This is a genomic window from Pseudalkalibacillus hwajinpoensis (assembly GCF_039851965.1).
In the GTDB taxonomy this organism is placed as follows: Bacteria; Bacillota; Bacilli; order Bacillales; family Guptibacillaceae; genus Guptibacillus; species Guptibacillus hwajinpoensis_E.
This window is the reverse complement of record NZ_CP156674.1, coordinates 1,899,910-2,361,282: the sequence shown is the minus strand read 5'-3', so window position 1 is coordinate 2,361,282 and position 461,373 is coordinate 1,899,910. Positions and strand designations below refer to the sequence as shown.

General features: G+C 42.9%; 436 protein-coding genes, 45 tRNA genes, 21 rRNA genes, 1 other RNA gene, 11 pseudogenes, 5 riboswitches and 3 other annotated features (1 of these 522 only partly in view). Of the genes and pseudogenes, 364 read left to right on the top strand and 150 right to left on the bottom strand.

From position 1 onward, the window contains the following. The 12 genes and pseudogenes from ABFG93_RS12415 to fliW form a co-directional block, all read right to left on the bottom strand. Positions 1-134: the beginning of a YaaR family protein gene (locus ABFG93_RS12415; RefSeq protein ID WP_347548344.1), read on the bottom strand. 298 nt of this gene lie to the left of the window's left edge; only the first 134 of its 432 coding nucleotides appear in the window; the start codon lies at positions 132-134; the stop codon falls past the left edge of the window. A 6-nt stretch (positions 135-140) separates the two neighbouring features. Then, on the bottom strand, positions 141-287 hold the full coding sequence (locus ABFG93_RS23105; protein ID WP_431522090.1) for a DUF6115 domain-containing protein: 147 nt from the start codon (positions 285-287) through the stop codon (positions 141-143). A gap of 345 nt (positions 288-632) precedes the next feature. Continuing rightward, positions 633-1,419: pseudogene (gene motB, locus ABFG93_RS12405) on the bottom strand (flagellar motor protein MotB). Beyond that, positions 1,416-2,229: pseudogene (motA, locus tag ABFG93_RS12400) on the bottom strand (flagellar motor stator protein MotA). Before motA ends, motB begins: the two co-directional pseudogenes overlap by 4 nt. 32 nt (positions 2,230-2,261) lie before the next feature. Next, the gene (gene fliS / locus ABFG93_RS12395) at positions 2,262-2,633 is read right to left on the bottom strand and encodes a flagellar export chaperone FliS (protein ID WP_347548342.1); all 372 of its coding nucleotides are present in this window, start codon (positions 2,631-2,633) and stop codon (positions 2,262-2,264) included. Between the two features lie 12 nt (positions 2,634-2,645). Further along, entirely contained in the window at positions 2,646-3,029 is a 384-nt protein-coding gene (locus tag ABFG93_RS12390) for a hypothetical protein (RefSeq protein ID WP_347548341.1), read from the bottom strand. 58 nt (positions 3,030-3,087) lie between these two features. Next, complete coding sequence (fliD, locus tag ABFG93_RS12385; protein ID WP_347548340.1) at positions 3,088-3,525, bottom strand: flagellar filament capping protein FliD; 438 nt, start codon at positions 3,523-3,525, stop codon at positions 3,088-3,090. Continuing rightward, positions 3,501-4,505, bottom strand: coding sequence for a flagellar filament capping protein FliD (gene fliD / locus ABFG93_RS12380; RefSeq protein ID WP_347548339.1), 1,005 nt, complete (start codon positions 4,503-4,505; stop codon positions 3,501-3,503). The genes fliD (ABFG93_RS12385) and fliD (ABFG93_RS12380) overlap by 25 nt, the downstream gene beginning before the upstream one ends. Positions 4,506-5,200: 695 nt before the next feature. Then, positions 5,201-6,043: pseudogene (locus ABFG93_RS12375) on the bottom strand (flagellin). A 165-nt stretch (positions 6,044-6,208) separates the two neighbouring features. Then, on the bottom strand, positions 6,209-6,601 hold the full coding sequence (locus tag ABFG93_RS12370) for a VOC family protein (RefSeq protein ID WP_347548338.1): 393 nt from the start codon (positions 6,599-6,601) through the stop codon (positions 6,209-6,211). Between the two features lie 10 nt (positions 6,602-6,611). Then, positions 6,612-6,845, bottom strand: a complete 234-nt coding sequence (csrA, locus tag ABFG93_RS12365; RefSeq protein ID WP_347548337.1) for a carbon storage regulator CsrA — start codon at positions 6,843-6,845, stop codon at positions 6,612-6,614. Beyond that, on the bottom strand, positions 6,846-7,295 hold the full coding sequence (gene fliW, locus ABFG93_RS12360) for a flagellar assembly protein FliW (RefSeq protein ID WP_347548336.1): 450 nt from the start codon (positions 7,293-7,295) through the stop codon (positions 6,846-6,848). It lies immediately after the preceding gene. Positions 7,296-7,479: 184 nt separating this feature from the next. Here fliW and pxpB point away from each other — a divergent pair, with 184 nt between their 5' ends. From pxpB to ABFG93_RS12345, 3 genes are read left to right on the top strand one after another with little or no spacing between them, the layout of a single operon-like run. Then, positions 7,480-8,205, top strand: a complete 726-nt coding sequence (gene pxpB / locus ABFG93_RS12355) for a 5-oxoprolinase subunit PxpB (RefSeq protein WP_347548335.1) — start codon at positions 7,480-7,482, stop codon at positions 8,203-8,205. Further along, entirely contained in the window at positions 8,202-8,969 is a 768-nt protein-coding gene (locus ABFG93_RS12350) for a LamB/YcsF family protein (protein ID WP_347548334.1), read from the top strand. Before pxpB ends, ABFG93_RS12350 begins: the two co-directional genes overlap by 4 nt. Then, the gene (locus tag ABFG93_RS12345; RefSeq protein WP_347548333.1) at positions 8,966-9,889 is read left to right on the top strand and encodes a biotin-dependent carboxyltransferase family protein; all 924 of its coding nucleotides are present in this window, start codon (positions 8,966-8,968) and stop codon (positions 9,887-9,889) included. The genes ABFG93_RS12350 and ABFG93_RS12345 overlap by 4 nt, the downstream gene beginning before the upstream one ends. Here ABFG93_RS12345 and ABFG93_RS12340 read toward each other — a convergent pair. After that, positions 9,882-10,160 carry a hypothetical protein gene (locus tag ABFG93_RS12340; RefSeq protein WP_347548332.1) on the bottom strand — a complete coding sequence of 93 codons (279 nt, stop codon included), beginning with the start codon at positions 10,158-10,160 and terminating at the stop codon, positions 9,882-9,884. The genes ABFG93_RS12345 and ABFG93_RS12340 overlap by 8 nt on opposite strands. A gap of 259 nt (positions 10,161-10,419) precedes the next feature. On the opposite strand from ABFG93_RS12340, the gene ABFG93_RS12335 reads away from it, so the two are divergent. Continuing rightward, the gene (locus ABFG93_RS12335; protein WP_347548331.1) at positions 10,420-10,929 is read left to right on the top strand and encodes a GNAT family N-acetyltransferase; all 510 of its coding nucleotides are present in this window, start codon (positions 10,420-10,422) and stop codon (positions 10,927-10,929) included. Between the two features lie 36 nt (positions 10,930-10,965). Here the strand turns inward: ABFG93_RS12335 and ABFG93_RS12330 are convergent, their stop codons facing one another. Then, positions 10,966-11,259 carry a YwdI family protein gene (locus ABFG93_RS12330; RefSeq protein ID WP_347548330.1) on the bottom strand — a complete coding sequence of 98 codons (294 nt, stop codon included), beginning with the start codon at positions 11,257-11,259 and terminating at the stop codon, positions 10,966-10,968. A 91-nt stretch (positions 11,260-11,350) separates the two neighbouring features. On the opposite strand from ABFG93_RS12330, the gene ABFG93_RS12325 reads away from it, so the two are divergent. Then, positions 11,351-11,899, top strand: a complete 549-nt coding sequence (locus tag ABFG93_RS12325) for a beta-class carbonic anhydrase (RefSeq protein ID WP_347548329.1) — start codon at positions 11,351-11,353, stop codon at positions 11,897-11,899. Between the two features lie 33 nt (positions 11,900-11,932). Here ABFG93_RS12325 and ABFG93_RS12320 read toward each other — a convergent pair whose 3' ends face one another. Beyond that, positions 11,933-12,457 carry a type 1 glutamine amidotransferase domain-containing protein gene (locus ABFG93_RS12320; RefSeq protein WP_347548328.1) on the bottom strand — a complete coding sequence of 175 codons (525 nt, stop codon included), beginning with the start codon at positions 12,455-12,457 and terminating at the stop codon, positions 11,933-11,935. Between the two features lie 234 nt (positions 12,458-12,691). Here ABFG93_RS12320 and ABFG93_RS12315 point away from each other — a divergent pair, with 234 nt between their 5' ends. Further along, positions 12,692-13,519: a TerC family protein gene (locus ABFG93_RS12315; protein WP_347548327.1), complete on the top strand. Its 828-nt coding sequence runs from the start codon at positions 12,692-12,694 to the stop codon at positions 13,517-13,519. A gap of 34 nt (positions 13,520-13,553) precedes the next feature. On the opposite strand, the gene ABFG93_RS12310 is transcribed toward ABFG93_RS12315, so the two are convergent. Then, entirely contained in the window at positions 13,554-13,934 is a 381-nt protein-coding gene (locus ABFG93_RS12310) for a DUF1499 domain-containing protein (protein ID WP_347548326.1), read from the bottom strand. A 199-nt stretch (positions 13,935-14,133) separates the two neighbouring features. Here ABFG93_RS12310 and ABFG93_RS12305 point away from each other — a divergent pair, with 199 nt between their 5' ends. Together ABFG93_RS12305 and ABFG93_RS12300 are read left to right on the top strand one after the other, a co-directional pair. Continuing rightward, complete coding sequence (locus ABFG93_RS12305; protein ID WP_347548325.1) at positions 14,134-14,475, top strand: general stress protein; 342 nt, start codon at positions 14,134-14,136, stop codon at positions 14,473-14,475. 470 nt (positions 14,476-14,945) lie between these two features. Beyond that, a complete protein-coding gene (locus ABFG93_RS12300; protein WP_347548324.1) occupies positions 14,946-15,137 on the top strand; it encodes a hypothetical protein in 192 nt (63 codons plus the stop codon). 59 nt (positions 15,138-15,196) lie between these two features. Here ABFG93_RS12300 and fumC read toward each other — a convergent pair whose 3' ends face one another. The 6 genes from fumC to ABFG93_RS12270 all read right to left on the bottom strand — a co-directional run bounded on the left by fumC (position 15,197) and on the right by ABFG93_RS12270 (position 21,968). After that, on the bottom strand, positions 15,197-16,585 hold the full coding sequence (fumC, locus tag ABFG93_RS12295) for a class II fumarate hydratase (protein ID WP_347548322.1): 1,389 nt from the start codon (positions 16,583-16,585) through the stop codon (positions 15,197-15,199). A gap of 180 nt (positions 16,586-16,765) precedes the next feature. Next, positions 16,766-18,772: a TRAP transporter permease gene (locus tag ABFG93_RS12290; protein WP_431521997.1), complete on the bottom strand. Its 2,007-nt coding sequence runs from the start codon at positions 18,770-18,772 to the stop codon at positions 16,766-16,768. Continuing rightward, the gene (locus ABFG93_RS12285; RefSeq protein ID WP_347548321.1) at positions 18,756-19,313 is read right to left on the bottom strand and encodes a DUF1850 domain-containing protein; all 558 of its coding nucleotides are present in this window, start codon (positions 19,311-19,313) and stop codon (positions 18,756-18,758) included. Before ABFG93_RS12285 ends, ABFG93_RS12290 begins: the two co-directional genes overlap by 17 nt. 37 nt (positions 19,314-19,350) lie before the next feature. Continuing rightward, on the bottom strand, positions 19,351-20,325 hold the full coding sequence (locus ABFG93_RS12280) for a TAXI family TRAP transporter solute-binding subunit (protein ID WP_347548320.1): 975 nt from the start codon (positions 20,323-20,325) through the stop codon (positions 19,351-19,353). Between the two features lie 232 nt (positions 20,326-20,557). Further along, positions 20,558-20,923: an SLAP domain-containing protein gene (locus ABFG93_RS12275; RefSeq protein WP_347548319.1), complete on the bottom strand. Its 366-nt coding sequence runs from the start codon at positions 20,921-20,923 to the stop codon at positions 20,558-20,560. After that, positions 20,907-21,968, bottom strand: a complete 1,062-nt coding sequence (locus ABFG93_RS12270; protein WP_347548318.1) for an FUSC family protein — start codon at positions 21,966-21,968, stop codon at positions 20,907-20,909. Before ABFG93_RS12270 ends, ABFG93_RS12275 begins: the two co-directional genes overlap by 17 nt. Positions 21,969-22,078: 110 nt before the next feature. Here ABFG93_RS12270 and ABFG93_RS12265 point away from each other — a divergent pair, with 110 nt between their 5' ends. Beyond that, positions 22,079-22,711 carry a DUF429 domain-containing protein gene (locus tag ABFG93_RS12265; RefSeq protein ID WP_347548317.1) on the top strand — a complete coding sequence of 211 codons (633 nt, stop codon included), beginning with the start codon at positions 22,079-22,081 and terminating at the stop codon, positions 22,709-22,711. A gap of 26 nt (positions 22,712-22,737) precedes the next feature. On the opposite strand, the gene ABFG93_RS12260 is transcribed toward ABFG93_RS12265, so the two are convergent. The 3 genes from ABFG93_RS12260 to ABFG93_RS12250 are packed head-to-tail and all read right to left on the bottom strand — an operon-like array spanning position 22,738 to position 24,568. Further along, the gene (locus tag ABFG93_RS12260) at positions 22,738-22,932 is read right to left on the bottom strand and encodes a hypothetical protein (protein ID WP_347548316.1); all 195 of its coding nucleotides are present in this window, start codon (positions 22,930-22,932) and stop codon (positions 22,738-22,740) included. A 55-nt stretch (positions 22,933-22,987) separates the two neighbouring features. Beyond that, positions 22,988-23,461, bottom strand: a complete 474-nt coding sequence (locus ABFG93_RS12255) for a glutathione peroxidase (RefSeq protein ID WP_347548315.1) — start codon at positions 23,459-23,461, stop codon at positions 22,988-22,990. 60 nt (positions 23,462-23,521) lie between these two features. After that, positions 23,522-24,568, bottom strand: a complete 1,047-nt coding sequence (locus tag ABFG93_RS12250) for a class I SAM-dependent methyltransferase (RefSeq protein ID WP_347548314.1) — start codon at positions 24,566-24,568, stop codon at positions 23,522-23,524. A 160-nt stretch (positions 24,569-24,728) separates the two neighbouring features. Between ABFG93_RS12250 and ABFG93_RS12245 the strand changes: the two genes are divergently transcribed. From ABFG93_RS12245 to ABFG93_RS12235, 3 genes are all read left to right on the top strand, one after another. Next, positions 24,729-26,471: a B12-binding domain-containing radical SAM protein gene (locus ABFG93_RS12245; protein ID WP_347548313.1), complete on the top strand. Its 1,743-nt coding sequence runs from the start codon at positions 24,729-24,731 to the stop codon at positions 26,469-26,471. Between the two features lie 131 nt (positions 26,472-26,602). After that, complete coding sequence (locus tag ABFG93_RS12240) at positions 26,603-28,060, top strand: amidase (RefSeq protein ID WP_347548312.1); 1,458 nt, start codon at positions 26,603-26,605, stop codon at positions 28,058-28,060. A 58-nt stretch (positions 28,061-28,118) separates the two neighbouring features. Then, a complete protein-coding gene (locus tag ABFG93_RS12235) occupies positions 28,119-28,970 on the top strand; it encodes a DMT family transporter (RefSeq protein ID WP_347552826.1) in 852 nt (283 codons plus the stop codon). A 66-nt stretch (positions 28,971-29,036) separates the two neighbouring features. On the opposite strand, the gene ABFG93_RS12230 is transcribed toward ABFG93_RS12235, so the two are convergent. The 4 genes from ABFG93_RS12230 to ABFG93_RS12215 are packed head-to-tail and all read right to left on the bottom strand — an operon-like array spanning position 29,037 to position 32,643. Continuing rightward, the gene (locus ABFG93_RS12230; protein ID WP_347548311.1) at positions 29,037-29,780 is read right to left on the bottom strand and encodes an IucA/IucC family C-terminal-domain containing protein; all 744 of its coding nucleotides are present in this window, start codon (positions 29,778-29,780) and stop codon (positions 29,037-29,039) included. Beyond that, positions 29,755-30,570, bottom strand: coding sequence for an ABC transporter ATP-binding protein (locus tag ABFG93_RS12225; protein WP_347548310.1), 816 nt, complete (start codon positions 30,568-30,570; stop codon positions 29,755-29,757). Before ABFG93_RS12225 ends, ABFG93_RS12230 begins: the two co-directional genes overlap by 26 nt. Before the next feature lie 16 nt (positions 30,571-30,586). Continuing rightward, positions 30,587-31,636 (bottom strand): FecCD family ABC transporter permease, encoded by a 1,050-nt coding sequence (locus ABFG93_RS12220; protein WP_347548309.1) that lies wholly within the window; start codon positions 31,634-31,636, stop codon positions 30,587-30,589. Beyond that, positions 31,633-32,643: a FecCD family ABC transporter permease gene (locus ABFG93_RS12215; RefSeq protein WP_347548308.1), complete on the bottom strand. Its 1,011-nt coding sequence runs from the start codon at positions 32,641-32,643 to the stop codon at positions 31,633-31,635. The genes ABFG93_RS12220 and ABFG93_RS12215 overlap by 4 nt, the downstream gene beginning before the upstream one ends. 168 nt (positions 32,644-32,811) lie before the next feature. Here ABFG93_RS12215 and ABFG93_RS12210 point away from each other — a divergent pair, with 168 nt between their 5' ends. Both ABFG93_RS12210 and ABFG93_RS12205 read left to right on the top strand, forming a co-directional pair. Beyond that, positions 32,812-33,771 (top strand): ABC transporter substrate-binding protein, encoded by a 960-nt coding sequence (locus tag ABFG93_RS12210; protein ID WP_347548307.1) that lies wholly within the window; start codon positions 32,812-32,814, stop codon positions 33,769-33,771. 150 nt (positions 33,772-33,921) lie between these two features. Then, positions 33,922-34,839, top strand: a complete 918-nt coding sequence (locus tag ABFG93_RS12205) for a zinc dependent phospholipase C family protein (protein WP_347548306.1) — start codon at positions 33,922-33,924, stop codon at positions 34,837-34,839. A 280-nt stretch (positions 34,840-35,119) separates the two neighbouring features. Here ABFG93_RS12205 and ABFG93_RS12200 read toward each other — a convergent pair whose 3' ends face one another. Further along, the gene (locus ABFG93_RS12200) at positions 35,120-36,406 is read right to left on the bottom strand and encodes an MFS transporter (protein ID WP_347548305.1); all 1,287 of its coding nucleotides are present in this window, start codon (positions 36,404-36,406) and stop codon (positions 35,120-35,122) included. Between the two features lie 162 nt (positions 36,407-36,568). On the opposite strand from ABFG93_RS12200, the gene ABFG93_RS12195 reads away from it, so the two are divergent. Further along, positions 36,569-36,877: a hypothetical protein gene (locus tag ABFG93_RS12195; RefSeq protein ID WP_347548304.1), complete on the top strand. Its 309-nt coding sequence runs from the start codon at positions 36,569-36,571 to the stop codon at positions 36,875-36,877. Between the two features lie 96 nt (positions 36,878-36,973). Here the strand turns inward: ABFG93_RS12195 and ABFG93_RS12190 are convergent, their stop codons facing one another. After that, positions 36,974-37,852, bottom strand: coding sequence for an NAD(P)-dependent oxidoreductase (locus ABFG93_RS12190; protein WP_347548303.1), 879 nt, complete (start codon positions 37,850-37,852; stop codon positions 36,974-36,976). Positions 37,853-37,926: 74 nt separating this feature from the next. Here ABFG93_RS12190 and ABFG93_RS12185 point away from each other — a divergent pair, with 74 nt between their 5' ends. Then, the gene (locus ABFG93_RS12185; RefSeq protein ID WP_347548302.1) at positions 37,927-38,889 is read left to right on the top strand and encodes a YndJ family protein; all 963 of its coding nucleotides are present in this window, start codon (positions 37,927-37,929) and stop codon (positions 38,887-38,889) included. An 81-nt stretch (positions 38,890-38,970) separates the two neighbouring features. Here the strand turns inward: ABFG93_RS12185 and ABFG93_RS12180 are convergent. The 3 genes and pseudogenes from ABFG93_RS12180 to ABFG93_RS12170 all read right to left on the bottom strand — a co-directional run. Then, a pseudogene (locus ABFG93_RS12180) lies at positions 38,971-39,075 on the bottom strand (flavoprotein); the annotation flags it as partial. 61 nt (positions 39,076-39,136) lie between these two features. After that, positions 39,137-39,577, bottom strand: coding sequence for a MarR family winged helix-turn-helix transcriptional regulator (locus ABFG93_RS12175; RefSeq protein ID WP_347548301.1), 441 nt, complete (start codon positions 39,575-39,577; stop codon positions 39,137-39,139). Between the two features lie 84 nt (positions 39,578-39,661). After that, positions 39,662-40,108: a MarR family winged helix-turn-helix transcriptional regulator gene (locus ABFG93_RS12170; protein WP_347548300.1), complete on the bottom strand. Its 447-nt coding sequence runs from the start codon at positions 40,106-40,108 to the stop codon at positions 39,662-39,664. Positions 40,109-40,267: 159 nt separating this feature from the next. Here ABFG93_RS12170 and ABFG93_RS12165 point away from each other — a divergent pair, with 159 nt between their 5' ends. Further along, a complete protein-coding gene (locus tag ABFG93_RS12165; protein WP_347548299.1) occupies positions 40,268-40,690 on the top strand; it encodes an organic hydroperoxide resistance protein in 423 nt (140 codons plus the stop codon). A gap of 158 nt (positions 40,691-40,848) precedes the next feature. Next, positions 40,849-41,646, top strand: a complete 798-nt coding sequence (locus ABFG93_RS12160; RefSeq protein WP_347548298.1) for an MBL fold metallo-hydrolase — start codon at positions 40,849-40,851, stop codon at positions 41,644-41,646. On the opposite strand, the gene ABFG93_RS12155 is transcribed toward ABFG93_RS12160, so the two are convergent. From ABFG93_RS12155 to msrB, 3 genes are all read right to left on the bottom strand, one after another. After that, on the bottom strand, positions 41,643-42,689 hold the full coding sequence (locus ABFG93_RS12155) for a GGDEF domain-containing protein (RefSeq protein ID WP_347548297.1): 1,047 nt from the start codon (positions 42,687-42,689) through the stop codon (positions 41,643-41,645). The genes ABFG93_RS12160 and ABFG93_RS12155 overlap by 4 nt on opposite strands. Positions 42,690-42,831: 142 nt before the next feature. Then, entirely contained in the window at positions 42,832-43,815 is a 984-nt protein-coding gene (locus tag ABFG93_RS12150) for an NAD(P)/FAD-dependent oxidoreductase (RefSeq protein ID WP_347548296.1), read from the bottom strand. Continuing rightward, positions 43,812-44,771, bottom strand: coding sequence for a peptide-methionine (R)-S-oxide reductase MsrB (gene msrB / locus ABFG93_RS12145; RefSeq protein ID WP_347548295.1), 960 nt, complete (start codon positions 44,769-44,771; stop codon positions 43,812-43,814). The genes ABFG93_RS12150 and msrB overlap by 4 nt, the downstream gene beginning before the upstream one ends. 169 nt (positions 44,772-44,940) lie before the next feature. Here msrB and ABFG93_RS12140 point away from each other — a divergent pair, with 169 nt between their 5' ends. From ABFG93_RS12140 to ABFG93_RS12130, 3 genes are all read left to right on the top strand, one after another. After that, a complete protein-coding gene (locus tag ABFG93_RS12140; RefSeq protein ID WP_347548294.1) occupies positions 44,941-46,173 on the top strand; it encodes an aminopeptidase in 1,233 nt (410 codons plus the stop codon). Positions 46,174-46,301: 128 nt separating this feature from the next. Next, entirely contained in the window at positions 46,302-47,243 is a 942-nt protein-coding gene (locus ABFG93_RS12135; RefSeq protein WP_347548293.1) for an ATP-grasp domain-containing protein, read from the top strand. A gap of 179 nt (positions 47,244-47,422) precedes the next feature. Further along, on the top strand, positions 47,423-48,538 hold the full coding sequence (locus tag ABFG93_RS12130; protein ID WP_347548292.1) for a DUF2515 family protein: 1,116 nt from the start codon (positions 47,423-47,425) through the stop codon (positions 48,536-48,538). A gap of 20 nt (positions 48,539-48,558) precedes the next feature. Here the strand turns inward: ABFG93_RS12130 and ABFG93_RS12125 are convergent, their stop codons facing one another. From ABFG93_RS12125 to ABFG93_RS12115, 3 genes are all read right to left on the bottom strand, one after another. Next, complete coding sequence (locus ABFG93_RS12125) at positions 48,559-48,900, bottom strand: hypothetical protein (protein WP_347548291.1); 342 nt, start codon at positions 48,898-48,900, stop codon at positions 48,559-48,561. Positions 48,901-49,017: 117 nt separating this feature from the next. Further along, on the bottom strand, positions 49,018-49,830 hold the full coding sequence (locus tag ABFG93_RS12120; RefSeq protein WP_347548290.1) for a DUF3100 domain-containing protein: 813 nt from the start codon (positions 49,828-49,830) through the stop codon (positions 49,018-49,020). A gap of 233 nt (positions 49,831-50,063) precedes the next feature. Continuing rightward, a complete protein-coding gene (locus ABFG93_RS12115; protein ID WP_347548289.1) occupies positions 50,064-51,296 on the bottom strand; it encodes a dicarboxylate/amino acid:cation symporter in 1,233 nt (410 codons plus the stop codon). A gap of 227 nt (positions 51,297-51,523) precedes the next feature. Here ABFG93_RS12115 and ABFG93_RS12110 point away from each other — a divergent pair, with 227 nt between their 5' ends. Continuing rightward, a complete protein-coding gene (locus ABFG93_RS12110; RefSeq protein WP_347548288.1) occupies positions 51,524-51,811 on the top strand; it encodes a hypothetical protein in 288 nt (95 codons plus the stop codon). A gap of 137 nt (positions 51,812-51,948) precedes the next feature. Here the strand turns inward: ABFG93_RS12110 and ABFG93_RS12105 are convergent, their stop codons facing one another. Continuing rightward, positions 51,949-53,160 carry a M14 family zinc carboxypeptidase gene (locus ABFG93_RS12105; RefSeq protein ID WP_431521996.1) on the bottom strand — a complete coding sequence of 404 codons (1,212 nt, stop codon included), beginning with the start codon at positions 53,158-53,160 and terminating at the stop codon, positions 51,949-51,951. A 257-nt stretch (positions 53,161-53,417) separates the two neighbouring features. On the opposite strand from ABFG93_RS12105, the gene ABFG93_RS12100 reads away from it, so the two are divergent. Both ABFG93_RS12100 and ABFG93_RS12095 read left to right on the top strand, forming a co-directional pair. Continuing rightward, the gene (locus tag ABFG93_RS12100) at positions 53,418-53,747 is read left to right on the top strand and encodes a hypothetical protein (protein WP_347548287.1); all 330 of its coding nucleotides are present in this window, start codon (positions 53,418-53,420) and stop codon (positions 53,745-53,747) included. A gap of 334 nt (positions 53,748-54,081) precedes the next feature. Next, on the top strand, positions 54,082-54,804 hold the full coding sequence (locus ABFG93_RS12095) for a 3-ketoacyl-ACP reductase (protein WP_347548286.1): 723 nt from the start codon (positions 54,082-54,084) through the stop codon (positions 54,802-54,804). A gap of 74 nt (positions 54,805-54,878) precedes the next feature. Here the strand turns inward: ABFG93_RS12095 and mmuM are convergent, their stop codons facing one another. The 4 genes from mmuM to ABFG93_RS12075 form a co-directional block, all read right to left on the bottom strand. Further along, positions 54,879-55,820, bottom strand: a complete 942-nt coding sequence (gene mmuM / locus ABFG93_RS12090) for a homocysteine S-methyltransferase (RefSeq protein WP_347548285.1) — start codon at positions 55,818-55,820, stop codon at positions 54,879-54,881. Next, positions 55,795-57,198: an S-methylmethionine permease gene (gene mmuP / locus ABFG93_RS12085; RefSeq protein ID WP_347548284.1), complete on the bottom strand. Its 1,404-nt coding sequence runs from the start codon at positions 57,196-57,198 to the stop codon at positions 55,795-55,797. The genes mmuM and mmuP overlap by 26 nt, the downstream gene beginning before the upstream one ends. 81 nt (positions 57,199-57,279) lie before the next feature. After that, a riboswitch (SAM riboswitch) is annotated at positions 57,280-57,382 on the bottom strand. Positions 57,383-57,587: 205 nt separating this feature from the next. Then, positions 57,588-58,763: a GNAT family N-acetyltransferase gene (locus tag ABFG93_RS12080; protein WP_347548283.1), complete on the bottom strand. Its 1,176-nt coding sequence runs from the start codon at positions 58,761-58,763 to the stop codon at positions 57,588-57,590. Then, complete coding sequence (locus ABFG93_RS12075) at positions 58,756-58,959, bottom strand: hypothetical protein (protein WP_347548282.1); 204 nt, start codon at positions 58,957-58,959, stop codon at positions 58,756-58,758. The genes ABFG93_RS12080 and ABFG93_RS12075 overlap by 8 nt, the downstream gene beginning before the upstream one ends. A gap of 208 nt (positions 58,960-59,167) precedes the next feature. On the opposite strand from ABFG93_RS12075, the gene ABFG93_RS12070 reads away from it, so the two are divergent. After that, positions 59,168-59,449: a spore morphogenesis/germination protein YwcE gene (locus ABFG93_RS12070; RefSeq protein WP_347548281.1), complete on the top strand. Its 282-nt coding sequence runs from the start codon at positions 59,168-59,170 to the stop codon at positions 59,447-59,449. A gap of 47 nt (positions 59,450-59,496) precedes the next feature. Here ABFG93_RS12070 and qoxD read toward each other — a convergent pair whose 3' ends face one another. The 4 genes from qoxD to qoxA are packed head-to-tail and all read right to left on the bottom strand — an operon-like array spanning position 59,497 to position 63,341. Continuing rightward, positions 59,497-59,823, bottom strand: coding sequence for a cytochrome aa3 quinol oxidase subunit IV (gene qoxD / locus ABFG93_RS12065; RefSeq protein ID WP_347548280.1), 327 nt, complete (start codon positions 59,821-59,823; stop codon positions 59,497-59,499). A gap of 1 nt (position 59,824) precedes the next feature. Then, the gene (gene qoxC / locus ABFG93_RS12060) at positions 59,825-60,433 is read right to left on the bottom strand and encodes a cytochrome aa3 quinol oxidase subunit III (protein ID WP_194218222.1); all 609 of its coding nucleotides are present in this window, start codon (positions 60,431-60,433) and stop codon (positions 59,825-59,827) included. A 14-nt stretch (positions 60,434-60,447) separates the two neighbouring features. Next, positions 60,448-62,391 (bottom strand): cytochrome aa3 quinol oxidase subunit I, encoded by a 1,944-nt coding sequence (gene qoxB / locus ABFG93_RS12055; protein ID WP_347548279.1) that lies wholly within the window; start codon positions 62,389-62,391, stop codon positions 60,448-60,450. A gap of 17 nt (positions 62,392-62,408) precedes the next feature. Beyond that, entirely contained in the window at positions 62,409-63,341 is a 933-nt protein-coding gene (gene qoxA, locus ABFG93_RS12050) for a cytochrome aa3 quinol oxidase subunit II (RefSeq protein WP_347552824.1), read from the bottom strand. Positions 63,342-63,676: 335 nt separating this feature from the next. Here qoxA and ABFG93_RS12045 point away from each other — a divergent pair, with 335 nt between their 5' ends. Further along, positions 63,677-64,468, top strand: a complete 792-nt coding sequence (locus ABFG93_RS12045) for an SDR family NAD(P)-dependent oxidoreductase (RefSeq protein ID WP_347548278.1) — start codon at positions 63,677-63,679, stop codon at positions 64,466-64,468. A 45-nt stretch (positions 64,469-64,513) separates the two neighbouring features. Here ABFG93_RS12045 and ABFG93_RS12040 read toward each other — a convergent pair whose 3' ends face one another. The 3 genes from ABFG93_RS12040 to ABFG93_RS12030 all read right to left on the bottom strand — a co-directional run bounded on the left by ABFG93_RS12040 (position 64,514) and on the right by ABFG93_RS12030 (position 68,596). After that, on the bottom strand, positions 64,514-65,950 hold the full coding sequence (locus ABFG93_RS12040) for a sucrose-6-phosphate hydrolase (protein ID WP_431522089.1): 1,437 nt from the start codon (positions 65,948-65,950) through the stop codon (positions 64,514-64,516). A gap of 69 nt (positions 65,951-66,019) precedes the next feature. Beyond that, complete coding sequence (locus ABFG93_RS12035; protein ID WP_347548276.1) at positions 66,020-67,420, bottom strand: sucrose-specific PTS transporter subunit IIBC; 1,401 nt, start codon at positions 67,418-67,420, stop codon at positions 66,020-66,022. Positions 67,421-67,606: 186 nt separating this feature from the next. After that, positions 67,607-68,596, bottom strand: coding sequence for a LacI family DNA-binding transcriptional regulator (locus tag ABFG93_RS12030; RefSeq protein WP_347548275.1), 990 nt, complete (start codon positions 68,594-68,596; stop codon positions 67,607-67,609). A gap of 191 nt (positions 68,597-68,787) precedes the next feature. Between ABFG93_RS12030 and ABFG93_RS12025 the strand changes: the two genes are divergently transcribed. Next, positions 68,788-70,206, top strand: coding sequence for an MFS transporter (locus ABFG93_RS12025; protein ID WP_347548274.1), 1,419 nt, complete (start codon positions 68,788-68,790; stop codon positions 70,204-70,206). A 27-nt stretch (positions 70,207-70,233) separates the two neighbouring features. Here the strand turns inward: ABFG93_RS12025 and ABFG93_RS12020 are convergent, their stop codons facing one another. After that, complete coding sequence (locus ABFG93_RS12020) at positions 70,234-71,565, bottom strand: NAD(P)/FAD-dependent oxidoreductase (protein ID WP_347548273.1); 1,332 nt, start codon at positions 71,563-71,565, stop codon at positions 70,234-70,236. Between the two features lie 99 nt (positions 71,566-71,664). Here ABFG93_RS12020 and ABFG93_RS12015 point away from each other — a divergent pair, with 99 nt between their 5' ends. Further along, positions 71,665-71,817, top strand: a complete 153-nt coding sequence (locus tag ABFG93_RS12015; RefSeq protein WP_347548272.1) for a hypothetical protein — start codon at positions 71,665-71,667, stop codon at positions 71,815-71,817. A gap of 361 nt (positions 71,818-72,178) precedes the next feature. On the opposite strand, the gene ABFG93_RS12010 is transcribed toward ABFG93_RS12015, so the two are convergent. The 5 genes from ABFG93_RS12010 to ABFG93_RS11990 all read right to left on the bottom strand — a co-directional run bounded on the left by ABFG93_RS12010 (position 72,179) and on the right by ABFG93_RS11990 (position 80,072). Beyond that, a complete protein-coding gene (locus ABFG93_RS12010; RefSeq protein WP_347548271.1) occupies positions 72,179-74,041 on the bottom strand; it encodes a cation:proton antiporter in 1,863 nt (620 codons plus the stop codon). A gap of 392 nt (positions 74,042-74,433) precedes the next feature. After that, positions 74,434-76,596: a DNA topoisomerase III gene (locus ABFG93_RS12005; RefSeq protein WP_347548270.1), complete on the bottom strand. Its 2,163-nt coding sequence runs from the start codon at positions 76,594-76,596 to the stop codon at positions 74,434-74,436. Positions 76,597-76,713: 117 nt separating this feature from the next. Then, positions 76,714-77,616, bottom strand: coding sequence for an HD-GYP domain-containing protein (locus ABFG93_RS12000; RefSeq protein ID WP_347548269.1), 903 nt, complete (start codon positions 77,614-77,616; stop codon positions 76,714-76,716). Between the two features lie 100 nt (positions 77,617-77,716). Then, positions 77,717-78,199 carry a hypothetical protein gene (locus ABFG93_RS11995; RefSeq protein WP_347548268.1) on the bottom strand — a complete coding sequence of 161 codons (483 nt, stop codon included), beginning with the start codon at positions 78,197-78,199 and terminating at the stop codon, positions 77,717-77,719. A gap of 208 nt (positions 78,200-78,407) precedes the next feature. Continuing rightward, positions 78,408-80,072 (bottom strand): glycoside hydrolase family 13 protein, encoded by a 1,665-nt coding sequence (locus ABFG93_RS11990; protein ID WP_347548267.1) that lies wholly within the window; start codon positions 80,070-80,072, stop codon positions 78,408-78,410. Between the two features lie 208 nt (positions 80,073-80,280). Then, positions 80,281-80,382, top strand: a riboswitch (purine riboswitch). A 68-nt stretch (positions 80,383-80,450) separates the two neighbouring features. Here ABFG93_RS11990 and ade point away from each other — a divergent pair. Further along, complete coding sequence (gene ade / locus ABFG93_RS11985; protein WP_347548266.1) at positions 80,451-82,175, top strand: adenine deaminase; 1,725 nt, start codon at positions 80,451-80,453, stop codon at positions 82,173-82,175. Between the two features lie 35 nt (positions 82,176-82,210). On the opposite strand, the gene ABFG93_RS11980 is transcribed toward ade, so the two are convergent. Together ABFG93_RS11980 and ABFG93_RS11975 are read right to left on the bottom strand one after the other, a co-directional pair. After that, positions 82,211-83,374, bottom strand: coding sequence for an iron-containing alcohol dehydrogenase (locus ABFG93_RS11980; RefSeq protein ID WP_347548265.1), 1,164 nt, complete (start codon positions 83,372-83,374; stop codon positions 82,211-82,213). Between the two features lie 67 nt (positions 83,375-83,441). Then, entirely contained in the window at positions 83,442-84,413 is a 972-nt protein-coding gene (locus ABFG93_RS11975) for a Gfo/Idh/MocA family protein (protein ID WP_347548264.1), read from the bottom strand. A 173-nt stretch (positions 84,414-84,586) separates the two neighbouring features. Here ABFG93_RS11975 and ABFG93_RS11970 point away from each other — a divergent pair, with 173 nt between their 5' ends. After that, a complete protein-coding gene (locus tag ABFG93_RS11970; RefSeq protein WP_347548263.1) occupies positions 84,587-85,072 on the top strand; it encodes a CarD family transcriptional regulator in 486 nt (161 codons plus the stop codon). A 233-nt stretch (positions 85,073-85,305) separates the two neighbouring features. On the opposite strand, the gene gntK is transcribed toward ABFG93_RS11970, so the two are convergent. The 3 genes from gntK to gnd all read right to left on the bottom strand — a co-directional run bounded on the left by gntK (position 85,306) and on the right by gnd (position 89,192). Continuing rightward, positions 85,306-86,847: a gluconokinase gene (gene gntK, locus ABFG93_RS11965; RefSeq protein ID WP_347552823.1), complete on the bottom strand. Its 1,542-nt coding sequence runs from the start codon at positions 86,845-86,847 to the stop codon at positions 85,306-85,308. An 89-nt stretch (positions 86,848-86,936) separates the two neighbouring features. Further along, positions 86,937-88,280, bottom strand: a complete 1,344-nt coding sequence (locus ABFG93_RS11960) for a GntP family permease (protein WP_347548262.1) — start codon at positions 88,278-88,280, stop codon at positions 86,937-86,939. A gap of 12 nt (positions 88,281-88,292) precedes the next feature. Next, on the bottom strand, positions 88,293-89,192 hold the full coding sequence (gene gnd / locus ABFG93_RS11955) for a phosphogluconate dehydrogenase (NAD(+)-dependent, decarboxylating) (protein ID WP_347548261.1): 900 nt from the start codon (positions 89,190-89,192) through the stop codon (positions 88,293-88,295). A gap of 153 nt (positions 89,193-89,345) precedes the next feature. Between gnd and ABFG93_RS11950 the strand changes: the two genes are divergently transcribed. Next, positions 89,346-90,203, top strand: coding sequence for a MurR/RpiR family transcriptional regulator (locus ABFG93_RS11950; RefSeq protein WP_347548260.1), 858 nt, complete (start codon positions 89,346-89,348; stop codon positions 90,201-90,203). 285 nt (positions 90,204-90,488) lie between these two features. Here ABFG93_RS11950 and ABFG93_RS11945 read toward each other — a convergent pair whose 3' ends face one another. The 3 genes from ABFG93_RS11945 to ABFG93_RS11935 form a co-directional block, all read right to left on the bottom strand. After that, a complete protein-coding gene (locus ABFG93_RS11945) occupies positions 90,489-90,806 on the bottom strand; it encodes a DUF1330 domain-containing protein (RefSeq protein WP_347548259.1) in 318 nt (105 codons plus the stop codon). Continuing rightward, on the bottom strand, positions 90,778-93,048 hold the full coding sequence (locus tag ABFG93_RS11940) for a molybdopterin-dependent oxidoreductase (RefSeq protein ID WP_347548258.1): 2,271 nt from the start codon (positions 93,046-93,048) through the stop codon (positions 90,778-90,780). Before ABFG93_RS11940 ends, ABFG93_RS11945 begins: the two co-directional genes overlap by 29 nt. Positions 93,049-93,159: 111 nt before the next feature. Beyond that, positions 93,160-93,855 carry a helix-turn-helix transcriptional regulator gene (locus ABFG93_RS11935; protein WP_347548257.1) on the bottom strand — a complete coding sequence of 232 codons (696 nt, stop codon included), beginning with the start codon at positions 93,853-93,855 and terminating at the stop codon, positions 93,160-93,162. A 135-nt stretch (positions 93,856-93,990) separates the two neighbouring features. Between ABFG93_RS11935 and ABFG93_RS11930 the strand changes: the two genes are divergently transcribed. The 3 genes from ABFG93_RS11930 to ABFG93_RS11920 are packed head-to-tail and all read left to right on the top strand — an operon-like array spanning position 93,991 to position 97,660. Further along, positions 93,991-94,881, top strand: coding sequence for a R2-like ligand-binding oxidase (locus tag ABFG93_RS11930; protein WP_347548256.1), 891 nt, complete (start codon positions 93,991-93,993; stop codon positions 94,879-94,881). Positions 94,882-94,900: 19 nt separating this feature from the next. After that, positions 94,901-96,427 (top strand): aldehyde dehydrogenase family protein, encoded by a 1,527-nt coding sequence (locus ABFG93_RS11925; protein WP_347548255.1) that lies wholly within the window; start codon positions 94,901-94,903, stop codon positions 96,425-96,427. Between the two features lie 18 nt (positions 96,428-96,445). Next, positions 96,446-97,660 (top strand): iron-containing alcohol dehydrogenase, encoded by a 1,215-nt coding sequence (locus ABFG93_RS11920; protein WP_347548254.1) that lies wholly within the window; start codon positions 96,446-96,448, stop codon positions 97,658-97,660. 34 nt (positions 97,661-97,694) lie between these two features. Here ABFG93_RS11920 and ABFG93_RS11915 read toward each other — a convergent pair whose 3' ends face one another. Continuing rightward, positions 97,695-98,342 (bottom strand): NAD(P)-dependent oxidoreductase, encoded by a 648-nt coding sequence (locus ABFG93_RS11915; protein ID WP_347548253.1) that lies wholly within the window; start codon positions 98,340-98,342, stop codon positions 97,695-97,697. 38 nt (positions 98,343-98,380) lie between these two features. After that, on the bottom strand, positions 98,381-99,577 hold the full coding sequence (locus ABFG93_RS11910; protein WP_347552822.1) for a class I SAM-dependent rRNA methyltransferase: 1,197 nt from the start codon (positions 99,575-99,577) through the stop codon (positions 98,381-98,383). Between the two features lie 379 nt (positions 99,578-99,956). Between ABFG93_RS11910 and ABFG93_RS11905 the strand changes: the two genes are divergently transcribed. After that, the gene (locus tag ABFG93_RS11905; protein ID WP_347548252.1) at positions 99,957-100,799 is read left to right on the top strand and encodes an MFS transporter; all 843 of its coding nucleotides are present in this window, start codon (positions 99,957-99,959) and stop codon (positions 100,797-100,799) included. Beyond that, the gene (locus ABFG93_RS11900; RefSeq protein WP_347548251.1) at positions 100,777-101,196 is read left to right on the top strand and encodes an MFS transporter; all 420 of its coding nucleotides are present in this window, start codon (positions 100,777-100,779) and stop codon (positions 101,194-101,196) included. Before ABFG93_RS11905 ends, ABFG93_RS11900 begins: the two co-directional genes overlap by 23 nt. Positions 101,197-101,266: 70 nt before the next feature. On the opposite strand, the gene ABFG93_RS11895 is transcribed toward ABFG93_RS11900, so the two are convergent. The 3 genes from ABFG93_RS11895 to ABFG93_RS11885 form a co-directional block, all read right to left on the bottom strand. Continuing rightward, the gene (locus tag ABFG93_RS11895; RefSeq protein WP_347548250.1) at positions 101,267-102,313 is read right to left on the bottom strand and encodes a helix-turn-helix domain-containing protein; all 1,047 of its coding nucleotides are present in this window, start codon (positions 102,311-102,313) and stop codon (positions 101,267-101,269) included. Between the two features lie 143 nt (positions 102,314-102,456). Beyond that, positions 102,457-104,088: a hypothetical protein gene (locus tag ABFG93_RS11890; RefSeq protein ID WP_347548249.1), complete on the bottom strand. Its 1,632-nt coding sequence runs from the start codon at positions 104,086-104,088 to the stop codon at positions 102,457-102,459. Beyond that, entirely contained in the window at positions 104,085-104,879 is a 795-nt protein-coding gene (locus ABFG93_RS11885; RefSeq protein ID WP_347548248.1) for an ABC transporter ATP-binding protein, read from the bottom strand. Before ABFG93_RS11885 ends, ABFG93_RS11890 begins: the two co-directional genes overlap by 4 nt. Positions 104,880-105,201: 322 nt before the next feature. Here ABFG93_RS11885 and ABFG93_RS11880 point away from each other — a divergent pair, with 322 nt between their 5' ends. The 3 genes from ABFG93_RS11880 to ABFG93_RS11870 all read left to right on the top strand — a co-directional run bounded on the left by ABFG93_RS11880 (position 105,202) and on the right by ABFG93_RS11870 (position 107,863). Then, positions 105,202-105,456 carry a hypothetical protein gene (locus ABFG93_RS11880; protein WP_347548247.1) on the top strand — a complete coding sequence of 85 codons (255 nt, stop codon included), beginning with the start codon at positions 105,202-105,204 and terminating at the stop codon, positions 105,454-105,456. A gap of 307 nt (positions 105,457-105,763) precedes the next feature. Then, a complete protein-coding gene (locus tag ABFG93_RS11875; RefSeq protein WP_347548246.1) occupies positions 105,764-107,215 on the top strand; it encodes a phospholipase D family protein in 1,452 nt (483 codons plus the stop codon). Between the two features lie 279 nt (positions 107,216-107,494). Then, positions 107,495-107,863, top strand: a complete 369-nt coding sequence (locus tag ABFG93_RS11870) for a VOC family protein (RefSeq protein WP_347548245.1) — start codon at positions 107,495-107,497, stop codon at positions 107,861-107,863. Positions 107,864-108,001: 138 nt separating this feature from the next. Here the strand turns inward: ABFG93_RS11870 and ABFG93_RS11865 are convergent, their stop codons facing one another. Beyond that, positions 108,002-108,232: an excisionase family DNA-binding protein gene (locus tag ABFG93_RS11865; RefSeq protein WP_347548244.1), complete on the bottom strand. Its 231-nt coding sequence runs from the start codon at positions 108,230-108,232 to the stop codon at positions 108,002-108,004. 137 nt (positions 108,233-108,369) lie between these two features. Here ABFG93_RS11865 and liaG point away from each other — a divergent pair, with 137 nt between their 5' ends. After that, entirely contained in the window at positions 108,370-109,224 is an 855-nt protein-coding gene (liaG, locus tag ABFG93_RS11860) for a LiaG family protein (protein WP_347548243.1), read from the top strand. A 220-nt stretch (positions 109,225-109,444) separates the two neighbouring features. Here liaG and ABFG93_RS11855 read toward each other — a convergent pair whose 3' ends face one another. The 4 genes from ABFG93_RS11855 to nagA are packed head-to-tail and all read right to left on the bottom strand — an operon-like array spanning position 109,445 to position 112,875. After that, on the bottom strand, positions 109,445-110,197 hold the full coding sequence (locus ABFG93_RS11855) for an SIS domain-containing protein (RefSeq protein WP_347548242.1): 753 nt from the start codon (positions 110,195-110,197) through the stop codon (positions 109,445-109,447). A 21-nt stretch (positions 110,198-110,218) separates the two neighbouring features. Further along, positions 110,219-110,941, bottom strand: a complete 723-nt coding sequence (locus ABFG93_RS11850; RefSeq protein ID WP_347548241.1) for a GntR family transcriptional regulator — start codon at positions 110,939-110,941, stop codon at positions 110,219-110,221. A gap of 13 nt (positions 110,942-110,954) precedes the next feature. After that, positions 110,955-111,683, bottom strand: coding sequence for a glucosamine-6-phosphate deaminase (gene nagB, locus ABFG93_RS11845; RefSeq protein ID WP_347548240.1), 729 nt, complete (start codon positions 111,681-111,683; stop codon positions 110,955-110,957). A 13-nt stretch (positions 111,684-111,696) separates the two neighbouring features. Further along, positions 111,697-112,875, bottom strand: coding sequence for an N-acetylglucosamine-6-phosphate deacetylase (nagA, locus tag ABFG93_RS11840; protein ID WP_347548239.1), 1,179 nt, complete (start codon positions 112,873-112,875; stop codon positions 111,697-111,699). Between the two features lie 184 nt (positions 112,876-113,059). On the opposite strand from nagA, the gene nagE reads away from it, so the two are divergent. After that, positions 113,060-114,919: an N-acetylglucosamine-specific PTS transporter subunit IIBC gene (gene nagE, locus ABFG93_RS11835; RefSeq protein ID WP_347548238.1), complete on the top strand. Its 1,860-nt coding sequence runs from the start codon at positions 113,060-113,062 to the stop codon at positions 114,917-114,919. A 57-nt stretch (positions 114,920-114,976) separates the two neighbouring features. Here nagE and ABFG93_RS11830 read toward each other — a convergent pair whose 3' ends face one another. The 29 genes from ABFG93_RS11830 to ABFG93_RS11690 form a co-directional block, all read right to left on the bottom strand. Further along, a complete protein-coding gene (locus ABFG93_RS11830; RefSeq protein ID WP_347548237.1) occupies positions 114,977-115,543 on the bottom strand; it encodes a hypothetical protein in 567 nt (188 codons plus the stop codon). A 12-nt stretch (positions 115,544-115,555) separates the two neighbouring features. Beyond that, positions 115,556-116,743, bottom strand: a complete 1,188-nt coding sequence (locus tag ABFG93_RS11825) for a ParM/StbA family protein (RefSeq protein ID WP_347548236.1) — start codon at positions 116,741-116,743, stop codon at positions 115,556-115,558. Positions 116,744-117,950: 1,207 nt separating this feature from the next. Beyond that, positions 117,951-118,430 carry a 23S rRNA (pseudouridine(1915)-N(3))-methyltransferase RlmH gene (rlmH, locus tag ABFG93_RS11820; RefSeq protein ID WP_347548235.1) on the bottom strand — a complete coding sequence of 160 codons (480 nt, stop codon included), beginning with the start codon at positions 118,428-118,430 and terminating at the stop codon, positions 117,951-117,953. A gap of 108 nt (positions 118,431-118,538) precedes the next feature. Continuing rightward, a complete protein-coding gene (locus ABFG93_RS11815) occupies positions 118,539-118,703 on the bottom strand; it encodes a CxxH/CxxC protein (protein WP_347548234.1) in 165 nt (54 codons plus the stop codon). Between the two features lie 81 nt (positions 118,704-118,784). Beyond that, positions 118,785-119,996, bottom strand: a complete 1,212-nt coding sequence (locus tag ABFG93_RS11810) for a S1C family serine protease (protein ID WP_347548233.1) — start codon at positions 119,994-119,996, stop codon at positions 118,785-118,787. A 90-nt stretch (positions 119,997-120,086) separates the two neighbouring features. After that, positions 120,087-120,881: an MBL fold metallo-hydrolase gene (locus ABFG93_RS11805; RefSeq protein WP_347548232.1), complete on the bottom strand. Its 795-nt coding sequence runs from the start codon at positions 120,879-120,881 to the stop codon at positions 120,087-120,089. Positions 120,882-120,895: 14 nt separating this feature from the next. After that, a complete protein-coding gene (locus tag ABFG93_RS11800) occupies positions 120,896-121,798 on the bottom strand; it encodes a two-component system regulatory protein YycI (protein WP_347548231.1) in 903 nt (300 codons plus the stop codon). After that, entirely contained in the window at positions 121,785-123,167 is a 1,383-nt protein-coding gene (locus ABFG93_RS11795) for a YycH family regulatory protein (RefSeq protein WP_347548230.1), read from the bottom strand. The genes ABFG93_RS11800 and ABFG93_RS11795 overlap by 14 nt, the downstream gene beginning before the upstream one ends. Next, positions 123,164-124,966, bottom strand: coding sequence for a cell wall metabolism sensor histidine kinase WalK (walK, locus tag ABFG93_RS11790; protein WP_347548229.1), 1,803 nt, complete (start codon positions 124,964-124,966; stop codon positions 123,164-123,166). Before walK ends, ABFG93_RS11795 begins: the two co-directional genes overlap by 4 nt. A 7-nt stretch (positions 124,967-124,973) precedes the next feature. Beyond that, entirely contained in the window at positions 124,974-125,681 is a 708-nt protein-coding gene (gene yycF, locus ABFG93_RS11785) for a response regulator YycF (RefSeq protein WP_347548228.1), read from the bottom strand. A gap of 242 nt (positions 125,682-125,923) precedes the next feature. After that, positions 125,924-127,324 carry a peptidoglycan DD-metalloendopeptidase family protein gene (locus ABFG93_RS11780; RefSeq protein WP_347548227.1) on the bottom strand — a complete coding sequence of 467 codons (1,401 nt, stop codon included), beginning with the start codon at positions 127,322-127,324 and terminating at the stop codon, positions 125,924-125,926. A 245-nt stretch (positions 127,325-127,569) separates the two neighbouring features. Further along, positions 127,570-127,645, bottom strand: a tRNA-Phe gene (locus tag ABFG93_RS11775). 44 nt (positions 127,646-127,689) lie between these two features. Then, positions 127,690-127,765, bottom strand: a tRNA-Asp gene (locus tag ABFG93_RS11770). 129 nt (positions 127,766-127,894) lie between these two features. Next, positions 127,895-127,971: transfer RNA gene (locus tag ABFG93_RS11765), tRNA-Met, on the bottom strand. 84 nt (positions 127,972-128,055) lie between these two features. Beyond that, positions 128,056-128,131: transfer RNA gene (locus tag ABFG93_RS11760), tRNA-Lys, on the bottom strand. A 120-nt stretch (positions 128,132-128,251) separates the two neighbouring features. Further along, positions 128,252-128,689, bottom strand: coding sequence for a PilZ domain-containing protein (locus ABFG93_RS11755; RefSeq protein WP_347548226.1), 438 nt, complete (start codon positions 128,687-128,689; stop codon positions 128,252-128,254). Positions 128,690-128,866: 177 nt separating this feature from the next. Beyond that, positions 128,867-130,153, bottom strand: a complete 1,287-nt coding sequence (locus ABFG93_RS11750) for an adenylosuccinate synthase (RefSeq protein WP_347548225.1) — start codon at positions 130,151-130,153, stop codon at positions 128,867-128,869. 232 nt (positions 130,154-130,385) lie between these two features. Further along, positions 130,386-131,747: a replicative DNA helicase gene (gene dnaB, locus ABFG93_RS11745; RefSeq protein ID WP_347548224.1), complete on the bottom strand. Its 1,362-nt coding sequence runs from the start codon at positions 131,745-131,747 to the stop codon at positions 130,386-130,388. A 48-nt stretch (positions 131,748-131,795) separates the two neighbouring features. Next, positions 131,796-132,239 (bottom strand): 50S ribosomal protein L9, encoded by a 444-nt coding sequence (gene rplI, locus ABFG93_RS11740; RefSeq protein WP_347548223.1) that lies wholly within the window; start codon positions 132,237-132,239, stop codon positions 131,796-131,798. After that, positions 132,236-134,212: a DHH family phosphoesterase gene (locus ABFG93_RS11735; protein ID WP_347548222.1), complete on the bottom strand. Its 1,977-nt coding sequence runs from the start codon at positions 134,210-134,212 to the stop codon at positions 132,236-132,238. The genes rplI and ABFG93_RS11735 overlap by 4 nt, the downstream gene beginning before the upstream one ends. A gap of 15 nt (positions 134,213-134,227) precedes the next feature. Beyond that, entirely contained in the window at positions 134,228-135,154 is a 927-nt protein-coding gene (locus ABFG93_RS11730; RefSeq protein ID WP_347548221.1) for a YybS family protein, read from the bottom strand. Between the two features lie 646 nt (positions 135,155-135,800). After that, positions 135,801-136,100, bottom strand: a complete 300-nt coding sequence (locus tag ABFG93_RS11725) for an HPr family phosphocarrier protein (RefSeq protein ID WP_347548220.1) — start codon at positions 136,098-136,100, stop codon at positions 135,801-135,803. A gap of 192 nt (positions 136,101-136,292) precedes the next feature. Further along, entirely contained in the window at positions 136,293-136,529 is a 237-nt protein-coding gene (gene rpsR, locus ABFG93_RS11720) for a 30S ribosomal protein S18 (protein ID WP_098445608.1), read from the bottom strand. A 63-nt stretch (positions 136,530-136,592) separates the two neighbouring features. Continuing rightward, complete coding sequence (gene ssb / locus ABFG93_RS11715) at positions 136,593-137,105, bottom strand: single-stranded DNA-binding protein (protein WP_194218159.1); 513 nt, start codon at positions 137,103-137,105, stop codon at positions 136,593-136,595. Between the two features lie 26 nt (positions 137,106-137,131). Next, complete coding sequence (gene rpsF, locus ABFG93_RS11710) at positions 137,132-137,428, bottom strand: 30S ribosomal protein S6 (protein ID WP_347548219.1); 297 nt, start codon at positions 137,426-137,428, stop codon at positions 137,132-137,134. Between the two features lie 123 nt (positions 137,429-137,551). Continuing rightward, positions 137,552-138,652, bottom strand: coding sequence for a redox-regulated ATPase YchF (gene ychF / locus ABFG93_RS11705; RefSeq protein ID WP_347548218.1), 1,101 nt, complete (start codon positions 138,650-138,652; stop codon positions 137,552-137,554). Between the two features lie 189 nt (positions 138,653-138,841). Next, positions 138,842-139,039 (bottom strand): DUF951 domain-containing protein, encoded by a 198-nt coding sequence (locus ABFG93_RS11700; protein ID WP_347548217.1) that lies wholly within the window; start codon positions 139,037-139,039, stop codon positions 138,842-138,844. Positions 139,040-139,067: 28 nt separating this feature from the next. Next, the gene (locus ABFG93_RS11695; RefSeq protein WP_347548216.1) at positions 139,068-139,937 is read right to left on the bottom strand and encodes a mechanosensitive ion channel family protein; all 870 of its coding nucleotides are present in this window, start codon (positions 139,935-139,937) and stop codon (positions 139,068-139,070) included. Between the two features lie 25 nt (positions 139,938-139,962). After that, positions 139,963-140,985, bottom strand: coding sequence for a YkvI family membrane protein (locus ABFG93_RS11690; protein ID WP_347548215.1), 1,023 nt, complete (start codon positions 140,983-140,985; stop codon positions 139,963-139,965). A gap of 125 nt (positions 140,986-141,110) precedes the next feature. Between ABFG93_RS11690 and yyaC the strand changes: the two genes are divergently transcribed. Then, complete coding sequence (gene yyaC, locus ABFG93_RS11685; protein WP_347548214.1) at positions 141,111-141,740, top strand: spore protease YyaC; 630 nt, start codon at positions 141,111-141,113, stop codon at positions 141,738-141,740. A 42-nt stretch (positions 141,741-141,782) separates the two neighbouring features. Here yyaC and ABFG93_RS11680 read toward each other — a convergent pair whose 3' ends face one another. From ABFG93_RS11680 to rpmH, 13 genes are all read right to left on the bottom strand, one after another. Beyond that, the gene (locus ABFG93_RS11680; RefSeq protein WP_347548213.1) at positions 141,783-142,496 is read right to left on the bottom strand and encodes a DUF554 domain-containing protein; all 714 of its coding nucleotides are present in this window, start codon (positions 142,494-142,496) and stop codon (positions 141,783-141,785) included. A gap of 11 nt (positions 142,497-142,507) precedes the next feature. Next, positions 142,508-143,656, bottom strand: coding sequence for an aminotransferase class V-fold PLP-dependent enzyme (locus ABFG93_RS11675; RefSeq protein WP_347548212.1), 1,149 nt, complete (start codon positions 143,654-143,656; stop codon positions 142,508-142,510). Between the two features lie 69 nt (positions 143,657-143,725). Beyond that, positions 143,726-144,571 carry a ParB/RepB/Spo0J family partition protein gene (locus ABFG93_RS11670; RefSeq protein WP_347548211.1) on the bottom strand — a complete coding sequence of 282 codons (846 nt, stop codon included), beginning with the start codon at positions 144,569-144,571 and terminating at the stop codon, positions 143,726-143,728. Beyond that, the gene (locus ABFG93_RS11665; RefSeq protein ID WP_347548210.1) at positions 144,564-145,325 is read right to left on the bottom strand and encodes a ParA family protein; all 762 of its coding nucleotides are present in this window, start codon (positions 145,323-145,325) and stop codon (positions 144,564-144,566) included. Before ABFG93_RS11665 ends, ABFG93_RS11670 begins: the two co-directional genes overlap by 8 nt. A gap of 157 nt (positions 145,326-145,482) precedes the next feature. Next, positions 145,483-146,322 carry a nucleoid occlusion protein gene (gene noc, locus ABFG93_RS11660; protein WP_347548209.1) on the bottom strand — a complete coding sequence of 280 codons (840 nt, stop codon included), beginning with the start codon at positions 146,320-146,322 and terminating at the stop codon, positions 145,483-145,485. A gap of 118 nt (positions 146,323-146,440) precedes the next feature. Further along, entirely contained in the window at positions 146,441-147,154 is a 714-nt protein-coding gene (gene rsmG / locus ABFG93_RS11655; RefSeq protein ID WP_347548208.1) for a 16S rRNA (guanine(527)-N(7))-methyltransferase RsmG, read from the bottom strand. Positions 147,155-147,173: 19 nt separating this feature from the next. Next, positions 147,174-149,057 (bottom strand): tRNA uridine-5-carboxymethylaminomethyl(34) synthesis enzyme MnmG, encoded by a 1,884-nt coding sequence (gene mnmG, locus ABFG93_RS11650; RefSeq protein WP_347548207.1) that lies wholly within the window; start codon positions 149,055-149,057, stop codon positions 147,174-147,176. Positions 149,058-149,081: 24 nt separating this feature from the next. Further along, complete coding sequence (gene mnmE, locus ABFG93_RS11645) at positions 149,082-150,458, bottom strand: tRNA uridine-5-carboxymethylaminomethyl(34) synthesis GTPase MnmE (RefSeq protein ID WP_347548206.1); 1,377 nt, start codon at positions 150,456-150,458, stop codon at positions 149,082-149,084. Between the two features lie 224 nt (positions 150,459-150,682). Next, on the bottom strand, positions 150,683-151,303 hold the full coding sequence (gene jag / locus ABFG93_RS11640; RefSeq protein WP_347548205.1) for an RNA-binding cell elongation regulator Jag/EloR: 621 nt from the start codon (positions 151,301-151,303) through the stop codon (positions 150,683-150,685). Next, positions 151,300-152,067, bottom strand: a complete 768-nt coding sequence (spoIIIJ, locus tag ABFG93_RS11635) for a YidC family membrane integrase SpoIIIJ (protein ID WP_347548204.1) — start codon at positions 152,065-152,067, stop codon at positions 151,300-151,302. The genes jag and spoIIIJ overlap by 4 nt, the downstream gene beginning before the upstream one ends. Positions 152,068-152,126: 59 nt before the next feature. Next, complete coding sequence (gene yidD, locus ABFG93_RS11630) at positions 152,127-152,348, bottom strand: membrane protein insertion efficiency factor YidD (RefSeq protein WP_347548203.1); 222 nt, start codon at positions 152,346-152,348, stop codon at positions 152,127-152,129. Continuing rightward, on the bottom strand, positions 152,345-152,719 hold the full coding sequence (gene rnpA, locus ABFG93_RS11625) for a ribonuclease P protein component (protein ID WP_347548202.1): 375 nt from the start codon (positions 152,717-152,719) through the stop codon (positions 152,345-152,347). The genes yidD and rnpA overlap by 4 nt, the downstream gene beginning before the upstream one ends. Before the next feature lie 77 nt (positions 152,720-152,796). After that, complete coding sequence (gene rpmH / locus ABFG93_RS11620) at positions 152,797-152,931, bottom strand: 50S ribosomal protein L34 (protein ID WP_048311109.1); 135 nt, start codon at positions 152,929-152,931, stop codon at positions 152,797-152,799. A 648-nt stretch (positions 152,932-153,579) separates the two neighbouring features. Between rpmH and dnaA the strand changes: the two genes are divergently transcribed. From dnaA to rrf (ABFG93_RS11570), 10 genes are all read left to right on the top strand, one after another. Then, positions 153,580-154,932 (top strand): chromosomal replication initiator protein DnaA, encoded by a 1,353-nt coding sequence (dnaA, locus tag ABFG93_RS11615; protein ID WP_347548201.1) that lies wholly within the window; start codon positions 153,580-153,582, stop codon positions 154,930-154,932. A 195-nt stretch (positions 154,933-155,127) separates the two neighbouring features. Then, positions 155,128-156,270: a DNA polymerase III subunit beta gene (gene dnaN, locus ABFG93_RS11610; protein WP_347548200.1), complete on the top strand. Its 1,143-nt coding sequence runs from the start codon at positions 155,128-155,130 to the stop codon at positions 156,268-156,270. A 330-nt stretch (positions 156,271-156,600) separates the two neighbouring features. Next, positions 156,601-156,813 carry a S4 domain-containing protein YaaA gene (gene yaaA, locus ABFG93_RS11605; RefSeq protein ID WP_347548199.1) on the top strand — a complete coding sequence of 71 codons (213 nt, stop codon included), beginning with the start codon at positions 156,601-156,603 and terminating at the stop codon, positions 156,811-156,813. Between the two features lie 14 nt (positions 156,814-156,827). Next, complete coding sequence (recF, locus tag ABFG93_RS11600; protein ID WP_347548198.1) at positions 156,828-157,946, top strand: DNA replication/repair protein RecF; 1,119 nt, start codon at positions 156,828-156,830, stop codon at positions 157,944-157,946. A 9-nt stretch (positions 157,947-157,955) separates the two neighbouring features. After that, complete coding sequence (gene remB / locus ABFG93_RS11595; protein WP_347548197.1) at positions 157,956-158,228, top strand: extracellular matrix regulator RemB; 273 nt, start codon at positions 157,956-157,958, stop codon at positions 158,226-158,228. Positions 158,229-158,299: 71 nt separating this feature from the next. After that, positions 158,300-160,228, top strand: coding sequence for a DNA topoisomerase (ATP-hydrolyzing) subunit B (gene gyrB, locus ABFG93_RS11590; protein ID WP_347548196.1), 1,929 nt, complete (start codon positions 158,300-158,302; stop codon positions 160,226-160,228). Between the two features lie 152 nt (positions 160,229-160,380). After that, on the top strand, positions 160,381-162,945 hold the full coding sequence (gene gyrA, locus ABFG93_RS11585) for a DNA gyrase subunit A (protein WP_347548195.1): 2,565 nt from the start codon (positions 160,381-160,383) through the stop codon (positions 162,943-162,945). Positions 162,946-163,250: 305 nt separating this feature from the next. Continuing rightward, positions 163,251-164,801 (top strand): 16S ribosomal RNA (locus tag ABFG93_RS11580). A 268-nt stretch (positions 164,802-165,069) separates the two neighbouring features. Beyond that, positions 165,070-167,999: ribosomal RNA gene (locus tag ABFG93_RS11575) — 23S ribosomal RNA — on the top strand. 155 nt (positions 168,000-168,154) lie between these two features. Beyond that, positions 168,155-168,271 (top strand): 5S ribosomal RNA (gene rrf / locus ABFG93_RS11570). Together the 16S, 23S and 5S rRNA genes form the textbook arrangement of a ribosomal RNA operon. 222 nt (positions 168,272-168,493) lie before the next feature. On the opposite strand, the gene ABFG93_RS11565 is transcribed toward rrf (ABFG93_RS11570), so the two are convergent. Continuing rightward, complete coding sequence (locus ABFG93_RS11565; RefSeq protein WP_347548194.1) at positions 168,494-169,453, bottom strand: YaaC family protein; 960 nt, start codon at positions 169,451-169,453, stop codon at positions 168,494-168,496. Between the two features lie 116 nt (positions 169,454-169,569). Between ABFG93_RS11565 and guaB the strand changes: the two genes are divergently transcribed. From guaB to ABFG93_RS11535, 6 genes are all read left to right on the top strand, one after another. After that, positions 169,570-171,027 carry an IMP dehydrogenase gene (gene guaB, locus ABFG93_RS11560; protein WP_347548193.1) on the top strand — a complete coding sequence of 486 codons (1,458 nt, stop codon included), beginning with the start codon at positions 169,570-169,572 and terminating at the stop codon, positions 171,025-171,027. A gap of 174 nt (positions 171,028-171,201) precedes the next feature. After that, positions 171,202-172,521 (top strand): D-alanyl-D-alanine carboxypeptidase family protein, encoded by a 1,320-nt coding sequence (locus tag ABFG93_RS11555; RefSeq protein ID WP_431522088.1) that lies wholly within the window; start codon positions 171,202-171,204, stop codon positions 172,519-172,521. Positions 172,522-172,705: 184 nt separating this feature from the next. Continuing rightward, entirely contained in the window at positions 172,706-173,593 is an 888-nt protein-coding gene (gene pdxS, locus ABFG93_RS11550; protein WP_347548191.1) for a pyridoxal 5'-phosphate synthase lyase subunit PdxS, read from the top strand. A gap of 77 nt (positions 173,594-173,670) precedes the next feature. After that, a complete protein-coding gene (gene pdxT, locus ABFG93_RS11545; protein ID WP_347548190.1) occupies positions 173,671-174,264 on the top strand; it encodes a pyridoxal 5'-phosphate synthase glutaminase subunit PdxT in 594 nt (197 codons plus the stop codon). Between the two features lie 66 nt (positions 174,265-174,330). Beyond that, positions 174,331-174,535 (top strand) — a binding site (T-box leader). A 78-nt stretch (positions 174,536-174,613) separates the two neighbouring features. Continuing rightward, on the top strand, positions 174,614-175,888 hold the full coding sequence (serS, locus tag ABFG93_RS11540) for a serine--tRNA ligase (RefSeq protein WP_347548189.1): 1,275 nt from the start codon (positions 174,614-174,616) through the stop codon (positions 175,886-175,888). 202 nt (positions 175,889-176,090) lie between these two features. Then, positions 176,091-176,183, top strand: a tRNA-Ser gene (locus ABFG93_RS11535). Between the two features lie 136 nt (positions 176,184-176,319). Here ABFG93_RS11535 and ABFG93_RS11530 read toward each other — a convergent pair. Then, positions 176,320-176,988 carry a deoxynucleoside kinase gene (locus ABFG93_RS11530; RefSeq protein WP_347548188.1) on the bottom strand — a complete coding sequence of 223 codons (669 nt, stop codon included), beginning with the start codon at positions 176,986-176,988 and terminating at the stop codon, positions 176,320-176,322. Continuing rightward, positions 176,985-177,626 (bottom strand): deoxynucleoside kinase, encoded by a 642-nt coding sequence (locus ABFG93_RS11525; RefSeq protein WP_347548187.1) that lies wholly within the window; start codon positions 177,624-177,626, stop codon positions 176,985-176,987. The genes ABFG93_RS11530 and ABFG93_RS11525 overlap by 4 nt, the downstream gene beginning before the upstream one ends. Positions 177,627-177,803: 177 nt before the next feature. On the opposite strand from ABFG93_RS11525, the gene ABFG93_RS11520 reads away from it, so the two are divergent. After that, complete coding sequence (locus ABFG93_RS11520; RefSeq protein ID WP_347548186.1) at positions 177,804-179,006, top strand: cation:proton antiporter; 1,203 nt, start codon at positions 177,804-177,806, stop codon at positions 179,004-179,006. A gap of 633 nt (positions 179,007-179,639) precedes the next feature. Here ABFG93_RS11520 and ABFG93_RS11515 read toward each other — a convergent pair. Beyond that, positions 179,640-182,204: a heavy metal translocating P-type ATPase gene (locus ABFG93_RS11515; protein WP_347548185.1), complete on the bottom strand. Its 2,565-nt coding sequence runs from the start codon at positions 182,202-182,204 to the stop codon at positions 179,640-179,642. Between the two features lie 25 nt (positions 182,205-182,229). Beyond that, on the bottom strand, positions 182,230-182,598 hold the full coding sequence (locus tag ABFG93_RS11510) for an ArsR/SmtB family transcription factor (RefSeq protein WP_347548184.1): 369 nt from the start codon (positions 182,596-182,598) through the stop codon (positions 182,230-182,232). A gap of 376 nt (positions 182,599-182,974) precedes the next feature. Here ABFG93_RS11510 and ABFG93_RS23100 point away from each other — a divergent pair, with 376 nt between their 5' ends. The 8 genes from ABFG93_RS23100 to ABFG93_RS11475 all read left to right on the top strand — a co-directional run bounded on the left by ABFG93_RS23100 (position 182,975) and on the right by ABFG93_RS11475 (position 189,735). Continuing rightward, positions 182,975-183,163, top strand: coding sequence for a hypothetical protein (locus tag ABFG93_RS23100; protein ID WP_431521995.1), 189 nt, complete (start codon positions 182,975-182,977; stop codon positions 183,161-183,163). Positions 183,164-183,167: 4 nt separating this feature from the next. Next, entirely contained in the window at positions 183,168-183,614 is a 447-nt protein-coding gene (locus ABFG93_RS23095; protein WP_431521994.1) for a hypothetical protein, read from the top strand. Between the two features lie 453 nt (positions 183,615-184,067). Then, a complete protein-coding gene (gene hppD / locus ABFG93_RS11500) occupies positions 184,068-185,174 on the top strand; it encodes a 4-hydroxyphenylpyruvate dioxygenase (protein ID WP_347552821.1) in 1,107 nt (368 codons plus the stop codon). A gap of 40 nt (positions 185,175-185,214) precedes the next feature. Then, positions 185,215-185,844: a flavin reductase family protein gene (locus ABFG93_RS11495; RefSeq protein ID WP_347548183.1), complete on the top strand. Its 630-nt coding sequence runs from the start codon at positions 185,215-185,217 to the stop codon at positions 185,842-185,844. A 5-nt stretch (positions 185,845-185,849) separates the two neighbouring features. Next, positions 185,850-186,755, top strand: coding sequence for a fumarylacetoacetate hydrolase family protein (locus ABFG93_RS11490; protein ID WP_347548182.1), 906 nt, complete (start codon positions 185,850-185,852; stop codon positions 186,753-186,755). After that, positions 186,736-187,896 carry a homogentisate 1,2-dioxygenase gene (locus tag ABFG93_RS11485; RefSeq protein WP_347548181.1) on the top strand — a complete coding sequence of 387 codons (1,161 nt, stop codon included), beginning with the start codon at positions 186,736-186,738 and terminating at the stop codon, positions 187,894-187,896. The genes ABFG93_RS11490 and ABFG93_RS11485 overlap by 20 nt, the downstream gene beginning before the upstream one ends. 113 nt (positions 187,897-188,009) lie before the next feature. Then, positions 188,010-188,085, top strand: a tRNA-Arg gene (locus ABFG93_RS11480). Positions 188,086-188,748: 663 nt separating this feature from the next. Continuing rightward, the gene (locus ABFG93_RS11475; protein ID WP_347548180.1) at positions 188,749-189,735 is read left to right on the top strand and encodes a hypothetical protein; all 987 of its coding nucleotides are present in this window, start codon (positions 188,749-188,751) and stop codon (positions 189,733-189,735) included. Positions 189,736-189,776: 41 nt separating this feature from the next. Here ABFG93_RS11475 and ABFG93_RS11470 read toward each other — a convergent pair whose 3' ends face one another. Next, positions 189,777-190,400 carry a cysteine hydrolase family protein gene (locus tag ABFG93_RS11470; protein WP_347548179.1) on the bottom strand — a complete coding sequence of 208 codons (624 nt, stop codon included), beginning with the start codon at positions 190,398-190,400 and terminating at the stop codon, positions 189,777-189,779. Between the two features lie 96 nt (positions 190,401-190,496). On the opposite strand from ABFG93_RS11470, the gene tadA reads away from it, so the two are divergent. From tadA to rsmI, 21 genes are all read left to right on the top strand, one after another. After that, a complete protein-coding gene (gene tadA, locus ABFG93_RS11465; protein WP_347548178.1) occupies positions 190,497-191,021 on the top strand; it encodes a tRNA adenosine(34) deaminase TadA in 525 nt (174 codons plus the stop codon). Between the two features lie 42 nt (positions 191,022-191,063). After that, positions 191,064-191,156 (top strand) — tRNA-Ser (locus ABFG93_RS11460). Between the two features lie 100 nt (positions 191,157-191,256). Continuing rightward, an RNA gene (ffs, locus tag ABFG93_RS11455) (signal recognition particle sRNA large type) lies at positions 191,257-191,523 on the top strand. A 141-nt stretch (positions 191,524-191,664) separates the two neighbouring features. Continuing rightward, positions 191,665-193,359: a DNA polymerase III subunit gamma/tau gene (dnaX, locus tag ABFG93_RS11450; protein WP_347548177.1), complete on the top strand. Its 1,695-nt coding sequence runs from the start codon at positions 191,665-191,667 to the stop codon at positions 193,357-193,359. A 40-nt stretch (positions 193,360-193,399) separates the two neighbouring features. Continuing rightward, entirely contained in the window at positions 193,400-193,720 is a 321-nt protein-coding gene (locus tag ABFG93_RS11445) for a YbaB/EbfC family nucleoid-associated protein (protein WP_431522087.1), read from the top strand. Between the two features lie 11 nt (positions 193,721-193,731). Beyond that, a complete protein-coding gene (gene recR / locus ABFG93_RS11440) occupies positions 193,732-194,328 on the top strand; it encodes a recombination mediator RecR (protein WP_347548175.1) in 597 nt (198 codons plus the stop codon). A 16-nt stretch (positions 194,329-194,344) separates the two neighbouring features. After that, positions 194,345-194,563, top strand: a complete 219-nt coding sequence (locus ABFG93_RS11435; RefSeq protein ID WP_347548174.1) for a YaaL family protein — start codon at positions 194,345-194,347, stop codon at positions 194,561-194,563. 71 nt (positions 194,564-194,634) lie between these two features. After that, the gene (locus tag ABFG93_RS11430; RefSeq protein WP_347548173.1) at positions 194,635-194,901 is read left to right on the top strand and encodes a pro-sigmaK processing inhibitor BofA family protein; all 267 of its coding nucleotides are present in this window, start codon (positions 194,635-194,637) and stop codon (positions 194,899-194,901) included. Between the two features lie 299 nt (positions 194,902-195,200). After that, positions 195,201-196,751, top strand: a 16S ribosomal RNA gene (locus ABFG93_RS11425). Positions 196,752-197,019: 268 nt separating this feature from the next. Next, positions 197,020-199,949: ribosomal RNA gene (locus ABFG93_RS11420) — 23S ribosomal RNA — on the top strand. A 175-nt stretch (positions 199,950-200,124) separates the two neighbouring features. After that, positions 200,125-200,241: ribosomal RNA gene (gene rrf / locus ABFG93_RS11415) — 5S ribosomal RNA — on the top strand. Between the two features lie 416 nt (positions 200,242-200,657). Further along, a complete protein-coding gene (locus ABFG93_RS11410) occupies positions 200,658-200,855 on the top strand; it encodes a sigma factor G inhibitor Gin (protein ID WP_347548172.1) in 198 nt (65 codons plus the stop codon). Between the two features lie 182 nt (positions 200,856-201,037). After that, on the top strand, positions 201,038-202,477 hold the full coding sequence (locus ABFG93_RS11405; RefSeq protein ID WP_347548171.1) for an aminotransferase class I/II-fold pyridoxal phosphate-dependent enzyme: 1,440 nt from the start codon (positions 201,038-201,040) through the stop codon (positions 202,475-202,477). Between the two features lie 4 nt (positions 202,478-202,481). Then, positions 202,482-203,120: a dTMP kinase gene (gene tmk / locus ABFG93_RS11400; protein ID WP_347548170.1), complete on the top strand. Its 639-nt coding sequence runs from the start codon at positions 202,482-202,484 to the stop codon at positions 203,118-203,120. A gap of 39 nt (positions 203,121-203,159) precedes the next feature. Then, positions 203,160-203,489, top strand: a complete 330-nt coding sequence (locus ABFG93_RS11395) for a cyclic-di-AMP receptor (RefSeq protein WP_347548169.1) — start codon at positions 203,160-203,162, stop codon at positions 203,487-203,489. 26 nt (positions 203,490-203,515) lie between these two features. Beyond that, a complete protein-coding gene (gene holB / locus ABFG93_RS11390) occupies positions 203,516-204,502 on the top strand; it encodes a DNA polymerase III subunit delta' (protein WP_347548168.1) in 987 nt (328 codons plus the stop codon). 4 nt (positions 204,503-204,506) lie between these two features. Continuing rightward, entirely contained in the window at positions 204,507-205,334 is an 828-nt protein-coding gene (locus ABFG93_RS11385) for a PSP1 domain-containing protein (RefSeq protein WP_347548167.1), read from the top strand. 16 nt (positions 205,335-205,350) lie between these two features. Then, positions 205,351-205,695, top strand: coding sequence for a DNA replication initiation control protein YabA (gene yabA, locus ABFG93_RS11380; RefSeq protein ID WP_347548166.1), 345 nt, complete (start codon positions 205,351-205,353; stop codon positions 205,693-205,695). 116 nt (positions 205,696-205,811) lie between these two features. Then, positions 205,812-206,549, top strand: a complete 738-nt coding sequence (locus ABFG93_RS11375; RefSeq protein ID WP_347548165.1) for a tRNA1(Val) (adenine(37)-N6)-methyltransferase — start codon at positions 205,812-205,814, stop codon at positions 206,547-206,549. Next, positions 206,536-206,838 carry a GIY-YIG nuclease family protein gene (locus tag ABFG93_RS11370; RefSeq protein ID WP_347548164.1) on the top strand — a complete coding sequence of 101 codons (303 nt, stop codon included), beginning with the start codon at positions 206,536-206,538 and terminating at the stop codon, positions 206,836-206,838. Before ABFG93_RS11375 ends, ABFG93_RS11370 begins: the two co-directional genes overlap by 14 nt. Next, positions 206,798-207,667, top strand: coding sequence for a 16S rRNA (cytidine(1402)-2'-O)-methyltransferase (gene rsmI, locus ABFG93_RS11365; protein ID WP_347548163.1), 870 nt, complete (start codon positions 206,798-206,800; stop codon positions 207,665-207,667). Before ABFG93_RS11370 ends, rsmI begins: the two co-directional genes overlap by 41 nt. Before the next feature lie 67 nt (positions 207,668-207,734). On the opposite strand, the gene ABFG93_RS11360 is transcribed toward rsmI, so the two are convergent. After that, positions 207,735-208,013 (bottom strand): AbrB/MazE/SpoVT family DNA-binding domain-containing protein, encoded by a 279-nt coding sequence (locus ABFG93_RS11360; protein WP_347548162.1) that lies wholly within the window; start codon positions 208,011-208,013, stop codon positions 207,735-207,737. Between the two features lie 556 nt (positions 208,014-208,569). On the opposite strand from ABFG93_RS11360, the gene metG reads away from it, so the two are divergent. From metG to ABFG93_RS11320, 8 genes are all read left to right on the top strand, one after another. Next, the gene (gene metG, locus ABFG93_RS11355; RefSeq protein WP_347548161.1) at positions 208,570-210,510 is read left to right on the top strand and encodes a methionine--tRNA ligase; all 1,941 of its coding nucleotides are present in this window, start codon (positions 208,570-208,572) and stop codon (positions 210,508-210,510) included. 280 nt (positions 210,511-210,790) lie between these two features. Continuing rightward, positions 210,791-211,558 carry a TatD family hydrolase gene (locus ABFG93_RS11350; RefSeq protein ID WP_347548160.1) on the top strand — a complete coding sequence of 256 codons (768 nt, stop codon included), beginning with the start codon at positions 210,791-210,793 and terminating at the stop codon, positions 211,556-211,558. 180 nt (positions 211,559-211,738) lie between these two features. Beyond that, on the top strand, positions 211,739-213,031 hold the full coding sequence (locus tag ABFG93_RS11345) for a ubiquitin-like domain-containing protein (RefSeq protein WP_347548159.1): 1,293 nt from the start codon (positions 211,739-211,741) through the stop codon (positions 213,029-213,031). Positions 213,032-213,195: 164 nt separating this feature from the next. Further along, positions 213,196-213,753: a ribonuclease M5 gene (gene rnmV / locus ABFG93_RS11340; RefSeq protein WP_347548158.1), complete on the top strand. Its 558-nt coding sequence runs from the start codon at positions 213,196-213,198 to the stop codon at positions 213,751-213,753. Next, positions 213,750-214,640, top strand: coding sequence for a 16S rRNA (adenine(1518)-N(6)/adenine(1519)-N(6))-dimethyltransferase RsmA (gene rsmA, locus ABFG93_RS11335; protein ID WP_347548157.1), 891 nt, complete (start codon positions 213,750-213,752; stop codon positions 214,638-214,640). The genes rnmV and rsmA overlap by 4 nt, the downstream gene beginning before the upstream one ends. 131 nt (positions 214,641-214,771) lie before the next feature. Then, complete coding sequence (gene yabG, locus ABFG93_RS11330; RefSeq protein ID WP_347548156.1) at positions 214,772-215,650, top strand: sporulation peptidase YabG; 879 nt, start codon at positions 214,772-214,774, stop codon at positions 215,648-215,650. A 214-nt stretch (positions 215,651-215,864) separates the two neighbouring features. Then, on the top strand, positions 215,865-216,122 hold the full coding sequence (veg, locus tag ABFG93_RS11325) for a biofilm formation stimulator Veg (protein WP_098445908.1): 258 nt from the start codon (positions 215,865-215,867) through the stop codon (positions 216,120-216,122). Positions 216,123-216,261: 139 nt separating this feature from the next. Then, positions 216,262-216,444, top strand: coding sequence for a small, acid-soluble spore protein, alpha/beta type (locus ABFG93_RS11320; protein ID WP_347548155.1), 183 nt, complete (start codon positions 216,262-216,264; stop codon positions 216,442-216,444). Between the two features lie 70 nt (positions 216,445-216,514). On the opposite strand, the gene ABFG93_RS11315 is transcribed toward ABFG93_RS11320, so the two are convergent. Together ABFG93_RS11315 and ABFG93_RS11310 are read right to left on the bottom strand one after the other, a co-directional pair. After that, positions 216,515-216,664 carry a hypothetical protein gene (locus tag ABFG93_RS11315; RefSeq protein ID WP_347548154.1) on the bottom strand — a complete coding sequence of 50 codons (150 nt, stop codon included), beginning with the start codon at positions 216,662-216,664 and terminating at the stop codon, positions 216,515-216,517. 48 nt (positions 216,665-216,712) lie between these two features. Next, a complete protein-coding gene (locus ABFG93_RS11310) occupies positions 216,713-216,907 on the bottom strand; it encodes a hypothetical protein (protein WP_347548153.1) in 195 nt (64 codons plus the stop codon). A gap of 79 nt (positions 216,908-216,986) precedes the next feature. Between ABFG93_RS11310 and ispE the strand changes: the two genes are divergently transcribed. The 127 genes from ispE (at position 216,987) to ABFG93_RS10675 (ending at position 323,038) form a co-directional block, all read left to right on the top strand. Then, on the top strand, positions 216,987-217,856 hold the full coding sequence (ispE, locus tag ABFG93_RS11305; protein WP_347548152.1) for a 4-(cytidine 5'-diphospho)-2-C-methyl-D-erythritol kinase: 870 nt from the start codon (positions 216,987-216,989) through the stop codon (positions 217,854-217,856). 61 nt (positions 217,857-217,917) lie between these two features. Next, positions 217,918-218,772, top strand: a complete 855-nt coding sequence (gene purR, locus ABFG93_RS11300) for a pur operon repressor (RefSeq protein WP_347548151.1) — start codon at positions 217,918-217,920, stop codon at positions 218,770-218,772. Continuing rightward, positions 218,769-219,143 carry a RidA family protein gene (locus ABFG93_RS11295; protein ID WP_347548150.1) on the top strand — a complete coding sequence of 125 codons (375 nt, stop codon included), beginning with the start codon at positions 218,769-218,771 and terminating at the stop codon, positions 219,141-219,143. Before purR ends, ABFG93_RS11295 begins: the two co-directional genes overlap by 4 nt. Positions 219,144-219,345: 202 nt before the next feature. Then, positions 219,346-219,636, top strand: a complete 291-nt coding sequence (gene spoVG / locus ABFG93_RS11290; RefSeq protein ID WP_098445913.1) for a septation regulator SpoVG — start codon at positions 219,346-219,348, stop codon at positions 219,634-219,636. 189 nt (positions 219,637-219,825) lie between these two features. After that, a complete protein-coding gene (gene glmU, locus ABFG93_RS11285) occupies positions 219,826-221,193 on the top strand; it encodes a bifunctional UDP-N-acetylglucosamine diphosphorylase/glucosamine-1-phosphate N-acetyltransferase GlmU (RefSeq protein ID WP_347548149.1) in 1,368 nt (455 codons plus the stop codon). 34 nt (positions 221,194-221,227) lie between these two features. Then, a complete protein-coding gene (locus tag ABFG93_RS11280; RefSeq protein ID WP_347548148.1) occupies positions 221,228-222,178 on the top strand; it encodes a ribose-phosphate diphosphokinase in 951 nt (316 codons plus the stop codon). Positions 222,179-222,262: 84 nt separating this feature from the next. After that, positions 222,263-222,913, top strand: a complete 651-nt coding sequence (locus ABFG93_RS11275; RefSeq protein WP_347548147.1) for a 50S ribosomal protein L25/general stress protein Ctc — start codon at positions 222,263-222,265, stop codon at positions 222,911-222,913. 117 nt (positions 222,914-223,030) lie between these two features. Then, positions 223,031-223,588 (top strand): aminoacyl-tRNA hydrolase, encoded by a 558-nt coding sequence (gene pth, locus ABFG93_RS11270; RefSeq protein WP_347548146.1) that lies wholly within the window; start codon positions 223,031-223,033, stop codon positions 223,586-223,588. 57 nt (positions 223,589-223,645) lie between these two features. Next, on the top strand, positions 223,646-223,876 hold the full coding sequence (locus tag ABFG93_RS11265) for an anti-sigma-F factor Fin family protein (protein WP_347548145.1): 231 nt from the start codon (positions 223,646-223,648) through the stop codon (positions 223,874-223,876). Between the two features lie 99 nt (positions 223,877-223,975). After that, on the top strand, positions 223,976-227,509 hold the full coding sequence (mfd, locus tag ABFG93_RS11260) for a transcription-repair coupling factor (RefSeq protein ID WP_347548144.1): 3,534 nt from the start codon (positions 223,976-223,978) through the stop codon (positions 227,507-227,509). A gap of 151 nt (positions 227,510-227,660) precedes the next feature. Further along, positions 227,661-228,191, top strand: a complete 531-nt coding sequence (spoVT, locus tag ABFG93_RS11255) for a stage V sporulation protein T (RefSeq protein ID WP_347548143.1) — start codon at positions 227,661-227,663, stop codon at positions 228,189-228,191. Positions 228,192-228,375: 184 nt separating this feature from the next. Then, positions 228,376-229,968, top strand: a complete 1,593-nt coding sequence (locus ABFG93_RS11250) for a putative polysaccharide biosynthesis protein (RefSeq protein ID WP_347548142.1) — start codon at positions 228,376-228,378, stop codon at positions 229,966-229,968. 3 nt (positions 229,969-229,971) lie between these two features. Next, the gene (mazG, locus tag ABFG93_RS11245; RefSeq protein WP_347548141.1) at positions 229,972-231,432 is read left to right on the top strand and encodes a nucleoside triphosphate pyrophosphohydrolase; all 1,461 of its coding nucleotides are present in this window, start codon (positions 229,972-229,974) and stop codon (positions 231,430-231,432) included. Between the two features lie 12 nt (positions 231,433-231,444). Further along, the gene (locus ABFG93_RS11240; protein ID WP_347548140.1) at positions 231,445-231,705 is read left to right on the top strand and encodes an RNA-binding S4 domain-containing protein; all 261 of its coding nucleotides are present in this window, start codon (positions 231,445-231,447) and stop codon (positions 231,703-231,705) included. 173 nt (positions 231,706-231,878) lie between these two features. Beyond that, positions 231,879-232,187 carry a sporulation protein YabP gene (yabP, locus tag ABFG93_RS11235; RefSeq protein WP_347548139.1) on the top strand — a complete coding sequence of 103 codons (309 nt, stop codon included), beginning with the start codon at positions 231,879-231,881 and terminating at the stop codon, positions 232,185-232,187. After that, the gene (gene yabQ, locus ABFG93_RS11230; RefSeq protein ID WP_347548138.1) at positions 232,184-232,774 is read left to right on the top strand and encodes a spore cortex biosynthesis protein YabQ; all 591 of its coding nucleotides are present in this window, start codon (positions 232,184-232,186) and stop codon (positions 232,772-232,774) included. The genes yabP and yabQ overlap by 4 nt, the downstream gene beginning before the upstream one ends. Positions 232,775-232,786: 12 nt before the next feature. Further along, on the top strand, positions 232,787-233,170 hold the full coding sequence (locus tag ABFG93_RS11225) for an FtsB family cell division protein (RefSeq protein WP_347548137.1): 384 nt from the start codon (positions 232,787-232,789) through the stop codon (positions 233,168-233,170). A 73-nt stretch (positions 233,171-233,243) separates the two neighbouring features. Beyond that, positions 233,244-233,726, top strand: coding sequence for a S1 domain-containing RNA-binding protein (locus ABFG93_RS11220; protein WP_347548136.1), 483 nt, complete (start codon positions 233,244-233,246; stop codon positions 233,724-233,726). Between the two features lie 200 nt (positions 233,727-233,926). Then, positions 233,927-234,003 (top strand) — tRNA-Met (locus ABFG93_RS11215). A gap of 12 nt (positions 234,004-234,015) precedes the next feature. After that, positions 234,016-234,090: transfer RNA gene (locus ABFG93_RS11210), tRNA-Glu, on the top strand. Positions 234,091-234,515: 425 nt separating this feature from the next. Further along, positions 234,516-236,975 carry a stage II sporulation protein E gene (gene spoIIE / locus ABFG93_RS11205; protein ID WP_347548135.1) on the top strand — a complete coding sequence of 820 codons (2,460 nt, stop codon included), beginning with the start codon at positions 234,516-234,518 and terminating at the stop codon, positions 236,973-236,975. Between the two features lie 72 nt (positions 236,976-237,047). Continuing rightward, a complete protein-coding gene (locus tag ABFG93_RS11200; RefSeq protein ID WP_347548134.1) occupies positions 237,048-237,782 on the top strand; it encodes a VWA domain-containing protein in 735 nt (244 codons plus the stop codon). Then, positions 237,751-238,728 carry a protein kinase domain-containing protein gene (locus tag ABFG93_RS11195; RefSeq protein ID WP_347552820.1) on the top strand — a complete coding sequence of 326 codons (978 nt, stop codon included), beginning with the start codon at positions 237,751-237,753 and terminating at the stop codon, positions 238,726-238,728. Before ABFG93_RS11200 ends, ABFG93_RS11195 begins: the two co-directional genes overlap by 32 nt. 88 nt (positions 238,729-238,816) lie before the next feature. Next, the gene (tilS, locus tag ABFG93_RS11190) at positions 238,817-240,223 is read left to right on the top strand and encodes a tRNA lysidine(34) synthetase TilS (RefSeq protein ID WP_347548133.1); all 1,407 of its coding nucleotides are present in this window, start codon (positions 238,817-238,819) and stop codon (positions 240,221-240,223) included. Continuing rightward, positions 240,223-240,762 carry a hypoxanthine phosphoribosyltransferase gene (gene hpt, locus ABFG93_RS11185; protein WP_347548132.1) on the top strand — a complete coding sequence of 180 codons (540 nt, stop codon included), beginning with the start codon at positions 240,223-240,225 and terminating at the stop codon, positions 240,760-240,762. The genes tilS and hpt overlap by 1 nt, the downstream gene beginning before the upstream one ends. A gap of 70 nt (positions 240,763-240,832) precedes the next feature. After that, positions 240,833-242,764 carry an ATP-dependent zinc metalloprotease FtsH gene (gene ftsH / locus ABFG93_RS11180; protein ID WP_347548131.1) on the top strand — a complete coding sequence of 644 codons (1,932 nt, stop codon included), beginning with the start codon at positions 240,833-240,835 and terminating at the stop codon, positions 242,762-242,764. A gap of 162 nt (positions 242,765-242,926) precedes the next feature. After that, positions 242,927-243,712: a type III pantothenate kinase gene (locus tag ABFG93_RS11175; protein WP_347548130.1), complete on the top strand. Its 786-nt coding sequence runs from the start codon at positions 242,927-242,929 to the stop codon at positions 243,710-243,712. Positions 243,713-243,876: 164 nt separating this feature from the next. Beyond that, entirely contained in the window at positions 243,877-244,758 is an 882-nt protein-coding gene (gene hslO, locus ABFG93_RS11170) for an Hsp33 family molecular chaperone HslO (protein WP_347548129.1), read from the top strand. Between the two features lie 87 nt (positions 244,759-244,845). Then, positions 244,846-245,772: a cysteine synthase A gene (gene cysK, locus ABFG93_RS11165; protein WP_347548128.1), complete on the top strand. Its 927-nt coding sequence runs from the start codon at positions 244,846-244,848 to the stop codon at positions 245,770-245,772. A gap of 216 nt (positions 245,773-245,988) precedes the next feature. Beyond that, positions 245,989-247,413, top strand: a complete 1,425-nt coding sequence (locus tag ABFG93_RS11160; protein WP_431521993.1) for an anthranilate synthase component I family protein — start codon at positions 245,989-245,991, stop codon at positions 247,411-247,413. A gap of 18 nt (positions 247,414-247,431) precedes the next feature. Beyond that, positions 247,432-248,019 carry an aminodeoxychorismate/anthranilate synthase component II gene (gene pabA / locus ABFG93_RS11155; RefSeq protein WP_347548127.1) on the top strand — a complete coding sequence of 196 codons (588 nt, stop codon included), beginning with the start codon at positions 247,432-247,434 and terminating at the stop codon, positions 248,017-248,019. Then, positions 248,003-248,857 carry an aminodeoxychorismate lyase gene (gene pabC, locus ABFG93_RS11150; protein ID WP_347552818.1) on the top strand — a complete coding sequence of 285 codons (855 nt, stop codon included), beginning with the start codon at positions 248,003-248,005 and terminating at the stop codon, positions 248,855-248,857. Before pabA ends, pabC begins: the two co-directional genes overlap by 17 nt. Before the next feature lie 69 nt (positions 248,858-248,926). Then, positions 248,927-249,751 (top strand): dihydropteroate synthase, encoded by an 825-nt coding sequence (gene folP / locus ABFG93_RS11145; protein ID WP_347552817.1) that lies wholly within the window; start codon positions 248,927-248,929, stop codon positions 249,749-249,751. Positions 249,752-249,766: 15 nt separating this feature from the next. After that, the gene (gene folB / locus ABFG93_RS11140; protein ID WP_347548126.1) at positions 249,767-250,132 is read left to right on the top strand and encodes a dihydroneopterin aldolase; all 366 of its coding nucleotides are present in this window, start codon (positions 249,767-249,769) and stop codon (positions 250,130-250,132) included. Next, positions 250,125-250,649, top strand: coding sequence for a 2-amino-4-hydroxy-6-hydroxymethyldihydropteridine diphosphokinase (gene folK, locus ABFG93_RS11135; protein ID WP_347548125.1), 525 nt, complete (start codon positions 250,125-250,127; stop codon positions 250,647-250,649). Before folB ends, folK begins: the two co-directional genes overlap by 8 nt. Further along, positions 250,601-250,813, top strand: coding sequence for a helix-turn-helix domain-containing protein (locus ABFG93_RS11130; protein WP_347548124.1), 213 nt, complete (start codon positions 250,601-250,603; stop codon positions 250,811-250,813). The genes folK and ABFG93_RS11130 overlap by 49 nt, the downstream gene beginning before the upstream one ends. Before the next feature lie 25 nt (positions 250,814-250,838). Further along, positions 250,839-251,825: a tRNA dihydrouridine synthase DusB gene (gene dusB / locus ABFG93_RS11125; protein WP_347548123.1), complete on the top strand. Its 987-nt coding sequence runs from the start codon at positions 250,839-250,841 to the stop codon at positions 251,823-251,825. Between the two features lie 198 nt (positions 251,826-252,023). Beyond that, a complete protein-coding gene (gene lysS, locus ABFG93_RS11120) occupies positions 252,024-253,517 on the top strand; it encodes a lysine--tRNA ligase (protein ID WP_347548122.1) in 1,494 nt (497 codons plus the stop codon). A gap of 298 nt (positions 253,518-253,815) precedes the next feature. Further along, positions 253,816-255,366: ribosomal RNA gene (locus tag ABFG93_RS11115) — 16S ribosomal RNA — on the top strand. Positions 255,367-255,473: 107 nt separating this feature from the next. Then, positions 255,474-255,550, top strand: a tRNA-Ile gene (locus ABFG93_RS11110). Between the two features lie 57 nt (positions 255,551-255,607). Next, positions 255,608-255,683: transfer RNA gene (locus ABFG93_RS11105), tRNA-Ala, on the top strand. Between the two features lie 189 nt (positions 255,684-255,872). Further along, a 23S ribosomal RNA gene (locus tag ABFG93_RS11100) occupies positions 255,873-258,802 on the top strand. A gap of 155 nt (positions 258,803-258,957) precedes the next feature. Continuing rightward, positions 258,958-259,074, top strand: a 5S ribosomal RNA gene (rrf, locus tag ABFG93_RS11095). A 9-nt stretch (positions 259,075-259,083) separates the two neighbouring features. Further along, positions 259,084-259,159, top strand: a tRNA-Val gene (locus ABFG93_RS11090). A 33-nt stretch (positions 259,160-259,192) separates the two neighbouring features. Then, positions 259,193-259,268 (top strand) — tRNA-Thr (locus ABFG93_RS11085). Positions 259,269-259,285: 17 nt separating this feature from the next. Then, a tRNA-Lys gene (locus tag ABFG93_RS11080) sits at positions 259,286-259,361 on the top strand. Positions 259,362-259,368: 7 nt separating this feature from the next. Beyond that, positions 259,369-259,453: transfer RNA gene (locus ABFG93_RS11075), tRNA-Leu, on the top strand. Positions 259,454-259,456: 3 nt separating this feature from the next. Next, positions 259,457-259,531 (top strand) — tRNA-Gly (locus ABFG93_RS11070). A gap of 19 nt (positions 259,532-259,550) precedes the next feature. After that, a tRNA-Arg gene (locus tag ABFG93_RS11065) sits at positions 259,551-259,627 on the top strand. A 30-nt stretch (positions 259,628-259,657) separates the two neighbouring features. After that, positions 259,658-259,734, top strand: a tRNA-Pro gene (locus ABFG93_RS11060). A 7-nt stretch (positions 259,735-259,741) separates the two neighbouring features. After that, positions 259,742-259,817, top strand: a tRNA-Ala gene (locus tag ABFG93_RS11055). A 168-nt stretch (positions 259,818-259,985) separates the two neighbouring features. After that, positions 259,986-261,536, top strand: a 16S ribosomal RNA gene (locus ABFG93_RS11050). A 268-nt stretch (positions 261,537-261,804) separates the two neighbouring features. Beyond that, positions 261,805-264,734: ribosomal RNA gene (locus ABFG93_RS11045) — 23S ribosomal RNA — on the top strand. Positions 264,735-264,889: 155 nt separating this feature from the next. Beyond that, a 5S ribosomal RNA gene (gene rrf / locus ABFG93_RS11040) occupies positions 264,890-265,006 on the top strand. A 468-nt stretch (positions 265,007-265,474) separates the two neighbouring features. After that, positions 265,475-265,936, top strand: coding sequence for a CtsR family transcriptional regulator (locus ABFG93_RS11035; RefSeq protein WP_347548121.1), 462 nt, complete (start codon positions 265,475-265,477; stop codon positions 265,934-265,936). Positions 265,937-265,972: 36 nt separating this feature from the next. Next, positions 265,973-266,509 (top strand): UvrB/UvrC motif-containing protein, encoded by a 537-nt coding sequence (locus ABFG93_RS11030; RefSeq protein ID WP_347548120.1) that lies wholly within the window; start codon positions 265,973-265,975, stop codon positions 266,507-266,509. Beyond that, the gene (locus ABFG93_RS11025; protein ID WP_347548119.1) at positions 266,509-267,606 is read left to right on the top strand and encodes a protein arginine kinase; all 1,098 of its coding nucleotides are present in this window, start codon (positions 266,509-266,511) and stop codon (positions 267,604-267,606) included. Before ABFG93_RS11030 ends, ABFG93_RS11025 begins: the two co-directional genes overlap by 1 nt. Next, positions 267,603-270,044 carry an ATP-dependent protease ATP-binding subunit ClpC gene (gene clpC / locus ABFG93_RS11020; protein ID WP_347548118.1) on the top strand — a complete coding sequence of 814 codons (2,442 nt, stop codon included), beginning with the start codon at positions 267,603-267,605 and terminating at the stop codon, positions 270,042-270,044. Before ABFG93_RS11025 ends, clpC begins: the two co-directional genes overlap by 4 nt. A gap of 226 nt (positions 270,045-270,270) precedes the next feature. After that, the gene (gene radA / locus ABFG93_RS11015; protein ID WP_347548117.1) at positions 270,271-271,644 is read left to right on the top strand and encodes a DNA repair protein RadA; all 1,374 of its coding nucleotides are present in this window, start codon (positions 270,271-270,273) and stop codon (positions 271,642-271,644) included. Positions 271,645-271,647: 3 nt separating this feature from the next. Further along, positions 271,648-272,709: a DNA integrity scanning diadenylate cyclase DisA gene (disA, locus tag ABFG93_RS11010; RefSeq protein ID WP_347548116.1), complete on the top strand. Its 1,062-nt coding sequence runs from the start codon at positions 271,648-271,650 to the stop codon at positions 272,707-272,709. Positions 272,710-272,869: 160 nt separating this feature from the next. Further along, entirely contained in the window at positions 272,870-273,967 is a 1,098-nt protein-coding gene (locus tag ABFG93_RS11005; protein ID WP_347548115.1) for a PIN/TRAM domain-containing protein, read from the top strand. Between the two features lie 25 nt (positions 273,968-273,992). After that, complete coding sequence (gene ispD / locus ABFG93_RS11000) at positions 273,993-274,685, top strand: 2-C-methyl-D-erythritol 4-phosphate cytidylyltransferase (RefSeq protein WP_347548114.1); 693 nt, start codon at positions 273,993-273,995, stop codon at positions 274,683-274,685. After that, a complete protein-coding gene (gene ispF / locus ABFG93_RS10995; protein ID WP_347548113.1) occupies positions 274,685-275,158 on the top strand; it encodes a 2-C-methyl-D-erythritol 2,4-cyclodiphosphate synthase in 474 nt (157 codons plus the stop codon). The genes ispD and ispF overlap by 1 nt, the downstream gene beginning before the upstream one ends. Before the next feature lie 68 nt (positions 275,159-275,226). Beyond that, positions 275,227-276,696, top strand: a complete 1,470-nt coding sequence (gene gltX, locus ABFG93_RS10990) for a glutamate--tRNA ligase (protein ID WP_347552816.1) — start codon at positions 275,227-275,229, stop codon at positions 276,694-276,696. Positions 276,697-276,711: 15 nt separating this feature from the next. Next, positions 276,712-276,942, top strand: a binding site (T-box leader). A 111-nt stretch (positions 276,943-277,053) separates the two neighbouring features. Continuing rightward, positions 277,054-277,710 carry a serine O-acetyltransferase gene (cysE, locus tag ABFG93_RS10985; protein ID WP_347548112.1) on the top strand — a complete coding sequence of 219 codons (657 nt, stop codon included), beginning with the start codon at positions 277,054-277,056 and terminating at the stop codon, positions 277,708-277,710. Beyond that, entirely contained in the window at positions 277,700-279,100 is a 1,401-nt protein-coding gene (gene cysS / locus ABFG93_RS10980) for a cysteine--tRNA ligase (RefSeq protein WP_347548111.1), read from the top strand. Before cysE ends, cysS begins: the two co-directional genes overlap by 11 nt. Positions 279,101-279,102: 2 nt before the next feature. Then, entirely contained in the window at positions 279,103-279,522 is a 420-nt protein-coding gene (locus ABFG93_RS10975) for a Mini-ribonuclease 3 (protein WP_347548110.1), read from the top strand. Further along, on the top strand, positions 279,515-280,261 hold the full coding sequence (gene rlmB / locus ABFG93_RS10970) for a 23S rRNA (guanosine(2251)-2'-O)-methyltransferase RlmB (RefSeq protein ID WP_347548109.1): 747 nt from the start codon (positions 279,515-279,517) through the stop codon (positions 280,259-280,261). The genes ABFG93_RS10975 and rlmB overlap by 8 nt, the downstream gene beginning before the upstream one ends. Positions 280,262-280,264: 3 nt before the next feature. Next, complete coding sequence (locus ABFG93_RS10965; protein ID WP_347548108.1) at positions 280,265-280,774, top strand: NYN domain-containing protein; 510 nt, start codon at positions 280,265-280,267, stop codon at positions 280,772-280,774. Positions 280,775-280,955: 181 nt separating this feature from the next. Beyond that, complete coding sequence (sigH, locus tag ABFG93_RS10960; RefSeq protein WP_347552815.1) at positions 280,956-281,540, top strand: RNA polymerase sporulation sigma factor SigH; 585 nt, start codon at positions 280,956-280,958, stop codon at positions 281,538-281,540. A gap of 258 nt (positions 281,541-281,798) precedes the next feature. Then, a complete protein-coding gene (gene rpmG / locus ABFG93_RS10955; protein ID WP_347548107.1) occupies positions 281,799-281,948 on the top strand; it encodes a 50S ribosomal protein L33 in 150 nt (49 codons plus the stop codon). Between the two features lie 91 nt (positions 281,949-282,039). Further along, entirely contained in the window at positions 282,040-282,234 is a 195-nt protein-coding gene (secE, locus tag ABFG93_RS10950; protein WP_347548106.1) for a preprotein translocase subunit SecE, read from the top strand. A gap of 79 nt (positions 282,235-282,313) precedes the next feature. Further along, a complete protein-coding gene (gene nusG, locus ABFG93_RS10945; RefSeq protein ID WP_048313308.1) occupies positions 282,314-282,847 on the top strand; it encodes a transcription termination/antitermination protein NusG in 534 nt (177 codons plus the stop codon). Positions 282,848-282,994: 147 nt separating this feature from the next. Then, positions 282,995-283,420, top strand: a complete 426-nt coding sequence (gene rplK / locus ABFG93_RS10940; RefSeq protein WP_347548105.1) for a 50S ribosomal protein L11 — start codon at positions 282,995-282,997, stop codon at positions 283,418-283,420. Positions 283,421-283,561: 141 nt separating this feature from the next. Then, the gene (gene rplA, locus ABFG93_RS10935) at positions 283,562-284,254 is read left to right on the top strand and encodes a 50S ribosomal protein L1 (RefSeq protein WP_347548104.1); all 693 of its coding nucleotides are present in this window, start codon (positions 283,562-283,564) and stop codon (positions 284,252-284,254) included. Between the two features lie 58 nt (positions 284,255-284,312). Beyond that, positions 284,313-284,448 (top strand) — a sequence feature (ribosomal protein L10 leader region). 44 nt (positions 284,449-284,492) lie between these two features. Then, positions 284,493-284,993: a 50S ribosomal protein L10 gene (gene rplJ / locus ABFG93_RS10930; protein ID WP_347548103.1), complete on the top strand. Its 501-nt coding sequence runs from the start codon at positions 284,493-284,495 to the stop codon at positions 284,991-284,993. A 55-nt stretch (positions 284,994-285,048) separates the two neighbouring features. After that, a complete protein-coding gene (gene rplL, locus ABFG93_RS10925; protein WP_347548102.1) occupies positions 285,049-285,411 on the top strand; it encodes a 50S ribosomal protein L7/L12 in 363 nt (120 codons plus the stop codon). 128 nt (positions 285,412-285,539) lie between these two features. Then, complete coding sequence (locus tag ABFG93_RS10920) at positions 285,540-286,139, top strand: class I SAM-dependent methyltransferase (protein ID WP_347548101.1); 600 nt, start codon at positions 285,540-285,542, stop codon at positions 286,137-286,139. 263 nt (positions 286,140-286,402) lie between these two features. Further along, the gene (rpoB, locus tag ABFG93_RS10915) at positions 286,403-289,945 is read left to right on the top strand and encodes a DNA-directed RNA polymerase subunit beta (RefSeq protein WP_347548100.1); all 3,543 of its coding nucleotides are present in this window, start codon (positions 286,403-286,405) and stop codon (positions 289,943-289,945) included. A 35-nt stretch (positions 289,946-289,980) separates the two neighbouring features. After that, on the top strand, positions 289,981-293,601 hold the full coding sequence (gene rpoC, locus ABFG93_RS10910) for a DNA-directed RNA polymerase subunit beta' (protein WP_347548099.1): 3,621 nt from the start codon (positions 289,981-289,983) through the stop codon (positions 293,599-293,601). An 86-nt stretch (positions 293,602-293,687) separates the two neighbouring features. After that, positions 293,688-293,936 carry a 50S ribosomal protein L7ae-like protein gene (locus tag ABFG93_RS10905; protein ID WP_347548098.1) on the top strand — a complete coding sequence of 83 codons (249 nt, stop codon included), beginning with the start codon at positions 293,688-293,690 and terminating at the stop codon, positions 293,934-293,936. A gap of 114 nt (positions 293,937-294,050) precedes the next feature. Further along, a complete protein-coding gene (gene rpsL / locus ABFG93_RS10900) occupies positions 294,051-294,473 on the top strand; it encodes a 30S ribosomal protein S12 (RefSeq protein ID WP_347548097.1) in 423 nt (140 codons plus the stop codon). A 39-nt stretch (positions 294,474-294,512) separates the two neighbouring features. Next, positions 294,513-294,983, top strand: coding sequence for a 30S ribosomal protein S7 (rpsG, locus tag ABFG93_RS10895; RefSeq protein ID WP_347548096.1), 471 nt, complete (start codon positions 294,513-294,515; stop codon positions 294,981-294,983). A 46-nt stretch (positions 294,984-295,029) separates the two neighbouring features. Continuing rightward, positions 295,030-297,108 carry an elongation factor G gene (gene fusA, locus ABFG93_RS10890; protein WP_347548095.1) on the top strand — a complete coding sequence of 693 codons (2,079 nt, stop codon included), beginning with the start codon at positions 295,030-295,032 and terminating at the stop codon, positions 297,106-297,108. 107 nt (positions 297,109-297,215) lie between these two features. After that, positions 297,216-298,406 (top strand): elongation factor Tu, encoded by a 1,191-nt coding sequence (gene tuf, locus ABFG93_RS10885; protein WP_347548094.1) that lies wholly within the window; start codon positions 297,216-297,218, stop codon positions 298,404-298,406. Between the two features lie 410 nt (positions 298,407-298,816). After that, entirely contained in the window at positions 298,817-299,125 is a 309-nt protein-coding gene (gene rpsJ, locus ABFG93_RS10880) for a 30S ribosomal protein S10 (RefSeq protein ID WP_160921559.1), read from the top strand. A gap of 46 nt (positions 299,126-299,171) precedes the next feature. Beyond that, entirely contained in the window at positions 299,172-299,807 is a 636-nt protein-coding gene (gene rplC, locus ABFG93_RS10875) for a 50S ribosomal protein L3 (RefSeq protein WP_347548093.1), read from the top strand. 17 nt (positions 299,808-299,824) lie between these two features. Then, positions 299,825-300,448: a 50S ribosomal protein L4 gene (gene rplD / locus ABFG93_RS10870; protein ID WP_347548092.1), complete on the top strand. Its 624-nt coding sequence runs from the start codon at positions 299,825-299,827 to the stop codon at positions 300,446-300,448. Then, positions 300,448-300,735 carry a 50S ribosomal protein L23 gene (gene rplW, locus ABFG93_RS10865; RefSeq protein WP_098445976.1) on the top strand — a complete coding sequence of 96 codons (288 nt, stop codon included), beginning with the start codon at positions 300,448-300,450 and terminating at the stop codon, positions 300,733-300,735. The genes rplD and rplW overlap by 1 nt, the downstream gene beginning before the upstream one ends. Before the next feature lie 28 nt (positions 300,736-300,763). Further along, positions 300,764-301,594: a 50S ribosomal protein L2 gene (gene rplB / locus ABFG93_RS10860; RefSeq protein WP_347548091.1), complete on the top strand. Its 831-nt coding sequence runs from the start codon at positions 300,764-300,766 to the stop codon at positions 301,592-301,594. 58 nt (positions 301,595-301,652) lie between these two features. After that, positions 301,653-301,931: a 30S ribosomal protein S19 gene (gene rpsS, locus ABFG93_RS10855; RefSeq protein WP_347548090.1), complete on the top strand. Its 279-nt coding sequence runs from the start codon at positions 301,653-301,655 to the stop codon at positions 301,929-301,931. Between the two features lie 20 nt (positions 301,932-301,951). Continuing rightward, on the top strand, positions 301,952-302,293 hold the full coding sequence (gene rplV / locus ABFG93_RS10850) for a 50S ribosomal protein L22 (protein WP_048313327.1): 342 nt from the start codon (positions 301,952-301,954) through the stop codon (positions 302,291-302,293). A gap of 3 nt (positions 302,294-302,296) precedes the next feature. Next, positions 302,297-302,956, top strand: a complete 660-nt coding sequence (gene rpsC / locus ABFG93_RS10845; protein WP_098445978.1) for a 30S ribosomal protein S3 — start codon at positions 302,297-302,299, stop codon at positions 302,954-302,956. A 3-nt stretch (positions 302,957-302,959) separates the two neighbouring features. Then, a complete protein-coding gene (gene rplP, locus ABFG93_RS10840; protein ID WP_048313329.1) occupies positions 302,960-303,394 on the top strand; it encodes a 50S ribosomal protein L16 in 435 nt (144 codons plus the stop codon). Beyond that, the gene (rpmC, locus tag ABFG93_RS10835; RefSeq protein WP_048313330.1) at positions 303,384-303,587 is read left to right on the top strand and encodes a 50S ribosomal protein L29; all 204 of its coding nucleotides are present in this window, start codon (positions 303,384-303,386) and stop codon (positions 303,585-303,587) included. Before rplP ends, rpmC begins: the two co-directional genes overlap by 11 nt. Positions 303,588-303,607: 20 nt before the next feature. Then, positions 303,608-303,871: a 30S ribosomal protein S17 gene (rpsQ, locus tag ABFG93_RS10830; protein WP_347548089.1), complete on the top strand. Its 264-nt coding sequence runs from the start codon at positions 303,608-303,610 to the stop codon at positions 303,869-303,871. 44 nt (positions 303,872-303,915) lie between these two features. Continuing rightward, positions 303,916-304,284: a 50S ribosomal protein L14 gene (rplN, locus tag ABFG93_RS10825; RefSeq protein ID WP_347548088.1), complete on the top strand. Its 369-nt coding sequence runs from the start codon at positions 303,916-303,918 to the stop codon at positions 304,282-304,284. Between the two features lie 41 nt (positions 304,285-304,325). Beyond that, complete coding sequence (gene rplX / locus ABFG93_RS10820) at positions 304,326-304,637, top strand: 50S ribosomal protein L24 (protein ID WP_347548087.1); 312 nt, start codon at positions 304,326-304,328, stop codon at positions 304,635-304,637. A gap of 25 nt (positions 304,638-304,662) precedes the next feature. Continuing rightward, a complete protein-coding gene (gene rplE / locus ABFG93_RS10815; protein ID WP_347548086.1) occupies positions 304,663-305,202 on the top strand; it encodes a 50S ribosomal protein L5 in 540 nt (179 codons plus the stop codon). Between the two features lie 16 nt (positions 305,203-305,218). Continuing rightward, on the top strand, positions 305,219-305,404 hold the full coding sequence (locus ABFG93_RS10810) for a type Z 30S ribosomal protein S14 (protein WP_048313335.1): 186 nt from the start codon (positions 305,219-305,221) through the stop codon (positions 305,402-305,404). Between the two features lie 29 nt (positions 305,405-305,433). After that, positions 305,434-305,832 (top strand): 30S ribosomal protein S8, encoded by a 399-nt coding sequence (rpsH, locus tag ABFG93_RS10805; RefSeq protein ID WP_347548085.1) that lies wholly within the window; start codon positions 305,434-305,436, stop codon positions 305,830-305,832. Between the two features lie 27 nt (positions 305,833-305,859). After that, positions 305,860-306,396 (top strand): 50S ribosomal protein L6, encoded by a 537-nt coding sequence (rplF, locus tag ABFG93_RS10800; RefSeq protein WP_347548084.1) that lies wholly within the window; start codon positions 305,860-305,862, stop codon positions 306,394-306,396. Between the two features lie 31 nt (positions 306,397-306,427). After that, a complete protein-coding gene (gene rplR, locus ABFG93_RS10795; RefSeq protein ID WP_347548083.1) occupies positions 306,428-306,790 on the top strand; it encodes a 50S ribosomal protein L18 in 363 nt (120 codons plus the stop codon). An 18-nt stretch (positions 306,791-306,808) separates the two neighbouring features. Next, positions 306,809-307,309 carry a 30S ribosomal protein S5 gene (gene rpsE, locus ABFG93_RS10790; protein ID WP_347548082.1) on the top strand — a complete coding sequence of 167 codons (501 nt, stop codon included), beginning with the start codon at positions 306,809-306,811 and terminating at the stop codon, positions 307,307-307,309. Between the two features lie 14 nt (positions 307,310-307,323). Next, positions 307,324-307,512, top strand: coding sequence for a 50S ribosomal protein L30 (gene rpmD / locus ABFG93_RS10785; RefSeq protein WP_347548081.1), 189 nt, complete (start codon positions 307,324-307,326; stop codon positions 307,510-307,512). Between the two features lie 29 nt (positions 307,513-307,541). Beyond that, entirely contained in the window at positions 307,542-307,982 is a 441-nt protein-coding gene (rplO, locus tag ABFG93_RS10780) for a 50S ribosomal protein L15 (protein WP_347548080.1), read from the top strand. Further along, positions 307,982-309,277, top strand: coding sequence for a preprotein translocase subunit SecY (gene secY, locus ABFG93_RS10775; RefSeq protein ID WP_347548079.1), 1,296 nt, complete (start codon positions 307,982-307,984; stop codon positions 309,275-309,277). The genes rplO and secY overlap by 1 nt, the downstream gene beginning before the upstream one ends. Positions 309,278-309,343: 66 nt before the next feature. Then, the gene (locus ABFG93_RS10770; protein WP_347548078.1) at positions 309,344-309,994 is read left to right on the top strand and encodes an adenylate kinase; all 651 of its coding nucleotides are present in this window, start codon (positions 309,344-309,346) and stop codon (positions 309,992-309,994) included. Then, on the top strand, positions 309,994-310,740 hold the full coding sequence (gene map / locus ABFG93_RS10765; RefSeq protein ID WP_347548077.1) for a type I methionyl aminopeptidase: 747 nt from the start codon (positions 309,994-309,996) through the stop codon (positions 310,738-310,740). Before ABFG93_RS10770 ends, map begins: the two co-directional genes overlap by 1 nt. Positions 310,741-310,756: 16 nt before the next feature. After that, positions 310,757-311,077, top strand: coding sequence for a KOW domain-containing RNA-binding protein (locus tag ABFG93_RS10760; protein ID WP_347548076.1), 321 nt, complete (start codon positions 310,757-310,759; stop codon positions 311,075-311,077). Then, positions 311,070-311,288, top strand: coding sequence for a translation initiation factor IF-1 (gene infA / locus ABFG93_RS10755; RefSeq protein ID WP_098445993.1), 219 nt, complete (start codon positions 311,070-311,072; stop codon positions 311,286-311,288). The genes ABFG93_RS10760 and infA overlap by 8 nt, the downstream gene beginning before the upstream one ends. A 35-nt stretch (positions 311,289-311,323) precedes the next feature. Further along, positions 311,324-311,437: a 50S ribosomal protein L36 gene (gene rpmJ / locus ABFG93_RS10750; RefSeq protein ID WP_003720928.1), complete on the top strand. Its 114-nt coding sequence runs from the start codon at positions 311,324-311,326 to the stop codon at positions 311,435-311,437. 21 nt (positions 311,438-311,458) lie between these two features. Beyond that, positions 311,459-311,824, top strand: coding sequence for a 30S ribosomal protein S13 (gene rpsM / locus ABFG93_RS10745; RefSeq protein ID WP_224591405.1), 366 nt, complete (start codon positions 311,459-311,461; stop codon positions 311,822-311,824). Positions 311,825-311,840: 16 nt separating this feature from the next. Continuing rightward, the gene (rpsK, locus tag ABFG93_RS10740) at positions 311,841-312,236 is read left to right on the top strand and encodes a 30S ribosomal protein S11 (RefSeq protein WP_224591407.1); all 396 of its coding nucleotides are present in this window, start codon (positions 311,841-311,843) and stop codon (positions 312,234-312,236) included. Positions 312,237-312,480: 244 nt separating this feature from the next. Beyond that, the gene (locus ABFG93_RS10735; protein WP_347548075.1) at positions 312,481-313,425 is read left to right on the top strand and encodes a DNA-directed RNA polymerase subunit alpha; all 945 of its coding nucleotides are present in this window, start codon (positions 312,481-312,483) and stop codon (positions 313,423-313,425) included. A 50-nt stretch (positions 313,426-313,475) separates the two neighbouring features. Beyond that, a complete protein-coding gene (gene rplQ / locus ABFG93_RS10730) occupies positions 313,476-313,838 on the top strand; it encodes a 50S ribosomal protein L17 (RefSeq protein WP_347548074.1) in 363 nt (120 codons plus the stop codon). A 559-nt stretch (positions 313,839-314,397) separates the two neighbouring features. Beyond that, positions 314,398-315,237, top strand: coding sequence for an energy-coupling factor ABC transporter ATP-binding protein (locus tag ABFG93_RS10725; RefSeq protein WP_347548073.1), 840 nt, complete (start codon positions 314,398-314,400; stop codon positions 315,235-315,237). After that, positions 315,213-316,082, top strand: coding sequence for an energy-coupling factor ABC transporter ATP-binding protein (locus tag ABFG93_RS10720; RefSeq protein WP_347548072.1), 870 nt, complete (start codon positions 315,213-315,215; stop codon positions 316,080-316,082). Before ABFG93_RS10725 ends, ABFG93_RS10720 begins: the two co-directional genes overlap by 25 nt. After that, the gene (locus ABFG93_RS10715; RefSeq protein WP_347552814.1) at positions 316,079-316,876 is read left to right on the top strand and encodes an energy-coupling factor transporter transmembrane component T family protein; all 798 of its coding nucleotides are present in this window, start codon (positions 316,079-316,081) and stop codon (positions 316,874-316,876) included. Before ABFG93_RS10720 ends, ABFG93_RS10715 begins: the two co-directional genes overlap by 4 nt. An 11-nt stretch (positions 316,877-316,887) precedes the next feature. Then, positions 316,888-317,628 (top strand): tRNA pseudouridine(38-40) synthase TruA, encoded by a 741-nt coding sequence (gene truA, locus ABFG93_RS10710; RefSeq protein WP_347548071.1) that lies wholly within the window; start codon positions 316,888-316,890, stop codon positions 317,626-317,628. Positions 317,629-317,798: 170 nt separating this feature from the next. After that, positions 317,799-318,236: a 50S ribosomal protein L13 gene (gene rplM, locus ABFG93_RS10705; RefSeq protein ID WP_347548070.1), complete on the top strand. Its 438-nt coding sequence runs from the start codon at positions 317,799-317,801 to the stop codon at positions 318,234-318,236. Between the two features lie 18 nt (positions 318,237-318,254). Then, positions 318,255-318,647: a 30S ribosomal protein S9 gene (gene rpsI, locus ABFG93_RS10700; RefSeq protein WP_347548069.1), complete on the top strand. Its 393-nt coding sequence runs from the start codon at positions 318,255-318,257 to the stop codon at positions 318,645-318,647. Positions 318,648-318,800: 153 nt separating this feature from the next. Beyond that, positions 318,801-319,238 (top strand): DUF2521 family protein, encoded by a 438-nt coding sequence (locus ABFG93_RS10695; protein ID WP_347548068.1) that lies wholly within the window; start codon positions 318,801-318,803, stop codon positions 319,236-319,238. Positions 319,239-319,319: 81 nt separating this feature from the next. Beyond that, positions 319,320-320,033, top strand: coding sequence for an N-acetylmuramoyl-L-alanine amidase CwlD (gene cwlD, locus ABFG93_RS10690; protein ID WP_347548067.1), 714 nt, complete (start codon positions 319,320-319,322; stop codon positions 320,031-320,033). 403 nt (positions 320,034-320,436) lie between these two features. After that, positions 320,437-320,628, top strand: coding sequence for a hypothetical protein (locus tag ABFG93_RS10685; protein ID WP_347548066.1), 192 nt, complete (start codon positions 320,437-320,439; stop codon positions 320,626-320,628). Further along, a complete protein-coding gene (gene ltrA, locus ABFG93_RS10680; RefSeq protein WP_347548065.1) occupies positions 320,595-321,830 on the top strand; it encodes a group II intron reverse transcriptase/maturase in 1,236 nt (411 codons plus the stop codon). The genes ABFG93_RS10685 and ltrA overlap by 34 nt, the downstream gene beginning before the upstream one ends. A 176-nt stretch (positions 321,831-322,006) precedes the next feature. After that, positions 322,007-323,038, top strand: coding sequence for an Mrp/NBP35 family ATP-binding protein (locus ABFG93_RS10675; protein WP_347548064.1), 1,032 nt, complete (start codon positions 322,007-322,009; stop codon positions 323,036-323,038). A 40-nt stretch (positions 323,039-323,078) separates the two neighbouring features. Here ABFG93_RS10675 and gerD read toward each other — a convergent pair whose 3' ends face one another. Then, positions 323,079-323,714: a spore germination lipoprotein GerD gene (gerD, locus tag ABFG93_RS10670; RefSeq protein ID WP_347548063.1), complete on the bottom strand. Its 636-nt coding sequence runs from the start codon at positions 323,712-323,714 to the stop codon at positions 323,079-323,081. A gap of 149 nt (positions 323,715-323,863) precedes the next feature. On the opposite strand from gerD, the gene ABFG93_RS10665 reads away from it, so the two are divergent. After that, positions 323,864-324,466, top strand: coding sequence for a KinB-signaling pathway activation protein (locus ABFG93_RS10665; RefSeq protein WP_347548062.1), 603 nt, complete (start codon positions 323,864-323,866; stop codon positions 324,464-324,466). A gap of 29 nt (positions 324,467-324,495) precedes the next feature. On the opposite strand, the gene pdaB is transcribed toward ABFG93_RS10665, so the two are convergent. Further along, positions 324,496-325,254 (bottom strand): polysaccharide deacetylase family sporulation protein PdaB, encoded by a 759-nt coding sequence (pdaB, locus tag ABFG93_RS10660; protein ID WP_347548061.1) that lies wholly within the window; start codon positions 325,252-325,254, stop codon positions 324,496-324,498. Positions 325,255-325,373: 119 nt separating this feature from the next. Here pdaB and ABFG93_RS10655 point away from each other — a divergent pair, with 119 nt between their 5' ends. From ABFG93_RS10655 to rocF, 15 genes are all read left to right on the top strand, one after another. Continuing rightward, entirely contained in the window at positions 325,374-325,598 is a 225-nt protein-coding gene (locus ABFG93_RS10655; protein ID WP_347548060.1) for a hypothetical protein, read from the top strand. 245 nt (positions 325,599-325,843) lie between these two features. Further along, positions 325,844-327,394: ribosomal RNA gene (locus tag ABFG93_RS10650) — 16S ribosomal RNA — on the top strand. Between the two features lie 268 nt (positions 327,395-327,662). Continuing rightward, positions 327,663-330,592 (top strand): 23S ribosomal RNA (locus ABFG93_RS10645). A 175-nt stretch (positions 330,593-330,767) separates the two neighbouring features. Next, positions 330,768-330,884, top strand: a 5S ribosomal RNA gene (gene rrf / locus ABFG93_RS10640). A 10-nt stretch (positions 330,885-330,894) separates the two neighbouring features. Then, positions 330,895-330,969: transfer RNA gene (locus ABFG93_RS10635), tRNA-Asn, on the top strand. Positions 330,970-330,973: 4 nt separating this feature from the next. Continuing rightward, positions 330,974-331,049 (top strand) — tRNA-Thr (locus ABFG93_RS10630). 6 nt (positions 331,050-331,055) lie between these two features. Next, positions 331,056-331,130, top strand: a tRNA-Glu gene (locus ABFG93_RS10625). A 19-nt stretch (positions 331,131-331,149) separates the two neighbouring features. Further along, positions 331,150-331,225, top strand: a tRNA-Val gene (locus ABFG93_RS10620). An 89-nt stretch (positions 331,226-331,314) separates the two neighbouring features. Next, a tRNA-Thr gene (locus tag ABFG93_RS10615) sits at positions 331,315-331,390 on the top strand. Between the two features lie 15 nt (positions 331,391-331,405). Continuing rightward, positions 331,406-331,490 (top strand) — tRNA-Tyr (locus ABFG93_RS10610). A 4-nt stretch (positions 331,491-331,494) separates the two neighbouring features. After that, a tRNA-Lys gene (locus ABFG93_RS10605) sits at positions 331,495-331,570 on the top strand. A gap of 3 nt (positions 331,571-331,573) precedes the next feature. Next, positions 331,574-331,648: transfer RNA gene (locus tag ABFG93_RS10600), tRNA-Gly, on the top strand. A gap of 10 nt (positions 331,649-331,658) precedes the next feature. After that, positions 331,659-331,732 (top strand) — tRNA-Gly (locus tag ABFG93_RS10595). Positions 331,733-331,739: 7 nt separating this feature from the next. Then, positions 331,740-331,815, top strand: a tRNA-Ala gene (locus tag ABFG93_RS10590). A 307-nt stretch (positions 331,816-332,122) separates the two neighbouring features. Further along, complete coding sequence (gene rocF / locus ABFG93_RS10585; RefSeq protein WP_347552704.1) at positions 332,123-333,025, top strand: arginase; 903 nt, start codon at positions 332,123-332,125, stop codon at positions 333,023-333,025. 25 nt (positions 333,026-333,050) lie between these two features. Here rocF and ABFG93_RS10580 read toward each other — a convergent pair whose 3' ends face one another. After that, positions 333,051-333,260 (bottom strand): aspartyl-phosphate phosphatase Spo0E family protein, encoded by a 210-nt coding sequence (locus ABFG93_RS10580; protein ID WP_347552703.1) that lies wholly within the window; start codon positions 333,258-333,260, stop codon positions 333,051-333,053. Positions 333,261-333,483: 223 nt separating this feature from the next. On the opposite strand from ABFG93_RS10580, the gene sigW reads away from it, so the two are divergent. From sigW to ABFG93_RS10535, 9 genes and pseudogenes are all read left to right on the top strand, one after another. Continuing rightward, entirely contained in the window at positions 333,484-334,047 is a 564-nt protein-coding gene (gene sigW, locus ABFG93_RS10575; protein WP_347552813.1) for an RNA polymerase sigma factor SigW, read from the top strand. 16 nt (positions 334,048-334,063) lie between these two features. After that, positions 334,064-334,693 carry an anti-sigma factor gene (locus ABFG93_RS10570; RefSeq protein WP_347552702.1) on the top strand — a complete coding sequence of 210 codons (630 nt, stop codon included), beginning with the start codon at positions 334,064-334,066 and terminating at the stop codon, positions 334,691-334,693. Positions 334,694-334,848: 155 nt separating this feature from the next. Next, positions 334,849-335,667: a diadenylate cyclase CdaA gene (gene cdaA, locus ABFG93_RS10565; protein WP_347552812.1), complete on the top strand. Its 819-nt coding sequence runs from the start codon at positions 334,849-334,851 to the stop codon at positions 335,665-335,667. Then, the gene (locus ABFG93_RS10560; protein ID WP_347552701.1) at positions 335,667-336,908 is read left to right on the top strand and encodes a CdaR family protein; all 1,242 of its coding nucleotides are present in this window, start codon (positions 335,667-335,669) and stop codon (positions 336,906-336,908) included. Before cdaA ends, ABFG93_RS10560 begins: the two co-directional genes overlap by 1 nt. Before the next feature lie 39 nt (positions 336,909-336,947). Next, on the top strand, positions 336,948-338,291 hold the full coding sequence (glmM, locus tag ABFG93_RS10555) for a phosphoglucosamine mutase (RefSeq protein ID WP_347552700.1): 1,344 nt from the start codon (positions 336,948-336,950) through the stop codon (positions 338,289-338,291). Between the two features lie 461 nt (positions 338,292-338,752). Then, the gene (glmS, locus tag ABFG93_RS10550; RefSeq protein WP_347552699.1) at positions 338,753-340,558 is read left to right on the top strand and encodes a glutamine--fructose-6-phosphate transaminase (isomerizing); all 1,806 of its coding nucleotides are present in this window, start codon (positions 338,753-338,755) and stop codon (positions 340,556-340,558) included. 125 nt (positions 340,559-340,683) lie between these two features. Beyond that, positions 340,684-341,319, top strand: coding sequence for a spore coat protein (locus ABFG93_RS10545; protein WP_431522070.1), 636 nt, complete (start codon positions 340,684-340,686; stop codon positions 341,317-341,319). Positions 341,320-341,484: 165 nt separating this feature from the next. Then, positions 341,485-342,056 (top strand): annotated as a pseudogene (locus ABFG93_RS10540) (LysE family transporter). A gap of 63 nt (positions 342,057-342,119) precedes the next feature. Continuing rightward, complete coding sequence (locus ABFG93_RS10535) at positions 342,120-342,878, top strand: YqcI/YcgG family protein (protein WP_347552698.1); 759 nt, start codon at positions 342,120-342,122, stop codon at positions 342,876-342,878. Positions 342,879-342,999: 121 nt separating this feature from the next. Here ABFG93_RS10535 and ABFG93_RS10530 read toward each other — a convergent pair. Further along, positions 343,000-343,811 (bottom strand): annotated as a pseudogene (locus ABFG93_RS10530) (amino acid permease). Positions 343,812-343,855: 44 nt separating this feature from the next. Continuing rightward, positions 343,856-344,044 carry a hypothetical protein gene (locus tag ABFG93_RS10525; protein WP_347552697.1) on the bottom strand — a complete coding sequence of 63 codons (189 nt, stop codon included), beginning with the start codon at positions 344,042-344,044 and terminating at the stop codon, positions 343,856-343,858. Between the two features lie 80 nt (positions 344,045-344,124). On the opposite strand from ABFG93_RS10525, the gene ABFG93_RS10520 reads away from it, so the two are divergent. The 11 genes from ABFG93_RS10520 to ABFG93_RS10470 all read left to right on the top strand — a co-directional run bounded on the left by ABFG93_RS10520 (position 344,125) and on the right by ABFG93_RS10470 (position 357,625). After that, positions 344,125-345,093: an arginine deiminase family protein gene (locus ABFG93_RS10520; RefSeq protein WP_347552696.1), complete on the top strand. Its 969-nt coding sequence runs from the start codon at positions 344,125-344,127 to the stop codon at positions 345,091-345,093. Between the two features lie 138 nt (positions 345,094-345,231). Beyond that, on the top strand, positions 345,232-345,549 hold the full coding sequence (locus ABFG93_RS10515) for a metal-sensing transcriptional repressor (protein ID WP_347552695.1): 318 nt from the start codon (positions 345,232-345,234) through the stop codon (positions 345,547-345,549). A gap of 13 nt (positions 345,550-345,562) precedes the next feature. Then, positions 345,563-347,968 (top strand): heavy metal translocating P-type ATPase, encoded by a 2,406-nt coding sequence (locus ABFG93_RS10510; protein ID WP_347552694.1) that lies wholly within the window; start codon positions 345,563-345,565, stop codon positions 347,966-347,968. A 24-nt stretch (positions 347,969-347,992) separates the two neighbouring features. Next, positions 347,993-348,199 (top strand): copper chaperone CopZ, encoded by a 207-nt coding sequence (copZ, locus tag ABFG93_RS10505; RefSeq protein ID WP_347552693.1) that lies wholly within the window; start codon positions 347,993-347,995, stop codon positions 348,197-348,199. Between the two features lie 138 nt (positions 348,200-348,337). Next, positions 348,338-349,057 (top strand): ZIP family metal transporter, encoded by a 720-nt coding sequence (locus ABFG93_RS10500; RefSeq protein WP_347552692.1) that lies wholly within the window; start codon positions 348,338-348,340, stop codon positions 349,055-349,057. Between the two features lie 108 nt (positions 349,058-349,165). After that, entirely contained in the window at positions 349,166-351,280 is a 2,115-nt protein-coding gene (locus ABFG93_RS10495; protein ID WP_347552691.1) for a heavy metal translocating P-type ATPase, read from the top strand. A gap of 289 nt (positions 351,281-351,569) precedes the next feature. Continuing rightward, positions 351,570-353,348, top strand: coding sequence for a PTS mannitol-specific transporter subunit IIBC (locus ABFG93_RS10490; RefSeq protein ID WP_347552690.1), 1,779 nt, complete (start codon positions 351,570-351,572; stop codon positions 353,346-353,348). A 23-nt stretch (positions 353,349-353,371) separates the two neighbouring features. Further along, the gene (locus ABFG93_RS10485) at positions 353,372-355,492 is read left to right on the top strand and encodes a BglG family transcription antiterminator (RefSeq protein WP_347552689.1); all 2,121 of its coding nucleotides are present in this window, start codon (positions 353,372-353,374) and stop codon (positions 355,490-355,492) included. Positions 355,493-355,494: 2 nt separating this feature from the next. Beyond that, positions 355,495-355,932, top strand: a complete 438-nt coding sequence (locus tag ABFG93_RS10480) for a PTS sugar transporter subunit IIA (RefSeq protein WP_347552688.1) — start codon at positions 355,495-355,497, stop codon at positions 355,930-355,932. A gap of 2 nt (positions 355,933-355,934) precedes the next feature. After that, positions 355,935-357,080, top strand: a complete 1,146-nt coding sequence (locus ABFG93_RS10475) for a mannitol-1-phosphate 5-dehydrogenase (RefSeq protein ID WP_347552687.1) — start codon at positions 355,935-355,937, stop codon at positions 357,078-357,080. Between the two features lie 215 nt (positions 357,081-357,295). Beyond that, positions 357,296-357,625 (top strand): DUF1516 family protein, encoded by a 330-nt coding sequence (locus tag ABFG93_RS10470; protein WP_347552686.1) that lies wholly within the window; start codon positions 357,296-357,298, stop codon positions 357,623-357,625. Positions 357,626-357,847: 222 nt separating this feature from the next. Here ABFG93_RS10470 and ABFG93_RS10465 read toward each other — a convergent pair whose 3' ends face one another. Continuing rightward, positions 357,848-358,360: an acyl-CoA thioesterase gene (locus tag ABFG93_RS10465; RefSeq protein WP_347552685.1), complete on the bottom strand. Its 513-nt coding sequence runs from the start codon at positions 358,358-358,360 to the stop codon at positions 357,848-357,850. Positions 358,361-358,701: 341 nt separating this feature from the next. On the opposite strand from ABFG93_RS10465, the gene ABFG93_RS10460 reads away from it, so the two are divergent. Together ABFG93_RS10460 and ABFG93_RS10455 are read left to right on the top strand one after the other, a co-directional pair. Continuing rightward, entirely contained in the window at positions 358,702-359,475 is a 774-nt protein-coding gene (locus ABFG93_RS10460; RefSeq protein WP_347552684.1) for a divergent polysaccharide deacetylase family protein, read from the top strand. Positions 359,476-359,559: 84 nt separating this feature from the next. Continuing rightward, a complete protein-coding gene (locus tag ABFG93_RS10455) occupies positions 359,560-360,123 on the top strand; it encodes a biotin transporter BioY (protein WP_347552683.1) in 564 nt (187 codons plus the stop codon). 549 nt (positions 360,124-360,672) lie between these two features. On the opposite strand, the gene ABFG93_RS10450 is transcribed toward ABFG93_RS10455, so the two are convergent. Then, positions 360,673-360,900, bottom strand: coding sequence for an aldo/keto reductase (locus ABFG93_RS10450; protein ID WP_347552810.1), 228 nt, complete (start codon positions 360,898-360,900; stop codon positions 360,673-360,675). Between the two features lie 738 nt (positions 360,901-361,638). Here ABFG93_RS10450 and ABFG93_RS10445 point away from each other — a divergent pair. The 9 genes from ABFG93_RS10445 (at position 361,639) to ABFG93_RS10405 (ending at position 368,049) form a co-directional block, all read left to right on the top strand. Next, on the top strand, positions 361,639-362,739 hold the full coding sequence (locus ABFG93_RS10445; RefSeq protein ID WP_347552682.1) for a M24 family metallopeptidase: 1,101 nt from the start codon (positions 361,639-361,641) through the stop codon (positions 362,737-362,739). 130 nt (positions 362,740-362,869) lie between these two features. Then, positions 362,870-363,310, top strand: coding sequence for a disulfide oxidoreductase (locus ABFG93_RS10440; RefSeq protein WP_347552681.1), 441 nt, complete (start codon positions 362,870-362,872; stop codon positions 363,308-363,310). Continuing rightward, positions 363,307-363,771, top strand: a complete 465-nt coding sequence (locus tag ABFG93_RS10435; protein WP_347552680.1) for a thioredoxin family protein — start codon at positions 363,307-363,309, stop codon at positions 363,769-363,771. The genes ABFG93_RS10440 and ABFG93_RS10435 overlap by 4 nt, the downstream gene beginning before the upstream one ends. A 112-nt stretch (positions 363,772-363,883) precedes the next feature. Further along, the gene (locus ABFG93_RS10430) at positions 363,884-364,633 is read left to right on the top strand and encodes an SDR family oxidoreductase (RefSeq protein ID WP_347552679.1); all 750 of its coding nucleotides are present in this window, start codon (positions 363,884-363,886) and stop codon (positions 364,631-364,633) included. 215 nt (positions 364,634-364,848) lie between these two features. Next, positions 364,849-365,310, top strand: a complete 462-nt coding sequence (mscL, locus tag ABFG93_RS10425) for a large-conductance mechanosensitive channel protein MscL (protein ID WP_347552678.1) — start codon at positions 364,849-364,851, stop codon at positions 365,308-365,310. Positions 365,311-365,387: 77 nt separating this feature from the next. After that, positions 365,388-366,074 (top strand): alpha/beta hydrolase, encoded by a 687-nt coding sequence (locus ABFG93_RS10420; RefSeq protein ID WP_347552677.1) that lies wholly within the window; start codon positions 365,388-365,390, stop codon positions 366,072-366,074. A 115-nt stretch (positions 366,075-366,189) separates the two neighbouring features. After that, positions 366,190-366,822 (top strand): nucleotidyltransferase domain-containing protein, encoded by a 633-nt coding sequence (locus tag ABFG93_RS10415; protein ID WP_347552676.1) that lies wholly within the window; start codon positions 366,190-366,192, stop codon positions 366,820-366,822. A gap of 76 nt (positions 366,823-366,898) precedes the next feature. Further along, positions 366,899-367,228: a tRNA-binding protein gene (locus ABFG93_RS10410; protein ID WP_347552675.1), complete on the top strand. Its 330-nt coding sequence runs from the start codon at positions 366,899-366,901 to the stop codon at positions 367,226-367,228. Between the two features lie 83 nt (positions 367,229-367,311). Next, the gene (locus ABFG93_RS10405) at positions 367,312-368,049 is read left to right on the top strand and encodes a nucleotidyltransferase domain-containing protein (RefSeq protein ID WP_431522069.1); all 738 of its coding nucleotides are present in this window, start codon (positions 367,312-367,314) and stop codon (positions 368,047-368,049) included. Between the two features lie 34 nt (positions 368,050-368,083). On the opposite strand, the gene ABFG93_RS10400 is transcribed toward ABFG93_RS10405, so the two are convergent. Then, positions 368,084-370,030 carry an NADPH-dependent 2,4-dienoyl-CoA reductase gene (locus tag ABFG93_RS10400; RefSeq protein ID WP_347552673.1) on the bottom strand — a complete coding sequence of 649 codons (1,947 nt, stop codon included), beginning with the start codon at positions 370,028-370,030 and terminating at the stop codon, positions 368,084-368,086. 165 nt (positions 370,031-370,195) lie between these two features. Then, positions 370,196-371,053 carry a DegV family protein gene (locus ABFG93_RS10395; protein WP_347552672.1) on the bottom strand — a complete coding sequence of 286 codons (858 nt, stop codon included), beginning with the start codon at positions 371,051-371,053 and terminating at the stop codon, positions 370,196-370,198. A gap of 143 nt (positions 371,054-371,196) precedes the next feature. Between ABFG93_RS10395 and uvsE the strand changes: the two genes are divergently transcribed. Together uvsE and ABFG93_RS10385 are read left to right on the top strand one after the other, a co-directional pair. Beyond that, positions 371,197-372,162, top strand: a complete 966-nt coding sequence (gene uvsE, locus ABFG93_RS10390) for a UV DNA damage repair endonuclease UvsE (protein ID WP_347552671.1) — start codon at positions 371,197-371,199, stop codon at positions 372,160-372,162. Positions 372,163-372,574: 412 nt separating this feature from the next. Next, positions 372,575-373,531, top strand: a pseudogene (locus tag ABFG93_RS10385) (acryloyl-CoA reductase). Between the two features lie 52 nt (positions 373,532-373,583). Here the strand turns inward: ABFG93_RS10385 and ABFG93_RS10380 are convergent. After that, positions 373,584-374,234, bottom strand: a complete 651-nt coding sequence (locus ABFG93_RS10380; protein WP_347552670.1) for an O-methyltransferase — start codon at positions 374,232-374,234, stop codon at positions 373,584-373,586. A gap of 365 nt (positions 374,235-374,599) precedes the next feature. Between ABFG93_RS10380 and ABFG93_RS10375 the strand changes: the two genes are divergently transcribed. The 6 genes and pseudogenes from ABFG93_RS10375 to ABFG93_RS10350 all read left to right on the top strand — a co-directional run bounded on the left by ABFG93_RS10375 (position 374,600) and on the right by ABFG93_RS10350 (position 378,379). Continuing rightward, a complete protein-coding gene (locus ABFG93_RS10375) occupies positions 374,600-375,499 on the top strand; it encodes a hypothetical protein (RefSeq protein ID WP_347552669.1) in 900 nt (299 codons plus the stop codon). 147 nt (positions 375,500-375,646) lie between these two features. Continuing rightward, on the top strand, positions 375,647-376,129 hold the full coding sequence (locus ABFG93_RS10370) for a PH domain-containing protein (protein WP_347552668.1): 483 nt from the start codon (positions 375,647-375,649) through the stop codon (positions 376,127-376,129). After that, positions 376,122-377,567 (top strand): PH domain-containing protein, encoded by a 1,446-nt coding sequence (locus ABFG93_RS10365; RefSeq protein WP_347552667.1) that lies wholly within the window; start codon positions 376,122-376,124, stop codon positions 377,565-377,567. The genes ABFG93_RS10370 and ABFG93_RS10365 overlap by 8 nt, the downstream gene beginning before the upstream one ends. Before the next feature lie 26 nt (positions 377,568-377,593). Further along, positions 377,594-377,899 (top strand): annotated as a pseudogene (locus ABFG93_RS10360) (antibiotic biosynthesis monooxygenase family protein). After that, the gene (locus ABFG93_RS10355) at positions 377,896-378,045 is read left to right on the top strand and encodes a hypothetical protein (RefSeq protein ID WP_347552666.1); all 150 of its coding nucleotides are present in this window, start codon (positions 377,896-377,898) and stop codon (positions 378,043-378,045) included. The pseudogene ABFG93_RS10360 and the gene ABFG93_RS10355 overlap by 4 nt, the downstream one beginning before the upstream one ends. A gap of 52 nt (positions 378,046-378,097) precedes the next feature. Next, the gene (locus ABFG93_RS10350) at positions 378,098-378,379 is read left to right on the top strand and encodes an STAS domain-containing protein (protein WP_347552665.1); all 282 of its coding nucleotides are present in this window, start codon (positions 378,098-378,100) and stop codon (positions 378,377-378,379) included. Positions 378,380-378,445: 66 nt separating this feature from the next. Here ABFG93_RS10350 and ABFG93_RS10345 read toward each other — a convergent pair whose 3' ends face one another. Continuing rightward, complete coding sequence (locus ABFG93_RS10345) at positions 378,446-379,207, bottom strand: rhomboid family intramembrane serine protease (RefSeq protein WP_347552664.1); 762 nt, start codon at positions 379,205-379,207, stop codon at positions 378,446-378,448. A 162-nt stretch (positions 379,208-379,369) separates the two neighbouring features. On the opposite strand from ABFG93_RS10345, the gene acpS reads away from it, so the two are divergent. The 15 genes from acpS (at position 379,370) to ABFG93_RS10270 (ending at position 392,006) form a co-directional block, all read left to right on the top strand. Further along, on the top strand, positions 379,370-379,729 hold the full coding sequence (gene acpS / locus ABFG93_RS10340; RefSeq protein ID WP_347552663.1) for a holo-ACP synthase: 360 nt from the start codon (positions 379,370-379,372) through the stop codon (positions 379,727-379,729). 58 nt (positions 379,730-379,787) lie between these two features. Beyond that, complete coding sequence (locus ABFG93_RS10335) at positions 379,788-381,302, top strand: NAD(P)H-hydrate dehydratase (RefSeq protein ID WP_347552662.1); 1,515 nt, start codon at positions 379,788-379,790, stop codon at positions 381,300-381,302. Positions 381,303-381,374: 72 nt separating this feature from the next. Further along, positions 381,375-382,379, top strand: coding sequence for a LolA family protein (locus ABFG93_RS10330; RefSeq protein WP_347552661.1), 1,005 nt, complete (start codon positions 381,375-381,377; stop codon positions 382,377-382,379). Between the two features lie 229 nt (positions 382,380-382,608). Further along, entirely contained in the window at positions 382,609-383,775 is a 1,167-nt protein-coding gene (gene alr, locus ABFG93_RS10325) for an alanine racemase (RefSeq protein WP_347552660.1), read from the top strand. A gap of 128 nt (positions 383,776-383,903) precedes the next feature. Further along, positions 383,904-384,188 carry a CopG family ribbon-helix-helix protein gene (locus tag ABFG93_RS10320; protein ID WP_048312993.1) on the top strand — a complete coding sequence of 95 codons (285 nt, stop codon included), beginning with the start codon at positions 383,904-383,906 and terminating at the stop codon, positions 384,186-384,188. Between the two features lie 4 nt (positions 384,189-384,192). Then, a complete protein-coding gene (gene ndoA / locus ABFG93_RS10315) occupies positions 384,193-384,543 on the top strand; it encodes a type II toxin-antitoxin system endoribonuclease NdoA (RefSeq protein ID WP_048312992.1) in 351 nt (116 codons plus the stop codon). Positions 384,544-384,811: 268 nt separating this feature from the next. Beyond that, positions 384,812-385,633, top strand: a complete 822-nt coding sequence (locus ABFG93_RS10310; protein WP_347552659.1) for an STAS domain-containing protein — start codon at positions 384,812-384,814, stop codon at positions 385,631-385,633. Between the two features lie 12 nt (positions 385,634-385,645). Further along, complete coding sequence (locus ABFG93_RS10305; protein WP_347552658.1) at positions 385,646-386,002, top strand: STAS domain-containing protein; 357 nt, start codon at positions 385,646-385,648, stop codon at positions 386,000-386,002. A gap of 3 nt (positions 386,003-386,005) precedes the next feature. Next, on the top strand, positions 386,006-386,407 hold the full coding sequence (locus ABFG93_RS10300) for an anti-sigma regulatory factor (RefSeq protein ID WP_347552657.1): 402 nt from the start codon (positions 386,006-386,008) through the stop codon (positions 386,405-386,407). A 15-nt stretch (positions 386,408-386,422) separates the two neighbouring features. Beyond that, positions 386,423-387,433, top strand: a complete 1,011-nt coding sequence (locus ABFG93_RS10295; RefSeq protein WP_347552656.1) for a PP2C family protein-serine/threonine phosphatase — start codon at positions 386,423-386,425, stop codon at positions 387,431-387,433. A 76-nt stretch (positions 387,434-387,509) separates the two neighbouring features. Further along, positions 387,510-387,839, top strand: coding sequence for an STAS domain-containing protein (locus ABFG93_RS10290; RefSeq protein WP_347552655.1), 330 nt, complete (start codon positions 387,510-387,512; stop codon positions 387,837-387,839). Positions 387,840-387,862: 23 nt separating this feature from the next. Beyond that, positions 387,863-388,318, top strand: coding sequence for an anti-sigma B factor RsbW (gene rsbW, locus ABFG93_RS10285; protein WP_255640094.1), 456 nt, complete (start codon positions 387,863-387,865; stop codon positions 388,316-388,318). Beyond that, the gene (sigB, locus tag ABFG93_RS10280; RefSeq protein ID WP_347552654.1) at positions 388,287-389,078 is read left to right on the top strand and encodes an RNA polymerase sigma factor SigB; all 792 of its coding nucleotides are present in this window, start codon (positions 388,287-388,289) and stop codon (positions 389,076-389,078) included. Before rsbW ends, sigB begins: the two co-directional genes overlap by 32 nt. Positions 389,079-389,080: 2 nt before the next feature. Continuing rightward, on the top strand, positions 389,081-389,683 hold the full coding sequence (locus ABFG93_RS10275; RefSeq protein ID WP_347552653.1) for a SpoIIE family protein phosphatase: 603 nt from the start codon (positions 389,081-389,083) through the stop codon (positions 389,681-389,683). 142 nt (positions 389,684-389,825) lie between these two features. Beyond that, positions 389,826-392,006: a Tex family protein gene (locus ABFG93_RS10270; RefSeq protein WP_347552652.1), complete on the top strand. Its 2,181-nt coding sequence runs from the start codon at positions 389,826-389,828 to the stop codon at positions 392,004-392,006. A gap of 10 nt (positions 392,007-392,016) precedes the next feature. Here the strand turns inward: ABFG93_RS10270 and cmpA are convergent, their stop codons facing one another. Further along, positions 392,017-392,130: a cortex morphogenetic protein CmpA gene (gene cmpA / locus ABFG93_RS10265; RefSeq protein ID WP_347552651.1), complete on the bottom strand. Its 114-nt coding sequence runs from the start codon at positions 392,128-392,130 to the stop codon at positions 392,017-392,019. Between the two features lie 116 nt (positions 392,131-392,246). Between cmpA and ABFG93_RS10260 the strand changes: the two genes are divergently transcribed. The 24 genes from ABFG93_RS10260 (at position 392,247) to tsaD (ending at position 404,948) form a co-directional block, all read left to right on the top strand. After that, a complete protein-coding gene (locus ABFG93_RS10260) occupies positions 392,247-392,699 on the top strand; it encodes a SprT family protein (RefSeq protein ID WP_347552809.1) in 453 nt (150 codons plus the stop codon). A 178-nt stretch (positions 392,700-392,877) separates the two neighbouring features. Then, a tRNA-Asn gene (locus ABFG93_RS10255) sits at positions 392,878-392,952 on the top strand. A gap of 3 nt (positions 392,953-392,955) precedes the next feature. After that, positions 392,956-393,046, top strand: a tRNA-Ser gene (locus ABFG93_RS10250). A 6-nt stretch (positions 393,047-393,052) separates the two neighbouring features. Further along, positions 393,053-393,127 (top strand) — tRNA-Glu (locus tag ABFG93_RS10245). Positions 393,128-393,181: 54 nt separating this feature from the next. Further along, a tRNA-Asp gene (locus tag ABFG93_RS10240) sits at positions 393,182-393,257 on the top strand. 34 nt (positions 393,258-393,291) lie between these two features. Further along, positions 393,292-393,366, top strand: a tRNA-Gln gene (locus tag ABFG93_RS10235). A gap of 4 nt (positions 393,367-393,370) precedes the next feature. After that, positions 393,371-393,446, top strand: a tRNA-Lys gene (locus ABFG93_RS10230). 6 nt (positions 393,447-393,452) lie between these two features. Beyond that, positions 393,453-393,537 (top strand) — tRNA-Leu (locus ABFG93_RS10225). 39 nt (positions 393,538-393,576) lie between these two features. Further along, positions 393,577-393,662: transfer RNA gene (locus tag ABFG93_RS10220), tRNA-Leu, on the top strand. 10 nt (positions 393,663-393,672) lie between these two features. Further along, positions 393,673-393,749, top strand: a tRNA-Arg gene (locus tag ABFG93_RS10215). 21 nt (positions 393,750-393,770) lie between these two features. After that, positions 393,771-393,847, top strand: a tRNA-Pro gene (locus ABFG93_RS10210). Positions 393,848-393,855: 8 nt separating this feature from the next. Next, positions 393,856-393,929: transfer RNA gene (locus ABFG93_RS10205), tRNA-Gly, on the top strand. An 8-nt stretch (positions 393,930-393,937) separates the two neighbouring features. After that, positions 393,938-394,014, top strand: a tRNA-Ile gene (locus ABFG93_RS10200). Between the two features lie 167 nt (positions 394,015-394,181). Further along, positions 394,182-395,732 (top strand): 16S ribosomal RNA (locus ABFG93_RS10195). 268 nt (positions 395,733-396,000) lie between these two features. Then, positions 396,001-398,930: ribosomal RNA gene (locus tag ABFG93_RS10190) — 23S ribosomal RNA — on the top strand. Between the two features lie 155 nt (positions 398,931-399,085). Further along, a 5S ribosomal RNA gene (gene rrf, locus ABFG93_RS10185) occupies positions 399,086-399,202 on the top strand. 409 nt (positions 399,203-399,611) lie between these two features. Further along, positions 399,612-400,751 carry a trans-sulfuration enzyme family protein gene (locus ABFG93_RS10180; RefSeq protein WP_347552650.1) on the top strand — a complete coding sequence of 380 codons (1,140 nt, stop codon included), beginning with the start codon at positions 399,612-399,614 and terminating at the stop codon, positions 400,749-400,751. 103 nt (positions 400,752-400,854) lie between these two features. Continuing rightward, positions 400,855-400,931, top strand: a tRNA-Met gene (locus tag ABFG93_RS10175). 128 nt (positions 400,932-401,059) lie between these two features. Then, positions 401,060-401,135, top strand: a tRNA-Asp gene (locus ABFG93_RS10170). A gap of 204 nt (positions 401,136-401,339) precedes the next feature. Continuing rightward, positions 401,340-402,317, top strand: coding sequence for a thiamine-phosphate kinase (gene thiL / locus ABFG93_RS10165; RefSeq protein WP_347552649.1), 978 nt, complete (start codon positions 401,340-401,342; stop codon positions 402,315-402,317). Positions 402,318-402,326: 9 nt separating this feature from the next. Continuing rightward, positions 402,327-402,797: a tRNA (adenosine(37)-N6)-threonylcarbamoyltransferase complex ATPase subunit type 1 TsaE gene (tsaE, locus tag ABFG93_RS10160; protein WP_347552648.1), complete on the top strand. Its 471-nt coding sequence runs from the start codon at positions 402,327-402,329 to the stop codon at positions 402,795-402,797. After that, positions 402,778-403,473 carry a tRNA (adenosine(37)-N6)-threonylcarbamoyltransferase complex dimerization subunit type 1 TsaB gene (tsaB, locus tag ABFG93_RS10155; protein ID WP_347552647.1) on the top strand — a complete coding sequence of 232 codons (696 nt, stop codon included), beginning with the start codon at positions 402,778-402,780 and terminating at the stop codon, positions 403,471-403,473. Before tsaE ends, tsaB begins: the two co-directional genes overlap by 20 nt. Before the next feature lie 10 nt (positions 403,474-403,483). Further along, positions 403,484-403,942: a ribosomal protein S18-alanine N-acetyltransferase gene (rimI, locus tag ABFG93_RS10150; RefSeq protein WP_347552646.1), complete on the top strand. Its 459-nt coding sequence runs from the start codon at positions 403,484-403,486 to the stop codon at positions 403,940-403,942. Then, positions 403,932-404,948, top strand: a complete 1,017-nt coding sequence (gene tsaD, locus ABFG93_RS10145) for a tRNA (adenosine(37)-N6)-threonylcarbamoyltransferase complex transferase subunit TsaD (RefSeq protein ID WP_347552645.1) — start codon at positions 403,932-403,934, stop codon at positions 404,946-404,948. The genes rimI and tsaD overlap by 11 nt, the downstream gene beginning before the upstream one ends. Positions 404,949-405,430: 482 nt before the next feature. On the opposite strand, the gene ABFG93_RS10140 is transcribed toward tsaD, so the two are convergent. After that, complete coding sequence (locus ABFG93_RS10140; RefSeq protein WP_347552644.1) at positions 405,431-407,353, bottom strand: ABC-F family ATP-binding cassette domain-containing protein; 1,923 nt, start codon at positions 407,351-407,353, stop codon at positions 405,431-405,433. 283 nt (positions 407,354-407,636) lie between these two features. On the opposite strand from ABFG93_RS10140, the gene moaC reads away from it, so the two are divergent. From moaC to tatC, 4 genes are read left to right on the top strand one after another with little or no spacing between them, the layout of a single operon-like run. Next, positions 407,637-408,119: a cyclic pyranopterin monophosphate synthase MoaC gene (moaC, locus tag ABFG93_RS10135; RefSeq protein ID WP_347552643.1), complete on the top strand. Its 483-nt coding sequence runs from the start codon at positions 407,637-407,639 to the stop codon at positions 408,117-408,119. A 45-nt stretch (positions 408,120-408,164) separates the two neighbouring features. Continuing rightward, positions 408,165-408,797: a redox-sensing transcriptional repressor Rex gene (locus ABFG93_RS10130; RefSeq protein WP_347552808.1), complete on the top strand. Its 633-nt coding sequence runs from the start codon at positions 408,165-408,167 to the stop codon at positions 408,795-408,797. A gap of 24 nt (positions 408,798-408,821) precedes the next feature. Further along, a complete protein-coding gene (locus ABFG93_RS10125) occupies positions 408,822-409,004 on the top strand; it encodes a twin-arginine translocase TatA/TatE family subunit (protein WP_048313069.1) in 183 nt (60 codons plus the stop codon). A 20-nt stretch (positions 409,005-409,024) separates the two neighbouring features. Next, positions 409,025-409,810 (top strand): twin-arginine translocase subunit TatC, encoded by a 786-nt coding sequence (gene tatC / locus ABFG93_RS10120; protein WP_347552642.1) that lies wholly within the window; start codon positions 409,025-409,027, stop codon positions 409,808-409,810. A 15-nt stretch (positions 409,811-409,825) separates the two neighbouring features. Here the strand turns inward: tatC and ABFG93_RS10115 are convergent, their stop codons facing one another. Both ABFG93_RS10115 and ABFG93_RS10110 read right to left on the bottom strand, forming a co-directional pair. Next, positions 409,826-410,050 carry a YdiK family protein gene (locus ABFG93_RS10115; protein WP_347552641.1) on the bottom strand — a complete coding sequence of 75 codons (225 nt, stop codon included), beginning with the start codon at positions 410,048-410,050 and terminating at the stop codon, positions 409,826-409,828. Next, positions 410,047-410,757 carry a CPBP family intramembrane glutamic endopeptidase gene (locus ABFG93_RS10110; RefSeq protein WP_347552640.1) on the bottom strand — a complete coding sequence of 237 codons (711 nt, stop codon included), beginning with the start codon at positions 410,755-410,757 and terminating at the stop codon, positions 410,047-410,049. Before ABFG93_RS10110 ends, ABFG93_RS10115 begins: the two co-directional genes overlap by 4 nt. 330 nt (positions 410,758-411,087) lie before the next feature. On the opposite strand from ABFG93_RS10110, the gene groES reads away from it, so the two are divergent. The 5 genes and pseudogenes from groES to ABFG93_RS10085 all read left to right on the top strand — a co-directional run bounded on the left by groES (position 411,088) and on the right by ABFG93_RS10085 (position 415,162). Beyond that, positions 411,088-411,375, top strand: a complete 288-nt coding sequence (gene groES / locus ABFG93_RS10105; protein ID WP_347552639.1) for a co-chaperone GroES — start codon at positions 411,088-411,090, stop codon at positions 411,373-411,375. A gap of 53 nt (positions 411,376-411,428) precedes the next feature. Then, the gene (gene groL, locus ABFG93_RS10100; protein ID WP_347552638.1) at positions 411,429-413,072 is read left to right on the top strand and encodes a chaperonin GroEL; all 1,644 of its coding nucleotides are present in this window, start codon (positions 411,429-411,431) and stop codon (positions 413,070-413,072) included. A 152-nt stretch (positions 413,073-413,224) separates the two neighbouring features. Next, positions 413,225-413,356: pseudogene (locus ABFG93_RS10095) on the top strand (5-methyltetrahydropteroyltriglutamate--homocysteine S-methyltransferase); the annotation flags it as partial. A 539-nt stretch (positions 413,357-413,895) separates the two neighbouring features. Then, positions 413,896-414,747, top strand: a complete 852-nt coding sequence (locus ABFG93_RS10090) for a DegV family protein (protein WP_347552637.1) — start codon at positions 413,896-413,898, stop codon at positions 414,745-414,747. Between the two features lie 97 nt (positions 414,748-414,844). Then, the gene (locus ABFG93_RS10085; RefSeq protein WP_347552636.1) at positions 414,845-415,162 is read left to right on the top strand and encodes a hypothetical protein; all 318 of its coding nucleotides are present in this window, start codon (positions 414,845-414,847) and stop codon (positions 415,160-415,162) included. 670 nt (positions 415,163-415,832) lie between these two features. Here ABFG93_RS10085 and ABFG93_RS10080 read toward each other — a convergent pair. Then, complete coding sequence (locus ABFG93_RS10080; RefSeq protein WP_347552635.1) at positions 415,833-416,243, bottom strand: hypothetical protein; 411 nt, start codon at positions 416,241-416,243, stop codon at positions 415,833-415,835. A 14-nt stretch (positions 416,244-416,257) separates the two neighbouring features. On the opposite strand from ABFG93_RS10080, the gene ABFG93_RS10075 reads away from it, so the two are divergent. After that, the gene (locus tag ABFG93_RS10075; RefSeq protein WP_347552634.1) at positions 416,258-416,938 is read left to right on the top strand and encodes an MFS transporter; all 681 of its coding nucleotides are present in this window, start codon (positions 416,258-416,260) and stop codon (positions 416,936-416,938) included. A gap of 117 nt (positions 416,939-417,055) precedes the next feature. Further along, a complete protein-coding gene (locus ABFG93_RS10070) occupies positions 417,056-419,086 on the top strand; it encodes a catalase (protein ID WP_347552633.1) in 2,031 nt (676 codons plus the stop codon). A 117-nt stretch (positions 419,087-419,203) separates the two neighbouring features. Here ABFG93_RS10070 and ABFG93_RS10065 read toward each other — a convergent pair whose 3' ends face one another. Together ABFG93_RS10065 and fdhA are read right to left on the bottom strand one after the other, a co-directional pair. After that, positions 419,204-419,557, bottom strand: a complete 354-nt coding sequence (locus tag ABFG93_RS10065; protein WP_347552632.1) for a DUF488 domain-containing protein — start codon at positions 419,555-419,557, stop codon at positions 419,204-419,206. An 85-nt stretch (positions 419,558-419,642) separates the two neighbouring features. After that, positions 419,643-420,856, bottom strand: a pseudogene (fdhA, locus tag ABFG93_RS10060) (formaldehyde dehydrogenase, glutathione-independent). A 361-nt stretch (positions 420,857-421,217) separates the two neighbouring features. Here fdhA and ABFG93_RS10055 point away from each other — a divergent pair. From ABFG93_RS10055 to ABFG93_RS10035, 5 genes are all read left to right on the top strand, one after another. Beyond that, positions 421,218-422,192 (top strand): AAA family ATPase, encoded by a 975-nt coding sequence (locus ABFG93_RS10055; RefSeq protein WP_347552631.1) that lies wholly within the window; start codon positions 421,218-421,220, stop codon positions 422,190-422,192. Further along, positions 422,189-423,439 carry a DUF58 domain-containing protein gene (locus ABFG93_RS10050; protein WP_347552630.1) on the top strand — a complete coding sequence of 417 codons (1,251 nt, stop codon included), beginning with the start codon at positions 422,189-422,191 and terminating at the stop codon, positions 423,437-423,439. The genes ABFG93_RS10055 and ABFG93_RS10050 overlap by 4 nt, the downstream gene beginning before the upstream one ends. After that, positions 423,426-425,597: a DUF4129 domain-containing transglutaminase family protein gene (locus ABFG93_RS10045; RefSeq protein WP_347552629.1), complete on the top strand. Its 2,172-nt coding sequence runs from the start codon at positions 423,426-423,428 to the stop codon at positions 425,595-425,597. Before ABFG93_RS10050 ends, ABFG93_RS10045 begins: the two co-directional genes overlap by 14 nt. Positions 425,598-425,637: 40 nt before the next feature. Further along, positions 425,638-425,739, top strand: a riboswitch (purine riboswitch). A gap of 160 nt (positions 425,740-425,899) precedes the next feature. Then, a complete protein-coding gene (gene guaA / locus ABFG93_RS10040; RefSeq protein ID WP_347552628.1) occupies positions 425,900-427,438 on the top strand; it encodes a glutamine-hydrolyzing GMP synthase in 1,539 nt (512 codons plus the stop codon). A gap of 84 nt (positions 427,439-427,522) precedes the next feature. Beyond that, a riboswitch (purine riboswitch) is annotated at positions 427,523-427,624 on the top strand. 126 nt (positions 427,625-427,750) lie between these two features. Beyond that, positions 427,751-429,046: an NCS2 family permease gene (locus tag ABFG93_RS10035; protein WP_347552627.1), complete on the top strand. Its 1,296-nt coding sequence runs from the start codon at positions 427,751-427,753 to the stop codon at positions 429,044-429,046. A 56-nt stretch (positions 429,047-429,102) separates the two neighbouring features. Here the strand turns inward: ABFG93_RS10035 and ABFG93_RS23090 are convergent. Continuing rightward, positions 429,103-429,177, bottom strand: a pseudogene (locus ABFG93_RS23090) (IS3 family transposase); the annotation flags it as partial. Between the two features lie 655 nt (positions 429,178-429,832). Here ABFG93_RS23090 and ABFG93_RS10025 point away from each other — a divergent pair. The 5 genes from ABFG93_RS10025 to rrf (ABFG93_RS10005) all read left to right on the top strand — a co-directional run bounded on the left by ABFG93_RS10025 (position 429,833) and on the right by rrf (ABFG93_RS10005) (position 435,190). Further along, a 16S ribosomal RNA gene (locus tag ABFG93_RS10025) occupies positions 429,833-431,383 on the top strand. Between the two features lie 174 nt (positions 431,384-431,557). Continuing rightward, a tRNA-Ile gene (locus ABFG93_RS10020) sits at positions 431,558-431,634 on the top strand. A gap of 13 nt (positions 431,635-431,647) precedes the next feature. Further along, positions 431,648-431,723, top strand: a tRNA-Ala gene (locus tag ABFG93_RS10015). A gap of 189 nt (positions 431,724-431,912) precedes the next feature. Beyond that, positions 431,913-434,842, top strand: a 23S ribosomal RNA gene (locus tag ABFG93_RS10010). 231 nt (positions 434,843-435,073) lie between these two features. Then, a 5S ribosomal RNA gene (gene rrf / locus ABFG93_RS10005) occupies positions 435,074-435,190 on the top strand. Positions 435,191-435,998: 808 nt separating this feature from the next. Here the strand turns inward: rrf (ABFG93_RS10005) and ABFG93_RS10000 are convergent. Further along, positions 435,999-436,328 carry a winged helix-turn-helix transcriptional regulator gene (locus tag ABFG93_RS10000; RefSeq protein WP_347552626.1) on the bottom strand — a complete coding sequence of 110 codons (330 nt, stop codon included), beginning with the start codon at positions 436,326-436,328 and terminating at the stop codon, positions 435,999-436,001. A gap of 181 nt (positions 436,329-436,509) precedes the next feature. Between ABFG93_RS10000 and ABFG93_RS09995 the strand changes: the two genes are divergently transcribed. The 10 genes from ABFG93_RS09995 to ABFG93_RS09950 all read left to right on the top strand — a co-directional run bounded on the left by ABFG93_RS09995 (position 436,510) and on the right by ABFG93_RS09950 (position 443,901). Continuing rightward, positions 436,510-437,355 (top strand): VOC family protein, encoded by an 846-nt coding sequence (locus ABFG93_RS09995; protein ID WP_347552625.1) that lies wholly within the window; start codon positions 436,510-436,512, stop codon positions 437,353-437,355. Between the two features lie 29 nt (positions 437,356-437,384). Then, on the top strand, positions 437,385-438,035 hold the full coding sequence (locus ABFG93_RS09990) for a nitroreductase family protein (protein ID WP_347552807.1): 651 nt from the start codon (positions 437,385-437,387) through the stop codon (positions 438,033-438,035). A 293-nt stretch (positions 438,036-438,328) separates the two neighbouring features. After that, entirely contained in the window at positions 438,329-438,631 is a 303-nt protein-coding gene (locus ABFG93_RS09985; protein WP_347552624.1) for an urease subunit gamma, read from the top strand. Between the two features lie 15 nt (positions 438,632-438,646). Then, positions 438,647-438,970 (top strand): urease subunit beta, encoded by a 324-nt coding sequence (locus ABFG93_RS09980; RefSeq protein ID WP_347552623.1) that lies wholly within the window; start codon positions 438,647-438,649, stop codon positions 438,968-438,970. Beyond that, positions 438,967-440,673 (top strand): urease subunit alpha, encoded by a 1,707-nt coding sequence (gene ureC, locus ABFG93_RS09975; protein WP_347552622.1) that lies wholly within the window; start codon positions 438,967-438,969, stop codon positions 440,671-440,673. Before ABFG93_RS09980 ends, ureC begins: the two co-directional genes overlap by 4 nt. Before the next feature lie 12 nt (positions 440,674-440,685). Next, positions 440,686-441,132, top strand: a complete 447-nt coding sequence (locus ABFG93_RS09970; RefSeq protein WP_347552621.1) for an urease accessory protein UreE — start codon at positions 440,686-440,688, stop codon at positions 441,130-441,132. After that, a complete protein-coding gene (locus tag ABFG93_RS09965; RefSeq protein WP_347552806.1) occupies positions 441,119-441,811 on the top strand; it encodes an urease accessory protein UreF in 693 nt (230 codons plus the stop codon). Before ABFG93_RS09970 ends, ABFG93_RS09965 begins: the two co-directional genes overlap by 14 nt. A gap of 17 nt (positions 441,812-441,828) precedes the next feature. Beyond that, positions 441,829-442,446 (top strand): urease accessory protein UreG, encoded by a 618-nt coding sequence (gene ureG, locus ABFG93_RS09960; protein ID WP_347552620.1) that lies wholly within the window; start codon positions 441,829-441,831, stop codon positions 442,444-442,446. Then, positions 442,443-443,249, top strand: a complete 807-nt coding sequence (locus ABFG93_RS09955) for an urease accessory protein UreD (protein ID WP_347552619.1) — start codon at positions 442,443-442,445, stop codon at positions 443,247-443,249. The genes ureG and ABFG93_RS09955 overlap by 4 nt, the downstream gene beginning before the upstream one ends. Positions 443,250-443,268: 19 nt before the next feature. Continuing rightward, the gene (locus ABFG93_RS09950) at positions 443,269-443,901 is read left to right on the top strand and encodes an urease accessory protein UreH (RefSeq protein WP_347552805.1); all 633 of its coding nucleotides are present in this window, start codon (positions 443,269-443,271) and stop codon (positions 443,899-443,901) included. A 52-nt stretch (positions 443,902-443,953) separates the two neighbouring features. Here the strand turns inward: ABFG93_RS09950 and ABFG93_RS09945 are convergent, their stop codons facing one another. Continuing rightward, the gene (locus tag ABFG93_RS09945) at positions 443,954-444,394 is read right to left on the bottom strand and encodes an Hsp20/alpha crystallin family protein (protein WP_347552618.1); all 441 of its coding nucleotides are present in this window, start codon (positions 444,392-444,394) and stop codon (positions 443,954-443,956) included. A 349-nt stretch (positions 444,395-444,743) separates the two neighbouring features. Here ABFG93_RS09945 and ABFG93_RS09940 point away from each other — a divergent pair, with 349 nt between their 5' ends. The 14 genes from ABFG93_RS09940 (at position 444,744) to purD (ending at position 458,437) form a co-directional block, all read left to right on the top strand. Continuing rightward, entirely contained in the window at positions 444,744-445,271 is a 528-nt protein-coding gene (locus ABFG93_RS09940; RefSeq protein WP_347552617.1) for a DUF2179 domain-containing protein, read from the top strand. Positions 445,272-445,274: 3 nt separating this feature from the next. Next, a complete protein-coding gene (locus ABFG93_RS09935; protein ID WP_347552616.1) occupies positions 445,275-445,469 on the top strand; it encodes an NETI motif-containing protein in 195 nt (64 codons plus the stop codon). 79 nt (positions 445,470-445,548) lie between these two features. Then, a riboswitch (purine riboswitch) is annotated at positions 445,549-445,650 on the top strand. Between the two features lie 142 nt (positions 445,651-445,792). Continuing rightward, the gene (gene purE, locus ABFG93_RS09930) at positions 445,793-446,278 is read left to right on the top strand and encodes a 5-(carboxyamino)imidazole ribonucleotide mutase (RefSeq protein ID WP_347552615.1); all 486 of its coding nucleotides are present in this window, start codon (positions 445,793-445,795) and stop codon (positions 446,276-446,278) included. Then, the gene (purK, locus tag ABFG93_RS09925) at positions 446,275-447,387 is read left to right on the top strand and encodes a 5-(carboxyamino)imidazole ribonucleotide synthase (RefSeq protein ID WP_347552614.1); all 1,113 of its coding nucleotides are present in this window, start codon (positions 446,275-446,277) and stop codon (positions 447,385-447,387) included. The genes purE and purK overlap by 4 nt, the downstream gene beginning before the upstream one ends. A 25-nt stretch (positions 447,388-447,412) precedes the next feature. Beyond that, complete coding sequence (gene purB / locus ABFG93_RS09920) at positions 447,413-448,705, top strand: adenylosuccinate lyase (RefSeq protein WP_347552613.1); 1,293 nt, start codon at positions 447,413-447,415, stop codon at positions 448,703-448,705. Positions 448,706-448,727: 22 nt separating this feature from the next. Further along, entirely contained in the window at positions 448,728-449,453 is a 726-nt protein-coding gene (gene purC / locus ABFG93_RS09915; RefSeq protein WP_347552612.1) for a phosphoribosylaminoimidazolesuccinocarboxamide synthase, read from the top strand. Then, a complete protein-coding gene (gene purS, locus ABFG93_RS09910) occupies positions 449,441-449,692 on the top strand; it encodes a phosphoribosylformylglycinamidine synthase subunit PurS (protein ID WP_347552611.1) in 252 nt (83 codons plus the stop codon). Before purC ends, purS begins: the two co-directional genes overlap by 13 nt. Then, positions 449,689-450,372 (top strand): phosphoribosylformylglycinamidine synthase subunit PurQ, encoded by a 684-nt coding sequence (gene purQ / locus ABFG93_RS09905; RefSeq protein WP_347552610.1) that lies wholly within the window; start codon positions 449,689-449,691, stop codon positions 450,370-450,372. The genes purS and purQ overlap by 4 nt, the downstream gene beginning before the upstream one ends. After that, positions 450,356-452,581, top strand: coding sequence for a phosphoribosylformylglycinamidine synthase subunit PurL (gene purL, locus ABFG93_RS09900; protein WP_347552609.1), 2,226 nt, complete (start codon positions 450,356-450,358; stop codon positions 452,579-452,581). Before purQ ends, purL begins: the two co-directional genes overlap by 17 nt. After that, on the top strand, positions 452,557-453,969 hold the full coding sequence (gene purF, locus ABFG93_RS09895; protein ID WP_347552608.1) for an amidophosphoribosyltransferase: 1,413 nt from the start codon (positions 452,557-452,559) through the stop codon (positions 453,967-453,969). Before purL ends, purF begins: the two co-directional genes overlap by 25 nt. Before the next feature lie 15 nt (positions 453,970-453,984). Next, the gene (gene purM / locus ABFG93_RS09890) at positions 453,985-455,025 is read left to right on the top strand and encodes a phosphoribosylformylglycinamidine cyclo-ligase (protein WP_347552607.1); all 1,041 of its coding nucleotides are present in this window, start codon (positions 453,985-453,987) and stop codon (positions 455,023-455,025) included. Next, the gene (gene purN / locus ABFG93_RS09885) at positions 455,022-455,600 is read left to right on the top strand and encodes a phosphoribosylglycinamide formyltransferase (protein ID WP_347552606.1); all 579 of its coding nucleotides are present in this window, start codon (positions 455,022-455,024) and stop codon (positions 455,598-455,600) included. Before purM ends, purN begins: the two co-directional genes overlap by 4 nt. 14 nt (positions 455,601-455,614) lie before the next feature. Next, positions 455,615-457,153: a bifunctional phosphoribosylaminoimidazolecarboxamide formyltransferase/IMP cyclohydrolase gene (gene purH / locus ABFG93_RS09880; protein ID WP_347552605.1), complete on the top strand. Its 1,539-nt coding sequence runs from the start codon at positions 455,615-455,617 to the stop codon at positions 457,151-457,153. Positions 457,154-457,168: 15 nt separating this feature from the next. Then, positions 457,169-458,437 (top strand): phosphoribosylamine--glycine ligase, encoded by a 1,269-nt coding sequence (gene purD, locus ABFG93_RS09875; RefSeq protein ID WP_347552604.1) that lies wholly within the window; start codon positions 457,169-457,171, stop codon positions 458,435-458,437. Here the strand turns inward: purD and ABFG93_RS09870 are convergent. Both ABFG93_RS09870 and ABFG93_RS09865 read right to left on the bottom strand, forming a co-directional pair. Further along, entirely contained in the window at positions 458,415-458,516 is a 102-nt protein-coding gene (locus ABFG93_RS09870; RefSeq protein WP_347552603.1) for an EYxxD motif small membrane protein, read from the bottom strand. The genes purD and ABFG93_RS09870 overlap by 23 nt on opposite strands. A gap of 138 nt (positions 458,517-458,654) precedes the next feature. Beyond that, positions 458,655-458,900 carry a YgaP family membrane protein gene (locus tag ABFG93_RS09865; protein ID WP_347552602.1) on the bottom strand — a complete coding sequence of 82 codons (246 nt, stop codon included), beginning with the start codon at positions 458,898-458,900 and terminating at the stop codon, positions 458,655-458,657. Between the two features lie 94 nt (positions 458,901-458,994). Here ABFG93_RS09865 and ABFG93_RS09860 point away from each other — a divergent pair, with 94 nt between their 5' ends. Beyond that, a complete protein-coding gene (locus tag ABFG93_RS09860) occupies positions 458,995-460,734 on the top strand; it encodes an adenine deaminase C-terminal domain-containing protein (protein ID WP_347552601.1) in 1,740 nt (579 codons plus the stop codon). Between the two features lie 159 nt (positions 460,735-460,893). Beyond that, the gene (locus ABFG93_RS09855; RefSeq protein WP_347552600.1) at positions 460,894-461,190 is read left to right on the top strand and encodes a YerC/YecD family TrpR-related protein; all 297 of its coding nucleotides are present in this window, start codon (positions 460,894-460,896) and stop codon (positions 461,188-461,190) included. Positions 461,191-461,373: the final 183 nt, after the last annotated feature.

The following is a 461,373-nucleotide window of genomic DNA, read 5'->3' as shown; positions in this document are numbered from 1 at the left end:
AACAATCGTTGAAGAGCAACACCCTTCAATTCTTTTGAAGCTTCACTCATCACAGATTGAAATCCCTTCTGAATGGTCGCTTTCTGCGTCTCCTTCTTAACAGGTTCAAGTAACGGATTAGCCTGAATTTTCATCGTTGCTCAGGACCTTCCATACATATTCACAATCAGCTCAATTTCACCAGTGCCACAGTTCAGTAGCCTCGCGATGTCAGTGACTGTGAAACCTTGCTGATGAAGCTTGATCGCCTTAGAATTCCGTTCGTTTTTTGCAGAAGGATGCTGGATAACAACGGACTGGATATCAGAATCATGATGCTTCGAAGGCTCACTTTGCTCCAGAACACGCAGTCGGGGTTACGAATTTCAAGCTCTTTGTAACTCTTCTCGTTGTCTTCTAGTAAATTCAATTGCACGATGGCAAAGTGATCTGATGATAGATTTGTAGTTAGTGATTCCATGCTATAGCTCCTTGCAGCAAGCTCTTCCGCTGTTGGTTCTTTCTCATCCTGTGCCATGACCTTTTTTAAATCAATATCCAAAAAAAGGACGGCTACCACAGCGCCTGCTGCTACGATACCAAATGCAGCGAGAAGGATAATCAGTATCCGTTTCATTTCTTCACCTCATGTTCTAGTTTTCAACGTTGTAGGGGAGGATTACCACTTCAACTCTACGGTTCTTCGCCCTGCCCTCTTCAGTGGAGTTGGATTCAATCGGACGATATTCACCGTAGCCTGTAAAGCTAAATAACTTTGGATCAAGGGCACCATTCTTTAATAATTCCGTCATGAAATTCAATGCGCGCTCAGAACTTAAATGCCAGTTCGAAGGATATTGCGATGTTTTAATTGGTCGATTAACCGTATGACCGGTTACCGTAATACACCTGGGCGGATCCGTAACGAGAAGTGAAGAAATTTCTTTACCTAGTTTCTTTGCATCACCCGTTAAAACCGCTTTACCGCTTTGAAAAAGTGCCGCTTCCTTAATCGTTATCAAAAGTCCTTCTTCAGTGAGCTTTGTTTTCAGAAACGAATCCAAATCCTGATCTGCAATGTATTCATCGATTCGCCCCTGTAATTGCTCGAGCTTGTTCAGATCCTGCTTCATGGCTTCTTCTGATTCTACTTCCTCAGTAGGATCTTCCTCATCCGTTACCTCTTTCTCAGGTTCTTCTGTCATCCCAACAAATGAACCATCCTCTCGATCAAGCATAGCAGGCTCACCTTCAAGAATCCCCGTCCCTCCGCTAAGCACTTCTTGAAATGACTGGGTAATCGCTTCATACTTTTTTGCATCAACGGTACTTGCTGCAAACAGAACGATAAATAACGCAAGCAGAAGTGTCAGCATATGGAATCAGCCAGCTTTCATCAACGTGTTCTTCATGCTCCTCATGCCTCTTCTTACGCATCAGCGCCCTACTCCTTCGCCGACTTCCGCATTACTTAATTTCTTCTCATCCTCAAGATTACGTTCTTTACTCGGCAGATAAACGAGTAGCTTACCTTCTACCATGCGGGGTGAAGCGCCTGACTGAACAGCGAGAAGACCTTCGAGCATAATCATTTTAATGCGCGCCTCAGCATTTGATTTACGCTTCAGCTTATTTGCGAATGGATGCCAGAGAACATATCCTGTGAAAATTCCAAACAGCGTCACAATAAATGCAGCTGCAATTGATTTCCCAAGCAGCTCCATGTCGCCAAGGTGACTTAGCGCCGCTACAAGACCAACTACAGCTCCAAGGATGCCGAGAGTTGGTGCATACGTACCAGCCTGTGTAAAAATACCGGCACCCATTTTATGGCGCTCTTTCATTGCTTCAATATCTTCTACCAAAATTTCCTCAATCGCCTCATGGGAATGTCCATCAATCACCATTTGAAAACCGCTTTTCAAAAAGGTATCATCAATCTTTTCAAGACTGTTTTCAAGAGAAAGCAAACCTTCGCGACGAGCCACCGTCGCCCATTCTCGAAACATTGGAATCAGTTCTTTTTCAGTAAGTAACTTTTGATTCGAGAAGATAATTTTAAGAAGTTTAGGAAACTTTTTAATTTCATTAAAAGGAAATGCTATTAGTAAGGCCGCTGCTGTTCCAACAAAAATAATCACGAGGGCAGCGGGGTTTACTAGTGCTGCAGGGTTCGCTCCTTTTAGGATTAAGCCCCCCTACAAGAACGAAGAAGCCAAGCAGGACTCCGAGCACAGATGTTTTTTCCATTGCTTTCACCCTCTTTGTTTATCCAATTTCATTTATTTCGCTTGCTCCATCGCCTGTTTCCACGTATTTCGGAAATCTTCAGCAAGGCCTTCCACTTCCTTTAAAAGGTTACTATCATTCTTGATATTCGCAGAAACAAGCTGTGCAATCATGTATTCATAAAGCGCATCCATGGACGCTGATAGTTCCATTTCCATATTTAATGACGAGCGAAGTTCATATAAGATGTTCTGTGCTTTAATAATGTTCGTGTTCTTCGCTTCCATATTGCTTTTCTCCAATGCCATAGCAGAAAGACGGATAAACTTAATGCAGCCGTTATAAAGCATCAGGGTAAGCTCCTGAGGAGATGACGTCGCAACGGCATTTTGCTGATACGTCAGATATGGGTTGTGCATTGCCATAGAACGTTCCTCCTATTTACGCTGATCAAAGAATGCGCCGTCAGTGTACATTTGTGCTGATGACTTGTACTTATTCGCTGCTGTCTTTCCCTGCTGCAGCCTTCTCATCTGATCAGAGAAGGCTGAATATAGCTCAGACAGTTTCGGCTGAATCATCTCTTCGAGGATATTCAGCTGTTCCAGTAAGCTCTGCTCATCTTCCGTCCAGTTGTTGCTTTCAGAACTCAGCGCATGATCCAGGAGCTTAATCGTTTCTTCCCTCCGGTTGATCATATGATTAATGCCTTCAAGTCGCTCCGGCTCATTGTCATCCATAGACGGCTTCAAGTTAGCATGCGACTTCGCAATTTGATTTGTCACAACATGCAGCTGATTCAATGCGTCATTTCTCTTCATCTCTACATCCCACCAAGTAAGTTTTGTTGTACCCAGGCACCCTGCTGATTCAGTTGATTCATTGCTGTTTCCAACGCAGAAACTCTTTCCAGTAACGATCTTCAACAGTAGCCAGCTTACCTTCCCAGTTTCGCATTTGCTCATCTAGATCTTTCAATCTTGTTGATAGAAAACTACTATCGACTAATGTGCCAGGGGTGCCTGCTTTTTTCCCAAGCTGATCAATTCCTTTATTTACACTGTCATAGAGGCGATCACCGATCCCGTCGGTTCCGCTTGTGAATAGATTCATCACCTGATCAGGCTTTTGCTCGAGTGCGTTCTTTAGCTTCGCTTCATCAATAAACAGCTTTCCACCATCCTGATAGGAACCTGTATTAATGCCAATCTGAGAAAGCATGCTGAGCTCACCTGCTGGAATTCCGCTCACAGGTGACATCCATGCGCTTCGTAAATCACTCACGATGCCTCTCACTGTTGCATCACTCTGCAGCATTCCACTCTTCGCTTTTTCTTCCCACAGCTCGATTTCTTTCTCTGATAAATCTTCCCTCCGGCATCCGTCAGCGGCGGGAAGTCCCTGTTTCGCTTTTCCGAAAGCATTCCCTGCGCCTTATCAATAAACTCGTTGTATTTCTCGACGAAGGACTTGATCATGTCAAAAGGTGCTTCAACATCACTCTGTACGGAAACCGTTGAGGTTCCCTTCTGCACGAGGTCAAGCTTCATATTGTTGATTGTAGTTGAATTGGTTTTAAGATTATCAACAACAATACCGTCGAATGTAACTGAACCGTATGTTCCTTGAGCTGTATTGGCGGCGCCGCCAAGAATGCGATTTTCTACATTCACATCACTGAAACCTGAAAGTGTGAACGACTCATCCCCGCCCATGGCTTTTGAGGAAATAAAGAAACGAGAAGTTGTATCATCAAAGCTCGCTCTCATTCCTAACGTTTCACCTGTTGCATCGTCTACTGCGCCCGCAATTTTTTCAGCAAGGCTTTTAAATGTATCTGTCGCTGTAATTGTGATCGATGCCGTTTTGCCTTTACTATTCGTGAGCTGAAGGGTCGTATCCGCTTCACCTGTTTGAAGAACTTTATCTGTCCCTTTCGCTGCTGTGCCTGCTTCGTTCTGAATCGCTTGTCCAGACGTGAACTTTGCACTCTGAGCTAGCTCATTTACTGTAACGGTATAAGAGCCCGGTACTGATGCTGACGTTGACGTAACACTAACGGCACCAGGGTTTGATGATACTGTTTTATAGGCATTATAGCCAGACTGCAATCGCATCGATGAAGCCGTGCTACTCATATCTGACATCATCGAATTCAATTCACGGTATGATTCCTTTTGCCACTCAAGGGTTTGCTTCTTTTGAGACAATTTATCAAGCGGTATACGCTCCGCTGTCATGAGATCCTTTACCATCTGATCTGTATCCATTCCCGTCGCTAATCCGGAAATCCTCATGAACATCTCCTCCGTTCATTCTCTTATTGATACTATCGGCAGGGTAAGCCGATTGTTTAAGGTGTAAAAAGTCCTAAAAAAAGAACCCTCCACGGAGAGTTCGACCACTTAAATTTTCTGATCCACCATAAAGCCCAGCAGTTCAGCCGTTGCTGCGTATCGGTCGAGAAATTTATTGGATGGGATTTCTTTGGGAATTTCGTCTGTTTTGTTTCACTTAACAGATTCAGTAGTCAATATCAAAACTTCTCAAAGTTTCAGAGCTAGTCTCCCTGTCGTTTAATAATAAAAAAATGGCCTCCAATTGAAGACCATCTTTTCAAGTAAATTAACGAAGAAGTTGTAGTACAGCTTGTGGCTGTTGGTTGGCTTGCTTTGCCACTGCTCCTTTCGGATACAGAATAGACTATATCTTCACCTTTCGTGTTCGAAAGGGCCGGGCACTTCGAATGGCATCTGCCACCCTACGGATTTCATCATCATAGTTTCTGCCTTAGATGGTTTATCCTAGTCGTTGAACCTTCTCCACTCTTTCGAGACAGGAGCTTGGCTGCTGATTATCCAATCCTGATTCTTTTCAACCCATCACGCTCACCGTTTCCAGTCACGTTGTGGGGAATCAAGCTTAAGGAAGTTCCAGCAATTCACCCGGTTATGCTCTTATCCGTTACCAGATAAGACGCCCTTTCAATCAGTTATCTTAGCAGCTGAAGCACTGCAGAAGAACTTTGATTGGCTTGAGCCAACATTGCTTGTGATGCCTGGTTAAGGATGTTGTTCTTAGTAAAGTCCATCATTTCTTTTGCCATATCTACGTCGCGGACACGGGATTCAGCAGCAGTCAAGTTTTCAGAACTTGTGCCAAGGTTATTGATTGTGTGTTCAAAACGATTTTGATATGCCCCGATTTAAGAACGACCAGCACTTACATCTTGAATAGCTGTTTCGATAGCTTGAAGAGAAGTATCAGCGTCACCTGATGTTGCCACAGATAAAGAAGCTAAATCAGTACCTACAATATCATTTAAGTTAATACCTTTTTTAGCAAAATCCATCACCATTGTTTCTGAAGTATTTGCTCCAACCTGTAGCGTAATACTTCCATCACTAGCAGATTCCGAAGAAGCATCAAGTAGGTTTTGTTTATTAAATGCAGTACGGGTATTGATGCTTCCAAGTTCTGATGTAAGTTCATTTAATTCAGTTTGAATCGCATCGCGATCTTCAGTGATGTTAGTATCGTTAGTTGCTTGTACACTAAGTTCTCGCATACGTTGAAGAATAGAATGTGCTTCATTCAAACCACCTTCAGCAGTTTGCAAGAGGCTTATTCCATCTTGAACATTACGGGACGCCTGATCAAGCCCACGAATTTGTGCACGCATTTTTTCAGAAATTGAAAGTCCTGCTGCATCATCTGCTGCGTTATTGATTCTTAGTCCTGAAGAAAGTTTTTCCATGTTCTTAGATGCGTTCAATTGGTTCGCACCCATCTGGTTGTACGTGTTCATTGCTGCTAAGTTGTGATTAATAATCATTCCTAATCTACCTCCGTGTAATGTTTTATCAAGAAAATCTACATCCGTTTGGATTTCCTAACAACACTATTATCGGCAGGAGTTTTGGGATGTTTAATAGTTTTCTGAAAAACAATTAAAAAAGAACCGCATCAAAAAGGTAGCGGTTCATTCTCTAATCAATCATCACCTTAAATGCGCAAAATCTTTTTTCTCATAAAGCCCTGGAAGATAAGCTTCAAGTACATTCCCGTCAGGATCCGTAAATGTAAAATGCGCTTGACCTGCCTCTTCATCAACTTGAATTCCACGCTCTTTAAGTTCATCTTTAAACGTTTCAGCATGCGCCTCAGCAAGATGAAGGACGGGGTATGAGCCGCTATTAGTTGAAGAAAGTTCTTCCCCTTCCTTCAACTCAATCAAACAAATTGTATCATGCCCTTCATTAAACCCGAGAACAACGGTTCCGCCATAGTTCTTTGTCACATGAAGCCCCAACACTTGTTCATACCACTTCACAGCATTTTCAATATCACTAACACGGACATTCACCTGATAAACGCCTTCAAAGAAACTCATCACGAACCTCCTATGATCTTGTCTTCTTCCTGAACTCCTTCAAGTCTTCAAGGCTAAACTCCTGCATGGCGGCAAGCTTATTCTCTGATTGAATCGCTTCATACACTTCTTTGCGGTGGATGGCGATGTTCTTTGGTGCTTCGATGCCAAGCTTTACTGTGTCGCCTTCAATGCTAATGATCTTTAGTTCAATTTCATCGTTAATGACGATCGATTCGCCTTTTTTGCGTCCGAGTACTAGCATTTACTCACTCTCCTCTGCAGTCACTCGCTTCAGCAGAGGTTCTTTGATCCCATATTCCTGTTTCAAGACCAACTGTTTCCCCGTGCGTTGCGCTGTGTTGATAATGAGCGGTGCTTTTAAATTCATAGTTGCATCTTTTAATGAACCCTGAACGGTGAGGATAGCGAGAACGAGCGCCTGTTTTGGGTCCTCGATGTTCAGTTGATTGAGCGTGCTGTCGTCAAGGTTCACTTCGTAATTAGGGTAGAAGGAAAATGGATCTGCGAGGAAGAAGCAGAGGCCGCTTTCTTCGGTTGATTGTAAAAAGTAAAAAGGAGACTCATCTTTGTCATCTGCTGGTAAAAGACAGTATGTCGTAAAGTGCTCGAGACCGGGGATGCCGTTCGCGAATGTCATCAGACGTTCTTCGCTAACATCCATTTCTCCAAAGCGTGCAGTATTTATTTTCATAACGATCTCCTTTGTTGATCAATTTCTACCCTCATTATAAGGCTTTTGCGATCGTTTTCCATGGTGAATTTGTTGTAATTTTGAAACTTCTGTACAATTAGTTTTACAAACGATGCACGCCAGACGAATATGTAATTAACACCTTACGTTTATCCGCGTCAATTTAATGAAAGGAGAACATACTATGACGATCACATTTGATCCGCTCGGTGAAGCGGCAGTGAAGCTTACTTTCAATGAAGAGGTTTCACCAGCACTTAATCGAAAAATTCAAGTCTTCTGCAGGGAGCTTGCATCAAGCAGCAAGCCAGGTATCACCGAATGGGTCCCCGCATACGACTCTGTCACCATTTATTATGAGCCTTGGAATTTTTCCTATGAAGAAATCACTGCGTATCTTAAGGAAGTTGCGAGTCACAACGACAATGAACAGACTAAGCTAAAAAGCATCGTCACAATCCCAACACTATACGGCGGCGACTATGGACCGGATCTTGAGGAGCTTGCCGAGTCGAAAAAAATGAATCCTGAGGATATCATCACACTACATACAAAAGGCGACTACCTCGTTAACATGATTGGCTTCTTACCAGGATTCCCATACCTGAGCGGCCTTGACGAAAGAATTGCGATGCCACGTCTAGAGAATCCGAGACAAACGGTGCCTGCGGGATCGGTCGGCATTGCTGGAAATCAGACAGGCATTTATCCACTTGAGTCCCCTGGCGGATGGAATTTGATCGGGCGGACGCCGCTTCGCCTCTTTGAACCAGAAAAAGAGGAAACTTTTTTATTTCAGCCTGGCGACTATTTGCAGTTTCACTCGGTAAGTGAAGAAGAATTTAGACGGATTCAACGTGAAATTGAGGAAGGTACTTACAAGCTTAAGCGGAAGGAGGAAACGGTATGACGTTTCATATTGATTTAAACAGTGATCTTGGTGAAAGCTTCGGAACGTACGTGATCGGTCAGGATGAACATGTGCTTGAGCTTGTTTCGTCCGCGAATGTAGCGTGCGGATTTCATGCGGGCGATCCACACATTATGAATAAGACGGTGAAATGGGCGAAGGAGCACCACGTTGGGATTGGCGCTCACCCAGGCTTTCCAGACTTAATGGGGTTTGGACGGCGAAACATTAACGTTACGCCAGAAGATGCCTATACGCTCGTTCTGTATCAGATCGGTGCCCTGCACGGGTTCTGCAGCGCCCATGATGTTCGTCTTCAACACGTCAAACCTCACGGGGCGCTATACAACATGGCCTCGAAAGATCCTGAGCTTGCTAATGCCGTTGCGCAGGCTGTGAAAGATTTTGATCCAGAATTGATTCTGTTTGGCCTTGCGAATTCGGAGCTGATCCGCGCGGCGCAGGATGCAGCCCTCCCTTATGCATCAGAGGTATTTGCAGATCGGACGTACCAGCCGGACGGCACGTTAACACCACGTGTTGAGAAAAATGCGATGATCCGCGATGAACAAGTGGCGATCAATCAGGTCGTTTCGATGGTAACAAAGGGAAAAGTAACCGCAGTCGACGGTTCAATCATTGAAATTGAAGCGGATACGGTTTGTGTTCACGGTGATGAGCCTTCTGCGCTTTCGTTTATTAAGGCGCTTCGTAAACGTTTTATGGAAGAGGACATTGAAATAGAAAGGGTCGGAAATCGGTGAAGTTATTTTCTGTTGAAAAACCAGGATTATATACGACGTATCAGGATTTAGGAAGGACAGGCTATATGAAGTTTGGGGTACCTTCATCAGGGGCGATGGACCGCTTTGCTTTTGAAGTAGGGAACATTCTTGTCGGTAATCCGCGCGGAGCTGCAGCGCTTGAAGTAACGATGCAGGGACCTGAACTGATTGCTGAGGAAACGTTTGTGATTGCCGTTACAGGCGGGAATTTAACACCAATGATTAATGGCAAGCGGATCCCGCTTTGGAAATCCGTCGTGGTTAAAAAAGGTCAGGTGCTTGAATTCGGCGCTCCTCAGAACGGAGTTCGCGCTTACCTTACTGTTTCTGGTGGATTTGATGCTAAGGTATATATGGGAAGCCGTTCCGTTTATGAGCCAGCAGGACTGGGGCGAAAGCTGCAGTCAGGTGATGAGCTTTTTGGTGATCCAGAGAAACGAAAAGCAGGAACCGGGCTATTTTACACCGAGATTCCTGATTATGATCGAGATATTGAAGTAAGGGTTGTGAAAGGTCCGCACAATAAGCAAATTTCTGATGACGTTGTGGAAGCTTTTTTCGCTACCACCCATGAAGTGTCACCTCAATCGAATCGGATGGGGTATCGCCTCAGTTCAAACCTTGAAACGAGCCATGACGGAAATGTGATTTCAGACGCAGTTCCAATCGGCGGGATTCAGCTCCCAGGGAACGGACAGCCGATCATCTTACTCGCTGATCGTCAGACAACAGGCGGGTACACACGGATCGCAACGGCCATTGGACCTGATTTACCACTAATTGCTCAGCTTCCTCCGGGTGGTACGATTCGTTTTAAAGAAGTGAGCATTGAAGATGCACAGTTCGCAGCGATTCAGCAAGAACGAAAGCTTAGGATCTGGAACCGTCTTTCTATTTAATGTGCAGGTAGCTGTGGAGTTCGTCTTTAACGACCTCTTCCTGGTCCTGCTCTGCCATTTGCAGGCGGTAATGGTCTCCCTCAACCTCCGCCTGGAAGTTGTAGAAGCCTTTATTGTTAAGATAATCACTTAGATCTTCAATTTTTTCACAATGAGAGAACAAAATTTTACTGCCCACATAATCATCGTTCACATAAACGTTGTAGGTATCATGTGCATTTTTTATGGAATCAGCTTCTGCTGGATAAAAAATCGGGAATTGTTCCGGCATTCTGTCTCCCTCCTTTCTTTAGGGATTAATATCAATTTGTCCCCTCCTAGCAATTAATATGTTGGAAAATCATTCTTACATGCTGGAATGTTTCATTCCAAAATGCCTTTTCTAACTGTGAATTGGATCACTGTTCAGTAGGAACGCGGTAATTTCCATTTTTCCAATAATTGAGATGAGTCATCTTTTTATCGTTTTAGCACATTTGTTGCTTTTTATTTTCATTTTTGAAAAAATAATAGGAAAAGGAGGTGGACGAATGCTAGAAGTGCGAGAAGAGAAAAATGACGAAGAAGCAATTTCGATCATTTTACGAAAAGCGTTTGAAGGAGAAAAAGAAGTAGCGTTAGTGAAGCGGATTAGAGAATCGGATTTCTTTATTCCTGAGCTTTCACTTGTCGCCATTCAAAATCGAAGCACACCTATAGGCTATCTCCTTTTTAGCGAAATACAAATCAAGACGAGCAGCGGCATAGTGCCGTCCCTCGCACTTGCACCGCTCGCCGTAATGCCAGAGTGGCAGCGTGAAGGTGTCGGTGGTATGCTGATTAAGGACGGACTAATGAGGGCAACTTCCCTGGGCTATCGCCACGTCGTTGTTCTCGGTCATAAGGACTATTATTCTAGATTCGGATTTGTACCTGCATCTGATAAAGAAATCACAGGACCGTTCGATGCAGGAGACGCGTTTATGTTTAGAGAACTTAAGAAAGATGCCCTAAAAGAGATTCAAGGGGAAGTTGTTTATCCGAAAACATTCGGAATATAAATTGCATTAGAAAAAGCCGCGATTAAGCGGCCTTTATTAGAAATCAAAGATGGAATCCTCGTTCGCGTCGTCTTCTTTTAACGGTTTGGAAGAGATCTGCTGTACTGGAGCTGGAGCGGCAACTCCCTGCTGCTTCGCAAGCGGCTTTATTTGCGACTTTGGCGCGCGTGTTTCAGACGCCTGCAGCAGCATGTCGCAATACGTTTTGATTGCAATCAATTCTTCGCGGATTCCGTTTACATCTGCATCGTTTTCTTCAACGTTATAAGTAAGCTGTTTCATCCTGGCATTCATTTGCTGAACCAGCTGGTCAATCGGTATATCTCTCATAACAAACTCCTTTAATTGAGGGATCTTTAACATTAGTGTACCAAATCACATTGGAAATGAAAAAAATTATTAAAAGTAAGGAGATTAAACAATGAATACACTTAACGAGGTTTTAAAGTATAACGAACAGTTTGTTGAAAATAAAGGCTATGAGCCCTACGAAACAACAGGGCTTCCTGATAAAAGAGTTGTGATTTTATCATGTATGGATACGCGTCTTGTTGAGCTTCTTCCGCGTGCGATGAACTTAAAAAATGGCGATGTGAAAATTGTTAAAAATGCTGGAGCTGTTGTGAGTCACCCGTTCGGAAGTATTATGCGCAGCATTCTTGTTGCGGTCTATGAGCTTCAGGCAGAAGAAGTTTGGGTGATTGGGCACCATGATTGTGGAATGGGAAAGGTCAATCCTAACGAACTTCTACATAAGATGGAAGAGAGCGTTACTAAGGAAGTCGTTTCTTCGATGAAGCATGTTGGGATTGATCTTCACTCATGGCTGAAAGGATTTACAACCGTTCAGGATGGGGTACGCGATAGCGTTTCAATGATCGAGAACCATCCGCTTCTTCCGAAGAATCTGCCAGTCCATGGCCTCGTTATTGACCCGGCAACAGGGAAATTAGACCGCGTCACGGAATAAAAAAACTCACTCCTATTGGAGTGAGCATTTAACCTATTGATTCGCTAATAAATCTGCGAAAGCTTTGCCGTATGGTGGAAGATCCGGTGGGCGACGTGCTGATACAAGGTGTCCGTCTACAACGACAGGCTCGTCAATCCATGTTGCCCCGGCATTTTCCATGTCATCTCGGATTCCTGGTGTGCTCGTTACTTTCTTTCCTTCAAGCACTTTTGCTGAAATGAGCACCCATCCGGCATGACAGATTTGGCCGATTGGCTTTTTGTTTTCTTCCATATGCTGCACCATCTTTAATACTTCAGGGAACCTGCGGATTTTATCAGGCGCCCATCCTCCTGGTACAAGAATAGCGTCATATTCTGAAGGATCAATATCTTCGTACGCGTAGTCGGAAACGACCGGTACACCATACTTCCCAATGTATTTCTCATCTGCTTTTTCACCAACGTAATGAACGGTTGCCCCTTCTTCAATCAAACGGTAATAAGGATATGTTAGCTCAAGGTCTTCAAATTCATGATGAACAAGACTAATCACTTTTTTATTCGATAATCGCATGATTCCACCTCCATACTCTACGATATACCATTTTTATGTGATTTCAAAACAAACGGGCTATGGTTTCTAATAAGCAGAAAAGGGTAATTAACAAAAATGGCAGATAAACCATTTCCTGCAGGGTAACTTGAAGCCTAAACACTAGAAGTGCTCCGCAGGCTTTTGTTAAACCTTGCCAAGGTAAGGTTTTTTCTAATGGGGAAGACTACATAACAAGGTAAAGGAGAGATAAAAATGGATATTGGTCTTTTGCTAGAGTATGGGTGGGTGCTCCTTGTCTTAATTGGTCTCGAGGGTGTGCTCGCTGCAGATAACGCTCTCGTCATGGCCATTATGGTAAAGCATCTCGACCCAGAAAAGCGTAAGAAAGCTCTGTTCTATGGACTTGGAGGCGCATTTGTCTTTCGCATTGGCTCCCTCTTTATCATCTCTTTTCTCGTTGATATCTGGCAGGTGCAGGCGATCGGTGCCATCTACCTCCTGTTCCTCAGTTTGAATCATATTGTTAAGAAATATTTCCTTAGCGGTCGAAAGAAAGAAAAGAACGAAAAGAAAAAAGCGAGTGAGGGTTCAGGTTTCTGGATGACCGTACTGAAAGTGGAGCTTGCGGATATTGCGTTCGCAGTTGATTCCATCCTGGCTGCCGTTGCACTAGCATTGACCCTGCCTAACACAGATCTTCCGAATGTAGGAAGTATGGACGGTGCACAATTCGGTGTCGTTCTAGCCGGTGGTATCATCGGACTAATCATTATGCGTTTTGCTGCTAACTATTTTGTTAAACTGCTGCACCGTAAACCCGGACTGGAAACAGCTGCGTTTATGATTGTCGGCTGGGTCGGTGTGAAGCTTGCTGTTTATACGCTTGCCCACCCGAGTCTTGGCATTCTCGCCGAAACATTCCCAAAAGAGCCTGCCTGGAAAATTACGTTCTGGGTTGTTCTCGTTGCAATTGCAATCGGAGGCTGGTTCCTTTCCTCTGAAAGGGATGAGAACGATCGTGAGGATGAGAATGAAGATACACTTGAAGAGGAAAATAAGGAAGCAAATGAATATTCATGATAGAAAAACAGGTGCCAGATCAGGCACCTGTTTCTTATTTTTGAAAATATTCTTCTTTGATTTCGTTCATCCGCTTTCTGTTTACACCCATGTCGGAATATCCTGTCCGTGAAGCAGAGCGAAAGTGGATGTGTTCAGCTGCTGAATCAATATAGAACTCAATGTCGTCCACAAACTTGAACAGCTTTGACGTTTCTTCCGCTCTTATGTAATGGGGATCGGATTCAATGATTTTTGTTCGCTTCCGGTTGGTTAGAATGGATTTTAGTTTCATAAGAACCTCATCAGAAGTACCACTATATGGAATCGGATCCATTCCGTGCTTCTCACCTGTACTCTGACTTGAAACGCAGTTTGGTTTATTTGGACACGGCGCAAGCTTTCCCTGTTTTACACCCAGTTGATCTGAACTCATTTGAATCGCCCTCCTGAATTGGTCATTCTTTTCACCTATACCCCTTTAAAGGATCCTTTGAACTCATTATGCCTCAAATCCAGCCATTCACACAGCACATCAATGTGCTAATTCCTCGTTTAGAATTCGCCCGCAGCGTGAATAGTACTTGTGAGACGATAAAATAACACGAACCAATTCTTTGAAGGAGGCACTATTTATGAGTAGACCAGTAGTACGCGAATATCAGAACGATGAAAAACTGAAAAGTGACATTGAGGAACTAAGCAACATCGGAGTTTCAAAAGACGATATTTACGTGCTTTCCCACGACGATGACCGCACAGAACGCGTCGCAGACGGCGTTGATGCGAATACAATCGGTAAGAAGGAAATGGGTCTAAGCAGCCTTAAGAATGTATTCAGCAAAAAAGGCGACGAACTGCGCAGCAAAATGCAGGAAATCGGCTTCTCAAAAGAAGAATCAGAACGCTATGAAGATGAAATGGATAAAGGGAAGATCTTCTTATTTGTAACGGATACTGATAAAGTGATAAAGTGACAAAGTGGAAGTAAGGAAATAAATGCAGTTGAAAGAAATAATAGTGAAAGCCGCTGATCAAATTGATCAGCGGCTTTGCTGTTGTTGTTGTTTTTAAATAGGGGGACAGGCACGTGCCTGTCCCCCATCCCTTTAAAGCACTGTACTACTATTAAACGCTACTGTTCGATTGCAACCGTAAGTTCAGGCATCTTTACTAGCCAGCCTTATAAACCTTCATCCTTCATCATCTCTTTCACTGATATGCCAACAAGCTCTTGCTCTTTGAATCCCTCTTCTGGTTGCCATTTCAGCAGTTCACTCACACTCCTCACCTCACAAGAGCTTTCACATATACAAACGTTTCTCTTCTTCCATTTCCGTCAAAAATAAAAAAATAATAAATGGGGGTCAGAGAGGGGTCTGACCCCACACACCACCGCATATATTTGTAAGGCAATAAAAATATTTCTTTCAAAGGGAGTGCTGATATGTTGGATCGAACATTGCTTTTCGTAGCCGCTATGATTGCTGGGTTCGCTTTGCTTCGTTTGTCTGAGGCTGATTCATTCCTTGATAGTCTCAATCCTGTCTTCGAAGTTGTTGGCTTTCTAGCAGTGCTGCTATTTGCTCTTGTCTTGATCTACAAAGGCATCATGGCTATCTTACCTCGGAAAGCGTAAGCGCTTTCCACTCCTGAAAGAAACGAAAAGCGGGATCTCAGCGACCCCGCTTTTTCATATTATTCTTTTGGTGCGATCATGTCTTCCGGACGGACAATATCATCGAACTGCTCCGCTGTTAATAATCCACTTTCAAGAGCAGATTCGCGAAGCGTCGTGCCATCCTCATGTGCCTTCTTCGCAATTTTCGCCGCATTTTCATAGCCAATATGCGGGTTAAGTGCTGTTACAAGCATCAACGAGTTCTTCAGATAATCCTGAATCACTTCTTCGTTGGGTTCAATTCCGACCGCACAGTTGTCATTAAATGACTTCATGCCATCTGCAAGTAAATTAGAAGACTGCAGGAAGTTGTAAATGATAACCGGCTTAAAGACGTTCAACTCAAAGTTCCCCTGACTTGCTGAGAAACCAATCGTTGCGTCGTTACCCATAACCTGCGCCGCTACCATCGTGAGTGCCTCACTCTGCGTTGGATTCACTTTCCCTGGCATGATCGAGCTTCCTGGCTCATTAGCCGGAATGTTAAGCTCACCAATGCCACAGCGTGGTCCGCTCGCAAGCCAGCGTACGTCGTTTGCAATTTTCATAAGATCAGCCGCAAGTGCTTTCAACGCTCCGTGCACGTGCACAACCTCATCGTGACTTGTGAGCGCATGGAATTTATTTTCCGCTGACGCAAATGTCTTATTTGTCATGTTGCTTATTTCTTCTGCTACCATGTCACCGAATTTAGGATGTGCGTTCAAACCAGTACCAACTGCTGTCCCACCGATGGCAAGCTCCTTCATGTATTTCACGCTCTCAAGAAGCATGTTTTCACATTTCACGAGCATACGGTGCCATCCGCTGATTTCCTGGCCAAGTGTAAGTGGCGTAGCATCCTGCAGATGCGTACGGCCAATTTTGATAATATGGTCATAATCCTGCATTTTTTGATAAAGTGTTTCTTTCAGTTCAATTAACGCTGGATACAGGTGGTCTTCAACTGAAAGCACAGCTGCCACGTGCAGTGCTGTCGGGAATGTATCGTTTGATGACTGTGACTTGTTCACATCATCGTTCGGATGGATGCGTGCATCACTACCCTGTTCTTTTAAAAGTTCATTCGCCCGATAAGCGATTACTTCGTTCATATTCATGTTTGATTGCGTACCGCTTCCGGTTTGCCAGACAACGAGAGGAAAATGTTCATTGTGCTCGCCGCTTATCACTTCATCCGCTGCTTTTACAATCGCTTCTGCCTTCTCATCTTCAAGCTTTCCAAGACGCTGGTTCGCAAGCGCTGCGCTTTTCTTCAGAATCGCGAAAGCCTTCACAACCTCCAGCGGCATATGTTCGTTACCAATTTTAAAATTCTGCTTGCTTCGCTGTGTTTGAGCACCCCACATTTTATCTGCTGGTACCTTGATTTCACCAATTGTGTCTCGTTCAATACGATAATCCATTGTGATCCTCCTTCTGAATAAAAGCTAACAGGTTTCACTTCGATAAAAAGCCGTGAAGTCCTTTCTACAATTGCTAATATGTAGCTTTGACGACGCTTACATCATAACACACTCTTCTTTTCTCTGGAATTAGATACGATTTATTAAAAAAGCCGCCCACAAGTGTGAGCAGCTTCCTTTCTATGCATTCGCTACTTCCTTCTTCTTTCCATCCTGTTTAATCACAAATTGAAGGACGAGCAATGCAATAAAGAGGCCAAGTCCAATTAAATCTGTAAAGCCTTCCGGATAAATGAGCATCACACCAGCCGCAACGGCCGCAATGCGTTCAACAATCGCCATGGGACGGTACCAGTAACCGATCATGCCTGCCCCGATACTGATCATCCCTGTAATTGAGGTGAACACCACCCAGAGCAGTGTTTGCCACGTTGTATCAATCATCATCAGCTCAGGCGAGAGTACGAAGATGTACGGTATGATAAATGCGGCAATCGCGAGCTTTGCCGACTGAACCCCTGTCCTGAGCGGTTCCCCTCCTGATACACCAGCTGCCGCAAAGGCGGCAAGCGCTACCGGAGGCGTAATGTCTGCGACGATTCCGAAGTAGAACACGAACATATGCGCAGATAATTCCGGAACGGATAGCACGATCAGTGCAGGTGCCGCAATCGTTGATGTAATGACGTAGTTCGCTGTAGTTGGTGAACCCATTCCAAGAATCAACGATGCGATCATAGTGAAGAAAAGGGTAAGTAAAAGATTTTCACCTGAGAGTGAAACGAGACTGTTCGCAAGCTTAAGTCCGAGACCAGTCAGCGTTACAACACCAACGATCATCCCTGCTGCAGCCGTTGCAGCTGCAACTCCGAGCGCCGTTCGTGCCCCATTTGCAAGCGCGTCAATAAAATCACCAATGCCCATTCGTGTTTCTTTATTGACCGCCCCTACCACAATCGCAGTTAAGATCGCATAAAGCGCGGCGCGGGTAACGGACGTACCGGACATTAAGAAGAAAATAACGGCTACGATCGGAAGGAGCAGGTAAATTTTAAAGAGAACAGCTTTCCGATCAGGCATTTCCTCCTCAGTCAGACCGCGAAGGCCAATCCGCTTCGCTTCAAAGTGGGTCATGATCCAAATTCCAGTAAAATAAAGGAGTGCGGGGATTGTCGCGGCTTTCGCAATTTCCCAGTAAGTGATGCCTCCACCAATGAATTCAACCATCAAGAATGCTGCTGCTCCCATGATCGGCGGCATTAGCTGTCCGCCTGTCGAAGCCGCAGCTTCAACCCCGCCCGCAAACTCCTTCCGATAACCAAGTCGCTTCATCATGGGGATCGTAAACGAACCTGAGGTTACCACGTTTGCAACTGAGCTCCCGCTGATTGTCCCCTGAAGCGCACTAGAGAAGATCGCAACTTTAGCTGGCCCCCCAACTCGCTTTCCTGCGATTACAAGAGCTAAATCATTGAAGTACTGACCGACGCCAGTTTTCACGAGAAATGCTCCAAATAAGAGAAAGAGAAAGATAAACGTTGCTGAAACACCAAGCGGCGTTCCAAGAATTCCTTCGGTTGTAAAGTACATCGATCGAATAATCCGGTCAATGCTTAAGCCTCTATGCTGTAGAAATCCCGGCATATAGGGTCCAAGGTAAGCATAAAGAAGGAATACCGATGTAATGATCGTAATCGGAAGCCCAACGACTCGCCTTGTTGCTTCAAGTACGAGTACAATCGCAAGAAAACCAACGATTAAATCAAGTGTCGTAAGCCTCCCGACTCTGAATACAAGCTCTTCAAAGTTAAGGGGCCAGTACATTCCAACATAGACTCCGACAATCGCAAGAAGACCATCATACCAGGCAACCTGAAATTTAAGTTTCGATTGATTACGAAGTCTTTTTTTTGATGCAGGAAAGAGAAGAAAAATAAGTCCAAGCGCGAACGCCAGGTGAATCGATCGTTGAAGCTGTGCGGTGTATACTCCGAATATCGCTGTGTAGAGCTGAAAGACTGAAAAGCCTACAAGTCCGATAACGGATATCCATCCGATAATACCTGTCAGCCTGCGATGACCTGCTTCTGGATCAAACTTCGCCATCAATTCCTGCGTTTGTTCGTCTGTGAGATTTTCTTTATCTTCTTTTGTTTTCGGAGGCTGATCTTTATCCGTCAAGGACATTAACTCCTTTCATCCACTGCCATAAGCTGATTGTTGCTGATTCGAAATGAACCCATGAGCCCGGTTCTATAATCTTGCTTAATTTAATTTCTTTATTTTGGACAAGGAGAATGTGATCTGCTACAACCTGACCCGTTCGAAGGTCAATGGACGGAAACTTGCGGTTCATGCCCTTGATTTTGTAGCCATCTTCATCCTGGACAAATCGTTCCCCAACTCCTGCATTGGAAGGCATCCCAACTGAAAAGCTCTCGTAGTAGAGCTCATATTGAATAATATCACCTGATTCTGATACATAATACGACTCCTGAACAGGTGTTTTGTGGACAGAATGCGTATAGCGAATATCAAAATTGGTAGGATCGTCTTCAAACGGTACGTATGCGAGAACTTTTCCAGACTCTCCATTTTCAAGCGCCATCACCGGGAAGAAGGGATATAGAAAAACAATCGCAATCAAGACAGCTGCGAGGCTTGTTTGATATAAAAATTGTCTCGTTGAGGCAGAAAGCTTCATGGTAAGAAGACGCAGGCTTTTCACCTGCGTCCGTCACATCCTTTTTTTGTAGATTTCTGGTCTACTCGATCCCTTTCTCGTCAAAATACTTCTTCGTACCAGGGTGAAGATCAATTCCGACACCATCTAGAGCTGTGTCAGCTGTAATAAATTCACCTTTTGCATGCGTGATTTTATCGGAGTTCTCAAATATCGCTTTCGTCACTTCATACACATAATCTTCCTCAAGGTCTGAACGCGCCACAAGCATGGCAAGCACTGCTACTGTCGGTACGTCACTTTCAAGTCCGTACGTACCACTCTTAACGGTATCTTCTGCATAGTAAGGGTATTTCTCAACAAGCTCACTAACTTTGTCTTCTTCAATTGGAAGGATCGTCACAGGCTTTACAGCTGAGAGTCCTTCTACAGCTCCAGTCGGCGTTCCAGAAGTGATGAACGCTGCATCAATCGTGCCGTCCTGTATTCCCTCCGTTGATTCGTCAAAAGCAAGGTGCTGGGCATCAATATCCTCCATCGTAATGCCATGAACCTCAAGAACCTGTTCAGCGTTCGCATATGTTCCACTTCCTGGCGCACCAACTGATACTTTCTTTCCCTTTAGATCTTCGATTGAGGTAATTCCTGTCTCCTGTAATGTTACGACTTGAATGGTTTCAGGATAAAGCGTTCCAATTGCCTGGATATTATCAACCTTACCGTCCTCAAACATTAATTCACCTTTTGTTGCATAAGCTGCAATATCTGTTTGAGTAAATGCGATATCTGCATCGCCATCCTGGAGAATTTGCATGTTTTCAACAGAAGCTCCAGAGGACTGTGCGTTAGCGCTCTCAATATCTGTTTCATCTTGAATAATATTAGCTAACTCACCACCAAGTGGGAAATACGTACCGCCAGTTCCCCCTGTTAATAAACTAAGCTCTGAAGGCGAACCATTTGCTTCTCCTCCACCCGAATCTCCTCCACATGCTCCGAGCACCATCACTACTGATAGAATAACTACGAGTAAGCTAAGTATTCTCTTTTTCCCCATGCTAGTTCTCCCCCTTTAATAGTTAGAAAATTTCAAATTTACTATACCATATCCTTCTAGCAATTGGTACAGATTGTTGTAAAAGTCCAGCATTACCCCAACTGTTATAAAACAAAAAAAACCACATTTCTACGATTTTCGTTTCATTTCGACGGGATTTAACCGTTAATTGTGTCGAATGAGAAAGAAAAGTAGTTTCATGTGGTTGGTTTTTTTGTCATTTAAAGTAAATTTAAATGGTGATTTTCCAATTTTGGAGAGAAGGGCGTCGAATCAACGATGGTGTTTGGAAAATAAATGTCCATGGTACAGCCTTACCATAGGGAACGGTAAGCGATTGATGGGTGAAACACCCTTCTGCCAGTAGTTCCTGACCCTCGAAATAAAACAAATTTTGCTTCTGTAATTTCCAGTCCTGTTCGCCATTTAAGATGATAACAGATGCTAGCAAACAGTCCCGATGATTAAAAGCAGCCCTAACTGGAACGAACTGCAGCTTTCCTTCTTGTATAGGATTGTTTTCGTATACATTCAAAAACATGGTTCGATCGCCATCTGAAATCGTCCGTTCCCACTTTTCTTCAAATTTCAGTGTCATGCTTCGCGCTCCTTTTTACATAGCGATCTTCTTTCTGTTCTAGAATATACAGATCATCAATCACGTCGTTGAGAGAAAGAAGTTCAAAAATAATAATCATTTTTCCTGTAAAATGATGGCGTGGTTCTACCACCTCTGTCCTTGAATCATCAAGGTCATGGAACAGCTGATCTAACTTCTCGATGCTAGTAAGATGCTTCTGAGTAAGCTGGTTGGATGGATTATGGAAGGCTTTGGATATGGAACGACCGGCTTCCATAATAATGTTGTGATGTTCTTCATCAATGCCATTTTTCGTATCTGTGAATAGCATATTCCCCAGGTGATAAAGAATCTTTTGCAGGTATTCTAGCTTCTTTAGTACAACAGAGAAGCTACGAACCTCATTCATACTATGACGTCGATATTTCCATTCCTCGCGCTGATACGAAATTAACTTAAAGGTACGTTCAAGATCACGACTTAAGCGTTGATAAACGATGGTTTGTCTTCGTGCATGAGGTAAATCAGCAATAATTTGATCAAGCAAATCACCTGAATTATGGTACAGCCGCTCGACGCCATCGTTTATCATCGTATGAAATTTAGGCGGCATGACGAAGTAGTTGACAGCTGTTGAGACAAAAATCCCGATTAATGTTGTACTAAGTCTGACGACAAACGAGGACATGTAGTCGCCTGTAGTATCAGGGATCATGGCCACTGCGGTAAGCGTTGCGACGAGCATACCATCATCTAGACCAAGCTTATGACACGCAATCAGGGTAAAGGTTGCAGCGAGTGCATAGGTTAGCGGGGATTGGTGGAGAAAGGATTCAAACACCATTGCAAAGCCAGCACCGATTGCCGCTGCCGGAAAACGGATTATTCCTTTCTTGATTGAATCTGATGCGGTCGGCTCAACGGTTACAATCGCCGTAATCACTGCAAATAGAACAGGTAGTCCAAATGCATCGCAAATCAAGGCGGTCAAAAAAGCCGCCAGACCCGTTTTTAATATTCGTCCTCCAACGAATTTAAACACTTTTTGTTTAAGATCTGTCATAGGTATCAGTCCGTTTCTATACCTTCATTATAACGTACGCACCGCCTTTACTTGAACCCGTTTTCCACTTAATGTGTTATTTAAATCAGATAAAGAAGGAGCAACTCATATTGGAGATATTCATTGGAATCGACTTATCAGGGCCCTCGAACACGAAAGACACCTCACTTGCGTTATTTGAAGGAGATAAGAACTTTCTTGTTTTTAGACAATTGGCAGAAGGTGTAACTGATGCAGACATTTATAATGTGATCGAATCGCAGCAAGCCTCGGTCACCATTGGAATTGATGCACCGCTTTCCTATCAACCAGGCGGCGGTGATCGTCCCGCTGATCGTGCTCTGAGGCAGAATATCGTCGCAAAAGGAATGCGTAGCGGCTCCATCATGACACCGACGATGACGCGAATGGTGTATTTAACGCTGAGAGGCATCTCACTTTCAAGAGGACTTTCAACAGGCTCTGCGACTATCTTAGAAGTTCACCCTGGAGCAGCAATTGGGCTCAGATCGCCGGATATCTCATCCGTTGTTACCTATAAAACAGACATGGACTCACGTCTTCAAATAAAAGCGTTCCTTGAAAATGAGGGAGTGCAAAGGTTACCAGTAGATGCACTCAAATCCTCCCACTCATTTGACGCCTGCCTTGCTGCTTATGCTTCATGGAAATGGAAGCTCGGGAAGTCCGAATTCCTTCAGCCGGCAGACCCTCCATTTCACCCTTTTCATTTTAGTTGCTGATGACTGTATACAAAAACCCCGCGCAATTAACTCCGCAGGGTTTCTTCCAAGACTTTTGGAACGACGTCGCGTACGACAATGGATAGAACACTTATGAAAAATGCTGTAATTGCCATCGCAAATGAAGGGAACACATCCCATTCACGATCCATGCCCCATCCACTGAGCATCGCTCCTGAAAACGTTCCAATCATATAGCAAAACGGAATCCACCATTTCATTTTGACTATCACCTCAAAGATGATATACCCGGTATCGACAAATTTTGAACCTCTATTAGAGCACTGCCTCAATATCTTTCAAAATTGTATGAGGTTCAGTCGTCGGTTCATAGCGTTCTACTACGTTGCCATTTTGATCGACGAGAAACTTGGTGAAGTTCCACGGAATGTCACCGTGTTCAACTTCTGGGGCCTCATGAGTCAGGTACTGAAACAGAGGATGCGCGTTTTCTCCGTTAACGTCTACTTTCGCAAACATCTGGAAACGAACACCGTAGTTAATTGAGCAAAATTCCTGAATGTCTTTCTCAGATCCCGGCTCCTGTGCCCCGAACTGATTGCATGGAAAACCAAGGATTTCAAACTGTTCATCTTTAAGGGAATCATAAAGTTCCTGAAGACTTTCGTACTGTGGTGTCAGCCCGCATTTGCTAGCGGTGTTTACGATCAATAGCACCTTACCGCTGTATTCAGATAGCGGCATGGCATTTCCTTGAAGCGTTTCGGCAGTGAATGAATGTACAGTCATGTTACCCCTCCTATTGGTTCGTCTCACCTCACTTTTATCATAATTACGACACAATCGCCATTAGCGAGCCCTGGCAATAATCCCATTGTGCACTTTAATAAACCCATGTCTTATAATATCAAAGCCGTTCTCATAGGCGTAGAGCCCCATCTGGCGGATATCCATGAGCTCACGGTACGTATGATTCATCATATCTGCCATAATGTGGTAATATATTCTTGATTTCATCTGATTTCTTGGGGTTGTCATGATTACATAGCCGTTATCTTTTACAAATTTACGATGCCACTCCAGAATTGCTGGCTTGTGTTCATCTGGAACATGCTCAAGAAGACCGACGCTTAGGACAATATCAAATTCTTTATGGAAATCAAGGTCGCGGATGTCTTTGACAAGGTAGGTAATGTTCATTTGATCTTTATACCAGACTTTAGGAGAACCCGTCTCTGGATTCGTACCAAGAAAAGGATACGTATCAGGGAAATGCGCAAAACGATCTGTCTTACAGAAAGCGTCATAATCAACCATCACAATTTCTCCACCGGGATACATGGCGTGGAGTTGCATTGCTTCATATCCTTCAGCAGCGCCAAGAAAAAGAATACGAGGATTTTTGACATCAAGTCCTTGAAAAAGAGCCCGTTTGCCGCGCGGGTCCCAAATGCCGTCTTCAATACGATGAACGTAGTTCCAGAGTGACAGACGCGTCATTTCTCCAAGTCCCTGTTTGATATCACGAAGACGGAAGCCTTTGAAATCTTCCTTCAAGGAGATTTTTATCCGCTGCTGTTCAGCAGGAACGTCCTGCATAAAAAGGGTATGAAAGGACCGATTGAAATACTCCCATGACGTCTTAACCGGCATGTCCTGCTGGTTCTCCTTCTCCCAGTCTCGCCGGTCCTTAGCGATTTTCTTCACTTCAAACGGCCTCCCAATTTCCTTCCATGACAATTGTGACCAGTCACTCACAACGTTCGCATTTAGAAACCGATCGATCTGCTCATTTCTTGCATTTCGCAGATCGACACGATAACCAGGCAACAGCGACGTGTACTCAAAGTCTTCCTCCGAGAAAGGGTGTTCTCTCGTAATTGAAGCAAGTTCCAATTTGGTCACTCCCTGCTTTTTTCATCTATCTTCTCACGTAAGCGCTTTCTTTTCAATTATTTTCCGAATTATCAGACTCTAAAATCCTCACACTGAAACTGATTATTTCTTACGCCAGGTGATATAATGAAGAAATTAACAATGCAGGAGTTGGAAAGAAATGAAGATAGTTGTAAGTACGTTGAATGCGAAGTTTATTCATACCTGTCTCGCATTACGTTATTTAAAAGCCTCCGCTGCCCCTGAATATAACGTCAAGATGGCAGAATATACAATTAAAGATCCTGTCATGAATATCGTAATCGATCTCCATAGTATGAAGCCCGATGTGATTGGCTTCAGCTGCTATATCTGGAATATCGAAGAAACGATTCCCGTTATTGAAATGCTAAAAATAGTAAATCCATCGTTAACAATTGTACTTGGCGGTCCAGAAGTTTCATATGATGTGTATGAATGGCTCGACCGTATCCCACAGGCTGATTACATTGTCATGGGTGAAGGAGAGGCTACCTTTAAGGAGCTTCTTCAATCCATTGAAGCTGGTGAATCGGCTGACCATGTGAAAGGCATTGCTTACCGTAAAGACGACAAAAACCATATCAATCCACCAGCGCCTAAGCTCTCACTAAGTGAAATTCCGTCTCCATTCCGGTTCGAAGAAGACCTTGCAGATCTCGGTCGCCGCGTCACATATGTGGAGACGAGTCGAGGCTGTCCTTATTCCTGTCAGTTCTGCTTATCTTCGATTGAAATTGGGGTAAGGTATTTCCCTGCTGAGCGTATGAAAGAGGAACTTCAGTATTTAATGGACAATGGGGCGAAGACGATCAAGTTCGTTGACAGAACGTTTAATATTCGCAGAAATTATGCCCTTGATATGTTTCAATTCTTGATTGATGAGCATCGGCCCGGTTGCGTTTTTCAATTCGAAATCACCGCGGACATCATGCGCCCAGAAGTTCTTGAGTTTCTAAATAAAGAAGCCCCTCCAGGACTATTCCGTTTTGAAATTGGTGTTCAATCGACAAACGATGAGACGAATGAGCTTGTCATGCGAAAACAGAATTTCGAAAAGCTCGCACGGACGGTAACCATGGTGAAAGATGGAGGGAAAATTGATCAGCACCTTGATTTAATCGCTGGCCTGCCTGGGGAAGATTATCGGTCATTCCGCAAAACCTTCAACGATGTATTCTCATTTCGGCCTGAAGAGCTCCAGCTCGGATTTCTTAAAATGCTGCGCGGTACGGGTGTCCGCCTGAGCGCTGAAAAGCACGGTTATCTCTACATGGACCGTTCTCCGTACGAAATACTCGGAAATGACGTCTTATCATTCGACGACGTGATTCGCATTAAGCAGGTAGAAGACGTACTTGAGAAATACTGGAACGATCATCGTATGGATACGACGCTCGAATATCTTGTAACGGAGGTTTTCCAATCTCCCTTCGACTTCTTCCAGGAATTCGGAAGCTATTGGGAGGGAAAAGGCTGGTCTCGCATCGGCCATCAGCTTGAAGATCTATTTCGACGTCTCGCTTCCTTTATGAGCGAGCGCGCACCTGAGCATATGGATCGTCTGACAACGTTTATGAAAATAGACTATCTCTCTAATTCAAAAACAAAGCCACGTACTGTCTGGTGGAGTGATCGGTTGGAGAAGCGCGACGAAACCGCTCTTATTAAACTTGTAAACGAAAATCCACTTCTTCTTGGGGAAGCATTCCAATCACTAAACCTTTCTGAGCGTGAGCTTCACAAACATACGGTGGTTGATGTTCTTCCGATTGGCCCAGATGAAGTGGAGCAAACGTTTTTACTTATTTACTATCATCCAAAAACGAATGAACGTGACGTTTTCTATGGCTCGCTTCCTTCTAAATTTTCGGTTATTTCCTAAGGAATAGTGGCATTTCGTCACAAGCGAGATGCCACTTCCATTTATCAGGTTAAAAGGGTTCTGTTCTTTAAAGACGAATAAATAGATATACCATGTCGGAGGATAGGCCGACAACTTAATGGAGGGATAGCATGACAATATTAGAAATGGATGCCCTGTCCCTGTCGAGAAAGATTTCGAACCGAGAAATCTCATCGCATCATGCTGTTAAAACGTATATCGAGCATCTTAACACAATTAATCCTGTGCTGAACTGTCTTGTAGAAAACCGCTTTGAATCAGCACTGGAGGAGGCTAAACGAGCTGATTACATGCTTGCCACTGAAGAGGCACGAGGCCGTTTATTTGGAGTCCCAATCAGTGTAAAAGAATGCTTCCATGTTGAAAATATGACAACAACCGGTGGACTCAGCTATCGCGCTGGTTCACGCGAAAAAACTGATGCCGAGGTCATCAGTCGCTTGAAGGCAGAAGGCGCGATTATTCTTGGTAAAACGAATACACCAGCTCTTTGCTTCTGTCAGGAAACTGATAACAAACATTACGGAAGAACAAATAACCCGTGGGACACCAGAAGAACATCAGGCGGCTCAAGCGGTGGAGAAGGCTCATTGATCGCAGCAGGCGGAGCTGCTGTTGGCATTGGTGCTGATATTGGGGGCTCCATTCGCTTCCCTGCTCATTTTAATGGGATCGTCGGTTTTAAGTCCGGAAATCGCCAGGTCTCACAGGAGGGAAATTTCCCCTTCGTCGACAAGCCTGAGCAGGAGCGTATGCTCGGCATTGGCGCGATGAGCAAATCTGTTCAAGATGCTCGTCTTATTAACCAGATTATCGCTAACGAGCCACCGCCAGATCGAAATCTTTCGGATTTCAAACTTGTTTATCCGCTCCCACATCATCGCTTTCCGATTAATCGAGAAACGTTCCAACTCATTTCAAGTATGAGAGAAGCATTTGAAGATGAATTATCTGAAGAGCAGGTCAATCCCCCATTTTTTGATGAGGCGGCACTGATGTGGCAGCAAATCATGTCCATTGATGGTGGAGCCGACATGGTGAAGCTCATGACGGATAATGAAAAGGCCAGTGCGTTTGCTGAATTTATGAAAGAAAAGTTATTTCGAAGTTCTGACGTCCATCCTTATCTCTCGTGGGCATTAATTGGTACAAAGCTTTTCAAGCCGAATCAGAAACAAATCAATCAGATTCATGCTGCCCTTAAGCGTGGAGATGATATTTTAGAAGACTATTTAGACAACCGCATTCTTATTATGCCAGTCTATCATTCACCTGCACCCATTCACGGCGAATTGTATCAGGAATTATTTTCAATTCGAAAAACGTTTTTGAATTACATGCCTTACATTGCCTATGCGAATGTGTGGGGCCTCCCTTCACTGACCGTTCCAATCGGAACAAGTAAAGAGGGACTGCCAATTGGCGTTCAGCTCGTGAGTCGGGTTGGTAATGAAGAAGCGCTTTTTCAGCTCGGTGAACAGATTGAAGGGCGGATTGGTGGGTATAGTCGATGCACCCTGCATGACAATGATCAACTGAAAGAGCAAGCTGAAGCAGAATTTGTATAATAATCTGGAGGAATCTTCCTTGTCTAACAACCCAAACACAAAACCTTATGTCGCCATCATGATCGCGGTTTTTTTCGTATCGACCTCCGCAGTCATTGTAAAGCTTGCTTCAGCACCGGCTTCCATCATTGCAATGTATCGCCTTCTGATTGCGATTGGGCTGATGCTTCCGATTGTTTTACTAAACTGTCGAGATGCCTTTAAGAAAATTAAAGCAACTGACTGGGGATATGGAAGTCTAGCAGGTGTGAGTCTCGCATTTCACTTTATTCTCTGGTTTGAATCACTGAATTACACGTCTGTCGCGAGTTCGGTCGTACTCGTAACACTTCAACCTCTGTTTGCGTTCATAGGGACCTATCTTTTTTTCAAAGAAAAACTTACCCTTCCTGCAATTGCAGGAGGGCTAACGGCGGTTACGGGATCTGTTGTGATTAGCTGGGGTGATTTCCAAATAAGCGGCATTGCACTCTGGGGTGATATTCTTGCGCTTACAGCCTGTGCGATGGTAACCGGCTACCTCTTATTTGGGCAGAACATTCGAACACGGTTAGATCTGATTCCCTATACCTTTATCGTCTATGGGATTGCCGCTTTGACACTCGTAATCTACAATCTCGTATTACGTTATCCATTCGTTACATATCCCACTTCCGATTGGACTTACTTCCTTCTGCTCGCCCTCTTCCCTACTCTGCTTGGCCACTCGCTTCTGAACTGGGCTGTGAAATGGGTAAGTGTGAACGTCATATCGATGAGCATTCTATTTGAGCCAATCGGCGCGAGTATCCTTGCCTACTTCATTCTCGGGGAGACCCTGCACTCGATGCAGTGGGTTGGAGGAGGTATTATCTTAGCAGGACTCTTCCTGTTTATTAGGAGCTATACCCGAAAACCAACTGAAACCTAAAAAAGCGTGCCCATAGGGTACGCTTTTCTCATTCGACATCATTCGAGCTAAACCGGGTGGTGCCTGTCACCGTGCCTTTGGACACGTTTTGCAGCATGCGCCACCTACAGATACCTGGTCATACAGACAGCATGTTCGGCGGAAGCGAATTGCTCCATCTGTTGTTTCTGTTTTCTCAGTGTAATAAGGGAGAAAAGGATTAGCACCACATGTAAAGCTTGTGCAGTTGAATTCACGAAGGAAATAATGGAGGTCTTCTTCTGCCCTTCTTTTTTGTACTTTGTCACCTTCTGATGGGATCAACGTTTCATAGAGCCAGAATAAGTAGATCGAAACATTTTCCCAGAGAATAGCAGCTGATAATTTAGTAGCCTTTACCATTGCTTCTACAAACGGAGCGAGGTTTTCGTTTATCACCTTATTTGCAAGCTCACTCCGTGCTAAAGATCGGTCTTTCGATGGATCGATCCATTCATCATCTATAACCAGATTGATCATCCACGGCTCTGCATCCAAATCCAGTCGGTATGCAAGCTTATCCGTACCTGCATCCACTGGCTTATTCCACATTGTAAAGGCGTATAGGATCGGAGCTATCGCCATAAATCCATAGCGCTTCGTAAACTGAGACCCGGCGACTACGAGGGAAGGAAAATGCCCTTCCGTGACAAGACGTTCAAGCAAAGCTTTTAACTCATTTGCATCGAGAAGCTGTCTTATGCTCATATGACTTGCAGCCCCCACCTGAAGCCGAAGCAGCTCAAGCTTCTCTTTTTCCTTTAGATTAAACACCTGTTGCTTCGCGACCATGAACCTTCCTCCCTTTGCCATGTGGCACGCATAGAGGCGTCCCGAACAATGGATCTGAAATAATGTCACACTGCAAACCAAACACGTGCTTCACGAGATCAACATTCACAATATCCTCTGGCTTACCCTGGTCATAAATCCCTTTGTCTTTTACAGCAATGATATGGTCTGCATACCTGCACGCGAGGTTGAGATCGTGTAGAACCATCAAAATCGTTCGGTTATCCTCTTTATTAAGTTCGAAAAGAAGATCGAGAACCTCTATTTGATGAGCAAGATCCAGGTATGTTGTGGGTTCATCGAGTAAAATAATGTCCGTGTCCTGTGCGAGCGTTAGCGCAATCCACGCTCGCTGCTTTTGCCCACCTGATAATGAATCCACATTTCTCTCCGCAAATTCTTCCATATGCGTAGCTCTTAATGCCTTCTGAACAGCCTCTTCATCTTCTTCAGACCACTGACTTAACCAGGTTTGATAGGGGTACCGTCCCTGTTTAACGAGCTGAAGAACAGTCAGTCCTTCAGGCGCTACTGGGGATTGAGGCAGAATGGCCATTTTGCGGGCAATTTCTTTCGTTGGTTTTTTTGAAATCGCCTCACCATCAAGCACAACGCCACCAGAATGAGGCTTCAGGAGGCGTGCAAGACTTCGCAAAAGTGTCGATTTCCCACATCCATTCCCGCCTATTAGAACACTCATTTCACCTTCTGGGATCAGTAAGTTAAGCTCTTCGATCACGGTTTGCTCGCCATACCCAAGCGTGAGATCTTTCGTTTTTAATGCGTACATTCGCCCACCTCCTCTATCATTTGTTTCTTGATCGATACAATAAGTAAATAAAATAAGGCGCCCCTATTGCGGCTGTAAAAACCCCTGCTGGTACTTCAAGCGGCGAAAATAGCGTCCGACCAATTAGGTCTGCAATCATCACAAGCATGCTGCCAACGAGTGCAGATACTGGAACAAGTACACCGAATGAGGAACCAACCAGCTTTCTCGCAATATGCGGAGCCATTAATCCTACGAACCCAACTCCACCAGCAAAGGCTACTGCACCGCCTGCAAGTCCGGTGCTGATTAACAGCAGCACGATGCGATCTCTTAAAAGAAGTGCACCTGCTCCTTTTGCGACATCGTCCCCAAGCTCCTGAAGGCTTACCCTTCTTGAATACACCATTAGAAGCACGAGGAGTACGACTACCCAGGGCAGAAGGGTCAACACGTCTTTGCCATTCGTACCATGCACGCTTCCGGTGATCCATATATTCGCTTCAGATGCTCGGTAGATTGGCCCAATAATCATTAGAAGGGTTGTTAATGCCTGCAGAACCGCAGTTAGCCCAATACCGATTAAAACAAGGCGAATTGGTGAAATGCCATTTTTCCAGGAAAGTACAAACACTAGAAATCCTGCAACTATTGCACCAATAAACGATGCAAGCGGCATCCATTGAATACTTACAGTCAACGCATTTGCCTTATCACTAAAGATCGTTAAGAAGCCAATCGTCGCCAGTGCTCCCCCCCAGGTAATCCCAAGGATATCCGGCGATGCAAGTGGATTACGAATCATACCCTGAAGGATAGCGCCTGATACTGCAAGGGCAGCTCCAGCAAGAACAGACATGGCGATTCTAGGAAAACGAAACTGTTTTACAACAAGTTCGTTCATTTCAGTACCATAGCCAAATAGTGCTTTCACTACAGCATCCGGTGTCATGAAAATCTCGCCTACACCGACACTAATCAGTGCTGTTAGAATAACCGCTCCAATTAAGCCTGCAATGATCAAGACAGCTCGTCGATCGATTAAAAAAGAGATAGCTCTCATTCGAAAGGAAGTGTACTTCGTCATAGCTGTTTAAACTCCCTTCGAGCAATGTAGATAAAAAATGGTGTACCAATGACCGCAGTTAACACACCAACAGGTGCTTCAAGCGGCGTAATGACATACCGAGCTGCGATATCTGCTGAAAGCAGTAGAATCGCACCAAGAATGGCGCTGTATGGAATGACCCAGCGGTAATCCGGCCCGGCAAAATAACGAGCAACGTGCGGAACAACTATACCAATGAAACCGATTGGTCCCGCTACAGCTACAGATCCTCCAGCAAGAAATACAATTAATAACGCCGCTCCTAATTTCACAAGAAGCGTACGCTGCCCGAGCCCTTTTGCCACATCTTCTCCCATTACGAGGGTATTAATTTTGGAACTGATGAGAATCGCGCCAATCAATCCAATACCGATGTATGGTGAAACTGAGAGAAGCATATCCAGACTGCGTCCTTCAATCGAGCCAGCAAGCCAGAACAACACTTCCTCCAGTGCTTTTTCATTCAACACGAGCATCCCCTGTGTTAGTGATGAGAACATCGCTGCAATGGCTGCACCTGCAAGAGTTAGTTTCATAGGCGTGAGCCCTTCTCTGCCAAGTGAACCGAGCATATAAACCACAATCGATGCAACAGCTGCTCCTAGAAATGCAAGCCAACTGAAAGCAGCTAGAGACGATACAGAAAAGAACGTCACTGCAACGACAATGACAAAACTAGCCCCCGCATTGACCCCAAGAATGGATGGAGAAGCAAGTGGATTACGCGTGATCGCCTGCATGAGTGCCCCAGCCACAGCAAGGCTTGCTCCAACTGCTGACCCTACAAAAGCTCTCGGCACTCGATTTTCTATTATAATAATATGTTCATTACTTCCGTTAAATTGAGTAAATGATTGCCAGGCTGTTGTCCATGTGATGCTAGTCAGGCCATAAACAACACTTGCTGCCATTAATAGAAGCACAATGACCAACCCGACCACAATTCCTGCCCATTTACGCTTTAACGAGTTAAGTTTATTTGTCATAAAGGTTAATCCCTTTCCTTATCATCCTTATTAAGTGTAGAAAAAGAATGAAAGCGTGTCAACGATTTTGAGAATCAATCTCATTTAACTGTTGACACTTGTGTGACAATTCAGTATGATAACAACGTAAATGAAAATGATTATCACTATACATAGGGGGATACACGTATGTTGAAAAAAAGTTGGATGATGATTAGTTTAGCTGTTCTCATGGTTCTTGCTGCTTGTGGAAACAGTAATAGCAATAATCAAACTAATTCTGGTGAGCAGGAGAACGAGAAGCAAGCAACAAGAACAGTTAGCCACGCAATGGGCGAAACAGAAGTTCCGGAGAATCCTGAGAAAGTTGTCATTTTAACAAATGAAGGAACCGAAGCCCTTCTTGCTATGGGTGTAACACCTGCTGGTGCGGTAAAATCATGGCTAGGTGATCCGTGGTATGACCACATTGCAGAGGACATGAAAGATGTTGAAGTCGTTGGTACTGAAAGTGAAGTCAACCTTGAAGCGATTGCAGCACTTAAGCCAGACTTAATTATTGGGAACAAGCTTCGTCAGGAAGACCTTTATGATCAACTAAGTGCAATTGCACCTACCGTTTACTCAGAAACATTAAAAGGTGACTGGCAGGAGAACTTCGAATTTTATGCAAAAGCGATCAACATGGAAGATAAAGGCGAAGAAGTCATGACGACTTATAATGATCGAATTGAGTCAATGAGTGCAGACCTTGGCGATCAACTTGAGAAAAAAGTATCCGTCGTTCGTTTCCTTGCAGGTCAAACTAGAATTTATTACAAAGACTCATTCTCAGGCGTTATCCTTGAACAACTTGGCTTCGCTCGTCCAGAGTCCCAACAGAAGGAAGAGTTTGCTGAAGAAGTCACGAAGGAGCGTATCCCAGAAATGGATGGCGATGTTCTCTTCTACTTCACTTACGAAATTGGAGATGGGGAAGCGAATACCACTGCAGAAGAATGGACGAATGACCCACTCTGGAATAACCTTGGAGTTGTGAAAGAAGGAGACGTTCATGAAGTTAGTGATGCGATCTGGAACACATCTGGTGGTGTCATCTCTGCTAACTTGATGCTTGATGACATTGAAGACGTATTTTTAAGTGAATAATATCTGGCCCAGCTTATGCTGGGCTTTTTTCATGCTTGCATTTTAACAAATAAGGGAAAAGAATTTAAAGCGTTTTCTTAAGAATATGGAAAGAAGACAGGTTGATCTCAGGTATAATAGTAGAAACACATATAGGGAGGGGGCAAATCGATGCCAAATGTCTGGACACATATTTTATTTGGGGAAGAAGCTGCTATGGAAGCCGGCATATGGAATACGATTAAGGGAGACCTTCCTTTCTTTCGACTGGGAGCACAGGGACCTGATCCTTTCTTCTACCATCATTTTTGGCCATGGAAAAAGAATAAGCCCGTTCAAGAAGCTGGCGAAGTCATTCATCAGCTAAATTGCGGTCCATTCTTAATGGAAATGATCGAATATGGAAAACACAATGACTCCAAGCTTCGTTCTTATATACTCGGTTTTATCACACACCACATTCTCGATCGTAACACGCACCCCTACATTCACTATCGTTCTGGACTAGAAGGCAATCGCCACCAGCAGCTTGAAATTATTATCGATACGATTCTTATGAAGGAACACAAAGATATTGAAACGTGGAAAACGCCAGTTTATCAGGAGATTCAGATTGGAAAAGACCTCTATCAGCCAATTGAAATGATGCTTTATGAGCTTATTCAATCGTTTTATCCAGAAACGGCTGCACGCATGCCTGAAGACTATATTAATCAGTCCTATCGCGATATGGTTCTCGCTCTCAAGATCTTATTCGATCCGCTCGGATGGAAAAATCAACTATTGAAGAAGCAAGTTTCCTCTTTCTCTTATCAAAAACACATTGATGATCGAGATTATTTAAACCGTGAAGGAACAACGTGGATCCACCCTGCCGTTAAACAAGAAGAATCCACAGCCACTTTCGAAGAACTTCTCGAACAAGCAGAAGAAGAAGCAACAAGTATTTTACGACTCACTCTCGACTACTGGCATAATGAAGAGAACTGTTATACCGAATTAAAGGACCTAATTGGAAATCGTTCATACGATACCGGAAAAGATTGCAGCTTAACGCTCGAGTTGAAGCATTTTGATCCCATTGTTTAGAAAGCGATGATTTGATTCTTATTCTTCTTCAAATTACAATCATTTTGACATTGAAAGCGACATAGTAGAAATCAAGAACGACTCGTCAATTGACGAGTCGTTTTTGATTACAGGGCTTGATTAACTGATTAACAAACAAGGTAATTTAGCAATATTCCTTATTTTACCATATAAAATTCTTGACTTCTTCCCATTCCTAATCCACTTTTATAATCCGATAGGTCTTCTTTTAAAAACGTTTCTTTCTTTTTCACTCTTTATCCTCTATTCATCCGAAGGCTCATGCTTTCACGCCCTCCTGCGCCATAACAACCTTCGCCTGTTCCTTTCCCTTATCAATGTTCACTTTGTTAAGTAAGAAGATCCCAGCAAGGAAGAAGATGACGAGCGAAACGATACCGAGGCGACTTGATCCCGTGATCTGACCCACAAAGGCAAATAGGAATGGGCCGAAAATGGCTGAGAATTTAGCTGATATACCATAGAATCCGTAAAATTCCGCATGGCGGTGATCAGGAACCATGCTGCCGAAGATCGAGCGGCTCAGTGCCTGGGCCCCACCCTGTACAAAGCCGACCATGATGGCGAGAAGATAGAAGTGTGTGGCTGTTGTCATAAAATAGCCAAGCAAAACAATCCCAACATAAATCCAGAGTGCCAGCATAAGTGCTCGTTTTGCACTAATTTTCTTAGCAAGGTAACCGAACAAAAAGGCAAAGGGAATGCCAACAAACTGTGTGATCAAGAGTGCGGCAATTAAATCATTGGCATCAATCCCAATGTCACGCCCATAGATCGTCGCCATTTTAATAATGGTAGATATGCCGTCGTTGAATAGCCAGAAAGCGATGAGGAAAATTAAGAGCTGCTTGTAATGGTTCAGTTCTCTAACTGTCGTACGAAGGCGCTTAAAGCCAATAGTGAGATATGAGCCGCTCAGAGAAGGCTGGCTGCGCTGCTGTTCCTTCACATGCTTGAACATCGGAAGAGAGAAAATAAACCACCAAAGACCGACACTCGCAAAGGAAAGCTGTGTGGCGACAAGCGTATTTGGAAGGAAAAACCATGATGGATTTAAAATCATTAGTAAATTAATAAGAAGCAGAACACCGCCTCCGATATAACCGAACGCGTATCCCATTGCTGAAATCCTATCTATCTCATCACCTTTTGCGATTTCAGGTAAGAAAGCATCATAGAAAACGTTACTGCCTGAGAAACCAATTGTTCCGAAGATGAGCAGTATGGAAGCTATCAGGTAGCCACCTTCTCCTACAAATGCCATCAAAATGCTGGCCATCATCCCCATATAAGCAAAAAAACGCAAGAATTTCATCTTGGAATTCGAGTAATCTGCTATCGCACCAAGAACAGGTGCAAGCAAAGCGACGATCAACACAGCAATCGATTGCGAATAACCCCAGTAGGAAGTAGCGAGGCCTTCATCAATGTTTTTGGCAGCTACATCATAATAGAAAACAGGTAAAACGGCAGCCATCATTGTTGTTGCAAATGCAGAGTTAGCAAAATCATACATCATCCAGCTACGAATCTCTTTTTTTCTCATTTCGTCTCCCCCAAGAAGTTCGATTACGTTCAGCTCAGCAATTCATAGAACAATTCCCTTTATAGATGGAAATTTTTTATATCCAATTTACGATTGCAAGACTTGCCACTATATACTGCTACGAGTACACTTACGGTAAAGTGATGAAACGGAGGACCAGTTATGGACCAAAATGATATTCAAAACAGAGTAATTGAAAACTATCAGCGTGATGAAAACATGATGATTCTCGTTTTTGCTCAGTGGTGTGTGAATAACGATCTGAATCCAGAAACAGTTTATGAAAAAGCATATCCGGATCAAATCAACAATTCCGCTCTCAAGCAAAGCATTGATCTTGTCGTACCAAAAGAAGAATCAGAGCACATTCCAGACCAAACCGTTATTGGCGTATTATCCCTGTTCGGGAATGACGATCTTGCTTTTGTTGTGACTGAAGAACTAGAGAAACGGCGGAAAGAGAAGAAATAATCTCTTTACGAGTTTATTCGGCAACGATAGGAAACTTCCCTTTTTGCTAATGATAAAAGACCCGGGGTACCTCCCGGGTCTTTTATTGTCATGCTATTAATCTCGGAATAACGTGACCAGTGCCTGCGTCCCGCTGTCTTCTTCCCCTCGTTCTGCTAGGTCTTCATAGAGTTGTTTAGAAAGCTCAAGCCCTGGTATGAGCATGTCCATTTGTCTGGCAGACTCAAGCGCAATGGTCATATCTTTAATAAAATGCTTCACATAGAATCCCGGCTCAAGACGATTCGAGATCATCCGCGGAGCAAGGTTGCTTAATGACCAGCTCCCTGCCGCTCCGGACTCAATACTTTTTAGAACAGTTGTCGGATTTAACCCAGCTTTTTCTGCATAAACGATCGCTTCACATACACCGATCATGTTGCTTGCAATCGCAATCTGGTTGCACATTTTTGTATGCTGACCAGCGCCTGCCGGACCCTGAAGAACAATATTCTGCCCCATTACTTCAAGAATGGGCTGCACCTTTTCGAACACTTCTTGTTCGCCGCCTATCATAATCGATAACCGACCTTCTTTCGCACCTACATCTCCTCCTGATACCGGAGCATCAAGTGCATAAAGCTGCTTCGATAACGCATGCTCGTAAATTTCTTCTGCAAGCGAAGGACTTGAAGTGGTGAAATCAATTAAGATGGCCTGTGAGCGGGCATTTTCAAGAATGCCATTCTCACCTATGTACACTTCTTCAACATCCTTTGGATACCCAACCATCGTCATAACCACATCCGATTTAGAAGCGAGGTCTTTTATGGTCTCCTGCCATTCAGCCCCTTCAGTAATCAAAGCTTCTGCCTTTTTCTTAGTTCTCGTATAGATCAGCGTGCGATAGCCGGCTTTTATTAAATTCCGAACCATGCTTTCACCCATCACACCAATTCCAATAAATCCTAATACAGGTTTTGAAGTCAATTCCATTTCATTCGCCTCTCTTTCCAAAATTTCCTTTTCACTTCCGTGTCTTCATCGTACACTAAAAGGGAGGTGAAATCATGATGAAAACAAGTAGTTTTGCCGGAATTTTTCTCTGGGTTGCCTTCGTGGTAACAAAATTAATAACAACAAACATTGATACACTGCAGTATGTCATGATTCTTTTGATGTTCGCATACCTGGTGCTGGTTCCATTAACATTAAACCTGGTACCTCAAAAGAAGAACTCATTTTATCGCTATGCGGCAATCCTTCAGCCGGTTTCTGCCGTATGTGCTGGGGTCTCTTTTTTCCTTGAACAGGGACTTATAGCTGCCCTGTTTGCAGTACCCTGGCTATTTACAACCATACTTATTGCGATTTACGGCTTTACACGCTTCTTACAAACGTGGAAGAAAAGCACTATTTTCGAAGTTCTCATTCAGCTTGGGTTGATGTATATCTGCATTGGTGGCGCCTGGCTTGTCTTACATAGGACAGGGATGCAAATTCTTCACTTCAGCGATGTTATTGTCTTGTTAACATCCATCCATTTTCACTATGCTGCATTTGTTACACCGATCACAATGTCCTTCATTGGGAAAATCCTCATCAAAACGGCTCCCGTGTTAAAACCATGGTTCAAACTTATCGCCGTTTTTGTATTGCTCGGACCACCATTCATCGCTGCAGGAATCACCCTTTCTGAATCTATGCCTGTTCTTGAATTTATTTCAGTGGTTGAATTCGTATCACCGCTTATTGTGTTTTCAATTCTCTGCCTTGTTTACTTAATTCCGAAATTGGATTACACCATTCAAATGCTACTATCCATCTCGTTTGTCTCGCTCCTCTTTTCAATGAGCTCAAGCATGATTTATGGATTTGCACACATTAATGAGACAGTTATCCTCGGTATACCCTTAATGATCTTCTTTCACGGTTTTGTGAACACATTCGGATTTACTCTATTTGGGCTTCTCGGAGTTACTTCGCTTCATGAAACAAGCAAAACAAAGCAAAAATCCAGCCTCTCAATATGAGAAGCTGGATTTTTGTTAGGGGCAGTAAAACCCCCACCTCAAGAATGTAAATCAATCGAGACGTTTAGGTGGGGGTCAATTGCTTGAAGCACCGTAAGGCGAACCTCCAATGCCCTCTGTTGTTAGCTGTTCAGGGGTTTCACCATATGGGAGTCCCACGTAAATCAAACCAAAGTGCATTAAAGGTGGCTGTTCTGAAATCCGTTTAAAGAATCCTTAATTCGAGATATATGACAAAAAGAAGCTCTTAAAGCTTCTCTGCGTAATGTCCGAGCTTCTTCAGTAACTCAATCGCTGTTTCTTTCTCGGACTGATCTAGGCCGGCAAAAATAGATTGAACCTGCACCTCATGCTCAGGAAATATACGGTCCATCAAACTCTTTCCTTCATCCGTAATAACCGCATGTGTAATACGGCGATCATTCGGGCATGGATTTCGCTTCAGGTACCCCTTTCCTTCAAGCTTGTCGACAACATATGTGATACTTCCACTTGCGAGAAGAATTTTCTCTCCAATTTGCTGCAACGGTTGGTTTCCTTTGTGATAAAGCAACTCAAGCACGGCAAATTCAGTAGGGTTTAACCCGTAACTCTGGATATCTGTTTTAATATGATCTGTTACAGATCGACTTGCCCTTGATAAGACAATAAATAGTTTTAACGACAGCTCTCGATCGATTTCATTCATAGCTCTCACCCTTAATTTAATATCTTGAATTCGAGATAATTATACGCAACACCAATCAGTGATGTCAACTCTTTCTTTGAAGCGTTAGGATTCGTTTACAGCATGAATGTGATCCAACAATTGTTGAAAGCCTGTAAGCGCCTTTTGAAATTCCACTTTAGACAACCCGCTGTTCGAGGCTAACGCATCTGGAATAATACACGCCTTCTCTTTTAACTCTTCCCCTTTAGCAGTTAAACGAACCATCACGCTTCGCTCATCTTCTTTTGATCGTTCTCTCTCAACAAGATCAGCTTCCTGCATTCGTTTCAGAAGCGGAGTAAGTGTACCGGAGTCCAGGTATAATTCTGTCCCAAGCGCTTTTACAGTCGTTTCATGGTGCTCCCATAGAACAAGCAACACGAGGTATTGAGGGTAAGTGATGCCAAGCTTATCTAAATAAGGGCGGTACATCTTCGTAATCTCCCTTGAGCATGCATAAACCGAAAAACAAAGCTGGTTTTCTAGTTTCAATTGTTCGTTTTGTTCCATTATTAGCACCTTCTTCCCATTAAATTGTGCACAATTAACTTATCTCGATTAACCATCGATGTCAACTATCTCGGATAATTGACATCGATAAAACGTTGTTGTATATTTGATCTTGTAAAATTAAATTGTGCACAATCATATTAATAGGAGGAATGACAAATGGAATCTTTATACACAGCGAAAGCATCAGCTCACGGCGGTAGACAGGGGAAAGTTGAATCATCTGATGGTGTCATCAACATGGATCTTCGTATGCCAAAAGAACTTGGCGGTCAGGGAGGAGAAGCAACAAATCCTGAACAATTATTCGCTGCAGGCTATGCGGCATGCTTCGATAGCGCTTTGAACATGGTTGCACGTATGAAGCGTATCAAAATCAAAGACACGGTTGTGGAAGCTCACGTTTCAATCGGAAAAGAAGAAGACGGTGCATTCGGCCTTAGCGCAAAGCTTCACGTTACAATTCCTGACGTAGATCAAGCTACAGCAGAAGAATTAGTTGAAGCCGCCCACCAGACTTGCCCTTATTCAAGAGCAACTCGCGGAAATATTGAAGTGGAGTTAGAGGCAATCGCTAAATAAGAAGAAGATTTTTGAAGTCCTGCCGTACGATGAACGGTAGGACTTCTTTATGTTTTAGCCCATTTGAGAACGAAACAGCCACTCTGTATGCGAAGGTAGCTTTTTTCTGCATGAAACTCGCTATACTAGAAGTAGATTAGTGGAAGGTGTGATTGAATGTGCTCACAGTGTCAGAATTTGAGAGCGTAAAAGCCATTAAAGGAACGTTTAAACTAGCCGGGGTTCGCATGAACGTGTACCTCTATCTTATAGATGGACTATTGATCGATAGTGGGCCAAGTCGTCTTCAGAAGGAAATCGTCGACTATCTTTCAAATGAAATCTATCATCAATTGATTTTTACACATCATCATGAAGATCATACAGGCAATGCGGCTGTTCTGCCCGGGAATGTTCCCATGTACATTCATCCTTCAGGTATTCCTCTCTGCAAACGAAAGCCGCATCTACCTTTTTATAGACGCTTATTCTGGGGTTCGAGAAAACCGTTCACTCCAGAGGGAATTGACCAGCAGATTAAAACGCGGGACCATACATTTGAGTTATTACATACACCTGGACACGCGTCTGATCATCTTACGCTTCTTGAAAAAGATCAGGGATGGCTCTTTTCAGGTGATCTTTATGTCATGAGTCATCCAAAAAGCATTTTTGCTTTCGAGTCTATCCCAGACGTGATTGCATCACTTGAAAAGGTGTTAACCTGTGAATTTAAAACGGTATTCTGCTCACATGCTGGGATTCTACCTAATGGACGAAAGCGGTTAAAGGAAAAGCTAGACTACCTGCAATCGATTCAAGGTCAGGTGCTAGCGAAGTTCAATGACGGCAAACCAATCGCCACTATTCAAAAAGAGATGTTCCCCACACGCCATCCGCTTAACTACTTCTCTCTTTTTGAAAATTCATCAAGACACATTGTAACCTCGATCATTAAGAAAGAAGGGTCTCGCTAACGCGCGTGACCCTCCAAACATTGATCATACCAGCATATTTGGTCTCGACCCATTCTTTTCGCGCGGTACAGCCGCGCATCGGCAATTCGTAAGCAATCTTCAATATGGTCTTCAAGAGGAAAAAGAGCGGTTCCATAACTCAATGTTACTTGAAAAGATTCATCATCAACGGTATAGGTCAGCTCTCTGATCGCTGACTGGATACGAAGCAAGCATTTCTTAGCATCCTCCTCATCGTTCGCCTTAAGAAGGATCGCAAGCTCTTCTCCCCCATACCGATAAGCCCTTCCATTACCTGCAATCTCTTCTTTTATGAGAAAACAAATCTTCCTCAGCACGTTGTCTCCAGTCATATGCCCAAATCGATCATTCACAGACTTAAAGTAATCAATATCAGCGAGAACAAGCATAAGAGGCTTCTTTCCTTGAGAATATGTAAGCAAGTCTTCCTGAAATGAACGATGATTATATAGATCGGTTAGAAAATCCTTTCGTGCCATATCTTCAAGCTTTGTATTCTTAGTTCGCATCGTCCGTTCCCTGGAGACGATAATGCCGCCTAGCAAACCCATAAACAAGAGGAACATAAAATCAAGCAGGTAAGTAACTAACTGGTCGCCCTGGAACGAATATCCCTTAAGAATTAGGACAACGGTGTACCCCACTCCCAACAAAATGGATGCAAGCACCCCTCCACTAAATCTCCAGTAGACTGCTACATGAAGGATGATTAAGTAAGCAATTGGAAAGAGAGGGCTTTCAGCGCCACCGGTTAGGAAAACAAGCCACAAAAAAGCCACGTAATCGAAAGCGACACTAAATTTTGTCATAAATCGATAACGTTTTGAGTTCAATGGTGTTTTGTGAAGCGCAAGTTCAGCCACTGTCATATAAACCAAACCAAAAAGAAGCAAACTTAGAAATGCGTCATTGTTACTCTTTAAGTAAAAATAATAATATCCACACGCAATTAATAAGAAAATCCACCGGAACGAAGACAATACACTTTCAATAATATGGTCATTTTTTGTGAAGAGCTTCATATTTAATTCATCCTTTTCATATGGACTTTTTATCCAACTATGAAAATTTTTCCATCACATGTATTATAACGCATGTCGAAGTGGAACATGCTATTTATTCAAAACTTTCAAAAAGAAAAAGAAGACTTATATTGAAGTCTTCTCATCTACTCAAATCCAATATGTTACTTGCAGCAGCCAGTCCGGACAAAACTGCACTTTCTATTCTCGTTCGGCCTGACTTATCATCACTTCTAAGAAAAGCATCTCCGGCCACCCAAATCGACTCCTGGTCTGACACCCGGAGAGTCGGAGCATGATGCACGTTAGAAGCCTGTGCATAGCGCCATCTTTTAAGCTGTGATGACTGTACCCGGTCAGCATTAATCAGGTGTGAGACCCTCTTCATCATTTTAGATAGGATCACATCATCCTCTTCTGAATAAAGTGCTTTCGAGAGTTCAGTATTAGCGTAAATACTCATAATTCGCTCGGATGAAATTCCTTTTGCGTAGCTATCAACTATACGCTCAATTCCTTCAGGTAAACCCTCGTCCTGATGACCGGAAGGCGGAAGACCAGTACTAGCTTCTCCATCAAGCGTCACTAAACCAACAATTGCAGGGTCAAATGTGATATGACTGAGCGATTTGCGTGCATGGTCTGCTACTTGAACATTACTAGTTTCAAGAAGTTGAAGCGCTTGTGGCGCTGGTAGGGTTAACAGGACTGTGCTCGCTTTCACGCTTTCCCCTTCCTCGGATACAATGATATACATATCACCTTCTCGTCCAACATGCTCAACTTTACTCGTCAACTGAACGGGAACTTCCTTAGCAAGATGCTTCACTAGCTGGTTCATTCCGGCAGTTGATTTGTATCTTGCATGTTTTTCACCGAACCACCGGGTTACCCAGCCATGCTCCTCCCATTCATCGACGAGCTGCTGAAACATCTCCGTTCTTACTGTAAAAAACTGCGCTCCGTGGTCGGCCCTGCCAGCATCGATTCGCCTTGTGGCAAGACGACCACCGACACTTTTACTCTTATCGAGCACAAGTACATCTCTTCCGTTTTCCCGCAACTTTCTTGCAGCCAGAATACCGGCAATGCCTCCGCCAACAATGGCTATATCAACTGTTCTCATTCAAATAGGTCTCGGTATTCGCCGTACCCTTCTTCCTCAAGTTGGTCTTTTGGAATAAATTTCATCGCGGCTGAATTGATGCAATAGCGGAGCCCATTTTCGCCCGGACCATCATTAAATACGTGACCAAGGTGTGAATCTGCTTCCTTGCTTCGCACTTCCGTTCGAATCATAAAGTGGCTAACATCTTTCTTTTCCTTCACTCGGTGATTATGAATCGGCTGTGTAAAACTTGGCCAGCCACACCCGGCATCATATTGGTCTGTCGAGCTAAACAGTGGCTCACCTGATACAACATCTACATAGATTCCAACCTTGTCATTGTTGTAATACTCATTCTGGAAAGGACGCTCTGTGCCATTCTTCTGGGTTACTTCATATTGAATATCCGTTAGACGTTCGCGAAGTTCGTCGTCGTTTTTCTCATATGCCCAATTTTGTTCGATAAACGCCTCTCTGCCGGACCCTTTTTTATAACGATTGTAGTGAGCAGGATTTTTCTTATGATAATCCTGGTGATAATCTTCGGCTGGATAAAATGGTTTAGCCGGAAGAATTTTGGTCACAATTGGTTTTGTGAAACGGCCGCTTGCTTCTAGTTCCTTACGAGACTCTTCTGCAAGCTTCTGCTGTTCTTCGTTATGATAATAAACCGCCGTAATGTACGTGTCACCGCGGTCAAAGAACTGACCGCCCGCATCAGTCGGGTCAATTTGACGCCAGAAAAGATCAAGTAGCTTACTATATGGGAAGACCGCTGGATCAAACGTAATTTGAACCGCCTCTACGTGACCGGTTGTTTTTGAAATCACTTCCTCATATGTTGGATACGGCTTTTCGCCGCCTGTATAACCGGAAACAATAGTCTCTATACCAGGCATTTCTTCAAAGGGCTCAACCATACACCAGAAACAACCTCCGGCAAATGTGGCAAGCTCATAATGGCTTGTACTCATTCTCTATCACTCCAATATTGAAGATTTAATACTAACATATCCTGAATCGACCCCTTCTTGCCAGAAACTTGCTTTAAGAATGTGCAATAAGGGAATTATTTACTTACTATATTGAAAATCTGCTACACTAGAAGTATGACTATTTAGAAAAAAGGAGACTCCATTTATTATGACTACTTTTCAAGAAAATTTACAGAAATACGCAGATTTAGCGGTTAAAGTTGGCGTGAACATTCAAAAAGGACAAACCCTTGTTGTCAATGCTCCACTAACCTCAGCTGAATTTGTTAGACACATTGCGGACCGTGCTTATGAAGCTGGCGCAAAAAATGTGCATGTCGAATGGAACGACGAGAATCTAACACGTATTAAGTATGATAAAGCGCCTGACGAAGCATTCAAAGAGTTTCCAACTTGGAAAGCGAAAGGTTTTGAAGAATTGGCGGAGAACGGTGCGGCCTTCCTTTCAATTACATCTTCTAACCCTGATCTTCTAAAAGGCGTTGATCCTGAACGCATTTCGAACGCAAGCAAAACGGCTGGGAAAGCAATGGAAGGGTATCGCAATTACATTATGTCCGATCATAACAGCTGGTCGGTTGTTGCTGTTCCATCGAAGCCATGGGCTGCAAAGGTCTTTCCAGAAGCACCTGAGGAAGAACAGGAAGCTAAGCTCTGGGAAGCGATTTTCCAGGCAACTCGCGTTTTAACAGGTGATCCAGTCCAGGCATGGAAAGAGCATAGTGCAAACTTGGAACAGAAGGTAGATTATTTAAACAACAAGCATTACAGCAAACTTCACTATCGAGCTCCTGGAACTGATTTAACGATTGAGCTTCCAAAGGCACACCAGTGGGTGGGGGGCATTAGCGAGAATGTGAATGGAGACCATTTTGTAGCGAACATGCCTACAGAAGAAGTGTTTACGATTCCGCACAAAACAGGCGTTAACGGCGTTGTCGCTTCGACAAAACCACTAAGCTATGGCGGTACTGTAATTGAAGACTTCTCACTCACATTTGAAGAAGGACGTATTGTGAAAGCGGAAGCAAAGCATGGGAACGAAACGCTTCAGCACCTTATTGAAACAGATGAAGGAGCGCATTACCTCGGGGAGGTAGCACTTGTCCCTCATGATTCTCCGATCTCAAACGCAGAAATCATCTTCTTCAATACATTGTTTGATGAAAATGCATCCAATCACCTTGCAATTGGAAATGCATACTCGTTCTGTCTTGAAGGCGGAAAGAAGATGTCAAAAGAAGAACTTGAAAGAGCGGGTGCGAACGAAAGTGTCACCCACGTGGACTTTATGATTGGTTCTGAACAAATGGATATCGACGGAATTAAAGAAGACGGATCAAGTGAACCAATTTTCCGTAATGGAAACTGGTCGATCTAAGCTTAAAAGCAGAGCCTCCCGGGCTCTGCTTTTTTGGTGAACCGTTTCCACTGGGATTATCCCTCCATCTGCTTTATACTTGAGTAAAAAGATAGGTTTTAACAGTTATTTGCTAAGGAGGACTTAAGATGAGTGCAAAAGTATATATTATTCATGAAAATGAAGAGTGGACAAAGCCGCTTAAGATTGAGCTTGAAAAGCAAAATGTCCCATATGAAGATTGGTTTCTAAGTGAAGGAAGCATTGATTTATCTGATATCCCACCGGAAGGGATATTCTATAATCGCATGAGCGCATCCTCTCATACGAGAGATCATCGCTATGCGCCAGAATTCACTGCTGCTGTGATTTCATGGCTTGAAAGTCACGGTCGCCGCGTCTTAAACGATAGCCGTGCCCTTGCCCTTGAGGTCAGTAAGGTTGCTCAGTATACTGTCCTGAGACAGCATGGAATACTTACGCCGAAAACAATCGCAGCCGTTGGGAAAGATCACCTTACAAAGGCAGCCCACTCTTTCGATGATCCATTTATTACGAAGCACAACCGTGCTGGGAAAGGGCTTGGCGTTCAGCTTTTTAATAATCCTGAGACGCTTGCAGCTTACGTCAATAGCGAAGCTTTTTACGAATCGATCGATGGAATTACCCTACTCCAGGAGTACATCCAATCACCTGATGCTTCGATTACTCGCTGTGAATTCGTTGGTGGGAAGTTTCTATATGCCGTTCGTGTCGACACGTCTGACGGCTTCGAACTTTGTCCAGCGGATGTGTGTCAGGTAGGCGATTCATTCTGCCCGACAACCGAGCAGGAAAAGCCTAAATTCGAAATCATCGAGAACTTCGATCAACCAGTCATTTCCAATTATGAGGCTTTTCTGAAAGCCAACGGTATTACGTTCGCTGGAATCGAATGCATACAAAATGAGCGCGGCGATCTATTTACGTATGACGTCAACACCAATACCAATTACAATGCTGACGCCGAAAGGAAAGCCCACATTTCTGGCATGAAAGCCATCGCGGAAACGCTAGAACGCGAGCTTTCTGAACTAAAACCAATCATGTAATGTCAAAAAGAGCGCTATTAGGCGCTCTTTTTCTATTTGATTTATTCTTGGTCTGGAATAATCCACAACATGACACTATTTCTCTCAACATCGATTCAATATGCTTCATATCCAATCATCTTTCTTACTCATTGCTTCATAGATATATATAGAAAGAAGAACGGAGGAGTGAATGGCCCGTGAATGTTTTCAAATCGCTGTTTCATCTCTCTCAACATACTAACCTTTCTTCTTCTTTACTAAAGGATCTCAAGAAAGTAAGTAAGACTACAAAACCATCACCGCCGCTTTCATTATACGATCAACGTTTCGTCAGCATGATTCGTGAGAAAACCGCTCTCCATAACCGGAACAACGTAACGCGCACGAAGGCCTACCTGGATTTCTTTAAATTCAATCCCGATATTCACTGGGCTTTCCTCGCTCACCTCGTCTCCCGTAATGCTGGCTGGACGATGACCGATTTAAAAGGGGAATATCTCCCTCACCTTCTCACCCCTGAACAGCAGCAGTCATTCTTTTCATTTCTTGAGCGTGGGAACTGGCTAATCTTTCAAGACGCTTACCCGCAGCTGCTTCTATATAAAGAAAGCGTGCTTCGTAAACGGCCGCTTTTCCACCTTTTACCTTCCCTGCATGTATCGTCTTTTATGAAAGTGATCTGGGAGGATTTCTGGCAAAATAAAAACAGCGAGGTACTGACTGCCTCCCTTATAATAAATGAGCAGCATTACATTGAGTCACGCGTTATTCAAACCGATCACTTCAAGAAATCTGTTTTCCAGACGCTCGCCTTCCAACTACAGGATGTGCTTAATACGAACACGTTACTCTTTCCTATGATAGAAGGGGATACGGTCACCTTAACGGGCGAAGCAGCTCATCACTTTTTGTACGTGAAAGAGCGAATTGAACTTGGAAAACGGCTATACACTCGGCTTTTCTCAAATGAAAGGAACCTGAATGCGATCATTAATTGGGCCACCTTACATCCACACACAGGATCAAGAAAAGATTACTGGTCTCACCTGTTCAATTCAGTGAAGGAAGGTAAACCTTTAGAAAAGCGTATCATTAAGGATTGTCTGCTTCAAAAAGGGCCAAGAATCTATAGTCCATCACTTACAGCCTGGAGCGACGTCACCCATAAATCGCCAGATCGAAGTGATTGGTATACGAACTCAAATATCATCGACCTTCTCAATCTCCCGTCCCCTGACCTATCAGGAAACGTTCAAAAAATTCATTGCCATTCCCTTACGCTTCTTGAAAAGATCAACGGCTTTCCCACATGAAAAAGACCCCTAATCTGTCCCTAAATTAAACCCTGCATACGCAGGACCACTTCAGCGATAAATGCTGAGCCAAGAAACGTACCGACCATCACAAACATGGCCACTACAATACTTCTCCAGCCAAGCTTTACAAAATCTGTCCATGAGCGCCCAATCGCAATACCAGCATAAGCAAGAATCGGCGTAGCCAGGGCGAGAATATTAATATCCTGCGTCCACTTCACTACGTATTCAGATCCGGGCATAACAGGCATCGAGACGAGAATACCTATAATCCCGATATAAGCAACACTTGGAATATTAATCGGTAAAACGTGCTGAAGAATAAGTCCAGCGAGACAAATGAGAATTAAGACGACCATTCCAGGTATTGCGACTATTGGAAAAACACTGTAGCCGATCCAGTTACCAACCGGCTGAAATGAATCCGAAAATCACTAACAAAAGCGTCCACTCTTGTATATTTTTTAATAGCATCCTTACGCCCCCTTATTTACATCAGCCTTCGCCTGTTTATTCCTTGTTAGCACAGCATACATTTTCTCTGTTAATGGCAAACCAATGAGAATGCTCATGTAGAGACCTGTTGAAAGCGACAGCAAATTACTCGCACCAGCGAAGGCAATAATATCATCTGAAAAGGCAGGAAAAGCTGCGACGAGTGAGCCACTGGCAGCTGCCATCATACTGCCGCTTCCAATTCCGGATGCCATAGCGAATGAAAGCGGATGAAGCGGTGTAATTGTAGCAAGGAAGCCTGAAATAACACCCATGAAAACAGCACCAAACACTGTTCCAAAAATATAAATGGCCATAACGCCTCTTCCTTCAGGCGAATTAAAGCCGTACTTGTCCACGATCAACCCAACATTCGGCTCTCTTGCAACAGAATGCGTCATCCCAATACTCTCTCTTTTAAGTCCAAGCATGACCGCAATCGGCAGCGCTATAAAAATAGTACCAAGGTTACCAAACTCCTGAAGCAATAGGGCTGGCCCCGCTTCAATTAATTTTGGAAGCGATGGACCGATAATGACACCGATCTTCGCAATCAAAAGCGTTACGCCAAGTACGATTAAAGGTTCAGCATTAAGTGCCTGCGCTTTTTTTACAACAGGTGTGAAGAATAACCCCAGTCCAATTAGAATCGCATACAGCATCGGGAGCAACAATATGACACCAGGTCCAACTGTAAACTGAAATACCCCGATCCACTCTGTAAGCGCGACGATCACCAACACAAGAAGGTGCAAACGCCAGTCTTTCCAAATTCCTTTTAATTGATCTGCCACCCGTATCCCCCATTTCCTTTCCCACATAAAAGCTCTAAAGTTATTTTTATCTTAATATTTAGATCATTAGAAGTAAATGGATGATTATGACAAGTACAAATGATTTATATCAAATTATATATATCGTTATGTAAAAAGGCTTTTGTAGCGCTAATTCCTGCTATTTACCCTGCATGACGAATGATGACTACAAAAATAAAAAGCCAGGCATCATCGCCTGACTTTCAGTAAGTTTAAATGGTTGGATCTGCAGTATCAGAGGTTGTTTTGCGATCAATCACAGTTGCTCCGACAAGATCACCCGTTACGTTAAGGGCAGTACAACCCATTCCGACTAAGGCATCAACAGCTGTTAACAACGCCACTGTTTCCATTGGTAAACCAACCTGTGCAAAAACAGTCGCAATCATAACGATTCCTGCCCCTGGAACACCTGCTGTTCCGATTGACGCAAGCGTCCCAACAATGACAATCATCAGCATATCAGTAAAGCTTAAAGGAGCACCTACAACGTTGGCTGCGAAAACCGCTGAAATAGCAATACGGATCGCTGCCCCATCCATATTGATCGTCGCACCGAGCGGTAAACTAAAGCCATAGAGACTTTTTGACAGACCCATACCATTAGCAGCATTCAGTGTGAGTGGCAATGTACCTGAACTACTCTGTGTGACAAAAGCCGTAATCATTGGTGTACGGGCATTCGAGAAAAATCGTTTCGGACTGACTTTGAAGAACAGCATAAAAACAACATAGATCCCTACCTGAACGATTAGGGCAATGTAGAGCACTACAATCATATTTCCTAGCGAGAGAATTGTATGCATTCCCTGGTTTCCGATTGTTTTAGCGATAATCGCAAAAATTCCAATTGGTACGTATTGAAGAATAACATTCATGATTTTAAAGGTTGCTTCGTTCAATCCTTCAATAACTTTATATAAATGTTCGCCAAGTTCACCGTGTTCCTTCGAATTCCTTAATGCGGAAATGGCAATACCGAAAGCGAATGCAGTGAAAATGATTCCAAGTAAATTCATCTCACTAAATGCCGTAACGATATTCGATGGCACAATACTTAATAGAACACTAACGACGCCAGGGTTGTCAGGTACCTCGAAGGACTCCGCAGGATCAATCGAAAGGCCTGTACCTGGATTGAACAAACTTGCAACTGTTAGGCCAACAATAATCGCAAAGGCAGACGTCAACACATAATAAAGAAATACTTTACCACCCATTCGTCCAAGGTTACTTAACCTTGTCTGATTGACACCGACAATCAACGTAAATAGTATGAGTGGGATGATGAGGAATGACAGCAAGTTGATTAACAAATCACCAAGTGGTGCCAAAACCGCTGCTTGCTCACCAAAAACAAGACCAACAATAATTCCAAGTATAAGTGCAATCGTAATTTTTAGTATTAACGATGCTTGTAAATAACCTCTCAAGATCTTCTTCATTGTTCCCCTCCTCACAAACCAAACTGAATTATTCATATATAATTACTAGGAATTAAAATACTACAGATTTGCTCGGAAGTCAAAATACTAGCCCGACAGTGTTCAACCTAAATAACAGGTCTCTAAATTACTTTTAAACTTTAAATCTATTTTTGTGTATAAGTTTGATTCGGGGTGGTTAGACTTTCTAGTAGATTCTATTAAAGAACCAGGAGGAACAAAATGAAATGAACAGTCAAAAGGCTTTTCCCATCACCCCTTTCGAAACCTATCTTGAGATGACCCAGTACGGAACAGAAGTGCATTTTGAGTATGACAAGTACGAGCTGTTGTCAGGAACACTAGAAAATGGAAGAATGTATTTTCTCATTGACTATCATACCGGGTTAACCTATGAGGTTGAGCAAAAAATAGCGGATCTTTTGCTAGAGTTATATGCGAAGGGCAAAGGTGACAAGTTAGTTCAGGAGATTACACCTCGACTTGCTCCATTTTCTTCCCTTTCATACAGTTAAAAAGTCCTGCCAGAGAGCAGGACTTTTTCTATGGAGTTCGTTACATTTTTATCCCACCCTTAAGGGGCAGTAAAACCTCAGGAATGTAAATCAATCGAGAAGAGAAGTTTACTCAAATGAACTCGTCTTCTTTTCATTTAAAAACCATAATCCTGATCCCGATCTGTAAGTGGGATTTCATTATATTCTTCAGAGTCAATACTATATACATCCCCAGTAGTCACTCCGTTGATAATTCCATAGAGACCAAGTTCAACAGCCTTTATAAGCTGTCCCTTTTTCTTCTGACCAAAACTTTGAGTTTGACCAGTTACTTCGAATAACACAGCCCCACTTCCATTAAGAGCAAAGGAACCAAGTGCGGTACCCGGTAGATCTAGATTCTGTGGGTAAAGTGTAATATTGTCAAAAAGAGAATTACCTCTTTCTTGTAAAGCATTATAAGCGGCTACATTTAATTGTTTGGAGAATTCCTCATTATATGTATCTGCATACTCACTATATTTCTCTCCTTCAGCACTCTCAGGATCAGGAATGAAATCTCCCGAAATAGATAACGTAACCTTATCATCTGTTCCTTCAACATAATACTCGCCCTGATGATGCAAATCTACAAACACATCCACTTTTCCAAACTCATCCATTAAGCCTTTATAAACATCACGGACAGTTTGGGCTTCAGGGGTAATGTACCAGCCTGGATTTGATGAATTACTTGGAAAATCTTCAGGTTGAGGCTCATAGTTAAGGTTTGGATTAAAGTCCCGATTCACGTCAAAACCCGGGTTTGAAGCATAATCCCAGTATTGGTTTGTGTAGGTGTAATAATTCCAAGATGGAGTAGCTTCAGCTAGTTGTGGGAATTCTTCAATTACTTCACTCCAGGATAGATCGTTCCCGCGACGATTCAACTCCGTAGCATCCGGGTTAACCATCGGCATAGCCACTATGGTTACTTCTTCCCTGATTTTTTTGGCCTCAGTAGAATTGTTTGATCCAAGTTGCTGTAATAAATTTAACAATGCTGCAGTACCTGTTTTTTCATTTCCATGGATTTCGCTTTGTATTAATATCACTTTATCTCCTGAGCCAACTGTAGCTTTGTAAATTTCACGTCCTTGATTTGAATACCCTGCAACTTCTACATCAACTCGCTCCTGGCTGTTTTTATCAATCTGCTGAAGTTTTTTGCTTAACTCATCATGGCTGATAAACCCTGAAATGGAGTATTCTTGACTTTCTGGTGTTCCAACAAATTGACTATTAGGTGCTGCCATGGCTGGGGTCATTAAACCCGCCGATAAAGCAAGTGTACTGCTTAATAACGCTACTTTTTTCATTCTACCCATCAAATTCCTCCTCGTTTATGATTACCTCACACTGAGTAATTCTAGTTTTTGACTCCTCACCCTGTTAATGACTTTCAAAACAAACCATTTGCACCATGAGTTATTTTCCAAACTAGTGCATTTTACATGTGGATTATCAGATTCTCTTAAAGATAGTTGAAAGGGATCGTTACATTAGAAGGAGTTTGAATGTCATGTATAATAGTACTAGTTGTTCCTAACGGAAGAGTGAAACTAGATAAACAAAGAGGAAATTAATGAAGAATCAATACTTTCTATTAGCTGTTTTGTTTCATTTCATTGCTGGTTGTTTTTCATTCCTAATACTTGATCTCTGGGTAATGGTTCTCATCTATGTAGGTGATTTAATGGGATTCATCAATGATCCTACCCTTGATGAAGGATTACTACTATTTTTCCTTCTCACGGCTCTTGTAGCAAGTGCGATTTATTTTCCAATTGTCGTGTTTACAAGTATTTATCTAAGGTCCAGGCTGCAAATAACAAAGGCACGTTATCTACTAATAATGTTTGGAATATTCCTTCTCTCATTGGTGTTAACTTTCTGCGTTGTTTACCAACTCTAAAGAGTTTCCTTGTTTTATGATTTGTCTTACTAATTCAAAAGAGCTCAGCTGCATGTGCAGCTGAGCTCTCTTAGTAAATCTTTCAAAATGATTTATCCTTCACTTTACCCCACCCTTAAGGGGCAGTAATACCTCAGGAATGTAAGGAGGCAACTGCCCCTTAAGGTCCGATTGGTTCAACTAATATTTGTACACCTCGTAACTGTAACCTTTTTTAGCTATAGTTAAACATCATGATATGTTCACCCACTCTCGAACAATCCTTAATCTTTGAACATTATTGCTACTACCCTTAGACTTAACAATAGGGAATAACAGAAAGGATGGTTCAGAAATGGGTCAATCAATTACCGGAAAGATTGCATATATCACAGGAGCAAGCAGTGGCATAGGTCGCGCTACTGCTCTGGAATTAGCTAGAGAGGGAGTAAACGTTGGGTTAATTGCCCGTACAGAAAGCAAACTGAAGGAAGTTGCACAGGAAGCGGAAACGCTAGGAGTGAAGGCATCAGTTGCGACTGCTGATATTGCGAATATAGAGGAAGTAGATCAGGCAATCGATCACTTACAAAATGAATTAGGCTCAGCAAACATTCTGATTAATAATGCGGGCATTGGATTAAATGGATCATTCTTAGACCTTAAACCAGAAGACTGGAAGCACACGTTTGAAGTAAATGTATACGGTACGTACCACGTCACACGGGCCGTTTTACCCCAAATGATCAAGAGAAACAACGGGGATATTTTCAACATCTCCTCAAGTAGCGGTCTTAAAGGGACAGCTGGTTCTACTTCCTATAGCGCTTCGAAATTCGCAATCCAAGGGATGACCGAAGCACTGATGCAGGAAGTGCGTCGAAATAACATTCGCGTGTTTACACTTAACCCTAGTCTAGTCGCAACTGAGCTTGTATTTGGCGATAAACTTGATGAACAGGATAAAGAGAAATATATGCAGCCGGAGGATTTAGCTGAATATATGGTTGGGCAGCTAAAGCTCCATCCTCGGATTTTCATTAAACAATCGCTGCAGTGGGCCACAAATCCATTTTAAAAAAATGTAACCCGTTAAGCGCAAAAAGAAGGGGAACGTCCATTTTATATTGGACGTTCCCTTTCTCCATATACTCAGCGCCATTTTTGATAAATTTCTTCTATATCATGAGGTCTCGTTCTGCAACAACCTCCTATTAAACGCGCTCCCACCTGAAACCACCTTTTAGAGTCTTGATCCAATTCGGAATGTGATTGCTCTCCCTGCCATGTTTTGGAGCTAGATTCATAAACTTCTCCGGAATTCGGGTAAACGATAACCGGTTTTTTTGTGTGGCTATTTACCTCTTTAATAACCTCTTCTACAAATGAAGGAGAAGCGCAATTCACTCCGATTGCAGCAAGCTGCTTTATCTCTCCAAAACGTTTGGAACACTCCTGTAATGGTGTCCCATCACTAATTTCCTTTCCATTTCTAATAGAAAAGGAAAGCCAGGCATAAGTATGTGGAAATTCTTCTAACAACGAAAGTAATACGTTTGCTTCTTGAAGAGAGGGAATTGTTTCAAATGCTAACAGATCAGCTCCTGCGTCAATTAATGCTTTTATTCTTGAACGGTGAAAATGAGCTAATGTATCGTCAGAAACGCCATAATCCCCTCTATACTCTGAGCCGTCTGAAAGAAATGCTCCATAAGGTCCTACTGATGCAGCAACAAGAGGTTTAGGCCTGGTCAATTGCTCATTCTGCTCCCAGAAATCATCACGCGCTTTTCTTGCTAGCACTACTGTTTTCTTAATTAACTCGATCGATTCCTGCTCGTTTAAACCACGTGCTTTAAGCCCATCTATTGTTGCCTGGTAGCTAGCGGTTATTGCACAGTCCGCTCCAGCATGGAAATAATCTAGATGAACTTGATAGATTAATTCAGGGTTCTCAAGTAATACCCGTGCTGACCAGAGAGGATCATTTAAATCACATCCATAATGTTCCAGCTCTGTTGCAAGCGCACCATCTAATATCATAATCGAGTAATCACGCAAAATGCCTTCAATAGGATCGTTTTTCAGTAACATAATTGACTCCCTTTCTCTTCATAGATTTAGTTAGATAATAGCTCCCATAACAAAAAGCAATAAAAGGAAAGCCACAATACAGGGCAATTCTCTGTGTAGGGTCAAAAGCGATCCCGATCAACGAAGCGAGACAGAGCAGAAAAGCAAGCACAGGGACGAGAGGATATAATGGAGTCCGATATCCCAGGTCTTTTACCGAATACCCTTCTCTTATAAATTGTTTCCGAAAGAGAAATTGTGACGCACAAATGCTCATCCACACCACTACCACCGCAAGACCCGAAATCGAAACGAGTACAACATAGACTGTATCTGGCGCAATCACGCTAGATAAGAGAGCTAGCACCCCGCCTAACATACTAAACATCACGGCATTTAGCGGGACACCCTGTTTATTTAGCCTGGAGAAAAACGGTGATATCGTTCGCTTATCTGCGAGCGACCAGAGCATTCTTGAAGAAGCATACAACCCGGAATTTGCAGCAGATAAGATCGCTGTTAAAATAACGAAGTTCATAATATCGGCTGCAAATGGAACACCAATCCGTTCAAGAACAGCCACAAACGGGCTTTCTAATACGCCAGCATCTGAAGCTGGAAGAAGAGCTGATAAGACGAAGATCGAACCGACAAAGAAAATAATTAATCGAAACACCGTAGTACGAATAGCTTTCGGAATTGTTTTTTCTGGATCTGCTGTTTCTCCAGCTGCGATACCGATTAATTCTGTTCCAGAGAAAGCAAAATTCACCGCTAACATGGTCATAACTATGGCAAATGCACCATTTGGAAAAATACCTTCATTCGTAAAATTGGAGAAAACCGATGTGTGTGTACCTGATTCCATCGGGATAAAACCAAAAATTGCTGCTCCCCCTAAAATAATAAAGAGGATAATTGCTAATACCTTAATGAGGGAGAACCAGAATTCTGTTTCTGCGAAAAATTTAACGGTAAGCACATTAATCACAAAGATTAATGCGGCGAACAATCCACTCCACATCCACACACTGATGAATGGAAACCACCGCTGCATCAGCATCCCGGCGGCAGTAAATTCGGAACCGAGAGCTACTGTCCAGGTTAGCCAATATAACCACGCCACCGTATACCCGGTACCTCCTCCGATGTACTTAGCTGCATAACTATGGAAAGCGCCTGTTTCTGGCATATGTACAGAAAGCTCCCCTAAACATAGCATGACAAGGTAAACAACAAGCGCCCCTACTAAATAGGAGAGAATCGTGCCGACTGGACCAGCCTGTTGGATCGTGTATCCAGAACTTAAGAATAGACCGGTCCCAATAACTCCACCAAGCGATAGCATCACGACATGTCGTGACTTCATTTTCCTTTGAAATTCCTGCTTCTCTTCCATTTCATACTCCTTTTCTTCCATCCAGAAAACCCAAAAAACGCACTCTAAAAGAGTGCGTTACTGACAAAATAAAACCGAAGGCTCTCATCTATCAGGTTTATCACCCGCTGGAGTTAGCACAGTATCCGATGGACCTGTTGCTGAGGTTTCAAAGGGCCAGTCCCTCCACCTCTCTGGATAAGAAATTATATTTTAACAAAAATATCAATTTATTAACTATTTGTCAAGGTATTGCCAGATTAATGCGAACGACCATTTTAATCAGGTATCTCACTCATTCATTGTATAGTAATTAAGAAGACATGAATTGTATGTCGAACCATGGATTGCATTGGCAAGTTACCTAATTCATACCTAAACACTCATTGCGATGGTCTAAATTTCTCCATTTAAAAGAAATCCATAAAATTTGTTTCTCTCTTCGACAAAATCCCCTTCAACACCTCAACGTCCTTCTTAGGCCCTTGAAGTAAACCAGCTTCATATAGAAATGCAGGGTTCTGGTATCCAGTCAGAATAGCCGTGAGTGTACTAATATTACAGCGAAGTCCACGTTTTGGTGGATGCTTGCAGGAGGCATTAGTATTATCCCCTTTAAACATCTTTACACCGTCAGAATGAATTTGAAAACTACCATTGTTCCATTCAGCCTGTTCATCAATAATATGTAGAAACAGAGATTCACCCTCATTCAATTCGAATGGATAGAGTTGTAGAAAGGCTTCAACGTCGATAATTCGTGCCATAAAATATGGCTCAACATTTGTTTTCACTTTTGGATTCGAAAGTATGAAAGGAAATGGATCTCCTTCGTGCGTTAGAATCGTTCCACCTTCAATCATGGAATCATGCTGACACAGATAGTTCCATAGACCTCTTCTCGCTTCCCCATCCAGACAGACAAATTCCTCCACTTCAAGGGAACGATCTTTCACTTGATAATACACATACCCAGTTATATTCCCTTCTTCATTCGTATAGCCAGCAAATAAAAACCCTTCTGAATAAACCCGTTCCTTCCACCAGCTTTCAGTGCGCACAAGCATGCCATTGAAGCGTTGAGCAAATTCTTCGTACACTGGATTAAGTGTTTCATACACATTTGTAAGAGCAATTCTACGTACTTTTCCGCCTACTTGAGGTAACGTGTTAAAATCTTCCTTATTTAATTTGAGCTTTTTCCAACTACTAAGCACTTCGAATCCGAATTTGCGATAAAACGGGATGTGAAAAGGATGAAGATAGGATATTGTTTGGCCTTTATTTTTCATTTCTACAAGTGCATGTCGAAGCAGACGTGCAACCCTGCCACCTCTTCTAAACTCCGGATATGTAGCAACTGAAGCAACCCCTCCCATTGCAAAGGACCTGCCGGCAATAAACGTTTCAAAATCAATCAGGTGAAGTTTGGCTGCAAGACTTCCTTCTTCATAATCTCCCCAGATTTCATGCTCACTATAGGCAGCTATCTTCTTCTCTAGATCCTTTTCAGGGATTTTATATTGAAAAGCATATTCCGAAAGCCGTATCGCATCGATTACTTCTTTTTTCTCAAGTTTACGCATGTTCATCCTCCTGTATTGAATGACTTCTTTTCATAACAATAATGAATGGTCCAATAATTGGAATAACCCCTCCAAGTAGTGAAAACACGGCAAGCAAACCAGGGTCAGGGTTGTTCATCTTGATTAAGTCAGATAAGTAGTTCCCATTTCCATCCGGTGCTAAAAAAACACTGCATAGAAAATAAATCCAATCCATAAAATAAGCAAAGAGATTCTTTTCATAACACGCCCCACTTCCTCTACATTTTACTTAAAGCATAGAGTTCGGACAAATTATTCTCAAATATGTGTAGAATTTTTGAACAATTATGGTATACTGATTGTAACAAAACAGTCACAAATTATTCTTAATTCTGACACAAATCATAATTTGTAAGCGGTATCATTAAAAGGAGTTGTTAACTATGGATGTCTATATGGTCTATCTTTTCGTTATTACGGCTACACCACTGTTTCTGTGGCAAGATTATAAGAAGCTTGCGCTTCTTCACACGCCATTTATTGTGGTAATCTGGGCTCTACTAATATTCTATATCGGAGGCGGAATGGCTCCAGTTGCACATACGATCTTTATTGCTCTTTTTGCCATTAACGTTCTTTTTGCCCATCTTGCTGCTTATCTCATTTTCGCTCGACCTTTCTTGAAGGAACGTTCTCTAGCTAAGAAAATGCCAACTATCGAATAATAAAAAAACGCTGTCTACCCACTTCGGGTGAACAGCGTTTTCTTTTTTTACATATTCATATATTGCATTCCAAAAGACATAACCCAGATTGAGCCAGCCACAACGGCAACTGCGATAAAGACAGCGTATAGAATCGTACCGGTCTGTATTCGACTATCTTCGCTCTCCGTAATATGCATAAACATTAAGAGTTGAATGGATGCTTGAATCAATGCAAGTATTACAACAATGATCATGATCGTTGTAAGACTGAATCCTGAGTAGAATCCTACCCATAAAGCTATTAATGTTAATACAATCGATAGACCGAATCCGATCACATGGCTCCATGGGAAGTGGTTATGGCTGTTCGTCTGCTCGTTATTAGAGGACATCTTACATCACCATCCCATACAAGTAGACTGCTGTGAAGATGAAGATCCACACAACGTCAAGAAAGTGCCAGTATAGACTTGAAATAAAGACCTTCCTTGTTGTATCAGGTGTTAATCCACGCTGCTTTAATTGAATCAAAATAAGTGAAATCCATGCGATACCCATTGTTACGTGGGCACCGTGTGTTCCAACTAGTACAAAGAAGCCCGACCAGTAAGCACTCGTTGTTAGTGCTGCACCTTCATGAATATAGTGAACAAATTCATAAATTTCAAATCCTAGGAATCCTAGACCTAATGCAAGTGTAATGCCTAACCAGAGAAACAAACCTTTAAGAGAATGGTTTCTCATATAGTGTATGGCAAGTCCACATGTGAAACTACTTGTTAGTAGCAAAAACGTTTCAATTAACACACCACTTATTTCAAAAAGCTCTTCTGGTCCTGGACCGCCAGCTGTCCGACCTACTAACACTAAGTAGGTCGCAAACAATGTTGAAAACAGGGCAATTTCGGCGCCAAGGAAGATCCAGAAGCCTAGAATATTCAGACGGCCAGTTTCCGACTGATATTCCAAAGGCGTGTTAGGAGAATATTCGACTGATTCCATGCGTCACGCCTCCTTTATAAGGTAGTCTTTTTCTCATGCTCTTCTATTTCTTCTACACTTACGTAGAAGCCTTTATCATAATCAAATGAACGAATGACCATTGTTGCAAGAACTCCGATTAAACCAAGGATCGACATCCAGTGCCATGAGAATACCATCCCAAAGCCTGAAATGAAGAAGAACACACTCATGACAATCGGTACGCCTGAATAACTTGGCATATGAATTGGCTTATAAGGTTTCTTCTCTGGTGACCTCCCTTGCTTCTTCTCTTCTTTCATAATCCAGAATGCATCATGTCCCTTCACTTCAGGAAGGTGAGCGAAATTGTAGTGCGGGACTGGTGCTGGTGTTGACCATTCAAGCGTTCTTCCATCCCACGGGTCACCAGTTGTTTCACGTGGAGAATAGCGGAAGCTGTAGTAAATGTTATAAACAAGAATCAAGAAGCCGATTCCCATAAGAACTCCGCCAAATGTAGCAAGGACGTTCATGCTCATCCAACCGTCTCCGATGCCGTATGTGTAAATACGACGAGGCATTCCTGCAAGACCAAGGAAGTACATCGGGAAGAAACAAAGGTTAAATCCTGCTACGAAAATCCAGAAGCTCCATTTACCAAGACGCTCGTTCAAACGGTGATTGAACATTTTTGGATACCAGAAGTATAATCCTGCAAAACAAGCGTATACAGTACCCGAGATGAGCACGTAGTGGAAGTGAGCAACAAGGAAGTACGTATTATGGTATTGATAGTCAGCTGCTGCCATGGCAAGCATAACACCCGTTACTCCTCCGATAACGAAGTTCGGAATAAAGGCAAGCGACCACAACATCGCCGTTGTAAATCGTATTCGTCCTTTGTACAGAGTGAAAAGCCAGTTAAATATCTTCACACCTGTCGGAACAGCAATTAGCATCGTTGTGATTGAGAAGAACGAGTTAACTGCTCCACCTGCTCCCATTGTAAAGAAGTGGTGAACCCATACGAGGAAGCTTAGTCCTGCAATAACAACCATGGAGTAAACCATTGCTTTATAGCCGAAAAGTGTTTTACGTGCGAATGTACTAATAATTTCCGAGAACATACCGAACGCTGGAAGAATAACGATATATACTTCAGGGTGACCCCAGATCCAGAAGAGGTTTGCCCATAGCATTGGCATACCGCCGTCCATCATCGTAAAGAAGTGACTTCCAAACAAACGGTCAAATGTCATAAGTGCAAGTGCGACGGTAAGAACCGGGAATGCAAAGATAATAATAACCATGGTAATTAAGGAAGACCATGTAAATATAGGCATTTGCATGAGCTTCATAGAAGGTACTCTCATTTTCAAGATTGTAACAAGGAAGTTAATTCCCGTTAGCAATGTACCTATACCTGCAATTTGTAAGCCGAGCAGATAGTAGTTCTGTCCTACTCCAGGACTCAGCTCGAGTCCAGCTAAAGGAACATAACTTGTCCAACCAGCAGAAGGCGATCCGCCGATAACAAAAGAAATGTTAAAGAGCATAGCCCCCATGAAAAATGTCCAGAAACTTACCGCGTTCAAAAACGGATAAGCTACGTCTCGCGCACCAATCTGTAGTGGAACGACAACGTTAATTAAACCAATCAAGAACGGCATCGCCATGAAGATAATCATGATCGTACCGTGAGTTGTGAAAATTTCGTTGTAGTGGGTAGCATCCAGGAAATCTGAATTTGGTACAGTTAATTGCGCCCTCATGAGCAAGGCATCAACACCACCGCGGAATAGCATAAGAACCGCTGCTATGATATACATGATACCGAGTTTTTTGTGGTCAACAGTTGTTAGCCATTCTGTCCACAACCATTTCCACTTCTTGAAATATGTTAGAGCGAATATTGCGCCGATCAATGTTAATGCGATCGAAACATCAGCGCCATATATTAACGGATCCCCGGTAACAAAAAATTCATCCCATTTCATGTTGTTTTCCTCCTCTCTTAATGCGAGTCTGACTCAGAATCTTTCTCGGAATCTTTATGGTCCATACCTGAGTGGGAATCATGAGAATCATCTTCCTCATTTAATTCACCGTTACGCACTTTTGTTGCGTATTCAGCATCCATCCCATGATTGACCCATTGAAGGTGTGTTTCTGAGAAAGTCATCTCTTCAGCATGTCCCTTCAACATAAGCTCATTGTATTTCTCCTGAGTTAATTCAGGCGCTTCTTGCGCCTCTTCAACCCATTCATTGTAATCTTCTTCAGATTCAGCCGTTACTGTAAACACCTGTTCAGTGAATCCTTCACCCGTAAAGTTTGAGTTACGACCACGATATTCACCAATTTCATCTGCCTGCAAATAGAGTTCAGTCATCATGCCAGACATCGTGTATTCCTGCCCGCCTAATGACGGAATCCAGAATGAACCCATTGAATCTGCAGATGAAAGCTTGAATAAAATCGGGTGATCCTCTGGAATATGAAGATAATTAACCGTTTCAATATTCTCTTCCGGATAGCTAAATACCCATTTCCAGTCGACCGAAGTTGCGTGTATCACGATCGGATCTTTATGAGATGTTGCCTCTGGAGGCTTCTCCAATGCAAAAATTGTTTGCACCGTTGGGACTGCAAGAACAATTAGAATAATAATTGGAATAACTGTCCACACAATTTCAAGGAACACATTACCCTCAATGTGAGGAGGCTCATATTCAGGCCCACTTTTACGTTCTCGATATTTTACTAGAATTAATGTAAATAGAACAAATACGACAACAACAATAAACAGCATAAATCCAATTGAGAAAAGAATTAGATTTGCTTGTTGTTCTGCTACAGGTCCTTTTGGATCAAGTACGGTTAAATTACTACAACCACTCAGTACCATAACGGCTAGAAACATACCGAGAGCAAGCATTGACTTCATTCGCTTCACCGCAAGGCCACCTTCCTTTCTTTCTCTATGTTAGTTAAGTAGATTTCAACAAAAAATGACAATAAGCGCCTGTTACCATTTGCTATTGTAGCAGGTTCTTTCTATAAATGTGACAGATGTCACAAAGTGTCAAAAGTTACTCATGTTTTTATCACTTTTTCGACACATTTCATACATACTTTCGTCAAATTTGTGGGATCTTTTTACGGTAATGGATAATAAAGCGCTTGCTTTAAAATGCGCTTCATTCTTGAGTCGGGTGGGTTGTAAAGCATTTATACTGTCTGGTACAGTTTTGGTAAATCTAGTTTCGAAAGGAGATTGTTATGGACTTACAATTAACAAATAAATTAGCACTTGTAACAGGATCAACATCAGGAATTGGTAGAGGTATTGCTGAAACGCTATTAAAAGAAGGTGCGGAAGTCATCATTAACGGACGAACAGAAGAACGTGTTCAGGGTGTCGTAGAAGAATTATCCACACTCGGAACTGTACATGGCATTGCAGGTGATCTTGCAAAAGAGGATGATAGCAACAAACTTATTGAAAAGGTAAACAACATCGGTTCTCTTGATATTCTGATTAATAATATGGGGATGTTCGAAGTAAAAGCATTCACCGATGTTTCCGATGAAGAATGGATGACGTATTTCCAAATAAATGTTCTAAGTGCAATTCGTCTTTCTCGACACTTCCTTCCTGACATGCTTTCTCGTGATTCAGGCCGCATATTAAACATCGCAAGTGAGGCAGGGGTTAAGCCACTTACCCAAATGCTTCCATATTCGGTAACGAAAAGTTCAATGATTAGCCTTTCACGAGGCCTTGCTGAAATGACACAGGGTACGAATGTAACTGTTAATTCCGTTCTCCCTGGCCCGACGTGGACAGATGGCGTAGCTAGTTTCATGGAAGGTGCTGCAGCCGAAGAAAACAAAGATCTTGAAAACTTTACTCGTGACTATTTTAAAGATAATGAACCAACATCTCTTATTCAGCGTTTTGCTCGAGTGGAGGAAGTAGCAAGTACAGTGGCATTCCTTGCTTCGCCATTATCATCAGCAATCAACGGATCCGCTCAACGAGTGGAAGGCGGAATCATACGTTCCGTTTAATTAAAGAACCCCCGGACAAATATCCGGGGGTTGCTTTATAGAGTATTAGGCAAGCTTCCACTTCGCTGCTTCGAACTCTGTTTGTCCATCCGCTTTAAAAACAAGACTCTCATCCCCATGCTCAGGAAAAATTCTAGACGTGAATACTTCCTCACCATTATTTACGAACACTTCAATGGAAGAAGCATCTACATAAAATCTAAGCTCGTTCACTTCTTTCATCGAACAGCTTCGTGTTTCCTCGTTACCATTAACAAAGCTTTTGCGTTTAAACGTTAACTTTTGGGCCACCGAATTGAAAGTCATCGTTGCATGATTTCGAAATTCGACAGAAAATGAGCCCTTCACGCTTTTCAGCTGTAGAAGTAATTCATAAACCGTTCCATTCAATTCTTCCCATTCAATTTTATTTTCTGAAAGCGTGGCGCTCTTTTCTACTTTATTATGGCGCATTGTTTCAAGCTCTTGCACAGGTCTTTGAATGAGCTTACCTTTCTCAAACCTGAGCTCACGCGGAATGGTTAATGTATGAATCCATTTATGCGCTTTTGTAGGATGATGTTCCTCTCCTTGTTCCGGAACACCCATCCAGCCAATCATAAGTCGCCTTCCATTTTCATCAAGGGTCGTTTGGGGGGCATAGAATTCAAACCCACGGTCAATCTCACTAAATTCACCGTGAGCTAATGTCCCCATTTCGTAATCAAGCGCACCTGAAAGGTATCCTGTTTGGTAAACATTTTGATACTGATCGCCGTCAGGCTCAAGACCCTGAGGTGAAAATAGAAGCACATCGGTTCCATCAAGCTCGAATAAATCAGGACATTCCCACATGAACCCGAACGATCCAAGTCTGTCATGGCCAGATGCAGTCACATCACCTTTCAACGTCCAGTCCTTTAGGTCTTCAGATTCGAACAGGACAACCCTACCCTCTTCTTCAAGGTTCTGGGTTCCAATCACCATATACCACTTACCTAAGTGCTTCCATACTTTTGGGTCACGAAAATGAGGTGTGTATCCCTCTGGAAGTTCAAGAACGACTCCCTTTTTATCAAAAGTGACGCCATCCTGAGATTCTGCCAAACATTGATACGTCTCACGATTGCCCTCTTCATCTTTTACGTTACCTGTATAGAAAAGCAGTAGCTTATCCTCATGAGTTACTGCACTCCCCGAATAACACCCATTTTTATCGTACCAGTCTCCTGGTGCTAATGCCGTTGGGGCAAGTTCCCAATGTATAAGGTCTGTAGACGTGTAATGCCCCCAGAATTTAGCGCCATGACCAGTTTTAAATGGCATCCATTGGAAGAAGACATGGTATACCCCGTTCCAATGAATAAACCCATTGGGGTCATTCAGAAGACCAACCGGTGGCATCAAATGAAAATGAGGGCGAAAGGGATCCTTTTCAACTTCTTCACGATTTGCCTCAATTTCTTTAACAGCGAGTTGTTTCAATTCCACATTTCGATCCATCATATCACACCTATATCACTAAAATTTTGAAAGAGGACCCTTTTGAGAGCCCTCTCTGATGTCACTGTCTTACTTTTTATTTTCAAGCATACCGTCTTTGTAACCAAATGCCCATGTTAATCCAAATGCAATTCCGATGGCAATCAGGTTAACAAGAAGGTATAAGAAGATCTGACTATTTAAGAAAAGAAGTGTACCAGGAATAACCGTTACAGCGAGTCCAGTTGCTTTTAGCTTGAATAGAGACGCAAGAAATCCTCCAACAGCTCCTCCGATAAGTCCCATAACAAATGGCTTCATATAGCGAAGGTTTACCCCAAAGATTGCTGGCTCTGTAATGCCAAGAAAAGCAGATAGTGCAGATGGAAGAGCCAGTGCTTTTAACTTCTTAGACTTTGTTTTCAATCCTACTGCTAATGCAGCACCACCCTGTGCAGCGATGGCTGCTGAGATAATTGGATTAAACGGGTTAAAACCAAGATTTTCAAACAGCTGAATTTCAAGGAAATTAAAAATGTGATGCACACCGGTAATAACAATGATCTGGTGGAAGAACCCGATGATTAGTCCACTTAGTCCAAATGGAAGATCAAGAATAAAGATGGTGCCATCCATAATGTACTCTTCTACTGTATGGAAAATCGGTCCGATTGCAAATAGCGACAATGTAATCATAATTAACAACACTAGAAACGGAGTTAAAATTAGGTCTAAAGCTTCCGGAACCATTTTACGGATCCGTTTCTCAAGTTTTGCACCAAGTAAACCTGCAACAAAGGCTGGAATAACAGAACCCTGATAACCAACTACAGGAATAAATCCTAGAAACTTAAGTGGCTCTGCATTACCTGCTGCTACTTCCCATGCGTTCGGAAGGGCAGGTGTAACAAGCATCAATCCGAGTACCAACCCTATCGTCGGATTACCTCCAAATACCCGGAATGTTGACCATGCTACAAGAGCAGGTAAAAAGATAAAGGCCGTATCTGTTAGAACCTGAGTAAATAGAATAAAGTTATCCGAAATGTCACCAGGCGTTAAGCCAAAAAGAGCAAGAATTTCTTCCTGGAGAACAAGGCCGCGAAGTCCCATAAATAAACCGGTCGCTACTAGAGCTGGAATAATTGGGACGAAAACATCTCCGAATGAGCGGATCGCACGCTGGAAAGCATTCCCCTGTTTAGCTGCACTTTCTTTTTGTTCTGACTTCGTGGAACCAGTTAAGCCCAGTGCTGTTACTTCATCATAAATGCGATTAACTGTTCCAGTTCCAAAAATAACTTGATATTGTCCTGAGTTATAGAAAGCACCTTTTACTTTTTCAACACCTTCTACTCTTTCTTGATCAATCTTTTCCTGGTCATGCACCATAATGCGGAGTCTTGTTGCACAATGTGCAACGGATTGGATATTCTCCTCCCCACCAATAGCTTCAATAACTTCCTGTGCTATTTCACGATTAGTCGCCATTCTTCTTTACTCCCTTCAATTTCTACGTTTTGTATGGTATCGATTCCACAAAGGTTAAAAATCGATGCGAGCGTTTTCATTCGCTCGCTTCGTATGTCCGTAGTTCTTATTATAGTAGATCTAGAAAAAGATGTGTGAACGATTCCATAATGTTTAAAAATAAATTGACATCGCTTTCATTCGCTACTATACACTATCTCTTTCAATAAGTCTATAGTTAAGTTTAATTTTTTCTTGTTCCAAAATTTTCCCATTAAGCTGTTCTAAAATCAGCTGTGCTGTTTTTTGACCTGCATCTTCATTAAAATAGTCTACTGTTGATAAAGCTGGCGTGACATGTCGAGATAAATCGGAAGCTCCAATTCCGAATAGCGCCATTTCTTTTGGCACATGGACGTTTTGCTCTTTAAAATACCCGAGTGCACCAATTGCCATGCGATCAGTAACAGCAAATACGGCGGTCGGTCTGGTTTCGGCCTCTGCCAACATTTGTTTAGCTGCTGCATGGCCAGATTCAAAACTGAAGTTTCCATGCTGAACCCACCCTTCTTCCACTGAAAGGCCGTGTTTTTCCATTGCATCAAAGTAACCCTGTTTCCGAACAACACCAACTGCATGGTCAGTTTCAGGTACTCCGATAAACCCAATCTTATCATGTCCTTTTGAAATGAACGATTCAATAACAGCAAATGCTGAATTATAATCATCGTATACAACTGAGGTCACTCCAGTAAGCTCCTGGCCGATTGCCACAAAGGGAATAGACGTGTCAGCAATCGTATCAAGAAGATTCTGGTTGCGATTTGTTGCAAGCAAAATAATGCCGTCTACCTGACGACTTTTCAACAATCTAATATTCTCAATTTCCTTCTCAGGTTTTAATTGTGTATTCGTAAGGAGTATTTGATAACCATTAGCTGCAAGTTCAGTCTCGATTCCGTTAACTACTCTACTGGCCGTTTCCGTGCTGATTCTCGGTAAGATCACGCCGATAACCCCTGAACGTTTCGTTCTCATCGTTTTCGCATGAGCACTCGGGATATATCCCATTTCTTCGACCGCTTCAACAACTCGTTGTCTTGCTTCCTGACTAACATACCCATTATCATTTAGCACTCTTGATACCGTCGTGCGTGAAACGCCTGCACGTTTTGCTACATCTTTAATTGTTGGCATAGCTGTTCCTCCAATAAAGCGATCTCTTCATTCATCATAATCGAAAAGCCTGTTTGTGTCTATAACTGGAAATTGGTTAGCCCTCGAACTCATCCCACAAGCAACTTAGTTTACATCCATTCGCCTGGACTCTATGATGGAAGAGACTATGACTTATTTCGAGTGACTAAATAAATGAAAGAAGGGTAGCAATGACTGGCTCACCACAACATGAACATGTTAATTTAGATGCTTCCGAGCGCAAAAGGCTCATTATCCTTGTTTGTACAATTCTAGCCTTTGCTGTTATGAATGGAACCATGTTTAATGTGGCCATTCCCGACATCGCAGCATCCTTTAACCTCAGCCCTTCCGAAGTAAGCTGGGTATTAACTGGCTACATTCTCGTTTTCGCGATCGGTTCCCTTATGTACGGTAAGCTTGCGGACATTTATCCGATTAAAACCCTTTTCACGGTAGGAATCAGCATTTTCTCTCTCGGTGCTTTTATCGGATTTCTTTCTCCAAACTATCCCACTCTCCTTGCTGCACGTATTCTCCAAGCAGTTGGAGGTGCAACCATACCTGCTCTTGCTTTTATCGTTCCGATTCGTTTCCTTCCAAAAGAAAAAGGACGAGTTTTCGGATTAATTTCTTCGACGGTGGCATTTGCATCCGGAGTTGGTCCTATTATTGGTGGTGTAGTTGGGGGCACATTAAACTGGCGTTTTCTATTTCTCTTCTCAGTGGCTACTGCCCTTGCTATACCGCTGTTTCGTAAGTGGCTACCTGATGAAGAACGACGTGAAGGATCAATTGATTTGCCTGGTGCATTGCTTATGGCTATTTCTGTCGCATCCCTATTATTCTACATTACAACGTTCCTATGGTACTTGCTTGTTATTTTCATCGTTTTTTTCTTCCTTTTTCTATGGCGAACGTTCACGATTATGCATCCATTTATTGACCCGGTCATTTTAAAAAATACAAAGTATACGGTCACCGTTCTCACAAGCTTCCTCGGCACCTCGGCACTATTTGGGTTAATCTTCGTCATTCCAATTATGCTCAGAGAATTAAATGGATTATCCACGTTGAACATCGGTCTCGTCCTGTTCCCTGGCGCAATGGCTGCCGGGTTAATAGGACAGGCAGGTGGTAAAATCATCGAGCAAAAAGGGCCAACTTTCGTTGTTAAAGTCGCCCTTCTGTTAATTGCAGGCGGCTCCTTTTTCATTTCTACGTTCTCAGGATTCAATCCATGGGTTATTGTCCCTTGTCTGTTGATTGCCTATCTCGGTTTTCCACTTATCCAGAGCTCAACAGCAGACTTGCTATCATCAATTCTTCCAGACAATCAAAACGGTGTCGGAATGGGCGTGTTTAATTTACTAAACTTCCTTGCAGGTGCTTTCAGCTCTGCCATATTTGGACGCCTTCTTGATATGAAAAATGTAGCATTCACAATGAACCCTCTCTCTCGAACAGGAGACAACTTGATCTACAGTAACCTTTATCTTGGTTTAACACTTATAGCACTTATTGCATTCTCGGTCTTCACATTGAAGTTTATGTCTAAACGAGAAAAAGCGTTATCTGAGTCATCGGTTTATCGAAACGAGCAGCTATAGAAGATCGGCTTTCTGCCGGTCTTTTTTCTATAGTAGGCGAGCTACATATATACCGCTTGCCGCCGCCTGGGAAAGTGAGTGTGTTTCTCCTGAACAATCGCCAATTAAATAAAGGCCAGAAACCTCTGTCTCGAACTGCTTGCTTGTTTTTATTTTCGGTTCATAGAACTTTCCGTCCATTCCATATAGCAGTGTATCATCATCGATTGGTTCCCCCAGAAGAGCTTGAAGTGCATCAAGAAATTCATTGAGAGCCTTAAGAAATTTCTCAGGAATTTCTTCAATTAAATTCCCTGCATCCGCTTCTAATGATGGAAGGATGGTATTCTGTTCCATCATTGCTTCATCCGTTGCACGCTTAAGTTTCAAGTCCTGCAGTCGCTGAACGAGAATTCTACCCTTATTTTGATTAATCCCACCAATCACCTTCTTTGCAAGTCCACCTGCCTCTTTTTTGGTCTCAAAAAAAGATGGAACAAATAAGGTGAAATTTAAATTACTACCCGGTGCCTCTTTTTCTCGCTTGTTTTGCCCATCCGCCATCACAAGCCCATGCTGATACTTCCGGATGATTCTTCCATTAGGGTTCATGCAATAGGTGGTGCCCTCAAAACCATCTCCATTAATGTGGAGCTTCGTTTCAAATGCTTCTTTTAAAATCTGATCAAGCTGGCATCCTCGCATTTCAACCCGAATACCAAGATCTACACGTGAGGTTCCATGCGCGAGTCCTAGTTTAAGAGATTGCTGTCGCATCCACTCACTTCCACTGTTACCTGTTGAAATAACAACTTTTTCAGTAGAAACAGTTCCCTGATTCGTCTCAAGTATGAAAGGATCTCGTGGTGTTATACTTACTACCTCTGTCTCAAACCATATGTCGATTCGCTCAGAAAGATAAAGATATAAGTTTTGAAAGATGGAAGTTGAAAGCACCGTTCCGAGATGGCGCACTGAAGTTGTTAAAACACTCAACCCATGCTTTTCCGCTCTTTTCTTCAACTCTGGACTATGGGTATCGTAAAGCTCTGCTACACTTCCACCGAAAGAGCAAATTACATCATCCACTTCATACATTAGTGTTTCAGCTCGTTCATTTCCTATTTTACGACCGAGACTTCCGCCAAAATCGTTCGTGTAATTAAATTTCCCTTCAGATTTACCGAGGCCGCCAAAACCTATAAATTGATCACACTCATCACAAGTGCAGCTATTTATTGAATCCGTTTTACACGTTCGCTCGGAAAGCTTCTTTCCTTTATCAATCAAAAGAATGCTGTACTCAGGATGCTCTTTGGTCAACGTATAGGCCATAAATATACCGCTCACCCCTGCACCTATTATTACCACGTCATACATATAGAATTTCCCCTCGTTCCCTTTTGCTTCAGCATACCAGAGTGGGGTCAGGTCCGTCACCAGTGACTGACCTGACCCCAAGTTAAAGGGGGGAATAGAATGCACAAAGTAACTCTTGAGATGATTATCGATGGATTAAATGGTGACCTTGTGGGTGAATATGCAGCACTTATCCAATATACCCAGCACGCAAGCATGTTAAAGGGGGCAGAATATTTCGCTGTGATCGATGAATTAAAAGAGCATGCATAGGAGGAATTCACTCATGCAGGGATTTTAAGTGACTTATTTCAATATCTCGGCGGCGTGCCAACTGTAGAGGTTAGTGAGCGTCATACTTCAAATGATAACCGTGAAATGTTGATTCAGGATTTACAGGGTGAATATGACGCAATTCGTCGTTACCTGAACCGGATTCATCAAATGTAGTCATTAGGATTATATGATTCTTCACAGCGTATCCGAGAGATCGTCTACAAGAACAAGTGCATGCTAACGACCTTGAAGTGATTCTTGGTATTGAGAAGAATGTTCATGGGAAAAGTAATATGCCGAATGAGTAACTAAAGAGGGATCAGACATGTCACAAGTGACATGTCTGATCCCTTATCTTTTATTTCACATTTTCAGTCTTCTCGTCATTGCGCTGTTTCTCTAGTTTTTCACGAATACGGTTAAACTCTTTACTCGGTGGCATCAAGCTAACAATAACATCGCCTGCCTCGGCTTTGGTCTGTGAATCATGTGCAAAGAACTCAAGTGCTCCAGAAGGTTTCTTAACAAAAAGCATGATCGTCTCGTCATCTCGTTCTTCAAGATACTTATCATACCTGTATTGCTGAGTAATGTTTGTCTTCCTAAAGACATAGCCACTCTCAACCTTTCGATTAAGACTTTCCCATGTGGCTCCTTCCTTAAATGCGATACGTCCACCGATTGTATGGACAAGCTCTTCAAGGTCATCGCCTCGGTCGTTTCGTAGGCTAAGTTGGAAGAGGTTATTACGTCCTATTTCAGGAACAAATGTTGTACATACAAGTGCATTGTACGAATCAAGCTCGGTTGCCGCAATCATATACTCATAAGGTGTAAGATCCAAACGGTATTCCGTTTGCTCAGACAATATTTCCCCTCTATAAAACGGAACTCCTGCTTTTCTTGTAGTTAGCAGTCTCTGCCATGAAGAATCCGTTATTAATACCGGAATCTTGAGTTCTTTTAGCGTTTTGGAAAGTGCGGTAGAGAACGTACTCCCCCCAACAATTAGAACACCCGGTTGCCCATCGCTCGCAAGGTTAAGCTTTTCTGCTGTCCAGCGAATGGAGAATCCATGAACCACTACTGTTGCGAAAACAAGTGCGAACGTCAGCGACATAAGAATCTTTGCATCATCAAATCCGGCATCAATCAATACACTGGCAAAGTAACTTGCTACCGTTAACGCTACAATTCCTCGTGGTGCAATCCATCCTACTAGCATCTTTTCCTGCCAGGATAAATCAGTTCCAATTGTTGATAACCAGATCGATAGAGGTCTAACTACTAAAAGCATCAGCAGAACGAACGCAAGAATTTGCCAGTGGAAGATTTCAAGCAACGTATCAACCGAAAGTGAAGCTGTTAGCATAATAAATATGGTCGAAATAAGCAATACAGAAATATTCTCTTTGAAATGCCTCATATCATCAATTGATGATATATGCATGTTCGCAAGCGTAATTCCCATTGCAGTTACGGCTAACAACCCAGTTTCGTGAGTGATTTCGTCAGAGAGTGCAAAACAAAGAATAACGACCGCAAACACAACTGGTGATTTCAAGAATTCAGGGACATACCCTTTCTCGAACATCCAGCCAACGCCACGTCCACATAGGAATCCAAGAAGCGTTGCAAAAAGCGAACCAAGGAAAAAGGTTAGAAGAACAGTCAGTGTTGCTTCTTCGACTTTTAGAAATTTAATAATTTCAAATGCAAAGACGGCCAAAAGTGCACCAAGCGGGTCAACAATAATTCCTTCCCACTTTAGGATTTTAGCAGGTCTTGGTTTGAGCTTAGCCTGTCGTAAAAGCGGCAAAATAACCGTTGGTCCTGTTACAATAAATAATCCACCAATTACAAAGGCAACGCCCCATGAAAGGCCAGCGACATAATGAGCGGATAATGAGCCAAGTAGCCAAGCTAGAAAGGCTCCCGCTGTTACAATTCTTCCAACCGGTCTGCCAAGTCCTTTAATTTCACGAAAATCAAGATTTAAACTTCCTTCAAAGAGAATAATGGCTACAGCAATTGATACAAATGGATCAAATAAATCACCAAACACCTCTTCAGGATGAAGCAAGCCAAATATCGGGCCAACGATTAGTCCGATAATGGACATAACTACAATGGCAGGGAAGTGAAAGCGCCAGGCAATCCACTGCGAAAAGATGCCAAGGGCACCAACAAGCATGATATTAAATAAGATCGAATCGACCATGGACAGCCTCCTTCTATGAAACGGATAACTCTTATTTTAATAATCGGTTAGTTATTGTTTCACTATAATCGAATTGAACAGAAATGTTTGAAAATATGCTCACAATTGTAGATATTAGTAAAAAAGAACCTCATTTAAATGAGTTTACACTTTTCTCTTCATAAAGTAATCACTTGAGTGTGTTTGATATGCCGTTATTCTACATGGTTGAACCCCAAACTAGCAAAGATTAGCGCTCATTTCGCTTTTCTATTTCGAAAGCACTGTTATAAAAAAGGTTGATACCCGAATTCAATAACAGCTAATCCATTATACCCTTTAATTATTTTTCTATGACAGAAGTGTTAAAGAGCGACTATGTAAAAGAGAAGCAGGTTTCCCTGCTTCACCCGTTAATTATCTTGATCAAGTTTTAATTTTGCGAGTGCATCGGCAAAAGCTGTATTAACCGGTTCTTCCTTCCCCTGGTTTTTCATGTAACTCGAAACATCTCGCTTCGATGCTTTCGTGTTCTTTTCCTTTTTGCGTCTTTCATTAAAAGATGATAGTTTCTCACGATGACCACACTTACAAATAAAGGTTTGCGCGTCACCTTGTCCGTGAAGGTCAAGCTTTTTCTTGCACTTCGGACATCTCGCATTGGTTACTTTGCTCTTTCCTTTACGATAACCACATTCACGATCCTGACAAACGAGCATCTTTCCTTTTTTATTTTTCACTTCGAGCATTAAATTTCCGCAGTCAGGACATTTCGTCCCTGTCACATTATCATGCTTGTATTTTTTTGTACTGGACTTAATCTTCTTAACTGTTTCATCGGCATAGTTCTTCATTTCTTCAATAAAAGCTTGCTTCGATAGAGACCCTTTTCCGATTGCTTCAAGTTTCTGTTCCCACTCTGCGGTTAAAGCTGGAGACTGAAGCTCATCAGGGACAAGTTCAAGAAGTTGCTTTCCTTTGGATGTAATCGAAAGATCCTTTCCGTTCTTTTCAATTAAAAAGCTATTGAAAAGCTTCTCAATAATATCCGCCCGCGTGGCCACGGTACCCAGACCGCCAGTTTCGCCTAACGTTTTGGCAAGCTTTCGATCATGACCACTGAGGAACTGTCCTGGATTCTCCATTGCAGATAAAAGGGTTCCTTCATTGAAACGAGAAGGTGGATTCGTTTTTCCTTCTGTTCTCGTTAGTGACAAGACGCGAAGCTCCTGCCCATGTTGGAGCTCAGGGAGAATCTCATCATCTTCTTGAGTTTGGTAAACTTCTTTCCAACCTGATGCAAGCACTCGTTTCCCTTTTGCATCAAAACGTTCTTCACCAATCGTCGCCGTAACCGTCACCTGCTCGTACTCAAAAGGAGGATAAAGAGCAGCAATGAACCTCTTCACAATTAGGTCATATACTTTACGGTCTTTATCGCTCAACTCACGAATAACTGGAGTTTGTTCAGTAGGAATTATCGCATGATGATCTGACACTTTGCGATCATCGATTACGTGTTTGCCCGTCTGAATCGGTTTACCAAGCGCTTTTCTAGCCGTTTTTTCGTATGGAGCTACTGCTTCCAATCGTTCTTTCAATGTATCTTCCATGTCTGAAGAAAGATGGCGTGAATCGGTTCTCGGATAGGTAACCAGCTTATGCTGCTCGTACAACCTTTGCGTTGCTGAAAGAGTTTCTTTAGCCGAGAAGCCAAATCGTTTATGAGCATCTCTTTGTAGCTCTGTTAAATCATACAGACCTGGTGAAAAAGTTTTCTTTCTTGCTTTCTTAACATCTGCCACTTTCGCAGGTTTGCCTGAAAGTTTCTTGATGGCATTATCCATTCTCTCCCGATCAAATACACGGGAATCATTCGTTTTCGGATCGCGCCATTTCAATGTAAATCCATCCACAACCGCTGCAAGTCCATAATAACGCTCTGGTACAAAGTTTTTAATTTCCTCTTCACGCTTCGCAATCATAGAGAGTGTGGGGGTTTGCACCCTTCCACTGGATAGCTGTGCATTGTATTTGGTCGTTAACGCGCGTGTCGCATTTAATCCAACATACCAATCTGCCTCTGATCTAGCAGCTGCCGCTTGATACAAATTCTTATATTGTGACGCATCCCTTAATTGTTTGAATCCTTCACGGATTGCTTTATCCGTTACAGATGAAATCCACAGTCGCTTGAGCGGTTTATTCACACGGGCTTTCTCAATAATCCACCGTGCTACTAACTCTCCTTCACGTCCTGCATCTGTTGCGATAATAATCTCACTAACGTCATTTCGGTTCATTTGGGTTTTCACTACGCTAAACTGCTTTCCACTTCTTTTAATAACAACAAGCTTAAGTGGCGCAGGAAGCATCGGCAAATCTTCAAGCTTCCACGTTTTATACGCTTCATCATAAACCTCTGGATCCGCAAGTGTAACAAGGTGCCCAAGTGCCCATGTCACGATGTAACGATCACCTTCAAGAAAACCATTTCCGCCTTTTGTACAATTTAATACTCTTGCAATATCCCGTCCTACGGAAGGCTTTTCCGCAAGAATTAACTGTTTAGCCATGTTACCAATCTCCTCAAGTTTCGTCTCATTTCTTTGTTCTATCATATCAGCTTCAATGTTACACGTGAAACATTTGCAAAAAAAAAAGAAGATGTTAGTCCATCTTCCGCTTCAAAACTATGTTATAACACCATCTTCAATTAACACTTGCTCGAGTGCTTCAACAACTTCTGGTTCATATAAAACACCTGAAAGACGCTTCAACTCACTCATCGCGTATTCCACAGTGTAGGCTTTTCGATAGGAACGGTCGTCTGTCATCGCATCGAAGGAGTCACTCACCCCTATGATTTTAGCACCAATCGTGATGTCATCCCCCTTCAAACCTTCAGGGTATCCAGAGCCATTTAGCCGTTCATGGTGCTGGAGAATGATTTTGCTAATATTCGAAAAATATGTATCCTTAACCATCTCTGCCCCATCAGAAGGATGTTTCTTTACGACTTCATATTCCTCATCTGACAGACTTTCTGGTTTGTTTAAAATTTCTTCGGGGACGTTGATTTTGCCAACATCGTGGAGGATTGATGCAACAATCAGATTATCTATATCTTCAGCGGAAAGATTTATTCTTTTCCCGATTTTTATGCTCATGCTTTGCACACGTTCACTATGTTCTTTTGTATATTGGTCTTTTTCACCAACACTTCTTACTTTCTCTATAAGTTTATAAACATCTTCACTTATTAATCTAAAAGTAGGTTCATTAATTACCCATAACATTTCTGTATCTTCTGCCGCTTGAAAAAATATTAGTTCTGGGATATTTTTCACTGTAAAGTAATCCCCTAGACCAAGAACTAATTCAGGATCCTCACATTTTATTTCACCCTTAAGTATATAAAAAAACTCAAATGCGTCAGGATTTTTCCCAGGATAAATGTAGAAAGCAGTACCTTTATAGATCGAATGTTTCATAAACTCAAGTCCTGAACCTCTCGCTAACAAGCTTAATGCTGCTGACTCCTGTTTTACATTTTCAAGATAACTATTCTTTCTACCTACGTTGAATCCTTTCACAACTTACCCCCCTTGAATGAGGAAACATAAATATATTTATTATATAGTACTTTGGGTATTTAAAAAAAGTGCACCAGAAAACTTGGTACACTTTAAATTATCATGGTCCAATTATTTTAATAGGATCAACCCATACCCATCGATCGGCAATTTGCACATAAACCCATGAGCACTCTGCCTGTATTCCTTCTTTAGCAGCTTCTTTAATCATATCAGCCGTTATTTTGTTTGTTTTCCCGATAAGGTCACCGATCAACTTATCAAGCTCTTCGTTGTATTTAGCCGTTAGTGCAGCTTTTTTTGTTTTCACTTCTTTTTCAAGCTTCGCCAATTCTTCTCCGGACTTTCCATTCCGATGAGCAGCTTCTAGATTTGCTTCCAATTTAGTTGTTTCAAGAGAAAGTTTGGCAACGAGTTCATCTCCTTTAACCTGTGCGGCTAGAATCTCTTCTTCAATCTTAACGTTTGTCTCTTCAATTTTATGTAAAATCTCTTCGTTATTGTTTTCAGCAGCGAACGTTCCTGTGCCCATAAACATAAACATTGCTACCACTGAAAATAGTGCTATGATTACCTTTTTCATTTTTTACCCTCCAAATGAAACTAGTATATAAGAGAATGTAATCAGGACATATCTCCCACTAATCACCACTATACGGTAAATTTTTCAATAAATCTATTCTTTTCATTGTGTTTTTATTCGACATTTTATGTAAATATCTTATTGATTTGTAAGCGTAACCAATAATGCTTAAAGAAGAAGCAGCCAGAAATATCCGGCTGCTTCTAGATTAAGCGCGCTTAATTCGATAAACTCTCGCTTCATATGGCTTTAACTCAACAGAATTCTGAGCATTTTCTTTTACCGTGTAGTTGCTTAGAAGGAGCTGTTCATCATTTAGAATGAATTCTGATTTAAAAACAGCGGGTTCTGTTGATAGATTCGTCATCACCAGCACACCATCTTCTTCTGTTGTTCTTGTGTACGCATAGATTTGCGCATCATCTTCTAACAATAAATCATAGCTACCATAAGTAAATACTAAATTCGCTTTCTTAAGCTCAATCATTTTCTTGTAGAAAGATAGAATAGATTCCTCATCTTGCTTCTGCTTTTCTACATTAATTTCTACATAATTTGGATTGACCTTAATCCATGGTTTTCCAGCTGTAAAGCCTGCATTTGTATCGTCATTCCACTGCATCGGAGTTCTGCTGTTATCTCGTGATGATGCCCAGATCACTTTCATGATCTCATCATGAGACACCCCTTCAGCGCGCTGGATACGATAGCGATTCTTATCTGCTACGTCATCATAGTCTTCTATGGAAGGAAATTGAACGTTCGTCATCCCGATTTCCTGGCCCTGATAAATGAAAGGCGTGCCCTGCATTAAGAAATACATTGCACCCATTGCAGTTGCGCTCTCTCTCCAGTATTCTTTATCATTTCCCCAGGTCGATACAACACGTGGTTTATCATGGTTCTCAACAAATAACGCATTCCAGCCTTTATTTTCGAGCCCTTTCTGCCAGCGAGTTAACACCTTTTTCAGTGAAACAATATCGAGATCAGGGTTTTTCTCCACATCCCAGAGGCCAAGGTGTTCGAATTGAAAAATCATATCCATTTTTCCATCTTTTTCGTCGACCCATTGATCAGCTTCATCGATACTAACCCCATTCGCTTCTCCAACCGTCATTACATCGTAATTTGCATAGGTACGATCTTTAAATTCCTGAAGAAACTCCTGAATGCCTTTTTGATTCATGTGCATGTCAAAAGAAGACACATACGTCTTTTCACTCGGATTTGGCATGTCTGGAAAACCAGGTCGCTTCTTAATATGACTGATTGCATCAATACGGAAACCATCAATGCCTTTATCAAGCCACCAGTTCACTGTGTCATACAGTGCATCACGGACGTCAGGATTTTCCCAATTCACGTCAGGCTGTTTTGTTGAAAAGACGTGGAGATAATATTGATCTGTGCGTTGATCATACTCCCATGCCGAACCACCAAAAATACTCTCCCAGTTGTTAGGCTCATGACCCTCTTTGCCATCACGCCAGATATACCAATCACGCTTCGGATCTTCCTTCGAGGACCGCGATTCGATAAACCACTGATGCTCATCACTCGTATGATTAAGAACAAGATCAATAATTAATTTCATATCACGTTTATGAACTTCGTCAAGAAGCATGTCGAAATCCTTCATCGTACCAAAGTCTTCCATTATATCCTGGTAATCTGAAATGTCATACCCATTATCATCATTGGGAGATTTATACATTGGGCAAATCCAAATCACATCGATACCAAGATCCTTAATATAATCAAGGCGCTGAACGATTCCCTGTAAATCACCTACTCCATCATCATTGGAGTCCTGAAAACTGCGGGGATATATTTGATAGCCTACTGCTTCTTTCCACCATATTTTATTCATGTCTTTACACCCTCATTTATTAGTTAGTTAACAAGTGCAACCGTTTGCTCAATTCTCGATAAAAAAAGCGCTTTCCCTTATGCTATTTAATTCTGCTTACTTGTAGTTTACTTGTAATCGCTTCATTTATCAATATTCTTGTGAAAGTATTTTTTTCTGTAGATCGTATATGCTATTGACGTACAAGGAAGACATCTATAAAATACGCTAATAATATCTGTACTAGGTTCGTATAGTTTTGGAGATATGGTCCAAACGTTTCTACCAAACTACCTCAATTGGTTTGACTACGATGACAGTTCTGGGATTATGAAGTGAATATGTCATCCTCTGTCAGACAATTTTGCTTTACTTGTCTAGATCGAGAGGAGAAAAAATATGGATGAATTTATTAACAGAGTCAAGGTTGCTGGAGGTAAACGGAAAGCTGATCTTGTCATCACAAATGCCCTCATTGTCGATGTGTATAACCTTGAGGTGATCAAAGAAGACATCGCGATTGTAGATGGTGTATTTGCCGGTATCGGATCGTTTGAAGGTGAAAGGGTGATCGACGCAAAAGGAAAATACGTCACACCCTCTCTTATTGATGCCCATGTTCATATCGAGTCGGCGATGGTAACGCCCTCAGAATTTGCTAAAGCTGTGCTCCCCCGTGGTGTAACCGCTGTTGTGACCGACCCACATGAAATAGGCAATGTTTCTGGAGTGGAAGGGATTACCTATATGATTGAGGATTCTGAAAACGTCCCAATGGATATCTTTTTCATGCTACCGTCCAGTGTTCCATCTACCGCTTTTGAAAATTCAGGAGCTACGCTTTCTGCTTCAGACCTCAAGCCGCTCTACGACCACCATCGCGTGCTTGGCCTCGCTGAAGTAATGGACTTCCCATCTGTCGCTAGTACGTCTCCAGCTATGATAGAGAAGCTCCTGGATGCCCTGGGGAAGGGAAAGATAATTGATGGCCATGCTGCCGGACTTGATTCGGGTGCAATAAACACTTATAAATCTGCAGGAATTAGGACAGACCATGAGTGTATGACAGCTGATGAAGCGTTAGATCGCATAAGAAGAGGAATGTACGTGCTAATTCGAGAGGGTTCGGTTGCCAAAAATCTAAAGCAACTTACACCAGCAGTAACAGAAAAGAATGCAAGACGGTTTATGTTCTGTACAGACGATAAACATCTGGATGATTTGATCAATGAAGGAAGCGTCGATCATAATATTCGTTTAGCGATTCAACAGGGAATGGACCCCCTTCTAGCAATTCAGATGGCTACTCTCAATGCGGCTGAGTGCTATGGCCTTAAAACAAAGGGAGCGATTGCACCTGGTTTGGAGGCTGACTTTCTAATACTTGATGACCTGGCTTCTTTCTCTGTTTCCCAGGTATATAGAGCCGGTGAGCTCATAGCGGATAATGGCTCATTAGAAGAGATTCCAAAAACGAGACCGCCAGAATCCATCCTGGATTCAGTTCATATCCCGGAACTAACGCTTGAGCACTTGAAGCTCAATGTTGGAAAAGGGAAAGCACATGTCATCGAGATTGTGCCAAATCAAATTTTAACGAAAAAACTGGTGATTAACGTCGATCAAGACGAGAACGAATGCTTTATCCCCTCTCCACAACAGGATCTGATGAAGCTCGCAGTTATCGAGCGTCACCATCATACAGGCAACATTGGACTTGGCATCGTAAAAGGATTCCAATTTAAAAAAGGTGCTATTGCATCGACAGTTGGTCACGATTCACACAACCTGCTTATTGCGGGGACAAATGACGCTGATATGATCAAAGCGGCTGAAGCGATTCAAGAGATGCATGGTGGTCTTGTTGTTATTCAGAATGAGAACATTATCGGAAAACTGCCGCTTCCAATAGCAGGATTGCTTTCTGATCAGGACTATCACTCTGTGAATAAAGAGCTAGAAGAGCTGGACGCAGCACTGAGAAAAATCGGAGCTCCTACTGACTTCAATCCATTTTTAACGCTCTCCTTTTTAAGTCTTCCTGTCATACCTGAACTTAAACTGACAGACCTAGGGCTGTTTGACGTAGCGGCTTTTAAGCATATTTCAATTTGTGAAGAATAGAAAGAAACAGCATGGCAATTTGCCATGCTGTTTCTTTATAAGGAACGTTTTAAAATATCCCTTACACTTTCACGATCAAGCTCTTTGTATGTTCCAACACCAGGTTTAATGAACGTTTTCTCAATCATTGCCTCGAATTCAGCTTCATCAATCCCGTAATCCAGAAGACGGGATGGTGCACCAAGTGAGTTCCAGAAATCGCGCAGGGCTCTAGCACCCTCTACCGCAATGTCATGATCACTTTTACCTTCAGGTGAAATACCAAAAACATTTACCGCAAGCTGCTTCACCCGAGACGAATCTTCTTCTAACACATGTTCAAGCCAGTTCGGGAAAAGAATCGCTAATCCTCCACCGTGTGGGATATCATAAACCGCTGAAACTGCATGCTCAATGCGATGCGTCGCCCAGTCGCCGCCGTCTGTTCCATTACTTAATGTACCGTTAAAAGCTGTTGTACTAATATACATCATCGTTTCACGATACTCATATGATTCCAGGTTAGCGACTAGCTTTGTTCCTGTCGCAATGGCAGTTCGTAAAAGTGACTCAATAAAGCCATCAATCATCGGGGTGTTGCTCGTGCGATGGAAATAATGCTCAAGGGCGTGTGACATGCTGTCCACAATCCCATAAACCGTTTGATCTTTCGGTACAGAGAATGTATACGTTGGATCCAATACAGAAAACGTTGGGAACACATGCGGTGACCCCCAGCCCAGCTTCTCTTTCGTTTCCCAGTTTGTAATCACCGATACAGAGTTCATCTCAGAACCTGTTGCCGCAAGGGTAAGGACTGTTCCAAAAGGAAGGGCCGATTCAATCGGTTCTTTCTGTGTAATCAAGTCCCATGCTGGCCCCTCATAATGCGCACTAGCCGCAATGGCTTTTGTGCAGTCAATAACACTACCACCCCCAACTGCTAATAGAAAATCAATGCCCTCTCTTTTACAGATAGCTGATCCTTTCTCAACAGTTGTTAGACGAGGGTTCGGCTCAACGCCCGATAGTTCAAAAACTTCGGCATTCACTTTCTCAAGCTCTGCGATGACGGCATCATACACACCGTTTCGTTTAATGCTTCCGCCACCATACACGAGGAGAACTTTAGCACCAGTTTTAATTTCGCCAGTTAGCTTTTCAACCTGTCCTTTTCCGAAATAAAGTCGAGTTGGATTGTATTGTAAGAACGTATTCATAAGACACCTCAATTATCATTAGTCGAGGTTAGTGTAACACATTATCTTCCGTCAAATGTAAGATTACCTATCGCTCGCCAATTTGAATTTCACGCTTTTGTGCTTCCGCCTTATAAGCGGATTCCATTAGCACTGTCAGGTCGAGTGCAAGCGCAATGTTTTCATCTGTGCCTTTATCGTTTTGAATATGATCCACCCACTGTTTAAAAGGCGAAGGACGATCCGCTGGTAGTTCGACCTCTTCCCATTTAGCACTAACTTTCTTTAGAAGCACTTGCTCAGGTGTTCCAAAACAAACAGATCCTTTTGTGCCGTGCACTTCAATTGTGAAGGGTGAGTGCGCATTAACAAATCCGGTTTCTGCTATGCCATACGCTCCGTTCTTATAACCGTATGTGACTACCGCCTGATCCTCAACAGATTTTCCAGTGATATAGCCAAACTGAGCGCTTACAGTATCGGGCATCCCCTGAAACATTCTTGTTAAATAAACTGGATGACATCCGAGATCAATGAGCGCTCCTCCCTGACACTCCTCCTTATTATAGAAATGGGCAGGGAGCCAATCAGCGGTAGCTCCATCATGTGCAAGGCGTACACGTGTCTGAGTGACCTCACCGAGTTCACCCGATTTAATTAGATCCAGGATCGCTTCTGTATAGTCATCATAAACGCGCGGAAGTGAAACAAACAGCTTCACATCAGCCTGTTTAACTACTTCAAGGATTTCAAGTGCTTCCTTCTCTGTCGCTGCTAATACTTTTTCAGTAAAGATGTGCTTTCCTGCTTTGGCAGCTTTAATGATAATGTCCCTATGAACATTCGTCGGTGTATCAATGACAACAGCATTAATATCTTTTCTCGAAAGCAGGTCATCGAGATCACCTATGTACTCAGCCTGTCGATTCTGCGCCTCTCTTCTACCTCTTTCCTCGTCCTCGTCCCAGATTGCTGCGATCGTTGTATCAGAGTGCCGTTCTGCTTCTCTTGCATAATCTTTTGCATGAACATGCCAGAAACTAATCATTCCTATCTTCATTTTGTAAACGCCTCCATTCCCGATCGTATCCCTATTTGTCTTTTATTGTAATCGAGTATGACTCAAACAATCAAACATATGGAATCGGATAAAAAAATCTTTAATTCGTACAAATTAAGTGTTTATGTTATAATAGGAGATGTGCTATAATTTATAAATTTGGGGGTGGGCGCTTGTTTGAGGTAGGCGATAAAATTTTTTATCCCATGTACGGTGCAGGTATAGTCGAAGCAATCGAGGAAAAAGAAATACTGGGCGAAACACAGCTCTACTATATTCTTAATATGCCTTTTCGAGACATACAGGTTATGATTCCAAAAGGTAAAACGGAAAACTTGAAGATCCGTGAAGTGTCGGATGTAAGCACGATGGATGAAGTCCTAACTTCATTTGGTGAAGATGTTGAAGTTGAAGAGCCCAGTGCAAATAGAAACCAGCGTTATCGGGATAATATGAACAAGCTTAAAACTGGAGACATCCACAATCATGTGGAAGTAATCCGTGAGCTCGTTGCCCTTAACAAGAAAAGACCTCTAGGTACTGACGATAAAAAACTACTGGAAAATGCCCAGCAGTTTCTCATAAGTGAAATTGTTCTAACGAAAGATGTAGAGTTAGATCAAGCTACGGTTATTTTAAAAGAAGCGATTAAGCATTAATTTATAGTAAAAGACAGCCTCTCGAGGGCTGTCTTTTTTTGTTGGTTGGGGGGTTAGAGCGGAAGGATCCAGTGCCTGGCGGGTCTTAACGGGAGACTCTGCCTCTTTCCTTGGCCAGCTCCAGTGCCCCAGACCCTCGGTCACTTCACCTTTCAATCTGAACACATAGTACGTGTTCATTTTGTAAGGCTCCAGTGCCTGACGGGTCTTAACGGGGCACTTCCGCTTTTTAGTTATCCCAGCATTTTGTTTTGAAAGTTTGCTATTGCTGTGTATTCATCGTTTAGTTTTCGTGAAATTCTAATGTAAATTGGTAGTAGTTCGGAATAGATTTGGACGTTTTCTTTGTTTGGTTGATGGCTGAATGTGTCCCCTACGAGATCGGATACGATACTGAGGGAGTCAATTTCGCCGAGTGCTTCCATACCAAGCACGATGGCGCCGAGGCAAGAGCTTTCATAGCTTTCTGGTACGGTTACTTCCTGGTTGAAGATATCTGCCATCATTTGACGCCAGAGAGCTGAGCGTGCAAAGCCACCTGTTGCTTTGATTTGCTTTGGTACACCAATTAGTTCTTCAAGTGCAAGTAATACGCTGTATAGATTGTAAATGACACCTTCAAGGACCGAGCGTATCATATGCTCCTTTTTATGGTGCATGGCAAGCCCGAAGAAGCTTCCTCTAGCGTCAGCATTCCATAGTGGTGCACGTTCTCCAGCCAGGTAAGGGTGGAAAATTAGTCCGTCAGAACCGGGACTTACCTGTTCTGCAATTCTTGTTAAGATTTCATACGTATCAATGCCAAGACGTTTGGCGGTTTCTGTTTCAGATGCAGCAAACTGGTCTCGTACCCAGCGGAATGTGATACCACCGTTGTTAACCGGTCCACCAATGACCCATTTGTCTTCCGTAAGTGCATAGCAGAAAATACGTCCTTTTGGATCTGTTACCGGGCGGTCCGTAACGGCTCTTATCGCTCCACTTGTTCCAATCGTTACCGCCACAACACCTGGTTCAATCGCATTAACACCAAGATTTGAAAGAACGCCGTCACTTGCACCAAGAATAAATTTCGTCGATGCATTTAGTCCCGTTTCTTCAATATAGGGGGCTTTTAAACCTTCAACCACGTGAGTTGTAGAAACCGGTTTTGAAAGCTGATCTGCCGATACACCAGCGATTTCAAGCGCCTCTTTATCCCAATCAAGCTGCTCGAGATTAAACAAACCTGTTGCAGATGCAATAGAATAGTCAACAACATATTCATGGAAAAAGCGATAGAAAACATATTCCTTAATCGAAATGAATTTCGAAGCAGATGTAAATAATTCAGTTTCGTCATTCTTCAACCAGACAAGCTTAGCGAGTGGTGACATCGGATGAATTGGTGTACCTGTCCGACGATAAATTTCATGTCCATCCATCTCATTTTTAATTTTTTCTGCCCACTTCGCACTTCGGTTATCTGCCCAGGTGATGCAATTCGTAAGGGGTTTACCTGCTTCATCAACAGCGATCAAGCTGTGCATGGCAGAGCTGAAAGAAACGAATTTCACCTGTTCCGCTTTCAAACGATTGTCCTGTATCACCGTTCGAATCGACTCGACGACGGCCAGAAGAATTTCCTCAGGTTTTTGCTCCGCAGTTGCCGGTGTCGGCGTATATAGTGGATACTCTACATTGTGTTTTGAAACTGGTTTTCCATCCTCTTTATATAGAACGGCTTTCGTACTTGTCGTACCGATATCCACACCAATCATAAATCGTTTGTTCATAGTCATGAGCCATTCCTCCAACATTATTAATATTATGAGCGAAAGAAGCGAACACCATGAAGATGTTCGCATCATTTTCTATCGTTAGCTTAGCTGATAAAGAAACTTAATACAAAGACAACCATAAATCCGACTACCCCTATTAACGTTTCCATGATGGTCCACGATTTCAGGGTATCTTTTTCACTCAAACCAAGGAACCTGTTCACAAGCCAGAAACCAGAATCGTTAACATGAGATAGAACGGTTGCACCGGCTGCAATGGCGATAACCATTAGTCCGAGTACCGGTCCTTCCATGTTCATGCTTGTGATTAACGGTGACATAAGACCTGCAGCGGTAACCATGGATACAGTTGCTGAACCTTGCGCGACACGAACTGCAGCAGCAATTAAGAAGGCCAGTAGAATTGGAGGTAGTGCAGATGACGCCATTTTATCTCCAAGTACTTCCCCAACACCTGAATCTATTAGAACTTGCTTAAATACACCGCCGGCTCCAGTTACAAGAATAATAATACCAGCAGGTTCAAGTGCTTTATTCGCAATCCCCTGAACGTCTTCCTTCGTATAACCCCGCATTGTACCAAGCAGAATGAACGCAAGAAGTGTTGCGATTGTTAGGGCAACAAACGGGTGGCCCATGAATGATAAGAATGCTCTCACATTGCTTCCTTCAGGTAGAATGACATCTGAAAGCGTGTTCAGCAGAATCAAAACAAGTGGGATAAGAATCAAACTTGTGACAAGAGCAAAACTAGGAAGCTCTTTGTCATACTCTTTCTTTTCAAGCTCCATATAGTCAGGAACTGTAACGTGAATTTTCTTTCCGATATAGCGACCAAACCACGGACCTGCAATAATCATTGATGGAATACCCGCAAGTGAACCGAATAGAATAACCCAGCCAAGATCAGCACCAATTAAATCAGCAACCGCGATTGGTCCTGGAGTTGGTGGAATAAAGCTGTGTGTTACAGCAAGACCAGCAAGAAGCGGGATCGCATAGTGTAAAAGTGATTTCCCTGTTTTCTTTGCAAGGCTATAAACCAGAGGTACGAGAATAATGAAGCCAACATCGAAGAATACAGGAATTGCAACAATGAAACCCGTTAAACCAAGTGCCCATTGTGCTCTGTCCTCACCGAATTTCTTAATGAGCGTTTGTGCAAGGCGCTCTGCCCCACCTGATACTTCAAGCATTTGACCAAACATAGCACCAAGTCCAACAACAACTGCAACGAAACCTAGTGTACCGCCCATACCAGCTGTAATCGATTCAATGACACCTTCAAGGGGCATACCAGCAGCGATACCAACTAGTAAACTGACAAGTAGTAAGGCTACAAATGCGTGCAGCTTTGTACGAATAACGAGAAATAGAAGGGCAAAAATGGCAAGCAACGCGATCAAAATTAACATATTTCCTGACATAAGATCTCCTCCTTAGTTTGCTTTTTCTGTTGCATGACCGCCGAATTCATTTCGAAGCGCAGCGACAACTTTTCCAGTAAATGTATCATCCTCAAGTGATCTGTAGCGCATCATTAGCGCTAGTGCAATGACCGGGGTAGCGGTTTGTAAATCCAGTGCTGTTTCTACAGTCCATTTTCCTTCTCCTGATGAATTCATAATACCGCGAATTTCATCAAGGTTAGCGTCCTTTGAGAACGCCTGCTCCGTAAGCTCCATGAGCCACGAACGAATAACAGAACCATTGTTCCAGACGCGCGCTACCTTCTCGTAATCGAAGTCGTATTCACTTTTGCTTAAAAGGTCAAATCCTTCTGCAATGGATTGCATCATGCCATATTCCACGCCATTATGTACCATTTTTAAGAAATGACCGCTTCCAGAAGGACCTGCATACAGGTAACCGTTTTCAACGCAAATATCTTTAAAGAGCGGTTCGATTGTTTCAAATACGGCCCCATCTCCGCCGATCATCGTACATGCTCCATTTCGCGCTCCGGATTTTCCACCGCTGGTTCCAACGTCAAAGAAAGAAATTTTCTTTTCTAATAGCTGCTCTGCTCTGCGTTTGGAGTCATTATAGTGAGAATTCCCACCGTCAATTACGATGTCACCGCTTTCAAGAAGGCCCGACAATTCAGTTGTAACGGCCTCTGTTATGTCTCCTGCAGGAACCATCATCCAGAGAATTCGTGGTGTTTCTAGTGCTTCAACCACTTCTTTAAGAGAATGCTTTCCATTAAATCCTTCGTCGTTCATTTTCTGAACCTGGTTGTCATTCGCATCATGCACAACTACATTATGTTCATGCTCCCGTAAGTTCAAAGCTAGGTTGTATCCCATTTTTCCAAGACCAATTAATCCTACATTCATATTAAAACTCCTCGCCCGGAAGAAATATTTTTTCCTACAACGTCATTATACATTAAATTTTTTTCATTTCAACCGCTTTCATGAAATCTATTTTCATATTCTTTGTAATCGGTTACAATAAGACAATCAGGGTTGATAGAGAGGAGAATAAACATGCCCCACAACGAAACCCGTCACTGCCTTCCGAGAATCCGCTCTTCTTATTCACAATTCAGTGAAAAAGAAAGACAGGTTGCCGATTACATTCTGGATCATTCTAATAAAATCATCCACAGCACGATTAACCAGGTTGCAGAAGACCTTAATGTAGCCGATGCTACTGTCTTTCGATTTTGTAAGCGAATCGGTTTTAAAGGATTTCAGGCGATGAAAATTGCACTTGCAGCAGAAATTGTAAATCCGATCCAGGATATTCATGAAACCATATCAGAATCCGATTCAACGAAGGAAGTTGCGGAGAAAGTGATTCGCTCTAACATTCGCACGCTTGAGGATACATTACACATTCTTGATGACAGGACTATTGCTCAGGCTGTTAACGCTTTAATGCAGGCAGATCATATTGAATTCTATGGCAATGGTGGATCAGGAATCATTGCGATGGATGCACAGCATAAATTCATCCGTACGGGGCTACGAACAACCGCTTATAGTGATGCCCACCTTCAAATGATGTCAGCTTCGCAGTTATCGAAGAATGACACAGCGGTTCTTATCTCCCATTCAGGCACAAATAAAGATATTTTGAGGGTAGCAGATATCGCCAGAGAGACCGGGGCCACCATTATCGGCATCACGAATCTAGCAACCTCACCTTTAAGTAAAAAAGTTGATATCCCTCTCTATACTGTTTCACAAGAAACTGAGTTTCGGTCAGAGGCACTTGCCTCTAGAATTGCTCAATTGAGTATTGTTGATGCGCTCCATGTGAATATCATGATTGCACGAAAAGAAAAATCGCAGCGTTCGCTTCAGCGTATGCGTGAAGCCATTTCTACAAAACGCATCTAACCAAACACACAGCAAAAAGTCCGCCATTACAGGCGGACTTTTTCATTTACGCTTCAATAAGCACAAGAGAAGACAGTAAAAGGCTATAAAAGTACAGGACGTGTATCAAGGGGAACAAAGTCTACTAATATAAAAATGCTTGATTCTTTTACTCTACCTTCTAGTGTGGACCTGATAAACCGGGTCAGTCTTTATTTCCTGTGTGTGGAACCCATGTGTTTTTATGATTTGAATTGTGCACCAACGAAGTAAACGGTTATCGTCTCATGTTGGATCGAGTTATTTCTATTTTAAAACGGGCTTAAGATCTTCTAACTTCTCAAAAAGATGCCAGATAAAATCATCAACCCCGAGCTCACGATGCGGGTGCAAACCCTCAAGATCCGGATCACTTATATATTTGTAAATTCCTTCTTTCGATTCCCACTCCACAAGCATCATCACCTGTCTTGGAGGGATATCCCCTTCAGGCGATGAGTCCAGCTTGCCAATTGCGATGACTTTACCGCCATATTTACGAACTGGTTCTTCTGCCCTTCTCGCATATTCCGCATATTCTTCTCCATTTTTTACATTAAACAAATTCAGAGCGTACATCGCCATGCTCATTCCTCCCCTGCTTTGCTTTCCTTACCACGATTGGAATTCCATTTAGCACTGCCGTTCCCGACACAGCATCCAACCGTTTCTCATAGCTTAAGAGATTTGTATTTACACCTTCATTTTCTTTTGCAATCGACATTTTCGTCCCCTTAAGGTTATGCCCGTATCCATGTGGAATACTTCCTACACCTGGCATAATGTCATCTGTTAACTCCACCGTCACTTCAAGACGGCCTGCTTCTGATTCCACTTCCGCAAGCTCCCCGTCTTTTAAATGAAATCTATTTCCATCTGATGGATGAAGCAATAGCGTGCAGCGGTCCCTTCCTTTCATTAGCACTGGCAAATTGTGCATCCAAGAGTTGTTGGACCGTAAGTTTCTTCTTCCGATTAACATCATTTCCGCCTGATGTCCTAATTCATCCTTAAGTCTCTCAACATCCTTTACGATCAGTTCAGGTGCCAGCTCAATTTTACCCGTATGAGTGAGAAGCACTTCAGGAATTCGAGAATGCAATGGTCCTAAATCAAGACCATGGAGGTTCTCTTCTAATTTTGACAGGCTTAATCCGTCTTGCTTCTTAAAATGATCACCATATGGACCTGTTCTAAGCATATAATCCAGCATTCGCTCTGGACCTGCTCTCTTCTGAAGAGCAGCCATGAGCTCTTCAGGCTTACGTCCAAATAGGGGCGACTGCTCATTCTTTACATCTTTATTAATTAAAAATTGAATCGTCGCGGCATCAAATTGAGTAACCGCATTGTCCTCTGGCTCCTTCTCACCAATTAATGAGGCCAGCTTCAACAATATTTCCCACTCATCAAGTTGCCCTTCCTCTTTCTCAAACACCGGAGCTGAATAATGCGAAATGTTCCGCACTGAAAGCTGATAGAATGAAAGGTCGTAATGTGACCGTTCCAGTGGTGTTGGAGCAGGGAGGATCACATTGGCATTTCGAGTAGTTTCATTCAGATAGCAGTCGACGCTTACCATGAAATCGAGGTTCTCAACCGCCTTTTGTAAGCGTTCGCTATTTGGCGTTGATAATACTGGATTACCCGCAACGGTTACAAACGCACGGACCTGTCCCTCCCCTGGGGTGTCCATTTCCTCGGCCAGACATGCGACTGGAAGCTCCCCAAGAACCTCAGGCATACCACTTACTCTGCTTTTAAAGCGCCCGAATCTGTAACCTTTCTTTCTGGACTTCGTTCCTCCTGCAGCTGGTGTGGTGAACATCACACCGCCTTCACGATCAAGATTTCCAGTCACGAGATTAATGACATCAATCAGCCAGCTATTCACCGTTCCGAACGATTGAGTACAAGTACCCATGCGTCCATAGACAGCTGCACACGTGGCAGAAGCAATATCTCTTGCTATAGAACGAATCGTTTCCGCTTCTACACCACATACAGGCGCTGTCTTTTCAGGTGGAAATTCTTTTGCCAGTTCTTTTACGTCTTCAAGTCCGTTTAGATGATCCGCCAAATAACTTTCCTTTGCTATTCTTTCGTCAAATAAGGTGTAGAGTAAACTAAATAGAAAATATCCATCCGTACCTGGTTTGATGAAATGGTGCTCATCTGCTACTTTTGCGGTAGCCGTACGAACTGGATCGACGACTACAAGGCGCCCCCCGCGTTTCTGTAAAGCCTTGAGTCTCCCTCTCATGTTAGGACCTGTCATTAAACTACCGTTTGATACGACTGGATTCGCCCCGATTACTAGAAAATACTGAGTACGGTCCACATCTGGAATTGGAATACTAAAATCACTTCCATACATAAACTCTGCAGCCAGCTGCTTTGGAATCTGATCAACAGTACTCGCTGAATATTGATTTCGACTACCAAGCGCACGCAGAAAAAGTGGTAAGTACAGCATCCCCGATAAATTATGAACATTGGGGTTACCAAGATAGACAGCTACCGCGTCTTTCCCATGTGCTTCAATCACACTACGTAACCCTTTACGCACTTCGTTAAAAGCCTCTTCCCAGCTCACCGTAAACCACTCTATACCTTTTCGGATCATAGGCTCTCGAATGCGATCAGGATCATGATGAAGTTCTTTCAAACTAAATCCTTTAGGACATAGATATCCCTTACTAAACGGATCCTCTTTGTCACCCTGAATATGTGTAACCTCATCGTCTACTGTATGAATTTCAAGACCGCACGTCGCCTCGCAAAGTGGACATGTCCGGTAATGAACGTTTTTAGCGCTAGGTGTCATGTATTCCCTCCTCCATTTCGATTAGATACCAACTGGTTAGTATTATAAGTTTACTGAAAATTTAGTATTTATTCAAGGGGTTTTAAACGGGACACCACGTGCAGCTGCATGCTAATGAATCCATTTTTCTCTCAATGCTTTTGCAACGGCCTCTGCTCGATGGTTAGCATTCAATTTCCGAAGCGCCGAGCTGATATAATCCCGAGCTGTAAAATCGCTTATTCGTAATAGACGAGCAATTTCTTTCGTGCTGTTTCCATCTGCTGCATGCTGAAGAACTTCTGTTTCTCTAGGGCTTAACGGATTGGGGGACAGTGAGGTGGCAGGAAGCAAATAAGCGAGCGCCTGTTGAAAATAAAACATCACATCATCTATTAATCCTTGATGAATCGTAACTCCTTCTTCCTTTTCATCAATTAGAACACAGCCAATCGCGATGCGTTCAACACTTAAAGGAATAATTAAAACAGATGTTAAATCAAAGGCTCCGATGTATTCTTCGGGGAAGAGCTGATGATGCTGATCCATCATCAACAGAGCAGGTTTGTTAGTTAGTAGTGCGCGCTGAATAGGTGGAATACGCCTAACATCTTCACGTATCGCATTCATAGAGAATACTCCGCTACTATCAACACGGAGAATACCTTCTCCAATGCCAGTAAAATAAGAAAAGGTAAACATACTGGCCCGCATGAATGGAAAATGAGAAAGACACTGTTGAATCATTACTTCACAACGGCGGATCGGATCTTTGACCTCCAGAATTCGATGGAAAGATCGTATCCACGTTTCCTCATGCATCGACATGATTCACCCCTATCTTTTCAGGAATCGAACTTATAGATAAAACTCGTTACACTAATTATGTAAGCGCTTTCTATGATCTCACTTTTATTATAGAAGCTGCCCAATTAAATCGCAAGCGATGAAAGGTGGTCTTAAATGCGGAACGAAATGATAACAACAAGTGAACGGGGACTTCAGGAGGATTCTCTTCCATTTCGACTCTACCAAAAAGCCAAAAAATTTGGCGGTTGGGATCCGAGAGAGATTGATTTTACTCAGGATGTGAAAGATTGGCAGTTTCTAACTGGAGATCAGCAGGAGGAGATCCTGAGACTGATTTCGCAATTCCAGGCTGGCGAAGAAGCCGTCACGCTTGATCTTCTCCCTTTAATCATGGTGATTGCAAAAGAAGGAAGAATCGAAGAAGAGATGTACTTAACAACTTTTCTTTTCGAAGAGGCCAAACATACCGAGTTTTTCAGGGTTTTCTTGAATGAAATTGGCCAAACAGGTGATCTATCACGCTTCCATTCTGACACGTATCGCACCATTTTCTATTCTATTTTACCGGAGGCTATGGGCAAGCTGCAGCATGATCATTCGCCGGAAGCACTTGCTGAAGCTTCCACCGTCTACAATATGTTTGTTGAGGGTGTACTTGCTGAAACAGGCTATTTTTCTTTCTATGAATCATTGGAGAAGGCTGAGATTATGCCCGGCTTAATGAAAGGGATAGGGCTGTTAAAAAGAGATGAATCCCGTCACATCGGCTATGGCACATTTTTGCTACAGCGTTTAATCGCAGAACGCCCTCCCCTGTTTGATCTTGTTCAAGAAAAAATGAATCAGCTCGCTCCTCTCGCTCAAAAGCTTACACAGGAAGGGATGGGTGGAAATACGCATAATGCCTTCGGGAATACGCTAGATGCAACGATGGCCTTTTCCATGAAGCAGCTATCTGTACGCATGGATATTCTTGCACGTGCAAAAGGAAAGAACGTAACCGAGATTAACCGAACATCTGAAGCTGATGTCGGCGTTATGTAAAGCCAAAGGAGGAAGAACTATGTCAGTTAACGTAGAAATCAAATCGTTCCCGCTTTTCATTAACGGAGAATGGTCTCCGTCAGATGGCAATCGTACGTTTGATGTTATGAACCCAGCCACAGGTGATGTCATTGCTAAAGTAGCGAGCGGAACAGCAAGGGATGTTGACCGTGCTGTAGAAGCAGCCACAAAAGCATTTGAAAATGAGGAGTGGCGTGAAATGGCGCCGAAAGAACGTTCTAAAATCCTCTATGCCATCGCTCAAAAGATCATGGAAAATGCTGAAGAGCTAGTCGGCCTAGAAGCACTCTCTTCAGGTGGTACGGTTAGAAGATTAGGATCAAATGATATCATTCAAATGGTTGACTTATTCCAGACTCTAGGTAAATTTGTACTTGATTACACGTATTCAGAAACCCTTCCATCTCCTCCATTTCCCGGTCCTGCTCATAACTTTATCTGGCGTGAACCAATCGGCGTATGTGCCGCCATTACACCATGGAACATGCCAATGTTAATCGCTACATGGAAAATCGCACCGGCACTTGCTATGGGTAATACGATCGTTATCAAGCCAGCGAGCTATACACCGCTCACGACACTTCGCCTGGCTGAAATCATCTCTGAAGTGGTACCTCCCGGCGTTATTAATGTTATTACAGGGAGCGGAAAAGAAGTCGGGGAGTCCCTCGCAACACATCCTAAAGTAGATAAAATTGCATTTACCGGTTCTACTGAAGTTGGCCGTCACATTATGAGCCTTGCCTCTGCAACCGTTAAGAATACAACGCTTGAGCTCGGTGGAAAATCACCTTCTATCATACTAGAAGATGCGGACCTTTCACTCGCGCTTCCTGGCAGTCTATTCGGCGTCTTTCTTCATTCGGGACAGCTGTGTGAATCGGGAACGAGGCTGTTTGTTCCTGATAAACTGTATGACCAGGTAATCGAAGGACTGAAAGAACTTTCAGAGAAGCTCATACTCGGAAACCCGATTGACCCTGCAACCGACATGGGGCCCGTGGTGTCAGCCACTCAAAAAGAAACAATTTTATCGTACATCGAGAAAGGAAAACAGGAAGGAGCTCGTCTTATTTGCGGAGGGCATGAGGTGAAGGTCGAGGGCTGTGAGAAAGGGCATTTTATCGCCCCTACGATTTTTGCCGATGTGACGAACGACATGACGATCGCAAAAGAGGAAATCTTCGGCCCTGTTCTATCTGTCATCCGCTATAGTGATGTGGATGATGCCATACGTATGGCTAATGACACGATCTACGGGCTTGCTGCAGGCGTATGGACAGCTGATGTGAATAAAGCGTACAAAGTTGTTCGTAAACTTCGCGCTGGCGTAGTTTGGATCAATGACTGGCATATGCTTAGAAACGATGCTCCGTTTGGAGGATACAAGCAGAGCGGTATTGGCAGAGAAATGGGCAGGCACTCCCTTGATGCGTATACGCAGGTCAAGCATGTCCACACGTCGATGGTTCCTGAAGCCGAGCGAAGAACATGGTACAGTCTTCTCTTTTCAAATCAATCTTAATATTGGAGGTCGAGCAGAATGTCGTTAACTTATTCCCAATATATGCTTCGGACTGCGATTCATAGTGGCGCAGGTACACGTGCACTTGTTCCAGATCTGTTCAGAGGACTTCAGGCGAAGCGTGTCGTCTTGTTCAGCGATCGTGGTCTCGAACAAGCTGGTATTGTTGAGAAAATCAAAGAATTATTTGCCCTAACACCGCATGGGACCGGCCCAGAACTTGCCGGTGTCTATCTAGATATCAAGCAGGATGCAGGAAGCAAGGATGTCAATGCAGCGCTAAGGTATGCTCGAGAAGTAAGCGCGGACGGGCTACTCGCAGTTGGTGGTGGAAGCGTGATGGACACCGTAAAAGGGGTTAAATATGCTCTCCATCACGGAATAACAGACATTAAGGAAGCCATTCCTGGTGGACTTCTTTATTTATCCTGGCCTGAAGCAACCTATATGCCAATTCCACACATCTCTATTCCAACGACAGCGGGTACAGGGTCAGAAGTTTCCCCCATCGCCGTTATTTACAATGAAGATCTCAAAATGAAGACAAATATCATTCATCCTTTCATTAACGCAGATATGGCGATTTTAGATCCTGAACTGACGACGGGGCTGCCTGCGAAAATCACAGCGTTCACTGGCTTTGATGCGCTCACTCATGCGATCGAAGCCCTCGCCTCGCCAGCAGCAACGGCACTTACGGATGCGTATGCTCTGCAGTCAATTCGCCTTATTGAAACGCACCTCCCAACTGCAGTGAAGCAGGGAGACAATTTAATCGCTCGCATGGAAATGTTACAGGCCAGTATGATGGGTATCACAGCGTTTAGCTTTGCTCTTAACGCCATCCCTGTACACAATTTTGCACATGCTTATGGTGCACTATTCCGAATTCCGCACGGTCTCGCTAATGCTGTTTTTCTACCTGTTGTAATGGAAATAATTCCGAACCTGTATTTGCCAAAAGTAAAGGAGCTTGCTGAGGCGCTTCATCTAGAGACAGCAGGCAAGGAAAGTGATGCCTTACTGCAGAACGTTATTCATAAAATAAAGGAAATGCAGCAAGAGGCCGGTCTCCCGGCTGACTTCAAAGAATACAACATCAGACCGGAAGCGCTGGATGCAACAGTTGCAGCAGTACAAATGGACCCTGCAGCGCTCAATTATCCACTAGCTTCTGAATTAATCAAAGCAGTTGGAGAGCGGGTTATTCATACTCAGAAAGTCTCTGTATAAACGAAAGAACCGTGAAGCCATTCACGGTTCTTTCTTAGTTAGCAAGTCCAATTGATTCTCGAATATAAAGGTGATTAGAAACGGTCTTCAGCATAAAGTCTGCGACATCTTCTCTAGAGATGCGTCGTCCACCTCTTGGAACCCCGCTTCTTGCCTTCCGATAGTCACCTGTTCGCCCGTCATTCGTCAATCCCATAGGACGGATCACAGTCCAGTCTGTCTCACTTGCTTCAAGCAGATCCGCTGCTCTCTGGTGATCAGCCAGGACATTTTGTAGCAGCTTTCCAGCGATAAATCCAGTAATACCAGGGATTTCTTTGTTTATGCCTGCGGAAGCCATATAGACGATGCGCTTTACTTCATGAATACTCATCGCATCCAGAATATTCGTCGTCATCGTCGAAAGAGCAGTAGTCTTTCCAAGGCCATTCGCACCAAGACAGGATATAACGGCGTCAAAATCGGAAGTTATCGCCTGTTTAACATCAGCAGACTGCATCGCATCCCCAATCTCAACATTCAGATCTTTATGGGATGTCTTAAGCTTTGAAGAGGTTCGAACGAAAGCTGTTACGGTATGCCCTGCAGCAAGGGCCAGTCTTACAAACGCATTACCAGTTCCGCCAGTAGCTCCAAATATGATCAGATTCATGGTTATGACCTCTCCCTTTGTAAACACCATCTTATATCCCCCTTAATCCCAACGGACGAGGTTATAAGCTACTTTACTTTTTTAATGAAAACAACCTTCAAATAATTCCCTTCACGAAATTCCTTTATCGTTCGGAAATCTTCAGGAAGTGTAAAGTCTTCAAGCAGCTGATACTTTCCGTTCGTTTCTTTAAAGGCCTGATCTACAAAGCCTTTAAATTTCTTCATATCATAACCGCTGAAGTTCGTTGAAGCAACAATGATGCCATTGTCCGCTGTTACAGAAATGGCGTCTTTAAGAAGGTCCTTATAATCTTTTGCAGCGCTGAATGTATGTTTCTTAGAGCGTGCAAAGCTAGGCGGATCTAGAATCACCATGTCGAATAAGAGGTTCTTTTTAACCGCATACTTGAAGTATTTGAAGACGTCCATCACTAGGATATTTTGTTCCTCATAGTCAATTCCGTTCACGCTAAATTGCTCAATCGTTTTGTTCAGACTTCGATTAGCAAGGTCAACACTTGTAGTCATTGTAGCACCACCCTCAACAGCAAATACTGAAAAAGCACCTGTGTAGGAGAAGGTATTTAAGACGGTTTTACCTCTAGCGTATTGATCACGAATTAATTTACGGACTGGTCGTTGATCAAGGAAAACCCCCACCATCGCACCTTCGTTTAAATACACGGCAAACTTCACGCCATTCTCTTTCACGATCAGCGGGAACTCCCCGCGCTCCCCTGCTACAAAATCATCATCTTCCACGTACTGACCTTTTGCATCAAACCGTTTTTTCTCATAGATGCCTTTAAAATCCGCAAGACGTTTAAGAGCCTCGACAACCTCATTTTTAAATGAATAAACACCTTCACTGTACCAATTAATCAGGTAATAGCCATCAAAATAATCGATGGTTAAGCCTCCAAGGTGATCCCCTTCACCATTCACCACTCGAAACGCCGTTGTATTCGAGTCTTCAAAGAAAGAAGTGCGATAATGAAGTGCTTTTTGAATCCTTTTTACAAAAAACTCCTGATCAATCGATTCGTTCTCATTCTGCGTAAGAACCCAACCGTATCCTTTGTTTTGCCTGCCGAAGTAGCCTCTTCCAATAAAATGTCCCTGCTCATCTTCTAGTCGAAGAATCGTCCCTTCCTCTTTCAAGCGATTTGTATCAAGAATCGCTTCCTTAAAAATAAGCGGATACCCATTTTCAAATTTCTTTTTATGCTTTGAATGAACCTGCACGCTTAGTTCGTTACTCATCATGTCATCCTAACTGTTCGTGTTTTTAATTCTGCTTGCATTATATCACGTTCACCTACCCCTTCATAAAAGTGGGGCTTCCGTCAGATAGTATTCGTATCTTCTGAACTAATCGGGATAAATGTTTCTTGCACATCAAAAACTAATGGATGAAAGGTGGTGAAACCTGTTGAAAACGAAAACAGGTACAGATATTGAGACAGTGAAACGCCTAAATGCGAACTCAGGTCTAACATATAATCAGGCAAAAGAATTACTCGCACGTAAAATGAAGAAAAAAAAAGGTTAGCTTGTCGAGACCGTTGAAAGAGACGAATCAAGTCCTTATCGTATACAATAAGCTGGTGCTATTCGATTTAAAAGCATCAGGAGGGTTTTAATGAGCGACAAAACAACATCGAGCTATTTTCGGACCATTCTTCTTTTAAGCGTAGCTGTGTGGCTTGTTGTCATGAATACAACAATGTTTAATGTAGCACTACCAAATGTTTTAACTGAGTTTAACCTTAGCCCAGCTGACGGAGCATGGATTGTGTCAGGCTATTCGATTATCCTGGCGATCTTCACAATTACGTATACCCGTCTGTCTGATTATCTTCCTATAAGACGCCTCTTAATTGCAGGAATTATTATATTCGGCCTGGGATCCGTTCTCGGATTCTTTGCTACAACGTTTCCGATCCTGCTTGCTGCCCGACTTCTTCAAGCAAGCGGAGCAGCTGCTATCCCAGGACTATCAATGGTGTTTGCGGGAAGATTTATTCCATTCGCTAGACGCGGTCGTGCGATGGCGTTGATTACGTCAGCTTCATCACTTGGTTTTGGACTTGGACCAGTTGTTGGTGGTATTGTGACTGAATACCTCGACTGGAATTATCTTTTCACCGTTACACTATTTGTGGTCTTACTTATTCCGATTCTATTTCGACGTCTACCTGCCGAAAAAGTTCGTAAAGGAAAGTTAGACTTACTAGGTGCACTGTTAACAGGTGCAACGGTAACTAGCTTTCTGCTTTATATCTCAACGTTTAACTGGCTTTTCTTAGCGCTTGGGATCATTGTTGGATGCCTCCTCTGGCTGCGAGTCACGAGGACAGAGGTCCCTTTTATTCAGCCATCTCTTTTCAGAAATAAAGAGTATCGACAGTTGCTTTACATGAGTTATTTAGGATTTACGACTCATTTTGCAATTTTTGCTCATGCCGCTTATGTTACAAAATGAGTATGGTAAAGAACCATCCGTTGTAGGGTATATTATTTTCCCTGGTGCCATGCTCTCGGCAGTCGCGGCGATCTATGTTGGAAGACTGTTAGATCGATATGGGAACATGAAAGTTATCTACCTTGCTCACGGCCTCCTACTTCTTTCAACGGTGATCTTTTATTTCTTATCACCACTGAATGAGTACATGATTATGATTGGATATATGTTCACAAGTTTCGGCTTTTCAAGTCTTTCTTCGAGTACGACAAACGAAGTATCCCGGATTCTCCCATCCGAACAAGTTGCAACAGGTATTGGAATGAAACAGCTCACCCAATTCGTAGGGAGTGCCTCCGGTGCTGTAGCAGGAGGCATTTCTGCAGGGGTGATGTATTTATACGCTAGAAACGGATAATTCTTATGCAAAACCTCCCTGCTCTATAAGCGGGGAGGTTTTCACATGCAGTTCCTTCATGATGCTCTAACTAAAACAATTTCCCAATAAACGTAAGTTCTTCGACTTCCTTAGCATCTTCGGCTCCATCCAGAATGCGTTGAACGTCATTTAATAATTCCGTTAGTCTAACCATTTCGCCTTTCTGTCCGGTGAACGCTTCTGCAACGTAAAATGGTTGACTTAAATATGCTTCAAGACGCTCTCCCCGTTTATACGTTTGAACTTCTGTAGAAGGTAAGGATTGAAAACCACTTACATTTACTAGAGAGCGTAATTCACGATATCGGCGTAGCAGTTTTCGTGCCTTTTGTTGGAGGGTTAAATGTGTTTGATCTAGCTGTGCTCCTTCAAGAACTGTTGATGTTGAATAAATGGGATTTACGGCCGGGTACAGATGCCTTACCGCAAGGTCTGAATCAAATTGCCAGAGCGTTTCAAGGGGACCATAAGGAAAATCATCGTCCATGGCTTCACCTTTTAAATCAACGAGTAACGTGGTTAGTGATTGAATACCTTCCTCTTCCAACCTCTCTTGAAGTTGAAAAATCTCTCCAGATACGACGTTTGAACGGTCAGCACCTAAGAGAATATCCTGCTTTATCCCGTGAATTGCTGCTTGATCGTAGACTTCATCGGCCGTTTCGCATACTACGTCCACTTCTTCAAAAAGATCATTTAGTTCAGGATGCTCCCCTTCAGGTTTCAGAAGGATTGTCGTATAACCTTGCTTTCTCATTCGGTGAAACATTTCAGCCAGGACGACAAGCTGTCCCATCCCCGGTCTTGCAACAAGTCCTACCGTTCCACCCTTAGCAAGCGGTGCAAAAAGATCAAACAGCTTCACTCCAGATTCAATCATTTCAAATCGCTCCCCTCTGATTAGCAAATCATCCAGTCGACAGTCAGCAAGTGTCGCAAGTGCAGATAGCGTTCTCACTTCCGCTCGTCCAATAGGAATCTTTCCAGTACACAGATTCGAAACAGTTGCAGGTCTTAACCCAACTGACTTTGCAGCAGTTGTCAGATTCGGTACCCTGCGCCTTAACAATGCAACATCTAGCTTAAGATCTTCCATTTAACCCCTCCTATAATTTAATAGTAATTTAAATTACGTTAAAAAGCAATTTAATATTACTTTCGAGAACAAAAAAAATTACAGAATAAAAAAGCCCTTCACTTCTACGAAGGACTCCATTCGACATAATGCGGTGGTGCCTGTCACCACCCGGTTCTTAGGCCTTTCTTCCAGATTAATGGGACGATTGCAGCGAGTATTGCTAAATAAGCCCAGCTCCCAAATGGAACTTTAGTTACTAAGTAATGGATACCACCAAACACAGGAATCAGTAGCGCAAACGGGATCGTTTTCCAACCATCACTTTGACCTGCAGATTCAAAAGGCTCTGAGAAAGGAAGGGTTCCTTTCAACATCCTAAAGCAGATCACACTGTATAAAAGAGTGATGAATAGTACTATCACTAAATCCGGAATAATTGTTACCCCAAACAGGAAAGTATAGATTGTGCTAATTAGTAAGAATACCGGTGCATAAAGGCGCAGAAGAAAAGCTTTTAATGTTCCCTTTATTATAATCCCGGTGTTGCTAATCGGAGTCACTTGATATATCCATGCACCTTTACTCTTACTGGAGTATTGAAGCATAATGACGATTCCTGGAATCATCATCATTGCAGCATAGATGGTTAAATACGAACGCCCTGAAGTAAGGGCTTCAAAGGACTGGCCGGCAGAATAATTATTGTATAGAAAAACAAATGGGAAAATGACCGCAAATCCAAGCGAGGGATAAATTTTAAGCTTGAGATCGCGTTCGTTTTTCAGCATTCTTTCCGCAAATTGATAAAAGGCATGCTCTTCTCTGCTTTTTGTTACAAGCGAAGCAAGTCGTTCCATTCCTTTAAATGATTTCCGTTTAGAAGGGCCGGTCTGATCGATTAATTTGAGCAGGTTTTTTTCAAAAGCAGGCAATAATGTAATGTACGTAAACAGCGAAATAATTGGTACTAAAATGGCAAGTGCAATGAACAGATAGTAATACGCTCCACCTGCTCCGTTAAGAACAACTGCGAACGGTGCCCCAAACCAGACTGGCGGTAACAGAAGGCTCCACCATGCAGTTGAAAAGCTTGTTTCTAACCCCTGGAATTCGAACGCACGAGCGAGTACCTGATATCCAATCACGATCGTAATCGATAACCCAATTTGAACATAATTAATAATATCCCTTAATCGCTCACCGCCAAAGAATTTCAGGATCACGTAATAAAGGAGCGCTGTAATAGCGACGATAAACAAATCACTGAAAAACACAGTTACGATAAACAATAGTCCAAACATGATGCCATGTCTAACCGTACCAGCGATCAGCGGAACACTGACAATGGCTCCCGTTAAGAAAAATAAATAAATGGTAATGTGCATCGCTCTTGCAGCACTTATTGTTCGACTATCTACAGGCCTGGTCCCAATCACCGTTTGATCACGAACATCGAGTAATACAGAAGAGAAATCCGAGATCATGGCGGTCATGATAAGAAACATTACAACACCAAAGATCAGACTCATCTGGAACATAAAATTGTCACCAATAAACAGAATCGGAATCAGCGTTAATCCAATCAGTGCATAGAACCAGAGTGATTTAAGAAATTGGTTCGAATCTTTCTTTTTCTCGCTCCCCATGTTCTGACTCATAATCGTTGTAGGCCGTCTTCCGTCCATCGTTAACTTCACCTGGAGAATCCGACGCATAATCGGATAATTAATATCAAACCGCTCGAACAATAACTTAAATAAATCAAGTACTTTTAACGTCTGGAATTTCTTCATACGTTATCACATTGCACAATCCGTACAAAATCCTCTGCTAGATTATGATGTTCGTTAAAGCCCGTTAGCTGATTAAAAATTTCTTCAAGCGATCCTTCTTTGTTTTTCTGGCGCAGCTGTTCAAAGCTTCCATCCGCTACAATTTTGCCATCGTTCAATAATAAGATACGGCTGCTGATTTTCTGGACAACTTCCATAATGTGAGAAGAGTAAAAAATCGTTTTCCCCTGCGCAGCAAGCTGCGCAAGAATTTCTTTAAACACCATAACACTATTTGCATCAAGTCCATTAATCGGCTCATCGAGAAATAAAATATCTGGATCATGTAGTAAACTAGAAATCAAAAGAACCTTTTGCTTCATTCCTTTCGAATACGATGAAATACGAGATTCATAAACTTCTTCAAGATCAAACACCCTCATTAGTTGTCTTGCTTTATAATCTGCTGCATCTGCACTAAGCCCGTATAGTTCCCCAGTAAAAGTCAGGTATTCTCGAGCCGATAAATTATCATAGAGATCAGCTGACTCCGGTACATACCCAATTTTCCGCTTATACTCTACCCCGTTCTCTTTAATATTTTGCCCGAAAATCTCTACCTCACCAGTATAAAACGCTTCTAGTCCAAGCATAATCTTAACCGTCGTACTCTTCCCCGCTCCATTCGGACCGATATAACCAATAATTTGTCCCTCATAAACATCCAAATCAATATTATCCAGAACAAGCTTCTCCCCATACCACTTCGTCAATCCCTTCAACGACAAAACCTTTTTCGGCCCATGTTCCATCCAATCACCCTCCACATATGTATTTTCCTACCATATTCTACGAACCTAATAAAAAAAAGTTTCAGTTGGAAAAGCGAAGAAGAGCGTTTAGAAACGCAGCTATTGGAACTCGTGAACTGGAACACGTTTTTGGTGTTCCTGTGAAAGAGTGAAATAGCAAAGTTTCTGCGAGTCGCAGCTGGATCTCAGGAAAAGCGGAAGTGGCCGTTTAGACCCGTCAGGCACTGGAGGCATTCAATTTTAATACGTTCTGTGTGTTCGAGTTGGATGGTGAAGTGACAGAGGGTCTGGCCACTGCAGCTAGATCTCACGAAAGGCGGAAGTGGCACGTTTAAATCCGCAGGCTGTTGGAGCCCATGAAGATGAGACGCTTTTTGTCTCAACTGAAGGGGCGAAACAGACGAAGGATTTGGCCACTGCAGCTAGACACGAAAAGCGAAGACGAGCGTTTAGAAACGCAGCTATTGGAACTCGTGAACTGGAACACGTTCTTTGTGTCAGCGTCTTGGATCCCCTGTTCCCGCTCTTCTCAGAGAAGCCACTGCAAGGTCTGCACAGAATAAATAATCGCGAATAACGGTTTCGAGATGCTGATCAAGTTCTTCACTCGACAGTTGCATCTACTGTTTTTCATAGATTAAATCTGCGTGAATTAGGAGACTATGTTGAGGAGAAAAAAGTATTCCACAACAATAGATCAGGTTTTATTAAATGTGGATAAAAGATATACTCTTTATCGAGCGGGAGGAGTAAAACAGCCTCATTTTCCGCTGAAGTTTTCTTATTTCGTTAGGGGTTAACTCGCTATAAAACACATCCAAGTAAGGGATACTTTTTTACCAATAGGGTATAGAAGAGAAAATAGAGTTTGAGGGGCACGTGACATGCAGAAGAAATGGTACCGAAAAAAGCGATGGATTGCCTTATTAATTTTTCTAATTATTTATGTAGGGGTTCTCACCTATCATCGCTTCAAGCCTTTACCAGAAGGCGTTTCATATGCAGGAGAGGTTTACAACCTGAATGATAAGGACATCGAATTCCTCTATGACCTTACTTATGATCAGAATGGGAAAGAAATATACGATCACTCAATCTTTGACGAGGTTAATCAAACAATTAAAGAAGCTGATGACTTTCTAATCCTCGATCTATTCATGTTTAACGGTTATACAAATGAAAAGCGTGACTATCCGCAGATTAGTGAAAACTTAGCGAATGCAGTTGTACAAACGATGAAAGAGAAGCCAGATTTAAAAGTGGTTTTAATCAGCGACGAAGTGAACACTACATATGGCTCGCACACAGCGAAACAGATTAAGTCAATTGAAAAAATGGGTGCAGAAGTAGTTTATACTGATTTGAATCGACTGCGTGATCCAAATTTATTTTATTCTGGGCTCTGGCGCATGACTCTCACATGGTTTGGTCAGGATGGAATCGGATGGCTACCCAATCCAATGGCACCGACAGCACCAAGTGTTACAGCAAGATCTTACCTTAAACTCCTAAATATTAAGGCAAATCACCGAAAAACCATAACAACAGAAGATGCAGGTATCATTATGTCTGCCAACCCACATGATGCAAGTGGATTTCATTCAAATATTGCTTTTAAGGTAAAAGGAACAATTCTTAATGATCTTGTTCGATCAGAAAAAGCAGTAGCAGCTTATTCAGGCGGGGACTTATCACAATTTCCAGAAACACCACTATCAGATGGAGCGTCAGACAAAACAGCTGAAATCAAGGCGCAAATTGTTACTGAAAGTAAAATCCAGGATAGTGTTGTAACTGCAATCGATGATGCTAAGAATGGTGACATGATTTATGTTGGCATGTTTTATTTGGCGGATCGAGATATTGTCGACGCTCTCGTAGATGCAACTGAACGAGATATTGATGTCCGTCTAGTGCTCGATCCGAACCAGAATGCGTTCGGACATGAGAAAATAGGGCTTCCCAACCTCCCTGTTACAGCAGAACTTGCCAAACAAGGAAACGAGCATCTCACCATTCGTTGGTATGACACGAATAAAGAGCAATTTCACACGAAGCTTTTATACGTGAAAGGAAAGCAGGAAAGCACTATTGTTGGCGGATCAGGAAACTATACATCAAGGAACATGGATGACTATAACATGGAAAGCAATATTCACTTTAAAGCACCAAATGATAGTGAGATCGTTCAGAACGTAGATGACTACTTTGAGCGAATCTGGACAAATAAAGATGGCGTGTATACAGTTGAATACGAGGAGTATCAGAATACTCTTCCAGCTTTTAAATACGTGATGTATATTCTTCAGAAGCTCTTCCAGGTCACTACCTATTAATGAATTGACGCCATAGACCAAGAAAAACCCCCGGAGCAATGCTCCGGGGGTTTCTTGTCTTATCTGGTTCTACGTTTATTACGCATTTTTTTCACTAGTGGATAAATAATTGGACCGTACTTAAATGCTTTTTTAATTAGGCGTCTCATAAAAGGGATACCCTCCTTCGATAGTTAATGTATTCCCGATTTCTACTTTCCTAAACGATAATAAAAGGGAATCCCATATAAAGAAGCGAAATAGAAGGTTAAGTATATTTTTAGGAGGACTATCCCTTTTATGATTAAACAGGTGAGCCAGATTGGAATTCCGGTTAAAAAAATGGAACGAGCTGTTCAATTCTACAAAGAATTATTAGAGCTTCAGCTTTTATTCGAAACGGATCATATGGCATTTTTCGACTGTAATGGACTCCGTCTTTTGCTCAGTCTTCCAGAGAAAGAAGCATTTGCTCATGCAAGTTCAGTCGTTTATTTTGATGTTGGTGACATCAATAAAGCTTATACTCGCCTCATTAAAGACGGTGTATCGTTCATTAGCAAACCACATATTGTCGCAAAAATGGGTGAAACAGAGACGTGGATGGCATTTTTCCAGGATAGCGAGCAAAATACGCATGCCATCACGAGCGAAGTGCTCGTTAAGTAAGAAAGGATGCCTTCTCCGGCATCCTTTCTTTGTATTTTAAGAACGTTTAACTTTTTTAAAGGATTAAGTTATAACAAAACTAATGATTTCGCCATTAAGAACTTGTTGATATTCCAAGTTTTTCTAACATCGCTCCCTTTAATCCTCGTCCTTTACGTCTGGATCTTCAGGGATTGGCTCATTCATTTCTTCTTCCAATCGCTTCTTCATCTTTTCAAGCTCTTCGAAATGGGTATTGAACTGCTCTTTGTAAAGCAAATGCTGTTCACCATCGAATATCGTTCGCACGCGGTTTTCACGTATTAGCGTCTCGATATAAGATTCCGGCAGCGATAAATATTCAGCTGTTTCTTTAATAGTGAGGTACATTTTCTTGCCTCCATCATCGTAGAATTAAGTCTCAAGTCTTATTTGAAATTACTGCTCAGGCTGATGTCTCCACCTCTTGATTCAGTATAAGATTACCATAGAGTTCAGCATAACTACGAAAATGTGGAGGGAACGGAATGAAAAGTGGATTTCCAGTCATTGTCGGGTTGCTAGCAATTGGAGCTATTTTGTTAATTTTATACGAAAACACGTCACTATTTGCAAGCGGAAGTGAAGAAAACAGCATTGAAGTAACAGAGCGGATTGATACGGTAAGTATTAATACCCATAGTAGCGACATGAACATAGTTCCAGAGTCGAGAAGTGATGTGAAAGCATCGTTAAATGGCAGAGGAGAACTTTCTGTTAGAAAGAAAGGCGATACAATCGAAGTGGAAGTAAAGAAGAAATGGTATGAGCTATTCGATTTCAATGAAGAATCTGATGTAAAAGTCTATGTTCCAGAAAACTTCGACCGTGGACTTAAGCTTGAAGTCGGTTCAGGGAATGTGACGCTTGATGGAGGTTCAGATCCTTTTGTTCTCGATGAAGTGGATATAGACATGAGTTCTGGTGATGTTAAGCTTTCCAATTTAGAGACGAAACAATTTGAACACAACGGCTCTTCTGGACGACTGACGATTGATCAGCTCAAGACAGAGGAAGGAAGCTTTGATATTAGTTCAGGCGATGTTGTGCTAAGGGGATATAAAGGCCCTCTCGATGGAGAAATGTCCTCCGGGGAAATGAATGTTCAAATGGATAAATTAACAGGTGATGTCTCTTTTGATTTAAGCTCAGGCGACGTTGAACTGGACCTTCCAGATGATGCTGATTTTACGCTTGATACAGAAGCGAGCAGCGGAGATATATCAACAAGCTTCACACTTAAAGAGCAGTCAATTACCAACAACGGAATTTCAGGCGTTCACGGATCTGGTAAACATAAAGTAAGCATTTCTCTTTCAAGTGGAAATGCGCAGGTCTATTAAGACCTTGATCACTGCACTCATGGAAGCCTATTGGATTCTTAATCGAAGGACTTACCTATATTATTGCCGGGGGAATTATTGTTGCGGCATTTATGAAAGTAACGGTTAAGGTAGAACCTGAGGAAACAGAGTTAAAAGGATTGGCTAAATTCAAAGCGGATTGGGTTGAGGACTGGGTCCCGTTCAAAACGTTTCTATCTAAACTTACAGCTCCCCTTCTTTATGAATGGGGAGCTGTTTTCCCTAACATCGGAATTCGGTCTTTATAACGCTGAATGAGAGTTTCATTTGCTTCATCAGATCCATCAACATTACCACTCTTAAAAACGGGCGGTTCAAATCCTCGTTCAATCATCACTTGGATGGCTTCCACAAATACAGTGTTCATGATTGTCATGCCTACAACTGTTGAAGTAGAGCCAAACGTCAATTGACTTTCTTCATGGCGCATGACGGCATCTCCTGGTTCAACGTGGTTATCAAGAACAAGATCAACAGCATCATACAGGTAAAGTCCGTCCTCATGACGTGAAGGTTGACCGAGTGAAGCCTGACGGGACGTTAATCCGATCACAAACGCACCTTTCTTCTTACCATAAAGTGCCGCATCTACTGGTACTGGATTCCTTCCTGAAGTAGAGACGACAATCATAACATCGCCGTTCTGGATATCCTGATCATTCATAAATGAAGCAGCAAAGCCATTTGTTCGTTCAAACATCGAAGAACGTGTACCGCCTTTATGAAGCATTAAGTCCTCCACAAGAATAGGGTGAACCGGCACAAGACCTCCAGCACGATAGAAAACTTCTTCAGCCATCATATGGGAATGTCCGCATCCAAATACATGAACAATGCTTCCATTTGCTATACTGTCAGCAATTTTTTCTGCTGCAAGGGTGATGGCTTTATGTTCCTTCTCCTTAATATCGTTCAGGGCTTTCTCAATACTTCCAAAATAGTTTACCAGCAAGTAAGCACCTCCACATTCAGGTTATCGTTTAAGCGTAATCATAAATTTATACCGGTCAGCACGATATGATGATTTGACAATTTCAAGCGGAGTGCCGTCCTCAAGGCGAGTATTTCTTTGAATTAAAAGGATCGGTGCCCCCTTCTTAATATCAAGGTACTCTGCTTCTTGTTGTGTTGCTACGGAAGACTCAAGAACCTGTGTCGCTTCATCAATTCTGATAGCTAACTGATTTTCAATATGGTGATACAACGAATGCTGAACTGTTTTTTCTGTCAGTCCCTTAACAAGATTCGCTGAAATGTATGTTTTCTCAAGAGCCATTGGAATACCGTCTGCCAATCTAATCCGTTTGATTTCATAAACTGGTGCATGCTCCTGAATATTCAACTGTTCAGAAATATAAGGTGGAGCAGGTACCACTTCAAATCCAACAAGACGGCTGCTTGGCTCCATGCCTCGTGATTTCATATCCTCTGTAAAACTCGTTAACCCCATTAGCTGCTGTTCGATTTTCTTCTCAGCTACAAAAGTACCGACCCCTTTTTGCCGATACAAATAACCCGAATTTACAAGCTCAGTTATCGCTTGGCGAACCGTCATTCGGCTAATGCTAAACGTTTCAGCATACTCTCTTTCTGAAGGGAGCGAATCACCTGGCTTTAATTCTCCTCTTTCAATTAACCCTTTTATCCATTCAACGAGCTGATGATAGATTGGTAACGGGGAAGTCTTATCGATCATCGGATAACTCCTTTCAGCGCACACCTGATAACGCATTTTTGTCAGCAATAATTGTAACATGAGGATGCATCTTTAACACCGAGGCAGGAAACGATTCACGCACTTCCCCGTTTACGAGCTCCTTCAGTGCCTCACTCTTTGATTCACCTGATACTAGCAAGAGGATTTCTCTACTTCTCATAATCGTTGCAATTCCCATTGTAACCGCTTCATGAGGAACTTCCTCCAAATGGCTAAAAAAGCGAGCGTTAGCTTCGCGTGTTGACTGTGCTAGCTCAACAATATGCGTGTTGACCTCAAATGATGTACCAGGTTCGTTAAATCCGATGTGTCCATTGCTACCCATTCCAAGAAGCTGAAGGTCAATGCCCCCCGAGTTCTCAATTTGCTCTTCATAGCATTTGCACTCTTCTACAAGGTCTAAGGCGACCCCATTCGGAAGATGAATATTCTCCTTCGTGACATCCAGCTTACCAAATAAGTTTTCATACATAAATGTATGGTAGCTGTTCGGATGATCGGGAGAAAATCCAACATACTCATCCAGGTTGAAAGACGTAATATTCCTATAAGAAGTACCGTTCTCCCGATGATCTTTCACAAGGCGGTCATAAGTCCCTTTAGGTGTGCCGCCTGTTGCAAGACCAAGAACAATGTATGGCTGTGTGCGAATTTTATTTAGTAAATAATCAGCTGCTAGTTCACTCATGTGCTGATAACTCGTTGCTTCCATTACTCTCATCTCATTCACTCCCCTATTTGGAATATGCAAGCTCGCCTTTGCAAAATGTCATAACAACTTCCCCTGCCTCATCAAGAACAATAAGATCAGCATCTTTTCCTTCAGCTAGACTTCCTTTTCGATCAAACACGCCAAGCTGTTTTGCTGGATTTTCCGCTGCCATCTTAATCGCATTCTCAAGTGTGCAGCCCGTAAACTTCTGAATATTAGTCAAAGCATGATTCATTTTCAATACGCTTCCTGCCAGCGTTCCATTAGCTAATAGTGCCTTACCACCTTCAACATGAACATCTTGCCCACCTAAATCATACTGCCCATTCTTCAAACACTTTGCTCGCATGGCATCTGTAATCAACACGATACCTCGATCCGTTTTCTGCTGATAAGCTAACGCAAGCATCTCAGGTCTAACGTGATAACCATCTGCTATGACTTCTGCTTTGAGATGATTACTCAAAAGCGCTGCACCCGCAACACCAGGTTCACGATGATGAAGGCCCCTCATCCCATTAAAGAGATGTGTGACGTGAGACGCCCCATTTTGAACTGCTTCCATGACCTGCTCGTATGTTGCATCAGAATGGCCAATTGACGCCACAATCCCTTTGTTTGATAAATAGCGAACTATTTCAAGACCTCCGTCTTTTTCGGGAGCTAATGTGACAAGCTTAATCGCTCCTCCTGCCATTTTATTCCATTTTTCAAACAGAGTAACATCTGGATCTAAAATCGCGTGGGGAGGCTGTGCACCTGCGCGCTTGCTGTTCAGAAATGGACCCTCTAAATGGATACCAAGAACCTCAGCTCGTCCACTTTGTTGCTTCTCTTGTATATACTCTCCAGCGTTTTTAATCGCTTTTTCAATAGCTGGCGCATCCTGAGTAATCGTTGTTGCAAGAAAGCTAGTTGTCCCTTCTTTTGGTAGCGCTTCAGTCATCACGTCCAGCGCTTCTATCGTCGCATCCATCGTATCGGCTCCATTTACACCATGGATATGAACATCAATCATGCCAGGGAGTAAGCTTACCTTTCCGGATAAGGTATAAACCGTCTCATTATCCTTTGCCACTCGCTCACTGAAGTGACCTATTCTGTCAATTTGACCGTTCTTCACTTCAATATAACCATTTAATATCGTTTCTTGCGCGGCATACACCGTTATATTTTCAATGACAAACCTGTTATCGCCCATTGTTTTAACTCCTTTACACGAATCTTATTACTTGAATAGTACCACTGATAAGTACAGTTGTCTATACCAGTTAGCGAACCAGTCCTCTTGCGTTCCAGTAAATTGGTATAGACAACTATATTAAGTGTTGGTATGATAAACGTGAATATAAAACGTTTTCAAACTAAAAAGGGGGTTGAATATTATGCTCGGAGCCTTACAACGGATCGGTAAGTCGCTCATGCTACCGATTGCTGTACTTCCAGCTGCTGCATTGCTGCTTCGTTTAGGACAGGATGATTTACTTGGTATTCCTTTTGTAGCCGCAGCAGGAGGCGCTATCTTTGATAACTTAGCACTTATTTTTGCAATTGGTGTTGCGATTGGATTCTCAAAAGATGGGAACGGTGCTGCCGGTCTTGCAGGTGCAATTGGCTATCTTGTTCTCACACAGGGAACACAGGCAATTAATGAGAATATTAACATGGCAATCCTGGGAGGTATTCTCTCTGGTATTGTCGCCGGACTTCTATATAATCGTTTCCATGATATTAAGCTGCCAACCTGGCTTGGATTCTTCGGCGGTCGACGATTTGTTCCAATCGTTACCGCCACAGCTATGGTTATTCTTGCAGGTTTATTCGGATTCGTATGGCCTCCTATTCAAGAGGGAATTAATGCGGTTGGTGAATGGATTATTGGCGCTGGAGCACTTGGTGTTGGAGTATTCGGATTCCTAAACAGACTTCTTATTCCATTTGGTCTCCATCATGTATTGAATAGTCTGGTCTGGTTTGTGTTTGGTGATTATAATGGAGCAACTGGTGATTTGAATCGTTTCTTCGAGGGTGATCCTACTGCCGGTATTTTTATGGCAGGATTCTTCCCGATTATGATGTTTGGTCTTCCTGCTGCATGTTTTGCAATGATTGCTGCAGCGAAGAAAAGTCGAAGGGCAGAGATTAGTGGAATGCTAATCGGGATTGCATTTGCTTCCTTCTTAACCGGAATTACAGAGCCAATCGAATTTGCTTTCATGTTCTTATCACCACTATTATATGGAATTCACGCACTTTTAACAGCGAGTTCCATGGTTCTAGCTTACGTATTGGATATTCACCACGGCTTTGGCTTTTCGGCTGGTGCGATTGACTTCTTCCTTAACTATGGTTTAGCTCAGAAGCCAGGCCTTCTTTTAGGAATTGGAATCCTTTACGGTATTATCTATTTCGTTATCTTCTATTTCTTAATCAAGAAACTGAATCTTAAAACACCTGGGCGTGAGGATGAAGATATGGAAGCACAATCCAGTACACCTGCAGAGGGTGACAAATACACGGTCATGGCTGGTCATTTTGTTAGAAGTATTGGGGGTCTCGATAATATTTCTTCAATTGAAAACTGCACCACCCGTCTGCGGTTGCAAATGAACGACATGTCAAAAGTAGACGAATCAGAGCTTAAGAAACACGGTGCACGCGGAGTTGTGAAAGTAAATAACCGCAACCTGCAGATTATTGTAGGGACAGATGTAGAGTTCGTAGCTGACGCTATGCGCGGCATTGATCCAGAAGCCCCTGCTGCTGCTGAAGGTAAACCTTCAATCACTCACTCTCTTGCCGAAACTGATTTTATCATGCCTGTTCAAGGTAAAATCATTCCATTACATGATGTTCCTGACGGGGTGTTTTCTAAAGGAATGATGGGTGACGGCTTCGCTATTCTCCCAGAGGATGGGAATTTCTCATCACCAGTTGACGGCGAAATCGTCAGCGTATTTCCGACTAAGCACGCGATCGGAATTAAATCTACTCAAGGGTTTGAAATTTTAATTCATGTAGGGATTGATACAGTAAACCTAAAGGGTGAAGGCTTTAAAACATTTGTAAAAGAGGGTGACACTGTTACGAGAGGACAGAAACTGATGGAAGTGGATATTGATCACGTACGACGTTCTGTCCCATCCCTTGCTACCCCAATCATCTTCACAAATCTACAAACATTGAAATTAAAAAAATCCGGCAACGTTAACAAGGGTGATGCAGGAATCATCACGATTGATTAAGTATTACCCGGAAAAAAGTTTAAAAAGGCAGCGGGAGATCCCCGCTGCCTTACCTTATTACTTATTCATTTTATCGAGAAATCCGCCGAGCAAATCGTCTACGCTCTCTTCTTTCTCTTCTTCTACCGCTGAACTTTGCTCCTGCTTCGCCTGATCCCAATCAAAATTCATTAGATCATCATCAGACGTCAGCAAAGGTTCCTCAACCGGTTCAGGCATATCTCTATACACTGCATTACCCGTGCTTTCTTGTAAATAGAGCGCTTGATCGATGTCGATCGAGTTACTATTAAACGAAGCAAGCAGGGATGCAGCGCGCAGAGGATCTGATAAAATTTGGTAAACGATATTCCCAAGTAGCGCTTCTGAATGTTCGTGCTTGAGCCAGTCTCGCTGCGCTTTGCTTAATCCCTTTGGCAACGGCACGGTGATGGCATCATTATCGCGTCTTATTGTTTGAGTAACACCATCTAATACATACTCTGCAATGCGGCTTGAAAAGTTTCTTTTTTCTTCTTCTTTAAGCCTTTGCAATTGCTTTAGAATATGATCAGGTGTGTCAGAGGGTAAGCGAAATGTGATCGCTTGACCCCTCTGAATCCCAGTCATCCCCGCCTTTTTCATCAAATCACCCTACTAGTTTTTGACCTTCTGCTTATCTTCTTTCTTTTCCTGCGGCTTTTCCCTTGCATTCTTTCTGTTGTAATCAGAAATAAGCTTGTAATAAGCGTTGGACATCATCCAGATGCTTTCTTTTTCATCTTCAAAGAAATCGATATTGTAGCCGTCCAGGTTATTATTAAGCGTTTTTAAGTAATCTTTCAATACAATTGAGCCCCCGCCGACAAAATAACAGATTTCTGATTGAGAATTCTTTTGCCATACATTGCGAAGATGACGATATTGCTTCTTAGCAAGTTCTAGCAAAATGCGATCTGTAATATCGTGCACGCTTGTACGACTACCGCGAACCATAATATGATTGCGATCATTTTTCTTCGTAATAATATCCACAACATCACGACGGCTATCAAGTTCTACACCGTGCTTCGAGCGGATTTCTTCACGAATCGCCTCAAGTGATTCAGCCACTCCAAGGTTGAAGCCCTGTGCCTTGTCATCATCAACGTTACGATTTTTGATCACAGCGATATCTGTAGAAAGTCCACCAATATCCTGAATTAGAATACGCTTATCAATTAAATCTTTGTTAATGATGTTTAAATCATTGTCCATCACAAGGTTGATATACGCTGCAAATCCTTCAGGATAAACTTTTACTTCGTCAAATTTAATATTGACCTTTTTACCCTGGTATTTCGGAGTAACAAGAAACTCAACCTGGTGAACAGAACCAAGAAGTCTTGAGCGATAACCAACGTCTTTCCCCTCTTTAACTTCACGTAAAGGAAGACCAGTTCCAAGTGTGTAATTTGCATCAATAACTCCGTTTTGGTTTTTGAAGTTAGCTGAGTTTTTCACATCGACTGCATCTAATGCAAGCGAAGCAAACAGCATTACGAGTGTTTGATCTTCTTCAGATTTTGCACTTCCTGGATCCAACTCTGTAGGGTTATCACTTTTCGTTGCTAGATTACCTACTCGGTAGATTGCGTTGTTATCTTTCAAAGCAGGGGAGTGCACACGAATGTGAATGCCATCAAGCGGATCTTTCGTATCTAATTCTTCGATTCCAATTACCGGACGATCTTCTATATCTCGTGCAATAACGTTTGGTATGTATAGGTCAGATTCAATTTTTCCATAGATTCCTTTTAAAGAGTCGTTACCTACATCAACAGCTGCAATTCTTGAATTACTCATTAAATGATCCATCCTTTCATGTTTAGAAGTCTAGTATTTCTACTATTAACCTAAAAGTTATCTGAAATCACAGATGACGTCAATAAGTCAATCTATCTAGTTTACATATATGTATACTTGTGTACATTTACGTATACAAGTATACATTTATTGTGTACATGTTTACGTTTTTGAAAACATCAGTAATACCAACGTGTACACTCTTATGTATACAAGTATACATTTATTGTGTACTTGCGTACAAATTTGTTTACTTGTATTCAATTTATGTATGCAGCAAATAAAATAATTATTTTCACACTCACTTAGAAGTGGGCATCCCATTTATTATCTTCTTTCTTCTTATTGAGAGTATTAGTTTTTTGAAATAGGTATTTCTAAAAATAACCCAATGAATTTATTATATGAAACGACAATATTTTAATCGATGTATTATGATAATATATCCTGAATAAGTTGAAGCTTCGACAATTTAAAAACTACTACACACTAAATGATTAACATGATTATAGTTAGAACTTTATATACTACAATAAACTAATAGGAAGAGTTTCATAAAGAAGGGGTGCTTTTTAAAGATTAGCCGTATTTGCCAGACTTTACTCTTAATAGGGGTAAGCATTGGGCTCATAATAGAAATGGCAAGGATCACAGTTTAACAGGAGCGAATGCAGATTTAAACTTACTAATATGGGCTACAATGAGCCTTTTGGGTGCTCTCTATGGTTCCGAAAGGCAGGAGAGATGTTCTACCAAACTCCACTTCTATCTTTATAACTTTCCGTTTTTATTATTATGATAAGTTTATCCCATTATTTAGTAGGAATACGTCTTTCATTTTCCTAAGTGAAGTCGTATATGTGATTAATCTCTTTAAGCATGTAAGTACATACAGAGACTGTAAATCAATTGCTTCAAAAGCAGTAATTAAAGGGTATATTAGGTTCAAAAACATCACAAAAAAAGCCTGGTATGAACTTACAAATTAACTCACGCCAGGCTTTTAATAATTTAGAGGGCAACAGGATCAGTTATTCTAATTTCTTATCAACGCCATTACATCTTTTTTGGGAAAGAACTGTTGCTAACTACCGCCTCCGTCTTTTCGCCTAATTCATCAAGAATCTGTTCTGAAAGGATGAATAGCAGCAACGTTAGAAAACGAGCCAATATCTACTAGCAGAAAGGCTTCCCACCACCTGTTCCACTACTTATGGTAAGGTTCACCGCGATTAATTTTAAACGCCCGATATACTTGTTCAACTAGAACAAGTCTCATTAACTGGTGTGGGAAAGTCATTTTAGAAAAAGACAATGTGTCATTGGCTCTCTTAAGCACATCATCACTTAAACCAAGAGAACCACCAATCACGAATGCAATTTTACTCTTTCCATAGGTAGCTAGCTGGTCAAGTTCATGTGCAAGCTGCTCAGAGGTTCTCATTTTTCCATCAATGGCAAGTGCAATAACATGAGCATCGGGAGAGATTTTTCCCAATATTCGCTGCCCTTCAGCCTTTTTTACTTGAACCATTTGTGTTTCACTTAAATTTTCAGGTGCTTTTTCATCAGGAACTTCGATTACCTCTACTTTTGCGTATGGACCAAGTCGTTTTGTGTATTCAGCAATTCCTTGCTTTAAATATTTTTCCTTCAGCTTTCCAACCGTTACGATACTAATATTCATCTTATACCTCACTTATCCACTATATCGAACATCCACAGTAAGTAAACATGTTATCCACAGTTTTTATCCACATATGCACAATTTCCATCCACATATCGTGACCGAATATTAGTTCGACACCATATATGTTGGTCGATTACTACAATATTCACAGGTTGTTGATAACTTCACTCCCTTATCCACAACCTTTTCTAAAACGGGAAACTGTCCTGTTTCATCTACTGCTACGTCAAGTGCTAACTCAACATGCTCCTCACAACAATACAACTTCATATAGTTCCCTCCATCAATCAGTTATCAACTGTGCATAATTTTCACAAAAGGAAACAGGAGAGTTTCCTCTCCTGTTTCTTATTATGAGCTTTGCTGTTCTGAGAGCGTGAGATCAATCTCCTGTTTAGCTCCAGCACGATAAATCGTAAGCTTAACTTTATCCCCAATTTCCTTCTTCGTATAAAGAAATTTCCTAAGTTCAATCGAATTTTTAATTTCTTGGCCATCCATTGCTGTAATAACATCAAGTTCTTTCAAACCAGCTTGATCTCCAGACGAGGTAGGAAACACACTCATCACTACTACCCCATGATCAATATCGTCAGGAAGCTTAAGTGACTCACTCCAATGATAAGTAGGTATCTCAGAAAGAGACTTGGTACCAATTCCGATTTGTGGTCTTCTCACCTCACCGTAGTTCTCAAGATCACTAATAATCGGCGCAGCAATATTAATAGGAATTGAAAAACCAATCCCCTCTACACTGGACTGTGCAATTTTCATTGAGTTAATGCCTACAAGCTGCCCAGAAATGTTAATAAGAGCACCACCACTGTTTCCGGGATTAATAGATGCATCAGTCTGAATGACGTCTGCATTCCAATCAATTGTTCCATTCTGATCCGTATCAACTGGGAACGACCGTTCAGGGTTACTTATAATTCCCTGTGTAACTGTACCTTCAAGAAATCCAAGCGGGTTTCCAATTGCAATGGCAGGTTCTCCTGGCTTGAGCGTATCAGAGTCACCAAACTCTGCAATCTTCGTAACGGCCTCAGAAGGGATTCTAAGTACCGCAAGATCCATGAGAGGGTCTGTGCCTACTAACTCTGCTGAGACGCGTGTCTCGGCATTTAAACTAACTTCAATCTGCCCTGCACCCTCGACTACATGATTATTCGTGACAATAAACGCTTCTCCGCCTTCTTTTTTGTAAATAACACCTGAACCTGCTCCCGCTTCCCCGTAATCTTCAGCCCAGAAGTCTGTTTTCTGCAAGTTGATCACACCTACAACGGCCTCTCCAACATTTTCAACTGCTGCAGTTATATCGTTTGTAACATCAATACTTATATCTTTCGTAACCGTTCCTTGATTGATTTCAGATTCCGTCTCTTCCTGAGGGGCAAGCGAGACATCGGGCAGCACACCAAAATCTGATAAAGCCGGGATCGTAAAAAGGAGTAACAATGCACCAAGAATCGCACCGATGAGTCCAGCAATAAAAGCCCCCCCGCGATTGCCCTTCTGCTTAACTGGCCGGTTAAAGTCGTCATTATCATAATAGCCCAATTTCTTCACCTTTCCTTTCAGTAAAAAGGAGACCCGTACTTCTATGCTGTTGTCTCTTTTCATACTCTGAACAAAAAGAATAGAACCTGATTAAATGGTTGTCACAATAGTTGGTGCAGCAGGATCTGTATCGTAAAGATCAACCTGATCTCCTACTACCAACCCATTTTGTTCGAGAGTTTGTTGAACAGACAATCTTGCCAGGTCTTTCATATTATTATCTTTACTTAAATGGGCTAAATAAATACGCTTCGTTTTATCACCGATCACTTCAGCAAGTGCAGCTCCTGCATCCTCATTGGATACGTGACCCATATCACCTAATATGCGTCTTTTCACATTCCAGGGATACCTGCCCATCATGAGCATATTAATATCGTGATTGGACTCAAACACGATCATATCTGAATCACGAATCGTACCTTTTATTCGATCACTTACATATCCTAAATCTGTAGCTATACTAAGCTTTTTTCCTTCATGATGAAACACATAAAACATTGGCTCAGCGGCATCATGGGACACGCCAAACGATTCAACATCGAGATCTTCAAATGTTTTAACGGTTTCCATATCAAACTGAAACTTTTGCTCGGTGGGTATCTCGCCAATTAATCCACTCATTGCCTGCCATGTCTTCGCATTTGCATATATCGGTAGCTTGTATCGTCGTGCAAAAATACCAAGTCCTTTAACGTGGTCGCTATGCTCGTGAGTCACAAGCAACCCATCCAGATCCTTTGGATCAAGATGGGCTTTAGCAAACAATTCTTCAAGTTTCTTTCCACTCAAACCGGCATCAACAAGAAGCTTATGCTTCTCGGTGCCGACATAAATGGCGTTTCCGGTGCTTCCGCTCGCAAGCACACTGAATTCAAGAGACATATTACATTCCTCTCCTACTTATCGCCTGTGGAGGATTGAGGTTTGGAAGGATCAGCTGCTTTCGGTTCTTCTACGCTATCCTGTTCATTTTCCTCATCACTTCCGAGATTCTCTTCTGTGTCACTAAACACTGTTTTCTCAATAGCATTTACAAAATAGACGCGCTCAGGGTCATCATTTTTCTTATTCGAAACAACGACGCGCCAGGTTGGAACAAACACGAATGTATCACGCTGGTCTTCAATTGTAACCGTATAATAACCAATAGACACATCGTCTACTTTGTCATACGGGCGGATATTCTGTTGATTAAGAAGAAGTCCAATTGTTTCAGAAGCCGGGTCGAGCTTCCGCTCTTTACCGATCTCCTTTAAATTTAAGTAGGTCTGAGTATATGAAACAACTTTATCGTCCTCAAGAGTAACAATCAACATGCCAGAATTCTGACTATAAATTGGTCGATCTTCATAAGTTTGAACAAAGTAAATGATATCCGGGTTTTTCGTATCAGAGGTATAACGCTGGTACTTCCCCCCTTCATACACATACGTTTCTAGAAAAATAGAAAAAGCTGAAGGATCTGTTGGATCACTAATCGGGAAAGGTTTTTTTAGTGTAGAAAAAAGTTTCCGATCATCCAGCTTAATATCCTGACTTGTTCCTTCTTCAAGAGTCTTTTCTTCTTCCTCTGTAAACTCATGTACCTTCCCGCTAATGAAGGACATTTTCTCCTCCTGAATAGGAAGCGTTTTTTCATACGTTACATCCTGATTTTCAAGCTGTTGCTCAATCGAAACCTGTTTGTACTGCTCAATCCCACTAAGCTCTGTGTGTTTCTTATATAAATCACTCACTAGAAAGATATTGAACATCAGGAAGGTTAGAATCAGTATGGTTTTGGTCCTATTCCAATCCAAAGGCTCCCCCTCCCCCATTGTCAATTGATTGCAGTGGTATCCATGTCTGGTTCACTTTTACATACCATTGGGGCACTAATGTAAAATCGTAGGACTGCCCGGCTGTTCGATCAATAGTAAAGCCAATCGTTATATTCCTAAGCTCGCTTTTTTTAAAGTTTCCACTATCCAATAGCCCAATAAACTCTTCATAGCCAGGTAGCGTACGTGCTTCTAATTCAGCTGCATATTGGATTACTTTCAGCATCCGCTTGTAGGTGCTCACTTCATTATTTTCAATGTTGATATCAATCTCATCCAGATCTTCCATAGAAGAGCTAAAAAGTGGATATCCTTCAGTATTTAGCCTGAACGTGATTTGATCTGAGTTGTTATCTGAAGTTGTAATCCATTCATTGAGATAATACTCATCTTCATTAAGGTTACTAACACGGAAGCCATAATGCTTATTAATAAAGCCATACGCCGTCAATATAGGTGCTTCATTGGCCACAAATCGTGAAGTAGTAGAAGGCGGATTTTTAAAAACCATATATGCATTGTCATTAAAAGTTAAATCGCGACTTCCATCCGTATAGAGCGTAGAAATATTAAATGTACTTTCTTCTACACGATCCAGTTCAGGGAACAGTGCCTCTTTAAACGCTTTTTCATTCGTTAGTTCATCAGTGCTCCCACCATATGTTTCTACTTCAACACCCTGAATAGGAACATAAAAAACAGGCGAATCATCTGCCACTTGAAAAGGTTTGGCTCTTGTTATTTTCATATTCTCTGACGCTTCGGTATTTACGTCAAATGATGCAAAGAAGTCAGAATACCAATTCTTAATATCATTAGAAGCATCTACAGTAGCGCGCATTCCGACCTGATTGATCGTATTCAAGAAAATGATTTCATTGTTTTTACCTGATGCGACGGAAGGGATAATTATCCGATCAAACGATGCCAGTGGAATATCATCCTTTGATACACTCACTAGCTTCTTCAAAACATCATTAGAAAGCAACGTGGGGAAAATAAGTTCGACACTATTACCTACATTCAGAAGGCTTTCCATATTATTTTCCATTGTAAATGATTTGATTTTCACCCCTGAAACAAATTCATTATAAAATGTGTTGATCGTATTGGAGTAAAAAGAAGTGAAATGCTGATCATCTCTGTGGTAAACCACTTGATTTGGTTTCACTACTTCGCCGATACTGACCTCTTTAACACCAACCGGACTTGCCTCTGTAGGAGCTATTTCTTGCTCATATTCTGGTTCATATGTCCAGATTTGCCAAGTCAGGAGTAAACTTGTTACAACGAGCACATTTAATAAAATGGTTTTGAACATCTCCACACGCTTTTTCGTTATTTTCACTTCTCACCAACCTCCCTTATTCGTTTATAAGGAAGAGTAAAGTAGATTGTTGTTCCCTGACCCCATTTACTCTCTGCCCAAATATCTCCATGATGGGCATGGATCATTTCCTTCGCAATCGCAAGTCCAAGTCCAGTTCCCCCTAACTGCCTGGAGCGTGCCTTATCGACGCGATAGAAACGATCAAAAATTTTGGAGAGGTTGTTCTTCGGAATTCCAACGCCTTCGTCACTTATACTTATACGAATCTTCTTCCCTATCGTCCAGCAGCGAGCTGTTATCGTACCACCATCTGGAGAATATTTAATTGCATTGGAAATAATATTATCAAGCACCTGGGTCATTTTATCTTTATCAACTTTTGTATAAATCGATACGCGTGGGAGCTGTCTGACAATCTTGATATTCTCACGTTTAGACATTTCAAAGCGATCTAATACGTGATCAAACATCTCAACAAAATCAACCTCAGTAAACTCCAGGCGATATTCCTTCTTATCCATTTTTGAAAGCTGAAGAAGATCATTGACCAATCGAATCATTCTCTCCGTTTCATTTTGCGTAACGCTCAAGAAACGAGGAGCGATTTCAGGATCCTGTAGGGCACCCTCCTGAAGGGCCTCCAGGTAGCTTCTCATCGTTGTTAGAGGTGTTCTGAGCTCATGGGATACATTCACAACAAATTCCCTGCGCTCTTGTTCCAATTGCTCCTGTTCAGTGATATCATGCAGCACAGCAATCAACCCGTTAATTGGACCATCCTCTTTGTGAATAATTGAAAAATTGACGCGAATAATAAAGGTTTGATGATCATTGCTTAAATCTAAAATCATCGAATCTGGACCATTGTAAACATCGTCCCATGTTTTCTCTTCCGAAAATTGAAGAATTTTATTTAAGGAAGTTCCAAGAACTGTTTCACGTGAAACACTCATCATCTCTTCTGCACGGTCGTTCATGAGGATGATCATACCTTCGCGATCTGTAGCAATCACTCCATCAGTCATGTACGCAAGGACTGATGTAAGCTTTCGTCGTTCACCCTCAGTAATTGCATTAGCTTCCTGAAGCCTTCTCGTTAAATCGTTAAATGCAAGGGCAAGCTGACCAATTTCATCCTCTCCATAGACTTTAACCTTTCGAGTAAAGTCTCCACGCGCCATAACAAGTGCCTGCTTCCGCATATCTGAAATCGGACGGGTAATCGTCCTGGAAATGACGATGCCTAAGAGACCTGTTAGGACAAGGGCAATAAGCGCGGATTGTGCTAACAAACTGTTAACCTCGTCTGCCTGCTCAAACACCTGATTCATGTTCGCTTGAATATAAACGGCACCTACAGTCGTATTTGTCTCCCCTGTAATGGGATAGCTATAAGCAAAAAACCGTTCACCTTCTTCATCAATTAAAATATCCTCATCAGGCACACCATTAAGTGCACTATTGACATAATCATTGGTAGAGCGCGTTCCTTCGATCCCTTCATCATAAAGCGTGCCAACAACCTGACCTAATGAATTCACAACTTGAATCTGCCGAATTTCATTTTGTCTGAAATTCGCGATTAAGTTCGTGATGGTGTTCTCCTCTTCATCACTTTTACTGTTCACCTGGTCCGATACATTGTCAGCAAGTAATTCAGCCCGGTCTCTTACCGAAGTGATATAGTTCTTCTGAAACCTGTCCTCAAGCTTATCGTTAAAATAAACCGATATAAACTGGATAGCGATGAGAATGAGTAGTACATATACAATTGCAAACTTAAAATGAATGGACTTAAAAAACCCAACCTTTCCCATCTATGCTTTACTGCTCCTGTTCCGGTTCACGCATATAATACCCTACTCCACGACGTGTAATAATCCATGTTGGGTGACTAGGATTATCTTCAACCTTCTCACGAAGTCTACGTACCGTTACATCCACCGTTCTTACGTCTCCAAAATAATCATAACCCCATACCGTCTGAAGCAGATGCTCTCTGGTCATGACCTGTCCAATATGTTTCGATAAATAATGCAGTAGCTCGAACTCTCGATGAGTCAATTCAATGGTTTCTTCCCGCTTCGTTACAAGGTAGGCATCAGGGTGAATCGTCAAAACTCCAACCTTGATTAAAGCGTTAGTTGAAGATTCTTTTTCAGGCTCCTGCTGGCGACGTCTTAAATTCGCCTTCACACGTGCAATAAGCTCTCGCGTACTAAACGGTTTTGTTACATAATCATCTGCACCAAGCTCAAGTCCTAGCACTTTATCAATTTCTGAATCCTTTGCCGTCAGCATAATAATCGGCATCTCGTACTTCTTTCGTACCTCACGACAAACTTCCATACCGTCCCGTTGGGGAAGCATGATATCGAGAAGAATCATATCAGGATTCTCTTCTTCGACTTTTGCAATCGCTTCATCGCCATCGTAAGCACAAACAACTGTAAACCCTTCCTTTTCTAAATTAAATTGCAATATATCTGCAATTGGTTTTTCATCATCTACAACAAGAATTTTCTTGTCCATTATGAACGCTCCTTTTTTGATATGACAATATCATTTAAACGTTGTAAAAAACATGTATCATTTTGTCTATTTTATCATATTATGTAGCATTTATTTATGATCTTCCTCTGAGACCTTCCCCTAACTTCAATTTGGAAAACCTGACACCTCTTTAGAGTCACGCAAAACGTGCTTTAAGCTCACGATTAGTTGTTTGAAATGATCAACAAGAAAACCTTCAGCTTTCACTGAAGGTTTCTCAATTATAAATATTTCATTGGATTTTGCAGTTCACCATTTTTATAAACTTCAAAGTGAAGATGAATGCCAGTAGATTTACCTGTGGTTCCCATCATCCCTATTTTTGAACCCTTCTGAACGGTGTCACCAACTGATACGGAAATGGAAGCAAGGTGTGAATAGGTTGTTTCCAAGCCATTGTTATGGCTGATCGTTACTTGATTACCATAGCCGCTTCTCTTTCCAGCCGCTTTAACCGTTCCATTGTCCACTGTACTGATCGTTTTATCCGATACGCCAGCAATGTCTATTCCTTTATGAAAGGAGCCCCAGCGATCTCCCTGTTTACTAGTAATTGTACCGCCCACAGCCGGCCACTCGAACGAGCCTGTTCCTTTGGAAGAGATTTCTTTCGTTCCAACCGTTATCTCCTCTGTTACGGGCTCAACCATTACTTCTTCTTCCACAACGTCCTTCGCTACTACTCTTCCGTTCTCTCGGGTAATGCGATACGTAACAGATTTCTCTCCATCTTTCCCAGTCTGCGTGACTTCTCTTTCACCTTTTAAAAGCGAATTACTTTTCTTTGTTTCCGTCTTATGGGTAATCGCTTCATCTTCAACGGATTGAAGTGTTTCTACTACCATACCAAACGGTTTCTCCTTAAGAACTTGAAGCTCATCTCCCTTATTTAATTCTTCATCCTCTGAAAGATCATTGAGCTCAACTACTTCCTCTTCTGTCATTTCATACTTCTTCGCGAGTTCTTCTAGGGTTTCATCCTCTTCCACGCTATGTATATATTCTTCTTTATAGCCTTTAGAGAGGCGAGAAACACCCTCACCCTCAGTCAAAACATCTTGTGGAGCAGCGTCAATTTTTTCAATAGAAGCGGCTTCTGAGAATTCCAGGGCATCTGCAGGATAGCGTTTCTTACCCGTTGGCAGTTCATTTTTAGTCATTCTTTCTACCTTTTCGATGTGATCTTCAGATAGAAACGGCTTAGCGTATGCCCACAACGCATTTTTTGCCTGTTTTTCGCTAGCAAAAATACCTACTTTTTCTTTTCCAAGCGACAATTCATATCCCTCAGCAACAAAAGCCAGGTCATCTTCTAATTGCTTTATCGCTTCATTATTATCATAAGAAGGTCGAAAAAGTCGTTCAGGTACCACTTTCACTTCATTCTCAAGCGAAAGAACCAGTCCGTCCCCTTTCTCTTCCTGCTTCAGTTTATCTATCGTTTCATTCAATTTATCTTTATTATCAACCGTACCAATATTTTCACCATCTACATAAACATGATAGACAGGTTTCATGAGATTATAGACGGAAGCATCAGCTGGTTCCATCGAGAAAAGCATGATAGCTGTCGTTAAAATGATAGAAAGGTGAAACAAACGGCGTATGGGTAATCTTTGCATCCTTCTTCCTCCTGCACTAGCTAAAACTATCTTTTTTACTCACGATACGCACTTTATCACAAATGGAATAGCATTTGGGTATAATGACTCAATCTGTAATTAAAACGTAGTCTTTTTGTCACGATCATGGCAGGGCATGGTAACAAAATGGAAGGTTCTTCATGGACTTCTATATAAAGGCAAGAAAAAAGCATATCTCCAGAAGGAGATATGCTTTATATGTACGTTGCTAGTTGAAAAAATCATGGTGGCTCCGGACGGAATCGAACCGCCGACACGAGGATTTTCAGTCCTCTGCTCTACCGACTGAGCTACAGAGCCATATTAGTTTTTAATCTATTATTCAAACCATTTAATAGATTAAATGGCGGTCTCGACGGGAATCGAACCCGCGATCTCCTGCGTGACAGGCAGGCATGTTAACCGCTACACCACGAGACCAGTATATATTATTTGTACACTTACGATTGAAAGGAATGGTACCAAGCTATGAGTTTAGGTTGCCCCTAAAGGGACTACAAATAAATTTTAGCTTAGGAAGCTTATTCGACGTAGTGAAAATTTTTAAATTGGTTGCGGGGGCAGGATTTGAACCTGCGACCTTTGGGTTATGAGCCCAACGAGCTACCGAACTGCTCCACCCCGCGACGGTATGAATGAATCAATAATGTGCATGCTTCTAAATGCTGTGCACTGTTTCTTCCTCATCCAAATTCTTTCAAAGAAGAAAATGGTGAGCCATGAAGGACTCGAACCTTCGACCCTCTGATTAAAAGTCAGATGCTCTACCAACTGAGCTAATGGCTCGTCATATGCGTCTTATTACGACGACAAGATTTATCTTATCACTGCTATTTAGAAAAAGCAAGGTTTCTTTTGAAAAGAATTTAAAAAACAAGTGAGGAATGAAGTGTGACTTCTGTTACTTTACCCCTCTGCCTGCTTTTTTAATCTCTCTTTCATCATTTCACGAATTTCTTGCTTACGGCGATGACGTTGGATGGCAAAGCGATTGACTTCCTGAAAAATAAGGGACGATTCCTTGTCCGTTTGGAGATAAAATTTCACTCCAAAAATGTGACTTTCTCTTGTATTTGGATCATTGGGATCATTTAGTTTCCCCCAAACAACTTCACCTCTAATTTGAAACGGCTCATCGTTTAATTTAATCGAGAATTCCACATCAGTATGCATTGGAACTTCAGTATCTACTGAAAAACCAATCCCTTCAAGACCAATGTCATGAATATAAATTTTATGATTAAACTCTGGTTCATCCTGCATACCCTTTTTAACTACTCTCATTCTAGCAGTTAAAGGGACATCAAGCTGCTGTCTGAAGACCTGCCTTTTATTCCGACTCATTAACCCACCTCATCAAAGCATAACAATATGATAGACCAATTTTACCACAAAATATTTATTTGCGCAGAATTTTCCAACACCTTTCGAATTCTTGTTCTGCTGATGAATAGAAATTTTTTCATTTAAAATGAAAAGAACAAAAAAGCTGGCAGCTATTAACTGCCAGGCTTAATATGTTTATGCAAAAACGCCACGAATCATATTTGTTTGGTTACGATCAGGTCCAACTGAGAAAATGGACAAAGGTATACCTGTAAGCTGAGAAACGCGCTCAATGTAATGACGGGCGTTAGGAGGTAACTCTCCAAGGTTATGGACACCCGTAATATCTTCTGTCCAACCTGGCATTTCCTCATAAACAGGCTCGCATTCAGCAAGCACTTTGAGGCTCGCAGGAAACTCTTCGATAATTTCACCTTTGTACTTATAAGCTGTACAAATCTTAAGTGTATCAATTCCAGTTAAAACATCTATCGAATTAAGGGAAAGATCAGTAATCCCGCTCACACGGCGTGCATGCCGAACGACAACACTGTCAAACCAACCAACACGACGCGGACGTCCTGTTGTAGTTCCGTATTCATTACCTACTTCACGAATTCGATCTCCCACTTCATCATGAAGCTCTGTTGGGAATGGGCCATCACCGACACGAGTGGTGTACGCTTTCGAAACACCAACAACATGATTTATTTTACTTGGGCCAACTCCTGATCCAATTGTAACGCCACCGGCAATTGGATTTGAAGAAGTAACGAATGGATATGTTCCCTGATCGATATCAAGCATAACGCCTTGAGCGCCTTCAAAGAGAACACGGCGACCTTCATCAAGAGCATCATTTAACACAACAGATGTATCGACCACATACTTTGCAATTTCCTGTCCGTACGCATAGTACTCTTCAAGAATATCTTCCTTCTTGAATCCTTCCACTTCATACATTCTTTCTAAAAGTCTGTTTTTGTCTGCAAGGTTACGTTCTAACTTCTCTTCAAAAACTTCTCGATCGAGTAGGTCGCAAATTCGGATTCCGATTCTCGCTGCTTTATCCATGTAAGCAGGACCGATTCCTTTTTTAGTCGTGCCGATTTTATTGTCACCTTTGTACTCTTCTTCAACAATGTCCAATTTCAAATGGTAAGGGAGAATAACGTGAGCACGATTGCTAATGCGAAGGTTGTCTGTACTTACATTGCGCTCATGTAAATATGACAGTTCTTCGAGAATAGCCTTCGGATCAACAACCATTCCATTTCCGATTACACAAATTTTATCATCATAGAAAATTCCTGAGGGAATCAAGTGAAGCTTGTATTTAGTGTCATCGAATACAATCGTATGTCCTGCATTGTTCCCGCCTTGATAACGAGCGACAACTTCTGCATTTTCAGAGAGGTAATCTGTAATCTTTCCTTTACCTTCATCGCCCCACTGTGTTCCTACCACAACTACTGATGGCATTTGAGCACCTCCAGATGCTTCTGTCGAATTTATTCGGCGAAGCATGCTTCTTTTTTAAAAAACCCAGGGTAAGTGTACCAATTAGACGCTTCTAAGTCAACAAACCCGAACAATAATATATGAAAATAAAATTACGTTCGTTATTTAAATGTTTAATTGGACCTCTAGGATCTTGATTTTTCACCCCTACTAAGTATGTACAATAGAAAAAGCCTCCAAACAGAGGCTTTTTCTACGCACCTGGTGGCATGTCACTCTCATCGTGACGCCGCTCGAGGTTAACGAATTTATTATACTCTTTCACAAACGCTAGCTCCACAGTACCTACCGGACCATTTCGCTGCTTTGCAATGATAATTTCGATGATGTTTTTATTCTCGGATTCTTTATCATAATAATCATCACGATATAAAAAGGCGACAATATCCGCATCCTGCTCAATACTTCCTGACTCACGAATATCAGACATCATCGGACGTTTATCCTGTCTTGATTCAACTCCACGAGAAAGCTGCGAGAGAGAAATAAGGGGCACTTCGAGTTCACGTGCAATCCCTTTTAAGGATCTGGATATTTCAGAAACTTCCTGTTGACGGTTTTCTATCGATCCGTCACCACGGATTAACTGCATGTAATCGATGAGGATCATGCCAAGGCCCTTCTCCTGCTTCAAGCGTCTACACTTAGCGCGAATGTCTCCTACTCGAATACCCGGTGTATCATCGATATAGATCCCTGCATTAGAAAGGCTTCCCATTGCCATTGTTAGCTTCTGCCAATCATCTCCAGTTAAACCACCTGTACGCAGGCGCTGTGCATCAATATTTCCTTCAGCACATAACATACGCATGACGAGTTGTTCGGCACCCATTTCAAGACTAAAGATCGCAACGTTTTCATCGGTCTTCGTTGCTACGTTTTGCGCTATATTAAGTGCAAAAGCTGTTTTACCTACTGAAGGACGTGCAGCTACGATGATCAAGTCATTTCGCTGAAAACCTGCCGTCATGCGATCAAGCTCCGAAAATCCTGTAGGGATCCCTGTAATATCTCCTGTGCTATTCTGAAGAAGTTCAATATTGTCGTATGCTGTGACAAGAACATCTTTAATCGAAATAAACGCACCGGTATTTTTCCGCTGGGATACTTCCATAATTGATTTTTCAGCTTCTGAAAGAAGGTTCTCAATCTCATTTTCTTTCGCATATCCATCAGATGCAATATCCGTCGCCGCTCGTATTAGTCGTCTAAGAATGGACTTTTCTTCCACAATTTTTGAATAATATTCAACGTTTGCAGCTGTTGGAACGGAGTTGGCCAGGTCACTTAGATAGGATACTCCACCAATCTCTTCAAGAAGCTTCCGATCCTGGAGCTCAGATGTCACTGTAACAAGATCGACTGGCTCTCCTTTTTCGGAGAGCTCAATCATGACAGAAAAGATCTTCTGATGCGCCGCTCGATAAAAGTCCTCCGGTTGGAGTAATTCCGTAGCTGTTGTAAGGGCATCGATTTCAAGGAACACAGCACCTATGACTGCTTGTTCCGCTTCAATATTTTGAGGTGGCGTACGATCAGCAAATAAATCACTCATGTTGTTTTCCCCCTGAGTTTTTCGCTATTTTCCACCCGTGATCACCTATTATTGCTCTACCACGTGTACTTTAACAGTTGCTGTTACATCATGGTGCAATTTAATGGGTACATTTGTGTAACCGAGGGAACGGATTGGTTCATCTAATTCGATTTTACGCTTATCGACTTTGATGTTCTGTTTCTTAAGCTCTTCGGCGATATTCTTGCTTGTGATGGAGCCGAACAATCGACCACCTTCACCTGATTTTGTCTGTAACTCCACTTCAAGACTTTCAATTGTTTCCTTAAGTGCCTTTGCTTCATCCAGCTCTTCCTGTGCTTTCTTATCGTCACTGCGCTGTTTTGCTTTTAGCGTCTTCATATTTGCATTATTCGCTTCAACTGCAAGATTATTCTTTAACAGGTGATTCCGGGCATATCCGTCCGCTACATTTTTCACTTCACCTTTTTTACCTTTGCCTTTTACGTCTTCTAAAAAAATCACTTTCATGATTCTTCTTCGCCCCCTTCTAAATAGTCATCGATTGTTTCTTTAAGCAGGCGTTCTGCTTCTTCAATCGATCCTGAATCGAGTTGTGTGGCAGCATTTGTTAAATGCCCACCACCGTCAAGGCCTTCCATAATAATCTGGACATTTACTTCACCAAGAGACCTTGCACTGATGCTGATTTTACCATCATTTCGTTTGGATATAACGAAAGATGCGATGACTCCACTCATAGAAAGCAGTGTATCTGCCGCCTGTGCTATCAAAACCTGATCATAGGTTTGATCTTTTTCTCCGAGCGCTATCGCGATACCGTTGCGATAGATATGGGCTTTTTCGATGATTTTAGCCCTGCGAATATATTGTGCAATATCTTCTCTTAGAAATTCCTGAACAAGAACCGTATCAGCGCCGTGCGCTCTCAAATAAGAGGCAGCGTCAAACGTCCTGGAGCCCGTCCTGAGCGTGAAGCTCTTCGTATCGACAATGATACCAGCCAGCAGTGCTGTCGCTTCCATAATGTCCATTTTAAGCCGTTTGGGTTGATATTCAAAGAGCTCGGTCACAAGTTCTGCCGTAGATGAGGCATATGGTTCCATATAAACGAGGACAGGATCCTCAATAAATTCTTCGCCGCGTCGATGATGGTCTATGACCACAACGTGATCAAGCTTTTGTAAAAGTCGTTCTTCCATTACAAGAGATGGTTTGTGAGTATCAACGACAACGAGAAGTGTATTTGGCGTACAGTTCTCAAGGGCATCTTCAGGAGCTATAAATCGAGCCCACAGCTGCTCATTCCCTTCAATTTCCTCAATTAATCGCGATACACCACTAGTCTTCTGGTTTTGATCGTAAACAATTGAGCCTTCTTTTCCATTGGCCTGAGCAACTTTTAAGATCCCAATTGAAGCTCCAATGGAATCCATGTCAGGGTTTTTGTGCCCCATGATGATAACTTGATCACTATCTAGAACAAGTTCACGCAACGCATGTGAAATAACACGTGCTCTAACTCTTGTCCGCTTTTCAATCGGATTTGTTTTTCCGCCGTAGAACTTAACCTTACCGGTTGTTTGTTTAATCGCTACCTGGTCACCACCGCGCCCCAGGGCTAAATCAAGACTTGATTGAGCGAGTTGTCCAAGCTCAGTCAGCGAACTATGACCGCTCCCAACTCCGATACTAAGCGTAATCGAAACATTTTCTTTGGAAGTTGCCTCGCGAACCTCATCAAGAATCGAGAATTTATTTTTCTCAAATTCTTGTAGAATCTTTTGATTCAGAATAGCAAAGAACTTTTCTGAAGAGCTTCGTTTTAGAAAAACACCATGTTCATCAGCCCAGTTGTTTAAGATGGAAGTAACCGCACTGTTTAAATTACTTTTCACCTGATCTCCGAGCCCCTGGGTAACCTCTTCGTAGTTATCAAGATAAACAATTCCAACAACCGTCTTTTCCTCATTATATAGACGTTGGATTTCAACTTTTTCACTCACATCAAAGAAGTAAAGCAGTCTTTCTTCCTGTTTAAAATAGGTTTTGTATTTACGTTCATTAATCGTTAGAACTTCTTCTGTTGTTTCCGATTTAAGAAATGGAATAATCTGCTCCGAAATATCATTAAGAGAATGTCCAATCAACTGATTATTTTCAATCATTGTTGGTAAATATGGATTAGTCCATTCAATGTGATATTCCTCATCATACAGCAATATTCCAATCGGCATCTCCATTAAAGCTTCGTCTCCAACCTTTTTCACTCGATGGGAGAGGGTCGAGACATAGTTACGAAGGGCTTCCTGGAAGATGGATTCCGCCCGAATGGCTGTATAGACAAGAAGCGTCATAACCACTACGCTCCCTATACCAAGGATCCAATTATAATAGGTGATGATGCCGATAAACAGGACAGAAATGACGAACAAGGCTACCACATGATAACCATGCCACCGTTTCGTTAAAAACTTTGGCATATTTTCAGCTCCTACCTATGATTTCATTCTCCTTCGCAGTTCAAAACCAAGATCAATAATACCAATAATAACAACAAATGTTGTCATTGCGAAGCCGAGAAAAGTTAATAGAATTGGCACGACAATTGGCCACCTTCTTTGATGGCTAAAAAAATAAATAACCGCTAGTCCCTGCACGAAAATAAGAGCGTTTAAAATAGAGTAAACGTTAATAGCAGCAACAAAAGCAGTTGATCCTTCTTCTAATCCAACCATCATAAGAATGGTAACAACTAAATAATACCATAAAAAGCTCTTCGGAAATGCCCATTCTCGTATTGGCTTAAATACTGGTGGTTGAAATCCCCCTACTCTTTTCAGTACTGGAACTGAAATAAGTTGAGAAATAAGCGCAATCACTACACCAAGCATTACCAGCGCAGTTGGAATAAGATAGCGGATAACACTGATTTGTTCCCGAAGCATCTCAAACTGATTACTCTCCTGTCCTAGCATATTGGAAAAATACTCAGCCTGTCGAATGGATTGATTCAACATCTCCATCGCAAGATCAGCAGGATTTTGACCAATTAATAAAATACTAGAAACAAAAACAAGCACCAGACTCACCACGTAGGCAACACTACTTCCAATAAGAACAGCAAGTGCTGATTTACGAAGGTAATACAAATATCCCGCCGTAAGCCCTCCAATTCCAAATGTCAGTGTGGCAATCAACGAGGGGATACCAGCAACTAAAAATCCAATAACAATCGTAACCCCCCACATTACAAAACCACTACCAGGACCATTTCGAACAATCATCAAAATAAATGGCAAAGGCAACGTCCATAACGTAATCGAACCAAGAAGAGGCACATAAGTAGAAATTAAAAACAATACAGCAAACACAGCCGCAAGCGCAGCCCCTTCAACTAACTGCTTAACAGTTTGATTTTTCAAAATTACCATCCTTTTCATAAAGCGGAAGTGGCCGGTTAGGTCCGACAAGCGCTGGAGCCCTTCCATATGAACACGCCTTTTGTGTTCTGATTGAAGGGTGAAGCGATCGAGGACCTGGCCACTGCAGCTAGAGCAGTAAAAAGCGGGAGTGGCCGGTTAGACCCGTCAGGCACTGGAGCCTTCCAATTTGAACACGTTCTTTGTGTTCGAGTTGGATGGTGAAGTGACAGAGGGTCTGGCCACTGCAGCTAGATCAGTAAAGCGGAAGCGGCCGGTTAGGTCCGACAAGCGCTGGAGCCCTTCCATATGAACACGCCTTTTGTGTTCTGATTGAAGGGTGAAGCGATCGAGGACCTGGCCACTGCAGCTAGAGCAAAAACCTTTAAAAACTCTCAGGCTCTAAAAGCTACCAGTCTCTATTCTATCCCACTCGAAAGGGACAGTAAAATTTCATACCTTAAAAATGCAAACAATAAGTTTGAATGGAAGATTAAAGAACCTAATAATCTGAATCATCGGACTTTACCGCATCAAAAAACGGGCTCAGATCTCCTTACTACATCGTAAGAATTTCTGCCCGTTTCAGCAAATATTTCAGGAATAGATGGCAATAAAAACAGTCTGTTTATTCAACAGCCTATATGTATTACATAGGAGAGAGTGTTTGCTCTGCAAGAAGATCCATTTCTTTCTTAAGCCATTCAATTAAGTGTTCTGATGCATGAGAAGCATCTACACCATCTGTGATGATCAGAATAGAATCATTTTCTTTCACTGTTAAATTAAACGTGATCACGCTTGATAGTTTCTTTCCATTAATGCTATATCCATTTCGATACAGGGATACGTGACTATCAAATGACTTTGCCTGTTTCACAAATGAAATGAGTGAATTCATGCTAAGTTGATTAGTTAATGTAATTGTCTTTGTTTCTACGCTCTTCATGAGTGGTTTTCCTCCCATTGGTTTCTTGTAAAGTACATATACCCTATCTTGCAGAGAAGATAAACCACATATCCTGAAATTCAGAAAGAAAGGCCCATGAAGCCAATATTTTAATGAATCAAACATTAAGCTTTTATGAAGGAAGTGCATAGAAAAAAGCAGCAGGAGAAATCCTGCTGCTTTTTGTTCAGCTTACTCACCAAGTACGTATGGTAGTAAAGCCATTTGACGAGCACGTTTAACCGCACGAGTCAATTGACGTTGGTATTTAGCGCTAGTACCTGTTACACGACGTGGAAGAATTTTTCCACGCTCAGATACGAAGCGTTTAAGAAGATCTACATCTTTATAGTCGATGTAAGTGATTTTGTTTACTGTGAAGAAACAAACCTTTTTACGACGACCTCTGCGTCCACCTGGTCTTGCCATGGGTAGTTACCTCCTTTGCATTTAAAATTCGTTCTCTGTTTTCACCGCTCGAAACAGAGAGTATTAGAACGGCAAGTCATCATCTGAAATGTCGATTGGCTTGCCATCGCTCGCAAACGGGTCATCTCCAAAATTGGAGTGATCACGGTTGTTATCACGATTTTGGTTCTGATTCCCGTAACCGCCGGTTTCTCTGTTTTGGTTGCCGCCACCGTAGTTACTACTGTTGCCGCTTCCGCCACCGCCCTGGTTTGCACCTTTAGGCTCGAGAAATTGGACGCTTTCAGCCATCACTTCTGTCACAAACACACGCTGTCCCTGGCTATTATCATAAGAGCGAGTCTGAACTCGTCCATCTACACCAGCAAGGCTGCCTTTTTTCAAGAAATTGGCTGCATTTTCTGCCTGTCTGCGCCATACAACAATGTTGATAAAATCAGCTTCGCGGTCTCCCTGCTGATTCGTAAACGGGCGATTCACAGCAAGTGTGAAGTTCGCAACCGCTACGCCACTAGGGGTATAACGCAATTCAGGGTCTTTTGTTAAACGTCCAACTAATACGACGCGATTCAGCATCAGAACCCCTCCTATTTATAGAACAATTACTTTTTAGCTTCTTCTAGGTTGATCGTCATGAAACGAAGAACATCGTCGTTGATTTTCATCAAACGGCTGAATTCCTCAATCGCTTCAGTATTACTGTTAATGTTAAGAAGCATGTAGATCCCGCTGTTGAAATTCTCGATTTCATAAGCAAGACGCTTCTTACCCATTTCTTTAGCTTCATTAATTTCCGCACCATTGTCTGTAAGGATTCCGTTGAAACGCTCAACAAGAGCTTTCTGTGCATCCTCTTCAATGTTTGGACGGATAATGTACATAATTTCGTAGTTACGCATTCCGTTCACCTCCTTTTGGTCTAACGGCTCTTAAATAAGAGCAAGGAGTAAGTATACAAAGATAATTACTCACAGCTTTAGATTATACCAAATTAGCTCTCTATTAGCAAGTTGAAATTCTATTTATACGTTAAAGCGGAAATGGATAACATCTCCGTCTTTCACGATGTACTCTTTTCCTTCAAGACGTACTTTTCCTTTTTCCTTTGCAACTGCCATTGTGCCTGCATTAACAAGGTCATCATAAGCGACAATTTCAGCTCGAATAAAGCCACGTTCAAAATCTGTATGGATAATTCCCGCTGCTTGAGGAGCTTTCATTCCAAGACGGAATGTCCATGCCCGTACTTCCTGTTCACCTGCAGTAAAATAAGTAGCAAGACCAAGGAGATCATATGAAGCACGGATTAATTTGTTTAAGCCTGGCTCAGAGATGCCGATATCTTCAAGAAATGCGTCTTTCTCTTCACCATCAAGCTCTGCAAGTTCAGACTCGATTTTCGCACATACAACGATAACTTCAGCACCTTCTTTCGCAGCATATTCACGAACCTTAGCAACATACTCGTTGTCAGAAGGGTCAAGAAGATCATCTTCATCAACGTTTGCAACGTAAAGAACCGGCTTTTTCGTTAATAGGTGAAGCCCGTAAACAATCTTCTCTTCTTCTTCTGTTAATTCCACACTACGAGCAGGCAGTTCTTCTTCGAACGCTTCCTTCAGCTTCGTAAGAACGTTAAACTCAGCTAGTGCTTCCTTGTCTTTTTGCTTCGCCATTTTTTGAACACGAGCAATGCGCTTATCAACTGATTCAAGATCAGCAAGCACTAGCTCAAGATTAATTGTTTCAATATCAGAAATCGGATCTACTTTACCAGATACGTGCGTAATATTTTCATCGTCAAAGCAGCGAACAACTTGGGAAATCGCGTCAACCTGACGAATGTGTGAAAGGAATTTATTACCTAGACCTTCCCCTTTGCTGGCTCCTTTTACAATTCCTGCAATATCAGTAAATTCAAAAGCAGTTGGAACGGTTTTCTTTGGCTTTACAAGCTCTGTTAATTTTTGAAGACGCTCGTCTGGAACTTCAACAATTCCAATGTTCGGATCAATCGTACAGAATGGATAGTTAGCTGATTCCGCTCCAGCCTGCGTAATTGCGTTAAATAATGTTGACTTCCCAACATTTGGAAGTCCTACAATACCGGTGGTTAATGCCATCTCGGTCACTCCTTCAACGTATCTGCCTTAATAGGCGTTATTTTATAAGCACGGCTGAATTAGCCATTAAACGGTCAATGTGATCTTGTTCAACAAACGACATACCTTGTCAATTATAGAGATGGAAATGCAAAAAAACAAGCTTCCTCCTTTAGCTTTCATCGAAAAAGACCGCCCTTATAAGGACGGTCAGGATTCAGCATGCTCAAGAACTTTTTTGAGTTTTCTAGAAAACTCTTTTCGGGGCAGCATTACGCTGTGCTCACATCCAAGACATTTTATCCGTATGTCCGCCCCCATTCGAATGACTTTCCAGCGATTCTCACCACAAGGATGAGCTTTTTTCATTTCAACTACGTCTTTTAAACCAAATTCTTTCTCAGACATCAGGATCCACCCCTTTATGCTTTTTCTTTCACTTCACCTGTTGATCACGCTGGTACATGACAACGCGAGGGAATGGTATTTCAATTCCTCTCTCATCAAGGCGCTGCTTGACTTCTTTACGGATTTCACGGCCGATTGCCCAATGCTCCATTGGTTGCACTTCTGAAATAATTCGGAGAACAACCTCTGAAGGGCCGAGTGTTTGTACACCAAGATACTCCGGTTTTACGATCATGGCATCAAACTTCTTATAAAGCTCGTCCATCAACTCTATAATAATTTCTTCTGCTTCTTGTATTTGTTCTTCATAAGCGATGCTAACATCCACTACAGCAACACTATTATGAATCGAGTAGTTCGTCACTTGATTAATATTACCATTCGGTAGAATGTGGAGTTCTCCTGTCCAGCTTTTAATTTTCGTGACACGTAAACCGATCTCCTCCACAAACCCTTCGATTCCAGAAATGCGAACATAGTCACCTACAGAGAATTGTTTTTCAAAAATGATAAAAAAGCCAGTGATAATGTCACGGACAAGGTTTTGAGCACCAAAACCAACGGCTAGACCCACAACTCCAGCCCCAGCTATTAACGTTCGTACATCCACTTCAAACTCACTTAAAATCATGACCAGAGCAATAAAATAAGTTGCATATGTCAGGATATTTTCGATTAATCGAATGAGCGTAGCTTCTCTTCGTTCCGATAATCGAAGAGGACTTTTTAAACGAATGGCAAATATTTGACTAAGAGCTGATTTTGCGATTCGAAGAAAAATCCATGTCCCGACCAAAATAGCAATAATTTTAAGCGTGCTGGCTGATAGGTTAATCCAGAGCTCACGATTGGATAAATAATCGTAGGCAGTTCTCCAAATTGGCTCTAACCAATCCACCCATCATCCCTCCCAGTTTTTAGTGTTATGATAACAAATCATACCTTTTTAGAACCGGGAAAATCAAGATAGATGCTAAAATATAGAGATTAAGAACCCCGTATAGAGGGTATAAAAAACCAACTAGTGTTGAAAAACCAAATGTTGTAAATGGAAGCATAATTGCTACTACTAGAAAGGCAATAACCCATAAAGGAAGACCGAGTATATCTCGGAATCTTGCGGTCAGTCCAAAAACACCACTCACTGCTGTTGTGTAGATCGCTGACCATAACAATACTGACATAATGAGAATCATATAATACGGATAGTTTTTCAAAATCGCGAATAAAGGAATTTCATAGACGAGTAAATCATGTGCTACTTGAATTAGTGATTGATTATAGAGAAATGAAACCCCTCCTAGAATGATGCCACTCCCAATACTTGCAATCCAGATTTCTCCTTTTGATTTAATTTGATGACCAACAGCTGAAAGAACCGCTACAAGAGGCAGAATATTAAGAGCCGTGAAGGTGAATGCCGCCGGCCAGTTCGATTGTTTAGCCAAATCAAAAAGCATCGCATTCTCGTTAGAGTTAATAAAAAGAATAAGCACGGCAAGTAAGAGGAGAATAAGTAAAGGGAGAATCAATGCATTCATTGAGAGCATACCGTTTATATCCCAGAAGAAGAGCACAATAACAAGGGCGGCAAGAATGCCAATACCCAACCAGTATGGCAAATGGACAACTTCCATTGTAGCGCCGCCTCCTGCAAACATGACAATCGTTGTTGTAAATAAATAAAGAATAATCAGCACATCATAAATTCCTGTTAGTCTTTTCCCAACCAATCGCTCTAGAATTGGAATGTAGTGGCTAGAATTTGTTTCAAAGCTTATTTTCATAATCACATAGCAACAAATCGAAAACATCACTGTAAATAAGGCAATTGCTAGAACGCTCTCATGTCCAAAAAATTGCCATAATTCCCTCCCAGACGCATATCCTGCACCAATCATCGTTCCTAATATAAGAAACAGCCATTTGAATCCACCGCTCCACATGGCATTCCCTCCTCAGTCAATTTGCTTAGCGAATGAAGCAAATAACAAGTAAAATCTGTAGCTTTATGTATAGATCGCTTAAAGATTCCGTATACTGTTACTACTATTACAAAGGAGAGAATCCTATGAATCTTCGAGACAAGTTTTTTCAAAAAAAGCCTGCTGCTTATCGAATCCATCATGAGGATACTCTTGCTATACAAACACTTAGTGAGAGGGTTTCCCTTCTGCTACCAGAGCGAAAAGCGGATTCCATTGTAATTGTCTGTATCGGTACGGATCGCTCAACGGGGGATGCACTCGGTCCTCTTGTTGGAAGCAAATTACAAGAGCTCAAGCTAGAGGCTACGGTATATGGTACGCTCGAGTCTCCTGTTCATGCTGTAAATTTAAATGAGGTGATGGACACGATTGATCAACAGCATCGAAACCCGTTTATCATCGGGATTGATGCCTGTCTTGGACGCCTTCATTCAGTAGGGATTATTACAGCAGGAGAGGGACCTGTTAAACCAGGTGCCGGAGTGAAAAAGGAACTTCCTGAGGTAGGAGCAATCCATTTAACCGGGATTGTGAATGTAAGTGGATTTATGGAGTATTTTGTTTTGCAAAACACACGATTGAATCTTGTCATGAAAATGGCAGATATCATGGCTCTAAGCCTTCATCAAGCACTTGAAGCTTATGCAAGTGATATACATCCAGAGAGAAAAAAACGTTCAACCTGGGGAGACGACCTGCTCCAGCTCCCATAAAAAAATCCCTTTCCTGGAATCTTTTACCCGGAAAGGGTTTTTTTAAAATAAAGACGGAGCCAGATGAACCAGGGTAACTAGCCCGGCCGCTACTAAAAGGGCTGGAAGAAAGTTTGCTACCCTAATTTTAATAATGCCGAGTAAATTTAAACCAATAGCTAGGATCATGATTCCTCCCGCTGATGTAATCTCAGTTATAAAGGCGTCAAGGAGGACCTGTGGGACGAATCGATTAATTTGGGAGGCAAATAAAGCAATTAACCCCTGGTAAATCATAACTGGAAAAGCGGAAAACAACACACCATACCCAAGTGTTGCTGTAAATATGATGGCTGTGAAACCATCTATCAGCGACTTTGTATAAAGAATCGAGTGATCATTTCGAAGCCCGCTATCAAGCGCCCCCAGAATCGCCATCGCCCCGACTACATAAACAAGGGTAGCAGTTACGAAAGCTTGTGCAACACTTCCCTCTGCTGTAGCTCCAGTTTTTCTCTCAATCCATTTCCCTACTTTGCCAAGCTTCCCTTCAAGATTCCAGTATTCACCCAGCATTCCACCAAGAACCAGGCTACCAATGACGATAAGAAACTGTTCACTCTTCATCGCCATTTGCAGACCAATGACGACGATAACGAGGGCAAGCCCCTGCATGATCGTCGTTTTCATCCGTTCTGGTATTTTGCTGCTAATCGTCCCAATCAATGAACCTGCTATAATCGCCACGCCATTTACAACAGTACCTAAAATCACCATACTACCTCTCCTCAGCCAAAGTAACCTTCTACTATTTGAGCGATTGCCCGGATCACTTTTTCAATTTCTTCTTTTGTATTGTAAGGTCCTACGCTTAATCGAACCGTGCCATGCTCAATTGTTCCAATAGATTCATGGCCTAGAGGCGTACAATGCAGGCCTGCTCGTACAGCTATGTTGTAATGTTGATCAAGAATAATCGCTATTTCCTGACTATCAATTCCCGCTATCGTAAACGGTACTACACCAAGGCGATCATGCTCAGGACCATAAATGTGAACAAAATCGATCTTCTTCAATCCATTGATCAGCTGCGAAACAAGGCGGTCTTCGTGCTCACTTATCGTATCGAGCCCCATCCGCTTTACTGCTTCAAGACCAGCCAATAATCCAGCAATGCCCGGTGTATTCAGTGTGCCGCTTTCCAGTCGTTCTGGAAGAAGATCAGGCTGGTCAATTAATTCAGAACGACTTCCTGTTCCACCATGGTGTAATGGAGTAAGTTCAATTCCCTCCCCAACGATTAAGACTCCCGTTCCCTGAGGACCAAGTAAACCTTTATGACCGGGGAATGCGAGCATATCAATGTTCATTTCTTTCATGTGAATAGGTAGGACACCTGCCGTTTGAGAAGCATCAACAAGAAATGGAATCTGTTTCTGCCGAGCCACTGCGCCAATCACATCTAGTGGAAGTTTTTTTCCAGTTAAATTTGACCCGTGAGTTATGACAATCATTTTCGTTTGATCGGTAATATTGCTCTTGAAAGCCTCCAGATCAAACCATTCCGATTCACCTGTATTTACATAGTCAATCACGATACCGGTTGTTTTCTTCATGTATTCAAGTGGACGACGGACCGAATTATGTTCGAAAGAAGTTGTTAGAACATGATCTCCTTCTACAAACGGAAACCCCTTTATAGCCTGATTAAGGGCACTCGTTGCATTCGATGTAAAACAAACCCGATCAGGAAGATCAAACCCAAAAAACGCTGCCAACTGCTCTCTGGTACGGCGAATCGTATCATCAGCACGCTTCGATAGCGCATGACCGCCTCTTCCAGGGTTTGCTCCGTACTCGGTTATAGCTTCTGTCATGGCTTGAACGACTTCAGGTGGCTTTGGAAAAGATGAAGCTGCTTGATCTAGATATATCACATAAACACCTCAAATTTTATGTCAATTGTATAATAAAAGCATAAACTGCGTCCCAGTTTATGCTTTTTATTAATTACCTTCTTTTTCAATTACATCAAGAATTCGAGCAAGGTCTTCTTCAGAGAAAAATTCAATTTCAATTTTCCCTTTTTTCTTGGATCTTTTTATCGACACAGAAGTGCCAAGCCGTTCTCGAAGACGATTTTCCTTTTCTTTAAGAAAAGGATCAGGCTTTTCATCTTTCTTAGTTTCACGTGAAACATTTTCATTCAATTGCGTAATCAACTGCTCCAATTGCCTGACGTTCATTTTTTCTTTTACTACTCGATCAGCTAGAGGCTTTCTATCATCTTTTTTCTTCAGTCCAAGAAGAGCACGACCATGCCCCATTGTAAGCATTCCTTCCGAGATATAATTCTGTACATCTGAAGGAAGCTGAAGCAAGCGGAGAAAATTCGTTAGGTGTGGCCTGCTTTTACCGAGACGCTTAGCAAGCTCCTCCTGTGTTACTTCCGTTTTCTCCATCAATTTCTGGTAAGCTAGCGCTTCTTCAATTGGATTTAAATTTTCTCGCTGAAGATTTTCAATCAGCGCAATCTCCATCATTTTCTGGTCCGATAACTCTTTCACAACAGCAGGAACTGTTTTAAGTCCCGCTTCCTTTGATGCACGATATCTTCTTTCTCCGACCACGATTTCATATCCCTTGATGCTCTGTCTGACAATCAATGGTTGAAGTACACCAAATGTTTGAATAGACGTACTTAATTCTTCAATTGCTTCTTTGTGAAATGTTTTTCTCGGTTGATATGGATTTGGGCGCAGATCGCTGATGGGGATTTCTTTGACGATTTCGTCCTCATTCTGAGAAGGGAATAACGCGTTAATCCCTTTCCCCAATCCACGATTAGCCATTGTCTAACACTTCCTTTGCAAGTTCTAAATATACTTCGGCGCCTCGAGATTTTGGATCGTATACAATAATTGGTTTCCCGTGACTTGGTGCTTCGCTTAATCGCACATTACGGGGGATAATAGCTCGGTATACTTTCTCTTGAAAATATTTTTTAACTTCCTCGATTACCTGAATGCCGAGATTCGTCCTCGCATCAAGCATTGTTAACAGAACACCTTCAATTTTCAAATCGGTATTTAAATGTTTCTGCACGAGTCGAACCGTATTTAACAGCTGACTCAATCCTTCAAGCGCATAGTATTCACACTGCACAGGAATTAGTACTGCGTTCGCAGCCGTGAGAGAATTGATCGTTAACAACCCAAGTGAAGGAGGACAATCTATTATAATATAATCATATTTTTTTTCAACTTTCGTTAGCGCTCGTTTCAACCTTAATTCCCGGGAAATGGTCGGAACAAGCTCAATTTCTGCACCAGCAAGCTGAATAGTTGAAGGAATAACATGAAGATTTTCTACAATTGTCTCCTGGATGATATCTTCAGCTTCCATATCGTCTACGAGAATATTATAAACACAATGTTCTATTCCCCCTTTTTCAATTCCAACACCACTTGTAGCATTTCCCTGAGGATCAATATCAACAAGCAAAACTTTCCTTCCAAGATAAGCGAGACATGCACTTATATTCACCGACGTTGTCGTCTTTCCAACCCCGCCTTTTTGATTCGCTACAGCAATGATATTTGCCAAGATGTCACCCACTCTCTTCAAAAGCAGTTCTTTCTCTCATTTTATCATTTTTAAAATCGAGTGGATGTCATTTTAAAAATAATCCATATCTGTAAAACTGATTCAAATGAAAGAAAATCACCTGTTGATACAAAAAACTCACCCGAATGGATGAGTTTCACTTCTTTTTAGGAATGCGTATGGTGAATTGATAATATTCATCGTGGTCTTCTTCGTCCGTATCAATCATTAATCCAGTTTCAGTGACCATATCGAGTGATTGACGGATCGTATTCACAGCTAAACGCATGTCTTTACTAACAGATTTCTTTCTTGGCTTTGGCTTAGGGACGGTACCCTCAAGCATACGTACAACACGTTCTTCCGTCTGCTTTACATTCCACTGCTTCTCAAGCACTTCTGCAAGAACCTTAACCTGGTTCTCAGGGTTCTTGAGCGGTATGAGAGCTCTAGCATGTCTCTCCGTAATCTTCTTCTGTAGCAGCGCTTGCTGAATAGGTTCAGGCAATTTTAATAACCTGAGCTTATTAGCAATGGTTGATTGACCTTTGCCGAGACGCTGGGCAAGACTTTCCTGAGTTAAATCATGAAGTTCAATAAGTTGTGCGTAAGCCATCGCTTCTTCTACAGCAGTTAGTTCCTCTCGCTGCAGGTTCTCGATCAGGGCTATTGATGCCGTTTGTGAATCATTAAATTCTTTAATAATAGCAGGAATTCGTTCCCATCCAAGCTTTTTAACAGCTCTCCATCGACGCTCCCCGGCAATAATTTCATACTTTCCTTCACGTTCTCTCACCACAATTGGCTGAATAATTCCATGGGTCTTAATGGTTTGAGATAGTTCAGCAATTCGCTCATCTATAAAAATTGTTCGAGGTTGGAAACGGTTCGGAATGATTTCATCTACTAGAAGCTGCTTCACTTCCTCTTGTTCTACTTCCATCGTCTCGTTTTTCTCATCGTTCAAACCGAAAAGACGTGAAAACGTATGCTTCATCGCCTAACACCACCTTTAATCGACTCCTTAACTGATTCGTTGCTATAAAACATAAATCCTTCCATCGTAGCAGTGTTCCATGCGAAACACTTTTCCGTTCAAATGCAGTCCATTTCTATTATAAAGGATTTTTATTTGGTGTGCCTGGCTTTCTTGGATATTTTTTTGGTGTCGCTTTTATTTTTTTAATCGTTACAATGTTTCGCTCGCTTTTTTCACCTGGAAGGGTCAGCGTATCAAGTTCTTCTACTTCCCCACCTAGTAACGTAATCGCCTGTTTACCAGATTCGAGTTCTTCTTCGACATTGGGACCTTTTAAAGCGACAAAATATCCACCTTGCTTTACAAGGGGCAAGCACAATTCACCAAGAACTGACATGCGCGCAACAGCCCTTGCTGTTACTACATCGTACTTTTCCCGATGTGATTTATTTTTCCCAAATAATTCTGCACGATCGTGGAAGAACGATACATTCGATAACTTTAACTCGGATGATAGATGTTCCAAAAAGCCAATCCGTTTATTAAGTGAATCGACAATGGTGACGTTTAAGTGTGGAAAGCAAATTTTGATAGGAAGGCTTGGGAACCCTGCCCCAGCCCCTACATCGCAAATGTGATAATTAGAAGAGAAATCAAATGAGAACGCGGCCATAATAGAGTCAAAGAAATGCTTTTCATATACTTCTTCTTTTTCTATAATAGCCGTCAGATTCATTTTCTCGTTCCATTCAACTAGGATCTTATAGTATGTTTGAAATTGATGAAGCTGTTCAGGAGAAAGTGTGATCCCTTTCTCCATTAACTGCTCCTGAAACTGTTGTTCGTTCATAGCTCCCCCGCTTTATCCATTATTTTGCAACCTTTGCGATCTTACCCTGCTCAATATAGACAAGTAAAATTGAAACATCAGCTGGATTGACACCGGACACACGAGACGCTTGACCTATTGAGAGCGGACGTACTTCATCAAGCTTTTGCTTCGCCTCATTCGCAAGGCCGTTAATCGCATAGAAATCAATCGCGTCTGGAATCTTCTTCTCATCCATCTTCTTCATACGTTCTACTTGTTGAAGACTTTTATTAATATAGCCACTGTATTTAATCTGAATCTCAACTTGTTCAGCAACATCTTCTGGAACTTCTACTTCCGCTGGTGCTAGTGTCTTAATCGCATCATATGTGACTTCTGGTCGCTTAAGCAGGTTAGCTGCATGTAGGGCTTCCTTCAACTCTGTGCTGTTTTCTGGAAGGACTGCATTCACCTTTTCACCCGGTTTAATGACGATCGATTCAAGACGTTTTATTTCTTTTTCAATCATATCTTTTTTAGCAAGGAAACGATCATAACGTTCCTTAGAAATCATACCAATCTCATAGCCGATTTCAGTAAGTCTTAAGTCTGCATTATCATGACGAAGAAGCAAGCGGTATTCAGCACGTGATGTTAATAAACGGTAAGGTTCATTCGTCCCTTTCGTTACAAGATCATCGATTAAGACGCCGATATACCCTTGCGAACGATCGAGAATAACAGCCTCACGTTCCTGTGCATTACGTGCAGCGTTAATCCCTGCCATGATTCCCTGACCTGCAGCCTCTTCATAACCAGAAGTACCATTTAACTGTCCTGCAGTAAAGAGGTTCTTGACCGTCTTTGTTTCGAGTGAAGGCCATAGCTGCGTAGGTACAATAACGTCGTATTCGATCGCATATCCCGCACGCATCATTTCAACATTTTCTAGACCCGGTACTGTTTTAAGAATTTGACGCTGCAGATCTTCAGGAAGACTTGTAGATAGTCCCTGCACATAAACTTCCTTTGTATTACGTCCTTCAGGCTCAAGGAAAATTTGATGACGTGGTTTATCGTTGAAACGAACAATTTTATCCTCAATAGATGGACAATAACGAGGTCCTGTACCTTCAATCATACCCGAATACATCGGAGAACGGTGAAGGTTGTCGTTAATCAGCTTATGCGTCTCTTCTCCTGTATACGTTAACCAGCAAGGCAGCTGATCTGTAATAAATTCTGTTGTTTCATAGGAAAAGGCACGCGGCTTTTCGTCGCCTGGCTGAATTTCCGTTTTGCTATAATCAATGGATTTATTGTTTATACGCGGCGGTGTACCTGTCTTAAAGCGTACCATATCAAATCCAAGGTCCTGCAAATGGTATGATAAATTAACAGAAGGCTGCATGTTATTTGGTCCACTTTCATAGGAAAGATCCCCAATAATAACACGTCCTCGCATAAATGTACCTGTTGTAAGGACCACAGATTTAGCTTCATACTCTGCACCGGTTTTCGTGATCACGCCCTTACATACTCCATCTTCAACGATTAGCTGCTCAACCATCCCCTGCAAGAGTGTAAGATTTTCCTGTTCTTCAATCGTTTTCTTCATTTCACTCTGGTAAAGGACTTTATCAGCCTGTGCACGTAATGCACGGACTGCTGGCCCCTTACCTGTGTTAAGCATACGCATCTGGATGTGTGTTTTATCAATATTTCGTGCCATTTCGCCACCAAGTGCATCGATTTCACGAACAACAATCCCTTTTGCTGGACCGCCTACACTTGGATTACATGGCATAAATGCGATGGAGTCCAGATTGAGCGTAAGCATAAGAGTGTTCGCACCCATTCTCGCTGAAGCGAGTCCCGCTTCAACGCCCGCATGACCAGCCCCGACAACAATAACATCATAAGAATCGGCTTTATAACCCATTGCCGTATTCCTCCTTTTAACTTCTTATTTCCCAAGACAAAACTGCGAAAATAACTGATCAATCAAACTTTCCGAAACTGTATCTCCTATAATTTCCCCAAGAATTTCCCAGGTACGTGTAATATCAATCTGAACCATATCAACCGGCATACCTGCTTCAATTGCTCCCAGAGCATCTTCTAGCGTTCTTCGAGACTGTTCAAGAAGAGCGATATGCCTCGAGTTCGATACATACGTTAAATCTTGAGACTCTACTGAACCCGAAAAGAAAAGCTCAGAAATCGATTTCTCCAGCTCGTCAACACCCTGTTCGTGTTTTAAAGAAGTTGTTATGATAGGATGCTCGAGAGCAAGTTCCCTGACCCTTTTTAAGTCAAGTTTCTCATCGAGGTCTGTTTTATTTATAATAACAATAACGTCCATGCCTTCTACTGCCTTGAAGAGTTTTTCATCTTCTTCAGTCAGTTCATCATTATAGTTAAGCACTAGCAGGATTAGATCCGCCTGTTTTAACCGTTCACGAGAGCGCTCTACACCAATTCGTTCAACAAGATCTTCCGTTTCACGAATGCCCGCTGTATCAACCAGTCTGAGTGGCACGCCCCTCACATTAACATACTCTTCAATTACGTCTCGAGTCGTTCCAGGCACATCTGTGACGATCGCCTTGTTTTCATGTACTAGACTGTTTAATAGAGAAGATTTCCCAACATTAGGCCGTCCTATAATAACGGTAGAAAGTCCTTCACGGAGTATTTTACCCTGTCTTGCCGTTACGAGAATGCTTCTAATTTCTTCTTCTACCTCTTTTAACTGGGTCGTTAAAAGATTCTGAGTCATTTCTTCTGCATCATATTCCGGATAGTCAATATTAACTTCTACATGAGCAACTGTTTCAAGCAATTGTCGCCTCAGTTTTGTAATCAGTGTAGAAAGGCGACCTTCCATTTGATTTAATGCCACATTCATAGCACGATCCGTTTTTGCACGAATTAAATCAATCACAGCTTCAGCCTGCGACAGGTCGATCCGTCCATTCAAGAACGCTCGCTTCGTAAACTCTCCAGGCTCAGCTAGACGAGCTCCACCTCTTAACACCAGTTCTAAAACGCGATTAACGGACACAAGACCACCATGACAATTGATTTCAACAATGTCTTCTCTCGTAAAAGTCCTCGGACCTCTCATGATCGAAACCATGACTTCTTCTGCTGTTTGATCTGTATCTGGATCAATGAGATGGCCATAATGGATTGTATGAGAATCTACTGTTGCGAGCGATTGCTTCCCTTTATACAAGGTATCAGCAATCTTAACCGCTTCTGATCCACTAAGACGGACAATCGCAATGGCTCCTTCTCCCATTGGCGTCGATATCGCAGCAATTGTTTCATATTCCAATTCTATTCACCCCTCTTTTCCACACAAGTTGGTCGCTCTATTTTAGTTGAATATCTATTTTGAATGCTAGTATTAGTTTAACCAATTATCCACAGTGGATAACTCTCTACAAAAACCCAGAGATCAATCCACAATACCTTTTAGTGTAACCCATTTTAACATAAAAAGAAATAAGTATGCCCGCACATAGAAAAACCTCCGAGCAAGCGCCCGGAGGTTATCTTCTATTTATGACGTGGAACAATAACCACACGTCGATGTGGGTCGTTTCCATCTGAGTGAGTTGAAATCCCCTTCTTATCTTTTAAATAAAGGTGGATTACTTTTCGTTCAAGCGACGGCATCGGTTCTAGCTGCACTTCCCTATTCGTAACCATCGCTTTGTTCGCAAGACGATCAGCCAGTTTCTTAAGCGTATCTTCTCGTCTTTCACGGTAATTCTCTGCGTCGAGAACTACACGGACAAATCGGTTAGAAAATCGGTTGGCGGCGAGATTCGTCAAATATTGCAGTGAGTTCAAAGTTTGGCCGCGCTTCCCTATCAATATCGCAATTTTTTCACCAGATAGCGTAAAGAAAAGATCTCGATCTTCCTTTTTACCTTCTATTCTAGCTTCAACTCCCATGTTGCTAATGACTTTTTCTAAAAAAGCCCTCGTTTGCTCCATGATGTCAGGTTTCTCACTTACTTTGATGCGGGCGGGCTTTCCTCCAAAACCTAAAAATCCTTTTTTAGGCTCCTCAATCACTTCAACATCTACATTCTCTTCAACCGTTCCAATTTGATTCAGCGCATCCTGGATGGCTTCTTCAATTGTTTTCCCCGTTACCGTAACGCTTCTCACTTTTTGGCTCCTCCCGTATCCGTATTCGCGGTTTTAATGGCAGGTTTTGTAATAAAGTAAGTTTGAGCAATCATAAAGATGTTACCGACTACCCAGTAAAGCGCAAGCGCAGATGGGAAGTTGATCGCAAATACAATGATCATAATCGGCATTACATAAAGAAGCATTTTCATCTGTGGCTGCACTGTGCTGCCGCTACCCATCATGATTTTTTGCTGGATGAATGTTGTCACACCGGCCAGTAGTGCCAGAGTGATATCTGCATCTCCAAGGCTAAACCAGAGGAAGTTATGCGTAGCAATTGCTTCTGTACGCATGATGGCATGATAAAAACCAAGAAGTATTGGCATTTGAACTAAAATCGGTAAACACCCTGCAAGCGGGTTTACACCATTTTGCTGGAAGAGCTGCATCGTTTCTTGTTGAAGCTGCTGCTGCGTCTTCTGATCTTTACTGCTATATTTTTCTTTAAGTTTCTGCATCTCTGGCTGCAATTCCTGCATAGCCTTTGAACTTCTCGTTTGTTTAATCATTAATGGAAGTAACACCAGGCGAATAAGTATGGTAACAATCATAATTGAAAGTCCATAATTCCCATCCCCAGTTAAGTCAGCAAAAAATGTTAATAGCATGGAAAGCGGATATACAATATACTCGCTCCAGAATCCCGTGCTTTCCGCATCAATTGGTTCATTAATGTTACATCCTGAAAGGACCGCAACGAGACCAATCAATAGAAATGCGAGGGTTAGTTTTTTCCTCACGCTTCATCCTCCTTGCAATCATATCTCGACAAAGATTTATGTAAGTAAAAGCGATGCCTTTATTTCTTTTTATCCGGAACTGGATCAAAGCCTCCAGTATGAAATGGATGGCACTTTGAAATTCTTTTAACCGTCAACCACGATCCCTTAAAAAAACCATGCTTTTGATAAGATTCAAAGCTGTAATGAGAACAGGATGGGTAAAAACGACAAGATGGAGGGGTTAATGGAGAAATGACTCTCTGGTAGACGCGAATTAGCATCATAGCCAGTTTGTTCATCTCGTTTTCCTCCCCTTTCCACTTTGTTTCGTACCCTTTAATACATGTGCACGATTAAGCACGTGCATTAAACTACTCTTCACTTCTTCAAAACTCATATCTGATGCAGGCTTTCGAGCAATAACGACAAAATCATAAGGAAACTTAATCTGATCGGATAATTGATGAAAGGATTCACGCACAAGGCGCTTCACTCGATTTCTCGTCACAGCATTGCCGATTCGCTTACTCACTGAAAGGCCTATTCGAAATTGAGGTTGGTCACTTCGCTTTAATACATAAACTACAAATTGTCTGTTTGCAGTTGAGTTTCCGTTTTTAAACACGTTCTGAAACTCAGAATTTTTTTTAATCCGGTAGTTGCTATTCAATCCGCACACTCCCAGTGTTACTTGGATAAGCATATTATAAACCTTATCTTAAAAAAAGACCACTGATGATCAGTGGTCTATGCAGACAATACTTTTCTACCTTTACGGCGACGACGAGCAAGAACTTTACGTCCGTTTGCTGAGCTCATACGTGCACGAAAACCGTGAACTTTTTTACGTTTACGTGTGTTTGGTTGAAACGTTCTTTTCATTCTATTACACCTCCCTGAGGATAAACTGTATATAGACAGTCCAAGTAATTATAAGAAAAAAGGGTACTCATTGTCAAGTTCAAACCAGAATTCCCTTTTTATCCGATCAAAAGATGCAATTTTTCCTCCCACTAATTTCGCGCCCTTACATTATTAAATTTCAATTAATCAACGGTCTACACACAGGCCAAAAATGGTGTGTGGATAACTACTTTCGACATTTTTCAGTTATTCACATCACTTATCGACAGGTTCTACACAAAATCTAGTGCTGTGGACAGTTGTAGTCCACAAGATATGTACTCTGTGGATAACTTCCTGAAAATCATTGCAAACACGCTATTCTTTTGTTATGATATTTGTGTTTTAACTCGTGAATAACATTAGACCTGTTATTAGAAGTCCACAGACTGTGGATAAATATGTGGACAGTTGCTAAGGCCTGTTAATGGTCCTGTCCACATCCCTGTGAACTTAGTCGATAATTCGACTTTCTTCTATATTATATGCTCCGCTTCGATATTGTGGACAGCATAATTATTCGCAAATATTCAAATGGGTATACAAAGGTTGTACGTTGGCATAACAGTCGAGTATCGTCAGCGGTTACAGCCTGTTTTTATTTTGGAAACAAAAGGAGGGACTTCGTTGGATAACATCACGGATCTCTGGCAGCAGGCTTTATCTGAAATTGAAAAGAAATTAAGTAAACCGAGTTTTGAAACGTGGTTAAAGTCAACTTCTGCTAACAGAATGGAAGGCGACACCATTATCATAACTGCTCCCAATGAGTTCGCTAGAGACTGGCTGGAGTCCAGATATTCAAGCTTAATTACTGAAACGCTACTGGAACTGACGGGTAGTGAGCTACAAGCGAAATTTATCATTCCGCAAAATCAGTCTGATAGCGATCTGGATCTAGAACAGTCTATGAAAAAGAAACCCAAGGCAAGCCCCGCTCAGGAAGAGCACCCTCAAAGCGTGCTTAACTCAAAATATACGTTTGACACATTCGTTATTGGATCGGGAAATCGTTTTGCACATGCAGCATCTCTTGCAGTGGCAGAAGCACCTGCAAGAGCATACAATCCGCTCTTTATTTATGGGGGAGTTGGACTCGGAAAAACTCACCTAATGCATGCTATTGGTCATTATGTGATTGAACACAACCCCAATGCGAAGGTAGTTTATTTATCATCTGAAAAATTCACGAATGAGTTTATTAACTCCATTCGTGATAATAAAACAGTCAATTTTCGCAATAAATATCGGAACGTAGACGTGCTATTGATCGATGATATTCAATTTCTAGCTGGAAAGGAACAAACCCAGGAGGAATTTTTCCATACGTTTAACGCTCTTCATGAGGAAAGTAAGCAAATTGTCATTTCAAGTGATCGACCGCCTAAAGAAATACCAACATTAGAAGATCGGTTACGCTCACGATTTGAATGGGGATTAATAACTGATATTACGCCTCCTGATCTTGAAACGAGAATTGCTATTCTCAGGAAGAAGGCGAAAGCAGAAGGTCTTGATATTCCTAATGAAGTGATGCTCTACATTGCTAACCAGATTGATACGAATATTAGAGAGCTAGAGGGAGCATTAATCAGAGTGGTTGCTTACTCTTCGTTAATTAATCAAGATATGAATGCCGATTTAGCAGCAGAGGCACTCAAAAACATTATTCCTTCATCAAAACCAAGAGTGATCACAATTCACGATATCCAAACAGTTATTGGTGATCATTTTTCTGTGAAGCTTGAGGATTTTACTGCTAAGAAGAGAACAAAATCAGTTGCTTTCCCACGTCAAATTGCGATGTACCTTTCCCGAGAGCTTACTGATTTCTCACTTCCTAAGATCGGAGAGGAATTCGGGGGAAGAGACCACACGACAGTTATTCATGCGCATGAGAAGATTTCAAAACTGGTGGATTCTGACCAGGAGCTTAATAAGAAAGTGCAGGAAATTGTCGAACAGCTTAAAAATGGATAATCTTCTTTTTGTGGATATTACTTAATAGAGTGTGTACAATTTTGATTAGTTACTAACACACTATCCACAAGTGGATAACTTTAGTGCCATGGGTTGATGGTGACTTATCCACACATTCACAGCCCCTACTAGTAAGACTACTACTTTTTTAAATAATAATTATATAATCACGGTCATTTATTTAGGAGGTCAATTATGCGTTTTACGATTGAGAGAGATCATCTAGTTTCTAGCGTATCTGATGTAATGAAAGCTGTATCTTCAAGAACAACAATACCAATTCTAACTGGTATCAAAATTGTTGCTAGTGATGAAGGGGTTACCCTTACAGGAAGCGACTCTGATATTTCAATCGAATGTTTCATTCCCTCAGAAGAAAATGATAAACAAATCGTTGAAATCTCTCAGATGGGAAGCATCGTTTTACAAGCACGCTTCTTCTCAGACATTGTAAAAAAACTACCTGGTGATCAGGTGGAAATAGAAGTAATGGATAGTTTAACGACACGAATTCGTTCAGCTTCTTCAGAATTTAATCTAAATGGACTTGATCCTGAAGAATATCCTCGTCTTCCAGAAGTGGAAGCAAAGGAAGGTTTTCAAATTCAGGCTGACCTGCTTAAAAGCATTATTAGACAGACTGTTTTTGCTGTTTCTACTTCTGAAACCAGACCAGTGTTGACAGGTGTAAACTGGAAACTAGAAGAAGGTGATTTGAACTGTACTGCTACAGATAGCCACAGACTCGCACTTCGAACAGTAAAGGTTGAACCGAATGATCATAACCTTTCATTTTCCAATGTTGTCATTCCTGGGAAGAGCCTGAGCGAGCTTTCTAAAATCATTGATGACAATGAAGAACTGGTCGATATTACAGTGACCGAAAACCAAATTCTCTTTAAATCCAATCATATTCTATTCTTCTCAAGACTTCTCGACGGAAACTATCCAGACACAAGTCGTCTGATTCCAAATGACAACAAGACAAACGTAACAGTTTCAGCCAAAGAACTTCTTCAAGCAATTGATCGAGCTTCCGTTCTTGCTCGTGAAGGTAGAAATAATGTCGTTAAACTTGCAAGCATCGAAGAATCAACACTTGAAATTTCATCGAACTCTCCAGAGGTAGGGAAAGTTATTGAACAGGTTCAAGCTCATTCCTATGATGGTGAAGAGTTGAAGATTTCTTTCAGTGCGAAATATATGATGGACGCGCTCAAGTCAATGGACTCAAGTGAAGTAACGATTAGTTTTACTGGCGCTATGAGACCATTCTTGATCAAACCAATTGAAGGCGCAGCAATCATGCAGTTGATTTTACCTGTCCGCACATACTAAGCGAATAAGATCATTACAGATAAAGTGAAACTTCCATCAAAGGGGTTTGGCTTCATCCAACCTTTGACGATTAGTTAAACTGATCGGATCTTTAGGGGAATTTGACCCCCACCTAAACGTCTAACCTACGTTTTGTGGTGGGGGTCTTACTGTACCTTGATTTGGGATAAAATGGAGCTGCTGAGTAGTTAACTTCCAGCAGCTTTCTCTTTTTCAAAGAAATCGTGCTTTTCTCATGCGTTTTACTGAAAAAAGAGGTATAATAAACTATTGTCATCCTTCAGAACTAATTTAGTAAATTAGCACGGAAGGAAAATGAGGTGAACGAAAATGAATGAAATTAAATTAATAAAAGAATACATTACGCTTGGTCAACTTCTTCAGGAGGCCGGGGTAATCAATACAGGCGGAATGGCAAAATGGTTTCTGGCGGAATATGAGGTCTATGTAAACGGCGAACTAGAAGACCGACGTGGCAAGAAACTATATGATCAGGATGTCATCACGATTCCTGGCGTTGGAGAGTTTGTTGTATCTAGCTGAATGGGGGTCTCCCGTTGCACCTAAACACATTGAAAGTTACGAACTATCGAAATTATGGCAAGCAAGAACTGCAGTTTGAAAATAACGTTAACGTTTTTCTTGGGGAAAATGCCCAGGGAAAAACAAATATCATGGAAGCCATCTATGTACTTGCTATGGCCAGATCCCATCGTACGCCAAGAGATAAAGAATTAATCAACTGGGACGAGGAATATGCTAAAATAGAAGGTAGAATTGAAAAGCGAAATGGTCCCCTCTCCCTCCAACTGGTTATTTCCCATAAAGGTAAGAAAGCCAAATTAAATCAATTGGAACAGCAGAAGCTCAGTAATTATATCGGTGCATTGAACGTAGTTATGTTTGCACCCGAGGATCTTAACCTTGTTAAAGGAAATCCGGGCGTACGCAGACGTTTTATTGATATTGAAATTGGTCAGGTTCAACCAGTTTATCTTTATTATCTTGGTCGATATCTGAAACTTCTCCAACAGCGAAACAGTTTACTTAAAACCCTTCGCTATAAACAAAATTCTGACTATGTCATGTTAGATATTTTGACCGAACAATTAATTGAGGCAGCTGCGAATATTTATTTACGTAGAGTTCGATTCGTTCAACTCCTTCAAAAGTGGGCTGAACCGATTCATTATGGAATAAGCAGAGGGCTTGAGAAGCTTGAGATCCATTATAATCCTACTGTTGAGGTATCAGAACCATCCGATTTGTCGAAAATAGTAGATGGATATAAGCAAAAGTTTGATAAAATTAAAGAAAGAGAAGTGGAACGTGGCGTTACACTCGCTGGGCCGCATCGAGATGATTTGTCGTTTTTTGTAAATGGGAAAGACGTCCAAACATTTGGTTCTCAGGGGCAACAGCGTACCACTGCTTTATCGCTTAAGCTTGCTGAAATTGAATTGATTCATAGTGAGGTGGGAGAATACCCTTTGCTACTTCTCGATGACGTATTGTCTGAATTAGATGATTTCAGACAATCGCATCTTTTAAATACAATTCAAGGGAAGGTTCAAACCTTCGTTACTACAACGAGCGTTGAAGGGATTAACCATGAGACGCTTGAGGAAGCAACTACTTTTCAAGTACAGGACGGACGAATCGAAAAAGTGAAATGAGGTGAAGTGGTGTTTATACACTTAGGAGAGGACGTTGTTGTTCAATCAAGAGATGTTGTTGGCATTTTTGATTGGCAGGTTATGGAGGAAGCAGAAATTACAAATGAATTCTTGCATCGCCATCAGAAAGACAGGCTAGTAGAAGATATCGGTGGAGAATTAACAAAATCGATCGTTATCACTACGGATACAGTTTATCTCTCTCCATTATCTTCACTAACTTTGAAAAGAAGAGCTTATTCGGTATCCGATAGTGTTGAAATTCGCGAGGAATCATCTTGAAAACCAGGTTGTCTGTCACACAGCAAACTGAATTGAGTCTATCTTTGAATAGAGAAATGTAGGTGAACGATATGACATTAGAGCAACAATCTAATAAAGAAACATACGATGAAAGTCAGATCCAGGTCCTTGAAGGCCTTGAGGCGGTTCGAAAGCGTCCTGGTATGTATATAGGTTCCACTAGTAGCCGTGGACTGCACCACTTAGTCTGGGAGATTGTTGATAACAGTATCGATGAAGCCCTGGCAGGTTACTGTTCACAGATTACGGTAAGCATTGAGGAAGATAACAGCATTACGGTAGAAGATAATGGACGCGGGATCCCGGTTGGTATTCAAGAGAAAATGGGGCGTCCTGCAGTAGAAGTTATCATGACCGTCCTGCATGCAGGCGGTAAATTTGGTGGCGGAGGCTATAAAGTTTCCGGAGGACTGCATGGTGTAGGAGCATCTGTCGTTAATGCCCTTTCTTCAAAGCTTGAAATTACTGTCGAGCGTGAAGGAAAAGTTTATTACCAGAGCTATACACGCGGTGTACCTGATGAAGACTTGAAAATAGTAGGCGAAAGTGACATTACTGGGACAACGATTCATTTCATACCAGATACCGAAATTTTCACCGAAACGATTGAATATGAATTTGATCTCCTCGCACATCGTTTAAGAGAACTTGCTTTCTTAAACCGTGGCATTAAAATCGTTGCTCAGGATAAGCGTCCTGAAGAAAAGATACGCAATGAATACCACTATGAAGGTGGTATTAAATCCTACGTTGAACATTTAAATCGCACGCGCGAGGTGCTGCATGAAGAGCCAATTTTTGTTGAAGGCGAGCGGGAAGGTATTTCGGTTGAAGTTGCCGTTCAATATAATGATGGTTTCGCTAGCAACATTTATTCATTTGCGAATAATATCAACACGCACGAAGGTGGAAGCCATGAATATGGTTTCAAAACAGCCCTAACACGAGTTATTAATGATTACGCAAGAAAAAACAGTTTGTTCAGAGAGAGTGACCCTAACTTAACCGGTGATGATGTCCGTGAAGGATTAACGGCGATCATTTCCATTAAGCATCCGGATCCACAGTTTGAAGGTCAGACTAAGACGAAGCTTGGTAATGCAGAGGCCCGCACGATTACGGAATCGATTTTTGGAGAGAAGTTCTCTACTTTCCTTTTTGAAAATCCCCTGGTAGCTAAGCAGATTGTTGAAAAAGGTCTTATGGCCTCAAGAGCGCGTGCTGCAGCTAAGAAAGCAAGAGAGTTAACAAGACGTAAAGGTGCACTTGAAGTAAGTGCCCTCCCTGGTAAGTTAGCAGATTGCTCTTCTAAGGATGCTTCCATTTCAGAGCTTTATATTGTTGAGGGTGACTCAGCCGGCGGTTCTGCAAAGCAGGGCCGTGATCGACACTTCCAGGCAATTTTACCGCTAAAAGGTAAAATTCTAAATGTCGAAAAAGCTCGTCTAGATAAGATTCTATCTAACAATGAAATTAGAGCGATTATCACTGCACTGGGCACAGGTATAGGTGAGGATTTTGATTTATCAAAAGCACGTTATCATAAACTTATCATCATGACAGATGCTGATGTTGACGGGGCACACATTAGAACGCTACTATTAACATTCTTCTATCGTTATATGCGTCCATTAATTGAAAATGGTTATGTTTATATTGCCCAGCCGCCTCTTTATAAAATCACTCAAGGGAAGAAAATCACTTACGCTTATAACGACCGCGAGCTTGATATCATATATAATGATCTTCCTAAAAGCCCTAAGCCTGGTCTCCAGCGATACAAGGGTCTTGGAGAGATGAATCCTACTCAGCTTTGGGAAACGACAATGGACCCTGAATCACGTACAGTGCTGCAAGTTAACCTGCAGGATGCGATCGAAGCTGACGAAGTTTTTGATATGTTGATGGGAGATCGGGTAGAACCGAGACGAAACTTTATTCAGGATAATGCCCACTACGTGAAAAACCTGGATGTTTAAGAATTGAAAGGGGGATATTCCCCTTTTTCTTCTGTTAATGGAATCATTTAAGGCTTAAGTTGGCGTGCTTCTATATTGGATACACGTCATTCATCCCCCTTTCTATAATAAAGTTTTTAAGATGAACAAGAGTACAATTGGAGGTTTTCCGTATGTCTGATATGGAAAGATCGAGAGTTAAGGAAATAAATATTAGTCAGGAAATGCGCACCTCCTTCATGGATTATGCGATGAGCGTTATTGTTAGTCGTGCCCTTCCTGATGTGCGTGATGGTTTAAAACCTGTACATCGTCGTATTTTGTATGCCATGAATGACCTTGGTATGACTGCTGATAAAGCATACAAGAAATCGGCACGTATTGTTGGTGAAGTTATCGGTAAGTATCACCCACATGGTGATTCTGCCGTTTACGATACGATGGTGCGTATGGCTCAGGACTTCAGCTATCGTAATATGTTGATAGACGGCCACGGTAACTTCGGATCCATTGATGGCGATTCGGCAGCTGCGATGCGTTACACAGAAGCTAGAATGTCGAAAATCGCAATGGAAATGGTGCGAGATATTAATAAAGATACAATCGATTACCAGGATAACTATGACGGCTCAGAACGGGAGCCAATTGTTCTGCCTGCAAGGTTTCCGAACCTCCTTGTGAACGGTGCATCAGGTATTGCAGTTGGGATGGCAACGAATATTCCCCCACATAACCTTGGTGAAGTGATTGAGGGTCTTCTTGAGTTAAGCGTGAACCCAGAAATGACGATACCCGAATTGATGGAGTTTATTCCTGGTCCAGATTTCCCAACTGCAGCCGAAATTCTTGGACGTGAAGGAATTCGTAAAGCGTATACGACTGGGCGTGGATCGATTATTCAGCGTGCAAAAGCAGAAATAGAAGAGTACAGCAATGGTAAGAAAACCATTATTGTTTCTGAACTTCCATATCAAGTGAACAAAGCCCGATTGGTTGAAAAAATTGCAGAACTTGTTCGTGATAAAAAAATCGAGGGCATTACTGATCTTCGGGATGAATCTGACCGGAATGGTATGCGTGTGGTTATTGAAGTGCGTAAAGACACGAATGCAAATGTTCTATTAAATAATTTATACAAGCAGACGGCACTGCAAACGAGTTTTGGAATCAATACGCTGGCTCTCGTTGATGGACAGCCAAAAGTATTGACACTTAAAGAATGTCTTGAGCATTATCTTGAGCATCAAAAAGTTGTTATTAGAAGAAGAACGCAGTTCGAACTTAATAAAGCGGAAGCAAGAGCACATATATTAGAAGGTTTGCGTATTGCACTTGATCATCTTGATGAAGTGATTAAGTTAATTCGAGCATCTGAAACAACTGATATTGCGAGAGAAGGTCTTATGACGCAGTTCTCTCTCAGTTACGATCAATCTCAAGCTATTCTCGATATGCGTCTCCAGCGTCTGACAGGTTTAGAGCGGGATAAAATTGAGAATGAATACAAGGAGCTTATGACGCGAATTGCTGAATTAAAAGCAATACTTGCTGATGATGAAAAGGTTCTTGAAATCATTCGTGAAGAGCTCACGGAAGTGAAAGAGCGGTTTGCGGACAAACGTCGCACTGAAATCACAGTTGGATTTGATATGATCGAAGATGAAGATCTGATTCCAAAACAAAACATCGTCATTACCCTGACCCACAAGGGATACATCAAGCGTCTACCTATTGATACGTATCGTAGCCAGAAGCGCGGTGGTCGAGGAATCCAGGGAATGGGGACAAATGACGGCGACTTTGTAGAGCACCTTTTCACCACCCTGACACACAATACAATCCTTTTCTTCACAAACAAAGGGAAAGTATATAGACTCAAAGGCTATGAAGTTCCCGAATTGAGTCGAACAGCAAAAGGAATTCCGATTATTAATCTTCTTCAGATTGAAAAAGGTGAATATATCACTGCAATTATTCCTATTGAAGAGTTTGTCGATGATTGGTTTGTCTTCTTCGCTACCAGGCAGGGCGTCGTAAAACGTTCACCACTCTCAGCCTTCGCAAACATCCGTAAGGGTGGTCTGATCGCTATTAACTTTAAAGAAGATGACGAGTTAATGGGAGTGCGGCTTACTGATGGGTCGAAGGAACTGATTATGGGAACAAAACAGGGGATGGCTATTCGGTTCCAAGAGGTCGACGTGCGATCGATGGGCCGAACTGCTACTGGTGTTAAAGGAATAAGTCTCCAGGAAAACGACCAGGTCGTTGGAATTGGAATCCTTGATGAAGACCAGGATGTTCTCATTGTAACCGACAAAGGATTTGGAAAACGCACGCCTATTGAAGAGTATCGCGTCCAGAGCAGAGGCGGTAAAGGGATTAAGACATGTAATTTAACTGATCGAAATGGTGTTCTTACTGCGCTTAAGACCGTTACTCTTGAAGAAGAATGTATGATTATTACAGAGAGTGGCGTTATCATTCGTATCGACGTTAAAGACATTTCACAAACTGGAAGAAACACGCAGGGCGTAAGACTAATCCGTATTTCAGAAGGTGACTCTGTTGCTACAGTTGCAAAAGTTGAAATCAATGAAGAAGGAATTGAAGGCGAAGATATAGATGAGGAAGCAGTTATTGATGTTTCTGCTGAAGATCGCGTCGAATTAGAAGCTGAAGAAGTTCCTGAAGCTAATGAAGACAATGTTGATAATGGGGATTCTGAAGAGGAATAATACCAATGAGAGAGAAGGGGTGCAATCCCCTTCTTTTTTTGTGTTTTCTATTGCGTTATTCCATAGGAGATGATAAGATGTAATTCCGTCGCTTTGACGGGTTCGAATACCCCTTTGAAATTAGTTGTTAAAAACTTATCGAAAAGTGTTGACGGTATGCAGGTTAACATGATATATTAATTAAGTCGCCGATAAAAACGGTTGAAATGAAAGAAACAAATCGATCTTTGAAAACTGAACGAAACGCCATGTAAGTAGTTGTTTCTACGGAAACAAATATTGTTTTAAAAGCTAGATTAAGCTTTCTATCGGAGAGTTTGATCCTGGCTCAGGACGAACGCTGGCGGCGTGCCTAATACATGCAAGTCGAGCGAAGATTTGGGAGCTTGCTCCTAAATCTTAGCGGCGGACGGGTGAGTAACACGTGGGCAACCTGCCCTGCAGACTGGGATAACTCCGGGAAACCGGAGCTAATACCGGGTAATACATCGCACCGCATGGTGTAATGTTGAAAGTTGGCCTCTGGCTAACACTGCAGGATGGGCCCGCGGCGCATTAGCTAGTTGGTAAGGTAATGGCTTACCAAGGCGACGATGCGTAGCCGACCTGAGAGGGTGATCGGCCACACTGGGACTGAGACACGGCCCAGACTCCTACGGGAGGCAGCAGTAGGGAATCTTCCGCAATGGACGAAAGTCTGACGGAGCAACGCCGCGTGAGTGACGAAGGCCTTCGGGTCGTAAAGCTCTGTTGTTAGGGAAGAACAAGTACCGTTCGAATAGGGCGGTACCTTGACGGTACCTAACCAGAAAGCCACGGCTAACTACGTGCCAGCAGCCGCGGTAATACGTAGGTGGCAAGCGTTGTCCGGAATTATTGGGCGTAAAGCGCGCGCAGGCGGTCCTTTAAGTCTGATGTGAAAGCCCACGGCTCAACCGTGGAGGGTCATTGGAAACTGGGGGACTTGAGTGCAGAAGAGGAGAGTGGAATTCCACGTGTAGCGGTGAAATGCGTAGATATGTGGAGGAACACCAGTGGCGAAGGCGGCTCTCTGGTCTGTAACTGACGCTGAGGCGCGAAAGCGTGGGGAGCAAACAGGATTAGATACCCTGGTAGTCCACGCCGTAAACGATGAGTGCTAGGTGTTGGGGGGTTCCACCCTCAGTGCTGAAGTTAACACATTAAGCACTCCGCCTGGGGAGTACGACCGCAAGGTTGAAACTCAAAGGAATTGACGGGGGCCCGCACAAGCAGTGGAGCATGTGGTTTAATTCGAAGCAACGCGAAGAACCTTACCAGGTCTTGACATCCTCTGACAATCCTGGAGACAGGACGTTCCCCTTCGGGGGACAGAGTGACAGGTGGTGCATGGTTGTCGTCAGCTCGTGTCGTGAGATGTTGGGTTAAGTCCCGCAACGAGCGCAACCCTTGATCTTAGTTGCCAGCATTCAGTTGGGCACTCTAAGGTGACTGCCGGTGACAAACCGGAGGAAGGTGGGGATGACGTCAAATCATCATGCCCCTTATGACCTGGGCTACACACGTGCTACAATGGACGGTACAAAGGGCAGCAACACCGCGAGGTGAAGCGAATCCCATAAAGCCGTTCTCAGTTCGGATTGCAGGCTGCAACTCGCCTGCATGAAGCCGGAATTGCTAGTAATCGCGGATCAGCATGCCGCGGTGAATACGTTCCCGGGCCTTGTACACACCGCCCGTCACACCACGAGAGTTTGTAACACCCGAAGTCGGTGGGGTAACCTTTATGGAGCCAGCCGCCGAAGGTGGGACAAATGATTGGGGTGAAGTCGTAACAAGGTAGCCGTATCGGAAGGTGCGGCTGGATCACCTCCTTTCTATGGAGAATTACGAGGTAACATTGGTTACCAACCTTACATGAGCGTTTCGTTTAGTTTTGAAAGAATGATTTACTTCTTTCAAAACAGGCTAGTCGAAGAAGCAGCAATGCCGATTCGAGTGATAGCCATGTTCCTTGAAAACTAGATAGCATAAACAACGACATCCAATAATTATTATTTTTTTGCGTTAAATCTTTAGTAGTTAGTCACATCTAACGATGTGCATCGACGAAGTTAGAAGCGTTAAGCGACTAATGTAGTCTAAGGTTAAGCTACTAAGGGCGCACGGTGGATGCCTTGGCACTAGAAGCCTAAGAAGGACGGGACGAACACCGATATGCTTCGGGGAGCTGTAAGTACGCTTTGATCCGGAGATTTCCGAATGGGGGAACCCACCATCCGTAATGGGATGGTATCCATTTCTGAATACATAGGGAATGGAAGGCAGACCCGGGGAACTGAAACATCTCATTACCCGGAGGAAGAGAAAGCAAATGCGATTTCCTGAGTAGCGGCGAGCGAAACGGAATCAGCCCAAACCAGAGGGCTTGCCCTCTGGGGTTGTAGGACGTCTCTTTGGAGTTACAAAGGCACGGATAGACGAAGCGACCTGGAAAGGTCCATCACAGAAGGTAACAATCCTGTAGTCAAAATCCGCTGCCCTCCGAGACGGATCCTGAGTACGGCGGGACACGTGAAACCCCGTCGGAATCTGGGAGGACCATCTCCCAAGGCTAAATACTCTCTAGTGACCGATAGTGAACCAGTACCGTGAGGGAAAGGTGAAAAGCACCCCGGAAGGGGAGTGAAAGAGAACCTGAAACCGTGTGCCTACAACTAGTTGGAGCCCGTTAATGGGTGACAGCGTGCCTTTTGTAGAATGAACCGGCGAGTTACGATCCCGTGCAAGGTTAAGCTGATAAGGCGGAGCCGCAGCGAAAGCGAGTCTGAATAGGGCGACAGAGTACGTGGTTGTAGACCCGAAACCGGGTGATCTACCCATGTCCAGGGTGAAGTTCAGGTAACACTGAATGGAGGCCCGAACCCACGCATGTTGAAAAATGCGGGGATGAGGTGTGGGTAGCGGTGAAATGCCAATCGAACCCGGAGATAGCTGGTTCTCTCCGAAATAGCTTTAGGGCTAGCCTCGCGGCAAGAATCTTGGAGGTAGAGCACTGATTGGACTAGGGGTCCTTACCGGATTACCGAATCCAGTCAAACTCCGAATGCCAACGATTTATCCGCGGGAGTCAGACTGCGAGTGATAAGATCCGTAGTCGAGAGGGAAACAGCCCAGACCACCAGCTAAGGTCCCAAAGTATACGTTAAGTGGAAAAGGATGTGGCGTTGCTTAGACAACCAGGATGTTGGCTTAGAAGCAGCCATCATTTAAAGAGTGCGTAATAGCTCACTGGTCGAGTGACGCTGCGCCGAAAATGTACCGGGGCTAAACGTATCACCGAAGCTGTGGATTGTCTTACGACAATGGTAGGAGAGCGTTCTAAGGGCTGTGAAGTCAGACCGAAAGGACTGGTGGAGCGCTTAGAAGTGAGAATGCCGGTATGAGTAGCGAAAGACAAGTGAGAATCTTGTCCGTCGAAAGCCCAAGGTTTCCTGAGGAAGGCTCGTCCGCTCAGGGTTAGTCGGGACCTAAGCCGAGGCCGAAAGGCGTAGGCGATGGATAACAGGTTGATATTCCTGTACCACCTCCTTTCCGTTTGAACGACGGGGGGACGCAGGAAGATAGGGAGAGCGCGCTGCTGGAAATGCGCGTCCAAGCGATTAGGCTGGTGAATAGGCAAATCCGTTCACCGTGAAGGCTGAGTCGTGATGGCGAGGGAAATTAAGTACCGAAGTCCCTGATTCTACACTGCCAAGAAAAGCCTCTAGTGAGGAAAGAGGTGCCCGTACCGCAAACCGACACAGGTAGGCGAGGAGAGAATCCTAAGACGATCGGGAGAACTCTCGTTAAGGAACTCGGCAAAATGACCCCGTAACTTCGGGAGAAGGGGTGCTTCCTCGGGTGAATAGCCCAGGGGAGCCGCAGTGAAAAGATCCAAGCGACTGTTTAGCAAAAACACAGGTCTCTGCAAAGCCGTAAGGCGAAGTATAGGGGCTGACACCTGCCCGGTGCTGGAAGGTTAAGAGGAGGGGTTATCCCTTACGGGAGAAGCTCTGAATCGAAGCCCCAGTAAACGGCGGCCGTAACTATAACGGTCCTAAGGTAGCGAAATTCCTTGTCGGGTAAGTTCCGACCCGCACGAAAGGTGCAACGACTTGGATACTGTCTCAACGAGAGACCCGGTGAAATTATAGTACCTGTGAAGATGCAGGTTACCCGCGACAGGACGGAAAGACCCCATGGAGCTTTACTGTAGCCTGATATTGGATTTTGGTACAGCTTGTACAGGATAGGTAGGAGCCATAGAAGTCGGACCGCCAGGTTCGATGGAGGCGTCGGTGGGATACTACCCTGGCTGTACTGACATTCTAACCCAGCACCGTGATCCGGTGCGGAGACAGTGTCAGGTGGGCAGTTTGACTGGGGCGGTCGCCTCCTAAAGTGTAACGGAGGCGCCCAAAGGTTCCCTCAGAATGGTTGGAAATCATTCGCAGAGTGTAAAGGCACAAGGGAGCTTGACTGCGAGACCTACAAGTCGAGCAGGGACGAAAGTCGGGCTTAGTGATCCGGTGGTTCCGCATGGAAGGGCCATCGCTCAACGGATAAAAGCTACCCTGGGGATAACAGGCTTATCTCCCCCAAGAGTCCACATCGACGGGGAGGTTTGGCACCTCGATGTCGGCTCATCGCATCCTGGGGCTGAAGTAGGTCCCAAGGGTTGGGCTGTTCGCCCATTAAAGCGGTACGCGAGCTGGGTTCAGAACGTCGTGAGACAGTTCGGTCCCTATCCGTCGCGGGCGCAGGAAATTTGAGAGGAGCTGTCCTTAGTACGAGAGGACCGGGATGGACACACCGCTGGTGTACCAGTTGTTCCGCCAGGAGCATAGCTGGGTAGCTACGTGTGGAAGGGATAAGTGCTGAAAGCATCTAAGCATGAAGCCCCCCTCGAGATGAGATTTCCCACAGCATTAAGCTGGTAAGATCCCTTAGAGATGATGAGGTAGATAGGTTCGGGGTGGAAGCGTGGCAACACGTGGAGCTGACGAATACTAATCGATCGAGGGCTTAACCTAAAAACGAAAAGCGAAGTGAGCCGTTTGGCTCACGGACCTGGACATATTGGAAAACGTTGTACGTGCTATCTAGTTTTCAGGGAATACCTGAAACAAGGAAGTTTGATTAAGGTGCACCACGTCCTGTGGTGAACATTGAACTAACATCCTGTTAGTCTAGTGACGATGGCGAAGAGGTCACACCCGTTCCCATGCCGAACACGGAAGTTAAGCTCTTCAGCGCCGATGGTAGTTGGGGGATCTCCCCCTGCAAGAGTAGGACGTTGCCAGAACTAGAAAAAGTCAGAGATCAATAGGGTCTCTGACTTTTTTGTATGGTTTTGTACTCGTTTGATTCTTCATGAATAAGCAAAAAGACATCTTTGAAAGCTACGTAGGGGTGGGAGAAGCAAGAAATTCGAGGAAGCAAGTGATGACAGACCGGAGTGGATATTCGGAGATCCATGAGGATCTGGCATCACTAAGAACTGCTCCATTTTTCAGACCACTATTTCTCATATTCTTGTTTCTAAAAACCCATATAGTAACTCTGGCACCTTTTGTGAAGTTACCTCCAGGAATTGCAATATAAATGGGAGGTCTGTAGACTCCTGTGTGTGAAAGAGGTCACCCCACCATTCTGTTTCATACCGACAAATCATGCTCAGATTGTAAAGAATGAGATAGTGCGCCATAACTTCCGTGATAGGATTGTACTGTACCCGTTCTGCAGGGAGAAATAGGCCATGATGAGTAGATAGGTAGGGTCGACCATTAAACTCTTCTGTGAGGCATTCCTCACAGTTTAGTGTCATTACGTCACGATTAGTTGAAATGACTTTGATCTTTCTTTTAGCATGCTGCTGCAGATACGCTTCAAACCGTTCTATCGTCATATTAAGAGAATCCAGGATGTTCGATTGGATTGTGAAAGAGGTTGAAGTGATGGGAATCGCTTGATAGCAAGTTACCTTACCTGTCAGCTTTTCAAAAAGGGGACTGATCTCAGGAATGAGGGACAGAAGTTCTTCCATTCTGTACTTTTCACCTTCCAGTTGTTCCACATGAAACATTTTTCTCGAAAAGTATTCAAAGAGTCCATTCTTTTGTCCTTTTACTTCGTCTTGCATAAAAGCATAGTGACGTTTTTTACGTTTCCTCGACGTCACACCATGTGCTAGTACATGAGTATCGCCGGGATAATTCGGATCCAGAGTAATAAGGCACGCTTTCAGTAACTGAATCATCCCGTAAAAAAGGAGAATTGGTTTTAATTCTGTTTCAGCCAACGTAGCATGCCGATAATAACGCTCGCCATATTCAATGAAATACATAAAACGATAACAGGCGTCGTAACTTTTACGCTCATAATCCTCAAGTTCCATTTCAGAATAGCATTTTTTTAAATATTGCTGCACGTATGACGATGAGTGATAAGCATAGTTGGTTGTAAAGTGATGTCCAGAATATCCCATTGAATGCCTCCGTGTTTGATAATTCAAACTTATTCTATCTTTCTTGACAGTAGTTTAACCAATTGATAAGCTACTAATAAAATTTTGGACAATTCGATTAGAGGAGGATGAAAGGGATGTGGGAAACAAAGTTTGCAAAAGAAGGGTTAACCTTCGATGATGTTTTATTAACACCAGCTTTCTCAGATGTGTTACCGAGGGAAGTATCCGTAAAGACTCAGTTAACAAAGAACCTGGAGTTAAATGTTCCGATTATTAGTGCTGGTATGGATACAGTGACTGAAGCGCCTATGGCTATTTCAATGGCACGACAGGGTGGACTAGGTATCATTCATAAGAGTATGTCTATTGAGGAACAGGCCGAGCATGTTGACCGTGTCAAACGTTCCGAAAGCGGCGTAATTACTGATCCTTTCTTTCTCATGCCAGAACATCAAGTATTCGATGCTGAGCATCTAATGGGCAAATATCGTATTTCAGGGGTTCCGATCGTCAATGAGGACCGCAAGCTAGTTGGCATCCTAACTAATCGAGATCTTCGTTTTATTGAAGATTATTCAATTCAAATTAAAGATGTCATGACAAAGGAAAATCTAGTTACTGCTCCGGTTGGTACTACGCTAAAAGAAGCAGAGCGTGTTCTTCAGAAACACAGAATTGAAAAGCTTCCTCTTGTTGATGATGATGGTACTCTTAAAGGCCTTATCACAATTAAAGATATTGAAAAGGTGATTCAGTTTCCTCAGTCAGCAAAGGATAGCAGAGGGAGACTTCTTGTAGGTGCTGCGGTAGGTAATACAACAGATGCTTTGAAGAGAGTAGAGAAGCTAGTTGATGCAGGCGTAGATGTGATCGTTCTAGATTCTGCACATGGTCATACTGAGGGTATTATGACGAAAGTAAGTGAAATAAAGAGTGCATTCCCGGACTTATCTGTTATCGCAGGAAACGTAGCAACAGCTGAAGGAACAAAAGCACTGATCGAAGCAGGTGCAGATGTGGTGAAAGTAGGAATTGGACCTGGATCCATATGTACAACACGTGTCATCGCAGGTGTTGGTGTTCCACAAATTACAGCAGTATATGAATGTGCTACTGAAGCACGTAAGCATGGGGTTAGCATTATTGCAGATGGTGGTATCAAGTTCTCTGGAGATATTGTTAAAGCGATCGCTGCAGGAGGACATGCCGTGATGCTAGGTAGTATTCTTGCTGGCGTTGACGAAAGCCCAGGTGAACGGGAAATTTACCAGGGTCGTCAATTTAAGGTCTATCGTGGTATGGGCTCTATTGGTGCTATGGAAAAAGGAAGTAAGGACCGTTATTTCCAGGAAAATATGTCTAAGCTCGTTCCCGAAGGTATTGAAGGACGCGTTCCTTACAAAGGGCCACTTAGTGATACAATTCATCAGTTAATCGGTGGATTGCGTTCCGGCATGGGGTATTGTGGGACTAGAACCCTTGACTCACTGCGTGAAGACAGCCAGTTTGTTCGTATTACTGGGGCAGGTCTCCGTGAGAGCCATCCTCATGATGTACAAGTAACAAAAGAAGCACCAAACTACTCCGTCTAAGTAGTGCTTTAGACTGAAGTTATATCATGTCTGTGACAAAAATAGATTAAATCATTCGAAAAGTAGATAGGGGATCTTCCTCTATCTATTTTTTTGATTTTAGGTGTGATAGAATAGCGGTTATGTGAGACTTATTTGGAGGTGTAGGGGTTGAAAAACCTTGGTTTGAAAGCCATGATCGTCACCATGGCGTTTGTATTATTATTAGCAGGAACATTTGGTGGAGGCAAATCTGCATTTGCTGCAGAAGCGCCCGAAATCCATGCGGAAGCAGCGATCTTGATTGATGCAGATTCGGGGAAAATTTTATATCAAAAAGATCCTGAACTAACGCTTTCACCTGCAAGTATGACAAAAATGATGTCGGAATATTTATTACTTGAAGCCATTAAAAACAATGAAGTTAGCTGGGATGATAAAGTAACCATCAGCGAAACAATTCATAAACTTTCCCAGAATCGTTCTCTTTCAAATGTGCCTCTTCGTGTAGATGAAGAGTATACTGTTAAAGAATTGTATGAAGCGATGGCAATCTACTCTGCAAATGCTGCTACCATGGCGCTAGCAGAACACGTAGCAGGATCAGAAACAAAGTTCGTTGAGATGATGAATGCCAAAGCAGAAGAAATGGGCATGAAGGAATATAAGTTCGTGAATAGCTCTGGTTTGAATAACAGAGATCTGGTTGGCAATCATCCTGCTGGAGACCCTGAAGAAGAAAATATGATGTCAGCTCGTTCAACTGGCCTACTTGCTTATAATCTACTAAAAGATTTCCCAGATGTACTTGAAACAACAAGTACTCCTGTTAAGAATTTCCGCGAAGGTACTGATGACGAAATCGTCATGAAGAACTGGAATTGGCTCCTTCCTTCTCTTGTTTATGCTGATAAATATTCAGTCAAAGGAATTGACGGGCTAAAAACAGGATCAACTGATCTGGCAGGATTCGCATTTACTGGAACAGCAAAACAGGACGATATGCGTCTGATTTCAGTTGTTATGAAAACAGATTCCTATGAAGCTAGATTTAAAGAAACAGCGAAACTCCTTAATTTCGGATTTGATCAATTTGAATCGCAAATGATTGTCAATAAAGGTGACAAACCTGAAGGCGATTCAACTGTTGATGTTGTAAAAGGTAAAGAGAAAGAAGTAGGTGTTGCTGCAGGGGAGTCATTTAATGTGGTTACCGATAAAAATACGGAAGAACCATATGAGCTCAGCTATGAATACGATAAGTCCCTTTTAACAGAAGATGGAGAGCTAACTGCACCACTTAAACAAGGCGATAAAGTTGGACAAATTGTACTCAAATCAACTGGAGAAGACTTTGGTTACATAACTGGTGATAAAGGCTCATCTATTCCACTAGTAACGACTGAATCTGTTGAAAAAGCAGGTTGGTTCACGCTTACTATGCGGGCAATCGGTGGTTTCTTCTCGGGCGTTTGGATAAGTGCCGCGGATGCAGTGAAAGGTCTGTTTAGCTAATAAAAAGAAACATTTTCGGAAAAAATACTCTTCGATTGCGGAATCGGAGGGTGTTTTTCTAAATCTTTTAGGAAATCACTGCTCATGTGATAGGACAAGTGATGAAAAAATGTTACAATAAAAGCGTTTCGTGGAAGTACGGATTCAAAAGACGATTTCCAATATATATACGGGAGGAATATAGATGAATCAACAAACAGGTACAGATCGTGTAAAACGTGGTATGGCTGAAATGCAAAAAGGTGGCGTCATTATGGACGTTGTCAATGCAGAGCAAGCAAAGATTGCAGAAGAAGCTGGTGCAGTAGCTGTAATGGCGCTAGAACGCGTTCCTTCTGACATCCGTGCAGCAGGCGGCGTAGCTCGTATGGCTGATCCTACAATTGTAGAGGATGTTGTAAATGCAGTATCCATTCCAGTGATGGCAAAATGCCGTATTGGCCACATTGTAGAAGCACGTGTGCTTGAATCAATGGGTGTTGATTATATTGATGAGAGTGAAGTATTAACTCCAGTTGATGAGGAATTCCATCTTGATAAGCGTAAGTATACTGTTCCGTTTGTATGTGGAGCACGTAACCTTGGGGAAGCACTGCGCCGTGTTGGTGAAGGTGCTGCAATGCTTCGTACTAAAGGTGAACCAGGAACAGGGAATGTTGTTGAAGCTGTGCGCCACATGCGTCTTATTCAATCCCAGATTCGTAAAGTGAAAAGTATGTCTGAAGATGAACTAATGACAGAAGCGAAAAATCTTCAAGCGCCATTCGAGCTTCTTCTTCAAATTAAAGAGCTTGGACGTCTTCCAGTTGTTAACTTTGCAGCAGGCGGTGTAGCAACACCTGCTGATGCAGCGTTAATGATGGAGCTTGGATCTGACGGCGTTTTCGTTGGTTCTGGTATCTTCAAATCAGACAATCCAGAGAAGTTTGCTAAAGCGATTGTGGAAGCAACAACTCATTATCAAGATTACGAGTTAATCGCAAGCATTTCTAAAAACCTTGGTATTGCAATGCCGGGTATTGAAATTTCTTCACTGAAGCCATCAGAACGCATGCAAGATCGCGGCTGGTAAGTTGCTTCAATGACCCCCACCTGAGCAAGATTAGGTGGGGGTCTTACTTAGATAAGACAAAAGGAGTCGAGAGCAATATGGTGAAAGTCGGAGTGCTTGGACTGCAGGGAGCGATCCGAGAACATGTGAAAGCACTTGAAACAAAAGAAGCAGAAATCATTGTAGTTAAGCGTGTGGAGCAGCTTGAAGATTTAGATGGCCTTGTGTTGCCTGGTGGCGAAAGTACAACAATGCGACGCTTAATTAATCAGTATGGCTTTCTTGAGCCGTTAAAAGCCTTTGCAGCTGAGAAGCCGATCTTCGGTACATGTGCTGGTCTTATTCTTCTAGCTGAGCGTATTGATGGAATGGATGGTTCTCACATCGGGGTGATGGATGTGACCGCAAAGCGTAATGCCTTTGGACGTCAGCGTGAAAGCTTTGAAGCACCATTACCTGTTAAAGGATTGGATGAAGATTTTATTGGCGTCTTCATTCGCGCTCCATACATTGAAGAAGTTGGAGAAGACGTTGAAGTGCTTGCAACATTTAACGAGAAGATTGTGGCTGCTCGCCATGGACGTTTTCTCGCATGTGCTTTCCACCCGGAATTGACTGATGATGATCGCATGCACCAAATGTTTATCGAGATGGTTCTTGAGTTTAAGAAACAAGGACTTGCAACCGAGTAATTTTTCGTGTAAATTATTACGTACTAAGAGGCAAGAGATAAGCTCTCTGTCTAAGACGTATGATAAACGAAAACGTTGACGGGAATTAGTAATAGATGTTCAATGCCAAGAGAGTCGATGGATGGTGTGAATCGATCATTGAACCCTGTGAATCCATCCCTGAGTAGAAAGCTGAATCAAGTAAGCTTTCTCGGAGCAGACCGTTATTCTGTTAAGAGGCAGGCTAACGTCTGCAATCAGGGTGGCAACGCGGGTAGCTCTCGTCCCTTTATAGGGGACGGGGGCTTTTTTGTATTCAAAAATGGATTTCGTTAACTCGTTTATTGTTCATAAAAAAGGAGGAACAAACATGATTGATTTAAAGTACTTACGCAAAAATTTCGAGGAAGTAAAAGTGAAATTATCCAAGCGTGGGGAAGACCTTGTAGGACTCGATCGTTTCGAAGAACTTGATCAGCGCAGAAGAGAACTAATCGCAGAAACCGAGCAATTGAAGAGTAAGCGTAATGAAGTTTCTAAAAACGTTGCTGTATTTAAGCGCGAGAAGAAAGATGCAGATCATTTAATTAAGGAAATGCGCGAAGTAGGCGATAAGGTCAAAATAATTGATGAAGAGCTTCGAAGTGTTGAAACGGAGCTTGAGCAGATCCTTCTTCAAATCCCGAATATCCCACATGAAAGTGTCCCTATTGGCGAGACAGAAGACGATAACATTGAAATTCGCACGTGGGGTGAAAAAACGAATTTTGAATTTGAAGCGAAGCCGCACTGGGATGTTGCTACTGATTTAAATATCATAAATTTTGAGCGCGCTGCGAAAGTAACGGGTAGTCGTTTTGCCTTTTATAAAGGTGCAGGTGCCCGTCTAGAACGATCTCTCATTAACTTTATGATGGATCTTCACGAATCTGAGCATGGCTATGAAGAAATTCTTCCACCATACCTTGTGAACCGTGAAAGTATGACTGGAACAGGTCAGCTACCTAAATTTGAAGAGGACGCATTTAAAATCCGTGAGGAAGACTATTTTTTAATTCCAACGGCAGAAGTACCGGTTACAAACTTCCACCGCGATGAAATTCTTGATGTGGGAGATCTTCCACTTGCCTACACAGCATTTAGTGCGTGCTTCCGTTCTGAAGCAGGCTCTGCAGGTCGTGACACAAGAGGGTTAATTCGTCAGCACCAGTTTAACAAGGTTGAGCTTGTTCGCTTTGTGAAACCTGAAGATTCTTATGACGAGCTTGAGAAGCTTACTGGACACGCTGAGAAGGTGCTTCAACTATTGAACCTACCATATCGTGTGATGAGCATGTGTACAGCTGATCTCGGTTTTACAGCTGCGAAGAAATACGATATTGAAGTGTGGATTCCAAGCTATGGAACTTATCGTGAAATTTCTTCATGCAGTAACTTTGAAGATTTCCAGGCACGCCGTGCAGGCATTCGCTTCCGTAGAGAAAAGAATGGCAAACCTGAATTCCTTCACACTTTAAATGGGTCTGGTCTTGCGATTGGAAGAACAGTTGCAGCCATTCTTGAGAATTACCAGCAGGAAGACGGTTCCGTCGTCGTTCCAGAAGTCCTTCGTCCATATATGGGTGGGCGAGAAGTGATTAAATAGAACGATTAGGAGCTAGGGAAACCCATTTGATCCTTCTATTTTGAACCTGTTAGCGGATGTAGCTATTGAGTATATAACCATCAAATAGCTACATCTTTTACTAACAGAAACATATTTTAAAAAAGTTTTGTTATGTTGTTGACATTATTATTATCCGATGATAAGATATTACTTGTCTCAGTTAGTTAACAACTTAACACACGGAGGAATACCCAAGTCTGGCTGAAGGGATCGGTCTTGAAAACCGACAGGGGCTTAATCGCCCGCGGGGGTTCGAATCCCTCTTCCTCCTCCATTTACTAATTGATAACCAACGCGCATATAATTTGGAGATTATATCAGACCGCTGTCTACGCCGACAGCGGTTTTTTTTTATTTTCCAATAGTATTTACCAAAAAAGCTATCCAGAAATGGATAGCTCTTTTTGGTCTTAACGAGTTATTGAAGGAACCTGATTAAATTTCTGTTCAATTCGTTTTAAGATCAGTTCGATCGAAGAAGGATCGTTGACAAGGTCATACTCATTTATGTTTAAGCGAAGGATTGGGCAAGCATTAAAGCTATCAATCCAGTTCGTATAGCGCTCGTACATTTCTTCCCAGTATGCAGTTGGCGTTTGTTGTTCCATTGGCCGTCCGCGTTCTTTAATGCGTCCCACTACATCCTCAAATGAGCCTTCAAGGTAAATCATTAAGTCAGGATGGGGGAAGAAAGGTGTCATGACCATTGATTGAAAAAGATTGGTGTACGTGTCATAATCCACGCTCGACATCGTTCCTTTTTCATAATGCATCTTCGCAAAGATGCCAGTATCTTCATAAATGGAGCGGTCCTGTACAAAGCCGCCTCCATATTCAAACATTCGTTTCTGTTCTTTAAATCGCTCTGCAAGGAAATAGATTTGCAAATGGAAACTCCAGCGAGAGAAGTCGTTATAGAATTTTTCAAGGTAGGGATTATTGTCCACCTTTTCAAGAGATGTTCTAAATTGCAAGGCATTAGCAAGTGAGCTAGTAATGGTGGATTTTCCAACGCCTACCGTACCAGCAATAGTGATCACGGCATCTTGTGGAATGTTGTACTTTTCTCTGAGGTTCATCTAACAGGGTCTCCTTTTTTCAATGTATGTTCGAGGGATTGGAAGATCGTGTGCAAGTCCTCTTCATTGGAGACAAAATCCATCTCGTCACCATTAAAACGGAGAACTGGAATATCTGGATGATGTGCTTCAAATTCTTGCATGAAACGTTCATAATCAGAAGAAAGTCGCTCTAGATAGGCGGGATCAATGCTTTTCTCAATTTGCCTTCCTCTTTGCGAAATGCGTTCCAATAATGTTTCCAAACTCGCATTTAAATAAATGATAACGTTTGGTTCAGGCATGCCCTCGGTTAAAATGTCGTAGATTCTCATGTATTTAGAAAAGTGTTTATCATTAAGAGTCTGTTGCGCGAAAATTTTGTTCTTAAAAATATGGTAATCAGAGATGACAGGAAGATGTCTTGATAAATGGAACTTGTCCATTTCCTCTAATTGTTTGTATCGATGGCTGAGAAAAAACATCTCGGTTTGGAAACTCCACTCTTCAATATTGTCGTAGAATTTACCGAGAAAAGGGTTCTCTTCTACAATTTCTTGAAAAAGTGTAAATTGATAGTGAGCAGCAATTGCTCGAGATAGAGAAGTCTTTCCAACACCGATTGGGCCCTCGACGGCAATAAATGGGGTCTGGTTCATACGTATCCTCCTCCGTCGTTTCCTATAGCAGACCAGATCTTGCTTTTAATAGACAAAGATTATTGTAGCATAGACATAGGATGGTTGACAGGGATAATGCGTGATGGTTATCGGTAAATATAGCCTCCTGTTTTAGACCGATTAACTATGGGAAGTTAATAATAGGAAAGGAGTGGAATGATGGATTCACACCAAATTCTGATTCTCTTATTTATTGGTTATCTAGTCTATACCATTGATAAAAAACAGAAGAACTTTCCAGCTCCATTAGTGCTTTTGCTTCTAGGTATTGTTCTTTCCTTTATCCCATTCTTTGAATCTGTACATATTACGAAAGCAATTATTTTTGAATGGTTTTTACCAGCTCTACTATTTATTTCAGCTTACCAGTTTCCTTTTTCTCATTTAAAAAAGCATGCTGGGGTTACAACGGTTCTTAGTACAGTTGGACTCATGTTAAGTGCTCTTCTTCTTGGAGGGTTATTATACGTATTCAGTGGTCCATTTCTTCCACTGTCCTTTGTCGGTGCGCTGTTGATCGCTTCCATCCTAACACCTACTGACCCGGTTTCTGTTGTTTCAATTTTAAAACAAGCATCAAAAGATCCTAAGATAGCAGACGTCGTTGAAGGAGAATCCATGGTTAATGATGGGACAAGTATCGTTCTCTTTACGCTATTTGCAGGTATGTATTTAGAGGGGAAGACTTTTTCAATCAGTTCCTTTGTCTATGATTTCGTTCTTGTTTCTCTTGGTGGAATTATCATTGGTGCACTATTCGGATGGGTAGTCTGTAGGGCGATTTATGTGACTCATCAACGTCAGTACCAGGTAATGTTAAGTATTGTTCTCGCGTACGGAAGTTTTTATGTGGCAGAACAGTTTGGGGTTTCAGGCGTTCTTTCGGTCGTCACTGCAGGGATTGTCCTTTCATTTGAGCTTGAGCGTTTAATTAAAGAATCTCACTACAGGGAGTATTTGAATAGTTTCTGGGAAGTTGTCGAACCAAGTATTCTAGCCCTTATCTTTTTGTTGATTGGTATTGAAACAACAAACTATCTAGCTTTTGATCAATGGGTATTTGCTGGCATCATATTTGTTGCATCTATTCTTGTTCGTTTTCTTGTTCTTTCCGGTATTATTAAATCTTTTCCGGCATGGAGAAAGGAATTTAATTGGAAAGATATCTCACTTGTCACCTGGTCTGGCATTCGCGGAACAATGTCAGTGGCATTGCTCCTTAGTCTTGAATCAGAGTATGGATCTGGAGACAGCACGCTCATTTCCCTCACATTTGGTGCCGTCCTCCTATCGCTTGTCTTTCAAAGTCTCACGATCTATCCACTTTCAAGTTATTTTGAAAGGAAGGCCGGTTATTAGTAACGGGTTCCGTTACCTATCGCAAAACCTTATTTTTTATATGAAAACGCAAGGGAAAATGTACTGGAATCTGCACTATGATTTGTAGTGTATTTGCAAAAAAAAATAAGCCACATCTTAATCCCTCTGGGATTGAGATGTGGCTTTTATTCAGTCTTGACTTATTCAATTAAAGCCCCTCGATACAAGAAGATGGATAATAAGATAAAATCGATTTATCTCTCTTTTATCATCATGACATTCGTAGTTTGATAACCTAACTTTTGATATAAACCCCTTTACTTTAAGGCTCATGAATTCCAATGAATTTCAAAATTACTTTTCTTCAGCGATTGAGGATTATGCTAAAGAAAAAGTTATGTCTAAAAATTGGAATCAGAAAGAGGCAATAGATAAAGCCAGACAGGAATACGAGACACTCTTACTGAAAGGAGAAAAAACAGTTAATAACTACATATCAAATTGCTTCCTCCCTTACTTCGCTTGGGCCTAGTTGTTGAATCAACGCTCCTCTTATCTGGAAGATTCGATATCAAGATAATTTCTTAATGACTCACAAACTTCTGTGGCTGTTCTTATAGAGAGGCAGTATTGAATAACAGGTATGTAAAATAGAGAGGCACGAAACCCTCCCTATTTTTGCCTCAATAATCTCATACTGTTAAGAATAACCAGTAGGGCTGCACCCGTATCACTCAAAACAGCCATCCATAAGGTTAAGAATCCTGGAAAGATTAAAACAAGCGCGGCTAATTTAGTAATTAAGGAGAACCAAATATTCTGCTTAATGATGTTCATTGCTTTACGGCTCAAACGGATGGTGTGTGGCAGCTTCTCCAAATTATCTGCCATGAGAACAATATCGGCTGTTTCCATGGCTGTATCCGTCCCTGCGCCGCCCATGGCGATTCCAAGATCAGCTGTGGCTAAAGCCGGTGCATCATTGATCCCATCTCCCACCATTGCTACACTTTTTCCTTCATTTTGTAATTTCTTAATTGCCGTCACTTTGTCTTCAGGTAATAATTCAGCAAAGTAACGATCGACACCTGTTTCGCTAGCGATTTTTTTCGCCGTTCCTTCATTATCTCCTGTCAACATCACCATCTCTTTCATTCCTACTCCCTTGAGTGTCTGAATCGATTGAACGGTAATGTCTCGGATTGTATCAGCAACAGCGAAAATCCCTAGAATTTCTGTAGAAGTACCAACGACTACAAGCGTGTTTCCATCTCTTTGTAAAGACTCGATACGTCCTTCTATATCATTAAGGGAAACGTTCATTTCTTTAAACAACTTCGGGTTTCCGGCAAAGTATTCAGCCCCCTCTATGGTAGCTTGTGCTCCTTTCCCCGCAATCGCTTTAAACGCTTTCCCTTCCTTAACAGGAATATCTCGTTCTTCTGCGTAAGTGGTAATGGCTTGAGCGATTGGGTGGGTGGAATACTCTTCAATAGTTCGTGCAATAGCGATGAGTTTTTCCCTATCGTTATTAAGGGCAATCACTTCCGCAACTTTTGGTTTCCCTTCTGTCAAGGTCCCTGTCTTATCAAAAGCAATCGCTTGAATCGCTCCAGCTTTCTCTAAGAACGTTCCTCCTTTGATTAAAACTCCATTCTTAGCTGCATTTCCAATAGCCGATACGATGGCTACAGGAGTGGAGATGACGAGGGCACACGGGCAAGCCACTACTAATAATGCAAGCCCTTTATAGAGCCACTCTCCCCAGGTGCCGAATCCAAACAACGGAGGTAGAACCATCACGGAAAGGGCTAGAACAAAAACAATCGGAGTGTAGACACTGGCAAAACGATCGACAAACGCTTGGGTGGGGGCTTTCTTCTCTTGAGCCTCTTCCACCAAATGAATGATCTTGGCAATTGTTGTATCCTTCACTAATTTCTTAACCCTTATATCTAAAGATCCACTTTCATTAACCGTACCAGCATAAACGGTGTCCCCTTGTTGTTTATCTACAGGTAGGGATTCTCCAGTAATCGGAGCCTGATTAATACTGGAAGCGCCGATTAGGACTTCCCCATCCAGAGGGATTTTTTCTCCTGGTTTGACGATGATGACATCATTGACCTCCACTTCTTCCACAGCTTTCCGGATCAGTTGATCCCCAGATTTAACTGTAGCTTCCGAAGGCGTGAGATTTATCAGACTTCTTATGGATTCTCTAGTACGCTCAATGGATCTGTTTTGTAGCGTATTCCCTAAGGCGAAAAGCCATACGACAGTCGCACCTTCAAACCATTCTCCAATAAGGGCTGCTCCTATCGCTGCAGAAGCCATTAGAACATTCATGTCCAGGGAACCACTTTTAATCGCATAAAAGGCACTCTTCACTGGCTTAAAACCACCGATAACAATAGCCATTGCATATAAGGCCGTAATGAACTCAACCGGAACATTTGAAAAAGACCCCGCAAAACCAAGGGCTAGAAAAATTCCGGAAATTGTTGTTGTATTAGGTCTCCCCTTTTTCTTACCTGACGCTTGATCTTTTTGGTGTTCGGATGAATCTAATGAAGCGTCAAAGCCGGCCCTTTGTACTTCTTTTACAATTTCCATTTGATTCGTAGTGTGATCCACCTGCATTTTCCCTGTGGAGAAGCTCACTCGAACCTCTTGCACATTTGGATTTCTACTCAGGTGTTTTTTAATGGTCATGGCACAAGAGCCACAATCCATGCCTTCGATTTTATAGGTTTCCATGTTTTTATCTGAACCTACGAGTTCAGCTTCAAAGCCTAATTTTCGTACTTGGTTAGGAATCTGATTGTAGATAGAGGGATCTTCCGCACCGACCGCCATTTTTCCAGTTCCATAATGGACCTGAACAGATTGGATTCCTTTAGTCTTCCGTAAGCCTTTCTCAATAGTGGCTGCACAAGAAGGACAGTCCATCCCATTAATTTTGTACTCGATAATATTCTTTTTCTCTTCTTTCTTTTCATCCTGAATGTGGTTGTTACTCTCAGTTGTACTACAGCATGATGAAGTTGTTGCTTCCCTTGGTGCCTCATTTTCGCAACATGTAGAAGATATAGAAACATTTTCTTCTTTCTCTCTGTTATGTGAATTTTGGTTTTCTCCCCCAGAACAGCAGGAACCGGTTACTGTGGTTTGAGGATCTCCCGAGTCCTGAATGCTAGAACAGCAGCTTGATTGTGCTTCTTTATCAATTTTCATTTGTGTACCTCCCATTCGACGACTGTTAAGCTTCCTTTGAGTGTAATAATGCAATCGAAACTAATTGATGAACATGCTCATCAGCTAAGGAATAAAAAACTAGCTTTCCCTCTTTGCGATACTTCGCTAATTTCATGTTTCGTAATAACCTTAAATGATGAGAAGCTGTAGCCGTCGTAGATCCGATAATATTAGCTACATCACAGACACAAAGTTCCTTTTCTAACGTTAAAGCATAGGCAATCTTTATTCGTGTAGCATCTGATAGGGCTTTAAAAATCAATTCTACGCCCTCCACCTTTTCGATTTCCGGCTGCACTCGTTGAACAAGTGCTTCATCGTAACAAAACGTATCACATGTATCTTTGGCTTTTTTTATTACTTTTTTACTCATTATATACACCTTCATTCTAATAATCGTTTGAATATTTGTTTATACTGTATGATTCTGACGACTCAAAGTCAACACAAAATATTCAAATAGTCATTTGAATGATAAAAGAGACTTCATTTCTGAACTCTCTTCGTTCCTGAAATTATTCTATTAATTTTCCATTTATAAGTTTTAATAAGGGGAATCCTCTTATTAAAAAACAAGAAAAGCCCCCTTTACCAGAAGAATTGATTTCGAGATGTCCATAGATAAAAGTTTTTTTAAATCACCATTTAAACTTACCTCTAAATATTTGAACAACCCCTTTAGATTACTTATTGATTTTGAGGAATGAAAAAAATCCCTATAGCAATAAATTTTGGAAGGAGTAGGTTTGATGAAAAAATTATTGTTTATGATGTTAACTTTGTTATTTCTTCTAAACATGCTACCTGGGTTAATTAGTGCCAATGGGAACACAGAGGAACAATGTATTAGTCAATCAGAGGTGAAATTCGAAAATGAATTCAGGAGACTTTGGATTGATCATGTAAAGGCTTCTGAAAAATCAGGAGGATATCGGTAATGCTGTGAAGCCGATATACGGAGAGGACGCAGGGAATAAACTTACGGATTTGCTTAAGGAGCATATTGTTATTGCTGGCAAGATTGTAGATGCAGCTAAAAACGGTAAGGAAGACATGGTTAAGCAGCTAAACCAAGAATGGTATAGAAATGCTGATGATATAGCGGCGTTCCTTAGTGGGGCCAACCCAAATTTAAAAAATGAGGAATTAAAAAAGTTGTTGTATAAGCATTTGGAAATGGTGACAGATGACTTAACAGCAAGCTTAAAACAAGATTGGGATGCAAGAATCGTTGCGATTGATGAAGGGGTCACCCAAATAATCTTAATGGCAGATGCAATCTCTGAGGGAGTTGTAAAACAGTCCCAGAGAAGTTTAAAAAATAAATTAAAGAAGCTTCAGCACGAGGCTGGAGCTTCTTTAATTTATTTTGACAAAAGAGGTTATTAAAGTTTCAAAAACCTCTATTATCTCAAATTCAAGTCTTCCATTATCCTGCCCGTTTGTGGAACAACTTCAAATGAGTATCTAACCCTAATTTTAACATATTACCCCATATAGCTTTAGGTAAAGTTCGCGAACGCCTTTGCTCTTCGTAGAAATCTGTATCTGAAAGTGAGAGTGAAAATGCAAGCCAATTTGTATCCTTACACTGGTTATTGTAAGGATACAAATTGATATACAAATCGACGTGCAATTTATATCCTGCTGGTTATTCACTCTGAACACAAAGAACGTGTTCAAATTGAATGCCTCCAGTGCCTGCCGGGTCTAACCCGTCCACTTTCGCTTTTCATTTAATGCGTTATGGCTTTAGTGGGAGTTCTTGAAAGGAAATGGAAAAAGCTATACGTTTAAGCTGAGTGATAAACTAATTCTGGAGGGATTATTGTGCAGGAACAAATGTTGAATCAAAATCAACAGGACACCGCTGACTTTTTCCCGGTTCATGATGTCGATTATTTGGAGATTTATGTAGGAAATGCCAAACAAGCGAGTCATTATTTCTGTAAGGCGTTTGGTTTTAAACCTGTCGCATATTCAGGGCTTGAAACAGGGGATCGTGAAAAGGTTTCTTATGTTTTGCAGCAAAATAATATCCGACTTGTTCTTTCTGGGGCGCTGTCGAATGATCATCCAATTGCAGAGTTTTTCAAATTACATGGAGATGGTGTGAAGGATATTGCTCTTACGGTGGAAAATGTTGAAAGGGCTTACAAAGAGGCGGCCAAACGTGGAGCTATTGAGTTAAGTCCACCGAAGGAATACAGGGATGAGCATGGCGTAGTGAAAATGGCGGTTATCGGAACATATGGTGACACGATTCATACGCTTGTTGAGCGTAAAAACTACCCTGGTATTTTTCTTCCTGGATATACAAAATTCGAAGGGAATATTCCTTCAGAGGAAACAGGACTTCTTGGCATCGATCACTGTGTTGGAAATGTGGAATCGATGGAAGAGTGGGTTTCTTATTATGAAAACGTAATGGGTTTTAAACAAATGATTCATTTTGATGATGAGGATATTAGCACGGAGTATTCCGCGTTAATGTCGAAGGTAATGCATAATGGCGGGCGTATTAAATTTCCAATCAATGAACCAGCGAATGGAAAGCGTAAATCTCAAATACAGGAGTACCTGGATTATTATAACGGTCCTGGTGTCCAACATATTGCTGTACTAACGAATGATATTGTCGATACGGTTGGCAAGCTTCGTGCGGGGGGCGTTGAATTTCTTGAAACGCCAGATGATTATTATGAAGTGTTAACAGAACGCGTAGGAGAGATTGATGAAGAGATTGGTAAACTTCGGGAATTGAAAATTCTCGTTGATCGTGATGATGAAGGCTATCTTCTTCAGATTTTTACAAAGCCTGTCGTTGATCGGCCAACGTTATTCATTGAAATCATCCAGCGAAAAGGAGCAAAAGGATTCGGTGAAGGGAACTTCAAAGCACTTTTTCAAGCGATTGAACGAGAGCAGGAACGACGAGGCAACTTATAGAAGATAGCACGATCACACCTATAAAGGAGTTGCCAGTTATATGAAAGTTCAACCGGATACGCTTGCCTGGAAAGAGGCTTATAAATTACTAATTGGATCAGTACTCCCCCGTCCAATTGCTTTTGTTTCAAGTGTAGATCGTAACGGTGATGTGAATCTCGCACCTTTTAGCTTTTTTACAGGGATCTGCGCAGAACCAATGATGGTTTGCTTTTCGCCGATGCGTAAAGCGGGTGAAGGCGGAAAGAAAGACACGCTGCTAAATATTGAGGAAACGAAGGAATTCGTCATTAATATCGTCGGTGAAAAAATTGTAGAACAGATGAATGAGTGTGCGACGCCATTTGAACACGGAATTGATGAGTTTCATGCTTCCGGGCTTACAAAAGAAGATAGCGAGCTTGTTAAAGCACCCCGGGTGAAGGAAAGCGATGTACAGCTTGAGTGTGTTCTTGATCAGATTGTTGAATTTGGTGATCAAGAAGGCGCAGGTAGTCTTGTCATTGGGAAGGTTGTTATGGTTCATGTACGTGATGAGTTATACAATGATGGAAAGATTAATACGGAGGCACTGCAGCCAGTAGGGCGTTTAGCAGGTCAGGAGTATACACGGGCTGTGTCAGATACGTTTAGGTTAGTTAGAAAAACCACTTCTGATAGGAAGAGCTGAGACCTTTGAAATACGTAACGTTTGAAGTGAGGGGAAGAATACAAGCGGGTATTGTTGTAGACGATCGCATCGTTGGTCTGCATGAAGCATCTAACGGTAGGATTCCAGAAGATCTCCTGGTTATCGTACAAAACTATGATTGTTATAAGCCACTTATTAAAGACGTGCAGCATGCCGGATACAAGATTGAGGATGTGAAGTTACTTGCACCTCTTCCTCGGCCTGCAAGCATCAGGGATTTTTATGCTTTCGAAGAGCACGTTGTGACGGCGAGAGGGAAAAGAGGACTCGGTGTTGTACCAGAATGGTATGAGATCCCTGTTTTTTATTTTTCAAATCACCATGCTGTTAAGGGACCAGGCGATTTGATCAAACGACCCGATTCATGTAAAAAGCTCGATTATGAGCTTGAAATCGCCTGTGTAATTGGAAAAGAAGGTCGGAATATTAAAGCTAATGAAGCAGCAGAATACATTTTCGGTTATATGATCATGAATGATTGGAGCGCTAGAGATCTTCAAGCGAAGGAAATGAAGGTTGGACTTGGTCCTGCTAAAGGGAAGGACTTCGCGACGTCATTTGGACCTTATCTTGTTACGAATGAAGAGTTGCCAACTAAGGAAGAACGCCTCAATCTAGAGATGGAAGCTTTTGTTAATGGAGAACGTTGTTCCTCAGGAAATGCGAGAGACATGTATTATTCATTCGGACAGATCATTGAACAGGCTTCACGGGATGTCACGTTGTATCCCGGTGAAGTGATTGGATCAGGCACAGTGGGCAGTGGCTGTATCCTAGAGCAAACGGGGCGAAACTGGTTGTCACCAGGTGATCATGTCGAACTTTCGATTACCCAACTTGGTAAGCTTCTTAATGTTGTGGGGGAGGAGGATGAGAATGGTTTATTATAGAAGACTTGGTGATATTCCGCATAAACGGCATACTACTTTCAAGAAACAGGATGGGTCACTTTATCGAGAACAAGTAATGGGGACGAAAGGTTTTTCAGGTGTCCAGTCGATCCTGTACCATCATCATTTTCCAACGGCAGTGAAAGAAGTGACATTTCTTAAAAACACGCTTCCAGAATATGAAGCGCAGGGTGCACTGAGCCATCGACATTTCCGAACAGCAAAATGCGACAAAAGAGGAGATGCGGTTGTCGACAGGTGTTATTTCCTGGGGAATGAAGATGTGTTGCTAGGTGTTGTAAATCCAGCAGAGAAAATGACTTATTTTTACCGGAATGGAGATGGTGATGAGCTTTTCTTCATTCATCATGGTTCTGGGAAAATTGAAACGATGTTTGGGGAAATATCATATAGACCTGGCGATTATATTGTAATGCCAATTGGTACAATCTACCGCGTTGTACCTGAAGGGCAAAATCGCTGGCTCGTGATTGAATCCAATAGTGCGATTACAACGCCGCGGAGATATCGAAATGAATTTGGACAGTTGATGGAGCACAGTCCATTCTGTGAACGCGATATAACTGGACCTGATAAACTTGTTTCGCACGATATCAAAGGGGAGTATGAAGTGTTAACAAAAACGAGGGGCGGCTTACATTGTCATCTTTTCGACCATCATCCGCTGGACGTCGTTGGATGGGATGGCTATCTTTATCCATGGAAATTTAACATTAATGATTTTGAACCGATTACAGGAAGAGTTCATCAGCCACCACCCGTGCACCAGACGTTCGAAGGAAATAATTTCGTAGTCTGCTCGTTTGTACCGAGACTCTATGACTATCATCCAGACTCGATTCCAGCACCTTATTTTCATAGTAATGTCGATAGTGATGAAGTGCTTTATTATGTAGAAGGCAGCTTCATGAGTCGGAAAGGGATTGAAGAAGGCTCGATCACCTTGCACCCATCAGGCATACCACATGGACCACATCCAGGGAAAATAGAAGCAAGCATTGGCAAAAAAGAAACGCTCGAGCTTGCTGTCATGATTGATACGTTTCGCCCGCTTAAAGTCATTGAGCATGCTCATATATATGAAGATGAGAATTATATGAAGAGCTGGGTAACGGATTAGATTAGCTAATGAGGAGAAATGAACGGAATTAGCAGCACGGTCCAGTGGCCGTGCTGATTAATAATCAATACTCTTTTGCTTTCTCTCATTTTATTGTATAATGTTATTCATTCGGCCCCGTAGCTCAGGGGATAGAGCAACGGTTTCCTAAACCGCAGGTCGGAGGTTCGATTCCTCTCGGGGCCACCATTTAAATCCTTATGATATAAGGGTTTTTTATTTTTACATTTTTTACATAACTCTGTTACCAAAAGCGTGTGGGATCACACGCTTTTACTTTTGTCTTAAAGGGATTTCCTTTTTCAATAGCGAAGAAGTAACACATGAGAGTATCTTGCTGCCTTTCCCATACCTAAAGCGGTTCAGATTGACTCGTTTGTATATAAGACTGACGAGCGGGTAGATATCAATATGAGATTTACAAGAAAATTAAAGAGTTAACGTATAAGCAGCATAAAGAAAAGCAATTGCGACCCTCTTTGGATCAGAAATGGTACTGGATCCTCTCTTTTATAATGAAGGTGGGGTAGCGTTTACTATACTTTTTCACAGGAATGAAAACAATACCGTGTTTCTCGATCCCGGCGTTTCTGATCAAGTAGAGATAACGGCCGTTAATGATAAGGGAGAGCAGTTAGCAATCAGTCTAGAGGGTGAGCGTGATCAACTGAAGTTTATGATCGACCGAGGGTTCTTTGAAAGGTCAAAAGAGATTGAGGTCAGAATTTCCCACTTGAGTCCAACTGGGAAATTGAACTTATCGAACAGTAGATTCATTGTTAAAAAATGCAAGCTAATGCCCAATAAAGGTGATATGATAGAAATAGTATGGAGAGTTGGGAGGCTTTCAAGTTGGATGATTGGAAAGGTGCAGCGGCCGAACTGTTTCGAACCGTAGGAATCAATCTTAAATCTGAGCTTGCGCCCCTTGTAAATGGCGTGCAGTCTGTTTTCTCAGACAACCCGTGGGGACAGCTTTTCTTATTGTTGCTTATTCTTCTTGTAGCTGCTCAAGGAATGAGTGCTATTGCTCAGCTTTATGATCGTGCGTTCAGGCAAACGATTGAGCGAAAAATGGAGACGAATTCGCATCTACATAACTTTTTTAAAGGTTTTCTACATCATAAGCGCTCAGAAGGTTGGATGAAGGATTCGGTCTGGCAGCAAAAGGAACTACAGCGCTTTGATTTATATGAGCTCGAATGGTTAAAGGCTGAGCTTTCTACTGCAGAAGAGGATTTTCGTGACTATCGTCCTCAAACCTTATTTGCAGGAGTGATCTTCTCACTTATTGCGCTCCTTCTTGTCTGGTTTTACGAGTGGACGATTTTCGAGCGAGAGATTCTCGCGATCCTACTACCGGTTTTGATTGTGAGCTGGTGCATGGGACTTGTATTCTATAAAATTGGTATCAAAAAGCGGTTTTATCGATCGTTAACTACAAGCGTTCAACTGGCCATTTCGACTAAGAAGGTACAGGACGTGATGATCTACATCGATTCTGATTTGAAGCGATACAAAACAGAGCGCGTGACGACTGATGGTGGGTATTATGAAGTCGTACGCTGCATGACCTGCCTGTATCATTCTAAGTATCTAGAAGAAGTCCGCTTTCAGATCAATGATACTGTTCTTGCATTCACTGCAAAAGAACGTGTTATCGAGGTCACTGTAAGCAGTGAGTTTGGCAGTACTTTCTTAATCGACCGACTGGAATTCAGGGATGGCTACTGTCAGAGTTTGCGAAAAGGAAGCAAGCTTTTCGATGATAAGTTGATGGTAACATACTTGAATGCTGCTTTTGAGCAACGCCCTGCTTATTTTCAAACTAGCTCATAACCTAAATAGACCCCCCTTCTTTTCAAAGGAGGGGGGTCTTTCTATCCTTCATATGCTGTTTTTACCTGTCTGTCATTTGCCTTTGAAATGAGTTCTTTCAAGTTTAATTCTGTTGATGGTTCCGTGCTAGCTTTAAGGTTTCCTTCCATTAATCGAAGCGCGTATTCATTATCTTCCTCAAGATTCGAAGCGCAGCAGTTAGAAGGGATATAGAGGTCGTACTCCCTCATATAAGCATCATTCGCTGTAAAGAGTACGCAAATGTTTCCGGCGAACCCGGTGAGAATCAGTGTATTAACCTTTAAAAACTTTAGTAATGTAGAAAGTGGAGTAGAAAAGAAGCCTGAATGCTTTGGCTTCACCACCGTATAATCATCGTCTTCTGGCTCAAGGCGATCAACGAGGTGCTGCCCATTTGCTTCCGCTGCATAGTTAATCACTTTTTTGAAATCAGATTGCCATAATCCATAGTTGTCGTTGACATAGATAACTGGGAGACCTTGTGATTTTGCCTCTTTCTTTAATGCGGCAATGTTGTCGGCGGTCTCTTCTGTATAACGTGCAAGCAACTCTGCATCTTTAAAGTCGAGTGTATTTATAACATCAATTAGTAATAGTGCAGCTGAGGTATTCTGATCTTTCTGTTCGATATGATCTTTGCTCATTTGATCTCCTCTCCTTATAATAGAAATAAGTACTGGAATAATATGTAGTTTACCCAATCTGTTTTTAGATAAAACGAGAATGAAGGAGTACCTAATATGGAAGACCAACAGCATCGTGATGACTATTTTATGAGCAGAGCGATTGTAGAAGCAAAGAAAGCAGAAGAAATAGGGGAGGTTCCGATTGGAGCTGTTATTGTCAAAGGTGATCGAGTGATTGCTTCTGCATATAACCTGCGAGAAACGGAACAACGAGCTGTGGCTCATGCGGAATTACTCGCTATTGACGAAGCATGCAGGGTGGTAGGAAGCTGGCGTCTAACTGGCTGCACGCTTTATGTGACGCTTGAACCCTGTGCCATGTGCAGTGGTGCTATTGTTCTCTCCAGGGTTGAGCGGGTTGTATTCGGTGCAAGTGATCCAAAAGGTGGGTGCGCAGGTACGTTAATGAACTTGCTTCATGATGAGCGGTTCAACCATCAGTCCGTGGTTACAGAAGGCGTACTCGAAGAGAAATGCGGTGGGATGCTAACAAGTTTTTTTCGAGGGTTAAGGGAAAAACGAAAGGAAGAAAAAAGGCGTGATAAGGAGCAAACACCATTCGTTGATAAACTAGAATAGACATGATATAGTGTTTTCTGTGCCAATAAGGCATCGACGGATGGAGGCGTACCCAAGTCTGGCTGAAGGGGGCTGACTCGAAATCAGTTAGGACGTTCACGCGTCGCGGGGGTTCAAATCCTCTCGCCTCCGCCATTTACAATAAATGGTGTATCGGACCTGTTGCTAAAAAGGTAGAAATGCGATATACTATATTTTGCACCAAACGAGTGCACTAACAATGTTATCAAATTTGCCGTGCTAGGTGGGGAATTAGCGGTGCCCTGTACTCGCAATCCGCTACAGCGAGACTGAATCCCTTCCCGAGGTTTAGCTACTGCAGGGTCTGACCTGAATAAGTGGTGTTGACATTCGGGTCCTGCGCAACAGAGTCCTACGAATCCTGTCAGGTCCGGAAGGAAGCAGCAGTAAGTAGGTTCCCTCTGTGTGCCGCGGGAGTGCCCGGATCGAGCTAACTGTTCAGGTAACGCCTGTGGTTGCTTTATCGAAGGAAGGTGCACGGTTTACTTAATAAAATGCACAAACTCACTCTTTTATCGGGAGTGAGTTTTTTTATGCCGTTTTAACAGGAATGGTTTTTGAATTAGCCAGCCTGACACGGTATAATAGAAAAGTATGAAGAGGTTAGGAGGAGAGTAGGCGAATGAGTTATCAAGCGCTATATCGCGTTTGGCGACCACAAACTTTCGAAGATGTGGTAGGCCAGAAGCACGTAACACGAACAATCCAAAACGCACTCATGCAGCAGAAAATCTCTCACGCCTATTTGTTTACAGGACCTCGAGGAACGGGAAAGACAAGTGCTGCTAAAATTATTGCGAAAGCGATCAACTGTGAGAAAGCACCGGTAGCTGAACCGTGTAATGAATGTTCAGCCTGCCTTGGTATAACGGATGGTTCGATCTCGGATGTGATTGAGATTGACGCAGCTTCCAATACAGGGGTCGATGATATCCGTGATATCCGTGATAAGGTGAAGTATGCACCGAGTTCTGTTTCATATAAGGTGTATATTATAGATGAGGTTCACATGCTTTCAACCGGGGCGTTCAATGCGCTTCTTAAAACACTTGAAGAGCCTCCAAAACATGTCGTCTTCATTCTTGCTACGACAGAGCCTCATAAGATTCCACTAACGATTATCTCAAGATGTCAGCGATTTGACATGAGACGGATTACCGCCCAGGATATCGTTGGTCGCCTGCAAACTATTATTCAGGCCCAGGACATACAGGTTGAGGAAGATGCCCTTTATCAGGTAGCTCGTGCTGCAGATGGCGGGATGCGGGATGCGCTAAGTATTCTTGATCAGGCCATCTCTTATAGTGAAGCTGAGGTTGTTCTTGATGATGTGCTTGCCGTTACAGGTAGTGTGTCTCAAAAGATGATCTCCAACATTGCGATGGCTTTTTTCGAAAAAGACGTTGCTAAAGCATTGAATGCGGTAGAAGAGTTAATGGAGCATGGAAAGGACGCTGCGCGCTTCCTAGAAGATTTGATTTATTATTACCGTGACTTGCTACTATACCAAACAGCCCCACAGCTTGAAGAAGTGGTCGAACGAGTTAAGATCGATGAAACCTTCCAGCATCTTGGGGACAATTGCTCAAAAGAGTGGATTTATGCGGTTATTGAAACATTAAATCGCAGCCAACAAGAGATGAAGTGGACAAACCATCCACGTATTTTCCTTGAACTCGCACTTGTGCAAATTTGTCAGGAAGAAACGAGTAGTCAGGCAACCCAGGATCAAAGCGAGCTTCTCAATCGTATTGAGAAACTAGAGCAAGAGCTCACGACTTTGAAAGAAAACGGCATCGCGGTGAAACAACAAGCAGAAGATGAACAGGCTTCATCAAAGCCAAAAAAACAATTTAAACCATCTAGACAGAAATCCGGTGTCTCTCATGGTAAAATAAAAGAGATGCTAAAGAAAGCAACAAAGCAGGATTTGATGAAGGTGAAAAGTGTCTGGGGAGAAGTAATGGAGAACGTGCGTCAGGAAAAAGTATCGGCACACGCCTGGTTAAAGGATAGTGAACCGGTCGCTTCAACTGAAAAATCGTTTCTGTTATCTTTCCAATATGACATGCACTGCCAGATGGCAATGAAGGACAACATTCGCGGTACTCTCGAACAGGTGCTGTCACGAACACTTGGCAGGCAACTTGAGATGGTTGCGATTGTGGAAGAAGAATGGCAGCAAATTCGTGCAGAGTTTTTAAAAACGCGAGATGAGTCAGAACCCGATAAGGAAGGCGAAGAGCCCGCAGAAGATCCATTGATTGCTGAGGCAAGGCGTCTTGTCGGTGATGATTTGTTAGATATCCAAACATAAACCAATTAATTAAAGGAGGAATTTTATTATGAAACGCGGCATGGGTGGCGGAGGAAATATGAATAATATGATGAAGCAAATGCAGAAAATGCAGAAGGATATGGCGAAAGCTCAAGAAGAACTGAAAGACAAGGTTGTTGAAGGTTCTGCTGGTGGCGGTATGGTTCTTGTAAAAGCAAATGGCCATAAAGAAATTCTTGAAGTAATTGTTAAAGAAGAAGTTGTGGATCCTGATGATATCGATATGCTTCAAGATCTTGTTCTTGCTGCAACGAATGATGCTCTTCGTAATGTTGACGAAATGGTCAATAAAGACATGGGCAAATTCACACAGGGTCTTAATATGCCTGGAATGTTTTAGGGGGTATGCAGGTGCATTATCCTGAACCGATATCAAAACTGATCGACAGTTTTATGAAATTGCCGGGAATCGGACCAAAAACGGCGGTCCGCCTGGCTTTTTTCGTTCTTGAAATGAATGATGATGATGTGCTTGATTTTGGTAAAGCACTCGTAAATGCAAAGCGACAGCTTACGTATTGCTCGATCTGTAATCACATTACCGATACAGATCCATGTCGAATCTGTTCAGATTCCCATCGAGATGATTCTGTGATCTGTGTGGTTCAAGATGCAAAAGATGTGATTGCAGTCGAGAAAATGAAGGACTATACAGGTCTTTATCACGTTCTTCATGGAGCTATCTCTCCTGTTGAAGGAATTGGACCGGAAGATATTAAAGTACCAGAACTATTGAAGCGTCTGCAGGATGACAAAGTAACGGAGATCATTCTAGCAACCGACCCTACTATAGAAGGTGAAGCAACAGCGATGTACATTGCGCGCCTTGTAAAACCAACTGGAATCCGGATTACTCGGATCGCACATGGTCTTCCGGTGGGCGGTGATCTTGAATATGCTGATGAGGTTACGCTCTCTAAAGCAATGGAAGGTCGACGTGAACTGTAGCATCAGGAGGTAACCAATGTTATTCAAACGTAAGGGCTATTTGCGGAAACAGACTGATGAGCATTTGCTTGAGACGCTTCACGAATTGAAAGACATATGGTACAAGCAGAAAGAAATCGTAGAGCGCAGTGTTGAGCCTTCTGGAGCAGTTCTTGCGAAGCTTAAAGTTGATGAAGCGAAGTATTTCTTTCTATTAAAAGAAGCAAAGCGACGAAAGGTTAGAATGGGGAAGTGAAAACTCCCCGTTCTTTTTTATTTGGACAGACATAAGCTTTACTAATTCTGAAAAAAGAGCGGAGGCCATCTATGGATCCTATACTCATCATCGGATTGTTTGTCATCAGTATTGTATTGCTTCTATTTATAGGAGCACCCTTAAAACCAATGCGGTGGGTTGGACAGGGGCTGATTAAGCTCGCCATCGGCGCCCTTCTACTATTTTTCTTAAATACATTTGGTACGCCTTTTGATCTCCATGTACCTATAAATCCAGGAACGGCAGCCGTGACAGGGTTTCTTGGAGTGCCAGGTCTTGTTGCGCTTGCTGCAATAGAACTTATTATTATAGGCTGATGAAACGGCTGGACCCTTTAAAAAGGAGTCCTTTTTGTTTTTTAAAGATAATTTCAAAATAAGGGTTGCATATGATTATTAACCCTGATATAGTTATATAGGTCGCCGAAACAAAGCGGTTGACGGAAAAAAGAATTAAAAAAAGTTGTTGACGGTAACTGAGTTAATATGGTATATTAATAAAGTCGCTGAAAACGACATTGGAAGAAACGAATCGATCTTTGAAAACTGAACGAAACGCCATGTAAGTAGTTGTTTCTACGGAAACAAACATTGTTTTAAAAGCTAGATTAAGCTTTCTATCGGAGAGTTTGATCCTGGCTCAGGACGAACGCTGGCGGCGTGCCTAATACATGCAAGTCGAGCGGAGATTTGGGAGCTTGCTCCCAAATCTTAGCGGCGGACGGGTGAGTAACACGTGGGCAACCTGCCCTGCAGACTGGGATAACTCCGGGAAACCGGAGCTAATACCGGGTAATACATCGCACCGCATGGTGTGATGTTGAAAGTTGGCCTCTGGCTAACACTGCAGGATGGGCCCGCGGCGCATTAGCTAGTTGGTAAGGTAATGGCTTACCAAGGCGACGATGCGTAGCCGACCTGAGAGGGTGATCGGCCACACTGGGACTGAGACACGGCCCAGACTCCTACGGGAGGCAGCAGTAGGGAATCTTCCGCAATGGACGAAAGTCTGACGGAGCAACGCCGCGTGAGTGACGAAGGCCTTCGGGTCGTAAAGCTCTGTTGTTAGGGAAGAACAAGTACCGTTCGAATAGGGCGGTACCTTGACGGTACCTAACCAGAAAGCCACGGCTAACTACGTGCCAGCAGCCGCGGTAATACGTAGGTGGCAAGCGTTGTCCGGAATTATTGGGCGTAAAGCGCGCGCAGGCGGTCCTTTAAGTCTGATGTGAAAGCCCACGGCTCAACCGTGGAGGGTCATTGGAAACTGGGGGACTTGAGTGCAGAAGAGGAGAGTGGAATTCCACGTGTAGCGGTGAAATGCGTAGATATGTGGAGGAACACCAGTGGCGAAGGCGGCTCTCTGGTCTGTAACTGACGCTGAGGCGCGAAAGCGTGGGGAGCAAACAGGATTAGATACCCTGGTAGTCCACGCCGTAAACGATGAGTGCTAGGTGTTGGGGGGTTCCACCCTCAGTGCTGAAGTTAACACATTAAGCACTCCGCCTGGGGAGTACGACCGCAAGGTTGAAACTCAAAGGAATTGACGGGGGCCCGCACAAGCAGTGGAGCATGTGGTTTAATTCGAAGCAACGCGAAGAACCTTACCAGGTCTTGACATCCTCTGACAATCCTGGAGACAGGACGTTCCCCTTCGGGGGACAGAGTGACAGGTGGTGCATGGTTGTCGTCAGCTCGTGTCGTGAGATGTTGGGTTAAGTCCCGCAACGAGCGCAACCCTTGATCTTAGTTGCCAGCATTCAGTTGGGCACTCTAAGGTGACTGCCGGTGACAAACCGGAGGAAGGTGGGGATGACGTCAAATCATCATGCCCCTTATGACCTGGGCTACACACGTGCTACAATGGACGGTACAAAGGGCAGCAACACCGCGAGGTGAAGCGAATCCCATAAAGCCGTTCTCAGTTCGGATTGCAGGCTGCAACTCGCCTGCATGAAGCCGGAATTGCTAGTAATCGCGGATCAGCATGCCGCGGTGAATACGTTCCCGGGCCTTGTACACACCGCCCGTCACACCACGAGAGTTTGTAACACCCGAAGTCGGTGGGGTAACCTTTATGGAGCCAGCCGCCGAAGGTGGGACAAATGATTGGGGTGAAGTCGTAACAAGGTAGCCGTATCGGAAGGTGCGGCTGGATCACCTCCTTTCTATGGAGAATTACGAGGTAACATTGGTTACCAACCTTACATGAGCGTTTCGTTTAGTTTTGAAAGAATGATTTACTTCTTTCAAAACAGGCTAGTCGAAGAAGCAGCAATGCCGATTCGAGTGATAGCCTTGTTCCTTGAAAACTAGATAGCATAAACAACGACATCCAATAATTATTATTTTTTTGCGTTAAATCTTTAGTAGTTAGTCACATCTAACGATGTGCATCGACGAAGTTAGAAGCGTTAAGCGACTAATGTAGTCTAAGGTTAAGCTACTAAGGGCGCACGGTGGATGCCTTGGCACTAGAAGCCTAAGAAGGACGGGACGAACACCGATATGCTTCGGGGAGCTGTAAGTACGCTTTGATCCGGAGATTTCCGAATGGGGGAACCCACCATCCGTAATGGGATGGTATCCATTTCTGAATACATAGGGAATGGAAGGCAGACCCGGGGAACTGAAACATCTCATTACCCGGAGGAAGAGAAAGCAAATGCGATTTCCTGAGTAGCGGCGAGCGAAACGGAATCAGCCCAAACCAGAGGGCTTGCCCTCTGGGGTTGTAGGACGTCTCTTTGGAGTTACAAAGGCACGGATAGACGAAGCGACCTGGAAAGGTCCATCACAGAAGGTAACAATCCTGTAGTCAAAATCCGCTGCCCTCCGAGACGGATCCTGAGTACGGCGGGACACGTGAAACCCCGTCGGAATCTGGGAGGACCATCTCCCAAGGCTAAATACTCTCTAGTGACCGATAGTGAACCAGTACCGTGAGGGAAAGGTGAAAAGCACCCCGGAAGGGGAGTGAAAGAGAACCTGAAACCGTGTGCCTACAACTAGTTGGAGCCCGTTAATGGGTGACAGCGTGCCTTTTGTAGAATGAACCGGCGAGTTACGATCCCGTGCAAGGTTAAGCTGATAAGGCGGAGCCGCAGCGAAAGCGAGTCTGAATAGGGCGACAGAGTACGTGGTTGTAGACCCGAAACCGGGTGATCTACCCATGTCCAGGGTGAAGTTCAGGTAACACTGAATGGAGGCCCGAACCCACGCATGTTGAAAAATGCGGGGATGAGGTGTGGGTAGCGGTGAAATGCCAATCGAACCCGGAGATAGCTGGTTCTCTCCGAAATAGCTTTAGGGCTAGCCTCGCGGCAAGAATCTTGGAGGTAGAGCACTGATTGGACTAGGGGTCCTTACCGGATTACCGAATCCAGTCAAACTCCGAATGCCAACGATTTATCCGCGGGAGTCAGACTGCGAGTGATAAGATCCGTAGTCGAGAGGGAAACAGCCCAGACCACCAGCTAAGGTCCCAAAGTATACGTTAAGTGGAAAAGGATGTGGCGTTGCTTAGACAACCAGGATGTTGGCTTAGAAGCAGCCATCATTTAAAGAGTGCGTAATAGCTCACTGGTCGAGTGACGCTGCGCCGAAAATGTACCGGGGCTAAACGTATCACCGAAGCTGTGGATTGTCTTACGACAATGGTAGGAGAGCGTTCTAAGGGCTGTGAAGTCAGACCGAAAGGACTGGTGGAGCGCTTAGAAGTGAGAATGCCGGTATGAGTAGCGAAAGACAAGTGAGAATCTTGTCCGTCGAAAGCCCAAGGTTTCCTGAGGAAGGCTCGTCCGCTCAGGGTTAGTCGGGACCTAAGCCGAGGCCGAAAGGCGTAGGCGATGGATAACAGGTTGATATTCCTGTACCACCTCCTTTCCGTTTGAACGACGGGGGGACGCAGGAAGATAGGGAGAGCGCGCTGCTGGAAATGCGCGTCCAAGCGATTAGGCTGGTGAATAGGCAAATCCGTTCACCGCGAAGGCTGAGTCGTGATGGCGAGGGAAATTAAGTACCGAAGTCCCTGATTCTACACTGCCAAGAAAAGCCTCTAGTGAGGAAAGAGGTGCCCGTACCGCAAACCGACACAGGTAGGCGAGGAGAGAATCCTAAGACGATCGGGAGAACTCTCGTTAAGGAACTCGGCAAAATGACCCCGTAACTTCGGGAGAAGGGGTGCTTCCTCGGGTGAATAGCCCAGGGGAGCCGCAGTGAAAAGATCCAAGCGACTGTTTAGCAAAAACACAGGTCTCTGCAAAGCCGTAAGGCGAAGTATAGGGGCTGACACCTGCCCGGTGCTGGAAGGTTAAGAGGAGGGGTTATCCCTTACGGGAGAAGCTCTGAATCGAAGCCCCAGTAAACGGCGGCCGTAACTATAACGGTCCTAAGGTAGCGAAATTCCTTGTCGGGTAAGTTCCGACCCGCACGAAAGGTGCAACGACTTGGATACTGTCTCAACGAGAGACCCGGTGAAATTATAGTACCTGTGAAGATGCAGGTTACCCGCGACAGGACGGAAAGACCCCATGGAGCTTTACTGTAGCCTGATATTGGATTTTGGTACAGCTTGTACAGGATAGGTAGGAGCCATAGAAGTCGGACCGCCAGGTTCGATGGAGGCGTCGGTGGGATACTACCCTGGCTGTACTGACATTCTAACCCAGCACCGTGATCCGGTGCGGAGACAGTGTCAGGTGGGCAGTTTGACTGGGGCGGTCGCCTCCTAAAGTGTAACGGAGGCGCCCAAAGGTTCCCTCAGAATGGTTGGAAATCATTCGCAGAGTGTAAAGGCACAAGGGAGCTTGACTGCGAGACCTACAAGTCGAGCAGGGACGAAAGTCGGGCTTAGTGATCCGGTGGTTCCGCATGGAAGGGCCATCGCTCAACGGATAAAAGCTACCCTGGGGATAACAGGCTTATCTCCCCCAAGAGTCCACATCGACGGGGAGGTTTGGCACCTCGATGTCGGCTCATCGCATCCTGGGGCTGAAGTAGGTCCCAAGGGTTGGGCTGTTCGCCCATTAAAGCGGTACGCGAGCTGGGTTCAGAACGTCGTGAGACAGTTCGGTCCCTATCCGTCGCGGGCGCAGGAAATTTGAGAGGAGCTGTCCTTAGTACGAGAGGACCGGGATGGACACACCGCTGGTGTACCAGTTGTTCCGCCAGGAGCATAGCTGGGTAGCTACGTGTGGAAGGGATAAGTGCTGAAAGCATCTAAGCATGAAGCCCCCCTCGAGATGAGATTTCCCACAGCATTAAGCTGGTAAGATCCCTTAGAGATGATGAGGTAGATAGGTTCGGGGTGGAAGCGTGGCAACACGTGGAGCTGACGAATACTAATCGATCGAGGGCTTAACCTAAAAACGAAAAGCGAAGTGAGCCATTTGGCTCATGGACCTGGACATATTGGATGAAAATTGTGCGTGCTATCTAGTTTTCAGGGAATGAAAATTTTTCTTGAACTTCATTAAGAAGTATAGTAAAATATATCTTGTCCTTGGTTAAACACTTTCTAGTGGATAAACCATTGATTAGTCTGGTAATGATGGCGAAGAGGTCACACCCGTTCCCATGCCGAACACGGAAGTTAAGCTCTTCAGCGCCGATGGTAGTTGGGGGATCTCCCCCTGCAAGAGTAGGACGTTGCCAGGCGACTAAGAGAAGCGAGAGACCAAATGGTTTCTCGCTTTTTTGTATGGTTTTATGTTTTGATTTACTGGTGTTCAACTGAAAGGCTTCATCGAAAGCTACGTAGGGGTGGGAGAAGCAAGAAATTCGAGGAAGCAAGTGATGGCAGACCGGAGTGGATATTCGGGAGATCCATGAGGATCTAGCATCGCGCAGCTGACGAAGAAGTTCGCCGCTTATCGAGCCCCGTATTAGCAGGTCAACAACCAAACATTTGTCCAACTATACCTACTAAATTTTATCTTCTTTTTATTAAAGACAGACACGGGATGAGTTTGGTCTACATACTCATAGATAGAAATGAATTTTATTTTAAAAAGGCGTGTTACTTGTATAAATCCATCATAACTGGGCAAAGCTTTTATCATGGAGGTGGAAGGATGGAGAATACAATGAGACAGACTGCTGGTGAATGCTGCCTCGTATGTGAAGAAACTAGTATAAGAGGGATTCATATATGCGGTCGCTTTATTTGCCATGATTGCGAACGTAAAGTAATTGAAACAGATACCAATCATGAAAATTATCAGTATTACTTAGAGAAGTTGCGGAAACTGCGACTTAGTCGCTTAGCATAAGCAGATAGCTGTAAAAAAAGCTATCTGCTTTTTGTTTTCCATCGGATTTGATGAATGAATGATACAAAAGCGGTATTTTCCAATAATAGAACTAACGGGGGCTACACTTCTCGTGTTACTCAGATAATGATAGAATACTAATATGAGATTAACGAAATTTCTAGTAGAGTGAAGTGGAATAAATGGATGAAGTAGATAAAGCCCCCTTGTTTGAGGCGTTAATGAATTGGAAAGAGTCACGACCGGTTTCTTACCATGTGCCGGGGCATAAGAATGGTATTGTTTTTTCAACTTACCAGGGTGCGGACGAGGTTTATAAAAGTCTACTGGAAATTGATGCAACTGAGCTCACAGGTCTTGATGATTTGCATGCCGCTGACGGGCCAATCAGAAAAGCAGAGGAGCTTACTGCTGACCTTTATGGGAGTATAGACAGTCGCTTTCTAGTTGGTGGGTCAACTGCAGGGAATCTTGCAATGTTGATGGCGATTTGTAAAGAAGGCGATTACGTATTCGTTCAAAAGAATTGTCATAAATCAATATGGAACGGTTTGCGTCTATCAAAAGCTAATCCTATTTTTCTTTCCCCAGAACTTGAACCCGATAGTCAGGTGGCAACAGGGATCACACTAGCTTTGCTTCAAAAAGCATTGGTCCTTTATCCTGAGGTGAAAGTGATTGTTCTGACAAACCCTAACTACTACGGTATGAGCAGGAATCTGAAGGAAATCATTTCGTATGCACATGATAATGGAGTTTCCGTTCTAGTAGATGAAGCACATGGAGCTCACTTTGTTAATGATGCTTATTTTCCTGGGAGTGCTATCAGACAAGGGGCGGATGTAGTGGTTCACTCTGCACATAAGACACTTCCTGCTATGACAATGGGCTCTTATCTACACATTGGAAACGATACCTATCGAGATGCCATTAATGATTACCTTCAAATTTTTCAGTCAAGCAGTCCCTCATATCCTATCATGGCTTCCCTTGATTTAGCCAGACTCTATCTTGCTTCGCTTTCAGAAGGAGATATTGAGCAAATCCTTGATGGTATAAGGATGATTAAGAGACAGCTCGGCAAGATGAACGGAGTCAAAGTAATTGGAGAATTTAGTACGGCGTTTGAGAGACTTGATCCTCTCAAACTAACGGTTCAAATCGATGGGCTAACCGGTTATGAGTTAGCTCGGAAACTGGAGCAAGAAGGAATTTTTGTCGAACTGGCTGATCCTTTAAATGTTCTGCTCGTCCTGCCACTTGCATTTGTGCCGGAGCAGTTTAAAGAAACAATAGAGGCATTTGAACGGATTGTATCGAAGCAGCAGCAACCTAGAAAGGCATTCCCATTCCATAACTTAGTGGGTGAAGATATTACAACTCCTGCTTATTCTTTTGTAAAGTTGGAGACGATGACTAAAAAGCAGATAGAATTAAAAGGGGCAGCTCATCTAGTTGCTGCTAGAGCAATTATTCCATATCCCCCGGGTATTCCAGTGGTAATGCCTGGAGAACGGTTGTCTACTGATGTTATTAGACTGTTAGAAGCCGTTGTCCAAGGTGGTGGTCATGTTCAGGGGATGAAGGAAAATACCATTGAGATCGCAATAGAAGAGGAGTAAGGCATTGAAAGGTTTATTTATAACATTCGAAGGACCGGATGGCGCTGGTAAATCGACGCAGGTCCAGAAACTTTCTGAGTATCTAACAAGAGAAGAAATTCCTTTTATCCATACAAGGGAGCCTGGCGGAACGGAGATCAGCGATCAGATTCGATCACTCATTTTAGATCCAGCTCATAAAGAGATGGTAGATGAGACAGAGGTTCTATTATATGCCGCTTCTAGATCACAGCATGTGAAGGAGAAAATTATCCCTGCGCTCGATAAGGGCTATATTGTTCTTTGCGATCGTTTTGTAGATGCATCGATTGCTTATCAAGGGGTTGGACTTGGGCTTGATGTTGAGACTATAAAAGTAATTAATGAATTTGCGACAGGCGGCCTATCGCCCGATCGTAGCTATATGATTGATCTGCCAGTTTCTGTTGGAAAAGAGCGAATGACTGCTCGCAATCAACTGGATCGAATTGAGCAAAAAGGGACTGACTATCACGAGACAGTTAGACAGGCGTTTCTGGAATTATATGAGCAAAATAATGATCGCATCACGCTTGTGAATGGTGAGAAAAATGTCGAAGAGATTTTTCATGACATAATAAAGGATTTTACAACTCTGTGGGATAACTATTGTAGGAATAACTAATTAACGGGTAAATGGCTTGTTGCCCGGGGAGGGGTAGATATGAAATTAATAATGGCGGTCGTCCAAGATAAGGATAGCAATCGCTTATCAAATGCCCTGGTTGATCATAACTTTCAGGCGACAAAGCTTGCGACAACTGGAGGATTTTTACGTGCAGGCAATACCACGTTTCTCATTGGTACAGAAGATCACCGCGTTCAAAAGCTACTCGATATAATAAAAGATAATTGTCAAAGCAGGGAGCAGATGGTAGCGCCGGTGTCTCCAATGGGAGGAAATGCGGATTCATACGTTCCGTATCCGGTTGAAGTTTCGGTTGGTGGAGCAACAGTATTTGTGCTTCCAGTAGAAGCGTTCCATCACTTCTAAATTGTACGGTAGGATGAGTGATAGACATGACAAATTGGAATGAATTAAGAGAACGCCAACCGACCGTTGTTCGAATGGTCATGAATAGCTTCCAAAAGGATAGACTTTCCCATGCTTATTTATTTGATGGAGGGGCCGGAACTGGAAAGAAAGATCTGGCTGTTCATATCGCGAAAACATACTTTTGTCAGGAAAGAGTTGGGATTGATCCATGTCAAACGTGTAAAGATTGCAAACGTATTGATTCTGGGAACCATCCAGATCTTCACTTAATTGAGCCGGACGGACAGTCAATTAAAATAGATCAGATTCGTAAACTGCAAAAAGAATTTTCTTATTTAGGTGTGGAATCACGGAAGAAAGTCTATATTTTAAATCATTCAGATCGAATGACAACCCAGGCTGCAAATAGCTTACTTAAGTTTCTTGAAGAGCCGGGGCAAATGACAATGGCTATTTTACTAACTGAACAAAAGCAACATATTCTGTCTACTATTTATTCTAGGTGCCAGGTTCTTACATTCCGACCCCTATCTAGGAAAGGGGTCGAGGAAGCGTTGGTGGCCGATAGTGTACCTTCTTATCTTGCTAAGATAGCTTCCCAATTAACGAATGATCAGCGAGCTGCGAAGGAATTAGCACTTGATGAGTGGTTTGCACAGGCGCGAGAGATAGTGATACAATTGGGAGAAGAGTTGAAGGAAAGACCTCATCAGGTTTTCCTAACGATCCATGACAAATGGCTAGCACATTTTAAGGATAAAACGCAGCAGGATATGGGACTTAACCTTATGCTTTTCTGGTATAAGGATTTAATGAAAATACAACTGCAGGATAATCGAATTGTCTATGCAGATCAGAAGGATAAGCTCGAACGTTACGCCCTTCAATTCGGAAGAAAGAAGATAAGCCAGCATATGATGGCGATACTCGATGCCAAAAGACGTCTGAGCGCCAACACGAATCCGCAATTTGTGATGGAACAGCTAGTGCTCAGGTTACGGGAGGGATAAGTTTGTGTATGAAGTAGTCGGTGTTCGCTTCAAGAAAGCGGGTAAGATCTATTACTTTGATCCGGGTAGCCTTCAAGTTTCCGACAAGGAATTTGTCATAGTCGAGACGGCAAGAGGTGTGGAATTCGGTAAAGTCGTTTTAGCTAATAAACAGGTTGATGAAGAGGATGTCGTTTTACCTCTTAAAAAGGTAATCCGTATTGCTGATGAGAAGGATAGGCTTGCGGTTGAAGATAATAAAAACGCTGCTCAAGAAGCTTTTGATGTATGTGTTTCTAAAATTGAAGAGTACAAGCTTGATATGAAGCTTGTTGATGTTGAATATACATTTGATCGCAATAAGATTATTTTTTACTTTACGGCAGATGGAAGAGTCGATTTTCGTGAGCTTGTTAAAGGCCTCGCTTCGATCTTCAGAACAAGAATTGAATTGCGTCAAATAGGTGTGAGAGATGAAGCGAAAATGCTCGGCGGTATTGGTCCGTGTGGAAGAATGCTCTGCTGCTCGACATGGCTTGGAGATTTTGAGCCTGTATCGATTAAGATGGCGAAAGATCAAAACCTCTCCTTAAACCCTGCAAAAATTTCTGGACTGTGCGGCAGATTAATGTGCTGTCTGAAGTATGAGAATGATGCTTATGAGTTCGGTAAAAAGGAACTTCCAGACGTTGGGAAGACGATCCATACCGGTCAGGGCAAAGGAAAAGTTGTCGGGTTAAATATTCTAGAACGCCTAGTTCAAGTTGAATTATTTGAACTAAATCGCGTTACAGAATATACGCTTGATGAATTAATACAAGACGGCGCAGTATCTACGCAAGCCACAGATTGATTGAGGTGGAACGGAAGTGGAGAAAAAAGAAGTTTTTTCACGTGTAAGCTCAATGGAAGAACAGATTGGTGACTTATACAAACAATTAGGCGAACTAAAAGAACATCTTGCAGCCTTGCTGGAAGAAAATCACCATCTCGAAATTGAGAATCACCACTTGCGAGAGCGGTTAGAGCAAACTTCTGAGCCAAAAGGTAAGTCATCTGGCAGCAAGAAGCGAGGAAAGCCAGAAGTTGGAGAAGGCTACGATAATCTTGCCCGTCTTTATCAAGAGGGCTTTCATATCTGCAATCTCCATTATGGAAGCATTCGAACAGAAGGAGATTGCCTCTTCTGCCTGTCGTTCTTAAATAAAAAGTAGTGATCTGGTCTTTCCATATCTGGGAAGACCTTTTTTAAAATTAAAAAAGACTCACTAGTAATTAGTAAAGATGAGAACCCCCTAGAAAGAATAAAAACAGATAGGAGAACGCCATCATGCACTTAAATGATGATGAACGTATCGATTACATCATTGAAAATGAACTTAGGGTTATCCAGAGTCCAACCGTCTTTTCATTCTCTCTTGACGCCATACTTCTCGCTCATTTTGCCTGGGTGCCGATCAAGCGCGGTAAAATCATTGACCTATGTACGGGGAACGGGATTATTCCTCTCCTTTTCTCGAGACAAAGCCAGGTACCAATTGAGGGAGTCGAAATTCAGGAGAGACTTTTTCAAATGGGCACACGTAGTGTTGATTTGAATAATCTTAATGACCAAATTACTCTGCACCACGAGGACATTCGTCATCTTCCAACCAACCTTAAGAGAGAATCTTATGATGCGGTTAGTTGTAACCCACCTTATTTTAAAAGTGAACGCAGGGATCAGCGTAATCTGAATGAACATTTAACAATTGCACGTCATGAGGTAATGTGTACGCTTGAGGATGTGATTCGTTCTTGTAGTAGCCTTGTGAAACAGGGTGGGAAAGTATCGCTTGTCCACCGTCCCGAGAGATTACTTGATATTATGGTATTGATGAGAAAATATCGAATTGAACCTAAAAGAATGCAGCTTGTCTATCCGAAGCGTGGGAAAGAAGCTAATACGCTTTTAATTGAGGGGATAAAAGACGGAAAGCCCGATCTCAAAGTGCTTCCGCCTTTCGTTGTTTATCAGGACGATAGCACCTATACAAGTGAAATGAGAGCGGTCTATGACCAGCTTTAATCATGTAGTTTACATCCTTCAATGCCGAGATGGTAGTTATTATACAGGGTATACAAATGACCTTTCAGGGCGGATTGCTCAACATGAAGGCGGAAAAGGGGCAAAGTATACAAGAGGAAGGACACCGCTCGTACTCGTGTATCAAGCGGCGTTTATGACAAAACGTGAAGCAATGCAGGAAGAATACCGTATTAAACAATTAACACGCACACAAAAGGAAAAGATTATTAAAGAAGAGGTGCAAAATCATGTGGAGTCAGCAAAGTTACAAAGAAAGCGAGACAGGTAAACTTTATCTCATTCCCACGCCAATAGGGAATTTAAATGACATGACGTTCCGTGCGGTGCAAACCTTAAAAGAAGTTGACCTTATTGCAGCAGAAGACACGAGGCAATCCAAAAAGCTAACTAATCATTTTGAAATTGAAACGAGATTAACCAGTTATCATGATCATAATAAAGAAGCGAGCGGACCAAAATTGCTTGAACGTTTGAGAGAAGGTCAAAACATTGCACTTGTGAGTGATGCTGGCATGCCTGCTATATCTGATCCCGGGTATGAACTCGTCTCCGCTTGTGTTCAAGAACGAATTCCTGTTATTCCACTGCCCGGAGCTAATGCCGCGATTACGGCCCTTATCGCCTCAGGGTTGCCAACATTTCATTTTTATTATTATGGGTTTCTTTCCAGACAGAAAAAGGAGCGTAAGAAAGAGCTCGATGGCTTAAAGGGGATAGCTTCACCTGTTCTCTTCTACGAAGCTCCACATCGATTAAAGGAAATGATGAAAGCAATTCTTGAAGTCCTTGGAAATAGACAAATTATTATCGCACGAGAGTTAACGAAGAGATATGAGGAGTTTATCAGGGGAAGTGCAGAAGAGGTACTGGAATGGTGTGAACAGAGCGAGATACGCGGTGAGTTTTGTGTCATCGTTGAAGGTGGTAAGGGAGAAGTCATTGAGGTGGAGCAATGGTGGGAAACCCTATCACTTCATGAGCATGTAGAACACTATGTTAATGAAGGAAAGAAAAGTAAAGAGGCAATCAAACAGGTTTCATTGGATCGAGAATTACCTAAAAGAGAGGTTTACCAGGCTTACCATGTGGAATCATGATGAGAAATACAGAATACGCAAAAAAAGCTCCTGCCAGTGCTGGCGGGAGCTTTTAAACATATCTTTATTATTTCGATAGAGCTTTTTGGATTTCCTCAAGAACTTGCTCAGCGCCTTCGCGACTAAGAATAAGTTTTCCATTACCGACTGCAAGGTTATCGTCAGATACTTCACCAGTTACCTGGCAAGTCATGTTAGCCTTGTATTTCTTTAGAATGATACGCTCGTCATCAACGTAGATTTCTAGAGCGTCTTTCTCTGCGATTCCTAGTGTGCGTCGTAGTTCGATTGGAATAACAACACGGCCAAGTTCATCAACTTTACGTACAATTCCAGTAGATTTCATTTTTTAACTCCCCTATTCCCATTTTTTTATGATATACGTCAATATTCGACAAATTTCTCTATTTATGTTTTATATAATACCAGTGTTTCCCATTAGCGTCAATCTTTTTAAAGGGGTAAATATTTCCTCCAGAAGGGGATTTATACCGCTTTCCGAAACACTTTTGTTCGTAACTCTTAACTCCATATTATGATAATTCGACAATTTTCTTGTATATTCTTCGACATGAATTGTAAATTTGTGTAGGTGGAATTGTGAGAAATTGGCTTCCTTGCATTTCTTCTTTAAATTAGTTATATTTTGATGAAGAGAACTCGTACTTATATCAATACACATAGTGTACACAGCGATGATAGGCAAGTGATCGCAGTTGTAGCTGAGAGTTGCTAACGCTCTCGTCCTACATGGGCGGGAGCTTTTTATCCACCTTAAGGGGCAGTAACTCCCTCACCTTAAAAATGTAAGTCAATCAAGACGTTAGGCGGAGAATTAACTGTCCCTAAACGTCCGATGGAAGTTTCACTTTTAACACTGTTTTAATCAAGGAGGAAGCAACATGGGTGACAAGACATTTTATATTACAACGCCGATTTATTATCCGAGCGGTAAGCTACACATCGGTCATGCCTACACAACGGTAGCCGGAGATGCAATGGCCAGGTATAAACGACTTAGAGGCTTTGACGTGCAATACTTAACCGGGACTGATGAACATGGACAAAAGATTCAGAAGAAAGCGCAGGAACAGGGTGTAACTCCTCAAAAGTACGTAGATGATATTGTAGCTGGAATTAAAGATCTATGGGATAAACTTGATATTAGCTACGATGATTTCATCCGAACTACCGAGAAGCGTCATGAAGACATTGTTGAAATAATTTTCCAGAAAATGTATGATAAAGGTGACATCTACCTTGACCAATATGAAGGCTGGTACTGTACCCAGTGTGAATCCTTCTTTACTGAACGGCAGCTAGTCGATGGGAAATGCCCTGACTGTGGACGAGAAGTTGAAAAGGTTAAAGAAGAATCCTACTTCTTTAAAATGGGTAAATATGCTGATCGTCTTCTTAAGTTTTATGAAGATAATCCAGAGTTTATCCAACCAGAGTCTCGCAAGAACGAAATGATCAATAACTTCATTAAACCTGGCCTTGAAGATCTTGCTGTTTCAAGAACTTCTTTCGACTGGGGTGTAAAAGTTCCTGGTGATCCGAAGCACGTTATTTATGTGTGGATTGATGCACTGTCCAATTACATCACCTCCCTGGGGTATGGGACAGAAAATGATGAACTTTATAATAAGTTCTGGCCTGCTGACGTTCACCTTGTTGGAAAGGAAATTGTTCGTTTCCACACGATTTACTGGCCAATCATGTTGATGTCTCTTGAATTACCATTACCTAAGAAAGTTTTTGCGCACGGTTGGCTGCTAATGAAAGATGGGAAAATGTCTAAGTCTAAAGGGAACGTTGTGGACCCTGTGACTTTAATTGATCGCTACGGCCTTGATGCTCTTCGGTATTACTTGCTTCGTGAAGTTCCATTTGGTTCGGATGGTGTCTTCACTCCAGAAAGTTTTGTTGAGCGTATCAATCATGACCTTGCGAATGATCTTGGTAATCTCTTAAATCGAACGGTAGCGATGATTGATAAATATTTTGATGGAGAAGTTCCAGTCTACAATGGCTCAGTTACAGAATTTGATGATACTCTGGTTTCAATGGTTAACGACACGATAACTAAAGTTGAACAATCACTTGAAAACATGGAATTCTCTGTTGCGCTTTCTTCCATCTGGCAGCTTATAAGCCGTACGAATAAATACATTGACGAGACTGCGCCGTGGATTCTCGCTAAAGATGATGTAAATAAAGAAAAGCTTGGAGCTGTAATGGTCCATCTTGCTGAATCATTAAGACAAGTTGGCATTATGCTTCAACCGTTTTTAACCCAAACACCTAAGAAAATATGGACTCAACTTGGTATTCAGGAAGGCGAGCTTACGAACTGGGATTCACTTGGTTTCAAAAAGGGATTAGGAGGAACAACAGTTCAAAAAGATGCACCGCTTTTCCCAAGACTTGATCGCGATGAAGAGGTTGCCTATATTGTTGAACAAATGGGTGGTAATACAGTTAAAGAAGTTCCTCCAATCGAGAAACCAGATCTTGAAGAAATTACAATAGATGATTTTTCAAAAGTTGATCTTCGGGTAGCACAGGTTCTTGAAGTGGAACCAGTGAAAAAGGCAAACAAGCTTTTGAAGTTAAAACTTGATCTTGGATATGAAACAAGACAGGTTGTTTCAGGTATAGCAAAACATTATAAACCAGAGGATCTCATTGGCAAAAAAGTTGTATGTGTATCCAATCTTAAGCCTGTGAAACTTAGAGGAGAACTATCAGAAGGTATGATCCTGGCAGGTGAACACGAAGGCGAATTAAAATTGTCGACAATTGCAGAAAGCCTGCCAAACGGAACTCAAATTAAATAAATGATTTTCTGGGCTCGATCTTAATAGATCGGGCCTTTAGTACTTTTAAATTCACATTTTATTCCTAATCCAAATTTCTCTGTTGATGAATAAAGTTCCTTTAATTTTAAATAATAAATTCGTGTAAACTTATCAAAGACAAGCAAATAAACTGAATATTCAATCTTCTTTCATAACCATTGTAAACAAATTGTAACTGAAATGAAACTGTTTAGACTTAGAAAAAAACTAGTACATTTGGTACACTAACATCGTACTAAACCGGAGAAGGAGTTTTAACATGTTATTCGACACACATACGCATTTGAATGTTGAACAATTTTCCGAAGACCAGGAACAGGTAATTGAACGTGCCCGTGAAGCGGGTGTAAGTAAGATGGTTGTTGTTGGTTTCGATCGCGAAACAATTGAACAGGCAATGATTCTGGTTGAAAAGTACGATTTTATTTACGCAGCTGTAGGCTGGCATCCTGTTGACGCTATTGATATGAAAGAGGAAGACCTTGAGTGGATTGAAAAGCTCGCTGGTCATCCGAAAGTAGTCGCAATAGGAGAAATGGGATTAGATTACCACTGGGATAAATCACCTCATGACATACAAAAAGAAGTTTTTCGTAGGCAGATACAACTTGCGAAAAAAGTGAAATTACCAATCATCATACATAATCGTGAAGCAACGCGGGATGTTATTGATGTTTTAAAAGAAGAAAAAGCTGAAGAAGTTGGTGGCATTATGCACTGCTTCGCTGGAACCGTAGAGGAAGCAAATGAGTGTCTCGATATGAATTTCTATATTTCTCTAGGTGGTCCGGTTACGTTCAAAAATGCCAAACTTCCGAAAGAAGTGGCAAAGGAAATTCCAATTGAGCGCTTGCTTATTGAAACAGATTGTCCGTTCCTAGCGCCTCATCCATACAGGGGTAAACGGAACGAACCGTCTTATGTAAAGCTTGTTGCTGAACAAATCGCTGATTTAAAAGAAATGGATTATGAAGAGTTAGCAAGAAAAACATCCGAAAATGCGATGCAATTATTTGGTATTCGCTAATTAAAGACTGTTGAAGTAATAAATAAAAACAAAAGCTTACAAAGTGACACCATGAGAACTCTAATGCTAGTTCCCCATCATGTTGGCATAATAGACAGACTTCGATTCTATTAATCTTGCAGTTAGGGACTTACGTGAGAAGCTTTTCTTCAGGAACACAGTCGGTTAAGGGAGGAATCTATGACAATGAAATCGAACATGAAAAACATTTTTGCTCGGTTGAAGAGTGGAAAGAACGTATTCATGGTTTGCTTAAGTTTAATTGTACTGGGTCTGGTCTCCGGCTTTATCGTGTTTGAAACTACGAAAGCTTCTGTCACGCTTGTCCTCGATGGGGAAAAGAAGCCTGTTAAAACACATGCCAATACGGTCGAAGAATTATTGCAAGAACAGGAAGTTAAGTTAGCAGATTATGATTACATAAGCCATGACTTATCAGAACAAGTTGATGCGGGTGACGAAATTGAATGGAAACCTGCCTTTCAAGTTACATTGACAATGAACGGTAAGGAGCAGCAAGTGTGGTCAACGAAAGACACTGTGAAAGAATTGTTAAAAGATGAAAATATAGAAGTAAATGAACATGATGAGTTGTCAGTCTCGATGGATGAACAGCTTACGGAAGGCATGACAATAGCAGTAGATGAAGCCTTTCAGGTAGCGATTAATGATGGTGGACAACCAGATCACGTTTGGACAACTTCGACTACGGTCGCTGGCTTTTTAGAACAGCAGAATATACAACTTGGAGAGCTTGATCGCGTTGAACCAGGAAAAGATGAGGAAGTTAAAGCGAACTCCGAAATCAACGTAATTCGAGTGGAAAAGGTCACCGATGTAGTGGAAGAATCGATTAATTATAATACAGTAACGAAAAAAGATAGTTCAATGCAAAAAGGGAAAAAAGAAATAGTAGCGTTCGGAGAAAAGGGCAAGCAAGAAAAGCACTATGAAGTCGTTCTTGAAAATGGCAAGGAAGTATCGCGAGAACTAAAGAAAACCGAAGTTGTTAAGAATAGTAGCGATCAGATTGTTGCTGTTGGGACTCAGGTAATCATTCAAACTGCTTCAAAAAGTAGTTCAAGTTCAGCGTCGAATGTTAATACTTCAGAGAAAAGCTCTGAAAAGACTACTAAGAAGGCTTCCGAAAAGACTAGTAAGCCATCTGAACCCTCCTCTGACGGACGGGTACTAAATGTTTCAAGTACTGCCTATACAGCGAACTGTGCTGGATGTTCCGGCATTACGTCGACAGGTGTTAATCTAAAGGCAAACCCGAATGCCAAGGTTATCGCAGTGGACCCTAGCGTTATTCCGCTTGGGTCAAAGGTTCATGTAGAAGGCTATGGTACAGCGATTGCTGCTGATACCGGTGGTGCGATTAAGGGGAACAAAATTGATGTGTTCTTTCCCTCAAAATCAGCTGCATATGCCTGGGGTAATAAGTCTGTCAAAATTACGATTCTCAACTAGGCAAGAAGATATGATATGCTAATAACACAGAGTGGGGATCAATCTCTCTCTGTGTTTTTTGTATGATAAAGTAGCTATGTATGAGGAAAACTATAGAAAAGAAATTCAATAGTAAATCGTTCCAATATAAGAAGTGAAATGTTTAGTAAAGCGGAGGAAAAAGCGTGAAGATCAAAGAAATTATTGTAGTGGAGGGTAAAAACGATACGCTTGCAGTAAAGCGCGCGCTTGATGCGGATACGTTAGAAACGAACGGATCAGAGATCAGCGAGGAAACCCTTCGACGAATTGAATTAGCCTGGGAGAGAAGAGGCGTTATCGTTTTTACTGACCCGGATTATCCAGGTACCAGGATCAGACAGATCATTAGTGAACGTCTCCCTTCCTGTAAGCATGCCTTTCTTAATAAAAAGCATGCGATTTCTGCCAATGGTAAGAAAGTGGGAATCGAGCATGCTTCTACCTCGGACATTCGGGATGCCATACTTTCCGTTAGAGAAGAGATTGAAACACCTGACGTTTTGATCGAGTGGGAAGATTTAATTTCAGCAGGACTTGTCGTAGGTGATCATGCGAAAGCGAGAAGAAAAGCCCTCGGGGAACGTCTCCAAATGGGTTATATGAATGGCAAGCAACTGTATAAACGTTTACTGATGTTTCAAATATCAAGAGATGAGTTTAGCCGCGCATTGGCAGAAGTGCTACAGGAGGAAGAGAAATGAACAAAGAAATATCAACTCCGATTAGAACAAAGGAAATATTAGCGAAATACGGATTTACTTTTAAGAAAAGCCTTGGTCAAAATTTCTTAATTGATTCAAACGTACTAACAAAGATTGTTGATCAAGCAGAGCTTACACCGGAATCGGGTGCCATTGAAATTGGTCCAGGCATAGGGGCGTTGACTGAGCAGCTTGCCAAGCGATCCAAGAAAGTTGTAGCGTTTGAAATTGACCAGCGTCTCCTACCTATTTTAGAGGATACCCTTTCCCCATATCCTCATGTTACTGTAAGGCATAGTGATGTTCTAGAAGCTAATGTTCATCAAGTTATAGCAGATGAATTTGAAGAGGGACAGGACCTGATGGTTGTTGCAAACCTTCCCTACTATGTAACAACCCCCATTTTGATGAAGCTTTTAGAAGAAAAGCTACCGGTTCGGGGAATTGTGGTGATGATCCAGAAAGAAGTGGCTGAACGAATTGCTGCAAAACCAGGCTCAAAGGAGTATGGATCTTTATCACTTGCAGTACAATACCATGCTGTAGCTAAAACAGCCCTGACCGTGCCAAAAACGGTGTTTGTCCCAAGGCCAAATGTGGACTCAGCCGTTCTTCATCTGGAACTGCGTCAGAAGCCACCAGTGGACCTGTTGAGCGAAGCATACTTTTTTGAAGTGATTCGCTCAAGTTTTGGTCAACGCAGGAAAACACTTTTAAATAATTTACAAAATAATTTATTCAGTAAAGATCAAAAGCCGATGATTGAAGAAGTTCTTGCTGAGACTGGAATCGACGGAAGGCGCCGAGGAGAAACGTTATCAATGGAGGAATTTGCTTCATTAAGCAATGCTTTTTATAAAAGGAAAGAAATCGAAGACATCTCATAGGAGGTGTTTTTTGTTTTGTCTACGGATAAAGGGTACCTATTCCAGAAATTCATCTTTTCCTGAAGTACTCATATAGTAGATAAAGGAGCCACCGTACTACTTTAGAGGTCAAGCGGCGTGGGGGGAAGATAATGACCATGAAAGAGGGAGACATTGTTGCCAGGCGTTCATACGGCTGTGATTTAATCTTCCGGGTTACCCGTCTGAATCAGTCGAGCCAGTCAGCGGAGCTTGTTGGTGAGGATATGAGGCTCATTGCGGACGCACCGTTTGATGATCTTGTACTCATTGATTCAAGCGAGCATAAGATGAGACGGAAAAAGTCAAAAGAGAAGGAGGACTACTCCTTTCGTTTGTTTCGACAAGATTATCAGTTATTACGTATGAAACGAGAATATTCGGCTACGAGTCATTTTAAGAAAGAGACTAGTTTTTTTGAATTGCCAGGAAAAATTCTCCATATTGATGGAGATCCATTATATTTAAGTAAATGTCTGGAAATGTATAAGCGTCTAGGTGTACCTGTTTATGGATTGTACATGAAAGAAAATGAAATTCCTGAGAATATCATCAAACTTGTGAACAACGTGAGACCCGATATCCTTGTTATTACTGGTCATGATGCTTATGTCAAACATAAAGGTGAGAAAAAAGACCTCCAATCTTATCGGAACTCACGCTATTTTGTTCGTGCTGTGAAAGAAGTTAGAACCGTTTTTCCAAACCTTGACCATCTTGTTATTTTTGCGGGTGCCTGTCAATCCCATTTTGAATCATTGATTCGGGCGGGAGCTAATTTCGCGAGTTCTCCTTCACGTATTAATATTCACATGCTTGATCCTGTTTTTATTGTTTCTAAGATCGCCCTTACTTCTTTTACAGACCATGTAAACGTCTGGGATGCCTTGCGTAATACATTGACTGGAGAGGATGGACTCGGGGGAGTTGAAACAAAAGGAATTCTCAGAACAGGAATGCCAATGAGGGAAAATGAAGAATACTCCGAATAAGAAAAAAGGATGGCAAAAGAATGCCATCCTTTTCTTAATTTGCAGGTTCATACTAGGAAATACATATTTTTCGACAAACCGTGGAAGAATAAAAATGCACATCTTCAACAAATAACAATTGACATTGTTTTTGCTTCGTTGTTATAATTTAAGTTTTATTTGACAAGATCGTGCAAAAGATGTTATAATTTGTCTAAGTGAGGTGGAGGTTCCGATGGCAAAAACGATTATTGAGATCAAACAAACGTTACAATCTCAGGTTGGCAAACGGTTGACCTTAAAAGCAAACGGTGGTCGCAGAAAGACAATTCAACGTTCAGGCATCCTTGAAGAAACCTACCCGGCAGTGTTCATAGTTAAGCTGGATCAGGACACTAACGCATTCGAGCGTGTGTCGTACAGCTACACAGACATTCTAACAGATACGGTACAAATTACATTTAACGAAGAACAAGCGGCAGTAAGCGGTTAAGGCAAATGGTCTAACTGCTTTTTTGCTTTCTTGAGAAAAACATCACTATTTACCTCTACTGGATACATATTGGCAGTATAGCGTATGCTTTCGATCCTAACACTAAGTGTGTCACAGGATGGAAAGGAGCTTGATTCGCATGGCCAGACGCAGAGGCATGATGTCCGATCAATTGAAAGAAGAAATTGCGAAAGAGCTTGGTTTTTATGATACGGTTCAGAAAGAAGGTTGGGGTGGAATTAAAGCTCGCGATGCAGGTAACATCGTGAAACGCGCTATTCAACTCGCTGAAGAACAGCTGGCTAACCAACAAAAACACTGAACCCTGTGACGAAGGAACCCTGGTTTGAATCCGGGGTTCTTTTTTTGTGTTCTCTGATTTAGAGATGCTCTCAGGTATGAGTTCCAATATCTCCGTTTCTAAACGCTTGTGTCCGCTTTGCTCCGCGGGCCAAATCCTCCGGCTGTTTCGCTCCTTCAGTTGAGACAAGAAACGTCTCATCTTCTGGAGCTCCAACATCCTGCGGATTTAAACGGGCCACTTTCGCTTTTCATGAGATCCAGCTGCAGTGGCCAGGTCCTCGATCGCTTCACCTCACAACTCGAACACAAAAACGGTGTTCAATTTGTGAGGCTCCAGCGCTTGTCGGACCTAATCCAACCACTTTCGCTTGTCGGTGTCTAGCTGCAGTGGCCAAATCCTCCGGCTGTTTCGCTCCTTCAGTTGAGACAATAAACGTCTCATCTTCTGGAGCTCCAACATCCTGCGGATTTAAACAGGCCACTTTCGCTTTTCGTTTATGTTACAATAATTCGGAGTAAGTTAAATTGTTGAACGGTAGAACTAAAATGTAGGTGAACGAGATGAGAAGAAAATTGAGTGTGAAAGCACCGGCTAAGATTAATTTAGCGCTTGATGTGCTTCATAAGCGTTCTGATGGGTATCATGAGGTAGAAATGATTATGACGAATGTTGATTTGGCGGATCGTCTTGAGCTAACTGAGCTAAGGCGTGATGAGGTTATTATTGAGTCGACAAGTGGATTTGTTCCTGATGATCAGAGGAATCTTGCGTATCAAGCTGCTGCGCTTTTGAAGAAGCGCTATTCAATTAAACAGGGGATCTCAATTAAAATAGACAAACAAATTCCTGTTGCTGCTGGACTTGCTGGTGGTAGTAGTGACGCAGCTGCTGCGCTTCGTGGTTTAAATGAATTGTGGGGTATTGGATTAAGCTATGGGGAGCTTGCTAAACTTGGCTCTGAGATCGGTTCAGACGTTTCGTTTTGCGTGCATGGCGGGACGGCTTTTGCGAAAGGCCGCGGAGAAGTTATCCATGCGCTTGATGCACCTCCACCCTGCTGGGTGATTCTTGCTAAGCCTTCGATTGGGGTATCCACGGCAGAGGTCTATAGACGTTTACGAACTGCAGAGATGAAACATCCTGATGTACAGGGTATGATTAAGGCGATCGAGGATAAGAATTATGAAGCGATTTGTCAAAACTTAGGGAATGTACTTGAAGATGTCACTTTGAAGCTTCATCCTGAAGTTCGTCAAATTAAAGAGAAAATGGAAAGCCTCGGTGCAGATGGTGTCCTAATGAGCGGCAGTGGACCAACCGTATTTGGACTTACACGTCATGAATCGAGAATGCAGCGAATCTATAACGGGTTACGTGGTTTTTGTGGACAAGTTTATGCTGTTCGATTACTTGGCGAGAAGAACCCTTGAATAAATCCGTACATTAATGATATATTATGATTAATTATTCGGATTTTTTGGAGGTTCTTCTATGAAAATGAAACGGAGTTCTCGACTGGTAGATATGACCAGGTATATGTTAGAGCACCCACATCGATTGGTTTCATTAACTTATTTTTCAGAGCGATATGGTGCGGCGAAATCATCGATCAGCGAGGATTTGGTCATTATAAAGGAAAACTTTGAACAACAGGGGGTTGGATCGTTGCTCACAGTTCCTGGGGCCGCTGGTGGTGTGAGGTATATGCCTCTTATTAGCGAAGAGGAAGCGGATCGCGTGGTCGGCGAATTGTGCGATTTTCTAGAGAGTCCAGATCGTCTTCTTCCAGGGGGCTATTTATATTTAACAGATATTCTCGGTAATCCTGAGATTATGAATCAAGTCGGACGCTTATTTGCCTCGGTTTTCGCTGATCGCAAAATTGATGTTGTGATGACTGTAGCGACTAAGGGGATTCCTCTTGCCTATGCAGCTGCAAGTCACTTGAATGTACCGGTCGTTATTGTACGTCGTGATAGTAAGGTTACAGAAGGCTCAACGGTTAGTATTAACTATGTTTCAGGTTCCTCAAAGCGCATTCAAACCATGGCACTTGCACGTCGAAGTTTAAAGCCGGGTGCGAATGTGTTAATTGTAGACGACTTTATGAAAGCTGGCGGTACGATTCAGGGAATGGTGAATCTTTTGGAGGAATTTCAGGCATACGTCGCAGGCATTGGCGTTCTCGTAGAAGCAGAGGGCGAAGGGGAAGAACGTCTTGTTGAAGAATACGTTTCAATGATGAACCTTGGCGGAGTTGATATGAAGCAACGAACGATTCAAGTTGCTCCAGGGAATTATAAAAAGTTTCTTACTCAATTAACTGAAGGGGTGGAGAACGAATGAAGACAGTATACACAAAAGCAGCACCAGAAGCGATCGGCCCATATTCACAAGGAATGATTGTGAATAATATGTTTTACAGCTCGGGTCAAATTCCTTTGAAAGCGGATGGGACACTGGTAGATGGGACCATTGTAGAACAGACACATCAGGTGTTCTCTAACGTAAAAGCGGTTCTAGAAGCCGCAGGAGCATCTCTTGAAAGTGTCGTAAAAACAACGGTTTATATTAAAGATATGGAGCAGTTTGGCGCGATCAATGAGATCTATGGTGAATACTTTTCAAATCATAAGCCAGCAAGATCATGTGTCGAGGTAGCGCGTCTTCCAAAAGACGCCCTTATTGAAATAGAAGTTATTGCGCTAGTTGGTTAATCAAGAAACGCACTCACAGGATGGGTGCGTTTTTCTATGTCTCTAAAGGTTTAGTTTCTTTCTTTTTTGTGCACGATGGGTAATGTGAGCAGACGCAGCTAAATTTTTATAACATTTTTTATATTTAGAAGAAGGAATTTTTGTACATAAGTTGAATAGTGCATATATGCTCTAATTAATGGAAAAAGGTGGTGCACTCGAGTTGGAAATTACAGATGTTCGCCTACGTCGTGTGAATACGGAAGGACGCATGCGCGCGATCGCTTCCATCACAATGGATCATGAATTCGTCGTTCATGATATCCGGGTCATTGATGGAAATAACGGCATGTTTGTAGCGATGCCAAGCAAAAGAACTCCAGATGGAGAGTTTCGCGATATCGCTCATCCAATTTCCTCGAATACAAGGGAAAAGATTCAAACGGCCGTATTAGCTGAATACCATCGTGTTGGTGAAATGGAAGCTGCTTATGAAGAAGCTGGAGCTTCTTGAACGTAAAAGCCTGGTCATGTGACCGGGCTTTTTTTATGTGTTGAGATGAATTATATTCATAAATCGTGAAATGTTATGACCTATATCCTTCTTTTACATACCAATGATTTAGGGATGGTCCTTGAAAATAAGGGGTTTTTGAGATATAGTCATAGTGGAAAAATAGGATACAATGGAGGAACCATATACATGAATAGATTTGCAGTTGTTTTAGCAGCCGGTCAGGGAACACGTATGAAATCAAAGCTATATAAAGTTCTTCACCCTGTTTGTGGGAAGCCTATGGTCGAGCATGTTGTTGACCAGCTTGATGAACTTAAGCTTGAGAACATTGTTACAGTTGTCGGTCACGGAGCTGAAATGGTTAGAGACCAGCTTGGTAGTCGTGTCAATTATGTCCTTCAAGAAGAACAACTTGGAACTGCACATGCTGTTATGCAAACGCAGGATACACTCGGCGCTAAAGAAGGCGTCACCCTTGTTGTGTGTGGAGATACCCCTTTGATAACGAAAGAAACAATGGATTCCCTCCTTTCATATCATGAGGATGAAGGAGCAAAAGCAACGATCCTTACGGCGAATGCGGATCAACCTTTTGGTTACGGCCGCATTATTCGTGATGAGAATGGAAGTGTTCAGCGAATTGTTGAACAGAAAGATGCGAATGAAAGTGAACAGCAGGTTACTGAAATTAACACCGGTACATACTGTTTTGACAATAAAACACTTTTTGAGACGTTACAGCTCGTGAAAAACGAAAACGCTCAGGGAGAATACTACTTGCCTGATGTGATCGAGATTCTTCAAAAACAAGGTGAAATCGTATCAGCTTATCAAACAGAAGACTTTGATGAAACGATGGGTATTAATGATCGCGTTGCTCTCTCACGTGCGGAGCATGCAATGAAAAATCGTATTAACGAGAGGCATATGAAGAACGGCGTCACGCTTATCGATCCGATGCAAACATACATTTCTCCTGATGCTGTTATTGGACAGGACACGGTCATTTATCCCGGATCAATGATCCAGGGAAAAACAATTATCGGTGATGAAGCACAAATCGGACCCAATACAGAGATTAAAGATAGCAAGGTTGGCAGCAAAAGCGTTGTGAAACAATCCGTTATTCATGATAGTGAAGTAGGGGATGCTGTTAATATCGGACCATTTGCTCATGTTCGCCCGGCTTCACAAATTGGTGATGCAGTGAAAATCGGTAATTTCGTTGAAGTGAAGAAATCAGTTATGGGTCATGGTAGCAAAGCTTCACACCTTAGTTATGTAGGTGATGCAGAAATCGGTAAAGGCGTGAATCTTGGCTGTGGCTCGATTACGGTGAATTATGATGGCACGAATAAGTACCTGACAAAGGTAGAAGATGGCGCGTTTATTGGCTGTAACGTGAACTTAATTGCTCCAGTAACAGTTGGCAAGGGCGCTACTGTAGCAGCTGGATCGACAATTACGGATGATGTTCCTGAACAGGCACTGTCTATTGCTCGCTCTCGTCAGACGAATAAAGAAGACTACGCTTCGAAAACGAAGAACAATTAATTTTATTGATTAATTAATGGAGGGGTACCGGCCAATGGCTAACTATTTAGATCCAAACTTGAAAGTTTTTAGTTTAAATTCAAATCCTGATCTTGCGGAAGAAATTGTCGAACACATTGGAGTTCCAATGGGAAAATGCTCGGTTGTTCGTTTTAGTGATGGGGAAATCCAGATTAACATTGAGGAAAGTATTCGTGGCTGTGATGTGTATGTCATTCAGTCAACGTGTGCCCCTGTAAATGAAAACATTATGGAGCTTCTTATTATGGTGGACGCATTAAAGCGTGCCTCAGCAAAAACGATAAACGTTGTGCTTCCATACTACGGCTATGCCCGTCAGGATCGTAAAGCCCGCTCTCGTGAGCCGATCACAGCTAAATTAAAGGCGAACCTTCTTGAGGTAGCTGGTGTGACTCGTCTTATTACGCTCGACCTCCATGCTTCCCAAATTCAAGGGTTCTTCGACATTCCAGTTGACCAGCTGATGGGTGTACCGACGCTTGCTAAACATTTTGAAGAGAAAAACCTGGATGATATTGTTGTCGTTTCACCTGACCATGGCGGAGTAACGAGAGCACGCAAGCTTGCAGAGCGTTTGAAGGCACCGATTGCGATTATCGATAAGCGTCGTCCACGTCCAAACGTAGCAGAAGTTATGAATATTGTTGGTAATATTGAAGGCAAAACAGCGATTATTATTGATGATATTATCGATACAGCCGGTACAATCACACTTGCTGCTAATGCTCTTATCGAAAATGGAGCAAAGGAAGTTTATGCATGCTGTACTCACCCGGTCCTATCTGGTCCAGCCATTGAACGTATTGATAGCTCTAAAATTAAAGAACTTGCGATTACAAATACGATCCCTCTTCCTGAAGAGAAGCGAATTGATAAGATTTCGCAGCTATCTGTAGCCCCTCTATTAGGCGAAGCGATTATCCGTGTACATGAACAACTTTCTGTCAGTAAACTATTTGATTAAAAGAAATACGTTTAATGCCTCCTGAATATGGGTATCCATATAGAAGAGTAGAAGAGTAAAACCTATTCAGGAAGGTGATTTCAAATGGCAGCAACATTAAAAGCATTAGATCGTAATACTACTAAAAGAAGTGAACTTAGAACATTGCGTGAAACGGAAGAAGGTCTTCCGGCCGTTTTATACGGAAAAGATCGCAAAAGCGCACCCGTACAGGTTGACGCTCTTGAATTCATTAAAGTTTACCGTCAAGTTGGAAAAAACGGTGTTATTGAACTAAATTTTGAAGGACAGGGAACGTATCCTGTTATGGTCTATGATATGCAAGTAGACCCAATCAAGAATCATGTGCTACACGTTGACTTCTATTCTGTTGACCTTAACAAAGAAGTTGAAGCGGAAGTTCCGGTTCACTTAACTGGCAATGCAGTAGGAAGCAAAGAAGGCGGCGTTGTTCAGCAAATGCTTCACGAAATTCTAGTCAAAGCGAAGCCGAATGATTTCCCTGACAGCATCGATGTTGATGTTTCAGAATTGAATATCGGAGACGCTGTTCAAGTTGGCGATCTTCCTAAAGGTGATAAATATGAAGTACTAGTAGACACTGAAGAGCCAATTGCTTCTGTGGTACCTCCAACTGAAGAGCCTGTTGAAGATGAAGAAGAGGCTGATGAAGTAGCAGAAGAGCCACCGGCTGATGAAGAGGAAACTGGTGACGAAACGAAAAAAACAGAATAAACATCAAAGACGTAACCGAACGGGTTACGTCTTTTTTTCAAGATAAAGGGTGAACAGGTGAATATTTGCCCTGATTTTTGATACGATAGAAGAAAAGTATGAAAGGTAGGCCCTCCGTTGAAATTAATTGTAGGTCTCGGAAATCCGGGAAAGAAATTTGAACATACAAGACATAATGTAGGATTTATGGCAATTGACCAGTTATCGAAAGAAATGGGTATTTCTCTTGATCAAAAGAAATTTCAGGGGATCTATGGAAAGGGGATTGTAAACGGGGAAACTGTTTATTTATTAAAACCACAAACGTTTATGAATCTGTCAGGTGAATCAGTATGTTCTCTAATGGAATATTTCAATATTGAAGTAGAAGACTTGCTTGTTATTTATGACGATTTGGATCTGCCTACTGGTAAAGTAAGGCTTAGGCAAAAAGGAAGTGCAGGTGGACACAATGGGATGAAATCCATCATAACGCATGTTCATACCCAGGATTTTAAACGAGTAAGGATAGGTATTGACCGTTCTGCCCGAAACTCAGTGATCGACTATGTGTTAAAGCCTTTTACGAAGGAAGAGCTTGAGCCAATTCAAGATGCCATTGAACGGACAGTTAAAGCTTGTGAAGCCTGGACGACAGACTCCTTCCCTGAAGTGATGAATCAGTATAACGCTTGAATATCCTTCAATTATCCCGTCCATACTAGTAAAAGATACGGACAGGGAGGATATGTTATGGCTATTCATTATGTATGTCGTCACTGCGGTGCGGGGATCGGTAAGCTGAACCGAACTAATATTTCAGTTCAGGAACTTGGTTTTCAACAGCTTACGCAGGAGGAGCGACAGTCCATGATTCACTATCATCACGATGGTACAATTGAAGTGAAAGCGATATGTGAAGACTGTCATGAAGCGATGGAACGAACACCGTCTTATCATGAGCTTGACACATTTATTCAGTAAGTAGCTTTGGGAGTTGAACCAAAGCATTTTTGCGTTAAATAAACAATACACATAAGATTGGTCTGTTCTTATAGAGTGAGAGGGGAGAATAAGCACACAATGTTAGGCTTAAGAGAATATTTCAGTAAAGGCGATGAATTTCAGTCCGTCTTTTCAGGTGTGAGGGAGGGCCTTAAAGAGCAGCTGGTGGCAGGTATGTCTGGTTCTGCGCGCATGCTTCTCATGGCATCCCTTTACCATGAAACAAAGCGCCCACAGCTGATCATCACCCACAATTTGTATCAAGCACAGAAACTTTATGAAGACATGAGTGAACTTGTCCCTGCAGATGAAGTTTATTTGTATCCCGTTAATGAATTAATTTCCTCTGAAATTGCGATTGCAAGTCCCGAACTAAGGGGTCAGAGGATGGAAGCATTAAACTATTGGATGAAAAACAAGAATGGTATCGTCATTGCACCGATATCAGGAGTGAGACGGTATCTTCCGCCGAAAGCGATCTGGGAAAAAAGCCAGATGACCTTTACGGTTGGGGATGACATTCCACTCGACCAAACTTTGGCAACCTTTGTAGCGATGGGGTATGAACGTGTTCCAATGGTATCCTCTCCCGGGGAATTTAGCGTGCGCGGTGGAATCATTGATATTTATCCTTTAACTGAGAATAATCCAATTCGAATTGAATTGTTTGATACGGAAGTTGATTCCATCCGGTTCTTCAATATTGAATCGCAACGGTCAGCGAATAAAACAGAGCGAATTACAATCGGTCCAGCAGATGAAGTAGTGTTGTTCCCTGAACACTACGAGAAAGGTGCACAGCGACTCCAGGAAGAATTACAGGTGTCATTGAAAAAAGTAAAGGATCAAAAAGCGAAAGAAGCCATGCATCAGAACATTACGTATGAGATTGATCAGTTGAAAAATAAACAAAGTTTTCAGGGTGTCATTAAGTACATGGACTTTTACTATGATCAACCTGCAAGTTTGCTAGATTATCTCCCTGAAGATGGACTAGTCGTTTTTGATGAAGTGAGCCGAATTCAAGAAATGTCGACAGATCTGGATAAGGAAGAAGCAGAATGGCAGACAGCTCTTCTGAAACAAGGAGAGATTGTATCATCTGTTTCCCTATCGAGATCTTATGATACGTTATTTTCAAAACCTGTTCATTCGACCATTTATCTCTCAATCTTTTTGCGACATGTTCCTTATACAAATCCACAAAACATCGTCAATGTATCAAGCAAGGCGATGCAGAATTTTCATGGTCAAATGAAGGTTCTGAGTACTGAAATTGAACGGTGGAAGAAAAGTGGCATGGCCATCGTCTTCCTTGCAGCTTCCGAAGAACGCCGCAAGCGACTTGAGCGTGTTCTTGAAGATTATGAGATTAACACCATGATGGTAGAACAAGATACACCAATATCGCATCAGCAGCCGCAAATTTTAATTGGTAGTTTAAATGGTGGATTTGAGCTTCCGATGCAGAAACTTGCTGTATTGACAGAGGCTGAAGTATTTACAAAGCAATCGAAAAAGCCTCGTCGTTCACAAAAAATGTCTAACGCAGAACGAATTAAAAGCTACTCGGAGTTAAAAGTTGGCGACTATATTGTTCACGTGAACCATGGAATTGGTAAGTATCTCGGTATTCGTACTCTTGAAGTAAGTGGTATTCATAAAGATTATCTCTATGTAAGCTACGCTGGCAACGATAATTTATATGTGCCAGTTGAACAAATCGACCAGGTCATGAAGTATGTTGGTTCTGAAGGGAAAGAACCGAAGCTTTATAAACTTGGAGGAACGGAATGGAAGAAAGTTAAGCGTAAAGTTCAATCATCGGTAGAAGATATTGCCGATGATTTAATCAAGCTTTATGCCGAACGAGAGGCTAGTGTTGGTCATAGCTTTGAGAAGGATACAGAAGAGCAAAGGGAGTTTGAAGCGGCATTCCCTTATCAGGAGACCGACGATCAGTTGAGAGCCATTCAAGAAATTAAAGAAGATATGGAGAAATCCCGCCCAATGGATCGCTTGCTTTGTGGAGATGTGGGCTACGGAAAAACGGAAGTTAGTATCCGTGCGGCCTTTAAAGCGATTATGGATGGAAAACAGGTAGCGTTTCTTGTGCCTACGACAATTCTTGCTCAACAGCATTTTGCTACAATCCAGGAGCGCTTTGCTGATCATCCAATTAACATTGGCCTGTTGAGCCGTTTCCGTTCACGGAAAGAGCAAAATGAAACGCTCAAAGGCTTGAAGAATGGGACGGTTGATATCGTCATCGGTACTCATAGACTTCTCTCAAAGGATGTGACGTACAGTCAGCTCGGGTTACTTATTGTCGATGAGGAACAGCGTTTTGGTGTAACTCATAAGGAAAAGATCAAGAAGTTAAAAGCAAATGTCGATGTTCTAACCCTGACAGCCACACCAATTCCAAGGACGCTTCACATGTCGATGTTGGGAGTTCGCGATCTATCAGTTATTGAAACACCACCGGAGAATCGCTTTCCGGTGCAAACATACGTAGTTGAGTACAGCGGCACGCTTGTAAGAGAGGCTATTGAGCGGGAGCTTGCGCGGGGCGGCCAGGTGTATTTCCTATACAACCGAGTTGAATCGATTGAATACATGACGGATCAAATTCGAACGCTCGTACCTGAAGCAAGGGTTACCTATGCCCATGGCCAAATGAGTGAAACAGAACTTGAAGCTGTGATGATCGACTTTCTTGATGGAAGCTACGACGTTCTTGTTAGTACGACTATTATTGAAACAGGCGTCGATATTCCAAACGTGAACACTTTGCTTGTATATGATGGAGATAAAATGGGACTATCCCAACTTTATCAGCTCAGGGGACGTGTTGGACGCTCGAACCGTGTTGCATATGCGTACATTACGTACCAACGGGATAAAGTACTAACAGAAGTAGCTGAGAAGCGACTTCAGGCAATCAAGGAATTTACTGAGCTCGGTTCAGGCTTTAAAATTGCAATGCGTGATCTTTCCATCAGGGGTGCTGGTAACTTGCTTGGTGCTGAGCAACACGGCTTTATCGATTCAGTTGGGTTTGATCTTTATTCCCAGATGCTTAAAGATGCGATTGAAGTGCGTAAGGGTGACGGGCCTAAGGAAGCCGCGTTTAGCGTAGAAATTGATCTAGAAGTCGATGCTTACATTCCGGGTACGTATATCAATGACGAGAAGCAGAAAATAGATATGTACAAACGCTTCCGTTCGATTGAATCACTTAAAGATATTATGGACTTACAGGACGAAATGATGGATCGATTTGGTGACTTCCCTGAAGAAGTGGAGTATCTGTTCCAGGTTTCTCGTATGAAAGAAATTGCCAAAGACGTAAAGGTAGAAAAAGTAGGTCGAAGTAAAAAAGACATTCAACTGCTTTTCCACGAATCTGCACGTGAAGCAATAGGCGGCGAAACCATTTTCGATGTCGCTAATGAATTTGGTAATAAGTTAGCACTCGGTGCTGATGGTAATAAAGTGAAGGTAACGGTTAAAGGAAGAGGCCTTGAAACAAAGGCACATCTTCAACTCGTTGAAAAGGTTTTAAAGAAAGTTAAGCAGGCAATGAAGCAGCCAATCAATGCGAAATAAAGACGAATCTGGCTAAAAATCATAATTTTGACAGGTTTGTGAATAGAACGACTGCCTCGAAAAGATACTAATGGAAAGATATTGTAGATCAAGTAATAACAACAGTGATTGGAGCAATCACCTACAACTTCCAGAAAGCGAGGCAACTTAGATGAAAGCAACAGGTATCGTTCGTCGTATTGATGATTTGGGTCGTGTTGTCATTCCGAAAGAAATTCGCAGGACACTCAGGATTAGAGAAGGAGATCCCCTGGAGATTTTTGTTGATCGAGAAGGAGAAGTTATTCTGAAAAAGTATTCTCCTATTAGTGAGCTTGGTGATTTTGCAAAGGAATATGCTGAATCGCTTGCAGAACATTCAGGACATATCGCCTTAATATCTGATCGTGATGTTTTTATTACAGCTGCAGGGGGTTCAAAGAAAGATTATCTAAATAAAAGCATTGGTGATGCAGTAGAGAAAGCGATGAATGAGAGAAAATGCCTTTTAAATGAGAACAAATCTGAACTAATAGAAGGAGTACCTGTCGAAACCGGACATGTCATCGCCCCTATTATTGCGAATGGCGATCCAATCGGAACGGTGATCCTGCTTGCAAAAGATGAGGCAAAAGTGACCGAATTAGAACAAAAGCTTTCCGAAACAGCAGCTGGCTTTCTTGCCAGGCAAATGGAACACTAAGGTTAGAGTAAATGGAGGCATTAGCCTCCATTTTTGTTTCTTTATTTAAACCTGCTCTATCGGTAAATTTCGATGAATAAAGCAACTATCATAACGCGGGTTTCTAAGTTTTCAGAAGTTCCCCACCTCAATTGGTATGATATAATTCTTACATAATCAAGCAATAAGTGCATGGTAGGTGTGTATGAAATCCAATGCAAATCAAAAGGGGTTCTGGCATGGCGCGCTTCTGCTCACTGCAGTAGCACTATTTATGAAGGTCTTGAGCGTAGGCTATAGAATTCCTTATCAAAATATAACCGGTAATCTTGGCTTTTATGTATATCAACAAATTTATCCCTTTTACTCCATCGCGATAATTCTCGCTACATATGGTTTTCCAGTTGTTGTATCAAGACTGGTCTCGGAACAAATTGTAAAGAATGAAGTTGAAAAAGCAGAAGAACTCTCGCGTTATAGCTTTTACGTTCTAACTGCACTCGGGACGGCAGGGTTTGTGGTTCTTTATGCAGGATCCCCGCTATTAGCAGATTTAATGGAAGATCCTGCACTGCAAACGCCTCTTCGCGCTACGGCATTTTCATTTTTAATTATGCCCGGAATCGCATCAATCAGAGGGTACTTCCAGGGTCAAGAGAATATGATTCCAACTGCCTGGTCTCAGGTAGTCGAACAGTCTGTTCGTGTCGTAGCCATTCTCTCTATTTCCATTGGCCTTGTTATAAACGGTTATGGTCCGTATGCGACGGGTACAGGTGCTGCAGCGGGATCGATCATCGGCGGGTTAGCTGCTTTCCTGCTACTCCTGGTGCTTCGCATAAGGAAAAACACGACGCAAAAAGCTTTATTTCGTACGCATCTTTTTCGGTTCCTTGGAGTCGCCCGCAGGCTATTAACAGAAGGGGTCCTTATTTGCGTTAGTGCACTGGTAATGGTCCTGTTCCAGCTTATGGATGCTTTAACGATAGTGCCGGGGTTAACGGAATACGGTTTATCTTCGCTTGATGCAAAAGAAATGAAAGGGGTTTTTGACCGCGGGCAGCCGCTCATGCAGGTCGGAGTTGTGCTTGCTACGTCATTGTCGCTTGCAATTGTGCCTGTGATTTCGAAAGCTACAGAAGAAGAAAACATCGAATCGATCCGTGAAAAAGCAGGACTGTCGCTTAAAGTCAGCCTCGTTATCGGACTGTCAGCTGCAGCAGGTCTTTTCATCATTATGAAGGACACGAATAGAATGCTTTTTACAGATGCCTCCCTATCGTATACCCTGAGCATTCTGGCTGTAGCCATTCTTTTTAGTTCCCTTGCTATGACAGGGGCAGGAATTTTACAGGGTATTGGTCTAGCGAGACAGGCTGCACGTTATGCAGGACTTGGTGTTTTGTTAAAGGCATTTCTGAATATTATCCTGATTCCGCTAATTGGTATTAACGGTGCAGCATATGCCACGGTGTTCGGCTTTATTACTGTAGCATCCTTAATTGGTGCAGCCGTCCATAGACGAGTGGGACTCAGAAAATATCCTTTTCGTTTAAAACGAACGGGATTTGCAGTGGCAATGATGTCCGGGTCCGTTCTATTACTACAACTGATCATTCCAACATCTTCTTCAAGGGGGGCAGCCAGCCTCCATGCGTTATCAGGTGCAGCGCTTGGTGTTGTGGTACTGAGTTTGTCTTTAATCATGCTGCAAGTATTTACAAAGCCGGAATTAATGCAACTACCTAAAGGTGAAAAGGTATCCATGTTGCATCAGAAATTAAGGAAAGGAGCATAAGGTATGAAACATGCAATTACGATTGTGGGAACTGGCGCTGGTGACTTGAGTCAGCTTTCTCTCGGAAGCTATCGAACGCTCCATTCTGCAGAAAGGCTTTTTGTCAGAACGATGGATCACCCAGTGCTAAGGGAACTGCGTAAAGATGGTCTGAAGATGACTGCATTTGATGATGTGTACGAGAATAAAGAATCATTTGAAGATACATATCGTACAATCGTCGACCGTCTCTTTCAGGAGGCCGATAAAGGTTCAATCGTTTATGCAGTCCCTGGTCATCCCATGATGGCTGAAGCAACGGTTCAGCTCTTACTTGAAGAGCAGGAAAAGCACGGGATTAATGTTAAGATAGCGGGAGGACAGAGCTTTCTTGATGCGCTATTTACTGCTGTTCGAATCGATCCAATCGAAGGGTGTCAGATCCTCGATGCGACGCGATTTACTAAGTCTGAAGTGCAGGTGCGAAATCACCTTATTTTTGTTCAGGTGTATGATCAATTTACTGCTTCCACGGTTAAGTTAACGTTAATGGAGCTCCTTCCGGACGACTATGAGGTAACTGTGGTTCAGGCTGCAGGTAGTAGCGATGAAGTTATTACTACTGTGCCATTGTTCGAGCTAGATCGATCAATTGAAGTAAATAATTTAACAGCCGTTTATGTTCCACCTGTGAAAGAGGATAAACTCCTTTATAAAGACTTTGGATGGTTAAGGCAAGTTGTGGCAACATTACGTGGCCCGAACGGGTGTCCCTGGGATAAGAAGCAAACCCATACTTCGCTTAAGAAATACCTAATTGAAGAATCCTATGAGGTCATTGAAGCGATTGATGAAGAGGACGAAGAGCAACTGGCTGACGAGCTTGGAGATGTCCTGTTACAAGTGATGCTGCATGCCCAAATCGGAGAAGATGAGGGAATGTTCACTGTTGATGATGTTATTCAAAATTTAAACGATAAGCTAATTAGACGTCACCCGCACGTCTTCGGGGAGGAAAAGGTTCAAACCGCCGAGGAGGTAGCCGTGGTATGGAACCGCGTAAAAGAGCAGGAGAAAGAATCAATGCCTTCCCAGTTTGATCAGATAACGAAAGGACTGCCTGGATTGCTGCGTGCGAATGAGATTCAAAAATCTGCTGCTAAAGTAGGGTTTGATTGGGATGAGGAAGAGCCAATCTGGGGGAAAATTCAGGAAGAATTAAGTGAGTTTAAAGAAGCCATTTACGAGAAAGCATTCGATGATCAAGAAGATGAGCTTGGGGATTTACTGTTTGCGATCGTAAATCTGGCACGCTTTTATAAAATTGACCCTGAAGTTGCCATTCATAGAACAAATCATAAATTTGTCGCACGTTTCCAATATATTGAGAAACGGGTAAAGGAGAAAGGGCTTGAATTGGAGAATTTATCTCTTGAAGAGCTTGACCAATATTGGAATGAAGCGAAGCAAATAGGAATTAAGTAAGGGGTGCAGTTCATGAGGTTAGATAAATTTCTAAAAGTATCACGATTAATAAAGCGCCGTTCAATTGCAAAAGAAATTTGTGATAAAGGACGGATCGAAGTAAACGGCAATAAAGCAAAAGCAGGTACAAATGTGAAACCAGGTGATGAGCTAGTGATTTCATTTGGTCACAAGAAAGTAACAGCTCGTGTGGATGAACTCAAGGAAACCACAAAAAAAGACGAAGCGGGAAATATGTTTACGATAATAAAGGAAGAAGCAGCAGGACAATAAAAAAGACCCGATCGGGTCTTTTTTTAGTGATCAAGAACGATATGTGGCAATATCACGATCTATCTAAATGTTGAAACAATGCCTGCTTGTATAAAAGAAAACGTCGATTGCACAGCTCGTTCTAAATGCCCTTATCTTTTCATAGACATGTATCGAGAAGAGGGGGGAGAGCGATGGATAATTATTATGAGTATGGTTCTTATGATAAAACTGCGAGCACACCTGAACATGACCTCGTTATGAAAGCACGTAAATCGCTTGAAATTACTGGAGTAAAGCATGTAGATAGCTTTGATAATGAAGAATTTCTACTTGAGACGTCCATGGGCTTTCTTGCAATACGAGGGCAGCATCTTAAGATGAAGAATTTGAACGTGGAGCAGGGACGCGTCTCAATCGAAGGAAAAATCTTTGATCTCAGTTACCTTGACCATCATGAAGGGGAAAAAGCTAAAGGCTTCTTTAGCAAGCTATTCAAATGACGTTGACGGTGCAATTTTATACGATGATTGCCATGGTGGCTATGGGGGTGTGGCTTGGTATAGCCATGGATACCTATAGCCGTTTTCTTCATCCTGATAGAAGCAAAAGCCTATGGCTATACGCGAATGACCTTGTTTTCTGGCTGCTTCAAGGACTTCTTATTTTTTACGTGTTGTATCTCGTAAATGAAGGCGCACTTCGATTTTATGTCTTTTTGGCCTTATTATGTGGATATGCTGCTTATCGAGCACTATTTCAACAGTTATACCGCAACACTCTTGAACGAATTATTCTAATAGGAATCACGTTCATTCGTTTTGTTCGATCCCTATTCACTTACCTTGTTTATAAACCGATTCAGTTCATATTGAAACTTTTATTTAGCTTATGTATGATGGTAGTGAGCATCGGTACAACCATATTCTGGTTTATCATCAAGCTATTTTGGGTACCGATTAAGTGGATGATCATGTTATTGTGGAAATTAATTCCCCACCCGCTTCAGAGAGTCCTAATAAAAACAGCAGGAATTGCCGATAAAATAAAGAACTACATATACCATTGGTTTACCCAAATAAGAAAGTGAGGAGGGAAAAGCTTGGTTACTGCGAATAAGCACAAGCCTAAAGTAACAGAAGTTCATTCGGATTATCATCAAGAGAAACAGCTCCAAAGTAAAGTTAGGGAACGTAGACGGAGAGGTCTGGTTCGTCGCCTGACTGCATTCGCGGTGGCTGCTTTAGCCATAGCTATTCTATTTATCTCCGTGTTCACTTCACAGGCAGCAACGATCGAAGAAAAAAACATACAGCAAAAGCAGGCTGAAGAAGAATTAGTGCGACTTGAAGAACAGGAAAAATATCTAAAGGAAGAAATTGAGAAATTAAATAATTTAGATTACATCGGTGAATTGGCACGGAGAGACTACTTTATGTCTAAACCCGGGGAGACAATCTTTAAGCTTCCTTCTTCCTCAAATTGACACGTTGTTTTTTGAAAGGGTATAATTAACGTACGACTGATCTTTAAAGATTTTAAGGAGGAGCTTTTTTTACATGGCAATCGAAGTAGGCAGCAAGTTACAGGGAAAGGTAACAGGTATTACAAATTTTGGCGCGTTTGTTGAACTGCCAGATGGTAAGACAGGTCTCGTTCACATTAGTGAAGTTGCAGACAACTATGTTAAGGACATAAATGATTTTCTAACAGTTGGCGATCAGGTTGAGGTTAAGGTCATCCAGGTTGAAAACGATGGTAAAATTGGGTTATCTATTAAGAAAGCAAAAGATCGGCCTGCATCTGAACGCCCTCAGGGTCGTCCTCAAGGTCGCCCTCAGGGTGGAGGCCGTCCTCAAGGAGGCGGTGGAAGACCTGGCGGTGGTGGTTACAAAGGGAAGCCTCGCGGAAGCGGACGTCCACCAGTAGAATCTTTTGAGGACAAAATGAGTAAGTTCCTAAAGGACAGTGAAGACCGCCTTTCAACTTTGAAGAAACAAACAGAGTCAAAACGAGGTGGTCGCGGCGCACGTCGCGGCTAGGGCTTGTTGTCTACTAAATTATATTTTGCGAAACAGGCATGCTTACATGCCTGTTTTGTTTTGTTCTTAAGATGGCGAACGTCACGGGGCGTATAAAGAAAATCGGCGATGTAATGAAGAAAAAAGTGTAAAAAAGAAGTTGACACCAACTTTGCGGCCATGTATTATATATTTTGTGCTTAAGAAAGCAACAGTAAAATGGCGGTGTAGCTCAGCTGGCTAGAGCGTACGGTTCATACCCGTGAGGTCGGGGGTTCGATCCCCTCCGCCGCTACCATTTTTATAGTATGGCCCGTTGGTCAAGTGGTTAAGACACCGCCCTTTCACGGCGGTATCACGGGTTCGAATCCCGTACGGGTCACCATTTAACTAATTTCAACATGAACTTATTGAAAACAATACATAGTTTGATCATTAAGCCCTTCATTCTAGCGAATGAAGGGCTTTTTTATTTGTTATAACAAAATATTGACCATTTATTTTCTATTTTATTTTTAAGATTTCGACCTTTTTATTTCCAATCCCTAAAATCTTAAACAAAGTACTTTAAAGCTATGATTTTCTATACTTTAATGCCCCTCAATAGCGGATAATTCACTTCCAGTTGTTTACAGGTTTCTTGCTGTCTCTACAAGTGGTTGACAAGCTTCCCTGAAAGAAGTCGAGAAGTTTAAGGTTTATCTGTTCTTTTTTTGACAAAAAGCGAAATTCGTCTGTGATTTAATGAATAATACAAACTGCTTCTAGCAGATCGGTGAAAAAATAGAACAAAGGAAAGCAGGTGGGGGAATGCAAAGCGAATTGGTGATGGAAAGATCAAGGTCCAGGATGGGGAAATGGATTCAAGGGATAAAAGGAAAACTCGAATTGATCTTATTTCAGCGTGGTCTCTTGTTGTTTGCGATTGGTTTTCTTCTAGGACGAGCTGTCATCCTCACGCAGGTAACTCCTTTCGCAATTCCGTTTTTTGGTGCCGTCTTTTTTTTGAAACGTGACCGTGCACCAATGATTATGGTCTCATTACTTGCTGGTGCCGTTTCAACCTCTAACTTAGGGAATACAGCGTTTATCATGCTGGGAATCCTTGTATTCTTGATTATTAATCGATTTGTGAAACTTTCTTCGCTTTCACTAGTTAAAACTCTCCCAATTCTCGTTTTTACAACAAGTATGCTAGGGAGATTGATTCTTAGTTTACTAACGGAACGAACGCTTGCGAATACGAATTGGATTCTGGCAGTAGTTGAAGGTGCGCTTGGAATGATTTTAACGATTATCTTTATTCAGAGCATACCGGTGCTTTCCATGAAGAAGCGCACGCAAGCTCTTAAAAATGAAGAGATTATCAGTTTTATTATTCTGCTTGCGACGATGCTGACTGGAACCATCGGCTGGGTTGTTTATGGCTTCTCAATCGAAAATATTTTATCCCGGTATCTTGTTTTAATGTTTGCTTACGTTGGTGGGGCAGCTATAGGTTCCACTGTTGGTGTGGTAACAGGATTAATTCTCGCGCTTGCGAATGTGACCAGTCTCTATCAAATGAGTATGCTAGCTTTTTCTGGTTTACTTGGAGGTCTATTGAAAGATGGTAGAAAAATAGGGGTCGGATTGGGATTATTGATAGGTACTCTGTTGATTGCCTTATATGGAAGCGGTCCTGAATTACTATATCCTAATCTGATGGAGTCAGCTATTGCAATACTATTATTCTTTTGCACACCATCTAAAATTACGTCCCAGCTTTCTAAATATATACCCGGGACGGTGGAGCATGCCAATGAACAACAGCAATATTTGAGGAAGGTGAGGGATGTAACAGCTAATCGCGTTGAACAATTTTCGAGCCTGTTTCAAGCTCTTTCAAGAAGTTTTACAGATGAGGATGGTCAACCTGATGATCAATCAGAACGAGAAATTGATTATTTTTTAAGTCATGTAACAGAAAAAACATGCCAGACGTGTTTTAAAAAAGAAACATGTTGGGCGAAGAATTTCGATACAACCTATCAATACATGACAGGTATTATGAAAGAACTTGAACATACAACTGAACTTAACAATCATAGTTTAAAAAGAGATTTCGATAAGCACTGCAATAAGTCTAGCAAAGTTATTGATATTATTGGAAAGGAGATGAGTCATTACCACGCGAACCGTATGCTGAAAAAACAGGTTCGTGAAAGCAGGAAAATTGTTGCAGATCAGTTGCTTGGTGTATCTCACGTTATGGGGGACTTTGCGAAGGAAATACAAAAGGAACGTGATAATCTTCACCAGCAGGAAGAACAAATCATGGATGCCATTCAAAGTATGGGTCTTGAAGTAGGGCAAATTGAAATCTATAGCCTTGAGGAGGGAAATGTCGATATTGAAATGAAAATCCCTGCGTGTGGAGGACGTGGTGAAGGGGAGAAAGTTATAGCCCCAATGCTTTCCGACATTTTAAAAGAGAATATTATCGTAAAAAAGGAAGTATGTGCTGAGCATGAGCATGAAACATGTCATCTTTATTTCGCATCTGCAAGAGATTTTATTGTGGAAACAGGTGTGGCAAATGCTGCGAAAGGAGGGGCGTGGATTTCAGGAGATAGTCACTCTACGATTGAGCTTGGTGCAGGTAAATACGCCATTGCGATCAGCGATGGAATGGGTAATGGAGAACGAGCTCATCAGGAAAGTACAGAAACCATTCAACTTCTTCAGAAAATCCTTCATTCAGGCATTGATGAAACGGTTGCGATTAAATCAGTAAATTCCGTGCTGTCATTACGAAATACAGATGAGATTTTTTCAACACTTGATCTTGCTATGATCGATTTACAGGATGCATCAGCGAAGTTCCTTAAAATTGGTTCCATCCCTAGCTTTATTAAACGAGGGGACCGGGTGCTGATGGTAGAATCGGGGAACTTACCGATGGGCATTATCCCAGAATTCGATGTTGAAGTCGTAAGTGAGCAGCTGAAGGCGGGTGATCTCTTAATTATGATGAGCGATGGCATCTATGAAGGAGTGAAAAACATAGAGAATCCTGAGTTCTGGATGAAACGAAAAATCAGAGAGCTTGCCACCGATAAGCCTCAGGAAATTGCTGATCTCATTATGGAAGAGGTGATTCGCACAGAGTACGGTAGAATTGATGATGATATGACGATTGTCGTGGCAAGAGTAAAGCGAAACATTCCGAAGTGGTCAACGATTCCGATCTATTCAGCTCCTTCATTCAGAAAGAAAAAGGCACAGTAGGAACGATTGCCTTCATGTATAAACTCTCCTCCTGCGGGCGATGCTTGTAACAGCAAAAAAGGAGGAGTCGAAATGAAGAAAGGAACACTTAGACAGATTCTACTGATTACGGACGGATGTTCCAACCAGGGGGAAGATCCGGTTGCAATGGCGGCTCTTGCGAGAGAGCACGGTATGACGGTGAACGTGATCGGCGTCATTGATGAAAATGAGCGGACAGATAGTGGACTAAAAGAGATTGAGGATATTGCGTTATCAGGAGGCGGCATCCACCAGCTCGTTTATGCAATGCAATTGTCGCATACGGTACAGATGGTAACTCGAAAAGCGATGACCCAGACGATACAGGGATTTATTCATAAAGAACTGCAATCCATTCTGGGAAGCGAAAAAGAGATAGAAGATTTACCTCCTGACAAGCGGGGGCAGGTGGTAGAGGTGGTAGATGAATTGGGGGAAACGATGGATCTTGAAGTATTAATCATGATCGATACAAGTGCGAGCATGCAGCATAAACTTCCAACTGTCGAGGATGCGCTCCTGGATCTTTCTATTAGTCTTCACTCTAGAATTGGAAACAATGAATACGCACTTTATGCATTTCCCGGGAAACGAAAGCAAGTAGAACAACTTATGAATTGGACACCTCAGATGAAAGACATCCATAAGATTTTTCCGAAGCTTACTTCAGGAGGAATTACGCCGACAGGTCCTGCCCTTAAAGAAGCCATTGAAGCTTATGAACAGAAACGCTCCAGGAGAGGACGACTTGAAGATGACCGCTACTTCGAAGAATCTGGCAGCTAATGTTCCTCGTGGAACAAGAATAAGAGGCAAATGGAGTCAGCAAAGCTACCTCATCATGAAGAGGCTCGGCAGCGGAGCACTCGGGACGGTTTATTTAGCAGACTCCGCCGTAGGACGAGTTGCTGTTAAGGTGGGCTGTGACAGTATGTCGATCTCTTCTGAAGTGAATGTTCTAAAACAGCTTTCGATGGTCCAGGGAACAATTCTTGGGCCGTTTTTCTATGAGATTGATGACTGGGAAATAAACGGCAAACGGTATCCATTTTATGTGATGGAATACATCGATGGTGAGCCGCTCTTCCCTTTTATAGAACGCAGAGGAAAAGAGTGGATTGGCATATTAACACTACAGCTCCTTCGGGATTTATCGGCCCTTCATCATGAAGGGTGGGCATTTGGTGACTTGAAGCCTGATAATCTACTCGTTGAAGGATCACCGCCGACGATGCGCTGGTTAGATGTTGGGGGTACGACAGCAATGGGGAGGTCTGTGAAAGAGTTTACTGAATTCTTTGATCGTGGCTACTGGGGCCTTGGCACACGTGTTGCAGAGCCATCATATGATTTGTTTTCGACTGCTATGATCATGATCAATTCTGCTTATCCACAGCGATTTGACCGTCCAAAGAAGGATTCAGCTCTATTCTTAATGAATAAGATTGAAAGTAGCGCGTTGCTTAGAGGATACAAACCTATTCTTAAAAAAGCGCTTTTAGGCAACTATCGTGATGCAGCAGAGATGCGACAGGAACTTTTTTTAAGTCTACAGGGGGTGAAGTCATCTGGAGGGATCCGAAAGGCGGATCAATCTCATTCAAGAGTGACTCAAAAAAGGAACCAATCAAGGCAAGGGAAACAAAAGCGCACTGGTTGGCTTGAAACGGTGCTGTTGTTTGCTTTTATTCTATTCTTCTATACTTTATACTTAATTAGCCACGTCTTTTAAAGAAAGAAGGGTTTGAAATAGACGAGGTTAGGATATTAGTACTAAAATGAAAAACTGTTTGAACAACAGAGCGAGAGGAAGACTGAAGTTGCTACAGGAAGTCGACCGATTTATCCAGAAACATAATTTGCTACACCATGGAGATATAGTTGTAACTGGTGTTTCAGGCGGGCCAGATTCTGTTGCTTTGCTTCACTATTTAAAAAGGAAAACGGCCGATTTAGAGCTAACTATTGTCGTTGCCCATGTAGATCACAAACTTCGGGGATATGAGTCAGCCGCAGATTTAACCTTCGTGGAACGTTTTTGTGAGCAGGAAGGAATTCGATTTGAATCTTCATCTGTTGATGTAGGACGCTATAAAGAAGAAAACGGCCTCTCAACACAGGTAGCTGCAAGAGAGTGTCGCTATGAGTTCTTTGAACAAGTGATGAAGAAATATAGTGCGACTCGCCTTGCCCTGGCGCATCACGGGGATGATCAAATTGAAACCATGATGATGAGGCAGGTTCATGGAAGTACAGGATCAGGATTAAGTGGTATTCCCGTAAAGCGGTCTTTTGCAGATGGAGAGCTTATTCGACCATTTTTATGTGTCACAAAAGAACAACTTTTAGACTATTGCAGCAAACATGACATTTCTTTTCGTGTTGATCCCTCAAATCTGAGTGATCGCTATATGAGAAATCGGTTCAGGCAGGCTGTTCTTCCTTTCTTAAAGGAAGAGAATCCAAATGTTCATACTAGGTACCAATTATATAGCGAGCGCCTTCAAAGTGATGAACAGTATTTAATGGACCTTGCGAACCAGCAATTAGGAGAAATAATCCTAGATCAAAATGACAAATTTGTGAAGATGGATAACAATGCGTATCATCGTCTTCCTATTCCTTTACAAAGAAGAGTGATTCATCTAATATTAAACTATCTTTATACAGGCAATACTCCTTTTTCTTCTATACATATTGAGGACTTGCAGTTAATGCTCGATTCTAAGCATCCTTCTGCTTCCCTTGATCTGCCCATGGAATTAAGGGCGGTAAAATCTTATACCACATCTTATTTTTCTTTTGAAACCTATTTGAAACCAGAACCGTATATGTATCATCTACCTTTACAGGGGACGGTGGAAACTCCGCTGGGGACGATTACCTCCATTTTGATTGAGGATACGCCATCTAATCTCTCGGGGGATGACTTACTTATTGAGGAAGATCTGCTTCCGCTTGTTGTACGCTCAAGGCGTCCTGGTGATCGAATTCAACCAAAAGGCATGATAGGAACGAAAAAGGTAAAGGATATTTTTATCGACCGTAAAATAGACCGTTCAGAACGCGATGTCTGGCCAATTGTCGAGGATGCGATGGGCCATATCGTTTGGGTCGCTGGAGTAGCTCGTTCTGAAAAAACATCACTGTCTGCAAAAAAGAAAAAGCGTGTGCATGTGCACTATGAAAAAAAACACTTACATAGGTTGGGAGGGCAATACCACTGATGTTGAACGAAATTCAAGAAACATTAATTAGTGAAGAACAAATCCAGGAGAAATGCCGTGAATTGGGTAAACGGCTTTCAGATGAGTACGAGGAGCGCTTTCCACTTGTGATTGGCGTACTCAAAGGTGCAATGCCTTTCATGGGGGACTTAACGAAGCGAATGACCTGTCATATTGAAATGGACTTTATGGATGTTTCAAGTTATGGTAATTCGACTGTATCGTCCGGAGAAGTGAAGATCATTAAAGATCTTGATACTTCTGTAGAAGGACGAGACGTCCTCATTCTCGAAGATATTATCGATAGCGGTTTGACCCTTAGTTATCTCATCGACCTCTTGAAATACCGTAAAGCGAAGTCGATTAAGATCGTAACACTTCTTGACAAACCGACAGGAAGAAAGGTTGACCTTAAACCTGATATTGCTGGCTTTATCGTTCCAGATGAATTCGTTGTCGGATATGGTCTTGATTTTGCTGAAAGATATCGTAACCTTCCTTTTATCGGGATTCTCAAGCCCGAGATTTATCAAGGTTAATTTGTTGTAGTTAGTTGTGCCAGTATGGTAAGATAATCTATGGTTTCCTGTTCGTGGGAGGAGGTAAGGAATGAATCGTATCTTCCGAAATACAATATTTTATTTGTTAATATTTCTCGTCGTAGTAGGTGTTGTTAGTTTCTTTAACGGAACGAACAATGAAACTAACGTGTTGGATTACGGCGAATTTCAATCAAAACTGAATAATGGTGAGATTCAAGAATTAACAATACAGCCTGAGCGAGGTGTCTACACTGTCACAGGTCAGTTAGCTGGCGGCGATGAAGATAGTGAAGAAAATACATTCGTTACGAATGTACCGGACTCTGAAAATGCTGTAGAGAATATTATTAACTCAGAAGACACAAAAGTGACTGTTGAAAAGGCTCCAGAACAAAGCGGCTGGGTTACATTTCTAACGTCAATTATTCCTTTTGTTATTATCTTCATTCTGTTCTTCTTCTTACTTAACCAGGCTCAAGGCGGCGGTGGCCGTGTCATGAACTTTGGAAAGAGTAAGGCAAAGTTATACAGTGAAGAAAAGAAGAAAGTAACATTTAAAGATGTTGCAGGTGCTGATGAAGAGAAGCAAGAGCTTATAGAGGTTGTTGAGTTCTTGAAAGATCCTCGTAAGTTTGCGGCAGTTGGGGCACGTATTCCAAAAGGGGTTCTTCTTGTTGGACCGCCGGGTACCGGTAAAACATTGCTTGCACGGGCTGTTGCTGGTGAAGCTGGAGTGCCATTCTTCTCGATTTCTGGTTCTGACTTCGTAGAAATGTTCGTTGGTGTCGGTGCATCCCGTGTACGTGATCTTTTCGAAAATGCGAAGAAAAACGCACCTTGTATTATCTTTATTGATGAAATCGATGCTGTTGGTCGTCAACGTGGCGCAGGTCTTGGTGGCGGTCACGATGAGCGTGAACAGACTCTTAACCAACTATTAGTTGAAATGGATGGATTTAGTGCTAACGAAGGTATTATTATCGTTGCAGCTACAAACCGTCCGGATATTCTTGATCCGGCACTTCTTCGCCCGGGACGTTTTGACCGTCAAATTCCGGTAAACCGTCCAGACGTAAATGGCCGTGAAGCAGTACTTCGAGTACACGCTCGAAACAAACCGCTAAGTGATGAAGTTGATTTGAAAGTCATTGCGATGCGTACACCTGGGTTCTCTGGTGCTGACCTTGAGAATTTATTGAATGAAGCTGCACTAGTGGCTGCTCGACATAACAAGACAAAGGTCGACATGAACGATATCGATGAAGCGACAGACCGTGTAATTGCTGGTCCAGCTAAGAAAAGTCGCGTTATTTCTCAGAAAGAAAAGAACATTGTTGCTTATCACGAAGCTGGCCATACAATTATTGGTACTGAGCTTGATAATGCAGATATTGTTCATAAAGTTACTATCGTTCCACGTGGTCAGGCTGGCGGTTATGCTGTAACTCTTCCTAAGGAAGATCGTTACTTGATGACTAAGCCTGAGTTGATTGATAAAATTATTGGTCTACTTGGTGGTCGTGTCGCAGAAGAAATTACGTTCGGTGAAGCAAGCACCGGTGCAAGTAATGACTTCCAGCGCGCAACGGCGATTGCTCGTAGCATGGTTACGGAATATGGTATGAGTGAAAAGCTTGGTCCGATGCAGTTTGGTTCAAGTCAGGGAGGAAACGTCTTCCTTGGACGTGATATCCAAAATGAACAGAATTATAGTGATTCATTTGCTAATGAAATCGATCTTGAAGTTCAGAAAATCATTAAGTCAGCTTATGAGCGCTGTCGCGAAATTCTAATTCAGAACCAGGACAAGTTGAATCTTGTAGCTGAAACGCTCAAAGAGATTGAAACTCTTGATGCTGAACAAATCCGTTCTCTAGTTGAAGAAGGTAAACTTCCTGAAGGGCATCATGCAAGTGGTACCTCAGAAGATGTGAAAGTGAACATCTCGAAAAAAGAAGAACAGCCTGAATCAAATGAAGAGCAAGGCGAGAAAGAATAAATAGTGCAAGCGAGGTGTCGATTATCCGACATCTCGCTTTTTTAGCATTTTTTCACTCCTAAGCAAACGTTTTCAAAAAAGTACTTCGTTTTTGGAAACAATTTATGGTATAACTATAGGGAGTATGACAGAAGCAGCTAAATTTTTAAATAAGGTGATAATATGATACTTGTGCTTGATGTAGGGAATACGAACATTGTTCTAGGTGTATACGAAGGGGAAGAACTTACGCATCACTGGCGAATGGGAACGAGCAGGAAGCAAACGGAAGATGAGTATGCAATGGTTATTAAAGGATTGTTTAATCATGAAGAGCTTTCTTTTGATGATGTAGACGGAATAATAATCTCTTCTGTGGTTCCACCGATTATGTTCGCGCTTGAGCGTATGTGCCAGAAGTATTTTCACCATAAACCATTGGTGATTGGTCCTGGAATAAAAACAGGATTAAATATAAAATATGATAACCCGAAAGAGGTAGGGGCTGACCGAATCGTTAATGCGGTTGCAGGAATCCACCTCTATGGTGCGCCGCTTATTATCGTGGATTTTGGTACTGCCACAACCTATTGCTATATTGATGAGCATAAACAATATGTAGGCGGTGCGATAGCACCGGGGATTAATATTTCTACGGAAGCCCTTTATATGCATGCGGCAAAACTACCGCGAATTGAAATTGCGAAGCCAAACCATATCGTAGGAAAAAATACTGTTAGCGCCATGCAGAGTGGAACGCTATATGGTTATGTGGGGCAGGTAGAGGGCATTGTCTCTAGAATGAAAAAGCATTCACCTAAAGAGCCAACGGTCATTGCAACGGGTGGACTTGCTTCATTAATTGCAGAAGAATGCGATCTTATTGATATTGTTGATCCATTCTTGACGCTAAAAGGCCTTCACTTAATTTATAATAAAAACAAAGAAGAGTTAAACGCATACCGATAAAGGGATGCGTTTTTCATTTTTTTCATAAATATTAGAAAGTTTGGCTCTATTAAGGGGCAGAGTAGGAAGATGAGAGCCCTCAGTCTGTCTGAATGGAACTTCTCGAAAAAATCATGTATCGTGTAAGTGGGCTCATGCCCGTTAGTGAAAGGAGATACTGTAAAATGAATGACTATTTAATTAAAGCCCTGGCGTTCGATGGCAATGTCAGAGCTTATGCGATAACAAGTACTGAAATGGTTGGAGAGGCACAGCGACGACACACAACATGGCCAACAGCTTCTGCTGCGCTTGGACGTGCGATGACTGCATCTACAATGTTAGCAACTGGACTTAAAGGTAAAGAAAAAATCACTGTGAAAATCGAGGGCGGTGGTCCAATTGGAGCTATTATTGTCGATGCCAACGCGCAGGGTGAAACGCGTGGTTACGTAAGTAATCCACACGTTCACTTCGATTTAAATGATAGCGGAAAGCTTGATGTGGCTCGTGCTGTTGGACGCGATGGTTTTCTCTCTGTTGTGAAGGATATTGGCATGCGAGAAAAATTCACAGGTCAGGTTCCGATCGTATCTGGAGAACTTGGTGATGACTTTACTTATTATCTCGTGACTTCAGAGCAGGTACCTTCCTCTGTAGGCGTGGGTGTTCTTGTTAATCCTGATAACTCGATTCTTGCAGCTGGCGGTTTTATGATTCAATTACTTCCGGGTGCTGCAGAGGAAACAATCCGTTTTATTGAGAAACGAATCGAAGCTATTCCACCGATTTCTATGCTCATCCAGGCTGGGAAAACACCTGAGGAGATTTTAAATGAGCTACTTGGAGAAGAGAATATTAAAATCCTTGATAAAATGCCAGTTAAATTTGAGTGCAGCTGTTCGAAAGAACGCTTTTCAAACGGTATTATGGGTCTAGGTAAGGAAGAAATTAGCAGTATGATTGAAGAAGATGGCGAAGCTGAAACAGCCTGTCACTTCTGTAATGCTCATTATCATTTTTCAAAAGAAGAGCTAAAAGAATTGTACACTGAAAGCAAATTATAATAAATTCAAAATTGACACTATTTGAACTAAATGCTATTCTTTTAAATAGATAATCCCTATAAAAACACTCGGGTTTTAGGAGGCGTGATGATGAGAGTAGCAAATTCAATTACAGATTTAATCGGTCAAACACCAATTGTAAAACTGAATCGCATCACAGATGACAACCATGCAGAGGTCTATTTAAAGCTGGAATTCATGAATCCAGGAAGCAGCGTCAAAGATCGTATAGCACTAGCTATGATTGAGGCTGCTGAAGAGAATGGTGAACTCAAAGCTGGGGAGACGTTCGTAGAGCCTACAAGTGGAAACACTGGTATTGGTCTTGCGATGGTTGCAGCTGCAAAAGGTTATCAGGCAGTATTAGTAATGCCTGATACGATGAGTATGGAGCGTCGTAATCTATTGAAGGCTTACGGAGCCAAGCTTGTGCTAACTCCAGGTTCTGAAGGAATGGGTGGAGCAATCCGTAAGGCAGAAGAGCTAGCTAAGGAACATGGGTATTTCATGCCACAGCAGTTCAAGAATGAGGCAAATCCAGAAGTACATCGTCGCACAACAGGTAAAGAGATTGTCGATCAGATGGATCAGCTTGATGCTTTTGTTTCCGGAATCGGTACAGGTGGTACGATAACAGGGGCAGGAGAAGTCTTGAAAGAGCATTTCCCATCTATCAAGCTTTATGCCGTAGAACCAACAGATTCCCCGATCTTGTCTGGTGGGAAGCCCGGTCCTCATAAAATCCAGGGAATTGGCGCTGGATTTATTCCTTCAATTCTTGACACCGAATTGTATGATGAGGTGATTCAAGTTCAAAATGAGCAGGCTTTTGAATGGGCAAGAAAAGCCGCTCGTGAAGAAGGCGTACTAGGTGGTATTTCATCTGGTGCAGCTATATACGCAGCACTTGAGGTAGCCAAAAAGCTTGGTAAAGGTAAGAAAGTACTTGCAGTGATTCCAAGTAATGGTGAGCGTTATCTTAGTACACCGCTTTTCCAATTTGACGACGAGTAATAATCATCTGAGCAGTCCTTTTATAGGGCTGTTTTTTTATAGGTAACATCTTCTTATTGAAAAAAACAACTGAGGAATAGCCAGGTTTTTCTAATGTGCATTAATCTAACATTTGGGGAGCATAAAAAGGATGAAGCATCAGGCGACTTCATGTAAAATAGAGGGATAAACTGAGCAGGAGCTAAGGCTTAGCATGTGAATAGGGGTGTAAAGATAGTGCTACATCTAGAAAAAACAGCTCGCATTCCGATCTACGAGACACTTGAACTAGAAGCTGATGAGTGGTTTGCGCGATATAAACAGTTTATCGATAACAGGAAAGAGCACATCCTTTTGGACAGTACGCGTGGTGGTCGTTATAGTATGTTTGGAATCAAACCGATGGCCTATTTATCCGGTCATGGTCGTACTCTTTCTATTATTGAAAATGGGAAGGAAGAAATCCATAAGGGGAATTTACTTGATTTGATGCAGTGGTGGATGGAGCATCAAGTGAGTGAAACGGATGAACATCTGCCAGATTTCCAGGGTGGAGCCATGGGGTTCTTGAGCTATGATATATCTCGACAGATTGAGACGTTACCAGAGTTATCAAAAGATGATCTTGAATTGCCAGAGCTTTCCTTTATTGTGTATGAAGACGTTGGGGTTTATGACCATATGAAACAGAAGCTCTGGTTGATCGCCCAGGTAGAAGTCGGGAAGGAAAGCGAAGCACAAATGCGGCTAGCAGCATACAGCAATGAATGGTCGAAACCTATAAAGGTTATCGCCGATCGCCCTGCTTTATTTAAAAATGAGGATAAACCAATTTTTTCAATGAGCGAAGCGACTTTTGCTGATGCTGTTAGGAAAGTACAGGAGTACATTTCAGCTGGCGATGTGTTTCAGGTAAACCTTTCACTTAGAGAGTCACGAAGATTGTATTCAGAACCGCTAGCAGTTTATGAAAAACTGAAAGAAATTAATCCTTCCCCGTATATGGCCTTTATTCATACAAATGAATTTGATCTTGTGAGCGCTTCTCCAGAGCTTCTCATAAAGAAAAAAGGTGACGAGCTTAGTACGAGACCCATCGCAGGAACGAGGTCAAGGGGTAAAGATAATCTAGAAGATGAACGCCTCGCACGGACTCTCATTGAAAATGAAAAAGAACGTGCTGAGCACGTCATGCTAGTTGATCTTGAACGGAATGATTTAGGGCGTGTTTGCTCCTATGGAACAGTGGAAGTAGATGAGTTTATGGTGATTGAAAAATACTCGCACGTTCAACACATTGTTTCAAATGTTCGTGGAACATCCGCTCCTGGAAATTCAGCCTTTGATGCAATAAAAGCCACTTTTCCTGGTGGAACGATTACAGGGGCCCCGAAAGTTAGAACGATGGAAATTATAGAAGAACTTGAGCCAGTACGTCGTGGCGTTTACACTGGTTCTATTGGGTGGATCGGATTTAATGATGATATGGAGTTGAACATCGCTATTCGTACAATGGTGATAAAAGATCATATCGCCCATGTCCAGGCAGGGGCTGGAATTGTAATTGATTCCAATCCTGAAGCAGAGTATAAGGAGTCTTTAAAGAAAGCAAGAGCGCTCTGGAAAGCGAAAGAGTTAACTGAAGAGTTCAGCAGAGATTAGCTTAGAGGAGGAATTAACATGATTTTGATGATCGATAATTATGATTCATTTACGTATAACCTTGTGCAGTACCTTGGAGAAATGGGTGAGGAACTTATCGTGAAACGGAACGATCAGATCACCATAGAGGAAATTGAAAGACTTAATCCTGCATTTATTATGGTGTCCCCTGGTCCATGCAGCCCGAATGAAGCCGGAATCAGCATGGAAGTCATCTCCCGTTTTGCAGGTGAGATCCCGATCTTTGGAGTTTGCCTCGGGCATCAGTCTATCGCTCAGGTGTTCGGAGGAGATGTTATTAAAGCGGAGCGGCTAATGCACGGAAAAACATCTGAAATGCATCATGATGGCAGGAGTGTTTTTAAAGGAATCGAAAATCCATTTACAGCCACAAGGTATCATTCATTGATTGTTAAAAAAGAAACGCTTCCGGACTGTTTTGAAATCAGCGCCTGGACGGAAGAAGGCGAAATTATGGCCATTCGACATAAGGAGCTGGCGATTGAAGGGGTTCAATTTCATCCTGAATCCATTATGACTGGCACCGGGAAAACCCTCCTCAAGAACTTCATTGAAACGCATCGTAAAAATGCTTATAAATATTAATGGACATGTGCTTGATGAGAAGGATGCGGTCATTTCAGCTTTTGACCATGGTTACCTCTACGGAGTTGGCGTCTTTGAGACTTTCCGAACGTATAATGGGCATCCTTTTTTATTTGATGATCATTTCAACCGATTAATCACTTCCCTTGAAGAGCTGCAAATCTCCTTACCGTACACGAAAACGGAATTACTTGATGAAGTGATGTGGACTATAAATGCGAACCAGATGAGGGATGCTTATATTCGATTGAATATTTCGGCAGGGGCTGGTGAGGTTGGGCTTCGAACAGACCCTTATCAATCTCCTACAATGATTATTTATGTGAAGCCAATTGGTGAACCTGTACGAAAAGAAAAGCGCGGCATCATTCTATCTCTAAAAAGGAATTCTCCGGAGGGAGCATTGAGGTTAAAATCACATCACTATCTCAACAATATCCTTGCAAAGCGCGAGGTTGGAGATGAGCCATCTATTGAGGGTATCTTTTTATCTCAAGAAGGCTTTCTTGCTGAAGGAATTGTCTCCAATTTGTTCTGGGTCAAGGATGAAAAGCTCTATACGCCCTCCCTTGAGACCGGAATACTCAATGGCATCACACGTCAATATATTATGCACGCTTGTAAAAGACTTGGAATTCCGGTTGTAGAAGGAAACTATGATAAACAGGTACTACTAGAAGCTGACGAAGTATTTGTAACAAATTCGATTCAGGAAATTGTTCCATTGTGGCAGGTTGAACACGTCCCTCTTCCGGGCTTGAATGGTTCTGTTACAAACAGGCTTATCGTTCAATATGAACAACATCGTACTTCGTTACTTAGTCGAACTGATTACTAACCAGAAACAATTGGACGTAAAGGAGTGAGCCGTTTGGCGACGGTAATTGATAAACAGACGAACCATCCAATGGTGATGGAATGGCGGGACAGGCTAATTGATTGGAATCAGAAAACATGGGTAATGGGAATTGTGAATGCAACACCGGATTCTTTTTCCGACGGAGGAAAGTACAACACGTCAGAACAGGCAGCGGCACATGCGCTGCAGCTAGTTTCTGAAGGAGCAGATTTAGTTGATATTGGCGGCGAATCTACTCGACCGGGAGCTGTCCCTGTTTCTCTAAATGAAGAGCTTGAGCGTGTCATCCCTGTTATTAAAGCTATTCGTAAGGCGGTTGATGTCCCGATTTCCATTGATACGTATAAGGCTGAGGTTGCGAACCAGGCTATCCTTGCAGGGGCAGATATCATTAACGATGTGTGGGGTGCAAAAGCAGATCCTGAAATGGGTATGGTTGCTGCAGAGCATGCAGTGCCGATCATCTTGATGCATAACCGTTATGATACTGATTACGGAGATATTATGTCTGATGTGAAAAGAGACATCGAAGAGAGTATTTCTATCGTTCGTCAGGCAGGGGTATTGGATCGAAACATTATCCTTGATCCAGGCATCGGATTTGCTAAAACGTATGAGCAGAATCTTGAAGTGATGCGAAGACTTGATGAGTTCGCTGCACTCGGCTACCCTGTTTTACTTGGCACCTCTAGAAAGTCGATCGTCGCGAAAACTCTGAACGCTCCACCCCATGAAAGAATGGAAGGTACCGGAGCAACGGTGTGCCTTGGTATCGAAAGAGGCTGTCAAATTGTTAGGGTACATGATGTAAATCCAATTGCGAAAATGGCTAGAATGATGGATGCTATGCTTAAGCCAGAGCTTAATGACTAAAGGAGGCTGAAGTGAATGGATAAGATCTATCTGAACGGAATGAAATTTTACGGTTATCACGGCGTTTTTCCTGAAGAAAATAAGCTTGGCCAGCGTTTTTATGTAGACCTTACGCTTGAAGCAGATCTTTCTAAAGCAAGTGAATCTGATGATTTAAATTATACGGTTAACTACGCTGATGCGTATAACACGATTAAAGAGATCGTAGAAGGCAAACCGAGAAAGCTCGTTGAAACGATTGCTGAAGAAATGATTAAGAAAATGTTCGAGACGTTTGATATTGTGGAGGCCTGTACTGTAAAGGTCATTAAACCCGATCCGCCCATTGATGGTCATTATGACTCAGTTGCGATTGAGATGAAGAGGAAGCGAAATGAATAGCGTATTTATTGGTATTGGTTCCAATATAGGGGATCGAGAAAGTTATATTAAAACATCTTTAAAAAGAATTCAAGAATATCCTGGAGTGAACATCGCTGATACATCTTCGCTGTATGAAACAGCTCCGGTTGGCGTGACAGAACAGGCGGCTTTTCTTAATATGGTGGCATTATTGGAAACCGAAATGAATGCTTTTCAATTGCTTGAAATTCTTCAAGGGATTGAACAATCTCTTGGTAGGGAGCGAGATATTCGCTGGGGTCCTCGAACAATAGACCTTGACATTTTGCTCTATAATCACGAGAATATTGTAGCAGAGGGTCTTGTCATTCCTCATCCGCGACTTCTTCAGCGGGGATTTGTTATCATCCCTTTGCATGAACTGAGTCCGGATGTAATTATCCCGACTACCAATAAGCGAATTGATGCCTATTATAATCATATAGAAGATAAAGAAGGTGTACGTCTATGGAAGCAGAAATCTACGGGAGACGTATTCGGGCTTTTCGAAAGCTAAAAGGTTATACTCAAGAACAGCTTGCTAAAGACCTGGGTGTTTCGGTTTCCGTTCTTGGAGAAATCGAGCGTGGAAATCGTAAGCCAACCAATGATTTTATGCAATTAGTAGCTAAACAGCTCCGAGTTTCACTTGAAGAGCTTTTCCCTACTGAACAGAAATAACAGAAATAAGAAATGAGGTGAAGGCATGTTAAAGATAGGAGATATCACACTTAAAAACCCTGTTGTACTTGCACCGATGGCTGGTGTATGTAATCCGGCATTTCGTCTGATCGCACGGGAATTTGGTGCTGGTTTGGTATGTGCGGAAATGGTTAGTGATAAAGCAGTTCTGCACAAGAACGATAAAACAATGGATATGCTGTATGTGGACGATCGTGAAAAACCAATGAGTCTTCAGATTTTTGGAGGAGAAAAAGAAACCCTTGTTGGAGCGGCTCGTTATGTTGATCAAGCAACTAATGCTGACATAATCGATATTAATATGGGATGCCCTGTTCCTAAAATTACAAAATGTGATGCTGGAGCAAAATGGCTTCTGGATCCAGAGAAGATTTATGAAATGGTTTCAGCAGTGACGAAGGAAGTTGAAAAGCCTGTTACTGTTAAGATGCGCACAGGATGGGATGAGGAGCACATCTATGCGATCGAAAACGCTAAAGCGATTGAGGCTGCAGGCGGGAAAGCAGTAGCTCTTCACGGACGTACGCGTGTGCAAATGTATGAAGGTGAAGCGGATTGGGATATTATTAGGCGTGTGAAGGAGTCTGTATCTATTCCGGTAATTGGAAATGGAGATGTTAAAACTCCTCAGGACGCTAAGAGAATGCTGGATACCACAGGTGTAGATGGTGTCATGATTGGACGAGGAGCTCTAGGTAACCCATGGATGCTTTATCGTACCGTTCAATTCCTTGAGACAGGCAAAATCCTTGATGATCCAACCCCTCGAGAAAAAATTGATGTTGCGATGCTCCATTTAGACCGCCTTGTTTTGCTTAAAGGTGAAAATGTGGCCGTTCGTGAGATGCGCAAGCATGCAGCCTGGTATTTGAAGGGACTTCGAGGTAACGGCAAGGTTCGTAACGCGATTAATGAAACGAATACGAGAGATGGTCTGGCTGAACTGCTTTATGGTTTTATTGAAGAGATTGAATCCAAACAGGCGGTTTGACTTTCAAACTAACATTTCCTATACTACTGCTAGGAAATAACCGACTGCTAGTAGACTTTACTGGCAGTTTTCTTCATATATAACATGATACACCCGGGGCATTTGTCATTACTTTTTGATTAAGGAATGCTTGCTATTCATACTGCTTTCCGATAAAGTTATAGCGGGATAAACATAGATTTGACAGGAGTGATAGAGATGAGTCAAGAGCTTGAACTTAATGACCTTCTAAGAGTAAGACGAGAAAAGCTGGATGTTCTTAAAGACAAAAACATCGATCCATTCGGACATCGATTTGACCGTTCTCATACCGCAAGCAAAATGCTAGAAGAGTTTGATTCTTTTTCAAAAGAAGAGCTTGCCGAGCAAGAAAAGACAGTTTCGCTAGCGGGTAGAATTATGACGAAGCGAGGAAAAGGAAAAGCTGGATTTACTCATATTCAAGATTTAACTGGCCAGATCCAATTATATGTTCGTAAAGATACAGTTGGTGATGAGCAGTACGATCTTTTTGATTCAATGGACATAGGGGATATCATTGGCGTTAGCGGTGAAGCCTTCAAAACGAAAGTAGGAGAGCTATCCGTAAAAGTAAGTGATCTTCACCTGCTTTCAAAGTCTCTTCGTCCACTACCAGATAAATTCCATGGCTTAAAAGATGTAGAACAGCGCTATCGCCAGCGTTACCTTGATCTGATTATGAGTCCTGATTCAAAAGAAACCTTTATTGCTAGAAGTCGTATCATTCAATCGATGAGACGCTATCTAGATGATCAGGGATTCCTTGAAGTAGAAACTCCAATGATGCATTCTATTCCAGGGGGAGCATCTGCACGCCCATTCGTTACGCATCACAATGCGCTCGATATGGAATTGTACATGCGTATTGCAATTGAGCTTCACTTAAAGCGTCTGATCGTCGGCGGCATGGAGCGAGTGTATGAGATTGGTCGCGTCTTCCGTAATGAGGGCGTTTCAACGCGTCACAATCCTGAGTTTACGATGCTTGAATTGTATGAAGCGTATGCCGATTACAAAGATGTTATGTCATTAACCGAGCAAATGGTTGCTCATATTGCTAAAGAAGTTACTGGTTCTACAACCATTCAATATGGTGAACATGAAATTAACCTTGAGCCAGAGTGGAAGAGACTTCACATGGTAGATGCAGTCAAGGAAGTAACGGGTGTAGACTTCTGGCAGCAAATAACTGACGAAGAAGCCCGTTCTCTTGCTAAAGAACATGGAGTCGATGTGAAAGAAACAATGGAATTTGGACATGTTGTAAATGAATTCTTTGAACAAAAGGTAGAAGATACACTTATTCAGCCTACATTTGTTTATGGTCATCCTGTTGCTATTTCTCCACTTGCAAAGAAAAATCCAGAAGATGCTCGCTTCACAGATCGTTTTGAACTATTTATTGTCGCGCGTGAGCATGCGAATGCATTTACGGAGCTTAATGATCCTATTGATCAAAGAGAGCGTTTTGAAGCTCAGTTAGTAGAACGTGAGCAGGGAAATGATGAAGCACATATGATGGATCATGACTTTATCGAGGCTCTTGAATACGGATTGCCACCAACCGGAGGATTAGGTATTGGTATCGATCGTCTTGTTATGCTTCTAACAAATGCACCTTCTATTAGAGACGTTCTCCTATTTCCTCAGATGAGAAACACTGAAAGATAATATAGCTTGAAATGAAGTCCTCAAACGGGCTTCATTTTTTTTATGCGTTTTTTCATTAAAAGTATTGCAACATATTTCAACACATGGTATATTAATACTCGCCGTTAAAAACGCGGCACAAACGATTTAAACAATTTAAAAAAATTATTGACGCTGACTTATCCTGTGTGTTACACTAATAAAGTCGCTGAAAACGACATTGAAAGAAACGAATTGATCTTTGAAAACTGAACGAAACGCCATGTAAGTAGTTGTTTCTACGGAAACAAACATTGTTTTAAAAGCTAGATTAAGCTTTCTATCGGAGAGTTTGATCCTGGCTCAGGACGAACGCTGGCGGCGTGCCTAATACATGCAAGTCGAGCGGAGATTTGGGAGCTTGCTCCCAAATCTTAGCGGCGGACGGGTGAGTAACACGTGGGCAACCTGCCCTGCAGACTGGGATAACTCCGGGAAACCGGAGCTAATACCGGGTAATACATCGCACCGCATGGTGTGATGTTGAAAGTTGGCCTCTGGCTAACACTGCAGGATGGGCCCGCGGCGCATTAGCTAGTTGGTAAGGTAATGGCTTACCAAGGCGACGATGCGTAGCCGACCTGAGAGGGTGATCGGCCACACTGGGACTGAGACACGGCCCAGACTCCTACGGGAGGCAGCAGTAGGGAATCTTCCGCAATGGACGAAAGTCTGACGGAGCAACGCCGCGTGAGTGACGAAGGCCTTCGGGTCGTAAAGCTCTGTTGTTAGGGAAGAACAAGTACCGTTCGAATAGGGCGGTACCTTGACGGTACCTAACCAGAAAGCCACGGCTAACTACGTGCCAGCAGCCGCGGTAATACGTAGGTGGCAAGCGTTGTCCGGAATTATTGGGCGTAAAGCGCGCGCAGGCGGTCCTTTAAGTCTGATGTGAAAGCCCACGGCTCAACCGTGGAGGGTCATTGGAAACTGGGGGACTTGAGTGCAGAAGAGGAGAGTGGAATTCCACGTGTAGCGGTGAAATGCGTAGATATGTGGAGGAACACCAGTGGCGAAGGCGGCTCTCTGGTCTGTAACTGACGCTGAGGCGCGAAAGCGTGGGGAGCAAACAGGATTAGATACCCTGGTAGTCCACGCCGTAAACGATGAGTGCTAGGTGTTGGGGGGTTCCACCCTCAGTGCTGAAGTTAACACATTAAGCACTCCGCCTGGGGAGTACGACCGCAAGGTTGAAACTCAAAGGAATTGACGGGGGCCCGCACAAGCAGTGGAGCATGTGGTTTAATTCGAAGCAACGCGAAGAACCTTACCAGGTCTTGACATCCTCTGACAATCCTGGAGACAGGACGTTCCCCTTCGGGGGACAGAGTGACAGGTGGTGCATGGTTGTCGTCAGCTCGTGTCGTGAGATGTTGGGTTAAGTCCCGCAACGAGCGCAACCCTTGATCTTAGTTGCCAGCATTTAGTTGGGCACTCTAAGGTGACTGCCGGTGACAAACCGGAGGAAGGTGGGGATGACGTCAAATCATCATGCCCCTTATGACCTGGGCTACACACGTGCTACAATGGACGGTACAAAGGGCAGCAACACCGCGAGGTGAAGCGAATCCCATAAAGCCGTTCTCAGTTCGGATTGCAGGCTGCAACTCGCCTGCATGAAGCCGGAATTGCTAGTAATCGCGGATCAGCATGCCGCGGTGAATACGTTCCCGGGCCTTGTACACACCGCCCGTCACACCACGAGAGTTTGTAACACCCGAAGTCGGTGGGGTAACCTTTATGGAGCCAGCCGCCGAAGGTGGGACAAATGATTGGGGTGAAGTCGTAACAAGGTAGCCGTATCGGAAGGTGCGGCTGGATCACCTCCTTTCTATGGAGAATTACGAGGTAACATTGGTTACCAACCTTACATGAGCGTTTCGTTTAGTTTTGAAAGAGCAATCCTCTTTCGATATCATATTGTTAATGAGTTTTTATGGGCCTGTAGCTCAGCTGGTTAGAGCGCACGCCTGATAAGCGTGAGGTCGGTGGTTCGAGTCCACTCAGGCCCACCATAAAAATCCACGTTGACACGTCAAGTTCATTTTGGCATATTGCCTTTTGGACAAAACGGGGCCTTAGCTCAGCTGGGAGAGCGCCTGCCTTGCACGCAGGAGGTCAGCGGTTCGATCCCGCTAGGCTCCACCAACTACATCTACTAATCATAACGATGTGAAAGCATCATTGCTAATAGTAGCCATGTTCCTTGAAAACTAGATAGCATAAACAACGACATCCAATAATTATTATTTTTTTGCGTTAAATCTTTAGTAGTTAGTCACATCTAACGATGTGCATCGACGAAGTTAGAAGCGTTAAGCGACTAATGTAGTCTAAGGTTAAGCTACTAAGGGCGCACGGTGGATGCCTTGGCACTAGAAGCCTAAGAAGGACGGGACGAACACCGATATGCTTCGGGGAGCTGTAAGTACGCTTTGATCCGGAGATTTCCGAATGGGGGAACCCACCATCCGTAATGGGATGGTATCCATTTCTGAATACATAGGGAATGGAAGGCAGACCCGGGGAACTGAAACATCTCATTACCCGGAGGAAGAGAAAGCAAATGCGATTTCCTGAGTAGCGGCGAGCGAAACGGAATCAGCCCAAACCAGAGGGCTTGCCCTCTGGGGTTGTAGGACGTCTCTTTGGAGTTACAAAGGCACGGATAGACGAAGCGACCTGGAAAGGTCCATCACAGAAGGTAACAATCCTGTAGTCAAAATCCGCTGCCCTCCGAGACGGATCCTGAGTACGGCGGGACACGTGAAACCCCGTCGGAATCTGGGAGGACCATCTCCCAAGGCTAAATACTCTCTAGTGACCGATAGTGAACCAGTACCGTGAGGGAAAGGTGAAAAGCACCCCGGAAGGGGAGTGAAAGAGAACCTGAAACCGTGTGCCTACAACTAGTTGGAGCCCGTTAATGGGTGACAGCGTGCCTTTTGTAGAATGAACCGGCGAGTTACGATCCCGTGCAAGGTTAAGCTGATAAGGCGGAGCCGCAGCGAAAGCGAGTCTGAATAGGGCGACAGAGTACGTGGTTGTAGACCCGAAACCGGGTGATCTACCCATGTCCAGGGTGAAGTTCAGGTAACACTGAATGGAGGCCCGAACCCACGCATGTTGAAAAATGCGGGGATGAGGTGTGGGTAGCGGTGAAATGCCAATCGAACCCGGAGATAGCTGGTTCTCTCCGAAATAGCTTTAGGGCTAGCCTCGCGGCAAGAATCTTGGAGGTAGAGCACTGATTGGACTAGGGGTCCTTACCGGATTACCGAATCCAGTCAAACTCCGAATGCCAACGATTTATCCGCGGGAGTCAGACTGCGAGTGATAAGATCCGTAGTCGAGAGGGAAACAGCCCAGACCACCAGCTAAGGTCCCAAAGTATACGTTAAGTGGAAAAGGATGTGGCGTTGCTTAGACAACCAGGATGTTGGCTTAGAAGCAGCCATCATTTAAAGAGTGCGTAATAGCTCACTGGTCGAGTGACGCTGCGCCGAAAATGTACCGGGGCTAAACGTATCACCGAAGCTGTGGATTGTCTTACGACAATGGTAGGAGAGCGTTCTAAGGGCTGTGAAGTCAGACCGAAAGGACTGGTGGAGCGCTTAGAAGTGAGAATGCCGGTATGAGTAGCGAAAGACAAGTGAGAATCTTGTCCGTCGAAAGCCCAAGGTTTCCTGAGGAAGGCTCGTCCGCTCAGGGTTAGTCGGGACCTAAGCCGAGGCCGAAAGGCGTAGGCGATGGATAACAGGTTGATATTCCTGTACCACCTCCTTTCCGTTTGAACGACGGGGGGACGCAGGAAGATAGGGAGAGCGCGCTGTTGGAAATGCGCGTCCAAGCGATTAGGCTGGTGAATAGGCAAATCCGTTCACCGTGAAGGCTGAGTCGTGATGGCGAGGGAAATTAAGTACCGAAGTCCCTGATTCTACACTGCCAAGAAAAGCCTCTAGTGAGGAAAGAGGTGCCCGTACCGCAAACCGACACAGGTAGGCGAGGAGAGAATCCTAAGACGATCGGGAGAACTCTCGTTAAGGAACTCGGCAAAATGACCCCGTAACTTCGGGAGAAGGGGTGCTTCCTCGGGTGAATAGCCCAGGGGAGCCGCAGTGAAAAGATCCAAGCGACTGTTTAGCAAAAACACAGGTCTCTGCAAAGCCGTAAGGCGAAGTATAGGGGCTGACACCTGCCCGGTGCTGGAAGGTTAAGAGGAGGGGTTATCCCTTACGGGAGAAGCTCTGAATCGAAGCCCCAGTAAACGGCGGCCGTAACTATAACGGTCCTAAGGTAGCGAAATTCCTTGTCGGGTAAGTTCCGACCCGCACGAAAGGTGCAACGACTTGGATACTGTCTCAACGAGAGACCCGGTGAAATTATAGTACCTGTGAAGATGCAGGTTACCCGCGACAGGACGGAAAGACCCCATGGAGCTTTACTGTAGCCTGATATTGGATTTTGGTACAGCTTGTACAGGATAGGTAGGAGCCATAGAAGTCGGACCGCCAGGTTCGATGGAGGCGTCGGTGGGATACTACCCTGGCTGTACTGACATTCTAACCCAGCACCGTGATCCGGTGCGGAGACAGTGTCAGGTGGGCAGTTTGACTGGGGCGGTCGCCTCCTAAAGTGTAACGGAGGCGCCCAAAGGTTCCCTCAGAATGGTTGGAAATCATTCGCAGAGTGTAAAGGCACAAGGGAGCTTGACTGCGAGACCTACAAGTCGAGCAGGGACGAAAGTCGGGCTTAGTGATCCGGTGGTTCCGCATGGAAGGGCCATCGCTCAACGGATAAAAGCTACCCTGGGGATAACAGGCTTATCTCCCCCAAGAGTCCACATCGACGGGGAGGTTTGGCACCTCGATGTCGGCTCATCGCATCCTGGGGCTGAAGTAGGTCCCAAGGGTTGGGCTGTTCGCCCATTAAAGCGGTACGCGAGCTGGGTTCAGAACGTCGTGAGACAGTTCGGTCCCTATCCGTCGCGGGCGCAGGAAATTTGAGAGGAGCTGTCCTTAGTACGAGAGGACCGGGATGGACACACCGCTGGTGTACCAGTTGTTCCGCCAGGAGCATAGCTGGGTAGCTACGTGTGGAAGGGATAAGTGCTGAAAGCATCTAAGCATGAAGCCCCCCTCGAGATGAGATTTCCCACAGCATTAAGCTGGTAAGATCCCTTAGAGATGATGAGGTAGATAGGTTCGGGGTGGAAGCGTGGCAACACGTGGAGCTGACGAATACTAATCGATCGAGGGCTTAACCTAAAAACGAAAAGCGAAGTGAGCCGTTTGGCTCACGGACCTGGACATATTGGAAAACGTTGTACGTGCTATCTAGTTTTCAGGGAATACCTGAAACAAGGAAGTTTGATTAAGGTGCACCACGTCCTGTGGTGAACATTGAACTAACATCCTGTTAGTCTAGTGACGATGGCGAAGAGGTCACACCCGTTCCCATGCCGAACACGGAAGTTAAGCTCTTCAGCGCCGATGGTAGTTGGGGGATCTCCCCCTGCAAGAGTAGGACGTTGCCAGGCTTATATAGTGGAGGATTAGCTCAGTTGGGAGAGCATCTGCCTTACAAGCAGAGGGTCGGCGGTTCGAGCCCGTCATCCTCCACCATATTTTCTATATAACCCGAAGGTTACATATATTGCCGGTCTAGCTCAATTGGTAGAGCAACTGACTTGTAATCAGTAGGTTGGGGGTTCAAGTCCTCTGGCCGGCACCAGCTTTTCTTAATGAAAAGAGCCATTAGCTCAGTTGGTAGAGCATCTGACTTTTAATCAGAGGGTCGAAGGTTCGAGTCCTTCATGGCTCACCATGTATTTGCGGGTGTGGCGGAATTGGCAGACGCGCTAGACTTAGGATCTAGTGTCTTACGACGTGGGGGTTCAAGTCCCTTCACCCGCACCAATTGCGGAAGTAGTTCAGTGGTAGAACATCACCTTGCCAAGGTGGGGGTCGCGGGTTCGAATCCCGTCTTCCGCTCCATATTTTAATAGAATATTTTGCGCCCGTAGCTCAATTGGATAGAGCGTCTGACTACGGATCAGAAGGTTAGGGATTCGACTTCTCTCGGGCGCACCATTTTACATTTGTATAATTATCTTCTTTAGACGGGAAGTAGCTCAGCTTGGTAGAGCACTTGGTTTGGGACCAAGGGGTCGCAGGTTCAAATCCTGTCTTCCCGACCATCTAAATGGGGCCTTAGCTCAGCTGGGAGAGCGCCTGCCTTGCACGCAGGAGGTCAGCGGTTCGATCCCGCTAGGCTCCACCAAATTTTCTTAAAGATATTGTTGACATCGACAAATCATACATGTTATGATGATCTAGTCGCTGAAAACGACATTGAAATAAAAATCGATCTTTGAAAACTGAACGAAACGCCATGTAAGTAGTTGTTTCTACGGAAACAAACATTGTTTTAAAAGCTAGATTAAGCTTTCTATCGGAGAGTTTGATCCTGGCTCAGGACGAACGCTGGCGGCGTGCCTAATACATGCAAGTCGAGCGAAGATTTGGGAGCTTGCTCCTAAATCTTAGCGGCGGACGGGTGAGTAACACGTGGGCAACCTGCCCTGCAGACTGGGATAACTCCGGGAAACCGGAGCTAATACCGGGTAATACATCGCACCGCATGGTGCAATGTTGAAAGTTGGCCTCTGGCTAACACTGCAGGATGGGCCCGCGGCGCATTAGCTAGTTGGTAAGGTAATGGCTTACCAAGGCGACGATGCGTAGCCGACCTGAGAGGGTGATCGGCCACACTGGGACTGAGACACGGCCCAGACTCCTACGGGAGGCAGCAGTAGGGAATCTTCCGCAATGGACGAAAGTCTGACGGAGCAACGCCGCGTGAGTGACGAAGGCCTTCGGGTCGTAAAGCTCTGTTGTTAGGGAAGAACAAGTACCGTTCGAATAGGGCGGTACCTTGACGGTACCTAACCAGAAAGCCACGGCTAACTACGTGCCAGCAGCCGCGGTAATACGTAGGTGGCAAGCGTTGTCCGGAATTATTGGGCGTAAAGCGCGCGCAGGCGGTCCTTTAAGTCTGATGTGAAAGCCCACGGCTCAACCGTGGAGGGTCATTGGAAACTGGGGGACTTGAGTGCAGAAGAGGAGAGTGGAATTCCACGTGTAGCGGTGAAATGCGTAGATATGTGGAGGAACACCAGTGGCGAAGGCGGCTCTCTGGTCTGTAACTGACGCTGAGGCGCGAAAGCGTGGGGAGCAAACAGGATTAGATACCCTGGTAGTCCACGCCGTAAACGATGAGTGCTAGGTGTTGGGGGGTTCCACCCTCAGTGCTGAAGTTAACACATTAAGCACTCCGCCTGGGGAGTACGACCGCAAGGTTGAAACTCAAAGGAATTGACGGGGGCCCGCACAAGCAGTGGAGCATGTGGTTTAATTCGAAGCAACGCGAAGAACCTTACCAGGTCTTGACATCCTCTGACAATCCTGGAGACAGGACGTTCCCCTTCGGGGGACAGAGTGACAGGTGGTGCATGGTTGTCGTCAGCTCGTGTCGTGAGATGTTGGGTTAAGTCCCGCAACGAGCGCAACCCTTGATCTTAGTTGCCAGCATTCAGTTGGGCACTCTAAGGTGACTGCCGGTGACAAACCGGAGGAAGGTGGGGATGACGTCAAATCATCATGCCCCTTATGACCTGGGCTACACACGTGCTACAATGGACGGTACAAAGGGCAGCAACACCGCGAGGTGAAGCGAATCCCATAAAGCCGTTCTCAGTTCGGATTGCAGGCTGCAACTCGCCTGCATGAAGCCGGAATTGCTAGTAATCGCGGATCAGCATGCCGCGGTGAATACGTTCCCGGGCCTTGTACACACCGCCCGTCACACCACGAGAGTTTGTAACACCCGAAGTCGGTGGGGTAACCTTTATGGAGCCAGCCGCCGAAGGTGGGACAAATGATTGGGGTGAAGTCGTAACAAGGTAGCCGTATCGGAAGGTGCGGCTGGATCACCTCCTTTCTATGGAGAATTACGAGGTAACATTGGTTACCAACCTTACATGAGCGTTTCGTTTAGTTTTGAAAGAATGATTTACTTCTTTCAAAACAGGCTAGTCGAAGAAGCAGCAATGCCGATTCGAGTGATAGCCATGTTCCTTGAAAACTAGATAGCATAAACAACGACATCCAATAATTATTATTTTTTTGCGTTAAATCTTTAGTAGTTAGTCACATCTAACGATGTGCATCGACGAAGTTAGAAGCGTTAAGCGACTAATGTAGTCTAAGGTTAAGCTACTAAGGGCGCACGGTGGATGCCTTGGCACTAGAAGCCTAAGAAGGACGGGACGAACACCGATATGCTTCGGGGAGCTGTAAGTACGCTTTGATCCGGAGATTTCCGAATGGGGGAACCCACCATCCGTAATGGGATGGTATCCATTTCTGAATACATAGGGAATGGAAGGCAGACCCGGGGAACTGAAACATCTCATTACCCGGAGGAAGAGAAAGCAAATGCGATTTCCTGAGTAGCGGCGAGCGAAACGGAATCAGCCCAAACCAGAGGGCTTGCCCTCTGGGGTTGTAGGACGTCTCTTTGGAGTTACAAAGGCACGGATAGACGAAGCGACCTGGAAAGGTCCATCACAGAAGGTAACAATCCTGTAGTCAAAATCCGCTGCCCTCCGAGACGGATCCTGAGTACGGCGGGACACGTGAAACCCCGTCGGAATCTGGGAGGACCATCTCCCAAGGCTAAATACTCTCTAGTGACCGATAGTGAACCAGTACCGTGAGGGAAAGGTGAAAAGCACCCCGGAAGGGGAGTGAAAGAGAACCTGAAACCGTGTGCCTACAACTAGTTGGAGCCCGTTAATGGGTGACAGCGTGCCTTTTGTAGAATGAACCGGCGAGTTACGATCCCGTGCAAGGTTAAGCTGATAAGGCGGAGCCGCAGCGAAAGCGAGTCTGAATAGGGCGACAGAGTACGTGGTTGTAGACCCGAAACCGGGTGATCTACCCATGTCCAGGGTGAAGTTCAGGTAACACTGAATGGAGGCCCGAACCCACGCATGTTGAAAAATGCGGGGATGAGGTGTGGGTAGCGGTGAAATGCCAATCGAACCCGGAGATAGCTGGTTCTCTCCGAAATAGCTTTAGGGCTAGCCTCGCGGCAAGAATCTTGGAGGTAGAGCACTGATTGGACTAGGGGTCCTTACCGGATTACCGAATCCAGTCAAACTCCGAATGCCAACGATTTATCCGCGGGAGTCAGACTGCGAGTGATAAGATCCGTAGTCGAGAGGGAAACAGCCCAGACCACCAGCTAAGGTCCCAAAGTATACGTTAAGTGGAAAAGGATGTGGCGTTGCTTAGACAACCAGGATGTTGGCTTAGAAGCAGCCATCATTTAAAGAGTGCGTAATAGCTCACTGGTCGAGTGACGCTGCGCCGAAAATGTACCGGGGCTAAACGTATCACCGAAGCTGTGGATTGTCTTACGACAATGGTAGGAGAGCGTTCTAAGGGCTGTGAAGTCAGACCGAAAGGACTGGTGGAGCGCTTAGAAGTGAGAATGCCGGTATGAGTAGCGAAAGACAAGTGAGAATCTTGTCCGTCGAAAGCCCAAGGTTTCCTGAGGAAGGCTCGTCCGCTCAGGGTTAGTCGGGACCTAAGCCGAGGCCGAAAGGCGTAGGCGATGGATAACAGGTTGATATTCCTGTACCACCTCCTTTCCGTTTGAACGACGGGGGGACGCAGGAAGATAGGGAGAGCGCGCTGTTGGAAATGCGCGTCCAAGCGATTAGGCTGGTGAATAGGCAAATCCGTTCACCGTGAAGGCTGAGTCGTGATGGCGAGGGAAATTAAGTACCGAAGTCCCTGATTCTACACTGCCAAGAAAAGCCTCTAGTGAGGAAAGAGGTGCCCGTACCGCAAACCGACACAGGTAGGCGAGGAGAGAATCCTAAGACGATCGGGAGAACTCTCGTTAAGGAACTCGGCAAAATGACCCCGTAACTTCGGGAGAAGGGGTGCTTCCTCGGGTGAATAGCCCAGGGGAGCCGCAGTGAAAAGATCCAAGCGACTGTTTAGCAAAAACACAGGTCTCTGCAAAGCCGTAAGGCGAAGTATAGGGGCTGACACCTGCCCGGTGCTGGAAGGTTAAGAGGAGGGGTTATCCCTTACGGGAGAAGCTCTGAATCGAAGCCCCAGTAAACGGCGGCCGTAACTATAACGGTCCTAAGGTAGCGAAATTCCTTGTCGGGTAAGTTCCGACCCGCACGAAAGGTGCAACGACTTGGATACTGTCTCAACGAGAGACCCGGTGAAATTATAGTACCTGTGAAGATGCAGGTTACCCGCGACAGGACGGAAAGACCCCATGGAGCTTTACTGTAGCCTGATATTGGATTTTGGTACAGCTTGTACAGGATAGGTAGGAGCCATAGAAGTCGGACCGCCAGGTTCGATGGAGGCGTCGGTGGGATACTACCCTGGCTGTACTGACATTCTAACCCAGCACCGTGATCCGGTGCGGAGACAGTGTCAGGTGGGCAGTTTGACTGGGGCGGTCGCCTCCTAAAGTGTAACGGAGGCGCCCAAAGGTTCCCTCAGAATGGTTGGAAATCATTCGCAGAGTGTAAAGGCACAAGGGAGCTTGACTGCGAGACCTACAAGTCGAGCAGGGACGAAAGTCGGGCTTAGTGATCCGGTGGTTCCGCATGGAAGGGCCATCGCTCAACGGATAAAAGCTACCCTGGGGATAACAGGCTTATCTCCCCCAAGAGTCCACATCGACGGGGAGGTTTGGCACCTCGATGTCGGCTCATCGCATCCTGGGGCTGAAGTAGGTCCCAAGGGTTGGGCTGTTCGCCCATTAAAGCGGTACGCGAGCTGGGTTCAGAACGTCGTGAGACAGTTCGGTCCCTATCCGTCGCGGGCGCAGGAAATTTGAGAGGAGCTGTCCTTAGTACGAGAGGACCGGGATGGACACACCGCTGGTGTACCAGTTGTTCCGCCAGGAGCATAGCTGGGTAGCTACGTGTGGAAGGGATAAGTGCTGAAAGCATCTAAGCATGAAGCCCCCCTCGAGATGAGATTTCCCACAGCATTAAGCTGGTAAGATCCCTTAGAGATGATGAGGTAGATAGGTTCGGGGTGGAAGCGTGGCAACACGTGGAGCTGACGAATACTAATCGATCGAGGGCTTAACCTAAAAACGAAAAGCGAAGTGAGCCGTTTGGCTCACGGACCTGGACATATTGGAAAACGTTGTACGTGCTATCTAGTTTTCAGGGAATACCTGAAACAAGGAAGTTTGATTAAGGTGCACCACGTCCTGTGGTGAACATTGAACTAACATCCTGTTAGTCTAGTGACGATGGCGAAGAGGTCACACCCGTTCCCATGCCGAACACGGAAGTTAAGCTCTTCAGCGCCGATGGTAGTTGGGGGATCTCCCCCTGCAAGAGTAGGACGTCGCTGGGCAACTGAAAGAAAGTCAGAGATCAATAGGGTCTCTGGCTTTTTTGTATGGTTTAATTGAAAGCATTTAGCTAATTAATCCCCTTTAAACCAGAATCGCGGATAAACCTACTATTTCTTGAGTACAAGAACCTCATCCGCCATCTTCTTCAGGTAAATCTGCCCCCTATCACCATACCATCATATTTGTCTTTTCCACATATAAAACCCAAATAAGAAGTTAGCATTGCGTTTGAGTAGGGTATTCATACTAAATAGTAAGAATGCTCACTAGATCTATCTAAGCTAAAGACTAATAAACAAATTCATATAAAAAGAGAATTATGAGTCTTTAAACCAGCAGAATTGGTAAAGCTTTAATAAGAGGCAGGTGATAAGCGTGTCTCTTTGCAATCCATATTAAACGCGTTATAATATACTCAACGTCAAATATAGTCAAAGTCAGTATGGGGACGGAGAGGAGGGAACTAAGTGAGGAATGTTTCCGATATAATCGAAGCTTACTTAAAAAAGATATTAACCGTCGATGGCAGGGATGCAGTTGAAATTAAGCGAAGTGAGATTGCAGATAAATTTCAGTGTGTTCCCTCGCAGATTAATTATGTAATCAACACACGCTTTACGATTGAAAAGGGTTATATTGTGGAAAGTAAGAGAGGTGGAGGGGGTTATATAAGAATTGTTAAAGTTAAACCCGAAACCCATGCTGATTTAATCAATGAGATGCTTAATATCGTAAAAAATCAGGTTCCCCAAGTAGTTTCTGAAAATATTATCCTTCGTTTGCTTGAAGAAGAGGTAATTTCGGAACGAGAAGCGAAGTTAATGTTAAGCGTACTTGATCGTACTGTTATTACTATAGAGTTACCATTACGAGATCATTTACGAGCTAATATGTTACGTGCCATGCTCACAGCTTTAAAATATAAATAATAATGATTATGCAGGATTGATGAGGAGGGTTGCCTTATGACGTGTCAGGAATGTGGTGAGCGCCCTGCTACGCTTCATTTCACTAAAATAATTAATGGTAAAAAAACAGAATTTCATATATGTGAAAAGTGTGCTAAAGAAAAAGGTGAAGCTGAGCCAGGCACTAACCACTTCTCTATCCATAACTTATTATCGGGATTACTTAATTTTGAAACTCCAATTGGCGAAAGCCCTGCCCAGTCGTTTTACAGTGAAGAGCAGGCCCATTGCCCAAAATGTGGGTTAACGTATCAGCAATTCACTAAAATTGGTCGGTTTGGCTGTTCTGAGTGTTACAAAACCTTCGAGGACAAACTCGATCCCATACTTAAAAAAGTGCATGGAGGAAACATGGCTCATGCAGGGAAAGTACCTAAACGAACTGGAGCAGCCATTGAAATCGAGCGTGAAGTTCAGAATCTCCGCAGTAAGATGAAAGAATATATCCACAATGAAGAGTTTGAAAAAGCTGCGGAAACAAGAGATTTAATTCGTTCCCTTGAACAAAAAGCATCACGGGGAGGGGGAGAATAATGTCACTTCAGCGATTTATCAGTGAAGCCGTAAGTCCATGGATGAAAGATGAAGGACCTGATTCTGACATTGTCATGAGTAGTCGTGTCAGATTTGCTCGTAATCTAAAGGATTACGTCTTTCCGATCATTTCTAATCCAGAGCAAAACTTAGAAGTTATTAAAGAAGTTAGAAGCCAATTTCATGATGCTCCTGATGAACAAATTGGAGATCTTGAATTAATTGAGATGGAAGCTTTAAAACCGATTGAAAAACGCGTTCTCGTTGAGAAGCATCTGATCAGCCCTAACCTCATTGAGCATTCTAAGAATGGAGCAGTTCTGCTAAGCGAAAATGAAACAGTTAGCATCATGATTAACGAGGAAGACCATTTTCGTATCCAGTGTCTTGTAGCTGGATTTGAGCTCAAGAAAGCGCTCAAGCTCGCTAATTCCCTTGATAATTGGATTGAGAGTAAAGTTGATTATGCTTTTGATGAACGAAGAGGGTACTTGACCAGCTGTCCGACGAATGTAGGAACTGGAATGCGTGCTTCAGTCATGTTGCATTTACCAGCGCTTGTTTTAACCCAGCAGCTGAATCATATTATCCCTGCTATTAATCAACTTGGGCTAGTCGTGAGAGGTAGTTATGGAGAAGGAAGCGAAGCATTGGGTAATATTTTTCAAATCTCCAATCAGATAACTCTGGGTAAAACAGAAACTGATATTATTGAAGATTTACAAGGTGTTGTTATGCAAGTCATTGAGAAAGAAAGAGCTGCGAGACGGGTTCTCCTTGATAACTCCAGGATTGAACTCGAGGACCGTATCTATCGTTCACTTGGTGTTCTTGAAAACAGTAGAATTATACAGTCTAAAGAAGCAGCAAAATGCCTCTCAGATGTTCGAATAGGAATCGATATGGGACTTGTAAAAGGGTTATCTAAATCTATTCTAAATGAGCTGTTAATTTTAACGCAGCCTGGCTTTCTTCAGCAATATGCTGGTGCGAGCCTTACCCCAACAGAACGAGATATTAAACGTGCTACATTAATTAGAGAGCGACTTGAACTTGAATATCAACTATCGAAGAAATCGGAGGGTGATGAACAATGATGTTTGGACGATTTACAGAACGTGCCCAGAAAGTACTTGCTTTAGCACAGGAAGAGGCGATTCGTCTCGGTCATAACAACGTAGGCACAGAGCATATCCTTCTTGGTTTAATACGCGAAGGTGAAGGGATTGCTGCCAAAGCGTTAACAGCACTTGGTCTTGGCTCTGAGAAGATCCAGAAGGAAGTTGAGAAGCTTATTGGACGCGGACAGGATTCCGTTCAATCGATACATTATACGCCTAGAGCCAAGAAAGTAATCGAGCTGTCTATGGATGAAGCTCGTAAACTCAGTCACTCTTACGTAGGTACAGAGCATATTCTTCTTGGCCTTATTCGTGAAGGTGAAGGCGTTGCAGCTCGTGTTCTAAACAACCTTGGTGTAAGCCTTAATAAAGCGCGTCAGCAAGTACTTCAATTACTAGGTAGCAATGAAAGCTCTTCATCTAGTCATCAAGCTGGTGGAGCAAGTGCAAATACGCCTACCCTTGATAGCCTTGCGAGAGATTTAACAGTCATCGCTCGTGACAATGGGCTTGATCCTGTTATTGGTCGTAGTAAGGAAATAGAACGAGTGATCGAAGTATTGAGCCGCCGTACGAAGAATAATCCTGTCCTAATCGGTGAGCCAGGGGTTGGTAAAACAGCGATCGCGGAGGGTCTAGCGCAACAAATCATCAATAATGAAGTACCAGAAACGCTTCGAGATAAGCGCGTTATGACACTCGATATGGGAACAGTTGTAGCAGGTACGAAATACCGAGGTGAATTTGAAGATCGTTTGAAAAAAGTAATGGACGAAATTCGTCAGGCCGGTAATATTATTCTTTTCATTGATGAACTACACACACTAATTGGTGCGGGTGGTGCAGAAGGTGCAATCGATGCGTCGAACATCCTTAAACCAGCGCTTGCACGTGGTGAACTCCAATGTATTGGTGCTACAACACTGGATGAGTACCGTAAGTATATCGAAAAGGATGCAGCCTTAGAGCGCCGCTTCCAGCCGATACAGGTCAATGAGCCTACAAGTGATGAATCTGCTTTAATCCTTAAAGGATTGCGCGATCGTTATGAGGCACACCACCGTGTAACGATTACAGATGATGCAATTGATGCTGCTGTTAAGCTATCAGACCGTTACATTTCTGACCGTTTTTTACCTGATAAAGCAATTGACTTAATTGATGAAGCTGCTTCTAAAGTACGCCTTCGCTCATATACAGCACCACCGAATCTGAAAGAGCTTGATAAGAAGCTTGAAGAAGTTCGTAAAGAAAAAGACGCAGCTGTACAAAGTCAGGAATTTGAAAAAGCAGCTTCTCTTCGTGATTCCGAGCAGCGATTACGCGAGCAGTTGGAACAGACGAAGAAAGAATGGAAAGAAAAGCAGGGGAAAGAAAATCAAGAAGTGACACCTGAGGACATTGCAATTGTTGTTGCAAACTGGACCGGTATTCCTGTTTCCAAGCTTGAAGAACAGGAAACGGAACGTCTGTTGAAAATGGAAGATATTCTTCATAACCGTTTAATTGGCCAAGAAGAAGCAGTCAAATCGATATCGAAAGCCGTTCGCCGTGCTCGTGCAGGTTTAAAAGATCCAAAACGCCCTATTGGCTCATTCATTTTCCTTGGACCAACAGGTGTAGGTAAAACAGAACTTGCTCGTGCCGTTGCAGAAACACTGTTCGGTGAAGAGGATTCAGTAATCCGAATCGATATGTCTGAATACATGGAGAAACATTCTACCTCACGTCTTGTAGGTTCACCTCCAGGCTATGTTGGATACGAAGAAGGCGGACAATTAACTGAAAAAGTACGTCGAAAGCCATACTCAGTTATTTTACTTGATGAGATAGAAAAAGCTCACCCTGACGTGTTTAACATTTTGCTACAGGTACTAGAAGATGGGCGTTTGACAGATTCCAAAGGACGGGTCGTTGATTTCCGTAACACGGTTGTGATCATGACTTCAAACGTTGGAGCAAGTACACTTAAACGTAATAAATACGTTGGATTTACTACTGGATCAGAAGGTCAGGAATACCAGGATATGAAGGGTAAAGTGATGGATGAGTTGAAGAAAACATTCCGTCCAGAATTCTTAAACCGTATTGATGAAATTATTGTGTTCCATTCTCTTGAGAAGAGACACTTAAAAGAAATCATTGTGCTTATGGTAAATCAGCTTAAAGCTCGTTTATCTGACCATGGAATTGACTTCGAGTTAACGGATCCTGCACTCGATAAAATTTCCGAAGAGGGTTACGATCCGGACTATGGTGCTCGTCCGCTTCGAAGATCGCTTCAGCGCCATATCGAAGATCGCCTATCTGAAGAATTATTAAAAGGTAACATTGAAAAAGGTCAACGTGTAAAAATCGATTATAAGAATAACGATTTCGTGGTAGAAACGCTATCTGAAGCTACATCATCTTAGAAGTGGAAAACCGGAAGGCTGTTGTCTTCCGGTTTTTTTTATATTTTGAAGAATGGTTCTTGGTATTATAGGGAATGGGTATGAAGTAGAATGAGATATGGTTAGGTTCCTGCTAGCCAGAAGTTGTTCTGAAATCTAAAATTATTTTGAGTTCATAAGACCTCGAAAATTATGATAAAATGAACGCACTAGCTATATACGGAGATTTTGAAAGTGAGGACAGCAAATGGCGAAGAAAAAAACGAAATTCATGTGTCAGGATTGCGGCTATGAATCTCCAAAGTGGATGGGAAAATGTCCGGGATGTCATCAGTGGAACACGATGGTGGAAGAGTTTGTACCAGCTGATAACGATCGAAGAAGATTTGTAACCCCAAATGAGGGAGTAACGGGTAAACCAACGTCTATCCGTCATATTCAAAAGGAAATGGAACCTCGTATATACACGAAGATCACTGAACTTGATCGTGTGCTTGGAGGTGGGGTAGTTCCAGGTTCACTCGTACTTGTTGGTGGAGACCCTGGTATTGGTAAATCAACTCTTTTACTACAAACATCTTCCAAACTTGCTGAACAGGATCATCCTGTACTATACATATCAGGTGAAGAGTCAGTTAAGCAGACAAAGCTCCGTGCGGATCGACTCGGAATAGATGCAGAAAAACTTTATGTATTAGCGGAGACGGATCTTGAGTATATTAGTAAAGCAATTGAAGAAATAAACCCCCAGCTTGTGATTATCGACTCGATCCAGACGATTTTCCGATCTGAAGTGACTTCAGCACCGGGAAGTGTATCCCAGGTTCGGGAGTGTACTTCACAGCTTATGAGAATTGCTAAAACGAGAGGAATTGCAATTTTTATTGTAGGCCACGTTACGAAGGAAGGGTCTATTGCGGGACCGCGCCTTCTTGAACATATGGTAGATGCAGTGCTTTATTTTGAAGGGGAAAGACATCATACGTTTCGCATCCTGCGCGGGGTCAAGAACCGTTTTGGATCAACAAATGAGATAGGTGTGTTCGAGATGAAAGAAGAGGGTCTTGAAGAAGTCCTGAACCCATCTGAAATTTTCCTCGAAGAGCGTTCGTCAGGCTCGGCAGGCTCTACTGTAGTGGCATCGATGGAGGGGACACGGACCGTTTTGGTAGAGATACAGGCCCTTATTTCACCAACTAGCTTCGGGAATCCAAGAAGGACGGCTACAGGGATTGACCATAACCGGGTTTCACTTTTGATGGCTGTTCTTGAGAAACGTGTTGGACTCCTTCTGCAGAATCAAGATGCTTATTTGAATGTAGCTGGCGGAGTAAGGCTTGATGAGCCGGCGATTGATCTTGCAATAGCTGTTTCAATTGCATCGAGCTTTAGAGATAAACCAACTCGTCCATCAGATATCGTAGTAGGAGAGATTGGTCTTACAGGAGAGATTAGACGGGTGTCTCGAATTGAACAGCGAGTGATCGAAGCGGCAAAACTCGGTTTTGAACGTGCGATTATTCCAAAGAAAAATATTGGTGGATGGACATTCCCTGAAGGGATTCAGGTTATCGGTGTCCAAACTGTAGATGAAGCACTAAAGGAAGCGTTGGGAGGATAGGGAATGGAAACGGATAAGCACCAGGAAGTGATCAATGAAATACTGAAAATAGTAGCCCCAGGTACACAGCTGAGACATGGAATTGATAATATTCTCCGAGCCAAAACGGGTGGACTAATTGTTGTTGGCTATGATGGTAAAGTACAGGATCTTGTGGATGGTGGATTCTCAATTGAATGTCGATTCACACCAGCTTATTTATATGAACTTGCCAAGATGGATGGAGCCATCATATTAAACAAAGATGCCTCGAGAATTCTTTATGCGAATACGCAACTCATTCCTGAGACGTCCATTTCATCAAGTGAAACCGGTATCCGTCATCGAACGGCTGAACGAGTTGCCAAGCAAACAGGCAATCTAGTTATTTCGATCTCCCAAAGGCGAAACGTGATCACGCTTTACCAGGGGAACATTCGCTACTCTCTTAAAGAAATCGGCGTTATTCTCACAAAAGCCAATCAGGCGATGCAAACACTGGAAAAATATAAATCTGTTCTTGATCAGGGCATTACCGATCTTGGAGCACTTGAATTTGAAGAACTTGTTACCCTGCAAGAAGTAACGCAGGTGATCCATCGCATTGAAATGGTGCTTCGCATTAAGAAGGAAATATTAAATTATATTAATGAACTTGGCACAGAAGGCCGACTCATTAGTATGCAAATGGAGGAACTCGTTTCTAACCTTGAAGCTGAAGCGAAGTGGTTGATCGGTGATTATGTAAAGGAAGTCGACGAAACACCTGCTGATGTGATGAAGCGGCTGAAGAAACTTACGAGTGATGACCTCCTTGAGGATAATGCAATCATGAGAATATTAGGCTATCAGGATCAGAACGAAAATGTGACACCGAGAGGCTATCGTATTCTACATAAGATTCCGCGGTTACATTCAAATATCATTGAGAATCTAGTTGATAGCTTTGAAAATCTTAACGCCATATCTAAGGCGACCATTGAAGAATTGGATCATGTAGATGGAATAGGAGCCATTCGAGCGAAGAAAATTAAAGATGGATTGAAACGAATTCAGGAACAACTGTTTATAGACCGGCATATTTAGAGCGATGAAATAGACAATCGATAGGGGCTGTGCTAATCTATAATTAATTTATAGTGATAAAAGCTAACCTATAATCATACTATAAATTTCGCAAACTTCAAGGTTAGACGTTTCAATTTTAATAAATTGTTTATAATGATAAAAGGAGGTGAAAACGTCAATGATAAAGTGGATTGTACAGTTGTTTTTTATCATTTTAGGCGGAGCGCTGGGCTTAGTATATTTACCAGATTTAATACAATTACTCAATATAGGGGATCTCCCGACGGTTTTTAGTAATTCTTATGCAGGTGCTGTAATAGGAGCTGTTCTATTTTTTCTAGCAACTTTTTGGGTGACAGATTATATTGTGGATTTTATTCGTCTTATTGAAGAAAAAGTTGTTAAGGCACCGGTTGGAGACGTACTATTTGGATCAATTGGACTGATTATTGGACTTATAGCTGCATTTTTAATTAACGTATCTCTGGATAAAATCAATCTCCCTGTCGTAAGTAATGTTCTGCCAATTTTTATTTCTGTACTCTGTGGTTATTTTGGGTTTCAAATTGGGTTCAAAAAACGTGATGAGCTCATTAACTTATTCAGTAACAACAAAAGCAAAGATAAGAAGAAGGACACGGATGAAGACGAAATTGATGCAGGCTCTTCTAAGTTAAAAATTCTTGATACGAGTGTTATTATTGATGGGCGGATTGCGGATATTTGTCAGACTGGCTTTCTTGAAGGAACACTGGTTATCCCGCAATTTGTTCTCGAGGAATTGCAACACATTGCTGATTCATCTGATGTTTTAAAACGAAATCGCGGTCGTCGTGGTCTTGATATTCTGAATAAGATTCAAAAAGAGCTGGAAGTAAATGTAGAGATTTATGAAGGTGATTTTGAAGAAATTCAGGAAGTGGATAGTAAACTTGTAAAGCTAGCCAAGCTAGTTAGCGGAATGGTTGTGACGAACGATTTTAATTTGAATAAGGTTTGTGAACTTCAAAAGGTTCAAGTTTTGAATATTAATGACCTTGCTAACGCGGTTAAACCGGTTGTTCTTCCGGGTGAAGAGCTTAACGTCCAGGTTATTAAGGATGGAAAAGAATACAACCAGGGTGTAGCCTATCTTGATGATGGTACAATGATCGTAGTTGAAGAGGGTAGAAACTATATTGGTAAAACAATCGATGTACTTGTAACGAGTGTGCTGCAAACATCAGCAGGGCGGATGATTTTCGCCAAGCCCAAATTGCTTGAAAAAGCGCTCTAAGAGATAGGTGACGGGGGTTCTAGACTTGAAGTATTCAGTAGTCATTCCTGCAGCCGGGCAGGGGAAACGGATGAACGCAGGAAAGAACAAACAGTTTATCATGCTTGATGGAAAGCCGATAATCGTTCATACGATATCGGTTTTTCAAAGTGATGATCGGTGTGAAGAGATTGTACTTGCGGTTAATGAGCGGGAACATGATGATTTCAGGACACTGATCAAAGAATACAATCTTACGAAAGTGAGTCGAGTTGTGACTGGTGGAAAAGAACGCCAGCAGAGTGTTTATGAAGGACTCAAGGCACTTGAAGGAGATAAAGTTGTGCTAATCCATGATGGTGCCCGGCCTTTTTTTACCCATCAAGTAGCTCGGAAAGTCGCGAAAGCAGCTGAATATTATGATGGTGCAATAGTAGCTGTGCCTGTTAAGGATACAGTGAAACAGGTGGATGATTTGACGGTTCAGAAAACAATTGATCGATCAAGCTTGTGGGCAGTGCAGACTCCGCAGGCTTTTCGTCTTTCGGTTATTAAGGAAATTCATAAGTGGGCAGAAGAAAACGAGATTATTGGAACGGATGATGCCAGTCTCGTAGAAATGAATGGACGAGCCGTGCATGTTATACAAGGTGATTATTGGAACGTAAAGTTAACCACACCTGAGGATTTAATTTTTGCGAGAGCCATTTTACGGGAGAAGAAAGAGAGTGAAGTGTAATGCGAATTGGTCATGGTTTTGATGTTCACAAGTTAGTTGAAAATCGTCCATGCATTATCGGGGGTATCACGATTCCATTTGAAAAAGGACTACTCGGTCATTCAGATGCAGACGTTTTGCTTCATGCGGTGGCAGATGCATGTCTTGGTGCGATAGGTGAAGGGGATATCGGGAAGCATTTCCCTGATACGGATGAAGATTTTAAGGATGCTGATTCGAAAGAGCTTCTACGCCATGTATTTCAAATCGTAAAGGAAAAAGGTTATGCGCTTGGAAACGTCGATTGTACGATTATCGCTCAGCTTCCAAAAATGGCCCCACATATTACAGCGATGCGGGAAGTTGTTGCAGAATTACTAGAAGCAGATCTAACTCAAGTAAATGTGAAAGCAACGACCTCTGAAAAGCTAGGATTTACAGGGAGAGGCGAAGGGATCGCAGCTGAAGTTGTTATATTGCTTCAAAGTGCTTGACCGATAATTTGACTCTAATGGTAAAATAATAAGACAGTAGAAGATAAAAATTGATGGTGGTGGATATGATGGAAAACGAAGTTAGGGTGCGTTATGCCCCAAGTCCAACTGGTTACTTACATATTGGGAATGCGCGAACGGCATTATTTAATTATTTATTTGCTAGAAGTCAGAACGGTAAATTTATTATTCGAATTGAGGATACAGACCAGACACGTAATGTCGAGGGTGGTGTTGAAAACCAGCTTGATTACTTGAAGTGGCTTGGAATGGACTGGGACGAAAGCATCGATAAAGAGGGAGGGTATGGCCCATATACGCAGATGGAGCGTCTGGATCTTTATACTGATCATACAAAAGAGATTCTTAATAAAGAGCTTGCATACAAGTGCTACTGCACTGAAGACGAGCTCGAAGCTGAACGTGAAGCGCAGCGTGCGCGTGGTGAAATGCCTCGCTATTCCGGCAAATGTCGTCATTTAACGGCTGATCAGCGCGAGAAGCTAGAAGCAGAAGGTCGACAGCCGAGTATTCGATTTGCGGTACAACGCGATAAGGAATACGCTTTTGATGATATCGTGAAAGATCGCGTTTCATTTGAGTCAAATGGTATTGGTGATTTTGTTATTGTGAAGAAAAATGGCATTCCAACTTACAACTATGCAGTTGCAATTGATGACCATCATATGAGAATTTCTCACGTTTTACGTGGGGATGACCATATTTCTAATACACCGAAACAGCTGATGATTTACGAAGCTTTCGGTTGGGAACCACCTAAATTTGGTCACATGACCCTAATTGTGAATGATCAGAAGAAAAAACTAAGTAAGCGGGATAAATCGATTGTTCAGTACATTGAACAGTACCATGATCTCGGCTTCCTTCCAGAAGCGCTATTTAACTTTGTTACGCTTCTTGGTTGGTCTCCTAAAGGAGAAGAAGAATTGTTTACAAAGGAGCAGCTTGTTGACATTTTTGATCCAGAGCGACTTTCAACTTCCCCTGCAGTATTTGATTCACAAAAACTATACTGGATGAATAATCAGTATATTAAAGAAGCGAGTCTTGATCGTGTAGTTGAGCTAGCTCTTCCACATCTGATTGAAGCAGGTAAGTTTCCGCTTGAGATGACGGCAGAACAAAAGGACTGGGCAAAAGAGCTTATTGGACTTTATCAAGAGCAGCTCCATTATGGAAGAGAAATTGTCGAGCTTACTGAGTTGTTCTTTAAGCAGGAAATTCAGTATAATGAAGAAGCAATGGAAGTTCTAAATGAAGAGCAAATCCCTGAAGTGATGCAGGGCTTTCTTGATCAGCTTGAAGGAATTGATGAGTTTGAGCCGTCTGCGATTAAGTCGGCGATCAAAGCAACTCAAAAAGCAACAGGGCATAAAGGGAAAAAGCTATTCATGCCTATTCGCGTCGCAACGACTGGTGAAACACATGGTCCTGAACTTCAGCAGGCGATTGCACTGCTTGGAAGAGAAGCTGTTAATGCCCGCTTGAATCAGGTTCTTAACATGACTAAGGCATAGAATTATAAAGATTTAATACAATCGTTGAAGAGGAGAAGTAAATGAGTGCGTCCTTTATAGAGAGAGCTGCCCCCGGCTGAAAGCAGCTTAAGAACACACTCATTGAAATGCACCTCAGAGTCTCCTGCAGAAAAATCTTCGGATAAGTAGGTAGGGGCGGTGCCGCCGTTATAGGTGCAAGGAATTTTCTTGGTGATTTTAAGGAAATTCGAAGCAGAGTGGAACCACGCGATGAGCGTCTCTGTGTGATGGAAAGTCACACAGAGACGCTTTTTTTAATGAGTTAGTTTCCATCCGAATGAATTGCAATGGAGATCTATTTTATTGTGTATGAGAAGAAGGAGGGGTGTAAAACGTATGTGGAAGACACTTAAACAGGATGTCGATGTCGTATTTGATCAGGATCCTGCAGCTAGAAGTTATTTTGAAGTTATTTTAACTTATGCGGGCCTTCATGCGATATGGTCACATAGGATCGCTCATTGGTTCTGGAAGAAAAAGTTCTTCTTTCTAGCAAGAGGGGTTTCGCAAATCAGTCGTTTTTTTACAGGAATTGAAATTCATCCTGGTGCCACCATCGGGGAGAGGTGTTTCATTGATCACGGAATGGGTGTGGTCATTGGAGAGACATGCGAAATCGGGAATAACGTGACTCTCTTTCAAGGGGTAACCTTAGGTGGAACCGGAAAAGAAAAAGGAAAACGTCATCCGACCCTTGAGGACAATACTCTTGTTGCGACAGGTGCGAAAATACTCGGTTCGATCACAATTGGAGAGAATTCTAAAGTAGGGGCCGGATCTGTTGTTCTCCAGGATGTGCCGATAAATTCGACAGTTGTTGGAATACCAGGACGCGTCGTTATTCAAAATGGGGTAAAGGTTCCTCATAACCTTGATCATCATAAAATGCCGGACCCGGTAGCAGATAAATTCAAACAGATGGAAAAAGAATTGCTTACATTAACAGAAGAAATGCGAAAGCTAAGAATGAGGAGTGAAAGTCATGGCGATTAAGCTATACAATACATTGACGCAACAGAAAGAAACTTTTCAGCCCATTGAAGAGGGGAAAGTAAGAATGTATGTGTGTGGTCCGACCGTTTACAATTACATTCATATTGGGAACGCACGTCCTGCAATCGTGTTTGATGTTGTGCGTCGGTACCTTGAATATCGCGGTTATGATGTTCATTATGTATCCAATTTCACAGATGTGGATGATAAATTGATTCGTGCTGCAAAAGAACTTGGGGAAGAGGTTCCGGATGTCGCAGAGCGTTTCATTGGAGCGTATCACGATGATACTGGAGCGCTCGGCGTGAAAAAGGCAGATGAACATCCAAGGGTTACGGAAAACATGGATGAAATTATCGACTTTATCTCAGCGTTGATTGAGAAAAGTTTTGCGTATGAATCAGAAGGAGATGTTTATTTCCGCACCCGCCAATTCGAAGGGTATGGAAAACTTTCTCATCAGTCAATCGACGAATTAAAGCTTGGTTCACGGATTGTTGTTGGAGAAAAAAAAGAAGACCCGCTTGATTTCACACTCTGGAAAGCAGCTAAAGAAGGCGAAATTTCATGGTCGAGCCCATGGGGAGAAGGGCGCCCGGGCTGGCACATTGAATGCTCAGCTATGGCACAGAAATATCTTGGATATACAATTGACATTCATGCAGGCGGGAAAGACCTTGCATTTCCTCACCATGAGAATGAAGTAGCGCAGACGGAAGCCCTCACAGGGCACACATTTGCGAATTACTGGCTTCATAACGGGTATATCAATATCAACAACGAAAAAATGTCCAAATCGCTAGGGAATTTTGTATTGGTACATGACTTAATTAAACAACATGACCCTGAAGCGATTCGATTCTTCATGCTATCGGTGCATTATCGAAATCCAATTAATTTTAATCACGAGCTACTCGAAAGCGCAAAAGCAGGATTAGTGCGAATCAAGGATACGGTTGAAAACCTTCATCACCGTTTGCAAAACAGCGCAGATCTCGGTGAAGAGGTTGAAGGCTGGAAAGATAAGATCGCCGGGTACCGCAATCGTTTTGTAGCTGAAATGGATGATGACTTCAATACAGCTAATGCGATTTCAATTTTGTTTGAGCTTTCAAAAGAAGCGAACCTCTATCTTCAGGAAGCGCATTCGTCGAAAGAGGTACTTGATCTGTTTATCGAACGCTTTGTAGATTTTGGTTCTGTACTTGGTGTTTCATTTACGGAAGAAGAGGCACTTCTTGATAAGGACATTGACCAGCTAATTGAAGAACGAAATGAAGCGAGAAAACAAAGGGATTTTAGCAGAGCGGACGAAATTCGTGATGAGCTAAAAGAACAGGGCATTCTTCTTGAGGACACACCTCAGGGCGTTCGCTGGAAGAGGGTATAAAGATGAAGGAATTAGATGTTAAACAGCTTAATTCACTGGCGCTCGCTTATATGGGTGATTCAGTAATTGAAATCAATGTACGAAAACGACTCCTTGCTCTTGGTCATATTCGACCGAATCAACTTCATCGAACTGCAACGAAGTATGTATCTGCTAAAGCGCAGGCTGCATTCTTGCACCAGGTTCTGAAACAGGAAATGCTGTCAGAGGAAGAAGCCGGGGTTGTGCGAAGAGGGCGTAATGCAAAGTCAGGAACGGTACCCAAAAACACAAGCGTGAGTACGTACAAATATTCAACGGCTCTTGAAGCATTGTTTGGATACCATTACCTGCAGGGAAATGAAGAAAGAGTAGATGAGCTACTGAATGAGCTATACAAATTCGTAGAACAACCGAAGAAAGAAGTGAAATCTGATGGATAAAGAATTTATAGTGGGACGTAACGCTGTGCTTGAAGCACTTCGATCCGGACATGAGATTAACAAGATCTGGATTAACGAAGGTTCTCAAAAAGGTCCGCTTCAAACGCTGATACAGAAAGCGAAAGAACAGAACGTACTCGTACAGTTTGTACCAAAGCGAAAGCTTGAGCAATTATCAGGGGAAAGCAACCATCAGGGAGTGGTTGCCTCGATTGCGGCTTATGAGTATGCGGACATTGAGGACTTGTTTAAGAAAGCTGAAGAGGCAGGTCAGCCACCATTATTTCTCATTCTCGATGAAATAGAAGATCCTCACAACCTTGGGTCTATTCTAAGAACAGCTGATTCTGCTGGAGCTCATGGCGTGATTATTCCAAAGCGAAGGGCTGTAGGGCTGACGTCTACAGTCGCTAAGTCTTCTACGGGCGCTATAGAATACATCCCTGTTGCACGTGTAACAAATCTGGCGCGTACGATGGATGAATTAAAGGAGCGGGGAATTTGGTTTGTAGGTACAGATGCAAAAGGCGGACAGGATTATCGGGAAGCTGATTATGACATGGGAATTGGTCTTGTCATAGGAAGTGAAGGAAAAGGGATGGGTCGACTTATTAAAGATAAGTGCGACTTCCTTGTAAGTCTCCCAATGGCAGGGAAGGTTACATCGCTTAATGCATCTGTAGCGGCTGGATTAATGATGTATGAGGTTTATCGCCAACGTCACCCTCTGGGGGAATAAGTTATGGATGTGCTGCTAGTTGATGGTTATAACATCATAGGTGCCTGGCCAGAACTTCGGTCATTGAAAGAGAAGGACTTTAGCAAAGCTCGCGAGCTCCTGATCGAAAAGATGGCCGAATATCAGGCATATTCAGGCTACCGGGTGATCGTTGTTTTCGATGCTCACTTGTCACACGGAATCGAGAAAAGACATAGCCAGTACCGGGTAGAAGTGATATATACACGTGAAAATGAGACGGCTGATGAGCGAATAGAAAAAATGGCAAGAGAACTTAAAGGAATTCGGACCCAAATTCACGTGGCCACATCGGATTATACGGAGCAATGGGCAATTTTTGGACAGGGCGCATTAAGAAAATCTGCACGAGAACTTTTTAATGAAATGCAGCGAATTGAAAAGGGAATTGAGAAAAGAGTAGATACCGAGAATCGTAAAAATCGCTCGTCAGGACTGTATTTATCAGAAGAAATTAGTGAAATATTCGAAAAATGGCGAAGAGGCGGTAAATAGTAGGTTGACGATTTTTCGACATGTACTGTATAATATTTCTATATAGCGTACTGGTCGGGGGGAACGCATATTGAGTATAGTAGACCTCAAAGAAAGCACGGTAAATCAAGAACAACTGACAGTGGACCAAAGGCACCTGGAACATGTAGCTTTCGATCAGCTTGATGATGAACTGCTAGTTATGATGGTTCATGAAGGTCACAGTAGAGCGTTGGAACATTTGATTACGAAGTACAAAAATTTCGTACGCGCTAAAGCGAGGTCGTATTTTCTCATTGGAGCAGACCGGGAAGATATCATTCAAGAAGGAATGATTGGTCTCTACAAAGCCATTCGTGATTTTAGAGGAGACAAGTTCTCATCTTTTAAAGCGTTTGCCGAATTGTGCATCACCCGGCAGATGATTACAGCTATCAAAACCGCAACAAGGCAAAAGCACATTCCGCTTAACTCTTATGTATCACTTGATAAGCCAATTTACGATGAAGAGTCTGATCGGACTTTACTTGATGTCATTTGCGGAACTAAAGTAACTGATCCTGAAGAATTAATTATTAATCAAGAAGAATTCGATGATATTGAACTTAAAATGTCTGAAATTTTGAGCGATTTAGAACGGAAAGTTCTTATGCTTTACCTTGATGGGCGTTCGTACCAGGAGATTTCGGTTGATTTGAATCGCCATGTAAAATCGATTGACAATGCCCTGCAACGAGTGAAACGAAAGTTAGAGCGGTATCTGGAGCTTCGTGAAGTTAGCCTTTGATAATGGACATGCTTTAAATTGTAATGGGAGAACAGGGGGAGTTTCCCCTGTTTTTTTCTTTGGCTTGCCTCCTCTGGCTTTATTGACACGTCGAAACGCGCTGTGATAAAGTGATAAAAGTAATAATGTCAATTTTTTGTTAGGTTTGTAGGAACGTCACAGAGTTACTGAACGTTTTTTTATTTTGGTCTTTTTTAGTTTAAGAGAGCTTATTTAAAATACAAACTTCACATTTGCGCGGTTTAGGAAGGTGTCATAATGCGAAAAAAGGCAGTACTAGCATGTGTTCAATGCAATAGCCGAAACTATACAACAACGAAAAACTCACAGACAAGCCCGTCCCGCATCGAAGTTAAGAAGTATTGCAAACACTGTGATGAGCATACTACTCATCGCGAAACGAAGTAATGCCTTACAGGGTCGTTTGCCAATGTGGCGAACCACATAAAAATAGATTCTCGGGGGAGTTTTCCGCCAGATTAATTGGGGGTAGCAAGTAATGGCAAGTATTGTTCAACGTTCTGGTAAGTTCTTTCGTAATGTGGCAAGTGAAATGAAGCGGGTGAGCTGGCCGACTCGTAAAGAATTAACACGTTATACAATTGTCACGGTTATGACAGTTATCTTTATAGCGATATTCTTTGCGGTGATTGACCAGGGGATTTCCTCGCTAATCCGCCTCATTTTAGGATAAATCGTTATAAATTTTCATTCACAAGGTTAGAATGAAAGAGTAAATGAGCTGGGGAGGGAAGGACAACAGTCCTGCATATATGGAAAAAAGATGGTATGTTGTTCATACGTACTCGGGGTATGAAAACAAAGTAAAAACCAACCTTGAAAAAAGGGTTGAAACAATGGGCATGACGGATAAGATCTTTCGTGTACTCGTCCCGGTAGAAGAAGAAACAGAAATCAAGAATGGCAAGAAAAAGACAGTTATGAAAAAAGTCTTTCCTGGCTATGTTATTACCGAAATGGTTATGACAGATGATTCATGGTACGTTGTGAGGAATACACCTGGCGTAACTGGTTTCGTAGGTTCAAGCGGGGCGGGATCCAAGCCGACTGCACTTCTTCCTGAAGAAGTGGAATCACTTCTTAAACAAATGGGAATGGAGCAACCGAAAGCGGATGTTGACTTTGAACTAAAAGAAAAAGTGAAAGTTAAAGAAGGTCCATTTGCTGACTTTGTTGGTTCTGTTGAAGGCATTGATACAGATAAAGGCAAAGTGAAAGTGCACGTAAATATGTTTGGCAGAGAAACACCTGTTGAGCTTAATTTCGGCCAAGTTGAGAAGTTCTAACAGAAAAGTTCTTGCTTAACTTTTCGATTAATGATAGAATTTTAATGTTTCATGAGTCTCATACTATTCGAGACATTTGATTGATATATAAGGTGGGAGGGTGAAGACACCCAAATACCACATCACGGACTTAAGGAGGTGTGTCGCGTGGCTAAAAAGGTAATTAAAGTTGTAAAATTGCAAATCCCGGCTGGGAAGGCGAATCCTGCACCACCAGTTGGACCTGCACTAGGTCAAGCTGGAGTTAACATCATGGGATTCTGTAAAGAGTTTAATGCTCGTACTTCTGACCAGGCTGGCATGATTATTCCAGTAGAAATCACGGTTTTTGAAGACCGTTCATTTACATTTATCACTAAAACTCCACCAGCTGCAGTTCTACTTAAGAAAGCAGCAGGTATCGAGTCTGGTTCTGGAGAACCTAACCGCAACAAAGTTGCGACTGTTAAGCGTGATAAAGTGCGTGAGATCGCTGAAACAAAGATGCCAGATCTTAACGCAGCGAATGTTGATTCTGCAATGCGTATGGTTGAAGGAACTGCACGTAGCATGGGAATTGTTATCGAAGACTAATGTTACACAAGCCGTTGCGATTAAAAGGGATTCCTGCCTGTAATTTACAGGTTCGCAACTTTTATTATGGTATCGGCAAAATTGGTAGCATAAATAGTGGGAGGATAATCCGCTAAACCACATTCAAGGAGGAAACACAAAATGGCAAAACGAGGTAAGAAATACCAGGAGGCAGCTAAGTTAGTTGAACGTACAACTTTCTATGAGCCTCAAGAAGCAGTTGAACTTGTTAAAAAGACATCTGTAGGAAACTTTGATGGAACTGTTGAAGCAGCAATTCGTCTTGGAGTAGACCCTAAGAAAAACGACCAGCAGGTTCGTGGCGCGGTTGTACTTCCAAACGGGACTGGTAAAACACAACGCGTTCTTGTTTTCGCTAAAGGCGAAAAAGCAAAAGAAGCTGAAGCAGCTGGCGCTGACTATGTTGGAGAAGCTGACTACATTACGAAGATCAACGAGGGTTGGTTTGACTTTGACGTAATCGTAGCAACTCCTGACATGATGGGTGAAGTTGGTAAGCTCGGTCGTGTACTTGGACCAAAAGGTCTAATGCCGAACCCGAAAACTGGAACAGTTACGTTCGACGTAGAAAAAGCTGTTAACGAAATCAAAGCTGGTAAAGTAGAATACCGTGTAGACCGTGCTGGTAATGTTCATGCACCAATCGGTAAAGTATCTTTTGAAGCTGACAAGCTTGTTGAAAACTTGAATACACTTGTTGAAACACTTGTGAAAGTTAAACCTGCAGCTTCTAAAGGAACGTACCTTAAGAACATTTCAGTTACTTCTACAATGGGACCTGGTGTAAAAGTTAACGCATCAACTTACCGTTAATTTAATTAGCTGTTGACATTTACGTAGCTATTAAATATACTTGTAAATGTTGTTTGATAAATTAATACTTTCTATACCGTAGACAGCAGGGGTGCTAACGCACTTAATAGCCTGCCGAGGTGTGAAGTGATTCGATATGTAAGTAATCGATAAGCCTTCATGTCTTCGGATGTGAAGGCTTTTTATATGACCTCATATTCCAGGGCGGTATAGATACATTTCTTTAGGAGGTGGAACTATGAGCAGTGCAGTTGAACAAAAGAAGCATCTAGTTACAGAAATTACAGACAAACTTCGTGATAGCCAATCAACAATCTTTGTTGACTATCGTGGACTTGATGTATCCGAAGTAACAGAACTTCGTAAACAATTGCGTGATGCGAACGTTGAATTCCGTGTTTACAAAAACACTATGACTCGTCGCGCGGCAGAACAGCTTGAACTTACTGATTTGAATGAGCACCTTGTCGGACCTACGGCAATCGCGTTCAGCAATGAAGATGTTGTTGCTCCTGCTAAAATTTTGAACAACTTCGCTAAAACTCACGAAGCTCTTGAAATCAAGACTGGCGTGATCGAAGGCGGCGTTGTATCAGTAGAGAAGATCAAGGAACTTGCGGACCTACCAAACCGCGAAGGTCTACTTTCTATGTTGCTATCAGTGCTACAAGCACCTATGCGCAACATGGCATTGGCTACAAAAGCTGTTGCCGATCAAAAGGAAGAACAAGGCGCGTAAATTTACCGTCTATCAATTGGTATAGAACAAAACAAAAATTAAGGAGGATTTACTCATGAGTCACGAGCAAATCATTGAAGCAATCAAAGAAATGACAGTTCTTGAGCTTAACGACCTAGTTAAAGCTATCGAAGAAGAATTTGGTGTAACTGCAGCAGCTCCAGTAGCAGCAGCAGGCGGAGCAGCAGAAGGTGCTGCTGAAGAGCAAACAGAATTTGATGTAGTTCTTGAAAGTGCTGGAAGCAGCAAAATCAAGGTCATCAAAGTCGTTCGCGAAATCACTGGTCTTGGCTTGAAAGAAGCTAAAGAACTAGTTGACGGCGCTCCAAGCGCTATTAAAGAAGGCGTTGCTAAAGACGAAGCTGAAGAGCTTAAGTCTAAGCTAGAAGAAGTAGGCGCTGCAGTAGAAGTTAAGTAATCATTTGTCTGAAACAAAAGCTCGCTTTTAAAAGCGAGCTTTTTGTTATTGGGAGCTAAACTTTTAAGTTATGATGGAAGTGAAGTTTGGCAATGCTTATAGAAATGGCGATGAAATGAGGGATAGCATTGGGTGAGCATTATTATACAAAGAACCCGGGTGTAAAGAGTGATCCGAACCGGATTACTGCAGAGCTTCGAGGACGACGTTTCCAATTCACTACCGATTCTGGTGTTTTTTCAAAGAAAGAAGTCGATTTCGGGAGCAAGCTCCTGATTGAAACATTTGAAGAACCAGAAATTGAAGGAGATATTGTAGATGCTGGGTGTGGCTATGGCCCGATCGGCATATCGCTTGCTTCTGGACTTTCAAACCGTCGTTTTTATTTGCTTGATGTTAATGAACGTGCCACCGAGTTAGCAATGAACAACGCGATTCGTAATAGCGTGCATAATGTGAGCGTTATGGAGAGTGATCAGTTATGTGCGGTGAAAGACAAAACCTTTGCATCCGTTATTACAAATCCTCCCATACGCGCAGGAAAGCAGGTTGTTCATGGGATTCTAGAAGAAGCCCATCATGTTCTTAAGAAAGATGGAACGCTCTGGATTGTAATTCAAAAGAAACAGGGTGCCCCATCAGCAATCAACAAGCTGGAAGAAATGTTTGGGCATGTCGAGACCGTTGTGAAAAAGAAAGGATACTATATTCTAAAAGCAGTCAAGTAATTTATGAAAATATCCTTTGACTTCACAAACGGCCTATGCTAATATAATATAATGCCAATGATGGATTTTTCCAGGCCTTTTTCGCATTCCTGCGCTTAAAGGTATAAAATACCGTCGTCTGGAAAAACTAATATAATCGCTTATAGTTAAGGGGAAATTTTTATTTATGCCCTTTTTCTTTTTTTGTCCAACGATAGATTTTTGGTTTAACAGAAATTGTTGGGTGAAGAAAATAAATACGCTGGATTTGAGGGGTGAATCATTTGACAGGCCAACTAGTTCAGTATGGACGCCACCGCCAAAGAAGAAGCTACGCGCGAATCAAAGAAGTGTTGGATTTGCCAAATCTAATTGAGATTCAAACAGCTTCTTATCAATGGTTTCTTGATGAGGGTTTACGAGAAATGTTCCAGGATATTTCTCCAATCGAAGATTTCACAGGTAATCTTGTGCTGGAATTTATTGATTACAGCCTTGGTGAACCTAAGTACCCCGTGGAAGAGACCAAAGAGCGAGATGTAACATATTCTGCGCCTTTACGTGTGAAAGTACGCCTGATTAACAAAGAAACAGGTGAAGTAAAGGAACAAGAAGTGTTCATGGGTGATTTCCCATTAATGACTGAAACAGGTACCTTTATTATTAATGGGGCAGAACGCGTTATCGTTTCTCAGCTCGTGCGTTCTCCAAGTGTCTACTATAGTGAAAAGATCGATAAGAACGGCAAAAAAGGATATACAGCTACTGTCATTCCAAACCGAGGAGCATGGCTGGAATTTGAAACTGATGCCAAGGATATTGTCTATGTACGAATTGATCGTACTAGAAAGCTACCAATTACGGTACTGCTCAGAGCGTTAGGGTTTGGGTCTGATCAAGAAATCATAGATCTCCTAGGTGAAGATGAGTATCTTCGCAATACCCTAGAAAAAGACAACACGGACGGCACAGAAAAAGCGCTACTAGAAATCTATGAACGCTTACGTCCTGGCGAGCCTCCGACTGTCGACAACGCCAAAAGCTTACTTGATTCCCGCTTTTTTGATCCAAAGCGCTATGATCTTGCAAACGTAGGACGTTACAAGATCAACAAGAAGCTTCATATTAAAAACCGTCTGTTTAATCAGCGATTGGCTGAAACGCTAGTTGATCCCGAAACAGGTGAAGTGATTGCAGAAGAAGGCGAGATTCTTGATCGCCGTCTTTTAGATAGAATCCTTCCTGCACTTGAGACAAACGTTGGTTTCAAAGACGTCGAACCTCATGGTGGAGTGATTGAGGACGAATCTATCGGTTTGCAATCGATTAAAGTGTACGCTCCTGACGATCCAGAAGGTGAGCGTGTTATTAATGTGATCGGTAACGGTGGAGTTGAAACAGGAGTGAAAAACATCACCCCTGGCGATATCATTTCATCCATTAACTACTTCTTTAACCTTCTTCATCAGGTAGGAAACACGGATGATATTGATCACCTCGGTAACCGTCGACTTCGTTCAGTTGGTGAGCTTCTCCAGAACCAATTCCGTATTGGACTCTCCCGTATGGAACGTGTTGTGCGTGAACGTATGTCAATCCAGGATACGAACGTTATTACGCCACAGGCGCTAATTAATATTCGTCCTGTCATTGCATCCATTAAAGAGTTCTTCGGTAGTTCACAGCTATCTCAGTTCATGGATCAGACGAACCCGCTTGCTGAGCTAACTCATAAGCGTCGTTTATCTGCACTTGGACCAGGTGGTTTAACACGTGAACGTGCTGGCTTTGAAGTTCGTGACGTACATTACTCCCACTACGGAAGAATGTGTCCGATTGAAACTCCAGAAGGTCCGAACATCGGGCTAATTAACTCACTTTCATCTTATGCACGAGTTAATAAGTTTGGCTTCATTGAAACGCCTTACCGCAGAGTAGACCCTGAAACAGGCAAAGTTACGGAGTATATTGACTACTTAACAGCTGATGAACAGGACAACTATGTTGTAGCGCAGGCAAATGCTAAGCTAACCGATGATGGTTCATTTAGAGATGAAGATATTGTTGCGCGTTTCCGTGACGAGAACATTATCATCGCTCGCGAAAAAATCGACTACATGGACGTATCCCCGAAACAGGTAGTTTCAGCAGCAACGGCTTGTATTCCGTTCCTTGAGAACGATGACTCCAACCGTGCGCTAATGGGTGCGAACATGCAGCGTCAGGCTGTACCTTTGATGGTTCCTGAAGCACCAATTGTCGGAACAGGTATGGAGCATGTTAACGGAAAAGACTCCGGTGCCGCTGTTATTTGTAAGCACGAAGGTATTATCGAGTTTGCATCCGCTGCAGAAATTCATGTTCGTCGCGTATCCGTCATTGATGGCCAGGAAGTTAAAGGTGATCTTGACCGTTATAAATTGCTTAAGTTTATTCGTTCCAATCAGGGAACGTGTTATAACCAGAAGCCAATTGTCGTTGAAGGCGACCGTGTTGTAAAAGGAGAAATCCTTGGAGACGGTCCATCAATGGAAAAAGGTGAAATGGCACTCGGACGTAACGTTCTTGTCGGATTTATGACATGGGAAGGTTACAACTACGAGGATGCTATTATTATGAGCGAACGTCTTGTAAAAGATGACGTTTATACATCAATTCACATCGAAGAATACGAATCAGAAGCACGTGACACAAAGCTTGGACCTGAAGAAATCACTCGTGACATTCCGAACGTCGGGGAAGATGCTTTGCGTAACCTTGACGAACGCGGAATTATTCGCATGGGTGCTGAAGTGAAAGATGGTGACATCCTTGTTGGTAAAGTTACCCCTAAAGGTGTAACAGAATTGACTGCGGAAGAACGTCTACTCCATGCAATTTTTGGAGAAAAAGCACGTGAAGTTCGTGACACATCTCTCCGTGTACCGCACGGTGGTGATGGAATCGTTCTTGATGTGAAAATCTTTAACCGTGAAGACGGCGATGAGCTTCCACCGGGAGTAAATCAACTTGTGCGAGTTTACATCGTTCAAAAGCGTAAGATTCATGAAGGAGATAAAATGGCTGGACGTCACGGTAACAAAGGTGTTATCTCAAGGATTCTTCCTGAAGAAGATATGCCTTACTTGCCAGACGGTACGCCAATCGATATCATGTTGAATCCGCTTGGTGTTCCTTCTCGTATGAACATTGGACAGGTGTTGGAGCTCCATATTGGTATGGCTGCTCGTGCACTTGGAATTCACGTTGCAACGCCAGTATTTGATGGAGCTCGTGAAGAAGATGTTTGGGAAACGCTTGAAGAAGCAGGTATGCCACGTGATGGTAAAACTGTTCTTTACGACGGCCGTACGGGTGAACCATTCGATAACCGTATCTCTGTCGGTGTTATGTATATGATCAAACTTGCTCACATGGTTGATGACAAACTTCATGCACGTTCAACAGGACCTTATTCACTCGTTACGCAGCAGCCTCTTGGTGGTAAAGCACAATTTGGTGGACAGCGTTTCGGTGAGATGGAAGTATGGGCACTTGAAGCATATGGTGCTGCGTATACCCTACAGGAAATTCTGACGGTTAAATCGGATGATGTTGTAGGACGTGTTAAGACTTACGAGGCAATCGTAAAAGGTGAAAATGTTCCTGAGCCTGGTATTCCAGAATCGTTTAAAGTTCTAATCAAAGAGTTGCAGTCACTTGGTATGGACGTGAAAATGCTTGCTAGTGATGAGCAAGAAATTGAAATGAAAGAGTTAGACGACGAAGAAGACCAATCCAGTGAGAAATTAAACTTGAATGTTGGGTCAAATCAGGCGAGCGAGTAAGGGTTAAAGCTGAATTCTAAAGGGAGGTAGGCCCCTTGATAGATGTCAATAAATTTGAGTATATGAAAATCGGTCTGGCGTCACCGGATAAAATCCGCTCTTGGTCAAGAGGAGAAGTTAAGAAGCCAGAAACCATTAACTACCGTACCTTGAAACCGGAAAAAGATGGTCTTTTCTGTGAGCGAATCTTCGGACCAACTAAAGACTGGGAATGTCATTGTGGGAAATACAAACGAATCCGTTATAAAGGAGTCGTTTGTGATCGCTGCGGAGTTGAAGTAACACGTGCGAAAGTCCGTCGTGAGAGAATGGGGCATATCGAGCTAGCTGCTCCTGTCTCTCACATCTGGTACTTTAAAGGCATTCCAAGCCGCATGGGACTTGTCCTAGACATGTCACCACGTGCACTTGAAGAAGTTATTTATTTCGCTTCTTATGTTGTAACTGAAGCTGGTGATACACCGCTTGAGAAGAAACAACTTCTTTCTGAGAAAGAGTACCGCGCATACCGTGAAAAGTATGGCAAAACGTTCTCTGCAGAAATGGGTGCGGAAGCAATCCGCAGGCTCTTGTTTGATATCGATCTTGATAAAGAGGTAGATATCCTTAAAGAAGAGTTGAAAACAGCACAAGGTCAGCGTAGAACGCGTGCGATCAAACGTCTTGAAGTACTTGAGGCATTTAGAGGATCAGGAAACAATCCTTCTTGGATGATTCTAGATGTTCTGCCTGTTATTCCTCCAGAACTTCGTCCGATGGTACAGCTAGACGGTGGACGTTTTGCGACTTCTGATTTAAACGATCTATATCGTCGTGTGATTAACCGTAATAATCGCTTGAAGCGCCTTCTTGATCTTGGCGCGCCAAGCATCATCGTGCAAAACGAAAAGCGTATGCTTCAAGAAGCTGTCGATGCCCTTATTGACAATGGTCGTCGTGGCCGTCCTGTAACTGGTCCGGGTAACCGTCCGTTGAAATCTCTTTCTCACATGTTGAAAGGGAAACAGGGACGTTTCCGTCAAAACCTTCTTGGTAAGCGTGTAGATTACTCAGGTCGTTCAGTAATCGTAGTAGGACCTAACCTGAAGATGTACCAGTGTGGGCTACCGAAAGAGATGGCTCTTGAGTTATTCAAGCCTTTCGTTATGAAAGAACTTGTTTCAAAAGGTCTTGCACATAATATTAAGAGCGCAAAGCGTAAAGTCGAGAAAGTTCATCCAGAAGTCTGGGACGTATTGGAAAACGTGATTAAAGAACACCCTGTTCTTCTTAACCGTGCACCAACGCTTCACCGTCTTGGTATTCAGGCGTTTGAACCAATTCTTGTTGAGGGACGCGCAATTCGTCTTCACCCACTCGTATGTACGGCGTATAACGCTGACTTTGATGGTGACCAGATGGCCGTTCACGTTCCGCTATCTGCAGAAGCGCAAGCAGAAGCGCGAATCTTAATGCTTGCAGCACAGAACATCCTTAACCCGAAAGATGGTAAGCCAGTTGTTACACCGTCACAGGATATGGTTCTAGGTAACTACTACCTGACTATGGAACGTGAAGGAGCAATTGGTGAAGGTTCTGTATTTAAAGATACAAATGAGGCAATAATTGCATACCAGAATGGATTTGCACATCTTCATTCTCGTGTAGCTATTCCTGCAGCATCACTTAATAAATCTGCTTTTACAGAAGAGCAGAACAAGCAGTTGCTTGTAACTACGGTTGGTAAGTTGATTTTCAACGAAATCCTTCCGGAGTCGTTCCCATATATCAATGAACCGACAACAAGTAACCTTGAAATTGCTACACCGGAGCAATACTTCCTTCCTCACGGCGTGAACGTGAAAGAAGAAATCGCAAAGCGCGATTTGATCTCACCATTTAAGAAGGGCATTCTTGGTAAGATCATCGCTGAAGTGTTCAAGCGTTTCAAAGTTACAGAAACATCCCGCATGCTTGACCGCATGAAGGATCTTGGCTTCAAATATTCTACTAAGGCTGGTATTACCGTTGGTGTGGCTGACGTTGTAGTACTTGCTGAGAAACAGGAAATTGTTCAAGAAGCTGAGGAAAAAGTTGAAAAAGTTCTTAAGCAGTTCCGTCGTGGTTTGATTACCGACGATGAGCGTTATGACCGTGTTATTGCAATCTGGAGTAGCGCGAAAGATCGCATCCAGGAAAAACTGATGAACAGACTTGAAAAAGATAACCCAATCTTTATGATGAGTGATTCAGGTGCTCGTGGTAACGCATCTAACTTTACACAGCTTGCGGGTATGCGTGGATTGATGGCTAACCCATCTGGACAAATCATTGAACTTCCGATTAAATCCAGCTTCCGTGAAGGTTTAACAGTGCTTGAGTACTTTATTTCAACGCACGGTGCACGTAAAGGACTTGCTGATACTGCACTTAAAACAGCTGACTCAGGTTACCTTACTCGTCGTCTTGTTGATGTTGCACAGGATGTTATCGTACGCGAAGATGACTGTGGAACTGACAGAGGACTTGAAGTTAGCGCAATTAAGAATGGTAATGAATTGATCGAAGGACTTTATGACCGACTTGTAGGCCGCGTTGCCTTTAAGAAAGTTAGACATCCAGAGACAAACGAAGTCCTTGTTGAGAAAAACAACCTTATCACAGAAGATATCGCTACAGAAATCGTAGAAGCGGGCATTGAAAATGTTCACATCCGTTCTGCCTTTACATGTAGCACGAGTCATGGTGTGTGTAAGAAGTGTTACGGACGTAACCTTGCAACCGGTACTCGCGTAGAAGTTGGGGAAGCAGTGGGAATTATCGCTGCTCAATCAATCGGTGAACCGGGTACGCAGTTAACAATGCGTACATTCCATACAGGTGGAGTTGCCGGGGACGATATCACTCAAGGTCTTCCTCGTATTCAGGAGCTATTTGAAGCACGGAACCCGAAAGGTCAAGCAGTTGTATCCGAGTTAGACGGGAAAGTGATTGATTTAGCTGAAGTGAAAGAGAAGAAAGAGATTGTCGTTCAAGGTGAAACGGAGACTAGAAACTATCCTGTGCCATATGGCGCTCGTTTGAAGATCGCTGTCGGAGATGAAGTTAAGGCTGGTCAACCTCTTACAGAAGGTTCGATCGATCCAAAACAACTTCTAACTATTAGCGGAATTGACGGTGTGCAAGAGTACCTTCTAGCAGAAGTACAGAAGGTATACCGTATGCAGGGTGTTGAAATCGGAGACAAGCACGTTGAAGTAATGGTTCGCCAGATGATGCGTAAGATTCGTGTTATTGATGCGGGCGATACAGAAGTGCTGCCTGGATCTCTTATCGACATTCACCAGTTTAAAGGAGTTAACCGTAAAGTTCTGAGACAGGGCGGTTTGCCTGCAACTGGACGTCCGGTACTTCTTGGTATTACAAAAGCATCACTTGAAACTGAATCCTTCCTATCTGCCGCATCCTTCCAGGAAACAACTCGTGTCCTAACTGATGCAGCAATTAAAGGTAAGCGTGACGAGTTACTTGGTCTTAAGGAAAATGTTATTATCGGTAAACTTGTTCCGGCAGGTACTGGTATGCAGCGTTACCGTAGAATCAACGTAGCAGGCGAAGCGCAGGAAGCAGAACAGCTTTTGGAACAGGAAGAAAGTGCTCTAGTAAGTCAAGAATAAACAGGGGAAGTGTTGACATCGGGAGTGCAGGGTGATATTATATCCAAGGTGCTCCCGATAATCCTGTTACTTTGGAGGATATGTTTGTGTCTTATGAAAAAGTATCACAGGCAGATGAGTTAATTATTGGGACGAAACAAACTCTAAAAGCCCTCCAGATTGGGGAAGCGAAGGAAGTTTTCATCGCTGACGACGCTGATCGCAGGGTAACTTCTAAAGTTGTTGCACTCGCTGAAGAAAAAAACATACCTGTTCATCGTGTTGATTCTATGAAGAAACTCGGTAAGGCATGTGGGATTGAAGTAGGCGCAGCAACAGTTACGATAAAAGCATAACCGTTTTTGCCGGGTGAAGGTACGCCCTGCCTGGCAAAAACTTTCCTTTTATCTATAGATGAACCACCTGGATGTGTGGGCTTGCTTATTTACGAAAGAAGGGAGGAAAACAAAATGCCAACTATTAACCAACTTGTTCGCAAGGGACGTGTTTCTAAAACAAAGAAATCCGATTCTCCAGCATTGAACAAAGGATATAATAGCTTCAAAAAGTCTCATACAGACCTTTCATCTCCACAAAAACGTGGTGTATGTACTCGTGTAGGTACGATGACTCCTAAGAAGCCGAACTCCGCATTGCGTAAATACGCTCGTGTTCGTCTTACTAACGGAATTGAAGTTACAGCTTATATCCCTGGTATCGGTCACAACCTTCAGGAGCACAGTGTAGTGCTTATCCGCGGAGGACGTGTTAAAGATTTACCGGGTGTGCGTTATCACATCGTTCGTGGTGCGCTTGACACTGCAGGTGTTAACGAGCGCAGACAGGGTCGTTCGAAATACGGTACTAAGAGACCGAAAGAAGCTAAGAAATAATAAATTCTAATTAACTACAAAATGAAAGGGGGTTAACCCATGCCACGTAAAGGTCCAGTAGAACGTCGTGACGTATTACCAGATCCAATTTACAAATCCAAGCTAGTTACTCGCCTGATCAACCGCCTTATGGTAGATGGTCAGAAAGGTAAAGCTCAGCAGGTGCTATACAAAGCGTTTGATCTTATTCAGGAGCGCACAAACACAGAGGCTATGGAAGTATTCGACCAGGCGTTGAAAAACGTTATGCCAGTACTTGAAGTACGCGCTCGTCGTGTTGGTGGTGCAAACTACCAGGTGCCGGTTGAAGTTCGTCCAGAACGTCGTACAACATTAGGTCTTCGCTACCTTGTAAACTATTCCCGTCTTCGCGGTGAAAAGACTATGGTAGAAAGACTTGCTAATGAAATTATGGATGCAGCTAACAACACAGGTGCTTCTGTTAAGAGACGTGAAGAAATGCACAAAATGGCTGAAGCAAACAAAGCGTTTGCTCACTATCGCTGGTAATCAGCACACAACCCAAATCCCTTTATAAAAGGAAGGAGAAATACTAATGGCAAGAGAATTCTCCTTAAAAGATACACGTAATATCGGTATCATGGCTCACATTGATGCTGGTAAAACAACAACAACCGAGCGTATTCTTTTCTATTCAGGGCGAATCCACAAAATCGGTGAGACTCACGAAGGTGCTTCTCAGATGGACTGGATGGAGCAGGAGCAGGAGCGTGGAATCACGATCACTTCTGCTGCTACCACTGCCGAGTGGAAAGACCACCGTGTTAACATCATTGACACACCTGGCCACGTAGACTTTACGGTAGAAGTTGAACGTTCTTTGCGTGTATTGGATGGAGCAGTTGCGGTACTTGATGCACAATCTGGTGTTGAACCGCAAACAGAAACTGTTTGGCGTCAAGCTACAAACTACGGAGTGCCTCGTGTCGTATTCATTAACAAAATGGATAAGTTAGGCGCAGACTTCATTTACTCCACAGGTACACTTCATGACCGTTTACAAGCAAACGCTCACCCGATTCAGCTTCCAATTGGTGCTGAAGACGACTTCGAAGGAATCATTGACTTAATCACAATGGAAGCTTTCTATTACCTTGATGATCTTGGTTCTCGTACTGAAGCACGTGAAATTCCTGCTGAGTACAAAGAACAAGCTGATGAGTATCGTACGAAATTGATTGAAGCTGTAGCTGAACTTGAAGAAGATCTTATGATGAAATACCTTGAAGGTGAAGAACTTACAGAAGAAGAAATCAAAGCTGCAATCCGTAAAGGAACTTGTAACGTTGAATTCTATCCTGTACTATGTGGTTCTGCATTTAAGAACAAAGGCGTTCAGCTAGTTCTTGATGCTGTATTGGATTACCTTCCATCACCACTTGATGTTCCAGCAATCAAAGGTCATCTGAAAGATTCTGAAGAAGAAGTCATTCGCTCTGCTGACGATAACGGACCTTTCTCTGCACTTGCATTTAAAGTAATGACAGATCCTTTCGTTGGTAAGCTTACATTCTTCCGTGTATACTCAGGAACGCTTTCTTCTGGTTCTTACGTTAAGAACTCTACGAAAGACAAGCGCGAACGTGTAGGTCGTATCCTTCAGATGCACGCTAACTCTCGTGAAGAAATCTCTACTGTATATGCAGGAGATATCGCAGCAGCAGTTGGTTTGAAAGATACTTCAACTGGTGATACTCTATGTGATGAAAAGGATACTGTTATCCTTGAATCTATGGACTTCCCAGATCCAGTTATCTCAGTAGCAATCGAGCCGAAAACGAAGAGTGACCAGGACAAAATGTCCGTAGCTCTAGGAAAGCTCGCTGAAGAGGATCCAACTTTCAAAACTGAAACAAACGAAGAGACTGGCCAAACGATTATCTCAGGAATGGGTGAACTTCACCTTGATATCATCGTTGACCGTCTGCGCCGTGAGTTTAAAGTTGAAGCTACTGTTGGTGCGCCTCAGGTTGCATATCGCGAATCAATTCGTCAAGCTGGTAAGGTTGAAGGTAAGTTCGTACGTCAGTCCGGTGGTCGTGGACAATACGGACACGTATGGGTTGAATTCGAGCCGAACGAAGAAGGCGCTGGATTTGAATTTGAAAATAAAATTGTCGGCGGTGTTGTTCCTCGTGAATACATCCCTGCAGTTGAAGCTGGGCTACGCGATGCAATGGCCAATGGTCTCCTTGCAGGCTACCCACTAATCGACGTGAAAGCTCGCCTTGTTGATGGATCTTATCATGACGTTGACTCGAACGAAATGGCATTTAAGATCGCTGCATCTATGGCTTTGAAAAAAGCCAAAACTGTATGTGATCCAGCTCTTCTTGAGCCTATGATGAAAGTTGAAGTTGTAGTGCCTGAAGAATATCTTGGAGACATCATGGGCGATGTAACTAGCCGTCGAGGACGTGTTGAAGGAATGACTGCACGCGGAAACGCTCAAGTTATTAACGCGTTCGTACCACTTTCAGAAATGTTTGGTTATGCAACTACACTTCGTTCACGTACGCAAGGTCGCGGTACTTATACAATGACTTTCGACCACTATGAGCAAGTGCCTAAATCAATCTCTGAAGAAATCATTAAAAAAGCTACAGGCGAATAATTGTAGCAATCAAGCTTTTGTTGTAATCTAAGATAGGCGAGCTTTTAAAGAATCACACGCCTATCTTGGCATAGATAATTTCTTGGTAATCAAAGGAGGAAACACTAATGTCAAAAGAAAAATTCGACCGCTCCAAGCCCCATGTTAACATTGGTACAGTTGGTCACGTTGACCATGGTAAAACTACTCTAACAGCTGCGATCACTTCTGTGCTTCACAAGCGTTCAGGTAGCGGTACTGCTATGGCTTATGACCAAATCGATGGTGCTCCAGAAGAGCGCGAACGTGGAATCACAATTTCAACTGCACACGTTGAGTACGAAACTGAAAACCGTCACTATGCACACGTTGACTGCCCAGGTCACGCTGACTATGTTAAAAACATGATCACTGGTGCTGCACAGATGGACGGCGGAATCCTAGTAGTTTCTGCTGCTGACGGCCCAATGCCACAAACTCGTGAGCATATCCTTCTTTCTCGTCAAGTTGGTGTTCCTGTTCTTGTTGTATTCTTGAACAAATGTGACATGGTTGATGACGAAGAACTACTTGAACTAGTTGAAATGGAAGTTCGTGATCTTCTTTCTGAATACGACTTCGATGGCGATGAAGTTCCAGTAATCAAAGGTTCTGCTCTTAAAGCTCTTGAAGGCGACGAAGAGTATGAAGCTAAAATCTTTGAACTTATGGACGCTGTTGATGAGTATATCCCAACTCCAACTCGTGACACTGACAAGCCATTCATGATGCCAGTTGAGGACGTATTCTCAATCACTGGTCGTGGTACAGTAGCAACTGGCCGTGTTGAGCGTGGACAAATCAAAGTCGGTGACGAAGTTGAAATTCTTGGTCTTGCTGAAGAGAACAAGAAAACAACAGTTACTGGTGTTGAAATGTTCCGTAAGCTTCTTGACTATGCTGAAGCTGGCGACAACATTGGTGCACTTCTTCGCGGTGTTTCTCGTGATGACATTCAGCGTGGACAAGTTCTTGTTAAGCCAGGAACTGTAAAAGCTCACACTAAGTTCCAAGCTGAAGTTTACGTTCTTTCTAAAGAAGAGGGTGGACGTCATACTCCATTCTTCGCTAACTACCGTCCTCAGTTCTACTTCCGTACAACTGACGTAACTGGTACAATCGCTCTTCCTGAAGGCGTTGAAATGGTTATGCCTGGAGACAACATCGAAATGACAGTTGAACTAATCGCTCCTATCGCAATTGAAGATGGAACGAAGTTCTCTATCCGTGAAGGTGGACGTACTGTAGGCGCAGGCGTTGTAGCAACAATCACTGAGTAATCTCTTCTCTATGATTTAACCAAACACCCGGATCACTTTCCGGGTGTTTTTAATTTACTTCGCGAGCACTTGTAAGTTTCTATGTTTGAGAGTGAAATAGTGAGTGTGTTAACGTAAGGAAAGTGTTCAAAAAGCGTTCCACATAATTGAATTGTCTGAAATTGCTTTTAGACCTTGCATTTTTTTGTTCACGCCGTTATACTATCAAGAGTGTGCGATCGACATACTTTTTAATTAGTCGAAAGCCTTGCATAACATCAACGGCTTTAGTATAATAAGAATGTTGGTCATAAACAGCGATGATGTGGAAGGTTGCTGACACACCCGGCCCCTTTGCCATGGCGAGTGTGTTGGGTTTATTTTCACGGAGAACTGTCTATAACAATATGGGCGATAAAGGAGGGGAAATAATGGCAAAGCAAAAGATTCGTATTCGTTTAAAAGCATATGATCACCGTATTCTTGATCAGTCTGCTGAGAAAATTGTAGAAACAGCAAAACGTTCAGGTGCGCAAGTATCCGGACCTATCCCGTTGCCGACGGAAAAATCTGTTTACACAGTTCTACGTGCGGTACACAAGTACAAAGATTCTCGTGAGCAGTTTGAAATGCGTACGCATAAGCGTCTAATCGATATCATCGAGCCGACACCACAAACAGTTGACTCGTTAATGCGTTTGGACCTACCGTCTGGCGTTGACATTGAAATTAAACTTTAATAGAACGCTAAATAAATTATTTAAAAACAATTAGGAGGTGTGACGAATGACCAAAGGAATCTTAGGAAGAAAAGTAGGCATGACGCAAGTCTTTGCTGACAACGGAGATATCATCCCGGTAACTGTGATTGAAGCAGAACCTAACGTTGTCCTTCAAAAGAAAGCTGTTGATACGGATGGATATGAAGCAATTCAAATCGGATTCGCTGATAAGAAGAAATCTCGTTTCAACAAGCCTGAAGAGGGCCATGCTACAAAAGCTAGCACTACACCTAAGCGCTTCGTGAAGGAAATTCGTAACGCGGAAGGTAGTTACGAAATTGGTCAGGAAGTCAAGGTTGGTATCTTTAACGAAGGTGACGTGGTTGATGTAACTGGTACGTCCAAAGGGAAAGGTTTCCAGGGTGCAATCAAGCGCCATAACCAATCTCGCGGACCAATGACACACGGTTCACGTTATCACCGTCGTCCAGGTTCAATGGGACCTATCGATCCAATGCGTGTAATGAAAGGTAAACTTCTACCTGGTCGCATGGGTGGCGAACGTGTAACAGTTCAAAACCTTGAAATCGTTAAAGTTGATGCAGAACGTAACGTAATTCTTGTTAAAGGTAACGTACCTGGAGCTAAGAAAAGCTACGTAACTATACAAAGCGCGGTTAAAGCACAAGAAGCTAAGTAAGAAGGGAGGATATCCAAGTGCCTAAAGTAACAATGTTCAACCAAACCGGAGCACAAGTCGGCGACATCGAACTCGCTGAAGCAATCTTCGGGATCGAACCAAACGAAAGTGTTATGTATGATGCGGTTATCATGCAGCAAGCATCTTTGCGTCAAGGTAACCATGACGTAAAAAATCGTTCAGAAGTACGCGGTGGTGGAGCTAAACCATGGCGCCAAAAAGGAACAGGTCGTGCTCGTCAGGGCTCAATCCGTTCTCCACAATGGGTTGGCGGTGGAGTAGTATTTGGTCCGACACCAAGAAGCTATTCTTACAAGCTACCTAAAAAGGTTCGCCGTTTGGCAATCAAATCTGCTTTGTCTTCTAAGTTGCAAACAGAAGACATGGTTATCGTGGACAGTATTTCTTTTGATGCTCCAAAAACAAAAGAAATGAAATCCGTACTAACAAGCTTATCAGCAGAAAGCAAGGCGCTTATCGTTACAGGCGACTATAACGAAGCTGTTGCATTATCTGCACGCAATATTCCTGGTGTTACTGTTGTAACTTCAGCTGGACTTAATATTCTTGATGTCCTTAAAGCTGATAAACTAGTTATGACAAAAGACGCTGTGGAAAAAGTAGAGGAGGTGCTAGCGTAATGAACGCTCGTGACATCATCAAGCGCCCCGTTATTACAGAAGCTACTACAGATGTAATGGCAGACAAAAAGTATACTTTCGAAGTTGATACTCGTGCTAACAAAACTCAAATCAAGAGTGCTCTAGAAGAAATCTTCGGAGTTAAAGTTGCTGGAGTAAACACTCAAAATTATATGGGTAAAAAGAAACGTGTTGGCCGCCACAGCGGATTTACACCACGTCGCAAAAAAGCTATCGTGACGCTTACACCAGAAAGCAAAGAATTGGATTTCTTTGAAGGCGTCTAAAAAATAATTGTGAAGGAGGGAAATAGGAATGGCGATTAAAAAGTATAAACCGACCACAAACGGTCGTCGTGGGATGTCAGTATCTGACTTTGCTGAAATCACAACGGACCAGCCGGAAAAATCGTTGCTTGCACCGATTCATAGAAAAGGCGGACGTAACAACCAGGGTCGCTTAACAGTTCGTCACCAGGGTGGCGGTCATAAGCGTAAATACCGTGTTATTGACTTTAAACGAGACAAAGATGGAATACCAGGACGCGTTGCTACGATCGAATACGATCCGAACCGTTCTGCTAACATCGCTCTTATCAACTATGCTGATGGAGAAAAGCGTTACATTCTTGCTCCGAAAGGAATTAAAGTAGGAACTGAAATCATGTCTGGCGTTGATGCTGACATTAAAGTAGGGAACGCTCTTCCACTAATCAACATCCCAGTTGGTACTACAATTCATAACATTGAACTTAAGCCGGGCCGCGGCGGACAACTTGTTCGTTCTGCTGGTGCAGAAGCTCAGCTTCTTGGTAAAGAAGGTAGATACGTACTTGTACGTCTTCGTTCTGGAGAAACTCGTATGATTCTTTCTACTTGCCGCGCAACAATCGGCCAGGTTGGTAACCTTGAGCACGAGCTTATCAATATTGGTAAAGCTGGTCGTTCTCGCTGGTTGGGCATCCGTCCTACAGTTCGTGGTTCTGTAATGAACCCTGTTGATCACCCACACGGTGGTGGTGAAGGTCGTGCACCGATCGGACGTAAATCACCAATGTCACCATGGGGCAAACCAACCCTTGGATTTAAGACTCGTAAGAAAAACAAAGACTCCGACAAGTACATCGTACGCCGTCGCAAAAAATAACGAGATTAACCTACGGTTCCGAGGAGCCGTAGCATAATCTCAAAAGGGAGGTTCACAAATGGGTCGTAGTTTGAAAAAAGGACCTTTTGTCGACGATCATTTAATGAAAAAGGTCGAAGACTTAAATGAAAAGAGCGACAAAAAAGTTATCAAAACTTGGTCACGTCGTTCAACAGTATTCCCAGAGTTTATTGGACACACTTTTGCAGTATATGATGGACGCAAGCACGTACCGGTTTATGTTACAGAAGACATGGTCGGACACAAGCTTGGTGAATTTGCTCCATCTCGCACATATCGCGGGCATGCTGCAGATGACAAAAAAACTAGACGTTAATTTGAGGGGAGGTACAACGAATGCAAGCTAAAGCTGTTGCAAAACACGTGCGTATTGCTCCTCGTAAAGCACGCTTAGTCGTAGATCTCATTCGAGGAAAGCAAGTCGGCGAAGCTATTGCGATTTTGCGCAACACAAACAAAGCTGCTTCTCCAGTAGTTGAGAAAGTGCTTAACTCTGCGATCGCTAATGCAGAGCACAATCTTGAGCTTGAACCGAACAATCTTACGGTTTCTCAAGTGTTTGTGGACGAAGGAGTAACAATGAAACGTTTCCGCCCACGTGCTATGGGTAGAGCTAGCCGCATCAACAAGCGTACTAGCCATATCACAGTCGTGGTATCAGAAAAGAAGGAGGGATAACGAGTGGGTCAGAAAATTAATCCGGTAGGACTTCGAATTGGCGTCATCCGTGATTGGGAGTCTAAATGGTACGCAGACAAAGATTACGCTAACCTTTTACACGAAGATATCAAAATTCGTGAATATATTGAAAAACGTTTGAAGGATGCATCTGTTTCAGCTGTTGAAATCGAACGTGCAGCAAACCGAGTAAATGTTACAGTGAAAACTGCTAAGCCTGGTATGGTAATCGGTAAAGGTGGTTCTGAAGTTGAGTCTCTTCGTAAGTCTCTCGCGGAACTAACAGGCAAAAAAGTACATGTGAACATTTTTGAAATTAAGCAAGCTGACATCGACGCAACTCTAGTTGCTGATAACATCGCTCGTCAACTTGAAAATCGCGTTTCATTCCGTCGCGCTATGAAGCAAACTATCCAGCGTGCGATGAGATCTGGCGCTAAAGGAATTAAAACACAGGTATCTGGCCGTCTAAACGGTGCTGATATCGCTCGTTCTGAATCATACAGTGAAGGTACTGTACCTCTTCATACACTTCGTGCTGACATCGATTATGGTACTGCAGAAGCAGATACTACTTACGGTAAGCTTGGTGTGAAGATCTGGATCTATCGTGGTGAAGTCCTTCCAACGAAAGGAACGCAAAAAGAGGAAGGGGGAAAATAAATCATGTTGTTACCTAAACGTGTTAAATACCGCAGAGAACATCGCGGAAAAATGCGCGGACGTGCTAAAGGTGGCACTGAAGTAGCATTCGGCGAATACGGTCTACAAGCTCTTGAAGCTAGCTGGATCACAAACCGTCAAATCGAAGCGGCTCGTATCGCTATGACTCGTTACATGAAACGTGGCGGTAAAGTCTGGATTAAAATTTTCCCATCAAAACCTTACACTGCTAAACCACTTGAAGTACGAATGGGTTCCGGTAAAGGTGCTCCTGAAGGTTGGGTAGCTGTAGTAAAGCCAGGGAAAATCTGTTTTGAAATCGCAGGTGTATCTGAAGAAGTAGCGCGCGAAGCACTTCGCCTTGCTTCTCACAAATTGCCTATTAAAACTAAGTTCGTAAAACGCGAAGAAGTGGGTGGTGACACAAATGAAAGCTGAGGAAATTCGTAACTTGACCACTGCCGAAATCGAGCAGAAAGCGAAATCGTTTAAAGAAGAACTTTTCAATCTTCGCTTTCAACTTGCTACAGGTCAACTGGAAAACCCAGCCCGCATTCGTGAAGTCCGTAAATCAATCGCTCGCGCAAACACAGTTTTGCGTGAAAGAGAGTTAGGAATCACAAACGGTTAATATGAGGGGAGGTTTGCGAAATGAGCGAACGCAATAATCGCAAAGTATACACTGGGCGTGTAGTCTCTGACAAAATGGATAAGACAATTACTGTTATGGTTGAGACATACAAAATGCACCCGTTATACGGTAAACGCGTTAAGTATTCTAAGAAGCTTAAAGCACATGACGAAAACAACACTGCAAAAATCAACGATGTGGTACGTATCATGGAAACTCGTCCAGTTTCTAAAGATAAACGTTTCCGCCTTGTAGAAGTGATTGAAGAAGCAGTTATTATCTAAATGAACTCGGATCATTATTAATGTCCGAAGGGAGGTCTTTCTAGATGATTCAACAGGAATCTCGTTTGAAATCAGCTGACAACTCTGGTGCACGTGAATTGCTATGTATCAAAGTTCTTGGTGGCTCTGGTCGCAAAACTGCTAATGTCGGTGACGTAATTGTTTGTTCGGTGAAACAGGCAACACCTGGAGGCGTTGTTAAGAAGGGTGAAGTCGTAAGAGCCGTTATTGTACGCAGTAAAAGTGGCGTTCGTCGTCAAGATGGTTCATACATCAAGTTTGACGAAAACGCAGCGGTTGTTATCCGTGATGACAAAGGGCCGCGTGGAACACGTATTTTCGGACCGGTAGCTCGTGAACTTCGCGACAACCAGTTTATGAAAATCGTATCTCTTGCTCCAGAAGTTCTTTAATCATTTGAAAATAGATGCCTTGTAAGGAGGTGCGCGACCTTATGCACGTAAAAAAGGGAGATAAAGTAAAAGTTATTTCTGGTAAGGATAAAGGTAAACAAGGTGTGATCCTTGAAGCTTACCCGAAAAAAGATAGAGTTATCGTTGAAGGTGTCAACCTTGTTAAGAAACACTCGAAACCATCACAGGTAAATCCTCAAGGTGGAATCCTCGAGCAGGAAGCAGCGATCCACGTTTCTAACGTAATGGCGCTAGATCCGAAGTCTGGTGAACCTACTCGCGTTGGATACAAAGTAGACAACGGTAAGAAAGTTCGAATCTCAAAAAAATCCGGTGAAGTACTCGATAAGTAGTTCGTAGCGAAAGGAGGTCAATCCGATGAATCGTTTCCAAGAAAAGTATCAAAATGAAACAAAACCAGTCCTAATGGAAAAATTTAATTATTCTTCTGTTATGGAAGTTCCAAAGCTAGATAAGATTGTAATCAACATGGGTGTCGGCGACGCTGTCCAGAACCCTAAAGCTCTTGATACAGCTGTTGAGGAGCTTGAGTTGATCTCAGGTCAAAAACCACTGATCACTCGTGCTAAAAAGTCTATCGCTGGCTTTAAGCTTCGTGAAGACATGCCAATCGGTGCAAAAGTTACATTACGCGGAACTCGCATGTATGAATTCATAGACAAACTGATTTCTGTATCACTACCACGTGTACGTGACTTCAGAGGTATTTCTAAGAAATCATTCGACGGTCGTGGTAACTACACACTTGGTATTAAAGAACAGTTGATTTTCCCTGAAATTGATTACGATAAAGTTAATAAAGTACGCGGAATGGACATCGTTATCGTAACGACAGCTAATACGGACGAAGAGAGCCGTGAAATGTTGACACATCTAGGTATGCCATTTCAAAAGTAAGTAAGGAGGGAAAATTGTGGCGAAAAAATCAATGATCGCGAAACAAAAGCGTCAAGCTAAGTTTAAAGTTCAGGAATACACTCGTTGTGAGCGTTGCGGACGTCCTCACTCTGTTATTCGTAAATTTAAACTATGCCGTATTTGTTTCCGGGAACTTGCACACAAAGGTCAAATCCCAGGCGTTAAAAAGGCTAGCTGGTAAACCCGAAATAGGGAAGGAGGTAATTACTAATGGTCATGACTGATCCAATTGCAGATATGCTTACAAGAATTCGTAATGCGAACACAGTTCGTCACGAAAAACTAGAGTTACCTGCATCTAATTCGAAGAGAAATATCGCTGAAATCCTCAAACGTGAAGGTTTCGTACGTGATGTTGAAATCATCGAAGACAGCAAACAAGGAATCATCCGTATCTTCTTGAAATACGGTTCAAATAACGAGCGCGTTATTACTGGATTGAAGAGAATCAGTAAACCTGGTCTTCGCGTATATGCTAAAGCAGACGAAGTACCACGTGTACTTGGCGGTTTAGGAATCGCTCTTGTTTCTACTTCTAAAGGAATTATGACGGACAAAGAAGCTCGTCAACAGCAAGTAGGCGGCGAAGTACTCGCGTACGTTTGGTAATTCTTAAAGCAGAATGGAGGTGTAATTATGTCACGTGTCGGACTTAAACCGGTTGAAATCCCAAGTGGTGTAACAATCGATATCAAAGGAGACGTTGTAACGGTTAAAGGACCTAAAGGGGAACTTTCTCGTACATTCAATCCAGATATTAAAGTAAACATTGATGAGAACGTGCTAACAGTAGCTCGTCCATCAGATCATAAAGAGCACCGTGCTCTTCACGGAACGACTCGCAGCCTGATCGCTAACATGGTTGAAGGTGTGACTAAAGGCTTTGAAAAAGGTCTTGAAATCATCGGGGTTGGTTATCGTGCTAGTAAATCCGGTCAAAAGCTTGTGCTTAACGTAGGATACTCTCACCCAGTTGAGATGGTACCTGAGGAAGGCATTGAAATCGAAGTTCCTTCAAACACAAAAGTGCTTGTAAAAGGAATTGATAAAGAACGCGTTGGAGCTGTTGCAGCAAACATCCGCGCTGTCCGTACTCCAGAACCTTACAAAGGTAAAGGAATTCGTTATGAGAACGAATATGTACGTCGTAAAGAAGGTAAAACAGGTAAATAGGTAAAAACCTAGCGGAAAGGAGTGGCGTTTAATGATCACTAAAGCCGATAAAAACAAAGCGCGTCAAAAAAGACACGCTCGCGTTCGCCGCAGCGTTTCCGGCACAACTGAACGTCCGCGTCTAAACGTATTCCGTTCTAATAAGAACATCTATGCACAGCTTATCGATGACATCAAAGGTGTTACAATCGTTGCAGCTTCTAGCATGGAACAAGGAATTGACGTTGAGAACGGCGGTAACACAGAAGCAGCCGTTAAAATCGGTGAAACAATCGCAAAGCGTGCAGTTGAAGCAGGATATTCAGAAGTGGTTTTCGACCGCGGAGGATACCTTTATCACGGACGTGTAAAAGCTCTTGCAGACGCAGCGCGTGAAGCAGGACTGAAATTTTAATAAAAAGGAGGTTGACCCATGCGTAGCATTGATGCTAACAAACTAGAACTTGAAGAACGCGTAGTTACCGTTAACCGCGTAGCGAAAGTTGTAAAAGGTGGACGTCGTTTCCGCTTTGCAGCAATCGTAGTTGTCGGAGATAAAAACGGTCACGTTGGATTCGGAACTGGTAAAGCGCAGGAAGTTCCTGAAGCAATTCGCAAAGCTATTGAAGACGCGAAAAAGAACTTGATCACTGTTCCTATCGTTGGAACTACAATCCCTCACCAAATCACAGGTCATTTCGGAGCTGGTAACGTACTATTGAAACCTGCTTCTGAAGGTACAGGAGTAATTGCTGGTGGACCTGTTCGTGCGGTACTAGAACTTGCTGGTGTAGGCGATATTCTATCTAAGTCTCTTGGATCTAACAATCCGATTAACATGGTGCGTGCAACTCTTAACGGGCTTGAAAACCTTAAGCGTGCGGAAGACGTTGCTAAGCTTCGTGGAAAATCTGTAGAAGAGCTACTAGGTTAAGGGAGGGAAAATAGATGGCTAAGAAATTAGAAATCACCCTCTCACGTAGTGTGATTGGTCGCCCTCAGGACCAACGCGTGACGGTAAAAACTCTTGGACTAAACAAGATGCATCACACGGTTGTTCATAACGACAATCCTGCGATTCGCGGTATGATCAACAAGGTATCTCACCTTGTAACTGTTAACGAAATTGATGCGTAAAAAATCTATACATTGAGGAGGTGCCCACTATGAAACTACACGAACTAAAACCATCTGAAGGTTCTCGTAAAGAACGTAACAGACTTGGTCGCGGTATCGCTACTGGTAACGGTAAGACTTCTGGCCGTGGTCAAAAAGGTCAAAAGTCTCGTTCAGGCGGCGGCGTACGCGTCGGTTTCGAAGGAGGACAGCTTCCAATCTTTAAACGTGTACCGAAGCGTGGATTTACAAACATGAACCGTAAAGAGTTCGCGATTGTTAATCTTGATTCGTTAAACCGTTTCGAAGATGGAACTGAAGTTTCTCCAGAACTTCTATTAGAAACTGGCGTAGTTAGCAAAGAAAAAGCTGGAATTAAGATTCTAGGTAGTGGTAAGCTTGAGAAAAAGCTTACCGTGAAAGCCCATAAGTTCTCTGCTTCTGCAAAAGAGGCTATTGAAGCGGCAGGCGGAAATACTGAGGTGATCTAATGTTCCAAGCAATCTCCAACATTATGCGCGTAGGTGATATTAGAAACAAAGTTATTTTCACTCTACTTATGCTTGTCGTGTTCCGTATCGGAACATTCATACCGGTTCCTGGTGTGAACAGAGATGTACTACAATTTCAAGATCAAATGAGTCTCTTCGGAGTACTCAACACCTTTGGCGGTGGAGCGTTGCAAAACTTCTCCATCTTTGCCATGGGAATTATGCCTTACATCACTGCTTCAATTATTGTACAGCTACTGCAAATGGATGTTGTCCCTAAGTTTACCGAATGGTCTAAACAGGGAGAAGCCGGACGCAAAAAGCTAACGCAGGTTACTCGTTATGGAACGATCGGACTTGGTCTTATCCAGGGAATCGGTCTTTCAATCGGGTTCAACAATATTGTTGGAGGACAGTTGATAAGCAATCCGGGCGTATTAACGTATCTTAATATTTCTCTTGTTTTAACAGCCGGAACGGCTTTTTTGATGTGGTTAGGCGAACAGATCACAGCTAAAGGCGTAGGAAATGGAATTTCAATCATCATCTTTGCAGGAATTGTAGCTGCAATTCCACCAGGGCTTAATCAGCTCTATGCTCAGATGTTTGAGGGCGCTCAAGATGAGTTGTTCATCAATATCGTTACACTTGTGATTATTGCTTTAGCAGCACTTGCAATTGTTGTAGCTGTTATCTTTGTTCAACAGGGTCTTCGTAAAATTCCAATTCAGTATGCCAAGCGAACTGTAAACCGCAGACAGGTAGGTGGACAATCCACTCATTTACCAATTAAAGTCAATGCAGCAGGTGTTATTCCAGTTATCTTTGCGATATCACTGATCATTACTCCACCAACGATTGCCAGGTTGTTCGGAGATAATTCGGTAACGGAATGGATCGTCAGAGTGTTTGACTATACACAACCTATTGGTATGGTCGTGTATGCGTTACTCATCATCGGATTTACGTACTTCTATACGTTTGTCCAGGTTAATCCGGAAAAGATGGCTGAGAATCTTAAGAAGCAAGGTGGATACATTCCTGGTATTCGTCCTGGTAATGCGACGGAAACGTACATTACTCGCATTCTCTACCGTTTAACATTTGTAGGGGCACTTTTCCTTGCTGTTATTTCGGTTATTCCGGTATTTTTCACAACCGTAGCAGGACTGCCGCAATCGCTGCAAATCGGCGGAACAAGCTTGCTGATCGTTGTTGGGGTAGCGCTTGATACGATGAAGCAAATCGAAAGTCAATTAATTAAACGTCATTATAAAGGCTTTATTAAATCCTGAGGATAAACTGGGAAGAACTTTCTTCCCCTCCTTCATCCTCGATGGGGTGACGTGTGGAGGGATTAGATGAATCTAGTATTAATGGGGCTTCCGGGTGTCGGAAAAGGAACCCAAGCAGAAAAGATTGTCGAAAAGTATGGCATCCCTCATATCTCTACTGGAGATATGTTCCGAGCAGCGATTAAAGAAGGAACGCCTCTTGGTATAAAAGCGAAAGAGTTTATGGATTCTGGGAACCTCGTACCTGACGAAGTAACAATTGGTATAGTACGAGAGCGTTTAGGAAAAGATGATTGCGAAAAAGGTTTTCTCCTTGACGGTTTTCCACGCACAGTTGCACAGGCTGATGCACTTGAAGAGATCTTATCCGATATGGATAAAAAACTTGATTATGTAATTAACATTGCAGTCGAGGAAGATCAACTCATGCAACGCTTAACTGGACGCCGTGTTTGCCGTAATTGCGGAGCTACCTATCACGCAGTTTTCAATCCTCCTAATGAAGAAGGAATCTGTGATAAGTGCGGTGGGGAACTTTATCAACGTGAAGATGATAAAGAAGAAACTGTACGTACCCGCCTAGAAGTCAACAAGCAACAGCAGCAGCCATTGTTGACCTTTTATGAAGGCAAAGGCTATCTTACAACGATTGATGGCAATAGAGACATCAATGAGGTGTTTGAAGATGTAGATCAACTCCTCAAAGGGTTGTCGTAATGATTATTTGCAAGACTCCTCGCGAACTTGTTATCATGCGAGAGGCAGGCAAAATTGTCGCACTAACACATCAAGAACTACAAAAGCACATTAAGCCTGGAGTTACGACAAAAGAGCTGGATACGATTGCCGATCGGTTTATTCGTCAGCTTGGTGCAATTCCTTCCTTTAAGGGTTACAATGGATTTACTGGAAGTATCTGCGCTTCTGTAAATGAAGAGCTTGTACATGGTATTCCAGGAGATCGCGTGTTGGCGGAGGGAGATATTATTAGCATCGATATTGGTGCTAAATATAACGGTTATCATGGCGATTCAGCCTGGACCTATCCTGTTGGCACTATCTCAGAAAAAGACGAACGGTTGTTAAAAGTTACCGAGGAATCGTTATATAAAGGATTGGATGAAGCAAAGGCTGGAAAACGCCTTTCAGATATATCTCATGCTATCCAAGCATATGCCGAAGCTGAAGGTTTTTCGATTGTACGAGAATATGTAGGTCATGGTGTAGGTCAGGACCTTCATGAAGATCCACAAATTCCCCATTACGGTCCTCCAGGAAAAGGGCCGAGGCTTAAGCAGGGGATGGTCCTTGCGGTTGAGCCGATGGTGAATATGGGCTCTCGCTATGTTCGAACGCTTTCGGATAACTGGACTGTAGTAACAACTGACGGCAAGAACTGCGCTCACTTCGAGCACACGATTGCTGTTACGGAAGAAGGATATGACATTCTAACAAAGGCCTAAGTGAAGGTGATGGTTCGTGAAAGAGTCAGATACCGTCCCGGAGATCGGACAGATCGTTCGGAATAGACGGGGAAGAGACGCTGAACAATATAGCGTGATTGTAGGGATTGTTGATGAACGTTATGTTTTCTTAGCGGACGGTGATAAACGAAAGTTTGATCGTCCAAAGCGGAAGAACCTCGCACACCTTGAGCTGATAGAATATATATCCCCTGAGGTAAAGCGAAGTCTTGAGGAAACCGGCCGTGTCACTAATGGCAAGCTGCGTTTCGCGATCTCAAAGTATATGAATGAACACGTCATTGATTTAAAGGAGGGAGAGCAAGTAGATGGCTAAAGAAGAAGTTATTGAAATGGAAGGCACGGTTATCGAACCTCTACCGAATGCAATGTTTCGAGTAGAACTCGAAAACGGTCATAAGATCCTTGCTCACGTATCCGGAAAGATACGTATGCATTACATTCGTATTTTACCAGGTGACAAAGTAACTGTTGAGCTTTCTCCATATGACTTATCACGTGGTCGAATCACGTATCGATATAAATAAGCAATTAATCTCCGTATATAGGGAGGGTTAAAATAATGAAAGTAAGACCGTCAGTAAAACCAATGTGTGAAAAATGTAAAGTTATTCGCCGTAAAGGTAAAGTAATGGTTATCTGTGAAAATCCAAAACACAAGCAAAAACAGGGATAATATATAAGGAGGTGCAACGTAATGGCACGTATTGCTGGTATTGATGTTCCACGCGAAAAACGCATCGTGATCGCGTTAACTTACGTTTATGGAATCGGTAAAACAACTGCGAAGCAAGTTTTAGTTGACGCTGGTGTTTCTGAAGACACTCGCGTGCGCGACTTGACTGAAGAAGAACTAGGAAAAATCCGTGAAGCGGTAGACAAAATTAAAGTTGAGGGTGACCTTCGTCGTGAGATCTCACTTAACATTAAGCGTCTAATCGAAATCGGTTCTTATCGTGGTATCCGCCACCGTCGTGGTCTTCCTGTCCGAGGTCAACATACGAAGAACAACTCTCGTACTCGTAAAGGCCCTCGCCGTACAGTAGCTAACAAGAAGAAGTAAGGGAGGTAATTAACAAATGGCTAAACAACGTAAAGCAAATACACGTAAAAAGCGCGTGAAAAAGAATGTTGAGAGTGGAATAGCTCATATCCGTTCTACTTTTAATAACACAATCATCACGATTACTGACACTCACGGAAATGCGATTTCTTGGGCAACTTCCGGAAACATGGGCTTTAAAGGTTCTCGTAAGTCAACTCCATTCGCTGCTCAAATGGCTGCTGAAACTGCAGGTAAAACTGCACAGGAGCATGGCATGAAAACTGTAGAAGTTTCTGTTAAAGGCCCTGGAGCTGGTCGTGAAGCTGCTATTCGTGCACTTCAAGCTGTAGGTCTAGAGGTTACTGCGATCCGTGACGTAACTCCAGTACCTCATAACGGCTGCCGTCCGCCAAAACGTCGTAGAGTCTAAGGTATTAGAGAGTTCAAAAACGTAGATATTCCCTTCGGGTGAATGGCAGGTTTTGAACAATCTCTTATGGAAAGATTCAATCTATCGGTATACAATTGATGAACATGTCAATAATGATAATGTATAAATTGTTGACGGTTGACGAATCATAATTAGGTTGTTGGTATTTGAACCACCTAAAGGGATTATTCGGTTAGACATGACGTCTAACCGAAGTTCGACGTTTTGAAGGAGGGTTTGTTGGATGATCGAAATCGAAAAGCCAAAAATTGAAGCGGTAGCTATCAACGAGGATGCTAAATACGGAAAGTTTGTTGTAGAACCATTAGAGCGTGGTTATGGAACTACCCTGGGAAATTCCCTGCGTCGTATCCTGTTATCTTCACTACCTGGAGCTGCTGTGACATCCGTACAAATTGAAGGAGTTCTCCATGAGTTCTCCACAATTGAGGGCGTACATGAAGATGTAACTACTATTATTCTCAATCTTAAGAAGCTAGCTATGAAAGTTTACTCTGAAGAAGAGAAGACATTAGTAGTTGATGTGCAGGGGCCAGGAACAGTAACAGCTGGAGATATTACTCATGACAGCGACGTGGAGATCTTAAACCCTGACCTTCATATTGCTACCCTTTCTGCAAGTGCTCGTTTCCAGATGCGAATTACTGCAATTCGTGGCAGAGGCTATGTACAAGCAGAAGGAAACAAGAATGATGAACAGCCAATTGGTGTTATTCCAGTTGACTCGATCTTCACGCCTGTTTCTCGTGTTAACTACCAGGTTGAAAACACTCGTGTTGGCCAGGTAACAAATTATGATAAACTAACCCTCGACGTTTGGACAGATGGAAGCATTCGTCCTGAAGAAGCAGTTTCGCTAGGAGCAAAGATTTTAAATGAACATTTAAATATTTTTGTCGGCTTAACAGATCAGGCTCAAAATGCTGAAATCATGGTCGAAAAAGAAGAGGATCAGAAAGAGAAAGTGCTCGAGATGACTATCGAAGAGCTCGATCTCTCAGTTCGATCATATAATTGCCTTAAGCGTGCTGGCATTAATACAGTTCAAGAACTGACTCATAAGTCTGAAGAAGACATGATGAAAGTTCGTAACCTTGGACGTAAGTCACTTGAAGAAGTACAGGAAAAACTTGAAGAGCTTGGCCTGGGACTTCGTAACGAAGAATAGATATTTACTAGTTGTTGCTTTATATACAACAACAAAGGAGGGAATACTTCATGGCATACCAAAAGTTAGGTCGTACTAGTGATACGCGTAAAGCGCTATTCCGTGACCTTGTTACAGATTTGATCATCAATGAACGTATTGAAACGACTGAATCGAAGGCAAAGGAACTTCGTCCATTCATCGACAAAATGATTACGCTTGGTAAACGCGGAGATCTTCACGCACGTCGTCAAGCAGCTTCTTTCATCCGTAATGAAGTGGCGGATCAAGAAAGCGGTCAAGATGCAGTTCAGAAACTATTCAGTGATATCGCTCCTCGTTATGCTGAGCGTCAAGGCGGTTACTCTCGTATCCGTAAACTTGGACCTCGCCGCGGTGACGGTGCTGAAATGGTGATCATCGAGCTAGTATAAGACGCACTTGATTAAAAGGGCGGGACAGGATCTCGACATTGGATACTGATTCTATGCCCTTTTTTCGTGCGTTTTTTTGTTAAAAGAAGCGCATAATCTCAAGTGGTAGCATCCTGCTTGCCATTACTGAAAGCCTGGCAGATGCCAGGCTTTTTTTACGATGAAAATTGTTGGTATTTGGTTTGTAGGGGGGAAGCGGCGCTTCGGCTTTTGTGATCTAGCTACAGTGTCCAGCCCCTCGAGTCACTTCGCTATACAACCCGAACACAAAAACCGTGTTCGATTTGTAAGGCTCCAGCGCCTGACGGGTCTAACGGGCCACTTTCGCTTTTCGATCTAGCTGCAGTGTCCAGCCCCTCGAGTCACTTCGTCATACAACCCGAACACAAAAATCGTGTTCGATTTGTAAGGCTCCAGTGCCTGACGGGTCTAACAGGACACTTCCGCTTTTCTTTTATACTGTTAGGAAAAAGGGGCGGCGGGGCCGCCGTTTTTTCGCACCAGTATAGTGTGATAGTTTGACTAGGGCTTGAATTTAGCAGAGTCAGGAGGAATGAGTATGAAAGAACTGATCTCCGTTCAGAATGTGTCATTTCGGTATCAGGAAGAGCATCCTTATGTATTAAAAGATGTATCGCTATCTGTTCAAAAAGGTGAATGGCTTGCAATTGTTGGGCATAATGGTTCTGGTAAGTCGACACTTGCGAGACTTTTAAATGGATTGCTTCTTCCTGAAAAGGGTGATGTTCTTGTAGAGGAGTATAACAGCAGAGACGAGGAAAGCATCTGGGAAATTAGAAGAAGTGTGGGAATTGTTTTTCAGAATCCTGACAACCAGTTTGTGGGTACCTCAGTTCGAGATGATGTTGCATTTGGGCTTGAAAACAATGGGATGCCCCGTGAGAAGATGCTAGAGCGCATCAGTGAGAGCGTTCAGAAGGTAAGGATGGAAGATTACCTTGATCAGGAGCCGCATCGCTTATCTGGTGGACAGAAGCAGCGTGTGGCGATTGCAGGTATTATTGCCCTTCGTCCTTCGATCGTGATTCTTGATGAAGCAACTTCGATGCTTGACCCGGCAGGGCGTAAAGAAGTGCTCCAAACCATGCGTGAACTGAAAGAAGAGGAAGGGATGACTGTGATCTCGATTACCCATGATCTTGAAGAAGCTGCTCGAGCTGATCGCATAGTCGTAATGAATGCCGGTGAAGTGATTGACGAAGGTCTTCCGGTTAACGTCTTCCAAAAGGGTGACATGCTTGAGGAAATAGGTCTGGATCTTCCTTTTCCCCTGCAGGTGCAGCGAGCTCTTAAGGAGAAAGGATACGATTTCTCTAAGCTGACATTATCACAGGAGGATCTGGTGAACGAGCTATGGACATTACAATTAAAGAGTTAGAGCATCACTACAATATTGGAACGCCGTTCGAACGAAAAGCGATCACGAATATTAATTTATCGATCGCTTCAGGGACATTTCAATCGATTATCGGTCATACCGGTTCGGGTAAATCAACTTTAATTCAACATTTAAATGGTTTGTTAAAGCCTACAGCTGGAAGTATTCAAATTGGTGATTTTCTCATACGAGCTGGAGAAAAGGAAAAACGATTAAAGGCTTTACGAAAGCACGTAGGGATTGTTTTTCAGTATCCTGAACATCAGTTGTTTGAAGAGACGATCGAAAAGGATATCATCTTTGGACCTTTGAACTTTGGAGTACCAGAGGAAGAAGCAAAACAGCGTGCTGCACGGCTGATCAAACAAGTTGGCCTTGATGAAACATTTCTACAGCGGTCGCCTTTTGACTTGAGTGGAGGGCAAATGAGGCGTGTCGCCATTGCGGGAGTTCTTGCGATGAAGCCGTCAATTCTCATTCTGGATGAACCCACTGCAGGTCTTGATCCACGGGGACGGCGAGAGATTATGGGTCTATTTTATCGCTTGCATCAAGAAGAAGGATTGACGACCATTCTCGTGACCCACAGTATGGAGGATGCAGCGCGGTATTCTGATCATATCGTCATAATGGAACAGGGACAACTTGCCCTGCAGGGTCAACCTGAATACATTTTTGCTGATTCAGATGCGCTGAAGGACTTGAGTCTCGATGTGCCTGAAACTGTGCGATTTATCCATTTACTCGAAGAGCGATTTCATAAGAAGCTGCCGCAAAGTGTGTTTACACTTGGTGGAGCTGTTGAAGCAGCTCTTGCTGTTTTGCAAAAGGAGGGTCATTCCTGATGCAGAATATTATTATTGGTCAATATGTCCCAGGGCAGTCATTTATTCATAATCTTGATCCAAGAGCAAAGCTCTTGACTGCGTTCCTCTTCGTGATCGTTGTCTTTCTAGCAAATAATTGGATCACATATGCACTTCTTGGTGGATTTACGTTACTGGCGATTCTTATATCCAGGCTTCCGCTTCGTTATATTTACAATGGATTAAAGCCGATAATTCTCGTCATTATTCTCACCTTTCTTCTCCATGTCTTCTTAACGAAAGAAGGAACGCTGCTATTTGATTGGGGCTTTCTTGAGGTTTATGAAGGCGGAGTAACGCAGGGGATCTTCATTTCACTCAGACTGTTATTTTTAATCATGATTACGTCGTTACTGACGCTCACTACTACACCGATCGATATTACAGTAGGGATTGAAACGTTACTTGGGCCGATGAAGAAAGTGGGTTTACCTGTTCACGAATTCGCATTGATGATGTCAATTGCTCTGCGATTCATTCCAACGCTTTTAGAAGAAACTGAAAAAATAATGAAGGCACAGTCTGCAAGAGGGGCACAGTTCTCCAGTGGTCCAATTAAAGAACGTTTGAAGAGTATCGTCCCACTCTTAGTCCCCCTATTTGTCAGTGCTTTTAAACGAGCAGAGGATCTTGCCATGGCAATGGAGGCGAGAGGGTACAGGGGTGGCGAAGGCAGAACGAGTATTCGATTACTCAAGTGGTCTGGAAAAGATACCTTATTATTCATTGTCTTGCTCATTCTATGTGTCGGCTTGCTGCTGCTTAGAAGTTAAGGGAGGGCGTCATGCAACGAATTAAAATGACGATTTCATATGATGGAACGGCCTTTAATGGCTATCAAGTGCAGCCTAATGGCCGAACGGTGCAGGAAGAAGTGCAGCGCGCTTTAAAGCAGATGCATAAAGGAGAAAGCATTCAGGTAACTGGATCGGGAAGAACAGATGCTGGAGTTCATGCTGCAGGGCAGGTACTCCATTTTGATACACCACTATCTATTCCTCTTGTGAACTGGCCAAGGGCGCTAAACTCACAACTCCCTGATGATATTAGGGTGTTGTCAACAGAAGCAGCCCATGCTGATTTTCATGCCAGGTATGATGTTATGCGCAAGACCTATCAGTATCGTGTACGTAACCAAGTGGATCCAGACGTATTTCGAAGGAACTATGCTTTCCATGAGGCTCGTCGCCTTTCTATTACGGATATGAGACAGGCTGCAGTCTACTTTGAAGGCGAGCACGACTTTACATCGTTTTGCGCTGCCAATACGAATGTAAAAAACAAGGTCCGCACGATTTACCGGATTGGTATTGAGCAAGATCATGAGGAAATCGTTTTTACATTTGAAGGCAGTGGATTTCTTTATAATATGGTCCGAATTCTGATGGGTACGATATTAGAAGTTGGAAGAGGGCAGCGAAAAGCAGATGAAATGGTAGGTATTTTAAAAGCAAGGAATCGCCATTTCGCAGGTAAAACTGCTCCTGCACACGGTCTCTGTTTATGGGAAGTCTTTTATTCTTAAAAAGAAATAGAAAGTTATCAGATGCTTGACATTTGCGTCCAGATATTATAAGCTATTCTTTGGTATTTCTACATCCACTTGCCCCGGATTTAGAAATCTGACTGACAACTGACAATGAATTTTCTGTGCTAGTTTTAAAATAAATTGGATTGATTTTAGGAGGGAAACTCATGCGTACAACATTTATGGCTAAAGGCCACGAAGTCGAGCGCAAATGGTACATCGTTGATGCTGAAGGTCAAACACTTGGCCGTCTAGCAAGTGAAGTAGCAGCGATCCTACGCGGTAAAAATAAAGTAACTTTCACACCTCACGTTGACACTGGTGATCATGTGATCATCCTTAACGCTGAGAAAATCGAACTAACTGGTAACAAGCTTAATGACAAGATGTACTACCGTCATAGTGGACACCCAGGTGGTTTGAAATCAAGAACTGCTCTTGAAATGCGTACTAACCGTTCTGAGCAAATGCTTGAACTTGCAATCAAAGGTATGCTTCCAAAGAACAGCCTTGGTCGCCAAATGATTAAAAAGCTTCATGTATTCGCTGGTAGCGAGCACAATCACCAGGCACAACAGCCTGAAAAATACGAACTAAGAGGATAATAAAAGGAGGGACTTAACATGGCACAAGTACAATACAACGGCACTGGCCGACGTAAGCACTCTGTAGCACGCGTACGTTTACTTCCTGGTAACGGACGTATGGTTATTAACAATCGTGAGATCGATGACTATTTCGATCTTGAAACACTAAAGCTTATCTCTAAGCAACCACTAGTAGAAACTGGTACTGAAGGCACTTATGATATCTTCGTAAATGTTAGCGGTGGTGGATTTACTGGACAAGCGGGCGCGATCCGTCACGGAATCGCTCGTGCACTTCTTCAAGCTGATCCGGAATCACGTGCTTCTCTTAAGCGCGCTGGCTTCCTAACTCGAGATGCTCGTATGAAAGAGCGTAAAAAATACGGTCTTAAAGCAGCACGTCGTGCACCTCAGTTCTCAAAGCGTTAATTTTTATACGAAATCCCTGGCTTTCCGAAGCCGGGGATTTTTTGTGTTTAAAAAGATTCATTTAAATACCTGAATGAATTACCAGTTCGATCTCCGTATACTCTTGGGTGCTGGATGGAAACTAAAGCATATTGAGTAAGGAGGATGGGTGAAATGAACAACGTGATTACTGTATTTAAAGAACGCCAGCGTCATAAGCGCCTTGAATTCGAACGGAAAATACTGATTGAAATTTCATTGAAGGATTTATCCGATAATATCAGAGATATGTTTTCCCCTTTTTTTTCTGATGCGATTTTATATAAAGGGGATGTTGAAAATGTGTGTATGGATATTGCGATCGAGGCTTATTTACTCGGAGCGGAGTATAGTAAATTTTCCTATCACGGAGAATCGATGGCGATGGTGCATAAACGCTGTTTTGCATTAGAGAAAGCTTTAATCGAAGCCTTGTTTGATTACTGGCTCTTCTGGAAAACTTCAGAAGGATATGAAGAATCTCTTCAAATTGCCTGTGATGTCTTTGTTTCTAACTGGTGGAAAGAAGGATGTGAAAAAGGGGTTATGAGGCGTCGTCTCCGACTCCAATAATGCGCAAGGTTCCACGACTATTTCCGTCTCTTGTCCCATATAGATAAAGTAGGACAGAATCGAGGGCGGGGTTAAAACAGAATGAAAAAATGGTGGAAACGCATGGGAGTTGCCGCTGGTATTATAGTTTTGCTTTTAGTTATTAACTACAAATTTGCCATTGATGATTCCTGGGATGCCTGGCACCTTCCTCTATCCGGGCAAATCATTGTAATTGACCCGGGGCATGGCGGTCCTGACGGAGGAGCAGTCGGTGGTAATGTAATTGAGAAAGATATTGCTCTGACAATATCAATAAAGCTGCGGGATTATCTCCAGGAAGCGGGAGCACTCGTCATTATGACACGAGAGGCAGATAACGATTTAGCATCTGAAGATACAAAAGGTCTTAGTAATCGAAAAGCTGAAGATTTACGGAATCGCGTAGGTCTCATTAATGATTCAAATAATGACATGTTTGTTAGTATTCATTTAAATGCTATACCATCATCACGGTGGAGTGGTGCTCAAACCTTTTACAATCCTACCAATGAAGAGAGTGAGGCATTGTCCCGTTTTATTCAATCAGAAATTAAGAGAAACCTTGAAAATACAAACCGACTGGCGAAAAATATGGATAGTGTTTACCTGCTAAAGGAAGCGCATATCCCTGGTGCTCTTGTTGAGGTTGGTTTTCTTTCTAATCCAACAGAGCGAGAGTTATTAAAGACGGATACTTATCAAAACAAAGTAGCAGCGTCGATCTACCAGGGGATAATTCGATATTCAACTAATGAACCGGTGCCTGAAGAGTAGGCTCCGGTTCTTGTTGTGTGCCCGGCATGTGCATACGCTATAGGGTTCAAGTCCCGAACGGCAAAGGTCATTGTAGCCGTTAGCCAAAGGCAAGGGTGTCCGAGGCGACTCGGAATCTGAAGGAAGCCAGAGGCAAATCTCCGACCCGAGGAACACGAATCTCATACAAGGCTGTCATTTTTGGACGAGATGGCAACACACATCGAAGTCCAAATGACCAAAGGAAATGGCAGTAAATGAGGCGGGTAAATGGAGAGGAAGTTTGTGCACTTACCCGGGGAGGTCTGACGGTCACGCCATACACCTATGGTAACTGTCTTCAAGAGAAGTCACTGAACCATCAGAAGTCAGCCGAGGTCATAGTACCGTTCCAAACTCGAGATGGTACGGGAAGGACCGAATCATGAATAGAGAACAGGTTCTACCGAAGTACGCATCGTTCGATGACACAGAACATTTCAGCTCAACATATGAGGTAGGAGTGAAGTCTCTGAGGGCATATGGAGCGTGGAGAATTGGTGCCACACAAGGAAAGAAACCTGTCACGTGGAGGAAGAAAGCATGTTGGAAAAGATACTTCATCGGAACAATTTAAACGAAGCCTATCGACGAGTGGTCCGAAACAAAGGGAGTCACGGCGTTGATCACATTCCCACGTCTGAACTGAAATCCCAGATCTCGGAGTCCTGGAATGAGATTGAAGCCCAACTTCTGGATGGAACCTATCAACCGTCACCCGTCCGTCGTGTCGAAATCCCGAAACCGAACGGAGGCAAACGAAAGCTAGGCATTCCAACCGCCATGGATCGCTTCATCCAACAAGCTATCAACCTTTATCTTCAACGGATCTACGATCCGTCGTTTTCCAACTCAAGCTACGGGTTCCGACCAGGAAAACGAGCACACGATGCGGTCCGAAAAGCCCAAGAATATGTCAATGACGGATACCGGTGGGTGGTGGATATCGATCTGGAGAAATTCTTTGATCGCGTTCACCACGACCGACTAATGCGCACATTGAGTTGTCGGGTTAAGGACGGTCGCATCCTTCGAATCATTCGGAGATACCTACAAGCTGGGGTTATGGAGAACGGCCTAACACAGACGAACCAAGCAGGGACACCGCAAGGAAGTCCTTTAAGTCCACTTCTATCAAATATCGTGTTAAATGAACTGGATAAGGAATTGGAGTCAAGAGGTATTCGTTTCGTTCGATACGCCGACGATTGTCAGATTTACGTAGGCTCAAGAAGAGCAGCCGAACGAATCCTTCGAAATATCAGCCAGTTTATCAAGAAGAAATTAAAACTAAAAGTTAATAAGGAAAAGAGTGCGATTGACCGCCCGTGGAAACGAACGTTCCTTGGGTTTAGTTTCACGCTCCACCGAGACTCGAAAATCAGGGTCGCGAAACAATCAATCCAACGAGCAAAACAGGAACTTCGACGCTTAACATCACGAAAGTGGAGTTTAGCGATGTCCGATCGAATCAAGAAATTAAACAAATTCATTGTAGGGTGGCGAAACTATTTCCAGCTCGCTGAAACGACATCAACTTTTAGAGAATTAATGGCATGGTTGAGAAGGAGATTACGAATGATCCGGTGGAAGGAATGGAAAACACCTAAAACAAGAAGGAAAGAACTCCTTTCATTAGGTGTTACAAAAGCGAAAGCTTTTGAATGGAGCAACACAAGAAAAGGCTACTGGCGAATTGCCAGTAGCCCGATCCTCCATCGTACCTTCAATGACAAGTATTGGCGTCAGTTAGGATTAAAATCGTTAGAAGCACGTTAGATTTTCATGAAACCGCCGTATACGGATCCGTACGTACGGTGGTGTGAGAGGTCGGGGGTTAGTCACCCCCTCCTACTCGATTTTAATATGGATCTCCTACAAACACTAAATTCAAAACTCTCTGAATGATATGTTATACTAGCCATGTAATCGAATTCAGAGAAGGTGGTGCCTCGATGTTAACGAAAGATCAAGTCGTTGAGTTATTACAAAAGGTGCAAGACCCTATTTTACATAAAAATATTACCATTCGTGATGTTAAAACCAAAGAAGGCTATGTCAGTGTAAAAGTAGCCCTCGCGCAAACGGAAACTGCTGAGCAGATGCAGGTACAACAGGAAATTGTTAATACGCTTAAGGGAGCAGGAGCAGAATCAGTTGGATTGCGATTTGAGCAGCTTGCTGATGAGGAACTTCCTGAGGGGACTTCTGCAAATCCTAATCTTCCTCCCTTACTCTCACCGGAAAGCAAAACGCAATTTATTGCAGTTGCTAGTGGGAAGGGTGGCGTAGGTAAATCAACTGTGACGGTCAACCTGGCTACTGCACTTGCTCGCCTTGGGAAACAGGTCGGCATTATTGACGCGGATATTTATGGATTCAGCGTACCGGACATGATGGGAATTGAAAGCAGGCCAAAAGTGGTTCAGGAAAAAATTTACCCTGTAGAGCGTTTTGGCGTTAAGGTGATGTCGATGGCCTTTTTTGTTGAGGACAATGCGCCGGTAATCTGGCGTGGACCAATGCTTGGGAAAATGCTTAACAACTTCTTTAGTGAAGTGGACTGGGGAGAACTGGATTACTTGCTATTAGATCTACCACCTGGGACAGGTGATGTGGCGCTTGATGTGCATACCATGCTTCCAGCTTCTAAAGAAATTATTGTCACAACACCTCACGCAACAGCTGCATTTGTAGCAGCGCGAGCGGGAGCTATGGCACTCAAAACAAAGCATGAGGTGTTGGGTGTCGTTGAGAACATGTCTTATTTTGAGAGCAAGATAACTGGAGAGAAAGAATATGTATTCGGACAGGGCGGGGGGGAAAAATTAGCCTCGGAACTATCTACTGATATCCTTGGGAAACTTCCTCTTGGGCAGCCTGATTTTAATGACGAAGAGTTTGCGCCTTCTGTCTACCAGGAAGATCATCCTATTGGGAAACAATATTTAGAAATTGCGAAAGAAGTTATATCAAAAACGGAATAAACAAAAAGGACGTGCATAATATAAGCGCGTCCTTTTTTAATTATTGACCACCTGAATTTCCGCTTCCTCCGCCTCCAGACCCTGATTCCTGGTCGCTTTTTTGTTGTTCTTTTCCTCCGCCTGACGCTTTTAATTGCTCCGCGGTAATTTTCGTTAACATCTCTTGAATCTTTGCTTGAAAGAGAGGACTTTCAAATGTCTCTGAAATCAGGTCTTTTATTTGTTGTCTGGATTGTTTGCTTTCTAGTAGCTGTAGATACTGCTTTTCCATTTCTGGATCCTGCATAAGGTCCATCATTTTCTCTTGATACTCGGGATCATCCATCAATGCTTTAAATAACTTTTCATTCTCACCTTGAATGTTTTTAGCAAAGTTTTCAACGAAAGCGGGGTCTTTCAACATTTCCTGCCAATACTTTTTACCTTCTTCAGTAGTGAGGACCTTCTGTATTGTTTCTTTCACAAATGGTTGTTCCATAACGAGCTGCTGTTTAAGTTTCTCGTCTGACATAATTTCTTGAATGGCTTTTTTACCTTCATCTGTTTTTAACAGATCTACGAGCATTTTCTTCGTTTCTTCATAATTTGCCTGAGAACCCTCAGCAGAACCTGAGGCACAACCGGCAATGAGAAGAATAGCTAACCCAAGAGCAACCAGATTGAATCGTTGCCTCATATGCTCATGCTCCTTTCTCATATTCTTATCCTTAATATTAGGCGAATCTGTGAAATTATACCCGGAGAATAAAGGAAAGGTGGCATTTTAAAAGGGGCATTGGTACAATTCAACATAGAAGCATCATTAACGTTCACGGGGGTTTGATTGTGAAAACAAGAAATCTTGTTTATTTATTCTTTTCAACCCTTCTGATTGGATCAACAGCAGGCATGATTACAGGAATTATTTTAGACTGGCCACAATACTGGACAGATCTTAAAAACGGCGAGCTCGTTTCGTTCCTAATTGTTATGCTCTGGTTACTAGGAGTATCTAGCATCTTTAGTTTGATTAGTCAGATGGGATTTTTCGCATACTTAACCATTCATCGATTTGGCCTTGGTATTTTCAAGTCAGCAAGACTCTGGAACATCGTGCAAATTATTCTCATTGCTGTGGCGCTATTCGATTTAGTTTATTTCCGATATGCAGTTTTTGCCGAAGCAGGAGAGAGCGTCGTGGGTTATGTACTTATTGCCGTATTCCTTCTTTTAGTTGGACTCGGAGCGGCTTATATTAAACAGAAAGAAACAAATAAGCAGGCCTTTATTCCTGCCCTCTTCTTTATCGTAGTCGTAACGATTCTCGAATGGATTCCAGGTCTACAAAGCAATGATCCAAAATGGCTCTGGCTTATTTTTATTCCACTTCTAGTCAGTAATGTATGGCAATTGTTAACACTACACCGACTAATCGGGAAAGACGCATAATGAAAAGCAGCTCTGCGCACAAGAGCTGCTTATTTAATTTCCTCACTTTTAATATCAGCATTCGAAACCAGTTCACTAACGGTAACAAACGAATAACCCTTCTTCTTAAGCTGTGAAATGATGGCTGGAAGGGCCTCCGTTGTTTGTTTTGCAGAATCAGATGCGTGAAGGAGAATAATGTCTCCAGGATCAGCCTCATTCGTAATGTTCTCTACAATGATCTCCTTACCAGGGTTTCTCCAGTCTTCTGAGTCGAGGCTCCAGTGAATGATGGTGTAGTGCAATTTATCAGCAAGAGTGAGTACCCTTTTATCAAAGTTACCATTAGGCGGTCTTAGTAGCTCTGGTTGATCTCCAGCTACTTTATTAATGGCTTCCTGGGAACGAATAATATCCGTTCTTATTTCTTCATCTTCCATGGAAGTGTAGTTCTCGTACTTGTAGCCAAGGCTGCCGATTTCGTGCCCGTCCTTCACGATTTGCTCGACAATTTCTGGATGACGTTCTGCCCACGCTCCTGATAGAAAAAAGGAAGCCTTCACTTTGTTTTGTTTTAATTCTTTCAGAATGGGAAGTGCCTTTGTCTCTCCCCAGCTTATGTCAAAAGTTAAGGCAAGATGTCTTTCGCTGCTTTTGACCTGATCAATAGCTAACGGTACATTATTGGATGTAAATACAGTGAGTTCTCTACCTTCTACAAATAAAATAATGGCTGTGAATAAAGCGGCTACTACAACAATGAGGCTTTGCTTAATACGTTTTCCGTTCCATATCCAAAAAAACTTCATTACGCACCCCCTTTGTCCCATTCTTATGCGAACAGTTTCGTAACTATGTACAAAGTATGGATTGTACACATAAAGTTAAACCGGTTAGGTCATAATGGTTTCAGGAAGGAGGAAGTTCTATGTTTGGATACCTTGTTAACTTTAAAGAAATGAAGGAGATGGAGTATTTACTCAAACGTGAAATGGAAGAATTACTTCTTGATCTTGATAACAGTCGGATTGACGGACTCATTAAGCGGGCAATGGAAGAAAGGTATCAGCTTCTTTTAGGAATCTACAAAAGAACAGCAACAAAGGCTGAGGTTTCGAAGTATACTCGCATTTTGAAAAAAAGTACAAATTAATTAAAAAAGTTCTTGCCAAACAAGAAGACAACCTGTATATTAATATAGGTCGCCGATACGAAACGCTGACGCAAAAAAAGATTTCAAAAAGTTATTGACGGTAACTGAGTTAATATGGTATATTGATAAAGTCGCTGAAAACGACGTTGAAAGAAACAAATCGATCTTTGAAAACTGAACGAAACGCCATGTAAGTAATTGTTTCTACGGAAACAAACATTGTTTTAAAAGCTAGATTAAGCTTTCTATCGGAGAGTTTGATCCTGGCTCAGGACGAACGCTGGCGGCGTGCCTAATACATGCAAGTCGAGCGGAGATTTGGGAGCTTGCTCCCAAATCTTAGCGGCGGACGGGTGAGTAACACGTGGGCAACCTGCCCTGCAGACTGGGATAACTCCGGGAAACCGGAGCTAATACCGGGTAATACATCGCACCGCATGGTGTGATGTTGAAAGTTGGCCTCTGGCTAACACTGCAGGATGGGCCCGCGGCGCATTAGCTAGTTGGTAAGGTAATGGCTTACCAAGGCGACGATGCGTAGCCGACCTGAGAGGGTGATCGGCCACACTGGGACTGAGACACGGCCCAGACTCCTACGGGAGGCAGCAGTAGGGAATCTTCCGCAATGGACGAAAGTCTGACGGAGCAACGCCGCGTGAGTGACGAAGGCCTTCGGGTCGTAAAGCTCTGTTGTTAGGGAAGAACAAGTACCGTTCGAATAGGGCGGTACCTTGACGGTACCTAACCAGAAAGCCACGGCTAACTACGTGCCAGCAGCCGCGGTAATACGTAGGTGGCAAGCGTTGTCCGGAATTATTGGGCGTAAAGCGCGCGCAGGCGGTCCTTTAAGTCTGATGTGAAAGCCCACGGCTCAACCGTGGAGGGTCATTGGAAACTGGGGGACTTGAGTGCAGAAGAGGAGAGTGGAATTCCACGTGTAGCGGTGAAATGCGTAGATATGTGGAGGAACACCAGTGGCGAAGGCGGCTCTCTGGTCTGTAACTGACGCTGAGGCGCGAAAGCGTGGGGAGCAAACAGGATTAGATACCCTGGTAGTCCACGCCGTAAACGATGAGTGCTAGGTGTTGGGGGGTTCCACCCTCAGTGCTGAAGTTAACACATTAAGCACTCCGCCTGGGGAGTACGACCGCAAGGTTGAAACTCAAAGGAATTGACGGGGGCCCGCACAAGCAGTGGAGCATGTGGTTTAATTCGAAGCAACGCGAAGAACCTTACCAGGTCTTGACATCCTCTGACAATCCTGGAGACAGGACGTTCCCCTTCGGGGGACAGAGTGACAGGTGGTGCATGGTTGTCGTCAGCTCGTGTCGTGAGATGTTGGGTTAAGTCCCGCAACGAGCGCAACCCTTGATCTTAGTTGCCAGCATTCAGTTGGGCACTCTAAGGTGACTGCCGGTGACAAACCGGAGGAAGGTGGGGATGACGTCAAATCATCATGCCCCTTATGACCTGGGCTACACACGTGCTACAATGGACGGTACAAAGGGCAGCAACACCGCGAGGTGAAGCGAATCCCATAAAGCCGTTCTCAGTTCGGATTGTAGGCTGCAACTCGCCTGCATGAAGCCGGAATTGCTAGTAATCGCGGATCAGCATGCCGCGGTGAATACGTTCCCGGGCCTTGTACACACCGCCCGTCACACCACGAGAGTTTGTAACACCCGAAGTCGGTGGGGTAACCTTTATGGAGCCAGCCGCCGAAGGTGGGACAAATGATTGGGGTGAAGTCGTAACAAGGTAGCCGTATCGGAAGGTGCGGCTGGATCACCTCCTTTCTATGGAGAATTACGAGGTAACATTGGTTACCAACCTTACATGAGCGTTTCGTTTAGTTTTGAAAGAATGATTTACTTCTTTCAAAACAGGCTAGTCGAAGAAGCAGCAATGCCGATTCGAGTGATAGCCTTGTTCCTTGAAAACTAGATAGCATAAACAACGACATCCAATAATTATTATTTTTTTGCGTTAAATCTTTAGTAGTTAGTCACATCTAACGATGTGCATCGACGAAGTTAGAAGCGTTAAGCGACTAATGTAGTCTAAGGTTAAGCTACTAAGGGCGCACGGTGGATGCCTTGGCACTAGAAGCCTAAGAAGGACGGGACGAACACCGATATGCTTCGGGGAGCTGTAAGTACGCTTTGATCCGGAGATTTCCGAATGGGGGAACCCACCATCCGTAATGGGATGGTATCCATTTCTGAATACATAGGGAATGGAAGGCAGACCCGGGGAACTGAAACATCTCATTACCCGGAGGAAGAGAAAGCAAATGCGATTTCCTGAGTAGCGGCGAGCGAAACGGAATCAGCCCAAACCAGAGGGCTTGCCCTCTGGGGTTGTAGGACGTCTCTTTGGAGTTACAAAGGCACGGATAGACGAAGCGACCTGGAAAGGTCCATCACAGAAGGTAACAATCCTGTAGTCAAAATCCGCTGCCCTCCGAGACGGATCCTGAGTACGGCGGGACACGTGAAACCCCGTCGGAATCTGGGAGGACCATCTCCCAAGGCTAAATACTCTCTAGTGACCGATAGTGAACCAGTACCGTGAGGGAAAGGTGAAAAGCACCCCGGAAGGGGAGTGAAAGAGAACCTGAAACCGTGTGCCTACAACTAGTTGGAGCCCGTTAATGGGTGACAGCGTGCCTTTTGTAGAATGAACCGGCGAGTTACGATCCCGTGCAAGGTTAAGCTGATAAGGCGGAGCCGCAGCGAAAGCGAGTCTGAATAGGGCGACAGAGTACGTGGTTGTAGACCCGAAACCGGGTGATCTACCCATGTCCAGGGTGAAGTTCAGGTAACACTGAATGGAGGCCCGAACCCACGCATGTTGAAAAATGCGGGGATGAGGTGTGGGTAGCGGTGAAATGCCAATCGAACCCGGAGATAGCTGGTTCTCTCCGAAATAGCTTTAGGGCTAGCCTCGCGGCAAGAATCTTGGAGGTAGAGCACTGATTGGACTAGGGGTCCTTACCGGATTACCGAATCCAGTCAAACTCCGAATGCCAACGATTTATCCGCGGGAGTCAGACTGCGAGTGATAAGATCCGTAGTCGAGAGGGAAACAGCCCAGACCACCAGCTAAGGTCCCAAAGTATACGTTAAGTGGAAAAGGATGTGGCGTTGCTTAGACAACCAGGATGTTGGCTTAGAAGCAGCCATCATTTAAAGAGTGCGTAATAGCTCACTGGTCGAGTGACGCTGCGCCGAAAATGTACCGGGGCTAAACGTATCACCGAAGCTGTGGATTGTCTTACGACAATGGTAGGAGAGCGTTCTAAGGGCTGTGAAGTCAGACCGAAAGGACTGGTGGAGCGCTTAGAAGTGAGAATGCCGGTATGAGTAGCGAAAGACAAGTGAGAATCTTGTCCGTCGAAAGCCCAAGGTTTCCTGAGGAAGGCTCGTCCGCTCAGGGTTAGTCGGGACCTAAGCCGAGGCCGAAAGGCGTAGGCGATGGATAACAGGTTGATATTCCTGTACCACCTCCTTTCCGTTTGAACGACGGGGGGACGCAGGAAGATAGGGAGAGCGCGCTGCTGGAAATGCGCGTCCAAGCGATTAGGCTGGTGAATAGGCAAATCCGTTCACCGCGAAGGCTGAGTCGTGATGGCGAGGGAAATTAAGTACCGAAGTCCCTGATTCTACACTGCCAAGAAAAGCCTCTAGTGAGGAAAGAGGTGCCCGTACCGCAAACCGACACAGGTAGGCGAGGAGAGAATCCTAAGACGATCGGGAGAACTCTCGTTAAGGAACTCGGCAAAATGACCCCGTAACTTCGGGAGAAGGGGTGCTTCCTCGGGTGAATAGCCCAGGGGAGCCGCAGTGAAAAGATCCAAGCGACTGTTTAGCAAAAACACAGGTCTCTGCAAAGCCGTAAGGCGAAGTATAGGGGCTGACACCTGCCCGGTGCTGGAAGGTTAAGAGGAGGGGTTATCCCTTACGGGAGAAGCTCTGAATCGAAGCCCCAGTAAACGGCGGCCGTAACTATAACGGTCCTAAGGTAGCGAAATTCCTTGTCGGGTAAGTTCCGACCCGCACGAAAGGTGCAACGACTTGGATACTGTCTCAACGAGAGACCCGGTGAAATTATAGTACCTGTGAAGATGCAGGTTACCCGCGACAGGACGGAAAGACCCCATGGAGCTTTACTGTAGCCTGATATTGGATTTTGGTACAGCTTGTACAGGATAGGTAGGAGCCATAGAAGTCGGACCGCCAGGTTCGATGGAGGCGTCGGTGGGATACTACCCTGGCTGTACTGACATTCTAACCCAGCACCGTGATCCGGTGCGGAGACAGTGTCAGGTGGGCAGTTTGACTGGGGCGGTCGCCTCCTAAAGTGTAACGGAGGCGCCCAAAGGTTCCCTCAGAATGGTTGGAAATCATTCGCAGAGTGTAAAGGCACAAGGGAGCTTGACTGCGAGACCTACAAGTCGAGCAGGGACGAAAGTCGGGCTTAGTGATCCGGTGGTTCCGCATGGAAGGGCCATCGCTCAACGGATAAAAGCTACCCTGGGGATAACAGGCTTATCTCCCCCAAGAGTCCACATCGACGGGGAGGTTTGGCACCTCGATGTCGGCTCATCGCATCCTGGGGCTGAAGTAGGTCCCAAGGGTTGGGCTGTTCGCCCATTAAAGCGGTACGCGAGCTGGGTTCAGAACGTCGTGAGACAGTTCGGTCCCTATCCGTCGCGGGCGCAGGAAATTTGAGAGGAGCTGTCCTTAGTACGAGAGGACCGGGATGGACACACCGCTGGTGTACCAGTTGTTCCGCCAGGAGCATAGCTGGGTAGCTACGTGTGGAAGGGATAAGTGCTGAAAGCATCTAAGCATGAAGCCCCCCTCGAGATGAGATTTCCCACAGCATGAAGCTGGTAAGATCCCTTAGAGATGATGAGGTAGATAGGTTCGGGGTGGAAGCGTGGCAACACGTGGAGCTGACGAATACTAATCGATCGAGGGCTTAACCTAAAAACGAAAAGCGAAGTGAGCCATTTGGCTCATGGACCTGGACATATTGGATGAAAATTGTGCGTGCTATCTAGTTTTCAGGGAATGAAAATTTTTCTTGAACTTCATTAAGAAGTATAGTAAAATATATCTTGTCCTTGGTTAAACACTTTCTAGTGGATAAACCATTGATTAGTCTGGTAATGATGGCGAAGAGGTCACACCCGTTCCCATGCCGAACACGGAAGTTAAGCTCTTCAGCGCCGATGGTAGTTGGGGGATCTCCCCCTGCAAGAGTAGGACGTTGCCAGGCTGACCAATATTCCACAGTAGCTCAGTGGTAGAGCAATCGGCTGTTAACCGATCGGTCGTAGGTTCGAATCCTACCTGTGGAGCCATTATGCTTCCATAGCTCAGCAGGTAGAGCACTTCCATGGTAAGGAAGGGGTCATCGGTTCGAATCCGGTTGGAAGCTCCAGAACATGGCCCGTTGGTCAAGTGGTTAAGACACCGCCCTTTCACGGCGGTATCACGGGTTCGAATCCCGTACGGGTCACCAATTTTATTTTTAACCCTGTGGAGGATTAGCTCAGCTGGGAGAGCATCTGCCTTACAAGCAGAGGGTCGGCGGTTCGAGCCCGTCATCCTCCACCATTTTTAAAACTTAATCATAATTGACTTACTTTCAGGAGTACTCACTAGAGTGCACTGTTTTTTGTTTGTCAGTATGATAAATAGACGATGCCGGCCTAGCTCAATTGGTAGAGCAACTGACTTGTAATCAGTAGGTTGGGGGTTCAAGTCCTCTGGCCGGCACCATTCTTTCTTATTTGTGGAGGGGTAGCGAAGTGGCTAAACGCGGCGGACTGTAAATCCGCTCCCTCAGGGTTCGGCGGTTCGAATCCGTCCCCCTCCACCAGCAAGAGCCATTAGCTCAGTTGGTAGAGCATCTGACTTTTAATCAGAGGGTCGAAGGTTCGAGTCCTTCATGGCTCACCATATGCGGAAGTAGTTCAGTGGTAGAACATCACCTTGCCAAGGTGGGGGTCGCGGGTTCGAATCCCGTCTTCCGCTCCAATTCATATATGCGGGTGTAGTTTAGTGGTAAAACCTCAGCCTTCCAAGCTGATGTCGTGGGTTCGATCCCCATCACCCGCTCCATAATAAAGGGGCCTTAGCTCAGCTGGGAGAGCGCCTGCCTTGCACGCAGGAGGTCAGCGGTTCGATCCCGCTAGGCTCCACCATTTTCCTTAAACGATGTTTAAGGTTTTTTTGTGTTCCAAAATAGCCCTTTGTGTTACTAAAATGATAAAACCTAATCAGGGATATCCTACATGACACGTGACGAATTAAAAAATTCTTATTTGACTGATTCTCAGGAAATCAGTCTTTTTTTGTTTATTAAAAGGGAAAAGGATTGCTTATAAATATCCGATATCTGTTCGAATTACTCTAATTATATGAATAGTTATTCATAGACCTGTCCAGTTGAGTCATTCAAGAAGATAAGGGTAGAATAGAGAGAGACTAAGATACGAGGAGGACTACATATTGAATAAACAACTTTCGATTATAGGAGTACCAATGGATCTTGGACAGATGAGGCGCGGGGTGGACATGGGACCTAGTGCGATTCGCTATGCAGGAATTGTTGAGCGCTTAACGAAATTAAATTATGACATTGAAGATCTTGGGGATATTGAAATCGGTCGACCTGAGCAGCCGCCTGAAGAACAGGATCATCAATTAAAGAATTTGAAAGAAGTAGCGGATGCGAGTGAGAATCTCTCAAACGTGGTGAGTGAAGTTGTTAATGGTAAGCGTTTTCCGCTTGTATTTGGAGGGGATCATAGTATTGCGATTGGAACGCTAGCTGGGGTTGCCCGTCATTATGAAAATCTGGGCGTTATCTGGTATGATGCCCATGGAGATTTAAATGACTCAGCCACCTCCCCATCCGGTAACATTCATGGAATGCCACTTGCTGTGAGCCTTGGAATTGGTGACGAGTCGTTAACTGGTATTTCTGGGTATAGTCCTAAGGTTAAGCCAGAGAATATTGTCATTATTGGTGCTCGTTCCCTTGATGAGGGAGAGAGAGAATTAATTAAAGAAAAAGGTATCAAAGTTTACACCATGCATGAAATTGATCGTATGGGAATGACTAAGGTGATGGAGGAAGCCATTGAGTATGTTTCCAAAGGTACTGATGGGGTTCACTTGAGTCTGGATCTCGATGGACTTGATCCGCATGATGCACCAGGTGTTGGTACACCAGTTCTGGGGGGGATTAGCTATCGTGAGAGCCACCTCGCAATGGAGATGCTTGCTGAATCAGATATCCTTACTTCTGCAGAGTTTGTTGAAGTGAACCCTATCCTCGATGAGAAGAACAAAACAGCTACAGTGGCTGTTGCTTTAATGGGCTCATTGTTCGGAGAAAAATTAAAATAAGATAAGAAAACAGCGGCTTTCTCAATTAGAGAGCCGCTATTTTTTTATTCCGACATTGATCATATTCATTCAATAAATAATCAAGGTAAGTACTGATTTCTATAATTTCATTAGAGCTTAAGGGCTGATTTCTGGCTAATAAATTCATTTTCTTACGAGAAGCTTCAATTTCTTCAAGCAAATAATCTTCATCCCGTACGATCCGGAAGTTCATTCTTCGATTCAACCTGACCATAAGCCGAACCACCCTTTCCATAATTTATTCCCTAGATACCCACATTTTTTTAGTGATAAACCCTTTTTTTTAGGAATATATGTAATTTCATTAAAAACATTAAAACAATCGTGCTAAAATAGGGGAGGACGATTTAAAAAAGTTTTTATAAAAAATTGAAACTTTGTTTTTCCTGATACGTAACTATAATAGCCGCAGGAATCAGCGGGGGTTGAGAGAAGATATGGATGCCATTGTAAAACGAATCATATTGCAAGTGAGAAAAGGAGATCATAACGCGTTTGGGGAGCTTGTGGAGCTCTACAAAGACAGAGTCTATACTCTAACTTACCGAATGCTTGGTAATAGGCAAGAGGCAGAGGATGTGGCACAGGAGGCGTTTATTCGTGCATATACGAATATCGACCGTTATCAAATTGATCGAAAATTCTCCACGTGGTTGTATCGGATTGCTACGAATTTGTCAATTGACCGGATGCGTAAAAAGAAGCCGGACTATTACCTTGATGCTGAAATCTCTGGAACGGATGGGCTAACGATGTATTCCCAAATTTCTTCAGGAGAAGAGCTTCCTGATGATGAAGTTGTTTCCCTTGAAGCGCAGAACGATATACATCGTGCAATTTTGAGTCTTCCACCGAAGTATCGAAGTGCAATTACTCTGAAATACATTCAAGAATTATCACTGAAAGAAATTAGTGAAATTTTGGACCTTCCACTTGGTACAGTGAAAACCCGAATACATCGAGGTAGAGAAGCGCTTAGGAAGAAGCTTCGAGAGCAATGAGAAAGGGGGAGAAGCTATGAAATGCCCTGCAGAAATAATTGCGATCATGCATAATGTTCTTGATGAAGAAGCGACAAAGGAGCAGCGACGTCAGCTATTTGATCATTTACAAACATGCGGTGATTGCAAAGAACATTATGAAGAATTAAAGAAAACGCAATCGTTTCTCCTCAGCTCGCCTTCTATGAAGGCACCCGATGGTTTTACATCAAAGGTAATGCAGCAGCTTCCACAGGAGAAACGAACTTTCTGGATTAAGCGCTGGTTGAAGTCGCATCCAATCGTAACGGCGGCTGTTTTGTTTCTGGCTTTAATGGCCGGATCAGTCTATTCATCCTGGACGAGTGAGGACCAGCTGTCTGCGTTGTCTGGTAACCTGAGGTTTGATCAAGAAACCAATACGGTGATTGTACCAGAGGGTGAAGTGGTTGAAGGTGATTTAACCGTAAAGAACCGCAATCTTGAAATAGAAGGTCAGGTTAGAGGAGATGTGCTGGTCATAAACGGTGAGCAGTATATGGCCTCTGCCGGACAGGTTACCGGCGATATTAAAGAAGTCGATCATATCCTTGATTGGACCTGGTACCAGTTGAAGAATATTTTTAACGAATTGGGAAATTTTTTCACTGAGGAAGATTCTAAATAACCGTCCATCTGGGCGGTTTATTTAGTATAAGAGAAAATGTGCTGTTTTTTGAACGTGTGATATTTGTGATATAATTAAAAAGTTATAAATGTATTTTAGCAAAGTATTGAAGTGTACATCAGGCTAAATACAATACGTTTGGAGGAAGAGCCGTGCTGCCTGTTGCAAATGTTAATGTATTTGATTACATAACTGAAATAATAGACATTTTACTTGTTACCTATGTGATATATAAGATTATTATGCTCATTCGAGGCACTAAAGCTGTTCAGCTCTTAAAGGGAATAACAGTGATTATTGCAGCATGGTTTTTAAGCAGCTTTTTCGAGCTCAATACCCTGCACTGGATATTGGAACGGGTGGTTCTCTATGGTCTTCTCGCTATCATTATTATATTTCAACCAGAGTTACGAAGAGCTCTTGAACAACTAGGGAGAGGGCGATTTTTTACTCGATCAGCCGTTGAGGAAGAAGAGACTAACAAGATGGTCGAAGCGATCATTAAATCTTCTTCATATATGGGAAAACGTCGTATTGGTGCACTGATCTCTATTGAGCGGGAAACAGGACTAAATGATTATGTAGAGACTGGAATTCCTATGAATGCTAAACTGACTTCAGAACTTCTAATTAATATTTTTATACCAAATACACCACTGCATGATGGAGCAGTCATTATGAAAAAAGATGAAATTCTAGCTGCAGCCTGCTACTTACCATTATCCGAGAGTCCTTTTATATCGAAAGAGCTTGGAACAAGACACCGAGCAGCGCTCGGCATTAGCGAAGTTACAGACAGCCTTACTCTGGTGGTTTCTGAAGAGACTGGGAGCATCTCCCTGACAAAGAATGGAGAACTCCATCGAAATTTATCTGAGGAAGTATTACGAGAGTTACTGATTACAGAATTAAACCCTGCTATTTCGAAAACCGAGACTTCCAACCGCTTTAGCAATTGGAGGGGGAAAAAGTAATGGACAAATTGTTAACGAGTAACTGGTTTGTCAAAATCATCTCTTTTCTTCTCGCTCTTATGCTCTACACAATTGTCGCTATGCCGGATGCATCTACGACATCGAGGGGAGAAAGCTTTCTAGAGCCGGAGTCCGAAACTGAACGAATAACTGACATGGAACTTGAAATTCTGTATGATGAGGAAAATGTGGTGGTATCTGATCTACCTGAAACGGTAGATGTGATTGTCGAAGGTCGTACAGATGGTGTTATGCTTTCAAAGCTTACCAACAAAGAAATTTATGTAGATTTGCGTAATTTAACACCAGGGCAGCATCTTGTCACGGTGAAACACCGCGATTTTCCTGAGAATGTAGATGTGACCATTGATCCAGTCAGAGTTTCGGTGACGATTGAAGAAAAGAAAGCAACTAACTTTCAGGCTGGTATTAACTTGCTAAAACAAGAAGAGCTTCCAGAAGGTTATACAACCGAAGAGCCAATCGTATCTCCTAAAACAGTTACTGTGACGGGGGCGAGGTCGAAGCTTGAAAAAGTTGCTTTTGTTAGAGGGTATGTTGATGTAAGTGGTGCTAAGGAAGAGGTCAATGAACGGATTACACTGAACGTGTATGATGCGAATATGGATGAAATACAGGGGCTTTCGATTGATCCAGCAGTGGTTGATGTGAAAGTACCGATAAAAGCACCTTTCAAGAAAGTACCGATTAAGCTTGATCAGGAGGGGAAGCTTCCTGAAGGGATCAGCATCTCGTCAATTGAACTTGATCCTGCTGAAGTATCCGTATTTGGACCTCGGGAAGATCTCGAAAAATTGGAATTTTTGGATGGTATTCCGTTAGATCTATCAGATATTTCGAAAGATACAACAGTTGAACTTGATATTCCTGTTCCGGAAGGTATGAAGAAAGTTGATCCGGAAAAAGTTAAAGCAACGATTAAAGTAGGCAAAGAGGATGAGAGAGCTTTCAATGACGTTCCCATTGAGGTTACCGGCGTGTCTGAAGGGCTAACTGCCAATGTTTCAGAACCAGACAATGGTGTCACTGATATGACTTTGTATGGTGATGCCAGTGTGCTTGAAAATGTTCAAACCAATGATTTTCAGGCTTATATTGATGCAAGCGGGCTTTCTGAAGGTAATCATGAATTGAATTTACAATGGAACGGACCATCCTATGTTCGTTGGACCGGTTCACCTAAAAAGGTCACTCTTACGATAGAAAATAGTACATCCTAGTATTACGAATTGCATGATAATAAAGGAGAGAATATAACGATGGGAAAATATTTTGGTACAGATGGTGTGCGAGGTATAGCAAACACTGAGCTAACTCCTGAACTTGCATTTAAACTTGGCCGTTTTGGTGGATATGTATTAACGAAAGATGCACAAAAACCTAAAATTTTAATCGGGCGTGATACACGCATTTCAGGATATATGCTGGAAGGTGCATTAGTTGCAGGACTATTGTCCATAGGCGCTGAAGTCATGCGTCTTGGTGTTATATCAACTCCGGGAGTTGCTCATTTGACAAAGGCACTTAGTGCGCAAGCTGGTGTGATGATTTCTGCTTCTCATAATCCAGTTGGAGATAATGGTATTAAGTTCTTTGGCCCGGATGGCTTTAAGCTTCTTGATGCTCAAGAAGACGAAATTGAGGCGCTTATTGATGGCGATGAAGATACGGTTCCGCGTCCTACTGGATCAGATCTTGGGATTGTAAGTGACTATTTCGAGGGTTGTCAGAAATATCTTCAATACTTAAAGCAAACTGTGGATGAAGATTTTTCTGGTCTTCACATTGCGCTTGACTGTGCACACGGTGCAACATCATCTCTCGCAGCTCACTTGTTTGCAGATCTTGAGGCAGATATCTCTACAATCGGTACAAATCCGACAGGAACAAATATTAATGATGGCGTAGGTTCAACGCATCCTGAAACGCTCGCCGAGTTCGTAAAAGAAAAAAATGCCGATCTCGGATTTGCGTTTGATGGAGATGGCGATCGCCTGATTGCAGTAGATGAAAATGGAGAAATCGTTGATGGCGATCAAATCATGTTTATCGTTGCTAAGTTTATGAAAGACCAGAAGCGTCTTCGCCATGACACGGTTGTCTCTACAGTGATGAGTAACCTTGGTTTCCATAAAGGAATGGAAGAAGCAGGTGTCACGTCACTTCAAACAAAAGTTGGCGACCGCTATGTAATGGAAGAGATGCGTAAAGAAGGCTATAACCTTGGTGGTGAACAGTCTGGGCATATTATCTTCCTTGATCATATTACAACCGGCGATGGCATGCTCTCGGCGCTTCAACTAGCTAACATTATAAAAGTAACCAATAAATCTTTATCAGAGCTTGCAGGTGAAATGACGAAATATCCGCAATCGCTTGTGAACGTAAGAGTAACGGATAAAACAAAAGTGGATACGAACGAGCATATTCAAGAAACGATTCAGCAGGTTGAGAGCGATATGAACGGCGAAGGCCGAATTCTGGTTCGTCCTTCAGGCACAGAACCACTAGTACGCGTTATGGCTGAAGCTCCAACAAAAGAGCTCTGTGAAGAATACGTAGACCGTGTTGTAAAGATGGTTGAGCAGGAACTTGGCGCTTAATCGACAAAAACGCACACTTTGTACGAATGGTATGCATATGTGGCACAGATCAAGCCACATATGCATACATTTTAATATCTTTAATAACCCTTTCTCTCGTATTGAAAGTTAATGAAACAAAATGAAAAAAAGAATTGACCAGCATTTTACAATTGATGTAGTATAATAGTTATGTTTAAACTTATTCAAGAAGGGAAAGAGAGGGGAGTTAGGTTAGTTTGTAATTAAAAGCGCCTGGACTGTTTTCGAACGGAAGAAAGCAGTTGACGAGGAAGAGGTTTATCGATCATCGGCGGATACCTCTCGATTGCTACACCACAATCGAACGGTTTTGTGAAAAACAGAGAGGTGACTTTCTGAACAAAAGCAAAGCCATGGTGACAAAAAGCTATTAATCGGAAAAGAAGGGGCAGGTCTGCCCCGCTGTACGCCTGCTCCTTCAACTGAAGGAGGACTTTTACATGTGTGGTATTGTTGGATATATTGGAAATCAGGATGCTAAAGAAATTCTATTACGAGGTCTGGAGAAGCTTGAATACCGTGGGTACGACTCAGCTGGTATTGCGCTTCTTAATGACGGTGGACTACACCTTTTTAAAGAGAAAGGCCGCATAGCCGATCTTAGAAAAGCGGTGGATACAAGTGTGGAAGCAACAGCAGGTATTGGACATACACGCTGGGCAACACACGGTGAACCAAGTCAGGTGAATGCTCACCCACATCAGAGCACTACTGAACGTTTCACACTTGTTCATAACGGTGTAATTGAAAACTATCAACAAATCAAACGTGACTTCTTATCCGAAGTTGATTTTGTAAGTGCAACAGACACTGAAGTTGTTGTTCAACTGATTGCAAACCTTGTCGATGAACAAAATATGACTGTGGAGGATGCTTTCCATCAGACATTGAAAGAACTTCATGGCTCTTATGCACTTGCACTAATTGACAATGAAAATCCAGAAACATTATACGTAGCGAAGAATAAAAGCCCACTTCTTGTTGGAATTGGTGATGAGTTCAACGTAGTGGCAAGTGATTCAATGGCAATGCTGCAAGTAACTAGCAAATTCATCGAACTTATGGATGAAGAAGTTGTGATTGTAAAACGTGATTCTGTCACGATTAAAGATATGAACGGCAATGTGATGGAGCGCGAGCCATTCACTGCAGAAATTGATGCTAGTGATATCGAAAAGGGAACGTATCCTCACTATATGCTGAAAGAAATCGACGAGCAACCGCTTGCGATTCGTAACATCATTACGAAGTATAAAGATGACAATGATAACATCAAACTCGATGAAGATATTCGTGAAGCTATGAAGGAATCCGATCGCATTTACATCATTGCATGTGGCACAAGTTACAATGCAGGTCTTGTTGGTAAACAACTTATTGAGAATATTGCAGAGGTGCCTGTTGAGGTGCATATTGCAAGTGAGTTCCTTTACAACATGCCGCTTGTTTCAAAGAAACCACTCTTTATCTTTATTTCACAAAGTGGTGAAACAGCAGACAGCCGTGGAGTACTTGTAAACGTGAAGAAAAAGGGTTTCAAGTCGCTTACGATTACAAACGTACCAGGATCAACGCTTTCTCGTGAAGCAGATTATACACTTCACACGCATGCAGGGCCTGAAATCGCAGTTGCTTCAACCAAAGCATACACTGCACAAATGGCAGTACTAACACTACTCGCTGTAGATACTGCACAGGCTAAAGGAATGAAGCTTGACTTCAACCCTATTCAGGAGCTTGGTATTGTCGCGACTGCAATGGAGTCAATGATTGATCAGAAGGAAATGATCGAGGGCGTTGCGCGTAATTTCCTTTCTGTTTCACGTAATGCGTTCTTTATTGGCCGTGGAGTCGATTATTATGTATGTCTTGAAGGAGCACTTAAGCTTAAAGAGATTTCCTACATTCAAGCTGAAGGCTTTGCTGGTGGTGAGTTGAAGCACGGTACAATTGCTCTTATTGAAAAAGGAACGCCTGTTATCGCACTTGCGACCCAAAAACACGTTAACGGAAGCATCCGTTCAAACGTACAGGAAGTTGTTTCTCGTGGAGCTTCACCATGTATTATCTCGCTAGCGGGTCTTGATGAAGAAGGCGACACTATTGTTCTTGATGAGGTTCATGAGCACCTTACACCGCTTGCATCTGTTGTGCCGCTTCAACTGCTTGCATACTATGCAGCACTGCACAGAGAATGTGACGTGGATAAGCCAAGAAACCTTGCAAAATCAGTAACTGTTGAATAGATATTTATTTGAGAGAACGGTCATTTCGAACTGAAATGGTCGTTCTTTCTTTGCCGTCGTACATCTGTTAGAAGGAAGTTGGAGATAGTAAAAGCTGTACCTAACCTTAAGAAGGAGGAATACAAATGCAGCGTCCAACCCAAGTGAATCAGCAGATGCAAACTAGCACTCCAATGGCGCAGAACACAAATTCCATTCAAAATCACAATCACGGAGGGCATGAATTATTTGATGCCCATGAGGTTATTGCGGGAATTATCAATATGCTGGATCAATACCAGATGTATGATCAGCACATTCAGGATCCAGAATTGAAGGGGATTCTGCAGCGCCAATCTTCGTTTGTAATAACAATGTACAATACGATTGTCCAAAGCTTTCAAACAGGTCAAGATCCTATGACACCAACTCAGCAATATAAGATGCAGCAAAACAATGATGTGGTGTATGGGGTTAAGCCCGGTCAGCCTAAGAAGCCGAATCAGTCTGTGAACGATCTATCAGATCAGGGATTATCAGCTTATATGCTGGGGCATACGAAATCATTAGCTTCTCTTTTAACGATGACCGCTCTTGAGATGACAAATCCTGTGCTCCGCCGCGTTGTGGCTGATAGTGTACCGAATTTTATTGAACAGAGTTATGAAATCTTTCTTTACCAGAACAAACATGGTTATTATCAGGTACCCCAACTAATGGAGCAGGATATGAATACAATGCTTCAAAGCTATGCACCGGTCCAACAGGGCAGAATGCAGTAATAAGGAAAGCTTGAGCGCTGATGCGTTCAAGCTTTTTTTGGTGTGAAACGGAATTAATACTTACAGGCATGTCCGAATAGACTGATACGGAATAAGCTGAAGGGTGGTTGAATATGAGCATTTTTCGTCAGTTATATATTGTTGGGATTGTCTCTATCAGCACCAATGGGACCGATCAATGCAGGACAGTTGGACAGAGGGATTCGTTTCGGATTTATGAATGCCTGGCTGGTAGGGTTTGGAGCTATGGTAGCGGACGGAATTTTTATGATGCTCATTTACTTTGGACTTGCGCATATTGTCGATACGCCATTTATGAAAACATTCCTATGGTTATTTGGTTTTTTTGTATTAACGTATACCGGAATTGAAAGCATTATGAAATCTGATTCTATTGTAGGGGAGCGGAAAGATGGTGGTCAGGAAACAAACATTAAATCGTTTCGAATCGGTTTCTTTATGGCCATATCGAATCCGTTAAATATTTTATTCTGGTTGGGGATTTATGGATCGATTCTTGCACAAACGTATATGGAACCTCACAGCTTCTCGTTTATAGCTTTGGGATATTTATTGGTATTGCAGCATGGGATCTAACAATGGCTACTGTTGCGACAGATGCGAGGGTTTGGATTAATCCTGAAATTCTAAAGCGAATTTCAATACTTTCAGGATTGATCTTAATCGGATTTGGCATTTATTTTGGTGGTCAGGCCATCAGAATGTTAATTGGATAGACAGACACCTAATGTTTTCCCTCCTAATAGGATAACGCGTATAGGATTAAGGAGGGCGCATTTATGGAGTTGTATACAAAGAGATGGATTGAAGGACATCGAGAAGAATTTGATGACTGGAAGTTTTCCGCCTTTACCTATTTTAAAGAAATGATTGAAGATAACGAAAACCCATATCCATGTATTCCAGGCAAGCTGGGGTTTCATAACGACACACTACGTTTTGGTTTTGCGGGTGATCCACAAGATGATGAATCAAGTAATCAATTAGGAATATTATTAAAGCAATACAGTGAAGTTTCGCGGGATACTGGGAAGTATACATCGCTGGTTGTGTTATTTGATTCAAGGTTGATTGCCCCACAAGAAGCAAGTGTAGACAAGTTTCAATCATTATTCTGGACTCTTATAAATAAAGTTCATGAATTGGATGAGAAACCATGGCCAGGACACATACCGAAAGACCCACATAATTCTGAATGGGAGTTCTGTTTTAATGGGGAACCTTATTTTGCTTTCTGTGCAACACCTGCCCATTCGGTTAGGAAAAGTCGACACTTTCCCTACTTTCTTATTGCTTTTCAACCTCGGTGGGTGTTTGATGAGATCAATGCGGAGACCGCGTTTGGAAAGAAGCTAAAGAAGGCGATTCGCAAACGACTTCTTTCGTATGATGGGATTGAGGCTCATCCAGCGTTAAAGTGGTATGGAGAGCAGGATAATTATGAGTGGGAGCAGTATTTCTTATCTGATGATGATTCTTCACTATCTAAATGTCCCTTTACTGCATTGAAGAATAAATGGAAGGGAATCCGTTCATAACTTGGCTTTCTCTTCAGCTTAAAATAAGTAGCAGCGGCTATGATGAGGATAAAACCGATACTCGCAAAAAAACCAGCTCGACTGATCTGATCAAATAGTGTTCCGATGACAGCTATGAAAATCAGAATAAAGCCAGCACGAATTTAATATAGTCACTCTTAGTGTTTGCCATTAGCTTTTGGTAAGAAAAAAGAATGAAAACCCAGTTATACAGGAGTATTAATCCAGCAGCAGTGGTCATGTATTCGAAAATATTCTCGGGTAGAAGCAATGCTATTCCAATCGAAATTATAACAAGCAGTGTGGTCAGTCCAAAAGCAGGAAGCGAGACCTTTCTGCTTTTTTTTGCGAAAAAGGCAGGAGCGTCACCTTCTTCTGCGAGCGTAACGACCATAGAAGTGACGGCAAATAAAGAAGCAACCATCGTTGAAAATCCAGCAATGATTAAAATAGCGTTAAACACGTGTTGAATCCACGGTAGATCATATTGTGTTAAGGCTGTGAGAAAAGGACTTTCATCAAGGTTAATTCCTTAGTTGGAGTGAGTTTCAATACTAAAGCAAATGACAAAACATAGATAATCGTTAATATCGATAACATGATCTTTCCGGCTTTTGGTGCGTCTTTTGGATCCTTTAACTCCTGTGCCATCAACCCCATGACCTCAATACCGCCAAACGCATAGAATGCGTAAAGCAGTGCAATCCATAGCCCGACCCCGTTAGTTGAAAATAACGATGGCGTTTGAGGTGAGGCTGAACTCTCCAGTGGATCGAGCCAACCAAGTAGTGCCGCTGCACCGGTGATCAAGAACATTACGATGGCGGCGACCTCCATAATACCGAAAAGGTTCTCCATTCGTTCTACAAGCTGAACTCCTACTAAAATAATTACAAGGCCAAGTGCTGCAAAAATGGATGCGGTTATCCAGATCGGAACGTTGGGGAACCAGAACTGAGCGAATATCGCAAGAGCGGTTAGTTGGCTTCCGTGATAAGCATTTCGGATGACCAGTAAACCCAGCCGTTGCTAAAACCTGCCCATGAACCAAAAGCTTGTTTAGCGTATGTACGAAATGATCCTTTCTCAGGATGTTTGGCACTCATGTTAGCGAGAGCTTGATACACAATCCACGTTCCACACCCTGTTAGTAAATAGGCAATCATTACGGAGGAACCAGCATTTTGGATCGCTATACTTGACCCGAGAAAGTATCCTTTTTCTTTTAGAGGAGACAGTAAGAAAGATGATGAGTCATAAAGGAGCTAAAGCGATGAAGTTCAATCTAAACTGCTGGAATGAACAAGATGAGTTGAAAACGGTAGTTGTATGTTCTCCCTCGATTTTAGAAGTTTCTGATCAACAAACAGCAACGGACGTGCAGTGGGAAAAGCAGGTCGATCAAGAAAAGGCAAGAAGGAACCATGAAGAGATGGTTAGCGTAATGGAGAAAGCGGGAGTCATAGTAGTGGATTACTCCACTTATTTATCGACAGATGACTTAGCGCTTAACGAGAAGCTAATTAATCGGTGCTTTGTGCGTGATCTCGCCTGTGTGTTTGGGCACATCCTTCTTCCTGGGGCTGCTGGCACATCGATGAGGCGTCCGGAATATTTTCAGTCTCATCGGATTTTCCAGGAGTGGTTTGATGAAAAGAAGTTCCTCATTCAAGCCAATAATAAGTTAAAAGCTCTGGAATACGGAGATGTGATGGTATTGAATAAAGATGCCGTCTTCATTAATACGGGTATTCGGACAAGCATTGAGAGTGTGGAAGCGTTGCAAGGGCATTTATTTCAAGCTGGATTTTCAGAAATTGGGCTTATCGATTTACCGAGACGCCCTGATACGATGCACCTTGATATGAATGGTAATGTAGCGGGGGCTGACGTGTTTATTGCGAAAAGCTATATGAGTTATTTTCCTGTTCTGGTTCGGAGAGAAGATGGGTTTAGCTTTCAAATGACAGGTGACTTTTTGAACAGGCACGGGTTTGCTGTAGAGTGGATAGAGCATATCAAACATACCATTGCGGATATCAATTTCTTAAACCTGAATCCTGAAACCATATTGATTAGTACGAAAGCTAACAAAAGCCTATTTAAAAACCATCCAACATTGAAAAAGAAAAAATTAGTGGAAGTAGAGGTTAATGAGCTCGAAAATGGAGGCGGAGGTATCCGTTGTATGACGCTACCACTCGAGCGGGGATAAAGGAAAGAACAACCGTCAATCTATATATCCTGCTAAAATGCAGGATTTTTTCTTTGGATAAAAGAGGAGCATTGTAGTTGACTCTTATACCTAAGGGGGGTATATTGGTTGTAAGAAAACCAGAAGGAGTTGATCGGTTTGGAAGAAGAAAACCTCTCAGTGCAACCAGATAAGCGTCCCTCTGAACCAAGAACGGAAGAAGAAAAGCAACAGCTACAGAATCGATTAAAGCGAATTGAAGGTCAAATACGTGGTATACAAAAGATGGTCGGGGATGATCGGTATTGTGTTGATATCCTTATCCAGCTATCAGCCATTCAAGCTGCATTAAAAAAGGTTGGGTATACGTTACTCGAGCGACATACGAAAACGTGTGTAGCGAGTTCGATACAAGAAGGTGACGGTGATCATCATATTGAGGAATTAATGAAGGTGATCCAACAATTCTCCAAATAAGGAGGTGAGAGCTTTGGGTACTAGGAAGCAGTTGTCTCTTGATGTAACCGGTATGACCTGTGCGTCATGTTCATCAAGAATTGAGAAAGTATTAAATAAGATGGATGGCGTTGAAGCAAACGTCAATCTCACGATGGAAAAAGCAAGCGTCACGTATGATGGGGAGAAGGTAAAGACAGAGGATATTGTTAGCAAAATTGAAAAACTAGGGTATGGTGTTCGTAAAGAAAGAGTTGAGCTTGATATCCATGGAATGACTTGTGCGGCTTGTTCAACCCGGATTGAAAAAGGATTGAATCGTACGACAGGTGTGGACACGGCATTTGTAAATTTGACAACTGAATCTGGTGTAGTCGACTATCAACCTGGTGCAATTACAATCGATGATATTTTACAAAAGGTTAAGAAATTAGGGTATGAAGCGGTAGTAAAGAAAGATCGAGACGATCAGAAGTCCCATAAGGATGAAGAGATAAAGAAGAAAAAGCTTCATTTAATGATTTCTGCTATCCTGTCGTTGCCATTGTTATACACGATGCTTGCTCACCTTCCATTCGATACGGCTATTCCGGTACCGGAATTACTGATGATGGGGTGGTTTCAGTTTCTTCTGGCAACACCGGTTCAGTTCTACATCGGCGCTCCATTTTATACAGGGGCCTATCGTGTACTGGTAAACAAAAGTGCGAATATGGATGTTCTGGTAGCGCTTGGAACATCAGCAGCTTATTTTTACAGCGTCATTGAAGGGATCAGAAGTTACCTTAATCCATCTTACAATCCTTCTTTATATTTTGAAACAAGCGCGATTCTCATTACGCTTATTTTAGTCGGAAAGCTATTTGAGGACCTTGCGAAAGGAAGAACAACACAGGCGATCACAAAGCTTCTTAATCTTCAGGCGAAAGAAGCAAGTGTAATTCGTGAGGGTGTTGAAGTAAAGGTGCCTGTTGATCAAGTTCAAGTCGGTGATATGATCGTCGTTCGTCCTGGTGAGAAAATCCCTGTAGACGGTATCGTTAAAAAGGGAGCTTCATCAGTAGATGAATCCATGATAACTGGAGAATCGATTCCGATTGAAAAAGCTGAAGGTTCAAGTGTGATCGGTTCTACAATGAATGAAAATGGCACGTTAACGATGAGGGCAGAGAAGGTTGGTAAAGATACTGCGCTTGCTGGAATAATAAGAATTGTGGAAGAAGCTCAAGGGTCAAAGGCCCCAATTCAAAGAATGGCAGACGTAATTTCAGGAATTTTTGTTCCAATTGTAGTTGCGATTGCAGCGATTACGTTTCTTGTCTGGTATTTCCTTGTTGATCCATACAATTTACCACAGGCTCTAGAAGCAGGGATTGCTGTACTTGTGATTGCCTGCCCTTGTGCGCTCGGTTTAGCAACACCAACCTCAATTATGGTAGGGACTGGAAAAGGTGCTGAGCAGGGGATTCTTTTCAAAGGCGGGGAATTTCTGGAAGGAACCCATAAGGTTGATGCGATCTTGCTTGATAAAACAGGAACGATCACAAAAGGGAAGCCAGAAGTGACCGATTTTATCGTATTTGGAGATGATGAGAAGAACGTTTTAAAACGATTGATTGCGGCAGAAAAAGCATCGGAGCACCCTCTGGCAAGATCGATTGTTCAATACGGATTGGAGAAAGAGGTAAAGGTAGAAGAAGCAGAACAGTTTGAGGCGGTACCTGGCCATGGTATTGTGGCTGCTGTTCAAGAGAAGCAGATTTTTGTAGGTACGAGAAAGCTTATGAAGCGGGAGCAAATTGCGTTCTCTCAATTTGAAGAGCAAATGGCTGAATTTGAAACTGAAGGTAAGACCGCAATGTTTATTGCGTTTGATGGTGAAGTGCAGGGGATTATTGCAGTAGCAGACACCGTTAAAGAGACTTCAAAAAATGCGATCCGAGAGTTGCGCTCGCTTGGTATCGACGTGTACATGATTACTGGTGATAACAGACGAACTGCTGAAGCCATTGGTAAACAGGTTGAGCTAAACGGTGTGTTTGCGGAAGTCCTGCCTGAGGAAAAAGCAAATAAAGTGAAGGAATTACAGGAGCAAGGGAAGAGGGTTGCAATGGTTGGAGATGGCATTAATGATGCCCCAGCTCTTGCTACGGCTGACATTGGAATGGCGATTGGAACTGGAACAGACGTTGCGATTGAAACCGCAGACGTTACACTCGTTGGCGGAGATCTTGAACATATTCCAAAAGCGATTCACTTAAGTCGGAAAACGATGCGTAATATCCGTCAGAATTTATTCTGGGCGCTATTCTATAATTCGATTGGTGTTCCAATTGCCGCTATTGGTCTATTAGCACCGTGGGTGGCAGGAGCAGCGATGGCGTTCAGTTCCGTATCCGTTGTGACAAATTCGCTTCGCTTAAAACGTATTAAGCTTTAACTATTTCATGGAAGGAGAATGATAATGGAACAATCTACACTGAAAATCGAAGGTATGACATGTGGTCACTGTAAATCTGCTGTAAAAACAGCGTTGAAAGAACTTGAAGGAGTCTCGGATGTGGAAGTGAATTTAGAAGAAGGCACAGCAAATGTTTCGTATGATCCTTCTACTGTCTCTGTCTCAGCCATGAATGAAGCAGTCGAAGAACAGGGATATGATATCGTTTAAACAGTAAGCCGGAGAAGAGGAGGAATCCTTTCTCCGGCTTTTTAAATCATAAGTTTCCGCTCCTGTTAATATAATGCGCTGATGGGGATCAGACACATGTCTGACCCCTCCATAGCAAAAAAGGAGTGATATGAACCGATGATAATCCCTACTTTGATTAATCTTTTTTTCATTGGTTTTGGCGGGTTGATCCTTGGCTCAGCTGCAGGTTTGTGGGCTTATACATATTATCAGCATCGTTTAGAAGCGCTCTATTTAATCTGTGGGGGAATGTTAATCGGTGTTATTTCACTTGAATTGATACCGGAGAGCGTACAGTTATTTAATTTCTGGGCGCTCCTCGTCGGGGTTTCGCTTTCTTTAAGTTTATTTATTTGTATGGATAGCGCCCTCCATGTGAAGTTTAGTGAAAAAAGCTATCTCCCTCTTATCGCATTCGTATTTGCTATTCTATCTCACAATATACCAGTAGGAATTGCGCTTGGAATGAACAGTAACAGCGGGGAATTTGGAATGGCGCTACTTCTAGCGTTGTTCATCCATCATCTACCAGAAGGGGTCGCCCTGTATATTCTAACTAGAATTAGTGGAATTAACGGCGTGTTTGTGTTAGTGGCTGCTTGCGTGGTAACGATTGTCTTAGCGCTATCTGCCTGGTTAGGCTTGGAATCCCTTCAGTCGAATCACGTGAATGGTATTTTTATGGGGATTGCTATAGGTTCTTTATCTTACGTAGCGATTCATGAAATAATAGGCAAAGTAAAAGGACGAGTTTTTAAGAGGGAGTTGTTTTTGTATACAAGTCTGGGAATACTTTTATTATCTCTTTACCTTCAGATTTCTCATAAATTCTTTTGACATCATCCATAAGATTCAGTAATATTGTAATTAGCTTAATATGAACACATGCTCATATATTGAATAATATAGAATAGAAAGAAATGTTGAAGAAAGGAGTGCACATCGATGAAAGAGTACCGACTTAAAGGGTTATCATGCCCCAAATGCGCAGCTGGCATCGAACAACAGATTCATAAACTTGAACATGGTGAAACAGCTCACATTCAGTATAACTCGGGGAAATTGAAACTCGATGAGAAAGTCAACCTCGAACAAGTTAAGAAGATTCTAGCTTCAGATCATGCTTCTCTTATTAAAGAAGATGAAGGGCATAATCATGAACAGAATCATAATCATACAAAAATAAAGTTGTATCTTGGTATTTCTACTGGTGTCTTCATCCTTGCTCTTCTTTTGGACGGGATGAGTAATATTTCAGGTGTACCGTTTTATCTAGCAGCTATTATTTTGAGCGGTTACCAAACATTTATTAAAGGACTAAGAAATTTAACAAAGCTTACATTTAATATTGAAGCATTGATGACCATCGCCTTAATTGGAGCTGTATCTATTGGAGAGTGGAAGGAAGGAACTCTTGTCGCGATCCTATTTGGTCTTAATGAATACCTTGAAGGGCTTGGGATGGAGAAGGCGAGAAAGTCTATGGAATCGCTTCTTAAGATCGCTCCGAAAGAAGCCATTTTAATCAAAAATGGAAGAGAAGAAACAGTCTCCATTAATGAGCTAAAGGTAAACGATCTTGTTCTTGTTAAATCAGGTGCAAAGATTCCATCAGATGGAGTAGTTGAAACTGGAAATAGCTCTGTAAATGAAGCGGCTATAACCGGAGAAGCCATGCCTGTAGAAAAAGGTGCTGGGGAATCGGTTTTTGGAGGGAGTATTAATAACGAAGGAATTCTTCGTGTTAAGATTACGAAAGCTTATGAAGATTCCTCACTCGCAAAGATCTTGCATTTAGTAGAAGAAGCTCAGGAAACAAAAACGCCTACAGAACTCTTTATTAATCGTTTTTCAAGATATTATACCCCGATCATTATGCTTATTTCAGCCCTCGTTATGCTTGTTCCACCTTTATTCTTAGGTGGGATATGGGGAGAGTCGTTTTATCAAGGACTGGCTGTTCTAATTGTAGGTTGTCCATGTGCGCTAATTCTATCGTCACCAATCGCGAATATCTCAGGTATTACCCGTAATGCCCGTAACGGTATTCTCGTAAAAGGATCGGTCTATCTTGAGCAGCTGGGCAAAATTGATACGCTCGCTTTTGATAAGACCGGTACGCTTACTAAAGGTGCACCATACGTTGAGAAGTACGAAATATATGATCGGGAACATTTCCTGACAGTGTCTGCAGCTGTTGAAAAGCATTCTTCTCATCCGCTGGCAAAAGCGATTATGTCGAAAGTAAATGACCTTCCCTATCGTGAAAAAGAGGCAAGCAATATCGAAACCGTCTCGGGTCAGGGCATTATTGCTGAGGTTAATGGGGGAAAGTATTGGGTAGGAAATGAAAAAAGTGTTAGGCATGTTTCAATCCCTACCGATATACAATCATCTATAGAAGAAATGAAACGTGATGGATTAACGCTTGTAATCGTAGCAAATGAGACGAGTATCCTAGGTATGTTTGGCATCGCAGACGAAATTAGAGAAGAAAGTGAATCGGTCATTAAGGCCCTTCATACTGCAGGGATTAAGAACACCGTTATGCTGACAGGGGATCATGAGAAGACAGCAGAGAAAGTCGCTCACCGTGTTGGCGTAAGTTCGTATTTCGGTGGTCTTCTACCGGAAGATAAGGTTCAAAAAGTGAAACAGCTTACGCGTGAAGGAAAAGTAGCGATGATCGGTGATGGCATTAATGATGCCCCAGCCCTCGCTTCAGCTGACCTAGGAATCGCAATGGGTAAAGGAACAGATAGTGCGATTGAAACAGCAGATATCGTATTGATGCAGGATCACTTTGGTAAATTGCCAGAAGCTGTATCTATTGCCAAACGAGTTAATCGCACGATTCGGATTAATATTGCGCTTGCCCTTGGTTTAAAGCTGATCGCACTTCTGCTTACAATTCCAGGACTATTAACGTTATGGATTGCCATCCTGTCTGATATGGGGGCAACAATCCTAGTTACCCTTATCAGCTTAACGATCCTCTGGGAACGAAAGAAAAAAGAAAGTTCCAGCTATCAAACTGAAACGGAACCTCAGCATTCGTAAATGAAACCTCTGGATCTCCAGAGGTTTTTCTTTATGGAAAAGAATAATCTCCAATTATTAGTAGAAAAACGTTTGTTGTTTAATCGTGTCAACAAGTGCTGTGCCGAATTTGGGTTTGGATTTCGTTGTAAACAGGCCTTAATGCACTTATGATTGTAAGTGACAAAGAGAGACTTTGCGTACCGGGAATAAGGGCTTCATTTAAGCGAAAATACTATAAGATAATGTCAACAAGTCCCCTGACGAAATGAAAACGCTTTAAGCGGTACGGAGAAAGGGAGGATATATAATGAGTGAACAAAACTCGACAGAGAAAGCTGGATTTAAGGTAAAGGTTCAGCGGTTCGGTAGTCATTTAAGCAGTATGATTATGCCGAATATTGGTGCGTTTATTGCTTGGGGTCTCATTACGGCACTATTTATACCTACTGGATGGTGGCCAAATGAGAATCTAGCTGAGTTAGTAGGTCCAATGATTACCTATCTACTTCCACTCCTAATTGGTTACACTGGGGGTAAAATTGTTTATGGCGGACGAGGCGGAGTAGTTGGTGCTACAGCTACAATGGGTGTCATTGTCGGAGCAGATATTCCGATGTTCCTAGGCGCTATGTTAATGGGACCACTTGGTGGTTATGCGATTAAGAAATTTGACGAGGCCATCCATGGTAAGATCAAATCCGGTTTTGAAATGCTTGTTAATAATTTTTCAGCAGGGATTATCGGCGGTATTTTGACAATACTAGCGTCAGTAGCCATTGGACCAGTGGTGCTTGGTCTAAATAAAGCACTAGCAGCAGGAGTACAACTTATTGTCGATGCTGGTTTACTGCCTCTGGCAAGTATTCTCATTGAACCAGCTAAAGTGCTATTTTTAAATAACGCGATTAATCACGGTATTTTGAGTCCGCTCGGTATTGAACAGGCTGCAAATACTGGTAAATCAATTCTTTTCTTATTAGAATCTAATCCAGGACCAGGTCTTGGGATTCTACTTGCATTTTGGTTTGTTGGAAAAGGTACAGCAAAACAGACGGCACCTGGTGCAGCAATCATCCATTTCTTTGGTGGTATTCATGAAATCTATTTCCCATATATCTTGATGAAACCAGCTTTACTTCTTGCTGTTATTCTTGGAGGAATGAGCGGAGTATTCACTTTAACAATTTTTAATGCAGGACTTATCGCACCACCTTCTCCAGGTAGTATTTTTGCGCTAATGATTATGACACCGCGTGGAGGTTATCTCGGTGTGATCGCAGGCGTGCTTGTTGCTACAATAGTTTCATTCCTTGTTGCATCGTTTATCTTGAAAAGATCAAAAGATACTGGCGAAGACATTTCAGAAGCAACTGAGAAAATGGAAGCAATGAAAGGGAAGAAAAGTAGCGTTTCATCAAACTTAAAAACGAATATTGAAGATACTAAAGAAGAACAAACAACTTCTTACGGAGAGATTCAGAAAGTCGTCTTTGCATGTGATGCAGGTATGGGATCAAGTGCAATGGGGGCATCTGTACTTCGTAATAAATTTAAAAAAGCAGGGTTAACAGAAATCGAAGTAACAAATACGTCAATTAGCAACCTGCCGAATGATGCAGATCTTGTTATCACGCATCAGGATCTAACGGATCGAGCCAAAGATAAACTTCCTAAAGTGCATCATATTTCGGTTGAAAACTTTATGAACAGTCCGAAATACGATGAACTTGTTACGGAATTATCATCGCCCGGACAAGCTCCAGTGAAAGAAGAAGAAACTACACCGGAACCGGTTAGTAACAAAGAAATTAATAAGGTTGTCTTTGCATGTGATGCAGGTATGGGATCGAGCGCGATGGGAGCATCTGTACTTCGTAATAAGTTTAAGAAAGCAGGCTTACAGGATATTGAAGTGACAAACACGTCAATTAGTAACCTTCCTGATGATGCTGATTTAATTGTGACGCATCAAGATTTAACTGATCGAGCGAAAGCAAAACGTCCTGATGCTGAGCATATCTCGGTTGCGAACTTTATGAATAGTCCGAAATACGAAGAGCTTGTTGAAACGTTAAAAAATAGGTAAAGCCGGAATTCGAGGTGAACCATGTGTTTATTTCAGCAAGGGAACGAAGGATTCTCCAGTTGCTTCTAAATAGTAACGATTTCTTTACAGTGAAAGAAATTGCTGAGGAACTTGAAGTAAGCGAACGAACTGTTCATCGCGATTTAGCGGGTGTAGAGGATATACTTGCTGAGTATGAATTGAAATTAATTAAGAAAGCCGGTGTTGGCGTTCAGGTTGATGGTGAGAAATCGAAGCGCAGTGACTTAATAAGGTATATATTTGACCTCGATATTACTGAGTACACACAACAGGAGCGGGAGACGCTGATTCTATGCAAGCTCTTGGAATCAGCTGATCCTATTAAGTTAGTTAGTCTTGCGAATGACCTAAGAGTAACGGTTGCAACGGTTAGTAATGATTTGAACAAAGTTGAAGGTTGGCTTTTGAAAATGCAGCTTTCATTAATAAGAAGGCGGGGATATGGCGTACAGGTTGAAGGGACTGAAGCCCTTAAAAGGCACGCCATGAGTTCCTTGCTTGCTTCTGAGTTTAATGATTCGGATTTTTTTACGTTATTAAAGAAATCGATTCAAAAGAAATCTCAGGGTGCGGTTCTAGAGTCTGCTTCCGAGCGCTTACTTGGCCTTGTAGACAGAGATAAACTGCTTAAGGTAGAAAAAATAGTTGATGAAGTGAACGATGAATTACCTTATATGATTGCAGACAGTGCTTATATTGGTTTAATCGTACATCTCGCACTTGCTGTGGAACGCATTCAAAAGGGTGAGAAAATTGAGATGGATCTAGAATACTTAAGCACGTTAAAGAACACAAAGGAATTTAGTTTTGCTAGACTGATCGGCTCTAAACTAGAAACGTTTTTCAACGTGCCAATTCCAGAAGCAGAAATCGGCTATATTACGATGCATTTGCGAGGGTCCAAGTTACGAAATACGAGTGATTATTACCTTGAAGAAACGAATTATCCGATTGTAATCAAGACAAAAGAGTTAATTCGTTATGTGAACACTCGTCTCGATTCAGATTTAGAAGCGAATGAATCCCTTCTACAGGGACTTGTGACACATCTCGGTCCGGCTACTCACAGAGTCAGGCAGAATATGAACATTCATAATCCACTGCTCGATAAAATCAAAGAGGACTATTCAGATCTCTTTCAGCTTTTAAATGAAGCGATTCAAGAGATATTCCCGGGTGTCACCATTCCTGAAGAAGAAGTTGGATTTCTAGTATTACATTTTGGATCAGCACTTGATGCGCGGTTCGAAAAGCGAGAAGTAAATATTCTTGCAGTATGTTCAAGCGGAATAGGAACATCTAAAATGCTTGCGACACGGCTTCAACAGGAACTCCCTGAAGTCAGTACGATCAAGAGTGCATCGTTGTTTGAGCTTAAGGATGAGGACCAGGGGAATTTTGACTTAATCGTATCAACGATTCCTTTACCAGATTATGAAGGGCTGTATATAAGAGTAAATCCTTTTTTAACAGAAGAGGAAGCAGGACGGATTCGTTCCGAACTTCAAAAAAAGTCGATTACGAAAAAGAAGCGTTCGGACCTAAGCCAGAAAGAAGTAAACTTTTCATTCCATACGAAAAATGAGGCAAACAGTTGGTTTCGTAAAGCGGAATTATACAGCAAGATAGCAACCTCTATAATGCAGCATTTTCGAGTTAGTCAATCAGAATATACCAATGTACCAGCTCTTCTGGAACAGGAGTGTATTAGATTAGAAAAGGCTGACACCATTACCGATCCGTCTAGTATTACGAGGGCACTTCTAAAGCGAGAAGAAATAAGTGGAATAGGTCTACCAGATACATCGCTTGCTCTTTTTCACACACGAGCACCTGAGATTGTTCAACCGGTGTTTACAATCGCTCGATTAATGGAACCTGTAAATAGGAGGGCGATGGATGGTTCTTTTATTGAAATGGATACCATTCTTCTACAGCTTGCACCTGAAGAGTCATCAAGCGAAACCATCGAGATCATGAGCTTCATTAGCTCACTGATCATTGAATCCAAAGAAAGCATAGCCCTTTTTTCAGAAAGTGACCAGGGGACGATCGAAGTGTATCTTGCAAACAAAATCAAAAATTACATTGAAAAACAATTAGGATTTAAAGGAGAAGGATAACAATGGCTAAAGAAATTCTGTCAACTGAGAATGTGTTACTAAATGAAAAGGCAGCAACGAAAGAAGAGGCCATTCGTATGGCTGGACAAGTTCTGGTAGAAAATGGATATGTGGAAGAAAGCTATCTCGATCAAATGCTAGAACGCGAAAAAATCACGACAACGTATATGGGGAATTCCGTTGCAATCCCTCATGGCACAGAAGGTGCTAAAAAAGCTGTTAAGCATTCAGGGCTTTCCATTATCCAACTTCGTGAAGGGGTAGATTTTGGTGATGGAAATATCGCGAAAATCATCATCGGAATTGCCGGAAAAGATAATGAGCACCTGGAAATCCTATCACAAATTGCGATTGTTTGTTCAGAGGAAGAAAATGTTGACCAGCTCATCCAGGCTGATTCAAAAGAAACGTTAATCTCAATGTTTAACGAGGTGAATTAATCATGCTTGCTGTTCACTTTGGTGCTGGAAATATAGGGAGAGGCTTCATTGGGAAGCTACTTTCTCAATCAGGATATGAAGTGTGTTTCGTTGATATCAATGAGACAGTCATTAATGAGCTTAATCAACGTAATCGTTATAACGTCGAGATTCTCGGTCAGGAAAGTGAACAGATTATTGTTGAAGGTGTTAAAGGAATAAACAGCAAGCAGAATCCGGATGCGGTAGTAGACGCTATTTATCAAGCTGATCTAATTACAACAGCAGTTGGACCAACCGTGTTAAAGCTTATTTCTTCAGTCATAAAAGAAGGTATTTCGAAACGAATGAAGGAAGGAAAAGTGCCAATTAATGTGATTGCTTGCGAAAATATGATTGGTGGAAGCACCTTGCTGAAAAATGCTGTTGAAGAAAAATTGAATGCTGAGGAACGTAAAATGCTTGATCAATATGCAGGTTTCCCAGATGCTGCAGTAGATCGAATTGTACCTAACCAGAAGCATGAAGATCCATTAATGGTAGCAGTAGAGCCTTTCTATGAATGGGTAGTTGATCAAACAATGATGGCCGGTCAGGTTCCAAATATAGCCGGATTAACATACGTTGATGATCTTGCACCTTATATAGAGAGAAAACTTTTTACAGTTAATACGGGACATGCGATGACAGCGTATCTAGGTTATCAAGCAGGGTATAACACGATTAAAGAAACGCTTGAAAACAAAGAGATTTACGCTGATGTAAAAAAAGCTCTTGAAGAGTCGGGCGAATTGCTTCAGCATAAACACGGTTTTGATCAAACCACGCATGAAGCTTATATTGCAAAGATTCTTGGACGTTTTGAGAATCCACATCTCGTTGATGAGGTTACTCGTGTAGGACGAGCTCCAATCCGTAAAATCGGTCCAGACGATCGCCTTGTCGGTCCAGCACGTCAGCTTGCTGAATTAAACAAAGAACCGAATTATCTTGCAAAGGGCATTGCAGCAGCACTGCGATTTGATCCTGAGGAAGATGAGGATGCTGTTCAAATTCAGAAGAAGATCAAAAGTGAGGGCCTTTCAAGTGCAATTACTTCTTTTACAGGTGTGGAAGAAGGAGAACAGCTATTTGAATTGATTAGTAAGCATTACAAGGAAATGAAATAGATTTTAAGTAAACGATGAGCTGCCCATAAGAGCTGCTCATCGTTTACTTATTTAATGGGTAATGCTCATAATCACAGCAAAATATTTGCCATGTTCGTATTAATTTGGTTTTTTTTGTTACGATTTCACATTAGGGCTTGTGCCAGCCTCTTTACAATTCTACTATTAGGATATGACATTCGTCATATCCATTTTGAATGGGAAGGGGAACACCAATGTACAATATTTTACTTCAGTCTCATGCAGGGTCATGGGCAATCCTTGTTCTTTTATTAGTAATCAGCTATTTTGCGCCCAAGCAGAAAATTTCGCTGATGATCCAGCGGTTATTTTACCTCATTATGATTATCACAGGTGTAGGTATGCTGAGTATGCTCGGTTTTCCACTACTTTATATTCTTAAAGGTATTCTAGCCATTGTATTAATTGGGGTTATGGAAATGATCGTAGGAAGAAGAAAACGCTCCGAATCCACAAAAATTTTGTGGGTTGCTTGTATTGTTCTACTACTAGTCATCATTTCAATCGGTTACAACTGGATTTAATCGTTCACAAACCAGCAAAAAGCGACGGCCGAAATCGGCCGTCGCTTTTAATGTGATAAAGCACCTTGCGGTTGTGATTCCCGGGGCACTTGCGCTTTTGTAACATCTAGCTCAAGTGCCCAGCCTCTCGATCGCTTCACCCTTTGTAATGAACACAAAGAGCGTGTTCTTTTCAAAGGGCGCCAGCGCTTGTCGAGGCTAAATGGGGCACTTGCGCTTTTGTTATTCCCAGGGTTTTTGGGTGGTTAGGAGTCCTGCTAGTTCTTTACTGGCCTGGCGATGTTCTTTGCGTTTTTCTGCTCGGGCAGGTGCGGTTTCGTGAAGGTTCTTTTCTTCTTCTGATTCGGGTTCAACTTTTGCAACGGTGAGTGGTTTTTTGTTTTCGTCCAGCGAAACAAAAGTAAGGAAGGCCGTTGCACTAATTTTTCGTTCACCTGATAAAAGATGCTCAGCAATGACTTTAACGAACACTTCCATCGAAGACTTTCCGGTAAAAGTAACGTAAGCTTCAAGACAGACGGAGTCCTCAGGTGTAATAGGATATAAGAAATCTACTGAATCTGTGGATGCTGTTACAACTTCACTTCGACAATGGCGCATCGCTGCAATCGAAGCAATGTCATCGATGTCTCGCATGAGTTGTCCTCCGAAAAGGGTGTTATGATTATTCGTTGCTTCAGGAAAAACGTGACTGGTTTTTACAACACGTGATTCGCGGATAAATTTTTTCTCCATGGTTGTCTCTCCTTAGTATGCTTTTCTAATTTTCTAATATGGTCTTCTGTACTATGCCCTTGAAGTAGTATCTGAAAACATTTGTCTTAAATGGGGTTGAGAGATGGCATTCATAAACAATTTTTACTATAGATATCAAGGTTTTCGAATGGCATCTGATTCATGTGATTTCTTTGGTCTATACCCTCCGTACCTATTCGAGATATTTATTTCTTTTTATTCATAGAAAACCTTCCTTCCTTTATATTCTCATGCAGCCTCTTTAAGAAATCAACTGATTTACCTGTAGATTCATGAAAACCAAACGATAGGAGAAAGTTAAAGAAAGAGGAGGTGAAGGAATGAGATGGTTTATTTTTTTATTAGTAATTATTGTCTTACTTCCAAACCACGGGGAGTTAGAAGGTCTGGAAGAGGCAAGGGAGCTTGCGAACGTCATTGATGATTTAGGAAATAATATGGGTGGTACGGAAGAAATGCTTCGTCTTCCTGTGACATTAACCGTTGCCATTATGCCATTCCTTGAAACAACCGAGCGAGACGCCGAGTTAGCACATCAATTCGGGCATGAAGTGATTATACACGTACCAATGGAGCCGCTGAAAGGAAAAAGAAGTTGGCTTGGCCCTGGAGCCATTACAACAGATCTTTCAGATCATGAAATCAGTAAACGAATAAATGCTGCCATTGATGCAGTCCCTCACGCTGTAGGAATGAATCATCATATGGGATCAAAAGCGACTGCTGACGAACGCGTAATGAGAATTGTCCTTGAGATCTGCCGTGAACGAGGTCTATATTACCTTGATAGCAAAACAACAGGAAAAAGTGTCATTCCCGGACTTGCAGAGGAAATAGGAGTTCCTTACCTTGAAAACGAATTATTCTTTGATGATATCTATACGGTTCAGCATATAAGTAAGCAGGCAAGAGAACTAGCGGATCGACTTAAAGATGACAAAGCACACATTGCGATCGGTCATGTGGGAATTGCCGGGGAAAAAATGGCCGCCGTTTTAAGCGACTATCTTCCGGTATACAAAAGTGAAGCGGTTATCGTCCCGCTCTCGCAAATGATTCCAGGGTTTGAAATGATCGATGAAAGTATGCCATAAAAGTTAATAAAATTTTCTTCCTTCATCTATAAATTAATGTTAACTTAATAAATATACAAGTTAACAAAAAGTGGAGGGTGGAATATGAGGGAAACGAACAAGCTTCGTATGACAATTTTATGTGGCATTTTTGCTGCGACTACAGCTATCCTTGCTCAGATTGAAATTCCGTTACCCCTTGTACCAATTAGCGGTCAGACATTAGCTGTAGGGTTAACAGCTACGATTCTTGGCAGTCGGTACGGTGCAATTGCGATGATTTGTTATGCATCGCTTGGAGCCATTGGATTACCTGTTTTTGCAGAGGCAAAAGGCGGTCTTGGCGTGTTGTTTGGCCCAACTGGAGGATATATTATTGCTTTTATTGCAGGGGCATATATCACAGGTCTAATTCTTGAGAAGACATCATTTACGCTCCGAAACGCGATAATTGCCAACACAGTGGCGATGATCATCATCCTTATGCTTGGGACCGTGCAGTTAAAATTCGTAGCAGAATTATCCTGGGCGGATGCCATGACCTTTGGGGTTTATCCATTCATCGTAGTTGGATTAATAAAAGCATTCCTTGCAAGCTGGCTTGGTATCACTGTACGGGAGAAGCTAGTCCAGGCAAGGCTTTTAAGAAGTGTTTCGAAACATGTCTAAAGTGATCCATTTTCGTTTTGAAGCCGTTAGATAGAAAACAAGTAAGAGATGTCCTAATCGTAACAAAAAGATGGAAGGGGGTTTACTGGTTGGAAGAATCATTCTTGGTATCATCATGTTAGCCGCTTGGGTGAATCGGGAATACAAATTGCGATGTTCCGAGAAAATCGACCAGCCTGCTTGGCTTGCGTATGCAACAGCTATTATCGAGGCTGTTGGAGGAGCATCTTTGCTAGTGGGCATTTTTGTAGTACCATCAGCCTTTTTATTTAATTTAACAAATGGTAGGAGCGATTTCGCTGGCAAAACTTCAGATGGGTTTAATCGGTGGATTTGAATTTCCACTTTTACTACTAGGGTTATCACTTATTAGCTATGATAGGTAGTAGAAACATTCGCTATCTCTGAATGGCTTGAAAGGAAATAGCGTAAAAACCAGGACTTCATTTGAAGTGCTGGTTTTTGACCGAACGAACGCCGTTAAATAAACGTTTGTTTAACTTATTCAAACTGTTTTGTGTTATGGAATGTCATAACCGATCTAACTTGTTAGATTTCAAACCACTTATCACGAGTTAACCTATAAGAGAGAGCGTCGGTAGCGCTATCGTTTCGCTCTGGTTTTCCTGAACCAACAATCGGCATGATGTTTGCTGGATGATTTAGAAGCCATCCATATACAATTTGATCAATGCCTTCCGCTTTAATTTCAGAAGTTATTTTTTCGACAGTCTGGCGAAGACGAACGCCTTTTGCATCACTTGAAAAACGACAAATCCCTTGTAAGGTGAATACGTTGCTGTAACACTAGTTATTATTCCGCTGTACAGAAGTGGCATTATTTAAATAAAAATTTTCATTGATAATGCTTCTCATTATCAACAAGGCGTGATATAATGAAAAAAACTTGAATTAGAGGTGTAATAATGGTTGAAATCCTTCAAATCTCGATGTTTTTCATTATCTTGTTCGGATCATTCGCGGCGTTCGCATTAATTCTACGAGCAGAAGCGGTCAGAAGTGGATACTTGCGTGAGAGAAAGGCCGATCCATTCAAAAGAACGCCTCAACTAACTTTCAAAAAAACGTATTGACATCTTAAATGATAAAGATTATCATTATCAACATAGAAGAGAAATAACATGAATGGTGTTCCCCGACACGTTCAAATGAATATACTCAAACAAATCCAAAGAAGTTCCCCCTTCTCCAATTGTTTGATTTAGTAGCTGCCGCGACGGCAGCTATTTTTGTTTGCAATTTACCGTCTCATTACTTATTTTAAAATCTTATTGCTTTTTAAGAGCAGATTGGTGTGGTTTTTTTAAGAGAGGGCTAAGCTTTGCTTGCGTAAGATTAGCTGGGGTTTTTAGGAAGCTTTCCTTCTTGAAATTCTTTGCTCTTGTATGTAGTAACTGCTCTTACGTATGATAAGCTAGAAAAGGAAAGAATCAAATCGATTCACTAATTTAATGAGTAGATCATCAATTACATTTTTGCAAAGGACGTGGCAGCATGAACAAACGTTTATCGAATTTTACAGAGTGGCTTATAGAAAATAATCAGGATTTTGCGTATATCCATTCACCATCAAATGTTTTTTATCTCTCTAATTTTCATTGTGAGCCTCACGAAAGGCTACTTGGGCTTTTTGTTGTTCCAAATCAGGAACCATTCCTTGTATGTCCGGGAATGGAAGTTTCTCAGGCACGCGATGCAGGATGGACGTATGGCATTATAGGTTACAGCGATTCAGAACAACCGTTTGATTTTATTGAAGAAGCATTGAAAGCACGTGGAGTACAAAGTCCTGAGCGAGCAGCGATTGAAAAAGCTACGCTTTCATATGAGCGGGTGGAGCACTTGAAAGAGCGGTTTGGGAAACTTGAATTCCATGCAGCAGAAACTGCCCTTAATGAGCTACGCCTGATTAAAGATGACAGCGAAGTCGAGGTTCTGCGTGAAGCGGCAGCACTTGCTGACTTTGGTGTTGAAACAGGAGTAAGTGTTCTTCGTGATGGCATTACTGAAATGGAAGTACTTGCTACGATCGAATTTGAATTGAAGAAAAAGGGCATCAGGGAAATGTCGTTTTCAACCATGGTACTTTTTGGTGAGAATTCCGGTGCACCACATGGAAATCCAGGCCAACGCAAACTAAAAAAAGGCGATCTCGTTTTGTTTGATTTGGGAGTTGTTCTAAACGGATATTGTTCAGATATCACAAGAACAGTGGCGTTTGGAGACATTAATGAAAAACAAAAAGAAATTTATGAAACGGTGCTAAAAGCACAAACCGCATCTCTAGACATATCAAGGCCAGGTACACGTCTTGGCGATATCGATCTCGCTGCACGAAATGTCATATCTGATGCAGGTTATGGCGAGTTCTTTCCCCATCGGATCGGGCATGGCATTGGAATCGAAGTGCATGAGTATCCGTCGATGAGTGAGAAGAACGATAACCAGCTTCAGGAAGGGATGACCTATACAATCGAACCGGGTATTTACCTTCCAGAGGTTGGGGGAGTTCGAATCGAAGATGATGTGTTCGTAACGGAAGATGGCTATGAAACGCTGACGAAGTATCCGAAAGAACTACAAATTATTAAGTAAGGCAGAGCCGGCTCATGGTAGGGTCGGCTTTAAAAGAGTTGATAGATTGTCAAGATTCGTTTTTTCATCAACGCGCTTGTTGTGTATAATGAGAATATTATTTTTTATGTGAAAGAAGAGAGGTTCTCCCATGCAAAATGAGAAAAAAATTGAGTATTTATTATTTGGTGCCTGGGCAACTTCTGTCCTTGCCCTTGCTGGAAGCTTGTATTTTTCCGAAGTGCTTCGATATGAACCATGCGAGTTATGCTGGTACCAACGAATTCTAATGTATCCTCTTGTTATCATTCTTGGGATTGCGATGGTTAAAAAAGATGTAAGGCAGTGGTTATATGTACTACCGTTATCGGTGATTGGAGCCTCTGTTTCGCTATATCATTATTTACTACAGAAAGCATCCTTTTTAGCAGAATCGGCCCCTGCGTGTGGAAGAGTGCCATGTACTGGAGAATATATTAATCTGTTTGGATTTATGACGATTCCTTTTCTAGCTTTACTTGCTTTTACAATTATTACGACTCTTATGGTAGTCCTTTATAGACAACTTAAAAAGGAGGAAAGCGACGTATGAAGAAAGCTATTATCTTTCTGGGTATTATTGTAGTGTTGTTCGGAGCACTTGCTTTCATCACAAATTTAAGCAATAGCGAAAAAGCAGAAGGTAATCCTTATGGTAAGGACTCTCTTGATCCTGCCACAGTGGATCAGCTTGATGACCCGCTATATCAAAATCAGATTCTTCCTGATGAGCTTGATCAGGCTTTATCCGACGGCGAAGATGCCTTTGTATACTTCTATAGGCCGACATGTATCCACTGTAAGAATACATCTCCGATCCTTGTACCGCTTGCAGAAGACATGGGAATTGATCTTAAGAAATTTAACCTGCTTGAATTCGAGAACGGCTGGGGGGATTATGGAATTGAATCGACACCGACCCTTGTTCGTTTCAAAGATGGGAAAGAAGTAGATCGGATTGTTGGTACACAATCAGAAGCTAAATTTAAACAATGGATTGAGAAAAATAAGTAAGTAGAAGCACCTGATGAGGGTGCTTTTTTTGATGATGTAGAACATTAGGATGATTAACATGAAAACATCCTGGGAAAAGAGGTTGTGAAGATAAAATGAAAGGTGGTAAATCATGAGTCAAGTTAATGGCAAAGTTGTTATTATTACAGGAGCAAGTAGCGGAATTGGCGAGGCTACTGCAAAGAAACTTGCAGGAGACGGAGCAAAAGTTGTTCTTGCTGCCCGTCGTGAGGATCGCCTTGAAGAATTGAAAAAGGAAATTACAAATAACGGCGGCGAAGCAATTATTCAAAAAACAGATGTGACATCACGGGAGCAAATGCAGGAGCTTGCAGATAAAACAATTGAACATTATGGTCAAATTGATGTCCTTGTAAATAATGCTGGACTAATGCCTCTTTCCTTCTTAAATAAACTTAAAATAGACGAATGGGATAAGATGGTAGATGTGAACATTAAAGGTGTTCTATACGGTATCGCAGGCGTCCTTCCTCATATGGAGGAAAGGAAATCCGGTCACATTATTAATGTATCTTCCGTTGCAGGGCATGAAATTATGCCAGCAGGAGCTGTCTATTGTGGTACGAAGTTTGCAGTTCGAGCAATAACAGAGGGGCTTCGTAAAGAAATGTCTGCTTCAACAAACGTTCGTGCAACGATCATTTCTCCAGGAGCTGTAGCTACAGAATTGACGAACACAATTACAGATGAAGATGTGAAAGAGAAATTAAACAACCGTGGGCCAAACGGTCTTGATCCTCTTGATCCAGAGGCCATTGCTGATGCTATTTATTACGCTGTCGGACAGCCGGATAGTGTTTCAATTAATGAAGTGCTTGTACGCCCGACGTCACAAGGGTAATTAGAGGAACAAAAAATCCGTACTCCAAACTGGAGTGCGGATTTTTTTGTGCTTTAAGAATGCTTATTAAACTATAAGAAAAATGAAGGCTTTCTCTAGGGCATAGCTTGTATAGTGGCTGCATAAAATGGTTAGAGCACAGGTGAAGGAGAGGATTTCCCATCGGTCTATTAAATGAATTTCGTCATTTCGCGATTAGAGGAAACGCGGCTGATATGGGAATTGGGATTGTTTTAGGTGCAGCGTTTAGTAATTTTATTGATTCGCTTGTATCAGACATTATTCTTCCGCCAATAGGACTGATTCTAGCGAGAATCAATTTCTCTGATATGTTTATTAGCTTAAATGGTAACTACTATCCATCGCTTTCAGATGCCAAAGAAGCAGGTGCTGCAACAATCAATTACGGCGTATTCTTTTCAACGTCCATTCGTTTCCTTATTGTCTTCTTTTCTGTTTTTCTTGTCGTTCGCCAGCTAAATCGTTGGCGAAAGCCCGGGCAGGATCCGATTAATGCCATGACGAGGAAAGAATGTCCATACTGTTGTACGCCAATCCCTTCACGTGCGGTAATCTGTCCAAATTGTTCTACATCTCTTGAAATGGAGTATGAGCAGCCGTCGCTATCCGTGCATATAAGAAAGAATTCATCCTCAAGTTCTTTTCGAAAGCGTTGACCCTCACTGAGGATTAACTTTTTCTTGGAGTGGTATTATAAGAACTAAACTACAGGAGGGAAGGTGAGGGGACAAGTATGGTCGGTTGTTTGCTCATTCATGGATTTACTGGAGCACCATATGAGGTTGAGCCCTTAGCAGAATATTTACAAATTCACACCGATTGGGTCATTTCTTTACCCACGCTTCCAGGGCACGGTGAAGATGATACACTACGAGGCATCACATTTAACCATTGGATCGATGCTGCTGAAACGAACTTAAAAGAGCTCAAAGATCAATGTGACACGATCTATTTAGTTGGATTCTCAATGGGTGGCGTTTTAGCAGGTTATCTCGCTACGAAATATGATGTTGATAAGCTCGTGCTATTGAGTGCAGCCGTTCACTATATTCAACCTTTGCAAATGCTAAAAGACATTGGCGGTATGATGACTGATTTATGTAGGGGTAGACTTTTTCAAAATGAGCTGTTTATTCGTTACAGTAAAAAAATTAAAACAACACCTTTTCTTGCATCAATTGAGTTTCGAAAACTTGTGCAAAAATTAAAACCATCATTTGGAAATGTATCAACTCCGACAATCATTCTACAGGGTAAAAGGGATGGGATGGTTCCATACAAAACCGCTCATATTATCTACGACATTATCGGTTCAGAGGAAAAGGAAGTTATCTTAATGGACAGTTCAAAGCATCATATCCTGCATGGAGAAGACCGAGATGATGTGATTAATAAGGTTTTTCGTTTTCTAACGAACTAACTATGTTAGAATGAATGACTTTTGGATTTATAAGAAATATAAGCATAGATAATACGGACCAGGTTCATAATGGCTAGCTCCTTCTGAGGGTCTCGTTAAAAGGAGAAGGATACATATGCTAAATCCTCTAATTACTCCGTTAATGATTGAGAAATATGCGAAGCGTCTTGTAGATCGAATCAAGACGCCTGCTTTGCGTGGAGTCGTATTAACCGGAAGTTTTGCAAGGGGGGAGGCTGGTCCATTTTCGGACCTAGACGTCTGGTGTTTCTATAATGAGAAGGTAAGTAGGAAGCCATATTTTCCTGAGTTAACGGGGATTTCTCTTGATTTAAGGGAAACATGCATTCATGATTTTAGGGCGAAAGCTGATGGAACGAGAGAGTATGTCGCCCCTTATTTTGAACAGCTTAATGTATTTGGAGAGACACCTTTTATTTTACCTTCTCATCAAGAAATACAAAATGGAGTAAAGAAACTTCTCTTTTCAATTGAGAAGAGGTTGAAGCAACTCGCTTCACCTAACCATTACGAAATATTGAATGATATCATGTACGTGCTTCGGATAGAACGGTACTTTGCTACTTCCCAATACCCGTTAACATTGTCGGAGTTGTATACCATTCAATTTGAGGAATGTGAGCGGTTTCTAGTAGAGTGTTTTTCTTTCTACTTATTGGGAGAAAGAACGATTAAAGAGGAGCAGATGCGTAGCATTATTGAACTTTTTTTGGATAAGCGCTTATAGTTGAAGGTATTTATCCATCGACAGGGAAACAGCATTATGGAGAAGAGTGTAATGACAGAAAGGTAGAGTGATGAGGATGGCTACATTTGATGACTTTATGAAGCTTGATATTCGTGTGGGTGAGATAATTGAAGTAAATGATTTTAAGAAGGCAAGGAAGCCAGCTTATCAATTGAAGGTGGACCTGGGTGAAGAAATTGGAGTTAAGAAATCCAGCGCTCAGATAAAAGCTTTGTATGAAATAGAGGATTTAATCGGGAAACAGGTCATGGCGGTCGTGAATTTTCCTCCCCGGCAAATTGCTGATTTCATGTCAGAAGTACTTGTACTCGGAGTTTATGGTGATGATGGCGTTGTGCTTATTCAGCCTGATAAACAAGTGAGAAATGGAGACAAACTAGGGTAAAGGAAACGCGCCTTTTCTTGCATCTTGTTGTACAAGCTCCCTTTCGTATATGATGGTATATTATCTCATTTTTGGAAGGGGGTGTGAAGTTGAAACAGGAAGAGGCAGTTCATGTAATTACGGCAAGTTTAAAGAAGGATGAGTCAGTGCAGGCGATTTTTCTGAAAGGCTCGATGGGGAGAAATGAGTACGATGAGAATTCAGATGTTGATTTGTACTGTCTAGTGGATGAGAAAGACAAAAAAGCGTTTCTAACAAGACGAAAAGAACATCTAGAAGCGTATGACCAACTTCTCTTTTATGATGAAATTTTTATTATTGCGCCCCAAATAATTGCGGTATATGACAATATGCTTCATTTGGATCTTTTTACAGTGACAGATGAATCGTTAATTGAGAAAGACTATTTTTCCATTCTGTATGACAAGCAGCAACTCACCTTATCCAATCATGAATTCATTGAACACGTCGATGATACAGCTTTTTTTCTATTTCAATATGAAAAAGCACACAGAAGAGGAAATGACATTTGGGCAGTTCATATGTTAAATCATGTGATGGTCCATTACTCAAGGGTGCTATTACACCGTTATTACCCCGAGCGAGCGCAGTTAGGGTTAAAAACAATTGATTCAACGTTTCAGCAGGAGCAATTACAGCGCGTAAAGGAGATTTTTCAAAACCTGACTGTTAATGACCATGAGGAAGCATCCATGGATATCATCGAGTGGTTGAAGGATGAAGAAGCGTGGATTAATGAACAAGTAAAAGGAACGATATATACGAAAAAGTTTCTTCACCGCATGATTCATGGGGAATAGGGATAAGAGAAAGAGAGGTGCGCACGCACCTCTCTTACATGTGTGTAGAGATTGTATCAGGTTCAAAAGCAATTTTGGCTCCTTCGTAAATTGCACGTTTCGCATCTAGCTCTCCTGCAAGACGAGCGCCACCAATTACGGCGACCTGAATCCCCTTTGCCTCAAGGTCACTGTACTCGTCTGGGACGTTTGATTCCTGTCCTGCTGCAAGAATGACTGTATCAGCTTCAAGGAGCTCCTGTTCCCCTGACTCAATATTCGTGATAACAAGCCCTTTTTCTGTTAATTCTTCGTAAGCAAGATTGGTGCGGAAGCGAACGCCGTTTTGTTTAAGATCCTGAAGCATTGCCCATTTGGTCGTTTTTCCTAGACCTTCTCCCATTTTCCCATTTCGTCTTAATAAGATAATGTCATTAATTCCCTTTTCGATTAGAAAATGAGACACATCGCAACCAATACCACCGGCACCAATGATAACCACTTTCTTCCCAATAGTGGCCGTACCGGAAAGAACTTCAGGGTATCGTACAGCACGGTCAATGCCTGGAATAACAGGTTCTCTAGGAATGACACCTGTTGCCACTACAATAAGGTCAGGTGAGTGAGCGAGAAGTTCTTCTACACTCGGTCTATGATTGAGAGCAACATGAACTCCGAATCTCTCTAATTCTGTTGTGTAGTAACGAATTGTTTCATCAAATTCTTTTTTTATAGGAATTTTGCGAGCCAGATTGAATTGTCCACCTATGGATGGCCCTGCTTCATAAAGTGTAACCTGATGGCCAAGCTCAGCATGTGCTCGTGCGGCTTCCATTCCTGCAACGCCTCCACCAACGACAACGACATTCTTCAATTTTTTCGGTTTATTTATTTTCCATTTATACTCGCGTCCAGCCCGTGGATTAACAAGACAGGAGACGGCTTTCCCTTCAAATGCATGATCGAGGCATGCCTGGTTGCAGGCAATGCATGTATTAATTTGATTTAACGCTTCTGCCTTTGCTTTTCGAAGCAAATGGGGGTCAGCAAGAAACGGTCTTGCCATTGATATCATGTCCAGCTTATGCAGTAACTTTTCTGCTAGAACGGGGTCATTAATACGGTTGCTTCCAATCACAGGAATATTGACCGCTTCTTTAATTTGTAATGCTGGTTGAATAAATCCTGCTCTTGGTACCATCATGGAAATAGTCGGGACAGTAGATTCATGCCACCCAATTCCTATATTCAAAATATCTGCTTGATTCTTTTCCAGCAGTTTGGCGAGTTGAAACGTTTCTTCAGGGGTTGAGGAATCTGGAACAAGATCAAGGCCAGACATTCTAAAGATAATGGGGTAATCCTCCCCAACGGCATGTCTGACTGATTTAAGAACTTCAATTGCAAATCTTGTTCGTTTTCCAAAACTTCCACCCCACTGATCTGTCCTCTTATTCGTTCTCGGGGAAAGAAATTGATTGATTAAGTAACCTTCTGAACCCATGATTTCGACTGCATCGAAGCCAACTTCTTTTGCTTTTCTACCAGCTTCTGCATACGACTCTAGAAGGTTAAGGATATCAAGCTCTGTTAACTCAACAGGTTGTTCTCTGTGGATAGGCGATTTAATTGGTGAAGGTGCAACGGAGGGCACACCATTCATTGCGGCATATGCATAACGCCCGGCGTGAAAAAGCTGAGCAGCAATTCGTCCTCCCTCTTTATGAACGCGAGTTGTTAACCGTTTCATCACCTCAAGATCATCTTCCCTGTAAAACCCGAGAAAATGATGACCGCCATCTCCCTCAGGTGATACAGAGATGCCACCTGTTACAATAATACCTGGGCCGGTTTCTCCTGATCGTTCTGTGTAAAATGAGATGAGCGCTTCTTCTTGCTCTTTACTTCCTTCCATGCCAAGGTGCATCGATCCCATCATCACCCTATTTGGCAGTGTCAATCCTCTCAATTTTATCGGTTCGAATAACTTTTTCCATTCCATCACCATTCACCACACTTCTTCGTTTTGAACTCAATTCGATGAATGGTCATTCATTTCCTGTTAAGAAAGCGCTTTTTTATATGTTTTTTTATCTAAGAACCTAATGCAAGGTAATAAAAATAAAAAAAAGAGCGCTTTATCGCGCTCTTTTGGTAAGCATACTTTTTAATTTTTCTTAAACGCGACGAGAAGTCCACCTTCACCTGCGTACGTGCCAATCAGTGGTCCCATTGTAGAAAGAATAACGTCTTTAAACTTGTACCGTTCTTGAATTTGTTCAATTAATGCTTTCGCTTTGTCTTCGCAATTACTATGCGCGACAGCAATTACTTTGTCTTCCACATTATGTCCGTACTCTCCAATTTTCTGGATGAATTGACGTACGGCGCGTTTGTTGCCACGAATTTTATCAAGCACTTCGAGTGAACCGTCGTCTTCGCTTGCTCTCATTAAAAGCTTAATGTTTAGAGCAGATGCGATCGTACCCCTTACACGATCGAGACGTCCGCCTTTGATCACGTTATCAAGTGTATCAAGTAAAAACATCGTGAGGGTATCATCTGTATACTCATGTGCTTGTTTAACAATCGTCTCAAAGCTCTCACCATCACGTGCCATTTCAGCAGCATGATAAACGATAATGCCAAGACCCGATGAAGCTGTTTTGGAATTAATCACTTCTACAATGCGCTCTGGATGTTCCTCATGAAACATCTTTTTGGCTATAACGGCGTTATCATACGTGCTGCTCAGAGAACCTGATAGGCCAATGACAAGAATTTTATCTTCCGAGCTGGTTTCTTCATATTTTGTTAGAAAGTCCTGAGGTGATGGGGCAGAGGACTTGGGAAGTTCTTTTGAATCTTTGAGTTTCTGATAAAACGTCGGTGTATCAAGATCTACTCCAGCTTTGTATTCTTCGTTTCCAAAGAGAAGATTGAGTGGGACTACCGTTACGTTTAATTCATTCAGCAGTTCTTCAGGGAAGTCAATGCTGCTGTCCGTAATGATTCGAGTTGCCATAAAATTACCCCTTTTTTCAAGTTACCCGCATCCAGGTATTGCTTCAATTGTACCATGCTTCAACTTGTAATTGATTGTAAGATATCGCTGATTGAATGCCCCTGAAATGGAAAGACTATTAGAAATGGTGAGGTGGGAAGTATATGACAATTATTCGGTTAGGTTACGTTGCGATGAGTATGGAACTTTCGAATAGCTCCCCATCCCAGACGATGACCTTTGCACAATTTCAGAAGCTCACAAACAGGGAAGCTGCCATCCATAAGCTAGAGAGAATTGCAAAATCAAATCTAAACAACTGTCTTCGTCTTTTAAAGCATAATAAAGGGAACGAGATTCACTTCTTTCGATTCAGTTCAAGGCTCATCCCGCTTGCTAATCATGAGGCACTTGATGGTTGGAACTACCTTTCGCCGTTAAAAAACGAGCTCGAGGAGCTTGGGGACTTCGCAAAGAGAGCTGAAATGCGAGTGGATTTTCATCCTGATCATTTCGTTCTGCTTAACTCTCCTAAGAAAGAAATACTAAAGAATTCAACAACTGCGCTTGCTATGCATGTCCGACTTCTTGAGGCGATGGGGATTGATCCCGCACATCGTTGTGTTCTTCATGTGGGCGGTGGATATAAGGACAAAGAGCAAGCACTTGAGCGGTTTCTTCATAATTGGATGTATACCCCGCAGAAAATTCAACAAACCGTGATCCTCGAAAATGATGACACAACATTTACTTTGCTCGATACGCTCTATCTATGTGAGAAGTTAAACGTCCCCCTTGTCTTTGACTATCATCATCACCTGGCCTGTCACGAAACGGAGGAGTGGGCAAAGTACTGGACTAGAGTGGTGAATACGTGGAGTGAGTCTCCTCTGCCTGTTAAAATGCATATTTCATCACCTAAAAGTGAAAAGGAATTTCGGAGTCATGCAGATTATGTAGACGTCTCGATGTTTTTTGATTTTCTTAATGAAATAAGAGATAGCACTGCTCAGATTGATTGCATGATTGAAGCGAAACAAAAAGATGGCGCGCTTTTTCGTCTGATGGAAGAAATTAAGAAAAGGGATGATGTTGAAATCATTGATCAATCAACCTTTAAGTTGAAATGAAAACCGGGCATAAAAGGCCCGGTTTTATTCTGTAATTCGTTTACTTCTTTGTTTCGTTGAAGGGTTTGTTTGATTGGCATGGTCAACAGCTTGAGTAAGCTTTTTCTTCATACCGGGCTTTTTTTCTTTTCTTGCCATAATGCATTCCTCCTTTACTTGCTGTTAATGTTTCCTGCCTGAGGGGCTTTATACTACCATCCAAAAGTTGAGTTGAAATATGTGTTATGGATCGTAAAGAGGTGGTTTACCTTCACCGGTCTTGTTATAGGAAAAAGGGAATTATGGGCTGTTGATTAAACTTGAGGAGAGAATAAGATATGCTCGACGACGGGCTGTTTCCTTTGTTTTGAAAATGATAGTTAGGGTAATTTCTGTTTAGCGTGAACTAAAAATGGTAGTAAAGGAGGAAGACATAGTGGAACCTTTTAAAGCTTTAGTAGTTGATAAAGTAGAAGACGATACGAAAGTTACTGTTAAGGAATTGAAGAGGGAAGGCCTGCCAGAAGGTGATGTACTGATAAAAGTACATTATTCCAGTGTGAACTATAAGGATGGGCTGGCGACGCACCCGAAGGCATTGTAAAGAATTACCCTCATGTTCCGGGAATTGACCTTGCTGGTGTTGTTGCGGAATCTGACCATCCAGCTTGGAAAGAGGGAGATCATGTTATTGTCACGAGCTATGAGCTGGGCGTTTCTCACTTTGGTGGGTTCAGTGAATATGCACGAGTGAAGTCGGAGTGGATTGTACCACTCCCTGAGGGGCTTTCATTAAAAGAGGCAATGGTTTTCGGAACAGCTGGTTTTACAGCTTCCCTATCGGTTTACCAGTTGGAACGACAGGCGCTACCGGTGGCGTTGGAAGTATGGCTGTGGTTATCCTTGCTAAGAAAGGTTATGAAGTTGCAGCCAGCACAGGTAAAGAGTCTGAGCATAGTTATTTGAAAGAGCTTGGTGCTACGTCTATTGTCAGCCGTGATGAAGTTGCCCCTGAAGAATTTAAACCAATTGGGAAACAGAAGTGGGCGGGAGCTATTGATCCTGTCGGTGGATCAACACTAGCTTCGGTCCTAAGTAACACGATGTATGGAGGAGCCGTGGCGGGAAGTGGTTTAACAGCAGGTGCCAAAGTGCCAACGACTGTTTTCCCTTTCATTCTGAGAGGGGTTAATTTACTTGGAATTGATTCGGTTTACTGTCCAATGGAGAAACGAAAAGAAATATGGAAGCATGTTGCAGGTGATTACAAACCTTCAGAGCATCGCATCTTGCATCTATCCAGAAAGAAATAACAATTGACGAACTTCCTGATGTACTAAATTCTATTCTTAACGGAATAGTTCGTGGACGAACAATTGTAGCATTTTAATAAAAATAGGAAGAGCTCAGTTGCTCTTCCTATTTTTGAACGAGTGAAGGATTTATTCAATTGTTCCACTTTTTACTCTTCCAATGGTTAGGCCGTCACAAAGAGGAATGATGATGGACTCAAGGCGCTCATCATTTGCCATTTTGTTGTTAAACGTACGGATTGCATTGACACTTTCATCTTCTACTTTGTCATCAAAAACACGATCACCTTGTAATGTATTGTCTGCAACAATAACAGCACCAGGTGAAGCGAGCTTAATAGCCATATCAAGATAGGCTGGATAATTTCCTTTATCAGCATCGATAAAAAAGAAATCATAGTGTTGGCCTGCGCTATAAAGGGATTCCATATTCTGTAGAGCTGGACCAATTACATATTTCACTTTATCACCAAAGCCTGCTTTTGTAAGGTTTTCTCGTGCGACATTGGCATATGACTCTTCTAGTTCAAGAGACGTAAGAGCCCCTTCTTTATCAAGTGCGTGAGCAAGAACAATTCCGCTATAACCTCCAAGCGCTCCGATTTCCATTACATTTCTTGGTTTTGACATCTTGACCAGTAAGGTTAGCAGACGCGCTACTTCTGGCTTAATTGAGATGGCGGGCATGCCATGTTGACTTATGCTTTTATTTACGGTGACGATTGCGGAATCTTCATTGCCATATAAATTCCGGATATATTCATCGTGATTACTAGCCAAGTAAATCTCACCCTTCTCCAATAATAGTGAACTCGTTTTCATTGTTATCTAGTGGATAGAGACTGTCAAGACAAAAAAGTTGGCAAAAAGGAGAGTGGGTACGTTAATGTACATGAATGACTGGAGGGTAAATAGGGCCATTTATGTGACTCAGGGACTTTGGTACCTGGTTTGTGCTAATAAGTTGGGAAAGTAGGAAGCGGAAAAGTTAATTAATCCGACGAAAGTTATTGTTATTTCCCAATACCCCCTTGACGAATTGTTTGTTAAACTAGTACTAACAGCAAGGATCGGTCTTTAATATCTATCCTTTTTCCTATTTGTCTTTGGTAAAAGGTAGCTGGTTATGAAAGGGGAGCTTGAAAATGCCTTTTGAGCAAGGGAACAAAGTACTGAAATCTGAGAATGAGCCTCATGTAACAAACCATACGTCCGAGCGGGTCAATGTACCCAGGCTTCCAATCGCAAGTGATGAAGGCTTTTCTAATGTCGTCAGGGACTCTAACCAAAATTACTGGTTTACGAAACAACTCTCGTCAAATCATGTAGAAGTTTATGTCTTTGTTAACACCCTTGCTCAGCTGAGAACATTTCAGGTAAATGGGAAACCAAGCTTTTATGAATATACTGATTCCATCTGTATTGCTTGTGAAGGGGAAGAGTGGAACGGCTGGATCTATGAATTTTCTAAAGAGAATCCTCGTATCACCCATCAGTGGCATGTGAATGGGATTTTCTGTGACCTTAAGCGTAAAGGGAAGCAGCTTATTGTTTCTTCTTATCATGTTGAAGGTGATGAGGCCCTTTTAACGACTTTTGGTAATGATGGAAAAGTGGTTATTCCGCTAGAAAAGGGATATTCACCTGTTAATATGATGGTTACAAATGAAGGTATTTATGTAGCGGCTCTTTCCATAACTCCTTCTCAACAGGATCAAATTCTACTTTTGGATGATGAATTCCAGGTCAAAAATTCTTTTAAACTTGATTTCTCTCCCCGGACGATTCATTCATGGAATGGTAGTTTAATTGTTCACGGTATTAATGGTAGAACTGGGAAAAGCGACCAACTGGTATACATAAGTTCAGAAACTGGACTGCAGGAGAAATTTCCAATTCCCAGTAGTGAACTCCTCGAGTGTACGGATCAATACTTAACCTTCTATAATGCGGAGGCAGGAATTCTTTCTATTTGGTCTCATGAAGAGAAGGAAATGGTCAGTATGAGAGAGTCAGAACGTCCATATGTGCCCAACCTTTTTTAAATAACGTATGAACCTGAGCAGTAAAGAAGCTCAGGTTTTTTTGTGGAAAGTGAATTGCTGTAATAAAATGGTGAGAATAGATGGAGGGAACTAACCATGATATACTAGTTAAAAAATCAAGGGTATCATGAGAAAGAGAGGGGTTTAATGCGACCTGAGCCTTCTAAACAAATTGATCGAAAAGGATTAAGAGTATGGCAAATAACTGGAGGAATTATCTCTGTTATGAGTTTAGCAGTTCTGGCTGGATTATTTGTAATACATATTTTTGTGGCACCCTGGCCAACATGGGTTCTTGTTGTCGCTGTTATTCTGGTTTGTTTGTTTATCGTTCTTCAAACCTGGATTCTTCCAAAGCTTCGCTTTAGACAGTGGCGCTATGAAGTCAGTGAGCACGAGATCGAGTTGAAATATGGTGTCATTGTTGTGAAGCGGACATTAGTTCCAATGGTTCGTGTCCAGCATGTAGATACGAGGCAGGGGCCTTTGTTACGGGCCCATCGCCTTTCTTCTGTAACGATTTCAACTGCAGCAACTACTCATGAGATTCCAGCGCTATCAAATGAGGTAGCAGATGAATTACGAGACCGAATTTCAGTATTAGCAAGGGTGGCTGAAGAGGATGTCTAATAAGAAACGACTTCATCCTGTTGCCATGCTGCTGTCATTCGCAAAACATGTGAAAGAAGCGGCTCTTCCGTTGATTATTTTTGTCTTTGTTGGTAGCGGCGACGGATACTCATGGTGGCACTTCCTCGCCATTGGAGGCCTGCTTGCCTTCACGATTGGAAATGGTATTTTCAGCTGGCTGTTTTACACCTACCATATTGAAAATAAAGAACTCCGGATTCATCAGGGTTTTATCTTTCGTAAAAAGCGATATATTCCGAGGGAGAGAATTCAATCAATCGACTTTTCTCAAGGGATCATTCAACGGGTTTTTGGACTTGTAAAGGTTCAAATTGAAACAGCTGGCGGTGGTGGAGAGCCTGAAGTTGTGATGTCAGCTTTACGTCGTTCTGATGCTGATCTATTGAAGGACGAACTTTATGAAAGGAGAAAGAGTATAGAGGAGCATACTGAAGAAGAATCGGTAACGCGGTCTTTACAATATAAGCTGACATGGCGTCAACTACTTATTGCAGCATCAACTTCCGGAGGCATAGGTGTGATCCTGTCATTTGTTGCGGCCATCGGTTCACAAATCGATAATATTATACCCGATGAATTCTATATGAGCGTGTCGGAAAGGGTTATGAATGCAACGTTGCCCTTTATTCTTGCGGGAGCTGCATTCCTTTTGTTACTATCATGGTTCTTCGCAGTTCTTGGTACGGTTCTTAAATATGGTGGTTTTGTACTTTCGCGTGTCGAAGATGATTTAATTATCAACAGAGGGATTCTTGAAAAAAGACAGTTAACGATACCTGTGCACCGTATCCAGGCAATTCGGGTAGTGGAAGGTCTTCTCCGTCAGCCATTTGGCTATTCTGTTGTCTACGTTGAAAGTGGCGGTGGAGGCGGCGAGGATGAACAGTTCTCAACTGTTATGTTTCCACTTATAAAACGTCGAAACCTTAAAGGGTTTCTGCAAGAAGTATTACCTGAAGTCTCTATACATGAGGATTGTCGCGCACTTCCTGTTAAAGCAAGAAGCCGATACATGGTTCGATTCTCGCTACCTGTCCTAATTCCGATTGGCCTCATCAGTTTTTTTGTTCCATATGGCTACTTTTCTGTTCTATTGCTCCCGGTCGCATGCTTAATAGGCTACCTTCATTACCGTGATGCCGGATGGGGATGGAAACAGGGTGTGGCCCTGTTACAATTCAGGCAAATTGGCCGAACGCGAATTTACGTGGCAAGAAAAAGAATCCAGGCGATGGAAATGCAGACGACTTTCTTTCAAAAATATCGTGGTTTAACAACATTTCAAGTTTCAATTCTTTCCAGCTTTGCAGGAAAGCAATTTAGGGTAAGAGATATAGAGCAAATTAATGGAGAATCTCTTTTGAACTTGTATTCTTACAGTTCAAATAATATAAATGAGCTCAATAAGAAAGAATAAATGCTCCTGTGGGTAGGAGGATGAACATGTACGTAGTTAATTCTGTATTTAATGTTCCTGAAGAAAAAGTAGAAGAGGTCATTAAGATCTACCAGTCTCGTTCAAGAAGAGTGGATGAATTTGAAGGATTTCTCTCGTTTACGTTACTTCAGAATGAAGTATGACCGGGAGAACTAACTGTTCAATTAAAATGGGAAACGAAAGATCATTTTCTAACTTGGATGACAAGCCCTGTATATAAAGAAATTCACGATTTAGAAAAGAAGTATCCTGATGCGGAATTAGCAGCTGTGAAACCCAAAGTACATAGGTTTAAGGTTGTGGCTGAATGAATAAGATGGATGCTATTGTTGAAAAGGTCTTTGAAGGAATTTATAGAGACATGCCGGAGTTATTGGATAAATATGGTGAGACTGGTCGTGTGAAATGTCGAGAAGATAACTACCACCATATCGAGTCCTTTTCTACCTATTTCTAAAACGCTTGGAATTATTCCGCTATTTGGAGACCTTGAGAGTGAGCTGTTTCTCGTGAATGAAAACCATTTGCTTCATACACTAAGAAATGGTGATTATGAAAAAGTTATCCTTGATTTTAGTGGTATTGCACAGGTTGAAGCAAGCGGCGTCATTGCATTTTATTCATTCTGTAGCATGATTGAGGTACTCGGGGTGTCTCCTGTAATATGTGGTTTAAAACCAGCACACGTCTTTCGTTTAATGCAGCACGATTTTGAACTAAATCAGAAATTCGATATTACAGGCAATCTTAGGGACGCGGTTCAATACTATTTGAATTTACCATCAACTTAAAGAAACCAGTGATTGGATATAGCATCACTGGTTTCTTTAAATATGAGGAGTGTTTTAGCAGACTCGTTACAGAAATCTTGCTAAAAATCCGAGTGCGACGAGAGCGATAAAAATACCCCAGAGAATCTTACCTCCACTACCTGGACCGGTGCGGACCTTTCTCCGCTGCCATCGATTTGGTTTAAAACGGATATCGCCATTTTCCGGAGAGCGACGAACACGAATCATACCTCGATTCACAAATGGCTTTGCTCCGATCAGAAGGATAGGCGCTAATGCAGCCCCTGCAAGGAAGCCGAATAAATGACCCAGTATGTTGATATTCGGGCTGATAAACGTCATCACAAGACCAATCCCAAGAATCATAAGAATGAGTTGGGAATTTGCCTGATCAATTAACTCTTTTCGATAGAAAGCCATATAAAAGTAGATTCCAAATAAGCCAAAAATAGCTCCGGAAGCACCAACATGACTGAAGTAACTATCCTGCAAATACAGTGTACCGATATTCGCAAGGATTCCAGCACCGAAATACCCAACAATGAATTTGCTTTTACCAAGCATTTGCTCGAGTGCAGGTCCAAAGAGGTACAATGAAAAACTGTTAAAAAGGACGTGCGCAAAACCAGCATGGAGAAAGATCGGTGTGACCAGCCTCCAGTAATCTCCTGCTTCAATTAATCCATTGATACCTGCTCCCATGTTAAAGATGGAGCGCATACCAAAGACGTTTATGAGAAGGAAGAGGAGGATATGTATACCAATAAGTATGGTAATGATAGGATAGTAGCGGATAAATGAGCGAAAATCTTCATTTCGCACAAACATAAGTTGACCACCTTTTTTGGAAGTTTAGATAAAGCTATACAGTAAAAGAAAAAGACGTAAGGGCTTTTCCTATATTTGTTTCTAGTTTAGCATAGCTCACCATATGAACACTATTGATAATACTATGCTGGGTCAAGAACAGTTAGTACTAAGGAGGTTATTATGATTAAAGGAATTGGAATTGATCTGATTGAGCTCGAAAGGATCGAAAAGGCAATAGGGCGAAACGCTGCTTTCCCTGTTAGAATCTTGACTAAGATTGAACTTGAAGAGTTTGAAAAGCTTAGCGGGCATAGACGTGTAGAGTACCTTGCTGGTCGGTTTGCTTCGAAAGAAGCCTATGCAAAAGCGAGGGGGACTGGGATTGGAAAGTTAAGCTGGCATGATATTGAAGTTCAGAAATCTGAAGAGGGTGCCCCGTATATTAAAGCATCGGCAGAAGATGAACGAATACATATCTCTATTTCACATTCACGTCAGCATGCCATTGCGCAAGTGATTATTGAAAGCTCGTCAAGCTAGTCTGCATAAGATGGAAACTTCGCTCATATATTTTTACCACGGTCAGGAGGGACCTGTAGTGAGAATCGTATCCGGAAAAGAAATGTATGAAGCAGACCGATTTACCATGGAGGAGATCGGTTTAAGTGGTGCAATGCTTATGGAAAACGCAGGGAAAGCTCTGTTTGAGGCGATGAAAGATAGACTTCAAGTGCATGAACGAATCGCTGTTCTAGTTGGAACTGGAAACAACGGTGGGGATGGTTTTGTTCTGTCCAGATATCTCAAAGAGAACGGTTTTGACGTGGATGTCTGGGTGATCCCACCTGAAGGAAAAGTAAAGGGAGATGCAGCTGCGCACTTTGGGTTTTTTAAGGCGTTGTTTGAATGGAAAGCGTATAAGGACGGAGAATCATTTAATAAGCACCTATCTGAGTATGGTGTAGTGATTGACTGCCTTCTGGGACTGGGGGTATCCGGGGCCATCCGTTCCCCATACAATCATATCATTCAGAAGGTAAATAAGTCTTCAGTTGTCGTTCTGTCGGTAGATCTACCCAGTGGTCTAAAGGCTGACGGAGGATTTGAAGGCGAATACGAACCGATTCGTGCTGATCGAACTTATACGCTTCAATGTCCTAAATTAAGTGCGTACCTTTATCCAGACGCTGATTACTATGGAGAACTTGAAGTCATCGATATTGGTCTTCCACGTGTCGCTTTTTCCAAAGCATTACAAAGGAAACTCTGGACGGAGTTGAGCGTTGCACATACACTCACTGATCGAACGGCGTCCTCCCACAAAGGAAGCCACGGGAAAGGTCTGGTCATCGGTGGTTCAAAGGGAATGGTTGGAGCTCCAATTATGACAGCCAAAGCTGCCTACCGAAGCGGTGCAGGATTAATCCAGGCAGCTGTACCCGAAGAGATTCTGTCGATGACAGCAGGCACTTTGGTTGAGGCCATGTTCCGGGGATGGCCTTCAGAAGGCGGGTTCTTCTCTGGAGAAGTACCAGAGAATCTTTCATTTGATGGGATTGCGATTGGACCTGGCCTCGGTCGATTAGATGGTGGGAGTAAAATGGTCGAGGCGGTTCTTGCGTCTGATACTTCGCTCGTGATGGACGCTGATGCGTTATATCACTTGAATGAACTGAAAGATCAGCTAAAAGGAAGAAAGGGCACAACTGTACTAACGCCCCATCCTGGTGAAATGGCCAGACTTACAGGTCTTTCCATTCAGGAAGTACAGAACAATCGATTCGAGGTCTCCCGGTCTTTTGCTGAGGAGTACAATGTCTATCTCGTCTTAAAGGGCCCATATACGGTTGTGACGTCTCCAGATGGTACTCAGTTCATTAACACCTCCGGTAATTCGGCGCTAGCAAAAGGGGGATCAGGTGATGTGCTTACTGGTATGATCCTTGCGTTTATCATGAACAGTAAGTCCATTCATGAAGGTATCAGCAACGTCGTGTATGTACACGGCAAGGCTGCTGATGTTCTCGTCCAGTCGAACCATTCAACCCTGGATGTTCTTGCGACTGATGTCATTGACACCATTCCGGCTGTTCTGCATTCATTTCTCGAGTAACATCACGGATAGGTTTTTCGCGGTGCAGGAACCTCCTTTGTCGTTTTAAATGAGGCAAAGGAGTTGAATACAGTGAAAAGGTTCGGTTCCGTTTTACTTATTGGGGTACTGATGCTGGTCGCACTTGCGGGATGCGGACAAAAAAGTCAGCAGGACGTAGTCGACGCTCTTGATAAAAAGCTAAATGAAATGGACAGCTATAAAGTTAATGCCAAAATGACCTTAGAAACAGGGGAAGAGCCGCAGCGGTATGACGTTGAAATCTGGTATCAGAAGCCATCTTATTATCGAGTTGAATTGAAAAACGCTACTAAAGAACAAAGTCAAATTATTCTTAGAAACGATGAGGGCGTGTTTGTATTAACGCCAGCCCTCAATAAAAGCTTCCGATTCCAGAGTGATTGGCCAGAAAACGGTAGTCAGGCATATCTTTACAATACGCTTGTTGCAGATATTCTAAACGATTCTGGTGCAGCTTTTGAAGCAAAAGATAATGACTATGTTTTCACTACGAAAACGAATTATCAAAATAAGAATTTGGCTAAACAGTCAATCCGGTTAAACAAGAAGGATCTTGCTCCTGAGAAAGTAACCATCATGAATCAGGACATGAAGCCACTTGTAAACATTGAGTTTTCAGATATGAAGTTCAATGCCTCCTTTGACAAAGGTGCTTTTGATATGGAAAGAAACATGACAGCAGCACAGCTCGAAGTTCCTGTGATTGCAGCAACGAATGAGCCTTTTGAAGTTGTTTACCCAATGTATGAGCCCCAGGGTACAGGGTTAACTGATGAGAAAGAGGTAGCAACAAATAAAGTAATGCTAAGCTTTACAGGTGAGAAGTCCTTCACGTTAATCGAAGAAAAAAGTGAAGCAGCTCTTGAAACGAGCACTCCGGTTTCAGTGGGTGAGGGCGAACCAGTCGACCTTGGATTCACAATGGGAGTCATGACAGAGACGACTGTCACATGGCACCACAACGGTGTTGATTTCTTCCTTGCTTCTAATGACCTGTCGAAAGAAGAAATGGCCGCAGTGGCCAGGTCAGTCTATGGCACCACCGTAATTAAATAAACTTCTAGAAGGTTCAGCTGTGTGTTCATGGCTGAACCTTTTTCAAAATAGATGAGCCTAAATAGTCGGTATCAAATTACGGGACTCCAGCGCTTTTCGGAACTAAACAAGACGCTTGCGCTTTATCTGTCTAGCTTCAGCGCTTGTTGGAACTAAACAAGACGCTTGCGCTTTTCTTAAAAACTCCTAAAATAGAGAACAGAGTGATTTGTTTCGGGAGGAAAGAAATTTGGACAATCAACCGTATTACCGTGAGACTTGGGCAGAGATTAATCTAGATGCAATCGAGCAAAACATCAAATCGTTTAAACGACATGTGCCTTCACATGTATCTGTTATGGCGGTTGTAAAGGCTGATGGGTATGGACATGGGGCTGTTGCCACAGCTGAAGCGGCGCTTCGAGCCGGTGCTTCGTATTTAGCGGTTGCTATTCTTGATGAGGCGCTTGCGCTTCGTGAAGAAGGAATCACCGCTCCAATTCTAGTATTGGGATGGGTGCCGCCAGTTCATGCGAAAATAGCCTCAGATTACAAGATTACATTGACCGTCTTTCAAACTGATTGGATTGAGCAGGCAGCAGTCGTATTAGATGATCTAACACTTACCATTCATTTGAAAATCGATACTGGAATGGGACGCCTGGGTATAAGGACTGAAAAAGAAGCTAAACTAATTGTAGAGTGTTTGGAAAAATATCCTGGTTTTATGGTTGAAGGACTTTATACGCACTTTGCAACAGCAGATGAACTTGACAACTTATTTATTGAGTCACAGCTTACCGCATTTGAAGAAATGGCCACTTATTTCGAGAGGGAAGGTATTCGCCCGAGGTGGACCCATCTTGGTAATAGCGCAGGCTCGATTCGATTGCCGGATCGGATTGGAAACCTGATACGTGTTGGTATAGCGATGTATGGTCTTCATCCTTCGCAAGAAATGAAATTAAACCAACCTTTCAAACTTGAACCAGCTTTCAGTCTTCATAGCCAACTTGTCCATGTGAAGCAAATGAATGGAGGCGAACCAATAAGTTATGGTTCAACTTATCGTACAAATGAAGGCGAATGGATTGGTACTGTCCCAATCGGTTATGCTGACGGATGGATTCGTAAATTAAAGGATAGTTATGTACTAATCAATGGCAAGCGTGCGCCGATCGTTGGACGAATTTGCATGGATCAGTTCATGGTGCGCCTTCCAGGTAAGACAAAGATTGGTGCACCTGTCACCCTTATTGGGTATCAGGGCTCAGAAGAAATTACAATAGATGACATCGCGGAGCGACTTGAGACGATAAACTATGAAATTCCTTGTATGATCGGACCGCGTGTTCCTCGAATATTTCTGCAAAACAAAGAAAAAAAAGGCGTAATGAATACAATTTTAAAAAAATAATAAAATAAAAGAAGGATTTTGCAAGAATTTGATGAAATAGTCTTGTGGAAAGTTGTTTTGCAATGTGTCGATTGCAATGGTAAGATTAATGGTGGAATACAATATGAGTAGCAGTGCTTCGGAGGTGTATGTTTGTGTCAGAGGCAAACAAAAAATCGATTGTTGTAACTCTCCCACAACATATTTTAAATGAGGTGGATGGTATCATTCAACAGGAACAGCTCGATCGTAACGAGTTCATATCACAGGCCACGACAATGTATATTCGCGAACGTAAAAAGCGACAAATTCGTGACGCCATGCGCCAGGGGTACATGGAGATGGCTAAGATTAATCTGAACCTTGCAGCAGAAGCCTTTCTTGTTGAGGAGGAAGCAGAGCACACCGTGGACCGCTTAGTAAGCGGGGTGTAATGGCTTGATTGTCAAACGAGGTGATGTGTATTTTGCTGACCTTTCTCCTGTTGTAGGTTCTGAACAGGGTGGCGTAAGGCCTGTCCTGATTATTCAGAATGACATTGGGAATCGTTTTAGTCCTACAGTCATTGTTGCCGCAATTACAGCACAAATTCAAAAGGCGAAGCTCCCCACGCATGTGGAAATTGATGCCAAGCGTTATGGATTTGAACGTGATTCGGTTATTCTACTAGAACAAATTCGTACCATCGACAAACAACGTCTAACTGATAAGATCACTCACCTTGATGAGGGTATGATGCAGCGGGTGCAAGAAGCTCTGCAAATCAGCCTGGGCCTTATTGATTTTTGAAAACTATATTTCCCAAATGAAGCTGCTCCCGTGAGCAGTTTTTTTGTATATTGATACTTCTTCAATACAGTATAAGGGAGAGACATCGATTCAATTCTAACTTCGATAACTTTTAGTGTTATGTATGGCAGGGAATTTTCTAGTTATGGCGAAAGTGTGTTAAGATAGAAATGATGTGATGTGCATAAACTAGAAAGTATAATAATTGCCAGGTATTCCTTGCAACGAGAAGATAAATGAACACAGGAAGATCGTAGGGAGGAGCAAGATGGACAAGTTAGTTATACAAATATTGAATGAGGGCCGCGAGCGTATTTATACTAGATGGATGGAAGAGATGGATAAAGTACGTGATGAACATCGGTTACAATCGATAACGGATAAAGCATACGAAGAAACAAACAAGGAATTATTTGAAATCATTTATACGCATATTGAGCAGAATACTCATAAGCCAACAGATCGAATGACAGAGTTCGCTGAACATTTAATGAAAATCGGATGGAGACTTAGCTATATTACACAGGGATTGCAAAATTTCCGTCGTATTATTCTAGCTGTCCTACTTGATGCTAATCATTCTAATGAAAAAGCAATCAGTATGTATGATGAAATTGATCGCTGGATTGATCCAATCGTGAATCAACTCATTAATGAAAGTTCCAAAAACTGGGAAGATACGGTGTCGATTCAGAAAGTAGCTCTCCAGGAGTTATCGGCTCCGCTGATTCCGGTGTTTGAAAATATAAGCGTTATGCCATTAATCGGGACGATCGATACGGAGCGAGCAAAGCTTATTATGGAAAATCTGTTGACAGGCGTGATTAAGCACAGGTCTCAGGTTGTTCTTATTGATATCACGGGTGTACCAGTAGTGGATACAATGGTGGCTCATCATATTATTCAAGCTGCTGAAGCAGTTCGTCTTGTTGGAGCACAGTGTATCCTGGTTGGAATCAGACCTGAGATTGCTCAAACGATCGTTAACCTTGGTATTGATCTTGGACAATTCCCGACCAAAAGTACGTTATTCAAAGGTATGAAATCTGCATTAGAAATGACCAAACGAAAAATGATAGAGGTTGAGTAAGGGGGGAAGACTATGCGAATTCCTATTTTAAAATTAAATGAGTATCTATTAATTACGATTCAAGTAGATCTAGATGATAAAACTGCACTTCAATTTCAAGAGGATTTGCTCGAGAAGATCCATGAAACAGGAGCAAAGGGCGTTGTAATTGATCTAACGTCCGTTGATATGATCGATTCATTCATCGCCAAAGTACTTGGTGATGTTGTACGCATGTCGAATTTAATGGGGGCAAAAGTGGTGCTGACAGGAATTCAACCTGCCGTTGCTATTACTTTAATTGATCTTGGAATAATGATGAAAAATGTCCCAACTGCATTAGATTTAGAACAAGGATTAGAGAAATTACAACAGGAATTGGGGGGATAAGTTATGAATATCCAATCCTGTGTGGAAGTTCGAAATGAGTGGGATATTGTTAAGGCGAGACAGTCTGGAAGAAACCTTGCAAAAGAACTTGGGTTCGGTACGGTTGACCAAGCACGAATTACGACAGCAATTTCTGAACTCGCCCGAAACATATACCTGTATGCTGGAAAAGGCGAAGTGGCCATCGAACGTGTGGAAAGCGGTGGTAAGTTTGGACTTAAAATCGAAGCATCTGACTCCGGTCCAGGAATAAAAGATATTAGAAAAGTCATGGAAGATGGCTTTACCACATCGGGTGGTCTTGGTGCAGGTCTTCCTGGCGTTAAACGCTTAATGGACGAGTTTACAATTGACTCGAAAGAGAATGAAGGAACAATTATCACCTCTATTAAATGGCTCCGTTAAGGAGGGATGGCTAGAATGGATGACCGAGATCTGCAATACGAAAAGTATAAAGCGATATTAGAAAACTATTTAGAAGAACAGTCGGAACAGACGCTTTACAAAGGACAACAGTTTAGTAGGAAGATGATTGAGCAGAAAATCTCTCCTGAGGAAGCTGTTAGCCTTCATGTTAGTGTACTTGAGGAGTTATTTCCTGAGATCCCTGAACCGTTAAAAAATTCTTATGACTTTTTACTTGAAATGATGATTGGCTATGGATTTGCCTATCGAGAACATCAGAGTCTTCGCAGCCGTCAGCAGCAGCTCGATTCAGAGATTGAGATTGCTGCCAATGTGCAACAAACGCTTCTGGCGGGTGATAAGCCTGATGTACAGAGTGTTGATATAGGGGCGATTAGTAAGCCCGCTCAAAAAATGAATGGGGATTATTACCATTTTGTGCAAGATGAAAATAATTGTGTTAGTGTGGCTATCGCTGACGTTATCGGTAAGGGAATCCCTGCTGCTCTCTGTATGAGTATGATCAAATATACGATGGATAGTGCACCTGAACAGCGTATGCAACCGGGAGCTGTACTTGAGAACCTTAATCGTGTGGTAGAGCAGAACATAGATCCTAACATGTTTATTACAATGTTTTATGGAATATACGATCCCAGGGTCCATTCATTTTACTACGCAGGTGCCGGTCATGAACCGGGCTTTTTTTACGATGCGGAGAAAGATGAGTTTGAAGAACTTTTCACAAAAGGACTTGTGCTTGGTGTTTCAAAGAAAACATCTTATCAAGAATACCAGCGTGCGCTAAATGGTAATGATATGGTTATCATGTTATCTGATGGTGTAACGGAATGTCGTTCAAGCAGTGGGTTTATCGAACGAGATGAAATTGTTGCAATGATTCGTAAGTATAGTCATCTATCTGCTCAAGAAATTGTTGAATCTGTTTATCGAGATCTTGAGCGACTGCAGGAATTTGAGCTTCGTGATGATTTTACATTAATCATTTTGAGAAGAGAGGTTTAATTTTCTCTCATTGGTGGAATAAGAAAATATCGACTCTATATTTAATATTTAGAAGCAACCTACAGGGGGTAATGTTATGAATTTGCAGATCAGACAGGAAGACCATGAGAATACACATCATTTACATATCGCTGGAGAAATAGATGCATACACTGCGCCGCAGCTGCGTGAAGCTTTGCTTCCACTCACAGGTAAAGAGGGTCACGAAACGCTCGTTCACCTGAGCGATGTTAATTATATGGACAGTACTGGACTTGGCGTTTTCGTTGGTGCGCTTAAATCTTCTAAAGAGCATGGAAGTTCCATTAAATTAAGGGGCATGACTTCTCGTGTACAACGTCTCTTTGAAATCACTGGCCTTGATGAAGTGATTGATATCGAAGACGTAAAGGGGGGATCCAAGTGATAAACATTTCAGATTTTGTTGAAATGAAAATCCCTGCTCAGGCAGAGTTTGTTGGAGTTACAAGATTGACGGTTTCAGGGATTGCCAATCGTATGGGGTATTCTTATGATGAAATTGAAGATATCAAAATCGCTCTTTCAGAAGCATGCACGAACGCAGTGAATCATGCTTATAAAGAAAATGAGAAAGGCCAAATCACTATAGGCTTCGGTATTTATGAAGATCGGCTTGAAATGATGGTTCTTGACCGTGGTCAAAGCTTCGATTACACAAAGGTCTCTGAGAAATTAGGACCTGTCGATAGTGATAAGTCTGTTGAACAACTCAGTGAGGGAGGATTAGGGCTCTTTCTGATTGAATCACTGATGGACAAAGTGGAAATCAGTGGAGAGGACGGAGTAGTAGTTATGATGACAAAGTTCCTCCACAGAGATGGGGTGGAAGTAGATGCCGACACAATCTCCTCATCCCCGCAATAATAACAAAAACGAAGTTTATGAGTGGATTGAGCAGTATCAAAACGATCCTACAGATGAAGTTGTTCAACTGAAGCTTGTTGAACGGTATCAGGATCTTGTTCAATCACTCGCACGAAAATTCTCCAAGGGAAAAAGTATTCATGATGACCTGGCACAGGTTGGTATGATTGGATTGCTTGCAGCTCTTAGACGCTATGATCCGGAGTTTGGGAGAAGCTTTGAATCGTTTGCTGTCCCGACAATTGTTGGTGAAATCAAACGGTTTATTCGCGATAAAACCTGGAGTGTACACGTTCCAAGAAGAATTAAAGAGCTAGGACCACGTATTAAAAAAGCAGTTGAAGAACTAACAAATGAGCTACAACGATCACCTAAGGTGGAAGAACTAGCGGAATATTTAAACGTCTCTGAAGAAGAAGTACTTGAGACGATGGAAATGGGGAAAAGTTATCAGGCCCTTTCCGTTGACAGTTCAATTGAAGCGGATCAGGAAGGCAGCACGGTAACATTACTCGACCTTGTTGGCGATCAAGAACAGGGGTTTGATCTTGTAGATCAACAAATGTTGCTTAAGAAAGCTTTTGCTGTTCTAACTGAAAGAGAACAAGAAATTCTAAATTGCACCTATTTTGAAAACATGAGTCAGAAAGAAACCGGAGAAAAACTCGGTATTTCCCAGATGCATGTGTCTCGCCTGCAGCGTAGAGCGCTCGAAAAGCTTAGACAGGCGATTCGAATTGAACCCACGGAGGCCTTTTAGGTATGATTCATCAGCATGATTTTGAAAAAGTCACTGTTGCTGCGTATCAAAAGCCAAAATCAGGAAATCAGAAGTGTGGGGATAGCTACTACGTAGAGGAGACATCAGATTACTTTATTTGTGCGGTAGCAGACGGGCTCGGAAGTGGTGATCTGGCTAAAGATTCATCACTGGCTGCGATTAATGCTGTGAAAGCACATCAAGATGAAGATGTTGAGTCCTTGATGAAGGTTGCGAACGAAGAGATGAAAGGGAAGCGTGGCTGCGTTCTTTCCATTTTTAAACTTAATCTTCAAACAAGACAGATGGAATTTAGCGGGATTGGTAATATTAGCTTAATCATTTATCAAGCTGATGGGCGCGTTATTCGTCCGATTTCTTACTCCGGTTACTTATCTGGAAAGCTTCAAAAAGTGAAAGTACAAAGAATTGAGTATCCGGTAGGATCTTCATTTGTTACTTTTTCTGATGGGGTCCAGATTAGTTCCAAAAATTACACGATGATAGCAAAGTTTGATTCTGTGCAAGAATCATTTAAGCATTTAACTGACACACTGCCGTCAACGAATGATGATGTTACCTTGCTAGTAGGGAAAACAGTATAGAAAAGCTCTTCCGAGTTAAAAGGGGGGGGCTTTTTTATTTTGGTTATTTGAAGTACCCACCTTTATTTCGAATAAGTAGACTTTCAACTGGTCCCTTTATTCGGTAAACTGATACTAATATTGAAATGGTATACGAGGAGGAATGGTTTTGGAAATCACAGCTGATCAAAAACAAACAGCGCATTTTAAACAGGTGGCGCAAAATCTAACTATATCTGAACGTAGCGTTCGAGAAGTGATTACACTACTTAATGGTGGGAATACAGTTCCATTCATTGCAAGATATCGTAAGGAACTTACTGGTGGACTGGATGAGGTGCAGCTTAGAGACATTCAGGAAGCGTGGACCTATCTACTGAATCTTGAAAATCGAAAAGAAGAAGTTACTCGCCTCATTCAAGAGCAAGATAAACTAACGGTGGAACTGAATACTCAAATTCAGAAAGCCTCAAAGCTGCAGGAGGTAGAAGATCTTTATCGTCCTTATAAGCAAAAGAAGCGAACGAAAGCTACGGTGGCAAAAGAAAAGGGGCTTGAACCTTTCGCGAATTGGATTGTAAGAGAAGGAAAGGGCGATCCAGAGGTTAAAGCCGAACACTATTTATCTGAAGAAAAAGAGGTTACTTCAATAGAACAAGCTCTTCAAGGGGCGAAAGATATTATTGCAGAGCAGATTTCAGATGACGCTGATGCGAGGAAATGGATTAGGACAAAAACATTCCAATATGGAATGCTAGAAACAACGGTGAAATCGGAAGAAGACGATCCCAAGAAAATTTTCGAAATGTATTATACATATCAAGAAGGAATATCAAAAATAGTACCGCATCGAATACTTGCGATTAACCGTGGTGAAAAGGAAGGCATTCTTCGGACGTCAATTACGCCACCGCTTGATTCGATACACGACTATTTACGTAGGAAGATTGTAAAGCATCAACAGGGTCCGTGTATTACACTTCTGGAGGAAGCAATGACAGATAGTTATAAACGGCTTATTCAACCTTCTGTCGAGAGGGAAATCCGTAAGGAACTAACAGAAAGGGCTGAAGATCAAGCGATTCATATATTCTCTGAGAATCTAAAGCACCTCTTGCTCCAGCCGCCATTGAAAGGAAAGCGAGTTCTTGGTGTAGATCCAGCTTATCGAACTGGTTGTAAATTAGCAGTAGTCGATGATACCGGAAAGATGTTGAATGTATCCGTCATTTACCCTACTCCTCCTCGATCTGAAGTTGAGAAAGCAAAGTCAGCAGTCAAGCAGATGATTAGTGACTATGACATTGAAATGATTGCAATCGGGAATGGAACGGCATCTAGAGAAACCGAGCAATTCATCGCAAGCGTCATTCAGGAAGTTGACACAGAAATTGTGTATTTAATTGTGAACGAAGCTGGAGCAAGTGTTTACTCTGCTTCTGAGCTGGCGAGAGAAGAGTTTCCTTCTCTCCAGGTAGAAGAGCGATCGGCTGTTTCTATTGCAAGGCGGGTTCAAGATCCTCTTGCAGAACTTGTTAAAATAGATCCGAAGTCCGTAGGAGTAGGTCAATACCAACATGATGTTTCTCAGAAGAAATTAAACGATCAGCTAACCTTTGTTGTTGAAACAGCCGTTAACCAGGTTGGTGTTAATGTGAATACTGCATCCGTCTCTCTTCTCCAGTATGTAGCCGGCCTTTCACGTACAGTGGCTACAAATATTGTTAATAGGAGAGATGAAGAAGGTAAATTCACAAGTCGTGTTCAATTGAAAAAAGTTCCGAGGCTTGGGGCAAAAACCTATGAGCAGTGTATCGGCTTCCTTAGAATTATGGGAGGAAAGCAGCCACTTGATCAGACTGAGATACATCCTGAAAGCTATGAGGTGACGAAAGCGCTTCTTACTCAAATTCAATGCAACCCTCAAGACATTGGTTCAGATAAGTTGGTTCAGGCTTTGTCGGCTCTATCGATTAAAGAAACAGCATCAGCACTTGGAGTAGGAGAGCCGACGCTAGCAGACATAGTGGCTTCATTACAAAAGCCAGGTAGAGACCCACGTGATGAACTATCTCAACCTATTTTAAAAACGGATGTACTCAAGATGGAAGATCTTGAACATGGGATGGAGCTAGAAGGAACGGTTCGTAACGTTGTGGATTTCGGAGCCTTTGTTGATATTGGAGTGAAACAGGATGGGCTTGTCCATATTTCGAAACTAACAAATCGGTATGTGAAGAACCCGATGGAAGTCGTCCATGTGGGACAGGTTGTAACTGTTTGGGTAGATAGCATTGATCTTAAGAGAGAGCGAATTGCCCTTACTATGCTTAAACCATCATAAAGCACTGCCCTTAGGGGCGGTGTTTTCTTCTATAAAAAAACCAGCATTGGTTAAGTAATTTGATCTGGCGTCTGTCTTTCTCGAAGTAGGCTTGCTTCAGCCGATTTTTAAACCATACAGGCATCAAGAATCTCCTCCTTTAGAAGATGACACTTTCTTTCTGATGTTGTAAATTAGTTTATGATAAGGTGCTTGTATGTGTTCGTTAGGAGAGGAGGGTAGTTTATGAAAGTGGAACGTATGAATAATGATGAACTACAACAAATTGTAGAGACCGTATCCGAAAAATGGTTTAGGCTTCCCTTTCGGCACAAAGCTAAATTTAATTCTCGCCTTAGAACCACAGGAGGACGTTATTTATTGAGATCTCATAATCTCGAATTTAACAGAAAGCATTATGAACAGTTTGGTATGGATGAATTGATCGGTATTATAAAACACGAACTCTGTCATTATCATCTTCACATTCAGAATCGGGGATATAAGCATCAGGATCGAGATTTTAAACTTCTTCTCAGTCAAGTAGGTGGGTCAAGATATTGTCAGGTAGTTCCTGGACAAAGAAGAGTTGAAGCGATTAAGCATACATATGAATGTGCCGGTTGTGGCTCAAAGTATAGGAGGAAAAGAAGAATAGATACGTCTCGGTTCGTTTGTGGAAAGTGTAGAGGCGGGTTAGTTAAAATTTCTTGAAACTTCTCATTGACGGTTAGTATGGTATGTGGTAAATTAATAAAGTCTCTTTAAGAGAACATGTCCAAATCAAATAATTAACGGGTTTGAAAAGTTTTAAAATTCTGTTGACTTTGGTTGTTGGATGCGTTATTATATTAAATGTCGCCGATAATGGAGACGGCAAATCACATACTATTCCACAGTAGCTCAGTGGTAGAGCTATCGGCTGTTAACCGATCGGTCGTAGGTTCGAATCCTACCTGTGGAGCCAAACGGAGAAGTACCCAAGTGGCTGAAGGGGCGCCCCTGCTAAGGGTGTAGGTCGCGCGAGCGGCGCGAGGGTTCAAATCCCTCCTTCTCCGCCATTTTATGGCCCGTTGGTCAAGTGGTTAAGACACCGCCCTTTCACGGCGGTATCACGGGTTCGAATCCCGTACGGGTCACCAACATTTTTTAAAACGTTCAACGTGTTTCATCAACATGATATGTAATCAGATAAAGGTCCCGTGGTGTAGCGGTTAACATGCCTGCCTGTCACGCAGGAGATCGCGGGTTCGATTCCCGTCGGGACCGCCATTAATTTAAATTTAATCCTGATTATATAAAATGTTGGGCTATAGCCAAGCGGTAAGGCAACGGATTTTGATTCCGTCATGCGCTGGTTCGAATCCAGCTAGCCCAGCCATGTTGAGCCATTAGCTCAGTTGGTAGAGCATCTGACTTTTAATCAGAGGGTCGAAGGTTCGAGTCCTTCATGGCTCACCATTTATTGCGGGTGTGGCGGAATTGGCAGACGCGCTAGACTTAGGATCTAGTGTCTTACGACGTGGGGGTTCAAGTCCCTTCACCCGCACCAATTCTTTTATAACTTTAAGTTTTCATCAAGTAACGATGTGCGGTTGTGGCGGAATGGCAGACGCGCTAGCTTGAGGGGCTAGTGGGGGAGACCCCGTGGAGGTTCGAGTCCTCTCAACCGCACCAAATATAATATGCGCCCGTAGCTCAATTGGATAGAGCGTCTGACTACGGATCAGAAGGTTAGGGATTCGACTTCTCTCGGGCGCACCATTTCTTATTTCAACAAAATGTCGGGAAGTAGCTCAGCTTGGTAGAGCACTTGGTTTGGGACCAAGGGGTCGCAGGTTCAAATCCTGTCTTCCCGACCATCAATATTGCGGGTGTAGTTTAGTGGTAAAACCTCAGCCTTCCAAGCTGATGTCGTGGGTTCGATCCCCATCACCCGCTCCAATTAAGATGGGCCTGTAGCTCAGCTGGTTAGAGCGCACGCCTGATAAGCGTGAGGTCGGTGGTTCGAGTCCACTCAGGCCCACCATCTTTTTTTAGAAAGTTGTTGACATCAACTAACACATCATGTTATGATGATTTAGTCGCTGAAAACGGCATTGAAAGGAAAATCGATCTTTGAAAACTGAACGAAACGCCATGTAAGTAGTTGTTTCTACGGAAACAAACATTGTTTTAAAAGCTAGATTAAGCTTTCTATCGGAGAGTTTGATCCTGGCTCAGGACGAACGCTGGCGGCGTGCCTAATACATGCAAGTCGAGCGGAGATTTGGGAGCTTGCTCCCAAATCTTAGCGGCGGACGGGTGAGTAACACGTGGGCAACCTGCCCTGCAGACTGGGATAACTCCGGGAAACCGGAGCTAATACCGGGTAATACATCGCACCGCATGGTGTGATGTTGAAAGTTGGCCTCTGGCTAACACTGCAGGATGGGCCCGCGGCGCATTAGCTAGTTGGTAAGGTAATGGCTTACCAAGGCGACGATGCGTAGCCGACCTGAGAGGGTGATCGGCCACACTGGGACTGAGACACGGCCCAGACTCCTACGGGAGGCAGCAGTAGGGAATCTTCCGCAATGGACGAAAGTCTGACGGAGCAACGCCGCGTGAGTGACGAAGGCCTTCGGGTCGTAAAGCTCTGTTGTTAGGGAAGAACAAGTACCGTTCGAATAGGGCGGTACCTTGACGGTACCTAACCAGAAAGCCACGGCTAACTACGTGCCAGCAGCCGCGGTAATACGTAGGTGGCAAGCGTTGTCCGGAATTATTGGGCGTAAAGCGCGCGCAGGCGGTCCTTTAAGTCTGATGTGAAAGCCCACGGCTCAACCGTGGAGGGTCATTGGAAACTGGGGGACTTGAGTGCAGAAGAGGAGAGTGGAATTCCACGTGTAGCGGTGAAATGCGTAGATATGTGGAGGAACACCAGTGGCGAAGGCGGCTCTCTGGTCTGTAACTGACGCTGAGGCGCGAAAGCGTGGGGAGCAAACAGGATTAGATACCCTGGTAGTCCACGCCGTAAACGATGAGTGCTAGGTGTTGGGGGGTTCCACCCTCAGTGCTGAAGTTAACACATTAAGCACTCCGCCTGGGGAGTACGACCGCAAGGTTGAAACTCAAAGGAATTGACGGGGGCCCGCACAAGCAGTGGAGCATGTGGTTTAATTCGAAGCAACGCGAAGAACCTTACCAGGTCTTGACATCCTCTGACAATCCTGGAGACAGGACGTTCCCCTTCGGGGGACAGAGTGACAGGTGGTGCATGGTTGTCGTCAGCTCGTGTCGTGAGATGTTGGGTTAAGTCCCGCAACGAGCGCAACCCTTGATCTTAGTTGCCAGCATTTAGTTGGGCACTCTAAGGTGACTGCCGGTGACAAACCGGAGGAAGGTGGGGATGACGTCAAATCATCATGCCCCTTATGACCTGGGCTACACACGTGCTACAATGGACGGTACAAAGGGCAGCAACACCGCGAGGTGAAGCGAATCCCATAAAGCCGTTCTCAGTTCGGATTGCAGGCTGCAACTCGCCTGCATGAAGCCGGAATTGCTAGTAATCGCGGATCAGCATGCCGCGGTGAATACGTTCCCGGGCCTTGTACACACCGCCCGTCACACCACGAGAGTTTGTAACACCCGAAGTCGGTGGGGTAACCTTTATGGAGCCAGCCGCCGAAGGTGGGACAAATGATTGGGGTGAAGTCGTAACAAGGTAGCCGTATCGGAAGGTGCGGCTGGATCACCTCCTTTCTATGGAGAATTACGAGGTAACATTGGTTACCAACCTTACATGAGCGTTTCGTTTAGTTTTGAAAGAATGATTTACTTCTTTCAAAACAGGCTAGTCGAAGAAGCAGCAATGCCGATTCGAGTGATAGCCATGTTCCTTGAAAACTAGATAGCATAAACAACGACATCCAATAATTATTATTTTTTTGCGTTAAATCTTTAGTAGTTAGTCACATCTAACGATGTGCATCGACGAAGTTAGAAGCGTTAAGCGACTAATGTAGTCTAAGGTTAAGCTACTAAGGGCGCACGGTGGATGCCTTGGCACTAGAAGCCTAAGAAGGACGGGACGAACACCGATATGCTTCGGGGAGCTGTAAGTACGCTTTGATCCGGAGATTTCCGAATGGGGGAACCCACCATCCGTAATGGGATGGTATCCATTTCTGAATACATAGGGAATGGAAGGCAGACCCGGGGAACTGAAACATCTCATTACCCGGAGGAAGAGAAAGCAAATGCGATTTCCTGAGTAGCGGCGAGCGAAACGGAATCAGCCCAAACCAGAGGGCTTGCCCTCTGGGGTTGTAGGACGTCTCTTTGGAGTTACAAAGGCACGGATAGACGAAGCGACCTGGAAAGGTCCATCACAGAAGGTAACAATCCTGTAGTCAAAATCCGCTGCCCTCCGAGACGGATCCTGAGTACGGCGGGACACGTGAAACCCCGTCGGAATCTGGGAGGACCATCTCCCAAGGCTAAATACTCTCTAGTGACCGATAGTGAACCAGTACCGTGAGGGAAAGGTGAAAAGCACCCCGGAAGGGGAGTGAAAGAGAACCTGAAACCGTGTGCCTACAACTAGTTGGAGCCCGTTAATGGGTGACAGCGTGCCTTTTGTAGAATGAACCGGCGAGTTACGATCCCGTGCAAGGTTAAGCTGATAAGGCGGAGCCGCAGCGAAAGCGAGTCTGAATAGGGCGACAGAGTACGTGGTTGTAGACCCGAAACCGGGTGATCTACCCATGTCCAGGGTGAAGTTCAGGTAACACTGAATGGAGGCCCGAACCCACGCATGTTGAAAAATGCGGGGATGAGGTGTGGGTAGCGGTGAAATGCCAATCGAACCCGGAGATAGCTGGTTCTCTCCGAAATAGCTTTAGGGCTAGCCTCGCGGCAAGAATCTTGGAGGTAGAGCACTGATTGGACTAGGGGTCCTTACCGGATTACCGAATCCAGTCAAACTCCGAATGCCAACGATTTATCCGCGGGAGTCAGACTGCGAGTGATAAGATCCGTAGTCGAGAGGGAAACAGCCCAGACCACCAGCTAAGGTCCCAAAGTATACGTTAAGTGGAAAAGGATGTGGCGTTGCTTAGACAACCAGGATGTTGGCTTAGAAGCAGCCATCATTTAAAGAGTGCGTAATAGCTCACTGGTCGAGTGACGCTGCGCCGAAAATGTACCGGGGCTAAACGTATCACCGAAGCTGTGGATTGTCTTACGACAATGGTAGGAGAGCGTTCTAAGGGCTGTGAAGTCAGACCGAAAGGACTGGTGGAGCGCTTAGAAGTGAGAATGCCGGTATGAGTAGCGAAAGACAAGTGAGAATCTTGTCCGTCGAAAGCCCAAGGTTTCCTGAGGAAGGCTCGTCCGCTCAGGGTTAGTCGGGACCTAAGCCGAGGCCGAAAGGCGTAGGCGATGGATAACAGGTTGATATTCCTGTACCACCTCCTTTCCGTTTGAACGACGGGGGGACGCAGGAAGATAGGGAGAGCGCGCTGCTGGAAATGCGCGTCCAAGCGATTAGGCTGGTGAATAGGCAAATCCGTTCACCGCGAAGGCTGAGTCGTGATGGCGAGGGAAATTAAGTACCGAAGTCCCTGATTCTACACTGCCAAGAAAAGCCTCTAGTGAGGAAAGAGGTGCCCGTACCGCAAACCGACACAGGTAGGCGAGGAGAGAATCCTAAGACGATCGGGAGAACTCTCGTTAAGGAACTCGGCAAAATGACCCCGTAACTTCGGGAGAAGGGGTGCTTCCTCGGGTGAATAGCCCAGGGGAGCCGCAGTGAAAAGATCCAAGCGACTGTTTAGCAAAAACACAGGTCTCTGCAAAGCCGTAAGGCGAAGTATAGGGGCTGACACCTGCCCGGTGCTGGAAGGTTAAGAGGAGGGGTTATCCCTTACGGGAGAAGCTCTGAATCGAAGCCCCAGTAAACGGCGGCCGTAACTATAACGGTCCTAAGGTAGCGAAATTCCTTGTCGGGTAAGTTCCGACCCGCACGAAAGGTGCAACGACTTGGATACTGTCTCAACGAGAGACCCGGTGAAATTATAGTACCTGTGAAGATGCAGGTTACCCGCGACAGGACGGAAAGACCCCATGGAGCTTTACTGTAGCCTGATATTGGATTTTGGTACAGCTTGTACAGGATAGGTAGGAGCCATAGAAGTCGGACCGCCAGGTTCGATGGAGGCGTCGGTGGGATACTACCCTGGCTGTACTGACATTCTAACCCAGCACCGTGATCCGGTGCGGAGACAGTGTCAGGTGGGCAGTTTGACTGGGGCGGTCGCCTCCTAAAGTGTAACGGAGGCGCCCAAAGGTTCCCTCAGAATGGTTGGAAATCATTCGCAGAGTGTAAAGGCACAAGGGAGCTTGACTGCGAGACCTACAAGTCGAGCAGGGACGAAAGTCGGGCTTAGTGATCCGGTGGTTCCGCATGGAAGGGCCATCGCTCAACGGATAAAAGCTACCCTGGGGATAACAGGCTTATCTCCCCCAAGAGTCCACATCGACGGGGAGGTTTGGCACCTCGATGTCGGCTCATCGCATCCTGGGGCTGAAGTAGGTCCCAAGGGTTGGGCTGTTCGCCCATTAAAGCGGTACGCGAGCTGGGTTCAGAACGTCGTGAGACAGTTCGGTCCCTATCCGTCGCGGGCGCAGGAAATTTGAGAGGAGCTGTCCTTAGTACGAGAGGACCGGGATGGACACACCGCTGGTGTACCAGTTGTTCCGCCAGGAGCATAGCTGGGTAGCTACGTGTGGAAGGGATAAGTGCTGAAAGCATCTAAGCATGAAGCCCCCCTCGAGATGAGATTTCCCACAGCATTAAGCTGGTAAGATCCCTTAGAGATGATGAGGTAGATAGGTTCGGGGTGGAAGCGTGGCAACACGTGGAGCTGACGAATACTAATCGATCGAGGGCTTAACCTAAAAACGAAAAGCGAAGTGAGCCATTTGGCTCATGGATCTGGACATATTGGAAAACGTTGTACGTGCTATCTAGTTTTCAGGGAATACCTGAAACAAGGAAGTTTGATTAAGGTGCACCACGTCCTGTGGTGAACATTGAACTAACATCCTGTTAGTCTAGTGACGATGGCGAAGAGGTCACACCCGTTCCCATGCCGAACACGGAAGTTAAGCTCTTCAGCGCCGATGGTAGTTGGGGGATCTCCCCCTGCAAGAGTAGGACGTCGCTGGGCAACTGAAAGAAAGTCAGAGATCAATAGGGTCTCTGACTTTTTTGTATGGGTTTGTACTCGTTTGATTCTTCATGAATAAGCAAAAAGACATCATTGAAAGCTACGTAGGGGTGGGAGAAGCAAGAAATTCGAGGAAGCCAGTGATGACAGACCGGAGTGGATATTCGGAGATCTATGAGGATCTGTCATCGCGCAGCTGACGAAGAAGTTCGTCGTTTATCGCCCTGACAAAAACAGTTGCGTGGATAAACTTCCAAAACATACTATTTTAATAGAAAAACACAAGTATCTTTTAATATTTAGGGGATTTTATAATAGATTGAAAATTTCGACCCGTATTTCTTGATAATCAAACTAATAAGTCGTACAGTTAATGAAAAAGAATTTTGTATAAAGGAAGGGAAAGTAAATGGATTTTCATTTTGACACAAAAGCAGTTCGTTTTCCTAGAAAGACTAAGACAGATACCGTTAGTAAAGTACAACCTATTTATCAAACATCATCGTTTGTATTTGAAGACCTGGATGATCTAGAATCATTTTACGAGGGGAAAAAGGATTACTTATATACACGTGTAAGTAATCCCAATACGGAAGATCTCGGAATGGGCGTAGCAGACCTTGAGGGGGCCCCTAAAGGTCTGGCAACTTCCTCTGGCTTATCAGCTATTCTTGCAGGTGTGCTTTCTGTAGTGAAAGCTGGAGATCATATTGTCGCTTGTGAGGATTTGTATGGTGGCACGTATTCTCTTTTCAAAGAAGAGCTGCCTGACTTTGGAATTGAAGTATCATTTGTCGATTTTACGAATAAGGATGAAGTGGAGAAGGCTATTTGTTCCAATACTAAGCTATTGTATACAGAGTCTGTGACTAATCCACTTCTCCGAGTCGAAGATTTGACCGCGCTTGTTGAGCTTGGGCAAAATCATGAATTGGTTACAATGGTAGATAATACGTTTGCCACACCATTTCTTCTTCAGCCATATAAGCTAGGTATTGATCTAGTCGTACATAGTGCAACGAAGTATATTGGAGGACATAGTGACGTGACAGCTGGCGTTCTTGTGGGACGCGAAAATCTTCTTGCAAAGGCTAAAGCGAAAGTAATTAACCTCGGTACCAATCTGAGCCCATTTGAAGCATGGTTAGGTTGTCGGGGCCTAAAGACAATGAGTGTAAGAATGGAACGTCACGTTAAGAATGCTGCTTTTCTTGCTGAAGCATTAAAAAATGTGGAGGGTATTAAGAAAGTCTACTATCCAGAATATGTTTCAGAGAGAGGAAATGGAGCTATGGTTTCCATTGAACTTGATGAACACTCAAACGTGAAAACGTTCTTTAAATCCCTCGGCTGGGTGAAAATCATTCCGACACTTGCTGGGTTAGACACTACCGTTTCATACCCCATTGGAACGTCGCACCGGACCATCCCGGAAACTACAAGAGAGAAACTGGGTATTAATAAACAACTCGTTCGTATTTCAGTGGGAATTGAAAATGAAGTTGATATTGTAAAAGCTTTTAAAGAGGCTGTTGAAAAATCCCTATAATAGGGATTTTTTCTTTTTTAACTAAAGCTTGCATTCGTTACATTTATCTGGTATAGTATTGTTTGTGTCCTAATAAAGGCACTGCACATATATTATAAATCGTCGCGGGGTGGAGCAGTTCGGTAGCTCGTTGGGCTCATAACCCAAAGGTCGCAGGTTCAAATCCTGCCCCCGCAACCAATTTAAAAATTTTCACTACGTTGAATAAGCTTCTAAGTTAAAATTTATTTGTAGTCCCTTTAGGGGCAACCTAAACTCATAACTTGGTACTATTCCTTTCAAACGTAAGTTTACAAATAATACATACTGGTCTCGTGGTGTAGCGGTTAACATGCCTGCCTGTCACGCAGGAGATCGCGGGTTCGATTCCCGTCGAGACCGCCACTTTTCACTGAGCGATTTGATCGCTTTTTTTTTATACTTTCAGATTAGAATTCCACAAATTTATCCTTTACATTATTGATACAACACAAGTTTTTCTAAACAAATATGTGAATTTACACGTAAGTAAGATAAACTGATAGAAAAAGGACCTTAGGATGAAATTCCTAAGGTTTTTTTATAAAATAGAAAGAGAGATGAGTTTGGTTGAAAGATGAGTTTGCGTTTATTCAATCCATTAAGCCGGCTTATACTTTTCGTGATGAACTAATTCTGGGAATTGGAGATGATGCTGCTCTTTATCACATTGATTCAGAGTGGGATGAGATTGCCTGTGCAGATACAATGGTAGAAGGAATTCACTTTAAGAAAAGTACAATGTCTCCCTTTCAAATTGGCAGGAAGGCGCTTGCTGTTAATATCAGTGATATAGCAGCGATGGGGGGAATTCCATTATTCTATCTTGTTTCCCTTTCTGTTCCGCAAAATGGGTGGTCTTCGAAGCAGCTAAGAGAAATATATAGCGGTTTAAAAGCTATTGGTGATGACTATCAAATGGACATGCTTGGCGGAGATACTGTATCAACTAGAAGTGATCTTCACATTTCAGTAACCGTCATTGGAAAGATAGAGAAAGGTCGTAAGCTTCTTCGTAACAATGCAAGAGCCGGAGATGTTGTATTTCTAACAGGCCCTGTTGGGGGATCTGCAGCAGGTCTATCGTCATTACTTGAGAGTAGATCAAAAGATTCTCCTTATATTCACTATCATCAGGAACCGAATCCGCGAGTGAAAGAAGGAAGAATACTAGCTAAAAGTGGTTATCGGGTTTCGCTCAATGATGTAAGTGACGGTATAGCCAGTGAGTCCCATGAGATATCAGAAGCGAGTGGTGTTTCGATTGTACTGGAACAGGATTTAATTCCTGCTCCTGAAGGTTTTGAGGCTTATTCCTCCTTTAAGCGGTTAAACTGGATGTTAAACGGCGGCGAAGATTACGAATTGATTGGAACAGTTTCAGAAGACAATTGGGAGCATTTAAAGCAGCTTTTTAATGATCATCATGCATCACTATATAGAATCGGCTATGTAGAAGATCAAAGTCCGGGTGTGTGGACGGTATATAAAGATCAAAAATTTAAATTGGATAAGAAGGGCTATAATCACTTCTCATCCAGGGAATAGGTGATTAACATGAGTGGATATGCTTTCATCATGAAGTCTCCGGAAGAAACAATGGCGTTTGGCAAAAAACTTGCTGAAAAGTTAAAGCCGGGATGCGTCTTGACGCTTGAAGGAGATCTAGGTGCTGGCAAGACTACATTTACCAAAGGGATTGGAAAAGGACTTGGTGTTACTAAAGTTGTGAACAGTCCCACCTTTACAATTATTAAGGAATACGAGGGAGCAATCCCTCTCTTTCATATGGATGCGTATCGTCTTGAAGAAAGCGATGAAGATCTTGGATTTAGTGAATACTTTGAAGGTGAAGGAGTGACGGTAGTAGAGTGGGCGAAGTTCATTCAGGACTTGCTTCCAAAAGAGCTTCTCCGTGTTGAAATTTACCACCAAAGAGAATCAGAAAGAAGACTTATATTAAGGCCATTTGGAGATTATTATGAGTCTGTATGTAAGGAGTTGCAGCATGAAAGTACTAGCCATTGATTCTTCTACCTATTGCATGGGCGTCGCTGTCATGGATGGCGATATTATTGTCGGAGAGCTCATTACCAATTTAAAGAAAAATCATTCTATTAGACTGATGCCAGCTATTGAACAATTGCTAGAAGAAGTTAGCATCAAACCGGCTGAGCTTGAAAGAATTGTCGTTGCGGAAGGACCGGGATCTTATACTGGTCTTCGCATTGGAATAAGTATTGCCAAAACGCTTGCATGGACATTAAATATTCCACTTGTGGGGGTTTCAAGCCTCGAAATACTGGGTCAAAATGGCCGCTACTTCAATGGGGCGATTGTTCCCTTCTTTGATGCTAGAAGGGGTCAGGTGTATAAGAGCCTATTTGCGGCAAAGGGTACGCTTGTTGAAAGGAAATCAGAAGACAGCATTGTGTTATTAGAAGATTGGTTGAATGAAAACAAAGACAATCATGACCAATTTTTATTTATTAGTAATGATTTAGTGATCCATCAGAAGCGAATTGAGAAAATCCTTGGCGATAAAGCGTTGTTTTCGCCAGTTAGTAGTTTGTATGCGCGTCCGTCCGATCTTGCGAGATTAGGACGAGATAAAGACCCAGTGGCAGATGTGCATCAGTTTACACCTAATTATGTAAGAATGGCTGAGGCAGAAGCGAAATGGCTCGCTTCACAAAAAAAGTAGGGGATTAAAAATGAACGAAACGGTGTCATTTCGGTCGATGACCGTGGAGGATATAGAAGCTGTTATGCGGATTGAACATGCGACGTTTCCAACGCCATGGAGCAGATCAGCCTTTTATAATGAAATCGTCATTAATCATTTCGCTGCATACCTGCTTCTTGAAGTAGGAGAAGAGATAGCGGGATATTGTGGTGTGTGGGTCATTATCGATGAGGCACATATTACGAACATTGCACTTCATCCTGAGTATAGGGGGAAGAAGCTTGGAGAATCGCTCTTAAAGAAAGCTATTCATTTCGCTAAATCCCGTGGTGCATTAAAAATGACCCTAGAGGTTAGAGTATCAAATACGGTTGCGCAGAACCTTTATCGGAAATTTGGTTTTGAAGAAGGCGGGATTCGGAAAAATTATTATACGGATAATCAAGAGGATGCGCTAGTTATGTGGGTGAATTTAAATGGAAAATAAACAGGAAATAATTCTTGGTATCGAAACAAGCTGTGATGAGACGGCTGTAGCGATTGTTAAAGGTGGCAAAGAAGTAGTCGTAAATGTGGTTGCCTCTCAAATTGAGAGTCATAAACGGTTTGGCGGAGTGGTTCCTGAAATTGCATCTCGTCATCACGTCGAACAGATGACGCTTATTCTTCAGGAAGCGCTAGATGAAGCAGGCTTTACGATGGATGATATTGACGGGATAGCCGTGACGGAAGGACCAGGTCTTGTAGGAGCTCTCCTTATTGGAGTTAATACAGCGAAAGCCCTTGCCTTTGCCCATCAGAAACCGCTCATTGGGACACATCATATTGCAGGTCATATTTATGCGAATCAACTCGTTACAGAACTTGCGTATCCACTCCTTGCTCTTGTTGTGTCAGGTGGCCATACTGAGCTTGTTTACATGCGATCTGAAGGTGAGTTCAAGGTAATCGGAGAAACACGTGATGACGCAGCTGGTGAAGCGTACGACAAGGTGGCTAGAACGTTGAAGCTCCCATATCCGGGAGGTCCTCATATCGATCAACTTGCTCAAGTGGGGACAGCGTCAGTACCGCTTCCACGAGCGTGGCTTGAAAAAGGATCTTATGATTTTAGCTTTAGTGGTTTGAAATCAGCAGTTATTAATACAGTCCACAATGCAAAGCAGAGAAATGAAGAATTGAAACCAGAAGATCTTGCAGCAAGCTTCCAGGCATCTGTTGTAGAGGTTCTTGTCACCAAAACATTGCGAGCCGCTGAAGAATATGATGTGAATCAAGTTCTTCTTGCAGGTGGAGTAGCAGCGAATAAAGGCCTTAGAAGTGCATTAACGGAAGCTTTCAAGGAATCAGGTAAAGAGCTGGTCATTCCGCCGCTCCATTTCTGTACGGATAATGCTGCAATGATTGCAGCTGCAGGAACGATTGCATATCGAAAAGGAAAACGATCTTCACTTCAATTGAACGCTAATCCGGGATTAGAACTGGGAATCTAATCCCGGTTTTTTATTTTATCCCAGCCTTAAGGGGCAGTAAAACCCCCGCCTCAAAATGTAAATCAATCGAGACGTTTAGGTGGGGGTCAACTGCCCCTAAAGGTCCGATTGGTTCAACTAACCATCAGAGGGGGATGAAGCAAAACCCCCTCTGATGGCAGTTTCACTTTATGTTATAAAGAACAATTATCCACTGAAAGTGGATAATGTGGACATGTAAGGGAGAATCCTGTTAGCTCCTCACTTTTCAGTGCTTGATTAAAATGTGTATAAGTGGAGCTTTTGTTGTGGATAATGTGGATAAATTTTAGAAAATGAGGAATACAAGTAATTCAACCGTGGATAACTATGTGGATAGTGTGAATATGTCGGATCTTCTCTAAAGAAAAAACAGCCCACTGTGGACTGTTTTACGGTCCCTAGATTTGTTCAACTACCTATCAGAGGGAGGTAAAGCAAAACCCTCTGATGGAGGTTTCACATTATGCTTCCTGTAACTCTTCCCATTCTTCCATAAGTGTATCAGTCTGTTGGCGAAGACCATCGATCTCTTCATTTAATTTCATGACCTTCTCATGATCTTCGAACACATCTGGGATACAGAGTTCCTCTTCTATTTCTGCCATTCGATTTTCAGCACGCTCAACTTCTTTTTCAATTTCTTCAATGCGTCTTAACATCTGACGTTCCTGGCGTTTTGTTTCTTTGTCTTGCTGAAAGCTGGTTTTAGCCGTAGGTGCAGGCTGTGCTGTTTGACTGTTTTGCTGTTCAAGTGCTGCAAGTTCTTCTAATTCTTGTTTTTTCTCGACGTAATAATCGTAGTCTCCTAAATAAGAAGTTACGCCATCTGTTGATAATTCCAGTACTCGTGTCGAAATTCGGTTGATAAAATAACGATCGTGGGAAACGAAAAGAATCGTTCCTGGAAATTGGATAAGCGCTTCTTCTAGAATTTCTTTGCTATCAAGATCTAAATGGTTCGTAGGCTCATCTAATATTAACAGATTTGATTTTTGCATCATTAATTTTGAAAGAGCCAGTCGTCCTTTCTCGCCGCCGCTTAGATCTGAGACGGTTTTAAGAACATCATCACCAGTGAATAGAAAGCGTCCGAGAACCGCTCGAATGTCTTTCTCATCTGTGAGCGGGAAGTCGTCCCATAATTCTTTTAGAACGGTCTTGTTGGATGTTAGATTTGTTTGTTCCTGATCGTAGAAACCAATTTTCACATTGCTTCCATAATGAATATCACCATCCAGTAGCGTTTCACCAGAAACAATCGCTTTAAGTAGCGTTGATTTCCCAATTCCGTTGGGTCCAACAAGGGCAACACTTTCCTGGCGCTTAAGGTCAAAGGTCAGTCGTTCATTAATCACATTATTAGGGTAGCCGATGGCTAATTCCCTTAAGGTTAGTACGTCGTTACCTGTTTGTTTGTCAATTGTGAAGGAAATATTAGCCGATCTCTCATCGCCCTTAGGTTTATCAAGTCGTTCCATGCGGTCGAGTTGCTTTCTGCGGCTTTGTGCTCGTTTAGTTGTTGAAGCACGAACGATGTTTTTCTGAACGAATTCTTCAAGCTTCGCAATTTCCTTCTGCTGCTTATCAAATTCTTTCATTTGCTGTTCGTAGCGCTGTTCCTTTTCATCAAGGTAAAAGCTATAATTTCCTTCGAATCGCTCAGCTCGATGTCTCGATACTTCATAAACTTTCGTTACAATTTTATCGAGGAAATATCTATCGTGGGATACGATTAATAGGGCACCAGAGTAATTCTGAAGATAGCCTTCAAGCCATGTTAGGGTTTCAATGTCCAGGTGGTTGGTAGGCTCATCGAGAATTAAAAGCTCCGGCTTCGTTAATAATAGTTTCCCAAGTGCGAGACGCGTTTTTTGGCCACCGCTAAGAGTAGAAATCTTCGTGCTGTAATCAAAGTCTTTAAAGTTTAAACCATGTAGAACGGTTCGTATATCTGCTTCGTACTTGTAGCCTCCCTGATCTTTAAAAGAGACTTGCAACTGATCATATTCTTTCAGGGTACGTTCATATTCCTGTTCGTTCTCATAAACAGCGGGATTACCCATTTGCTTTTCATAGCGACGAAGTTCGTCCTCCATCTTACGAAGACGATCGAAAACACCAAGCATTTCATCCCAGATAGATAAATCAGATTCAAGGCCTGTGTCCTGTGCCATGTAACCGATCTCAACACCTTTAGGCTTGATAATATCTCCGGTGTCATATGAAAGCTGGCCGGTAATCATTTTAAGTAACGTTGATTTTCCAGCGCCATTCCTGCCTACTAGGGCAACGCGGTCTCTGGATTGTACTTCTAATTTAATATTCGATAAAATGGTATCAGCACCAAACGATTTGGTGAGGCCATTTACTTGCAAAACGATCATGTTCGTTCACCTCAATTTCCTTCCTTATACTTTAAATATGGTGGCATATTGATGATGGAGTAAAGTATAAGTAACTCCGCATTCGATTACACCCGAGTGTTCGATAATCTCCCGAGTTTCCTTTAAGTTTACCGCAGAGGGGACAGGCGGGGCAACTAAAGGAATGTTCATGATTTCGCAAAAAAATGTCACCAAAAAAACAGCAAAATAGCAAGAAATGGTGTATAGTCACAAGTAGTAGCATTAACCTTCTATCATCTATAGATGAAGAAAGGAGGCAGGTATGAGTTCATTTACTCACTTTAATGAAGAAGGCCGTGCAAAAATGGTCGATATTTCTGATAAGACTCCTACTGTTCGAACGGCAACGGCGCGTACGAGCGTACAGGTGAGTGAAGAAATTTATTCCGGTATTCAAGCAGGTAACATGAAAAAAGGTGACGTTCTACAGGTCGCCCAAATTGCCGGAATTATGGCAGCAAAAAAAACATCTGATCTTATCCCTATGTGTCACCCGATAGCACTTTCTGGCGTGGACCTACATTTTGACTGGCTGGAGTCTTCACCTTATGAATTGATTATAGAAGCACAAGTGAAGACGAGCGGGAGCACAGGCGTTGAAATGGAAGCGCTGACGGCAGCTTCAGCGGCCGCATTAACCGTATACGATATGTGCAAGGCAGTTGATAAAGGGATGGTTATCGGGCAAACTTATCTCCTTACGAAAACAGGAGGAAAAAGCGGGGATTATACGCGCGAAGAGTAATCTAACAATGGAGCGCGGAGATCAATATGGAGGTTGTTTATGGATATTGATCAGGCAAAAATTCCGCAGGCGACAGCAAAAAGACTGCCGCTCTATTATCGTTATTTAAAGAATTTAAGTGCATCAGGAAAGCAACGTGTTTCTTCCGCTGAGCTAAGTGAAGCCATAAAGGTAGATTCCGCGACGATCCGAAGGGACTTCAGTTACTTTGGAGCCCTTGGTAAAAAGGGCTATGGGTACAATGTTCATTATTTGTTATCCTTTTTCAGTAAGACGCTGGATCAGGATGAGACCACTAAAGTGGCCCTTATCGGTGTTGGTAACCTTGGAACCGCGTTCCTGCACTACAATTTCATAAAAAACAACAACACTAAAATCGAGCTTGCTTTTGATGCAGATACTGAGAAAGTCGGTCAAGAGATCGGTGGGGTTCCTGTTTATCATATTGATGAATTTCAACAACGACTCACAGAAAATGACATTTCGGTTGTTATTTTAACCGTTCCCGTTCAAGCTGCACAGGCGATTGCCGATCAAATGAATGACACTGGAGTGAGAGGTATTCTGAATTTTACTCCAGCACGTTTGACTGTTCCTGATCATATTCGCGTCCATCACATCGATCTCGCGGTTGAGCTGCAAGCTCTCGTTTACTTCATGAAGCATTATCCAGTTTAAGAACATTATAAGGAGGTGACACGCATGGGAATGGGTGGCGCAAGTATCGCTCTAGTTGCAGTAGTTGCTTTAATTATTTTTGGACCGAAGAAATTGCCGGAGCTTGGTAAAGCTGCAGGTAATACACTTCGTGAATTCAAGAACGCAACAAAGGGTCTCGCAGATGATGATGATGAACCAAACGATAAGAAAAATAACGACAAGTAATCGGTTAGGACGGATAGTGAATGGAGGATCAGAAGCAATCCATCTATGATCATTTAGAAGAATTAAGAAAGCGAATCATTATCACAGTTGTTTTCTTAATTTTTTCCTTTATTGCAGGACTGTTTCTAGCTAAGCCGGTAATCGTGTTCCTGCAACATGCTCCTGAAGCACAGGGTATACCGATGAACGCTTTTCATCTGACTGACCCGTTAAAAGTCTATTTTAGCTTTGCTATTCTAATTGCTTTTATTATGACATCCCCACTTGCGCTCTATCAGCTGTGGGCATTTGTGTCACCTGGACTTTTTGAAAATGAACGGAAGGTTACGTTATCGTATATCCCCTCAGTCTTTATTCTGTTTCTTGGTGGAGTTTCGTTTTCTTATTTTGTACTATTCCCGTACGTTATTAACTTTGTTGGAAATCTTGCAGAGAGTCTCAACATCCAGGAGATGTACGGAGCGAATCAATATTTCAGTTTCTTGTTTCAATTGACGTTGCCGTTCGGCTTTGTATTTCAACTACCTGTCATTGTATTGTTCTTCACGAGGCTTGGTATGTTGAATCCAGCGATGCTCGTACAAATTAGGAAGTATGCTTACTTTGGACTACTTGTGATTGCTGGAATGATTACGCCACCAGAGATTATTTCGCATCTCATGGTAACGGTGCCGCTTCTGCTTCTTTACGAATTTAGTATTATTGTGTCGCGCTATGGATACAGAAAGAGGTTGCAAGCGGAGGCAAAACGATTGCTAGAAGAAGCGCAAGAGCAAACAGGTGAAATAGATTCAGGAGCTAAATAAAAAAGCGGTAGGAAACTACCGCTTTTTGTTTTGGTCTTTTTTCTTAAGTTGTGTGATTTTCTTTTTAAGAATGAAAAAACGAATGGCGTAAACGAAGTCAATAGTGGCAAGCACCATCAATAGAATGGTCCAGAAACTCCACATTTCGCCATCGGTACCTGCGCTTTGGACGGCAAGGTACGTAAAAAAGGAGCCGAGCCCCAGGTACATAATACCCATTAAAATTGGTGAAACCTTCATGTAAACAGTCCTCCAATAAACGATTGCATTTGGTTAAGCTGCTTTTCCATTTCCATAATATCATCAGCAAAATAGACGTTAATTAACACAACAATCGTATTCATCGTCATATGAGCAATAATCGGTACGATTAATCGTTTTGTTTTCACATAAAGATATGCGAACGTGAGTCCCATTGCTGTGTAAATAAGAATATGGGAAAAGTCAAAATGGATGGCGGCAAAAATAACAGAGCTAAGAATTCCGGCAATCCAGAAATTAAAGCGAGTGTACAATGCTCCAAATATAACTTTTCGGAACACAATTTCTTCAAGTATTGGGCCGATAATCGATGTGACAATGATAAAGATCGGGGCTGCTTTTGCAACTTCTATTAGCATCTCCGTATTTTCAGAACCAGGCTCAATTCCAAATACATTCATCTCAATCATTGCTGCTATAATCTGAGATGCATAAGCCATGAATACACCTAGAATACTCCAGCCGATAGCCTGTCCTGATGATACACGAGTAGATCGTTCAAAGGGAACATCAGGGGTAGAACGGAGAAGAAGCAACATAATGATAAGTGCTGCAAGAAAGCTTACAACAGACCAGCTTACAACCGGATTAGGAACATTTAATGATTGAAGTAAATCTACTCCAATAAGTCCTGAAAGCTGCATGACAATATAGGTGATCAATATAGTCCAATAATGTTTGGCCAAGAAGCATAACTCCTTTTAATGGTTTGCATGCCTTTCAAAGGCATTCTGCATACTCGTATTAGTTTAACACACTTTATGAGGGGAATACCTTTCAGAAGGCTTCTTAGAAATACATTGAGTGTCAAGAGTAGAATCTAGTGCTGAAGTCTTATCTTTTCACTCTAAAGAGCCGTTTAATAAAGGAATGCAAATCTTCTGTAAAAAAAATAGCTTTACTACTTGCAAAAGAATAGTGAATTATTTTATTATATACTTGTGTTAGCACTCATTGATGGTGAGTGCTAACAAGACGAATCAAACCATAATTTCCATCTGAGGAGGGTGTTTGAGTTGTTAAAGCCATTAGGCGATCGCGTAGTAGTCGAACCAATTCAATTAGAAGAGAAAACGTCCAGCGGAATTGTACTTCCGGATTCTGCAAAAGAAAAGCCACAGGAAGGTCGCGTCGTAGCAGTTGGTAGCGGTGCATTGACTGATCGTGGAGAGCGTGTAGCACTTGAAGTTGCAGAAGGCGAAGCTGTTATCTACAGCAAATATGCTGGAACAGAAGTAAAGTTTGACGGTAAAGATTATTTGATCCTTCGCGAGAATGACATTCTTGCAATTGTTGGAAAGTAACGAAAGCAACGAAAGCAAACATAAAACGAACTACATAAATAGGAGGGTAACAAATGGCAAAAGATATTAAGTTCAGTGAAGAAGCCCGTCGCGCAATGCTTCGCGGTGTTGATTCTCTTGCAAATGCAGTAAAAGTTACACTCGGTCCAAAAGGGCGTAACGTCGTCCTCGAGAAGAAATTCGGATCACCACTAATCACTAATGACGGTGTTACGATCGCGAAGGAAATCGAGCTTGAAGATGCATTCGAAAATATGGGTGCAAAGCTTGTAGCTGAAGTAGCTAGCAAAACGAACGATGTTGCCGGTGATGGTACAACTACTGCAACCGTTCTTGCGCAAGCTATGGTACGCGAAGGTCTTAAGAACGTAGCATCTGGTGCTAACCCAATGGTTATTCGTAAAGGGATTGAGAAAGCAACTAGAGCTGCTGTAGAAGAGCTTAAGAACATTTCGAAGCCAATCGAAGGCAAAGAGTCAATCGCACAGGTTGCGTCTATCTCTGCTGCTGATGAAGAAGTTGGTCAATTGATCGCTGAAGCAATGGAGCGCGTTGGAAACGACGGCGTTATCACTGTTGAAGAATCAAAAGGCTTCGCTACTGAGCTTGAAGTAGTAGAAGGAATGCAATTCGATCGCGGATATGCATCTCCATACATGGTAACAGACTCCGACAAAATGGAAGCTGTTCTTGAAGATCCATATATCCTAATTACTGATAAGAAGATCGCAAGCATCCAGGATGTTCTTCCAGTGCTTGAACAGGTTGTTCAGCAGGGCAAACCACTTCTTATGATTGCTGAAGACGTTGAAGGTGAAGCACTTGCTACACTTGTTGTAAACAAACTTCGCGGAACGTTTAATGCAGTAGCAGTAAAAGCTCCAGGCTTTGGTGACCGTCGTAAAGCAATGCTTGAAGACATTGGTACACTAACTGGTGCAGAAGTCATCACTGAAGACCTTGGTCTTGACCTGAAACAAGCGAACATTACTCAGCTTGGCCGCGCTTCTAAAGTTGTTGTGACGAAAGAAAATACAACAATCGTTGAAGGCTCTGGCGAAACTGATAAAATCGCTGGTCGCGTAAACCAGATCAAAGCTCAGCTTGAAGAAACTACTTCTGAGTTTGATAAAGAGAAGCTTCAGGAACGTCTTGCTAAACTTGCTGGTGGTGTAGCTGTCATCAAGGTTGGTGCGGCAACTGAAACTGAATTAAAAGAGCGTAAGCTTCGCATTGAAGATGCTCTTAACTCAACTCGCGCAGCGGTTGAAGAAGGAATCGTTTCGGGTGGTGGTACAGCTCTAGTGAACGTCGTTAAGGCTGTTCAAGCTGTAGCAGCTGCTGGTGACGAAGCTACTGGCGTTAAGATTGTTCTTCGTGCCCTAGAAGAGCCAATCCGTCAGATCTCTCACAACGCTGGTCTTGAAGGATCTGTTGTGGTTGAGCGCCTTAAAGGCGAGAAAATCGGTATTGGTTTCAACGCCCTTACTGGTGAGTGGGTAAACATGGTTGACGCAGGTATCGTTGACCCAACTAAAGTTACACGTTCTGCACTACAAAATGCAGCATCTGTATCTGCTATGATTCTTACCACTGAAGCAGTTATCGCTGACAAGCCTGAAGAAAACGCAGGCGGCGGTGGCATGCCTGATATGGGCGGCATGGGTGGAATGGGCGGCATGGGCGGCATGATGTAATCATGCTCCCATGACCCTTGAAATCAGGGGTTTTGCTTCACCCATAATGTCAAAATGACATACTGGGCTTAAAACACTATAAATCTAAAGAGCCTCTCATAAGTTCACGGAACTTTTGAGAGGCTTTTTCTTCCATATTTTCAGTGATATGCGCGGTGGAGCAGCTTTGTCTGAGCCCGCAATGCGGCTTTGCGTCTACGGAGGAAGGAAATGATATTACGGAAGAGCAGCAGTGGGAAAAGATCTGTCATGTGTTGAAGATTGCGGATGATGTATGGAAATAACACGTTGAAATGGTTTGCAGGAGGTGTGACCTTTTAGCTTGCTGTGTGTGCTTTGATTCTCTTAGCCGATGTCGTAATTTCAATATAATTCTCTAATTCAGTGTATTAGCTCTTTTTTCTACTACACGAACCGTCCATATTTTTATTAGTTGTTTTTGAGTCATTCAATGGATTGGATTGGTCATGGGGGCGGAGGGGCAGGTTCCTTGTCCCAACCTCGGTCATCCATTATAAAAGCTGAATAACAGAAGGGTCTGATTCCATTTTGGGATCGGGTCTTTTTTATATATCATATTAGTGGTTTTGAGGTGTAGGCAAGAGTGGCGAGTTTTTGGTAGATATGTGTATGGAGGAGATACAAGAGAAGCAGGTTTTTCACAGATCCTCACACCTACAGTAGTAATCAAATCCCCGAAATGTGCACTAAAAGTACGGCAAATAAAAGTTATCACAATGCTAATACGGTTTTCTCATGTATAGTTAAAGCATAATGCAGGAAGAGTGAACGCGGGCCTAAATATAACCAAGGGGGAATTAGAATGCGAAGGATAATCCTATCGACCGAAAGCGGTGCCGACTTACCGGGTGATTTAGCTGAAAAGTACGATGTTCAAGTAGTTCCCATGCACATCATTATGGATGGAAAGGATTATTTAGACGGTTCTTTGCCGGTCCAGGATATTTATGACTATTACAGACGTACGAAGAAAATACCCTCTACTACCTCCACAAATGCTCATGAGTATCAAGCGTTTTTTGCAACTATAAGAGAGAATTTTCCAGATTGCATCATTATCCATATTGGTTATACATCAAAAGCGTCTTCTTCTTTTCAAAATGCTGTCATTGCTGCGGAAGAATTTGAAGACATTTTTCTCATTGATGCTCTGAACGTTACTGGAGGATTAGCTGCGATTGTATTGTATGCCGCTGAGTTATTAGAAAAAGAACCTGGCATTGAACCGGAACGCTTAGTTGAAAAAATAGAGGCAATAGTTCCTAAATCAAGGCTGGCTTTCATCCCAGGCAGCCTGGAGTTTCTTAAAGCGGGAGGACGGGTAAGCAATATGGCTTCTCTGATAGGTGCTCTGTTGAAAATAAAGCCATGCATAGAGTTGAAGGATGGAAAACTTATGTCTACAAAGAAGTACCGCGGGAAAATGAGTGGAGCTACTGAAAAACTCTTGAGTGATTACTTAAATGAATTCAACATCGATAGAGAGCAGCTTTATTTTATCTACTCAATCGGACTCGATGAAAGGATCAAGCAGCGGATGGATGAGGTTGCCAAAGAAAACGGATTCCAAAATATAAGATGGATTCAAGCGGGCGGTATGATTTCGACTCATTCTGGAGCCGGGGGCTTCGGGGTAGCAGGATTAGAGCAATAGCACGGGCTAGACTAGGAGTGAGTGGAGAAAAATCCGAAGCAGCTTTTAATGAATTAGGAAAATACTTAGGGTTTCCCACCGAAAGAACGAATATTTAATGGCTGAATGCAAGAATCAAGTAGATCCTAGTAGAAAGGAAATAAACAAGGATGAAGCCGGGCAAATGAACAATGCTTCTGCTTGGTTTAAAAGGAATTATGGTGATATTAATGTAACCTGTAAATTAATAATATCCAAAAAACAATTTAGTAGTGCTGCAGGATTTAATGATCAGGTGAAAATCATGAGAGAGCGGAATTTAAGAAAGTTAGTTCTTAATGTTAAAAGTTTCTATTCTGAATTCAAAACATCCGATTTTAAAAGTTTATCTGAAAAAAATTCAACAACACATTTATACACATCAACTATCAGTTGAGAATATAACTAAAGAATATTTAGAAGAGCCTAGGCATAGGCAGAGGACCTTCTAATTTTATCCACATTAAATTTAGAAATATTTAACCAAATGATACTCCTGATGGGTTTAAACATAAATTTGATAAAAGAGAAGGCAAACCATTGAGGTACAATGGTTTGCCTTCTTTTAAAATTACATTATTTAAGTCAAATAATATGAGTGAGAGGATCTGTCCTATAACTTAAATAAACACTACCCGTATTCTTTGAGTGCTGGTAATTTAAATGACATACTAGTGGACAGTTTTGATCTTTTCTTTATAGCATCTATGCTAAAGTCGAATCCCATATACATTGTTTTTATTTAAAGAATTAGACTCTATTTATCTTTATTTAGTAAAGCGAATCCACGGGCGGCATGATGTAATATCACCCAAAATCCTTTAATGACAAGGGTTTTGAAGCCTGGAAAGCCTAAAATGACTGGATTTTAAAATTAAGAAGCCCCTCAAAAGTTCTCTGGACTTTTGAGGGGCTTCTTTCATCTGAAGGAAATCTTTAGATTTCTAAAACTATCTAAGAATTGTTAACTAAACCTTTGTCTCTTCTTAAAGATTTTTTGTTTTTTTGGTGCGACTGTTTGTGTACGAGGAGTACGTAACTTGTTAATGCTCCCAGATCAGCGATCATTATCGTAAGCCCCATCGTACAGCAGTCTCCTCTCCAGCTATACCAACAAGAGGGACGGAAAGGTTCCCAAGCAGGTAAGGCATTAAACCTAAAAGGGCAGCAGCGCTTCCTGCCCGGTCTCCGTTCGTTTGCATAGCTAAAGAAAAGCAGGTTGTCGTAACGATACCTACGCAGGAGACTATTATAAAGATTGGAATAACAATAAATGGAAGGGGCGCTTGAAATAAAATCACTACCATCAATAAAAGGCTGGCCGATGTTGAAATAAACAATCCCGTTAAGAGAATTTTATCTTCGGGAATTCTACCAGCAAGTCGTCCTGTAATTTGACTGCCCGCAATAATACCAATCCCATTTAAACCAAATAGAAGACTGAAAACTTGAGGGGAAACACCGTAAATTTGCGACAACAGCGGTTATGCTTTTGATAGGTAGTGTTTTGATTTATTTTATGAAAATTCCTGACAGGGATACGGAAGAGATCTTCAATGAACAAACATTCTGGGAAACGTTTAAGGAAGGTGTTATATATGTAAATGAGTCACGTGTCTTACAAGTAGTGGTACTTACAACGATCTTTATAAATTTGTTTCTTGTTGGTCCGATGTCAATGGGACTCCCTCTATTTGTGAAAAATATTCTAAATGGTAACGCGATGGATTTTAGTTTATTAGAAGCAGGAGTAGCGGTTGGCATGTTAATTGGTTCAGTTATTATTGGGGTACTCAACTTAACGAAAAATCGTGGGAAAATCGCGTTAATTTCTTTGTTTGTATCCGGTCTTGCTTTTGCTCTCTTAAGCTTTACAACAGAACGATGGGTAAGTATTTTTATGCTGATAATTTTTGGAGCCTGTCTTTCGGCCACGAACATTCCTTTTACTTCAGCCATTCAGAGTATGATTGAAGAAAAGGTGCTGGGGCGTGTGATGGGGTTAATCTCTCTTGCTTCTATGGGACTCATTCCTGTTAGTTATGCTATTACTGCTTTTATTCTTTCTTTGGGTATATCAATTCATTATATAATGGCCGGTGGAGCGATTCTAGTGGTGATGTATACCTTCTTCGTTTACGTGAACTTTCAGGAGCTCAGGAATGTTGATTAACAAAGAGAACGTTTCATGAATTACCTAAAAAATACAAAAAATGAAGTTTTATATCTTCTTTGAAGGGAATCGTTCTATATAAGAATTTACATATGTTAAGAATTAGGAGGAAGCGGGATGAGTGAAGACAATAAGAAGAAAGAGCAGTTAGAGAAATACAGTACGGAAGATAAAGGTAAGATGACGACCAATCAAGGGCAGAAGGTTTCTGAAGATGAATTTTCTTTGAAAGCGGGAGAACGCGGGCCAACATTAATGGAAGACTTTCATTTTAGAGAGAAAATGACTCACTTTGATCACGAGCGTATTCCGGAACGTGTCGTGCATGCGAGAGGTTTCTCAGCACATGGTGAATTCGAGGTATATGAATCGATGGAAGAGTACACAGATGCGGAGTTTTTGAAAAATCCTTCACGTAAAACCCCTGTTTTCGTAAGATTTTCAACCGTAGCAGGTTCAAAGGGTTCCGCTGAAACGGTTCGAGATGTAAGAGGATTTGCTACAAGGTTCTACACTGATGAAGGAAACTTTGATCTTGTTGGAAACAATATTCCAGTATTCTTTATTCAAGATGCTATTAAATTTCCTGACCTAATTCACGCTGTGAAACCAGAGCCTCATAATGGAATGCCTCAAGCCGCTTCAGCACATGATACGTTCTGGGATTTCGTTGCAAACAATCAGGAATCGGCACATATGTCCCTGTGGGCGATGTCCGACAGAGCTATTCCAAGAAGCTTCCGTATGATGGAAGGATTTGGAATACACACTTTCCGCTTTGTTAATGCAAAAGGAGAAGCTCACTTCATTAAATTCCATTGGAAGCCTAAGCTCGGTGTTCATTCACTTGTTTGGGATGAAGCTCAGAAGCTCTCTGGGAAAAATGCTGACTTCCACCGTGGAGACTTGTATGAATCGATTGAGAATGGCGATTATCCTGAATGGGAATTAGGGGTTCAAATTATCAAAGAAGATGATGAGTTTATGTTTGATTTTGATATTCTAGACCCAACCAAGATCTGGCCAGAGGAAGATGTGCCTGTAAAAATCATTGGGAAGATGACATTAAATAGAAATGTTGAGAATGTGTTTGCTGAGAATGAGCAGGTTGCCTACCATCCGGGTAACGTTGTAAAAGGAATTGACTTCTCGAATGATCCGTTGCTCCAGGGACGTCTTTTCTCTTATACAGACACTCAAATCAATCGCTTTGGTAGTGCGAATCATCATGAGTTACCAATTAATAAACCTGTCTGTCCATTCCATAACAATCAGCGGGACGGATTTATGCGCCAGACGATTAACAAAGGTCAGGTAAGTTATCATAAAAACTCTCTTGCTGACAATCAGCCTGAACCGGCTACGGAAGAAGAAGGCGGATATGTGCATTATCAGGAGAAAGTAGAAGGACGGAAGGTTCGAGCACGTAGTGAAAGTTTTAAAGATCACTTCTCTCAAGCTGCCCTTTTCTGGAATAGCATGAGTGATGTGGAGAAAGATCATATTATCAATGCGTTCAGCTTCGAACTTGGAAAGGTACAAAGTAAGTCGGTTCAGCAACAAGTGGTTGATATGTTAGCAAATGTGAACCTTCATTTAGCTACATCTGTTGCTCAGAATATTGGAGCGAAAGAACCTGAAAATGGGGGCTCAAATGTGACGAAAACTTCTCCTGCGCTAAGCCAGCTGAATACAACATTCAAACCTGATACGAGAAAAGTCGGCGTTATCGTTGATGATGGCTTTAATGGGGAAGAGCTAATTAAAGTGCTTAATGAGTTTAAAGAACAGGGAATTCAGCCGGAACTTATTAGTGATAAACTCGGTGTGAAGAAAGCGACTGACGGAGCGGAAGCTGAAATTGACCATACATTCTTAACGAGTGAATCTGTTTTATTTGATGCAATTTATGCTGTTGGAGGAAACAAGGAAGATAAAGCATTCTATCAATCAGCTAATTACTTTATCAATGAAGCATTCTCTCATTTTAAACCAATTGGTGGAACGCACGAAGGAATCAAATGGCTTGAGAATAATGGCATGATTGGTCGTCATGGGGTTGTAACAGGGACGGATATGGACGATTTCGTCAAACAGTTTAGCGAAGCAGTGGCAAAGCATAGACACTGGGAACGTGAACTCGTATAAATCTTATATAAATGTGGGGAGAGGTTAGCCTCTCTCTTTTTTTATATCCAAGTGATCGGAAGAGAAAATTAATAAGCCTTTGCCCCATAAATAAAGCAATGGCTTATTAGAATTAAATTATTCCTCAATTATTTCCTTTAAGACAACCGCATGATTGTATTCTTGATCTTTAGCGCCAAGTAGTAGAATAAGCCTATTGTTTGTAGCTATTTTCTTTAATTCTTCAAGTTTTAATTGCCCTTCAGCATTTTCTTTGATCTCTTTTCTATACGCTTTCTTGAATGATTCGAATTTAGCAGGATCATGATTAAACCATTTCCTTAATGAGGAACTTGGGGCAATATCCTTCATCCAGTCATCAAGCCTGGCATTTTCTTTAGAAATACCCCTTGGCCAAATACGGTCAATTAGTATGCGGTGCCCTCCGAGGGTATCGTTTTCTTCGTAAATTCGTCTCAGTATAATAGACACATTCATCACCTTCCGTAATTATATGTAAAACAAAAAATGAGAAAAGGCAACCCTGAATGGCAGGGGTGCCCCTATTATTACCTTATCACTTCAACATACCATTTGGATCAATAACAAACTTCTTCGATACGCCACTATCAAACTCATTATATCCTTGAGGTGCTTCATCAAGACTGATAACGGTTGCATTAACTGCCTTTGCGATATCTGCCTTTCCATTCATGATCGCCATCATCAATTGACGGTGGTATTGCATGACTGGAGTTTGACCTGTCACGAAATGATGAGCTTTGGACCAGCCAAGTCCGAATCTTACTTTAAGAGATCCCTGTTGCGCATCTTTATCAGATGCCCCGGGGTCTTCCGTTACGTATAGTCCAGGAATTCCCATCTTTCCTCCAGCTTCAACGACGTCCATCATTGTATTTAACACGATTGCAGGTTGTTCTTCGTGATCCGTTCCATGACCATATGCTTCAAAGCCAACGGCATCAATGGCACAGTCAACTTCTGGGACACTAGTATTTGCTCAATCAGTTCACCAGGATCGTGGTGTTCTTTTAAATTGATGGTCTCACAACCAAAGCTTCTGGCCTGTGCAAGACGCTCTTCCTTTAAATCTCCAACAATGACAACAGCAGCTCCGAGTAATTGTGCGGAGTGCGCTGCGGCTAGTCCAACTGGCCCTGCCCCAGCAACATAAACTGTCGACCCTGTTGTAACGCCTGCGCTGACAGCGCCGTGGTAACCCGTTGGGAAGATATCAGATAACATCGTTAAATCCAGAATCTTTTCCATTGCTTTATCTTTATCGGGGAACGCTAGCAATTGAAAATCAGCGGATGGAACCATCACATATTCAGATTGGCCGCCGACCCATCCGCCCATGTCAACGTAACCGTACGCAGCGCCTGGGCGCTCCGGGTTCACGTTTTGACAAATGTGCGTATCCTGTCGCTTACACATTTTACATCGACCGCATGCCACGTTGAAGGGAACGGAGACGATATCACCTTCTTTAATAAATTCAACATCTCGTCCTACTTCAATAACTTCTCCTGTGATTTCATGACCGAGTACTAATCCGGAAGGAGCTGTAGTCCGACCTCTCACCATATGTTGATCACTGCCACAAATATTCGTCACAATATTTTTTAAGATAACGCCATGCTCACACTTACGGCCGACATTGCTTTTCGGTACACCTGGACCTTCGCGAAGGACTAAATCCGGATATTGAATATCTTGGACTTCTACGTTTCCAGCTCCAGTATAAACGACACCGCGATTACCTGCCATTTGTGTATCCTCCTTTTATTATCGTGACAAATTCCAATGAGAGACAGTAGAATCTCGTATGTACTCACCTCATTTTAAAAGTTTGAAGATTGAGAATTCTTTTTAGATGTTAGTATCTATTAGACGCATTCCCTTATTTAACTAGATTGAAACGAATTGGAAATTTAATCTAAATTAGATGGCTCATTTTGATTGCAATAATGAGAATAAAGGAAACCCACACTCTTACTAACGTCTGCTTTCATTTTTTTGTTACAATAAGGTTATGAGTATTCAGACATTCCACTTCTATAAAGATAGTATAAAACACCTATATTCAAATATATATTGCCTTGATTAAGGAATATTGGAGGAATCAGCTATGAGTTCACCTTACCAGTTTGATACGTACCAACCAGCTGTTAAACAAGTGATTGAAAATATCGAGCAGGTGATGGTTGGTAAAAGGGATGTTACTGAACTAAGTCTTGTGGCACTGCTTGCTGGAAGTCATGTTCTACTTGAGGATGTTCCTGGAGTTGGTAAAACAATGATGGTTCGAGCCCTCGCTAAATCTGTTGGGGCACGGTTTAATCGTATTCAATTCACCCCGGATTTACTGCCTTCCGATTTAACCGGTGTTTCCATTTTTAATCAAAGTGAGATGAAATTCGAATTTCGAAAAGGGCCGCTACTCGGCAACATTATTTTAGCAGATGAAATTAATCGAACGTCACCGAAAACTCAGTCAGCTCTTCTAGAAGGTATGGAGGAGGGGAACGTAACAGTTGATGGAGAAACGCACGTTCTTCCACAACCGTTTTTTGTAATGGCAACGCAGAATCCGATTGAGTATGAAGGAACATACCCGCTCCCGGAAGCCCAGCTTGATCGTTTTCTGCTAAAGCTAAGGATGGGGTATCCTACACCTGAAGAGGAACTAGAAGTACTGAATCGTACCGAACATGCGCATCCGATTGATTCGATTGGAACTGCACTTGAACTTGAGGATTTATTAGACATGCAAAAACAGGTAAAAGCGGTATACGTTAAAGAGTCTGTTAAACAATACATTATTGATATTGTTAGTCGGACAAGAAACAATACGTCTATTTATCTTGGCGCAAGCCCACGTGGATCACTTTCGTTGATGAAAGCCTGTCAGGCGTATGCATTTATGAGAAACAGGGACTATGTATTGCCAGATGATGTGAAATACCTTGCTCCATACGTATTATCCCACCGGATCATTTTAAAATCTGAGGCGGCTTTTGAAGGTCAGAAGCCTGAGGAGATTATTAAAGAGATTATTCATCGGGTAAGGGTACCTCTTCAGAGGGAAGAGAAAGTGAAATGAGGGACAGGCTTGCGAACAATCGAGTGTTAAAATCCCTCTTTTTAGCACTTCTTTTTCTAACTACATTCTCATATGCAATGTTCCAGGGAGGATTCGTTAGCTGGTTCCTGTTCTATAGCTTTTTACCATTCGCGTTGTATTCGCTTCTTCTGATATTTTATCCTCTCAATGGTTTGAAGATGAAACGAACATTAAGTCATACTGAACTAACTGATGGACAGGAATTGATGGTAACGATTCATGTTGAGCGTAACAATCGTTTTCCACTCTTCTATTTAGTTGTAGAAGACGTTCTTCCTGAACGGCTTATACCTTTTGCGAGAGAGTCATCCTCCCGTTATCAAAAGCGCTCGCTTGCTCTTCTGCTTCCCATGTTTCGAAGAGAATTATCTTTCAGCTATTCGATTAAATCGATTCCACGAGGAGAGTATCATTTTAAGAAGTTGCGCTGTAAAACAGGGGATATGTTTGGATTTGTTCAGCATGAGGAAGCCATCGAGTCGGCTCAAGCAATTTTCGTTCTACCGGCTTATCAGGAGATTTCTTGGTCACCTTACAACCAGCAGCTTTCAGGTACGAGACCTTCGCCAAGAAAAGCAGATCTGGATTATTCGACAGCTGTTAGTATCAGGGATTATGTACCGGGTGACAAGCTATCCTGGATTGATTGGAAAGCAACAGCAAAAGGTTCGAAGCTATTAACGAAACAGTTTGAACAGCAAATCAGCCAGGATTTTATGGTTTTTCTCGATCGCGAGACTGCTCACTATGGGCAAGAAGGATCTCCTTTATTTGAGAAGGCAGTACGTCTGGTTGCTTCAGTAACCAATTCGGCCTTAAGGCAAAACGCTATGATCGGTCTTGTCTCTTCTGGAAAAGATCATTCTGTTTTGACTATAAACGGTGGCAAGGCACAGCGTCGCAGAATTTTTCATCATCTTGCGCGGATAGAAGCAGACAGCAGCGCGCGATTCGATACGATTGTAAAAAAAGAAGCCCATCATTTTCCTGCTGGGACAGGTGTGTTCATGATTAGTGCGTCGCTCGAAAGTGGATTTACGTCGACACTCAAAGAGCTCGTGTCACGAAAGGTGCATGTTGAATTTTTCTATGTAACCGAACATTTAACGTTAGAAGATCAGGCGGAATTGAATAAGCTTACCCAATATGGTGTGAAAGCTCATGCGATAGCAGGGGACGTATTTAATGATGAGATAAAGGCAGGTGGGAAGCGTGCAACAAGTTAATGAAAAAACAGACTGGCTGTTCTCCCTGCTCCTTTATGGTCTTGGTTTTCTATTATTCTGGGAGTGGTTAAGACCACTCACTGTTTTAACCGATACAGGACAGACAGAAATTTTTATTTTGTTTACAGCGTTTGTGTTTCTCCTTTCATATTTCCAATTGCCGTTCTGGTTATCGTTTCCAATTAAAGCAGCTTTGTTAATATATGCCCTACACGCCATGTTTTTTCCGGGACCATTCTTTGATTTTCTCTGGTTTGAATATTTTATCTCAGATGTCTCTCAGAATGTGGGATACCTATTTGATACAAATTGGGAAGGACTTTCAAACGTTTTCCGAACGCTTCTGTTTTTCATTCTCTTATGGCTCATTAGTTATTTAATGCAATACTGGCTCATTCAAACAAGAAGAATCTTTTTATTTCTTCTCGTTACAATTGTCTACATTTCAGTTATTGATACATTTACCGTCTACAATGCCGACAATGCAATTATTCGTATCGTTGTGATTGGTTTTATCTTGCTTGGTTTATTGCAAATCCTTCGAATTCAGGAGCAGGAGGGCGTTACGTTTTCAAAAGGACGTTTCCCTGTATACTGGCTGATGCCTCTCGTTATTATCATTGCGTTTTCATCACTATTTGGCTACATTGCACCAAAGGCTGAGCCGCAGTGGCCAGACCCTGTCCCTTTTTTAAAAAAGACAACTGGTGACGGTGATGGAGCTGGGAATGGAAACGGGATAAGCAAAATTGGCTATGGTGAGGATGACTCGCGTCTTGGTGGTCCATTTGTGATGGATGACACGCCAGTTTTTACAGCTGAAATTAAAGATCGAGGCTACTGGCGCGTTGAAACGAAAGACGTGTATACCGGAAAAGGCTGGGAGGCGTCATCCAATGATCGAAGTCCTTTTGAAGGTCGTACGGAAATCTTATTCGAAGACAGTGTTGAAGTCGAAGCGCTTGATACAAAAATTAGCATGAGTGGAAATGAGAACTTCGATTTCCTTATTCACCCCGGTCAGGTAACTGATATACAGACAGGGGAAGATGTTGAATTTCTAGTAAATCCGCTTACTGGGAAAGTGTTTACACAAAATCTCGGTGAACCTCTGGTGCTTGATAACTATGACCTTGCTTATGAATCTCCTACTTTCTCAGAAAAGCTATTAAGAGACGCGCCGGTCGAGTATCCGAATCAGATACAAGAAAGATATCTTCAATTGCCAGAAACCCTACCAGAAAGAGTTGGCGCTCTTGCTGAAGAAATTACAGGGGATGAAACCAATCCTTACGATAAAGCGCGAGCTATTGAGAATTACTTCGTTGGAAATGGATTCGTTTATGAAACAATGGATGTAGAGGTACCTGGTGAAAATGAGGATTATGTTGATCAGTTTTTATTTGAAAGTAAGCTAGGGTATTGTGATAACTATTCTAGTTCCATGACGGTACTCCTTAGAAGTCTGGGGATTCCGGCACGCTGGGTGAAAGGATTTACGGAAGGTGAGTTCGTCGAGGCGGCTGGAGACTATCGTGAGTATGAAATTACAAACAACAATGCCCACTCATGGGTGGAAGCTTATTTTCCTGGAATTGGCTGGGTGCCATTCGAACCAACGAGAGGATTTTCAGGTCAAGCTGATTTTGTGAATGATTACAATGCCAATGAAGCCTCAAATACAGAAACACCCGACCCGGTTCAGCCTGAAGAAGAACAGGCTCAGCAGCCTGAGCAGGCGATTGACCAGCAGGCATCCTCGTCTGGATCATCATCCTTCTCTTTTGAGTGGACGATCTGGCATACAATTGGACTTGTTCTCTTACTGATGGCTCTCGCTTATCTTGTGTTTATAAATTATAAGAAGTGGCTAAAGCGTATTGTTATATCCCGCTATAGAAAGCGTGACGATGGAAGGGCTCTTTCTGAAGCTTATTTCCGTCTCCTCTGGCTTCTAGAACTTCACGGGATAAAACGTGGAAATGATCAGACGCTCAGGGAATATGCGGTGCAAGTCGATCGAGAGCTTCAGACGCAGGATATGAAGGTCTTAACGAGGAGCTATGAGGAAAATTACTATCGAGGAAAAACAAGCGATACCTCATGGCATGAAATGAGGGAATTGTGGGAAAATTTAATCAAAAAGATGGAATCTTGACCGCTGTATAGACGGTTGATAGAATGAATCCATAGTTTAATCGAGAGTAAGATGTAACCTTCGTATATCCCTGGGAATAAGGCCCAGAAGTCTCTACCGGATCACCGTAAATGATCTGACTATGAAGGCAGATACTCCTAGTAAAAACCAGGATTCTGCCTTTGTACCATGGCAGAGTTCTGGCTTTTTTTATATTTTTATTGGGGTGAAAGCACCAGAAAAGCTGATATGATGCAGGAATCAGTGTTTCGAACCGATTTAAGGAAATACTAGCAGAGACTAAATAGAAGTGAGGGAATTAGATGTTAGAAGAACAGGAATCCATTATTGTCCTCGACTTTGGTGGGCAGTACAATCAGCTAATCGCAAGACGTATTCGTGACCTGGGTGTATTTAGTGAATTGCATCCGAACACCATTACAGCAGAAGAAGTTAAAAAGATTAACCCTAAAGGAATTATTTTCTCAGGTGGACCGAACAGCGTGTACGGCGAAGATGCCCCACGCTGTGACGAAGAAATTTTTGAACTTGGCATTCCCGTTCTTGGCATTTGCTACGGTATGCAGCTTATGACGCATCATTTTGGTGGGGGAGTGGAAGCCGCAAAGCACCGTGAATACGGTAAAGCCTTGCTTAAAGTCGTACATCAATCTCCTCTTTATGAAGGCCTGCCAGAAGAGCAGTCCGTATGGATGAGTCACGGAGATCTTGTAACGGCTCCACCAGAAGGATTTGAGGTAGCTGCTACTAACCCATCTTGCCCAGTTGCTGCAATGAGTGACTCTTCCCGTCACCTTTATGGTGTTCAGTTCCACCCGGAAGTTCGTCATACTGAGCACGGAAACGAACTGTTGAAGAACTTTGTCTATAAAGTGTGTGAATGTGAAGGAAACTGGTCAATGGAAAACTTCATTGATGAGCAAATTGATACAATCCGTGAAGCTGTAGGAAATAAGAAAGTTCTCTGTGCACTAAGCGGAGGTGTTGACTCTTCTGTTGTTGCAGCCCTGATTCATCGAGCAATTGGTGACCAGTTAACATGTATGTTTGTTGATCACGGTCTTCTTCGTAAAGATGAAGCGGATAGTGTTATGAAGACATTTGGTGATGGGTTCGAAATGAACCTGATCAAAATTGATGCGGCAGATCGCTTCCTGACAAAGCTAAAAGGCGTTACAGATCCAGAGAAGAAGCGTAAAATCATCGGGAACGAATTCATCTACGTGTTTGAAGAAGAATCAGAAAAGCTTGAAGACATGTCCTTCCTTGCTCAGGGAACGCTTTATACAGATATCGTTGAAAGTGGAACAGCAACAGCTCAAACGATTAAGTCCCATCACAACGTAGGCGGACTTCCTGAAGACATGAAGCTTGATTTGATCGAACCATTAAATATGCTTTTCAAAGATGAAGTTCGAATAGTTGGTACAGAGCTTGGTCTTCCTGACGAAATTGTGTGGAGACAGCCTTTCCCAGGACCGGGTCTTGGAATCCGTGTGATTGGGGAAGTGACGGAAGAGAAGTTAAAGGTTGTTCGTGAATCCGATGCGATCCTGCGAGAAGAAATTAAAAAAGCAGGACTTGATCGTGAAATTTGGCAGTACTTCACTGCACTTCCTGATTTCCGTAGCGTAGGAGTTATGGGTGATGCGAGAACATATGACTATACAATCGGTGTTCGTGCTGTAACGTCGATTGATGGGATGACATCCGACTGGGCGCGTATTCCATTCGAGATCCTCGAAATCATCTCAACGCGAATTGTAAATGAGGTAGATCATGTTAACCGCGTCGTGTACGACATCACGTCCAAGCCACCTGCAACAATTGAGTGGGAATAAATCCGAACGAAGTTGTTTCATTTTATAGATAATGTTCGTGTTCAGTATTGACTGAGGGTGAATTAGTTGATACACTACAAAAGTAAAAAACGAACGACCATCCATCGTATAACATCGGGAATAAGGCCCGAAAGTCTCTACCAGGCTACCGTAAATAGCCTGACTACGAAGGAAATAGAGGGATCTGTGAAACGACCAGCTCATGAAGCAGGCGGATTGCCATCATCTCTTTTCCTATTAGTCCGCTCCGGGTAGAGAACCCGGGGCTTTTTCTGTTAAACAGGTGGGTGACGGAATAAGGGGGAAATAAAGATGGACCGTTTTTTTCGCTTTAAAGAGCATAATACAACATACAGAAAAGAAACGATTGCAGGGTTAACAACATTTCTATCTATGGCTTACATTCTATTTGTAAACCCGGCTATACTAGCTGACGCTGGAATGGACCAGGGAGCCGTCTTTACAGCAACTGCGCTTGCAGCTGCTCTAGGTACATTAATTATGGGTGTGATTGCAGGGTATCCAATCGCTCTCGCACCGGGAATGGGGCTCAATGCCTTTTTCACGTATTCCGTTGTAACCGTCATGGGTGTGCCTTGGGAAACGGCGCTTGCGGGCGTACTTGTTTCAGGAATTATCTTTATTATTATTACGATTTTTAAAATTAGAGAAATGATTATTAACGCGATTCCAATGGAATTAAAATATGCAGCAGCGAGCGGAATTGGACTTTTTATCGCATTTATCGGTCTTCAGAGTGCTGGGATCGTCCAAAATAACGATTCGACACTTGTTCAGCTGGGAGATCTTCTTGCAGGTCCAACTCTCCTTGCGGTATTTGGCTTGATCGTAACAGTGATCTTAATGGTTCGTAATGTAACTGGTGGCATCTTTTACGGAATGGTTATCACGGCGATCGTCGGGATGATTTTCAACCAGGTTCCACTTCCGAATGGCGTCGTTGGAAGTATTCCGAGTCTTGAGCCAACGTTCGGCGTTGCTTTCGGTCATCTCGGCGACTTGTTTACAATCGATATGCTTGTTGTTGTTCTCACGTTCTTATTTGTTGATTTCTTCGATACAGCAGGTACATTGATTGCTGTTGCCACTCAGGCTGGAATTATGAAAGACAACAAGCTACCACGAGCAGGAAAAGCATTGTTTGCTGATTCCTCAGCAACGGTACTCGGAGCTGTACTTGGTACGTCTACAACTACTGCATACATCGAATCTTCATCAGGTGTAGCTGCTGGTGGACGAACAGGTTTCACTTCCGTTGTTACAGCAGGCTTCTTCCTTCTAGCCTTATTCTTTTCACCGTTATTATCAGTTGTAACAGCATCTGTTACTGCGCCGGTATTAATTATTGTAGGTGTTCTGATGGTTAGTGTACTTGGAAACATTGAATGGAAGCGACTTGAGATTGCGGTTCCTGCATTCTTAACGATTATTGCTATGCCACTTACGTATAGCATAGCGACAGGAATTGCCCTCGGGTTCGTAATGTACCCGATCACAATGGTCGTAAAAGGAGAAGGAAAGAAAATTCACCCGATTATGTATGTATTGTTCTTTGTCTTCATTGCGTATTTCGTGTTCCTAGCATAGTGTTTACTACTAAAACTGCCGAGCAATGAACTGACCCAAAAAGTTAGACATATTATTTAGGCAACCTTGAGGACATGGTTTCGGTATTCTACCGGACTCATGTCCTTTAATTTTTGCTTCATACGAACATTGTTGTATTAACGAATATAGTCATTGTATGAAGTGATCAACATTTTTAAATGTCTTGAGATACAGGAGTTCTGTCTTAATGATGCCAAAGAAGTTCTCGATAACAGACCAAAAGAAAGATGAGATGTTCGAGAAGATTGAGGAGAGACGAGTAGGTTAAACAAACGTTTGATTAAGGAGATAGACAGAGCGGGGCACACGCTCTGTGTTTTTTTATAGTCAGTTCGCTTCATAAATAGATGAGCTGGTATGAATGGTTTAAGCATTAATGGATTAATCATTAACAGTATAGGTATTATTTTGATAATGACCAGTAGTTCCGAATATAAATCCAAAAAAGGTGTTGACCTCAAATAAAGCAACTGATATAGTAGAGAACGTTGTTAAGAAAACAACATCAATCGCATAAAAAAGTGATTGACTACAATTGGGTAATGAGGTATGATTGATAGCGTTGCTGCTTGGTGAAGCGAGCAACACCGGAAAAATCGTTACAAATTAGTTGTTGACTTCAATAGACAAAACATGTTATATTAGTTAAGTCGCTGAAAACGACAAACGAAAGAAATGAATCGATCTTTGAAAACTGAACGAAACGCCATGTAAGTAGTTGTTTCTACGGAAACAAACATTGTTTTAAAAGCTAGATTAAGCTTTCTATCGGAGAGTTTGATCCTGGCTCAGGACGAACGCTGGCGGCGTGCCTAATACATGCAAGTCGAGCGGAGATTTGGGAGCTTGCTCCCAAATCTTAGCGGCGGACGGGTGAGTAACACGTGGGCAACCTGCCCTGCAGACTGGGATAACTCCGGGAAACCGGAGCTAATACCGGGTAATACATCGCACCGCATGGTGTGATGTTGAAAGTTGGCCTCTGGCTAACACTGCAGGATGGGCCCGCGGCGCATTAGCTAGTTGGTAAGGTAATGGCTTACCAAGGCGACGATGCGTAGCCGACCTGAGAGGGTGATCGGCCACACTGGGACTGAGACACGGCCCAGACTCCTACGGGAGGCAGCAGTAGGGAATCTTCCGCAATGGACGAAAGTCTGACGGAGCAACGCCGCGTGAGTGACGAAGGCCTTCGGGTCGTAAAGCTCTGTTGTTAGGGAAGAACAAGTACCGTTCGAATAGGGCGGTACCTTGACGGTACCTAACCAGAAAGCCACGGCTAACTACGTGCCAGCAGCCGCGGTAATACGTAGGTGGCAAGCGTTGTCCGGAATTATTGGGCGTAAAGCGCGCGCAGGCGGTCCTTTAAGTCTGATGTGAAAGCCCACGGCTCAACCGTGGAGGGTCATTGGAAACTGGGGGACTTGAGTGCAGAAGAGGAGAGTGGAATTCCACGTGTAGCGGTGAAATGCGTAGATATGTGGAGGAACACCAGTGGCGAAGGCGGCTCTCTGGTCTGTAACTGACGCTGAGGCGCGAAAGCGTGGGGAGCAAACAGGATTAGATACCCTGGTAGTCCACGCCGTAAACGATGAGTGCTAGGTGTTGGGGGGTTCCACCCTCAGTGCTGAAGTTAACACATTAAGCACTCCGCCTGGGGAGTACGACCGCAAGGTTGAAACTCAAAGGAATTGACGGGGGCCCGCACAAGCAGTGGAGCATGTGGTTTAATTCGAAGCAACGCGAAGAACCTTACCAGGTCTTGACATCCTCTGACAATCCTGGAGACAGGACGTTCCCCTTCGGGGGACAGAGTGACAGGTGGTGCATGGTTGTCGTCAGCTCGTGTCGTGAGATGTTGGGTTAAGTCCCGCAACGAGCGCAACCCTTGATCTTAGTTGCCAGCATTTAGTTGGGCACTCTAAGGTGACTGCCGGTGACAAACCGGAGGAAGGTGGGGATGACGTCAAATCATCATGCCCCTTATGACCTGGGCTACACACGTGCTACAATGGACGGTACAAAGGGCAGCAACACCGCGAGGTGAAGCGAATCCCATAAAGCCGTTCTCAGTTCGGATTGCAGGCTGCAACTCGCCTGCATGAAGCCGGAATTGCTAGTAATCGCGGATCAGCATGCCGCGGTGAATACGTTCCCGGGCCTTGTACACACCGCCCGTCACACCACGAGAGTTTGTAACACCCGAAGTCGGTGGGGTAACCTTTATGGAGCCAGCCGCCGAAGGTGGGACAAATGATTGGGGTGAAGTCGTAACAAGGTAGCCGTATCGGAAGGTGCGGCTGGATCACCTCCTTTCTATGGAGAATTACGAGGTAACATTGGTTACCAACCTTACATGAGCGTTTCGTTTAGTTTTGAAAGAATGATTACATTCTTTCAATTGAAAAGGTAAGTTTTGAAGAAGAGCAAGTCTCTTTTAAAAAACACCTCCGGCTAATGGCTATGTCGGAGTATTTACTTTTCTTTTGTGGGCCTGTAGCTCAGCTGGTTAGAGCGCACGCCTGATAAGCGTGAGGTCGGTGGTTCGAGTCCACTCAGGCCCACCATAAAAGAATTCCCGGGGCCTTAGCTCAGCTGGGAGAGCGCCTGCCTTGCACGCAGGAGGTCAGCGGTTCGATCCCGCTAGGCTCCACCAACTACATCTACTAATGATAACGATGTGAAAGCATCATTACTAATAGTAGCCATGTTCCTTGAAAACTAGATAGCATAAACAACGACATCCAATAATTATTATTTTTTTGCGTTAAATCTTTAGTAGTTAGTCACATCTAACGATGTGCATCGACGAAGTTAGAAGCGTTAAGCGACTAATGTAGTCTAAGGTTAAGCTACTAAGGGCGCACGGTGGATGCCTTGGCACTAGAAGCCTAAGAAGGACGGGACGAACACCGATATGCTTCGGGGAGCTGTAAGTACGCTTTGATCCGGAGATTTCCGAATGGGGGAACCCACCATCCGTAATGGGATGGTATCCATTTCTGAATACATAGGGAATGGAAGGCAGACCCGGGGAACTGAAACATCTCATTACCCGGAGGAAGAGAAAGCAAATGCGATTTCCTGAGTAGCGGCGAGCGAAACGGAATCAGCCCAAACCAGAGGGCTTGCCCTCTGGGGTTGTAGGACGTCTCTTTGGAGTTACAAAGGCACGGATAGACGAAGCGACCTGGAAAGGTCCATCACAGAAGGTAACAATCCTGTAGTCAAAATCCGCTGCCCTCCGAGACGGATCCTGAGTACGGCGGGACACGTGAAACCCCGTCGGAATCTGGGAGGACCATCTCCCAAGGCTAAATACTCTCTAGTGACCGATAGTGAACCAGTACCGTGAGGGAAAGGTGAAAAGCACCCCGGAAGGGGAGTGAAAGAGAACCTGAAACCGTGTGCCTACAACTAGTTGGAGCCCGTTAATGGGTGACAGCGTGCCTTTTGTAGAATGAACCGGCGAGTTACGATCCCGTGCAAGGTTAAGCTGATAAGGCGGAGCCGCAGCGAAAGCGAGTCTGAATAGGGCGACAGAGTACGTGGTTGTAGACCCGAAACCGGGTGATCTACCCATGTCCAGGGTGAAGTTCAGGTAACACTGAATGGAGGCCCGAACCCACGCATGTTGAAAAATGCGGGGATGAGGTGTGGGTAGCGGTGAAATGCCAATCGAACCCGGAGATAGCTGGTTCTCTCCGAAATAGCTTTAGGGCTAGCCTCGCGGCAAGAATCTTGGAGGTAGAGCACTGATTGGACTAGGGGTCCTTACCGGATTACCGAATCCAGTCAAACTCCGAATGCCAACGATTTATCCGCGGGAGTCAGACTGCGAGTGATAAGATCCGTAGTCGAGAGGGAAACAGCCCAGACCACCAGCTAAGGTCCCAAAGTATACGTTAAGTGGAAAAGGATGTGGCGTTGCTTAGACAACCAGGATGTTGGCTTAGAAGCAGCCATCATTTAAAGAGTGCGTAATAGCTCACTGGTCGAGTGACGCTGCGCCGAAAATGTACCGGGGCTAAACGTATCACCGAAGCTGTGGATTGTCTTACGACAATGGTAGGAGAGCGTTCTAAGGGCTGTGAAGTCAGACCGAAAGGACTGGTGGAGCGCTTAGAAGTGAGAATGCCGGTATGAGTAGCGAAAGACAAGTGAGAATCTTGTCCGTCGAAAGCCCAAGGTTTCCTGAGGAAGGCTCGTCCGCTCAGGGTTAGTCGGGACCTAAGCCGAGGCCGAAAGGCGTAGGCGATGGATAACAGGTTGATATTCCTGTACCACCTCCTTTCCGTTTGAACGACGGGGGGACGCAGGAAGATAGGGAGAGCGCGCTGCTGGAAATGCGCGTCCAAGCGATTAGGCTGGTGAATAGGCAAATCCGTTCACCGCGAAGGCTGAGTCGTGATGGCGAGGGAAATTAAGTACCGAAGTCCCTGATTCTACACTGCCAAGAAAAGCCTCTAGTGAGGAAAGAGGTGCCCGTACCGCAAACCGACACAGGTAGGCGAGGAGAGAATCCTAAGACGATCGGGAGAACTCTCGTTAAGGAACTCGGCAAAATGACCCCGTAACTTCGGGAGAAGGGGTGCTTCCTCGGGTGAATAGCCCAGGGGAGCCGCAGTGAAAAGATCCAAGCGACTGTTTAGCAAAAACACAGGTCTCTGCAAAGCCGTAAGGCGAAGTATAGGGGCTGACACCTGCCCGGTGCTGGAAGGTTAAGAGGAGGGGTTATCCCTTACGGGAGAAGCTCTGAATCGAAGCCCCAGTAAACGGCGGCCGTAACTATAACGGTCCTAAGGTAGCGAAATTCCTTGTCGGGTAAGTTCCGACCCGCACGAAAGGTGCAACGACTTGGATACTGTCTCAACGAGAGACCCGGTGAAATTATAGTACCTGTGAAGATGCAGGTTACCCGCGACAGGACGGAAAGACCCCATGGAGCTTTACTGTAGCCTGATATTGGATTTTGGTACAGCTTGTACAGGATAGGTAGGAGCCATAGAAGTCGGACCGCCAGGTTCGATGGAGGCGTCGGTGGGATACTACCCTGGCTGTACTGACATTCTAACCCAGCACCGTGATCCGGTGCGGAGACAGTGTCAGGTGGGCAGTTTGACTGGGGCGGTCGCCTCCTAAAGTGTAACGGAGGCGCCCAAAGGTTCCCTCAGAATGGTTGGAAATCATTCGCAGAGTGTAAAGGCACAAGGGAGCTTGACTGCGAGACCTACAAGTCGAGCAGGGACGAAAGTCGGGCTTAGTGATCCGGTGGTTCCGCATGGAAGGGCCATCGCTCAACGGATAAAAGCTACCCTGGGGATAACAGGCTTATCTCCCCCAAGAGTCCACATCGACGGGGAGGTTTGGCACCTCGATGTCGGCTCATCGCATCCTGGGGCTGAAGTAGGTCCCAAGGGTTGGGCTGTTCGCCCATTAAAGCGGTACGCGAGCTGGGTTCAGAACGTCGTGAGACAGTTCGGTCCCTATCCGTCGCGGGCGCAGGAAATTTGAGAGGAGCTGTCCTTAGTACGAGAGGACCGGGATGGACACACCGCTGGTGTACCAGTTGTTCCGCCAGGAGCATAGCTGGGTAGCTACGTGTGGAAGGGATAAGTGCTGAAAGCATCTAAGCATGAAGCCCCCCTCGAGATGAGATTTCCCACAGCATTAAGCTGGTAAGATCCCTTAGAGATGATGAGGTAGATAGGTTCGGGGTGGAAGCGTGGCAACACGTGGAGCTGACGAATACTAATCGATCGAGGGCTTAACCTAAAACGAAAAGCGAAGTAAGCCGTTTAAATCCGACAAGCGTTGGAAGCTTTTGAGTCAGACGCGCTTTATGCGTCAGGCGAAAAAGGTGAAACGATCGAGGATTTGGTTTACGTAGCTGGACATATTGGAAAACGTTGTACGTGCTATCTAGTTTTCAGGGAATACCTGAAACAAGGAAGTTTGATTAAGGTGCACCACGTCCTGTGGTGAACATTGCTAACATCCTGTTAGTCTAGTGACGATGGCGAAGAGGTCACACCCGTTCCCATGCCGAACACGGAAGTTAAGCTCTTCAGCGCCGATGGTAGTTGGGGGATCTCCCCCTGCAAGAGTAGGACGTCGCTGGGCAACTGAAAGAAAGTCAGAGATCAATAGGGTCTCTGACTTTTTTGTATGGTTTTGTACTCGTTTGATTCTTCATGAATAAGCAAAAAGACATCTTCGAAAGCTACGTAGGGGTGGGAGAAGCAAGAAATTCGAGGAAGCAAGTGATGGCAGACCGGAGTGGATATTCGGGAGATCCATGAGGATCTGTCATCGCGCAGCTGACGAAGAAGTTCGCCGCTTATCGCGCCCCGTGTGAGAACACGGAAGTTAAGCTCGAGCGCCGATGGTAGTTGGGTGATCTCCCCCTGAAAGAGTAGGACGTTGCCAGGCAACTAGAAAAAGTCAGAGATCAATAGGGTCTCTGACTTTTTTGTATGGTTTTGTACTCGTTTGATTCTTCATGAATAAGCAAAAAGACATCTTTGAAAGCTACGTAGGGGTGGGAGAAGCAAGAAATTCGAGGAAGCAAGTGATGACAGACCGGAGTGGATATTTGTCGCGCCCCGATGGTAGTTGGGGGATCTCCCCCTGAAAGAGTAGGATGTCACTGGGCAACTGAAGAAAGTCAGAGATCAAATGGTCTCTGGCTTTTTTGTAGTCTTGCTAAATGCTTTTAACTAAGCCCTCCTCCTCGGGGATAAAATCGAATTTTTTCGGATATTTCGGGGGGGGGGGGGGTACTGCGGATAAACCGCTGAACTTCACTAGGTGGAGGTATCATTCTTTAACCTCATCATAAAAGCGAATCACTCAAATTTAAGAAGAAGCTCTTAAATATAAAAACAAAAGCCGATTGCTCAAACTAAGAGCAGTCGGCTTTTCCTATATTCTATGTTTGATCTGAATCTTCTACTTCTACCCAATCTCCAGCCCAGTTTTCAATCTCATGCAGGACTGGTGCTAGTGCAAGGCCTTTATCGCTTAATGAATACTCAATACGCACTGGCGTTTCAGGGTAGACATTTCGTTTAACGATTCCTTGCTGCTCAAGGTCCTTTAACCTCTCAGATAGAACCCTTCCACTTATTGCGATAGATGATTCAACTGTACAAAATCGTTGAGGGCCTTCTAGGAGTTGATGGATGATCAAGCCTGTCCATCGCTGGCTTAGAAGAGACATTGCTTTTTCAAACTTAGGACAAAGAGACGATTTACTCATAATAACTCACTCCCAATTTCATTATAACTCATCGTTATGTTAAATAAAAAGATTATCTATTAGAAACAAGTGACTTGACGTAGTTTATTTATTATTATATAGTTACTTACATAAAGTAAGTATATAAAAACTTAACATTTAAGCATTTTAATACGTAACAGCAAAGCAAAGGAGCCATGATATGAAATTTCATTCATCCCCAATTCCACATACAGGTGAAATTCAATTATTAGTTAGTGATCTAAAGCGATCTATCACATTCTATAGGAAGGTTATCGGTTTCGGATTACTTCAGGAAACAAAAGAGCTTGCGGTGCTCACTACAGATGGTGTGACCCCTTTGATAACACTGGAACAAACAGAAATGAAGAGGAAATTTCCTTCAGCAGGATTGTATCACTTTGCCCTTCTTGTTCCTAAGAGAAGAGATCTCGCAAATGTGCTGACTCACCTTCTGAGCACAGGCTATCCACTTCAAGGAGCGTCTGATCACGAAGTTAGCGAAGCGATTTATCTTGCCGATCCAGATGGGAATGGAATCGAACTATATGCGGATCGACCATCAGAAGAATGGAACTGGAAGAAAGACAGTGTAGTTATGACGACGGAAGTTCTTGATGCAGAGGGATTAATGAAAGAGGCGGAAGGAAGCCTTGATGGGTTGCCTGCCGGTACTGTTCTGGGACACATTCATCTTCAGGTTTCTGATTTAGAGGAAGCAAAGACATTTTATCAGCAAGGGCTGGGGCTTCAAATTGTAAGTCAAATTGGAAGCCAAGCGTTATTCGCATCGTATGGTGGTTATCACCATCATCTCGGAATGAATACGTGGCAAAGTGCTGGTGCAGAACCATCAAAAGAAGGAAGCATCGGGCTTAAATGGTTTTCACTTATATTTCCAGATGAACAAGAAAGAAGCAAGCGTGTTGAGCAAGTGAAGCAATTCAGCAAGGTATGGAAAGAAGGAAATGAATTTTATACAAAAGATCCTTCAGGGAATATGATTCGAATTAGTTTGGAAAAATAAAAGAAAAGGTGGTTATAACCATGGGTATGATGGAAAAGATTTTTGGAAGTAGTTCTACAAGAACTGAAGCAGGTACAGACAAGAAGGATTTCTTCGAGGCAGTGAAGGATAGAAGATCAATTTACGGAATTGGGAAAGAAAGAGTAATCTCAGATGAAAAGCTTCAAGAAGTGATTGAATATGCGGTGAAGCATACACCATCGGCTTTCAATTCACAAAGCGCACGTGTTGTCGTCCTTCTTGACGAAAATCACAACAAGCTTTGGAATGAGATTACGAAAGAAACCCTACGTGCTATTGTTCCGGCAGACCAGTTTGAAGCAACAGAAGGCCGCATGAACGGGTTTGCGAGCGGATATGGTACGGTACTCTTCTTTGAGGATCAGGAGGTTATTAAAGGATTCCAAGAAAAACTTCCAACGTTTGCGGTTAATTTCCCGAAATGGTCACAGCAGTCTTCAGGCATGCTTCAATTTGTGATCTGGACTGCTTTAGAAAAGGAGGGCCTTGGTGCTTCCCTTCAGCATTATAATCCCCTCATTGATGATCAAGTTAAGGAAGAGTGGAATGTACCGGCAAACTGGGAATTAATCGCCCAAATGCCATTTGGTAATCCAACGGCTCCTCCAGGAGAGAAAGAGTTTCAACCTGTTGAAGAAAGAGTGAAATTTCATAAGTGAATGATTTGAAGAAGAGGCAAAGCGCCTCTTCTTTTTTATACGTTAGGAATAGGCTTTCGCCAGTTAGAGCTTGGCGATTATGTTTTGTCAGTTAATCTAACATATTTTTTTGAAAACAAATTATAAAAATGATTACGCTTTCGTTTTTGGTCTAACAATGTTCTTGCACTGATTTCAAAAATTTCTCTTCTAATCACACTGCATAAAATCCGGCGCAAAGTTATTTTCTCTTCTTCTATTTTATGTATAATGTGAATTATCACAATATTCGGTTTTGATAAGGGGGAACTAGTTTGAAATTGATGGCAAGAGAACAGGAAAAACTGATGATTGTCGTGGCAGCAGATTTAGCAAGAAGGCGCCAAGCTAGAGGATTAAAGCTAAATTATCCAGAAGCAATCGCAATCATTACATATGAAGTGTTGGAAGGTGCGCGTGATGGTAAGAGCGTTGCAGAACTGATGCAATATGGAAGAACAATTTTAACAAGAGAAGATGTAATGGAGGGTCTCCCGGAAATGATTCCGGATATTCAAGTGGAGGCGACATTCCGGGATGGGACGAAGTTAGTTACCGTTCATGATCCAATTATATGAAAGGGGTTCAGTACCTTGATTCCAGGTGAATACAAGTTAAAATCAACACCTATTACGTGTAATGAGGGGAAAGAAACAATTGAAATTGAAGTCACTAATATAGGTGATCGGCCGGTGCAAATTGGCTCTCATTTCCATTTCTATGAAGTGAATGAATCGTTGCGGTTTGATCGAGACAGCGCTTTTGGAATGCACTTGAATATAGCAGCAGGTACTGCAGTGCGATTTGAACCAGGAGATGCGAAAGAGGTCATGCTTGTTGCGTTCTCAGGATCTCGGAAAGTATTTGGGCTGAATAATAAAACGAATGGTCCATTAGATGGTGAGGTGAATCGATGAGTTTCGAACTTTCTAGAAAAGCGTATTCCGATATGTTTGGTCCTACTGTGGGTGATCAAGTCCGATTAGCCGATACAGAGTTATTTATTGAAGTGGAACGTGACAAAACGACGTATGGGGATGAAGTGAAATTCGGTGGTGGAAAGGTCATTCGTGATGGAATGGGGCAGCATCCACTTGTAACAAGAAAGGATGCAGTAGATCTTGTTATTACGAATGCGCTCATAGTCGATTACACGGGCATTTATAAGGCGGACATTGGTGTAAAGGATGGTCGGATTGAAACCATTGGAAAATCAGGAAATCCTTATCTGATGGATGATGTTGATATTGTGATTGGTGCTTCTACTGAGGTAATTGCAGCAGAGGGAATGATTGTTACAGCAGGGGGCATCGATTCACATATCCATTTTATCTGTCCACAGCTGATCGAAACGGCGATTGAGTCAGGGATCACAACTATGTTAGGAGGTGGGACGGGTCCCGCGACAGGAACAAATGCCACGACCTGTACGCCTGGTGAGTGGAACATTCATCGCATGCTTGAATCTGCAGAATCTTTTCCAGTTAACCTTGGATTTCTTGGCAAAGGAAATGCTTCAGGCGAAGAAGCTTTGCAGGAACAAATTGAAGCCGGTGCCATTGGACTGAAGCTTCATGAGGACTGGGGAACGACGGCAGCATCCATTGATACCGCCTTAACTGTAGCCGATCAGTATGATATTCAGGTAGCCATTCATACCGATACATTGAACGAAGGAGGGTTTGTGGAAGATACGCTGAATTCGATCGGTGGTCGTGTGATACATACTTATCATACAGAAGGAGCAGGTGGAGGGCATGCGCCAGATATTATTAAGGCTGCCTCATATTCGCATATCCTACCATCGTCCACGAATCCAACGAGGCCATTTACGACAAATACAATTGCGGAGCATTTAGATATGCTGATGGTTTGCCATCATCTTGATTCCTCTGTACCGGAAGATGTTGCTTTTGCCGATTCAAGGATTCGAAAAGAGACGATTGCGGCGGAAGATATTTTACATGATATGGGTGTCTTCAGCATTATTAGTTCAGATTCACAGGCGATGGGACGCGTAGGAGAAGTGATTTCGAGAACGTGGCAAACGGCGGATAAAATGAAAAGACAGCGTGGTGCATTACCGTTACGGGCCGAGAACGATAATGAACGAGTGAAGCGATATATAGCGAAATACACGATCAACCCTGCGATTGCTCATGGAATTTCTGAGGAAGTAGGATCGATCGAGGTAGGAAAGTTAGCTGATTTGGTTTTATGGAAGCCGGCCTTTTTCGGGGTGAAGCCCGAGCAAATTCTGAAAGGCGGGATGATCGCCTGGAGTGTAATGGGAGATCCGAATGCTTCTATTCCTACTCCACAGCCAGCTCTTTACAGGCCGATGTTCGGTCAATACGGGAAAGCGAAATCGAAAACATCCATTACCTTTTTATCGCAGGTAGCGATTGATAAAGGAGTTCATGAAAAACTTGGACTCCAAAAGGTCATCAAACCTGTTCGGAACATACGAAAGCTTAGAAAGAAAGATATGAAGTACAACGGGGAGACTCCAGATATTCAGGTTGATCCTGAGACGTATGAAGTAGTAGTGGATGGAGAACTGATTACGTGTGAACCGGCTACTAGTGTTCCACTGGCGCAACGATACTTTTTATTTTGAGGTGGTAAAGAGATGATTATTAGTGAGGTTAAAGGAAACATACGTGATGAAAAAGCTATGCAATCGCATATTGAGAGAGTCTATCTTCGCAGTGATGAACTTGTAAAGCGGATTCAACGCGTGAAAACCGATCATGGAAATGAGCTTGGAATTCGACTGTCAAAACCGAAGGATTTAGTTGATGGTGATATTCTTTATCGCACTGACGATAATATGATTGTCGTCAGTGTAATGGAAGATGAAGTGATTGCGATTCGCCCAACATCTATTAAGCAGATGGGGGAAGTGGCGCATATGCTCGGCAATCGTCATTTGCCAGCTCAATTTGAAGGGGAAGAGATGATTATTCAACATGATTACCTTGTTGTTCAGTTGTTGACTGAACTGAATGTACCACACACCATTGAAAAGCGAAAAATGAAAGAAGCTTTTAAATATATTGGCCATGACCATGAGTAACACGCTATTTCCTATTCTTCAATTAAGCGATTCGCAGTTTCCATCAGGGGCCTTCTCGCATTCCTTTGGTTTAGAAACGTATATTGCTAATGGAACGATTCATGACAGCGCCTCATTCCAGCATGCTCTTGAGCTTTTCTTAACTAACCAGCTTGTTTACACAGATGGCTTAGCTTGTCGATTAGCGTATGAATCGCTAGTGAACGGTAATATTGACCATCTCTTCGAACTGGATCAATTGTTGTATGCGCTTGGGATGGCGAGGGAAACGCGGGAAGGAAATCGTAGAATTGGCGATCGACTTGTGAAAGTTGTATCGACGCTTTATCCGAGTCCGATATTTAATCAATACAAAGACGGATTGAAGAAGAAAAAAGTCTACGGACATAGTGCGCTTGTGTTTGCGATTGTTTCCAAGCAACTTGGTATCGATGTAGAGACAGCTATTTCGTGTTACGGATTTGCGACAGCATCATCGCTTGTGCAAAATGCGGTCCGGGGTGTTCCGCTTGGACAAACTGAAGGTCAGCAAATTCTCGTTGATATCCAACCTCTTCTAAGTGAAGTGGTGGAGCGTGTGATGTCGCTTAGCGAATATGAATTTGGCATCGGTGCACCAGGTCTTGAGATCGCACAAATGCAACATGAGGCAATCAATGTACGTTTATTTATGAGCTAAGAAAGGATGATCTGGAAATGAGTGAACCAATCCGAATTGGGATCGGTGGACCGGTTGGAGCAGGTAAAACGCTTTTAGTCGATCGTTTAACTAGAGCTATGAATAATGAGTTTAGTATGGCTGTCATTACCAATGATATATATACTAAAGAAGATGCAATGTTTTTAAATAAGAATGGCATCTTGCCTTCTGATCGGATTATTGGAGTTGAAACAGGTGGGTGTCCGCACACGGCGATTCGAGAAGATGCATCCATGAATTTTGCGGCAATTGACGAGTTAAATGAACGTCATGCCAATCTTGATCTGATCTTTGTCGAGAGCGGTGGCGATAACCTCGCTGCCACGTTTAGCCCGGAGCTTGTTGATTTCTCGATTTACATTATCGATGTGGCTCAAGGGGAAAAAATCCCTCGCAAAGGTGGTCAGGGAATGATTAAGTCTGACCTTTTTATTATTAATAAAACAGACCTTGCTCCTTATGTTGGTGCGAATCTTGATGTCATGCGAGAGGATACCCTGAAATCGAGAGGGGATCGTCCATTTTTCTTCACCAACTTAAAAGATGAAACTGGAGTTTCTGGTGTGGTGAATTGGATTAAAGAGCAGGCCTTTTTTGTAGGGCTTGAGCAGTGACCTACACAGGCTACATTCAGCTAGAAGCATCTGAGCGATACGGGAAATCTGTGCTTTCAGATACCTACTACAACGGAGTGTTTAAGATTTCACGCCCAACATATACAGAAGCAGGTCTGCCTCTCGTTCAACTCATTCATGTAGGTGGTGGGTATGTCGATGGTGATACCTACTATATGGAAATTAACGTAAACGAGAACGCTAAATTAGCTGTTACGACACAGGCCTCAACCAAAGTGTATAAAACGCCAAATAAACAAGTGGTGCAGCAGGCTCGTTATAAGCTAGAAGAAAATAGTGAATTACATATGAAGCAGGATCCGCTAATTGCCTACAAGGATGCACGCTTTATACAGGAAACGGAATTGCATATGGATAAAAGCGCCGTCTTCTTTTTAACAGATATCTTGACACCGGGGTGGTCGAAAGAAGGAGAGTTATTCTCGTTTACTTGTGTTACTTCAAAATTGAAGGTTTATCAGGGTGGGAAGTTAGTGGTTTATGATCATTTGCGTCTTAAACCGGATGAAGGCGTGATGCAATTGCTTCAGTTAGAGGGAAACACACATATTGGTTCAATGTTCTTCATTCATGAGGAGGTAACAGCTGAATGGGTCGAGAATCTAAGAGAGTACCTTGCTTCGTTCAGGGAGGCTCATTTTGGTCTATCGTTGTTACAGGTTCCAGGTGTTTGCCTCAGAATTCTAGCAAAGCGGACAGCTGTTATAGAAAAAATATTTGCAGCTACAGAAAAATTTATACACAACACAAACAACAGAAGCGCTATATCCTGGCGGAAATAGTGGTAAGGGGGGACAAATGATGGATGCTAGTTTACTATCGATTTTAGCTATCGGATTTTTACTTGGAATAAAGCATGCCATTGAACCAGATCATGTGATTGCTGTTTCGACGATCGCGAGTAAGACACGGAGTTTATGGAAGTCTTCACTAGCGGGTGTTTATTGGGGAATTGGCCATACCGCAACACTCTTTCTTGTTGGGATGCTTTTATTTATATTTAACGCAACCATAACAGATAAATGGGCAATGTCGCTTGAAATGCTAGTTGGATTTATGCTTGTATTTCTTGGAATAAAAACATTACTAACCAAAACAGCAAACACCGGATTGAAAGGGAGCAAAAGCTACTTACAGTCAGGAATGATTGGATTTATCCATGGTCTAGCAGGAAGTGCCGCGATGGTTTTGCTAACGATGAGTACAGTTGAAACACTCTTTCAGGGAGCAGTTTATATTCTTGTATTTGGACTTGGCACATGTGCTGGAATGCTTTGCTTTACTACGATTCTCGGTATTCCATTTGTAGCTACAAGGCGACAAATAAAGCTGAATCATCAGTTGACCCTGGCAACTGGTATGCTATCAGTTGGTTTTGGGTTCTATTATATTTATCGAATAGGAATTACCGATGGGTTGTTTACATTCTTATAAGGAATAAAAAAGCCTGAGCTATCGTTTTATCTTAACGGTAGCTCAGGCTTTTTTATTCTTCTGATTCCTCGTCGCTAATCTTCAAACGCTTCCGATTTTCCTTTGACTCAATGAGCCGATGCAAATGAATCATCAGGATTCCTCTTTTGTAAGTAGCATCAATTGGTTTTTCACGGACTGGAAATGGAAGCTCTACGATTCGTTCGAAAGGACCATGTTTATACTCTTCCTGAACATTGCGATACCCTTTTAGTGTGATGTTCGTCTGACCTTTTACTTTCAAAGTACGGTAATGGATATAAACATCAACATCATCCAGGTTTTTAACACCGGGAAGATAAACGGTGCAAATAAGCTCGTTTCCAGATTCATAGAGATTTACCAGTGGACCATTTGATACAAACATATCCTGAAAATCCGTCCAGAAGTCATCTCCCATGAATTTATTCATTTTATTACGCCAGTCATACATTTGACTCCAATAGTCTCCCATGAATTCCCCTCCTGGGCTTTTTCCCAGTATATGCACCAGGTCTTTCTTTGTTAAAGGCTCTGTTAGTTAATAGTGTTATTACAACGATACTGGGCTCTACTCAGATTCTTCCTCTTGAGCGTCCATGAGCCAAATCTCAAAATCGTACGTTAACAAAGGCTTGTAAAGAAGAATGAAAATGTGGTTTAAATCATTATAAGAAGTGAATGGTACAGGAAAGGGGAAAGCATGGAAAAATAGTCGAAACTTTTTAATTTAATTCGAGAAATATCGAATGCGGTTACAGGTTTTCTCGTGTTATGCTAGGGAAAGTTCCATGTTTGAACGATAAGGAAGAAGGAGGATGGACATGCTTGATAGTAGTCTTGGCATGGTTGCTACCATTTTTGCAATTAATATCGTTTATGTATCGTTTCTCACGATGCGTACGATACTAACGCTTAAAGGGCAGCGGTACCTTGCAGCATTTGCAGGAACAATCGAAATTGCGATATATGTTATTGGACTTGGTCTTGTCCTCGATAATCTTGGGCAAATTCAGAACGTAATTGCTTATGCCCTAGGTTTTGGTGTGGGTATAATAGTAGGAATGAAAATTGAAGAATACCTGGCACTCGGATATATTACAGTAAATGCTATTACAACGAAGCTTGAAGATGATATTCCTAATAAATTAAGAGACATTGGCTATGGTGTTACCCACTATTTAGCACACGGTCGTCAGGGCGAGCGCCTCGTCATGCAGGTGCTAACGTCACGTAAATCTGAACGAAAGCTCTATCAGGCCATCGAGGAACTTGATCCGAAAGCCTTCGTTATCTCATATGAGCCCCGTACCTTCCAGGGTGGATTCTGGGTTAGAAAAATTCGGAGGTAATGTATGGAAAAAAAGCCAAAGAAAAAGAAATTTGAGGTTCATGAGAACGAATCCCTTTCTGACTGCTTAAAACGAATGGATGACGAGGGGTACATGCCCGTAAGACGTCGTGAAGAACCTGTCTTCAGAGAAGGCAAAGGTTCTAAACAACCGCAGCTTTGTGGACAGAAAATTGTATTTGAAGGAAAGTTAAAGTAAAACACGAACATTACACTAAATATAAAACACATCGTTCGATTTTTCGTTGACAGTTGAACGTGGCTCTTGTTACTATGAAAGAAGAGCAAAAAGGATACCTCATATAATCTTGGGAATAAGGCCCATAAGTTTCTACCTGACGACCATTAATCGTCGGACTATGAGGGGGAAAGTCGTGTTTTGCGTATGTGCAGAACAGGATGGATGTGTTTTCGCCCGAGGTAGAAGCTTCTTCTAAGTAAATAGGAGAATTCTACCTCGGGCTTTTCTATTATATTTTGACTATTTAGACGAATTAGCACCTTCACTGAGGGAGGAATAGCATGACAGCCAAAATCGGCGTAATTATGGGAAGCACATCAGATTGGGAGACGATGAAGCACACCTGTGAAATACTAGAAGAGCTCAATGTACCATTTGAAAAGAAGGTTGTATCAGCACACAGAACACCTGAATTAATGTTTGAATATGCAGAAACAGCAAGAGAACGCGGTCTTAAAGTAATTATTGCCGGAGCTGGTGGCGCAGCACATTTACCGGGGATGGTTGCTTCGAAAACGACTCTTCCAGTGATTGGAGTGCCAGTGCAATCTCGCACATTGAACGGTCTCGACTCATTGCTTTCGATTGTTCAAATGCCAGGAGGAGTGCCAGTCGCGACAGTGGCAATTGGGAAAGCGGGAGCGAAGAACGCAGGGCTTCTCGCTGCACAGATTCTTAGCACGAATGATGAAGTGATCGAAGGAGAGCTTGCAAGTTATCGTAGCAAAATGAAAGAAGCAGTTATCGAAAGTAGTGATACGTTATGAGTAAGACTATTTTACCGGGAAGCACGATCGGAATTCTGGGTGGTGGCCAGCTTGGTAGAATGATGGCGCTGAAGGCGAGGGAGATGGGCTATCATATTGCGGTGCTAGAGCCAAAAAGTGATTCACCGTGTGGTCAGGTAGCTGATCAAGAGGTTGTGAGTGGTTACGATGATCTTGATGGAGCAGAAAAGCTTGCGAGCATAAGTGATGTAATTACTTACGAATTTGAAAATATAACGCACGAAACAGCTAGATGGCTAGAAGAAAATGCGTATATGCCTCAAGGGGGCGAGCTGCTGAGGATTACGCAGGATCGTTTTGTAGAGAAAACTAGCATTCAGCATTCTGGTTTAAAGGTAGCCCCTTTTGAAGCGGTTAATTCAGAAGAAGATCTTCAGGAAGCACTCAAGACAATCGGATTTCCTTCTGTATTGAAAACACGTACAGGTGGTTATGATGGAAAAGGTCAGTGGGTGTTAAAAAGTTCGGAAGACGCTAACACGCTTGAATTTCCTGAGGTCCCGTGCATCCTTGAAAGCTGGGTCCCGTTTCAAAAGGAATTATCCGTCATTGTGACACGAAGCGTGACGGGAGAAACAACGACATTCCCTGTTGGTGAGAACATTCATGTAAATAATATTCTTCATCAAACGATTGTGCCAGCACGAGTTGGTGATGCAGTGAAAAACAAAGCGAGTGAAATTGGAAAACAGCTTGCGAACCATTTGCAGCTTGTTGGAACGCTTGGCGTTGAACTATTTCTTGACGATAGTGAGATTTACGTAAATGAGGTTGCACCAAGACCTCACAACTCGGGTCATTATACGATGGAGGCCTGTGAAACATCGCAGTTTGAGCAGCATATTCGCGCGATTTGCGGATTGCCGCTAGGAAGAACGGAGCTGTTAAAACCCGTGGTAATGGGAAATTTGCTCGGCCAGCATGTGAATCCGCTAATGGAGAACATCTCTGCAATTGGCAGCGCAAAGCTTCATTTATATGGAAAAGACGAAGCGAAGCAGAATCGGAAAATGGGTCACATTAACTTTCTTGCACCTTCTATTGAAGAAGCTATCGAGCGAATGAACCAATTAAAGTTATGGCAGTAAAGACATTAGACCAGGAGGACTTACAATGATTGAACGTTATACACGCCCTGAGATGGGAGCTATTTGGACAGAGGAAAACCGCTACAATGCATGGCTTGAGGTAGAAATTCTCGCATGTGAAGCATGGACAGAACTAGGCATTATTCCAAAAGAAGATGTACAGAAAATCCGTGAAAATGCTGGATTTAATGTGGAACGTATCCACGCGATTGAAGAGGAAACACGCCATGATGTTGTTGCTTTTACAAGAGCAGTTTCAGAAACGCTTGGAGAAGAGCGGAAATGGGTCCATTACGGTTTAACGTCAACAGATGTGGTCGATACTGCTTTGTCTTACCAGCTAAAGCAGGCTAACGATCTTTTGATTAAGGATATTGAGAAGTTTATTGAGGTACTAAAAGCAAAAGCACAGGAACATAAATATACCGTCATGATGGGAAGGACCCACGGTGTCCATGCTGAGCCGACAACATTCGGTCTGAAAATGGCGCTCTGGTATGAAGAAATGAAGCGAAACCTTGAGCGCTTCAAAACTGCTTCAGATAACGTTCGTTTCGGTAAGCTTTCAGGAGCAGTTGGAACGTATGCAAACATTGATCCATTTATTGAACAGTATGTATGTGAAAAGCTTGGCATTCAAGCAGCGCCCATCTCAACACAGACGCTACAGCGTGACCGCCATGCCCACTACATGTCCTCACTAGCTCTTGTGGCTACATCGATTGAGAAATTTGCGGTTGAAATCCGTGGTCTTCAGAAGAGTGAAACACGTGAAGTAGAAGAATTCTTTGCGAAAGGTCAAAAAGGATCCTCTGCGATGCCACATAAGCGTAATCCGATCGGTTCAGAAAACATGACTGGTATGGCACGCGTCATTCGCGGTTACATGACAACAGCATACGAGAATGTGGCCCTCTGGCACGAGCGCGATATCTCTCACTCGTCAGCTGAGCGTGTGATTCTGCCAGATGCGACGATTGCCTTGAACTATATGCTGAATCGCTTTGCGGGAATCGTTTCGAAGCTCACCGTTTTCCCTGAAAACATGAAACGCAATATGTCGAGAACGTACGGACTGATTTACAGCCAGCGTGTTCTTCTATCTCTTATCGATAAAGGCATGGCACGCGAAGAAGCGTATGACCTTGTTCAACCAAAAGCGATGGACGCATGGGAGCGCGGCATTCAGTTTAGAGAGCTTGTCGAGGCAGATCCGAAGATTACAGATCAGCTGAATGCATCTGAAATCGATGATTGCTTTGATTACAACTACCACCTGAAGCCGGTGGATATGATATTTGAACGTCTCGGACTTTAATTAAAGCATCGGAGGGATCACCATGGAAAAAGAAGCGTTGTTGTACGAAGGAAAAGCGAAGAGAATTTATGCAACAGATGAAGCTGAGGTTGTCTGGGTCGAGTATAAAGACTCAGCTACAGCTTACAACGGTGAGAAGAAAGCCACGATCACAGGCAAAGGCCGCCTGAACAATGAAATAACAAGTCTGCTCTTTGATTACTTGAAGAGTGCTGGCATCGAAAGTCATTTTATTGAAAAATTATCTTCTACAGAGCAACTAGTGAAACGTGTATCGATTGTTCCGCTTGAAGTGGTTGTGCGTAACATTGCCGCTGGGAGCTTTTCCAAACGAACCGGTGTTGAAGAAGGAAAGCTACTAAAACAGCCGATCGTAGAATTCTATTACAAGAATGATGACCTTGGTGATCCTCTTCTAACGCTAGATCACGTGCTAGAACTTGAGCTTGCAACAGAAGAAACGGTTCAAGAATTGAAAGAACGCGCATTGAAGATTAATACGCTTTTACGTGGGTATTTCCTTGAACGTGATGTGAAGCTAGTCGATTTTAAACTCGAGTTCGGTATAACACCTGAAGGGAACTTAATGCTGGCAGATGAAATATCGCCTGATACGTGCAGGCTATGGGATAGCAAAACGAATGAAAAACTAGATAAAGATGTGTTTCGCAGAGATATTGGTAATCTGACAGAAGCGTACGAACAAATTCTAGCTCGTTTAGGGGGATCCGAATCATGTACAAAGTAAAAGTCTATGTAACGTTAAAAGAAAGTGTCCTAGATCCACAGGGAAGTGCAGTTAAGAATTCGCTCCACAGCCTTTCTTACAATGAAGTTGAAGATGTACGAATTGGAAAATACTTGGAACTAACAGTGAAGGATACGGAAAACCTTGATCAGCGCATTAAAGAGATTTGCGAGAAGCTTCTTGCGAATACAGTTATTGAAGATTACACCTATGAAATCGAGGAGGGAGTCGCACAGTGAAATTTGCGGTGATTGTGTTCCCGGGTTCTAACTGCGATGTGGATATGTATCATGCCATCAAAGATGAGCTTGGAGAAGAAGCGGTTTATGTCCGGTACGATGAGCAGAATCTAGCAAACTATGATGCGATTCTTCTGCCAGGTGGATTTTCTTATGGTGATTATCTTCGCGGTGGTGCAATTGCACGTTTCGCACCAATTATGCCGGAAGTGATAAAAGCGGCTGAAGCCGGGAAGCCAGTGCTAGGCGTTTGTAACGGATTTCAGATTCTATTAGAAGCAGGTCTCCTGCCAGGTGCTATGAAACGCAACAAAAACCTGAAGTTTATGTGCCGTCCTGTTACGTTACGAGTTCAGAACAATGAAACAATGTTTACGTCATCCTATGAAAAAGGGGACGAGATCACGATCCCGATTGCTCATGGTGAAGGCAACTACTATTGTGATGATGAAACGCTGGCACAGCTTAAAGAAGAAAAGCGCATCGCGTTTACCTATGCGGATAATCCGAATGGATCGGTTGAAGATATTGCTGGGATTTTAAACGCAGAAGGAAATGTTCTTGGCATGATGCCACACCCTGAACGAGCGGTAGATGAACTATTAGGAAGTGCGGATGGATTAAACCTATTTAAATCGATATTACGCAACTGGAGGGAATCCCATGTCACACATGCATGAACCAACACCTGAGATGATCAAAGACCAGAAGCTCTACAGTCAAATGGGCTTAACAGATGACGAGTTCAGTATGGTGGAAGAGATTCTTGGCCGTACACCAAATTATACGGAAACAGGCCTTTTCTCGGTAATGTGGTCGGAACACTGTAGCTACAAGAATTCAAAGCCTGTATTGAAAAAGTTCCCGATTTCAGGTGAGCGTGTTCTTCAGGGACCTGGTGAAGGAGCGGGAATCGTTGATATTGGTGATGAGCAGGCAGTTGTGTTTAAGATTGAAAGCCATAACCACCCTTCTGCTATTGAGCCTTATCAGGGTGCCGCAACAGGAGTTGGCGGCATTATCCGTGACGTGTTTTCAATGGGTGCACGTCCGATTGCTCTTCTAAACTCGCTTCGTTTTGGGGAGCTTTCTAACCCGAAGGTGAAATACCTTTTCGAAGAAGTAGTGGCTGGTATTGCAGGCTACGGTAACTGTATTGGGATCCCAACAGTAGGAGGAGAAGTTCAGTTTGACGCATCTTATGATGGCAATCCGCTCGTGAATGCAATGTGTGTCGGGTTAATTGACCATAAAGACATTCAGAAGGGAATTGCATCAGGAGCTGGCAATACGGTGATGTACGTAGGAGCTAGCACAGGACGTGACGGTATTCACGGCGCAACTTTCGCTTCTGAAGAATTGACAGATGCTTCTGACGAAAAGCGTCCTGCTGTTCAGGTTGGCGATCCATTTATGGAAAAGCTTCTACTTGAAGCGTGTCTTGAACTTGTTCATTGTGATGCGCTTGTCGGTATTCAGGACATGGGAGCTGCAGGACTAACTTCTTCTGCATCAGAAATGGCCAGTAAAGCAGGCATGGGACTTGAGATGAACCTTGATGAAGTACCACAACGTGAAAAGGGCATGACGCCTTATGAAATGATGCTGTCTGAATCGCAGGAACGGATGCTTGTTGTAGTGAAAAAAGGCCATGAAGCAGAGATTAAAGCCATTTCGGATCGCTGGGGACTTTTAGCGAAAGAAGTTGGCGTAGTGACAGAAGAGAAGAGGTTCCGTCTTCTTCATAAAGGTGAAGTGGTTGCAGATGTACCGGTCGATGCACTTGCCGAGGAAGCACCAGTTTACCATAAGCCATCTCGCATTCCGGAGTATTACATCGAGAATCAACAGCTTCATAAGCCAATTCCAGAAGTGGAAGATGCGAAGGAAATGCTTTATACACTACTAGGTCAGCCAACGATTTCAAGCAAAGAATGGGTCTTTGATCAGTATGATTATATGGTTCGTACGAATACGGTTGTGGCCCCGGGATCAGACGCAGCGGTTGTTCGCGTCCGCGGTACAAGAAAGGCGCTTGCCATGACGACCGACTGTAACTCACGCTATTTATACCTTGACCCTGAGGTCGGAGGTCAAATTGCAGTGGCAGAAGCGGCACGTAATATTGTTTGTTCCGGCGGCGAGCCACTTGCAATTACAGATTGCTTGAACTTTGGAAATCCCGAGAAACCAGAAATCTTCTGGCAGATTGAGAAAGCAACGGATGGGATGAGTGAAGCATGTCGCATGCTAAACGCTCCTGTTATCGGTGGAAATGTTTCACTCTATAATGAAACGAACGGCGTCGCAGTGTATCCAACGCCGGTTGTCGGTATGGTTGGACTTGTTCATGACCTTGATCATGTGACAACGCAAGCGTTCAAAGAAGAAGGGAATTTGATCTACATGCTTGGAGTCACGGGAGAAGATTTCGGTGGCAGTGAGCTTCAGAAATATCTGGATGGAAAGATTTCAGGTCAGGCGCCTTCACTCAATCTCGAAGTGGAAAAAGAGCGTCAAAATCAACTGTTAAGAGCGATTCAGGAAGGTCTTGTAGAATCAGCACATGACCTTGCAGAAGGCGGACTTAGCGTCGCGCTTGCTGAATCGTTAATTGGGACAGAATTTGGTGCGAATGTACGGATTGATGGCGATGTTACGACCGATCTCTTTAGTGAAACTCAATCTCGTTTTCTTGTATCCATCAAAGGGGAACATCAGCAGGCATTTGAGCAGCGAACTGGAGCAAAACTTATCGGTGAAGTGTCTGGTACAGGCGTTTTAACGCTTATGCATGAAGATGGAGAACATATCTTCGATGCTCCGGTTCAAGAGCTTGAAGCAGCCTGGAAAGGAGCCATTCCATGTTTGGTGAAATCAAAGGCTTAAACGAAGAATGCGGTGTATTCGGTATCTGGGGTCACCCTGATGCCGCTTCACTTACGTATTACGGACTTCACAGCTTGCAGCATCGTGGTCAGGAGGGGGCAGGCATTGTCTCGACTGATGGTGAACGTCTCTACAATCATAAGGGGCTTGGGCTTGTAAATGACGTATTTGGACCAGGAGATCTTGGTACACTTGAAGGCAATGGCGCGATTGGTCACGTGAGGTACTCGACGGCTGGTGGCGGTGGATATGAAAATGTCCAACCGCTCGTTTTCCGGTCACAGACCGGGGGCCTTGCGCTTGCGCATAACGGTAACCTTGTCAACGCTAATGCTCTAAAGCATCAGCTCGAAGGACAGGGTAGCATTTTTCAAACGACTTCTGACACAGAAGTGCTTGCTCACCTCATCAAACGAAGCGGTTATTTGAGTCAGCGTGAAAAGGTGAAGAACGCCCTTACAATGGTTAAAGGCGCGTATGCTTTTATCATGATGACAGAGAATGAGATGATGGTAGCTCTTGATCCACATGGTTTAAGACCTTTGTCACTCGGTCTTCTTGAAGGCGCCTATGTTGTTGCATCTGAAACGTGTGCATTTGATTTGATTGGCGCTGAGTACATTCGTGATGTTCAACCTGGAGAGCTTCTCATCATTAGCGAGAACGGTCTTGAATCAGAACGCTTCTCTTCATCCGTTTCTCGAGCGATTTGCTCAATGGAGTATATCTATTTCTCTAGACCTGATAGCAACATCGAGAATATAAACGTTCATACCGCACGTAAACAGCTCGGAAAGCAGCTTGCGAAAGAAGCCCCAATCGAGGCGGATATCGTCACGGGTGTACCTGATTCAAGTATTTCAGCAGCGATCGGATACGCGGAAGAATCAGGTATTCCTTATGAAATGGGTCTGATTAAGAATCGTTATGTTGGCAGAACGTTTATACAGCCTTCACAGGAGCTCAGGGAACGTGGTGTGAAAATGAAGCTTTCTCCTGTTCGTGGTGTTGTTGAAGGGAAACGAGTTGTCATTGTAGATGACTCGATTGTACGAGGAACAACAAGCAGACGAATTGTAACAATGCTTCGGGAAGCAGGGGCTAAAGAGGTTCACGTTCGCATCAGTTCTCCACCGATCATTAGTCCGTGCTATTACGGTATCGATACATCGAATTCTGGTGAATTGATAGCAGCAAAGATGGGCGTAGATGAAATGTGTGAAGAAATCGGTGCAGATTCGCTCATATTTCTCTCCACAGATGGTATGACTACAGCGATCGGAAGAGAAGACAACGATTCATCATGTGGCCAGTGTCTGGGCTGTTTTACAGGGAATTATCCGACTGAAATTTATCCCGATACCGTTCATCCTTACGAAAAAGTCTAACTGAAGGAGGCATTTATGGCACAAGCATACAGGCAGGCAGGCGTTAATATAGAAGCAGGTTATGAAGCGGTCGATCGCATCAAGCCGCATGTGAAAAGAACCATGCGTCCGGGTGTGATGGGCGGACTTGGTGGTTTTGGTGGGATGTTCGATTTGTCAGAATTGGATTATGAGAAGCCAGTGCTCGTATCAGGAACAGACGGGGTTGGCACGAAGCTGATGCTTGCGATCCAAATGGATCAACATAATTCAATCGGGGTCGATTGCGTAGCAATGTGTGTGAATGACGTTGTTGCCCAGGGAGCAGAGCCCCTTTATTTTCTTGACTACATTGCAACAGGTAAACTGAATCCGGAGCGAATTGAAGAGATTGTTAAAGGTGTATCAGAAGGCTGTGCGCAAGCAGGGTGTGCGCTTATCGGCGGTGAGACGGCTGAAATGCCTGACATGTATAAAGAGAATGATTATGACCTTGCCGGATTTACAGTTGGTGCTGTTGAGAAGTCAAAGCTCATTACAACAGAGAATGTAAAGGAAGGCGACGTTCTTGTTGGCCTTGCTTCAAACGGTATACACAGCAATGGCTTTTCCCTTGTGCGAAAAGTATTGCTAAAGGATCATAAGATGGATCTGGAAACTACCAATGAAGCGCTTGGTACGACGCTCGGTGAAGCGTTGCTTGCACCGACACGTATTTATGTGAAACCTGTGCTGAACGTACTGAAAAAGCAATCTGTTCATGGCATTGCCCATATTACAGGCGGTGGTTTTGAAGAAAATATCCCCCGCATGCTTCCTGAAGGACTTGCAGCTCAGATTGATTATGGCTCATGGCCAATCCCAGCCATCTTTGATCTCATTGAAGAAAAAGGAAACCTAGCTCGTAAGGAAATGTTTACAACCTTTAACATGGGGATTGGGATGGTGTTAGCTGTTGCAGGAGATGTGGCTGTGGATGTGATCAAACAACTTGAAAAAGATGGCGAACGTGCTTATATGATTGGTCGTGTAGTCAAGGGAAACGGAATTGAGTTCGGTGGCGGTGACTTATCGTGAGGAAGATAGCCGTATTCGCATCTGGAAGCGGCTCGAACTTTGAAGCGATTGCCGCAGCTATTGAAAATGGACAACTTGAAGCGGAAGTTGCGCTTGTTGTCTGTGATCGTCCCGGGGCAAAAGTAGAAAAGAGGGCAGAGCGTTATGGCATACCTGTCCTTTCTTTTAACCCAAAATCATATGAGTCCAAAGCAGACTTTGAAACATTTCTTCTTCAGCAGTTGAATGAGGCGGGTATTGAGTGGATTTTTCTTGCCGGCTACATGAGATTAATTGGTCCAACTCTTCTTCAAGGATTCGAGGGAAGAATCGTCAATATCCATCCGTCACTTCTTCCTGCTTTTCCCGGTAAAGACGCGATCGGACAGGCGTTTGAAGCGGGTGTGAAAATAACTGGAGTGACCGTTCATTTCGTGGATGAGGGAATGGATACCGGACAAATCATCGATCAGGATAGCGTTCGGATTTATGAGGGTGACACGAAAGAGGATCTAGGGCGAAAAATTCAGGCTGTTGAGCATCTCTTGTATCCAGCCGTCATTCGTTCCCTTCTCCAAGAAAAAATCAAAAGGTAGTAGGAGGAAGCATTATGGCTATTAAACGTGCGCTAATCAGCGTTTCTGATAAAACTGATATTACAGCATTTGCAAAAGGACTTGCTGACAAAGGGGTAGAGGTGATCTCCACTGGGGGAACAAAGCGTGCCCTTGAAGAAGCAGGAGTGAATGTAGTCGGGATTTCGGATGTGACAGGATTTCCTGAAATTCTTGATGGTCGTGTAAAAACACTTCATCCCAATGTTCACAGCGGTCTTCTTGCGGTCCGAGATAATGAGGATCATCAGAAACAGCTGGATGAATTGAACATCAAGCCGATCGACCTTGTTGTCGTAAATCTTTATCCGTTCCAGGAAACGATCGCAAAGCCTGATGTCACTTATGAAGATGCCATTGAGAACATCGATATCGGTGGACCGACAATGCTTCGCTCTGCTGCGAAAAACCATCGTGATGTAACGGTTGTTGTTGATCCTTCCGACTACAATCGTGTACTTCGTCAGGTTGAAGAAAACGGAGATACGACGCAAATTCTTCGTCGTGAACTTGCGGCAAAAGTATTCCGCCATACGGCTTCATATGATGCGGTTATCTCTGAATATTTAACTGCTCAATCTGGAGAAGAAGAACCGGAGTCACTTACAGTTACATTTGAACGGAAACAAACACTGCGATATGGTGAAAATCCACATCAAAAAGCTGTATTCTATCGTAAGCCGCTTTACAATGGAGCGTCACTTGCTTCGGCGGAACAATTAAACGGCAAAGAGCTCTCTTACAATAATATTAATGACGCTAATGCGGCGCTTAATATCGTAAAGGAATTTGAACAGCCAGCTGTAGTTGCTGTAAAGCACATGAACCCGTGTGGTGTAGGAACTGGTGAAACAGTTTTTGAAGCTTATCAAAAAGCGTACGAAGCAGATTCAACGTCTATTTTCGGCGGAATCGTTGTCATCAATCGTGAGGTTGACGAAGAAACCGCGCTGAAATTAAAAGAAATTTTCCTTGAGATCATTATGGCCCCTGCTTTTACAGAAGAAGCACTTGCGGTCCTATCCAAGAAAAAGAACCTTCGTTTATTAAAATTGAACGTATCAGTATCAGCTGCGGTTGAGCATCAGCTGACTTCGGTAAACGGCGGACTTTTACTTCAAGAGCGTGATCGTTATGGATTTAACGAAGCGGATATCTCAGTACCTACTGATCGTGAACCAACGGACGAAGAGTGGGAAGCGCTTAAGCTTGCCTGGAAAGTCGTGAAACATGTGAAATCCAATGCAATTGTTCTCACCAAGAACGATCAGACGATCGGGATCGGTGCGGGACAAATGAACCGTGTTGGTGCAGCGAATATTGCAATAGAGCAAGCGGGCGAGAAGAGTAAAGGCTCTGTAATGGGTTCTGATGCTTTCTTCCCAATGGATGACACCGTTGAAGCAGCTGGACGCGCAGGCGTGACGGCCATCATTCAGCCTGGTGGGTCGATTCGCGATGAAGATTCCATTAAGAAAGCCAATGAATACGGAATCACAATGGTCTTTACTGGCGTTCGTCATTTTAAACATTAAGAGGAGGTTTTTCGAGTGAAGGTATTGGTGATAGGCAGTGGCGGCCGCGAGCATGTGATGGCATGGAAAGCGGCACAGAGCAGCCTCGTAGATCAAGTCTTTGTCGCTCCTGGAAATGCCGGAATGACAGATGTTAGCCAGCTTGTGCCGATTGAAGAGAGCGACCATGAGGGACTTGTTGCCTTCGCAATACGGGAAGACATCGGATTAACACTTGTTGGTCCTGAACAGCCTCTTCTTGATGGAATCGTAAATCGATTTGAGAAAGCGGGTCTCAAAGTCTTCGGACCGACGCAAGAAGCAGCATTAATTGAAGGTAGTAAAACCTTCGCGAAAGAATTAATGGTCGCAAACGGAATTCCCGCTGCTTTCTCGAAATCATTCACTGATTATCATGAAGCAAAAGCATACGTAGAGGAAATGGGTGCCCCGATTGTCTTGAAAGCTGATGGTCTTGCGGCTGGTAAAGGTGTAGTCGTTGCGATGACGCTTGATGAGGCACTCGGCAGTCTTCATGAAATGATGGAAAACAATCAATTTGGTGCTGCAAGCGAGCGTGTTGTCGTTGAGGAGTTTTTAGAAGGAGAGGAATTTTCGCTCATGGCTCTTGTTGATGGCGAGCGTGTCTACCCACTCGTTATTTCTCAGGATCATAAACGCGCTTTTAACGAGGATAAAGGACCAAACACGGGGGGGATGGGTGCTTACTCCCCGGTTCCCCAGATTTCACAGGAAATTGTTGACAGATCCGTAGAGTCTATACTTCGCAGAGCGGCAATGGGAATGGCAAAAGACGGACGGTCATTTACTGGTGTTCTTTACGCTGGCTTGATGTTAACCGAACAAGGTCCAAAAGTAATTGAATTCAATGCCAGGTTTGGGGATCCAGAAACACAGGTTGTCCTGCCAAGGATGACATCTGACTTTGTTGCGGCTGTACTTGATCTTCTGGATGGTAAAGAGCCAGAGTTAACATGGAGTAAAGAAGCCATCGTAGGTGTCGTGGTCGCATCTGGTGGGTACCCTGGCAGCTATGAAAAAGGAAAAGCGATTACAGGGTTAGATGCAGTAAGCCCTGAAGCACTCGTTTTTCATGCGGGAACGAAACTAATTGATGAATCGTTTGTGACAGATGGAGGACGTGTTCTACTCATCGCAGCTTCTGGTCAGGATTTGAAAGAGGCGAGTCGTAGCGTTTATACAGAACTTGAGCACATAAAAGTGAAAGATGGTTTTTATCGGACAGATATAGGCCACAGAGCTATTTCACGCGTTTCTTTCTGATATATGCGAAGGCAATCGCTACAATACTTCCAATAATTAGCGTATAGATTAGCCATGTGTCTGATATATATTCAAGCATATCCAACCCTCCTTTTTTATAAGGTGAAACTTCCATGGCTTCATCCCCTTTGATGTCAAACTTACTATCCCTTATGGTGGGGCAAACTAGAACAAACTTCCCTGAACCCAGGGAAGTTTTTTTGATAGAAAGGATTTTCTATGAAGGATTAATCACTTTCTCAAGCGCAGTTTCATCAGGATCATCGTTTCCATCTTTTGTCATCAAATCTACAATCGGACAATAGCGGGTGTGCCCTTCAGCAACCTTCATGGCACCTGCGGTTGCGAGCCATAATGCTGACGTATTGTCATCTTTACAAAGCTTCGCTGTTGCCCAGGATAAAAGAGTAAATCCAGCAGTCAGTCGAATAAAAGCGTTCATCATACTAATATTTGGCTTCATTTAAAAAAGCTCCTTTCATCATTTGAAAATCAAAAGTATAAATATTTCAAAATTATGTTAAAATAGAGAAAACTTCTTGAATCGAGGGATGGACATGCCAAAACGAAAAAACTTATGGACCAAGCAACAATTGCGAAAACAAGTTCAAGTTGTGTCTCTCGAGTTGCCTCCATCAATCGTTTTCTATAACGCAACTTACTTAAACAATGGATTGAAAAAATGGGTTACATCGAATATATGGGTATACGAAGATCGAATCGTCTATGTTGGTGACGAGCTTCCTGAGAAACATCCAGATACGGAATGGATTGACTGTAAAGGCCAGTGCCTTGTACCAGGTTATATAGAGCCGCATGCCCATCCGTTTCAACTATATAATCCCCTGACATTGGCACGCTATGCATCTGAACGGGGAACAACTACATTGATGAATGATAACCTTCTTTTCCTACTCGGTTTGACACAAAAGAAAGCGCTTACAATAATTGAAGAGCTGGATCGATTTCCTGTTTCAATGTACTGGTGGGCGCGTTATGATTCCCAAACACAGCTTCTTGAAGAAGAGGCGATTACAAACAAACATATGCGGGAATGGCTAGCTCATCCGCTTGTTATACAGGGTGGGGAACTAACTGCCTGGCCTGAAGTCCTTGATGGAAATGATGAAATTCTTGATTGGATGCAAGAAACAAGAAGATTAGGGAAGCCGATTGAAGGTCATCTTCCTGGAGCATCTCTGAAAACATTAACAAAGATGGGTCTGTTTGGAGTATCATGTGATCATGAAGCTATGACAGGTGAGGAAGCACTTCGTCGACTTGAGATGGGAATGATGACGTCACTTCGATATTCATCGATTAGGCCGGATTTACCTGTGATTCTCGAGTCGCTTTTGAAAAAGGGAGTAACGTCTTTTGATAGGGTAATGATGAATACGGATGGTTCTACGCCTTCCTTCCTCGAACAGGGAATGACAGATCACCTCATTTCCATTGCCCTTGAAAAAGGAGTGCCTGCTGAGGATGCTTATTCTATGGTGTCATATAATGTCGCAAATCATTACGGTATTAGCGACACACATGGTATGATTGCACCTGGAAGGCTTGCACATATCAACATTCTTGAATCAAGTGATAAACCTCTCCCTTTGTCTGTGCTTGCACGCGGGAAATGGCTGAAGCGTAATGGCATAGAAGTCGAGCAGGATTGGTCATTTGATTGGGAAGAACATGGTCTCTCTCCTGTTGCGGAAGAGTGGGAGCTAAAGGAAAATGACTTAACCTTCTCGGGACCAGCTGGAATTGAAATGATCAACGCAGTCATTACAAAGCCCTACAACTTATCTGTTGAAACTTCAGTGGAAGAGTTGCCAGCGGGTTCTGATGAAAGCTTCATTATGCTATTAAGTCAAGAAGGCGAATGGCGTGTGAATACCATTATTAAAGGCTTTGCAAATAAGGTGAATGGCTTTGCCAGCAGCTTTTCAAACACAGGTGATTTTATCGTTATCGGTAAAAAGAAAGTCGATATGATCGCCGCGTTTAACCGGGTTCGACAGATTGGTGGAGGAATCGTTCTTGTTGAAGATGAAGAAGTGATTGCTGAAATTCTTCTTCCGTTAATGGGTAAAATGTCTGCGCTTCCAATGGAGCAAATTATGAAAGAAGAGCAGAGAATGATCGTTGAACTTGAGAAAAGAGGCTATGCGTTCGGGGATCCGGTTTATAGCCTGTTGTTCTTTTCATCGACACATTTACCATTTATCCGGTTGACACAGCAAGGAATTTATGATGTAAAGAGAAAAATGGTGCTTTTTCCTTCAATAATGCGTTAAACTATAACAGAGTAATCACTTAACGAAGTAAAGCATATGATTTTATTCCGTTAGACTGTTAAAATGAAAAAAACGTGGGAAAATGACGCCAATCACAAAGCTTGTAACGAGTGTAATGAATAGAACGATACATAATCGAGTAAGGAGAGTGTGGTACCAATGCAAATTGATAAACTTCGAGGGAAGACGCTTGATCAACTATTTGAATCAATTCTTTCATTAAAAGATCTTGAAGAGTGCTATTTATTTTTTGATGATCTAGCGACGGTGAATGAGATTCAATCACTTGCGCAACGATTAGAAGTAGCCCGTATGCTTCGAGAAGGATTTACTTATCACAAAATCGAAACGGAAACAGGCGCAAGCACAGCGACGATCTCGCGTGTGAAACGAAGCCTGAATTACGGAAACGATGGCTATCAAATGACACTTGATCGCGTCCATAATAAAGAGTAGAGAGAATGAGCCGAAAAGTCGGCTCATTTTTGTTTTTGCTGGGGAAGAAGATATATGAAGTGGTTTCTTATATGAAGTGCACGAAGAGTAGGTTCAATTTGGATGGCTTCAGTGCCTGTCGGGTCTAAACGCCCACTTCCGCTTTTCGTGATCTAGCTGCAGTGGGCAGACTCTCGGTCACTT

What these genes read in the sequence shown, in the direction of transcription:
- purB (WP_347552613.1), top strand. Translation starts at nt 447,413, where the DNA reads ATGATTGAACGTTATACACGCCCTGAGATGGGAGCTATTTGGACAGAG.
- ABFG93_RS11975 (WP_347548264.1), bottom strand. Translation starts at nt 84,413, where the DNA reads ATGAAGATAGGAATGATTAGTTTCTGGCATGTTCATGCAAAAGATTAT.
- rsmI (WP_347548163.1), top strand. Translation starts at nt 206,798, where the DNA reads ATGTGGAGTCAGCAAAGTTACAAAGAAAGCGAGACAGGTAAACTTTAT.
- ABFG93_RS10310 (WP_347552659.1), top strand. Translation starts at nt 384,812, where the DNA reads ATGGACAAGTTAGTTATACAAATATTGAATGAGGGCCGCGAGCGTATT.
- ABFG93_RS11445 (WP_431522087.1), top strand. Translation starts at nt 193,400, where the DNA reads ATGGGTGGCGGAGGAAATATGAATAATATGATGAAGCAAATGCAGAAA.
- yycF (WP_347548228.1), bottom strand. Translation starts at nt 125,681, where the DNA reads ATGGACAAGAAAATTCTTGTTGTAGATGATGAAAAACCAATTGCAGAT.
- ABFG93_RS10345 (WP_347552664.1), bottom strand. Translation starts at nt 379,207, where the DNA reads ATGTTTGTGCGAAATGAAGATTTTCGCTCATTTATCCGCTACTATCCT.
- ABFG93_RS10275 (WP_347552653.1), top strand. Translation starts at nt 389,081, where the DNA reads ATGATTCATCAGCATGATTTTGAAAAAGTCACTGTTGCTGCGTATCAA.
- rpsR (WP_098445608.1), bottom strand. Translation starts at nt 136,529, where the DNA reads ATGGCAAGACCAGGTGGACGCAGAGGTCGTCGTAAAAAGGTTTGTTTC.
- ABFG93_RS12010 (WP_347548271.1), bottom strand. Translation starts at nt 74,041, where the DNA reads ATGGTCGATTCGATCTTATTTAATATCATGCTTGTTGGTGCCCTTGGC.
- ABFG93_RS12335 (WP_347548331.1), top strand. Translation starts at nt 10,420, where the DNA reads ATGCTAGAAGTGCGAGAAGAGAAAAATGACGAAGAAGCAATTTCGATC.
- ABFG93_RS10395 (WP_347552672.1), bottom strand. Translation starts at nt 371,053, where the DNA reads ATGGCAACTCGAATCATTACGGACAGCAGCATTGACTTCCCTGAAGAA.
- ABFG93_RS10965 (WP_347548108.1), top strand. Translation starts at nt 280,265, where the DNA reads ATGGATGTGCTGCTAGTTGATGGTTATAACATCATAGGTGCCTGGCCA.
- ABFG93_RS10525 (WP_347552697.1), bottom strand. Translation starts at nt 344,044, where the DNA reads ATGATTGCCTATTTACTAACAGGGTGTGGAACGTGGATTGTGTATCAA.
- ABFG93_RS12045 (WP_347548278.1), top strand. Translation starts at nt 63,677, where the DNA reads ATGGACTTACAATTAACAAATAAATTAGCACTTGTAACAGGATCAACA.
- pdaB (WP_347548061.1), bottom strand. Translation starts at nt 325,254, where the DNA reads ATGAAGTTTTTTTGGATATGGAACGGAAAACGTATTAAGCAAAGCCTC.
- ABFG93_RS10435 (WP_347552680.1), top strand. Translation starts at nt 363,307, where the DNA reads ATGAAGAAAGCTATTATCTTTCTGGGTATTATTGTAGTGTTGTTCGGA.
- purH (WP_347552605.1), top strand. Translation starts at nt 455,615, where the DNA reads ATGGCTATTAAACGTGCGCTAATCAGCGTTTCTGATAAAACTGATATT.
- gltX (WP_347552816.1), top strand. Translation starts at nt 275,227, where the DNA reads ATGGAAAACGAAGTTAGGGTGCGTTATGCCCCAAGTCCAACTGGTTAC.
- ABFG93_RS11525 (WP_347548187.1), bottom strand. Translation starts at nt 177,626, where the DNA reads ATGAACCAGACCCCATTTATTGCCGTCGAGGGCCCAATCGGTGTTGGA.
- rlmB (WP_347548109.1), top strand. Translation starts at nt 279,515, where the DNA reads ATGGATAAAGAATTTATAGTGGGACGTAACGCTGTGCTTGAAGCACTT.
- ABFG93_RS10580 (WP_347552703.1), bottom strand. Translation starts at nt 333,260, where the DNA reads ATGGTCAGGTTGAATCGAAGAATGAACTTCCGGATCGTACGGGATGAA.
- ABFG93_RS11025 (WP_347548119.1), top strand. Translation starts at nt 266,509, where the DNA reads ATGTCACTTCAGCGATTTATCAGTGAAGCCGTAAGTCCATGGATGAAA.
- ABFG93_RS10115 (WP_347552641.1), bottom strand. Translation starts at nt 410,050, where the DNA reads ATGAAGGTTTCACCAATTTTAATGGGTATTATGTACCTGGGGCTCGGC.
- ABFG93_RS12230 (WP_347548311.1), bottom strand. Translation starts at nt 29,780, where the DNA reads ATGGTCGCGAAGCAACAGGTGTTTAATCTAAAGGAAAAAGAGAAGCTT.
- moaC (WP_347552643.1), top strand. Translation starts at nt 407,637, where the DNA reads ATGAGTTCATTTACTCACTTTAATGAAGAAGGCCGTGCAAAAATGGTC.
- ABFG93_RS12210 (WP_347548307.1), top strand. Translation starts at nt 32,812, where the DNA reads ATGTTGAAAAAAAGTTGGATGATGATTAGTTTAGCTGTTCTCATGGTT.
- truA (WP_347548071.1), top strand. Translation starts at nt 316,888, where the DNA reads ATGCAACGAATTAAAATGACGATTTCATATGATGGAACGGCCTTTAAT.
- ABFG93_RS10695 (WP_347548068.1), top strand. Translation starts at nt 318,801, where the DNA reads ATGAACAACGTGATTACTGTATTTAAAGAACGCCAGCGTCATAAGCGC.
- folB (WP_347548126.1), top strand. Translation starts at nt 249,767, where the DNA reads ATGGATAAGATCTATCTGAACGGAATGAAATTTTACGGTTATCACGGC.
- ABFG93_RS11875 (WP_347548246.1), top strand. Translation starts at nt 105,764, where the DNA reads ATGCAGAAGAAATGGTACCGAAAAAAGCGATGGATTGCCTTATTAATT.
- rsmG (WP_347548208.1), bottom strand. Translation starts at nt 147,154, where the DNA reads ATGAACGAACAACAGTTTCAGGAGCAGTTAATGGAGAAAGGGATCACA.
- ABFG93_RS10125 (WP_048313069.1), top strand. Translation starts at nt 408,822, where the DNA reads ATGGGAATGGGTGGCGCAAGTATCGCTCTAGTTGCAGTAGTTGCTTTA.
- ABFG93_RS12290 (WP_431521997.1), bottom strand. Translation starts at nt 18,772, where the DNA reads ATGTCCTTGACGGATAAAGATCAGCCTCCGAAAACAAAAGAAGATAAA.
- rpsG (WP_347548096.1), top strand. Translation starts at nt 294,513, where the DNA reads ATGCCACGTAAAGGTCCAGTAGAACGTCGTGACGTATTACCAGATCCA.
- dnaB (WP_347548224.1), bottom strand. Translation starts at nt 131,747, where the DNA reads ATGAGTGATTTATTTGCTGATCGTACGCCACCTCAAAATATTGAAGCG.
- ABFG93_RS11510 (WP_347548184.1), bottom strand. Translation starts at nt 182,598, where the DNA reads ATGAGTAAAAAAGTAATAAAAAAAGCCAAAGATACATGTGATACGTTT.
- rlmH (WP_347548235.1), bottom strand. Translation starts at nt 118,430, where the DNA reads ATGAATATTAGTATCGTAACGGTTGGAAAGCTGAAGGAAAAATATTTA.
- sigB (WP_347552654.1), top strand. Translation starts at nt 388,287, where the DNA reads ATGCCGACACAATCTCCTCATCCCCGCAATAATAACAAAAACGAAGTT.
- ABFG93_RS11780 (WP_347548227.1), bottom strand. Translation starts at nt 127,324, where the DNA reads ATGCAAAGATTACCCATACGCCGTTTGTTTCACCTTTCTATCATTTTA.
- cysE (WP_347548112.1), top strand. Translation starts at nt 277,054, where the DNA reads ATGTGGAAGACACTTAAACAGGATGTCGATGTCGTATTTGATCAGGAT.
- ABFG93_RS11825 (WP_347548236.1), bottom strand. Translation starts at nt 116,743, where the DNA reads ATGAGTAATTCAAGAATTGCAGCTGTTGATGTAGGTAACGACTCTTTA.
- rpmC (WP_048313330.1), top strand. Translation starts at nt 303,384, where the DNA reads ATGAAAGCTGAGGAAATTCGTAACTTGACCACTGCCGAAATCGAGCAG.
- ABFG93_RS12140 (WP_347548294.1), top strand. Translation starts at nt 44,941, where the DNA reads ATGACTACTTTTCAAGAAAATTTACAGAAATACGCAGATTTAGCGGTT.
- rplX (WP_347548087.1), top strand. Translation starts at nt 304,326, where the DNA reads ATGCACGTAAAAAAGGGAGATAAAGTAAAAGTTATTTCTGGTAAGGAT.
- ABFG93_RS10495 (WP_347552691.1), top strand. Translation starts at nt 349,166, where the DNA reads ATGAAAGAGTACCGACTTAAAGGGTTATCATGCCCCAAATGCGCAGCT.
- mmuM (WP_347548285.1), bottom strand. Translation starts at nt 55,820, where the DNA reads ATGTTACTGAAAAACGATCCTATTGAAGGCATTTTGCGTGATTACTCG.
- glmS (WP_347552699.1), top strand. Translation starts at nt 338,753, where the DNA reads ATGTGTGGTATTGTTGGATATATTGGAAATCAGGATGCTAAAGAAATT.
- csrA (WP_347548337.1), bottom strand. Translation starts at nt 6,845, where the DNA reads ATGCTAGTACTCGGACGCAAAAAAGGCGAATCGATCGTCATTAACGAT.
- ABFG93_RS12255 (WP_347548315.1), bottom strand. Translation starts at nt 23,461, where the DNA reads ATGACTGTACATTCATTCACTGCCGAAACGCTTCAAGGAAATGCCATG.
- yabP (WP_347548139.1), top strand. Translation starts at nt 231,879, where the DNA reads ATGGATAATTATTATGAGTATGGTTCTTATGATAAAACTGCGAGCACA.
- ABFG93_RS11735 (WP_347548222.1), bottom strand. Translation starts at nt 134,212, where the DNA reads ATGCCAAAGTTTTTAACGAAACGGTGGCATGGTTATCATGTGGTAGCC.
- ABFG93_RS12075 (WP_347548282.1), bottom strand. Translation starts at nt 58,959, where the DNA reads ATGGATTGGATTTATTTTCTATGCAGTGTTTTTTTAGCACCGGATGGA.
- fliW (WP_347548336.1), bottom strand. Translation starts at nt 7,295, where the DNA reads ATGAAAATAAATACTGCACGCTTTGGAGAAATGGATGTTAGCGAAGAA.
- tsaD (WP_347552645.1), top strand. Translation starts at nt 403,932, where the DNA reads ATGGAAAATAAACAGGAAATAATTCTTGGTATCGAAACAAGCTGTGAT.
- tatC (WP_347552642.1), top strand. Translation starts at nt 409,025, where the DNA reads ATGGAGGATCAGAAGCAATCCATCTATGATCATTTAGAAGAATTAAGA.
- ABFG93_RS11755 (WP_347548226.1), bottom strand. Translation starts at nt 128,689, where the DNA reads ATGAGTCGGAATAAAAGGCAGGTCTTCAGACAGCAGCTTGATGTCCCT.
- rplF (WP_347548084.1), top strand. Translation starts at nt 305,860, where the DNA reads ATGTCACGTGTCGGACTTAAACCGGTTGAAATCCCAAGTGGTGTAACA.
- ABFG93_RS12150 (WP_347548296.1), bottom strand. Translation starts at nt 43,815, where the DNA reads ATGAGAACAGTTGATATAGCCATTGTTGGCGGAGGCATTGCCGGTATT.
- pdxT (WP_347548190.1), top strand. Translation starts at nt 173,671, where the DNA reads ATGGTGAAAGTCGGAGTGCTTGGACTGCAGGGAGCGATCCGAGAACAT.
- msrB (WP_347548295.1), bottom strand. Translation starts at nt 44,771, where the DNA reads ATGAGTACAAGCCATTATGAGCTTGCCACATTTGCCGGAGGTTGTTTC.
- ABFG93_RS12390 (WP_347548341.1), bottom strand. Translation starts at nt 3,029, where the DNA reads ATGAAGAGAAATGACGCATTGAATCAGCTGCATGTTGTGACAAATCAA.
- ABFG93_RS11925 (WP_347548255.1), top strand. Translation starts at nt 94,901, where the DNA reads ATGTCAGTTAACGTAGAAATCAAATCGTTCCCGCTTTTCATTAACGGA.
- ABFG93_RS11920 (WP_347548254.1), top strand. Translation starts at nt 96,446, where the DNA reads ATGTCGTTAACTTATTCCCAATATATGCTTCGGACTGCGATTCATAGT.
- ABFG93_RS09855 (WP_347552600.1), top strand. Translation starts at nt 460,894, where the DNA reads ATGCAAATTGATAAACTTCGAGGGAAGACGCTTGATCAACTATTTGAA.
- ABFG93_RS11430 (WP_347548173.1), top strand. Translation starts at nt 194,635, where the DNA reads ATGGATCCTATACTCATCATCGGATTGTTTGTCATCAGTATTGTATTG.
- ABFG93_RS11200 (WP_347548134.1), top strand. Translation starts at nt 237,048, where the DNA reads ATGAAGAAAGGAACACTTAGACAGATTCTACTGATTACGGACGGATGT.
- gntK (WP_347552823.1), bottom strand. Translation starts at nt 86,847, where the DNA reads ATGAACAAACGATTTATGATTGGTGTGGATATCGGTACGACAAGTACG.
- ABFG93_RS12225 (WP_347548310.1), bottom strand. Translation starts at nt 30,570, where the DNA reads ATGTACGCATTAAAAACGAAAGATCTCACGCTTGGGTATGGCGAGCAA.
- rpsJ (WP_160921559.1), top strand. Translation starts at nt 298,817, where the DNA reads ATGGCAAAGCAAAAGATTCGTATTCGTTTAAAAGCATATGATCACCGT.
- rpmG (WP_347548107.1), top strand. Translation starts at nt 281,799, where the DNA reads ATGCGAAAAAAGGCAGTACTAGCATGTGTTCAATGCAATAGCCGAAAC.
- ABFG93_RS11895 (WP_347548250.1), bottom strand. Translation starts at nt 102,313, where the DNA reads ATGGAAGATCTTAAGCTAGATGTTGCATTGTTAAGGCGCAGGGTACCG.
- ABFG93_RS11870 (WP_347548245.1), top strand. Translation starts at nt 107,495, where the DNA reads ATGATTAAACAGGTGAGCCAGATTGGAATTCCGGTTAAAAAAATGGAA.
- rplP (WP_048313329.1), top strand. Translation starts at nt 302,960, where the DNA reads ATGTTGTTACCTAAACGTGTTAAATACCGCAGAGAACATCGCGGAAAA.
- ABFG93_RS10455 (WP_347552683.1), top strand. Translation starts at nt 359,560, where the DNA reads ATGAGGGAAACGAACAAGCTTCGTATGACAATTTTATGTGGCATTTTT.
- rpsM (WP_224591405.1), top strand. Translation starts at nt 311,459, where the DNA reads ATGGCACGTATTGCTGGTATTGATGTTCCACGCGAAAAACGCATCGTG.
- radA (WP_347548117.1), top strand. Translation starts at nt 270,271, where the DNA reads ATGGCGAAGAAAAAAACGAAATTCATGTGTCAGGATTGCGGCTATGAA.
- ABFG93_RS10685 (WP_347548066.1), top strand. Translation starts at nt 320,437, where the DNA reads ATGAATAGAGAACAGGTTCTACCGAAGTACGCATCGTTCGATGACACA.
- gyrB (WP_347548196.1), top strand. Translation starts at nt 158,300, where the DNA reads ATGACATTAGAGCAACAATCTAATAAAGAAACATACGATGAAAGTCAG.
- ABFG93_RS10370 (WP_347552668.1), top strand. Translation starts at nt 375,647, where the DNA reads ATGCGACCTGAGCCTTCTAAACAAATTGATCGAAAAGGATTAAGAGTA.
- qoxA (WP_347552824.1), bottom strand. Translation starts at nt 63,341, where the DNA reads ATGAAGTCAATGCTTGCTCTCGGTATGTTTCTAGCCGTTATGGTACTG.
- rpsK (WP_224591407.1), top strand. Translation starts at nt 311,841, where the DNA reads ATGGCTAAACAACGTAAAGCAAATACACGTAAAAAGCGCGTGAAAAAG.
- dnaX (WP_347548177.1), top strand. Translation starts at nt 191,665, where the DNA reads ATGAGTTATCAAGCGCTATATCGCGTTTGGCGACCACAAACTTTCGAA.
- ABFG93_RS12080 (WP_347548283.1), bottom strand. Translation starts at nt 58,763, where the DNA reads ATGCGTAAACTTGAGAAAAAAGAAGTAATCGATGCGATACGGCTTTCG.
- nagA (WP_347548239.1), bottom strand. Translation starts at nt 112,875, where the DNA reads ATGGGCGATAACAGGTTTGTCATTGAAAATATAACGGTGTATGCCGCG.
- rpmD (WP_347548081.1), top strand. Translation starts at nt 307,324, where the DNA reads ATGGCTAAGAAATTAGAAATCACCCTCTCACGTAGTGTGATTGGTCGC.
- purL (WP_347552609.1), top strand. Translation starts at nt 450,356, where the DNA reads ATGTCACACATGCATGAACCAACACCTGAGATGATCAAAGACCAGAAG.
- ABFG93_RS11360 (WP_347548162.1), bottom strand. Translation starts at nt 208,013, where the DNA reads ATGAAATCTACTGGAATTGTACGTAAAGTTGATGAACTTGGCCGTGTT.
- rplW (WP_098445976.1), top strand. Translation starts at nt 300,448, where the DNA reads ATGAACGCTCGTGACATCATCAAGCGCCCCGTTATTACAGAAGCTACT.
- ABFG93_RS10735 (WP_347548075.1), top strand. Translation starts at nt 312,481, where the DNA reads ATGATCGAAATCGAAAAGCCAAAAATTGAAGCGGTAGCTATCAACGAG.
- gnd (WP_347548261.1), bottom strand. Translation starts at nt 89,192, where the DNA reads ATGAATGTAGGATTAATTGGTCTTGGAAAAATGGGATACAACCTAGCT.
- mmuP (WP_347548284.1), bottom strand. Translation starts at nt 57,198, where the DNA reads ATGGAAGAGAAGCAGGAATTTCAAAGGAAAATGAAGTCACGACATGTC.
- tadA (WP_347548178.1), top strand. Translation starts at nt 190,497, where the DNA reads ATGGAAGACCAACAGCATCGTGATGACTATTTTATGAGCAGAGCGATT.
- ABFG93_RS12300 (WP_347548324.1), top strand. Translation starts at nt 14,946, where the DNA reads ATGTTGGATCGAACATTGCTTTTCGTAGCCGCTATGATTGCTGGGTTC.
- ade (WP_347548266.1), top strand. Translation starts at nt 80,451, where the DNA reads ATGGATGAATTTATTAACAGAGTCAAGGTTGCTGGAGGTAAACGGAAA.
- ABFG93_RS11830 (WP_347548237.1), bottom strand. Translation starts at nt 115,543, where the DNA reads ATGAAAAAGGCGGGGATGACTGGGATTCAGAGGGGTCAAGCGATCACA.
- ABFG93_RS10415 (WP_347552676.1), top strand. Translation starts at nt 366,190, where the DNA reads ATGCTAAATCCTCTAATTACTCCGTTAATGATTGAGAAATATGCGAAG.
- ABFG93_RS11850 (WP_347548241.1), bottom strand. Translation starts at nt 110,941, where the DNA reads ATGATCGATAAGACTTCCCCGTTACCAATCTATCATCAGCTCGTTGAA.
- ABFG93_RS10470 (WP_347552686.1), top strand. Translation starts at nt 357,296, where the DNA reads ATGTACAATATTTTACTTCAGTCTCATGCAGGGTCATGGGCAATCCTT.
- ABFG93_RS10180 (WP_347552650.1), top strand. Translation starts at nt 399,612, where the DNA reads ATGGATTTTCATTTTGACACAAAAGCAGTTCGTTTTCCTAGAAAGACT.
- ABFG93_RS10445 (WP_347552682.1), top strand. Translation starts at nt 361,639, where the DNA reads ATGAACAAACGTTTATCGAATTTTACAGAGTGGCTTATAGAAAATAAT.
- rsmA (WP_347548157.1), top strand. Translation starts at nt 213,750, where the DNA reads ATGAACAAAGAAATATCAACTCCGATTAGAACAAAGGAAATATTAGCG.
- infA (WP_098445993.1), top strand. Translation starts at nt 311,070, where the DNA reads ATGGCTAAAGAAGAAGTTATTGAAATGGAAGGCACGGTTATCGAACCT.
- rimI (WP_347552646.1), top strand. Translation starts at nt 403,484, where the DNA reads ATGAACGAAACGGTGTCATTTCGGTCGATGACCGTGGAGGATATAGAA.
- rplO (WP_347548080.1), top strand. Translation starts at nt 307,542, where the DNA reads ATGAAACTACACGAACTAAAACCATCTGAAGGTTCTCGTAAAGAACGT.
- liaG (WP_347548243.1), top strand. Translation starts at nt 108,370, where the DNA reads ATGAAAAGTGGATTTCCAGTCATTGTCGGGTTGCTAGCAATTGGAGCT.
- rpsI (WP_347548069.1), top strand. Translation starts at nt 318,255, where the DNA reads ATGGCACAAGTACAATACAACGGCACTGGCCGACGTAAGCACTCTGTA.
- ABFG93_RS10460 (WP_347552684.1), top strand. Translation starts at nt 358,702, where the DNA reads ATGAGATGGTTTATTTTTTTATTAGTAATTATTGTCTTACTTCCAAAC.
- ABFG93_RS12030 (WP_347548275.1), bottom strand. Translation starts at nt 68,596, where the DNA reads ATGCCAACAATTAAAGATGTAGCAAAACGTGCAGGCGTTTCACGCACG.
- rplM (WP_347548070.1), top strand. Translation starts at nt 317,799, where the DNA reads ATGCGTACAACATTTATGGCTAAAGGCCACGAAGTCGAGCGCAAATGG.
- ABFG93_RS10560 (WP_347552701.1), top strand. Translation starts at nt 335,667, where the DNA reads ATGGACAAATTGTTAACGAGTAACTGGTTTGTCAAAATCATCTCTTTT.
- ABFG93_RS11485 (WP_347548181.1), top strand. Translation starts at nt 186,736, where the DNA reads ATGAGAATGGTTTATTATAGAAGACTTGGTGATATTCCGCATAAACGG.
- ABFG93_RS10535 (WP_347552698.1), top strand. Translation starts at nt 342,120, where the DNA reads ATGGAGTTGTATACAAAGAGATGGATTGAAGGACATCGAGAAGAATTT.
- ABFG93_RS10480 (WP_347552688.1), top strand. Translation starts at nt 355,495, where the DNA reads ATGGCTAAAGAAATTCTGTCAACTGAGAATGTGTTACTAAATGAAAAG.
- purC (WP_347552612.1), top strand. Translation starts at nt 448,728, where the DNA reads ATGGAAAAAGAAGCGTTGTTGTACGAAGGAAAAGCGAAGAGAATTTAT.
- ABFG93_RS11265 (WP_347548145.1), top strand. Translation starts at nt 223,646, where the DNA reads ATGGCTATTCATTATGTATGTCGTCACTGCGGTGCGGGGATCGGTAAG.
- ABFG93_RS12100 (WP_347548287.1), top strand. Translation starts at nt 53,418, where the DNA reads ATGAAGAATCAATACTTTCTATTAGCTGTTTTGTTTCATTTCATTGCT.
- ABFG93_RS11130 (WP_347548124.1), top strand. Translation starts at nt 250,601, where the DNA reads ATGGAAGCAGAAATCTACGGGAGACGTATTCGGGCTTTTCGAAAGCTA.
- ABFG93_RS10140 (WP_347552644.1), bottom strand. Translation starts at nt 407,353, where the DNA reads ATGATCGTTTTGCAAGTAAATGGCCTCACCAAATCGTTTGGTGCTGAT.
- yabG (WP_347548156.1), top strand. Translation starts at nt 214,772, where the DNA reads ATGACCATGAAAGAGGGAGACATTGTTGCCAGGCGTTCATACGGCTGT.
- rplV (WP_048313327.1), top strand. Translation starts at nt 301,952, where the DNA reads ATGCAAGCTAAAGCTGTTGCAAAACACGTGCGTATTGCTCCTCGTAAA.
- ABFG93_RS12025 (WP_347548274.1), top strand. Translation starts at nt 68,788, where the DNA reads ATGACTGGCTCACCACAACATGAACATGTTAATTTAGATGCTTCCGAG.
- tsaB (WP_347552647.1), top strand. Translation starts at nt 402,778, where the DNA reads ATGAAAGTACTAGCCATTGATTCTTCTACCTATTGCATGGGCGTCGCT.
- ABFG93_RS10545 (WP_431522070.1), top strand. Translation starts at nt 340,684, where the DNA reads ATGCAGCGTCCAACCCAAGTGAATCAGCAGATGCAAACTAGCACTCCA.
- ABFG93_RS12115 (WP_347548289.1), bottom strand. Translation starts at nt 51,296, where the DNA reads ATGAAGAAGATCTTGAGAGGTTATTTACAAGCATCGTTAATACTAAAA.
- ABFG93_RS12315 (WP_347548327.1), top strand. Translation starts at nt 12,692, where the DNA reads ATGGATATTGGTCTTTTGCTAGAGTATGGGTGGGTGCTCCTTGTCTTA.
- purS (WP_347552611.1), top strand. Translation starts at nt 449,441, where the DNA reads ATGTACAAAGTAAAAGTCTATGTAACGTTAAAAGAAAGTGTCCTAGAT.
- qoxB (WP_347548279.1), bottom strand. Translation starts at nt 62,391, where the DNA reads ATGAAATGGGATGAATTTTTTGTTACCGGGGATCCGTTAATATATGGC.
- ABFG93_RS10440 (WP_347552681.1), top strand. Translation starts at nt 362,870, where the DNA reads ATGCAAAATGAGAAAAAAATTGAGTATTTATTATTTGGTGCCTGGGCA.
- ABFG93_RS09990 (WP_347552807.1), top strand. Translation starts at nt 437,385, where the DNA reads ATGGAAAAGATTTTTGGAAGTAGTTCTACAAGAACTGAAGCAGGTACA.
- groL (WP_347552638.1), top strand. Translation starts at nt 411,429, where the DNA reads ATGGCAAAAGATATTAAGTTCAGTGAAGAAGCCCGTCGCGCAATGCTT.
- ABFG93_RS12280 (WP_347548320.1), bottom strand. Translation starts at nt 20,325, where the DNA reads ATGGGGAAAAAGAGAATACTTAGCTTACTCGTAGTTATTCTATCAGTA.
- rpsF (WP_347548219.1), bottom strand. Translation starts at nt 137,428, where the DNA reads ATGCGTAACTACGAAATTATGTACATTATCCGTCCAAACATTGAAGAG.
- ABFG93_RS10430 (WP_347552679.1), top strand. Translation starts at nt 363,884, where the DNA reads ATGAGTCAAGTTAATGGCAAAGTTGTTATTATTACAGGAGCAAGTAGC.
- rplI (WP_347548223.1), bottom strand. Translation starts at nt 132,239, where the DNA reads ATGAAAGTGATTTTTTTAGAAGACGTAAAAGGCAAAGGTAAAAAAGGT.
- dusB (WP_347548123.1), top strand. Translation starts at nt 250,839, where the DNA reads ATGTTAAAGATAGGAGATATCACACTTAAAAACCCTGTTGTACTTGCA.
- ychF (WP_347548218.1), bottom strand. Translation starts at nt 138,652, where the DNA reads ATGGCATTAACCACCGGTATTGTAGGACTTCCAAATGTTGGGAAGTCA.
- ABFG93_RS12205 (WP_347548306.1), top strand. Translation starts at nt 33,922, where the DNA reads ATGCCAAATGTCTGGACACATATTTTATTTGGGGAAGAAGCTGCTATG.
- rplE (WP_347548086.1), top strand. Translation starts at nt 304,663, where the DNA reads ATGAATCGTTTCCAAGAAAAGTATCAAAATGAAACAAAACCAGTCCTA.
- ABFG93_RS11905 (WP_347548252.1), top strand. Translation starts at nt 99,957, where the DNA reads ATGAGCGACAAAACAACATCGAGCTATTTTCGGACCATTCTTCTTTTA.
- ABFG93_RS12125 (WP_347548291.1), bottom strand. Translation starts at nt 48,900, where the DNA reads ATGGTCGTCTTAATTCTCATTTGTCTCGCTGGACTTATTCTTCAGCAC.
- ABFG93_RS11375 (WP_347548165.1), top strand. Translation starts at nt 205,812, where the DNA reads ATGCACTTAAATGATGATGAACGTATCGATTACATCATTGAAAATGAA.
- ABFG93_RS10295 (WP_347552656.1), top strand. Translation starts at nt 386,423, where the DNA reads ATGGATGACCGAGATCTGCAATACGAAAAGTATAAAGCGATATTAGAA.
- hslO (WP_347548129.1), top strand. Translation starts at nt 243,877, where the DNA reads ATGAATGACTATTTAATTAAAGCCCTGGCGTTCGATGGCAATGTCAGA.
- ABFG93_RS12330 (WP_347548330.1), bottom strand. Translation starts at nt 11,259, where the DNA reads ATGAGAGATATACCGATTGACCAGCTGGTTCAGCAAATGAATGCCAGG.
- ABFG93_RS12135 (WP_347548293.1), top strand. Translation starts at nt 46,302, where the DNA reads ATGAGTGCAAAAGTATATATTATTCATGAAAATGAAGAGTGGACAAAG.
- ispE (WP_347548152.1), top strand. Translation starts at nt 216,987, where the DNA reads ATGAGAAGAAAATTGAGTGTGAAAGCACCGGCTAAGATTAATTTAGCG.
- pdxS (WP_347548191.1), top strand. Translation starts at nt 172,706, where the DNA reads ATGAATCAACAAACAGGTACAGATCGTGTAAAACGTGGTATGGCTGAA.
- pxpB (WP_347548335.1), top strand. Translation starts at nt 7,480, where the DNA reads ATGACGATCACATTTGATCCGCTCGGTGAAGCGGCAGTGAAGCTTACT.
- ABFG93_RS11995 (WP_347548268.1), bottom strand. Translation starts at nt 78,199, where the DNA reads ATGAAAAAGGTAATCATAGCACTATTTTCAGTGGTAGCAATGTTTATG.
- ABFG93_RS10570 (WP_347552702.1), top strand. Translation starts at nt 334,064, where the DNA reads ATGAAATGCCCTGCAGAAATAATTGCGATCATGCATAATGTTCTTGAT.
- ABFG93_RS12215 (WP_347548308.1), bottom strand. Translation starts at nt 32,643, where the DNA reads ATGACAAATAAACTTAACTCGTTAAAGCGTAAATGGGCAGGAATTGTG.
- ABFG93_RS11565 (WP_347548194.1), bottom strand. Translation starts at nt 169,453, where the DNA reads ATGGGATATTCTGGACATCACTTTACAACCAACTATGCTTATCACTCA.
- ABFG93_RS10270 (WP_347552652.1), top strand. Translation starts at nt 389,826, where the DNA reads ATGGTTTTGGAAATCACAGCTGATCAAAAACAAACAGCGCATTTTAAA.
- ABFG93_RS10410 (WP_347552675.1), top strand. Translation starts at nt 366,899, where the DNA reads ATGGCTACATTTGATGACTTTATGAAGCTTGATATTCGTGTGGGTGAG.
- yyaC (WP_347548214.1), top strand. Translation starts at nt 141,111, where the DNA reads ATGAATCTTCGAGACAAGTTTTTTCAAAAAAAGCCTGCTGCTTATCGA.
- ABFG93_RS12165 (WP_347548299.1), top strand. Translation starts at nt 40,268, where the DNA reads ATGGAATCTTTATACACAGCGAAAGCATCAGCTCACGGCGGTAGACAG.
- ABFG93_RS09870 (WP_347552603.1), bottom strand. Translation starts at nt 458,516, where the DNA reads ATGCTTGAATATATATCAGACACATGGCTAATCTATACGCTAATTATT.
- hppD (WP_347552821.1), top strand. Translation starts at nt 184,068, where the DNA reads ATGTTGAATCAAAATCAACAGGACACCGCTGACTTTTTCCCGGTTCAT.
- ABFG93_RS10975 (WP_347548110.1), top strand. Translation starts at nt 279,103, where the DNA reads ATGAAGGAATTAGATGTTAAACAGCTTAATTCACTGGCGCTCGCTTAT.
- ABFG93_RS11220 (WP_347548136.1), top strand. Translation starts at nt 233,244, where the DNA reads ATGGCAATCGAAGTAGGCAGCAAGTTACAGGGAAAGGTAACAGGTATT.
- ABFG93_RS12245 (WP_347548313.1), top strand. Translation starts at nt 24,729, where the DNA reads ATGAAGATAGTTGTAAGTACGTTGAATGCGAAGTTTATTCATACCTGT.
- ABFG93_RS11240 (WP_347548140.1), top strand. Translation starts at nt 231,445, where the DNA reads ATGAGGTTAGATAAATTTCTAAAAGTATCACGATTAATAAAGCGCCGT.
- cysS (WP_347548111.1), top strand. Translation starts at nt 277,700, where the DNA reads ATGGCGATTAAGCTATACAATACATTGACGCAACAGAAAGAAACTTTT.
- folP (WP_347552817.1), top strand. Translation starts at nt 248,927, where the DNA reads ATGGTGATGGAATGGCGGGACAGGCTAATTGATTGGAATCAGAAAACA.
- qoxC (WP_194218222.1), bottom strand. Translation starts at nt 60,433, where the DNA reads ATGGAATCAGTCGAATATTCTCCTAACACGCCTTTGGAATATCAGTCG.
- ABFG93_RS11960 (WP_347548262.1), bottom strand. Translation starts at nt 88,280, where the DNA reads ATGTCAGGAAATATGTTAATTTTGATCGCGTTGCTTGCCATTTTTGCC.
- ABFG93_RS12320 (WP_347548328.1), bottom strand. Translation starts at nt 12,457, where the DNA reads ATGCGATTATCGAATAAAAAAGTGATTAGTCTTGTTCATCATGAATTT.
- ABFG93_RS11555 (WP_431522088.1), top strand. Translation starts at nt 171,202, where the DNA reads ATGATCGTCACCATGGCGTTTGTATTATTATTAGCAGGAACATTTGGT.
- ABFG93_RS09970 (WP_347552621.1), top strand. Translation starts at nt 440,686, where the DNA reads ATGATTATTAGTGAGGTTAAAGGAAACATACGTGATGAAAAAGCTATG.
- mfd (WP_347548144.1), top strand. Translation starts at nt 223,976, where the DNA reads ATGTTAGGCTTAAGAGAATATTTCAGTAAAGGCGATGAATTTCAGTCC.
- purE (WP_347552615.1), top strand. Translation starts at nt 445,793, where the DNA reads ATGACAGCCAAAATCGGCGTAATTATGGGAAGCACATCAGATTGGGAG.
- spoIIE (WP_347548135.1), top strand. Translation starts at nt 234,516, where the DNA reads ATGCAAAGCGAATTGGTGATGGAAAGATCAAGGTCCAGGATGGGGAAA.
- ABFG93_RS10260 (WP_347552809.1), top strand. Translation starts at nt 392,247, where the DNA reads ATGAATAATGATGAACTACAACAAATTGTAGAGACCGTATCCGAAAAA.
- rpsL (WP_347548097.1), top strand. Translation starts at nt 294,051, where the DNA reads ATGCCAACTATTAACCAACTTGTTCGCAAGGGACGTGTTTCTAAAACA.
- ABFG93_RS12015 (WP_347548272.1), top strand. Translation starts at nt 71,665, where the DNA reads ATGCACAAAGTAACTCTTGAGATGATTATCGATGGATTAAATGGTGAC.
- ABFG93_RS10490 (WP_347552690.1), top strand. Translation starts at nt 351,570, where the DNA reads ATGAGTGAACAAAACTCGACAGAGAAAGCTGGATTTAAGGTAAAGGTT.
- ABFG93_RS11470 (WP_347548179.1), bottom strand. Translation starts at nt 190,400, where the DNA reads ATGAGCAAAGATCATATCGAACAGAAAGATCAGAATACCTCAGCTGCA.
- holB (WP_347548168.1), top strand. Translation starts at nt 203,516, where the DNA reads ATGACAAATTGGAATGAATTAAGAGAACGCCAACCGACCGTTGTTCGA.
- folK (WP_347548125.1), top strand. Translation starts at nt 250,125, where the DNA reads ATGAATAGCGTATTTATTGGTATTGGTTCCAATATAGGGGATCGAGAA.
- fliD (WP_347548339.1), bottom strand. Translation starts at nt 4,505, where the DNA reads ATGAGGATTTCCGGATTAGCGACGGGAATGGATACAGATCAGATGGTA.
- ABFG93_RS11195 (WP_347552820.1), top strand. Translation starts at nt 237,751, where the DNA reads ATGACCGCTACTTCGAAGAATCTGGCAGCTAATGTTCCTCGTGGAACA.
- hpt (WP_347548132.1), top strand. Translation starts at nt 240,223, where the DNA reads ATGTTGAACGAAATTCAAGAAACATTAATTAGTGAAGAACAAATCCAG.
- rpsE (WP_347548082.1), top strand. Translation starts at nt 306,809, where the DNA reads ATGCGTAGCATTGATGCTAACAAACTAGAACTTGAAGAACGCGTAGTT.
- tsaE (WP_347552648.1), top strand. Translation starts at nt 402,327, where the DNA reads ATGAGTGGATATGCTTTCATCATGAAGTCTCCGGAAGAAACAATGGCG.
- ABFG93_RS12170 (WP_347548300.1), bottom strand. Translation starts at nt 40,108, where the DNA reads ATGGAACAAAACGAACAATTGAAACTAGAAAACCAGCTTTGTTTTTCG.
- ltrA (WP_347548065.1), top strand. Translation starts at nt 320,595, where the DNA reads ATGTTGGAAAAGATACTTCATCGGAACAATTTAAACGAAGCCTATCGA.
- ABFG93_RS11030 (WP_347548120.1), top strand. Translation starts at nt 265,973, where the DNA reads ATGACGTGTCAGGAATGTGGTGAGCGCCCTGCTACGCTTCATTTCACT.
- ABFG93_RS12005 (WP_347548270.1), bottom strand. Translation starts at nt 76,596, where the DNA reads ATGGCTAAACAGTTAATTCTTGCGGAAAAGCCTTCCGTAGGACGGGAT.
- ABFG93_RS11295 (WP_347548150.1), top strand. Translation starts at nt 218,769, where the DNA reads ATGAAGACAGTATACACAAAAGCAGCACCAGAAGCGATCGGCCCATAT.
- ABFG93_RS12235 (WP_347552826.1), top strand. Translation starts at nt 28,119, where the DNA reads ATGATCGCGGTTTTTTTCGTATCGACCTCCGCAGTCATTGTAAAGCTT.
- ABFG93_RS11435 (WP_347548174.1), top strand. Translation starts at nt 194,345, where the DNA reads ATGTTATTCAAACGTAAGGGCTATTTGCGGAAACAGACTGATGAGCAT.
- ABFG93_RS10085 (WP_347552636.1), top strand. Translation starts at nt 414,845, where the DNA reads ATGGCTGAATGCAAGAATCAAGTAGATCCTAGTAGAAAGGAAATAAAC.
- ABFG93_RS12200 (WP_347548305.1), bottom strand. Translation starts at nt 36,406, where the DNA reads ATGAGAAAAAAAGAGATTCGTAGCTGGATGATGTATGATTTTGCTAAC.
- ABFG93_RS11530 (WP_347548188.1), bottom strand. Translation starts at nt 176,988, where the DNA reads ATGAACCTCAGAGAAAAGTACAACATTCCACAAGATGCCGTGATCACT.
- ABFG93_RS12020 (WP_347548273.1), bottom strand. Translation starts at nt 71,565, where the DNA reads ATGTATGACGTGGTAATAATAGGTGCAGGGGTGAGCGGTATATTTATG.
- ABFG93_RS10305 (WP_347552658.1), top strand. Translation starts at nt 385,646, where the DNA reads ATGCGAATTCCTATTTTAAAATTAAATGAGTATCTATTAATTACGATT.
- gyrA (WP_347548195.1), top strand. Translation starts at nt 160,381, where the DNA reads ATGTCTGATATGGAAAGATCGAGAGTTAAGGAAATAAATATTAGTCAG.
- ABFG93_RS11515 (WP_347548185.1), bottom strand. Translation starts at nt 182,204, where the DNA reads ATGAAAATTGATAAAGAAGCACAATCAAGCTGCTGTTCTAGCATTCAG.
- rplB (WP_347548091.1), top strand. Translation starts at nt 300,764, where the DNA reads ATGGCGATTAAAAAGTATAAACCGACCACAAACGGTCGTCGTGGGATG.
- ABFG93_RS11005 (WP_347548115.1), top strand. Translation starts at nt 272,870, where the DNA reads ATGATAAAGTGGATTGTACAGTTGTTTTTTATCATTTTAGGCGGAGCG.
- yabQ (WP_347548138.1), top strand. Translation starts at nt 232,184, where the DNA reads ATGACGTTGACGGTGCAATTTTATACGATGATTGCCATGGTGGCTATG.
- ABFG93_RS10500 (WP_347552692.1), top strand. Translation starts at nt 348,338, where the DNA reads ATGATAATCCCTACTTTGATTAATCTTTTTTTCATTGGTTTTGGCGGG.
- ABFG93_RS12095 (WP_347548286.1), top strand. Translation starts at nt 54,082, where the DNA reads ATGGGTCAATCAATTACCGGAAAGATTGCATATATCACAGGAGCAAGC.
- ureG (WP_347552620.1), top strand. Translation starts at nt 441,829, where the DNA reads ATGAGTGAACCAATCCGAATTGGGATCGGTGGACCGGTTGGAGCAGGT.
- cysK (WP_347548128.1), top strand. Translation starts at nt 244,846, where the DNA reads ATGATGAGAGTAGCAAATTCAATTACAGATTTAATCGGTCAAACACCA.
- nagB (WP_347548240.1), bottom strand. Translation starts at nt 111,683, where the DNA reads ATGAGAGTAATGGAAGCAACGAGTTATCAGCACATGAGTGAACTAGCA.
- ABFG93_RS10400 (WP_347552673.1), bottom strand. Translation starts at nt 370,030, where the DNA reads ATGGAATGGAAAAAGTTATTCGAACCGATAAAATTGAGAGGATTGACA.
- ABFG93_RS12260 (WP_347548316.1), bottom strand. Translation starts at nt 22,932, where the DNA reads ATGAAATGGTGGATTCCGTTTTGCTATATGATTGGAACGTTTTCAGGA.
- ABFG93_RS11750 (WP_347548225.1), bottom strand. Translation starts at nt 130,153, where the DNA reads ATGCCATCAGTAGTTGTGGTAGGAACACAGTGGGGCGATGAAGGTAAA.
- secY (WP_347548079.1), top strand. Translation starts at nt 307,982, where the DNA reads ATGTTCCAAGCAATCTCCAACATTATGCGCGTAGGTGATATTAGAAAC.
- ABFG93_RS11885 (WP_347548248.1), bottom strand. Translation starts at nt 104,879, where the DNA reads ATGGAACATGGGCCGAAAAAGGTTTTGTCGTTGAAGGGATTGACGAAG.
- fliD (WP_347548340.1), bottom strand. Translation starts at nt 3,525, where the DNA reads ATGCTGCAGAGTGATGCAACAGTGAGAGGCATCGTGAGTGATTTACGA.
- ABFG93_RS10300 (WP_347552657.1), top strand. Translation starts at nt 386,006, where the DNA reads ATGAATATCCAATCCTGTGTGGAAGTTCGAAATGAGTGGGATATTGTT.
- ABFG93_RS09860 (WP_347552601.1), top strand. Translation starts at nt 458,995, where the DNA reads ATGCCAAAACGAAAAAACTTATGGACCAAGCAACAATTGCGAAAACAA.
- ABFG93_RS11910 (WP_347552822.1), bottom strand. Translation starts at nt 99,577, where the DNA reads ATGAGTAACGAACTAAGCGTGCAGGTTCATTCAAAGCATAAAAAGAAA.
- ABFG93_RS23100 (WP_431521995.1), top strand. Translation starts at nt 182,975, where the DNA reads ATGAAAAAATTATTGTTTATGATGTTAACTTTGTTATTTCTTCTAAAC.
- ABFG93_RS10375 (WP_347552669.1), top strand. Translation starts at nt 374,600, where the DNA reads ATGCCTTTTGAGCAAGGGAACAAAGTACTGAAATCTGAGAATGAGCCT.
- ABFG93_RS12155 (WP_347548297.1), bottom strand. Translation starts at nt 42,689, where the DNA reads ATGAAGCTCTTCACAAAAAATGACCATATTATTGAAAGTGTATTGTCT.
- ABFG93_RS09940 (WP_347552617.1), top strand. Translation starts at nt 444,744, where the DNA reads ATGCTTGATAGTAGTCTTGGCATGGTTGCTACCATTTTTGCAATTAAT.
- purM (WP_347552607.1), top strand. Translation starts at nt 453,985, where the DNA reads ATGGCACAAGCATACAGGCAGGCAGGCGTTAATATAGAAGCAGGTTAT.
- ABFG93_RS11275 (WP_347548147.1), top strand. Translation starts at nt 222,263, where the DNA reads ATGGCAGCAACATTAAAAGCATTAGATCGTAATACTACTAAAAGAAGT.
- mscL (WP_347552678.1), top strand. Translation starts at nt 364,849, where the DNA reads ATGGGAATTGGGATTGTTTTAGGTGCAGCGTTTAGTAATTTTATTGAT.
- purR (WP_347548151.1), top strand. Translation starts at nt 217,918, where the DNA reads ATGAAAATGAAACGGAGTTCTCGACTGGTAGATATGACCAGGTATATG.
- yidD (WP_347548203.1), bottom strand. Translation starts at nt 152,348, where the DNA reads ATGAACAAACTGGCTATGATGCTAATTCGCGTCTACCAGAGAGTCATT.
- ABFG93_RS11930 (WP_347548256.1), top strand. Translation starts at nt 93,991, where the DNA reads ATGCGGAACGAAATGATAACAACAAGTGAACGGGGACTTCAGGAGGAT.
- ABFG93_RS12105 (WP_431521996.1), bottom strand. Translation starts at nt 53,160, where the DNA reads ATGGGTAGAATGAAAAAAGTAGCGTTATTAAGCAGTACACTTGCTTTA.
- ABFG93_RS09935 (WP_347552616.1), top strand. Translation starts at nt 445,275, where the DNA reads ATGGAAAAAAAGCCAAAGAAAAAGAAATTTGAGGTTCATGAGAACGAA.
- serS (WP_347548189.1), top strand. Translation starts at nt 174,614, where the DNA reads ATGATTGATTTAAAGTACTTACGCAAAAATTTCGAGGAAGTAAAAGTG.
- purF (WP_347552608.1), top strand. Translation starts at nt 452,557, where the DNA reads ATGTTTGGTGAAATCAAAGGCTTAAACGAAGAATGCGGTGTATTCGGT.
- ABFG93_RS10355 (WP_347552666.1), top strand. Translation starts at nt 377,896, where the DNA reads ATGAATAAGATGGATGCTATTGTTGAAAAGGTCTTTGAAGGAATTTAT.
- ABFG93_RS12310 (WP_347548326.1), bottom strand. Translation starts at nt 13,934, where the DNA reads ATGAGTTCAGATCAACTGGGTGTAAAACAGGGAAAGCTTGCGCCGTGT.
- ABFG93_RS11700 (WP_347548217.1), bottom strand. Translation starts at nt 139,039, where the DNA reads ATGTCTGAGAAAGAATTTGGTTTAAAAGACGTAGTTGAAATGAAAAAA.
- ABFG93_RS10055 (WP_347552631.1), top strand. Translation starts at nt 421,218, where the DNA reads ATGAGTTCACCTTACCAGTTTGATACGTACCAACCAGCTGTTAAACAA.
- pabA (WP_347548127.1), top strand. Translation starts at nt 247,432, where the DNA reads ATGATTTTGATGATCGATAATTATGATTCATTTACGTATAACCTTGTG.
- fliS (WP_347548342.1), bottom strand. Translation starts at nt 2,633, where the DNA reads ATGGCAATGCACAACCCATATCTGACGTATCAGCAAAATGCCGTTGCG.
- gerD (WP_347548063.1), bottom strand. Translation starts at nt 323,714, where the DNA reads ATGAGGCAACGATTCAATCTGGTTGCTCTTGGGTTAGCTATTCTTCTC.
- pabC (WP_347552818.1), top strand. Translation starts at nt 248,003, where the DNA reads ATGCTTATAAATATTAATGGACATGTGCTTGATGAGAAGGATGCGGTC.
- ABFG93_RS11945 (WP_347548259.1), bottom strand. Translation starts at nt 90,806, where the DNA reads ATGGCGATGTACGCTCTGAATTTGTTTAATGTAAAAAATGGAGAAGAA.
- ABFG93_RS10675 (WP_347548064.1), top strand. Translation starts at nt 322,007, where the DNA reads ATGTTAACGAAAGATCAAGTCGTTGAGTTATTACAAAAGGTGCAAGAC.
- ABFG93_RS09950 (WP_347552805.1), top strand. Translation starts at nt 443,269, where the DNA reads ATGGATGCTAGTTTACTATCGATTTTAGCTATCGGATTTTTACTTGGA.
- ABFG93_RS11370 (WP_347548164.1), top strand. Translation starts at nt 206,536, where the DNA reads ATGACCAGCTTTAATCATGTAGTTTACATCCTTCAATGCCGAGATGGT.
- spoVT (WP_347548143.1), top strand. Translation starts at nt 227,661, where the DNA reads ATGAAAGCAACAGGTATCGTTCGTCGTATTGATGATTTGGGTCGTGTT.
- rplA (WP_347548104.1), top strand. Translation starts at nt 283,562, where the DNA reads ATGGCAAAACGAGGTAAGAAATACCAGGAGGCAGCTAAGTTAGTTGAA.
- map (WP_347548077.1), top strand. Translation starts at nt 309,994, where the DNA reads ATGATTATTTGCAAGACTCCTCGCGAACTTGTTATCATGCGAGAGGCA.
- qoxD (WP_347548280.1), bottom strand. Translation starts at nt 59,823, where the DNA reads ATGTCCTCTAATAACGAGCAGACGAACAGCCATAACCACTTCCCATGG.
- ABFG93_RS10720 (WP_347548072.1), top strand. Translation starts at nt 315,213, where the DNA reads ATGGACATTACAATTAAAGAGTTAGAGCATCACTACAATATTGGAACG.
- ABFG93_RS10520 (WP_347552696.1), top strand. Translation starts at nt 344,125, where the DNA reads ATGATGAGTCATAAAGGAGCTAAAGCGATGAAGTTCAATCTAAACTGC.
- guaB (WP_347548193.1), top strand. Translation starts at nt 169,570, where the DNA reads ATGTGGGAAACAAAGTTTGCAAAAGAAGGGTTAACCTTCGATGATGTT.
- ABFG93_RS11725 (WP_347548220.1), bottom strand. Translation starts at nt 136,100, where the DNA reads ATGAAGAGCGTAGAAACAAAGACAATTACATTAACTAATCAACTTAGC.
- ABFG93_RS09865 (WP_347552602.1), bottom strand. Translation starts at nt 458,900, where the DNA reads ATGAAGCCAAATATTAGTATGATGAACGCTTTTATTCGACTGACTGCT.
- ABFG93_RS12110 (WP_347548288.1), top strand. Translation starts at nt 51,524, where the DNA reads ATGAACAGTCAAAAGGCTTTTCCCATCACCCCTTTCGAAACCTATCTT.
- yaaA (WP_347548199.1), top strand. Translation starts at nt 156,601, where the DNA reads ATGAATGAAATTAAATTAATAAAAGAATACATTACGCTTGGTCAACTT.
- rplQ (WP_347548074.1), top strand. Translation starts at nt 313,476, where the DNA reads ATGGCATACCAAAAGTTAGGTCGTACTAGTGATACGCGTAAAGCGCTA.
- cmpA (WP_347552651.1), bottom strand. Translation starts at nt 392,130, where the DNA reads ATGCCTGTATGGTTTAAAAATCGGCTGAAGCAAGCCTACTTCGAGAAA.
- metG (WP_347548161.1), top strand. Translation starts at nt 208,570, where the DNA reads ATGGGTGACAAGACATTTTATATTACAACGCCGATTTATTATCCGAGC.
- ABFG93_RS10035 (WP_347552627.1), top strand. Translation starts at nt 427,751, where the DNA reads ATGGACCGTTTTTTTCGCTTTAAAGAGCATAATACAACATACAGAAAA.
- cwlD (WP_347548067.1), top strand. Translation starts at nt 319,320, where the DNA reads ATGAAAAAATGGTGGAAACGCATGGGAGTTGCCGCTGGTATTATAGTT.
- ABFG93_RS11495 (WP_347548183.1), top strand. Translation starts at nt 185,215, where the DNA reads ATGAAAGTTCAACCGGATACGCTTGCCTGGAAAGAGGCTTATAAATTA.
- rpmH (WP_048311109.1), bottom strand. Translation starts at nt 152,931, where the DNA reads ATGAAAAGAACGTTTCAACCAAACACACGTAAACGTAAAAAAGTTCAC.
- ABFG93_RS11940 (WP_347548258.1), bottom strand. Translation starts at nt 93,048, where the DNA reads ATGACACCTAGCGCTAAAAACGTTCATTACCGGACATGTCCACTTTGC.
- ABFG93_RS10320 (WP_048312993.1), top strand. Translation starts at nt 383,904, where the DNA reads ATGTTTGTGTCAGAGGCAAACAAAAAATCGATTGTTGTAACTCTCCCA.
- ABFG93_RS10420 (WP_347552677.1), top strand. Translation starts at nt 365,388, where the DNA reads ATGGTCGGTTGTTTGCTCATTCATGGATTTACTGGAGCACCATATGAG.
- rplN (WP_347548088.1), top strand. Translation starts at nt 303,916, where the DNA reads ATGATTCAACAGGAATCTCGTTTGAAATCAGCTGACAACTCTGGTGCA.
- ABFG93_RS12370 (WP_347548338.1), bottom strand. Translation starts at nt 6,601, where the DNA reads ATGAGTTTCTTTGAAGGCGTTTATCAGGTGAATGTCCGTGTTAGTGAT.
- ABFG93_RS10000 (WP_347552626.1), bottom strand. Translation starts at nt 436,328, where the DNA reads ATGAGTAAATCGTCTCTTTGTCCTAAGTTTGAAAAAGCAATGTCTCTT.
- ABFG93_RS12040 (WP_431522089.1), bottom strand. Translation starts at nt 65,950, where the DNA reads ATGGATCGAAATGTGGAATTGAAACAACTCGCTGTTAAAGAAATTGAG.
- ABFG93_RS11280 (WP_347548148.1), top strand. Translation starts at nt 221,228, where the DNA reads ATGGCTAACTATTTAGATCCAAACTTGAAAGTTTTTAGTTTAAATTCA.
- secE (WP_347548106.1), top strand. Translation starts at nt 282,040, where the DNA reads ATGGCAAGTATTGTTCAACGTTCTGGTAAGTTCTTTCGTAATGTGGCA.
- ABFG93_RS09965 (WP_347552806.1), top strand. Translation starts at nt 441,119, where the DNA reads ATGACCATGAGTAACACGCTATTTCCTATTCTTCAATTAAGCGATTCG.
- ABFG93_RS11405 (WP_347548171.1), top strand. Translation starts at nt 201,038, where the DNA reads ATGGATGAAGTAGATAAAGCCCCCTTGTTTGAGGCGTTAATGAATTGG.
- ABFG93_RS12325 (WP_347548329.1), top strand. Translation starts at nt 11,351, where the DNA reads ATGAATACACTTAACGAGGTTTTAAAGTATAACGAACAGTTTGTTGAA.
- ABFG93_RS11815 (WP_347548234.1), bottom strand. Translation starts at nt 118,703, where the DNA reads ATGAAGTTGTATTGTTGTGAGGAGCATGTTGAGTTAGCACTTGACGTA.
- mazG (WP_347548141.1), top strand. Translation starts at nt 229,972, where the DNA reads ATGAAACATGCAATTACGATTGTGGGAACTGGCGCTGGTGACTTGAGT.
- veg (WP_098445908.1), top strand. Translation starts at nt 215,865, where the DNA reads ATGGCAAAAACGATTATTGAGATCAAACAAACGTTACAATCTCAGGTT.
- tuf (WP_347548094.1), top strand. Translation starts at nt 297,216, where the DNA reads ATGTCAAAAGAAAAATTCGACCGCTCCAAGCCCCATGTTAACATTGGT.
- ABFG93_RS11250 (WP_347548142.1), top strand. Translation starts at nt 228,376, where the DNA reads ATGAAATCCAATGCAAATCAAAAGGGGTTCTGGCATGGCGCGCTTCTG.
- ABFG93_RS10050 (WP_347552630.1), top strand. Translation starts at nt 422,189, where the DNA reads ATGAGGGACAGGCTTGCGAACAATCGAGTGTTAAAATCCCTCTTTTTA.
- ABFG93_RS10475 (WP_347552687.1), top strand. Translation starts at nt 355,935, where the DNA reads ATGCTTGCTGTTCACTTTGGTGCTGGAAATATAGGGAGAGGCTTCATT.
- ABFG93_RS12070 (WP_347548281.1), top strand. Translation starts at nt 59,168, where the DNA reads ATGGATGTCTATATGGTCTATCTTTTCGTTATTACGGCTACACCACTG.
- sigH (WP_347552815.1), top strand. Translation starts at nt 280,956, where the DNA reads ATGATGGTTCATGAAGGTCACAGTAGAGCGTTGGAACATTTGATTACG.
- ABFG93_RS11990 (WP_347548267.1), bottom strand. Translation starts at nt 80,072, where the DNA reads ATGAATAAAATATGGTGGAAAGAAGCAGTAGGCTATCAAATATATCCC.
- ABFG93_RS09995 (WP_347552625.1), top strand. Translation starts at nt 436,510, where the DNA reads ATGAAATTTCATTCATCCCCAATTCCACATACAGGTGAAATTCAATTA.
- rplC (WP_347548093.1), top strand. Translation starts at nt 299,172, where the DNA reads ATGACCAAAGGAATCTTAGGAAGAAAAGTAGGCATGACGCAAGTCTTT.
- ABFG93_RS11980 (WP_347548265.1), bottom strand. Translation starts at nt 83,374, where the DNA reads ATGAATACGTTCTTACAATACAATCCAACTCGACTTTATTTCGGAAAA.
- ABFG93_RS11175 (WP_347548130.1), top strand. Translation starts at nt 242,927, where the DNA reads ATGATACTTGTGCTTGATGTAGGGAATACGAACATTGTTCTAGGTGTA.
- ABFG93_RS11865 (WP_347548244.1), bottom strand. Translation starts at nt 108,232, where the DNA reads ATGTACCTCACTATTAAAGAAACAGCTGAATATTTATCGCTGCCGGAA.
- ABFG93_RS11680 (WP_347548213.1), bottom strand. Translation starts at nt 142,496, where the DNA reads ATGGTGATTTTAGGTACTGTTGTAAATGGCGTGGCGATTATAGCAGGT.
- copZ (WP_347552693.1), top strand. Translation starts at nt 347,993, where the DNA reads ATGGAACAATCTACACTGAAAATCGAAGGTATGACATGTGGTCACTGT.
- ABFG93_RS10655 (WP_347548060.1), top strand. Translation starts at nt 325,374, where the DNA reads ATGTTTGGATACCTTGTTAACTTTAAAGAAATGAAGGAGATGGAGTAT.
- ABFG93_RS12190 (WP_347548303.1), bottom strand. Translation starts at nt 37,852, where the DNA reads ATGGAATTGACTTCAAAACCTGTATTAGGATTTATTGGAATTGGTGTG.
- ABFG93_RS12195 (WP_347548304.1), top strand. Translation starts at nt 36,569, where the DNA reads ATGGACCAAAATGATATTCAAAACAGAGTAATTGAAAACTATCAGCGT.
- noc (WP_347548209.1), bottom strand. Translation starts at nt 146,322, where the DNA reads ATGAAGCATACGTTTTCACGTCTTTTCGGTTTGAACGATGAGAAAAAC.
- ABFG93_RS11900 (WP_347548251.1), top strand. Translation starts at nt 100,777, where the DNA reads ATGCCGCTTATGTTACAAAATGAGTATGGTAAAGAACCATCCGTTGTA.
- ispF (WP_347548113.1), top strand. Translation starts at nt 274,685, where the DNA reads ATGCGAATTGGTCATGGTTTTGATGTTCACAAGTTAGTTGAAAATCGT.
- ABFG93_RS10770 (WP_347548078.1), top strand. Translation starts at nt 309,344, where the DNA reads ATGAATCTAGTATTAATGGGGCTTCCGGGTGTCGGAAAAGGAACCCAA.
- ABFG93_RS11805 (WP_347548232.1), bottom strand. Translation starts at nt 120,881, where the DNA reads ATGTCTCTTGAATTCAGTGTGCTTGCGAGCGGAAGCACCGGAAACGCC.
- fumC (WP_347548322.1), bottom strand. Translation starts at nt 16,585, where the DNA reads ATGGATTATCGTATTGAACGAGACACAATTGGTGAAATCAAGGTACCA.
- ABFG93_RS10290 (WP_347552655.1), top strand. Translation starts at nt 387,510, where the DNA reads ATGAATTTGCAGATCAGACAGGAAGACCATGAGAATACACATCATTTA.
- rpsQ (WP_347548089.1), top strand. Translation starts at nt 303,608, where the DNA reads ATGAGCGAACGCAATAATCGCAAAGTATACACTGGGCGTGTAGTCTCT.
- sigW (WP_347552813.1), top strand. Translation starts at nt 333,484, where the DNA reads ATGGATGCCATTGTAAAACGAATCATATTGCAAGTGAGAAAAGGAGAT.
- mnmG (WP_347548207.1), bottom strand. Translation starts at nt 149,057, where the DNA reads ATGGGTTATAAAGCCGATTCTTATGATGTTATTGTTGTCGGGGCTGGT.
- clpC (WP_347548118.1), top strand. Translation starts at nt 267,603, where the DNA reads ATGATGTTTGGACGATTTACAGAACGTGCCCAGAAAGTACTTGCTTTA.
- guaA (WP_347552628.1), top strand. Translation starts at nt 425,900, where the DNA reads ATGTTAGAAGAACAGGAATCCATTATTGTCCTCGACTTTGGTGGGCAG.
- ABFG93_RS11520 (WP_347548186.1), top strand. Translation starts at nt 177,804, where the DNA reads ATGATGGATTCACACCAAATTCTGATTCTCTTATTTATTGGTTATCTA.
- dnaN (WP_347548200.1), top strand. Translation starts at nt 155,128, where the DNA reads ATGCGTTTTACGATTGAGAGAGATCATCTAGTTTCTAGCGTATCTGAT.
- uvsE (WP_347552671.1), top strand. Translation starts at nt 371,197, where the DNA reads ATGACAATTATTCGGTTAGGTTACGTTGCGATGAGTATGGAACTTTCG.
- ABFG93_RS11410 (WP_347548172.1), top strand. Translation starts at nt 200,658, where the DNA reads ATGGAGAATACAATGAGACAGACTGCTGGTGAATGCTGCCTCGTATGT.
- rpmJ (WP_003720928.1), top strand. Translation starts at nt 311,324, where the DNA reads ATGAAAGTAAGACCGTCAGTAAAACCAATGTGTGAAAAATGTAAAGTT.
- ABFG93_RS12185 (WP_347548302.1), top strand. Translation starts at nt 37,927, where the DNA reads ATGATGAAAACAAGTAGTTTTGCCGGAATTTTTCTCTGGGTTGCCTTC.
- nagE (WP_347548238.1), top strand. Translation starts at nt 113,060, where the DNA reads ATGCTCGGAGCCTTACAACGGATCGGTAAGTCGCTCATGCTACCGATT.
- ABFG93_RS10365 (WP_347552667.1), top strand. Translation starts at nt 376,122, where the DNA reads ATGTCTAATAAGAAACGACTTCATCCTGTTGCCATGCTGCTGTCATTC.
- ABFG93_RS10725 (WP_347548073.1), top strand. Translation starts at nt 314,398, where the DNA reads ATGAAAGAACTGATCTCCGTTCAGAATGTGTCATTTCGGTATCAGGAA.
- ABFG93_RS12340 (WP_347548332.1), bottom strand. Translation starts at nt 10,160, where the DNA reads ATGCCGGAACAATTCCCGATTTTTTATCCAGCAGAAGCTGATTCCATA.
- glmU (WP_347548149.1), top strand. Translation starts at nt 219,826, where the DNA reads ATGAATAGATTTGCAGTTGTTTTAGCAGCCGGTCAGGGAACACGTATG.
- ABFG93_RS11345 (WP_347548159.1), top strand. Translation starts at nt 211,739, where the DNA reads ATGACAATGAAATCGAACATGAAAAACATTTTTGCTCGGTTGAAGAGT.
- ABFG93_RS11950 (WP_347548260.1), top strand. Translation starts at nt 89,346, where the DNA reads ATGCCCCACAACGAAACCCGTCACTGCCTTCCGAGAATCCGCTCTTCT.
- walK (WP_347548229.1), bottom strand. Translation starts at nt 124,966, where the DNA reads ATGGGAAAGGTTGGGTTTTTTAAGTCCATTCATTTTAAGTTTGCAATT.
- ftsH (WP_347548131.1), top strand. Translation starts at nt 240,833, where the DNA reads ATGAATCGTATCTTCCGAAATACAATATTTTATTTGTTAATATTTCTC.
- ABFG93_RS11350 (WP_347548160.1), top strand. Translation starts at nt 210,791, where the DNA reads ATGTTATTCGACACACATACGCATTTGAATGTTGAACAATTTTCCGAA.
- ABFG93_RS12350 (WP_347548334.1), top strand. Translation starts at nt 8,202, where the DNA reads ATGACGTTTCATATTGATTTAAACAGTGATCTTGGTGAAAGCTTCGGA.
- ABFG93_RS11935 (WP_347548257.1), bottom strand. Translation starts at nt 93,855, where the DNA reads ATGTCGATGCATGAGGAAACGTGGATACGATCTTTCCATCGAATTCTG.
- nusG (WP_048313308.1), top strand. Translation starts at nt 282,314, where the DNA reads ATGGAAAAAAGATGGTATGTTGTTCATACGTACTCGGGGTATGAAAAC.
- ssb (WP_194218159.1), bottom strand. Translation starts at nt 137,105, where the DNA reads ATGCTGAATCGCGTCGTATTAGTTGGACGTTTAACAAAAGACCCTGAA.
- ABFG93_RS12240 (WP_347548312.1), top strand. Translation starts at nt 26,603, where the DNA reads ATGACAATATTAGAAATGGATGCCCTGTCCCTGTCGAGAAAGATTTCG.
- ABFG93_RS11915 (WP_347548253.1), bottom strand. Translation starts at nt 98,342, where the DNA reads ATGGTGTTTACAAAGGGAGAGGTCATAACCATGAATCTGATCATATTT.
- ABFG93_RS11395 (WP_347548169.1), top strand. Translation starts at nt 203,160, where the DNA reads ATGAAATTAATAATGGCGGTCGTCCAAGATAAGGATAGCAATCGCTTA.
- rplR (WP_347548083.1), top strand. Translation starts at nt 306,428, where the DNA reads ATGATCACTAAAGCCGATAAAAACAAAGCGCGTCAAAAAAGACACGCT.
- ABFG93_RS12305 (WP_347548325.1), top strand. Translation starts at nt 14,134, where the DNA reads ATGAGTAGACCAGTAGTACGCGAATATCAGAACGATGAAAAACTGAAA.
- ABFG93_RS10090 (WP_347552637.1), top strand. Translation starts at nt 413,896, where the DNA reads ATGCGAAGGATAATCCTATCGACCGAAAGCGGTGCCGACTTACCGGGT.
- ABFG93_RS11670 (WP_347548211.1), bottom strand. Translation starts at nt 144,571, where the DNA reads ATGGCTAATCGTGGATTGGGGAAAGGGATTAACGCGTTATTCCCTTCT.
- ABFG93_RS10465 (WP_347552685.1), bottom strand. Translation starts at nt 358,360, where the DNA reads ATGGAGAAAAAATTTATCCGCGAATCACGTGTTGTAAAAACCAGTCAC.
- ABFG93_RS10070 (WP_347552633.1), top strand. Translation starts at nt 417,056, where the DNA reads ATGAGTGAAGACAATAAGAAGAAAGAGCAGTTAGAGAAATACAGTACG.
- ABFG93_RS12035 (WP_347548276.1), bottom strand. Translation starts at nt 67,420, where the DNA reads ATGGCGACTAATCGTGAAATAGCACAGGAAGTTATTGAAGCTATTGGT.
- ABFG93_RS11890 (WP_347548249.1), bottom strand. Translation starts at nt 104,088, where the DNA reads ATGAAGAAATTCCAGACGTTAAAAGTACTTGATTTATTTAAGTTATTG.
- ABFG93_RS12270 (WP_347548318.1), bottom strand. Translation starts at nt 21,968, where the DNA reads ATGACAGATCTTAAACAAAAAGTGTTTAAATTCGTTGGAGGACGAATA.
- ABFG93_RS12175 (WP_347548301.1), bottom strand. Translation starts at nt 39,577, where the DNA reads ATGAATGAAATCGATCGAGAGCTGTCGTTAAAACTATTTATTGTCTTA.
- ureC (WP_347552622.1), top strand. Translation starts at nt 438,967, where the DNA reads ATGAGTTTCGAACTTTCTAGAAAAGCGTATTCCGATATGTTTGGTCCT.
- acpS (WP_347552663.1), top strand. Translation starts at nt 379,370, where the DNA reads ATGATTAAAGGAATTGGAATTGATCTGATTGAGCTCGAAAGGATCGAA.
- rplJ (WP_347548103.1), top strand. Translation starts at nt 284,493, where the DNA reads ATGAGCAGTGCAGTTGAACAAAAGAAGCATCTAGTTACAGAAATTACA.
- rpsH (WP_347548085.1), top strand. Translation starts at nt 305,434, where the DNA reads ATGGTCATGACTGATCCAATTGCAGATATGCTTACAAGAATTCGTAAT.
- disA (WP_347548116.1), top strand. Translation starts at nt 271,648, where the DNA reads ATGGAAACGGATAAGCACCAGGAAGTGATCAATGAAATACTGAAAATA.
- ABFG93_RS11690 (WP_347548215.1), bottom strand. Translation starts at nt 140,985, where the DNA reads ATGTGGAGCGGTGGATTCAAATGGCTGTTTCTTATATTAGGAACGATG.
- rpsS (WP_347548090.1), top strand. Translation starts at nt 301,653, where the DNA reads ATGGGTCGTAGTTTGAAAAAAGGACCTTTTGTCGACGATCATTTAATG.
- purK (WP_347552614.1), top strand. Translation starts at nt 446,275, where the DNA reads ATGAGTAAGACTATTTTACCGGGAAGCACGATCGGAATTCTGGGTGGT.
- rplL (WP_347548102.1), top strand. Translation starts at nt 285,049, where the DNA reads ATGAGTCACGAGCAAATCATTGAAGCAATCAAAGAAATGACAGTTCTT.
- glmM (WP_347552700.1), top strand. Translation starts at nt 336,948, where the DNA reads ATGGGAAAATATTTTGGTACAGATGGTGTGCGAGGTATAGCAAACACT.
- ABFG93_RS12220 (WP_347548309.1), bottom strand. Translation starts at nt 31,636, where the DNA reads ATGACGAAGTACACTTCCTTTCGAATGAGAGCTATCTCTTTTTTAATC.
- rsbW (WP_255640094.1), top strand. Translation starts at nt 387,863, where the DNA reads ATGAAAATCCCTGCTCAGGCAGAGTTTGTTGGAGTTACAAGATTGACG.
- ABFG93_RS12275 (WP_347548319.1), bottom strand. Translation starts at nt 20,923, where the DNA reads ATGACACTGAAATTTGAAGAAAAGTGGGAACGGACGATTTCAGATGGC.
- ABFG93_RS11320 (WP_347548155.1), top strand. Translation starts at nt 216,262, where the DNA reads ATGGCCAGACGCAGAGGCATGATGTCCGATCAATTGAAAGAAGAAATT.
- lysS (WP_347548122.1), top strand. Translation starts at nt 252,024, where the DNA reads ATGAGTCAAGAGCTTGAACTTAATGACCTTCTAAGAGTAAGACGAGAA.
- fusA (WP_347548095.1), top strand. Translation starts at nt 295,030, where the DNA reads ATGGCAAGAGAATTCTCCTTAAAAGATACACGTAATATCGGTATCATG.
- ABFG93_RS09945 (WP_347552618.1), bottom strand. Translation starts at nt 444,394, where the DNA reads ATGGGAGACTATTGGAGTCAAATGTATGACTGGCGTAATAAAATGAAT.